This window comes from Yoonia maritima (assembly GCF_002933395.1).
Classification (GTDB): domain Bacteria; phylum Pseudomonadota; class Alphaproteobacteria; order Rhodobacterales; family Rhodobacteraceae; genus Yoonia; species Yoonia maritima_A.
Genome location: NZ_PKFN01000009.1, coordinates 1 through 422,129 on the forward strand (window position 1 = coordinate 1; position 422,129 = coordinate 422,129).

Annotated in this window: 412 protein-coding genes, 5 tRNA genes, 2 pseudogenes and 1 riboswitch; of the genes and pseudogenes, 214 read left to right on the forward strand and 205 right to left on the reverse strand. The window is 53.7% G+C overall.

The features are described from left to right. The 4 genes from CYQ09_RS11140 to CYQ09_RS11155 all read left to right on the forward strand — a co-directional run bounded on the left by CYQ09_RS11140 (position 1) and on the right by CYQ09_RS11155 (position 1,628). A tRNA-Met gene (locus CYQ09_RS11140) sits at positions 1 to 77 on the forward strand. Between the two features lie 153 nt (positions 78 to 230). Further along, positions 231 to 665, forward strand: coding sequence for a hypothetical protein (locus CYQ09_RS11145; RefSeq protein ID WP_162617654.1), 435 nt, complete (start codon positions 231 to 233; stop codon positions 663 to 665). Then, entirely contained in the window at positions 662 to 1,012 is a 351-nt protein-coding gene (gene tnpB, locus CYQ09_RS11150) for an IS66 family insertion sequence element accessory protein TnpB (protein WP_106743471.1), read from the forward strand. Before CYQ09_RS11145 ends, tnpB begins: the two co-directional genes overlap by 4 nt. A 49-nt stretch (positions 1,013 to 1,061) precedes the next feature. Next, the gene (locus CYQ09_RS11155) at positions 1,062 to 1,628 is read left to right on the forward strand and encodes a metallophosphoesterase (RefSeq protein ID WP_106745509.1); all 567 of its coding nucleotides are present in this window, start codon (positions 1,062 to 1,064) and stop codon (positions 1,626 to 1,628) included. A gap of 154 nt (positions 1,629 to 1,782) precedes the next feature. Here the strand turns inward: CYQ09_RS11155 and CYQ09_RS11160 are convergent, their stop codons facing one another. Together CYQ09_RS11160 and CYQ09_RS11165 are read right to left on the reverse strand one after the other, a co-directional pair. Continuing rightward, on the reverse strand, positions 1,783 to 2,571 hold the full coding sequence (locus CYQ09_RS11160; RefSeq protein ID WP_106745510.1) for a MauE/DoxX family redox-associated membrane protein: 789 nt from the start codon (positions 2,569 to 2,571) through the stop codon (positions 1,783 to 1,785). 17 nt (positions 2,572 to 2,588) lie between these two features. Next, positions 2,589 to 3,140 (reverse strand): DUF305 domain-containing protein, encoded by a 552-nt coding sequence (locus CYQ09_RS11165; RefSeq protein WP_239495917.1) that lies wholly within the window; start codon positions 3,138 to 3,140, stop codon positions 2,589 to 2,591. Between the two features lie 79 nt (positions 3,141 to 3,219). Here CYQ09_RS11165 and CYQ09_RS11170 point away from each other — a divergent pair, with 79 nt between their 5' ends. Beyond that, positions 3,220 to 3,492 carry a metal-sensitive transcriptional regulator gene (locus tag CYQ09_RS11170; protein ID WP_025054241.1) on the forward strand — a complete coding sequence of 91 codons (273 nt, stop codon included), beginning with the start codon at positions 3,220 to 3,222 and terminating at the stop codon, positions 3,490 to 3,492. Positions 3,493 to 3,498: 6 nt separating this feature from the next. On the opposite strand, the gene CYQ09_RS11175 is transcribed toward CYQ09_RS11170, so the two are convergent. The 8 genes from CYQ09_RS11175 to CYQ09_RS11210 all read right to left on the reverse strand — a co-directional run bounded on the left by CYQ09_RS11175 (position 3,499) and on the right by CYQ09_RS11210 (position 8,582). After that, complete coding sequence (locus CYQ09_RS11175; RefSeq protein WP_162617655.1) at positions 3,499 to 3,900, reverse strand: hypothetical protein; 402 nt, start codon at positions 3,898 to 3,900, stop codon at positions 3,499 to 3,501. Next, positions 3,900 to 5,327, reverse strand: coding sequence for a multicopper oxidase family protein (locus CYQ09_RS11180; protein ID WP_106745512.1), 1,428 nt, complete (start codon positions 5,325 to 5,327; stop codon positions 3,900 to 3,902). Before CYQ09_RS11180 ends, CYQ09_RS11175 begins: the two co-directional genes overlap by 1 nt. Before the next feature lie 14 nt (positions 5,328 to 5,341). Continuing rightward, positions 5,342 to 6,220, reverse strand: coding sequence for a copper resistance D family protein (locus CYQ09_RS11185; RefSeq protein WP_106745513.1), 879 nt, complete (start codon positions 6,218 to 6,220; stop codon positions 5,342 to 5,344). A gap of 3 nt (positions 6,221 to 6,223) precedes the next feature. Continuing rightward, positions 6,224 to 6,568 carry a copper resistance CopC family protein gene (locus CYQ09_RS11190; RefSeq protein WP_025054245.1) on the reverse strand — a complete coding sequence of 115 codons (345 nt, stop codon included), beginning with the start codon at positions 6,566 to 6,568 and terminating at the stop codon, positions 6,224 to 6,226. Then, complete coding sequence (locus tag CYQ09_RS11195) at positions 6,565 to 7,029, reverse strand: c-type cytochrome (protein ID WP_239495918.1); 465 nt, start codon at positions 7,027 to 7,029, stop codon at positions 6,565 to 6,567. Before CYQ09_RS11195 ends, CYQ09_RS11190 begins: the two co-directional genes overlap by 4 nt. Continuing rightward, positions 7,026 to 7,520: a DUF411 domain-containing protein gene (locus CYQ09_RS11200; RefSeq protein ID WP_106745514.1), complete on the reverse strand. Its 495-nt coding sequence runs from the start codon at positions 7,518 to 7,520 to the stop codon at positions 7,026 to 7,028. The genes CYQ09_RS11195 and CYQ09_RS11200 overlap by 4 nt, the downstream gene beginning before the upstream one ends. Before the next feature lie 91 nt (positions 7,521 to 7,611). Continuing rightward, positions 7,612 to 7,926, reverse strand: coding sequence for a hypothetical protein (locus CYQ09_RS11205; protein ID WP_106745515.1), 315 nt, complete (start codon positions 7,924 to 7,926; stop codon positions 7,612 to 7,614). A 68-nt stretch (positions 7,927 to 7,994) separates the two neighbouring features. After that, positions 7,995 to 8,582, reverse strand: coding sequence for a hypothetical protein (locus CYQ09_RS11210; RefSeq protein WP_162617656.1), 588 nt, complete (start codon positions 8,580 to 8,582; stop codon positions 7,995 to 7,997). 13 nt (positions 8,583 to 8,595) lie between these two features. Between CYQ09_RS11210 and CYQ09_RS11215 the strand changes: the two genes are divergently transcribed. Beyond that, positions 8,596 to 9,165: a Crp/Fnr family transcriptional regulator gene (locus CYQ09_RS11215; RefSeq protein WP_162617657.1), complete on the forward strand. Its 570-nt coding sequence runs from the start codon at positions 8,596 to 8,598 to the stop codon at positions 9,163 to 9,165. A gap of 1 nt (position 9,166) precedes the next feature. On the opposite strand, the gene CYQ09_RS11220 is transcribed toward CYQ09_RS11215, so the two are convergent. Next, entirely contained in the window at positions 9,167 to 9,616 is a 450-nt protein-coding gene (locus CYQ09_RS11220; RefSeq protein WP_106745518.1) for a MerR family transcriptional regulator, read from the reverse strand. A gap of 74 nt (positions 9,617 to 9,690) precedes the next feature. Here CYQ09_RS11220 and CYQ09_RS11225 point away from each other — a divergent pair, with 74 nt between their 5' ends. The 5 genes from CYQ09_RS11225 to CYQ09_RS11250 all read left to right on the forward strand — a co-directional run bounded on the left by CYQ09_RS11225 (position 9,691) and on the right by CYQ09_RS11250 (position 17,021). Next, positions 9,691 to 10,626, forward strand: a complete 936-nt coding sequence (locus tag CYQ09_RS11225) for a cation diffusion facilitator family transporter (RefSeq protein ID WP_106745519.1) — start codon at positions 9,691 to 9,693, stop codon at positions 10,624 to 10,626. A 442-nt stretch (positions 10,627 to 11,068) separates the two neighbouring features. Continuing rightward, a complete protein-coding gene (locus tag CYQ09_RS18650) occupies positions 11,069 to 11,317 on the forward strand; it encodes a helix-turn-helix domain-containing protein (protein ID WP_162617658.1) in 249 nt (82 codons plus the stop codon). A 190-nt stretch (positions 11,318 to 11,507) separates the two neighbouring features. Continuing rightward, positions 11,508 to 13,184, forward strand: a complete 1,677-nt coding sequence (gene tnpC / locus CYQ09_RS11235; protein WP_106745521.1) for an IS66 family transposase — start codon at positions 11,508 to 11,510, stop codon at positions 13,182 to 13,184. 702 nt (positions 13,185 to 13,886) lie between these two features. Continuing rightward, complete coding sequence (locus CYQ09_RS11245; RefSeq protein ID WP_106745523.1) at positions 13,887 to 14,444, forward strand: biliverdin-producing heme oxygenase; 558 nt, start codon at positions 13,887 to 13,889, stop codon at positions 14,442 to 14,444. Then, positions 14,445 to 17,021 carry an HWE histidine kinase domain-containing protein gene (locus CYQ09_RS11250; protein ID WP_106745524.1) on the forward strand — a complete coding sequence of 859 codons (2,577 nt, stop codon included), beginning with the start codon at positions 14,445 to 14,447 and terminating at the stop codon, positions 17,019 to 17,021. Here CYQ09_RS11250 and CYQ09_RS11255 read toward each other — a convergent pair. The 3 genes from CYQ09_RS11255 to CYQ09_RS11265 form a co-directional block, all read right to left on the reverse strand. Then, the gene (locus CYQ09_RS11255) at positions 17,010 to 18,695 is read right to left on the reverse strand and encodes an FAD/NAD(P)-binding protein (RefSeq protein WP_106745525.1); all 1,686 of its coding nucleotides are present in this window, start codon (positions 18,693 to 18,695) and stop codon (positions 17,010 to 17,012) included. The genes CYQ09_RS11250 and CYQ09_RS11255 overlap by 12 nt on opposite strands. 58 nt (positions 18,696 to 18,753) lie before the next feature. After that, positions 18,754 to 19,068 (reverse strand): antifreeze protein, encoded by a 315-nt coding sequence (locus CYQ09_RS11260; RefSeq protein WP_239495919.1) that lies wholly within the window; start codon positions 19,066 to 19,068, stop codon positions 18,754 to 18,756. A gap of 202 nt (positions 19,069 to 19,270) precedes the next feature. Continuing rightward, on the reverse strand, positions 19,271 to 20,788 hold the full coding sequence (locus tag CYQ09_RS11265; RefSeq protein WP_106745527.1) for a catalase: 1,518 nt from the start codon (positions 20,786 to 20,788) through the stop codon (positions 19,271 to 19,273). A gap of 535 nt (positions 20,789 to 21,323) precedes the next feature. Here CYQ09_RS11265 and CYQ09_RS11275 point away from each other — a divergent pair. The 4 genes and pseudogenes from CYQ09_RS11275 to CYQ09_RS11290 form a co-directional block, all read left to right on the forward strand. Continuing rightward, a pseudogene (locus tag CYQ09_RS11275) lies at positions 21,324 to 21,437 on the forward strand (IS3 family transposase); the annotation flags it as partial. A gap of 102 nt (positions 21,438 to 21,539) precedes the next feature. Next, positions 21,540 to 22,232, forward strand: a complete 693-nt coding sequence (locus tag CYQ09_RS11280) for a class I SAM-dependent methyltransferase (protein WP_106745528.1) — start codon at positions 21,540 to 21,542, stop codon at positions 22,230 to 22,232. Positions 22,233 to 22,552: 320 nt separating this feature from the next. After that, a complete protein-coding gene (locus tag CYQ09_RS18655) occupies positions 22,553 to 23,068 on the forward strand; it encodes a poly-gamma-glutamate hydrolase family protein (RefSeq protein WP_162617659.1) in 516 nt (171 codons plus the stop codon). Positions 23,069 to 23,666: 598 nt separating this feature from the next. Then, positions 23,667 to 23,963, forward strand: coding sequence for a hypothetical protein (locus CYQ09_RS11290; RefSeq protein WP_106745530.1), 297 nt, complete (start codon positions 23,667 to 23,669; stop codon positions 23,961 to 23,963). Between the two features lie 150 nt (positions 23,964 to 24,113). Here CYQ09_RS11290 and CYQ09_RS11295 read toward each other — a convergent pair. The 6 genes from CYQ09_RS11295 to CYQ09_RS11320 form a co-directional block, all read right to left on the reverse strand. Beyond that, positions 24,114 to 24,188, reverse strand: a tRNA-Gln gene (locus CYQ09_RS11295). Positions 24,189 to 24,250: 62 nt separating this feature from the next. Further along, positions 24,251 to 25,555, reverse strand: a complete 1,305-nt coding sequence (locus CYQ09_RS11300) for a mechanosensitive ion channel domain-containing protein (protein ID WP_343229860.1) — start codon at positions 25,553 to 25,555, stop codon at positions 24,251 to 24,253. A 41-nt stretch (positions 25,556 to 25,596) separates the two neighbouring features. Next, positions 25,597 to 26,430, reverse strand: a complete 834-nt coding sequence (gene kdsA, locus CYQ09_RS11305) for a 3-deoxy-8-phosphooctulonate synthase (protein ID WP_106745531.1) — start codon at positions 26,428 to 26,430, stop codon at positions 25,597 to 25,599. Then, positions 26,430 to 27,992, reverse strand: a complete 1,563-nt coding sequence (locus CYQ09_RS11310; RefSeq protein WP_106745532.1) for a capsule biosynthesis protein — start codon at positions 27,990 to 27,992, stop codon at positions 26,430 to 26,432. Before CYQ09_RS11310 ends, kdsA begins: the two co-directional genes overlap by 1 nt. Next, entirely contained in the window at positions 27,982 to 28,629 is a 648-nt protein-coding gene (locus CYQ09_RS11315) for an ABC transporter ATP-binding protein (protein ID WP_106358025.1), read from the reverse strand. Before CYQ09_RS11315 ends, CYQ09_RS11310 begins: the two co-directional genes overlap by 11 nt. A gap of 157 nt (positions 28,630 to 28,786) precedes the next feature. Then, positions 28,787 to 30,070, reverse strand: coding sequence for a Na+/H+ antiporter NhaA (locus tag CYQ09_RS11320; RefSeq protein WP_106745533.1), 1,284 nt, complete (start codon positions 30,068 to 30,070; stop codon positions 28,787 to 28,789). A 356-nt stretch (positions 30,071 to 30,426) separates the two neighbouring features. On the opposite strand from CYQ09_RS11320, the gene CYQ09_RS11325 reads away from it, so the two are divergent. Next, complete coding sequence (locus tag CYQ09_RS11325; RefSeq protein ID WP_106745534.1) at positions 30,427 to 30,819, forward strand: RidA family protein; 393 nt, start codon at positions 30,427 to 30,429, stop codon at positions 30,817 to 30,819. Positions 30,820 to 30,840: 21 nt separating this feature from the next. Next, entirely contained in the window at positions 30,841 to 31,620 is a 780-nt protein-coding gene (nagB, locus tag CYQ09_RS11330; RefSeq protein ID WP_106745535.1) for a glucosamine-6-phosphate deaminase, read from the forward strand. Here nagB and CYQ09_RS11335 read toward each other — a convergent pair. From CYQ09_RS11335 to CYQ09_RS11360, 6 genes are all read right to left on the reverse strand, one after another. Next, entirely contained in the window at positions 31,590 to 32,327 is a 738-nt protein-coding gene (locus CYQ09_RS11335; RefSeq protein WP_239495921.1) for a copper homeostasis protein CutC, read from the reverse strand. The genes nagB and CYQ09_RS11335 overlap by 31 nt on opposite strands. Further along, positions 32,324 to 33,520 (reverse strand): MFS transporter, encoded by a 1,197-nt coding sequence (locus tag CYQ09_RS11340; RefSeq protein ID WP_106745536.1) that lies wholly within the window; start codon positions 33,518 to 33,520, stop codon positions 32,324 to 32,326. The genes CYQ09_RS11335 and CYQ09_RS11340 overlap by 4 nt, the downstream gene beginning before the upstream one ends. Before the next feature lie 2 nt (positions 33,521 to 33,522). Then, entirely contained in the window at positions 33,523 to 34,956 is a 1,434-nt protein-coding gene (locus CYQ09_RS11345) for a M81 family metallopeptidase (RefSeq protein WP_106745537.1), read from the reverse strand. Between the two features lie 60 nt (positions 34,957 to 35,016). Further along, positions 35,017 to 36,921, reverse strand: coding sequence for a beta-N-acetylhexosaminidase (locus tag CYQ09_RS11350; RefSeq protein ID WP_106745538.1), 1,905 nt, complete (start codon positions 36,919 to 36,921; stop codon positions 35,017 to 35,019). A 22-nt stretch (positions 36,922 to 36,943) separates the two neighbouring features. Further along, a complete protein-coding gene (locus CYQ09_RS11355; protein WP_106745539.1) occupies positions 36,944 to 37,714 on the reverse strand; it encodes an SDR family oxidoreductase in 771 nt (256 codons plus the stop codon). Between the two features lie 66 nt (positions 37,715 to 37,780). Beyond that, on the reverse strand, positions 37,781 to 38,695 hold the full coding sequence (locus tag CYQ09_RS11360) for a MurR/RpiR family transcriptional regulator (RefSeq protein WP_106745540.1): 915 nt from the start codon (positions 38,693 to 38,695) through the stop codon (positions 37,781 to 37,783). Positions 38,696 to 38,893: 198 nt separating this feature from the next. On the opposite strand from CYQ09_RS11360, the gene CYQ09_RS11365 reads away from it, so the two are divergent. From CYQ09_RS11365 to CYQ09_RS11415, 11 genes are all read left to right on the forward strand, one after another. After that, the gene (locus tag CYQ09_RS11365; protein WP_106745862.1) at positions 38,894 to 39,400 is read left to right on the forward strand and encodes a hypothetical protein; all 507 of its coding nucleotides are present in this window, start codon (positions 38,894 to 38,896) and stop codon (positions 39,398 to 39,400) included. A 2-nt stretch (positions 39,401 to 39,402) separates the two neighbouring features. After that, complete coding sequence (locus CYQ09_RS11370; protein ID WP_106745541.1) at positions 39,403 to 40,908, forward strand: M81 family metallopeptidase; 1,506 nt, start codon at positions 39,403 to 39,405, stop codon at positions 40,906 to 40,908. A 2-nt stretch (positions 40,909 to 40,910) separates the two neighbouring features. Continuing rightward, positions 40,911 to 41,999, forward strand: a complete 1,089-nt coding sequence (locus CYQ09_RS11375; RefSeq protein WP_239495922.1) for a D-TA family PLP-dependent enzyme — start codon at positions 40,911 to 40,913, stop codon at positions 41,997 to 41,999. A gap of 9 nt (positions 42,000 to 42,008) precedes the next feature. After that, complete coding sequence (gene nagA / locus CYQ09_RS11380; protein ID WP_106745543.1) at positions 42,009 to 43,151, forward strand: N-acetylglucosamine-6-phosphate deacetylase; 1,143 nt, start codon at positions 42,009 to 42,011, stop codon at positions 43,149 to 43,151. Then, complete coding sequence (locus CYQ09_RS11385) at positions 43,148 to 44,071, forward strand: ROK family protein (RefSeq protein ID WP_106745544.1); 924 nt, start codon at positions 43,148 to 43,150, stop codon at positions 44,069 to 44,071. Before nagA ends, CYQ09_RS11385 begins: the two co-directional genes overlap by 4 nt. A 158-nt stretch (positions 44,072 to 44,229) precedes the next feature. After that, on the forward strand, positions 44,230 to 45,393 hold the full coding sequence (locus CYQ09_RS11390) for a Gfo/Idh/MocA family protein (RefSeq protein ID WP_106745545.1): 1,164 nt from the start codon (positions 44,230 to 44,232) through the stop codon (positions 45,391 to 45,393). Further along, on the forward strand, positions 45,390 to 46,274 hold the full coding sequence (locus tag CYQ09_RS11395) for a carbohydrate ABC transporter permease (RefSeq protein WP_106745546.1): 885 nt from the start codon (positions 45,390 to 45,392) through the stop codon (positions 46,272 to 46,274). Before CYQ09_RS11390 ends, CYQ09_RS11395 begins: the two co-directional genes overlap by 4 nt. 9 nt (positions 46,275 to 46,283) lie before the next feature. Further along, positions 46,284 to 47,165, forward strand: a complete 882-nt coding sequence (locus tag CYQ09_RS11400; protein ID WP_106745547.1) for a carbohydrate ABC transporter permease — start codon at positions 46,284 to 46,286, stop codon at positions 47,163 to 47,165. A gap of 38 nt (positions 47,166 to 47,203) precedes the next feature. Beyond that, positions 47,204 to 48,421: an ABC transporter substrate-binding protein gene (locus tag CYQ09_RS11405; protein WP_106745548.1), complete on the forward strand. Its 1,218-nt coding sequence runs from the start codon at positions 47,204 to 47,206 to the stop codon at positions 48,419 to 48,421. 98 nt (positions 48,422 to 48,519) lie between these two features. Continuing rightward, positions 48,520 to 49,653, forward strand: a complete 1,134-nt coding sequence (locus CYQ09_RS11410; RefSeq protein WP_106745549.1) for an ABC transporter ATP-binding protein — start codon at positions 48,520 to 48,522, stop codon at positions 49,651 to 49,653. A 172-nt stretch (positions 49,654 to 49,825) separates the two neighbouring features. Next, complete coding sequence (locus CYQ09_RS11415; protein ID WP_106745550.1) at positions 49,826 to 50,602, forward strand: SseB family protein; 777 nt, start codon at positions 49,826 to 49,828, stop codon at positions 50,600 to 50,602. Positions 50,603 to 50,609: 7 nt separating this feature from the next. Here CYQ09_RS11415 and CYQ09_RS11420 read toward each other — a convergent pair whose 3' ends face one another. The 8 genes from CYQ09_RS11420 to CYQ09_RS11455 form a co-directional block, all read right to left on the reverse strand. Then, the gene (locus CYQ09_RS11420) at positions 50,610 to 51,545 is read right to left on the reverse strand and encodes a 2-hydroxyacid dehydrogenase (RefSeq protein ID WP_106745551.1); all 936 of its coding nucleotides are present in this window, start codon (positions 51,543 to 51,545) and stop codon (positions 50,610 to 50,612) included. Beyond that, positions 51,545 to 52,684, reverse strand: a complete 1,140-nt coding sequence (gene rodA / locus CYQ09_RS11425; RefSeq protein WP_106745552.1) for a rod shape-determining protein RodA — start codon at positions 52,682 to 52,684, stop codon at positions 51,545 to 51,547. The genes CYQ09_RS11420 and rodA overlap by 1 nt, the downstream gene beginning before the upstream one ends. After that, complete coding sequence (gene mrdA, locus CYQ09_RS11430; RefSeq protein ID WP_106745553.1) at positions 52,681 to 54,621, reverse strand: penicillin-binding protein 2; 1,941 nt, start codon at positions 54,619 to 54,621, stop codon at positions 52,681 to 52,683. The genes rodA and mrdA overlap by 4 nt, the downstream gene beginning before the upstream one ends. Next, positions 54,618 to 55,184, reverse strand: coding sequence for a rod shape-determining protein MreD (locus CYQ09_RS11435; protein WP_106745554.1), 567 nt, complete (start codon positions 55,182 to 55,184; stop codon positions 54,618 to 54,620). Before CYQ09_RS11435 ends, mrdA begins: the two co-directional genes overlap by 4 nt. Next, a complete protein-coding gene (gene mreC, locus CYQ09_RS11440) occupies positions 55,177 to 56,100 on the reverse strand; it encodes a rod shape-determining protein MreC (protein WP_106745555.1) in 924 nt (307 codons plus the stop codon). The genes CYQ09_RS11435 and mreC overlap by 8 nt, the downstream gene beginning before the upstream one ends. 22 nt (positions 56,101 to 56,122) lie before the next feature. Continuing rightward, complete coding sequence (locus tag CYQ09_RS11445) at positions 56,123 to 57,160, reverse strand: rod shape-determining protein (RefSeq protein WP_045998371.1); 1,038 nt, start codon at positions 57,158 to 57,160, stop codon at positions 56,123 to 56,125. A 302-nt stretch (positions 57,161 to 57,462) separates the two neighbouring features. Continuing rightward, a complete protein-coding gene (locus CYQ09_RS11450; protein WP_106745556.1) occupies positions 57,463 to 59,022 on the reverse strand; it encodes a 2-isopropylmalate synthase in 1,560 nt (519 codons plus the stop codon). 12 nt (positions 59,023 to 59,034) lie between these two features. Next, on the reverse strand, positions 59,035 to 59,391 hold the full coding sequence (locus CYQ09_RS11455; RefSeq protein WP_106745557.1) for a cupin domain-containing protein: 357 nt from the start codon (positions 59,389 to 59,391) through the stop codon (positions 59,035 to 59,037). A gap of 274 nt (positions 59,392 to 59,665) precedes the next feature. On the opposite strand from CYQ09_RS11455, the gene CYQ09_RS11460 reads away from it, so the two are divergent. Further along, on the forward strand, positions 59,666 to 60,331 hold the full coding sequence (locus tag CYQ09_RS11460) for an SDR family NAD(P)-dependent oxidoreductase (RefSeq protein ID WP_106745558.1): 666 nt from the start codon (positions 59,666 to 59,668) through the stop codon (positions 60,329 to 60,331). Next, complete coding sequence (locus CYQ09_RS11465) at positions 60,328 to 61,851, forward strand: cryptochrome/photolyase family protein (RefSeq protein ID WP_106745559.1); 1,524 nt, start codon at positions 60,328 to 60,330, stop codon at positions 61,849 to 61,851. Before CYQ09_RS11460 ends, CYQ09_RS11465 begins: the two co-directional genes overlap by 4 nt. A 62-nt stretch (positions 61,852 to 61,913) precedes the next feature. Here the strand turns inward: CYQ09_RS11465 and CYQ09_RS11470 are convergent, their stop codons facing one another. Next, positions 61,914 to 63,293: an MORN repeat-containing protein gene (locus CYQ09_RS11470; RefSeq protein WP_106745560.1), complete on the reverse strand. Its 1,380-nt coding sequence runs from the start codon at positions 63,291 to 63,293 to the stop codon at positions 61,914 to 61,916. A gap of 180 nt (positions 63,294 to 63,473) precedes the next feature. Here CYQ09_RS11470 and CYQ09_RS11475 point away from each other — a divergent pair, with 180 nt between their 5' ends. The 4 genes from CYQ09_RS11475 to gltX all read left to right on the forward strand — a co-directional run bounded on the left by CYQ09_RS11475 (position 63,474) and on the right by gltX (position 68,519). Beyond that, entirely contained in the window at positions 63,474 to 65,135 is a 1,662-nt protein-coding gene (locus tag CYQ09_RS11475) for an NAD+ synthase (protein ID WP_106745561.1), read from the forward strand. Positions 65,136 to 65,165: 30 nt separating this feature from the next. Next, the gene (locus CYQ09_RS11480) at positions 65,166 to 65,594 is read left to right on the forward strand and encodes a DUF1801 domain-containing protein (RefSeq protein ID WP_106745562.1); all 429 of its coding nucleotides are present in this window, start codon (positions 65,166 to 65,168) and stop codon (positions 65,592 to 65,594) included. A gap of 101 nt (positions 65,595 to 65,695) precedes the next feature. Beyond that, complete coding sequence (locus tag CYQ09_RS11485) at positions 65,696 to 67,168, forward strand: MFS transporter (protein WP_106745563.1); 1,473 nt, start codon at positions 65,696 to 65,698, stop codon at positions 67,166 to 67,168. A gap of 28 nt (positions 67,169 to 67,196) precedes the next feature. Then, the gene (gene gltX / locus CYQ09_RS11490; RefSeq protein WP_106745564.1) at positions 67,197 to 68,519 is read left to right on the forward strand and encodes a glutamate--tRNA ligase; all 1,323 of its coding nucleotides are present in this window, start codon (positions 67,197 to 67,199) and stop codon (positions 68,517 to 68,519) included. Here the strand turns inward: gltX and CYQ09_RS11495 are convergent. From CYQ09_RS11495 to CYQ09_RS11505, 3 genes are read right to left on the reverse strand one after another with little or no spacing between them, the layout of a single operon-like run. Next, positions 68,516 to 69,064 (reverse strand): gamma-glutamylcyclotransferase family protein, encoded by a 549-nt coding sequence (locus CYQ09_RS11495; protein WP_106745565.1) that lies wholly within the window; start codon positions 69,062 to 69,064, stop codon positions 68,516 to 68,518. The genes gltX and CYQ09_RS11495 overlap by 4 nt on opposite strands. After that, entirely contained in the window at positions 69,061 to 71,565 is a 2,505-nt protein-coding gene (locus CYQ09_RS11500; RefSeq protein WP_106745566.1) for an ABC transporter permease, read from the reverse strand. The genes CYQ09_RS11495 and CYQ09_RS11500 overlap by 4 nt, the downstream gene beginning before the upstream one ends. Next, positions 71,562 to 72,251, reverse strand: a complete 690-nt coding sequence (locus CYQ09_RS11505) for an ABC transporter ATP-binding protein (RefSeq protein ID WP_106745567.1) — start codon at positions 72,249 to 72,251, stop codon at positions 71,562 to 71,564. The genes CYQ09_RS11500 and CYQ09_RS11505 overlap by 4 nt, the downstream gene beginning before the upstream one ends. Between CYQ09_RS11505 and CYQ09_RS11510 the strand changes: the two genes are divergently transcribed. From CYQ09_RS11510 to CYQ09_RS11520, 3 genes are all read left to right on the forward strand, one after another. Continuing rightward, a complete protein-coding gene (locus CYQ09_RS11510; protein ID WP_239495924.1) occupies positions 72,229 to 72,933 on the forward strand; it encodes an arylesterase in 705 nt (234 codons plus the stop codon). The genes CYQ09_RS11505 and CYQ09_RS11510 overlap by 23 nt on opposite strands. 46 nt (positions 72,934 to 72,979) lie before the next feature. Continuing rightward, a complete protein-coding gene (locus CYQ09_RS11515) occupies positions 72,980 to 73,183 on the forward strand; it encodes a dodecin family protein (protein ID WP_106745569.1) in 204 nt (67 codons plus the stop codon). Between the two features lie 191 nt (positions 73,184 to 73,374). Beyond that, positions 73,375 to 73,770, forward strand: a complete 396-nt coding sequence (locus CYQ09_RS11520) for a hypothetical protein (protein ID WP_162617660.1) — start codon at positions 73,375 to 73,377, stop codon at positions 73,768 to 73,770. Between the two features lie 139 nt (positions 73,771 to 73,909). Here the strand turns inward: CYQ09_RS11520 and CYQ09_RS11525 are convergent, their stop codons facing one another. Continuing rightward, complete coding sequence (locus CYQ09_RS11525; protein WP_239495925.1) at positions 73,910 to 75,511, reverse strand: CRTAC1 family protein; 1,602 nt, start codon at positions 75,509 to 75,511, stop codon at positions 73,910 to 73,912. A gap of 217 nt (positions 75,512 to 75,728) precedes the next feature. Here CYQ09_RS11525 and xylF point away from each other — a divergent pair, with 217 nt between their 5' ends. The 3 genes from xylF (at position 75,729) to CYQ09_RS11540 (ending at position 78,886) form a co-directional block, all read left to right on the forward strand. After that, a complete protein-coding gene (gene xylF, locus CYQ09_RS11530) occupies positions 75,729 to 76,733 on the forward strand; it encodes a D-xylose ABC transporter substrate-binding protein (protein ID WP_239495949.1) in 1,005 nt (334 codons plus the stop codon). Positions 76,734 to 76,829: 96 nt separating this feature from the next. Further along, entirely contained in the window at positions 76,830 to 78,134 is a 1,305-nt protein-coding gene (locus CYQ09_RS11535) for a sugar ABC transporter permease (protein ID WP_106358063.1), read from the forward strand. Further along, complete coding sequence (locus CYQ09_RS11540; RefSeq protein ID WP_106358064.1) at positions 78,134 to 78,886, forward strand: ATP-binding cassette domain-containing protein; 753 nt, start codon at positions 78,134 to 78,136, stop codon at positions 78,884 to 78,886. Before CYQ09_RS11535 ends, CYQ09_RS11540 begins: the two co-directional genes overlap by 1 nt. A 58-nt stretch (positions 78,887 to 78,944) precedes the next feature. Here CYQ09_RS11540 and glpK read toward each other — a convergent pair whose 3' ends face one another. From glpK to glpD, 8 genes are all read right to left on the reverse strand, one after another. Continuing rightward, a complete protein-coding gene (glpK, locus tag CYQ09_RS11545; RefSeq protein WP_106745572.1) occupies positions 78,945 to 80,438 on the reverse strand; it encodes a glycerol kinase GlpK in 1,494 nt (497 codons plus the stop codon). A gap of 111 nt (positions 80,439 to 80,549) precedes the next feature. After that, entirely contained in the window at positions 80,550 to 82,271 is a 1,722-nt protein-coding gene (locus CYQ09_RS11550) for an ABC transporter substrate-binding protein (RefSeq protein ID WP_106745573.1), read from the reverse strand. A gap of 81 nt (positions 82,272 to 82,352) precedes the next feature. Then, complete coding sequence (locus tag CYQ09_RS11555; RefSeq protein ID WP_106745574.1) at positions 82,353 to 82,625, reverse strand: DUF2160 domain-containing protein; 273 nt, start codon at positions 82,623 to 82,625, stop codon at positions 82,353 to 82,355. Positions 82,626 to 82,640: 15 nt separating this feature from the next. After that, a complete protein-coding gene (locus CYQ09_RS11560; protein ID WP_106745575.1) occupies positions 82,641 to 83,468 on the reverse strand; it encodes a carbohydrate ABC transporter permease in 828 nt (275 codons plus the stop codon). Continuing rightward, the gene (locus tag CYQ09_RS11565) at positions 83,468 to 84,340 is read right to left on the reverse strand and encodes a carbohydrate ABC transporter permease (protein WP_106745576.1); all 873 of its coding nucleotides are present in this window, start codon (positions 84,338 to 84,340) and stop codon (positions 83,468 to 83,470) included. Before CYQ09_RS11565 ends, CYQ09_RS11560 begins: the two co-directional genes overlap by 1 nt. Continuing rightward, positions 84,340 to 85,425 (reverse strand): ABC transporter ATP-binding protein, encoded by a 1,086-nt coding sequence (locus tag CYQ09_RS11570; protein ID WP_106745577.1) that lies wholly within the window; start codon positions 85,423 to 85,425, stop codon positions 84,340 to 84,342. Before CYQ09_RS11570 ends, CYQ09_RS11565 begins: the two co-directional genes overlap by 1 nt. A 1-nt stretch (position 85,426) precedes the next feature. Further along, the gene (locus CYQ09_RS11575; protein ID WP_106745578.1) at positions 85,427 to 86,515 is read right to left on the reverse strand and encodes an ABC transporter ATP-binding protein; all 1,089 of its coding nucleotides are present in this window, start codon (positions 86,513 to 86,515) and stop codon (positions 85,427 to 85,429) included. 27 nt (positions 86,516 to 86,542) lie between these two features. Beyond that, positions 86,543 to 88,147 (reverse strand): glycerol-3-phosphate dehydrogenase, encoded by a 1,605-nt coding sequence (gene glpD / locus CYQ09_RS11580; RefSeq protein ID WP_106745579.1) that lies wholly within the window; start codon positions 88,145 to 88,147, stop codon positions 86,543 to 86,545. Positions 88,148 to 88,431: 284 nt separating this feature from the next. Here glpD and CYQ09_RS11585 point away from each other — a divergent pair, with 284 nt between their 5' ends. Then, on the forward strand, positions 88,432 to 89,196 hold the full coding sequence (locus CYQ09_RS11585; RefSeq protein WP_106745580.1) for a DeoR/GlpR family DNA-binding transcription regulator: 765 nt from the start codon (positions 88,432 to 88,434) through the stop codon (positions 89,194 to 89,196). 124 nt (positions 89,197 to 89,320) lie between these two features. Here the strand turns inward: CYQ09_RS11585 and purU are convergent, their stop codons facing one another. From purU to CYQ09_RS11605, 4 genes are all read right to left on the reverse strand, one after another. Further along, positions 89,321 to 90,205, reverse strand: coding sequence for a formyltetrahydrofolate deformylase (gene purU / locus CYQ09_RS11590; RefSeq protein WP_106745581.1), 885 nt, complete (start codon positions 90,203 to 90,205; stop codon positions 89,321 to 89,323). A gap of 156 nt (positions 90,206 to 90,361) precedes the next feature. Continuing rightward, positions 90,362 to 93,793 (reverse strand): YhaN family protein, encoded by a 3,432-nt coding sequence (locus tag CYQ09_RS11595; protein ID WP_106745582.1) that lies wholly within the window; start codon positions 93,791 to 93,793, stop codon positions 90,362 to 90,364. Next, positions 93,793 to 95,025 (reverse strand): metallophosphoesterase family protein, encoded by a 1,233-nt coding sequence (locus CYQ09_RS11600; RefSeq protein WP_106745583.1) that lies wholly within the window; start codon positions 95,023 to 95,025, stop codon positions 93,793 to 93,795. Before CYQ09_RS11600 ends, CYQ09_RS11595 begins: the two co-directional genes overlap by 1 nt. A gap of 96 nt (positions 95,026 to 95,121) precedes the next feature. Next, positions 95,122 to 95,829 carry a GntR family transcriptional regulator gene (locus CYQ09_RS11605; RefSeq protein WP_239495926.1) on the reverse strand — a complete coding sequence of 236 codons (708 nt, stop codon included), beginning with the start codon at positions 95,827 to 95,829 and terminating at the stop codon, positions 95,122 to 95,124. Between the two features lie 107 nt (positions 95,830 to 95,936). On the opposite strand from CYQ09_RS11605, the gene CYQ09_RS11610 reads away from it, so the two are divergent. The 5 genes from CYQ09_RS11610 to CYQ09_RS11630 all read left to right on the forward strand — a co-directional run bounded on the left by CYQ09_RS11610 (position 95,937) and on the right by CYQ09_RS11630 (position 101,599). Beyond that, the gene (locus CYQ09_RS11610) at positions 95,937 to 97,451 is read left to right on the forward strand and encodes a UxaA family hydrolase (protein WP_106745584.1); all 1,515 of its coding nucleotides are present in this window, start codon (positions 95,937 to 95,939) and stop codon (positions 97,449 to 97,451) included. Between the two features lie 24 nt (positions 97,452 to 97,475). Then, entirely contained in the window at positions 97,476 to 98,222 is a 747-nt protein-coding gene (locus CYQ09_RS11615) for an SDR family oxidoreductase (protein ID WP_106745585.1), read from the forward strand. A gap of 73 nt (positions 98,223 to 98,295) precedes the next feature. After that, the gene (locus CYQ09_RS11620; RefSeq protein ID WP_106745586.1) at positions 98,296 to 99,150 is read left to right on the forward strand and encodes a fumarylacetoacetate hydrolase family protein; all 855 of its coding nucleotides are present in this window, start codon (positions 98,296 to 98,298) and stop codon (positions 99,148 to 99,150) included. A gap of 223 nt (positions 99,151 to 99,373) precedes the next feature. Further along, on the forward strand, positions 99,374 to 100,093 hold the full coding sequence (gene fnrL, locus CYQ09_RS11625) for a transcriptional regulator FnrL (protein WP_106745865.1): 720 nt from the start codon (positions 99,374 to 99,376) through the stop codon (positions 100,091 to 100,093). 270 nt (positions 100,094 to 100,363) lie between these two features. Continuing rightward, positions 100,364 to 101,599: a reverse transcriptase family protein gene (locus CYQ09_RS11630; RefSeq protein WP_106745587.1), complete on the forward strand. Its 1,236-nt coding sequence runs from the start codon at positions 100,364 to 100,366 to the stop codon at positions 101,597 to 101,599. A gap of 64 nt (positions 101,600 to 101,663) precedes the next feature. Here the strand turns inward: CYQ09_RS11630 and CYQ09_RS11635 are convergent, their stop codons facing one another. After that, a complete protein-coding gene (locus CYQ09_RS11635) occupies positions 101,664 to 102,521 on the reverse strand; it encodes a universal stress protein (protein WP_239495927.1) in 858 nt (285 codons plus the stop codon). Positions 102,522 to 102,691: 170 nt separating this feature from the next. Between CYQ09_RS11635 and ccoN the strand changes: the two genes are divergently transcribed. The 5 genes from ccoN to CYQ09_RS11660 all read left to right on the forward strand — a co-directional run bounded on the left by ccoN (position 102,692) and on the right by CYQ09_RS11660 (position 106,757). After that, complete coding sequence (ccoN, locus tag CYQ09_RS11640) at positions 102,692 to 104,290, forward strand: cytochrome-c oxidase, cbb3-type subunit I (RefSeq protein WP_106745588.1); 1,599 nt, start codon at positions 102,692 to 102,694, stop codon at positions 104,288 to 104,290. Positions 104,291 to 104,302: 12 nt separating this feature from the next. Further along, positions 104,303 to 105,052 (forward strand): cytochrome-c oxidase, cbb3-type subunit II, encoded by a 750-nt coding sequence (gene ccoO / locus CYQ09_RS11645; protein ID WP_106745589.1) that lies wholly within the window; start codon positions 104,303 to 104,305, stop codon positions 105,050 to 105,052. A 12-nt stretch (positions 105,053 to 105,064) separates the two neighbouring features. Further along, complete coding sequence (locus CYQ09_RS11650; RefSeq protein ID WP_106745590.1) at positions 105,065 to 105,280, forward strand: cbb3-type cytochrome c oxidase subunit 3; 216 nt, start codon at positions 105,065 to 105,067, stop codon at positions 105,278 to 105,280. Then, complete coding sequence (ccoP, locus tag CYQ09_RS11655) at positions 105,277 to 106,146, forward strand: cytochrome-c oxidase, cbb3-type subunit III (protein WP_106745591.1); 870 nt, start codon at positions 105,277 to 105,279, stop codon at positions 106,144 to 106,146. Before CYQ09_RS11650 ends, ccoP begins: the two co-directional genes overlap by 4 nt. A gap of 230 nt (positions 106,147 to 106,376) precedes the next feature. Beyond that, positions 106,377 to 106,757: a translation initiation factor 2 gene (locus CYQ09_RS11660; protein ID WP_106745592.1), complete on the forward strand. Its 381-nt coding sequence runs from the start codon at positions 106,377 to 106,379 to the stop codon at positions 106,755 to 106,757. 43 nt (positions 106,758 to 106,800) lie between these two features. Here the strand turns inward: CYQ09_RS11660 and CYQ09_RS11665 are convergent, their stop codons facing one another. Then, positions 106,801 to 107,301 (reverse strand): Lrp/AsnC family transcriptional regulator, encoded by a 501-nt coding sequence (locus tag CYQ09_RS11665; protein WP_106745593.1) that lies wholly within the window; start codon positions 107,299 to 107,301, stop codon positions 106,801 to 106,803. Between the two features lie 165 nt (positions 107,302 to 107,466). Between CYQ09_RS11665 and trxB the strand changes: the two genes are divergently transcribed. Continuing rightward, entirely contained in the window at positions 107,467 to 108,408 is a 942-nt protein-coding gene (gene trxB, locus CYQ09_RS11670) for a thioredoxin-disulfide reductase (RefSeq protein WP_106745594.1), read from the forward strand. 265 nt (positions 108,409 to 108,673) lie between these two features. Next, positions 108,674 to 110,383, forward strand: coding sequence for a bifunctional sulfate adenylyltransferase/adenylylsulfate kinase (locus tag CYQ09_RS11675; protein WP_239495928.1), 1,710 nt, complete (start codon positions 108,674 to 108,676; stop codon positions 110,381 to 110,383). Positions 110,384 to 110,444: 61 nt separating this feature from the next. On the opposite strand, the gene CYQ09_RS11680 is transcribed toward CYQ09_RS11675, so the two are convergent. Together CYQ09_RS11680 and CYQ09_RS11685 are read right to left on the reverse strand one after the other, a co-directional pair. Continuing rightward, complete coding sequence (locus CYQ09_RS11680) at positions 110,445 to 110,669, reverse strand: DUF1150 family protein (RefSeq protein WP_106745595.1); 225 nt, start codon at positions 110,667 to 110,669, stop codon at positions 110,445 to 110,447. Between the two features lie 5 nt (positions 110,670 to 110,674). Next, on the reverse strand, positions 110,675 to 111,088 hold the full coding sequence (locus tag CYQ09_RS11685; RefSeq protein WP_106745596.1) for an Hsp20 family protein: 414 nt from the start codon (positions 111,086 to 111,088) through the stop codon (positions 110,675 to 110,677). 167 nt (positions 111,089 to 111,255) lie between these two features. Here CYQ09_RS11685 and CYQ09_RS11690 point away from each other — a divergent pair, with 167 nt between their 5' ends. The 3 genes from CYQ09_RS11690 (at position 111,256) to CYQ09_RS11700 (ending at position 113,098) form a co-directional block, all read left to right on the forward strand. After that, complete coding sequence (locus CYQ09_RS11690) at positions 111,256 to 111,474, forward strand: YdcH family protein (RefSeq protein ID WP_106358090.1); 219 nt, start codon at positions 111,256 to 111,258, stop codon at positions 111,472 to 111,474. A 69-nt stretch (positions 111,475 to 111,543) separates the two neighbouring features. Continuing rightward, on the forward strand, positions 111,544 to 112,032 hold the full coding sequence (gene purE / locus CYQ09_RS11695; protein ID WP_106745868.1) for a 5-(carboxyamino)imidazole ribonucleotide mutase: 489 nt from the start codon (positions 111,544 to 111,546) through the stop codon (positions 112,030 to 112,032). Beyond that, on the forward strand, positions 112,025 to 113,098 hold the full coding sequence (locus tag CYQ09_RS11700; protein WP_106745597.1) for a 5-(carboxyamino)imidazole ribonucleotide synthase: 1,074 nt from the start codon (positions 112,025 to 112,027) through the stop codon (positions 113,096 to 113,098). The genes purE and CYQ09_RS11700 overlap by 8 nt, the downstream gene beginning before the upstream one ends. Here CYQ09_RS11700 and CYQ09_RS11705 read toward each other — a convergent pair. The 9 genes from CYQ09_RS11705 to ccoG all read right to left on the reverse strand — a co-directional run bounded on the left by CYQ09_RS11705 (position 113,095) and on the right by ccoG (position 121,763). After that, the gene (locus CYQ09_RS11705; protein ID WP_106745598.1) at positions 113,095 to 113,823 is read right to left on the reverse strand and encodes an esterase/lipase family protein; all 729 of its coding nucleotides are present in this window, start codon (positions 113,821 to 113,823) and stop codon (positions 113,095 to 113,097) included. The genes CYQ09_RS11700 and CYQ09_RS11705 overlap by 4 nt on opposite strands. A gap of 48 nt (positions 113,824 to 113,871) precedes the next feature. Then, positions 113,872 to 114,702: a DMT family transporter gene (locus CYQ09_RS11710; protein ID WP_106745599.1), complete on the reverse strand. Its 831-nt coding sequence runs from the start codon at positions 114,700 to 114,702 to the stop codon at positions 113,872 to 113,874. 3 nt (positions 114,703 to 114,705) lie between these two features. Beyond that, the gene (locus CYQ09_RS11715; RefSeq protein ID WP_239495929.1) at positions 114,706 to 115,239 is read right to left on the reverse strand and encodes a GNAT family N-acetyltransferase; all 534 of its coding nucleotides are present in this window, start codon (positions 115,237 to 115,239) and stop codon (positions 114,706 to 114,708) included. Positions 115,240 to 115,426: 187 nt separating this feature from the next. Further along, on the reverse strand, positions 115,427 to 117,070 hold the full coding sequence (gene groL, locus CYQ09_RS11720; RefSeq protein ID WP_106745870.1) for a chaperonin GroEL: 1,644 nt from the start codon (positions 117,068 to 117,070) through the stop codon (positions 115,427 to 115,429). 71 nt (positions 117,071 to 117,141) lie between these two features. Beyond that, positions 117,142 to 117,426 carry a co-chaperone GroES gene (locus CYQ09_RS11725; RefSeq protein WP_106358097.1) on the reverse strand — a complete coding sequence of 95 codons (285 nt, stop codon included), beginning with the start codon at positions 117,424 to 117,426 and terminating at the stop codon, positions 117,142 to 117,144. 176 nt (positions 117,427 to 117,602) lie between these two features. Continuing rightward, the gene (ccoS, locus tag CYQ09_RS11730; protein ID WP_106745600.1) at positions 117,603 to 117,758 is read right to left on the reverse strand and encodes a cbb3-type cytochrome oxidase assembly protein CcoS; all 156 of its coding nucleotides are present in this window, start codon (positions 117,756 to 117,758) and stop codon (positions 117,603 to 117,605) included. Next, positions 117,755 to 119,902, reverse strand: coding sequence for a heavy metal translocating P-type ATPase (locus tag CYQ09_RS11735; RefSeq protein ID WP_106745601.1), 2,148 nt, complete (start codon positions 119,900 to 119,902; stop codon positions 117,755 to 117,757). Before CYQ09_RS11735 ends, ccoS begins: the two co-directional genes overlap by 4 nt. Then, positions 119,899 to 120,351, reverse strand: coding sequence for a FixH family protein (locus tag CYQ09_RS11740; protein ID WP_106745602.1), 453 nt, complete (start codon positions 120,349 to 120,351; stop codon positions 119,899 to 119,901). The genes CYQ09_RS11735 and CYQ09_RS11740 overlap by 4 nt, the downstream gene beginning before the upstream one ends. Then, entirely contained in the window at positions 120,348 to 121,763 is a 1,416-nt protein-coding gene (ccoG, locus tag CYQ09_RS11745) for a cytochrome c oxidase accessory protein CcoG (RefSeq protein ID WP_106745871.1), read from the reverse strand. Before ccoG ends, CYQ09_RS11740 begins: the two co-directional genes overlap by 4 nt. A gap of 174 nt (positions 121,764 to 121,937) precedes the next feature. Here ccoG and CYQ09_RS11750 point away from each other — a divergent pair, with 174 nt between their 5' ends. The 4 genes from CYQ09_RS11750 (at position 121,938) to CYQ09_RS11765 (ending at position 125,258) form a co-directional block, all read left to right on the forward strand. Beyond that, complete coding sequence (locus CYQ09_RS11750) at positions 121,938 to 123,167, forward strand: MFS transporter (RefSeq protein ID WP_106745872.1); 1,230 nt, start codon at positions 121,938 to 121,940, stop codon at positions 123,165 to 123,167. A 51-nt stretch (positions 123,168 to 123,218) separates the two neighbouring features. Continuing rightward, on the forward strand, positions 123,219 to 123,869 hold the full coding sequence (gene msrA, locus CYQ09_RS11755) for a peptide-methionine (S)-S-oxide reductase MsrA (RefSeq protein ID WP_106745603.1): 651 nt from the start codon (positions 123,219 to 123,221) through the stop codon (positions 123,867 to 123,869). Between the two features lie 64 nt (positions 123,870 to 123,933). Beyond that, positions 123,934 to 124,812 (forward strand): 50S ribosomal protein L11 methyltransferase, encoded by an 879-nt coding sequence (locus CYQ09_RS11760; RefSeq protein WP_106745873.1) that lies wholly within the window; start codon positions 123,934 to 123,936, stop codon positions 124,810 to 124,812. 101 nt (positions 124,813 to 124,913) lie between these two features. Beyond that, entirely contained in the window at positions 124,914 to 125,258 is a 345-nt protein-coding gene (locus CYQ09_RS11765) for a hypothetical protein (RefSeq protein ID WP_106745604.1), read from the forward strand. A gap of 87 nt (positions 125,259 to 125,345) precedes the next feature. Here CYQ09_RS11765 and CYQ09_RS11770 read toward each other — a convergent pair whose 3' ends face one another. Then, a complete protein-coding gene (locus CYQ09_RS11770; RefSeq protein WP_106745605.1) occupies positions 125,346 to 125,549 on the reverse strand; it encodes a DUF1127 domain-containing protein in 204 nt (67 codons plus the stop codon). A 308-nt stretch (positions 125,550 to 125,857) separates the two neighbouring features. On the opposite strand from CYQ09_RS11770, the gene ruvC reads away from it, so the two are divergent. The 15 genes from ruvC to folD all read left to right on the forward strand — a co-directional run bounded on the left by ruvC (position 125,858) and on the right by folD (position 139,375). Next, complete coding sequence (gene ruvC, locus CYQ09_RS11775) at positions 125,858 to 126,364, forward strand: crossover junction endodeoxyribonuclease RuvC (protein ID WP_106745874.1); 507 nt, start codon at positions 125,858 to 125,860, stop codon at positions 126,362 to 126,364. After that, positions 126,361 to 127,020, forward strand: a complete 660-nt coding sequence (ruvA, locus tag CYQ09_RS11780) for a Holliday junction branch migration protein RuvA (RefSeq protein WP_106745606.1) — start codon at positions 126,361 to 126,363, stop codon at positions 127,018 to 127,020. The genes ruvC and ruvA overlap by 4 nt, the downstream gene beginning before the upstream one ends. A gap of 9 nt (positions 127,021 to 127,029) precedes the next feature. Continuing rightward, positions 127,030 to 128,049 carry a Holliday junction branch migration DNA helicase RuvB gene (gene ruvB, locus CYQ09_RS11785; RefSeq protein ID WP_106745607.1) on the forward strand — a complete coding sequence of 340 codons (1,020 nt, stop codon included), beginning with the start codon at positions 127,030 to 127,032 and terminating at the stop codon, positions 128,047 to 128,049. A gap of 41 nt (positions 128,050 to 128,090) precedes the next feature. Then, positions 128,091 to 128,699, forward strand: a complete 609-nt coding sequence (locus CYQ09_RS11790) for a hypothetical protein (RefSeq protein WP_106745608.1) — start codon at positions 128,091 to 128,093, stop codon at positions 128,697 to 128,699. Further along, positions 128,696 to 129,082 carry a tol-pal system-associated acyl-CoA thioesterase gene (gene ybgC / locus CYQ09_RS11795; RefSeq protein ID WP_106745609.1) on the forward strand — a complete coding sequence of 129 codons (387 nt, stop codon included), beginning with the start codon at positions 128,696 to 128,698 and terminating at the stop codon, positions 129,080 to 129,082. Before CYQ09_RS11790 ends, ybgC begins: the two co-directional genes overlap by 4 nt. Positions 129,083 to 129,194: 112 nt before the next feature. Continuing rightward, positions 129,195 to 129,869, forward strand: coding sequence for a protein TolQ (gene tolQ, locus CYQ09_RS11800; protein WP_204353943.1), 675 nt, complete (start codon positions 129,195 to 129,197; stop codon positions 129,867 to 129,869). Positions 129,870 to 129,871: 2 nt separating this feature from the next. Next, on the forward strand, positions 129,872 to 130,348 hold the full coding sequence (locus CYQ09_RS11805) for an ExbD/TolR family protein (protein ID WP_106745610.1): 477 nt from the start codon (positions 129,872 to 129,874) through the stop codon (positions 130,346 to 130,348). 3 nt (positions 130,349 to 130,351) lie between these two features. Beyond that, the gene (locus CYQ09_RS11810; protein ID WP_106745611.1) at positions 130,352 to 131,488 is read left to right on the forward strand and encodes an energy transducer TonB; all 1,137 of its coding nucleotides are present in this window, start codon (positions 130,352 to 130,354) and stop codon (positions 131,486 to 131,488) included. Positions 131,489 to 131,590: 102 nt separating this feature from the next. Continuing rightward, complete coding sequence (gene tolB / locus CYQ09_RS11815; RefSeq protein ID WP_430383345.1) at positions 131,591 to 132,907, forward strand: Tol-Pal system beta propeller repeat protein TolB; 1,317 nt, start codon at positions 131,591 to 131,593, stop codon at positions 132,905 to 132,907. A gap of 76 nt (positions 132,908 to 132,983) precedes the next feature. Next, entirely contained in the window at positions 132,984 to 133,508 is a 525-nt protein-coding gene (gene pal / locus CYQ09_RS11820) for a peptidoglycan-associated lipoprotein Pal (RefSeq protein WP_106745612.1), read from the forward strand. A gap of 20 nt (positions 133,509 to 133,528) precedes the next feature. After that, positions 133,529 to 134,347, forward strand: coding sequence for a tol-pal system protein YbgF (gene ybgF / locus CYQ09_RS11825; protein ID WP_106745613.1), 819 nt, complete (start codon positions 133,529 to 133,531; stop codon positions 134,345 to 134,347). After that, positions 134,338 to 135,597 (forward strand): tRNA lysidine(34) synthetase TilS, encoded by a 1,260-nt coding sequence (gene tilS, locus CYQ09_RS11830; protein WP_106745614.1) that lies wholly within the window; start codon positions 134,338 to 134,340, stop codon positions 135,595 to 135,597. The genes ybgF and tilS overlap by 10 nt, the downstream gene beginning before the upstream one ends. A 77-nt stretch (positions 135,598 to 135,674) precedes the next feature. Beyond that, positions 135,675 to 137,591, forward strand: coding sequence for an ATP-dependent zinc metalloprotease FtsH (ftsH, locus tag CYQ09_RS11835; protein ID WP_106745615.1), 1,917 nt, complete (start codon positions 135,675 to 135,677; stop codon positions 137,589 to 137,591). A 126-nt stretch (positions 137,592 to 137,717) separates the two neighbouring features. Continuing rightward, positions 137,718 to 138,296 carry an MOSC domain-containing protein gene (locus tag CYQ09_RS11840; protein ID WP_106745616.1) on the forward strand — a complete coding sequence of 193 codons (579 nt, stop codon included), beginning with the start codon at positions 137,718 to 137,720 and terminating at the stop codon, positions 138,294 to 138,296. Between the two features lie 185 nt (positions 138,297 to 138,481). Beyond that, a complete protein-coding gene (folD, locus tag CYQ09_RS11845) occupies positions 138,482 to 139,375 on the forward strand; it encodes a bifunctional methylenetetrahydrofolate dehydrogenase/methenyltetrahydrofolate cyclohydrolase FolD (protein ID WP_106745617.1) in 894 nt (297 codons plus the stop codon). Positions 139,376 to 139,402: 27 nt separating this feature from the next. Here folD and CYQ09_RS11850 read toward each other — a convergent pair whose 3' ends face one another. From CYQ09_RS11850 to CYQ09_RS11915, 14 genes are all read right to left on the reverse strand, one after another. Further along, positions 139,403 to 140,188 (reverse strand): NAD(P)-dependent oxidoreductase, encoded by a 786-nt coding sequence (locus CYQ09_RS11850; RefSeq protein WP_106745618.1) that lies wholly within the window; start codon positions 140,186 to 140,188, stop codon positions 139,403 to 139,405. Positions 140,189 to 140,259: 71 nt separating this feature from the next. Further along, on the reverse strand, positions 140,260 to 141,570 hold the full coding sequence (locus CYQ09_RS11855) for an ATPase (protein WP_106745876.1): 1,311 nt from the start codon (positions 141,568 to 141,570) through the stop codon (positions 140,260 to 140,262). 135 nt (positions 141,571 to 141,705) lie between these two features. Then, on the reverse strand, positions 141,706 to 142,194 hold the full coding sequence (locus CYQ09_RS11860) for an A24 family peptidase (RefSeq protein WP_106745619.1): 489 nt from the start codon (positions 142,192 to 142,194) through the stop codon (positions 141,706 to 141,708). Between the two features lie 3 nt (positions 142,195 to 142,197). Beyond that, positions 142,198 to 143,052 carry a tetratricopeptide repeat protein gene (locus CYQ09_RS11865; protein WP_106745620.1) on the reverse strand — a complete coding sequence of 285 codons (855 nt, stop codon included), beginning with the start codon at positions 143,050 to 143,052 and terminating at the stop codon, positions 142,198 to 142,200. 29 nt (positions 143,053 to 143,081) lie between these two features. After that, positions 143,082 to 143,615, reverse strand: coding sequence for a tetratricopeptide repeat protein (locus CYQ09_RS11870; RefSeq protein WP_239495950.1), 534 nt, complete (start codon positions 143,613 to 143,615; stop codon positions 143,082 to 143,084). A gap of 29 nt (positions 143,616 to 143,644) precedes the next feature. After that, positions 143,645 to 144,613 (reverse strand): type II secretion system F family protein, encoded by a 969-nt coding sequence (locus tag CYQ09_RS11875; RefSeq protein WP_106745622.1) that lies wholly within the window; start codon positions 144,611 to 144,613, stop codon positions 143,645 to 143,647. 10 nt (positions 144,614 to 144,623) lie between these two features. Further along, positions 144,624 to 145,589 carry a type II secretion system F family protein gene (locus CYQ09_RS11880; RefSeq protein ID WP_106745623.1) on the reverse strand — a complete coding sequence of 322 codons (966 nt, stop codon included), beginning with the start codon at positions 145,587 to 145,589 and terminating at the stop codon, positions 144,624 to 144,626. 6 nt (positions 145,590 to 145,595) lie between these two features. After that, positions 145,596 to 147,053: a CpaF family protein gene (locus CYQ09_RS11885; protein WP_106745624.1), complete on the reverse strand. Its 1,458-nt coding sequence runs from the start codon at positions 147,051 to 147,053 to the stop codon at positions 145,596 to 145,598. An 11-nt stretch (positions 147,054 to 147,064) separates the two neighbouring features. Continuing rightward, complete coding sequence (locus CYQ09_RS11890) at positions 147,065 to 148,306, reverse strand: AAA family ATPase (RefSeq protein WP_106745625.1); 1,242 nt, start codon at positions 148,304 to 148,306, stop codon at positions 147,065 to 147,067. Positions 148,307 to 148,550: 244 nt separating this feature from the next. Continuing rightward, on the reverse strand, positions 148,551 to 149,195 hold the full coding sequence (locus CYQ09_RS11895) for an OmpA family protein (protein WP_106745626.1): 645 nt from the start codon (positions 149,193 to 149,195) through the stop codon (positions 148,551 to 148,553). 16 nt (positions 149,196 to 149,211) lie between these two features. Further along, positions 149,212 to 150,588 (reverse strand): type II and III secretion system protein family protein, encoded by a 1,377-nt coding sequence (locus CYQ09_RS11900; RefSeq protein ID WP_106745627.1) that lies wholly within the window; start codon positions 150,586 to 150,588, stop codon positions 149,212 to 149,214. Between the two features lie 213 nt (positions 150,589 to 150,801). Beyond that, the gene (gene cpaB, locus CYQ09_RS11905) at positions 150,802 to 151,641 is read right to left on the reverse strand and encodes a Flp pilus assembly protein CpaB (protein WP_106745628.1); all 840 of its coding nucleotides are present in this window, start codon (positions 151,639 to 151,641) and stop codon (positions 150,802 to 150,804) included. A 245-nt stretch (positions 151,642 to 151,886) separates the two neighbouring features. Further along, positions 151,887 to 152,069, reverse strand: coding sequence for a hypothetical protein (locus tag CYQ09_RS11910; protein WP_106745629.1), 183 nt, complete (start codon positions 152,067 to 152,069; stop codon positions 151,887 to 151,889). Positions 152,070 to 152,289: 220 nt separating this feature from the next. Continuing rightward, positions 152,290 to 152,469 carry a Flp family type IVb pilin gene (locus CYQ09_RS11915; protein WP_106745630.1) on the reverse strand — a complete coding sequence of 60 codons (180 nt, stop codon included), beginning with the start codon at positions 152,467 to 152,469 and terminating at the stop codon, positions 152,290 to 152,292. A 351-nt stretch (positions 152,470 to 152,820) separates the two neighbouring features. On the opposite strand from CYQ09_RS11915, the gene CYQ09_RS11920 reads away from it, so the two are divergent. Next, positions 152,821 to 153,654 carry a lytic transglycosylase domain-containing protein gene (locus tag CYQ09_RS11920; protein ID WP_106745631.1) on the forward strand — a complete coding sequence of 278 codons (834 nt, stop codon included), beginning with the start codon at positions 152,821 to 152,823 and terminating at the stop codon, positions 153,652 to 153,654. Between the two features lie 41 nt (positions 153,655 to 153,695). On the opposite strand, the gene CYQ09_RS11925 is transcribed toward CYQ09_RS11920, so the two are convergent. The 5 genes from CYQ09_RS11925 to tldD form a co-directional block, all read right to left on the reverse strand. After that, positions 153,696 to 154,319 carry a CoA transferase subunit B gene (locus tag CYQ09_RS11925; protein WP_106745632.1) on the reverse strand — a complete coding sequence of 208 codons (624 nt, stop codon included), beginning with the start codon at positions 154,317 to 154,319 and terminating at the stop codon, positions 153,696 to 153,698. Further along, on the reverse strand, positions 154,319 to 155,023 hold the full coding sequence (locus CYQ09_RS11930; protein ID WP_106745633.1) for a CoA transferase subunit A: 705 nt from the start codon (positions 155,021 to 155,023) through the stop codon (positions 154,319 to 154,321). The genes CYQ09_RS11925 and CYQ09_RS11930 overlap by 1 nt, the downstream gene beginning before the upstream one ends. A gap of 86 nt (positions 155,024 to 155,109) precedes the next feature. Continuing rightward, complete coding sequence (topA, locus tag CYQ09_RS11935; protein ID WP_106745634.1) at positions 155,110 to 157,734, reverse strand: type I DNA topoisomerase; 2,625 nt, start codon at positions 157,732 to 157,734, stop codon at positions 155,110 to 155,112. 122 nt (positions 157,735 to 157,856) lie between these two features. Then, positions 157,857 to 158,993, reverse strand: coding sequence for a DNA-processing protein DprA (gene dprA, locus CYQ09_RS11940; protein ID WP_204353944.1), 1,137 nt, complete (start codon positions 158,991 to 158,993; stop codon positions 157,857 to 157,859). A 265-nt stretch (positions 158,994 to 159,258) separates the two neighbouring features. Continuing rightward, the gene (tldD, locus tag CYQ09_RS11945) at positions 159,259 to 160,680 is read right to left on the reverse strand and encodes a metalloprotease TldD (RefSeq protein ID WP_106745635.1); all 1,422 of its coding nucleotides are present in this window, start codon (positions 160,678 to 160,680) and stop codon (positions 159,259 to 159,261) included. A 169-nt stretch (positions 160,681 to 160,849) separates the two neighbouring features. Between tldD and coxB the strand changes: the two genes are divergently transcribed. The 11 genes from coxB to CYQ09_RS12000 all read left to right on the forward strand — a co-directional run bounded on the left by coxB (position 160,850) and on the right by CYQ09_RS12000 (position 170,442). Continuing rightward, positions 160,850 to 161,668 (forward strand): cytochrome c oxidase subunit II, encoded by an 819-nt coding sequence (coxB, locus tag CYQ09_RS11950; protein WP_106745636.1) that lies wholly within the window; start codon positions 160,850 to 160,852, stop codon positions 161,666 to 161,668. Positions 161,669 to 161,751: 83 nt separating this feature from the next. Next, positions 161,752 to 162,684: a heme o synthase gene (gene cyoE / locus CYQ09_RS11955; protein WP_106745637.1), complete on the forward strand. Its 933-nt coding sequence runs from the start codon at positions 161,752 to 161,754 to the stop codon at positions 162,682 to 162,684. Next, a complete protein-coding gene (locus tag CYQ09_RS11960; protein ID WP_106745638.1) occupies positions 162,685 to 162,885 on the forward strand; it encodes a hypothetical protein in 201 nt (66 codons plus the stop codon). Beyond that, positions 162,882 to 163,496 carry a cytochrome c oxidase assembly protein gene (locus tag CYQ09_RS11965; protein WP_106745639.1) on the forward strand — a complete coding sequence of 205 codons (615 nt, stop codon included), beginning with the start codon at positions 162,882 to 162,884 and terminating at the stop codon, positions 163,494 to 163,496. Before CYQ09_RS11960 ends, CYQ09_RS11965 begins: the two co-directional genes overlap by 4 nt. A 25-nt stretch (positions 163,497 to 163,521) precedes the next feature. Beyond that, entirely contained in the window at positions 163,522 to 164,355 is an 834-nt protein-coding gene (locus CYQ09_RS11970) for a cytochrome c oxidase subunit 3 (RefSeq protein ID WP_106745640.1), read from the forward strand. Between the two features lie 96 nt (positions 164,356 to 164,451). Next, on the forward strand, positions 164,452 to 165,132 hold the full coding sequence (locus CYQ09_RS11975; protein ID WP_106745641.1) for an SURF1 family protein: 681 nt from the start codon (positions 164,452 to 164,454) through the stop codon (positions 165,130 to 165,132). A 3-nt stretch (positions 165,133 to 165,135) separates the two neighbouring features. Continuing rightward, a complete protein-coding gene (thrC, locus tag CYQ09_RS11980) occupies positions 165,136 to 166,515 on the forward strand; it encodes a threonine synthase (RefSeq protein ID WP_106745642.1) in 1,380 nt (459 codons plus the stop codon). Between the two features lie 2 nt (positions 166,516 to 166,517). Then, complete coding sequence (locus CYQ09_RS11985; RefSeq protein ID WP_106745643.1) at positions 166,518 to 167,786, forward strand: M16 family metallopeptidase; 1,269 nt, start codon at positions 166,518 to 166,520, stop codon at positions 167,784 to 167,786. Then, entirely contained in the window at positions 167,786 to 168,370 is a 585-nt protein-coding gene (locus tag CYQ09_RS11990) for a GNAT family N-acetyltransferase (protein ID WP_106745644.1), read from the forward strand. The genes CYQ09_RS11985 and CYQ09_RS11990 overlap by 1 nt, the downstream gene beginning before the upstream one ends. 18 nt (positions 168,371 to 168,388) lie before the next feature. Then, entirely contained in the window at positions 168,389 to 169,804 is a 1,416-nt protein-coding gene (locus CYQ09_RS11995; RefSeq protein ID WP_106745645.1) for an FAD-binding oxidoreductase, read from the forward strand. Between the two features lie 47 nt (positions 169,805 to 169,851). Next, the gene (locus CYQ09_RS12000) at positions 169,852 to 170,442 is read left to right on the forward strand and encodes a hypothetical protein (RefSeq protein ID WP_106745646.1); all 591 of its coding nucleotides are present in this window, start codon (positions 169,852 to 169,854) and stop codon (positions 170,440 to 170,442) included. 42 nt (positions 170,443 to 170,484) lie between these two features. Here CYQ09_RS12000 and CYQ09_RS12005 read toward each other — a convergent pair whose 3' ends face one another. From CYQ09_RS12005 to CYQ09_RS18340, 3 genes are read right to left on the reverse strand one after another with little or no spacing between them, the layout of a single operon-like run. After that, complete coding sequence (locus CYQ09_RS12005; RefSeq protein WP_106745647.1) at positions 170,485 to 171,015, reverse strand: adenine phosphoribosyltransferase; 531 nt, start codon at positions 171,013 to 171,015, stop codon at positions 170,485 to 170,487. 10 nt (positions 171,016 to 171,025) lie between these two features. Continuing rightward, entirely contained in the window at positions 171,026 to 171,892 is an 867-nt protein-coding gene (locus tag CYQ09_RS12010) for an S-methyl-5'-thioadenosine phosphorylase (RefSeq protein ID WP_106745878.1), read from the reverse strand. Position 171,893: 1 nt separating this feature from the next. Further along, entirely contained in the window at positions 171,894 to 172,040 is a 147-nt protein-coding gene (locus CYQ09_RS18340) for a hypothetical protein (protein ID WP_162617661.1), read from the reverse strand. 26 nt (positions 172,041 to 172,066) lie between these two features. On the opposite strand from CYQ09_RS18340, the gene CYQ09_RS12015 reads away from it, so the two are divergent. From CYQ09_RS12015 to CYQ09_RS12025, 3 genes are all read left to right on the forward strand, one after another. Further along, on the forward strand, positions 172,067 to 173,683 hold the full coding sequence (locus tag CYQ09_RS12015) for a SulP family inorganic anion transporter (protein ID WP_106745648.1): 1,617 nt from the start codon (positions 172,067 to 172,069) through the stop codon (positions 173,681 to 173,683). A 96-nt stretch (positions 173,684 to 173,779) separates the two neighbouring features. Beyond that, positions 173,780 to 174,700: a calcium/sodium antiporter gene (locus tag CYQ09_RS12020; protein WP_106745649.1), complete on the forward strand. Its 921-nt coding sequence runs from the start codon at positions 173,780 to 173,782 to the stop codon at positions 174,698 to 174,700. 73 nt (positions 174,701 to 174,773) lie between these two features. Next, positions 174,774 to 175,022 carry a peptidase gene (locus CYQ09_RS12025; protein ID WP_204353945.1) on the forward strand — a complete coding sequence of 83 codons (249 nt, stop codon included), beginning with the start codon at positions 174,774 to 174,776 and terminating at the stop codon, positions 175,020 to 175,022. On the opposite strand, the gene CYQ09_RS12030 is transcribed toward CYQ09_RS12025, so the two are convergent. Then, positions 175,019 to 175,627 carry a flavin reductase family protein gene (locus CYQ09_RS12030; RefSeq protein WP_106745651.1) on the reverse strand — a complete coding sequence of 203 codons (609 nt, stop codon included), beginning with the start codon at positions 175,625 to 175,627 and terminating at the stop codon, positions 175,019 to 175,021. The two genes, CYQ09_RS12025 and CYQ09_RS12030, sit on opposite strands and share 4 nt — an antisense overlap. Before the next feature lie 69 nt (positions 175,628 to 175,696). Between CYQ09_RS12030 and CYQ09_RS12035 the strand changes: the two genes are divergently transcribed. Together CYQ09_RS12035 and CYQ09_RS12040 are read left to right on the forward strand one after the other, a co-directional pair. After that, positions 175,697 to 176,203, forward strand: a complete 507-nt coding sequence (locus CYQ09_RS12035) for a GNAT family N-acetyltransferase (protein ID WP_106745652.1) — start codon at positions 175,697 to 175,699, stop codon at positions 176,201 to 176,203. Between the two features lie 25 nt (positions 176,204 to 176,228). Continuing rightward, positions 176,229 to 177,020, forward strand: coding sequence for an EcsC family protein (locus CYQ09_RS12040; protein ID WP_106745653.1), 792 nt, complete (start codon positions 176,229 to 176,231; stop codon positions 177,018 to 177,020). Here the strand turns inward: CYQ09_RS12040 and ptsP are convergent. From ptsP to CYQ09_RS12060, 4 genes are all read right to left on the reverse strand, one after another. Next, the gene (gene ptsP / locus CYQ09_RS12045; protein WP_106745654.1) at positions 177,011 to 179,254 is read right to left on the reverse strand and encodes a phosphoenolpyruvate--protein phosphotransferase; all 2,244 of its coding nucleotides are present in this window, start codon (positions 179,252 to 179,254) and stop codon (positions 177,011 to 177,013) included. The two genes, CYQ09_RS12040 and ptsP, sit on opposite strands and share 10 nt — an antisense overlap. A gap of 35 nt (positions 179,255 to 179,289) precedes the next feature. Then, entirely contained in the window at positions 179,290 to 180,528 is a 1,239-nt protein-coding gene (locus CYQ09_RS12050; protein ID WP_106745655.1) for an aspartate kinase, read from the reverse strand. 101 nt (positions 180,529 to 180,629) lie between these two features. Continuing rightward, positions 180,630 to 181,034 carry a DUF1178 family protein gene (locus CYQ09_RS12055; RefSeq protein WP_106745656.1) on the reverse strand — a complete coding sequence of 135 codons (405 nt, stop codon included), beginning with the start codon at positions 181,032 to 181,034 and terminating at the stop codon, positions 180,630 to 180,632. Between the two features lie 42 nt (positions 181,035 to 181,076). Beyond that, a complete protein-coding gene (locus CYQ09_RS12060) occupies positions 181,077 to 181,550 on the reverse strand; it encodes an NUDIX hydrolase (RefSeq protein ID WP_106745657.1) in 474 nt (157 codons plus the stop codon). 34 nt (positions 181,551 to 181,584) lie between these two features. Here CYQ09_RS12060 and CYQ09_RS12065 point away from each other — a divergent pair, with 34 nt between their 5' ends. From CYQ09_RS12065 to modC, 4 genes are read left to right on the forward strand one after another with little or no spacing between them, the layout of a single operon-like run. Next, positions 181,585 to 182,742, forward strand: coding sequence for an acetoin utilization protein AcuC (locus CYQ09_RS12065; protein ID WP_106745879.1), 1,158 nt, complete (start codon positions 181,585 to 181,587; stop codon positions 182,740 to 182,742). Continuing rightward, complete coding sequence (modA, locus tag CYQ09_RS12070) at positions 182,733 to 183,521, forward strand: molybdate ABC transporter substrate-binding protein (protein WP_106745658.1); 789 nt, start codon at positions 182,733 to 182,735, stop codon at positions 183,519 to 183,521. The genes CYQ09_RS12065 and modA overlap by 10 nt, the downstream gene beginning before the upstream one ends. Beyond that, positions 183,521 to 184,213 (forward strand): molybdate ABC transporter permease subunit, encoded by a 693-nt coding sequence (gene modB, locus CYQ09_RS12075; RefSeq protein ID WP_204353956.1) that lies wholly within the window; start codon positions 183,521 to 183,523, stop codon positions 184,211 to 184,213. The genes modA and modB overlap by 1 nt, the downstream gene beginning before the upstream one ends. Beyond that, the gene (gene modC, locus CYQ09_RS12080; RefSeq protein WP_106745880.1) at positions 184,213 to 185,274 is read left to right on the forward strand and encodes a molybdenum ABC transporter ATP-binding protein; all 1,062 of its coding nucleotides are present in this window, start codon (positions 184,213 to 184,215) and stop codon (positions 185,272 to 185,274) included. Before modB ends, modC begins: the two co-directional genes overlap by 1 nt. On the opposite strand, the gene CYQ09_RS12085 is transcribed toward modC, so the two are convergent. The 3 genes from CYQ09_RS12085 to neuC are packed head-to-tail and all read right to left on the reverse strand — an operon-like array spanning position 185,271 to position 188,917. Next, positions 185,271 to 186,554 (reverse strand): 3-deoxy-D-manno-octulosonic acid transferase, encoded by a 1,284-nt coding sequence (locus tag CYQ09_RS12085; protein ID WP_106745660.1) that lies wholly within the window; start codon positions 186,552 to 186,554, stop codon positions 185,271 to 185,273. The genes modC and CYQ09_RS12085 overlap by 4 nt on opposite strands. Then, a complete protein-coding gene (locus tag CYQ09_RS12090) occupies positions 186,547 to 187,809 on the reverse strand; it encodes a 3-deoxy-D-manno-octulosonic acid transferase (protein ID WP_106745661.1) in 1,263 nt (420 codons plus the stop codon). The genes CYQ09_RS12085 and CYQ09_RS12090 overlap by 8 nt, the downstream gene beginning before the upstream one ends. Further along, positions 187,793 to 188,917, reverse strand: a complete 1,125-nt coding sequence (gene neuC, locus CYQ09_RS12095; RefSeq protein ID WP_106745662.1) for a UDP-N-acetylglucosamine 2-epimerase — start codon at positions 188,915 to 188,917, stop codon at positions 187,793 to 187,795. Before neuC ends, CYQ09_RS12090 begins: the two co-directional genes overlap by 17 nt. 196 nt (positions 188,918 to 189,113) lie before the next feature. Here neuC and CYQ09_RS12100 point away from each other — a divergent pair. After that, positions 189,114 to 189,187 (forward strand) — tRNA-Cys (locus tag CYQ09_RS12100). A 62-nt stretch (positions 189,188 to 189,249) separates the two neighbouring features. Here CYQ09_RS12100 and CYQ09_RS12105 read toward each other — a convergent pair. The 3 genes from CYQ09_RS12105 to CYQ09_RS12115 all read right to left on the reverse strand — a co-directional run bounded on the left by CYQ09_RS12105 (position 189,250) and on the right by CYQ09_RS12115 (position 190,529). Next, the gene (locus CYQ09_RS12105) at positions 189,250 to 189,420 is read right to left on the reverse strand and encodes a hypothetical protein (protein ID WP_239495932.1); all 171 of its coding nucleotides are present in this window, start codon (positions 189,418 to 189,420) and stop codon (positions 189,250 to 189,252) included. After that, the gene (locus CYQ09_RS18345) at positions 189,414 to 189,713 is read right to left on the reverse strand and encodes a hypothetical protein (RefSeq protein WP_162617662.1); all 300 of its coding nucleotides are present in this window, start codon (positions 189,711 to 189,713) and stop codon (positions 189,414 to 189,416) included. Before CYQ09_RS18345 ends, CYQ09_RS12105 begins: the two co-directional genes overlap by 7 nt. A 624-nt stretch (positions 189,714 to 190,337) precedes the next feature. Further along, entirely contained in the window at positions 190,338 to 190,529 is a 192-nt protein-coding gene (locus CYQ09_RS12115; protein WP_275425369.1) for a zincin-like metallopeptidase domain-containing protein, read from the reverse strand. Positions 190,530 to 190,991: 462 nt separating this feature from the next. On the opposite strand from CYQ09_RS12115, the gene CYQ09_RS12120 reads away from it, so the two are divergent. Further along, entirely contained in the window at positions 190,992 to 192,437 is a 1,446-nt protein-coding gene (locus CYQ09_RS12120; RefSeq protein ID WP_106745664.1) for an ankyrin repeat domain-containing protein, read from the forward strand. Between the two features lie 279 nt (positions 192,438 to 192,716). Here CYQ09_RS12120 and CYQ09_RS12125 read toward each other — a convergent pair whose 3' ends face one another. After that, entirely contained in the window at positions 192,717 to 193,262 is a 546-nt protein-coding gene (locus CYQ09_RS12125) for a hypothetical protein (RefSeq protein ID WP_106745665.1), read from the reverse strand. Positions 193,263 to 193,608: 346 nt separating this feature from the next. Continuing rightward, positions 193,609 to 194,256 carry a DUF6928 family protein gene (locus tag CYQ09_RS12130; RefSeq protein ID WP_106745666.1) on the reverse strand — a complete coding sequence of 216 codons (648 nt, stop codon included), beginning with the start codon at positions 194,254 to 194,256 and terminating at the stop codon, positions 193,609 to 193,611. Between the two features lie 356 nt (positions 194,257 to 194,612). Between CYQ09_RS12130 and CYQ09_RS18660 the strand changes: the two genes are divergently transcribed. Then, positions 194,613 to 195,059: a thiol-disulfide oxidoreductase DCC family protein gene (locus CYQ09_RS18660; protein WP_430383348.1), complete on the forward strand. Its 447-nt coding sequence runs from the start codon at positions 194,613 to 194,615 to the stop codon at positions 195,057 to 195,059. Here the strand turns inward: CYQ09_RS18660 and CYQ09_RS12140 are convergent. The 5 genes from CYQ09_RS12140 to CYQ09_RS12160 form a co-directional block, all read right to left on the reverse strand. Beyond that, positions 195,033 to 196,325: a cytochrome P450 gene (locus CYQ09_RS12140; protein ID WP_106745668.1), complete on the reverse strand. Its 1,293-nt coding sequence runs from the start codon at positions 196,323 to 196,325 to the stop codon at positions 195,033 to 195,035. The genes CYQ09_RS18660 and CYQ09_RS12140 overlap by 27 nt on opposite strands. Then, complete coding sequence (locus CYQ09_RS12145; RefSeq protein ID WP_106745669.1) at positions 196,322 to 197,566, reverse strand: methyltransferase family protein; 1,245 nt, start codon at positions 197,564 to 197,566, stop codon at positions 196,322 to 196,324. The genes CYQ09_RS12140 and CYQ09_RS12145 overlap by 4 nt, the downstream gene beginning before the upstream one ends. Continuing rightward, a complete protein-coding gene (locus tag CYQ09_RS12150; RefSeq protein WP_162617664.1) occupies positions 197,563 to 197,895 on the reverse strand; it encodes a hypothetical protein in 333 nt (110 codons plus the stop codon). The genes CYQ09_RS12145 and CYQ09_RS12150 overlap by 4 nt, the downstream gene beginning before the upstream one ends. 511 nt (positions 197,896 to 198,406) lie before the next feature. Continuing rightward, entirely contained in the window at positions 198,407 to 199,627 is a 1,221-nt protein-coding gene (locus CYQ09_RS12155; protein ID WP_106745671.1) for a type II toxin-antitoxin system HipA family toxin, read from the reverse strand. Next, positions 199,620 to 199,922 carry a helix-turn-helix domain-containing protein gene (locus tag CYQ09_RS12160; protein ID WP_106745672.1) on the reverse strand — a complete coding sequence of 101 codons (303 nt, stop codon included), beginning with the start codon at positions 199,920 to 199,922 and terminating at the stop codon, positions 199,620 to 199,622. Before CYQ09_RS12160 ends, CYQ09_RS12155 begins: the two co-directional genes overlap by 8 nt. 498 nt (positions 199,923 to 200,420) lie before the next feature. Here CYQ09_RS12160 and CYQ09_RS12165 point away from each other — a divergent pair, with 498 nt between their 5' ends. Next, positions 200,421 to 201,830: a DUF6880 family protein gene (locus CYQ09_RS12165; RefSeq protein ID WP_162617665.1), complete on the forward strand. Its 1,410-nt coding sequence runs from the start codon at positions 200,421 to 200,423 to the stop codon at positions 201,828 to 201,830. A 73-nt stretch (positions 201,831 to 201,903) separates the two neighbouring features. Here CYQ09_RS12165 and CYQ09_RS12170 read toward each other — a convergent pair whose 3' ends face one another. From CYQ09_RS12170 to CYQ09_RS12210, 9 genes are all read right to left on the reverse strand, one after another. Beyond that, positions 201,904 to 203,205, reverse strand: coding sequence for a type II toxin-antitoxin system HipA family toxin (locus CYQ09_RS12170; RefSeq protein ID WP_106745674.1), 1,302 nt, complete (start codon positions 203,203 to 203,205; stop codon positions 201,904 to 201,906). 1 nt (position 203,206) lies between these two features. Beyond that, the gene (locus tag CYQ09_RS12175; RefSeq protein WP_106745881.1) at positions 203,207 to 203,458 is read right to left on the reverse strand and encodes a helix-turn-helix transcriptional regulator; all 252 of its coding nucleotides are present in this window, start codon (positions 203,456 to 203,458) and stop codon (positions 203,207 to 203,209) included. Between the two features lie 179 nt (positions 203,459 to 203,637). Further along, entirely contained in the window at positions 203,638 to 204,501 is an 864-nt protein-coding gene (locus tag CYQ09_RS12180) for a hypothetical protein (protein WP_106745675.1), read from the reverse strand. Positions 204,502 to 204,866: 365 nt separating this feature from the next. Continuing rightward, the gene (locus tag CYQ09_RS12185) at positions 204,867 to 205,874 is read right to left on the reverse strand and encodes a tyrosine-type recombinase/integrase (protein ID WP_106745676.1); all 1,008 of its coding nucleotides are present in this window, start codon (positions 205,872 to 205,874) and stop codon (positions 204,867 to 204,869) included. Next, positions 205,868 to 206,074: a hypothetical protein gene (locus CYQ09_RS12190; protein WP_106745677.1), complete on the reverse strand. Its 207-nt coding sequence runs from the start codon at positions 206,072 to 206,074 to the stop codon at positions 205,868 to 205,870. Before CYQ09_RS12190 ends, CYQ09_RS12185 begins: the two co-directional genes overlap by 7 nt. 1 nt (position 206,075) lies before the next feature. Beyond that, on the reverse strand, positions 206,076 to 206,276 hold the full coding sequence (locus CYQ09_RS12195) for a hypothetical protein (protein ID WP_106745678.1): 201 nt from the start codon (positions 206,274 to 206,276) through the stop codon (positions 206,076 to 206,078). Continuing rightward, on the reverse strand, positions 206,269 to 206,925 hold the full coding sequence (locus CYQ09_RS12200; protein ID WP_162617666.1) for a hypothetical protein: 657 nt from the start codon (positions 206,923 to 206,925) through the stop codon (positions 206,269 to 206,271). Before CYQ09_RS12200 ends, CYQ09_RS12195 begins: the two co-directional genes overlap by 8 nt. 80 nt (positions 206,926 to 207,005) lie before the next feature. Beyond that, entirely contained in the window at positions 207,006 to 207,197 is a 192-nt protein-coding gene (locus CYQ09_RS12205) for a hypothetical protein (RefSeq protein ID WP_106745680.1), read from the reverse strand. Between the two features lie 11 nt (positions 207,198 to 207,208). Beyond that, positions 207,209 to 207,427: a hypothetical protein gene (locus tag CYQ09_RS12210; RefSeq protein WP_162617667.1), complete on the reverse strand. Its 219-nt coding sequence runs from the start codon at positions 207,425 to 207,427 to the stop codon at positions 207,209 to 207,211. A 96-nt stretch (positions 207,428 to 207,523) separates the two neighbouring features. Between CYQ09_RS12210 and CYQ09_RS12215 the strand changes: the two genes are divergently transcribed. After that, entirely contained in the window at positions 207,524 to 207,961 is a 438-nt protein-coding gene (locus CYQ09_RS12215) for a helix-turn-helix domain-containing protein (RefSeq protein WP_106745682.1), read from the forward strand. A gap of 219 nt (positions 207,962 to 208,180) precedes the next feature. Here the strand turns inward: CYQ09_RS12215 and CYQ09_RS18485 are convergent, their stop codons facing one another. The 3 genes from CYQ09_RS18485 to CYQ09_RS12230 all read right to left on the reverse strand — a co-directional run bounded on the left by CYQ09_RS18485 (position 208,181) and on the right by CYQ09_RS12230 (position 209,473). After that, positions 208,181 to 208,483, reverse strand: coding sequence for a transposase (locus CYQ09_RS18485; RefSeq protein WP_239495934.1), 303 nt, complete (start codon positions 208,481 to 208,483; stop codon positions 208,181 to 208,183). Beyond that, on the reverse strand, positions 208,477 to 208,953 hold the full coding sequence (locus tag CYQ09_RS18490) for a MobC family plasmid mobilization relaxosome protein (protein ID WP_239495936.1): 477 nt from the start codon (positions 208,951 to 208,953) through the stop codon (positions 208,477 to 208,479). The genes CYQ09_RS18485 and CYQ09_RS18490 overlap by 7 nt, the downstream gene beginning before the upstream one ends. Before the next feature lie 443 nt (positions 208,954 to 209,396). Further along, positions 209,397 to 209,473, reverse strand: a tRNA-Arg gene (locus CYQ09_RS12230). A gap of 563 nt (positions 209,474 to 210,036) precedes the next feature. Between CYQ09_RS12230 and CYQ09_RS12235 the strand changes: the two genes are divergently transcribed. The 8 genes from CYQ09_RS12235 (at position 210,037) to CYQ09_RS12270 (ending at position 217,997) form a co-directional block, all read left to right on the forward strand. Next, positions 210,037 to 211,338 (forward strand): extracellular solute-binding protein, encoded by a 1,302-nt coding sequence (locus CYQ09_RS12235; protein WP_106745683.1) that lies wholly within the window; start codon positions 210,037 to 210,039, stop codon positions 211,336 to 211,338. A 72-nt stretch (positions 211,339 to 211,410) separates the two neighbouring features. Further along, the gene (locus tag CYQ09_RS12240; RefSeq protein ID WP_106745684.1) at positions 211,411 to 212,292 is read left to right on the forward strand and encodes an ABC transporter permease subunit; all 882 of its coding nucleotides are present in this window, start codon (positions 211,411 to 211,413) and stop codon (positions 212,290 to 212,292) included. Between the two features lie 10 nt (positions 212,293 to 212,302). Continuing rightward, entirely contained in the window at positions 212,303 to 213,178 is an 876-nt protein-coding gene (gene ugpE, locus CYQ09_RS12245; protein ID WP_106745685.1) for a sn-glycerol-3-phosphate ABC transporter permease UgpE, read from the forward strand. Between the two features lie 10 nt (positions 213,179 to 213,188). Further along, complete coding sequence (gene ugpC, locus CYQ09_RS12250) at positions 213,189 to 214,226, forward strand: sn-glycerol-3-phosphate ABC transporter ATP-binding protein UgpC (protein WP_106745686.1); 1,038 nt, start codon at positions 213,189 to 213,191, stop codon at positions 214,224 to 214,226. After that, the gene (locus CYQ09_RS12255; RefSeq protein WP_106745687.1) at positions 214,223 to 215,221 is read left to right on the forward strand and encodes an endonuclease/exonuclease/phosphatase family protein; all 999 of its coding nucleotides are present in this window, start codon (positions 214,223 to 214,225) and stop codon (positions 215,219 to 215,221) included. Before ugpC ends, CYQ09_RS12255 begins: the two co-directional genes overlap by 4 nt. A gap of 197 nt (positions 215,222 to 215,418) precedes the next feature. Next, positions 215,419 to 216,057 (forward strand): sugar transferase, encoded by a 639-nt coding sequence (locus CYQ09_RS12260; protein ID WP_106745883.1) that lies wholly within the window; start codon positions 215,419 to 215,421, stop codon positions 216,055 to 216,057. A 92-nt stretch (positions 216,058 to 216,149) separates the two neighbouring features. Beyond that, entirely contained in the window at positions 216,150 to 216,407 is a 258-nt protein-coding gene (locus CYQ09_RS12265; RefSeq protein WP_106745688.1) for a spike base protein, RCAP_Rcc01079 family, read from the forward strand. Between the two features lie 3 nt (positions 216,408 to 216,410). Then, positions 216,411 to 217,997, forward strand: a complete 1,587-nt coding sequence (locus tag CYQ09_RS12270) for a hypothetical protein (protein ID WP_106745689.1) — start codon at positions 216,411 to 216,413, stop codon at positions 217,995 to 217,997. Positions 217,998 to 218,033: 36 nt separating this feature from the next. Here the strand turns inward: CYQ09_RS12270 and CYQ09_RS12275 are convergent, their stop codons facing one another. Continuing rightward, positions 218,034 to 219,875, reverse strand: coding sequence for a GumC family protein (locus tag CYQ09_RS12275; protein ID WP_106745690.1), 1,842 nt, complete (start codon positions 219,873 to 219,875; stop codon positions 218,034 to 218,036). A gap of 119 nt (positions 219,876 to 219,994) precedes the next feature. On the opposite strand from CYQ09_RS12275, the gene CYQ09_RS12280 reads away from it, so the two are divergent. Genes CYQ09_RS12280 through CYQ09_RS12310 form a run of 7 tightly spaced genes read left to right on the forward strand, consistent with a single transcriptional unit; the run spans position 219,995 to position 226,397 of the window. Next, entirely contained in the window at positions 219,995 to 221,233 is a 1,239-nt protein-coding gene (locus tag CYQ09_RS12280) for a hypothetical protein (protein ID WP_106745691.1), read from the forward strand. Then, complete coding sequence (locus CYQ09_RS12285; protein WP_106745692.1) at positions 221,218 to 222,549, forward strand: oligosaccharide repeat unit polymerase; 1,332 nt, start codon at positions 221,218 to 221,220, stop codon at positions 222,547 to 222,549. The genes CYQ09_RS12280 and CYQ09_RS12285 overlap by 16 nt, the downstream gene beginning before the upstream one ends. Further along, positions 222,539 to 223,123: an acyltransferase gene (locus tag CYQ09_RS18555; protein ID WP_275425366.1), complete on the forward strand. Its 585-nt coding sequence runs from the start codon at positions 222,539 to 222,541 to the stop codon at positions 223,121 to 223,123. Before CYQ09_RS12285 ends, CYQ09_RS18555 begins: the two co-directional genes overlap by 11 nt. Continuing rightward, the gene (locus CYQ09_RS12295) at positions 223,120 to 224,229 is read left to right on the forward strand and encodes a glycosyltransferase (RefSeq protein ID WP_106745693.1); all 1,110 of its coding nucleotides are present in this window, start codon (positions 223,120 to 223,122) and stop codon (positions 224,227 to 224,229) included. Before CYQ09_RS18555 ends, CYQ09_RS12295 begins: the two co-directional genes overlap by 4 nt. Next, positions 224,226 to 224,777, forward strand: coding sequence for an acetyltransferase (locus CYQ09_RS12300; protein ID WP_239495938.1), 552 nt, complete (start codon positions 224,226 to 224,228; stop codon positions 224,775 to 224,777). Before CYQ09_RS12295 ends, CYQ09_RS12300 begins: the two co-directional genes overlap by 4 nt. Next, entirely contained in the window at positions 224,770 to 225,651 is an 882-nt protein-coding gene (locus tag CYQ09_RS12305; protein ID WP_106745694.1) for a glycosyltransferase family 2 protein, read from the forward strand. Before CYQ09_RS12300 ends, CYQ09_RS12305 begins: the two co-directional genes overlap by 8 nt. Then, on the forward strand, positions 225,648 to 226,397 hold the full coding sequence (locus tag CYQ09_RS12310; RefSeq protein WP_106745695.1) for a glycosyltransferase family 2 protein: 750 nt from the start codon (positions 225,648 to 225,650) through the stop codon (positions 226,395 to 226,397). The genes CYQ09_RS12305 and CYQ09_RS12310 overlap by 4 nt, the downstream gene beginning before the upstream one ends. Here CYQ09_RS12310 and CYQ09_RS12315 read toward each other — a convergent pair. The 12 genes from CYQ09_RS12315 to CYQ09_RS12370 form a co-directional block, all read right to left on the reverse strand. Then, the gene (locus CYQ09_RS12315) at positions 226,388 to 227,329 is read right to left on the reverse strand and encodes a phosphatidate cytidylyltransferase (RefSeq protein WP_106745696.1); all 942 of its coding nucleotides are present in this window, start codon (positions 227,327 to 227,329) and stop codon (positions 226,388 to 226,390) included. The genes CYQ09_RS12310 and CYQ09_RS12315 overlap by 10 nt on opposite strands. Then, a complete protein-coding gene (locus CYQ09_RS12320; RefSeq protein WP_106745697.1) occupies positions 227,326 to 227,967 on the reverse strand; it encodes a lysophospholipid acyltransferase family protein in 642 nt (213 codons plus the stop codon). Before CYQ09_RS12320 ends, CYQ09_RS12315 begins: the two co-directional genes overlap by 4 nt. A 74-nt stretch (positions 227,968 to 228,041) precedes the next feature. Beyond that, positions 228,042 to 228,320 (reverse strand): hypothetical protein, encoded by a 279-nt coding sequence (locus tag CYQ09_RS12325; protein ID WP_106745698.1) that lies wholly within the window; start codon positions 228,318 to 228,320, stop codon positions 228,042 to 228,044. Between the two features lie 40 nt (positions 228,321 to 228,360). Continuing rightward, on the reverse strand, positions 228,361 to 229,041 hold the full coding sequence (locus CYQ09_RS12330) for a PspA/IM30 family protein (protein ID WP_106745886.1): 681 nt from the start codon (positions 229,039 to 229,041) through the stop codon (positions 228,361 to 228,363). 101 nt (positions 229,042 to 229,142) lie between these two features. Further along, complete coding sequence (locus CYQ09_RS12335) at positions 229,143 to 229,739, reverse strand: TetR/AcrR family transcriptional regulator (protein WP_106745699.1); 597 nt, start codon at positions 229,737 to 229,739, stop codon at positions 229,143 to 229,145. 83 nt (positions 229,740 to 229,822) lie between these two features. Continuing rightward, positions 229,823 to 231,025: a TCR/Tet family MFS transporter gene (locus CYQ09_RS12340; RefSeq protein WP_106745700.1), complete on the reverse strand. Its 1,203-nt coding sequence runs from the start codon at positions 231,023 to 231,025 to the stop codon at positions 229,823 to 229,825. A 49-nt stretch (positions 231,026 to 231,074) separates the two neighbouring features. Next, the gene (locus CYQ09_RS12345) at positions 231,075 to 231,773 is read right to left on the reverse strand and encodes an alpha/beta fold hydrolase (RefSeq protein WP_106745701.1); all 699 of its coding nucleotides are present in this window, start codon (positions 231,771 to 231,773) and stop codon (positions 231,075 to 231,077) included. Continuing rightward, positions 231,766 to 232,563, reverse strand: coding sequence for a 3-oxoadipate enol-lactonase (gene pcaD / locus CYQ09_RS12350; RefSeq protein ID WP_106745702.1), 798 nt, complete (start codon positions 232,561 to 232,563; stop codon positions 231,766 to 231,768). The genes CYQ09_RS12345 and pcaD overlap by 8 nt, the downstream gene beginning before the upstream one ends. Next, a complete protein-coding gene (locus tag CYQ09_RS12355) occupies positions 232,556 to 233,755 on the reverse strand; it encodes an endonuclease/exonuclease/phosphatase family protein (RefSeq protein ID WP_106745703.1) in 1,200 nt (399 codons plus the stop codon). The genes pcaD and CYQ09_RS12355 overlap by 8 nt, the downstream gene beginning before the upstream one ends. Next, a complete protein-coding gene (locus tag CYQ09_RS12360) occupies positions 233,752 to 234,714 on the reverse strand; it encodes a threonine ammonia-lyase (RefSeq protein WP_106745704.1) in 963 nt (320 codons plus the stop codon). The genes CYQ09_RS12355 and CYQ09_RS12360 overlap by 4 nt, the downstream gene beginning before the upstream one ends. Further along, positions 234,711 to 235,529, reverse strand: a complete 819-nt coding sequence (locus CYQ09_RS12365) for an alpha/beta fold hydrolase (RefSeq protein ID WP_106745705.1) — start codon at positions 235,527 to 235,529, stop codon at positions 234,711 to 234,713. Before CYQ09_RS12365 ends, CYQ09_RS12360 begins: the two co-directional genes overlap by 4 nt. Beyond that, positions 235,529 to 236,206: a haloacid dehalogenase type II gene (locus CYQ09_RS12370; protein ID WP_106745887.1), complete on the reverse strand. Its 678-nt coding sequence runs from the start codon at positions 236,204 to 236,206 to the stop codon at positions 235,529 to 235,531. The genes CYQ09_RS12365 and CYQ09_RS12370 overlap by 1 nt, the downstream gene beginning before the upstream one ends. A gap of 124 nt (positions 236,207 to 236,330) precedes the next feature. Between CYQ09_RS12370 and CYQ09_RS12375 the strand changes: the two genes are divergently transcribed. Beyond that, positions 236,331 to 236,765 carry an FKBP-type peptidyl-prolyl cis-trans isomerase gene (locus CYQ09_RS12375; RefSeq protein WP_106745706.1) on the forward strand — a complete coding sequence of 145 codons (435 nt, stop codon included), beginning with the start codon at positions 236,331 to 236,333 and terminating at the stop codon, positions 236,763 to 236,765. A gap of 92 nt (positions 236,766 to 236,857) precedes the next feature. Here CYQ09_RS12375 and CYQ09_RS12380 read toward each other — a convergent pair whose 3' ends face one another. Both CYQ09_RS12380 and fabB read right to left on the reverse strand, forming a co-directional pair. Beyond that, positions 236,858 to 237,673: an enoyl-ACP reductase FabI gene (locus CYQ09_RS12380; RefSeq protein WP_106745707.1), complete on the reverse strand. Its 816-nt coding sequence runs from the start codon at positions 237,671 to 237,673 to the stop codon at positions 236,858 to 236,860. 4 nt (positions 237,674 to 237,677) lie between these two features. Beyond that, the gene (gene fabB, locus CYQ09_RS12385; RefSeq protein ID WP_106745708.1) at positions 237,678 to 238,907 is read right to left on the reverse strand and encodes a beta-ketoacyl-ACP synthase I; all 1,230 of its coding nucleotides are present in this window, start codon (positions 238,905 to 238,907) and stop codon (positions 237,678 to 237,680) included. A 356-nt stretch (positions 238,908 to 239,263) separates the two neighbouring features. Here fabB and CYQ09_RS12390 point away from each other — a divergent pair, with 356 nt between their 5' ends. After that, a complete protein-coding gene (locus tag CYQ09_RS12390) occupies positions 239,264 to 239,827 on the forward strand; it encodes a 2OG-Fe(II) oxygenase (RefSeq protein ID WP_239495939.1) in 564 nt (187 codons plus the stop codon). An 86-nt stretch (positions 239,828 to 239,913) separates the two neighbouring features. Here CYQ09_RS12390 and fabA read toward each other — a convergent pair whose 3' ends face one another. Further along, a complete protein-coding gene (gene fabA / locus CYQ09_RS12395; protein WP_093923168.1) occupies positions 239,914 to 240,423 on the reverse strand; it encodes a bifunctional 3-hydroxydecanoyl-ACP dehydratase/trans-2-decenoyl-ACP isomerase in 510 nt (169 codons plus the stop codon). Positions 240,424 to 240,569: 146 nt separating this feature from the next. On the opposite strand from fabA, the gene irrA reads away from it, so the two are divergent. The 3 genes from irrA (at position 240,570) to CYQ09_RS12410 (ending at position 242,394) form a co-directional block, all read left to right on the forward strand. Further along, the gene (irrA, locus tag CYQ09_RS12400; protein WP_106745710.1) at positions 240,570 to 240,986 is read left to right on the forward strand and encodes an iron response transcriptional regulator IrrA; all 417 of its coding nucleotides are present in this window, start codon (positions 240,570 to 240,572) and stop codon (positions 240,984 to 240,986) included. 96 nt (positions 240,987 to 241,082) lie between these two features. Next, complete coding sequence (locus tag CYQ09_RS12405; protein WP_106745711.1) at positions 241,083 to 241,802, forward strand: hypothetical protein; 720 nt, start codon at positions 241,083 to 241,085, stop codon at positions 241,800 to 241,802. Between the two features lie 67 nt (positions 241,803 to 241,869). Next, complete coding sequence (locus tag CYQ09_RS12410) at positions 241,870 to 242,394, forward strand: REP-associated tyrosine transposase (protein WP_106745712.1); 525 nt, start codon at positions 241,870 to 241,872, stop codon at positions 242,392 to 242,394. Here the strand turns inward: CYQ09_RS12410 and CYQ09_RS12415 are convergent. Beyond that, positions 242,354 to 243,268: a hypothetical protein gene (locus tag CYQ09_RS12415; RefSeq protein ID WP_343229862.1), complete on the reverse strand. Its 915-nt coding sequence runs from the start codon at positions 243,266 to 243,268 to the stop codon at positions 242,354 to 242,356. The genes CYQ09_RS12410 and CYQ09_RS12415 overlap by 41 nt on opposite strands. A 59-nt stretch (positions 243,269 to 243,327) precedes the next feature. Between CYQ09_RS12415 and miaB the strand changes: the two genes are divergently transcribed. The 14 genes from miaB (at position 243,328) to rnr (ending at position 260,582) form a co-directional block, all read left to right on the forward strand. Further along, positions 243,328 to 244,638, forward strand: a complete 1,311-nt coding sequence (gene miaB, locus CYQ09_RS12420; RefSeq protein WP_106745713.1) for a tRNA (N6-isopentenyl adenosine(37)-C2)-methylthiotransferase MiaB — start codon at positions 243,328 to 243,330, stop codon at positions 244,636 to 244,638. 127 nt (positions 244,639 to 244,765) lie between these two features. Beyond that, positions 244,766 to 245,779: a PhoH family protein gene (locus CYQ09_RS12425; RefSeq protein WP_106745714.1), complete on the forward strand. Its 1,014-nt coding sequence runs from the start codon at positions 244,766 to 244,768 to the stop codon at positions 245,777 to 245,779. Then, the gene (gene ybeY / locus CYQ09_RS12430) at positions 245,776 to 246,267 is read left to right on the forward strand and encodes an rRNA maturation RNase YbeY (protein WP_106745715.1); all 492 of its coding nucleotides are present in this window, start codon (positions 245,776 to 245,778) and stop codon (positions 246,265 to 246,267) included. Before CYQ09_RS12425 ends, ybeY begins: the two co-directional genes overlap by 4 nt. A gap of 30 nt (positions 246,268 to 246,297) precedes the next feature. Further along, positions 246,298 to 247,185 carry a transporter associated domain-containing protein gene (locus CYQ09_RS12435; RefSeq protein ID WP_106745716.1) on the forward strand — a complete coding sequence of 296 codons (888 nt, stop codon included), beginning with the start codon at positions 246,298 to 246,300 and terminating at the stop codon, positions 247,183 to 247,185. A 1-nt stretch (position 247,186) separates the two neighbouring features. Beyond that, a complete protein-coding gene (gene lnt / locus CYQ09_RS12440) occupies positions 247,187 to 248,674 on the forward strand; it encodes an apolipoprotein N-acyltransferase (protein ID WP_106745717.1) in 1,488 nt (495 codons plus the stop codon). Between the two features lie 33 nt (positions 248,675 to 248,707). Beyond that, positions 248,708 to 248,755: riboswitch (SAM-SAH riboswitch) on the forward strand. Between the two features lie 7 nt (positions 248,756 to 248,762). Continuing rightward, positions 248,763 to 249,944, forward strand: coding sequence for a methionine adenosyltransferase (gene metK / locus CYQ09_RS12445; RefSeq protein ID WP_106745718.1), 1,182 nt, complete (start codon positions 248,763 to 248,765; stop codon positions 249,942 to 249,944). Positions 249,945 to 250,056: 112 nt separating this feature from the next. Then, the gene (gene trmB / locus CYQ09_RS12450; RefSeq protein WP_106745719.1) at positions 250,057 to 250,770 is read left to right on the forward strand and encodes a tRNA (guanosine(46)-N7)-methyltransferase TrmB; all 714 of its coding nucleotides are present in this window, start codon (positions 250,057 to 250,059) and stop codon (positions 250,768 to 250,770) included. A 102-nt stretch (positions 250,771 to 250,872) separates the two neighbouring features. Continuing rightward, positions 250,873 to 252,225, forward strand: a complete 1,353-nt coding sequence (gene aroA / locus CYQ09_RS12455) for a 3-phosphoshikimate 1-carboxyvinyltransferase (protein ID WP_106745720.1) — start codon at positions 250,873 to 250,875, stop codon at positions 252,223 to 252,225. Continuing rightward, on the forward strand, positions 252,222 to 252,830 hold the full coding sequence (gene cmk / locus CYQ09_RS12460; protein ID WP_106745721.1) for a (d)CMP kinase: 609 nt from the start codon (positions 252,222 to 252,224) through the stop codon (positions 252,828 to 252,830). Before aroA ends, cmk begins: the two co-directional genes overlap by 4 nt. A gap of 241 nt (positions 252,831 to 253,071) precedes the next feature. Continuing rightward, the gene (locus CYQ09_RS12465; RefSeq protein WP_106745722.1) at positions 253,072 to 254,442 is read left to right on the forward strand and encodes a KAP family P-loop NTPase fold protein; all 1,371 of its coding nucleotides are present in this window, start codon (positions 253,072 to 253,074) and stop codon (positions 254,440 to 254,442) included. Positions 254,443 to 254,842: 400 nt separating this feature from the next. Then, positions 254,843 to 256,519, forward strand: a complete 1,677-nt coding sequence (rpsA, locus tag CYQ09_RS12470) for a 30S ribosomal protein S1 (protein ID WP_275425367.1) — start codon at positions 254,843 to 254,845, stop codon at positions 256,517 to 256,519. A gap of 144 nt (positions 256,520 to 256,663) precedes the next feature. Beyond that, on the forward strand, positions 256,664 to 257,806 hold the full coding sequence (gene dapE / locus CYQ09_RS12475) for a succinyl-diaminopimelate desuccinylase (protein ID WP_106745723.1): 1,143 nt from the start codon (positions 256,664 to 256,666) through the stop codon (positions 257,804 to 257,806). Then, the gene (locus tag CYQ09_RS12480) at positions 257,803 to 258,216 is read left to right on the forward strand and encodes a GNAT family N-acetyltransferase (protein WP_106745724.1); all 414 of its coding nucleotides are present in this window, start codon (positions 257,803 to 257,805) and stop codon (positions 258,214 to 258,216) included. Before dapE ends, CYQ09_RS12480 begins: the two co-directional genes overlap by 4 nt. A gap of 110 nt (positions 258,217 to 258,326) precedes the next feature. Beyond that, positions 258,327 to 260,582 (forward strand): ribonuclease R, encoded by a 2,256-nt coding sequence (rnr, locus tag CYQ09_RS12485; protein ID WP_106745725.1) that lies wholly within the window; start codon positions 258,327 to 258,329, stop codon positions 260,580 to 260,582. On the opposite strand, the gene CYQ09_RS12490 is transcribed toward rnr, so the two are convergent. Next, positions 260,579 to 260,974 (reverse strand): DUF1801 domain-containing protein, encoded by a 396-nt coding sequence (locus CYQ09_RS12490; RefSeq protein WP_162617668.1) that lies wholly within the window; start codon positions 260,972 to 260,974, stop codon positions 260,579 to 260,581. The two genes, rnr and CYQ09_RS12490, sit on opposite strands and share 4 nt — an antisense overlap. A gap of 187 nt (positions 260,975 to 261,161) precedes the next feature. On the opposite strand from CYQ09_RS12490, the gene CYQ09_RS12495 reads away from it, so the two are divergent. Continuing rightward, on the forward strand, positions 261,162 to 262,304 hold the full coding sequence (locus CYQ09_RS12495) for a lytic murein transglycosylase (RefSeq protein ID WP_239495940.1): 1,143 nt from the start codon (positions 261,162 to 261,164) through the stop codon (positions 262,302 to 262,304). Here CYQ09_RS12495 and CYQ09_RS12500 read toward each other — a convergent pair. The 3 genes from CYQ09_RS12500 to CYQ09_RS12510 form a co-directional block, all read right to left on the reverse strand. Further along, the gene (locus tag CYQ09_RS12500; RefSeq protein WP_106745728.1) at positions 262,284 to 262,769 is read right to left on the reverse strand and encodes a hypothetical protein; all 486 of its coding nucleotides are present in this window, start codon (positions 262,767 to 262,769) and stop codon (positions 262,284 to 262,286) included. The genes CYQ09_RS12495 and CYQ09_RS12500 overlap by 21 nt on opposite strands. A 97-nt stretch (positions 262,770 to 262,866) precedes the next feature. Continuing rightward, complete coding sequence (locus CYQ09_RS12505; RefSeq protein ID WP_106745889.1) at positions 262,867 to 263,349, reverse strand: RNA pyrophosphohydrolase; 483 nt, start codon at positions 263,347 to 263,349, stop codon at positions 262,867 to 262,869. Between the two features lie 65 nt (positions 263,350 to 263,414). Beyond that, a complete protein-coding gene (locus CYQ09_RS12510) occupies positions 263,415 to 263,909 on the reverse strand; it encodes a L,D-transpeptidase family protein (RefSeq protein WP_106745729.1) in 495 nt (164 codons plus the stop codon). Positions 263,910 to 264,052: 143 nt separating this feature from the next. Here CYQ09_RS12510 and CYQ09_RS12515 point away from each other — a divergent pair, with 143 nt between their 5' ends. Continuing rightward, positions 264,053 to 264,652 carry a short chain dehydrogenase gene (locus CYQ09_RS12515; protein WP_106745730.1) on the forward strand — a complete coding sequence of 200 codons (600 nt, stop codon included), beginning with the start codon at positions 264,053 to 264,055 and terminating at the stop codon, positions 264,650 to 264,652. Between the two features lie 10 nt (positions 264,653 to 264,662). On the opposite strand, the gene prpE is transcribed toward CYQ09_RS12515, so the two are convergent. Beyond that, entirely contained in the window at positions 264,663 to 266,552 is a 1,890-nt protein-coding gene (prpE, locus tag CYQ09_RS12520) for a propionate-CoA ligase PrpE (RefSeq protein ID WP_106745731.1), read from the reverse strand. A gap of 191 nt (positions 266,553 to 266,743) precedes the next feature. Then, complete coding sequence (locus CYQ09_RS12525) at positions 266,744 to 269,023, reverse strand: NADP-dependent malic enzyme (RefSeq protein WP_106745732.1); 2,280 nt, start codon at positions 269,021 to 269,023, stop codon at positions 266,744 to 266,746. 182 nt (positions 269,024 to 269,205) lie between these two features. Here CYQ09_RS12525 and CYQ09_RS12530 point away from each other — a divergent pair, with 182 nt between their 5' ends. The 5 genes from CYQ09_RS12530 to upp are packed head-to-tail and all read left to right on the forward strand — an operon-like array spanning position 269,206 to position 273,684. Next, on the forward strand, positions 269,206 to 269,598 hold the full coding sequence (locus CYQ09_RS12530; RefSeq protein ID WP_106745733.1) for a cytidine deaminase: 393 nt from the start codon (positions 269,206 to 269,208) through the stop codon (positions 269,596 to 269,598). 1 nt (position 269,599) lies between these two features. Next, complete coding sequence (locus CYQ09_RS12535; protein WP_106745734.1) at positions 269,600 to 270,895, forward strand: thymidine phosphorylase; 1,296 nt, start codon at positions 269,600 to 269,602, stop codon at positions 270,893 to 270,895. Then, entirely contained in the window at positions 270,895 to 272,070 is a 1,176-nt protein-coding gene (locus CYQ09_RS12540; RefSeq protein ID WP_106745890.1) for a phosphopentomutase, read from the forward strand. The genes CYQ09_RS12535 and CYQ09_RS12540 overlap by 1 nt, the downstream gene beginning before the upstream one ends. After that, positions 272,067 to 273,059, forward strand: coding sequence for an adenosine deaminase (locus tag CYQ09_RS12545; protein ID WP_106745735.1), 993 nt, complete (start codon positions 272,067 to 272,069; stop codon positions 273,057 to 273,059). Before CYQ09_RS12540 ends, CYQ09_RS12545 begins: the two co-directional genes overlap by 4 nt. Further along, positions 273,052 to 273,684 (forward strand): uracil phosphoribosyltransferase, encoded by a 633-nt coding sequence (gene upp, locus CYQ09_RS12550; protein ID WP_106745736.1) that lies wholly within the window; start codon positions 273,052 to 273,054, stop codon positions 273,682 to 273,684. The genes CYQ09_RS12545 and upp overlap by 8 nt, the downstream gene beginning before the upstream one ends. 4 nt (positions 273,685 to 273,688) lie before the next feature. Here upp and CYQ09_RS12555 read toward each other — a convergent pair whose 3' ends face one another. From CYQ09_RS12555 to CYQ09_RS12585, 7 genes are all read right to left on the reverse strand, one after another. Then, positions 273,689 to 274,705 carry a hypothetical protein gene (locus CYQ09_RS12555; protein WP_106745737.1) on the reverse strand — a complete coding sequence of 339 codons (1,017 nt, stop codon included), beginning with the start codon at positions 274,703 to 274,705 and terminating at the stop codon, positions 273,689 to 273,691. 127 nt (positions 274,706 to 274,832) lie between these two features. Beyond that, positions 274,833 to 277,127, reverse strand: a complete 2,295-nt coding sequence (locus CYQ09_RS12560; RefSeq protein WP_106745738.1) for a 3-hydroxyacyl-CoA dehydrogenase NAD-binding domain-containing protein — start codon at positions 277,125 to 277,127, stop codon at positions 274,833 to 274,835. Positions 277,128 to 277,139: 12 nt separating this feature from the next. After that, positions 277,140 to 278,351, reverse strand: a complete 1,212-nt coding sequence (locus CYQ09_RS12565; RefSeq protein WP_106745739.1) for an acetyl-CoA C-acetyltransferase — start codon at positions 278,349 to 278,351, stop codon at positions 277,140 to 277,142. A 12-nt stretch (positions 278,352 to 278,363) separates the two neighbouring features. After that, positions 278,364 to 278,999 (reverse strand): glutathione S-transferase family protein, encoded by a 636-nt coding sequence (locus CYQ09_RS12570; RefSeq protein ID WP_106745740.1) that lies wholly within the window; start codon positions 278,997 to 278,999, stop codon positions 278,364 to 278,366. A 274-nt stretch (positions 279,000 to 279,273) separates the two neighbouring features. Next, positions 279,274 to 281,052, reverse strand: a complete 1,779-nt coding sequence (locus tag CYQ09_RS12575) for an acyl-CoA dehydrogenase C-terminal domain-containing protein (RefSeq protein ID WP_106745741.1) — start codon at positions 281,050 to 281,052, stop codon at positions 279,274 to 279,276. A 41-nt stretch (positions 281,053 to 281,093) separates the two neighbouring features. Continuing rightward, entirely contained in the window at positions 281,094 to 281,495 is a 402-nt protein-coding gene (locus tag CYQ09_RS12580; RefSeq protein WP_106745742.1) for a MerR family transcriptional regulator, read from the reverse strand. 194 nt (positions 281,496 to 281,689) lie between these two features. Continuing rightward, positions 281,690 to 282,058, reverse strand: a complete 369-nt coding sequence (locus tag CYQ09_RS12585) for a MerR family transcriptional regulator (protein WP_106745743.1) — start codon at positions 282,056 to 282,058, stop codon at positions 281,690 to 281,692. Positions 282,059 to 282,200: 142 nt separating this feature from the next. Here CYQ09_RS12585 and CYQ09_RS12590 point away from each other — a divergent pair, with 142 nt between their 5' ends. From CYQ09_RS12590 to CYQ09_RS12600, 3 genes are read left to right on the forward strand one after another with little or no spacing between them, the layout of a single operon-like run. Continuing rightward, positions 282,201 to 282,641 carry a PaaI family thioesterase gene (locus tag CYQ09_RS12590; protein ID WP_106745744.1) on the forward strand — a complete coding sequence of 147 codons (441 nt, stop codon included), beginning with the start codon at positions 282,201 to 282,203 and terminating at the stop codon, positions 282,639 to 282,641. Next, entirely contained in the window at positions 282,638 to 283,129 is a 492-nt protein-coding gene (locus CYQ09_RS12595) for a PaaI family thioesterase (protein WP_106745745.1), read from the forward strand. The genes CYQ09_RS12590 and CYQ09_RS12595 overlap by 4 nt, the downstream gene beginning before the upstream one ends. Continuing rightward, entirely contained in the window at positions 283,122 to 284,450 is a 1,329-nt protein-coding gene (locus tag CYQ09_RS12600; protein WP_106745746.1) for an MATE family efflux transporter, read from the forward strand. The genes CYQ09_RS12595 and CYQ09_RS12600 overlap by 8 nt, the downstream gene beginning before the upstream one ends. Here CYQ09_RS12600 and CYQ09_RS12605 read toward each other — a convergent pair. Next, a complete protein-coding gene (locus CYQ09_RS12605; protein WP_106745747.1) occupies positions 284,427 to 285,479 on the reverse strand; it encodes a quinone-dependent dihydroorotate dehydrogenase in 1,053 nt (350 codons plus the stop codon). The genes CYQ09_RS12600 and CYQ09_RS12605 overlap by 24 nt on opposite strands. Continuing rightward, positions 285,476 to 285,808 (reverse strand): DUF952 domain-containing protein, encoded by a 333-nt coding sequence (locus CYQ09_RS12610; RefSeq protein WP_106745748.1) that lies wholly within the window; start codon positions 285,806 to 285,808, stop codon positions 285,476 to 285,478. Before CYQ09_RS12610 ends, CYQ09_RS12605 begins: the two co-directional genes overlap by 4 nt. Positions 285,809 to 285,969: 161 nt before the next feature. On the opposite strand from CYQ09_RS12610, the gene CYQ09_RS12615 reads away from it, so the two are divergent. The 9 genes from CYQ09_RS12615 to CYQ09_RS12655 all read left to right on the forward strand — a co-directional run bounded on the left by CYQ09_RS12615 (position 285,970) and on the right by CYQ09_RS12655 (position 297,438). Next, on the forward strand, positions 285,970 to 287,526 hold the full coding sequence (locus CYQ09_RS12615) for a bifunctional metallophosphatase/5'-nucleotidase (protein WP_106745749.1): 1,557 nt from the start codon (positions 285,970 to 285,972) through the stop codon (positions 287,524 to 287,526). Positions 287,527 to 287,693: 167 nt separating this feature from the next. Then, a tRNA-Gly gene (locus CYQ09_RS12620) sits at positions 287,694 to 287,767 on the forward strand. Between the two features lie 101 nt (positions 287,768 to 287,868). Continuing rightward, a complete protein-coding gene (locus CYQ09_RS12625; protein ID WP_106745891.1) occupies positions 287,869 to 289,659 on the forward strand; it encodes an ABC transporter transmembrane domain-containing protein in 1,791 nt (596 codons plus the stop codon). 114 nt (positions 289,660 to 289,773) lie between these two features. Further along, positions 289,774 to 291,660, forward strand: coding sequence for an acyl-CoA synthetase (locus CYQ09_RS12630; RefSeq protein ID WP_106745750.1), 1,887 nt, complete (start codon positions 289,774 to 289,776; stop codon positions 291,658 to 291,660). 37 nt (positions 291,661 to 291,697) lie between these two features. After that, positions 291,698 to 292,570, forward strand: a complete 873-nt coding sequence (locus CYQ09_RS12635) for an NAD(P)-dependent oxidoreductase (RefSeq protein WP_106745751.1) — start codon at positions 291,698 to 291,700, stop codon at positions 292,568 to 292,570. 282 nt (positions 292,571 to 292,852) lie between these two features. Beyond that, entirely contained in the window at positions 292,853 to 293,644 is a 792-nt protein-coding gene (locus CYQ09_RS12640; RefSeq protein WP_106745752.1) for a hypothetical protein, read from the forward strand. Between the two features lie 155 nt (positions 293,645 to 293,799). Beyond that, positions 293,800 to 295,884, forward strand: a complete 2,085-nt coding sequence (locus CYQ09_RS12645; RefSeq protein ID WP_106745753.1) for a dynamin family protein — start codon at positions 293,800 to 293,802, stop codon at positions 295,882 to 295,884. Between the two features lie 2 nt (positions 295,885 to 295,886). After that, positions 295,887 to 296,972 carry a dynamin family protein gene (locus CYQ09_RS12650; protein WP_106745754.1) on the forward strand — a complete coding sequence of 362 codons (1,086 nt, stop codon included), beginning with the start codon at positions 295,887 to 295,889 and terminating at the stop codon, positions 296,970 to 296,972. A gap of 112 nt (positions 296,973 to 297,084) precedes the next feature. Next, positions 297,085 to 297,438 carry a hypothetical protein gene (locus tag CYQ09_RS12655; protein ID WP_106745755.1) on the forward strand — a complete coding sequence of 118 codons (354 nt, stop codon included), beginning with the start codon at positions 297,085 to 297,087 and terminating at the stop codon, positions 297,436 to 297,438. Positions 297,439 to 297,664: 226 nt separating this feature from the next. Here the strand turns inward: CYQ09_RS12655 and CYQ09_RS12660 are convergent, their stop codons facing one another. After that, positions 297,665 to 300,376: an aminotransferase class I/II-fold pyridoxal phosphate-dependent enzyme gene (locus CYQ09_RS12660; RefSeq protein WP_106745756.1), complete on the reverse strand. Its 2,712-nt coding sequence runs from the start codon at positions 300,374 to 300,376 to the stop codon at positions 297,665 to 297,667. A gap of 494 nt (positions 300,377 to 300,870) precedes the next feature. Here CYQ09_RS12660 and CYQ09_RS12665 point away from each other — a divergent pair, with 494 nt between their 5' ends. Further along, positions 300,871 to 301,809, forward strand: coding sequence for an MYG1 family protein (locus CYQ09_RS12665; protein ID WP_106745757.1), 939 nt, complete (start codon positions 300,871 to 300,873; stop codon positions 301,807 to 301,809). On the opposite strand, the gene CYQ09_RS12670 is transcribed toward CYQ09_RS12665, so the two are convergent. The 3 genes from CYQ09_RS12670 to CYQ09_RS12680 all read right to left on the reverse strand — a co-directional run bounded on the left by CYQ09_RS12670 (position 301,801) and on the right by CYQ09_RS12680 (position 304,015). Further along, on the reverse strand, positions 301,801 to 302,064 hold the full coding sequence (locus CYQ09_RS12670) for a DUF6525 family protein (protein WP_106745758.1): 264 nt from the start codon (positions 302,062 to 302,064) through the stop codon (positions 301,801 to 301,803). The genes CYQ09_RS12665 and CYQ09_RS12670 overlap by 9 nt on opposite strands. Further along, a complete protein-coding gene (locus CYQ09_RS12675; RefSeq protein WP_106745759.1) occupies positions 302,064 to 303,284 on the reverse strand; it encodes a GTP-binding protein in 1,221 nt (406 codons plus the stop codon). Before CYQ09_RS12675 ends, CYQ09_RS12670 begins: the two co-directional genes overlap by 1 nt. Positions 303,285 to 303,367: 83 nt before the next feature. Further along, positions 303,368 to 304,015 (reverse strand): ZinT family metal-binding protein, encoded by a 648-nt coding sequence (locus CYQ09_RS12680; protein ID WP_106745760.1) that lies wholly within the window; start codon positions 304,013 to 304,015, stop codon positions 303,368 to 303,370. Positions 304,016 to 304,227: 212 nt separating this feature from the next. On the opposite strand from CYQ09_RS12680, the gene CYQ09_RS12685 reads away from it, so the two are divergent. The 4 genes from CYQ09_RS12685 (at position 304,228) to CYQ09_RS12700 (ending at position 308,493) form a co-directional block, all read left to right on the forward strand. Next, positions 304,228 to 305,448 carry a DUF2254 domain-containing protein gene (locus CYQ09_RS12685; protein ID WP_106745761.1) on the forward strand — a complete coding sequence of 407 codons (1,221 nt, stop codon included), beginning with the start codon at positions 304,228 to 304,230 and terminating at the stop codon, positions 305,446 to 305,448. Between the two features lie 159 nt (positions 305,449 to 305,607). Continuing rightward, positions 305,608 to 306,657 (forward strand): AI-2E family transporter, encoded by a 1,050-nt coding sequence (locus CYQ09_RS12690; RefSeq protein ID WP_106745762.1) that lies wholly within the window; start codon positions 305,608 to 305,610, stop codon positions 306,655 to 306,657. 488 nt (positions 306,658 to 307,145) lie between these two features. Beyond that, positions 307,146 to 307,322, forward strand: a complete 177-nt coding sequence (locus CYQ09_RS18350) for a hypothetical protein (protein WP_162617669.1) — start codon at positions 307,146 to 307,148, stop codon at positions 307,320 to 307,322. A gap of 214 nt (positions 307,323 to 307,536) precedes the next feature. Next, positions 307,537 to 308,493, forward strand: coding sequence for a LysR family transcriptional regulator (locus CYQ09_RS12700; RefSeq protein ID WP_106745764.1), 957 nt, complete (start codon positions 307,537 to 307,539; stop codon positions 308,491 to 308,493). On the opposite strand, the gene CYQ09_RS12705 is transcribed toward CYQ09_RS12700, so the two are convergent. From CYQ09_RS12705 to CYQ09_RS12715, 4 genes are all read right to left on the reverse strand, one after another. Beyond that, on the reverse strand, positions 308,490 to 309,806 hold the full coding sequence (locus tag CYQ09_RS12705; protein ID WP_106745765.1) for a lyase family protein: 1,317 nt from the start codon (positions 309,804 to 309,806) through the stop codon (positions 308,490 to 308,492). The genes CYQ09_RS12700 and CYQ09_RS12705 overlap by 4 nt on opposite strands. Continuing rightward, positions 309,803 to 309,943, reverse strand: a complete 141-nt coding sequence (locus tag CYQ09_RS18500) for a hypothetical protein (protein WP_239495941.1) — start codon at positions 309,941 to 309,943, stop codon at positions 309,803 to 309,805. Before CYQ09_RS18500 ends, CYQ09_RS12705 begins: the two co-directional genes overlap by 4 nt. A gap of 111 nt (positions 309,944 to 310,054) precedes the next feature. Next, on the reverse strand, positions 310,055 to 310,435 hold the full coding sequence (locus CYQ09_RS18505; protein ID WP_239495942.1) for an ATP-binding cassette domain-containing protein: 381 nt from the start codon (positions 310,433 to 310,435) through the stop codon (positions 310,055 to 310,057). A 41-nt stretch (positions 310,436 to 310,476) separates the two neighbouring features. Further along, a complete protein-coding gene (locus CYQ09_RS12715; RefSeq protein WP_106745766.1) occupies positions 310,477 to 311,325 on the reverse strand; it encodes an ABC transporter substrate-binding protein in 849 nt (282 codons plus the stop codon). Between the two features lie 578 nt (positions 311,326 to 311,903). Between CYQ09_RS12715 and CYQ09_RS12720 the strand changes: the two genes are divergently transcribed. Continuing rightward, complete coding sequence (locus tag CYQ09_RS12720; RefSeq protein ID WP_106745767.1) at positions 311,904 to 312,896, forward strand: isopenicillin N synthase family dioxygenase; 993 nt, start codon at positions 311,904 to 311,906, stop codon at positions 312,894 to 312,896. Between the two features lie 38 nt (positions 312,897 to 312,934). Here the strand turns inward: CYQ09_RS12720 and CYQ09_RS12725 are convergent, their stop codons facing one another. Continuing rightward, positions 312,935 to 313,324 carry a RidA family protein gene (locus tag CYQ09_RS12725; RefSeq protein WP_106745768.1) on the reverse strand — a complete coding sequence of 130 codons (390 nt, stop codon included), beginning with the start codon at positions 313,322 to 313,324 and terminating at the stop codon, positions 312,935 to 312,937. Between the two features lie 95 nt (positions 313,325 to 313,419). Between CYQ09_RS12725 and CYQ09_RS12730 the strand changes: the two genes are divergently transcribed. Genes CYQ09_RS12730 through CYQ09_RS12770 form a run of 9 tightly spaced genes read left to right on the forward strand, consistent with a single transcriptional unit; the run spans position 313,420 to position 321,695 of the window. After that, entirely contained in the window at positions 313,420 to 314,409 is a 990-nt protein-coding gene (locus CYQ09_RS12730) for an ABC transporter substrate-binding protein (protein ID WP_106745769.1), read from the forward strand. 53 nt (positions 314,410 to 314,462) lie between these two features. Then, positions 314,463 to 315,248: an ABC transporter ATP-binding protein gene (locus tag CYQ09_RS12735; protein WP_239495944.1), complete on the forward strand. Its 786-nt coding sequence runs from the start codon at positions 314,463 to 314,465 to the stop codon at positions 315,246 to 315,248. Next, on the forward strand, positions 315,245 to 316,102 hold the full coding sequence (locus CYQ09_RS12740; RefSeq protein WP_106745770.1) for an ABC transporter permease: 858 nt from the start codon (positions 315,245 to 315,247) through the stop codon (positions 316,100 to 316,102). The genes CYQ09_RS12735 and CYQ09_RS12740 overlap by 4 nt, the downstream gene beginning before the upstream one ends. A gap of 2 nt (positions 316,103 to 316,104) precedes the next feature. Beyond that, positions 316,105 to 317,394 (forward strand): cytosine deaminase, encoded by a 1,290-nt coding sequence (locus tag CYQ09_RS12745; protein WP_106745771.1) that lies wholly within the window; start codon positions 316,105 to 316,107, stop codon positions 317,392 to 317,394. Beyond that, positions 317,391 to 318,794 carry an FAD-binding oxidoreductase gene (locus CYQ09_RS12750; protein WP_106745772.1) on the forward strand — a complete coding sequence of 468 codons (1,404 nt, stop codon included), beginning with the start codon at positions 317,391 to 317,393 and terminating at the stop codon, positions 318,792 to 318,794. The genes CYQ09_RS12745 and CYQ09_RS12750 overlap by 4 nt, the downstream gene beginning before the upstream one ends. Then, entirely contained in the window at positions 318,795 to 319,373 is a 579-nt protein-coding gene (locus CYQ09_RS12755) for an NAD(P)H-dependent oxidoreductase (protein ID WP_106745773.1), read from the forward strand. Then, on the forward strand, positions 319,373 to 319,969 hold the full coding sequence (locus tag CYQ09_RS12760; RefSeq protein WP_106745774.1) for an NAD(P)H-dependent oxidoreductase: 597 nt from the start codon (positions 319,373 to 319,375) through the stop codon (positions 319,967 to 319,969). The genes CYQ09_RS12755 and CYQ09_RS12760 overlap by 1 nt, the downstream gene beginning before the upstream one ends. 23 nt (positions 319,970 to 319,992) lie before the next feature. Further along, positions 319,993 to 320,916: an isopenicillin N synthase family dioxygenase gene (locus CYQ09_RS12765; protein WP_106745775.1), complete on the forward strand. Its 924-nt coding sequence runs from the start codon at positions 319,993 to 319,995 to the stop codon at positions 320,914 to 320,916. Then, positions 320,913 to 321,695, forward strand: coding sequence for a creatininase family protein (locus CYQ09_RS12770; protein WP_106745776.1), 783 nt, complete (start codon positions 320,913 to 320,915; stop codon positions 321,693 to 321,695). The genes CYQ09_RS12765 and CYQ09_RS12770 overlap by 4 nt, the downstream gene beginning before the upstream one ends. Positions 321,696 to 321,767: 72 nt before the next feature. Here CYQ09_RS12770 and CYQ09_RS12775 read toward each other — a convergent pair whose 3' ends face one another. From CYQ09_RS12775 to CYQ09_RS12800, 6 genes are all read right to left on the reverse strand, one after another. Further along, positions 321,768 to 323,165, reverse strand: coding sequence for a phosphomannomutase (locus tag CYQ09_RS12775; RefSeq protein WP_106745777.1), 1,398 nt, complete (start codon positions 323,163 to 323,165; stop codon positions 321,768 to 321,770). Positions 323,166 to 323,312: 147 nt separating this feature from the next. Continuing rightward, on the reverse strand, positions 323,313 to 324,050 hold the full coding sequence (locus CYQ09_RS12780; RefSeq protein WP_106745778.1) for a WecB/TagA/CpsF family glycosyltransferase: 738 nt from the start codon (positions 324,048 to 324,050) through the stop codon (positions 323,313 to 323,315). 7 nt (positions 324,051 to 324,057) lie between these two features. Next, positions 324,058 to 324,831 carry a GDSL-type esterase/lipase family protein gene (locus CYQ09_RS12785; protein ID WP_162617671.1) on the reverse strand — a complete coding sequence of 258 codons (774 nt, stop codon included), beginning with the start codon at positions 324,829 to 324,831 and terminating at the stop codon, positions 324,058 to 324,060. Positions 324,832 to 324,835: 4 nt separating this feature from the next. Next, positions 324,836 to 325,930 carry an acyltransferase family protein gene (locus CYQ09_RS12790; protein ID WP_106745780.1) on the reverse strand — a complete coding sequence of 365 codons (1,095 nt, stop codon included), beginning with the start codon at positions 325,928 to 325,930 and terminating at the stop codon, positions 324,836 to 324,838. An 11-nt stretch (positions 325,931 to 325,941) separates the two neighbouring features. Further along, on the reverse strand, positions 325,942 to 327,591 hold the full coding sequence (locus CYQ09_RS12795) for a GMC oxidoreductase (protein ID WP_106745781.1): 1,650 nt from the start codon (positions 327,589 to 327,591) through the stop codon (positions 325,942 to 325,944). Then, positions 327,591 to 328,571 (reverse strand): aldo/keto reductase, encoded by a 981-nt coding sequence (locus CYQ09_RS12800; protein WP_162617672.1) that lies wholly within the window; start codon positions 328,569 to 328,571, stop codon positions 327,591 to 327,593. The genes CYQ09_RS12795 and CYQ09_RS12800 overlap by 1 nt, the downstream gene beginning before the upstream one ends. Positions 328,572 to 328,903: 332 nt before the next feature. Between CYQ09_RS12800 and CYQ09_RS12805 the strand changes: the two genes are divergently transcribed. From CYQ09_RS12805 to CYQ09_RS12815, 3 genes are read left to right on the forward strand one after another with little or no spacing between them, the layout of a single operon-like run. Next, positions 328,904 to 329,977, forward strand: coding sequence for an acyltransferase family protein (locus tag CYQ09_RS12805; RefSeq protein ID WP_106745783.1), 1,074 nt, complete (start codon positions 328,904 to 328,906; stop codon positions 329,975 to 329,977). A 5-nt stretch (positions 329,978 to 329,982) separates the two neighbouring features. After that, on the forward strand, positions 329,983 to 331,068 hold the full coding sequence (locus CYQ09_RS12810) for an acyltransferase family protein (RefSeq protein ID WP_239495952.1): 1,086 nt from the start codon (positions 329,983 to 329,985) through the stop codon (positions 331,066 to 331,068). 24 nt (positions 331,069 to 331,092) lie between these two features. After that, the gene (locus CYQ09_RS12815) at positions 331,093 to 332,286 is read left to right on the forward strand and encodes a glycosyltransferase (protein ID WP_106745785.1); all 1,194 of its coding nucleotides are present in this window, start codon (positions 331,093 to 331,095) and stop codon (positions 332,284 to 332,286) included. A 46-nt stretch (positions 332,287 to 332,332) separates the two neighbouring features. Here the strand turns inward: CYQ09_RS12815 and CYQ09_RS18560 are convergent, their stop codons facing one another. Continuing rightward, positions 332,333 to 332,467: a hypothetical protein gene (locus CYQ09_RS18560; protein WP_275425368.1), complete on the reverse strand. Its 135-nt coding sequence runs from the start codon at positions 332,465 to 332,467 to the stop codon at positions 332,333 to 332,335. Between the two features lie 331 nt (positions 332,468 to 332,798). Between CYQ09_RS18560 and CYQ09_RS12820 the strand changes: the two genes are divergently transcribed. The 6 genes from CYQ09_RS12820 to CYQ09_RS12845 are packed head-to-tail and all read left to right on the forward strand — an operon-like array spanning position 332,799 to position 340,237. Then, positions 332,799 to 334,229: a mannose-1-phosphate guanylyltransferase/mannose-6-phosphate isomerase gene (locus tag CYQ09_RS12820; protein WP_106745786.1), complete on the forward strand. Its 1,431-nt coding sequence runs from the start codon at positions 332,799 to 332,801 to the stop codon at positions 334,227 to 334,229. Between the two features lie 18 nt (positions 334,230 to 334,247). Then, positions 334,248 to 335,414 carry a nucleotide sugar dehydrogenase gene (locus CYQ09_RS12825; RefSeq protein WP_106745787.1) on the forward strand — a complete coding sequence of 389 codons (1,167 nt, stop codon included), beginning with the start codon at positions 334,248 to 334,250 and terminating at the stop codon, positions 335,412 to 335,414. Positions 335,415 to 335,426: 12 nt separating this feature from the next. After that, entirely contained in the window at positions 335,427 to 336,437 is a 1,011-nt protein-coding gene (locus tag CYQ09_RS12830) for an NAD-dependent epimerase/dehydratase family protein (protein ID WP_106745788.1), read from the forward strand. Beyond that, on the forward strand, positions 336,427 to 337,884 hold the full coding sequence (locus CYQ09_RS12835) for a hypothetical protein (RefSeq protein WP_106745789.1): 1,458 nt from the start codon (positions 336,427 to 336,429) through the stop codon (positions 337,882 to 337,884). Before CYQ09_RS12830 ends, CYQ09_RS12835 begins: the two co-directional genes overlap by 11 nt. Beyond that, positions 337,881 to 339,191, forward strand: coding sequence for an O-antigen ligase family protein (locus tag CYQ09_RS12840; protein WP_106745790.1), 1,311 nt, complete (start codon positions 337,881 to 337,883; stop codon positions 339,189 to 339,191). The genes CYQ09_RS12835 and CYQ09_RS12840 overlap by 4 nt, the downstream gene beginning before the upstream one ends. Further along, complete coding sequence (locus tag CYQ09_RS12845) at positions 339,188 to 340,237, forward strand: acyltransferase family protein (RefSeq protein ID WP_106745791.1); 1,050 nt, start codon at positions 339,188 to 339,190, stop codon at positions 340,235 to 340,237. Before CYQ09_RS12840 ends, CYQ09_RS12845 begins: the two co-directional genes overlap by 4 nt. A 167-nt stretch (positions 340,238 to 340,404) precedes the next feature. On the opposite strand, the gene ettA is transcribed toward CYQ09_RS12845, so the two are convergent. Further along, positions 340,405 to 342,060, reverse strand: coding sequence for an energy-dependent translational throttle protein EttA (gene ettA, locus CYQ09_RS12850; protein ID WP_106745792.1), 1,656 nt, complete (start codon positions 342,058 to 342,060; stop codon positions 340,405 to 340,407). A 780-nt stretch (positions 342,061 to 342,840) separates the two neighbouring features. Between ettA and CYQ09_RS12860 the strand changes: the two genes are divergently transcribed. Next, entirely contained in the window at positions 342,841 to 343,281 is a 441-nt protein-coding gene (locus CYQ09_RS12860; RefSeq protein WP_106745794.1) for a universal stress protein, read from the forward strand. Between the two features lie 11 nt (positions 343,282 to 343,292). Then, positions 343,293 to 344,846: an alanine/glycine:cation symporter family protein gene (locus CYQ09_RS12865; protein WP_106745795.1), complete on the forward strand. Its 1,554-nt coding sequence runs from the start codon at positions 343,293 to 343,295 to the stop codon at positions 344,844 to 344,846. A 118-nt stretch (positions 344,847 to 344,964) separates the two neighbouring features. On the opposite strand, the gene CYQ09_RS12870 is transcribed toward CYQ09_RS12865, so the two are convergent. The 10 genes from CYQ09_RS12870 to CYQ09_RS12920 form a co-directional block, all read right to left on the reverse strand. Further along, positions 344,965 to 346,392 (reverse strand): type IV pili methyl-accepting chemotaxis transducer N-terminal domain-containing protein, encoded by a 1,428-nt coding sequence (locus tag CYQ09_RS12870; protein WP_162617673.1) that lies wholly within the window; start codon positions 346,390 to 346,392, stop codon positions 344,965 to 344,967. A gap of 220 nt (positions 346,393 to 346,612) precedes the next feature. After that, the gene (locus CYQ09_RS12875) at positions 346,613 to 348,205 is read right to left on the reverse strand and encodes a phosphate ABC transporter substrate-binding/OmpA family protein (RefSeq protein ID WP_106745797.1); all 1,593 of its coding nucleotides are present in this window, start codon (positions 348,203 to 348,205) and stop codon (positions 346,613 to 346,615) included. A gap of 570 nt (positions 348,206 to 348,775) precedes the next feature. Further along, positions 348,776 to 349,849: a BMP family ABC transporter substrate-binding protein gene (locus CYQ09_RS12880; protein WP_106745893.1), complete on the reverse strand. Its 1,074-nt coding sequence runs from the start codon at positions 349,847 to 349,849 to the stop codon at positions 348,776 to 348,778. 24 nt (positions 349,850 to 349,873) lie between these two features. Then, entirely contained in the window at positions 349,874 to 350,788 is a 915-nt protein-coding gene (locus tag CYQ09_RS12885; protein WP_106745798.1) for an ABC transporter permease, read from the reverse strand. A gap of 304 nt (positions 350,789 to 351,092) precedes the next feature. Continuing rightward, positions 351,093 to 352,172, reverse strand: a complete 1,080-nt coding sequence (locus CYQ09_RS12895; protein WP_106745800.1) for an ABC transporter permease — start codon at positions 352,170 to 352,172, stop codon at positions 351,093 to 351,095. Positions 352,173 to 352,217: 45 nt separating this feature from the next. Further along, positions 352,218 to 353,741 (reverse strand): ABC transporter ATP-binding protein, encoded by a 1,524-nt coding sequence (locus tag CYQ09_RS12900; protein WP_106745801.1) that lies wholly within the window; start codon positions 353,739 to 353,741, stop codon positions 352,218 to 352,220. Continuing rightward, positions 353,738 to 354,478, reverse strand: a complete 741-nt coding sequence (xdhC, locus tag CYQ09_RS12905) for a xanthine dehydrogenase accessory protein XdhC (protein ID WP_106745802.1) — start codon at positions 354,476 to 354,478, stop codon at positions 353,738 to 353,740. The genes CYQ09_RS12900 and xdhC overlap by 4 nt, the downstream gene beginning before the upstream one ends. Next, complete coding sequence (xdhB, locus tag CYQ09_RS12910; RefSeq protein WP_106745803.1) at positions 354,475 to 356,775, reverse strand: xanthine dehydrogenase molybdopterin binding subunit; 2,301 nt, start codon at positions 356,773 to 356,775, stop codon at positions 354,475 to 354,477. The genes xdhC and xdhB overlap by 4 nt, the downstream gene beginning before the upstream one ends. Next, a complete protein-coding gene (locus CYQ09_RS12915) occupies positions 356,772 to 358,127 on the reverse strand; it encodes a xanthine dehydrogenase small subunit (protein WP_106745804.1) in 1,356 nt (451 codons plus the stop codon). The genes xdhB and CYQ09_RS12915 overlap by 4 nt, the downstream gene beginning before the upstream one ends. A 161-nt stretch (positions 358,128 to 358,288) precedes the next feature. Next, positions 358,289 to 358,615, reverse strand: coding sequence for an ArsR/SmtB family transcription factor (locus CYQ09_RS12920; RefSeq protein ID WP_106745805.1), 327 nt, complete (start codon positions 358,613 to 358,615; stop codon positions 358,289 to 358,291). Between the two features lie 359 nt (positions 358,616 to 358,974). On the opposite strand from CYQ09_RS12920, the gene CYQ09_RS12925 reads away from it, so the two are divergent. Then, positions 358,975 to 359,337: a VOC family protein gene (locus CYQ09_RS12925; protein ID WP_106745806.1), complete on the forward strand. Its 363-nt coding sequence runs from the start codon at positions 358,975 to 358,977 to the stop codon at positions 359,335 to 359,337. Continuing rightward, a complete protein-coding gene (locus CYQ09_RS12930; RefSeq protein ID WP_106745807.1) occupies positions 359,337 to 360,020 on the forward strand; it encodes a helix-turn-helix transcriptional regulator in 684 nt (227 codons plus the stop codon). Before CYQ09_RS12925 ends, CYQ09_RS12930 begins: the two co-directional genes overlap by 1 nt. A 43-nt stretch (positions 360,021 to 360,063) precedes the next feature. Here CYQ09_RS12930 and CYQ09_RS12935 read toward each other — a convergent pair whose 3' ends face one another. Beyond that, the gene (locus tag CYQ09_RS12935) at positions 360,064 to 362,208 is read right to left on the reverse strand and encodes a vWA domain-containing protein (RefSeq protein WP_106745808.1); all 2,145 of its coding nucleotides are present in this window, start codon (positions 362,206 to 362,208) and stop codon (positions 360,064 to 360,066) included. Next, positions 362,205 to 362,741, reverse strand: coding sequence for an RNA polymerase sigma factor (locus CYQ09_RS12940; RefSeq protein ID WP_106745894.1), 537 nt, complete (start codon positions 362,739 to 362,741; stop codon positions 362,205 to 362,207). The genes CYQ09_RS12935 and CYQ09_RS12940 overlap by 4 nt, the downstream gene beginning before the upstream one ends. A gap of 266 nt (positions 362,742 to 363,007) precedes the next feature. On the opposite strand from CYQ09_RS12940, the gene CYQ09_RS12945 reads away from it, so the two are divergent. The 8 genes from CYQ09_RS12945 (at position 363,008) to CYQ09_RS12980 (ending at position 371,852) form a co-directional block, all read left to right on the forward strand. Then, complete coding sequence (locus CYQ09_RS12945) at positions 363,008 to 363,568, forward strand: GbsR/MarR family transcriptional regulator (RefSeq protein ID WP_106745809.1); 561 nt, start codon at positions 363,008 to 363,010, stop codon at positions 363,566 to 363,568. Positions 363,569 to 363,608: 40 nt separating this feature from the next. Then, positions 363,609 to 364,277, forward strand: a complete 669-nt coding sequence (locus CYQ09_RS12950; RefSeq protein WP_106745810.1) for a DUF4166 domain-containing protein — start codon at positions 363,609 to 363,611, stop codon at positions 364,275 to 364,277. 21 nt (positions 364,278 to 364,298) lie between these two features. Next, a complete protein-coding gene (locus tag CYQ09_RS12955) occupies positions 364,299 to 365,213 on the forward strand; it encodes a LysR family transcriptional regulator (protein WP_106745811.1) in 915 nt (304 codons plus the stop codon). A gap of 64 nt (positions 365,214 to 365,277) precedes the next feature. Further along, positions 365,278 to 367,353, forward strand: coding sequence for a hydantoinase/oxoprolinase family protein (locus tag CYQ09_RS12960; RefSeq protein WP_106745895.1), 2,076 nt, complete (start codon positions 365,278 to 365,280; stop codon positions 367,351 to 367,353). Further along, positions 367,350 to 369,035, forward strand: a complete 1,686-nt coding sequence (locus tag CYQ09_RS12965; RefSeq protein WP_106745812.1) for a hydantoinase B/oxoprolinase family protein — start codon at positions 367,350 to 367,352, stop codon at positions 369,033 to 369,035. The genes CYQ09_RS12960 and CYQ09_RS12965 overlap by 4 nt, the downstream gene beginning before the upstream one ends. Then, positions 369,032 to 370,237 carry an NAD(P)/FAD-dependent oxidoreductase gene (locus tag CYQ09_RS12970; protein WP_106745813.1) on the forward strand — a complete coding sequence of 402 codons (1,206 nt, stop codon included), beginning with the start codon at positions 369,032 to 369,034 and terminating at the stop codon, positions 370,235 to 370,237. The genes CYQ09_RS12965 and CYQ09_RS12970 overlap by 4 nt, the downstream gene beginning before the upstream one ends. Continuing rightward, positions 370,234 to 371,019, forward strand: coding sequence for an HpcH/HpaI aldolase family protein (locus CYQ09_RS12975; RefSeq protein ID WP_106745814.1), 786 nt, complete (start codon positions 370,234 to 370,236; stop codon positions 371,017 to 371,019). Before CYQ09_RS12970 ends, CYQ09_RS12975 begins: the two co-directional genes overlap by 4 nt. Next, entirely contained in the window at positions 371,016 to 371,852 is an 837-nt protein-coding gene (locus CYQ09_RS12980) for an NAD-dependent epimerase/dehydratase family protein (RefSeq protein WP_106745815.1), read from the forward strand. Before CYQ09_RS12975 ends, CYQ09_RS12980 begins: the two co-directional genes overlap by 4 nt. A gap of 46 nt (positions 371,853 to 371,898) precedes the next feature. On the opposite strand, the gene CYQ09_RS12985 is transcribed toward CYQ09_RS12980, so the two are convergent. The 3 genes from CYQ09_RS12985 to CYQ09_RS12995 form a co-directional block, all read right to left on the reverse strand. After that, positions 371,899 to 372,162 carry a hypothetical protein gene (locus CYQ09_RS12985; protein ID WP_162617674.1) on the reverse strand — a complete coding sequence of 88 codons (264 nt, stop codon included), beginning with the start codon at positions 372,160 to 372,162 and terminating at the stop codon, positions 371,899 to 371,901. A 154-nt stretch (positions 372,163 to 372,316) separates the two neighbouring features. After that, on the reverse strand, positions 372,317 to 372,775 hold the full coding sequence (locus CYQ09_RS12990; RefSeq protein WP_106745817.1) for a DMT family transporter: 459 nt from the start codon (positions 372,773 to 372,775) through the stop codon (positions 372,317 to 372,319). After that, complete coding sequence (locus CYQ09_RS12995) at positions 372,772 to 373,239, reverse strand: DMT family transporter (RefSeq protein ID WP_106745818.1); 468 nt, start codon at positions 373,237 to 373,239, stop codon at positions 372,772 to 372,774. Before CYQ09_RS12995 ends, CYQ09_RS12990 begins: the two co-directional genes overlap by 4 nt. Before the next feature lie 392 nt (positions 373,240 to 373,631). Here CYQ09_RS12995 and rpsD point away from each other — a divergent pair, with 392 nt between their 5' ends. The 4 genes from rpsD (at position 373,632) to CYQ09_RS13015 (ending at position 377,279) form a co-directional block, all read left to right on the forward strand. Then, a complete protein-coding gene (gene rpsD, locus CYQ09_RS13000; protein ID WP_106745819.1) occupies positions 373,632 to 374,252 on the forward strand; it encodes a 30S ribosomal protein S4 in 621 nt (206 codons plus the stop codon). A gap of 200 nt (positions 374,253 to 374,452) precedes the next feature. Next, positions 374,453 to 375,541, forward strand: a complete 1,089-nt coding sequence (gene hisC / locus CYQ09_RS13005; RefSeq protein ID WP_106745820.1) for a histidinol-phosphate transaminase — start codon at positions 374,453 to 374,455, stop codon at positions 375,539 to 375,541. Then, a complete protein-coding gene (locus tag CYQ09_RS13010) occupies positions 375,538 to 376,461 on the forward strand; it encodes a prephenate/arogenate dehydrogenase family protein (RefSeq protein ID WP_106745821.1) in 924 nt (307 codons plus the stop codon). Before hisC ends, CYQ09_RS13010 begins: the two co-directional genes overlap by 4 nt. A gap of 17 nt (positions 376,462 to 376,478) precedes the next feature. Further along, positions 376,479 to 377,279 (forward strand): extensin family protein, encoded by an 801-nt coding sequence (locus tag CYQ09_RS13015; protein ID WP_239495945.1) that lies wholly within the window; start codon positions 376,479 to 376,481, stop codon positions 377,277 to 377,279. Here CYQ09_RS13015 and CYQ09_RS13020 read toward each other — a convergent pair. Together CYQ09_RS13020 and CYQ09_RS13025 are read right to left on the reverse strand one after the other, a co-directional pair. After that, entirely contained in the window at positions 377,276 to 378,328 is a 1,053-nt protein-coding gene (locus CYQ09_RS13020) for an aspartate-semialdehyde dehydrogenase (protein WP_106745823.1), read from the reverse strand. The two genes, CYQ09_RS13015 and CYQ09_RS13020, sit on opposite strands and share 4 nt — an antisense overlap. Positions 378,329 to 378,582: 254 nt before the next feature. Further along, positions 378,583 to 378,906, reverse strand: a complete 324-nt coding sequence (locus CYQ09_RS13025) for a hypothetical protein (RefSeq protein WP_106745824.1) — start codon at positions 378,904 to 378,906, stop codon at positions 378,583 to 378,585. Between the two features lie 276 nt (positions 378,907 to 379,182). On the opposite strand from CYQ09_RS13025, the gene ileS reads away from it, so the two are divergent. After that, positions 379,183 to 382,104, forward strand: a complete 2,922-nt coding sequence (ileS, locus tag CYQ09_RS13030; protein ID WP_106745825.1) for an isoleucine--tRNA ligase — start codon at positions 379,183 to 379,185, stop codon at positions 382,102 to 382,104. A gap of 42 nt (positions 382,105 to 382,146) precedes the next feature. Here the strand turns inward: ileS and CYQ09_RS13035 are convergent, their stop codons facing one another. Then, positions 382,147 to 383,136 (reverse strand): LLM class flavin-dependent oxidoreductase, encoded by a 990-nt coding sequence (locus CYQ09_RS13035; RefSeq protein ID WP_106745826.1) that lies wholly within the window; start codon positions 383,134 to 383,136, stop codon positions 382,147 to 382,149. Between the two features lie 80 nt (positions 383,137 to 383,216). Here CYQ09_RS13035 and CYQ09_RS13040 point away from each other — a divergent pair, with 80 nt between their 5' ends. Then, positions 383,217 to 383,675 carry a methylated-DNA--[protein]-cysteine S-methyltransferase gene (locus CYQ09_RS13040; RefSeq protein WP_106745896.1) on the forward strand — a complete coding sequence of 153 codons (459 nt, stop codon included), beginning with the start codon at positions 383,217 to 383,219 and terminating at the stop codon, positions 383,673 to 383,675. On the opposite strand, the gene CYQ09_RS13045 is transcribed toward CYQ09_RS13040, so the two are convergent. The 4 genes from CYQ09_RS13045 to fsa all read right to left on the reverse strand — a co-directional run bounded on the left by CYQ09_RS13045 (position 383,672) and on the right by fsa (position 387,507). Next, positions 383,672 to 384,370 (reverse strand): CDP-alcohol phosphatidyltransferase family protein, encoded by a 699-nt coding sequence (locus tag CYQ09_RS13045; protein WP_106745827.1) that lies wholly within the window; start codon positions 384,368 to 384,370, stop codon positions 383,672 to 383,674. The genes CYQ09_RS13040 and CYQ09_RS13045 overlap by 4 nt on opposite strands. Positions 384,371 to 384,413: 43 nt before the next feature. Next, positions 384,414 to 385,328, reverse strand: a complete 915-nt coding sequence (locus CYQ09_RS13050) for a tyrosine recombinase XerC (RefSeq protein ID WP_106745828.1) — start codon at positions 385,326 to 385,328, stop codon at positions 384,414 to 384,416. A gap of 4 nt (positions 385,329 to 385,332) precedes the next feature. Beyond that, positions 385,333 to 386,028: a DUF484 family protein gene (locus tag CYQ09_RS13055; RefSeq protein ID WP_106354801.1), complete on the reverse strand. Its 696-nt coding sequence runs from the start codon at positions 386,026 to 386,028 to the stop codon at positions 385,333 to 385,335. Between the two features lie 825 nt (positions 386,029 to 386,853). Further along, positions 386,854 to 387,507, reverse strand: a complete 654-nt coding sequence (fsa, locus tag CYQ09_RS13065) for a fructose-6-phosphate aldolase (protein WP_106745830.1) — start codon at positions 387,505 to 387,507, stop codon at positions 386,854 to 386,856. Between the two features lie 84 nt (positions 387,508 to 387,591). On the opposite strand from fsa, the gene CYQ09_RS13070 reads away from it, so the two are divergent. Then, complete coding sequence (locus CYQ09_RS13070; RefSeq protein WP_106745897.1) at positions 387,592 to 389,784, forward strand: primosomal protein N'; 2,193 nt, start codon at positions 387,592 to 387,594, stop codon at positions 389,782 to 389,784. On the opposite strand, the gene CYQ09_RS13075 is transcribed toward CYQ09_RS13070, so the two are convergent. Further along, positions 389,781 to 390,371, reverse strand: a complete 591-nt coding sequence (locus CYQ09_RS13075) for a thymidine kinase (RefSeq protein ID WP_106745831.1) — start codon at positions 390,369 to 390,371, stop codon at positions 389,781 to 389,783. The two genes, CYQ09_RS13070 and CYQ09_RS13075, sit on opposite strands and share 4 nt — an antisense overlap. A 245-nt stretch (positions 390,372 to 390,616) precedes the next feature. On the opposite strand from CYQ09_RS13075, the gene CYQ09_RS13080 reads away from it, so the two are divergent. After that, positions 390,617 to 391,057 (forward strand): phage regulatory CII family protein, encoded by a 441-nt coding sequence (locus CYQ09_RS13080; RefSeq protein WP_106745832.1) that lies wholly within the window; start codon positions 390,617 to 390,619, stop codon positions 391,055 to 391,057. Positions 391,058 to 391,062: 5 nt separating this feature from the next. Beyond that, positions 391,063 to 391,770, forward strand: coding sequence for an arsenical resistance protein ArsH (gene arsH, locus CYQ09_RS13085; protein ID WP_106745833.1), 708 nt, complete (start codon positions 391,063 to 391,065; stop codon positions 391,768 to 391,770). Positions 391,771 to 391,859: 89 nt separating this feature from the next. Here the strand turns inward: arsH and CYQ09_RS13090 are convergent, their stop codons facing one another. Next, positions 391,860 to 392,978, reverse strand: coding sequence for a beta-ketoacyl-ACP synthase III (locus CYQ09_RS13090; protein WP_106745898.1), 1,119 nt, complete (start codon positions 392,976 to 392,978; stop codon positions 391,860 to 391,862). Positions 392,979 to 393,162: 184 nt separating this feature from the next. On the opposite strand from CYQ09_RS13090, the gene CYQ09_RS13095 reads away from it, so the two are divergent. From CYQ09_RS13095 to CYQ09_RS13105, 3 genes and pseudogenes are all read left to right on the forward strand, one after another. Continuing rightward, positions 393,163 to 393,582, forward strand: coding sequence for a BrnA antitoxin family protein (locus CYQ09_RS13095; protein ID WP_204353947.1), 420 nt, complete (start codon positions 393,163 to 393,165; stop codon positions 393,580 to 393,582). A 296-nt stretch (positions 393,583 to 393,878) separates the two neighbouring features. Next, a complete protein-coding gene (locus tag CYQ09_RS13100) occupies positions 393,879 to 394,466 on the forward strand; it encodes an ankyrin repeat domain-containing protein (RefSeq protein WP_106745834.1) in 588 nt (195 codons plus the stop codon). 200 nt (positions 394,467 to 394,666) lie between these two features. After that, a pseudogene (locus CYQ09_RS13105) lies at positions 394,667 to 395,071 on the forward strand (tyrosine-type recombinase/integrase); the annotation flags it as partial. 208 nt (positions 395,072 to 395,279) lie between these two features. Here the strand turns inward: CYQ09_RS13105 and CYQ09_RS13110 are convergent. Next, positions 395,280 to 395,999: a helix-turn-helix transcriptional regulator gene (locus CYQ09_RS13110; RefSeq protein WP_106745901.1), complete on the reverse strand. Its 720-nt coding sequence runs from the start codon at positions 395,997 to 395,999 to the stop codon at positions 395,280 to 395,282. 162 nt (positions 396,000 to 396,161) lie between these two features. On the opposite strand from CYQ09_RS13110, the gene CYQ09_RS13115 reads away from it, so the two are divergent. Further along, complete coding sequence (locus tag CYQ09_RS13115; RefSeq protein ID WP_106745835.1) at positions 396,162 to 397,091, forward strand: alpha/beta fold hydrolase; 930 nt, start codon at positions 396,162 to 396,164, stop codon at positions 397,089 to 397,091. Positions 397,092 to 397,616: 525 nt separating this feature from the next. Here CYQ09_RS13115 and CYQ09_RS13120 read toward each other — a convergent pair. From CYQ09_RS13120 to CYQ09_RS13145, 6 genes are read right to left on the reverse strand one after another with little or no spacing between them, the layout of a single operon-like run. Further along, on the reverse strand, positions 397,617 to 398,540 hold the full coding sequence (locus CYQ09_RS13120; RefSeq protein WP_106745836.1) for a LacI family DNA-binding transcriptional regulator: 924 nt from the start codon (positions 398,538 to 398,540) through the stop codon (positions 397,617 to 397,619). Positions 398,541 to 398,595: 55 nt separating this feature from the next. Continuing rightward, positions 398,596 to 399,237 (reverse strand): dual specificity protein phosphatase family protein, encoded by a 642-nt coding sequence (locus CYQ09_RS13125; protein WP_106745837.1) that lies wholly within the window; start codon positions 399,235 to 399,237, stop codon positions 398,596 to 398,598. Further along, positions 399,234 to 400,028, reverse strand: a complete 795-nt coding sequence (locus CYQ09_RS13130) for an inositol monophosphatase family protein (protein ID WP_106745838.1) — start codon at positions 400,026 to 400,028, stop codon at positions 399,234 to 399,236. The genes CYQ09_RS13125 and CYQ09_RS13130 overlap by 4 nt, the downstream gene beginning before the upstream one ends. Before the next feature lie 56 nt (positions 400,029 to 400,084). After that, positions 400,085 to 401,170 carry an ABC transporter substrate-binding protein gene (locus tag CYQ09_RS13135; protein ID WP_106745839.1) on the reverse strand — a complete coding sequence of 362 codons (1,086 nt, stop codon included), beginning with the start codon at positions 401,168 to 401,170 and terminating at the stop codon, positions 400,085 to 400,087. Positions 401,171 to 401,194: 24 nt separating this feature from the next. Next, complete coding sequence (locus tag CYQ09_RS13140) at positions 401,195 to 402,262, reverse strand: ABC transporter ATP-binding protein (RefSeq protein WP_106745840.1); 1,068 nt, start codon at positions 402,260 to 402,262, stop codon at positions 401,195 to 401,197. Beyond that, positions 402,263 to 404,068: an ABC transporter permease gene (locus tag CYQ09_RS13145; protein ID WP_106745841.1), complete on the reverse strand. Its 1,806-nt coding sequence runs from the start codon at positions 404,066 to 404,068 to the stop codon at positions 402,263 to 402,265. Positions 404,069 to 404,371: 303 nt separating this feature from the next. Here CYQ09_RS13145 and CYQ09_RS13150 point away from each other — a divergent pair, with 303 nt between their 5' ends. Both CYQ09_RS13150 and CYQ09_RS13155 read left to right on the forward strand, forming a co-directional pair. Beyond that, a complete protein-coding gene (locus tag CYQ09_RS13150; protein ID WP_162617675.1) occupies positions 404,372 to 405,007 on the forward strand; it encodes a hypothetical protein in 636 nt (211 codons plus the stop codon). After that, a complete protein-coding gene (locus CYQ09_RS13155) occupies positions 404,997 to 406,037 on the forward strand; it encodes a phytase (protein WP_106745843.1) in 1,041 nt (346 codons plus the stop codon). Before CYQ09_RS13150 ends, CYQ09_RS13155 begins: the two co-directional genes overlap by 11 nt. Positions 406,038 to 406,638: 601 nt before the next feature. Here the strand turns inward: CYQ09_RS13155 and carB are convergent. Further along, a complete protein-coding gene (carB, locus tag CYQ09_RS13160; protein ID WP_106745844.1) occupies positions 406,639 to 409,971 on the reverse strand; it encodes a carbamoyl-phosphate synthase large subunit in 3,333 nt (1,110 codons plus the stop codon). A 157-nt stretch (positions 409,972 to 410,128) separates the two neighbouring features. On the opposite strand from carB, the gene CYQ09_RS13165 reads away from it, so the two are divergent. The 3 genes from CYQ09_RS13165 to aspS all read left to right on the forward strand — a co-directional run bounded on the left by CYQ09_RS13165 (position 410,129) and on the right by aspS (position 413,795). Further along, the gene (locus tag CYQ09_RS13165; protein WP_106745845.1) at positions 410,129 to 411,226 is read left to right on the forward strand and encodes an aminodeoxychorismate synthase component I; all 1,098 of its coding nucleotides are present in this window, start codon (positions 410,129 to 410,131) and stop codon (positions 411,224 to 411,226) included. Further along, positions 411,199 to 411,849, forward strand: a complete 651-nt coding sequence (locus CYQ09_RS13170; protein WP_239495947.1) for an aminotransferase class IV family protein — start codon at positions 411,199 to 411,201, stop codon at positions 411,847 to 411,849. Before CYQ09_RS13165 ends, CYQ09_RS13170 begins: the two co-directional genes overlap by 28 nt. Positions 411,850 to 411,941: 92 nt before the next feature. Then, a complete protein-coding gene (aspS, locus tag CYQ09_RS13175; protein WP_106745846.1) occupies positions 411,942 to 413,795 on the forward strand; it encodes an aspartate--tRNA ligase in 1,854 nt (617 codons plus the stop codon). Positions 413,796 to 413,831: 36 nt separating this feature from the next. On the opposite strand, the gene CYQ09_RS13180 is transcribed toward aspS, so the two are convergent. Further along, positions 413,832 to 414,539, reverse strand: coding sequence for a response regulator (locus tag CYQ09_RS13180; protein ID WP_106745847.1), 708 nt, complete (start codon positions 414,537 to 414,539; stop codon positions 413,832 to 413,834). Positions 414,540 to 414,669: 130 nt separating this feature from the next. Here CYQ09_RS13180 and mce point away from each other — a divergent pair, with 130 nt between their 5' ends. After that, positions 414,670 to 415,074 (forward strand): methylmalonyl-CoA epimerase, encoded by a 405-nt coding sequence (mce, locus tag CYQ09_RS13185; RefSeq protein ID WP_106745848.1) that lies wholly within the window; start codon positions 414,670 to 414,672, stop codon positions 415,072 to 415,074. 90 nt (positions 415,075 to 415,164) lie between these two features. Beyond that, on the forward strand, positions 415,165 to 415,452 hold the full coding sequence (locus tag CYQ09_RS13190; RefSeq protein ID WP_106745849.1) for a DUF1467 family protein: 288 nt from the start codon (positions 415,165 to 415,167) through the stop codon (positions 415,450 to 415,452). Here the strand turns inward: CYQ09_RS13190 and CYQ09_RS13195 are convergent. Both CYQ09_RS13195 and CYQ09_RS13200 read right to left on the reverse strand, forming a co-directional pair. Beyond that, positions 415,415 to 416,128, reverse strand: coding sequence for an EI24 domain-containing protein (locus CYQ09_RS13195; protein WP_106745850.1), 714 nt, complete (start codon positions 416,126 to 416,128; stop codon positions 415,415 to 415,417). The two genes, CYQ09_RS13190 and CYQ09_RS13195, sit on opposite strands and share 38 nt — an antisense overlap. Beyond that, positions 416,125 to 416,703 carry a nitroreductase family protein gene (locus CYQ09_RS13200; RefSeq protein ID WP_106745851.1) on the reverse strand — a complete coding sequence of 193 codons (579 nt, stop codon included), beginning with the start codon at positions 416,701 to 416,703 and terminating at the stop codon, positions 416,125 to 416,127. Before CYQ09_RS13200 ends, CYQ09_RS13195 begins: the two co-directional genes overlap by 4 nt. Positions 416,704 to 416,901: 198 nt before the next feature. Between CYQ09_RS13200 and CYQ09_RS13205 the strand changes: the two genes are divergently transcribed. Beyond that, a complete protein-coding gene (locus CYQ09_RS13205) occupies positions 416,902 to 417,195 on the forward strand; it encodes an SH3 domain-containing protein (RefSeq protein ID WP_106745852.1) in 294 nt (97 codons plus the stop codon). A gap of 71 nt (positions 417,196 to 417,266) precedes the next feature. On the opposite strand, the gene CYQ09_RS13210 is transcribed toward CYQ09_RS13205, so the two are convergent. Together CYQ09_RS13210 and CYQ09_RS13215 are read right to left on the reverse strand one after the other, a co-directional pair. Then, entirely contained in the window at positions 417,267 to 418,364 is a 1,098-nt protein-coding gene (locus tag CYQ09_RS13210; protein WP_106745853.1) for a class II histone deacetylase, read from the reverse strand. Positions 418,365 to 418,425: 61 nt separating this feature from the next. After that, the gene (locus CYQ09_RS13215) at positions 418,426 to 418,668 is read right to left on the reverse strand and encodes a hypothetical protein (RefSeq protein WP_106745854.1); all 243 of its coding nucleotides are present in this window, start codon (positions 418,666 to 418,668) and stop codon (positions 418,426 to 418,428) included. Positions 418,669 to 418,765: 97 nt separating this feature from the next. On the opposite strand from CYQ09_RS13215, the gene CYQ09_RS13220 reads away from it, so the two are divergent. Then, entirely contained in the window at positions 418,766 to 419,476 is a 711-nt protein-coding gene (locus CYQ09_RS13220; RefSeq protein WP_106745855.1) for a M48 family metallopeptidase, read from the forward strand. 134 nt (positions 419,477 to 419,610) lie between these two features. Here CYQ09_RS13220 and trhA read toward each other — a convergent pair whose 3' ends face one another. Beyond that, on the reverse strand, positions 419,611 to 420,270 hold the full coding sequence (gene trhA / locus CYQ09_RS13225) for a PAQR family membrane homeostasis protein TrhA (RefSeq protein WP_106745856.1): 660 nt from the start codon (positions 420,268 to 420,270) through the stop codon (positions 419,611 to 419,613). Between the two features lie 116 nt (positions 420,271 to 420,386). On the opposite strand from trhA, the gene CYQ09_RS13230 reads away from it, so the two are divergent. Beyond that, positions 420,387 to 420,743 (forward strand): diacylglycerol kinase, encoded by a 357-nt coding sequence (locus CYQ09_RS13230; protein ID WP_106745857.1) that lies wholly within the window; start codon positions 420,387 to 420,389, stop codon positions 420,741 to 420,743. Continuing rightward, positions 420,740 to 421,087 (forward strand): YigZ family protein, encoded by a 348-nt coding sequence (locus CYQ09_RS13235; protein ID WP_106745858.1) that lies wholly within the window; start codon positions 420,740 to 420,742, stop codon positions 421,085 to 421,087. Before CYQ09_RS13230 ends, CYQ09_RS13235 begins: the two co-directional genes overlap by 4 nt. 155 nt (positions 421,088 to 421,242) lie before the next feature. Here the strand turns inward: CYQ09_RS13235 and CYQ09_RS13240 are convergent. Next, on the reverse strand, positions 421,243 to 422,129 hold an 887-nt coding region (locus CYQ09_RS13240), incomplete at its 5' end, for a hypothetical protein (protein ID WP_204353948.1).

A 422,129-nucleotide genomic window follows, 5' to 3' on the forward strand; every position in this document is an offset into this window, starting at 1 on the left:
CGCGGGATGGAGCAGCCCGGTAGCTCGTCAGGCTCATAACCTGAAGGTCGTAGGTTCAAATCCTACTCCCGCAACCAAATCTAATTCTTCAATAGTATCAATGCCTTGAGTTTTGCAACTCAAACCTTCTTTGCGTTTTACACCGTAAGCGTTGCATATGACCCCCTAAATAGGGGCTTAGCACATTCGATTTGAGAAAATATGATGTCCTCAAAAAGGATACAGGCATCATGAATACTCAAACATTAGGTGCGCTCTCAAGTGATCAGAAAATCGACAAAGTCTTCCACGCCTTCGGATATTCAATTCCCGTCGGAAAAGACGGCCGCCGTTTGTGGCCCACAAAGTTCAAGCGCGAAATGGCGCATCGAATGAGATCCGGTACGCTATCAATCAGTGACGTCCAGAAGACGTGCCAGATTTCGGACAAGACTGCCTACGCTTGGCGGAAGGGGCCGAAGCAAAAGAATTCGGCAAAGCGACAAAAGCTCCGGGAACCCGCGCCAGTATTTGCCGAGATCAAGGTTCAACATGATGTGCCAGTTGAACAAACCGAGACGTCTCACATTGTTTTCAAACGCGCCGGATGTGAAGTGTTGCTGCCATCTACATACCCTGTCGCTGACTTGGTCGGCCTCATCCGTGCATTCGAAAGCGGATCATGATTTCTCCGGCGGGCAACTTCAAATTTTACGTGGCAAGCAAGCCGGTCGACTTCCGAAAGGGGATGGACGGCCTCGCAGCGATTGTTCAAAACGAATTTGATCTTGACCCGTTCAGCGGGGCCATCTTCATTTTCCGCTCGAAACGTGCGGACCGGCTCAAGCTGATTGTTTGGGACGGCACTGGCCTCGTGATGACCTACAAGCGGATCGAGGGCAAAGGCTTTGAATGGCCGCGCATTCAGGATGGCATGATCAACATGAACAAATCCCAGTTTGAGGCCCTATTTGAAGGTCTCGACTGGAAGCGGGTCACCGCCAGAGGAATGCGCCGTCCTGTGGCGGTTTAAGACAAACAGCATTGAGACCGGACAACACTTCAAAGGTTGGAATCGCGAGATGACGAATTGGTATACTGCGGACACGCATTTTGGACATGAAAACGTCATTCGTTTTTGCGATCGTCCATTCAAGTCGTCGTCTCATATGGACGGCATCATGCTCGAAAATATGTGGAAGGTCGTGAAACCTGATGACGATCTGTGGATACTCGGAGATTTTGCTTTCGGTGCGCCAGCCAAAGACGCCACTTATCTGCGACAAATCTTTGAACAGTTGCCAGGCGCGTGCAAGCACCTGATCGTTGGCAACCACGACAGCGATCTCACCCAGTCGTTGGATTGGACATCGGTTTCATTGATGTCCGAAGTGCCCGATGGGCCGAAGAAGCAGCGAAACACGCTTTGTCACTACCCAATGATCACATGGAACCATGCGAGACGTGAAGCGCTGCAGTTGTTTGGGCACGTACACAACAATTGGCGCGGTTCTCGAAACTCCGTCAATGTCGGTGTCGATGTTTGGGACTTCATGCCGGTTACATATGATGACGTCGCACGACGGGCACGTCAGTTGCCGGTCAACAAACATTGGTCAGACGTCGAGCATCGCAAGGAGCTCAACTAACTCCCGACATTCGCCGCGATTAGTGCAAATTCACACAATGCGGACAAACCCGACCTACGGCTTTGGCGATTGAACGTCCGCTCATGCTAAAACCTTTGTCTGGCAGGCCTCTGAACACGCTTTCGGCAGTTAGTCTATTTTCATCGAATGAGCCTCACACAACCGCCAACACTAACATGACAATGGCCATACCCATCATCATCAGGTTCTCGGTCAGGCTTACGAAGCCGAGCGGCACGTTCGAGTTGCCACCGACGCAGGCGCATTTCAATTCTCGCTTGTCGATATAGACGGCCTTGAACACGCTGGCTGCACCCACTGTGGCGATAAAGAGCGCAGCCGGGGCGGCAAGCGGGGTCAGCAGCATCCCCGTCATCAAAACGCCCGCGCCGGTTTCCACCCACGGATAGACATAGGCATAGGGCACCCACTTCCGCGCGAGCAGGTCGTAGTTGAGGAACATCGTCGTGAAGCCCTCGATGTCGCGGAGCTTTTGCATCCCCAGCAGGATCATCGAGACGGAGATGAACCAACCGAGGGTCTGCCACGAGATCGTCCCGAGGAAACCGATGGAGAGCGCAAGTGCTGTCGCTGCGGCGACCGCGAATAGGTAGATCACCGGCGTGTAGGTCGTCGCGTCGGGATCATAATCGGTGAGCTTGTGGCGCAGGGCATCATATCCGCCGACCCGCTCGCCTTCGATCCACACCTGCGGTGTCGTGGGAACGTCGTATTCTTCCTTAAACGCATCGACCTCTGGGCGTTCGCGGAACAGGCGATCATCGACATCATAGCCCTTGGACTTCAGAAGCCAGCGCGCCTTTTGGCCCGCCGGACACAGATGGTTCGGCAGGGACATGCGGTAGAGAACGGCGGTCTTTCCGGTAGCGGTGGTGGCGGGGTCGGTCGTTACGTCTGCAACGTCGCGAGTGTCCTTTGGCATGATTGGCTTCCTTTGTCTTAGGGTTCTGTTCGAGATGTGCCGGGGGCCGCATCCCCATTTTCTTCAATGTCTGCGATGTATCGCTGCATTTCGGCGATTTCGCTGCGCTGCGCCTCAATGATCGCATTGGCCAGTTCACGAACGCGCGGATCGGAAATGTTCGCCCTTTCGCTGGTTAGGATCGCGATGGAGTGGTGCGGGATCATCGCCTTCATCCATGCCACATCGCCCACCGTGTCCTGCGACCGAACGAGATAAAGTCCGGCGGCGAAGGCGATCGCCGCGCCCGTAAAGATCGCGATGTTGGCCTTCCGATTGGAATACATGCCTAGCATGAAAGCGAGCATGATAATCGCCATCATCCCGCCCATATAAAGCGCCATCCACATCCGCGTCTGCGAGAAGAAGATATGATCGAGCGCGTAGGTGTTGAGATACATCAGGCTATACATCACCACCGTCGAGGTGCCGATCATGGCGAAGAACCGGCCATATCCGTTGCCCTTGCCCGTTTCGCTATCGTGATGCTTGTTGCCTGAAACCATTGTAGAGTTGTCCTGATGTGCCATTGTCTGCCTCTCCAATATACCCATATGGGGTATATAACCAAAATGTCAGCCAAAGGTTCCAAAAAAGGAGCGACGCCGTATGAAGGCCAACAAGGAAAAGACGCTGGACCGCCTGTCGCGGCTAGAAGGACAGGTGCGCGGTGTCGCCAAGATGGTCGAGAGCGACCGCTACTGCATGGATATCCTGGCACAGACCGCCGCGATCCGGTCGGCCGTTCTGGGTGTAGAAAAACTGGTCTTGGAGAACCACGCCGAACACTGTGTCGAATCCGCGATTGCGAGCGGCGATGCTGAGGAACAGCGTGCGAAATTCGACGAACTGATCGGGCTTTTGCAGAAAGCATCGAGGTAGATTTTCTCAGTCTAGCGTCCGCCCGCGCCAGAGTATCGCGGCGAGCGCCAGTGCCAGAACCACGTCTATCCCGAGGCAGAACGGCCCCCACCATCCGGGCGCGGGGTTGGCGACGACCGATCCGGCGAACACATCGAAAAATCCATGCCCGAGTAGAGCCGCGGCTAGTATCCAGGACGAGGTGAGCGCGCCGATTATTGCCAGAGCCGCGAAGCCTGCCGCAAGGCCGGTATGAACGACGATTTCCAATGTGTTCCCGGTCTGGATGGCAAAAACCACGTAGAAGGACGCGATGGCGACCATTGTCGTGGCCCAGGTGCCCCGCTGGTTCATCACACCGCCGATTGCCATAAGCGCAACTGTCGCACCACCGACACCGACTCCGGCCAGAAGCGGCATCCAGAACACTACGCGACCTCGAACCAGCCCATCATGCCTGACGCCTGATGCGAGAGCATGTGACAGTGCAGCATCCAGACGCCGGGATTGTCCGCAACGAAAGCAATTTCCAACGTTTCGTCTGCGCCGATCAGAACCGTATCCCGAACATCGCCCGGCATGTTGAACGCGCCGCTGCGGCGCAAGACCTCAAAATGATGCCCGTGCAGATGGATGGCGTGCGGGAACATGGAGCGGTTGGTCATTTCCAGGTGCACCGTCCGGCCCACAGCGGCGCGGAACATCGGCGCATCCATGCCATGCGCGAAGCCGTTGAAGGCCCACACCATGCCGTTCGACGCCAGCTCGCGGAAGTCCATGGTTTCCCCACGATAAACAGCTTCGCGCATCCCCCGCATCGCGCCACCTTCCATCAGCAGCGTTTCGCGTTGGGGATTGGTAAGAACTGGTGCCGGAAGCGTGCGCCAAGCGGGCAGAGGTCTTACGTCAGCCTTGGCCGGAGTGAGCGATTCACCGGAAACGGCGAAAGTCGCGATGTTTACCCACTCATCGTTTCCGGGATCAAGCAGAAGCGTGGTTTGCCAGTCCGGGTCCAGAGGTGCGTCAATCACAACGTCCGCGCGTTGAGCCGGTCCAAGAAGGATCGTTTCCATCGCGCGTGGCGGAACGGGATGCCCGTCCAAGGCAATCAGGCGCGGTGACAGCCCTGGCAAATCCAGCTGCATGATCCGCGCCGTGGCGGTGTTGATCAGGCGCAGCCGAACCCGTTCGCCGGGTCGCAGGGTGAGCTCCGGATTAGCATTGCCATTGACCGTCACGGTATTTCCCATGCGCCCGCCATGGGCAGCGGCATGAAGATCATCCCACCTGTCTTCGACAATCGTGGCGTCCGCATCGAGCAACCAGTCATCGAGAACCAGCGTCAGCTCGCGGCTCGCAGCGCCCGGCTCACCAAGCCACGGTTCCCGGTCTTCCACAATCAACGGACCGGCCAGCCCGCGCGCGACCTGTTCCGTGCTGCGATTGTGGGCATGATACCAGTATGTACCGGGATCGGGGGCCACGAAATCATAGTCAAAGCTTTGGCCTGGTGGGACCGGTGCTTGCGTCAGAGGGGCCGCCCCGTCCATCGCATTTTCAATGCGGATACCGTGCCAATGAACGGCGGTCGGTTGCGGCAGGTCGTTGACCAGCCGGTGCTGGACCCGGCTTCCAGCGGCGACGCGGATTTCGGGGCCGGGCACCGTTCCTGCGCCTTCTGTCGCGTAGGTCCAGACCGGCGTGCGCGGGTATCCGGCTGGGGCGAGCTGCGCTGTGGACTCAGCAGCCCGTAGAACCGACAGGTCCGCCCCCGCGAACAGTGCCTTCGGCAGCAATGCTACCCCAGCCAGTGAAGCGGTACCTGTCAGAAAGGTACGTCGTGAAGGTTGTGTCATCGAACGGGTTCCAATCAAAGGTTCACCGGGGGCGTGGTGATCGAGGTGAGTGTGGCTGTCGCCAGCAAGATCAAGCCAACGGCAATGATTTCCATGCGGATCGAGCGGCGCAGCCTGCCAGAGGCAGAAGGCTCGCCGGAAGAGAGAGCAGGCACGAGCTGGAGCTTGTTCTTCGCGGCCAGCCCCAGAAGCGCGGTAGCGACGCCAATCTTGGCAATCAGCGTCCAACCATAGGCGGTCTCGAACAAACCGTTGAAGGATCCGATCATCAGCCAGGCAAAGGTCAGGCCAGCAAAAACGAGGACCGCGACGGTCCCGCTGGCAATCCTGCCGAAGCGGTGAAGCAGGGCAGCGCCCTCGGTCCGGCCCGCCGCGCGATGCAAGGGTGCCAGAGCGCCGATCCAGAAGGCCCCGGCCAGCAGATGCACACCAACAAGACCTGCAAGAAGCCAGCGCGGATCGCCAAGGGAATGGCCCACCAGCGTGTAGGACACTGCCACCAGCAATGCGCCCAGAAGGCTTGCCGTCAGGCCGATGGTCCCCTCGATCAGCACAGCGAGGATCAGCAGCTCACCCACCCCGCGCCGGAGCGCCGCCGTCCCGAGAGGGCTGTCCCAGACGAGGCCCAGCATCATGGGATCGACAGCACCTTCGAAACCCATGCCGGAAATACGGGCAGACCGAATGCCGAAGCGGAGCGCCAACACCGCCAGACCGAGTAGCGCCGCCCCTACGGCGAGTTGCCGGGCGAGGCGCAGCACGTCTTTCGGTGCGGATCGGAAGGTCGCGACGAAGAGCGGCCCTCCCATCGCGAACAACGCCGCCGCATATCCGGCGGCTTTCGCAAGGATCGCCAGCACCGCCCAAGCGTCTATGGGGGCCAGTCCGTCCACCGGTCAGTCCGCGACCGTAAAGTCGAAACTGCCCTGCATCGGGTGGCCGTCCGACGACAGGCCGCGCCAATCCACGGTGTAGGCTCCGGCAGGCATATCTTCAGGCGGCATGGCCCGAAACTCCGTCACTGGATCGAGGCCGGTTTCGCGGGTGATGTCCAGTTCCCCGTCAGGGCCGGTCAGGGCGATCGCGGTGACACGCATCGGATCATCGAAGCGCAGCTCGATGACCTCGACAGCCTCGACTGTTGCCCCGCCCGCCGGGGTCGTGTCTTCGGCTTTCGAGTGTGCGAGCGCGGCTGTCGCCATCGCCAATGCGGCTACAAGGGCTAGAATAATCTGCTTCATTGTCTGTTCTCCATGTCGTCATGGCGTGCGCGGATGTCCTGCGGCCAGGTCGATTTGATGTAGCTGAGCACGGCGATGATCTCGTCGTCGGTCAGAACGCCATCATAGATGGGCATGTTGGATTCGTAGCCAGGATCGCCGATTAGAGCGCCGGTGCCGTATTTAGTTAGCCGGAACAGCGTGTCGCCGTCATGGTGCCACGTATGTCCGGTCTCATCGTGGGGCGGCGCGGGAAGTCGCCCGTCCGCACCGGGTGAGCGCCAGTCAGGCTGACCTTCGAGGTTCGCACCGTGGCATGAGGCGCAGTTCTCGGCATAAACCGTCTGTCCAAGGGCCACCACGTCCGGGTCGGACGGCATCAGCATGGTCTGGGCCGGTGCCCAGGTGCCCCACCCGAAGGCGAGGACAGCGGCTCCTGCAAGAACCACTGCCCCCAAACCGAGCCCGATAGTCCGGTTCACAGACCGGCCTCGTAGAAGACCTCGCCTTCACCGGCGTCGCCACCGAAGGCCAGAACGTCATAGCGCGCGGTCGGATCATCGCCCATGCCGGGCGATCCGCCGGGCATTCCGGGAACCGCGATCCCGTCAATCTCGGGGCGTTCTTCCAGCAATTTCGTAAGGGCGGCGAACGGCACATGACCTTCGACCACATAGCCGTCGATCATCGCGGTATGGCAGGACCACATCGTGCCGGGCACATCGTTGTCCAGCTTCACACTGGTGACATCACGGGTGTCCGTGACCTCGATGTCGTAGCCTTTCTCGCGGGCCAGGGCGACCCAGGCACCACAACAGCCGCAGGTCGGGCTTTTGGTCACGTGCATCGTGCCATGATCGGCCATGCTGGAATGGTCATCCGCGTGGGCCATGCCCACTGCACCAAAGGAGGCGATGCCAAACGAAAGCGCTGCAGCTGGGGCGAAGGCGAGTAGTGTCTTGATAGTTTTCATGTCTTTTCCTCTCGACAGGAATACGCACGAGCAGAGCCCGTTCAGGTGTGATTGTAACGAAATGGCCGCGACACGGGGGACGCGGCAGGCATCACGCCGCGCGCGGAGGATCGAGAAGGCTGGACGGCTCGATGCCCGTCATCATCAGACGTGCGGCGGTGAAGACATCCTCACAGGTCGCGGGGGCGTCATTATGGTGGCCTGCACCGGGAAGCAGCGCGGGAAGCGCATGGCAGGTCTGGGAGCGCTCAGAGCTTTCCGAACAGCAGACCGGCTGATCGTCGGCCACTTCATCCATCGCAACGTGACTATGCTCCACGACAGCCGCATGGCCCGCATCCATCGCCCCGGAGATCGAAGCGGACAGCGCAACCAAGACAACAAGAAGTAGCCGGATCAAACCCATACCGCATACCTACATGGGGTATGTGGATGTTTGCAAGCCGTAAGCCGCGATACATCCTGTCGCGGGCGTCAATGCGCGTGCGCATCGTCCCCGAGCGCCATCATCAGATGATGTTCGCGATGATGATCCTGGCTCGCCATCAGGCCGAAGAAGCCCAATCCCTTGATCCGGGGAACGACGCCGGGATCAACGCTGGTAACGCGCAGCTCGACGCCGTTTTCGACTTCGGCTGCGTCCACTGTCCAGCGATCATCCCGTACGAGCTGCGCGGCATGGGCCGGAACCATGCGGCGAAGCGTGGCAATCGTTTCCAAATCGCCGGTCGCCATTATCAACAACCCGTCCGGCAGGTCCGTTTCCGTCACGACAGCATCCGACACGAGCCGATCCATATCGACCAGATGTGCCCGTAGCCCCGCGAGATCGACCCGAGACCAGTCCGTGTCGGCATCGGCTTCCAGCACACGCACCACTTCAGAGAGCGCCGCGAACGCGCCTTGACCCGGCTCGGTCAGAACTCCACGGTCGGCAGTGTTAGCCTTACCATGTGCGGCATGATCCATCCCTGCATCATGATTGGCGTGCATCGTTTGCGCCAATGCAATGGCCGCGCCGCCCAAAACGGCCGTTGCCGCCAGGATCACGTTCAATTTCATTCCCGTTCCTCACTTGAGTTTCATCGTACCCTACCGGATGTGCCCGAATGCGCGTATGATTTCTATCATGTCTGAATGGCGGTACATATTCGACAGCGCGCCGGTGCGGGCCCTTGAGCAAGGAGAGACCCTGTTCCGGCGGGAGGATCGGGTCAGCCGCGTGTATCTGGTACGCAAGGGCGCGGTAGCGCTGGAACGTGCGATGACAGACGGAACCTCACTGACCTTACATATCGCGACGGCGGGCGGGGCGCTGGCCGAGGCGTCGCTGTTCGCTGAAACCTACCATTGCGATGCGGTTGCGCGAACGACTGCCGAGGTGGCCGCCGTAAGACGCAAAGATTTTCTGAATGCGTTACGAGACAAGCCGGATGCGACCCTGAGCCTCATCGAAACCCATGCCCGAGAGGTTCAGACACAGCGTGCGCGCATCGAGATCCTGCGCCTGCGGCGCGTCTCAGACAGGCTGGATGCTTGGCTTGAGCTTCACGGAGAGCCGGAGAAGGGCGAGTGGATCAGGGTCGCGGATCAGATCGGTGTGTCACCGCCTGCGCTTTATCGCGAGCTGGCGCGGCGGCGGTAACTCACAGCATTTGAGAAGCGTCGTCAGGCAGGTCGTGCGCACCGATACAGAGCCTGTGATCGCCGAGAACCTCAATAACGCGACACTTTCCGGCATGGCCGGGATCATCCGCGTCAGCCATCCGCACCAGCTCTTCCCGAAGCTGCGCGAGAATGGTCAACCTTCTGTCCACAGCCGCGAGCTGCTTCCGTGCGATCTCGTGGGCCGGTTCGCAATCCTCTGACGGAGCTTCAGCCAGCGCCATGAGATCGGCGATGTCATCGAGACCGAAGCCCAGTTCCCGCGCGTGACGTAGGAAGGCAAGCCGTTCGAGCGCCGCTTCGTCGTAGCGCCTCTGCCCGCCCCTCGTGCGCGCAGGCGACGGTATCAGACCCCGGTTTTCGTAGTAGCGGATCGTTGTCGCCTTCACACCGGTATGGCGCGACATCTGCCCGATGGAGTATTCTTTCATGTCGCCCCTTGAACCTACAGTCGCTGTAGATCGTATCTATCCTGAAATGATACGAATCGAAAGGAGTTGCCGCTATGGGGCACGGCCATCACCATCACGTCGATCCCGAGGCAGGGGACCGCAGGGTTTTCGCCGCCATCGCGGTCAATATGGGCCTGACGGTCGCGCAGATCGTGGGCGGCATGGTTTCCGGCTCGCTGGCGCTTATCGCGGACGCGCTGCACAACTTTTCCGATGCGATCTCGCTCATCATCGCCTTCGCGGCCCGGAAGATCGCGCAGCGACCGAGGGATGCGGAGATGACCTTTGGCTATGGCCGGGTCGAGGTCGTGGCGGCGCTCATCAACTACTCCACGCTGATCGTGATCGGCCTCTATCTGCTCTACGAGGCCGCGATGCGCTTTGCCGATCCGCAGCCGGTCGAAGGCTGGCTGATCGTCATCATCGCAGGCATCGCGCTGATCGTGGACGCGGTGACGGCGGCGCTGACCTACGCCATGTCCAAATCCAGCGTGAACATCCGTGCGGCCTTCCTGCACAACGTGGCCGACGCGCTCGGCTCTGTCGCCGTGATCGTCGCGGGCACGCTGATCCTGCTTTATGACTGGCGGCTGATCGACCCGCTCGTGACGGTGCTGATCGCGGGCTATATCCTGTGGCAATCGTTCCGGGAAATCGGACCCGTGATCCATATCCTGATGCTCGGCTCGCCGCCAGAGATCGAAACGGATGCGGTTCTTGAAGCCGTGCGCGGGATCGACGGAGTGACAGGTATCCACCACGCGCATTTCTGGCAGATGGATGAACACCGTGCAGCACTGGACGCGCATGTCGTCATCGCCGAGGGGCGTTGGTCCGACGCAGACGCCGTGAAGGAGCGGATCAAAGCTGCACTGACCGACCACTTCGACATCGAGCACACCACGCTTGAGCTGGAATGCGCGCGCCACGCTTGCGACGACCTGTCCGACTTCGGCGGGCGGGGGCATGGCGAAGAGCGGCACGAATGAGCGATGCCAGTCGCTTCCTTCTGACTATCGTCCTGCCTCGCGAACCAGCTTTGACCACGATGCTCGTCTGAACAACATGCCGTGATATGCGGTGCAGTTCAAAAAGCCGACATTGGTTCAACTCGCAGCATCGGTGCGTCTGGGCTCTCTCCCGCCATTCGCCGCTCGGCGCATGAATGGCAGCTCTCGCAAAAGGGATAGGTTACCTTAGGTCAAGCCCGTCTGACGAAAGCTGCAGCTGTCTATAAACTAAGTTTTTCGTAAGCCACCTTATGTCAATTGTTGTTTCTACAATTGACATAGATTGCGTGGCTGTCTAATACGTTAGCTAGATTGGACACCCGCGACAGCGGACCTTTTTTCGTATCGATTCGGAAATTTGTTGCCCCGTCGACAATAATATGCGACTCATTTGTTGTAAGCAACTTTTGGAGTCATATTATTGCCTTTCCCCGATGTTCAGATTGATCGTGAGAAACACGCTAAAATCAAGTATTTACTAGATTTAGCGGGCTCTTCGTTTTCTGATTTGGCATCGAGCCTCTCGCTTTCTCCATCTACAATAAGCTCTGTATCGCTGGGACGCAGCCGTTCCAGACGTGTCGAAAAGGCAATTTCGGAGCGCATCGGTGTGCCCGAATCTGAGCTGTGGCCGGAACGAATGGCAGATAAATCGGAGGACGCCGCATGACCTGATCTCAAAAACTCAGGGCACGGAATGAATGAGGCCCCTCGGATGTGAAGATCCTCAGGGCCTCGGAAAAATCGCTTGAACCACGATCTCTTTCCCTTTCATCCCATTCCCATCATCAAAAATCAAGTCAAAACACGTCCGGCACGCTGGGCGTGACCAAGATCGCTGCATTTCAGCGAACACAGGGATGAACAAGGATATGCAAGAAATACAGTCTGCCTGCGCAAAGCTCGCCGGGCATCCAGAAAGTGATGTGTCGACGCTGGCACTCGTTATTGCTGACGCCGATCTGAGGCGTGATCTCGAACATGACAACGAAATTGTCGTTAAAGATGCCAAGTTGTCGACGTTGAAGGTGAAGTTGAAGGTCATGAAAGCCGATAACAGGCTTTTAAGAGCTCAGCTCAACAAGAGCCACGACATGCAGTTTGGGCCATCTAGCGAGAAACCCCCAAAGAAAAGAAACACGAAGAAAGGGGATGATGATGCTAGCACAGTTGGCGTCTCATCGGATGGCAATAACCCGAACACCGGAGGTGCTGAAGCGGAACCCGAAGCTGACAAGCCGAAACCGCGTGGCATGTTAGGCAAACAACCCATTATTGTTCCTGAGCACCTTCCGCGCGATCCGGCCACGATCGCACCACCCAACGGTGCAGTCTGTGATTGTGGATGTGGCATGGTCCGTATCGGCGAACAGACTATCGAACGCCTAACATACGTACCAGCGCAGGTGCGTGTAATTGCTGAAACCTATCCCAAATACGTTTGCCGGAGTTGCGACAAGCTTGTTCAGGCCCCAGTTCTCAAGCGCGCATTTGAACAGACCCGCTTTGACGATCATCTGATTGCCGGACTCGCTGTCAGCAAGTTTGCAGACTACATGCCCAATTATCGACAAGAACAGATATTCATGCGTTCTGGGGTCAAGCTGCATCGATCTACTATGGGCCGCCTGATGGATCAGGCCGTTGATGCGTTACTCCCACTCTATGGCGTATTGAACAATGATTTGAAATCCAGCTCCAAGCTGTTGATGGACGAGACAACGTTGGCGCAACTCATGCCCGGCACTGGTAAAACTAAGACCTGTTTCGTTTGGGCCCTATGTCGTGATGATCGACGCTGGAAGGGAAATGCACACCCTGCGGTCGCCTTTCATTTCGAGCAGTCCCGCAAAGGCGAACATGCCGAGGTGATACTCGATGGTTTCAAGGGAACACTGCAGGTCGATGGGTATGCGGGTTACAACCGCCTCACCAGCGATAGCCGAGACGGTGGGCCGATAACGCTGGCCTATTGCTGGGCACATGTCCGACGCAAGTTCCTTGATGTGCACAAAGCCACTAAGTCGGACAAAGCACATCAGGTGTTCACGCTGATCAACGACATCTATGCCATTGAGCATGATTTGAAAGGGCAGCCCGCAGATGTTCGACGAGCAATCAGGCAGGCAGAAAGTGCGCTTTTGGTCGCTCAGTTGCACCTACTTTTGCTGCGGTTGTCTGGGGAGATTTCGATGAAGTCCACTTTGGGACAAGCCATCGGCTATACTCTGAAGTTGTGGGATGGCTTGAATGTGTTTCTCTCCGATGGGCGTGTCGAGATGGACAATAACGCCGTTGAAAATACCATTCGGCCAATCGCGTTACTGCGTAAGAACGCGCTGTTTGCGGGATCTGAAATCGGGGGGCGAAACTGGGCAGTCATGGCCAGCCTCATCGGCACGTGCCGATTGAATGGTGTTGAGCCCTATGCGTACCTGACTTGGGTATTCGAGCAGATGGCCAAGGGGCACCCGCGTGCGCAGTACGAACAGCTGCTACCGTGGTACTGCCCGGACGGCAAGTTCGGCATCGAATAATCGGGACCATCAAATGGAACTTACTAGCTGTCCGGCGGTCGCCGGGCAGCAAAAAGGCGTGTCCGCAGGAGGCGGAAACCGGTCGTTCGCTGCGCCCGCAATGTGTTAGGGTGATCATATGAAAGCGGACCCCTAATCAATTGACAAAGCAGAGGCCCAAGAGCATTCACCACGGGAAGTTGCATACAATGGATAGAGGCAGGGCTTGTCGTCGTTGCGACACATGGCAACGGTTTGAAAACTATAGAGAAGACATGACGAGCGCGGCACAGATATCGTTTGAACGCCTGTTAGGCCACGGTGAGGGAGCGTGTTTTCAGTACGAATGTTGGGATGGTTTGGAATGGGCGAAACTGGAGCGATTACTTCAACAACTATACGAGAACACCATGGATGAGAATAAGCTGCGGGTGCAGCAGTTTATGACCAAAGTTAAATTATTCTAGATTCTGATAGAACGCATCTAGGCCGGTAATGGCTTGGTGAAGCGCCATCGTATTCAGCGTTAACAGCATTCGCTGATCGCATATCTTTACACCCGAATTTTCAATTGCCAAAGCCGTACCGAGTTGCCAATCTCAGATGGTATACACGCTGCCTTATGGCATAAAGTATTGATTGTGCTACTCGTTAAAAGTGAACTATGTGCACGTTAATTATTAGCTTCGAGCACCAAAATTTGGGTTCATACAGGATTTTAGGATGCATCAAAATTTTCGGATCCACCTTCGAGAACAGACGAGACTTGATCACGCCGATATGGACCAGATTTTTTCGAATTTGGATATTGCTACACGTTCCGACTTTATAGCGTTTGAACGCATTCACCTCGCTTGTTTTGAGGCTATGACCGGCGTTGAGACGCTCAATAAAATGACAAACAGATTGTTGGCTGAAATTGTTTCGGGCTTGCGAGCGGACCTAGCAGTGATGCAGCAAAAGCAGCCTAAGATTGAAGTAAACCCTTTCGGTCAGATCGATCCGTTGGCTGTTGATTATGTATTGGGCGGCTCGCGGATGGGAACCAAGGTCTTGCGCCAGCGCTGGTCGCAATCAACTGACCAGAACGTAAAAGATGCTAACGTCTACTTTAATCTTCCCGCAGACCCGACGTTCTGGCGCGATGTTTGTGATGCATTGTCGAAGATTGAAATGGGTTCGGTTCGCGCTGATAAAATTATCAGCGACACCAGGCAGATATTCGAACTTTTCAAATCCACTTACCACCATTCGGTCATGATTCCTGCGAAAGCTTCCTAAATGAACGACATTCAACATTCCGTAAATTCTGGCGACAAAGTTGATCTGACCAATTGTGATCGTGAACCAATCCATCTGTTGGGCGCCGTGCAGGGGTATGGGTGCTTAATCTCGACATCGAGCGATTTCATGATCAATCATGTATCAGCCAACGTACTGGATTTACTTGGGCTAGATCCATCTGTTGTAGTTGGCGGACGGCTGATTGACTTGCTGCCAGCAAGTACGATCCATGACCTAAGGACGAAGCTTCAGCTGATCAGAATTGATACAGGTGCAGCACGCATTTTTGCGATGGATGTGATGGGAAATGGGGCGCTGTTCGATGTTTCAATCCATCTGTCAGGTCATTCATATGTTTTTGAATTTGAACCGAAGGTAAGCACCGAAGATCGTGACGAAATGGCATTGGTTCAACCTCTGTTATCGCGGGTCAAACGTGCCACCGACGTGATCGGCGCCGCACGCGAGGCGGCAACAGCAATTCAGGTGTTGTCAGGCTTTGATCGCGTGATGGTCTACAAATTTGCGGAAGACAGTTCGGGTGAAGTCATCGCAGAAAGATGTGGTTCGCAGATGGAGCCTTATCTAGGGCTGCGATACCCAGCAAGCGATATCCCAAAACAGGCCCGAGAGCTGTATAAGCGCAGCCTTTTGCGTTTGATTGCAGATGTCGATGGTAAAATTTCGCCAATCATTCCGCCTGCAAACCCATCAGGAGAACCGCTCGATCTGTCCTTGTCGGTAACCCGATCAGTATCACCAATACACCTAGAGTATTTGCACAACATGGGTGTTGGCGCGTCCATGTCTGTTTCTATTTTAAAAGACGGCGAGCTTTGGGGGCTGTTCGCCTGCCACCATAATTCCCCGCGCTATGTTGACTACGAACGACGTACAGCCATTGAATTGTTTGCGCAGTTCTTTTCCTATGAGCTCTTGCAAAAAAGCGAACAACAAATCCGGCAGGAAGAACGCGAAGCGCGGCGTATACATGATCATCTGATGGTCAGACTTTCTAGTGGTGAAGACCTTTATGAAGGTTTCGAAGTTGTGGCCGATGAGCTTGCTGAAATCATAGAAAGCGACGGGTTAGCTGTTTATTCTGATGGACGGTTTATTGCGCGTGGTTTGACACCCACGCATGAAGAATTCTTGGGGCTTTCAAGGTTTTTGAATACGGTGCCAACAGGGCAGATATTTACAGCGGAAAACCTTGTATCTGTTTATCCTGCAGCAGATTCTTTTGCAGATCGTGTTGCAGGTATTCTTGCTGTTCCGATCTCTCGTACACCGCGCGACTATATCGTTTTCTTCCGAAAAGAGGTTACCAAGTCCGTAAATTGGGCGGGCAACCCTGAAAAGCCTGTCGAACTTGGGCCAAATGGAGCACGGCTAACCCCCCGTAAGAGCTTTGCCGCATGGCAGGAAATCGTGCACGGCACATCGTCGCCTTGGACCGATAGCGATAAGCGCTCGGCAGAAGCGTTGCGCGTTTCATTGATCGAAGTGGTTTTGAAACTGACCGACGAGGCAAATTTGGAGCGTCGTAAAGGCGCTGAAAAACAAGAGCTTCTTATTGCTGAACTGAACCACCGTGTTCGAAATATTCTCAATCTTATCCGCGGCTTGGTGTCCCAGTCCAAGAATGGCGCGACGGATATAAGTGCGTATACAGAATTGCTTGATGGTCGCATTCAATCGCTTGCCCGCGCACATGATCAATTGACGCGCAAAGAATGGGAACCCAGCCCTCTTCGTGAATTGATCGATGTCGAGGTGAGTGCATTTATCAGTGACAAGAGCGGGGCAATGAATGTGACCGGAGATAGCCCCATGCTATCACCCGAGGCGTTCTCGACTATGGCGCTGGTTATTCACGAGCTGGTCACCAATTCTGCAAAATATGGCGCATTGAAAAGTAACACGGGAACAGTGTCCGTTGATTTGCAAATAGCAGGGGATGGATCACTCCATATCAAGTGGAAGGAACGTGGCGGGCCCGCTGTTCAGGCGCCCACACGTCGCGGATTTGGGACAACTATTATTGAAAAGACGATCCCGCATGAACTCAAAGGTACGGTTGCAACACAATTCCTTCTCACAGGCTTTGAAGCGGCGATTATGATCCCGTCAGGTCATATCACAGCCGGTACACCACACGAGCCAGCAACGGCATACGCGTCACCTAAGCCAGAAAACGTTGAAAGTCAGAATGCGTTGGGCGATGTTTTGGTTGTCGATGATAATATGATCATTGCGCTTGATGCATGTGACATCCTAAAAGACCATGGCGCATCAGAAACGCATATGGCGGGATCTGTTGAAGATGCCCTAGCCCTTATCGAAAAAAACAGCATTACCTTTGCTGTTCTTGACGTAAATCTAGGGTCTCAAACGTCGGTCCCAATCGCAGAGAAACTAGCCGAACAAAACATCCCATTTGTGGTGGCCACCGGTTATGGCGATACTGACGCAATCGTTACGTCGTACCCACCAGCGCTTATTGTCAAAAAGCCTTTCACTGCTGAAACGCTCTTGCGAGAGGTGAACGCGACTTTTGCTCTACAACGCTGATTCATCCAAAACATCGCAACTTTGCAGCTGCGTTCTATCGACCCGGATAATAACCCCGTCGGCCCAACGTTTGGTGGCTGCTCCAAAGCAGTCATGAATTGAATCCGCGGCGATGACGCTGCCGAGTGACAAACGCCCCAACATACAAATGCCTGAGGGTGTGTTGTCGTTCTGTCCGATCAGTTGACCGTCTGCTTTGGCGCGCGCGCCCAGTCCGTCACAAACTGCACTAATATTCCCCTTCGCCATCAATTTTTCGATTAGCGGGTCTGCAGTCGTGTCGAGCGCAGGCGAAGGCATTACCGCATCAATCATCACCGATACCGTGATTTCTCTATTTGCGTCGACAAGCTGCCAACCTTCCTCGATCAACCTGATACTCGGGTCATCTGCCGCGCATAGGTCAACCACTTCGGCGTCAATGAGCATGATCAGTTCTTTTGCGGATCGCACGGGCGGGCCGTATGAATAGCGCTTCAACCCTTCATCAAAGGTGACCAACGCCTTCGCTGTTTCAGGGCTGATCTGCGCAGAGTTGAAACCTGATCTCAGAGCATTTTGCCATTTTCGCCAAAGTTGGCCAACGACGAAACCAATTGATGGGGGGAGGTCTCCGTCCGCCATGGCAATGCCGGTGCGCAGCGCCTCTGTGGGCGATTGCGTTTCTTGCGAACCCGGCGCTTCGCGTTCCATTGTCAGCCAATTGCGCACGTCGCCTTCTTTTAGAGGGTTTCCCATCTCTTTCAAAATACGCGCTGCTGGGGCAACCAAAGCTTCAGACACAGTCATAATCGCGGTTTCCCGAGATTGGGTTGTCGCTTTCATCAATGCCGCGTCAAAAGATTTCGTCTCGTCCTTGGTTGGGTCAAACATGGTGTCAAGTTTTGCGTTCGCAGGTTTGGGAACTGGGGCATGGCCGTCCAGTGAGAAAGGTAGAATTTTCGCAGGCTCACTGCCTGAACGCAGGTAGCGCCCGTCTTCAAATCTCCCCCCTAATCCGCAGGTCAAAATACGTAGAACATCCAGCGTTGAAAGCCCTAATCCACGGATAGCGATATTCTTTCCTGCCCAGTTTTGCGCGGTCTTCAATAAAGTCGTTCCCGGATAGGCCGCAGACAGTTCACCAGCATTGTTTTGAACATGGTCTGTCCATCGGCCAAGCTGTTCGTCCGGTTTCGTGGCGGGTTGTCCTTGGGTCAAAAGTACTTCGTGGTAGGGGCCAAAGCGCTGGCGGCCCGTTTCGATCCACCACCCATCGTTTTCGTTTTGGATGTCAGTCACCCTTTCGGGGCGCTGCGACAAACACAGCGCCTTTGCATTACGGTCTAGGTCGCGATACCGCGCCTCGAAATATTCGCCAAGTATTGCGCGCGGTGGAAATGTATCGGGGTTACCTGACAGTGACGGCCAATCCAGAAACTGACAGACTTGCGCTCCGGGGAACGCTGGCGGTTCAACGGAAATCTCACGGGTTGGAATGTTCAGAAGACACAGTTTGCTTTCGTCCGGGCAAAAGTTAGGACCCGCCCCGAGGTGTTTAACCGGGTCGAAGATATCAACGTCAAAGACTAAATCTGTGTTGCCAAGCTGTGTTGCTAGCGCTTCAAGCGCACCCAAACCGCGTGGTCCCATGCCGACGATGGCAATGCTTGGGCGTTGATTATCTGTTGGCATCGGTGCCGTCCTTTTATTGCAGCCTCGAACATAAGGCCATTGCGCCGCTACGTTGTACTCAGCGTTTTGAGAAACCACGTTTACTCAGTCGCTTATAGTTCGCAGAAGTTTTGTTCCCGATTGGGGTGAGCGCACGGGAAAACACTTTTTCAGGGTGATTTCCCTGCAGTGTTGCTTTTGATGCAGCCGCGGCGCTTTGGCGCAGGGCCTTGGTCTTTTCCGTGATCATTCGCGCGTTTTCGTTTGGCGTTACGGACCAGATTCCGGCCATACCAAGGACCCTGAACCCGATGACAGCTTGGGCTTCTGCCATCATTTTGCAAGTGGCGAACCCAAGCGACCACATGGCGACGATGTTATTCGGATGTATCATAATCGGCGTCCTATCTTGCTGTTGTGCGATAAGTTGGGAGGTTCCCAACCCTTGCACGATCTGGGCTAACTTGCTTTCCGTCGCTCATTCTTTTGCGACGGAAAGCACTAGTTCATTGTTTTCATCAAGTAAGGTAGAAGTGCAAAGTTCGAGGGCTTTACCGTGTAGGTTGCGCCCCTTAGCAGCGCATCAGGGATGTAGATTAACCGCTAATGCTCTTAGCAGACGCAAGGCCTGGAGCATCCGATGCGCCGCCCAGTTTTTCGCGAACGCCGGCTTCTATTTTGTCACCAGTGTCGCGGTCAATGTTGCGCCAGTATTCGAACGCACGCTGAAGAACCTTTTCACTAACACCCGCGGTCAAATGTCCAACGACATTGTCGACCAGACGTTTGCGCGCGTCGTCGTCCATAACTTTTCGAACAAGGTTTCCCGCTTGGGTCCAATCATCATCATCTTCACGAAGGGTATAAGCCTGACGCACCATTTCGCCGTCAGCATGCCATAGACCCGCTTCGTCACCCGGTTCGGGTTGGGCAGATGGGCCGCCGTAAGAGTTCGGGGCATAGATAGGATCTGCCACATTCACGGTACGCCCCGCACCATCCTTTGAATAGCTGTGGACCGGCGACTTGGCGCTGTTCACCGGTATGTGCTTGTAGTTCACGCCCAGCCGTGCCCGGTGGGCGTCAGCATAAGAAAAGCCGCGCGCCAAAAGCATCTTGTCCGGCGACAAGCCAATACCCGGAACCATGTTGTTCGGCTCAAATGCTGCTTGTTCGATCTCGGTATGAAAGTCAGTTGGGTTTCGATTCAATGTCAGCGTGCCCACTTCCATCAACGGATAATCCGCATGCGGCCATACTTTTGTGAGGTCAAACGGATTGATACGATAGGTCTTGGCATCCTCAAATGGCATCACCTGCCATTTTAAGGTCCAGCTTGGGTGGTCACCTTTGGCGATCGAGTCAAATAGATCACGACGGTGAAAATCACCGTCAGTCCCTGCAAGTTTGTCCGCTTCATCTTGGCTGAGGTAAGCGTTCCCGTCACCTTGATTGGTATGGAAGTGGAACTTGACCCAGAATTTCTCTCCCTCAGCATTGATCAGGGAATATGTATGGCTCGAATATCCATTCATCTCGCGCCATGTCTTTGGGATACCACGGTCCCCCATAAGATAAGTAACCTGATGCGCACTTTCGGGGGACAAAGTCCAGAAATCCCATTGCATGTCATGATCACGCAAATTGTTGTCCGCACGCCGTTTTTGACTGCGGATAAAGTGTTGGAATTTCAATGGGTCACGAATGAAGAATATCGGCGTATTGTTCCCTACCATGTCAAAGTTACCGTCTTCGGTATACATTTTGACCGAGAAACCGCGCGGATCGCGCCAAGTATCAGGGCTGCCGCGTTCGCCAGCTACGGTAGAAAAACGCATCACAACATCACATTTCGCACCGGGTTGGAAAATCTTGGCTTTGGTAAACCGCGATACATCTTCCGTCGTTTCAAAGGTACCAAAGGCTCCAGACCCTTTCGCATGCGGCTGACGTTCGGGGATGCGTTCACGGTTGAAATTGGCCATTTGTTCAAGAAGATAATGGTCGTTCAATACAATTGGCCCGTCGGGGCCCACAGTAAGTGAGTGCTCATCGCTTTGAACACGTATACCGGCATCAGTTGTTGTCGGCGGTGTGGCTTTATTGCTGGTCATGACCTGCCTTTCCGTGATGGCTTTCAGGAGCTTCAATGTTTACAAACGTGACGAGGCGCTAAAAAGTTCCGCCTAAAGATGATCTAGGATCGACCAGAATCGTGACCTAGGCCAATCGATGTGACACAATTTCGGACGATCCGGGCATATTGGCGCGTGGAGATATGCTGACGTTCGTGAAGACGTTCAGGCTGTCATTTTTATCCGTTAAAACCGCCAATAAATTAGCAACTATACATACTGATAACAGAATTTGGTCATGAGCTGCTATCAAAGTCCGCGACGGACACAGCAGAGCTAGGCGCAATCGCAGCGAATTGGGGCTTGGCCCCGCAGACTGTGAGTTCGCCCGGTGTCGGGTGTTGCACTTGCAGCGAATGGCGGCAATGCGGGCTGCGACCGCAGCATCGCGATCAGTCGCTGGATGTCGGCTTTGGGCCGGATGTGCATAAATTTGCACTTCCGTATTGGCGTACCGCCAATATAGCCCTTGGTTGTTGGTCGCGGAAGACATCAATTAGGGGGTCAGATGCAACGCTTACCTGAGATGGTGATCTTTGAGTACATCAACGGCTTCTAGAATCCGCGACGACGTCACTCAGCATTGGGCTGGAAGAGCCCGGTCGCTTTCGAACGAAAAGTAGCTTAAACGAGCACTTGGAGCGGCACGAAACCGCGACAGGTCCAATACGTGTGTCTAGTAGGCTCTGGACTCCTCAGAGTTTGAAAATTAATAACAGCAAGAAGTACAATGTCTAAACAAGAATTTAACGAATATCATCATAAGTACTCTAAAACTGTTGAAGACTCGATACGGTTCTCGGGTCTTGAGCATAGCTTTTTTCATCTGTCTAAAGCTCACAAATTAAAAGAACTTGTATCGCTCAACTTTGGTGTGACAAACCGTCCTAATCTTCTTGACGTTGGATGTGGTGTCGGAGCGCTGCATCCTTATATTGAATCCACATTCGAAAAAATAATTGGCATTGATGTCTCATCAGCCAGCATTATCGAAGCGGCCAAAAACCATCCCCAGCACTCATATTTACACTACGATGGACAGCGACTTCCTTTTGACGACAATACATTTGATATGACCTTGGCCGTATGTGTCATGCACCATGTACCAAAAGAACTTTGGGAGAATTTTCTCGCTGAAAAGTCCCGTGTCACGCGCCCGGGTGGAGTTGTTTGTTTAATAGAGCACAATCCTGTTAATCCGGCCACACGACTTTCGGTTGCCCGGTGTCCCTTTGATGCGGATGCGGTTCTTCTAGGTGCGCGGCAAATGCGACAACGTTTAAAATTTGCTTCGCTAGATTCCGTATTTAGTGAGCATTTTGTGTTCTTTCCTACAAACAACGCTCCTTTCCGAGCGCTTGAACGAAAATTGAAATGGCTACCGCTAGGGGCTCAATATTTGGCAGTTGGGAAAAAGAAATAGGGTCTGACCTTCTCGCCGTTAGGCTTCAAAATTGGGGAAGACAGTGTCTACAATACTAGGGGTTATTCACTCTTCCGAAACCAAATCCTTCAATACATATCAGTAGTATAGCGCCCAATGGGCCGAAATCGGCGTTTCTACAGAAATGCAAACGCCAAAAGGCAGGACAAGGCTCCTTCTAGGACGATGTCCAGTTTGCCTGTTTCTTGGGACGGCTGCAGAATGATGCGGCCAACAAGTGAGCGAAGCGCCTCTTGGGCGGCTTGCTTCTCGCTTGTTTTTTGAAGGCCGGAGAACTTATAACGTGAACTGGGTGGATGATGGCGAACGATAAGTATTCGAGCTTTGAAGAGCTTTACCTTGGCGAGAAAGATGGGTCCGACTATCTGAGGCAAGCCGTGAAGAAGGCTTCGGATTGTTTGATCATGGCTCCTCATGGAGGCAAAATTGAGCCGGGGACGTCTGAGTTGGCAAAAGCCGTGGCGAGCGAAGACCATTCCCTGTATCTATTTGAGGGCATTCGAAAAAGACCTCACAGTGATTTGCATGTGACGTCTCATAAGTACGACGACGAGGAAGCAATTGAGATTGTCAGCGAGCATGCTGTCGTAGTCGCTTTCCATGGTCGCAGAGACAGCGATGATCCCGCGACTGTTCATGTTGGAGGGCTGGATGCGGCTACCAGAGACGCCATAATTAACGAACTTGCGTCGGAGGGTTTCGATGTTGCTGTTTTCCAATCGTACCAACTAGCCGGTTGTATGCGTTCTGGGGTGTCTCTTCGTATAGTCCGAAGTGTAAAGACTGATGGTAAACATCAACGATGTATCGGATGAAAATTGACGCCAACTGATCATCCGTGAGCGTCACGCGGGCCTCCGTATCGTAATCCCCACGTTCTTGGGGATTGCGATACGTGCGGGCGGGTATGTACGGCATAGCTCGATCGGTGAAGGTGGAAAATATCCGCTCGATGATACCGCGCAGATGTGGTTCGCCAACTTGCGGGAAGAAATATGTAGCATACGCCGTGCTGACGGCTCGGTGCGTGTATTCTGAGAAAAAAGCGGAGCCGGTATCTGATTGCAGGCTTTCAAACTGCATGCCGTCCCAGCCATTTCTTGCACCGGCGGCCTTAGCAAGGTGGTCCTTGTTCTTCGTGGCCAGCCGTTCAGTTGGTTTCGCGGCAACGGCGACACGGCGACCGTCGCGATATTGGATCAGTAGATCAATGAAGTGTTTGGCTGGTTTCCCATCCCCAAACATACCCGGAATGTATGTGGTGGGACGTACAGGTGAAATCGCCCTGATACAGGTCGATTTGCGGCAAACCGGCTGAGTTCCGGCAAATCCGCTTTCCGTTTCCGAAACTTCGAAGGTGTCTGGATATGAACCCCTTCTCTCTTCCTAAAACATCAAAAAGCAGACCCAAAAATGACACCAAGAAACTTCTACGATATCGAGCAGAACTTGAACACTCTCGGATACACGCCGGGCGTCGAAAAAAACCTCCGTGCGGCTCTCAGGAAATCGACGATTCACTATAAGATCGACTGCCTAAGCCGGATTCCCGCTGATCTCGAAGCATTCGATCGCAAGTGGGGAAACGGCCGCGTGACCCGTATCCCTGAAACCTTCAAGACGAAGTCTCAGTTTCTCGCTTGGCGCAAGAATTGCCGTCAGTCTCTCGCGCGGTTTCATATAGCACCCGTCAAACTGGACCTGAGGTAGGGGCCAGTGCGACGCCGTGCCTGAGCGGGTGAACGGGTTAGGGAGCGGGTGCGCTGTATCCCACCTTGTATCCCACTTTTGACAGACTGGGATACATGATGATCCGCAAGAGGTGAAAACCCCTTGTTTTGTGCGGTTTGGTGAGAGAGCTGGCTGGGGTGGTAGGATTCGAACCTACGGTACACGCTACCAAAAAGCGTTGCCTTACCACTTGGCTACACCCCATCAGCGAGGGGGTGGATACTGCGAAGATGCGCAGTGCACAAGCCCCATTTCGACAAAAAATGTCATTCTTTTAAACTATCGTCGCGGAGTAGGTCTTCGGTGCTGTCTTGGTCGCGTTCTGCGTCAACGATACGTGTTAATGCCGCATCGGTCTCGGCCGCTACCGGCTGGACTCGCGTGCTTTCGGCTGGTGGTGGTTCGGGTGTGTCACGAATGATTTGAATGGCTTGGGTCGCATCTGGAATATCAATACCTGCGTTTAGGACCGCAAGTTTTACCTGCCTTAGCGTTTCACCTTTGGCACGCACTATGGAGCTATTATTCTGATCTACCCAGCCCGTTATAACGAGTTCGATGCCGGCTGGGTGTAGGGCTTCGATCCACGCGTCGGCGGCCGGTTCTGCTAGGATAAATGGCAAGGCCTGCACCGTTTCTGACACGAGATTGCGTGTTTCTTGGAGGTCCGCATTTCTGTCGACCATGATGGAAAACTTAAAACGACGCTCTGCATTTTGGCTGTAGTTTATGATCCGGCTTTTGAAAACGGTGGCATTGGGAATACGAATATGATTCCCATCAAACGACAGTAGAATCGTTGCGCGGCTGGTCAGGCGTATGACTTTGCCCTGATCGCCGTTGATTTCGACTGTATCATTCGGGCGAAAGGGTTGGCGGATGGACAGCATGACCGACGCGATAAAGTTTTCGACCGTATCACGGACAGCAAAACCAAGCGCGAGCCCGATGATCCCCGCCGCACCTAAGATCGTGCTTAGTAAAGCGGTCGCGTTCAAGATATCGAGAGCGATAACAATTCCGAAGATGACAAAACCGATGCGAAGCAATTGCCGGTATAAGTCTGCGATAAATTGGTTCGGAGCAAGGCGTTCCCAGGGGTGACGCATGCGCGCGAGTGCGAAACCCACAAAAACCACCAAAGCAAAGGCGAGCGCCGCAATGGCCGCAAGCGGAAGGAATATTATAAATTGGTCAACCCGCGACATGAACCGATCAATCGCGGGGTCAAGACGCTGACTGATATCGGCGGTTTCAGTGACTTGATTTTTCACAGCAACGACGCCTTCGATGCGTGCAGCAAGCGTGTCGAGTGCGCTGATCTCCATCGTCGATGTTGTCGTGCCGCGCAGGGTGACTATGCCTTCGCTAACGAGAACGGTAACGTCATCATAGTTCCCAAGCTCGCGCAAAATCTCTCGCATGCGAACAGCTATGTCGGCATCTTGCTGGTGATAGCCTTGGGTGGTGATTGTGCCGCTTGCCTCTTGGGCGGTGGCGGGGGCCGTGAACGATAGAAACAGAAATAGGACGGTAATAACGCGCATAGGATCAATCCATGGAAATAGCATGGACTGATCCTATGAAGATGGTGGGTCGGGGAAAACCCCTATTACACGCGCAGTGGGTCAGCCTTAGCGAGCGCATCAAATCCCATCAGGCTTTTGACGAGGGTATCCATGTTGTCCAGTTGGATCATATTCGGGCCATCAGACGGAGCGTTGTCAGGATCTTCGTGGGTTTCAATAAACACCGCCGCAATCCCAAGCGAAACAGCCGCGCGGGCCATGACCGGCGCGAACTCTCGTTGTCCGCCTGATGAGCCGCCCATGCCGCCGGGTTGTTGCACAGAGTGGGTTGCATCCATCACAACTGGGTAGCCCGTGCGCGCCATCGTTGGCAACGAGCGCATGTCGGCAACCAATGTGTTATATCCAAATGAAGAACCACGTTCCGTCAGCAAAATGCGTTTGTTACCGGTGCTTTCAATTTTGGCGACAACATTGGGCATGTCCCAAGGCGCAAGGAATTGACCCTTTTTGATATTGATAACAGCCCCAGTTTCACCCGCTGCCAACAGCAGGTCGGTTTGCCTGCACAAGAACGCCGGAATTTGCATGATATCGCAAACCCCAGCGACGGTTGCGCAATGTTCGGGCGCGTGAATATCGGTTAGAACGGGGCAGCCGATGCTGTCTTTTACGGATTGCATCACTTTTAGGCCTTCGTCCATGCCAAGGCCGCGTTTGCCGCCCAACGAAGTCCGGTTGGCTTTGTCGTAGCTTCCCTTGAATACGAATTGCGCACCATGACGGGCGCAAACTTCAGCCATGTGGCCTGCAATCATTTGCGCGTGATCTGTGCTTTCAAGCTGGCATGGGCCAGCGATGAGCAAAAGTGGTAGGTCATTGCTAACCGTGAGCGGGCCTATTTCGACGTTATGCATTAAGAGCTTACCTGTTCGCGAAGGATTGAGACAGTGATGGATATGAGCAGATAGATGCCCGAAAAAATAAGGAGGGCAAGCAAGGTGTTTTCGAATGCACGTGGGTAGGTTGCTTGGTCGGGGATGACTGGGTTAACGCTTTGCGATAGGTATCGTACCTGCCTATTGGCTTCGATCCGGGCGGTTTCCATTTGGGTAAGTGCTTGCTGCACCATACTTGTTTGGAAGTTATAGTTTTCTTCGGCGACCCGCAGTTCCGTATTGCGTGCAGCAAGCGACACTGCACCGCTGGACGTGCCTGTTAATTCTTCCCTGAGTTCTGAGATAAGCTGATCAATGTTTGCGATTTGGTCGCGCAATGCCTGAACTTGGATTTCGCTGGGCCGTTCAACGTTCAAACGTGATTGCAGCACGAGCGTCAACTGCTGGCGCTCACTTTCTAACGCGTTGATTTGCCCCATGCGCGCACCGGATTCACTACCGGCGTCGATCTGTTGCATCGATTCTTGGAGTTCGAGCCAGCTTGCAAGCGCTTCGGCGCGGCGTGCTTCGGCGTCTTCATAACTTTGCAGAGCCCCTGTCATTTGATCGACGCGTAAACGACCGGTCAGTTGATCGACCTGTTCTTCCGCGTATCTGATCAAGGCCTCAGAGAAAGCAAAACTTGTATTGGGATCTGCGGCAATGACCTCCATTTTGATGATCCCTTCCGTGGGGTCATAGCTAATGCGGACATGATCAGTATACAGTTTGAATGTTTCTTCGTTGGTCGCATTTTCAGGAAGGCGTTGAATCGAATCGATGCTCTCATCGCTAAAGTGCTCTTTGAACCCATGATCTTGTTCTAATCGTAACATCGCTTCGCGGGACGCGAGGTAGGATTGCACCGCAATACTGTCTTGCTGCGTCGCCATTGACGTACCTTGAAACAGCGTCGAAAGACCCGCCGGGCTTGCCGATTGTGACTGCGCTTGCTGGATCACGACTTCTGATTTGGTGGCGTACATTGGGGTTGCGATCGTATAGAAATACCAACCAACCATGAATGTCGGCAGCAACACAAAGAAGGCAAGCCGCGTAAACATAAGCAGCAGTTTGCGGCGGCGGCGGCGGGCAATATCAACCTGAATTTGACGGATTTCCGCTGCATGTTCGGGGTTCATTTTTAGACCCGCTGAGCCTGCGACCTTGGCTTTGTGCCGCGGGTTTACCTTTTGCGGTAGCTGTATCTGTCCAGGTTGGCCTGCGTTGTTGGCATTTTCAGGCATGACCAATTCGAGCACTGATTTTTGCTGGAATGGGTCAATACCTGCTGCGCGCAACTGCCGTACGGCATCAAATTCAGAGGTAAATGTAAGGCCGCGTTTTTGGGCAACACGACGTGCCATCCGCAATTGACGCGCAGTTAGACGTTCTTTGCTGATCGCATCGTTTTCGGCTGCGATCGCATCTGGGTCTTCTAGATGGTTTTCCGGGTTGTGGTTTTGGTGCTGAACGTTCGTTTCAGATTTGACCCCATCACGACGGATACGAAATCTTTTAACCTTTGGTTTAATAGTCATATGCGGCCTTTGCCTCTTCCAGCGTGTCAAACATATAGAGCTGCCCGTTTCGAAGTACCGCTGCTGTGCGCACAAAACGTTCTAATGTTGCAGCTTGGTGCGACACGATAATCATCGTTGTGGTCTCAAGACGTTCACGTAAAATAGCGCCGGCTTTGCGATTAAATTCCGCATCGGTAGATCCCGGCATACCTTCGTCAATAAGGTATATATCAAAGTCTAATGCAAGCATCAGAGCAAACGAAAAGCGTGCTTTCATACCGGTTGAGTAGACCCCAATAGGCATATCGAAATATTCTTCTAAGCCGCAAAGCCAGCGACAGTACGCTTCGATGTAATCAGGATCCAAACCATAAAGGCGGGCAATGTACCGACAGTTTTCTTTGGCTGTCAGGCTGTTCACAACACCACCCATAAAGCCAAGCGGAAATGACACCCGACAATCTCTGGTGATGCGCCCTTCGTCTGGTTTCTCGAGGCCCGCCATCATGTTGATAAGCGTTGATTTACCTGTGCCGTTTGGTGCAAGGATGCCCAGAGATTTGCCAAGTTCTACCCGAAAGGACACACGATCAAGGATCACCTTGCGTTGGGTGCCTGTCCAAAAGGATTTACTAACTTCTGCAAATTCTAGCATCTTTATCCCACGATTAGCCCGCTGATCGGACCTCCGTATCGTGACCCAGAGTCGTTAATTCTAGGTCACGATTTTAGCGTTACGCCGTACTATCGCAAAAATGAACGATAAATACAGTAACTTCTGTGGGGGCTGCGCCGTTTGGCGCAACGTAGGCTTAGCCGTTTTGTTTTTGTACCTTGGTCAGTTTCCCAGCGACAATAGAAACAATTGCCGCAAAGAAGCTGAACAGTGCACCCATTTTGGCCGCATCTTGCACCGGAATATCACCAAGCATCACCGTGCTGTCAAAGGCAACTGCAGCGATAAACAACGACACCGTAAATCCGATTGCGGAAACACAGCCGATGACAAACAGGTCGATGACACGCATTCCGTCAGGTAATCCAAGTCCCAGCGGACGTGCGGCGAACCACCCAAATAGCATAACCCCCAAGGGTTTACCGATAAGAAGACCGGCTAAAACCAACCACGTTGGCGACCCGATTGATGAAAACTCCACACCGGCGTTGAGTAGTCCAAAGAAGAACAAGACGATCTCAACGGGGTGTTTCAGGAGGTGTTCGATGTGGTTCAGGAGGTCAGTAAGATATTGTTCGGCCTCTGAGAAAATACCAAACGCGCGATCTGCGTGTGGGATGGTCGGAACAATCGGCAGCAGACCCAAGGCAGGGTGAATACCGGCCTGTTGAAAGCCGTACCAGCTTGCACATGCTGCCACGAGGTATGGCCAGAACGATAGTTTGTTACGTACCCAAGTCGAGGTTGGGCGCATTTCATTACCGCGGTCCATACGACGTGGTAGGCGGTTGAACAGGTAAAAGACTGCCAGTGCAGAAAAGACTGAAAGCAGCAGCCACTCTGGAGCAAGTTCGCCGGAAGGATAGAAAATCGCGAGGATAATCAGGCCCGCGGCGTCATCGGCAATTGCCAACAGAAGCAAGAACCGAACAGCCGGGTGACCGGCGCCAAACACAAGGCGACCAACAAGATAGCTGAATGCAATGTCCGTCGCCGTCGGAATAGCCCAGCCATTTGCAACAGCGTTGTATGTTTCTGAACCTAAGAAATATGCGAGACCAAGATAAACTGAAATCGGACCGACCATACCACCAAGCGTCGCAAACAACGGCGTCGCTGCTTTTTTGCCGCGCAAGCTGCCGTTTTGCAGAATAACGGCTTCCCACACTTCTTTGGCTGCGATGGCAAAGAAAAATGCCATTAAGACATCGTTTACAAGGTAATGGAGCGTAAGTGTCCGATAGGTGACTTGACCGTTTTCATCGTAGTGCGGATGCCCAACCCATGAATCGTGGATCAACTCAAAGTCGACGAAATGGTGATAGCTTGTTGCATCAATGTTGGCCCAAATCAGAGCAATCGACGCGCCAATGATCAACAACAGCGAATAGTTGGTTAAAAAGTTCCATACGCGATACATGCTATCCCCCAGTTTATTTAATTCGCAAGTAAAGCAAAGGGGGCGGGTCATCAAGCGAGGCGGGCGTTAACTTGTCGTGAGGGGCGCGATACATGAGTGTAGGTGCCTAAGAACGTGTAGGCGCCCATATATTAGGCGCACGTAAGGCGAAGATCCTACTCAAAATGACGCTGGATTTCTGCACGAAATGGGTGAAATTCTAAAGGTTCGGCATATAATTTCGCCTGTCTTATATTCTTGGAGAATATCTGTGGAATTTCGCTGATTTAGCGAGGTTCGACGCGTGTCGCTGCTTGATTTATGGCCGTCATTTCGGCTAGCCTGATCTCATAAACCCCCTTTATTTGGAGTGACTTATGTCCAATCAGCGCATTATTCGATACGACACAGCCGACACGCAGGCCGGAGGCCAACAGCGTCCCTTTGCGAAGGCCGTTCGCGCGGGGGATTATGTGCATATTTCTGGGCAAGTACCGACCGTTAATGGTGAGGTCGTCACCGGAGGCATTGCTGCGCAAACTGAACAGGTCATTGCAAACATCAAAGACGTACTCGCGCTGGCAAGTTGCGGCATGGAGGACATCGTCAAAGTGAATTGTTGGCTGGATGATGCGCGCGACTTTTCTTCGTTCAACGCGGTGTTTGAAAAACATTTTGGACCGAACCCACCCGCACGTTCGACCGTTGAATCACGTCTGATGGTTGACGCCAAAGTCGAAATTGACGTGTTGGCATGGAAACCGCTTTAATCAAAGGGATGATGTGTTCCGATGAAAGTACTCATTCACCAAACACAAACGACCGCTGCGGATTGCGTGGCGGGGCTTTTTGCTGATCGGCTCACACAAACGCCGGATACGGTTCTTGGGTTGGCAACAGGTGGCACAATGGAAGCCGTTTACGAACGGCTGATCGCCCGCCATCAAGATGGGACTGTGAGTTTTAACCAAGCACAGTCGTTTAATTTGGATGAATATGTTGGGCTGACGCCGGATCATCCTTGTTCTTATTGGCACTACATGCGCGAAAAGCTGTTCAATCATGTGGACCTTGACCCGGATCGTACATTTTTACCGCATGGCGACGCGCCGGATTCCGAAGCCGAAGCCGCCCGATATGAGGCCGCGATTGTTGATGCCGGTGATATCGGTTTGCAGCTTTTGGGGTTGGGGGCGAATGGCCACATTGGTTTTAATGAACCAACTTCAAGCCTTGCCTCGCATACGCGGATCAAAACGCTGACTCGTTCAACCCGACAGGCTAACGCACGCTATTTCGATGCATTTGCTGATGTGCCGCGACTGGCGATAACGATGGGGATTGGCACGATTATGCGTGCTGACGAAATTGTTCTGCTCGCATTTGGTGCGGGCAAGGCTGATGTTGTCGCTCAGATGATTGAAGGGCCTGTTTCCGCGGCATGTCCCGCATCAATTCTGCAAATGCACCGCAAAGTGACCGTGGTTTTGGATGAAGCCGCCGCAAGTGGTTTGGCATTGCGGGCCTATTACGAAGAAGTTCACCCAGAGGTGCGTGATCCTGCGATTTGATCAAGCGCTTTGCGCAGGGCGGTAACGGAGGAAACGTCTGTCGCCCGCGCGTCGGTTGGCTGAAATCCAAAGTCTAAAATTTTTGGGTTCTGCGGTGCAGGGGCATTGATTGAGCAAGAAGCGTGTACTTCTGTCAGGCGGAGGCTTGCTGCGAAATCTGTTATATTTGCCGCGTTGACCCCACCGCCGGGCATGACGGTAATCCCTTTTCTTTTAGCCATTTTCGCCAACCTGTCCAAACCCATACGTGCAGCTTTTGCCCCGCCAGAAGATAGGATTCTTTTGATGCCAAGTTCGGCGCAGGTGTGCATGGCTTCATCAATGTCGGGCGCAAGATCGATTGCGCGATGTAGCGTGATGTCTAATCCGTCCGCCGCTTGAACCAACTGTTCCAGTGTTTCACCGTCCAACCGTCCATCTGGCAAAGATGCGCCAATCACGACCCCTGCAAGTCCCGCCATTCGAACGGCGTGAATTTCAGCAACCAATCCTGCACGTTCTGTAGCCGTCCAAACAAAATCACCGGCCCGCGGCCGGATCATCGCCATCGTGGGTAGCGGGGCATCGCTTGCGATTTTCATCAACCCGGCGGACGGCGTCAGGCCACCAAGGCCAAGTGCAGCACATAATTCGATCCGATTTGCGCCGCCATCGACTGCGGCACAAATGCCTGCGGTGTCGTCTACACAGACTTCTAACGTGATCACGATCGCACCCTTTCTAAGTAAAATAATATGGTCGCGCCCAACAGCCCGCCGATTCCTCCGATGATTGACGCGGTGCCATATCCGCCCAATGATGTCCCAAGTGCAAAAAAACCGGCACCAATAGCTGCGCCTAGAAACATGTTCACCGCAATGAGCGATGCCGATAGTCCGGGGCGGTCTTTAATTAGGTCCAGTAAATAACTAATCGGAAGTGATATGATACCAGCCGCGGAAAACCCGGCAATCAGGCTTGCAAGATATACCTGCCAAGGCGCAGTCGCCCCAGCAATCGCGGCGAGGTAAACGAAATACAGCCCAGCTGAAATTGCCAATGCTGTCGTCAGGTGTATTTTGCGAACGACCCACGTCCAAAAGAAGATAAAAGTTACTTCGAGAAGCGCAACCAATCCCACAAGAAACCCAATATCCGCAGCTACTCCGTTTGCTCGGCCGGTGACGATTAATGGTAAAACCGCTGCATTCACCGAAAGCACCTGCGTGATCAGTGCGACACCGATGATCCGAAGAACGGTACCGGGTGCTAGAACCTTAGCGAGTTCTAAAAGCGCAGGTGTGTGTGTTGGGGGGGATTGTGCGGGGTTTTGGTCTGGCTCAAGCCATAGTAGGATTGTCAAAAGGCATCCGCCCGCAACAACGGCCGCGATAAGATAGGACAGGATCATGCTGTCTTGTTGTGCTAATATCAGGCCAACGATCCCTGGCACGACAACCCACGCAAGCGATACCATCATGCGCATGAGCGCATTCGCGATACTGGCTTCGTCCGGGGCAAAGCTGTTGGTGTGGGCGCGTACATTGCCAAACAACATGGAGTTCGTCGCATGAAAAAGCGCGAGCGGCCCAATTGTTGCAATAACAAACGTCATTGGTGTGGGGTTAAGCCAGATCGCGCCGTAGCCGATGATTCCGAAGGACGCGACAAAGATAAGCGGTCGTCGGTAGCTTTGAAACCTGTCGGACAAATAGCCGCTGGCAATTGCGATCGTGACATGTGCGACAGATGCAATGAACGCCACCGCCGCATATGCGTTATCAGACAGTCCAAGTTCGCGAATACCAATGACTGCTTGATACGGCGATGTCGCACCGCCAGCAAAGCCATATAGGAATATCGCAGCTGCCGACGCGCGCACCACTTTGTGGTCGCGCAGTATCGATATCCATGCGCTCATGATTAGTTTTCAAATCGCGCGGATGCTTGCGGGGTAGGGGCGAAACTGTCTCTTTGCTCGAAAGGTAGCGTTCCTTCTGCCCTGTTGATGTTTACAAGACGGGCGATGTCTTGGTTAACGACACCATCGGTTAGCGCCATCAGGTTAGGGGCTGCAATTAGCGCAAGGTCGGGGGATAGATACCCCGATTTCACCACCAGCAGGCCAAATGACTTTGGGTCCAATCCAAGTCCGTCAAAGTCCGAAATATTGTGATAGGGGCGACGGCGCGCTGCAAGAACCACAGTGGTTCCATCAATTTGCACGACGGCTTGTCGTTCGGCTGTCGTGTTGCCCGGATGTAGGCTGCATATTTTGACTTGGCATGTGACACGACCGCCAGCAGGATCAAGCGAAGCGCCGATGGTAAGTGGTAATGTCGCGCCAATCCCAGCGTCGAAACATGCGTCAACGGCGGGGCGGTCGGTAATTCCCGCGATCAGCGCATTCTGCCAATTGCGGTCAATGAGTGATGAAAGCACATCCGCCCGGTCGCCGACACCACCACCCGTTGGGTTGTCACCACTATCAGCGAGGATCACAGGCTTGGTTGCTGTCTGTGCTGCGATGTCTAACATTTCGTTCAGCGGGCCGGTTGTCGGACCAAAGCGAAATTCGTCGCGGGCGTTCCAAAAGCGATTGGCAATCATGCTGGCAGCGTCTGCGGCGGCAGTACGGTTTGTGGCTGTTACCACCGCGCAGGCTGTTGCGCGGGGTTCATCTGCCCATACATAACCAATCATCAGGTCAGTGCGCCATACGTCAGCGCTTTCAAGGTCAGGTAACGCGGCATACAGCGACTTGGCTGGTTCGTCTTCGGTCGATGAGCGTTCGCCGGGTAATAGATGTGGTACTGCAACGCGCATGACACCCGGGCGCCAACCTGTTTTTAATGCTCTCGTGAGCATCGCAAATGACGCTGTCATGGTTTCTGCGACATCGATATGCGGCGCTGTACGGTAAGCGGCGAAAATGTCGATCTGATCGACGATCCGCTGTGATACGTTGCCATGCAAATCATAGCTGACCGCGATCAGCATATCAGGACCCACTGCGGCGCGGACCGCTGAAATCCAATCGCCTTCGGCATCGAACATGCCATCAACATTCATGGCCCCATGCATTGCAAGATAGACAGCATCAAAGGGTTTTGCGGTTTCAAGGCGTTCCAAAAATTCTGTCTTTAACGCGTCATAGGTGTCACGCGACACGGGCCCACCCGGCACCGCGCGCGCATGCATTAGCGGTACTATTTCGGCTTCGAAATCCTGAAGGAAAGAAAAGTATTCATGCTCGGTCAGGTCGTCGCCACGCATGACGTAAAAGTCTTCGATCTGCATAAGTACAGGAGAATAGGTCGAACATTCGGTGTGAATACCGCCAACAGCGATGCGCATGGGGTGTCCTTTGGGAAGTTGAGGGAGGTTGGCGAGGCCGTGAACCGACCTGACCAGATGTTACAGTTCAGGGTGAAGGCGGACCTGACGCGCAAAACGAAGCCAGTCCTTTTGGTCCTTTTGGGTCCATGCGGCCTCTGCGACTGCGCCAAGGCGCGGAAAGACGAGGTCGTTGAACCACTGTTTGGTGGTGAAGTGTTCGCACCAGATACAGGCCTGAACGCCGCGCATCTTGCTGCGTAAATCGGCGGGAAAGTCGCCTTCGGCTTCGTAGGTATAGCTTTGCTCTGGTGGAACCGGCCCGGCCCATCCCGCGCCATTTTCAAGCCAATCGGCACCCTGCACCATATCAAGATAATATGCTTGTCCGGGGGTCATCACCACATCGTATCCTTGCGCGGCAAGTTTGATCCCGACGGTTGGGTTTTCCCATGCCATCAGCAATGTGTCTTCTGGTGGAACGCCGCCACCATGGGCAATTTCGTTCCAGCCCACCATGACTTTGCCGCGCGCGGTCAGCATTGCTTTTATCTTGCGTAAGAACCAGCTTTGCAGCTCAAACGTGCCTGCTAGACCCTCTTTTGCCATAAGGTCTTGTGCTTTGGGCGATGTCAGCCACGCGTTATTTGCAACTTCGTCGCCACCGATGTGAATGTACTTTGACGGGAATATCGTAGAGATTTCGTCAAATACCTGTTCCAGCACGGTAAAAGTTTCGGGGATGGCCGGGTTGAGTGCGTTATTGAAATACCCCTGCACCGGATAGTAGCTGTTTGCAGGTTCGTCTGGATCCACAAGCGCAGGGAGTGCTGCCAATACTGCAGCGGCGTGGCCCGGGGTTTCGATTTCAGGCATGACGTCGACCCCAAGGCTTTGGGCGTGGGCAACGACGCTGCGCATCTGATCTTGTGTGTAATACCCGTGCCGTTTTTCATAACCGTCGCCAAGCTGGGGTAGCATCGTAGGCACGTCTGCGCCTCGGGTGGCGCCTGTTTGGGTCAGCTCGGGGTAGGCAAGGATTTCTGCGCGCCAGCCTTCGTCATCGGTGAGGTGCCAATGGAAGGTGTTCATCTTGTGCCAGGCTAAAATATCGACGACGCGCAGGACTTCGTCATAGGTCCAGAAATGCCGCGATACATCCAAGTGGCAACCGCGCCAATCATAGCGAGGGGCATCAACGATACTGCCTGTTTGAGGGAATGAAAATGCGTGATCTGTCGATGCACCATGAAGCATTTGCGCTAAGGCAATAAGGCCATATCGTTGACCTGTTTCACCGCCAGCGATGATGGATATCTCATCACCAAAATCGATGTGATAGGCTTCTTCTTCGACCTTTGGGTCGTGCTGAAACCGCAGGCCGCGGCTTCCCAGTGTTGGCGATAGTTGAAATATGCGCTGGGCGGTTGGGAATAAACGCCCGTGCAGCGCATCAATTGAAACGACAAGTCGCCGATCAGCAATCGACATGTTTTCGCTCACATGAAGAATGACAGGTGCATCCCCGGCCGTGGCATCAATTTCATTTGGCCAAGGCAATAGCGCGAAGGGCAGCGTTAATCGTCCTTCGGGAAGGCGCAGCGCAGGTCGCACAGGGGTTTTGCCATCATGCATCAGATCGCCAACGTGGACCGTGGCATGGGTGCCGTCAGCATGGGTCACCCAAGCGGTCTTGGCTGCGTCGTTACGGTGGAACGGCGATCTGTTGATTCCGGTCACCGAAAATGTCCAACTGGCGCCGGGCGCAATGACCGCGTCATCAAGTGGCGTAAATTCGTGATAGTTGGCATCCCGGCGCAAGAACTTTGCCCCCGTCAACAGGTGGGTCGGCATGATCCGGGTGATCGATGTGAGCGAAAGTTTGAAGTCAGTCAGTGGCGTGTCGGACAAATTGGTCAAGCTAACCGTCCAAGTGCCTTCTGGTCCGGGTTCCGGGTGCCAAGTGTTTTCAAGAAAGTAAGTCATCGGGTGTCCTGTTGGCAAAGCGTCAGTAATCGTTTGATTGGCTAAAGGTGCGTGCGAGCGCGGGGATGCCAGCTGTTAATCCGCAATCAACAGGTAGGCAGGTTCCGGTGATGGCCGCAGCAAGAGGGGATGACAAAAAGCCGACCGCTTCGGCGACATCGTTAGGATGCACAATACGCCCAAGCGCGTAATGTTCGGCGGCCTCATCAAATACGTTTGGGTTGGCTTTGGCGCGGTCTTCCCATGCTTGGGTTCTGACCGTGCCAGGGGCGACAGTATTGGCGCGGATGCCATAGCGACCATATTCTACGGCAATTAATTTAGTGAGGTGGATCATGCCTGCCTTGGCGGCGGAATAGGCAGGATGTCCGAAAACACCAATCCCGTTCACCGAAGCGATATTCACGACAGCGCCTCTTGTCGCAATCAGTTGATCGGCCAGCGCACGAAATACGATATACGCCCCATCAAGGTTCAGGCTGCGATCAAACTGCCAGTCATCAAGCGTGGCGGATTGCAGGCTAAGAGCGCGAGATGCCCCCGCGTTATTCACCAGCGTTACCACGTCGCCCAACAACTGGGCCGTTTTTGCCATAGCCGCACAGCTATGGGCATCGGTTATATCGACCTGAAGTGGTTTAAATCCTTCACCCAACTGCTCTGCAGCAGCTTCTGCCGCTGCAAGATCAAGGTCCGCGAGTAGAATGAGATCATGGTCATGTTTCAGTCGCGCAGCGATTGCGCGTCCGATGTCACCCGCGCTTCCGGTGACGATGGCAATGCGTGGTGCCATTTTATCCTCTTATTCGCGGCAAGATGAACCTGACCAGCGCAGCCGCGAAACGCCGATCTGATATGATTAGTCGCCTAAAATTTGACTGTCGTCGCCGCCGTCGCGGTGCTTGACCAATTGTTCTTTGATGCCGCGAAGAATGCGTGTGGATTGCGTGCGGTCTTCGTAGGCGACAAGATTTGCAATAATGTCGATCACAGCCAAAGACGCATAGCGTATTGATGTGGCGCGGAAAATATTCTGACCTTCGGGCAGGTCGACTGAAATCACCACATCGGCGACATCGGCCAGCGGCGAGCCCCCTTGCGTCAACGCAATCGTAGGGATGCCGCGTTCGCGCAGCAGCGAAAAACAACTGATCAGTTCTTGGTTGCGCCCCGAAACAGATGATCCGAACACAACAGTTCCGGCTTGGGCCGCCGCTGAAAGCATCAGGTTCATTCCGTGATCATTTGATGCGGAAATCCGTGCGCCAAGCCGGAAAAGTCGGTTCTGCAATTCATTCACGATCATCGAAGAGTTGCCGCCAGATCCAAAAGCATAAATCATTTCAGCCTTCGCAAGTAGGGCAACAGCGGCGTTGATTTTGTCCAGCTCAATCGTGCGGTGCATTTCATAAAGCGCGTTTTGCGCTTTGGTGACAATGTCCTCGGCAACTTGTTCTGGGGTCGTGGTTACAGATTCGGGCTTAAGATAGCGCAGACCCACATAAGCACTTTTGGCGAGCTGAACCTTGAAGTCAGAAAAAGACGCACAGCCCAGTCTACGGCAGAAACGGGTCACCGTTGGCGGTGACACGCCCGCACGTGTTGCGATGTCTGTGATGGATGCATTGGTCGCATAGTTCACATCTGCAAGGACAGATTCCGCAAGTTTTCGTTCAAGCGCCGATAGTTTGCCATCTTCGTCAGCAAGCGCGACGATAAGGTTGCTGGCCGAGGTCGTTCCGGATGCAAGTGAGAAATCTGATGGTTTCGTCATGTTAGTCCTTGCCGCTGCGCGGCCCCTTCACGATGCTGTCTTTCGCTACCCTGCAAGACAAACATGGTCGGCGTCGAGATCAAATTTTGAGCAAATAAGAAATTCATTTTCTTATTTTGCCCCTAACAGCGCATATCTGTCTGGATTTTTCCAGAAATTTTGTGTCTTTATAGAAATGAATTTCATTGGATGGTGCATATGACGACGCTAAGTGACCCTTTTCAGAATCCATTTCCAGCGACCGATATTGATCGGCGCGCAATTTGGGAAATGCTTGTTCCGCGCGATATTGATGCATTTGTTGCTGCAGATTGGTTGGCGGTGGCCGACGACTTCATCGTTGAAAACTTTACAGGCGTGAGCGGACATTTCCAAAGTGACCCGGATCAATATGATTTAGCGTATCCAACCTTAGAGGCGTACCGCGATGACTGGATCCGTCAGGCCCGAGATTTTGTCGCGCAGCGCGATGCTGGTGCGTATGAGGGTGATCCGCGTGATGGCATCTATGGCGCTACCCGGCTTGAGAAAATTGAGATCACAGGTGATGCTGCGTTGGTGCGCAAGAAATTTGACGGGCAACTTAAGCGTATCGATGGCACCACGGAACGCATGAACTGGCAGACATTATACTGGTGCCGCCGCAAAGATGGTCGCTGGAAAATTGCAGGCTTTGTTGGATATCTTCCGCACATCAAGGAATAATAATGACCCAAGGCAGCACAAGGCGTATCTTTGTGGCCGCAATGGCGACCGAGACAAACACGTTTTCACCGATCGTGATTGATCGCACGGCATTCGAAGAATCATTCTATGCCGCGCCGGGCATGCATCCGTCGACAGCGACGTTATGCACGGCGCCAATTCCCGTCGGCCGTAAGGTTTGCGCGGAGAAAGGATGGGATTTGATCGAAGGAACAGCCGCTTGGGCCGATCCCGCAGGGCTTGTTTCTCAGCAAGCTCACCACGGTTTGCGTGACGAAATACTGGCGCAGTTACAGGCGGCAATGCCGGTCGATGCCGTGGTTTTGGGGCTGCATGGCGCAATGGTTGCGCAGGGCTGCATTGATCCAGAGGGGGACTTGCTCGCGCGGGTCCGCGAAATGGTGGGGCCTGATGTGCTTGTCTGTGCTGAACTTGATCCACATAGCCATTTGACCGCAAAGCGCGTGTCTGCTGCCGATTTCTTTGTAGTGTTCAAAGAATTCCCCCACACGGATTTTGTGGATCGGGCGCAGGACCTTTGGGCACTGGTCGTGGGGCGGCTGGAGGGGAGGATTCACCCGGTCATGTCGACATATGATTGTCGGATGATCGACGTTTTTCCCACCTCGCGCGAACCCATGCGCAGTTTTGTGGATCGCATGATTGCGATTGAACGGGATGACCCCAAGGTCTTATCGGTATCTGCCATTCACGGCTTTATGGCGGGTGATGTTCCTGAAATGGGCGCTAAGATGATTGTGGTCACTGACGGTGATGCCTCATATGGCGATGTAATGGCCGAACGGTTGGGGCAGGAATTATTTGCCAATCGTGGCAAGCATATGATGCCAACGATGGATCAAACGCAAGCGGTCGCTGCTGCAATGGCCGCCAGCACAGGGCCTGTTGTTCTTGCTGATATGTGGGACAATCCCGGTGGTGGTACGGCGGGTGATGCTACGGTTGTTTTGCACGAACTGATGATCCAAGGCGCAACCGGTGTTGCGGTTGGCACGATCTGGGATCCGATCGCAGTTAAGCTATGTATGGTGGCTGGCGAAGGTGCGGTGATGTCGCTTCGCTTTGGCGCGAAGTCGGCCCCTATGACAGGGAACCCTGTTGATGCGTTGGTCAAGGTTATTGGCGTGTCTGCAGATGCCGCGATGGTTTTTGGTGAAAGTGTTGTGCCGTTCGGCCCCGCTGTTCGCATTTCACTTCTAGACGAAGCTGGTCAAGAAATCGGGATCGAGGTGATCTTGAATACTGTTCGGGCCCAAAGTTATGATCCCTCATTGTTTTTAGTGATGGGAATTGACCCGCTTGCGCAGAAAATACTGGTGATAAAGTCCACTAATCATTTCTATGCGTCCTTTGCGCCAATCGCGACGCAGGTGTTGTACTGTTCTGCTGGGAAGCCTTATCCGAACGATCCGGCGACGAATACTTACCGCAATGTGCGCACCGACATTTGGCCGCGTATTGATAACCCCTTTGCACAGGATGACTGATTTTGACTTCTCCTTGGCCGAAACCCGGCACGCCTTTTTCTGACATTCTAACCCCTATGCCTGTCATCGACGAGGACCGCGTTGCTGCGAATATCGCGCGGGCGCAGGCTTATATGAACAAGTACGGTAAGAATTTTCGCCCTCATATCAAAACACACAAAATCCCCGCCGTTGCGCAGCAGCAGCTTGATGAAGGCGCCGTTGGTATTAACTGCCAAAAAGTCACCGAAGCCGAAGTGTTTGCGGATGCTGGATTTGAAGACATCCTGATTACCTATAACGTTTTGGGTGCGCCGCGATTGGCGCGCCTAAAAGCATTGCATGCGAAGGTGCCAAAGCTAACAGTGGTCGCTGACAGTGCCGTCACCGTTGATGGGTTGGCAGCGGCGTTTGCTGATGGTCCGCCAATTGCAGTTTTGGTGGAGTGTGACACAGGTGGTGCGCGCTGTGGTGTGCAAACACCCGCTGATGCGGCGGCGCTCGCAAAGCATATCGCGCAGACGGGCGGCGTGCGTTTTGACGGACTGCTGACCTACCCATCCGTTGATGGTGCATCAAAGGTCGAAACGTTCATGAAAGACACTCTGGATTTGTTGTCTGAAGCTGGAATTGATTGCCCAGTGCGTTCCAATGGCGGTAGTCCGGATTTGTTTTCCGCGCATTTGGTCCCCAGCGCGACCGAGCACCGTGCAGGCACATATGTTTACAACGACCGATCCATGGTGCGTGCTGGTGAATGCGCGGTGGATGATGTTGCGATGCATGTTCTGGCAACAGTGGTTTCGCGACCAACGCCGACACGCGCTGTTTTGGATGCCGGGTCCAAGGCGCTTACGTCTGATCTGTTAGGGTTTACTGATCACGGAGAGATTGCCGAATTGCCCGGGGCGCGGATCGTGTCGCTTTCGGAAGAACACGCCGTTGTTGATCTGACGCATTGCACCGTGGCAGCACCCGCGGTCGGGGCGCAGGTCCGTGTTATCCCTAATCACACCTGCGTCGTGTCGAACTTGTTTGACCGGGTGGTGTTTCACCGATCTGGTGTCGTGACCCGTGTTGAAGCGGTGGCTGCGCGTGGTACTGTTTGGTAAGGTCGCGGTATGACAGCTCTCACAGCATTTCACGCTGAACAAATCTTTGACGGATACGATTGGCATCGCGCTGCTGCTTTGCTTGTTGCTGATGGTCGGGTTGATGGGATCGTGGCGTCGGCGGATGCGCCGTCTGGCATTCAGGTCAAGGGCGCAATCGTGCCGGGACTGGTTGACCTGCAAGTAAATGGCGGCGGTGGCGTTCTGTTTAATAACGACCTTTCCCGGTCCGGGGTTGAGGCAATTTGCGCCGCGCATGCGCAGTTTGGCACGACTTCTGTTATGGTGACATTGATCACAGATACGGTTGCACATACTGCAGCGGCGATAGGCGCAGCTGTGAACGCAAGCGATGTTCCCGGTTGGCTTGGTTTGCACCTTGAGGGGCCGCATCTGGATCCATCACGCAAGGGGACGCACGACCCTCATCTGATCAGGCCAATGAACGATGATGATCTGGCGCGTTTGATCTCGGCGAAGGGTCGTTTCGATCATATGATTTGTACTGTCGCTCCTGAATCTGTGACGGTTGGTCAAGTGTCAGCTCTTTCAGAGGCGGGAATCGTCGTGAGCTTGGGGCACACTGGATGCACTCATTCGGTTGCGCGTGCCTACGCTGATGCGGGTGCGCGCATGGTGACGCATCTGTTTAACGCGATGGGGCAGTTGGAACACCGTGCGCCAAATTTGGTTGGCGCTGCTTTGGATGATGAGCGGTTTTCGGCGGGCTTAATCGCAGATGGGTATCATGTCGACGATAGCGCAATGCGCATTGCGCTGCGCGGAAAGAATGGCCCAGGGAAAGTCTTCTTGGTGTCGGACGCGATGTCGACGATTGGGACCGACCTAACTGAATTTACGTTGAATGATCGGGAGATATTCCGCTCGGACGGGCGACTGATGCTTGCAGATGGCACGCTTGCTGGGGCGGATATCGCGTTGATTGACGCGGTGCGATATGTTCACCAATCCCTTGGGGTGCCGTTGGGTGATGCGCTGAACCTCGCGGGGGTGCATCCCGCACAGGCGATGGGGATCAATGATCGCGGTCATCTTAAAGCGGGCGCACGGGCTGATTTCTTTGCTTTGACACCGCAAATTACTGCTGGTGGGACATGGATTTCTGGCCAAAATATTAAGGACATCGCATGATCCTGTGCTTTGATATCGGTGGGACCGCGATCAAAATCGCTGAGGCCTATAGCGCGGACAAAGTTATACCGAAGGGACGGATCGCGACGCCAACGGATGACTTTGATGCATTTGTCGAAATCCTGAACGATGCTGTCGCTGCCGCAAATATACGTCCTGACGTTTTGGCTTTTGCGCTTGCGGGTGTTTTGGACCCTGAAACCGGGGTGGCCACGATGGCGAACATTCCCTGCCTGACTGGTCGTCGTTTACAGCAGGAGCTGGAGAATCTTTTGGGCCTACCTGTCGTCCTTGCAAATGATGCTGATTGTTTCGCCTTGGCCGAGGCAACGGTGGGTGCGGGGCGTGGGCATGATGTTGTGTTCGGGTTGATCCTTGGGACCGGCGTTGGCGGTGGTGTGGTTGTCAATGGAAGCCTGATTAATGGCGGCGGCGGTTTTGCCGGTGAAGTCGGGCATGGGCCCATTGCGCAACGTGTTTTGGACGATCAGAATGTAACGCTGCCCGCTTTTTCATGCGGCTGTGGTCTATCGGGCTGTTTGGATTCGATTTGTTCGGCGCGTGGTTTGGAACGGCTACACAGGCATCTACATGGCCGCGAAAGCGCCGATAGCCGTGATGTAGTCAGAGATTGGGAAAGCGGTGATCCGCGTGCGACCAAGACTATTGCGGTCTGGCTTGCGGTGTTGTCTGGGCCATTGGCCGTCATGGAAAACATGCTGGGTGCTGGCGTGGTTGCTGTTGGCGGTGGGTTATCAAATTCAACGCTGCTCATCACGGCGTTGGATGGCGAGGTGCGGAAAAAATGCCTGCGCCGATTCGAACGCCCACTGATTGTACCGGCCCAATGCCCAGTCGAGCCGGGTTTGGTCGGGGCGGCAATTCTTGGGTTGCGGCGTCATGAAAATGTTGCCGCATAGACCGAAGCAAATTTTGCTGAAATGCTGTTTTTTTGGCATATTGTGAAAACTAATTACACATCATGCCGAAGTTTGTCACATTTATATGAAAAATTCTTGACCGAACGGCCGATTTAGGCCCAAGTTTAGAAAAAGAATTTCTTCACAGGGGGTGCGACATGAAAGTCGCCATCATCGGTCTTGGCTTTCGGCTTGGGTATCTTGGGTACGTCTTTAGCGAGATGGACCCGGATTTTGAGATCGTCGGTTACTTTGATCCCGCCCCTGCAGGTATGGTCACGTTGGACGAACATGGCATCAGCGCTGGCACTGCGTACCCATCGCCAGAGGCATTGGTGAAAGCAGGGGGGTATGATCTTTTGATGATTGGTTCGCCCAATCACATGCACCTTGATCACATCCGGCTTGGCCTTGAGGCTGGTAATAAAGTCTTCTCAGAGAAACCAATCGTGTCGACGATTGAGCAAACATATGAGCTTGCCGCTTTGATGGGGAAATTCGGGCCAGAAAATTTGATGGTAGGTTTAGTGTTGCGTTATGCGCCGCTGTACCGCGACCTGATTGCAGCGCGTGATGCGGGTATGTTGGGAAACATCGTTTCTATAGAAGCCGCCGAACATATCTATCCCTACCATGGTGCGTTTTTCATGCGCGACTGGCGGCGTTACGAAAAATGGTCCGGCAGTTTTATGTTGGAAAAATGCTGTCACGATCTGGACCTTTATAATGGCCTAATCGGCGCACGCCCTGAACGCGTGGCAAGCTTTGGTGGGCGCAAAACCTTTGTTCCGGCGAACGACCCGAAAAACGAAGGCGTCAACGATCTGGATATTTATCACCGGAAACCATCAGGCTGGAACGGATCGGACAAAGTGTTCGACAGTGACGGGGATATTATCGATTATCAGGTGGCGATTATTGAGTACGCCAATGGCGTTGGGATGAATTTTCACACGAACCTAAATGCCCCTGATCAATTTCGCCGTTTCGCGGTTTTTGGTACAAAAGGACAGGCCGAAGGTGATTTCATCCGCGCCAACTTTAAGGTCACGGACGTGTTGTCCGAAGAAACGAAGGTTGAAAAAGAATATCAAGCGAGCGCTCTTTCGCAACATTACGGCGCAGACGAGGAAATGGCAGCAAAGGTTATCGCTCATGTAATGAAAGGCGGCCCGCTGCCGGTCTCACCACTTGATGCGCTCGAGGCGGGTATTCTTGCGCTTGCAATGGATGATGCGCGGCGCAGCCGCCAAGTGGTCGATATGCGCCCGATTTGGGATCGGTATGATAACGCCTTTGCCACAAAGGAGTTCGTTGCATGACCCAAAATCGGGCCGCGTTGATCTTTGCTTGGGCTCTTCTTGCGCCAGCGATTATTTATGTCCTTGTGATTGTCGCTTGGCCGCTGATTGAAACCTTTCGGCTGTCATTTACGGATGCCTCACTGCGTAAAACGACGAATTACGTTGGATGGCGGAACTACCTGAAAATATTCGACCGTGATTTCCTTGAAATTATTATCCGGACGTTCACTTGGACGTTCTTTTCGGTGCTGCTGAAAATGCTGATTGGTACGTTTGGCGCAGTGCTATTGAACTGTGCTGTGCCGGGGCGTCACGTGTTCCGTATTCTTACGATGCCACCTTGGATCGTGCCGATGGCCATTGGTATTTTCATGTGGGGCTGGATGTATAACGGTCAATTCGGGATGATTTCAGGCCTGTTGCAACGGTTTGGCATTGTGGACGGTCCTGTTGCGTTTTTAGCCTATGGGAACACGGCCTATTGGTCGACCATTGTGACAGACGTTTGGATCGGTGTGCCGATGGTCACGATCTATTTTCTTGCAGCAATCCAGTCGATCCCGCGTGACCTGTACGAGGCGGCGTGGACAGACGGTGCTAGCCGCTGGATGCGGTTCCGCAGGATAACGTTGCCGCTGATGGGGCCAGCTGTGATCACCATGTCCATGCTGTCGCTCATATCTACGTTTAACAGCTTTGATATCATCTGGATCCTAACTCAAGGTGGACCATCAGGCAGCACCACCACCATGATTATCGACACTTACGCGACGGCAATTGGATCGAAGAAATATGGTGAAGGCGCTGCACGTGCTGTGGTGATCTGTATCTTCTTGTCGCTGTTTTGCATCGCTTACTTTCGCATGACCCGCAAACTCGCGACTGCCGAGAAAACATAGGGGGCACAGATGGCACTTAAGTTATTCAAAAAAGACCAGACACGGGCGATGATAGATCGCTATAGCTGGGCTGAACTGATCGGCATATATGTGGGCATTGCATTATTTCTGTTCTTTATGTTGGCCCCTTTTATCGAAGGTTTCCTTGTCAGTTTGAAACCGCTGGCACAGCTATTTTCATCACCTTATTCATTTCTTCCCGAAAACGGATCGTTCGAAGCCTACCGCACAATGTGGGTCAGCGTCCCTAGCTTTGGACGCTACATCTTTAACTCGCTGTTGATCTCAACCATTGCGACAATTATCGTGCTGATCCTTGTGGTGCCTGCGGCATACGCCTTTGCGCGGTTCAAGTTCAAAGGCATGGCGATGGTTCTGGCGGCGTTCCTTGCTGTATCGATGTTTTCTGGCGCAGTGTTATTGATCCCGCTGTTTCGGTTGATGCGGACGTTGGGTCTTTTGAATACGTATTTCGCGATGATTGTCCCCGGTGCTGCCTTTCTGATCCCATCGGCGATTTGGCTGCTACGGACATACATGATGCGTATCCCTATCGAACTGAACGAAGCGGCCTACATGGATGGTGCGTCGCAGTTCTATACCTTCCGCCGGGTGATATTACCGATCGCGCGGCCGGGGATCATCGTTGTCGCGATTATGACTTTTATCGGAGCCTATGCCCAGCAATTCATCTTTGCTTTGACGTTCAATTCAAAGACCGAATTCATGCCGCTACCGGTGGGGCTGTTTGCCTATTTTGGCAAACAAGAAGTTATCTGGAACGAACTGATGGCCGCAAGCTTTGTCGGGATTGCACCGGCAATGGTCATCATCTTCTTTCTACAACGCTATCTTGTCGGTGGTCTGACTGCTGGCGCGATCAAACAATAATAACAACATTTTATAACCAACAAAACGGGAGACTAAAATTGACAACCCTCACACATAAGGCGCTTTTGGGCGCGCTGCTTGCTGGGACAACTGCGTTGCCTGCGCTGGCCGAAGACATTAGCTGGATCTATTGCGGCGATTCAATCGACCCAGTCCACGAACAATACATTGCCGAATGGGAAGCCGCGAACGAAGGTTGGACCGTAACACCCGAAGTTGTCGGTTGGGCGCAGTGCCAAGACAAAGCCACCACATTGGCCGCAGCTGGCAGCCCAGTTGCGATGGCTTATGTCGGGTCACGCACGCTCAAGGAATTTGCATTGAACGAACTGATCGTTCCGGTGCCAATGACTGAAGAAGAACAAGCATCATACTACCCCAACATCGTAGATACGGTGACCTTTGAGGGCACTCAGTGGGGCGTGCCAATCGCGTTTTCCACTAAGGCATTCTACTGGAACAAAGATATCTTCGAAGCGGCTGGTCTAGACCCAGAAACGCCGCCGGCGACATGGGCAGAAACCATTGCCTTTGCAAAGCAGATTACAGAGAACACTGATGTTGCTGGCTATGGTCTGCCAGCCAAGACATTTGACAATACGATGCACCAGTTCTTGCACTGGGTGTACACCAACAACGGTCAAATCATCGACGCAGACGGCAACATCACCATGGATAGCCCAGAAGTGCTGGCGGCTTTGCAGGCCTATAAAGACATCGTTCCCTACTCCGTTGAAGGTGCCACTGCTTACGAGCAGAATGAAATTCGCGCGATCTTTCTTGATGGTTCGGTTGGCATGATCCAAACGTCGGTTGGTGCGGCATTCATGCTGCCCGAGACTGATATCAGCTGGGGCGTAGCCGACCTACCAGTTGGGCCAAGCGCCGAAGGTCCCGGTACATTGTTGATCACAGATTCTTTGGCGATCTTTGACGGCTCTGGTGTTGAAGACAAGGCGATCGAGTTTGCTAAATTCATCACTTCGCCGGTCGTGCAAGAAGCCTATGAAGGTGGCGGTGCTGCCAGCCTGACACCGCTTCGCCCTGGTCCTGCTGTGGATGAAATGTTGGCGAACGGGCCATATTGGCAGCCATTCATCGACGGCATTGCGTTTGGTGGACCAGAGCCATTGTTCACTGACTACAAAGGGTTCCAAAACGTGATGATTGGAATGGTCCAGTCGGTCGTGACTGGCGACGAAGAACCTGCAGAGGCCTTGGCCGAAGCTGCGGCAGATCTTGAAGAATATAAGTAGGTCCCCCGTGGTCCAGCCGCTGTTGTTTGGTGGCTGGACTACATTTTTCCGGTGAAATCCGGTTATGAACTGAATTGACTAAACACTAGGAGAACCCCTTGGGCCAACTATCACTCAAGAATGTTGTGAAAACTTTTGGCGACTTTGAGGTCGTAAAAGGGGTGTCTTTGGACGTGCACGAAGGCGAATTTATGGTCTTTGTTGGCCCGTCGGGCTGCGGAAAGTCGACACTGTTACGCATGATTGCAGGGCTTGAACACACAACCGATGGTGACATCGTGATTGACGGCAAGCGGGTCAATGATCTTGCTCCGGTCAAGCGCGGTATCGCGATGGTGTTTCAATCCTACGCACTTTACCCGCACATGTCCGTCTATGAAAATATTGCGTTCCCCTTGAGGGTCGAACGCGCACCCGAAGATGAAATTCGTAAAAAGGTCGAAGCAGCAGCAGCGATCTTGCACCTTGAAACGCGTTTGAAACAAAAACCCGGAAACCTGTCCGGGGGACAGCGGCAACGTGTTGCGATTGGGCGTGCGATTGTGCGCGAGCCAGAGATATTTTTGTTTGATGAACCACTGTCGAATCTCGATGCGGCACTACGCGCGGATATGCGCCTTGAATTGACCCGACTTCACAAGCAGCTTGGGGCGACAATGGTTTACGTGACCCATGATCAAGTCGAAGCCATGACTATGGCCGACCGGATTGTTGTGTTGAACGGGGGCTATATCGCGCAGGTCGGTGCTCCGCTTGAACTGTATCACAAACCTCAGAACACTTTTGTTGCTGGGTTTATCGGCAATCCGCGCATGAACTTTATGCCTGCTAAATGTGTCGCAGTATCCGATGCGGGCGTGGAGATTGATTTTAATGGGCAAAAACTGACAATTGCCGTTGATGTCCCGGCGGATCAACGTACCGCGTTGATCGGAACTGACGTTACGCTTGGCATTCGGCCAGAGCATATCGCGATCGGAACAGGCGACGCGGTTATGACGATTAGGCCCACCGTAATCGAGCATCTCGGTCAGCAAACATTGGGCTACGCAGCACTGCCTGATCGCGAGGAAAATTTTTGCTTTGTCCTCACTGGGACGCAGATCATCAACGATGACCAAGACGTTCAAGTGTCATTTTCAGCGGCGGACTGTCACTTGTTCGATGCCGATGGAAACGCATTTGAACGCTCTGTCGAACTGTCTGCAATGACCGTTCCAGCGCAGAGCTAGATCAGTCCACACTATCGCAGGCTCTGACTCGGCGGGGCGGCTTGCGACGTTGAACCGCGCGTGTTTCCCTTGCCTCATCTGTCCGGGCACAATACCGGGTGTTGTGAGAAAATTCGATGGTTCGAGACTGTTTTGCTGCCCGCGTTCCGGTCTCAAGTGAAAGAAGTGCTGAATGACTGACCTTGATACCGCCCACGCCGCAATGGACGCGGCCCCCGAAGATGATGCCGCGCGGCTGCGGTTTTACGAACGGCTTGCCGATACGGAACTGTTCATGTTGTTGGGCGAAGAGGCCGAAGGCGATCAGGTTATGCCCGAATTGTTCGAAATCGAAGACCAGCGATTTGCCCTTGTTTTCGACCGCGAAGAACGACTGTCCAAGTTTGTAGGTCGACCCGCACCTTATGCTGGCGTTCCCGGGCGAGGGCTGGTGCAGATGTTGGCTGGACAGGGGATCGGATTGGCGTTGAACCTAGAGGTTGCACCTTCTGCGATGCTAATCCCGGCCGAGGCTGTCGATTGGTTGATGCAGACGCTGGCACATGCGCCGGATGAGACAGAGGCGCGGCTAACTGAGATCAACGCGCCTGCTGGTTTGCCAGAGGCCGTCGTGACCGGGTTGGATCGCAAGCTGGCGATTGCCGCTGGAATGGCAAAATTTGCCTATCTTGCCGCAGCGACTTACGAAGGCGGGGCGACTGGCCATGTGCTCGCATTTGTTGATGCAACGCCGGGTGCAGAACAGGCGCTTGCAAATGCCGCGAGCGAAGTGTTGACCTTTTCTGGGATCGAAGCAGGCATGATGGACGTCATGTTCATACGTGCCTCTGATCCGATTGCTGGTCATTTGGCCAAGGTTGGGCTGCGGTTTGATCTGCCAGAGATCGAAAAACCACATGTGCCCGGTGCGCCCGGTATGGACCCAAATAAGCCACCAAAGCTGCACTAATTTTAGATCAATACCCAGCGCTTCGATCGACGAGGTGCTGGAATGGTTTGCCAGCCTCACCACGGGCGATGTTCTCTGCGACGACCTCTGCCGCTAGATCAGCGCGAGTGGCTGATGCAATATGCGGAGTTACGGTAACTTTGGGATGTGCCCAGAATAGATCTTCGGGCGGCAGCGGTTCTACACGAAACGTGTCTAGGGTCGCGTGTGAAAGATGGCCTTGATCAAGTGCTGCAAGCAACGCTTGATCATCAATCAATCCCCCACGGCCGGGGTTGATCACCACAGCACCTTTTGGCAGCTTTGCGATCGCCTTTTCATCAAGCGTGTTTTCCGTAGCAGGTGTTTTGGGTAGCAGTAAGATCAGCATCTGTGCGCTGGATAACGCCGTTTCAAATCCGCCCGGTCCAGATACACAGGTTAGCCCGTCGATAGATTTCTGACTGCGGCTCCAGCCAGTGACAGGAAAGCCCAACCGAGCGAGCGCTTGGCCACAGGCCTGACCCAAGGCGCCCAATCCAAGAATTGTCACTGGTCGCTGATGGGCTAATGGTGGTGTAACGTCATTGCGCCAAACCCCGTCCTGTCCCTTGATATGGTCATCCATCCCCAGATGATGTCTGAGCACATGGCCGGTGACCCATTCGATCATCCCCTGATCCAGTCCGCCACCAACCATACGAGCCAATGGGATTGTCAGGGTGTCATTCCCGACGATGTCTTCGACCCCGGCCCAAAGCCGTTGTACAAGTTTCGCACGGGTGAACGGTGCAAAATCGGTGATTGGGGCTTCGCCGCCACCAAAGACGATATAGTCAACCTGATCGGCGGGGATATCGCGTGCCAAGTGAACCTTGAACGGCAGGGGGGCAAAAGCGGTATCAAGATGCGGGGCATATTCATCCCAAGATGCATCATTGCCCGTAAATAGAATATTGATCATTAGCGTGGCCTATGGACGTGGGCGCTTTGGACAAGGCCAAAGGCAACAAGAAGAACAAGCATGGCAGAACCGCCATAGCTGACAAGCGGAAGCGGCACACCAACCACGGGGGCAAGTCCCATGACCATCGCCATATTTACCGCAAAAAATAGAAAGAACGTCATCGCGATGCCCAGCGTCAGCAACGCAGCAAACCTGTCTTTGTTGCCGATTGCCGAGGCAATGCAAAACATCACAATCAACAGGTACAGCAACAGCAACGTCGACGCCCCCACAAATCCGAATTCTTCTGCCAAGGTGGTGAAGATAAAGTCAGTGTGTTTTTCGGGTAGAAAGTTCAGGCGCGATTGCGTGCCTTGCATGAACCCGCGGCCCGTCCAGCCACCTGAACCAAGCGCGATCTTGGCTTGTGTGATGTGATACCCTGCACCAAGTGGGTCGTTGGATGGATCGATGAATGTATCAATGCGGCGGAATTGGTAGTCCTTGATCAGTTGCCAAGTCGTGCCGCGGCTTTCGAATACGGCAACGATGGCTGCCACTCCTGCACCAACGACCGTCGCGAAATAGGCCCAATGAACGCCAGCTAAAAACATGACGGTCGCGCCGCCCATCAAAAGCAATAGTGCGGTGCCAAGATCAGGTTGCTTTAGCACAAGCATCGTCGGGACAAGGATAAAGATAACAGGCAATGCCACCCAGAGCGGGCGTGATGTTTTGTCGTTTGGTAGCCAGTCGTAATAGGCTGCGATAAACATAACCACGGTTATTTTGGTGACCTCGGAAGGTTGCAAAACCATAAACCCAAGATCGATCCAACGTTGTGCGCCCATGCGGACTTCGCCGAAAAATTCCACCCCAAGCAGCAGCAAGAGTGACCCGCCATAAGCGACAAAAGCCATATTTCGCCAAAACCAAATTGGGACCATGGCAATCACGAACATTAAAAACATACCAAGGCCAAAGCGCTTCATCTGCGGTTCCATCCACGGTGTGGGAGATCCACCTGCAACTGAATACAGCATTAGAAATCCGGCGCAGGCGACAGCGGACAGCAACATGACCAATGGCCAGTTAATGTACCATATTTTGCGTAGCCCGGTCGGGACGTGTTTGGTGTTATGTTCAAGATAACTCATGCGCGGCTTTGCGCCTTTGCACCCATTGGGATACGCGATTCAATCCGGCGCTGCTGTTCGGCAATTCTGTCCCGGACATTGGCCGGATACGCGTCCAGCGGTGGCGCACCGCCGTACTGGGCCTGCAAAATGACATCCCGTGCAATCGGCGCTGCCGCACTAGAGCCGCCGCCGCCATGTTCAACGATGACAGCGACAGCATAGCGCGGATTATCAAGAGGCGCGTAGCTAACGAATAGGGCGTGGTCACGGCGTTCCCACGGCAGGTCTTCGTTGCGGGTTACCCCGGCGGCACGTTCTTCAGGGGTGATACGTCTGACCTGACTGGTCCCGCTTTTTCCTGCCATTTTATAGCCTTCGGTCAAAATACGCGAACCGTAGCCAGTACCACGCCTGTTATTGCAGACATCGTTCATAGACGCGCGAATGCGGCGCAACGTGTTTTCGTTCAACCCAAGGCTCTCTCCGCGCCCACTGGGTTGTTCGACGCCATCAATCAACCGCACTAGCCGAGGGGTAATTTCGTGACCCGTCGCGATCCGTGCTGTCATAACGGCCAGTTGTAACGGCGATGCAAGCACATAACCCTGACCGATGGATGCGTTGACCGTGTCACCAATCCGCCAGTCTTCGCCGCGCACCGATGATTTCCATTCTTTGTCAGGCGCAAGCCCTGAAGCGACCGCAGAAAGCGGCAGGTCATGTTTAATCCCTAGACCAAGCTTGCGCGCCATCGCTGCCATTTTGTCGATACCGACGCGCTGGGCGATTTCGTAATAATAGCAGTCGCAACTTTGCTTGAGGCTGTCATGCAGATTGATGTTGCCGTGCCCGCCGGATTTCCAGCAGTGAAAGCGAATGCCGTAAACATCGGTGTAGCCGGGGCAGTAAACGGTTTCGTCAGCGCTAACAACGCCGTCTTCCATCGCGGCCAGGGCAGTGACCATCTTAAAGGTCGATCCGGGAGGGTAGGTGCCTTGCACAGCTTTGGCAGCCAGTGGACGATATTTATCCTCGTTCAGACCGGTCCAATCTTTGACTGAAATGCCACGCACGAACAGGTTCGGGTCGAATGATGGGGCCGAGGCAATCGCGCGTAAATCGCCGTGTTCAAGGTCAATGACGACGACACCGGCAGATTCTCCATCCAGTCGGGCTTGCGCGTACGTCTGCAACCGGTTGTCGATTGTTAGCTGTACGTCTTTGCCTGCGTCACCTTCTTGGCGATCTAGCTCGCGCATCACGCGACCAACTGCGTTGACTTCGATCCGGCGGTGTCCGGCGCTGCCACGCAGGGTGTGTTCCAGCTTGTTCTCTGACCCTGTCTTGCCGATTTGGAACTTTGGAATTTGCAGCAGTGGATCCTGATCGTCGATCCGGCTTAGATCATAGTCACTGACCGGACCAACATAACCAACCACATGGGCTAGGTCTGCGCCCCAAGGGTAGACGCGGCTTTGACCAACTTCGGCCTGAATGCCGGGAAGCGCTGGCGTATTTAGGTTAATCTTAGCAACATCATCCCAAGTCAGGCGTTCGGCGATGGTCACTGGGACAAATGGCGACCTGCGCTGCATTTCTTCCATAGCGCGGGTTAGCTGTTCTGGTGAAATGTCAACGATCTGGGTCAGGTTTGCAAGAACTTCGCCAACATCACCAGCGTCTTCGCGGACCATGACAACGCGGTAGTTTTGTTCATTATCGGCGATGGCCTCGCCGTTGCGGTCAAAGATCAAACCGCGGGATGGCGGAAGAAGGCGAATGTTGATGCGGTTCTCTTCTGCAAGCAGCCGGAATTCATCGGCATGTTCGACCTGCATTGAACGCATGCGCCAACCAAGCACGGCCATAATTGCGATTTGCGACGTACCTACGACCAACGCACGGCGGCTGATAGTGCGTGTGCTTTCGATGACGTCTTTGGGTGGTCGTTTCATACGCGTTGCCCTCTGCTGCCGGTTTCACCGGGTGTGACGCGGGTGATAACGAAAACATAGTGCATGATCAGGACGACGAAAGGGTAGATTGCAATTGTCAAAATCAGTTGAAGTAAAATCATGCCGAAAGGTGCCACATCAACGGCGAGAAGTAGAAGGATAAACCGATTTGCAATGGTAATGGTGGTGATGCCGATTGCAATGCTGCCCCACTCTGCCAAAAACGGCATTGAGCGAAATTCACGACTGCGTTTGCGTAGCTGTTCGGTCAATATAATGACGAGCCCCGCCCATAGCCCGGGCGGGCGTTGAAAGATCAGGTCGCCCATCAAAAAGATGGCAGCAATGATCCAGACGGGCGTATATTTTGGGCGGCGGGCGACCCAGACCAATGTCAAAGCAAGGCAGATGTCAGGCGACACCAAGCGAAGATGCCATGTTCCCAAACTTATCACGCGGGGTTCCATGCTTTGTGGAACCAATTGAAAGACCATGATGACAAAAGCGATCAACACAAATGCACCACGCTTGACCCATACTTGGCTGTCTGCTGGGCTAGCCATCGCTTGATACCACAGGAGGAAGCGGCGATGCCGGCAACGCGGTAGGGCCGTAGAACTCGGCTTCGGGTGCAAGTAATCCACCCGGATCGTTGATGGTTTCATGCGGTTGCGCGCGCAAGACACGCAAGAACTCTAAGCGTTGGTAATCCGCCGATAGCCTTACGCGCAGGCGCTGATCTGTGCCAAGTGCGACCTGACCAATCAGTAAATCAGCAGGGAAAACACCGCCATCCCCTGACGACACCACCCGATCACCGGGCCGGACGAGCGATGTATCTTCTAAAAACTCTAGCGGCGGGTTCAATGTGTTGTCTCCGCCCAAAATGGCCTTTTGCCCGGATGGCTGGATGGTAACTGGGATGCGGCTGGATGTGTCGGTCAACAACATCACGCGGCTTGTCTCTTGGCCGACGCCCGCAATGCGCCCAACCAAACCGATACCGTCCATCGTGGGCCAGCCGTCGATGATGCCATCGCGTGCACCGACGTTGACCAAAACAGACTGTCGAAAGGGCGACCCGCTATCTGCGATGACCACGCCCGTAACGAAGGTAAGCTGGGGATCAAGGCTGACGTTGTTCAGATCAAGCAGCTTTGCGTTTTCTTGTTCAAGCTGAAGCGCGGCTTCTTTCCATGCTTTCATTTGCTGAAGTTCGCGCCGCAAATCTTGGTTCTGTGCAGAAAGCTGTTGGTAGCTTTGGAAGTCGCTAACCAGCCCAACGATGCCGTTAATCGGAGCCATAGCCCAGTCAAACGATGGAACAACCTTGTCTATCGCGGCGGCCCGAAACCGTTCTACCCGAGGGCTGTCGATCCGCCAGACAAGAAACAAACCAAACAGCGCAAGCAGAAGTACCCCAACCAGCAATCTGCGGATCGGGGTAACAAAGTCTTCGGTGTTCTTGTCTCTTGCCAAGGGCAATTATCCCCGGTCTGACTTAGCTGTCGTAGTCGATCACGTGGCGCAGCTGTTTTTCATACTCAAGCGCGCGGCCCGTACCAAGTGCAACACAGTTGAGCGATTCATCTGCAACCGAAATCGCAAGGCCAGTTTGTTCGCGCAGCGCCAGATCAAGCTGACCCAATAGCGCGCCGCCACCTGTTAGCATGACACCGCGATCAACGATGTCCGCAGCAAGATCCGGCGGCGTTGCTTCCAGCGCGGTCATCACAGCTTCGCAAATTTGCTGCACAGGTTCTGCGAGCGCCTCGGCGACTTGGGCTTGGCTGATTTCAGTTTCCTTTGGGACACCGTTCAACAGGTCGCGTCCACGGATATGCATCGACTGGCCACGGCCATCGTCTGGCATACGTGCGGTGCCGATAGATGTCTTGATGCGTTCTGCAGTTGCTTCACCGATCAAAAGGTTATGCTGACGGCGTAGATAGTTGATGATCGCCTCATCCATGCGGTCACCACCGACGCGTACGGAACGGGCGTAAACGATGTCACCCAATGACAGAACCGCAACCTCGGTCGTACCACCACCGATGTCGACGACCATGTTACCTGTTGGGTCTGTAATCGGCATGCCAGCACCAATTGCAGCAGCAATCGGTTCGGCGATTAGGCCAGCGCGACGCGCACCTGCAGAAAGCACCGACTGGCGGATCGCACGTTTTTCGACCGGTGTTGCGCCATGCGGGACGCAGACGATGATCTTGGGTTTTGAAAACGTCGAACGGCGGTGAACCTTGCGGATAAAGTGTTTGATCATTTCTTCCGCAGTATCAAAGTCAGCGATCACACCATCGCGCATTGGGCGGATGGCTTCGATGCTGCCCGGGGTCCGGCCAAGCATCAGTTTTGCATCTTCACCGACAGCTAGGACCTTCTTCACGCCGTCTTTGACGTGGTAGGCGACAACCGAAGGCTCTGACAGAACGATGCCCTTGCCTTTGACGTAGACCAGCGTGTTCGCGGTCCCCAAATCGATCGCGATGTCTGAAGAAAATAATCCGCCGAAGCCTGCCATTTCGTGGTCTTCCGTTCTGATTGTGTTTTTTGCCGCGCCGTCCCGTGACGCCCATTGCCGATAGTTATACGGCGGCATGAACAGGGATAGAAGCCCTTCATTCAATGAACCAAGCGGCATTTCGCAGATTTAACTTTTGCGACATTTTTTGTTATATAACGCTGTAATTAAATGAAAACATATCACTTTTACAACTTATGTGGTGATCCGCGTGCAACAAGGCGCAAATCTGCGTCTTCACACAAACGAGAGCGGGCGGCCCACTTCATTAGGCCGCCCGCAATATTCGAGTCGAGATGACCTTAGCGATCCTTGTAGCTGACACCCTTTACATCGTACCCGGGCTCGGACTGTTCACGGCGAACAAGCAGGCGGTTCAGCGCGTTGATGTAGGCCTTGGCGCTGGCGACGACTGTGTCGGTGTCTGCGGACTGACCCGTCGCGATGCGACCTTCTTCTTCCATGCGCACTGATACTGTTGCCTGTGCGTCAGTGCCTTCGGTGACCGCTTGTACTTGGTACAGCTGCAAACGGGCACCGTGCGGGAACAGCGCCTTGACCGCGTTAAAGGTTGCATCGACAGGGCCGTCACCCGTGGCTGATGTTTTAACATCAGCGCCGTCGATCTCCATCACCATGTCGGCGGTTTGCGGACCTTCGGTGCCGCAAACAACGCGCAGCGATTTCAGTTTCAGGCGATCTTCGTCGCCGCTGTTTTGGTGCATCAGCGCCAGCAGGTCGTCGTCAAAGACTTCCTTCTTGCGGTCAGCCAAATCTTTGAAACGGACAAAGACATCTTTCAGCTGATTGTCGGCCAGATCATCAAAACCCAGCTCGTTCAGTTTCGCACGCAGCGCAGCACGGCCAGAGTGCTTGCCCAGTGGCAGTGATGTCCCAGATAGACCAACATCTTCGGGTTTCATGACTTCAAATGTTTCACGGTTTTTCAACATCCCGTCTTGGTGGATGCCGCTTTCGTGGGCGAATGCGTTCTTGCCAACGATGGCTTTGTTGAACTGCACCGCGAAACCAGACACCGCCGCAACACGGCGCGAGATGTTCATAATCTTGGTCGTGTCGATCCCGGTCTCATAGGGCATGATATCGTTGCGAACCTTCAGGGCCATGACGACCTCTTCCAGTGCGGTGTTGCCTGCACGCTCGCCCAGACCGTTGATCGTACATTCGATCTGACGCGCGCCACCTTCGACGGCAGCCAAAGAGTTCGCAGTCGCCATGCCCAGATCGTTGTGGCAGTGGGTCGCGAAAACTACTTCGTCCGCGCCGGGGACGGTCGCGATCAGGTTGCGGATCAGATCAGCGCTTTCGACGGGGGCGGTGTAGCCCACAGTGTCAGGCACGTTAATTGTGGTCGCGCCTGCCTTTATCGCGATCTCGACGGTGCGGCACAGGAAATCCCATTCAGTGCGGGTCGCATCCATAGGTGACCATTGCACGTTTTCACACAGGTTGCGGGCATGGGTGACTGTGTCGTGGATACGTTCGGCCATTTCATCCATGTTTAGGTTTGGAATGGCGCGGTGCAGTGGCGACGTGCCGATGAATGTATGGATGCGAGGAGATTTTGCGTGCTTCACGGCCTCCCAGCAGCGGTCGATATCTTTATAGTTTGCGCGGGCCAGACCACAGATCGTCGACGTTTTTGCCAAACGAGCGATTTCGCTGACGGCCTTAAAGTCACCTTCAGACGCGATCGGAAAACCAGCTTCGATAATATCGACGCCCATTTCGTCCAGCAGTTCAGCAATTTCTAGCTTTTCAGCATGTGTCATTGTCGCGCCCGGTGACTGTTCGCCGTCGCGCAGGGTGGTATCAAAAATCAGAACTTTATCTTTGGTCATCTGATCATTCCTTCAAATATGGTCTTTGGGGGCGGCGGGTCGATCCGCGTCGCCGGAATTTGGTTCACCTTGCGGTTCGATCAACAGCACTTTGGCTTCTTGATCTGCACGAGGGCGATGTACGACACCTTTGGGTACGATGAAAAGCTCACCGGCGTTAAAAGTCACACTTTCCGCGCCTTCAAGGTCCATTGTGACCTGACCGTCGATCACAAGAAAGAAATCGTCGGTGTTGTCGTGCTTGTGATACGGGAATTCGCCCTGAAACCTAACGACCATCACATCGTTGTTGTTATAGCTGGCGATCACTTTGGGATCCCAATGGCTGTCAAAAAGCGATAGCTTCTGCGCGAGATTAATGGCTTGCATGGTTTTTCCTAACTCTGATCGGGTGTTTTCAGCGCTGTATCTCAACTCCTCTGAGCACGCGCGCCAAACAAGGCCGCGCTCAGAGGCGAGTTAGGAGTAGGTCAAGGCCACGCGCAAACGGCGCCGGAAGGCGCTGCGGGTTTGCGATATGTTGGGCATTGAACATGGCGGTATTTATACGCGGGATTTCAACGTTGAAAAGCAAAAAAGCCAGATTGCAACGAAGTCATCAGCGAATACTGGTCGAAACGTTTGGTCGCGCTAAATCATCGCCATGGAAAATGCTTTAATAATTGGTGCCTCGGGCGGTATTGGTGGGGCGCTTGCAGCTGCGTTAGAAGCGCGCGGAGTGTCGGTCACAGCCCTGTCGCGATCTGTAGACGGATTTGACGTGGAACAGCCTGATCGCGCAGATGCAATGTTAGAACAGGTCACTGACCGTTACGATCTTATCATTGTTGCGTTGGGAATACTGGCACCGCCTGGCCAAACGCCCGAGAAAAGCCTTTCGGCGATAGATTATTCTGCCATGGCGCGTGTGTTTGCTGTAAATGCGGTTGGTCCTGCGATTGTTGCGCGTCATTTGCCACGGTTGTTACAGCGCGATACGCGTGCGGTCGTTGCCGTGTTGTCCGCGCGCGTTGGGTCAATTGGTGATAATCAGATTGGTGGATGGCATTCTTATCGTGCATCCAAGGCCGCGCTGAACCAAATCGTTCGGGGTGCCGCCATTGAGCTAAAGCGGACGCACCCAGAAACAATTTGTGTCGCGCTTCATCCGGGAACTGTGCGTACGGCATTTACCGAAAACTATGCGGCGCGACATAAAACAGTTGCAGCGACCAGTGCCGCTTCAGATTTGATGCATGTGATTGATGGGCTCTCGCCACAGCAGACTGGTGGGTTCTATGATTATTCTGGTGATGAGGTGCCGTGGTGAGGCTTGTTCTTGTGCTTGGTGATCAACTATCGCAGCAGTTATCCGCGTTACGCAAAGCAGACAAAAAAACCGATATTGTCGTCATGTCAGAGGTCATGGGCGAAGCGACCTATGTTCCGCACCACCCCAAAAAGATCGTGCTTGTTTTGGCCGCTATGCGTAAATTTGCGGAACAGCTGCGGCAAGACGGATGGCAGGTCGCATATAGTCAGCTGGATGATCCAGAGAACACAGGGTCAATCACAGGCGAGCTTATCCGACGCGCGGCAGAGTATGATGCCGCGGGCGTTGTTTACACAGAGCCCGGGGAATGGCGGTTAATCAACGCACTGGTCGCGTTGCCGTTGCGGACCCATTGCCTGTCTGATGATCGGTTTGTGGCAAGCCACGCTGAATTTGAAACATGGGCCGATGGACGCAAGGCCTTGCGGATGGAGTATTTCTATCGCGAGATGCGGCGCAAAACGGGGCTGTTGATGGATGGAGCAAAGCCAGAGGGCGGGAGGTGGAACTATGATCACGAAAACCGCAAACCTGCGACCGGTGCTGTTCACTATTCCGGCCCGGTGCAGTTTGAACATGACACAGTGGTTGCCGAAGTTATCGCATTAGTTGCCGATCAGTTTGGTGAAAATTTTGGATCGCTCCACCCATTCTGGTTTGCGACAGACATTGCACAGGCAAATGAACATCTGGATCATTGGCTTAAGTTTGGGCTGCCGCATTTCGGCGATTACCAAGATGCGATGCTCTTGGATGAACCATTTTTGTATCATGCGGTGGTCGGGCTTTATATGAATATCGGCTTGTTAGACCCGATTACAGTTTGTCAGAAAGTTGAGGCCGCATATCGTGCGGGCGATGCCCCTTTGAACGCGGCAGAGGGATTCATACGGCAAATCATTGGCTGGCGTGAATATATGCGCGGCATCTATTTCTTAGAGGGGCCAGATTACACGTCGCGGAATGCATTGGGTCATGATCGGTCTTTGCCCGCGATGTTTTGGGGCGCGCAGACCAAGATGAACTGCGTCGCGCAATCCGTGGCCCAGACCCGCGAAGAAGCTTATGCGCATCATATTCAACGCCTTATGGTTATCGGGAATTTCGCGTTGTTGGCCGGATTGGACCCCGAACAGGTTCACCAATGGTATTTGGCGGTCTATGCTGATGCCTTTGAGTGGGTTGAAGCACCGAACGTCATCGGGATGAGCCAATTTGCTGATGGCGGGATTATCGCGTCAAAGCCATATGTTTCGTCTGGGAATTACATTCACAAGATGTCGAACTATTGCGGAACGTGCAGTTACCGCGTTCAAGACAAGGCTGGGCCAACAGCCTGCCCGTTCAATATTTTGTACTGGGACTTTCTGCACCGCCATCGCGACCGGTTTTCTGGTAATGGGCGAATGGGGAATATCTATCGTGTGTGGGATCGCTTTGACGACGAAAAACAGACGACAATATTGTCAGATGCTGCAGACTGGCTATCGCGCTTAGATGCACAAGAACCAGTATAGCGAAACGACAAAGCCGCGCCTTTGATTATCAAGGGCGCGGCTTTGTCATGGTTTTCGCCGTTTTATTCGGTTGTTTCAGAAACCAACGCGCCGTCCGACCAAATGCCAGTGCTTTCTTGGCCTGTTGCATAGGTCATCGTGCCTTCTCCTTCGCGGCGACCGCGCACAAATGCACCTTCATAGACGTCGCCGTTGGCATAGGTTGCAAGACCTTGACCATTGATCATGCCTTCGCTCCAGTCGCCAACAAAGTTAAAGCCATCCGGAAGAGTGATCTCGCCTTTGCCATTGCGCTGGTTGTTTGAAAATTCACCGATGTAAATGGTGCCGTCAGCATAGACCGCGCGCCCCATGCCATTGCGCTGACCTTCGGACCATTGCCCTTCGTAGGTGTAGCCATCGGTATACGTCATTTTGCCTTGGCCATGGTTTTTAGCATTCAGGAATTCGCCTTCGTAAACCAGACCATTGATGAATGTCGCAACGCCCGAGCCGCTGATTACACCGTTGTCCCAGTCACCTTCGTAGGTCGATCCGTCTGGGTATGTCATTATACCCGTGCCATGCGCGAGATCATCGACAAAGCTGCCGACATAGACTGAACCGTCGGGGTAGGTAGCTTCGCCGCTACCTTCGATTTGGCCTTCGACCCAGTCACCTACATAAACATAACCATCCGCGCCGCGCAGGGTTCCCGTTCCGTGACGTTGATCGTTTGCAAACATACCTGTGTAAACGTCGCCATTTGCGTAAGTAACGGTGCCTTCACCTTCGCGTTTGCTTTCGACGAAGTTGGCGTCGTAGACATCACCATTTGTTTGGGTCAACTTGCCTTGGCCCTGAATTTGGCCATCCACCCATTCACCGCTGTAGATAACGCCATCCGCCATAGTCATTGTACCGATGCCATCACGTTCGCCCGCGACAAGCGAGCCTTCGTACACGGCGCCATCAGGATAAGTGATTCGCCCTTGGCCTTCTTTGATGCCATTGACCCACTCGCCTGTGTACACATAGCCGCTTTCGCTCGTCATTGTGCCAGTGCCGTGGTACATCGCGTTGCGGAATTCGCCTTCGTAGGTCAGGCCGTTTGCGTAATTTGAAACCCCTTGGCCGGTGATGTTTCCATCGACCCAGTCACCTTCGAATGTCCCGCCATCTGCAAATGTGATTCGACCTTTGCCTTCTGGCTTGCCTGCAACGAATTCGCCCTCATAGACGGATCCATTTGCAAAGCGTGCAATCCCTTGGCCGCGGATTTCGCCATTGACCCATTCGCCCGTGTATTCATAGCCCGTAGGAAGACGGTAAGTCCCGGTACCGTGCTGCTTTCCATCAAGGAATTCACCTTCGTAGACGCCGCCGTCGTCATATTGCTTTGTTTGGACTGTTTGCGCATGTGCGCTAGTCGCCAACCCAACCGTAAGCAGGGCCACCGCCATTGTCTTTGGTAATCCAAACGTCTTCATTCGTGTACTCCGATCACTTGCTCGCACTGCAGCTTATGAAAGGTGCTGCATCCTGACAACGGTTAAGGTTGCACAATGCATGCATTGTTTTGCAGCCGTCTTTCTAATACGCGTCATTCTGCTACATAAATTGCGGTGAATTAGGACAAAACTATGACGAAAATGTTCCGCCTTACGATGGCTCAGCTGAATCCCGCCGTTGGTGATCTGTCCGGCAATGCGCAGCTTGCGCGTGATGCATGGGCGGCCGGCCGTGAAGCAGGTGCAGACATGGTCGCATTGCCTGAAATGTTCATCACTGGATATCAGACGCAAGACTTGGTTCAAAAGCCTGCGTTTGTTGCCGATGCCATGGCGCATATCATGTTGCTTGCTGCTGATTGCGCCGATGGCCCGGCGCTTGCGATTGGTGGCCCGCAGTTTGACGAAGATCGTCTATACAATTGCTACTTTATTTTACGTGGCGGCGAAGTCGTGGCGCGGATGAAGAAACATTTCCTGCCGAACTTTAATGTCTTCGACGAAGTGCGCCTGTTTAAGAGTGATGATATTTCTGGCCCCTATGTGGTTTCGGATGGTCCGCGTCTTGGTAGCCCGATTTGCGAAGATGCATGGTATCCTGATGTCGCCGAGGCCATGGTTGAAACCGGGGCGGAAATTTTGGTGGTCCCCAATGGGTCACCTTACTTTCGCAATAAGTTCCCAATCCGCTTAAATAATATGGTCGCGCGTGTCGTCGAAAATGACGTTCCACTGGTCTACATCAACATGGTTGGTGGACAGGATGATCAGGTGTTTGACGGCGGATCGTTCGTTTTGAACCGAGGTGGTAAGCTGGCCATGCAAATGCCTGTTTTACAAAGCGCGATTTCTCATGTCGATTTCAAACAGACTGATGACGGGTGGGAAGCGTTACCGGGTGAAATGGCGACGTTGCCCGACGACATCGCCCAAGATTATCAGGTGATGGTTATCGGTTTGCGTGATTATATGCGCAAGACTGGTTTCAAGAAGGTTCTGTTAGGCCTATCAGGCGGAATTGACAGTGCGATTGTTGCCGCGATTGCGACCGATGCGCTGGGAGCTGAAAACGTGCGCTGTGTGATGCTTCCGTCTGAATATACATCGCAAGGGTCGTTGGACGATGCGGCGAAGGCGGCGGATGCGCTGGGCGTGAAATATGATATCGTCAATATCGCGGGCCCGCGCGCCGCAGTGACCGAGGCCTTGGCCCCATTGTTTGGCGACATGCCTTCCGATCTGACCGAAGAAAATATTCAGTCCCGTATTCGTGGGCTGCTGCTGATGGCGCAGTCAAACAAGTTTGGCGAGATGCTTTTGACGACGGGCAATAAATCCGAAGTCGCAGTTGGTTACGCCACGATCTATGGCGATATGGCGGGCGGATATAACCCGATCAAAGACATGTATAAAACGCGCGTCTTTGAAACATGCCGCTGGCGGAACGCAAACCACCGCGATTGGATGAAAGGCCCAGAGGGAGAAGTGATTCCCGTTGCGATCATCGACAAGCCGCCATCGGCTGAACTGCGTCCTGATCAAAAGGACGAAGACAGCTTGCCGCCTTACGACATTCTGGATGGTATCCTAACGATGCTGGTCGATGATGAAGCGTCCGTCGCGGATTGCGTCGCCGCTGGCTATGATCGCGACACCGTCAAACGAGTAGAGCATCTGATCTACATAAGCGAATACAAGCGTTTCCAGTCGGCACCTGGTCCGAGACTGTCAAGCCGGGCGTTCTGGCTTGATCGTCGTTATCCGATTGTGAACCGGTGGCGTGACAATAAATGACAAATTGCAGGGTTTGGGTTAAGTTGCGGCATGGCCGACAACAAAACCCAACCCACTGCTCAGGTGGTTTCAGAGTTCATTACAACGGTTGAGCCACATCGCAAACGCGACGATGCGGTTGCGTTGGATGCATTATTCCAAAAAATCACTGGCTGGCCGCCTCGGATGTGGGGCCCCTCAATTATTGGGTATGGGCAATATCACTATACTTACGACAGCGGCCGCGAAGGCAATTTTTTGGCCACGGGATTTAGCCCGCGCAAAGCAAATTTGGTTATCTATATCATGCCGGGATACACAGATTTTAGCGTAATCTTAGGGCGTTTGGGTAAACACAAATTGGGCAAGTCATGCCTGTATATCAATAAACTGTCGGATATTGATATCGACGTGCTTGCCGAACTTATCCAAGCGGGGATTGATGATTTAGGCAGACGTTGGCCCATCACGGCCGAGTGAACACGCCTATTTTGCCGTAGACATAACGTGTTGAAGGATTAAGTCTTAGCCGTGGCGCTGCACTGCAGCGCCGATTTTCATTTAGCCTTAGGTATTCCCAAATGACTGCACCAGACGAACCCGCATTGCTTCCTGGCCGTTGGGTCGCGATGGCTGCTTTGTTGATGGCCAACTTTATCAACCTTCTAGACGTGAGCATCGTCAACGTCGCCCTTCCCAGTATGCAACACGCATTTGATGCGACCGATAGTCAGATCGAATGGGTCGTTGCTGTCTATATTCTAACCTTTGCCTTGCTTTTGTTGCCGATGGGGCGGCTTGGCGATGTTGTTGGACGGCGGCGCATGTTTTTGTCAGGGGTATGCGTGTTCACGGTTGGATCGACGCTATGTGGGATGGCACCTAGCATCGGGACCTTAGTTGGGGCGCGTGTCATTCAAGGCATCGGTGGGGCGATGATGATCCCGCAAACGATGGCCATTGTCCCGGCACTATTTCCGCCACGTGAACGCGGGCTGGCTTTTGCGTTGTTTGGCTTGTCTGCTGGGTTGGCGTCGGTTGCGGGGCCACTGATTGGCGGGATGTTGATTGCTGTCGATCTGTGGGGCCTTGATTGGCGTCCCATTTTCCTAGTGAATATCCCTGTCGGGATCATTGCGATTGTCGCGACCCTAAGGTTTGTGCCGTCCTTAGAAGGAAATAAGGCGCTGCGGCTTGATTTTATCGGTATCGGGATTGCAGCTGTGGCGCTGCTACTTGTCCTTTTTCCTTTGATCGAAGGGCGTCAGGTCGGTTGGCCATGGTGGTGTTGGGCTATGATGGTCGCATCACTACCGCTCATCTATGCTTTTGTGACGTGGCAAAAGACCCAAGCTGCGAATGGTCGCCCACAATTGGTCCCCGCGAGCTTGCTTGAGAATTCCGGCTTTGTCCGAAGTGTTGGCCTTGCGACGATGTTGTTTTCAGGGATGCCGGGGTTCTTTTTGACATTGGCAATGTTGCTGCAGGTGGGGAACGGGCTGACCCCTCTCGAATCTGGGATCACCACGCTTCCGTTCTCTGTTGGGGTGCTGATTGCGTCGTTTATCTCGGGTAAACTTGGCGTGCGCTTTCCCCGCGAACGCGTTTGCGCCGGAGCCTTGATGATGGGCGGCGGGATGACCGCACTTCAGTTTTTGATCCCAGGCGCGGGCGAGGAGCTGTCGCGCATCGCACTGACGCCTGCGCTGATTATTGCGGGTATTGGTCTGGGGACAGCAGTTTCGCCGCTATTTCAGACAGTTTTATCGCATGTCGACGGCCAGGATACTGGGTCTGCCTCAGGTGCGATGCAGGCATTTGTCCAAGTTGGCGGCGCGCTTGGGCTGGCCGTCATGGGCGAGTTGTTCTTTGCCACGGTGCAGCGGGAATTGCCCGGTGCGTTGGATCCGGCAGCGGTTTACACGCACGGGTTCTCGCTTGCGATCATGTTTTCGACGACGGTTTTCTTCTTGCTGGCACTTTTGGTGTGGCGTTTACCTGTGCCAAACCTTGGCGAAACTGCCCCAACGGTAGACAAACCGCACCTAGTATGAGAAGGGCGTGCCAACAGGAGAATGCGTTATGACAGTCACGAGATTCGCCCCATCGCCAACTGGATGGATACACATCGGTAACTTGCGCGCTGCGCTATTCAACTATGCGATCGCACGTCAGAATGGTGGTCAGTTTGTACTACGTATTGACGACACCGACGGCGAGCGTTCCAAAGAGGAATACGTCGAAGGTATCAAAGCCGATCTTACATGGCTGGGTATCAAGTGGGATCGGGTTGAGCGCCAGTCACTGCGAATGGACCGTTACGAGATCGCCAAACAGCGCCTAATCGAGATGGGCCGTTTGTACGAATGCTTTGAAACACCAGTTGAACTGGACCTTAAGCGCAAGAAGCAGCTGAACATGGGCAAGCCGCCGGTTTATGACCGCGCAGCACTGTCGCTGACAGAAGCTGAAAAAGACGCGCTGCGCGCTGAACGCGGTTCGCATTGGCGCTTTAAGCTGGATCTGGAACGGATCGAATGGAACGACGGGATTATCGGTGACATCTCTATTGATGCGTCATCCGTGAGCGATCCTGTGCTGTTCAAAAACGGTGGCCAAATTCTGTATACTCTGGCGTCGGTCGTTGATGATGTCGAAATGGAAATCACCGATGTTGTGCGTGGGTCAGATCACGTGACCAACACGGCAACGCAAATTCAGATCATGCAAGCGCTGGGCGGCACCCCGCCACGCTTTGCACACCATTCGCTGCTGACCGGCCCCCAAGGCGAGGCGCTTTCGAAACGTCTTGGCACATTGGCGCTGCGTGATTTGCGTGAATCTGGTATCGCAGCCGAGGCCGTTTTGTCGCTGATGGCACGTCTTGGATCATCTGATCCTGTGGAATTGCGCGCGAATATCGACGAAGTGATCGCCGGGTTTGATATTTCCAAGTTTGGATCTGCACCGACAAAATTTGATGCTGCTGACCTTGGCCCGCTGACTGCACGCCACCTTGCAACACTTTCTCATGAAGCTGTTGCCGACACGATCAGCGCAGCTGGCGTACCGGACGAATTGGCCGAGCCATTCTGGAAAGTCGTTCGTGACAACATCAATACACTTGGTGAAGTCGCTGGTTGGTGGGACCTATTCCGCGATGGTGCGACGCCGCTTGTCGATGATGAGGATCGTGAATTCATCTCTCAGGCGTTCTATCTGTTGGACAACCCACCTTACACGAGCGAGACTTGGGGAAATTGGACGAACCTTGTGAAAACCGAAACTGGTCGCAAAGGTCGCGGTCTTTTCATGCCGTTGCGCAAGGCGGTCACCGGGCTAGAACGCGGACCAGAGATGGCAGACGTTATGCCGCTTTTGCAGGTTAAACCGACGCTGGGCTAAGCCCGGGTCACGTTTCGTAGATGACGATCAACAAGGGCGGTTTCGCCCTTGTTTAGTTTTTGGTGACGCGCATAGCGCGGTGCGCTTCGGTCATCCAAAACTGGCCCCCAGCCATCAGTAGTTTCGAAAAATGCGGCAACACCAGCGGTGCCGAACATTTGTAGATATCCCTGCACCACAACATCCAAATAGGTTAGCAAGATCGGATGCGAGACCGACGGCGCGGCATGAAGCGTTTTATTAACTTGGTACACTGCGGTCGCAGTTTGCAGGCCGTTGTGTTTGGTTTGCTCCGTTACATCATGTCGCCGATACGCCGCTTCGCGTTCATCAAGCGCGGCCCAATCCGCATTGGGTACACGAGCAACAACACCTGCGATTTCACTTTGATCGTCAGGGATGACGGATAAATAGGCCACTTCACGTGTCGTCGTGCTTTGCCAGACCCTCCGCCACCCGGATAAAACTGCCGGGCGTGGTTCTTGGTAATCATGCGTGGATAGATTCACGAGGCTACCGTAACCAAAGAATGCTGGATCGTTCATTCGCGTGCTCGTAAGATTTGGGCAGGTTTCGCGGCCAGTGATCGCCAAGCAAAGCCAAGGCCCGCCAGCGTAGACGCAAGAATTCCACCGATGATAATGAGAAATGCATTCGGCCAGATGACGCTAAAGCTTGCTTCCATGATGTAGGTCATGACCGCCCATCCGCCTAGAATGCCAGCGCCCAATGCGACGATCCCTGCGGCAAACCCCAGCAGGGCGGATCGCAGCGCGAAACTGATCAGAATGCGCCGACGCGATGCGCCAAGCGTCTTTAGCACTGCGGCCTCAAATGTGCGGGCACGTTCTCCGGCTGCGGCTGCGCCGATAAGTACCAAGAACCCGGTAATCAGCGTGATCAAAGCGCCATATCGCGTTGCGGCCGCGATCCCGCCGATCAGTTCTATGACTTGGTCAATTGCGTCACGTATGCGGATTGCTGTGATGTTAGGATAGGCCGTGGCGAGGTCGCGAAGGATTGCAGCCTCGGCCTGTTCTTCTGCATAGACCGTCGCGATCCAGCTATGCGGCGCACCTGCCAGTGCGGCCTGATTTAGCGCAAGGACAAACCCAATTCCGGCGTCTTCCCATGTGACATTGCGAAAGCTGGTGATCGTTCCGGTGATGTCGCGGCCCAACACGTTCACGGTCATCGTGTCGCCCAGTTCCAACCCCATCTCGGCTGCTTCTTCTTGGGAAAAGCTGATTTGGGGCGGGCCGTCATAGCCTTCGGCCCACCATTCACCTGCGGTGACCTCAGTCCCGGTTGGTTGGCCATCGGCGTAGGTGATGCCGCGATCCCCTTGAACGACCCAATGCCCGCCAGCTGCTCTTTGGGCCGATTGGCCGTTGATCTGCGTGATCACGCCGCGCAGCATTGGGGCGGTTTCAACTTTATTGACGGCTGGGTCACCATCCAGCCGCGCGTTAAATCCGTCGATTTGATCCGGTTGAATATCGACAAAGAAATAGCTTGGGGCCACGGCAGGCAATTCGTCTGTGAACGATTGCTGCAAATTCCCGTCGATCTGCCCAACCGAGGCAAGGACGGTTAGCCCAAGCCCAAGCGAAAGAACCACCGAAGTGGCCTCGCCACCTTGTGCGCCAATGGAGCCAAGCGCCAACCGTAGGGCAGGGCGGCCTCTTGCCGTTGTGCGCAGCCGTCGTGCAACCCAGCGGATTATGATCGCCGCGATTACAAGGATAAACAGCGACCCTGCGATGCCTCCTGCCGTCCACAGTGTAAGGAACGCTGTTCCAGAAAACTTGACCGCAGCCGCGACGAGTACGATGACCAATGCAGTTAATGTGCTTAGGTACTTTCGTGGCGGCAGCGTTCTGGCACTGCCTAAGGCATCGCGGAACAGGGTCGCTGCGCGGATGTCTTCGGTCTTGGCAAGTGGCCATAGTGTAAAGATCAGCGCGGCAAGAACACCGTAAACGGCTGCCTCGATTAACGGCTGTGAATAGACTTTGAAAACTGCAGGGATGGGCAGGCGTGCCTCGATCACTGGCGCGAACAATACTGGCAGACCCGCGCCCAAGACTAAGCCAATACAGATACCAAACAGCGCGAGTACGCCGATCTGGATAAAGTAGGTCTGAAAGATGGTCGCCCTAGTTGCACCCAGTGTTTTTAGCGTCGCGATAACGTTTGTCTTACCTGCGAGGTAAGCCCTTACTGCGGCGGAAACGCCCACGCCGCCAACCGCCAACCCGGACAAGCCAACAAGGATCAGAAACGCGCCAATCCTATTTACAAATTGTGCCGTGCCACCGGCGCCCCGCCGACTATCGCGCCAGCGTAATCCAACGTCGCGAAATTGGCGCATAGCATCACGGCGCAATGCGGGCAGATTGGCCCCATCAGGCAGATCCAGCCGGTAATTGGTGGAAAACAACGTACCTTCGTTCAGCAGCCCAGAATTCGACAAAGCGTCTGTTAGAACGATTGTGCGCGGCCCTAGGCCAAAGCCACCAGCCGCATTGTCGGGGTAACGGTCCAGAAAGGCGCGAAGCGTGAAATCTTGTGTGCCCAACCGAAATCCATCACCGGGTTTCAGGCCAAGACGGTCCGCAAGAACACGCTCCATCACGCCGCCATAATCGGCCAGTGCGTCTGCTAAGGGCATTGGCGGGTCTAGGGTGACCGACCCAATCAGTGGATATAGGTCATCAACCGCGCGAATTTGGGTAAGCCCGCGTTCATCCCCCACAACGGCCATCGACCTGAAATCAACGGTTTCCGAGATGTGATCAGCGATGCTGTTCAGCCACTCCAGCTCTGTATCTCGGGCAAAGCGATAGGTGAACTCGACCTCGGCATCGCCCCCCAAAAGGGCCGCGCCGTCGCGTTTTAGTCCGGCCTCGATCCCGGCACGCACGGTGCCAACGGCAGCAATTGCAGCCACACCCAGCGCAAGGCAGCCCAGAAAAACACGAAAACCACGCAGGCCACCGCGCAGTTCGCGCATGGCAAAGCGCGATGCGATCCGGATGCTCATTCTGCGGCCTGTGCTTGAGTTTCGATCCGACCGTCACGCAACCGTACAACGCGGTCACAACGCGCGGCCAATTCTGGTGCATGGGTTACCATGATCAGCGTGGCGCCGTGTTTGTCGCGCAGATCAAACAGCAGACTCATAATCGCCTGACCATTCGTTTCGTCAAGATTGCCAGTAGGTTCGTCAGCCAGCAAAATCCGAGGGCGTGGGGCTGATGCGCGGGCAAGCGCGACGCGCTGTTGTTCACCGCCCGACATTTGGCTGGGATAATGATTGATCCGGTCGCCAAGCCCCACCGCCTGCAATTCGGCCTCTGCCCGTCCAAAGGCATCCGCCGCACCGGCCAGTTCCAGTGGTGTAGCGACGTTTTCTAGCGCCGTCATCGTCGGGATCAGGTGGAAAGATTGGAACACCACCCCCATATTGTCCCTGCGAAAGCGCGCAAGCTGGTCTTCGTTCATCGTCGTTAGCTCTTGGCCAAGCGCCACGATGCTGCCAGACGTAGCCTGTTCCAGCCCGCCCATAAGCATAAGGAGTGACGACTTGCCCGACCCACTTGGCCCAACAAGGCCCAATGTTTCCCCAACCCCGACATCAAGTGATATGTCGTGCAGAATATCGACGCGCCCCGCATTCCCATCAAGTGAAAGATTAGTGTCGGAAATGGATAGAACAGGATCGGTCATGCAGGCGGCCTTTGGTCAAATCTGGTCTAATGGATATGGTGCGTCACGGTGGCTGCGCAACCTTACTATCGCGGTTTTACTAACAACTGGTTCTGTTCAGGCCGAAACTGTCACGATTGCTGCATTGGGTGACAGTCTGACGGCGGGTTATGGGCTGCAACAAAGCGATGGGTTTGTGGCTCAAATGCAAGCTTGGCTGAATGAACAAGGGGCCGACGTGCGTTTGATTAACGCGGGTGTGTCCGGCGACACAACGGCAGGCGGGCGTAGCAGGGTCGATTGGACACTGACCCCGGATGTTGATGCGATGATCATTGCACTTGGTGGCAACGACTATCTACGGGGGATCGACCCACAGGTAAGCCGCGATAACCTAGATGCGATCTTGGCCGCAGGGCAGGCCGCAGGTGTTCGCATGCTTTTGGTCGGGCTGGATGTTGGGGCGAATTACGGACCCGACTATGAAACGGCGTTTGAGCGGAACTATGTCGAACTCGCGGAAAAATACGACGTTCCGTTGTACCCTGACATGCTGAGCGGAATGCGCGCGCAGGCAAGTGATCCATCGCAACTGGGTGCTTTGCTTCAGGCAGATGGGCTGCACCCAAACCCGCGCGGAGTGGCATTAATCGTCCGAGATTTGGGACCGACCTTGTTAGAACTTGTCGCCACGGTTGAGTAGTTTAGAGTGTTTTCACTCAGAGGCCAAACATCTAAGAGGTAAAGTTATGTCTATTGCTAAGGTCACAGAAGTCATCTCAAGCTCATCAAAGTCATTTGATGATGCAGTCGAAAACGGCGTTAAGCGCGCGTCAAAAACGCTGAAGGGCATTACTGGTGCATGGGTTGCAGATCAGAAGGTCACGGTCTTAGACGGTGAAATCCAAGAATACCGTGTCGTTCTGAAAATCACGTTTGTTCTAGACGATTGATTGATAGATGGGGCGTTCCGTTTGGAGCGCCCTTTTTTGTTCAAATCGGCGCTCCCCTTAGGCGGTCGCTAAGAGGGGGGATACCCCGATTAGCAAGCGCCAAACCTGTCTGTAAACCGTCGGAAAAAAACTTGTGTTTTTTAATGCTAGCGAGGAGCATTTATCAATGTTGGTAATTGGCAAGACCCTCGGTGAGTAAAAACAATTTGAAACACTATCAAGTTTTTGTTCTTCAATTAATGGCTCAGCCCGCTGAAACATTAATTAATGATGGTCGGTGGAATATCGACGACATACCACTTGCGATTATTCAATCGTGGATGACTGCTTTCACAGAAATGGAAACAGGTGGAAGTTACACGTTGCTTCTTGGGTTTCCTGAGGAGGTGATTGAAATCGATAAATTGCTACGATCTAGAATAGATGATGGGACCCCAAAGAACTGGAAGAATTCTGAGCTTAAAACTGAACCAATGTGGGCAAAAATAAGGAATTTCGCAGGTAAACTACTTCTCAGTGAAGAAATCCCAGTTGATAATCCGGACCCAAGTGATTGGTATACTATCTTACCGGAAGAACTGCACTAATTCCTTTTTGCTCACATTTTGTGAGCGTGAGAATTAGAGAAACGACATATGAGATGGTGTCAAAACCCCTTCCCCATGTTGTGCTTTAGGGCTGATAGTCAGATTCGACTAAGCCCACACAGCAACAGTTGAACATTGTTTAGCGTCGGATTTTTTGGATCATCCGATCCGCGCTAATCGTCTCCCACGCGCTGATTGTCCCATCTGGCCAGATCACCCTGACCTCTGCAGTTTCATGCGCGCCAATCCCGAAGTGCAGGGGGAGGAGGCTGCCGCTGACATGTCCGCCGCCGACTGTGCGTTCGATGGTTTGTGTTCCGTCTGCTGTGCGGAGCTCGACGAAGGCTCCGATTGCGAAGGTGTTTGTATCAGTTTGACGTGGGTCTATGGCGATCCAGTGGCCGGTATCAACGCTCGTGTTTTGCCAAATTTCCAATGGTGCGCGGCGGTTGACGACGACGATATCCAGTAGTCCGTCTGCGTTCAAATCGGCCAGTCCGGCTCCGCGGGACCGTTCGGTCGTGCCAATACCTGCGATACCGGCGGTCTCGGTGAACGTGCCATCAGGGTTTTGCATCAGCAAGTTGTTAGGATCTAGCATTGCTAGGCCCGGCATCTGATCGACATTGCCTTTGGCGATGAATAAATCTGCCAAACCGTCATTGTTGATGTCAGCGAATTCGGCATGCCAACCAGTTGATGGGCGCCCGTCGTCGCCAGTAAATGGGCGTTGCGCGTAGGTTCCTGTCGCATAAGGGACAGGAGCGAATTGCTGGCCGTCGTTGAACATCAGCACCTGATCACCCATTGAGGTGAGCATGACATCGGGCTTACCATTGCCGGATACATCACGGCTTGCGATGCCCATGCCCCAGATACGCTGCACCGGCCAGCCGTCATCTTTACCAAACTCGCGCAGCGGGTCGAGTGCCCACATCTGTTCGTATCCGTCACGAACATAATACTGGCGGTCGTTCGATATCCGCAGCATTGGATTACCAGAACGTTGCCAGTCTGAAAACAACATCGAAAGCGGGCAAAAGCCGGGGGTAAGCGCGGTAGTTGCGCCATAGTGATCGCCTTCGGGGCGCAAGAGCCAATTCGTGTCGCAGGTTCCAAACGGCCCGTCGGGGTCTTTTGCATCAACATAGTTGCCAATGGCCAGTGTCGGTAGCGTCTGATTGTCTTCCCATGTGGCTGAAAAGGCTGTGGACCAACGGTTATCTTTGGGGAGGTTGAATGTGTCAGTTGCATCGCTGAATTGACAGTCACCTTGCCCCCGCAAAAGTACGTTGGGTCCGTTACGCAGTACCATAAGGTCAACAATGCCGTCGCTGTCTATATCGATTGGATATGCACCCGTCACGGCGAGAATCGGTTCAATATTGCCGGAGGTAAAGGCGATGTCAGCCTTTGAGGTGTTAATAAAAAGTTGCGCGGGGTTCGCGCCACCCGCCGCGAAGACCTCGGGAAGAGAATCGTTATTGCAGTCAAAAATGGCGACGCCGCCACCTACGAAATGCTCCCAGCCACCAGCATAGATATGTTCGGGCTTAAGGCTATAGTCACGGTTGACAAAGCGAGGTTGCGCATGAGCTGCCTGTGTTGCCACTGCAAAGGTTAACGCTATGATCAGCTTGCAAAAATCGCAGGATGTTAGGCGTGTGATCGCATCTTGTCTTTCCATAAGTAGCTGCTTGATGCGGGGGGGGATTGCGCGAAATGTATTATTTACAGACATTGTTTTTCCCTCTTGCAGTCACCGCTGATACGATGCAAATGCCCCCTGGCTTCGATAGGGCAGCGTAAGTTGATATAAATATTTTTCAATGATTACAACGCTCTTTATCAGTTTGACAAAACTGTTAGCGCTAGCCATATTTCCGCATGTTACGGCCCTCGAAGGCCGAGTTCTGGGAGGATATCAAATGAACAAATATGTTATTATCGCTGCAGCGATGGCTGCGGCAATGCCGGCAACTATGACGTTTGCAGAAGGTCACTCAATGACCGTTGGCGTGAGCTGGTCCAACTTCCAAGAAGAGCGTTGGAAGACAGACGAAGGTGCTATCAAAGCGGCTTTGGAAGCTGCCGGCGCTGAATATGTTTCAGCTGATGCACAGTCATCTGCTGCGAAACAACTGACAGACATCGAAAACCTGATTGCACAGGGCGTTGATGCGCTGATCGTTCTTGGCCAAGATACTCAGGCTGTTATTCCTGCGGTTCAGGCTGCTGTTGACGAAGACATCCCTGTCGTTGCCTACGACCGTCTGATCGAAGATGACCGTGCGTTTTACCTGACTTTCGACAACATCGAAGTTGGTCGCCTGCAAGCTGCTGCTGTCTTGGCTGTTCAGCCGACAGGTAACTACGTGATGATCAAAGGGTCGCCGACTGATCCAAACGCAGACTTTCTGCGCGGCGGTCAGCAAGAAGTACTGCAAGCCGCAATCGATTCTGGCGCGATCACTATCGTTGGTGAAGCGTACACTGATGGTTGGCAGCCTGCGAACGCACAGCGCAACATGGAGCAAATCCTGACAGCGCAAGACAACAACGTTGATGCTGTTGTCGCGTCTAACGACGGTACTGCTGGTGGTGCGGTTGCTGCGCTGACAGCGCAGGGGATGCAGGGTATTCCTGTCTCTGGTCAAGATGGTGACCACGCTGCGCTGAACCGCGTTGCTGCGGGTACACAAACTGTGTCCGTCTGGAAAGATGCACGTGAACTGGGTAAAGCAGCTGGTGAAATCGCTGTCGCGCTTGCGGGCGGTACTGCACCTGCTGATGTTGATGGCGCTGTGACATTCACAACACCGGGCGGCAACGACATGAACGCAGTATTCTTGTCGCCAGTTCCGGTAACAGCTGACAACCTGTCAGTCGTCGTTGACGCGGGTTGGATCACACAAGAAGCACTGTGCCAAGGCGTCGAAAACGGCCCGGCACCTTGTAACTAATCGCAGTTAATCTGTGAGTTGAGCGCGCCGCTCCGATGTATATCGGGGCGGCGCATCCGCTCTAACACCTTAAAAATCGAAAACGCGGGACAGCATATGACTGATAGCACCCAACCTTCTGGATCTACCCCGGCCCAGACGAAACGAAACATTTTCCAAAGCCTCGAGCTTGATGCACGTTTGCTTGGTATGATTGGGGCCTTAATCGCGATCGCGATCGGCTTTAGCATCGCAACCGGGGGGAACTTTCTGACGCCTCGGAATATTTTTAACCTAACCGTGCAGACCGTATCAGTTGCGATCATGGCGACGGGCATGGTTTTCGTCATTGTGACCCGTAACATTGACCTATCTGTTGGTGCATTGCTCGCGATTTGTTCTGCTGTCATCGCGATGATGCAAGCGCGTTGGTTGCCAGGTTACTTTGGTTTTGAACTTGGGTCGCCGTGGATTGCCCCGCTTGCTGTTATCTCAGGCTTGCTGATTGGTACTTTGATCGGTGCGTTTAATGGCGTGTTGGTTGGATACCAAAAGATCCCCGCATTTATCGTCACGCTGGGTGGCTTTATGGTTTGGCGGTATTCAGGCTGGTTCTTGACTGAAGGCCAAACAATTGCGCCGCTGGACCCCACCTTTAATCTGCTTGGTGGCGCCGAAGGTACGCTGGGTGAATTCTGGAGCTGGATTGTCGGTATTGTGGCGTCACTTGCCGCTGTATGGAGCGTTTACAAAGCGCGCCGTAACCGGACCGAACATGGTTTCCCAACCAAGCCACTTTGGGCGGATGGCACAATTGCCGGTGTATTCGTTGTTGCGATCTTGGGATTTGTGGCGACGTTGAACGCGTACAACATTCCCAAAGGCAAAATGCGTCGCATTTTCGAGGCACGCGGCGAAGTGATGCCCGAAGGTTTTACGCAAGGACACGGTCTGCCGATTTCGGTTATGATCTTGATTGTCGTTGCCGTTGTTATGACCGTTGTCGCCAAGAAAACGCGCCTTGGCCGTTACATCTTTGCTACGGGTGGTAACCCAGATGCCGCAGAATTGTCCGGGATCAATACTCGGCTCCTGACGGTTAAGATTTTCGCAATCATGGGCTTCCTGTGTGGCCTATCGGCAATCGTTGCGCAGGCGCGTTTGCAGTCGCACACGACCGATATCGGTACGCTGGACGAACTGCGTGTCATCGCGGCTGCCGTTATCGGTGGTACGGCCTTGGCCGGTGGCGCTGGTACGATTTACGGTGCTATCTTGGGTGCGATGATCATGCAGTCGTTGACATCTGGCATGGGTATGGTCGGTGTCGATAGCCCGCTGCAAAACATCGTTGTTGGTGCAGTTCTGGTCTTCGCCGTCTGGATTGACATCGTATATCGTCGCAAAACGGGAGACGTATAATGACTACGCCACTTCTTGAAATGAAGAACATCTCTATCCGTTTCGGCGGTATCAAGGCGGTTGATAACGTATCAATTAGCCTGATGCCTGGCGAAGTTGTTGGTCTGTTGGGCCACAATGGTGCGGGTAAGTCGACGCTGATCAAAATCCTAGCTGGTGCCTATAAGGCCGACGAGGGCGAGATTTTTGTCGATGGCAAAAAGGTCGAGATCAACAATCCGCGTGATGCACGTGCGCAAAACATCGAAACGATCTTTCAGACGCTTGCGCTGGCGGATAACCTTGATGCCGCGTCAAACCTATTCTTAGGTCGTGAAATCACAACGCCTTTGGGGTTAGTTGACGATGCAAAGATGGAAGCTGAATCGCGCAAGATCATGGCGCGTTTGAACCCCAACTTTCAGCGTTTCTCTGAGCCTGTTCGGTCACTTTCAGGCGGTCAACGCCAGTCAGTTGCGATTGCCCGTGCGGTGTATTTCAATGCGCGCATTTTGATCATGGATGAACCAACCGCTGCGTTGGGTGTCCATGAAACTGCGATGGTTGCTGATCTGATCAAAGAACTAAAAGCCCAAGGCTTGGGCATCTTTCTAATCAGTCACGATACACGTGAAATGATGGAACTGTGTGACCGTGTGTCTGTCATGAAAAACGGTCAGATGATCGGTAACGAACGCGTCGAAGACGTGACCGAAGACGATATCCTGTCGATGATCATCATGGGCAAAAACCCAAAGCGTGACGCAGCTTAAGGCGCGAATGCATCAGAATAGAAAAGGGCGGCAGGTGTAGACCTTGCCGCCCTTTTTGTTAGCTGGTGACCGACATTGTGGCGGTCACCGCTTTTTTCCACGCGTCATAGCGTCTGGTGCGTTGGGCATCAGGCATTGCCGCTTCAAACGTGCGTTCGCAACGCCAGCGCTCTGCGAACTCGGTCTTTGCCGGATACAAACCAACATGCTGTCCGGCAAGCCATGCAGCCCCCAGCGCGGTGGTTTCCAACACCTCTGGTCGGTCCACGGACGCACCGATAATATCAGCAAGGAACTGCATCGCCCAATCAGATGCGCTCATCCCGCCGTCAACGCGCAGGGTCGGTTGGACGCCTTCGCCTTGCCAATCGGCATGCATCGCTTCGATAAGATCGCGGGTCTGATAGCCCACGCTTTCAAGCGCGGCGCGGGCCAGTTCGGCAGGGCCAGTGTTGCGCGTCAGCCCATAAATCGCACCGCGACATTCGGGGTCCCAATAGGGCGCACCAAGGCCTGTAAAGGCTGGTACAAGTATCACGTCTTGACTATCATCCGCAGTTTGGGCAAGCGGCTGGGTCTCAGCCGCATCCCGGATAATCTTTAGCCCATCGCGCAGCCATTGCACGACCGCACCCGCAACAAAGATTGATCCTTCGAGCGCGTAGGTCGGTTTGCCATCTAGCTGATAGGCGATCGTGGTCAGCAGCCGGTTTTGCGATGCGACCGGAGTATCGCCCGTGTTCAACAGTGCAAAACACCCCGTACCATAGGTGGATTTCAACATGCCGGGTTCAAAGCAGGCTTGCCCAACGGTCGCTGCCTGTTGATCGCCAGCAACGCCGGTGATTGGTACTGCCCTTCCAAACAGGTCAGGGCGTGTGGTGCCAAAATCAGCGGCGCAGTCTTTGACCTCGGGCAGCATATTGCGTGGGATATCTAAAAGGTCGCAGATCGTCGTGCTCCAACGTCCTTTGTGGATGTCGTACAGCATCGTTCGGGCCGCGTTGGTTGCGTCAGTGACGTGCGATGCACCCCCGGTCATCTTCCAGATAAGATAGCTATCGACCGTGCCGAACAGCAGATCGCCGTTGCGCGCGCTTTCGCGGGCACCGGGGGTGTTGTCTAAAATCCATTTCAGCTTGGTCGCTGAAAAATACGGATCCAATAGTAGCCCCGTGCGGGCAGTGATCATATCGGCATGGCCCGCTGCAGTCAGTTCGCGACAGAATGCGGCTGTGCGACGGTCCTGCCAAACGATGGCATTGTGAACCGCCTGGCCTGTGTGTTTATTCCAAACGACTGTGGTTTCGCGCTGGTTCGTAATGCCTATTGCGGCAATGTCTTCGGGGCGTAACCCAGCGCGTTCAATCGCCGAACGGGCGGTTCCCGCAACCGTCGACCAAAGATCATCTGGCGCGTGTTCGACCCAACCGGAATCAGGAAAATGTTGTTCGAATTCTTCTTGTGCAGAGGCTACGATTTTCATGTCGCGATCAAATACGATCGTGCGTGAAGATGTGGTGCCCTGATCAATGGCAAGGATATGTGTCATGTGACTATCCTATCCCTATTTATGCGTGATGGAAAAGCGCGACGGCGGTTAAAACCGTCGTCGCGCCAATGGTGTCACGGGCAGAGAGGCCGCCCGCGACGGGAGTTCAGTTTACTGCCAAGACTGGATCAGCTCGTCATAAGAAACCGTGATCGGTTCTTCGTCGGTGCTTTCCAAGGCTGCCTTTGGCGAACCCGGCTGGCTTAGCCAGTATTCCGCTTCCATTTCGTCGTTCATGAGTGGGCCTAGATCACCCTGAACGCCTGCGCGCTCAAGCCGTTCCAGAACGCGTTCTTGTTCCGCGCATAGGCTGTCCAGCGCTTCTTGGGCGGATTTCGCACCAGAGGATGCATCCCCGATGTTCTGCCACCACAGTTGCGCCAGCTTTGGGTAGTCAGGGATGTTGGTGCCTGTTGGCGACCACTGAACCCGCGCTGGTGAACGGTAGAATTCAACCAAACCACCCAGACGCGGTGCGCGCTCGGTAAAGCTTTCGTGGTTGATTGTGGATTCACGGATAAACGTCAGACCAGCGTGCGACTTTTCAACGTCAACCGTCATCGAAGTCACGAACTGCGCGTATAGCCAAGCAGCTTGTGCGCGATCCAACGGTGTAGATTCCATCAACGTCCAAGACCCTGCATCCTGATAGCCGACTTTCATGCCGTCTTCCCAATATGCGCCGTGTGGGCTTGGGGCCATGCGCCACAATGGCATGCCGTCTTCGTCCAGAACGGCCGCAGCACCTTCGCCAACCATGTCGGCGGTGAATGCGGTGTACCAGAACATTTGCTGGGCGATGCTACCCTGTGCCGGAATTGGCCCCGATTCAGAGAACGTCATGCCAGCTGCAGCAGGTGGGGCATAGTTGGTCAGCCAATCCACATAGCTTTCGATGGCGTAAACAGCAGCAGGAGAGTTCGTCGCGCCGCCACGTGCCACGCATGATCCGACAGGTTGGCTGTTGTCATTAACGCGCACACCCCATTCATCGACAGGCAGACCGTTTGGTTCGCCTTTGTCGCCCATACCAGCCATGGACATCCACGCATCAGTAAAGCGCCAGCCGAGTGACGGGTCTTTTTTGCCGTAATCCATGTGACCATAGATTTCAGTGTCGATGCCCATGTGGCTTAGGTCGCGGTTGGTAAAGAAGGCAGCGATGTCTTCATATGCGGACCAGTTCACAGGCACGCCAAGGTCATAGCCGTATTCAGCTGCGAAATCTGCCATGTTCTTTTCATCGGTGAACATGTCGTAGCGGAACCAGTACAGGTTCGCGAACTGCTGTGTTGGCAGTTGGTAAAGCTTACCATCGGGCCCAGTCGTAAAGTCCAAACCGATAAAGTCAGCAAGGTCTAGTGTTGGGCTTGTGACGGCGGCGCCTTCACCAGACATCCAGTCGCTTAGGTTACGCGCCTGTTGGTAACGCCAGTGCGTACCGATCAGGTCACTGTCGTTCACGTAGGCATCATAGATGTTCTGACCAGACTGCATTTGCGTTTGCAGTTTTTCCACAACATCGCCTTCGCCTATCAGATCGTGAGTGATCTGAATGCCCGTGATTGCGGTGAATGCAGGGGCCAATACGTTGGCTTCAAATTCATGCGTCGCGATGGTTTCAGAAACCACACGGATGTCCATGCCTGCATAGGGCTGGGCCGCATCGATAAACCACTGCATTTCTGCTTCTTGGTCCGCACGGCTAAGGGCTGAGCGTTCGATTGTGCCGTCTAGAAAGTCGATCGCAGCAGCCATGTCAGCATGGGCAACATTGCCCAGTACCGCAAAGGTCAGCGCCATCGCTGTGGTTGATTTCAAAGGTAAGTTCATTATCTTATCTCCTCCCGATAGTAGAACTTTTCATTTTTGTGGCCGTGCGGCAGTTTTTTTGCCGCACAGCGTATCGACTGATCAGACCCAGCGAAAAACCGCGCCAGCGTAGATCAGGCAGACCAGCAGCGCATAGGGCTGCGGTCCAATCTCAAGGCCGAGCCAAATCAAATTCAGAAAGGCTGATCCCAAGAGCGTGATGAATAAACGGTCACCACGGGTCGTTTCGATCCGAAGAACGCCAACACGCGGCGTTTCCGGAAATTTGATTGCAAGGATCGTAAAAATCACAAGCAAAGTTGCGATCACAACAAAGAAGATCGCGGTCGGTGTTGTCCATGCCATCCATGCCATGTGCAGTCTCCTTTGTTATACGCGGCCTAGGGCAAAGCCCTTGGCGATGTAGTTACGTACGAAATAGATCACGAGAGCGCCGGGAACGATGGTCAGAACACCCGCTGCCGCCAGAACGCCCCAGTCCATACCTGATGCGGAAACCGTCCGGGTCATGGTGGCTGCAATCGGTTTGGCGTCGATTGATGTTAGCGTGCGGCTAAGCAGCAATTCGACCCATGAGAACATAAAGCAAAAGAACGCCGCGACCCCGATTCCGCTGGCGATCAGCGGCGTAAAGATACGGATGAAAAAGCGCCCAAAGCTGTAACCATCGATATAGGCTGTTTCGTCGATTTCCTTTGGTACGCCGCGCATGAACCCTTCGAGGATCCAAACCGCGAGCGGGACGTTGAACAGGCAATGCGCTAGGGCCACCGCGATATGCGTATCGAACAACCCAACAGAGCTATATAGCTGAAAGAAGGGCAGGGCGAAAACCGCAGGTGGTGCCATCCGGTTTGTGAGCAGCCAAAAAAACAGATGCTTGTCACCGAGGAATGTATACCTCGAAAACGCGTAGGCGGCAGGCAGGGCTACGGCCAAGCTGATCACCATGTTCAAGACCACATAGATCATAGAGTTGACGTAGCCCATGTACCAACTGGGGTCGGTCAGGATCTTTGCATAGTTCGCGAACGTCAGATCACGCGGCCAAAGAGAAAACCCTCCCAAGATTTCCGCGTTGGTTTTCAAGCTCATGTTTAGCAGCCAATAGATCGGCAGCAGTAAGAACAAGAGGTAAAGTCCCATCACGATCGCCGATGTGTTGATCCGGCGGGATTTGATTGTTGAATGAGCCATCACACGCCGTCCCGTTTGTCGAGGTTCGTCATCACGGTGTAGAACACCCATGAAATCAATAGGATCACGAGAAAGTACATGATCGAGAATGCAGCCGCTGGTCCAAGATCGAACTGACCCATCGCCATTTTCACAAGGTCAATCGACAAGAATGTCGTTGCATTGCCGGGGCCACCGCCCGTGACGACAAAGGGTTCGGTATAGATCATAAAGCTATCCATGAAGCGCAGCAGGATAGCGATCATCAGAACGCCTGCCATCTTTGGCAATTCGATATAACGGAACACTTTCCAACGCGACGCTTGGTCGATCTTGGCGGCCTGATAATAGGCATCAGGGATCGACTGTAGCCCAGCATAGGCTAGCAGCGCCACAAGTGAGGTCCAGTGCCAAACATCCATGACGATCAACGTGGTCCATGCCGCAATGAAATCTTGGGTATAGTTGTACGAAATCCCAAGTTTATCAAGCGTATAACCAAGAAGGCCGATATCGACGCGACCAAAGATTTGCCAAATGGTCCCGACGACGTTCCAAGGGATCAGCAGGGGTAAAGACATCAGAACCAGACAGAAGCTCGCCCAGAAACCTTTCTTAGGCATGTGCAGCGCGACAAAGATACCAAGCGGGATTTCAATGGCTAGAATAATAACTGAAAAAGCTATTTGGCGTGTGAGCGCATTCCACATACGTTCTGAAGCCAACATTTCACGGAACCATTCAAGACCGGCCCAAAAGAACTGGTTGTTCCCAAACGTGTCTTGGACGGAATAGTTTACAACGGTCATCAGCGGAATTACCGCTGAAAACGCAACAAGGATCAGAACTGGAAGAACCAGAAACCATGCTTTTTGATTGACGGTCTTGTTCATTACGCTGCCTCCTGCTGCGATTGGACGCGCCAGTCGTCGGCGTAGACGTTGATCCCCTTGGGATCGAATACGATGCGGCTGGTGTCGGCTGCGATATTTGCGCCTTCGTCAGCGATGGCCGCGATCGGCTGGCCGTTCACGTCTAGGCGAACAATCTTGTGCCGCCCGACGTCTTCGATACGTTTGATGCGGGCAGGAATGCCGGTGCCATCAGCTGATAGTTTAATGAATTCGGGACGGACGCCAACTTGCGTGCGGCCAGTTTGCGGCGTGTACCCCGCGCCCAAATCAATTTGGGTGCCCGCGATTGATGCGGTCGATCCATCGATCGTGGCATCAAATAGGTTCATGCCGGGCGATCCGATAAAGTACCCGACAAATGTATGCGCGGGACGTTCGAATAGTTCTTGTGGCGTGCCAATCTGGACAACGCGCCCATCGTACATCACCACAACTTTGTCAGCAAAGGTCAGCGCCTCTGTCTGGTCGTGGGTCACATAGATCATCGTGTGACCAAATTCATGATGCAGCGCCTTTAGCTGTGTGCGCAGTTCCCATTTCATATGCGGGTCGATCACGGTCAGAGGTTCGTCAAACAGCAGTGCGTTCACATCTTCGCGGACCATGCCACGACCGAGCGAAATCTTTTGTTTTGCATCAGCGGTCAGCCCGCGCGCCTTTTGGTTTAACCTGTCTTCCATCCCAATCATCGCGGCGATTTGGTTCACACGTTGCGCGATATATTTAGGATCGTCGCCACGGTTGCGCAGTGGAAAGGCAAGGTTATCGCGGACAGTCATCGTGTCGTAGACAACGGGAAACTGGAAAACCTGCGCGATGTTGCGCTCGGCGGTTTGCGCATGTGTGACGTCTTTGTCGTCAAACAAAATACGCCCCTGACTAGGATGCAGCAGACCCGATATAATATTGAGCAGCGTCGATTTCCCACAGCCCGAGGACCCAAGTAGGGCATAGGCTTCTCCGTCGGTCCAGTCGTGGTTCAATTCCTTAAGCGCAAAGTCGTTTTCGCTGCTGGGATTGGGCAGGTAGGAATGTGCGAGGTTATCAAGTGTAATCTTTGCCATGTTACGCAGCCTCTGCATATGGGGCAGCGGACACCAATGCGCCGTCAGGCGAAAAGATATACGCATGCGCAGGATCAAGATAAACCTTGAGCGGTTGTCCGATAGATAGATCACGGACACCATGCACAAGACCGACCCAGCGTTCGCCATGGTGGTCTAAATGGACAAATGTTTCGGACCCGGTGATTTCGGTCACAGTCAACCGTGTTGCGAATTCCAATGTGTCTGCGCCTTGTGGCTCTAACTCTAGGTGGTTCGGACGGAACCCAGCCATGTAAATCCCATCTGGTAGGTCCGCCAATTGGCTAGGTGCGGCGGCGCCTTGTCCATCACCGAAGGAAATGTTGCTGCCGGACTTAGTCACGTTGATAAAGTTCATGGGCGGATCAGAAAACACGCGTGCGGTGGTCGCATCGCTGGGGCGGCGGTACACCGTTGGTGTGAGACCAAATTGGGTTATGCGACCTTCCCATAGGGTGGCCGTGTTTCCGCCAAGTAGCAGGGCTTCTTCTGGTTCGGTCGTTGCGTAGACAAAAATCGCACCAGATTCTTCAAAAATACGTGGAATTTCAGCGCGCAACTCTTCGCGCAGCTTATAATCAAGGTTGGCAAGCGGCTCATCCAGTAAAACTAAACCAGCCTTTTTGACTAAGGCACGCGCGAGCGCACAGCGTTGCTGCTGACCACCCGAAAGCTCTAGAGGTTTGCGGTCAAGCATTGGCGACAACTGCATCAGCTCTGCTGCTTCTTTCACCGCTGCGTCAATCTCTTGCGCAGATTTGCCCATCAGTCGCATCGGTGAGGCGATGTTTTCGTAAACAGTCATCGATGGGTAGTTAATGAACTGTTGGTAAACCATGGCAACCTTGCGATCCTGAACGCGCATGCCAGTGACATCATCGCCGTTCCAAAGGATTTTTCCGGTATTGGGTACGTCCAATCCTGCCATCAGCCGCATCAGCGATGTTTTACCAGCCGAGGTCGGCCCAAGCAGGACGTTCATCGTCCCTTTTTGAAGCGTAAGATCTGTCGGGAAGATGTGTGTCTTCCCGTCAACGACCTTAGACACTCCCTCCATTTTAAGCGTCATTTTTGTTTTTCTCCCCCCGGGCGGTTCTTAGGCCGCGTCTTTCCTTAGGACGTCGGCACGATTGGCCTGCATCCATTCATCTAATACCGATATTTGATCGGCAGATAGTCTGAGCCCCAGCTTACTACGACGCCAGACGACATCCTCTGCTGTGCGGGCGAATTCATTCCGCATTAGCCACACGATCTCGGCTTCATAAAGGTTCGCACCAAAGTCTTTGCCTAGGTCGGTATAGCTCTGTGCTGTGCCCAAGATTGCGGGTGCTTCTGTGCCATAAGCGCGAACCAAACGAAGCGCATGTGTGGGTGTCAAAAACGCATAGTCGTGCGAAAGTTCGGCAACCTTGATGTCGAACGCTGATACCTCGAAATCACCTCCGGGCAGCGCAACACCTGCCGTCCATTTGTCGGGGAGATCGGGGAAATATGCCTTAACCTTATCCATAGCACTTTCAGCCAGTCGTCGATAGGTTGTGATTTTTCCGCCAAAGACGTTCAGAACGGGCGCGCCGCCTGTGTTATCCACTTTGAGAGTATAATCGCGTGTGGCTGCCGTAGCAGAGCTTGCCCCATCATCGTAAAGCGGGCGCACACCTGAGTAGGACCAAACCACATCTTCGGCTTTAATCGTTGATTTGAAGTAGCCATTCGCAAAATCGATAAGATAATCGCGTTCGTCGTCGGTACAGATCGGCGGAACAGAAGGGTCTTCATGGTCAGCATCGGTTGTCCCGATCAGGGTAAAATCCGTTTCATAAGGGATAGCGAAAATAATCCGGCCATCGGTTCCTTGGAAGAAATAGCATTTATCGTGATCATATAGTTTACGGGTAACAATGTGGCTGCCACGTACAAGGCGCACATCTTCGGTACTGTTTACCCGTAGCTTTTGGTGAATAATATCGCCGACCCACGGCCCCGCAGCATTGATTAGCATGCGTGCACGAACGACTTTGGTTTCATTCGTATCCAGATCTTCGATGATCACTTCCCATAAGTCATCAACGCGCTCTGCTTTGATGACTTTGGTTCGGGTCATGATTTGTGCACCGCGTGCAACAGCATCACGCGCATTCAAAACCACAAGTCGGGAGTCTTCGATCCAACAATCAGAGTATTCGTATGCTTTGGCAAACTTATCGTCCAGCGGTGCGCCTTCGGGGCCGCTGCGTAAATCGACAGTCGACGTGGCGGGTAGAATTTTGCGGCCACCTAGGTTGTCATACATGAACAGCCCAAAGCGGATCAGCCACGCTGGGCGGCGGCCCTTTAGCCACGGCATGATGACATTCAACAGCTTGGATGTTGGGGTATTACCTTCGAACCGCATGTCGTTGTGGTAGGGTAGAACGAACCGCATTGGCCACGAAATATGGGGCATCGCACGCAATAGCGTTTCACGCTCGATCAGTGCTTCGCGTACCAAACGGACTTCGAAATATTCGAGGTACCGCAATCCGCCGTGGAACAGTTTCGTTGATGCTGATGACGTAGCAGATGCCAGATCGGACATTTCGGCCAAGGTGACCGTTAAGCCACGACCGACCGCATCACGTGCGATTCCGCAACCGTTGATGCCGCCACCGATCACAAAGAGATCGCGTACATCTTCTGATGTCTGAGAATGTGGCAACTGGTTCTCCCCCTACCAAGAGCCGATGGATTTCGAAAATTTATGCAGCGAGTCGCGTGCAAATGGAAGTAGATTTTGTTCGTTTGCGTTCGAATTTTTGTAATTCATTGATTGTAAACGTAAAATATCACGACTTGATTTAGCCTTCTGCTATTTGGATCGTGCGAAATGTCTAAAATCGAACATAAACGAATATTTTCATTGTCTAATTTCGCGAAAACGAACTAGTGTTATGTGCGTTGCCGGGGGAAACGATACCAAACGCGCAGTAAACAGGGGGGGCAATGGCACAAACATTCAGAGCGCCAGAGATCATCGATATCGCGCGCCGCGAGGGCAAAGTGACCGTTGAGGGTCTGGCAGAGCATTTTGGCGTGACGCTGCAAACGATACGTCGCGATTTAACAGAGCTTGCAGATGCGGGGCGGCTTGAACGGGTTCACGGCGGCGCGATCCTACCTTCGAGCACAACAAATATTGGCTACGAAGATCGTCGCATTTTGAACAATCAACAAAAGGTCGACATCGCCCGCGCCTGCGCAAGCGAATTGCCAGAGGATTGTTCGGTGTTCCTAAACATTGGTACCACAACAGAGGCCGTCGCAGCCGAATTGTTGAACCACCGTAACCTTATGTCAGTGACTAATAATATGAACGTGGCAAATATTCTGGCCGCAAACCCTGACTGTCAGGTCATTGTTACTGGCGGTAGCTTGCGCCGGTCAGATGGTGGGTTGGTGGGCAGCATCACCACGGACACGATCCGAAAATTCAAATTCGACTATGCTATTATCGGATGCTCGGCTTTGGATGATGACGGCGACTTACTTGATTTCGATATTCACGAGGTGGGCGTCAGTCAGGCGATCATTGAACAATCACGGCACGTTTTTGTTGTCACAGACCACACGAAATTTCACCGATCTGCCCCTGCAAGAATCGGGTCACTTGCGGCTGTCGATGCAATTTTTACCGATAGACCTGTGTCTGAGAATTTGCAGGCCCGCTGCGATGCTTGGGGCACGCGCGTCATTTGTACGCAAAGCTAGGGAGTTGGATGAGCGTTTTTCTATATGTAGGCGCCACTCTCACTTCTGCGCTGCAATTGGCGTGATGAGAGTAACGACAACATGACATGCTGCGGCGGTAAACTTTTGAAGAAACGTTACCGCGCTAACCCATTCGTTCTGAAGCGTATGATCCGGGCGACGCTGGGAACACGACCGTCTTGTTTCCGTTAAGGAATACACGCCCATGAATATGTGCGTGGATCGCGCGGGCAAAGACTTGGGCTTCTACATCACGCCCCAACGATACGTAGTCATTCGGGGACTGCGCGTGTGTGACGCGGGTGGTATCTTGTTCGATGATGGGGCCTTCGTCGAGGTCGGCAGTCACATAGTGGGACGTTGCGCCGATCAGTTTTACACCGCGTTCAAACGCCTGTTTGTAGGGGTTCGCACCCTTGAATGAAGGTAGGAATGAATGGTGGATGTTGATAATCCGTCCAGACATTTGCTTGCACATCTGGTCCGACAGAATTTGCATATAGCGGGCAAGCACGATCAGTTCGGCGCCGGTGTCTTCGACGACTTGCATGATACGTGCTTCGGCGTCTGGTTTATTTTCTTTGGTGACTTTGATGCAATGGAAGGGGATGTCATGGTTCACGACGACCTTTTGGTAATCCATATGGTTCGAAATTACGGCCACGATTTCAATGGGCAGCGCGCCAATTTGCCAACGATAAAGCAGATCATTCAGGCAGTGACCGAAACGTGACACCATGATGATGACCTTGGGCTTGACGGATTCATCAAAGAATTCGGCTTTCATATCGTATTTGCCTGCGATGCCTGCAAACCGTTCTTCAAGCTCGGCCAAGGTCACGCCTTCTTCGGATCGAAAGCTATTGCGCATAAAGAAATAGCCGGTGTCTTTGTCGTCAAACTGTGAACTGTCGGTGATGTTGCAACCCTGTTCAGCAAGAAAGGTTGATGTCTCGGCGACGATCCCGCGGGTCGATTTACATTGTACGCGAAGGGCAAAGTTAGTCATGGCGAATGGTGCTCCGGCTAGTTCGGACGGCGTCTGGTCGTGTCTGACGTTTGTGATAATGGCGTTCTTGCGCCCTTGACTACATCAAAGCGACGCCTGAAGCGCCGGAATAGACACTTCTAGATTTCCGATCCGACACGCGTGTCGCGGATGAGGTCAGATTTCATGCACACGCACGCTGTCACCACAAACGTCCCGCGCAATATCAACGACATGCTGGTGGTGCGTCAGATAGATCGCCTGACCGCGTCGCCCGATCCGTTCCATCATTTTGCATGCGGCCTTAGTGCGTTCTTCGTCAAAGGTCTCGAAAATATCGTCGCAGAAAAACGGAAGGCAGGTGCCTTGGCTGGCCAGTTGTTCATAGGCGGCGGCACGCAGTGCAAGGTACAGCTGAAACCGCGTGCCTTTGGACATGTCTTGCGCTTGTTTTGCGCGACCAGCTGCATCAATCGCGATCAAGGTTTCGTTTGCTCCGTCTGGTTGCGTTTGCAGCGCCGTATATGCGCCGTTTGTCAGTTCAGAAAAGGCGAGCTGTGTCGCATTCATCATGCTACTGCGGTGTGTATCGCGATAACGTCTGATCGCTTCTTGGGCTAACATATGGCCAGCGCGCAGTTCGACATATTGCAATGCAATATCCTGCATGGCGAGTTCCAGCGTGGTTTTGCGTTCGGCGAGTTCGGCGATCACGTTGTCATCAGTAACTGACTGCAAATCTTTTGCCGCTTCGGCGCGGGCGGCGATTGCCTGTCTATATCGGGTTTCTAATTCATCGAGGTCACCCTGTAACTGCATCGATTGCGCATCGAGTATCGCAGGGCTGACGTTTTCCAATGCGGTCCGTGCCTCGGTAATGTCGGGCAGGTCCAGCTGCCCGATGATTTGGGTTGTTAATTCATCCATTTCACGACGGGCGGAAATAACGTCCTTGGCCTTGGCGACGGCGTGGCGCAGGTCATCAACAGATTGAACCGCGACATGCTTTGGAAATAGCTTTCCCAGTTCGGCCACTTTGCGATTGATATCCGTCAAATGTTGCTGGGCGTCGGTAATCGCGGATTTTTGGTTGCTGACCTTGGTCGTTAACGCGGCATGGTTCGTTTCCGCGACCTGTGCCGCGATTGATAGCTCGCCCAAAGAAGCAAAGACAGTTAGCGGGTCTTCATCTGCGTTTAACCCGTGTTTCGCGGCAAGCTTTGTCATTGCTGCGCTAAATTGCTCCTGATCTGCCTGCATTGCGTCGACCTGCCGGGCGGCGGTCATGCGGCGCACGTCAAGTTCGCGAAGCGTGCGCAAAGGTTCGAATGACAGTTCAAGCCGATCTGGTTCAACCCGATTGTGTAGGCATTCCGCGACCAGTTTATCCCAGTTTTTGTCAGCGTTATTTGCAACATCAAGCAGTTCATCGCACCGCTGCACCCGTTTCATTTGTTCGGACGTCAGATCATCCAAGGTGCGTTGTTCGGCGTTGCGTTGTTCACGCAGTTCGCGCGCGGACTTGTCTTTTTGTCGTGCCGCAGCGAGCAGAGTGTCAAAGTCAGGTGCATCTAACGAGATATGTTCACTCAGTGCTGCGACCAAACGGCTAGATTTCTCCAAAACCGCAGCGTTTTCATCGCTTATGATGTTAAGCTGATGTTGGGCTGCATGGGCAGCTTCGACCTGGTTAACCCATTTGGCAAATGCGGCAGGAGTAGGGGCTGTTGTGAGGCCCGTTTTCTGTGCCGCATCGTTGATCTGGGCTGAAATGCTGGACTGGTGGGTTTGCTGTTTCTCCAGCCGCTGTTTGACTTGTTCGACCCGTGCTTCGATTTCGGCCAAGTTTTGGGTCGCTTGGCGCAATTGTCCGATGTCTTTCGCTTGCGTGAAGCGTTGCTGTGCGGTTTCATCTGTGCGTCGTAGCGCAGCTTCGAATTTATTGGCCGTTTCAACATTCAACGCGTCGTAGTGGGCATGCCAAAGCGCGTTGCGTTGCTGCATTTCAGCGTCTGAAGTCGCGTCATCAACCATTGATCCACTGCTGCGCATCTGTTCGATCTGCGCATGTAGCACAGCAATTTCTGCGTTAAGCTGATCAATCTCGTCGTTTGTTTGTGCGATTTTTCGGCTTACCTCGCTATGCGTATCAGCAAGCAAACCGACGTCATGGGCAGTTATAGCGCACGGCGGTAGTGTGTTAAACGACTGCCCGTTGATGCTAAGGCTTGCCAGCGCGATTGCCAGTTGGCGTTGCGCGGTTGCGATCGCTTCGGTCGCTTTCGCATATGTGGGGGCAAGGCTATCTGCTGAAAACCGGTCGAGTAGTTCCCCAATTGCAGCGCTATCTGGGTGCGCTGCCGCAGTCCGGGCGAGATTTTCTGAAACGATAGTTAGCCGCTCAGTCAGGCGCGTTACCTCGTCACGTTCGGTTTGTAGGTCTTGCGCTGCTACGCGCTTTGCTTCGCGCGTTTGTTCTAGCTGCGAAAGCATGGAAGGGGCGATGATCAACTGGGTTGGGTCATCGTGTGCGCCAAGTTCGGACGCGGCCTTTTTCATATCTGCGATGATTGCATCGCGTGTTTCTATGCGGCGGGGTAGGTCCAGTTGTGCGGTCGCAAACCGGCTGCGTGCGGGGTCAAGATCCGCTAGCGCGCTTTGTAGATATAGCTGATCGGGGTGGCGCGCGATTTGTGAAAGCTCGGTCTCAAGATCGTTCACTTCGCCCAGCAATCGGGTGATGTCGGCTTCGGATTGACGTTGATGGGTCAGCATATGTACCAAGTCTTCTGGCGCAACATCAAGCGTATCTGGATAGTCCACGAATGGGGCAATACTTTCTTCAACCTGATCCAGCTTTTGCAAAAGAGGTAGCGCGGCTTGTTGCGTTCTTATCTTGGCCAATTGGGACATCAGTTTTGCGCGTTCGTCCCCGATTTCGGTTTCTTGCGACGTTGCTGTTGTCAGTGTCTGTCGTAACTTTCGGTAGGTGCTGGCCGGCACGTCTTGGGCTTTGATTTGCGTCGCGACGTCGGTCAATTCTTTCTTGATCTGCGCCATTTCAGATTTACTGGACCGTTTGAGGTAAAGCGCGCTTGCGTCTGTATCAACACGGTCCAATACCGTCGTGAGGTCGGCGACGCCTGCGGCAGCGGAAAACAGCAACCGTCCAATGTCGCCCTTACTATTCGCGATTTCTTCGCCGCCGGCTTCGATTGTTTCATCGTCGAGGCAAAGCAAACTGCGATAGTCGGCAGCCGTTAAACCGCCAAGGTGTGTTGCGATAGCTGCTTCGGGCAAGGTTGTTCCATTGGCATCTACCAAAGATGTGGCGCGGGTTGGTAGCCGCGTCAGTGTTAAGTCGCCTTGTGTGGTTTCCAACGTACCAGACACCCGCAGGTTTTTGCGTTGATGCTGAAAATCATAGTCTTCGCGTGTGTCGAACCCATATAGCAGGCGTAGATATGCCTCCATGGTGGTGGTTTTACCTGCCTCATTCGGCCCGTATACAATATGAAAGTCAGGTTTGCCCGCGCCGCCCGTGCCAAAGTCATAGGATTTACCTGCAAAGTGCCCAAACAGGTCGAGGCTTAGCTTCTTTAATCGCATCAGTCTGTTGCGCCTTTCATCAGCGCAATCATCTGTGCCGCACCGCGATCAGCCAAGTCTGCGGCAAGTGCATTTAGCGCGTCTTGGTCAGGTAAGATGTCAGCACGTAGGTGGGCGGGTAATTCAGATAGCATCGTATCTAGCATCCGGGTCATTTCCTTTGAAAACCCCGCTTCATCGCGAATGCTGTCCATGATTTTTCCGAGCTCGTCTGTTGCGTTATTCGTTTCTGACGATATCGGCCGCTGAAGGTCAAAGCTGACTTTGTCGATCCACAACTTCCCCGTTTCTCGGGCCAACTCGCGTGCGGTTTCTTCCCAGACACTGCGGTCGCGCAGGATATGCCAATGGCGTTTGGATTGACCCGTAAAGGACAAACGCAAGATCGCCGTTTCGTCGGTGGCTTGGCCTAACTCACGAAAGGTTTGTCGCAAAAAGTCGCGCAAAATGTCGTCGGTGTCAGATGTACTGATATCAATTGAATGGCCTATAAACGTGACCGCCGATGTCGGCACTTCGCTGAGGGTGATTTCTCGGCCATCAATATGGAGCATCGTGGCAGATTGCGGCCCCGACTCACCGATGTCGCGGCCTTGGGGAATGCCAGGCATGACAATCCACGGGGTACTGCCATAAACGCGCCGTTTATGAATATGCCCCAATGCCCAATAGTCAAAACCCATTCCTTGCAGGTCTGCTTCGGAACAGGGTGCATATGTGTCATGGCCCGCAGCGCCTGCAAGCGATGTGTGTAGCATGCCAATATTGATTGCGTCGGGTATCGGGGCGCTGAATTTGTCCAGCAAGCTATCAGGGGCATGCCGTCCGCTAAAACTGACGCCGTGAACCCAAATGTTCGTTCCCGGCAGCTGTACCTTGCCGCCGCGCCCGTCAAAAACGTGGACGTTTGCGGGCAGGGCTACTTCGCCGGTAATGGGGTTTTCGGCGTCATGATTCCCTTTGATGTAGAATACAGGAATATCGGCATCCGCGAGCCGATCTAGCTGGGTGACAAGAAACGCTGCGGTTTTGGCGCTGCGTGCGGAACCGTCGAATAAATCGCCAGCAATCAATAGCGCGGCAACCCGTTCAGATAACGCCGTGTCCACAATTCGAATAAAGGCAGATCGCGTGGCCGTTTGTACGATGTCACGCATCGTTTCATCGCGCAGGGCCAATGATTTCAGTGGTGAATCAAGATGTAAATCAGCGGTATGCAAAATGCGGATCAAATGCGTTCTCCTTGGGTGTGAACTTGATCGCTTTTCCGAAAAAGCGCAACGGGCAGGGAAACGCGCGTCACAAGACAGGTGGATGGGGCGTCTAGCCTAGCAGAAAAAGTCAGGATGCTGCCGTTCAAGAGGCTCTATTCGGTTGATCAACTGAGCAAGGTGATACCGCATCGCCTTTGCCGCCGCCTGCGGGTCTTGGTCGGTGATCGAATCTAATATCGCAGCATGTTCAGCAAGCGTTTCTGCGGGCCGCCCAGCCTTGGGTAGGACCAGCATCCTGACGCGCCGCAACTGAAGTGCGAGCTGTCCGGCAATCGCAGCAACAGACCGAAAGCCTGTAAACTCTAACAGCATTTTGTGAAATGCCTCGTCGGCTTCAAAGAAACCGTGGAAATCTTCGTCTTCGACCAGCAGTTTTTGCAGGTGAACGTTTCGTTTGAGTTGCAGAATTTGATCGTGTGTCCGGGTCGCGGCGACGCGTTTTACTGCGGCAACTTCGACCGCATCACGCAAAAAACATTCTTCTCGGATCTCGTCTAATGAAAACCGTGTTACGCGGGTTGCCGATTGTGGGATCACATCAACAAGCCCATCGCCGGACAATCGCGTTAACGCGTCGGCGACTGGCGATCGCGACACACCAAACTGTTCGCAGATCGCCGCCTTGCGCAGGACAGTGCCGGGGACCAATTTCATATCAAGGATCGCGTCGCGTAGCGCGGTATAGACCCGCTGTGATAGGGGGCCATCAAGCTGGTCAATATCCGCCAAAGCTTCAGCGCTGATGTTAGTCGTGTTCGCCAAGTCTATTCTCCGATCTCAACTGACATGTTAGTTGACAGGTATGGCGTGTAAAGCTAATTGTGATTTTGCTTTTAACGGACTCTTTTATGCCAGCATAGGACGCCAGTATGCCCCAAGTTATCTGTCTTCACGACGACGACAATATCGTTATCGCACTTGCAGATTTGAACGCTGGCGCTGTTGTCGATGGGGTAGAGGTGCCGCTGGCGCAATCGATTGCACGGGGCCACAAGATCGCGCGCTGGGCCATTGCGTCAGGCGAAAAGATCATTCGTTATGGTCAGACCATTGGTCAGGCGAAAAACGACATCGCCGCGGGTGAACATATACACGTTCAAAACCTTGGTATGGGCGCGCATGCCCAAGATCATGCTTTTTCCTCTGAGGCGAAGACGCTTACGCCTGCGACTGACGCGCGTACGTTCAACGGTTATCACCGTGCCGATGGCGGTGTGGGCACGCGCAACTATATCGGCATTCTAACATCAGTGAACTGCTCGGGTTCTGTTGCTAAATTCATCGCCGAGGCTGCCGAGAAATCAGGTTTGCTGGATGCCTATCCCAATGTTGACGGTATCGTGCCGATCACCCATGGCACCGGCTGCGGCATGTCTGGCGAAAACGAAGGCTATGATGCGCTGTTCCGCACGTTGTCTGGCTATGCATGTCATCCTAATTTTGGGGGCATTCTGCTGATTGGGCTTGGGTGTGAGGTTATGCAGCTGTCGGCGCTTGTCGATGGTCGCCCAATCCGGGCAGACGGCGCGTTGCGCTATATGACCATCCAACAAGAGGGCGGGACGCGCAAAACCATCGAAAAAGGTTTGGAGCAACTGGCCGGCGTTGCTGCGCTTGCCAATCAGGTTACCCGTCAGCCAGCACCAATTTCTAAGATCATGGTTGGGATGCAGTGCGGCGGGTCTGACGGGTATTCTGGGATTACAGCGAACCCTGCGCTGGGCGCCGCGTCTGATCTGTTGGTGCGTCACGGCGGCACCACGATCCTGTCAGAGACGTCGGAAATCTACGGTGCTGAACATTTGCTGACCCGCCGTGCGGTATCGCAAGAAGTCGGTCAAAAGCTAATCGACCGCGTGATTTGGTGGGAAGACTACTGTGCCCGCAACGGTGGCGAGATGGACAACAATCCAAGCCCCGGCAACAAGCGCGGTGGGCTCACGACGATCCTTGAAAAGTCGCTTGGCGCGGTCGCAAAAAGTGGCAGTGCACCACTCGCTGACGTGTACAAATTCGCCGAGAAAATCACGACGCCGGGCTTTGTCTTTATGGATAGCCCCGGGTTTGATCCCTGTTCGGTCACAGGACAGGTCGCGTCTGGTGCCAACCTGATTGCGTTTACCACCGGGCGCGGTTCGGTTTCGGGCTATATGCCAACGCCCGGAATTAAGATCGCGACCAACAGCGAAATGTACGCCCGTATGTCGGACGACATGGATATGAACTGCGGTGATATCGTCACTGATGGCGTATCGATCGAAGACAAGGGGCGCGATTTGTTTGAATTGTTCATTCGCGTGGCCTCGGGCGAGAAAACCAAAAGCGAACAGTTGGGCTATGGCGGGGTGGAGTTCGTGCCATGGCAAATTGGCGCGGTGATGTAAGCATAAACGCTTTGGGAGGAGCATATGCGATTAAAAGATAAGACAGTTCTGATCACTGCTGCAGGACAGGGGATGGGACACGCTGCGGCGATTGCCTGCGCGGCAGAAGGTGCGCAGGTCTATGCCACGGATGTGAACCGCGATGCACTGAAGACACTGGACGCCGTTGAGCGCATTGAAACGCGATACTTTGACGTGACGGATGCGGTGGCGACGCTGGAACTTGCCGCAGAATTGCCTGACCTTGATTGCCTATTTAACTGCGCGGGCATCGTGCACCACGGTACAATCCTAGATGTGTCAGACGCCGATTGGGATCTATCGGTCAGCGTAAACATAACTTCAATGCTGCGGATCAGTCGGGTGTTTATTCCTGGCATGTTGCGGCGGGCAGAAATTACGGGCACCGCGTCTATCTTGAACATGTCGTCGATGGCGTCTTCGATCAAAGGGTTCCCATTTCGCACCGCTTACGGTGCGACCAAGGCCGCCGTCTTAGGCCTGACCAAAGCGGTCGCTGCTGACTTCGTAAGCACTGGTTTACGGTGCAATGCGCTATGTCCCGGTACTGTTGATACACCGTCACTACAAGGGCGGATCGCATCTGCGCCCGACCCGGTTCAGGCCGAAAAAGATTTTGTCGCGCGGCAGCCGATGGGACGACTGGCAACCGTCGATGACATGACGCCAACAATTATTCACCTACTGTCGGACGACAGCCGCTTTGTTACTGGGCAAGCCGTGTCAGTCGATGGCGGCGTCACGATCTAAGCGTGATTGATTGCTTTCAATTCTTGGCTAGCTATGGTCAGCGGGCCAATACTTTTTTGCGGAAAGGGCAAAGATGAAACTGTTGCGTTACGGGCCTGCGGGCCAAGAAAAGCCGGGACTTTTGGATGATCAGGGGCAGGTGCGTGACCTGTCGGACATCGTATCTGATATCGCGGGCGATACATTGACCGCCGAAGGTATAGATAAGCTGCGTGGGCTGGACGTGAACGCGCTGCCAGTCGTGCAAGGCACGCCACAAGAAAGTCTGCGTTTGGGTGCATGTGTTGGCAACATCGGAAAGTTCATCTGTATCGGCTTGAACTATGCCGACCACGCGGCCGAAAGCGGTCTAGATGTACCGCCAGAGCCCGTAATTTTCAATAAATGGACCTCTGCGGTGGTGGGCCCGAATGATGATGTCATGATCCCGCGTGGATCAATTAAGACCGATTGGGAAGTCGAGCTGGGTGTCGTTATCGGTACTGGTGGTTCCTACATCGACGAAGCGGACGCGATGAACCATGTCGCAGGTTTTTGCGTGGTTAACGATGTGTCCGAACGTGAATATCAGATTGAGCGCGCTGGAACGTGGGACAAGGGCAAGGGATGTGACACCTTTGGCCCTACTGGTCCGTGGCTCGTGACGCCGGATGAAGTCGGTGACTTTGATAACTTGGCTATGTGGCTGGATGTCGATGGCAAACGTTATCAAAACGGATCTACCGCGACGATGGTCTATAAGGTGCCGTTCCTTGTCGCGTATTGTAGCCGCTTTATGTCACTGCAACCCGGTGACGTGATCTCAACTGGGACGCCGCCCGGCGTGGGTATGGGGCAAAAACCGCCAACATACCTCAAAGGTGGCGAAGTCATGCGGCTTGGGATTGATGGGCTGGGTGTGCAGCAACAAAAAGTCACTAATGCCTAGAATTTAGGGGCATTGCGGGAACCGCCAGACGACCCAATCGCGAATGGTCGTTTTAAATCAGGCTTGGGCGTGGTGCACGATATGGATACTTTATCCTAAAATATTATGCACGTGCCTGCCTTTAGCAATGCCCGTCAAATAGCCGGGCATTGTTGGGTTTGGAGTGGCATTATACGGCTATCTGGGGCATGGTTTGTCTGCCAAAAGGCTTGGAGCCGCCAAAATGCAACTATCTGTCCCAAAGCTGAAGTCGTGTGACGATTGTCCAATTCGGTATAATGCCGTTTGTTCCAAATGCGAGCCCGCTGAAATGCGCGAGCTGGAAGAGATAAAATATTACCGCTCGTTCTCGGCTGGACAGCCGGTGTTTTTCGCAGGTGATCCATTAGAATTTGTGGGTTCGATTGTTTCTGGTGTGTCTAGCTTGACGCGCACCATGCCTGACGGCCGTGTGCAAATGGTGGGTTTGCTCTTACCGGGCGACTTTATGGGGCGCCCGCATCGCGAAACGATCGATTGCGATGTTGTCGCTGAAACGGACATTATGCTGTGTTGTTTTCGTAGAAAGCCCTTCGAACGACTGATCAATGACACGCCACATGTTGGTCAGCGATTGTTGGAGATGACGCTTGATGAGCTGGATGCAGCACGCGAATGGATGCTTGTCTTAGGCCGTAAAACTGCCCGCGAAAAAATTGCTTCCCTGCTATATATGATAGCGACCCGCATGGCGAAACTGTCGGAGAAAACAGGTGACGAAGCAACGTTCACTTTGCCGATTACCCGCGAAACAATGGCGAATTACTTGGGGCTGACGATTGAAACGGTGAGCCGCCAGATGTCTGCACTAAAGCGCGAAGGCCTAATCGCATTTTCCGACCGCCGAGACATCACCGTACCTCAGATTGAAGCATTGAAGGCGGAAACGGGCGAAGACGCCTAGGGGCAGGTTCCTGTTGTTCACATGTTTTTCCGTGGCTAAGGTTGGTTTGTAACGGCGGTCTCTGGTTGGCGCTTCACGGCACCGGGGCGGGGCATCCCCGCCTAACTTACCACCTTTGCATACACGGCATCACCGTTACTGGGCGCAGCCCAGCGCGGGTGATGCGCGACCAAGAAAGGCAGAGATCGTTCGTTGCAGTCATCCTCTTTTCGTTCATGCCGCAGCCTTGCCCGCCTTTTAGCGCCTAGTTTGCAGAAATGCCGGTGGACGATGCCAGAGTTGACCGGCGCGCTACAACGCCGTTTACCACCGCAGTTTCATCGCGAAGCGCAGTTGATCGCAGCGGATTTAATTCCGTTGCTACCGGTGATGGTGGCGCCAACTGACGGTGCGATTACCAAGGGGCTGTTAAACTGTGGTGCTTTTGCCCGTCTTCATCGCGAATGTTTGCGGTTGGGAATTTGGCCTGCCGCAGATCTGCAGTCGGACCAAATGCGTCCCTATGCGCCATTTGCGCAGTTAGATTTACCAGACCTGCGGACCGAGGCCAACCTGGCCGATTGGCTCATGCTCGATTATTCTCGGGTCGCCTATTTTACAGATATAAGTAATCGGCAAAACGATCACCCTGATGCGCCAGTGCATCATTATCTATATGGTTTGCGTCGCAAATCTTCTGGAGGTCTACGTGTCATCGAGGCACCGAAATCTAATTTAAAGTCAATTCAACGGCGAATACTACATGGGATATTGGATCAGGTTCCAGTCCACACAGATGCCTTTGGCTTCGTGCGTGGCCGATCATGCGTGCAGGGCGCTGCCCGTCATTGCGGTGAGGAATGTGTGGTTCGCTTTGATTTACGGGACTTCTTTCCCAGTATCCAATCAAAGCGGGTTTTGGGGTTATTCCGGCGGTTAGGGTACCCACGCTGGGTTGCCCAATCATTGACTGGGCTTTGCACGACTGCGACGCCGGGTCGGGTGCTTGTCGGTTTGCCGCCGCAACAACGTCAGCAGATGCGTGTGCCGCATTTGCCGCAAGGGGCGGCGACATCGCCTGCGTTGGCAAATTTGATCGCGTTTACATTGGATCGCCGATTGTCAGGGCTCGCTCGTAGTGTTGGCGCAGGGTACAGCCGCTATGCTGATGATCTGACGTTTTCAGGTGATATCGGCATTACTGGTGTTCTCGAAGACGCCATTCCGCAAATAATCGCGGATGAGGGGTTTGTGATAAACCCAAACAAAACCCGCGTTACACACCGTTCAGAACGTCAAACGGTAACGGGCATTGTGGTGAACCAGCATTTGAATATTTCACGCAAGCAATACGACCAAATCAAGGCGATCATTCATGCATTGCGCCGACCAGATGATCCACGTCGTCTAGATCAGGCGTTTTGTTTGTCCTTGGAAGGCAAAATCGACTGGGTTTGCGCCGTGAACCCGCATCGGGGCAATAAATTAAGGCGGCTATATCAAGTCACAATCGAAGATTTCGGGTGAGGGTGGGCGCAACCTGTGATCCTCCCAGTACACAAACACGACCACCCTACGTGTGTCGCGGTTCTTAGCGCGACATCAAGATCGGTCGGTCGGCCATCTCCAGCAAGCTTCGCGTTGTGCCTCCAAAGACAGCTTCGCGTAGGCGGGAATGGCCATAGGCCCCGGACACGATCATCTGTGCGCCAACCTCCCGAGTATGGCGCAACAGTATCTCGGCGATATCTGGCTCTGTTTTTGCCAAAACGTCAACCTGAGTCTTTGCTCCATGTCGCATTAAATACTGTGCGACCGCCCCTCCGGGGTCTGATCTATCGGCGGCGCGTACGGGGGGATCGATGATGCAGATGTCAGTTTGGGCCGCTTCGGCCAGAAATGGGAGCGCGGCACGTATGGCTGTCATCGCCTCGGTTCCATCATTCCATCCGACGATCACGCGCCCGTTTGGTTCTGGGGCTGTGCAACCTTTTGGGATCATAAGAACGGGGCGTTCGGCTGCGAAAAGGCTTGCTTCGACAATTGCGGCAACTTCTTCGCTATCTTGGTATGGACGCGCTGTTACCACAAGGTCGGAAAACCGCAAGTTGCGGGCGACGAAGCTTGACAAGGCTGGTCCCTGTACGGCGGCCCCTTGTAAAGACCAACGCACCGTTTCGCCCTGCATTTCGGCATTTACCCATTTTTCTAATGCATCACGCTGTTTGATGGCCTCGCGGGTTTGGTCGGCAATTAGCATTGCCTCGGCCCCCATATAATAGCCACCTGTTTCCGAATGACTGATTGTGATCGCGTATATGTCAAGATGCGCATCCATCCGAGTGGCAAGCGCGATTGCTGCATTTAGTCCGTCAACGTCTTCTTTTTGCGTAAGAATAACAGAGATGATCTTATAGGCCATTGTTGGCATCCCTTTGATCGATTTCATCGTTGGTCCGGTCGTTCGCGCAAAACCGTGCCGTAAACCCAGCATGATACAAATCAGTTAGTTCGGTGTTGATCCATGTCAAAGACCCGAACGGAACATCCGCGCAAAAGAGAATCCATAAATAGCTGTCGCATCAGATTTTGGGTGTGGCAAACGAAGGGGATTCTCTGATGGAGAACTATATTAAGCTGGTCGTCTTAGGGCTAATCACCCTGATTGCGGCCATTGGCGCAAACTGGGGTCGCGATGTTGCCTACGTCGTGCATGCGATCATCATTATGCTGGTGTCGGGTTTTTTGTTTGTGCGTACGCTGCGCCTGACTGATGAACCGGTTAGGCCGATTCCGATCGATGGATACATGGATGATGTCGTGCGGGCCGGGGTCATTGCGACCACGTTTTGGGGTGTCGTTGGCTTTCTTGTCGGTGTCGTCATTGCGTTTCAACTGGCGTTTCCATCGTTGAATTTTGAATTCCTTCAACCTTTCGGAAATTTTGGTCGGTTACGTCCCCTGCATACAAGTGCGGTGATTTTTGCCTTTGGAGGTAACGCGCTGATCATGTCCTCATTCTACATCGTGCAACGGACCTGCGGCGCACGATTGTGGGGCGGGAACCTGTCGTGGTTTGTGTTTTGGGGGTACAACTTGTTTATTGTACTTGCGGCGACAGGTTATTTGCTTGGGGCGACCCAATCAAAAGAATACGCCGAACCCGAATGGTACGTTGATATCTGGCTGACCATCGTTTGGGTCGCATTCCTAGCTGTTTATCTTGGCACGATCTTTAACCGCAAAGAAAAGCACATCTATGTTGCGAACTGGTTCTTGCTGTCGTTCATCATTACCGTGGCGATGCTGCACATCGTGAACAACCTTTCTGTTCCTGTCAGTATCTGGGGCAGTAAATCGGTGCAGCTATTCGCGGGCGTCCAGGACGCGATGACCCAGTGGTGGTATGGCCATAACGCTGTGGGCTTTTTCCTGACTGCGGGCTTCCTCGGGATGATGTACTACTTTGTGCCCAAGCAAGCGGGGCGTCCGGTTTACAGTTATAAACTGTCGATCATTCACTTTTGGGCCCTCATATTCCTATATATCTGGGCTGGTCCACACCACCTGCATTATACCGCACTGCCTGATTGGGCATCGACGCTGGGTATGGTGTTTTCGATCATCCTTTGGATGCCAAGCTGGGGCGGCATGATCAACGGTCTGATGACCCTGCAAGGGGCATGGGACAAGCTGCGTACCGATCCGATCATTCGGATGATGGTCATCAGCCTCGCGTTCTATGGCATGTCCACTTTTGAGGGACCGATGATGTCGATCCGCGCTGTGAACAGCCTGTCACATTATACCGACTGGACCATTGGGCACGTGCACTCGGGCGCGCTTGGTTGGAACGGGATGATCACATTCTCTGCACTGTATTTCTTGACACCACGTCTGTGGGGCCGTGCGCAGATGCATTCAATGTCGGCGATCAACTGGCACTTCTGGTTGGCCACAATCGGTATCATTCTTTACGCAGCGTCCATGTGGGTCACCGGTATCATGGAAGGCCTGATGTGGCGCGAAGTCGATGCGAACGGTTTTCTTGTGAACAGCTTTGCCGACACTGTGTCCGCCAAACTGCCCATGTATATCGTCCGCGGTTTGGGTGGAGTCATGTACCTAGTGGGTGCGCTGATCATGGCCTGGAACATCTTTATGACCGTCAAAGGTGGCGCGCGCCAAAAAGCCTTTGTTGGCGTCCCAGCAGAATAAGGATCAGGAACAATGTCTGATACAACACCTACCAAAGGCTTCCTGGCCAAACATGCCGCATTAGAGCGCAGCCCAACCTTGCTGTTCGTTTGCTCGCTGCTTGTGGTGACTGTGGGCGGGATCGTAGAAATTGCACCGCTATTCTACCTTGAGAACACCATCGAAAAGGTCGAAGGCGTGCGCCCTTATTCCCCGCTAGAACTGGCGGGGCGGGATATTTATGTACGCGAGGGCTGCTATGTCTGCCATAGCCAGATGATCCGCCCGATGCGTGACGAGGTCGAACGCTATGGCCATTATTCGCTAGCTGCTGAATCGATGTATGACCACCCGTTTCAATGGGGTTCAAAACGCACAGGGCCTGATCTGGCCCGTGTTGGCGGCAAGTATTCAGATGCTTGGCATGTGGATCATCTAATTGATCCGCAATCAGTGGTGCCTGAATCGGTGATGCCGGGATACGGCTATCTGATGGATGCCGAAGTGAACGCAGGATATGCGGCAGACGTCGTTGCAACCCATCGGATTGTCGGTGTTCCCTATACCGAGGAAATGATCGAGGTCGCCGCATCTGATGTTTTGGCACAGATTGATCCCGACAGTGAATCTTATGATGATCTGCTTGAACGCTATCCCGGTGCGCAAATCCGTAACTTTGACGGCGCGCCCGGCGTGTCTGAAATGGATGCGCTTGTGGCCTATCTGCAAATGCTGGGTACGACGGTTGATTTCTCGACCTTCACCCCAGACGCCAGCCGCTAAGGAGTACTGACAATGGATACCTATTCATTCTTACGCCAACTCGCCGATAGCTGGGTTCTGCTGGCGATGACGCTGTTCTTTCTTGGGGTCATTGTTTGGGCGTTTCGGCCCGGCAGCGCCAAGGTTCATGCCGAAACCGCGAGCATCCCATTTCGTAACGAAGTTAAGCCGGGCAGCGCTGAAGCGCCTGTCAGCGACGCCCCAAAAGCCAAGGAGCTGCAATCATGAGCAGCGATAAAAAAGACATTGATGAAGTCACCGGCACCGACACAACGGGTCATAGCTGGGACGGGATCAAAGAGCTGAACAATCCGCTCCCTCGGTGGTGGCTGTGGACGCTTTACATGACCATCGTTTGGGCGATTGGGTATTCGATTGCCTATCCAGCGTGGCCAATGATTTCCGGCGCGACAGCCGGCGTGCTAGGCTATTCAACCCGTGCCGAGGTCGCAGCCGACATCGCACGGTTTGAAGAAGCCAACGCCGGAATTTCAGCGGAGCTGGCCGCTGCGGATTTAACGACCTTGTCCGACAACGAAGATCTGATGCGATATGCAACGTCAGCCGGGGCGGCGGTGTTCCGCAACAACTGTTCACAGTGCCATGGTTCTGGCGCCGCAGGTTCCAAGGGCTATCCTAACCTGCTTGATGATGATTGGCTGTGGGGCGGTGATTTTGAAAACATCAGCTACACGATCCGTCACGGCATCCGGAACGAGGAAGACTGGGATGCGCGCTATTCTGAGATGACAGCGTTTGATGACATTCTGTCAGGCGATGAAATTGATGCAGTCGTGCAGCATGTGCTCGCGATTTCCAATCAAGACCACGATGCGGCTTTAGCCGAAACAGGTGGCGTAATTTTCTATGACAATTGTGCCGCGTGTCACGGCGATGATGGTGCCGGAAACAGGGATATGGGTGCTCCAAACCTGACCGACGCCATTTGGCTTTATGGTGGAGACACTGCGTCTCTAGAGGGAACCGTGCGCTATGCCCGTTTTGGAGTGATGCCTAACTGGGGCACGCGCCTAACAGAAGCCGAAATTCAAGCGGTTACTGCCTATGTCCATCAATTGGGCGGCGGCGAATAAGGATCACAGGCACCGTACCATCTGTTCGCGCAACGGTACGTACCCAGTGAAGGAAGGGCACCCAAGCAAATGGGTGCCCTTTTTTTGGTTGCGCGAGTTGTTGCTTAACCACTACAGGGTGTATTGATTTTTGAAATTCCAGCCTGGCGGAATTGCTTCGGTGTCATTCACTAGGTTAGCCGGCCTGTGGGGGCGCTAAAAAACGTCTATTAAAGGTTAGGAAAAGTTGAGTGAAATTTATACCATCTATTATTCTATGCGCTGCTGTATCTGTGTCCGGTTGTGCGACGGTCACGCGTGGGACAAATGACGTATTGAATGTCAATACAACGCCATCTGGCGCACAGGTTCAAACAAGCAATGGATTTAGCTGCGCCAGCACTCCTTGTGCGATTAAAATGCCGCGACGTTCAGAGTTTGTAGTTTCGATCGCTAAAGCTGGATGTCGCCCAGTGAATGTCAACGTGACACATAAAACTGCGAATGGCGGCGGCGCTGCGTTGGCTGGAAACGTCTTGGTTGGTGGCGTGATTGGTCTAGGTGTTGATGCGGCTACAGGTGCGTCTCAAGAGTTGATGCCGAACCCGGTCCAAGTCACCCTCGAGTGCTGATCTAATGTAGTGTGGCAACAAGGTTACGTTGCCACACTGTTTTCTAGGCTTCTTGTGCAAGCCGCGCTTCGAGCACGTCAAATGGAACACCGGGTTCATCTTTTGCACCGCGAATGACCAAAGACGTTTTTACAGATGCGACGTTCTCAGCGCTGGTCAGTTCCTCGGTCAGGAACCGTTGGAATGTCCGCAGATCAGGGGCCACACATTTCAGGATAAAGTCTACTTCGCCATTCAGCATGTGGCATTCCCGGACCAATGGCCAACCTCCACAGCGCTTTTCAAACGCGCTTAGGTCGATTTCGGCTTGGCTTACCAAACCGACCATTGCAAAAACCTGTACCTCAAAGCCGAGTTCGCGCGCGTTTACGTCTGCGTGGTATCCTTGGATAAACCCTTGTTCTTCAAGCGTTCGTACACGACGTAGACACGGCGGGGCAGAAATGCCGACGCGTTTTGCCAATTCAACATTTGTCATGCGCCCGTCTGCCTGCAGTTCCGCCAGAATCATTCGGTCAATTTCGTCAAGTTTAGTGCCCGGCATCGGGGATCCTCTGTATTTTTCCGAATACTACGCAGTTGTGGGTGTCAGCGCAATATTATTTCAATGTTCGGTAATAAATGTACAGCGCATTCCTGCTATGCGCGGTCTTTTAACCCGGGACGCGCACCGCTATATCAAAGCAAATTCATTTGAAAGAGGCCAATCATGTCCGAGACGCGTCACACCAAAGTTCTGATCATCGGCTCTGGTCCGTCTGGCTATACTGCGGGGGTCTATGCGGCCCGCGCCATGCTGGAACCGATCCTAGTGCAAGGCATTGAACCCGGTGGCCAATTGACCACAACAACCGAAGTTGAAAACTGGCCCGGTGACACAGAAGTCCAGGGGCCTGATCTGATGGTTCGCATGGAAGCACACGCCCGCGCGATGGGCTGCGAGATTGTCGGCGACATCATTACTGAGTTGGACCTGCAAAACCGTCCGTTCACGGCAAAGTCGGACAGCGGCACGGTTTATACCGCCGATGCCGTGATCCTATGCACTGGTGCGCGCGCGAAATGGCTGGGCCTTCCGACGGAAGAAAAGTTCAAGGGATTCGGTGTTAGCGCCTGTGCAACCTGCGACGGCTTCTTTTATCGCGGTCAAGAAATCGTTGTGGTCGGTGGCGGCAACACTGCCGTGGAAGAGGCGCTGTTCCTGACCAACTTTGCATCCAAAGTGACCCTGATTCACCGCCGCGACGAACTGCGTGCCGAGAAGATCTTGCAAGACCGTTTGGAGAAGAACCCGAAGATCGAAACGCTTTGGTTCCATGAAGTTGACGAAGTCTACGGCACCGACAGCCCACTTGGCGTCGAAGGGATCAAGGTTAAGCACACGACCACTGGTGAGATCACGGATATCCCGGCCAAAGGCGTATTTATCGCAATCGGTCACGCGCCTGCCTCTGAACTGGTCAAAGACCAGCTTGAACTGCATAGCGGCGGATATGTTGCGGTTGAACCGGGTAGCACGCGGACAGCTATCCCCGGCGTATTCGCGGCCGGCGACTTGACTGACCACGTTTACCGTCAGGCAGTGACATCTGCCGGGATGGGCTGCATGGCGGCACTTGATGCTGAACGGTTCTTGGCCGAGCAGGACTAAGCGCCAATTACCATAGAATTTCAAGAAAATGCCGGGCGTGATGTCCGGCATTTTTCGTTAGATAGATCATTGGGGTGGTAACGCGTTCATCAGCGATACAAACTGAAAGACCCAAAGTCCATTTGTGACGATTAGTAGCCGCTTTGGTTCTATCGGCTTGATGAAGATGCGAACGCCTGTCTTTTTTGTTGTGCTGTGCTAGACAATGCCCGTGGCGCGGGTCTATGCCCGCCTCAAATTGCATATTAATTGTCAGAGAGTAATCATGCCGCAGAACCTGGCTCCGATCCCCGAACTATACGTATCCTACGACAGCGCACAGAAACTCAAAGCCGACGCAGGTGAATTGATCAGCCACGATCTGACACCGCGCCAGATTTGTGATCTTGAACTGCTGATGAACGGTGGCTTTAACCCGCTTAAGGGTTTTCTTACCGAGGAAGATTATAACGGCGTTGTTGAGAACATGCGCACCGCTGATGGTACGCTTTGGCCAATGCCAATCACTCTCGACGTTACCGAAAAATTTGCTGAAACGGTTGAACTTGGTCAAGATATCGCTTTGCGTGACCAAGAGGGCGTTATCCTTGCGACAATGACCGTCACCGACAAATGGATGCCAAACAAGTCGCGCGAAGCGGAAAAAGTATTCGGCGCTGATGATCTGGCACACCCGGCGGTGAACTATCTGCATAACCATGCGGGCGCTGTTTACCTTGGCGGTCCAGTCACTGGTATCCAGCAGCCCGTACACTATGATTTCCGTGCGCGTCGTGACACGCCGAACGAACTGCGTGCTTATTTCCGCAAAATGGGCTGGCGCAAGGTTGTGGCGTTCCAAACACGTAACCCTCTGCACCGCGCCCACCAAGAACTGACATTCCGTGCTGCCAAAGAAGCGCAAGCAAACCTGTTGATCCACCCTGTTGTTGGCCTGACAAAGCCGGGTGACATCGATCACTTTACACGCGTACGCTGCTACGAGGCGGTTCTGGATCAATACCCAGCATCGACAACATCCATGTCTTTGCTGAACCTTGCCATGCGTATGGCTGGCCCACGCGAGGCAGTTTGGCACGGCCTGATCCGTAAGAACCACGGCTGCACACACTTTATCGTTGGTCGCGACCATGCTGGCCCCGGTAAAAACTCGGCTGGTGAAGATTTCTATGGACCATACGATGCGCAGGACCTGTTCCGCGAGCATCAAGAAGAGATGGGCATCGAAATGGTCGACTTTAAGCACATGGTTTATGTGCAAGACCGCGCCCAATACGAACCAGCCGATGAAATCGCAGACAAGGATGACGTGACTATCCTGAATATTTCAGGCACTGAATTGCGTCGCCGTCTGGCCGAAGGTCTGGAAATTCCTGAATGGTTCAGCTTCCCGACTGTGGTCGAAGAGCTGCGTAGGACGCGTCCACCACGGGCGCAGCAGGGTTTCACCGTGTTCTTCACCGGTTTCTCTGGCTCTGGCAAATCGACTATCGCGAACGCGCTGATGGTTAAGCTGATGGAAATGGGCGGTCGCCCGGTGACATTGCTTGACGGTGATATCGTTCGTAAGAACCTGTCATCCGAGCTGGGCTTTAGCAAAGAGCACCGCGATCTGAATATTCGTCGTATTGGCTACGTGGCATCCGAGATCACCAAAAACGGTGGTATCGCGATCTGTGCGCCGATCGCGCCTTACGCGTCAACACGCCGTGCCGTTCGTGAGGATATCGAACAGTTCGGTGCCTTTATCGAAGTGCACGTTGCAACGTCGATCGAGGAATGCGAACGCCGTGACCGTAAAGGTCTGTACAAGCTAGCGCGCGAAGGCAAGATCAAGGAATTCACAGGTATTTCAGACCCGTACGACGTGCCGGAAAACCCTGAGATCAGCCTTGAGACAGAAAGTGTCGAAGTCGATAACTGCGCGCATCAGGTGATCCTGAAGCTGGAAAGCATGGGCCTGATTAAAGGCTAATTGGTCGCATATCGTAATTTTAGGCCAGCCCATTCACTGGGCTGGCCTATTTTGTTTTTGCTTAGTGAACCGTCACCGGGTTCATGTCATTTTCACGGGCGAGGTGGAACGCCAGCTTGCGGTTCGCAACCAGTGCCAGTTGTTCGCCTTCGGAATTATGCACTGCAAACAACGTTTCTAAATCGCCAATCTGATCGCGCATGTCGTCGGGTAGGTCCGCTGCAAGGACCGGCTTTACGTATACGATGTCTGTTGCCAGCTCGTTGATATCGAATTTCGTGTCCATGGCGTTTATCCTTTCCGAATATTTATTGTTTGTACGACGCGGTCAGGAACCGCGCGCGTGAGATCCACATGCAAAAGCCCGTTTTCCATAACGGCTTCGCCAACGTCGACCCCATCGGCCAGCACAAATGCGCGCTGGAACTGCCGGGCCGCGATGCCGCGATGCATATAGATACGCCCTTCGGCATCGTCATCTTGCCGACCCCGAATAACCAACGAATTGTCTTCGACCGTAATAGCAAGATCGTTTTCGGCGAATCCTGCTACAGCCAATGTGATGCGGTAAGAATTATCCGAAGTCTGTTCGATGTTGTACGGCGGGTATCCGTCGTTTCCGCTTTTTGCGGTGCGTTCGACCAACCTTTCCAGCTGTTCAAACCCCAACAGGAACGGATGGGTCCCCAAAGCCAATTTCGTCATAAGACATGCCCTTCATTAAGCGACTGTCGCGTTTTGGTCCCGATTTCGGCAACCTTTCTAAAAATATGGGGGGCAAAGACGAATTGATCAAGGGTAAGTATTTGGATGATTTCTTTTGCGCCGTTATCTATAGACCAGTTAACGAATGAAAATTGGGTGCACCTTCGATGAATAACTCAGCAAAAATGGACCAGATTGAGGTTTTACGCGTCAAACTGGAAGTTTTGCGACAAGAGCATCGTGACTTAGATACTGCAATCGGGGCGCTGCACGAAAATCCGACGGCGGATATGTTGACGTTAAAGCGGTTGAAACGACAAAAATTGATGCTCAAAGATCGTATTGTCGCGCTAGAAGACCGCATTTTGCCTGATATTATCGCCTGATAGGCCGTTGCAGGTTTGACCGCCTTGGCTATAGTGCCGCTTCCTTTTGAAACCGAGGATATGAAAAGCATGACGCAACCTTTGGTCGGCATTATTATGGGTAGTCAGTCGGACTGGCCCACCATGCGAGAGGCGGCGGATGTCCTCGATGAATTGGGGGTGCCTTATGAGACGAAAATCGTTTCGGCGCATCGCACGCCTGATCGGTTGTGGGATTACGGTAAGACAGCGGTTGATCGCGGTTTGCAGGTTATCATTGCCGGGGCAGGGGGCGCGGCCCATCTGCCGGGTATGATGGCATCCAAGACGCGTGTTCCTGTCGTTGGTGTACCTGTTCAGACGAATGCGTTGTCGGGTGTTGATAGCCTTTATTCCATTTTGCAGATGCCACGCGGTTTTCCTGTTGCGACAATGGCGATTGGGGCGGCCGGCGCAAAGAATGGTGGCCTGATGGCTGCAGGTATCTTGGCGCTGCAAGACCCCGCATTGGCTGCGCGGCTAGATGCTTGGCGCGTTGCACTTTCAGACTCTATTCCGGATGAACCAACAGATGAATAAACCGCTGCCCGTCGGGGCCACGATTGGTATTTTGGGCGGCGGCCAGCTGGGCCGCATGTTGTCTGTCGCGGCATCGCGCCTTGGCATCAAAACACACATCTTTGAACCGGGTGCAAACCCACCAGCGGGCGAAGTTGCGGACACTGTCACGACCGCAAGCTATGATGATGTTGATGCGCTGACCGCCTTTGGTCAGTCCGTCGATGTCATTACCTACGAATTCGAAAATATCCCGACCAGCGCGCTCGATTTGCTTGAGTCCTTAGCACCAATTCATCCGGGCCGTCAGGCATTGGCAACAAGCCAAGACCGCTTGACTGAAAAGGCATTCTTGCAAGGGCTAGGTTTGCAAACTGCACCATTTGCCGATGTCACAAACGCGGATGATTTGGCCAAAGCGATTGCTGACATCGGTACGCCCGCGATCTTAAAAACGCGGCGCATGGGCTACGACGGCAAGGGCCAAGCCCGCATCATGTCGCCAGACGACGCCGATCAGGCGTTGGCCGATATGGCAGGTGCGCCCGCCATCTTGGAAGGCTTTATTAATTTTAGCCACGAGGTGTCGATCATTGGCGCACGTAGCCCAGATGGTGCTGTTGCCTGTTACGACCCCGGCGAGAACGTCCATGAAGACGGTATTTTGCGCACAACGACCGTGCCTGCCAAGCTAACACCAAGCCAACGTACTGATGCTGTCCTGCTGGCTGCGAATATTCTAAACGCGCTGGATTATGTTGGTGTAATGGGGGTGGAACTATTCGTCACGCCCAACGGTCTGATCGTGAACGAGATTGCGCCACGCGTGCACAACTCTGGTCACTGGACGCAAAACGGCTGTACGATTTGTCAGTTCGAACAGCATATCCGTGCGGTGGCTGGCTGGCCGCTGGGCAGCGGCTCGCGGCATTCGGACGTTGTGATGGAAAACCTGATTGGCGACGATATGGACCGCGTTCCAGAAATGGCGCTGACTGACGCTGCGATCCATTTATATGGTAAAGCTGAAGTAAAGCCGGGACGTAAAATGGGCCACGTGAACCGGATTGTTAAGGCAGCGACTTAGTCTGCCTTCTCTGTCCCAAATATTACGCCCGTCAGGCTGAGGTCATGGTCAAACTTTCCCTCTTTTAAGAAGGAAAGGACTTCTTCCATCACCAATGGGTTATTCATCATAAATGTATGGGTGACGGGCAGCACGATCTGGTCTGTCATTCCATCCAGTCGGGTGGATGCGACAGATACCTTGCCATCGTCAGGACCTTCGATCAGGGCGGAATAAACGGGGTTTAATGTGCGGTCACCCGCGATAATCCCGATTTCATAAGGCACATAAGAAAGACTGTTGGGCAGGCTGCTAGGCTCTGTGCCAAGTTGGAGTCCGGCAGGTCCATGGACCCATTCAAACGGTTCAAACTCACCAAATATGTCCACCAATTCAGATCCGGAATTTGGCGGTGCCAGCATAACCACCCGCCCTAGGTTTTCGGGGCGATTTTCAGTTAACCAAAGCCGGACCAATATACCGCCCATGGAATGGGTCACAAAATTGATCCGTTTATCGTCGCAGGCCGCGACATCTTCGGTCACGTATTCATCCACCAAAGTCTGAATTGGGGCCTCGGTCGAAGGGTACCCGCGGTTCACAACCTGATATCCTTCTTCCTCTAGGACGATCTGTAGGGGCGTCAGTGACATCTCAGATCGTGCAAGCCCGTGCAGCAACACAACACATTCTTGTGCAGGGGCAGCGGTGGCGAAAAGGCTAAGGGCGGCGGCAATTGTTTTCATACGTTTATAGGTAGCATTGCATTGCCATTGTAAAAGGGGAACTGCGCGTCATTTTTGCCCGTATAGCGAAACGGCGATCCCACCCAGCACAAGCACACCTGAGATGGTCATTCTCAGGCTGACGGTTTCATTTAGGAACACGACGCCAAAGGCGACGGCGATTACTGGAACGCTTAATTGAGCGATCCCTGCTATGGTGGTGGGAAGGCTAGGCAGAACGCGGTACCATAATGCGTAACCCAGCCCAGAGGTGACACCGCCTGCCACGATGGCCGTGACGATCCCCATGAACGGTAGTGGGCCGCTGCTGATGAAGCCAATGCAGACCAATGGCACACATAAAAGAAAGTTGCTTGCGGTTGCGCCGAGAGGGTCCGCCTCGCGTCGTCCCAACAACGTATATGCCCCCCACGCGACAGCGGCAGCGACCATTGCTAGGATGCTGGTGGCTGGCATGGCGCGCGCTTCTGATGGCCAAAGCAGTACGCATAATCCGCCCAGTGCGGTGAGCATGCCTAGCCAGCGTTGGGCCGATACCTTTTGTTTCTCAATGATGGCCCAGCCAAAGATGACGACCTGCAACGCACCAAACAGGATCAAGGCACCAATGCCTGCGTCAAGGCTTTGGTAGGCCCAGGAAAACCCGATCATATATGTCGCAAGCGCCACTGCGCCTGCCAATCGTTTTGGGGATACAATGGCTGGAGCGGGTGCGCTGCGTAGACCGATCAAGGCCCAAAGCATCGTAGCGCCAGCAGCGACACGTATAGCGGCAAAGCTCATCGGGCTCATGTCATAGTTCGCGACACCGATCCGGTTCAAAACAGAGTTTGCCGCAAAGGCGGTCATGGTTAGCGCTACGGCCAAGAATAGCTTCATGGCTTATATGTTCGCAAACGGGGCAGGGTAGACAAGCGTTTCGTGTGGCTGCGTGTCACCAACGCCAGCAAGCAGCGTGTGCCCGATATGATAGGGTGATTGCAGGTTCTTGGCTGCCTCGGTCGAAAATCCGGCGCTTTCGTAAAACGTGGCTTCACCAATAACGACCACAGGTGTTTTCGTCAGGCGCGCCCATTCAGTCAGTACGCCAATCATGCGTTTGCCATAGCCACGACGCTGCACATCTGGGTGAATCGCCACCGGCGCAAGGCAGAGCCAGCCCTTGGGTTTCACCATATAGGATAGCGCGTAGTAGCCGATGATCTGACCATCCATCGGCAGCACGGTTTCGCCCGCAATCACGCGCGATTTGCGCAATGCAGCGATCAGGCGCGATTCATCAGGACCACCAAAGGCAAGGTCGAGTAGCGCATCAACAGCGGGTTCTTCGCCGCGTCTCATATCGCGGGCAAAGTCGGGTGTTTGGAAAAAGTTCATTCGCAGACGGTAACGGTGGGCGGCAATGGCGTCTAGCAAAGACAAAACCAGATGGAGATTTTGTGATCCGCGTTTCAATGGGACAAATGGAAAGGGCGGCCCGAAACCGGACCGCCCTTATTGTATCGTCGCATTGTTTGGCAGATAGACTTCAAAGCTCTCATCGTTTCTTAGGAAACGATTGCCGCTTTGCAGTCTGAGCCGAATTTCCTTGCGGAAATTCTGCTTACATCATGCCGCCCATGCCACCCATGTCGGGCATGCCGCCGCCAGCAGCGCCACCGTCTTTGGACGGCTTGTCAGCAACCATAGCTTCGGTTGTGATCAGCAGGCCAGCAACAGATGCTGCGTCTTGCAGGGCAGTGCGCACAACTTTTGCAGGGTCGATAACGCCGAACTTGAACATGTCGCCATATTCTTCTGTCTGTGCGTTAAAGCCGAATGCTTTGTCGTCGCTTTCGCGGATTTTGCCAGCAACGACAGAACCGTCGACGCCGGAGTTTTCAGCGATCTGACGCAGTGGGGCTTCGATAGCTTTACGAACAATCGAGATACCAACGTCTTGGTCAGAGTTAGCACCTGTAAGACCGTCAAGCGCTTTGCCGCCTTGGATCAGAGCAACACCACCACCAACAACAACGCCTTCTTGAACAGCAGCGCGTGTCGCGTTCAGAGCGTCGTCAACGCGGTCTTTGCGTTCTTTAACTTCCACTTCGGACATGCCGCCGACGCGGATAACAGCAACACCGCCAGCCAGTTTGGCAACGCGTTCTTGCAGTTTTTCACGGTCGTAATCAGAAGTTGTTTCTTCGATCTGGCCGCGGATCTGGGATACGCGTGCTTCGATCTCAGCTTTGTCGCCAGCACCATCGACGATTGTTGTTTCGTCTTTAGTGATTGCAACGCGCTTAGCAGAACCAAGCATGTCGATTGTAACGTTCTCAAGCTTCATGCCGAGGTCTTCGGAAATCACTTGGCCGCCAGTCAGGATCGCGATGTCTTGCAGCATTGCTTTGCGGCGATCGCCGAAACCAGGTGCTTTAACAGCAGCAATTTTCAGGCCGCCGCGCAGTTTGTTAACTACGAGAGTTGCCAGCGCTTCGCCTTCAACATCTTCAGCGATGATCAGCAAAGGCTTGCCAGACTGAATCACAGACTCGAGCAGAGGAACCATTGGCTGCAGCGACGAAAGTTTCTTTTCGTGCAGCAGGATGATTGCGTCTTCCAGCTCTGTTGTCATTTTCTCTGTGTTGGTCACAAAGTAAGGTGACAGGTAACCGCGGTCGAACTGCATACCTTCAACAACATCGGTTTCTGTTTCCAGACCTTTGTTTTCTTCAACAGTGATAACGCCTTCGTTGCCGACGCGCTGCATAGCGTCTGCGATCTGGCGACCGATTTCAGCTTCACCGTTTGCAGAGATTGTACCAACTTGTGCAACTTCGTCGCTGTCGTTGACAGGGCGTGCAGCTGCTTTGATCGCTTCAACAACTTTGGCTGTTGCCATGTCGATGCCGCGCTTCAGGTCCATTGGGTTCATGCCGGCAGCAACCGACTTCATGCCTTCTTTAACGATGGCTTGGGCCAGAACTGTTGCGGTTGTTGTGCCGTCACCAGCTTCGTCGTTGGTCCGGGAAGCAACTTCCTTGACCATCTGTGCGCCCATGTTTTCGAACTTGTCTTCCAGTTCGATTTCTTTGGCAACCGATACACCGTCTTTGGTGATGCGCGGTGCGCCGAAGGATTTATCCAGAACAACGTTACGGCCTTTTGGGCCCAGTGTTACTTTTACCGCGTTAGCCAGGATGTTGACGCCTTTCAGCATCTTGTCGCGGGCATCGGTATCGAATTTGACGTCCTTAGCAGCCATTTTCATGTGCTCCTTAAATTTCTAATTGCGTGACATGCGTTGGGTGGGTTTCAACCCACCGACCTACGGAATTAAAGAATTCCGAGGATGTCGCTTTCTTTCATGATCAACAGGTCTTCGCCGTCGATCTTGACTTCAGTGCCAGACCATTTGCCGAACAGCACTTTGTCGCCAGCCTTAACAGCCATTGCAATCAGCTCACCGCTGTCTTTGCGTGCGCCTTCGCCAGTGCTAACGACTTCGCCTTCAGCAGGCTTTTCTTTAGCGCTGTCAGGAATGATCAAGCCGCCAACAGTCTTTTCGTCGCCTTCAATGCGACGAACGAGCACGCGGTCGTGAAGTGGTGTAAATGCCATTTCAGAACTTCTCCAGTTCGTGTTTCTCCCATGTTAGCACTCACTATGTTCGAGTGATAACGCAGCTTAGTTAGGCACGGTTCCGAGCCGAGTCAACAGTACTGTCCAGTAATCGCGATGTTTTCTAAAAGAGAGGTGCTTTTTCTTATTTCAAAAGGCTTTTAGGTGCCTGAAACCTACTCGCGTGGCGTGTCTTCATCCTCTGACAAAATCCGCCAAGCATCGCCTTCTAGGTCTTCGTATTGATCGCTACGCAGGCTCCACAAAAAGGCGATCAGTCCAAGCCCGCCAAGGACCAAAGATACCGGGATCAAGATGACCAGAATATTCATGCCCGCCCTCGCAGTCGTAGCGCATTCAGCAATACTGTGATTGACGAAGCGGACATTGCAATAGCCGCAAGCAATGGGGTCGCAAACCCCATCAGCGCGACCGGAATCGCAACAAGGTTATAGCCTGCTGAAATCGCGAAATTCTCGACGATCCGCCGCTTTGCCGCCCGTGCGACCAAGGGCAATTCGATAAGCGCCGTCAGGCTATCGTTTAGCAAGACCACGTCAGACGCGGCGCGTGACGCGTCTGCAGCGGTTGCGGGGGAAACAGATGCGTACGCGGCGGCCAGTGCGCCAGTGTCGTTTAACCCGTCGCCGACCATCAACACCTTTGCGCCTGTGCCAGCAAAGCTTTCGACATAGGCAATCTTGTCGGCTGGTGTGGTGTTTGCTTGCCAGCGCGTGATCCCAAGCGTCTCTGCGATCTTGCCCGTTTCTTCAGCATCGTCGCCTGATACCAGATGCAGCGAAAGCCCCGCGCTCTGCCACGCTTGGATTAATTCGCGTACGCCCTCGCGCAGTTCTGAACGAAGCGCGATCTTATGCGGCGGCTGGTTGCCAATCTGGATATAAGTGCCGGCCTTCGTCCCAAGCCAAGCACCAGACCCAAGCCGAACATCTTGTCCGTTCCAGCGTGCGCTGATGCCCTTTCCGGGGTGTTCTTTCTGGTCGCTGATCACGACGGCGGTCACGCCAGCAAGCGAGGCAGCGATCGCTTGGGATATTGGGTGCGTGGCGTTTTGCGTCATGGCAAGCGCGATGGATTGTGTCTGTTCATCCATCATATCGCTAGCAGCAGCGGGCATGGTCAGTGTCCCGGTTTTGTCGAAGATCACGGTGTCGACCTCGGCTAACCGTTCTAGGGCTGTACCTTCTTTAACCAACAATCCCGCCCGGAAAAGCCGACCGGCGGCGGTTGTTGATACGGCTGGAACGGCAAGGCCTAGCGCGCAAGGGCAGGTGATAATCAGAACCGCGACCGCAATATTCAACGAAAGGCGCACATCGCCTGAATAGGCAACCCAACCCAAGAACGCGATAAAAGCCAGCAGATGAACAACGGGCGCATAGATTGCGGCCGCTCTGTCTGCGATGGCGGTATAGCGGTTTCGGACTGCCTCGGCCTGATCGACCATGGTGACCATCTTGCGGAGGGTGGTATCTTCGCCAACGGTGGTCGCACGAATGACCAACGGTCCGGTCATGTTGACCTCGCCTGCGGTGACCGCTGCGTCGGGGCCTGCTTCTGCTGCGCGGCTTTCACCGGTCAGCAGGGATCGGTCGATTTGGCTGGAACCTTCGATAATCACGCCATCTACCGGAATACGACCGCCGGGCAGGACTTGGATATGGTCGCCAATGGACAGGTCCGCAAAGTCGATCATTTCGCGTGTATCGCCACGCAGCCGCATGACGCGCGGCACCTCAAGCGCTGAAAGCTGTGCAGCAGCGGATGCTGCGGCTTTGCGACTGCGGTGATCCAGATAACGCCCAATCAATAGAAAGAACGTGAGCGACAATGCTGCGTCAAAATAGGCCTGCGCGCCGCCGTAAAAGGTTTCAAACAGGGACATGCCAGCGGCCAAAATGATCGCCAGTGAAATCGGAACGTCCATGTTCAGTTTGCGGACGGACAGCGCGCTCCATGCGTTGTGAAAGAACGGTTGTGCCGCATAGATCAGCGCGGGCAGGGCGATCATGGCGCTGATCATGTGGAACAGATGTTGGGTCGCGCCGACGGCCCCCGACCAGACCGCCACGGATAGCAACATAACGTTCATCATCGCAAAGCCGGATACCGCAATGCGGGTCATCAGCCCCCGACCATATGTGTCAGTGTCGGCCCCAAGCAGTGAGGTGTCCAAAAGACGCGCCTCAAATCCCGCTAATTCCAAAGTGTCGATTAACTGTTCTGGCGCGATCGGCCGATCCAACCCTACCGTCACCCGTTTCATCGACAGGTTTACGCGGGCATTCGCGACGCCGTTCACGCCGCGCAGCGCACGTTCGACGCCATTAATGCAGGCCACGCAATGGATGGCAGGCAACGACAAAATGATCTGGCTATTGCCGTTAGAGGCCGCCTTTTCAAGCGTGCCTTCAGGCATGCCAATACATGCCGGACATGCAGCAGCTTGTGTCATTGCGCAGTCAACTGAATGCGACGACGAAAGACTGTGCCGTCGTCGGCCTCAAGCACCAAACGCAAATTCCAATAGCCGGCGCCCGCATCCACATTTGCGTGCATTATGCCGTTCTTAATTGTGAAGTCAGGTGTCATGTCTTGGGCAACGTTGGTTGCGCGACCCAATGTGACACTGACGACCTTTGGCGTGATCGACGTGCCATTCGCATCGGTGACGGATAGCGTCAGTTCCGTATGGGTCAGATGTGTCTCTAAGGTCCAGCCGAGTGCGTCTTGGGCCGCGCGATCAGCATCAAAAGACTGGCTGGCGACATAGGAATTGCGCGTTTCCAAGCCGGGGAAAGTTTGCACCGCCTTATAGGCCAGTGTGAGGTTCACGCTGATGATCGTCCCAAAGGCGACAACCATAATCCCAAGCATATGCCATCCGGTAAATTCGCGGGTCATTGTGCAGCCCTTCCGTTAAAAATTGTGTCCTTATGGGCGCGTTCGCCCGACGTAAGATCTTCGACCCAGAAACGCAGATCCGTCCGGTCTGCAGTCGCAGGGGCATCGCCCGACCGGGCCGATACGTAGACGCGTTGCAACATTGTCTCGTTCGCAGGGACGGTGATGCTGCGTTCTACGGTACCTTCAAGCTCAATCCGCAGGATTTCGTCTGATGTGAGCGAGAGATGGAATTCACGATCTTCACCGTTCTTATTCAACAGGCGAATATCGTAGATGTTCCGAATTGTGCCATCTGACAGGGTTACGAATGTTGGGTTTCGTACAGGCGATACAGTCATTTCGATATCGGCACGAATGAATAATGCAAAGACCAAGCCAAACCCAATCAGCGCCCAAAGCCCGGTGTAGAGCATGGTGCGGAACCGCAGCACATGTTGCCAGATGGGTTTTGGAGGTTGGCCAGCCGCTTCGGCTTCTTGGTCAGATAGCGCTAAGTAATCAATCAGCCCGCGCGGCTTGCCGATCTTGGCCATGATGTCGTCACAGGCGTCGATGCAAAGGGCGCAGGTGATGCACTCCATCTGCTGACCATCGCGGATGTCGATACCTGCGGGGCAAACGTTGACGCAGGCCATGCAGTCGATGCAATCGCCAGTCGTGTTGTCGTGCTTTTTACCGCGTGGTTCGCCGCGCCAATCGCGGTAGGCGACGGTTAGCGTTTCGGGGTCCATCATTGCGGCCTGAATGCGGGGCCACGGGCACATGTAGTTACAGACCTGTTCGCGCATGAACCCGCCAAAAACAAATGTCGTTGCGGTCAAAACGGCGATTGTTGCCCACGCGATTGATGGAGCTTGAAAGGTCACGAGGTCACGGGCCAGTGTCGGCGCGTCCGCGAAATAGAACACCCAAGCACCACCTGTGGCCAACGCAATAACAAGCCAGACTGCCCACTTTGTCACGCGCAGCCGCCATTTGCGAAAATCCCACTTGGCCTTCCATAGGCGCACACGCGCGTTGCGGTCACCTTCGATCCAGCGTTCGACAAGAATGAATAGGTCAGTCCAAACCGTTTGGGGGCAGGTATAGCCACACCAAACCCTGCCAAGCGCGGACGTGAATAGAAACAGGCCCAAGCCTGCCATGATCAAAAGGCCTGCGACAAAGTAGAATTCATGCGGCCAGATTTCGATCCAGAAAAAATAGAACCGGCGGTGCGCCATGTCGATCAATACTGCCTGATCCGGCAGATTGGGGCCGCGGTCCCATTTGATCCACGGCGTCAGATAGTAAATACCAAGCGTCAAGGCCATCACCCACCACTTAAGGTTCCGGTAATACCCTTTGACGCGGCGCGGAAATATTGGTTCACGCGCGGCATAAAGCGATTGTGGCTCGGTAGATGACATAAGATGACCTAGCGGTTTTAGTTCTGCTCGCATCGTCCCTTTTAAGTGGGTAACCGCATAGGTCTTTGATGTGGATCAATAGTCGTGTTGCCATGCCTGTGGCGCGCTGTCGCACAAGCGATCTGCGATCTTAGGGTATCGCCAATGTCAAAAAACGGGCGTAATGCTTTAGCCATGCAAATAATTCGCCTTGAAGATACTCATAATTTACCGTTCTGGCGTCGGCCTGCGGCCCTTTTATTCCTCATGGCTATGGCCATGCCCGTCGCGTTTTCGACGTGGTCGGCGTTGTTAAATAACTTTGTTATCGATGTCGCTAACTTTGACGGCAGCGACATCGGCTGGCTGCACACAGTGCGCGAAATTCCGGGTTTCTTTGCTATTGGTGTGATTGCGATCATCATGTTCATGCGTGAACAGGTGTTGGGTATGGTCGCGCTTGTGATGCTTGGCGTGGCTACGGGGCTTACGGCGCAGTTTCCAACAATGGGCGGAATTCTGACGCTGACGATGCTGTCGTCGATCGGTTTTCACTATTACGAGACAGTGAACCAATCGCTACAGCTACAGTGGATCGACAAAAAGAAGGCCCCGCAAACGATTGGCTGGCTCATGGCTGCTGGGTCAGGTGCAACGCTTATTGCTTATATCCTGATCGTGATGACGTGGCGGACCTATGACCTTAGCTATAATTTCGTCTATATGGCGTCTGGCGGGTTCACGGCCGTTGTAGCCCTGTTTTGTCTATTCGCCTATCCGCAGTTCGAGGCACCACACCCGCAGTTAAAAACCTTTGTTCTGCGCAAGCGGTACTGGCTGTATTATGCGATGCAATTCATGGCAGGTGCGCGACGCCAAATCTTTGTGGTGTTCGCAGGCTTTATGATGGTCGAGAAATTCGGCTTCAAGGTTCATGAAATTACGGCGCTTTACACTATTAACCTTGTCGTTAACATTATCGTCGCCCCGTTGATGGGGCGGATCGTGTTTAAGTTCGGTGAACGGCGCGCGTTGTTGTTCGAATACTTTGGCCTGATCCTTGTGTTCCTTGCTTACGGCGGATTGTACTTCTTTAGTTGGGGCGTGATTATCGCCTCGGCACTGTACGTCATTGACCACATGCTGTTTGCATTGGCACTAGCGCTTAAGACGTATTTTCAGAAAATCGCCGACCCACAAGATATCGCGCCAACCGCTGCTGTTGCGTTTACGATCAACCATATCGCAGCTGTCTTTTTGCCGGCTGGGCTTGGGTATCTGTGGCTGTTGTCGCCGGCCGCTGTGTTTGTGACCGCGGCCTGTATGGCTGCGACTTCGTTTGGGCTTGCGCTTTTGGTGCCGCGTCATCCAGGCCCTGGACACGAGACTGTGTTTCAAGGCGCATTACTTGCCCCGGCAGAGTAGAATAACCTTCCGGACACTCTATATCTGACAGAATAGAAGAGGAGACTGATCATGTTCTTCATGAACCGCGATAAATCCGACATGGTGGCGCAAGACGCAGCATTGCCCGGGCGTGATACGCCGATGCCCGTGGTCGAACCGCATTTTGTCTTTGGAACCCAGCTAATGGCGACCGCGCCTGCTGGTATGGGCGTGGCGATGTTTGGCATGGGGTGCTTTTGGGGTGTTGAACGTATTTTCTGGCAGCTGGACGGTATCGTTTCCACGATGGTTGGATACGCTGGCGGTTACACCCCAAACCCGACTTATGAAGAAGTCTGCACAGGCAAGACGGGCCACAACGAAGTCGTGCGTATCGTCTTTGACCCGAGCGTGATTTCTTATGATCAATTGCTGCAGGTGTTTTGGGAAAACCACGATCCAACCCAAGGCATGCGCCAAGGCAATGATGCAGGGACCCAGTATCGGTCGGGCATCTATACAGTGACGCCCGAAGAAAAAGCAGCTGCAGAAGCATCAAGGGTCGCGTTCACGCCGCGCCTTGCACAAGCGGGCTATGGCGCCATCACGACCGAGATTATGGATGCGCCCGTGTTCTACTTTGCTGAAGGCTATCATCAGCAGTACCTTGCCAAGAACCCAGACGGGTATTGCGGCATTGGCGGAACCGGTGTGACTTGTCCGATTGGTGTCGTCGCATAAAGCGTTCGCTTGACGTGGATGAAGGTAGCGCCTAACTCGAAGCAAATTTTAAAGGGCGATGGCGATGACCTCATTCACGGCTTTGACGACAATCATGGGCGAAGACGCCGCCTACGCGCTTTCCGAAGCTTTGGAAGACTTGTTTCCAGAGCCGACAGGCGTCGGCGTTTTTGAGATCGAAGACGGTTCCGGGCTGTGGGAGGTCGCAGCCTATTTTGTCGAAGAGCCTGACGCGGGCGCACTGGCAGTTTATTCCGCACTTCATAAATCTAAGCCATTTAACATCTCTGAAATCCCGGATCAGGATTGGGTGTCCAAAGTTCAGCGCGAACTTGCCCCGGTCGAGGCTGGGCGGTTCTTTGTTTACGGCAGCCATGACGCCGACAAAGTGCCTCAGGGAAAGATTCCGTTGCTGATTGATGCGGCGATGGCCTTTGGCACTGGGCACCACGGAACGACGCTTGGCTGCTTGCGCGCGTTTGATGCTTTGTTCACATCGGGCTTCACAACTGGCCGCGTCGCTGACATCGGATGCGGCACAGCCGTTTTGGCAATGGCTGCCGCCAAAGTGCTGCCCGATCTCATACTGGCCAGCGATATTGACCCGGTAGCGGTTGAGGTTGCGGCTGCGAACGTGACAGCAAACGGTCTTGAGGGTCGCGTAAATTGTGTTGTCGCTGCTGGGTTCGATGCACCTGATCTGGCGGCGTCAGCGCCTTACGATCTGATTTTCGCCAACATTTTAAAGGGGCCTCTTATCGGGCTCGCCCCTGCGATGGGCAAGAGTGTTGCAACTGGAGGGCAAGTGATTCTGTCGGGGATTTTAAATGAGCAGGCCGATGAGGTGATTGCTGTTTATCTCGATAATGGGTTCAATCTATCCAAAAGAGATGTTATTGTTGACTGGACGACGCTAACAATGAGCAAGAAAGCACCACTTTAACCCTTTGGTAACTCATTTATTGCGAAACGCCTTGTTTCCGCTTTGATTGACGAAGAAGTTGTTCGGAATTTATCTGAGCATTTTATTTCGGGAGTGTTGATATGGCACAAGCTAATGTCCCATTCGATAAGCGTCTTAAGCGTATCGTGCGCCGGCATGATCGTATGTCGCATGGTGTTGTTAAGACTGTCACCGCAGATGGTTTGATTGTCGCGCGGCCACGTGCGTATCGCCCGCGGTTCCCATTAAAAGGGATTCTTGCGCTCGTCGTGACGGGATTTGTTTTCAAAGGCTTTCTATTCGCGTCTTTGGGTGACCAAGCCTACCAAGAACGCGTTTCGGTACTCAGCGCGGGTAGCGTGATGGAACAAGCTGGTGCATGGGTCATGCAGCCTGATGTTGCGACAATATATATTGCTGATAAAGTTAAAACTATCATGCCATAAAGGCATTTCCAATTCATGAAAACGAAAAGGCCGCGCCGAAATATGGCGCGGCCTTTCGCATTTGTGAGTGGCGGTGGTCGTTCCGAGTTACTTGCGTGCGGCAACAGCATTGATATCGCCAAACGTCAGGCCGATATCTTCGAGTTCGCGTGCTGAAAGACGTGACAGCGCTTTGCGAGTGATGCGCGCATCGTTCCACTGCGCGATGCTTTGCAAAGATTGATGACAGAAAGAAGCGACGCGACCGGCAAGGATGCTGGATGCCGCAAGGTTTGTGTTTACGTTGGCCATTGGCTCATTCCTTAGACGGGTTCTGCGAGGCAGAGTTAACTTGATGAGCGGCATCTAGGGTGCTTTTAGTATACGAGCTAGTGTCTTTTTTGCATAGCTCATATGAGTTTTTAGAATGCCTATTATTTAATCATGTGCTTCTGAACGCCCTGTTTTTTATGGCCCTTTGTAGTAGCCTGATTCCAGTGGATTTTCACGCGTCTATGTCTGGCGCGTTGGGCAGTTTGCATGGCTATCGCAAATCGGGTTGGTTTATGTTCGCGCTTTGTGCTACCGCATTTTTGACAATAAAATTATTGAGGCGAGCAATGCGCGTATTGGGAATCGACCCAGGTCTGCGAAATATGGGGTGGGGCGTGATCGAAGTGTCTGGTTCGCGCCTGTCACATATCGCCAATGGAATCTGTCATTCAGTCGGGGCTGACCTTGGCGCGCGGCTCTTGTCGCTTCATGAGCAACTTACTGATGTGGTCCACCAGTGGCAGCCTGATGCCGCAGCGGTAGAGCAGACATTCGTGAACAAAGATGGTGTTGGAACGCTAAAGCTGGGCCAAGCGCGCGGAATTGCGATGCTGGTTCCGGCGCAGGCGGGATTGGCCATCGGCGAGTACGCCCCAAACGCTGTTAAAAAGGCGGTGGTTGGTGTTGGCCATGCCGAAAAGCATCAAATCGAACATATGGTCAAGCTACAGTTGCCGGGCGTGAAAATCGCCGGGGCCGATTCAGCCGATGCATTGGCGATCGCGATCTGCCATTCGCATCATCTGCAATCGGCAGGCACATTGGCCAAAGCATTAGCAAAGGCAGGCGCATGATAGGTAAAATCGCAGGTCGTTTGGAATACCGCAGCACAGATCATGTTCTGATCGATGTTCGTGGTATTGGTTACATTGTCTATGTTTCTGATCGCGTCATGGCTGGTCTGCCCGGCAATGGCGAGGCGGTCGCGCTTTATACCGATCTGTTGGTGCGTGAGGATAATCTGCAGCTCTTTGGTTTTACGACGCTTGTTGAAAAAGAGTGGCACCGCATGTTGATGTCCGTCCAAGGGATTGGCGCGAAGGCGTCGCTATCTATCCTTGGTACCTTGGGTGAAGATGGTGTCAGTCGGGCAATCGCATTGGGTGACTGGAATGCAGTCGCAAAGGCCAAAGGTGTCGGCCCGAAAACGGCGCAAAAGGTTATTCTGGATCTGAAGGATAAGGCGCCGGGCATTATGGCGATGGGCGGAACCGTTGCCGAAGCTCTGGGCGACGAGGTAATCGAGGCCCCGACACCTGCGGCAGCAAAACGTGCACCTGCCAAGAAGGCGAACCCTGCGCAGGCAGAAACGCTATCGGCGCTTGGGAATCTTGGCTATGCGCCGGGCGACGCGGCGAGCGCTGTCGCCGAAGCCGCAGGCGCCGATCCTGACGCGGATACGTCGACTTTGATCCGCGCAGCCTTGAAGCTGCTTGCCCCAAAGGGGTAGGGGTAATCCATGAACGAGCCTGACCCGACATTACGCCCAGCACCCCAGCCCGAAGATGCGGATCGCGCGTTGCGTCCGCAGACCTTGGATGAATTTATTGGGCAAGCCGACGCACGGGCGAACCTTAAGGTCTTCATCGAAAGCGCCCGCCGTCGCGGTGAGGCGATGGACCACGCGTTGTTCCATGGTCCGCCGGGCTTAGGTAAGACTACACTGGCGCAGATCATGGCGCGCGAGTTGGGCGTGAATTTTCGAATGACCTCTGGCCCCGTGTTGGCGAAAGCTGGCGATTTGGCTGCGATCTTAACCAACCTCGAAGCGCGTGATGTGCTGTTCATTGATGAAATCCATCGCCTGAACCCGGCTGTCGAAGAGGTGCTGTATCCAGCCCTCGAAGATTTTGAGTTGGATTTGGTGATTGGTGAAGGGCCCGCCGCACGGACCGTGCGTATTGAATTGCAGCCGTTTACCTTGGTGGGTGCCACGACCCGCATGGGGCTGTTAACCACTCCGTTGCGTGACCGTTTCGGCATTCCGACCCGGTTAGAGTTTTATACCGAAGATGAGCTGCATCTGATCGTGACACGCGGTGCACGTTTGATGGGGGCGCCCGCATCAGATGGTGGAGCCCGAGAAATCGCCCGCCGCGCACGCGGTACCCCACGTATTGCTGGGCGTTTGCTGCGTCGCGTTGTGGATTTTGCGATCGTCGAAGGTGACGGAACGGTAACGCAGGAAATTGCGGATCGCGCGCTGACCCGGTTGGGGGTTGATCATTTGGGGTTGGATAATGCCGACCGCCGCTATTTACGCTTGATCGCGGAAAGCTATGGTGGTGGCCCTGTTGGGGTTGAAACCATGTCTGCTGCGCTGTCCGAAAGCCGCGATAGTTTGGAAGATGTGATCGAGCCGTATTTGCTGCAAAAGGGCCTTATCCAACGTACGCCGCGCGGGCGGATGCTGGCCCAAGCGGCTTGGGCGCATTTGGGGCTGAATCCACCCAAATCGCAGACGGACTTATTTGGTTGATAGATGGGACGCCTCCGGCGGGGGAGTAGTTAGAGCAAGTGATGGATGATGTAGCGCCTTTGTTTACCCGGTCAGACGGGGATTATGTGTTTGCCCGTTGGGGACGCCCAATTGTGCCTGTGGTCTTTGGTGTCGATGACGCGAGCTTGGCCGTGTTTAAGGGCGCGATTGAGGCGGTCGTAACATTGGCGGGTCACAAGATGGACGAGACCGACATGGAGTTGGGCGCGAACCTGATGATGTTCTTTTGTCAGGATTGGCGTGAGCTGCTTGACGTTCCGCATTTAGATAAGCTGTTGCCGGAGTTGGGGACACTGGTCCCCCGCCTTGAGGCAGCCGAGGCCAACCAGTACCGTATCTTCCGGTTTGATGACGCGGGCGCGATTCAAGCGGCGTTTGTGTTCATGCGTATGGATGATCAAATGGCGCGGGCACCGGCAGATACGTTGGCGTTGTCACAAGCCGCGCAGGTTATTTTACTTTGGTCCGATACGGCGTTTACCGAAGTGCCGCCATTGGCCATGATTGAAGGCAAAGTTGCCTTGCGCCCCGAAATCGGTGACGTCATTCGCGCGGCCTATGACCCGGTGATGCCCGTCGCGGCGCGTGATGCGAGCCATGCGTTGCGGTTGGGTGCGCGGTTGCTATGACCCATACGTTTCCTATCCGTGTCTATTACGAAGACACTGATCTTGCAGGCATCGTCTATTATGCCAATTACCTGAAGTTCATCGAGCGCGCCCGCAGTGAATGGGTTCGTGAAATGGGCATTGATCAGGTTGCGATGAAGGCCGATGGCTTTGTCTTTGCGGTGCGCCGTGTTGAAGCGAATTACCTTTCCCCGGCGCATTTTGACGATGAGTTGATCGTTGAAACGAGCCTAGCTGAACGCACAGGTGTTCGCCTGACCGTCAGGCAGGATGTGAAACGGGGGGACGTTCTGCTGTTTTCTGCCCTTGTGACGATTATTTGCATGAATGAAGCTGGTGCCGTGGCCCGCCTTCCGGCGGCGATCCGCCAGTCGGTACATTAATTTTGTCGATTTCAGCCCTGTAATACGGGTTTGATTGGATTTTCATTTCGGCTTGCGTTAACGATGGTTGTAATCAGAGCCCAAAATCGGGCCTACAGGCAGAGCAGGCACAATGGAAGCAGCAACCGACTTCACGATGTGGGCGCTATTTGCGCGCGCGACAATCACCGTAAAACTCGTCATGATCATGTTGATCGCCGCATCTATCTGGTGCTGGGCCGTGATCGTGGACAAGATTATTCAGTACCGCAAAGCGCGTGCAGAGGCCGAGGTTTTTGACCGCCAGTTCTGGTCGGGCGAGCCTTTGGATGGTTTGTTCGATCAGATCGGGACCGATCCGGATGGCGCGAGCCAAAAGATTTTCGTGGCTGGCATGTTGGAATGGCGTCGGTCGCATCGCCAAGACGGCGGATTGATCGCCGGGGCGACCGCCCGGATCGATCGATCCATGGATGTCGCGATCGCCAAGGAAGCCGCGAAACTGCAAAAGGGTCTGCCAGTGTTGGCGACCGTTGGTTCTACGGCACCATTCGTTGGCCTGTTCGGGACCGTTTGGGGTATCATGAATGCGTTTATCGAAATCGCCGAAGCACAAAACACAAACCTAGCTGTCGTTGCTCCGGGTATCGCCGAGGCGCTGCTGGCTACGGGTTTGGGCCTGTTAGCCGCTATTCCTGCTGTGATATTCTATAACAAACTGTCTGCTGATAGTGATCGTATCGTTGCTGGCTACGAAGCCTTTGCCGACGAATTTGCGACGATCCTTAGTCGCCAGTTGGATAGCTGATCATGGGTGCGGGTGTTATGAAATCAGGTGACGGAGGCGGAAGACGCCGCCGACGCCGGGGGAGCCGGGTTCAGCCTATGGCAGAAATCAACATCACGCCATTTGTTGACGTGATGCTGGTGCTTTTGATCATCTTTATGGTTGCTGCCCCGTTGATGACCGTTGGTGTTCCTGTGGAGCTACCCAAAACCGCGGCCGATGCTTTGCCCGGTGACGACGAAGAACCGCTGACAGTGACCATCACTGCCGATGGTGTTATTATGATTCAAGAAACCGAAACGTCGCCGGAAGAGTTGGTTGCTAAATTGCAGGCCATTGCCGCTGAACGCACAAGCGACCGTATTTTCCTGCGGGCAGATGGCGCGAACCAGTGGAACAGCGTGGCTGAAATTATGGGTGCTTTGAACGCTGGCGGGTTTTCCAACATTGGTCTGGTGACAGATGTTGGGGGACCGTCCTTTGCGGGGTCAGACGGTTAAGCCATGCAAACGCCGGGCACGTATATCTCTGCCACAGGACATATTGTTCTTATTGGCTGGTTGGTACTAGGCTGGGGGTTCGATACGGAACCGCTCAAGTTTGATGCTATGGATGTGTCTGTCATCAGTGGTGAAGAGTTTGAACAGATGGTGGCCGCGAGCACGCCGGAACCAGGCAGTGCTGAACCAACTGCGCCAGCACTGCCGGTCATCGATGATACGCCACCGCCACCGCCAGTTGAAGAACAGCCTGCAGAGACCGCACCGCCGCCGGACCCTGTCGATCAGCCGGTAGAAGAATTGCCTCCTCCACCGCCACCCGCACCATTGCTAACCGAGGCAACGGACGAGCCGCCTGTCGCTCCAACAGAGCCAGCGGCCCCACCGCCATCGCCCAACATTGATGTGAATGAACCTCCAGCGCCGACACAGGCAGATCGTATTGCGTCGTCCCCGTCGACACCGCCGCCGCCGGACACGCAGATTGATGATGTCGTGCGTGAAGAGGTTGTTCCTGACGAAACGGCCCCGGCTGAAGTCGTGACCGAAGAGGTGACGCCAACGGCGCCAGAGGAGACTGCACCAGAAATCGCCATTGAAGATGAAACACCTTCAGGACTGGTCGAAACGTCGTTGCGTCCTGTTGTACGTCCTAACCGCCCAGCACCTCCTGCGGAAGAGCCAGCGACACCAACCCAAACTGCTGAAACACCAGATGTCGAGCCGACAACACCCGCGAATGAACCGAGTGATGACGCCGTTGCCGCCGCTTTGGCAGCCGCTTTGGCGGCAGACGCGCCCTCTGCCCCTGCGGTTGAGGCTGGTCCGCCGATGACAGGATCTGAGCGCGACAGCTTCCGTGTGTCAGTCAACCGCTGTTGGAACGTTGACCCGGGTTCAGTTGCGTCACGCGTCACTGTTGAGGTGGGTTTTGAACTGGATCGCAGTGGTAAGGTTGTCGGTCAGCCAAGGCTTATCAGTGCGCAGGGCGACCAAAGCGCGGCAGATACAGCGTTTGAAGCGGCCCGTCGCGCGATTTTGCGGTGCCAATCTGGCGGCTATCAATTGCCCGCTGATAAATACGACCAATGGAAAGATGTTGTCATTACATTTGACCCCAGCGGAATGCGGCTACGTTAACGATGAACACGTGTAGGTGAGGTGAAAAGCTTTCACACCCCTGCTATGAAGGAACGATAAATGCGGATTAGGGTAAACCTGACCATGCGAAATGAGGCAAAGATGATGAAAAGACTTCTTACACTCTTGGTAGCTTTGATGTTGGCGGGCCCTGTGACCGCCCAGAATGGTCCGTTGCGGCTGACGATCACAGATGGTGTGATCGAACCGATCACTTTTGCGGCGCCGATGTTTCAGGCTGAAAATGCCGAAGCAACGCAGGTGGCGAATGACCTGAACCGGTTGGTCGCGCAGGATTTGTCCGGCACGGGGCTTTTCCGCGAAATTCCGGCGAACGCGTTTATTTCGCAGGTTTCTTCATTCTCGCAACCGGTCCAGTTTGCTGACTGGCGGGCAATTAATGCGCAGGCGTTGGTGATTGGAGCTGTCGCGGTGAATGGTGGCCAACTGACAGTGAAATTCCGTTTGTATGACGTTTTCTCTGGGCAGGAGCTCGGTGGCGGTCTGCAGTTCGCCGGCACAACTGATGGTTGGCGTCGGATGGGTCACAAAGTTGCGGATGCTGTTTATAGCCGGATCACGGGTGAGGGCGGTTATTTCGACAGCCGCGTCGTTTATGTCGCCGAAAGCGGTCCAAAAGATAACCGTCAGATGCGCCTTGGAATCATGGATTTCGACGGCGCAAACGTGCAGTATCTGACTGACAGTAGTAGCATTGTGCTTGCGCCGCGTTTTTCACCAAACGGTGACCGCGTACTTTACACAAGCTATGAAAGTGGTTTTCCCCGCATCAATGTGTTGAATGTCGCGACTGTTGGGCGCCAACAGTTGCAGACTGCACCGGGCGAAATGGCATTTAGCCCGCGTTTTTCACGCGATGGTGGATCGGTGATTTACAGCCTTTCGAACGGTGGTAACACGGATATTTTCCGTTCAGACCTATCATCAGGCCAATACGTTCGCTTAACCTCCGCCCCTTCGATTGAAACAGCACCCAGCCTGTCACCCGATGGCAGCCAGATCGTGTTTGAAAGCGACCGGTCGGGCACTCAGCAGTTATACATCATGTCCGCGAATGGCGGCGAAGCGCGCCGTATTTCATTTGGGGAGGGCCGCTATGGCACACCTGTCTGGTCCCCAAGGGGTGATTTGGTAGCGTTTACCAAACAAAATGCGGGTCGTTTCCATATTGGTGTGATGCGTACGGACGGATCGGAAGAACGCCTATTGACCGCGTCTTTCCTTGATGAAGGTCCGACATGGTCACCAAACGGACGCGTGATCATGTTTAGCCGCGAAACCCAAGGGGAAAGCGGAACAACATCACTCTATTCGGTGGACATCTCTGGTCGGAACCTCAAGGCGGTTCCTGTGCAAGGCGGTGCCTCTGACCCATCATGGGGTCCGCTTCAGCCTTAGCAGATGCCACATTCCCAGAACGATAAAGCCATGCTATGCTGGCAAAAACGAGCAGATATAAACAGGATTTGAACCGATGAATATGATGACAAAAGCGACGATGCTGCTTTTGGTATTGGGCACAGCGGCCTGTACCAATCCAGACCGTCTTGGTGGTGCTGCTGGCGCAGGCGGTGCCGGTGCGGGGGCCGGCGTTGATGGCGGACTTGCTGGATCGGCAAGTGATCCGACCAGCCCTGCGTATTTTAGCCAAGCCATCGGCGATCGCGTGTTGTTTGCTGTGGATACATCGACCCTCACACCCGAAGGGCAGCGCATTTTGGACGGTCAAGTTCAATGGCTGTTGACCAACGCAGATTATCGCGCCGTTGTCGAAGGCCATGCCGACGAGCAAGGCACGCGCGAATATAACCTTGCGCTTGGTGCGCGGCGTGCAAACGCAGTGCGCGAATACCTTGTGTCGCGTGGCGTGCCGTCATCCCGGCTTGAGGTGATCAGCTATGGTAAACTCCGTCCAATCGAAGTTTGCTCGAACGAGGCATGTTATGCCAAAAACCGTCGTGCGGTTACCGTTCTCTCTTTCTCGTCTATGACTAGCTAATCCAGACCTAAGGACCTTTCATGTTGCACCGTATCGTTGTTGTCTGCGCGCTTTTGTTCTCACCTATCCCTGCCTTCGCGCAGGAAGAGACGCTTGCGGATATACGACAACAATTGACTGCTCTTTACGTCGATGTGCAGCGATTGCATCGTGAATTGTCCACAACAGGGGGGCTGAATTCTGGGATCGTGGGGAACACACCGCTGGACCGACTTAATGCGATCGAGGCTGAGTTGCAGCGTTTGACCTCTAAGACGGAACAGCTAGAGTTTCGCGTGAACCGGATCACCGTTGATGGCACCAATCGGGTTGGTGATCTCGAATTCCGCCTGTGCGAGTTGGAAACCAATTGTGACATTGGCCAACTGGGCGATACGCCAAGTTTGGGCGGTGTTGATAACGGGGCTGACGTCCCCGCACCAAACCTGCCCCCCGCCACGGGCGGGCCTGCTTTGGCTATAGGCGAACAAACTGACTTTCAGCGAGCGCAGGAGGCGCTCGCGAACCGTGACTTTCGCAGCGCCGTGGACCAGTTTGAGACCTTTGGCACGACCTACCCGGGAAGCCCACTAGCACCAGAAGCCAACTATCTGCGCGGCGAGGCGTTAGAGGGGCTTGAAAAGCCAACCGAAGCTGCGCGCGCATATCTTGAAGCATTTTCAGGCGACCCTGACGGACCGCAGGCTGCACATGCGCTTTATAAATTGGGCGCATCACTTGGCGCGATAGGCCAAACGCAGGACGCATGTCTGACACTGGCAGAAGTGAACGTTCGCTTTCCTGGTGATCCTGCTGTCAGTGACGCACAATTTGCGATGCAGAATTTGGGATGCCAGTAGCGGATAAGCAATCTGGCCTGCTAGATCAATTTGGACAAGCCTTTGAACGCCATATCACGGCGGTACCTAATGGTTTGATTGGACTTGCGGTGTCCGGTGGCGGCGATTCGGTTGCGATGATGCACATGGCCGCGCGGATGATTGACCCGACACGGTTACGTGTGGTGTCCGTTAACCATGGCCTTCGTGCGGAAGCTGTTGCTGAACTTGCACAGGTCAGCGCGCAGGCCAGCCGATTGTGCATTCCACATGTAGTTTTGGATTGGACCTGGGACAGAACCGGTAATCTACAGGCGGCTGCGCGTGACGGGCGCTGGCAATTGATGCGAAACTGGGCGGTTGAGACCGGAGTAGGCGCGCTTTGTCTGGGGCATACCGAAGACGATCAGATCGAGACGCTATTGCTTCGGCTTGCACGTGGTTCGGGGGTTGATGGGTTGATCGCGATGTCGGGTTTGGACCAGCGCGATGGCATGACTGTTTTGCGCCCCTTGCTCGGGATATCACGCGATGCCTTGCGCGAATGGCTTGTTTCACAAGCAATCCAATGGAGCGATGACCCAAGCAACGACGATGCGCGGTTTGACCGTGTTCGGGCCCGTCAAATGTATGCGCAGCTTGAAACTCTTGGGCTCACGCGCAAGCGGTTACTGCAAACGGCAGATCATATGCGGGCAGCGCAGCGGTCGCTTCAACAAGCAGCACATGAGTTTGCGCAAACTTACGTTACGCAGGATTTGGGTGATTTGGTGTTTGCACCAGAAGCCCTAGATCTCCAAACCGAAGACCTGCCGCGTCGCGTCATGGCCGAAGCATTCTCGTGGATGGCAACCAAAACGTATCGGCCGCGATTCGAAAATATGCTGGCACGGGTCGCACAGGTACGGAACGGTAAACAGGCGACTTTGGGCGGATGCATCATGCTGCCGTTGTCTGATGGTGGAATGCGCCTTGTGCGCGAAGCGTCAGCGACCGCCAGTTCTTTGGCTGGTCGCGGTGAGTTTTGGGATAAACGATGGCGTATAGAAGGGCCTATGCGCGACAACTTGCGCTTTCAGGCGCTTGGTGACGGGCTGAATGCTTGCAAAGATTGGCGGCAAACGGGTGTTTTGCGGCTGTCGCTATTGGCATCTCCGTCGGTTTGGCACGAAGACACGTTAATTGCCGCGCCTTTAGCCGGGCTTTGCAATGGTTGGACCGCACAGATTGCCGCGGATTTCCATTCTAGAGCGTTTGGCATTGAAGATTAAGGTTTAGCCTCTATTTTAGATGAAACGCTTGAACGCGACTCTGTCGCATTCATTCCCCGATTTCAAAGGAGCTCCCCTTGGGCAACGCGCGAAATATGGTCTTTTGGATCGTCTTGTTTTTGATGGTTCTTGGACTTTTCCAAATCTTCAGCGGTACACCGTCCGCTACACGTGGCAATAATCAAAACTATACGCAGTTCGTAGAATCTGTTGAGGCTGGTCAAGTAACGGAAGTCACGATTGACGGCGAAAGCGTACGTTACGTTGTTGGCGGAACTACTTTTACGACAATCAAGCCTGAAGACGCTGAAATCACGAACCTTCTGGTCGATGCTGACGTTCCTGTTACGGCGATTAGCCAAGAAACGTCGCTGTTCCAGTCGTTCTTGATTAGCTTGCTTCCATTTGTGCTGCTGATTGGTGTTTGGATTTATTTCATGAACCGCATGCAGGGCGGTGGCAAAGGTGGCGCGATGGGCTTTGGCAAATCAAAAGCCAAGCTGCTGACCGAAAAGAATGGCCGCGTCACATTTGATGACGTTGCGGGCATTGATGAAGCCAAAGAAGAACTGGAAGAAATCGTAGAATTCTTGCGTAACCCGCAAAAATTTAGCCGTCTTGGCGGTAAAATTCCAAAAGGTGCGTTGCTTGTTGGTCCTCCGGGTACTGGTAAAACGCTTTTGGCGCGTGCGATTGCCGGCGAAGCGGGTGTGCCATTCTTTACAATCTCAGGTTCTGATTTTGTTGAAATGTTTGTTGGTGTTGGTGCGTCGCGCGTGCGCGACATGTTCGAACAGGCGAAAAAGAACGCACCTTGTATCGTGTTCATCGATGAGATCGACGCCGTAGGCCGTGCACGTGGCGCTGGCCATGGTGGTGGTAACGACGAGCGCGAACAGACATTGAACCAGCTGCTGGTTGAAATGGACGGTTTCGAAGCGAACGAAGGTGTGATCATCGTTGCGGCGACGAACCGTCGCGATGTTCTTGACCCCGCGCTTCTGCGTCCGGGTCGTTTTGACCGTCAGGTCACCGTTCCAAACCCAGATATCAAAGGCCGCGAGAAGATTCTGGGTGTGCACGCACGCAAAATCCCATTGGGCCCAGATGTCGATCTGCGGATTATCGCACGTGGTTCACCGGGCTTTTCCGGTGCTGACCTCGCGAACCTCGTGAACGAAGCTGCGTTGATGGCTGCACGTGTTGGTCGCCGGTTTGTGACGATGGTCGATTTCGAATCTGCCAAAGATAAGGTCATGATGGGTGCAGAGCGCCGTTCGATGGTCATGACCGCCGAGCAGAAAGAAATGACCGCGTATCACGAGGCTGGCCACGCGATTGTGGGGATTAGCCTGCCTAAATGTGACCCGGTCTATAAGGCAACGATTATCCCGCGCGGTGGTGCGTTGGGCATGGTGATGAGCCTGCCTGAAATGGACCGACTGAACATGTTCAAGGACGAATGCCACCAGCGTTTGGCCATGACCATGGCGGGCAAAGCGGCTGAAATCATCAAATATGGTGAAGATCAGGTCAGCAACGGTCCTGCAGGCGATATCCAACAGGCCAGCCAATTAGCCCGTGCGATGGTTCTGCGTTGGGGGATGTCGGACAAAATCGGCAACATTGATTACGCTGAAGCACACGAAGGCTATCAGGGTAACACTGCTGGTCTGTCTGTGTCTGCACATACGAAAGAACTGATCGAAGAAGAGGTTCGTAAGTTCATTCAAGACGGCTATGACCGCGCCCGCGAAATCATCATTGAGAAAAATGACGAGTTCGAACGCCTAGCCCAAGGTCTGTTGGAATACGAAACGCTGACAGGCGCAGAGATTAAGCGCGTGATGGCGGGTGATCCACCCCATACCGATGATGAGGATGGTGGTGATGCGGCGAAAACGGATACGTCATCAGTGACGGCTATTCCAAAAACAAAGCCGAAAAAGCCGCCGACCCCAGAAGGCGGGCTAGAGCCCGAACCAACAACATAAACTGATCAAACGCCGCCCAATCACTGGGCGGCGTTTTTGCTTGATACCTCATTTCACAAATGATGAATTGCGAACGACTGTTCTGGCGGTTTACGCCTGCTGTTAAGCAAACATGAAAGGTTCACGATGCCCGCGCTGAAACCCACCGAAATCACTGGCGAAGTTGTTTGGATCGGGCATGTGCCTGATCGTGATGCATCGCTAAAGTCCTCTGGCCAAACTGAAGCAGAGCTAACATTTGCAGGTATTCCCGGAGAAGAACACGGCGGGCTGACACGCCCGTCCTGTTCGCGTGTCGTGAGCCAGCATCCGCGTGGGACAGAGATTCGGAACGTTCGCCAGTTGTCTGTTATTTCGACCGAAGAACTGGCCGAGATCGCGGCAGAGATTGGCTTGGATAATCTAGAACCTGCCTATGTTGGGGCATCTTTGGTAGTGAAGGGCATCCCTGATTTCACGCATTTACCACCGTCTTCGCGCCTGCAGTTCCCAGACGGGTCTGTAATCGTCGTGGATATGGAAAACCGTCCGTGCAATTTGCCTGCCAAGGTGATCGAAAACGACTTTCCAGGGGCAGGGCGCAAATTTAAAGCTGCCGCTGAGAATAAACGCGGCGTGACAGCGTGGGTCGAACGTGAAGGTCGGATAAAAGTTGGCGATACCGTACGCCTGCATGTGCCAGACCAACGCGCATGGCAGCCATAGGTTTCTGATCCGAAACTAACGGCTATCGGCTGGCGTTTCTGGCTACTTATGCGTCGAATACCGGCATTGCGCCACTTGATCGCGGCTTAATTTCAAGATGAATACGCAAGGTATTTGCGCCTCACCGCATTTGGCGGTAGGGCTGCGCTGCCTGCACACGCAACCATTGCCGGGAAGACGATAGAATGACAGCAACTGTAATCGATGGAAAAGCCTTTGCCGCCACTGTACGCGGGAAAGTGGCCGAACATGTAACCCGGTTGAAAGAGGTCCATGGGATCACCCCCGGATTGGCAGTGGTACTGGTCGGTGAAGATCCCGCGAGCCAAGTCTACGTGCGGTCAAAGGGTAAGATGACAGCCGAAGTCGGCATGAACAGCTATGAACACAAGCTGGACGTCGACACATCAGAAGAGGCGCTTTTGGCGCTGATTGATCAGCTGAACAATGATCCTGCGGTTCATGGTATTCTGGTCCAACTACCGTTGCCTGATCATCTGGACAGCGATCTGGTGATCAACAGTATCGACCCAGCTAAAGATGTTGATGGTTTCCATATCTCGAACGTGGGACTGCTGGGCACTGGACAGAAAAGCATGGTGCCATGCACCCCGCTGGGATGTCTAATGATGCTGCGCGATCACCTTGGATCTTTGTCTGGCCTGAATGCCGTTGTGGTTGGCCGGTCCAACATCGTGGGCAAACCGATGGCGCAACTGCTGTTGGGCGATAGCTGTACGGTTACGATTGCGCATAGTCGCACCAAAGATCTGCCCGCTGTTGTGCGTCAGGCTGATATCGTAGTTGCTGCGGTTGGACGCCCACAAATGATTCCCGGTGACTGGATCAAACCCGGCGCCACAGTGATTGATGTAGGTATCAACCGGATCGAAAAGCCGGAAGGCGGGACGCGTCTGGTCGGTGACGTTGATTATGACAGCTGTGCAGCTGTGGCAGGCGCGATTACCCCTGTGCCTGGTGGCGTTGGCCCGATGACGATTGCCTGTTTGCTGGCCAATACGGTGACCGCATGTAGCCGTGCCAATGGGCTTAAGGAGCCTGAAGGGCTAACCGCCTAATCATCGGCGGGTGGATTAAAATCCACCCTACGGTTTGGGCCGCGGTTTTAGCTGGCGGATTGTCGTTTGAACCGCTTCGGGTAGGGCTGTGTTCATATCAGGTGCGATATCAAGGGCGGCACCCACGTCTTTGGCCAATATGCCGATGCTGTTGTCATCGCTGAACCCGTCACGCGCGAATTCAATCTCGTCAAATCCAGAGGCAAGCCAGTTTTGGCCTGATGCCGTTCCGATGAGCGCCAGCAGCTTTTGCTCGTCCACTCCCTGTGTATCGCCCCAGTCCAAGACAAGCCGCGTCATGGCTGTATGAGAGGCCGCCAGAAGGTTGTTCAGCACCTTGCCTGTCATCCCTGCGCCATAGTCGCCCATGTGATGGATTTCTTGGCCCATGGCCTGTAGCAGTGACATGATCCGGGTAGGGTCACCGCCGACCATGAATGTGAGTGTACCAGCCTGAGCGCGGACCTGCGCGCCGGACATGGGCGCATCGATCAACGTGATCCGATCCGGAATGCGGTGCCGAAGTGATTTGACGTAATTTGGTGATAGCGTGGAACTGATGACAATGGTCTTAAGGGCCTTTGCTTGGCGGACCACAGACTGATCGTCAAACAGCAATGCATCCGTCTCGGCCGCATCACGCACGACGGTAATCAAGGTCGTAAGGCCATCGCAAAAGGCATCTATATCTGTGCCAACCCCAGCATCAGGGCAGGGGTCAAAACCGCGCGCATTGAACCCAGTTTTTTGTAGGCTTTTCAGCATGGGGCCACCCATGCGGCCACACCCGGCAACCCCAATTACATCTGTCATTTTATCCCCCCAAAGAAAAAGACTTCCCTTTTGTTAAAGGGAAGCCAGTTGCTTGGGAATTAAAAATGCTACTAGTGAACGATGTCTTCTTCCTTAACGAACATGTTCGCCCATGCGCGATCAATCAATTCGGGTGTCATCTGGTTAGGGATGCCTTCGAATTCACAGATGGAAATCATCTGGTCGATCAGGAAAATAGGTTGATAGTTAGCGTATAGATTATCGATTTCAGGGTAGCGTACGTTCAGCAGGTGAACGAGCGTATCTTCATCCAGCGGCATTTTGCGTTTACGCGCGACCATCGCAAAGATCTTAAGAAAGTCTTCTTGGTTCGGGCCGTCAATTTTGATCTTGTAGAAGATACGACGCAAAGCCGCTTTATCGAAGATCGCGTTCGGGTGGAAGTTGGTGGAGAAGATGACAAGCGTGTCGAATGGTACTTCGAACTTTTCACCTGATTGCAGGGCCAGAATATCTTTGTTTTCTTCGAGCGGAACAATCCAACGGTTCACAAGTGTCTGTGGTGGTTCGGCCTGACGCCCAAGGTCATCCACGATGAAAATCCCGCCGGTGGACTTAAGCTGCAAAGGCGCTTGGTAAGTTCGGGCTGTTGGGTTGTAGACAAGGTCGAGCATCGACAGCGACAGTTCACCGCCGGTAATAACTGTTGGACGTTCACAGCGCACATATCGGGTATCAAAGCGGCCAGAGGTCCGGCGCAGACTGTTTGGGTCGTCTATGTCATCTTCAGCAGCAGAGTGAACGATTGGGTCGTAAACCGTGATCACCTGACCTGAATATTCGATCGCACGCGGGACATAGATTTTGTCACCCAACGCATCGCGAATACCGTTCGAGATCGAAGATTTACCGTTGCCTGGAGGCCCGTACATCAGAATAGAACGGCCTGCGCTGACCGCTGGACCAAGGTTGGACAAAAGATCGGGTGGAAGCACAAGATGCCCCATCGCCGTCGAAAGCTGGTCGCGTGTGATTTGAATGTTGCGGATGGATTGGCGCTGAATTTGCTCGCGATAAATATCCAGCGGCACAGGCATGGCACCATAATATTCGGACTGGCTTAGCGCATCAAGCGCACGCGCACGTCCCGCATCAGTGAGCTGATAGCCCATTTCGTTGCCGCTGTTGGCATTCAATGTACCTGTCGCTTCAAGAAGCAATTGGCCGCGGGCCATATCGACCAGCTCTTGTGTGACTGGCACAGGCAAACAAATTGCCCGGCTTAGCAGGGAAACTTGGTCAAGGTTCATACGGAACATTGTTTTCAGCAAGATATCCCGCATCATCGACATGGGGAGCAGCATACCGTCAAGGCTGCGCGGTGCCGGGGGGGCCATTACGCTAGAGGATTGCACGTTCATTTCTTTCTGGCCTATCGCAAAAAATTTAGGGTCCGCACATAAATGCGATTTTGTATCAACAAGATTGCAGCCTATTGTGGCGAAATAGTGAACAAACATGTGCCTGTAAAAGGCATTGCGCGGTGCACAATTAAGTTAGCGAAAAATTGCTACAACTAATAAATAACACAAAAGGGTGCCGCTAAGGGCAAGACCTTTTGGGAATTTGGACTTTTCCCAGCTTATCCAATTCGGGGCAATTTTTCGTAGGGGGCTGTGTTTTACCACCCTATGGGTAATCAGGGCTGCAATGAGACACGATGCATAGATAAGCATAATGTCCCGAAGATCAGCGACCGATAGCATAGGTGACGCTGCCGCCATAAATTTAACGTCGCCGCCGCCTATGACGCCAGACATCCAAAATAGAATACCAACGGCAAGCACGACAACAAAGTGCGTCCAATGCCACAGATAAAGATCGAAAGGTAACGCAAAAATCCCCAAAATAGCGTAGCTGAGCAAAAGCACGCCGGACGCAAGATTTGGGATTTTCATGACGCGCATATCATTCCATGCGACGAATATCGCGATTGGAATGACTGCTGGCAAAAACCAAAGCGCGGCGTAAGCGGTTAGTCCCATGCTCTAGTTTACCGCGTTGTTTTCGATGGCTTGCAGTGCGCGAACTGCTTCCTCGAAGTGTCTTGGATGCGTTTCAATTGCGTCAGCCAAGAGAGTTTTTCCGGTCGAAATATCGTTTTGCTTAATCGCTGCAAGAGCGAGGGTATAAAGCAATTGAGCACGTTCAACTTGCGTCATCTGCACAACAGGGAGGGTGTACTTTCGCTGTGCGCCCCGTGCGAGCACAAGGTTATTCTTTGCCGTAAAGAGCCTTGGGTCGTGGCGCAACGCGTCAGTAAACAGGCGTTCTGCACCGCGATAATCTCCGCGGGTTAGCTTGGAATAGCCCCAGTTATTATAAACCGATGCAGGGCGCGTTGTTAGCCCGGCTGCTGTTTCATAAAAACTGTCGGCCTTTTCCCATTGCTGGCGGCTATCGGCGACCATCGCTTCAAAGCGGTAGCGCTTAAAGGTTTCATAGGTCGGGGGAACTGTGTTTAATTGCGCTGCTGCGTCATCCCAACGGCTTGCACGGATAAGTGCACCGGCGAGCTCAACAGAGTCTTCACTGGTGGATTCAGGATGGGAAATGACAGTTTCCCACGCCGCGATGCCATCAGGTACACGTCCGGCACGAATAAGTGACGTAGCAAGCCCGCGTTGCAGATCTACTCTTTCAGGGTGGTTTTCGACGGCGTTGGCGAAATAGCGCACAGCCTCTTCAGGGTCGCCGACTGTCAGCATGACCTCGTTGAGGTTAGATTCATCAATGACGTTAATGTCACTCATGGCTTCTTGAACCTGCTCTTCGCCGGATTTTTCGCACGCAGAAAGCAAAATCGTTGCCGTGCATAGCGTCATAATAATAGAGTGGCGCATATTTTTTGCGTCCTTTTGCTGCTCTTATCTTAGAGGTCCGACATGAGCACAAAATCTCCTGCACCACGTCGGATTAGATTAAAGTTCTGATAGTCTTCTAGCACAGTATTGTCAGAGTTTTCCAACATTGTGAGTGCAAGGCGCAGGTTGTCGCGGATTTCGTCCGAGTTTCCGCTATCAGCGGCGTAAGCGCGACGAAAAACTTCGCTAGCTTCAGCTGTTTTCCCTCTCTCCATTAAGACCACACCAAGGTTGTTCCAAGCTGGTGGAAAGCTAGGATCTTCTTCAACAGCGGACCTTAACCAGCGCTCCGCTTGTCCCAGCCTACCTAAGTTTAGATTTGCTGACCCGATTGCCGACATCGTGTCCACGTTCAATCCCTGTTCGAACGCAGCGCGATTGTAAGCTTTGAGAGCGAGTTCGTATTCACCCGCAGCCATGAGGCGATGCCCTACAATGAGTCCATCCGTATCACCCTGCCCAGAAACGCCGGGCGCGTAGACGCCATCGGCCGTTAGATCCAGATTTCCGGAGCAAGCTACGGTGGTTGCGGCAACAAACATCAAGATAGCCACACGAGCTATCATTTGGATTAGGCTCCACCGAAGTTTTTTGCGATCGCGTAGATTGATGGACCGATCAAAATAGCCATAAGTGGTGGTACCGTCAGCATCATAGTAGCGAGAGTCATCTTTGTCGGCAGTTTGTTTGCCTTTTCTTCAGCTCGCATCACGCGTTTATCTCGCATTTCTAGTGAGTAGACCCGGAGGGCGTCTGAAATTGATGTACCAAATTGTTGAGATTGCACGAGCACGGTGACGAAGCTCGTGATATCTTGTACGCCGCAGCGTTCAGCCATGTCTTTTAGAACAGTCGTCTTGTCTTTACCGGCTTTGGTTTCCTGACCAACCATTTCGAACTCGTCGGAAATATCGGGAAACCCCGAACGTAGTTCCGTCGAAACACGTAAAATAGCTTGGTCCATGGATTGACCAGCTTCTACACATACCAGCATGAGATCTAGTGCATCAGGAAAACCATTCTCGATAGCCTCCTGACGGATTGCTTGACGTCGCGTAACCCAGTATTTTGGAAGCATGTAGCCCGCGCCGCCTGGTATCATGATCATTAGCACTAGATCTTGTGTGGTGACGTCGCCTTGAGACATCTTAAATACGGAATATATACCACCGAGAGCCAACCCTAATATACCGAGTGCAAACTGCAAAAAGTGGTAACTTCGTACTGCATTTTTACCACGATACCCGGCTTGCAGTAGCTTGAGCTTAACAGCGGAATATTCATCTTCGTTTTGGGGTTCCAAGAAGCTCGAGTACTTTTCGAGTTTGTCCTTGTTGGTTCCTGAGCGTAGCTTTTCACCCTTCGCGGTTTTTTTCTCAGGTCCTCTACTATTAGATTTTAATCGATCAAGCGGATCTTCTTCTTTCTTTAACAGAACAGGTAGTGCCACTAGCACTAAGAAAAAGCCAATAAGCCCGACGAGGATTAGAAGTGCGTTAGGTCCTAAGAATTCTGTGAGGATTTCTTGAATCGCGTCCATAGCGTGTTCCTTAGACTTTAATATTTACAAGTGATCGCATCACCACAACGTTCAGAACTAGAAAACCTGCAATTACGAAACACGCTGGAATGAACATAGGGCTTTCCATTACTTCGTCAAAATAATCGGGCTTCACCAAAGTGATCAGGATTAACGCAAGCACTGGAAATACTGAGAGAAGATTACCGGACCATTTTGCCTCGGCGGTAATCGCGCTCACACGACGGAACAGACGGAAACGTGCACGAATAACCTTTGCGAGACCATCGAGAATTTCTGCCAAGTTACCACCAGAAGTTTGCTGGATAGTTACGGCCACTGCGAGAAAGCGCATGTCTTGATTGTCAAGCCGCTCGGCCATCGCTTTGAGTGTTTCCCCCATATCGCGACCATAAGCTGCTTCATCGGAAATCATACCAAACTCTGTGCCCAACGGGTCAGCAATTTCATTAGAGACAATTTGTAGTGAGTTCGAAAACGGATGCCCAACACGGAGCGATCGAACCATCAGCTCAACCGCTTCTGGCAGCTGCTCACCAATCATCGTCATCCGTTTCTTAGCTCTACGGCTAATCCAGACATACACGCCACCGACACCCATCAGGATTGCGACTGCTATGCGCACAGGACCGCCAAGCTGCGTCAGCACTGTCAACATGAGAAACGCGACGACGCTAATAACGCCCATCAAAATTAAAATCTGTGGCGGGGTAAAGACGATATTTGCCTTCTGCGCCTTATTCGCGAGCATTGAGTAGATAGGGATGCTTTGCGATCGCATATGTTGCGTCATTTCTTTGCGCAACTGCTCTAGAACTTGCTCGCGGCTTCCACCCTTATCAAGCATTTCTAGGCGACGGTTTACTTTGCCGTCCATGCTAATAGACTTGCCAAAGATAACAAGGTAGACACCCTGAACCATTGCCACAACCGCGACGAAAATAAGAAGATAGATAATAGGAGCGGCAGAAATCATCAGATGTTACTCCGCAACCATTGGTTCAAAGATCGCAGGCGGCAAGTCGTATCCCCATAGCTTAAAGCGTTCGGAAAAGTGGCTGCGCACGCCAGTGGCGGTGAAGTGGCCGATAATTTTGTTATCAGAGGTCAATCCGACACGCTGATAGCGGAAGATTTCTTGCATCGAAATTACATCACCTTCCATCCCTGTGATTTCGGTGATTGAGGTCATGCGACGCGAACCATCTTGAAGTCGAGATGCCTGCACAATCAGGTTGACCGCAGATGAAATTTGGCTTCGCATCGCTTTGATCGGCATTTCAATACCAGCCATCGCGATCATGTTTTCGAGACGAGATACACCATCGCGGGCGCTGTTGGCGTGGATCGTCGTCATTGAACCATCGTGACCAGTGTTCATGGCCTGCAGCATGTCGATAACTTCTTCACCACGGGTTTCCCCAACGATGATACGGTCAGGACGCATACGCAGGGCGTTTTTCAAGCAGTCACGCTGTGAAACCCCACCTTTACCTTCGACGTTTGGTGGCCGGCTTTCCATACGCCCCACATGTGTCTGTTGAAGCTGAAGTTCCGCTGTATCTTCGATTGTGAGGATGCGCTCTGCGTCATCGATAAACCCTGACAACGCGTTCAAAGTTGTCGTTTTACCTGAACCCGTACCACCTGAAACGATGACGTTTAGTCGAGTTGAAACTGCGGCTTGAAGATACGCGGCCATTTCTTCGGTAAAGGCACCGAATTTAACCAATTCTTCGATCCCAAGTTTATCTTTCTTAAACTTACGAATTGAAACTAGGCTGCCATCAACAGCGATTGGTGGAACCATTGCGTTGAAACGGGAACCGTCTGCGAGACGTGCATCAACGTAAGGGTTACTTTCGTCAACACGGCGTCCAACAGCGGACACGATTTTATCAATAATGCGTAGCAGATGTTTTTCGTCTTTAAACGTTACATCGCTTAGCTGCAATTTACCGTCGCGTTCGACAAATACCTGCTGAGGTCCGTTAACCAGAATGTCGTTGACAGAATCGTCTTTCAGAAGAGTTTCTAGCGGCCCAAGACCCGTGACTTCAAAGAACAAATCCTGACTAAGAGTTTGACGTTCATCGCGATTTAGAACGATGCCCATATCTTCGAGCGTTTCGTTCGCAATGGCGTTAATTTCGTTGCGAAGCTCTTGCTCTGATGCAGTTTCGAGCGCCGACAGGTTGAGGTTGTCAAGCAAGGCTTTGTGAAGCTCTAGCTTGATTTCGCCTAAACGTTCTTTGCGGCGTTTTTCTTTGTCAACTGGGCCAGCCTCGGCCGCACGTTTTTCAGGCATAGCCTTCATTAGAGATTTACGTGCTTCGTCGACCTTGGGGGCGGCTGCAGGCGCAACCGCTACTTTAGGGCGCCCAGCGGCTGGCTTAGGTGCGTCTTTGGGGGCATTTGGCTTTTTATATTTCGAAAACATAGTATTGCCTCTTAAGCTCGGGCTTCCGCTTCGGCTTGGTTGACGTCATGCATTGATTTGGCAAGTTTAGCGATTTCTTTGCGTAACGGGTTTTTCGGGATCCCAACTGCCATTGGGGCACCATGGTCGCAGCTTTGCATGACTGGTTTTCCACCATCAGGCATGAGTACGTCGATCGAAATACCCAAGCTATCAGCAAGACGTTTAACACGGCTTTTGCCGTTTAAATCTGTGAAACCAGGTGCGCGGTTCAAAATGAAACGAATTTTCTCAAAGGGAAGGTCTTCAGACTGGAGTGCGCGCTTCAGCCTTAAGGTGTTTTGTGCCGACCGCATGTCTAGCTCAATCATGGCGAAATAGATATGCGCCATTTCTAAAACGGTCTGTGACCATTCGACCATGGTCGAAGGCATATCAATTAGAACATAGTCAAAGTTAACCCGCGCCATTTCAATTACACGTCCGATGTCTTCGGGGGTAATCATATCAAGCGGAATCATATCTGTGGGTGCGGTTAAAACATGAACCTTGTCTTCAAACGTCAACATTGACGCCATGAAAGCCTCTGAATCCATAGATTCGGTATCGGTCAACATTTCCAACACAGTTTCACGGCGCGGCAGATCAAGATACGTCGAGACAGAGCCAAACTGAAAGTCTAAGTCGAGCAGACAAACCTTTGGCGGTTCATCCTTGTCGATGTTCGCAAGTTCCCAAGCCATGTTGACGGCCATCATTGTCGCTCCAGTACCACCGGCGATGCCATGTACGGGAATAACGACACCAGAATGATCTCCACTTGCGTTGAATTGTTTGTCGCCAGGGGCATGTTGTGGCGTGGGTTCAGCGGTAAGCACCCGTTCAATGGCACGGGCCAGTTCATTCTCAGGAAGAGGATAGGGGACAAATTCGTCGCCGCCTTCACGCAATAATTGGTGTAAGGCTGTTGGGCTAACATCTTCAGCTATCAGAATAACTTTTATTCCAACTGATTTGGCGACTGCGATTACCTCAGAAACCAACGGCAAATTGTCTTCGTCGTTGGCGTCCATTGCAATTGTTACAAATTGCAGGCTTCGGGCTTCTTTTTGCCCTAAGAACGCAACTGCATCTTCGAAGCTTAGATCGCCCCAGGCGTCGCCCAATGCTGCTTCCATATCTTCAATTAGCAGATCGAAAATTTGGACGTCTCGGCTGATCGTGCACGCTACAATAGGTGGGGCATCGTGTTGTACGGCCGTGCTATCGGTCATTCTTGGTCGTCCTTATCGCTTCTGTTATTCTATCATAATCTGCACTGGGCTACATGCGCTAGAGCTGTAGAGTACCGTATTCACCACACGTGAGTATAGCGTGAATGGAGTTCACTTTATCCAAGGTAATCGTGTCGAGATTAGGACTAAAACAGCGATAAAATGGGGAATGTCGCAGCTTATGGGTCTAAAAGACTACGTCTGCGCCATAATTATGGTTGGCGCAGACGTGATTTGTAAGCCGTTATTCGCTTATGCCGCCGCCTTCAATGGCGCCAACGCGTGTGGCACTAGTAATATATTCACGATAGATTACTTGGGCGTATTTGCCCTCTATAACCATCGGATCGCTTGCCACAAACCCAGACACCTCCGTGACGGTGCGACGATTGCGGCGCTCACGGTCATTTGTTGCAACCAATGGCTGTGTTTCACCGAATGAGGCTACCGCTTCGAGCCGGCTACGGTCGATGCCCTGAGCCGTCAAGAAGGCAACAACTTTCTGGGCGCGGCGAAGACCTAGGCGACGGTTGTAGGCTTGGCTACCGACAAGATCGGTGTGACCGTAAACCTTAAAGCGTACTTCGGGGAACTGCCGAATCCAATCTGCTTGCAGCGATAGAATCTGGCGGGCGTTTGCGTCCAGTTCAGTTGAATTGAATTCAAACGTTACTGTCGACTCAATCTCAGAGGCGAAGCGGCGCGCAAGATTGACGCGATAGTCCTCTTGCGCAGACTGAACCATCACGTTGTTCATCGTCGCGTTGCCGAACTGGCCATTGTCGATCACGGCTCCGGCTTCGTATTGAAGGCGCGCGTATTCATCGCTGGTTGTTGAGCAACCAGCGAGAAGAGCAGCAGCCATTGCTGTTGTCATAAGTTTTTTCATTGACCTGTGCTCCAATTCATTCGTCCATGACGTAACCGTAAGAACCGCTAAAGTCCTGACGTGCTACCTCACCTGCGCCACCAGGAATCTGGGTGCCAGCTGTTGTTTTACCTAGCAAAAACAGATCGGATTCGCTTGGTAGCCTCACGCGATCGGTTGGAAGTGAAAGCGCTGCGCCACGTGTCGGTGACACCAAGTGCGGCGTTACAATGATCACGAGCTCTGTTTGCTCGCGTTCGTAAGCTGCGCTGCGGAACAGCGCGCCCAGTACTGGAATATCTCCCACCCAAGGAACTTGCTCGCTTAGATCGTTGAAGTCGTCTTGTAGTAGGCCTGCGATAGCAAAGCTTTCACCATCACGCATTTCAACAGTTGTTTTCGTTTCTCTGCGTGTGAAAGCATTGATTGATAGACCATTACCACTCGTAAACGCGTTTGTTGTATCTACTGAAGATACCGCTGCGGCTAACTCGAGGTTGATAATGTCATCATCGATGACTGTCGGTACGAAAAGCAGTTCCACGCCGAACGGTTTGAATTCAACTGTAATCGTGTCTTCATCTTGTGCGACGGGGATCGGATATTCTCCCCCAGCAAGGAAGCTCGCCTCCTGGCCGCTAAGCGCAGTTAGGTTTGGCTCCGCCAATGTTCGAACGACACCACGTGACTCGAGTGCTTCAATCATTAGATTTACGTTCATGTTGCCGGCACCAAATCCGAAGGTCACTGCGCCATTGGCGCCACCTGTAGAAGTTGATGTTGAACCAGAAATGGTTGTTCCGCCAGAGGTGCCACTAACGCCTAGTTGCGCACCAAGAGATTTGCGAACTGAACGCTGCATCTCGGCAAAGCGAACCTGCAGCATAACTTGCTGCGTGCCGCCAACAACCATCAGATTCGAAACGCGATCTGGTGCGTAACGTTGCGCTAATTCAAGTGCGCGATCAAGGCGCGCAATAGAGCTCACTTGACCTGATAGTACGATTCCATCGTTCGCAGTTCGCACTTCGATATTCTCACCCGGTAGAATTTGGGTCAGACGTTCCTTGAACTCTGCCATATCGGGTGCGACATGGATTTCGACATTTGTAATTAGACGCCCATCAGCGCCCAAAAGTGTCAATGTCGTACGGCCTGGTTCCTTACCTAATACGTAGATAGTGCGTTCAGATAAGGATGAGATGTCAGCAATGCCGGGATTGGCAATAGACAATTCCGTAAAGGGTACATCGCTTTCCACCACAACGGCCCGGTTCATCGGGACGCTAAGTGCGCTAGACGCTGCGCCACGTAATACGCGCAACGTTTCTGCTGGTGCCATGGTTGGTGCTGCCGCTGCTAGCGACAACGTCAAGCCGGTAAGTGCGGCTTTAATAAATCTGTCATATTTCATAAGTGACCTGCCTCTCCGATCACGCCTCGTTGTAGGGTCTTAATGCCCATGATTTTTTGACCATGCGGTAGATGCGCATTTATTGCAATAATCAATAGGTTGGAGGCTGAAGCGAATGTGGACAAAGCGCAACACTATCAATCCACGAAAAAAGCGCTCGGGGTGTCCCGAGCGCCTTTTTCAGCTTTATCTATTGTTGTTTAAGGGGTGTTGTCAGTCGTTGCATGGGATTTGAAACTCAACACGTTCCGTTCCCCGTCTCTCGTAGCGATAGCATACTTCTGGTGCCTCCTCCTGCTCCTCGATAACAACATCTTCGATGATTTCTCCAGTCACAGATTGAGTGTCTACTGTAATATTCGAAGCAACTGGGGTGGCGTCTCCAGCGCCAACCAAAGATATTGTAAGTGATCCACTGGCTTGAGCTTGTGTTAGAATTGCTACCTCTTGAGGGGTGACCTGAACGATAATGTTGGTAATGCCGCTACGTGCGCCTTCTTCATCTGGCACAGCGATGATTTCGAGGCTCGACTTGAGCAAGTTTGTTACTTCGCGGCCATTACTTAATCGACCAGTCCAGTATAGATCAATTCGATCATTTGGGCGTAGAGTACCAAATCCGCCAGTGACACGTCCCTGAATGGGGAATGCGCGCATGCCGGGGTCAACAAGTGCTGTGAGGCCACGGCTAGAACCGGGAGCCGCTAATTTGCTTTCAGTTAGGGGCTCATTGGGGGTAATAGGGAGGACAATCACTCGCATTTTCGCGGGCTGCTCTGGCGGGAACAAGCTGTCTTCGTTGCGGACAACTCCTTCGGGTAGGTAATCCTGAGCATATTTTATAACGACAACGTCTTCTGAAGTAATGACTTCGCCATAAGTGAATTCTCGATTTACAGAGTAAACATCCACAGTTTTTACTGCACCGTCACGCTGTTGTTGAGCGCGTGCAAGTTCGTTGTTTTTTTGTTCGATTTGTTGATTCACCATATAGACGGCAAAGCCAGCAAGCGCCATGCCTACAAGTAGAACCAATCCAAAAACTCCGCGCATTATTATATCCTCTGATTTCATTCTGCTGGCAGAACTGCCGACAGTGTTCAGTCAGCTATTTCCCTAGTTTCTCGAGAAACTATTAACACCAGTTTTCTTTAGACTATTCGTGAGGGGGTATACAAGTTTTCAAGCTATGAGAGCGATGGACTAACCTAAGCTGTGGCCAAGATGCACGGCCTTAGGTGCCTAGAGTGTGATGATTGGAAATAGTTAACTTGATATGGCGATTATGCCATTGCAAATTAAAGTCCAAAGTCATGTGTCTCTAGAGTTGTTTCTACTTCGTTTGCCAGACCTGTAGCGCCACCTGAGAAGAGAGTTACAACAACAAGTCCAAGAGTCGTAATTGCTGCGGTTAGGACTACGAAATCGACTGTAACCGCACCATTTTCGTCATGCGCAAAGTTCGATATGTATCGCTTCATTTCGTATTTCTCCCGGCGGACTATGGTGCCCGCATGCCTACGGGGAGCCGTTGAACTTCTATTTCTGAGTTTAGAATCAATGAAAAATGCGGCAAAAATGGGGAGGCGAAGTAGCCATTTCGTGCACTAGTATTGATCATATAAAGTCAAAAGCGCGACACAGTAAGTGACGCGCTTTGGAGGTAATGCGCGCCCATTTGGGCGCGCACAGCACAGTAGCTTATTCAGCTTCCATGTTGTCCAGTGAGTCTTCGATCTCGTTGGCCAGGCCTTTAGCACCAGTTGAGATCGCGCCACCAACAGCAAGACCCAGAACAACGATCGCAGCAGTCAGAACTACGAAGTCAACTGTTACAGCGCCGTCTTCGTCGTTGCGGAAGTTTTTGATAAAGTTAAGCATTTAATTCCCTCCTCAGGGTATCACTAGAGTTTATTTCGTTCCTCGCCAGGTCAGCAGAGCTAAGTCGTTTAGCTGAGCCCCTGTCTTGGATGAGCTTATATAGCCTGTTGATTGGGGCGGGAGTTTGACGCGTTTCGCTCTTTTTGTGCGCGAGCAGTATTTTTGCCTATGATACTATTAACGCTTTGATATTGAATGATATTTACTTGTTTTTGCTAAATACTCATGTGCTCGCGCGTTGCGAATAGGTCTGCAATTTCCCCTAAATGACATAATTGTTCCCGAAATTCTGGCCTTTTGGCGGTTTTCTGCCATGGTCGACGACATAAAAAATGACGAGCAGGACGACAGATGAATCGACAGATTCCTTTTTTTTTGGCTCTGGCCCTCTCTATGTGCGCCGTTCCCGCATTGGGAGAGGTGGAGCGCTTGCAGCCTGATTTTACGTTTCGGCGTGTTGCGGTACCATCTGGCAACGCTGGCAGTCGCATTAATGTTCAGATTGATCCTAACGCTCCGCGTCTTGGGCCCGTTTATTCGGACGAGCCTGAACCAGAACCGGTCTCTGCGCCTATCATCGCGCCGCCAGTGTCTGGGGCAGAGTGGTTCTGGGAAGGTGTATCGTATGGCCTTTCAGATTCGTCCCCTGCGCGTTTAGAACGTGCGATGCAGCAGATTAACAACCCGCCAGCTGGAAAAGGCGTGTCAGCGCCTCGTTTGCAAAGCCTCCAAAACATTGCAGATGCGCATGGGCTTGCGATTCTAAAGGAAACGGTTGGTACTGATGTGTCCCCGGCGCTTGTCCTTGCGGTGATTTCGGTTGAGAGCGCAGGACGGACCGACGCGGTGAGTAGTGCAGGTGCCACTGGGTTAATGCAGCTCATGCCCGCGACGGCAACTCGGTTTGGCGTCACAGATAGGACCGATGCTGCCGACAATATCAAAGGTGGAGTCGCCTATCTAGATTGGCTGCTGAATGAATTCGGAAATGATCCTGTGCTCGTGCTGGCTGGTTATAATGCGGGCGAGGGCAACGTGCGCCGACATGCGGGTGTGCCGCCATTCTCGGAAACACGTGCTTATGTGCCCAAGGTGCTGGCCGCGTGGCAAGTCGCCAAGGGCCTATGCCGCACGCCACCTGAACTGATCACAGATGGCTGTGTTTTTAACGTCAACGGAATTTAGCGTTTAGAGGCGTCTATATAATGTAGACGCCTCTAACTATATTATACGATGGTTGCCTCGGTTGCGGCCCGCAGTTCTTCCTCGGTTACGCCGTCCGCGCATTCAACGATCTTTAGCCCACCTTCGACGACATCAAGCACGCCAAGGTTCGTGATGATCCGATCAACCACTGCTTTGCCTGTCAGCGGAAGGGTGCATTCCTTAAGAAGCTTGCTGTCACCATGTTTGTTGGTGTGGTCCATAACTACGATTACACGACCAACGCCTGCGACCAGATCCATCGCACCGCCCATACCTTTGACGAGCTTGCCGGGAATCATCCAGTTTGCGAGGTCCCCGTTTTCAGCAACTTCCATTGCACCAAGAATCGCAGCAGCGATCTTACCACCACGGATCATACCGAATGATGTGGCACTATCGAAATAGGCTGTGCGGTTCAGTTCTGTAATCGTTTGCTTGCCCGCGTTAATCAGGTCGGGGTCTTCGTCGCCTTCAAACGGGAAGGGGCCCATGCCCAGCATGCCGTTTTCAGACTGAAGCGTAATGTCTTTGTCGCCGACGTAGTTGGCGACCAAGGTCGGGATTCCGATCCCAAGGTTCACGTACCAGCCGTCTTGCAGTTCCTCTGCTGCCCGTGCGGCCATCTGATTTCGATCCCAAGGCATTATGCTTCCTCCCGCTTGCGTGTCGTACGCTGTTCAATCCGTTTCTCGTGATCGCCTTGAATAATGCGATGCACATAGATGCCGGGCAGGTGGATATGATCAGGGTCGAGGGACCCCGTAGGTACGATCTCTTCGACCTCGACAACACATGTCTTGCCGCACATGGCGGCAGGTGGGTTAAAGTTACGGGCGGTCTTGCGGAAGATCAGGTTACCTGTTTCGTCCGCTTTCCAAGCCTTCACAATGGCCAGATCAGCAAAGATGCCTTCTTCCATGATGTAGGTCTCGCCGTTGAAGTCTTTGTGTTCCTTGCCTTCTGCGATCACTGTGCCGACGCCGGTCTTTGTATAGAAACCGGGGATGCCGCAGCCGCCAGCGCGCATGCGCTCGGCCAATGTGCCTTGGGGATTGAATTCAAGCTCAAGTTCGCCTGACAGATACTGACGCATAAATTCTGCGTTTTCACCGACATAAGAGCTGATCATCTTTTTGACTTGGCGGGTCTGCAAAAGGATGCCGATGCCAAAATCATCTACACCAGCGTTATTGCTTGCAAAGGTAAGGTCCTTGGTTCCGGCGCCTTTGATGGCACCAAGCAGTAGCTCTGGAATACCGCAGAGCCCAAACCCCCCGGCGGCAATAAACATGCCGTCAAACAAAAGCCCATCTAGGGCCTCGGCGGCATTTGGATAGATTTTCTTCATTTACGATCTCCCCCCATTTCATGATGAGCCAAAGCGTGGCCCGCAAATGGGGGGAAGTCAATGAATATGCTGCGCTGCGGCAAGTGCTATTTTTTAGCTGCCGGTTTCTTTTTCGCAGCGGGCTTCTTTGCCGCAGGTTTTTTGGCAGCCGGTTTTTTCGCAGGGGCCTTTTTCTTGGCTGCCGGCTTTTTCTTACCTGACTTTGCGGCACGTTCGTCGATCAGGTGCACTGCTTGGGCAAGGGTCAGATCAGCGGGTGGAATTTCTTCTGGAATGGTCGCGTTGATCTTTTCCCACTTCACATAGGGGCCGTATTTACCGTCATAGATATTCACCGGTCCGCCAGCCTCTGGGTGTTCACCCAGTTCGTGGATTGGCACGGCGGCTTTGCCACGGCTGCCACGGCTGGCGACTTTTTCTGCCAGCAACTGCACCGCATGGTTCATGCCGACGGTCCAAACATCCTCGATGCTTTCGAGGTTGGCGTTTGTGCCACCTTTAAATGAAGTGTTTTCCGCATGCTTAAGGTAGGGACCATAGCGGCCCAAGTTTGCCCAGACATTCACCCCATCTTCTGGATGTGTGCCAATCAGACGTGGCAGTTCTAGCAGGCGCAATGCCTCCTCGATCCCGATCTCTTCAGGGTTCCAGCCTTCGGGCACACCTTGGCGTGGTGGCTTTTTGTTGTCTTCGGTTGCTTCACCGCGCTGCACGTAGGGGCCAAAGCGGCCTTTGAATACGCGAATTGGATCGCCCGCGTCTTCGCCTAGTAGTTTCCCATCTGGTGGAATGGCAGACGCTTCGGCCTCTGGGTTTGGAGGGCCGAATGGGCGGGTATAGCGGCATTCGGGGTAGCTGGAACAACCGATGAACGCCCCGCCGGAACGCGCGGTGCGCATCGACAAGCGGCCAACCCCACAGTTCGGACAAAGGCGCGGATCGCTGCCGTCTTCGGTCGGTGGGAACAGATGCGGTTCAAGCACCTCGTTGATTTTCTCAAGAACCTCGGTGATCCGCAGGTCTGCAGTTTCGGCAATCGCAGCCGAGAAATCACGCCAGAACCGTTCCAGCACTTTCTTATAGTCGGCATCGCCCGCACTGACTTCGTCCAACTGGTTTTCCAGATCGGCGGTAAAATCATAGCCGATGTATTTGCGGAAATAGTTCGACAGGAACGCAGTAACCAAACGGCCCTTATCTTGGGGGATCAGCCGGTTCTTCTCTTTCTCAACATAGCCGCGATCCTGAATTGTGGTCACGATCGACGCGTATGTTGATGGGCGGCCGATGCCCAGTTCTTCCATCCGCTTAACAAGCGTGGCTTCGGTGTAGCGGGGTGGCGGCTGCGTAAAGTGCTGTTCGGGCGTGACCGATTTCTTTTCGGCTTTTTCGCCTTCGGTCAGTTGTGGCAGACGTTTATCATCGTCATCAACAACAGCGTCGTCTTTGCCTTCTTCATAAATCGCGATGAAGCCGTCAAACACCATCACCTGACCATTGGCACGCATGATGACCTGTTCGTCAGCACTGGCGATATCGACGGTGGTCCGTTCAAAACGTGCGGCGGACATCTGGCTGGCAAGCGTACGCTTGTAGATCAAATCATATAGCTTGCGCTGATCAGCGTCTTTGATGTTCGCATCGTCACTGGCCAGCATCATATCCGTTGGGCGGATACATTCGTGGGCCTCTTGTGCGTTCTTTGCTTTGTTTTTGTAAACGCGTGCCGATTCAGGCATGTATTTTTCGCCGAACTTGGCTTTGATCGCGTCGCGCGCACCGGTCACGGCCTCTGGGGCCATGTCGATGCCATCGGTACGCATATAGGTGATCAATCCGGCCTCGTACAAACGCTGTGCGACGCTCATCGTTTGGCGCGCGCCCATGCCGAACTTGCGGCTGGCCTCTTGCTGTAAGGTCGAGGTCATAAACGGAGGAGAGGGGTTGCGTGTACCCGGCTTGGCCTCGACTGATTTGACCGTCAGATCGCGCGAGTTGATCGCCTGCACAGCCATTTCGGCCTGTGTTTCGTTGCCAAGGTCAAACTTATCCAGCTTTTTGCCTGCAAGCGTCGTGAGGCGAGCCTCAAACGTTTGGCCGCGCGGTGACGTCAGCAGTGCTTTAACAGTCCAGTACTCTTGGTTCCGGAACGCTTCGATCTCCATTTCGCGTTCACAAATTAGGCGCAAAGTGACTGATTGCACGCGGCCAGCGGATTTCGCACCAGGCAATTTGCGCCACAAAACAGGCGAAAGGTTAAAACCGACCAAGTAGTCCAGTGCGCGGCGGGCAAGATATGCCTCGACCAGTGGCGCGTCGACTTGGCGGGGATTTTTCATCGCCTCAAGAATCGCATTTTTAGTAATCGCGTTGAACACGACCCGGCTGACGGGCGTATCTTTCTTGATCGCCTTACGTGACGTTAAAGCCTCGGTCAGGTGCCAGCTAATCGCTTCTCCTTCGCGGTCGGGGTCGGTCGCGAGGATCAGTTCGTTGTCGTTTTTCAACGCGTCTACGATGGCTTTGATGTGCTTTTTGCTATCGCTGGCGATTTCCCATTTCATGTCGAAATCATCATCGGGCAGGACCGATCCATCCTTTGGGGGAAGGTCGCGCACGTGGCCATAAGACGCTAAAACTGTATAATCCTTACCAAGATAACCTTCGATTTTCTTGGCTTTGGCCGGTGACTCGACAACGACAACTGGCATGAGAATCCTTTAAACGGATGATGTGCGATATAGTGGCGCAAGATGTGGGCTGTCGTATGGGATTGTCAATGCGCCCTTTGTGCATGTCTGGATTCCACCCGGATTTAGCCGATTTAGCAGGGTCAGTTCGTGACCGCTGCCCAGAGCCCACCGGGCTGTCGTGCAATCCGCCCGTCAAGTTCAAGATCGACCAAGACGGGCGCGACCTTTGCAGGCGAAGCGGCGACATCACGTAATAATTGATCTTCGGCAATTGGCGCGGGGCCAAGGCGAGATAGGATTTCGTCATGCAAAGCTGCGGTTTGCCGCAGAGGCCGTTTGGGGGGCGGTGGTGGAGCAAGTGGGAGTTCGGGCATGTCGTTCACGACAGGCGATAATGCTTCGATCACGTCGGCCGCATTGCGCACCAGCGTTGCGCCGTCACGCAGCAGCATATTGCAGCCAGCCGCACGCGCATCAAACGGGTGTCCGGGCACGGCGAATACATCGCGTGCTTGATCAAGCGCGTTGCGGGCGGTGATCAGGCTACCCGACTTCGCCGCGGCTTCGACCACGACGACTGCCTGCGCCATGCCGGATATGATCCGATTGCGTGCTGGAAAATGCCGCGCCTGCGGTTGCATGCCCATCGGCATTTCCGAAATGCGCAGGCCTTTTCGGGCAATGTCATGTGCAAGTTGAGTGTTTTCAACAGGGTATATCGTATCGACGCCGCCGGCTTGCACTGCAATAGTTCCGCCTGAAAGGGCCGCAATATGCGCTGCTGTGTCGATTCCACGCGCAAGGCCGGACACCACAGCGAAACCGGCCTCGGCCAATTCGGCAGACAATTTTTTCGCCATACGTGTCCCGAGGGAAGAAGCATTGCGCGCGCCGACCAGCGCGATCATCGGGCGCGATAGCAGTTCAAGATTACCAAGCACCCATATCATTGGCGGGGCGTCGGCGATATTGTGTAGGTGCGCAGGATACTGTGGGTCCGTGTCTGTAATCAGGTGGGCGCCAGCGGCGCGCCCTGCTTTTAATTCGGCTTGGGCGACACCAATGGGGCAAGTTTCATAACCCTTTTCGCCTGCTTCACTCGCGATCTGTGGCAGGGCATCTAGCGCCTTTTGCGCGCTGCCATGTTCTGACAGCAGCCGACGATATGTCGCGATTCCGACCCGGCGTGAACGCAATAGGCGAAGCCGGTTGACCCGATCCTCTTCCGTGGTGGGTAGGAGTGGGGGGTGATTGGAAGAATTGCGTGTTCCGGTCATCCTGATTCTCCGCCTATTGCGAGATCAGGTTTAAGGTTACTCGGTTAATGAGGTATGAATCGTTTCGTCGAATTTCCGGTAGCGTATGACGTGGCCTTAAGTAGCTGATATTGCTGTTGAACATGGTGTCACACTGCGTACAGAACCTGTGCACACCGCGTATGCACATCTGTACTGCTGCCGTCGTTTTCAACTTTTTGTCGAATCGGAGCCCTTAGTCGCGGCCCTGCCAGCAATGCACACTGGCAGGAGGTGAGCGGTAAGCTTAAGAAGCGGCGCCACCAATCGTCAGCCCACCAATCATTAGGCTTGGCTGACCGACGCCAACGGGCACCCATTGTCCGGCCTTGCCGCAATTGCCGATGCCAGGGTCAAGCTGCATGTCGTTGCCGATCCCGCGAATCTGTTTGAGCGCTGTTGCGCCGTCACCGATGAGGGTTGCTCCTTTGACGGGCGCGCCGACCACGCCATTTTTAACGCGGTAAGCTTCGGTGCAGGAAAACACAAATTTGCCGTTAGTGATATCGACCTGCCCCCCGCCGAATCCGACTGCATAGATGCCGTCCTTTAGATCTGCGACAAGGCTTTCGGGGCTGGCATTGCCCGACAACATATAAGTGTTGGTCATGCGGGGCATTGGTGCGTGGGCATAGCTTTCGCGGCGTCCGTTACCTGTGGGTGCGACGCCCATCAGGCGGGCGTTTTGGCGGTCTTGCATATAGCCGACTAGAACGCCGTCTTCGATTAGCGTGTTCTTGGCGCTGGGCGTGCCTTCGTCGTCGACGGTGAGCGAACCGCGGCGGTCGGGAATCGTGCCGTCATCCAGAACGGTTACGCCTTTGGCCGCAATTTGTTGGCCCATAAGCCCCGCAAATGCAGACGACCCTTTGCGGTTAAAGTCACCTTCAAGCCCGTGGCCGATCGCCTCGTGCAGGAGGATACCGGGCCAGCCTGGCCCGAGGACAACATCCATAACGCCTGCTGGGGCTGGCTCTGCATCAAGGTTCACGAGTGCGATGCGCAATGCTTCGCGGGCGACAGGTTCCCAGTGATCGCGGCCTATCAGGCCGATCAGGCCAGCGCGCCCGCCGCCGCCCATTGATCCACTTTCACGTTGGCCGTTTTCTTCGACGATTACGCTGATGTTGAGTCGGGACATGGGCCGCGTATCTGTGACCAAGGTTCCCTCGGGTCTTAGGATCAGGACCTCTTGGTGGGATGCGGCCAAGGTGGCGGAAACTTGCACGACCCGGGGGTCGAGCGCGCGGGCAAACGCGTCAATTTCGCGTAATACGTCGATTTTCGCGGGGAATGTCGCTTGCAGCATCGGGTCGGCATCTGAATAAAGTTTGCGATTAGTGCCGACGGGGGCGGGGGCCATCGTGCCGCCGCCATCGCCGACAGCAAGGCGGGCTGTCGAAACCGCGCGGCGCAATGCATGTTCATCTATGGTCGTCGAATGTGCGTATCCTGCAGTTTCACCGCGTACCGCGCGCAGGCCGAAACCTTCGGATGCATCAAAGCTTGCCGTCTTAACGCGCCCATCATCAAAGGACAAAACTTCGGATTTACGACGCTCTAGAAACAGTTCTCCGTCGTCTGCACCATGAGTGGCTTCGCGCAGCAGCGATAGCGCGCTTTCGCGATCAAGGTTTGTTTCAAAAGGACGGAAGGGGTCAGCGGACATTCAAATTTCCTTAGTCATGCGCAATTTATCGACAAAAGCGGCTCTTTGCCGCAACAGCAGTTCTTGAGTTGTTCATCAAGATATGGGACATGAGCGGTCAGATACAACGGGATTCCTTGCGAAGCTCCGTTCCAGACGCGCCTGAGGCGCAACGATGTTAGGGTAGAATATGCGACTGAAAACCTTTGCGACCTCACTCTGGGCCACGACTGGCCTGATTATGGCTGGTGCGTCCGCGACAGCGCAGGAAGTGAATCAGGAACTGGAAATTGTTGGTCACCCGATCAACGGTGCGACTGGTTTTCAGCCCGCCGCAACAGAATTAGCCCGTGATGCACAGTGGCTGGACGGTATGCTGCTGGTGATCATTACGATTATTACGCTGTTTGTAACCGGTTTGCTGGCATGGGTCCTTATCCGGTATAACCAAAAACGTCAGCCAACGCCTGCGGGCTTTACGCACCACACCCCGCTTGAAATTGCTTGGACGGTCGTGCCGATTGTGATTTTGATTATCATTGGTTCGTTTTCGATGCCTGTTTTGTTCAAACAGCAAACGATCCCTGAAGGCGACATCAACATCAAAGTAACGGGTTACCAGTGGTACTGGGGCTACGAATATGTTGACGAAGGTGTTGAGTTCGAAAGCTTCCTTTTGGCACGTGATGAACTTGAAGACTTTGGTTACAGCCAAGATGAGTATCTTTTGGCGACAGATACCGCCGTTGTTGTTCCCGTGAATTCAACAGTGGTTATGCAGTTGACGGGTGCAGATGTTATTCACTCTTGGACGATCCCAGCATTTGGCGTGAAGCAAGATGCGGTTCCTGGCCGTTTGTCACAGCTTTGGTTTTCGGCCGAACGCGAAGGTGTCTTTTTCGGTCAGTGTTCTGAACTGTGTGGTAAAGATCACGCCTACATGCCGATCACTGTCAAAGTTGTAAGCCAAGACACTTATGACGCGTGGCTTGCCGAAGCAAAATCCTAAGAGCTGGGGTGGATCGAGATCCACCCTACGCCAGATCAACCATGTAAGGTGGATTTCAATCCACCCATGCGGAAAGGTCCAGCATGAGCGACATCAGCGTACAAGACAGCAGCTATGAGGCTAATATGGGCGATTACTTCGCGCTATTAAAGCCGCGCGTCATGTCGTTAGTTGTGTTTACTGCGCTTGTCGGATTGTTGGTTGCTCCTCTTCCTGTTCATCCGTTTATTGGGTTCGTAAGCATTCTTTGCATTGCAGTCGGTGCTGGTGCGTCAGGTGCGTTGAATATGTGGTGGGATGCTGACATCGACCGCTTGATGAAACGTACTGCGACACGCCCGATCCCGTCGGGACGTGTTGAACCGGGCGAAGCGCTGGGCATTGGTTTGGCGCTGTCTGGTTTTGCTGTTGTTCTTTTGGCGCTTGCGACGAATTTTGTGGCGGCTTTCCTTCTTGCCTTTACCATCTTCTTTTACGCTGTTGTCTATTCGATGTTCCTTAAGCGGTCCACGCCGCAGAACATCGTGATTGGCGGCGCGGCTGGTGCGTTCCCTCCGATGATTGGGTGGGCGGTTGCGACTGGTGGGGTTAGCATTGAAAGCATCCTGATGTTTGCGTTGACCTTTATGTGGACACCACCACATTTTTGGGCGCTCGCGCTGTTTGTAAAGTCTGACTATGGCAACGCTGGTGTGCCAATGCTGACCGAAACGCATGGGCGTGATGCAACGCGCCGACACGTGCTGATTTATACACTGCTGCTTGTTCCTGTTGCTCTTGGGCTGGGGTTAACCTCAATTGGTGGTCCAATCTATATGGCCGTGGCTGTAGTGATGAATGCTTGGTTTCTTAAAGGTGCTATCGATATCTATCGTCGCGATGATGCGGCATGCGAAGCAGATAAGCACAAAGTCGAAATCGGCGTTTTCAAAGTGTCGTTATACTATCTCTTTGCTCACTTTTGCGCGCTGCTTCTTGAGGCTGCGCTGCGCCAATACGGGCTTGGGGGCTGGTAGATGACGTTTAAAGTAGAACACGAAGTCCACGGACGCCGCAAAAACCGCAACTACGGGGTTTTGATGCTTTTGATCGGCTTTGTTGCGATTGTTTTCGGATTGACGGTTGTAAAGGTGCTTCAGCTTGGCGACGCGCGCCAGTTCGAGACGTTCGATCACGTTGCGCGTCCTCAGATCGAACCACAAGAGGGATCCGAATGAAGTTTTTCCCGAATCTTCCAGCGACACAACGCACCGCGCTTATGGCAAGCGCTGTCGTGGTGATGATGGGTGGCTTGGCTTATGCTTCGGTGCCGTTCTACGACTGGTTTTGCCGTGTCACCGGTTTTGGTGGTATCACGAACGTCGCCGATGCTGGCAGTGATGTGATTCTAGATCAGACCATTAAGGTCCGTTTTGATGCATCGACGGATCGTGACATGCCCTGGAGCTTTTCACCTGAAGTGCGCGAAATGGAGTTGCGGATCGGTGAAACCGGGTTGGCCTATTACGAAGCACATAATCCGCTGGATGTGCCTATCGCGGGGCAAGCCGCGTATAATGTGACACCATATGAAGCTGGTGTATTCTTTGATAAGATTGAATGCTTTTGCTTTACCGAACAGGTGTTGCAGCCAGGCGAAACGGTGATGATGCCGGTCAGCTTTTTTGTGGACCCAGCGATCGTTGATGACCGCGAAGGTAAATATGTTCATACGATCACGCTAAGCTATACTTTCTACCAAATCGACCTACCCGAGGAAGATCTGCAAGCTGCGGTGACGTCCTCGACTTTGACAACGGCGCCGCAAGACGCCATAGAAACGAACTAACGACCAGCCGATAGGGACGCACCACATGGCGCATGCAAAAAATCACGATTATCACATTCTGCCACCTTCGATTTGGCCAATGTTTGGCGGTATTGGCGCATTTGTCATGCTGTTGGGTGCCGTCGGTTGGATGGCTGGCCCGATGCCAATGTTCTTTGGTGCGGTGACTGTTTCAGGCCCTTACATGTTCTTGATCGGCCTCGCTGCCGTTCTTTACGTCATGTATGCTTGGTGGGCTGAAGTTGTCGCCGAAAGCCGCGTTGGCGATCATACGCCAGTTGTGCGTATCGGCCTGCGCTACGGTTTCATCATGTTCATCATGTCCGAAGTCATGTTCTTCGCTGCTTGGTTCTGGTCTTTCTTTAAACACGCAATGTACCCAATGGGCCCAATGAGCCCACTTCAGGATGGCGTTTGGCCACCTGCTGGGATTGAAACATTTGATCCTTGGCACCTGCCACTGATCAACACGTTGATCCTATTGTGTTCAGGTGCTGCTGCGACTTGGGCGCACCACGCGCTGGTTCACGAAAACAACCGCCAAGACATGAAGTGGGGCCTGATCCTTGCTGTGGTATTGGGCGGCGTGTTTACCGTGTTCCAAATCTATGAATATAGCCACGCGACCTTTGGTTTCGGCGGGAATATCTATGGCGCGAACTTCTTTATGGCGACAGGGTTCCACGGTGCACACGTTTTCATCGGGACAATCTTCTTGCTGATCTGCCTGATCCGTCTGCAAAAGGGTGACTTTACGCCTGAAAAGCACATCGGCTTCGAAGCCGCCGCTTGGTACTGGCATTTTGTTGACGTCGTGTGGTTGTTCCTGTTCGCAGCTGTCTACGTCTGGGGCGGCTAATAAGACTAAATCGGTCCGTAGGGTGGGTCTTGACCCACCACCCCTGATACCAAACGCGCGGGGCTTCTCGCGCGTTTTTCTCATTAAGGGCGCAAAATGCTGCGTAAGTTGATCTTTCCTCTTCTTCTTGGAATCGCGGGCTGTGGGGTTCTTATCAGCCTTGGCGTCTGGCAGGTGCAGCGCCTTGCTTGGAAAGAGGCAATCTTGGCGGAGCTTGATAGCCGCCTGACTGGTGCACCGCAGCCTTTTGATTTTAGCGCCACAGAAGAAATCAACGAATACACGCGGGTCACATTGTCTGGCACACCCAGCGGTGAAGAGCTGCATGTGCTGACGTCTGGAACTGCTGCGGGAACTGGCTACCGCGTTATTTCGAAATTTACGCTTGATGACGGAAACGACATTCTTCTTGATCTTGGTCTTTTGCCGCTCGACATCAAAGATACCGCGCCGCTGATCGCGCCGATGCAGATCACGGGTACTTTGCTTTGGCCGGATGATCAAAACAGCAGCACGCCCGATCCTGACACCACCAAAAACATCTGGTTTGCGCGTAATGTCGAAATGATGTCCGCGGCTCTGACGACCCAGCCATTTATGGTTGTCGTTAGCACGGCAACACCCGCTGATCCGCGACTAACACCTTTGCCTGTGGAAACTTCGGGCATAAAGAACGATCACCTTGAATACGCGATTACTTGGTTCTTGCTGGCTATTGTTTGGGCTGCCATGACTATGTTTCTTATCTTCCGTACGACCCGCCAAAAGGACGTCTGACCTATGCGCTATATCTCAACCCGTGGCTCTGCACCTGCGCTGACATTTGAAGAGGCCATGCTAACTGGCCTTGCGCGCGATGGTGGCCTGTACGTCCCCGAAGAGGTGCCGACGTTAACCAACGCGCAAATCGCTGCGATGGCTGGCAAGTCGTACGAGGAAGTCGCGTTCGAGGTCATGCGCCCGTTTATCGGGGAAACATTCAGTGATGGTCAATTTCGTGAACTGATCGCCAAAGCCTATGCTGGTTTTGGCCACGCGGCCCGCGCGCCGTTGGTACAGCTGGCGCCGAACCACTTTTTGCTGGAACTGTTCCACGGCCCGACGCTCGCGTTCAAAGATTTCGCGATGCAACTGATTGGCCAAATGTTCCAAGCGGCACTGTCGCGTTCCGGTGACCGCGTCACAATCGTGGGTGCAACATCGGGCGATACTGGCTCTGCCGCGATCGAGGCCTTCCGTGGCCTGTCGAATGTCGATGTATTTATCCTGTTTCCGCATGGCCGCGTGTCCGAGGTTCAGCGCCGACAGATGACAACGCCGAGCGAAGCCAACGTGCATGCATTGGCTGTTGATGGTGACTTTGATGATTGTCAGGCGGCAGTCAAAGACATGTTCAATGACTTTGCATTCCGCGAAGATGTGAAACTTGCTGGTGTGAATTCGATCAACTGGGGCCGCGTTTTGGCGCAGGTTGTTTACTACTTCACTGCGGCAGTCAGCCTTGGTGCACCACACCGCGAGGTCAGCTTTACCGTTCCGACAGGCAACTTCGGTGATATCTTTGCGGGCTACATTGCTAAAAAGATGGGCCTGCCGATTGCTGATCTGGTTGTTGCGACTAACCGTAACGATATCCTGCACCGCACGTTTGAAACTGGCGCCTATACCAAAGAAGGCGTGACCCCAACGATCAGCCCATCAATGGATATTCAGGTCAGTTCCAATTTTGAGCGCGCGTTGTTCGATGCCTACGGCCGCGATGGTGCCGCTGTGGCTGGTCAGATGGAAGACCTGAAAAATGGTGGTTTCCAGATCAGCCAAGGCGCCTATCAGATGTTGAAGGACACGTTCAAATCTGGCCGTGCGTCCGAAGAAGACACACAAGCTGCGATCAAATCTTATCGCGCTAATACTGGCGAACTGCTTTGCCCGCACAGTGCCGTTGGTGTTCACGTGGCCGAGGCGCATCTGGGTAGCACCCCGATGGTTACATTAGCCACCGCACACCCTGCCAAATTCCCAGATGCCGTGAAAGAAGCATCAGGCGTTGCGGCACCTCTTCCCCCTCGGATGGCGGACCTATATGACCGTCCAGAGCGGGTCACACGCGTGGCCAATGATCTTGCAGCACTGCAAGCAGTCATCAGAGAACGGATCTGAATTTGACAATTGAACTGCACACACTGTCCAACGGTTTTCGGATCGTGACAGAGCACATGCCGACCCTGAAATCTGCCAGTATTGGCATCTGGGTCGACGCAGGTGGACGCCACGAACGGCTAGAGCAAAACGGCATCGCGCATTTCCTTGAACATATGGCGTTCAAGGGAACCAAAACGCGTAGCGCCCTGCAAATCGCCGAAAGCATCGAAGACGTTGGCGGCTATATCAATGCCTATACCAGCCGCGAAACCACGGCGTATTACGTCCGACTGCTAGAAGACGACGTCCCGCTGGGGCTTGATGTGATTGCGGATATTTTGCTCAATCCCATCTTCACCCCAGAAGACATCGAGATCGAACGCGGCGTGATCTTGCAAGAAATCGGCATGACCATCGATACGCCAGATGAAATGGTGTTCGATTGGCTGCAAGAGGTGTCCTATCCTGAGCAGGCCCTAGGCCGCACGATCTTAGGCCCGACCGAACGTGTCAGCGCGTTCAATCAAGATGACTTAAGGCAGTTCGTCGGAGAGCATTACGGCCCGAACCAGATGATTTTGGCCGCCGCGGGTGCTGTTGATCACGAAAAAATCGTTGCCCAAGCCGAGGCTTTGTTTGGTCATCTTCCGGCGCTTGATCGTGGTCCAAATCTGATTCAGCCCGCCAAATTTGGTGGCGGCGAAATTCGGAATATCAAAGATCTTGAGCAGGTACATTTTGCGCTGGGCCTTGAAGGACCGGATTACCGTGATCCGATGATTTACACCGCGCAAATCTATAGCTCTGTCATGGGGGGCGGGGTGTCGTCGCGCCTGTTCCAAGAGATCCGTGAAAACCGTGGTTTGTGCTATTCGATATTTGCCCAAACGGGTGCTTACGAAGACACTGGGATGACAACGATTTACGCAGGCACCAGTGCTGAACAAATCGCTGAGCTTTCCAATATTACGATCGACGAAATGAAGCGTGCGGCTGACGATATGACCGCCGCCGAAGTCGCCCGTGCCCGTGCGCAGATGAAGGCTGGTTTGTTGATGGGGCTTGAAAGCCCATCAAACCGGGCTGAACGACTGGCGCGGTTACTGTCGATTTGGGGCCGCATTCCGGGGTTGGATGAAACAATCGCGCATATCGATGCTGTAACAACAGGTGATGTCAAAGTCTTTGCCGAGCAAATGGCCGGAGACACAGGGGCTGGTCTTGCGCTTTATGGTCCTGCCGAGACCGCACCGACCTTGGATGCATTGAAAGAGCGGTTAGTAGCCTGATGCTTGGGACCAAGCGAAAGGTCCGGATTGAAACCGAACGGCTGACATTGCGTCCACCCATTCACGGCGACTATCGCGCGTGGTCTTCGCTGCGCCACGATAGCGCTGCGTTCCTGACGCCATGGGAACCCACGTGGGCCAATGATCATCTGACGCGCAAGGCGTTTACCAATCGGGTCTATTGGGCGCAGCGTTCCATTGCGAATGGGTCCGCTTTGCCATTGTTTTTGGTGCGCCGTGAAGATCAGGCACTGGTTGGTGGTATTACCCTTGATAACATCAGGCGTGGTCCGGCACAGGCTGGCACAACCGGGTATTGGGTTGGAGAGCCGTTTGCGCGCCAAGGGTACATGCGCGAAGCATTACAGGCCGTTGCGCATCACGCGTTTACGACGCTAAATCTGAGCCGTCTTGAAGCAGGGTGCCTACCTGAAAACACGCCGTCACGTCGTTTGCTCGAACAATGTGGCTATAAATACGAAGGCGTCGCCCAGAGCTATTTGCAGATCAACGGGCGATGGCGGAACCATGTGCTTTATGCCAATCTACGCAATGATCGCCGCGGCAAAACCGACGTGGGCTAATCAATAAAGGATCGCTTTATGCTAAACCCCGTCACGCCGGAATTCGAAGCACAACTGCGTTCGGCGCTGCCTGCGGCCGCGTTCAAGGACGATATCGCGGGTTATGTGTCTGAGCCGCGTGGGCGATGGACCGGGCAGGGCCTTGTGATTGCACCAAACACCACTGAAGAGGTCGCGATGCTGGTGAAAGCCTGTGCTGACGCGATGGTTGGCATTATCCCCTATGGCGGCGGCACTGGTTTGGTTGGTGGTCAGTTGACGGATCAAGGGCCGAAGCCTGTCGTTATCTCGCTTGAGCGTATGAACAAAATCCGCGCCGTCTATCCGACCGAAAACGTGCTGGTTTGCGATGCCGGTGTCATCTTGGCTGATGTCCAAAATGCAGCGGAAGACGTGGATCGGCTGTTTCCACTTTCGCTTGCCTCTGAAGGGTCCGCGCGGATTGGCGGTTTGCTATCTACCAATGCGGGCGGTGTGAATGTTCTGCGCTATGGCAATGCGCGTGCGTTGTGTCTGGGATTAGAGGTCGTGCGCCCGGATGGGACTATCTGGCATGGTCTGACACGGTTGCGCAAAGACAACACTGGCTATGACCTGCGTGATCTGATGATCGGGGCCGAAGGCACGCTGGGGATCATTACTGCAGCTGCGCTAAAGCTCGCGCCGCGTCCTGTCGGGATTGGTGCTGCGATGATGGCGGTGCCATCGCCACAAGCCGCACTTGATCTACTGGCGCTTGCTGGTGCGCGTATCGGTGACGGGATTTCAGCGTTTGAGATCATGCACCGCCAAGGCATGGATTTTCTGGCCGAGGTCGGCCCCGATCTGCGCCAGCCGTTTGCTGAAGTTCCGGAGTGGTGCATCCTTGTCGACGTGGGGCTGCCTGCCGGGCTTAGCCCCGAAGACGCGCTTGAAGGATTGTTCGAAGCGGGTTTTGAACAAGGGCTGGTTACCGATGGTGTGATCGCCCAAAGCCGCGCGCAGCGTCAGGAACTTTGGGATATCCGCGAAAATATCCCCGAGGCCAACCGCAGGATCGGTTCCGTCAGCTCGCACGATATCGCGCTGCCGCTAAGCGTCATCCCTGATTTCATTGAGCAGGGTGGCAAGGCGCTGGCAGAGGTTGGCGATTTTCGGATCAACTGTTTTGGGCATCTAGGGGATGGAAACCTGCACTATAACGTGTTCCCAGCCAAAGGGCGCAGCCGTGATGAATACGACGCCTTGCGCAGCGCGGTAAAGCAAACGGTGCACGATCTGGTGTCTGAAATGGAAGGATCGGTCAGCGCCGAACACGGGATCGGGCGGCTTAAGGTGGCTGATTTGGAGAAATACGGTGATCCAGCTAAGCTTGCTATGCTACGCGCGATCAAAGACGCGCTGGACCCGCAAGGGATCATGAACCCGGGCGCGGTGCTAAGGGCGCGTGGGTAACGATCCCATCAACAGTTTCCCAAGGTTTTTTATTAGGAGCACATCGAATGATTTGTATTAGGTTGTTTATATCGGCGTGTGTTGCGACCCTGCCTTTGGCAGCGTTGGCTTGTGACGATGCGATCGCGGCGGTTGATGTGCCGCATTTCATTGAGTTGCATGAAAACCTGTTAAACGAACCATCTCAGGGTACGGCAACGGCGTTTCTGGCCGACTTTCCCAGGACGTTTTGCGTGTTCAACGGTCTTTTCGGGTACTCTGACGAGGGTGCCGCTGCGTTGTATGAGCAAGATTTGTTTTCGTCGCTGCCTTTGTTGAATAGCTTCGCAGATAGCACTTCACTTAGCGCAAAATATGTCGCGATCGCTGCTGATGCGAAGTGGGACGTCGATAACGTGAATGCCTTGCAGGCGGCGTATCGAGATTTATTCGGGTCGGAAAAGCGTATTGTTATTGCCGATATTATGGCTTTGCCCGCAGATGAACAAATGACGGCCACTCGGTTTTTCTTCGACGGGTTTTATCCGAAGCAAAAGTTCCTTGCGCCAAATGATCGTTTAGCAGCTTGCGAGATGGATCAGAGTTTTTGCAGCTTGCTTGACTTGGTTGAACAGCAGCTTGTCACTGAAAGTCTGTGAAGAACGACAGCCACGCCAATCGTGGCTGTCTTGTTTTATCTTTTACTCCCCTTCAAACGAACACAGCGCGTGCACGTCCATTCCTAGGCCTTCCAGTCGTTTACGGCCGCCTAGGTCGGGTAGGTCGATGACGAAGGCGCAGCCGACGACTTCGGCGCCCATGCGTTCGATCAGTTTGATTCCGGCTTCGGCGGTGCCGCCTGTAGCAAGCAGGTCATCGACCATCAGGACCTTTTCACCGGGCTGCAGAGCGTCATCGTGGACTTCCATCACGGCCTCGCCATATTCAAGTGTATAGGCCTGTTCGATGGTTTTGCCGGGCAGTTTTCCTTTTTTACGGATGGGTACGAAACCTTTACCCAGTTGGTGCGCGATTGCGCCGCCAAGGATAAACCCACGTGCCTCTAGCCCGATGACCTTGTCGATTGGCTGTCCCGCGTAGGGGTGCAGCAGTTGGTCAATGGCGATCCGAAAACCGCGAGGGTCGCTGAACAAAGTGGTGACATCGCGGAACATGATCCCTTCGTGTGGAAAGTCTGGGATAGTGCGGATGTAGTCTTGGACGGTTTTCATGGTGGTCTTTCTAAAGGATACGGCCAGCGACGGCGTCTAGTTTGGCGACCAACGCAGGGTCGCGTTTATCAGGGGCGGTCATAACCGCGTATTCAAGCGCCCGGTCACAGCCGTGTGGGCAAGTCTCGCGTTTTGCCCCGAGTAGCGCCGGGAGTCGAGAGACAAGATCGCGGGCTTTGGTCCCATTTCCATTGAGCGTTGCGATAATTTCGGTGATGTCCACGGCCCCGTGGTCTGGGTGCCAGCTATCGTAATCGGTGATCATCGCGACAGAGGCATAGCAAATCTCTGCCTCGCGGGCGAGCTTGGCCTCGGGCATGTTGGTCATCCCGATCACATCGCAGCCCCATTCGCGGTACATTTTGCTTTCGGCCATGGACGAAAACTGCGGCCCTTCCATCGCCAGATAGGTGCCGCCCCGGTGAATTTTGATGCCCGCATCGCGACCTGCGGTTTCGCAAGCGTCAGACAGGCGTTCGCACGTTGGGTGCGCGACGCTGACATGTGCGACGCAGCCCGCGCCAAAGAACGACTTTTCCCGGGCAAAGGTCCGGTCGATGAACTGATCAACGATGACGAAATCACCGGGGGCGAGTTCTTCGCGGAATGACCCACAGGCGCTGACGCTGATGATGTCCGTCACACCAAGCCGTTTCAGTGCATCGATATTGGCCCGATAAGGCACTGTTGTGGGGGAATGCAGGTGCCCGCGGCCGTGGCGTGGCAGAAACGCCATGGCGACACCGTTTAGCGTTCCAGTCAGAATTGCGTCCGATGGTGTGCCCCATGAGCTTTCGACAGTGACCCATTTTGCATTCTCTAGCCCGTCCATATCATAGATGCCTGAACCACCAATGATGCCGATTTTCGTTTGCATTTTAATCACCTGCGTTGAATCTGTTACGGGTAACTTTGGCGGGTAAGATACCAAATGTGAACCCCGCAGGCGTGCCGTTGTCGCAACAATATAAGGCACCTGCGCCCCAAGGGGTGACAATTGCACGCAGGTCCGGTAGGGCAGGCATAACATCCCCATTTGACAGGAATCCTCATGGCCCGCGCTCTTTTAGCGAGTTTCGCAGATAGTCTTTCGATTAGCGATCCGAACGCACCTTTGACACCCAAACAGCTTCGCATTGATGTGCTTTCAGGGCTGACAGTTGCCTTAGCGCTGGTCCCTGAGGCGGTTGCCTTTGCTTTCGTTGCTGGGGTTCAGCCATTGGTCGGTTTGTATGCCGCGTTTATCGTTGGTTTGATCACCGCCATCTTTGGTGGCCGCCCCGGTATGATTTCGGGTGCGACTGGTGCATTGGCTGTTGTGATGGTTAGCCTTGTTGCGCAGCATGGTGTTGAATATCTGTTCGCGACGGTCGTGTTGATGGGGCTGATCCAGATTTTTGTCGGGGTCATGCGCTGGGGGAAGTTCATTCGCCTAGTGCCGCATCCAGTGATGCTGGGCTTTGTGAACGGCTTGGCCATCGTGATTTTCCTTGCGCAACTGGGGCAATTCAAGGTTCCCGGCACAGCCGAGGCTGTCGGCCATGGTGTTGGCGGTGGTGAATGGCTTGCAGGCGGTCCAATGGCGCTTATGCTCGGGCTGGTCGCGCTGACAATGGCGATTATCTACTTCATTCCAAAGCTGACGAATGCGATCCCGGCACCGCTTGCTGGTATCGGTATTGTTGCTGCTATCGTGATTGGTTTCGGTCTTGATGTGCCACTGGTTGGCGATCTGGCGAGCATCGAGGGTGGTCTGCCACCGTTCCATATTCCGATGGTTCCGATGACATGGGAAACGGTTGAGATCATCTTGCCTTATGCTTTGATCCTAGCCGCGATTGGTTTGATCGAGAGCCTTCTGACGCTGAACCTTGTTGGTGAAATGACGGGCAACCGTGGTGGCGCAAGCCAAGAATGTATCGCCCAAGGTGCCGCGAACACAGTCACTGGTTTCTTTGGCGGTATGGGCGGTTGTGCGATGATCGGTCAGTCGATGATCAACGTGAAATCCGGCGGCCGTACCCGCGTTGCTGGCATTGCGGCGGCGCTGTTCTTGCTGGCGTTTATCCTGTTCGCAAGTGGCCTGATTGAACGTATCCCGCTCGCTGCACTTGTGGGTGTGATGTTCATGGTTGTGATCGGGACATTCGCTTGGAACTCGCTGACGATCTTGCGCAAAGTACCGCGTACGGACGCATTCGTGACGATCCTTGTTACTGTGGTGACTGTTGCAACTGATCTGGCGACCGCCGTGGTGGTTGGTGTGATCGTGTCGGCGCTTGCTTATGCTTGGAACAACGCCACACGCATTAACGCCAAGACACATGAAACACCCGAAGGTGCGAAGGTTTACCAAATCCGTGGTCCGCTTTTCTTTGGTTCATCCGACGGTTTTACCGAACTGTTTGATGTCGAAAGCGATCCGTCATTGGTCATCATCGACTTTGACGAAAGCCGCGTCGTTGACCAATCAGCGCTGCAAGCGATCGAAGCGATTGCCGGTAAATACGAGGCCGCAGGCAAGCGTATCCAGTTGCGCCACATCAGCCACGATTGCCATCAGCTGCTGTCCAAAGCGGGGCACCTGATCGTGGATAGTGACGATGACCCAGATTACGCGCTGGCCGTTGATTACGGTGTTAAAACAGGCATACTTGGCGGACATTAATCCCCTTGAATATGGGCGCGCGACGACACAGATGTGTTGCGCGCCCATTCGGCTACTGGCGCCGCAACTGCGTGTTCATGGCCTCGGACTTTCTAAATGTTGATTGATATTGCTTACGTGACCGGAGGCCTTGTCGCCTTGGTTATTTGCGGTGATGTGCTTGTGCGCGGGGCTGTGGCGGTTGCACAGCGTGCAGGGCTGTCGCCATTTGTTATTGGTTTGACGCTTGTTGGTTTCGGGACCTCAATGCCTGAACTGATGACGAGCCTTATCGCTGCCTTCCAGGGGCTTCCCGGCATCGCATTAGGCAATGTGGTTGGCAGCAATATCGCGAACATCCTTCTGATCTTAGGTGTCACAGCCGCGATGGGCGCGGTGCCAGGTCGCGCATTGCTTGAACGTGACGGCATGGTGATGCTGGGGGCCACTGCGCTTTGCGCGGGGCTTGTTATGTTTGGGTATATTGGGCGGGCTGCAGGCCTGCTGTGTCTTGCTGCGCTTGCGGGCTATCTGATTGTCACATTGCGGAGCAAGCGCCCCGAAGATGAAGCCGAAGAACAGGTCGAAGGTATGTCCGTCTGGGCGGGCGGTGGTGTCTTTCTGCTGGGCCTTTTGGGGGTTATGGCCGGGGCAAAGTTCCTCGTCCAAGGTGCCAGCGAAATTGCACGTGCATTTGCCGTATCAGAGGCCGTGATTGGCCTAACGATCGTGGCTGTCGGTACGTCGCTACCCGAACTCGTGACCTCTGTGGTGGCTGCGTGCAAGGGGCAGGGCGCCATCGCGATTGGTAACATCATTGGGTCCAACATTTTTAACGTGCTGGGCATCTTAGGCATTACCGCTGCGGTCTATCCACTGACGGTCCCGGCCGACATGACGGGTGTGACGTTGGCTGTATTTATCCTTGCTGCAGTTGCGCCTGCCGCATTTGCACGCACTCGTGGACAGATCCCACGTTGGGCAGGGTTTTCGTTTGTTGCGGCCTATGTTGGGTATGTCGTTGCAATTGTTGCGTGAACCCGAAAACTAAGCTATTCGGTTATTGTCACTCGCCGGGTTCACGGCGGACATCACCGAGACAAAATAAACTATGACACTGATGGCATTTGCAGCTTTTGAGCAGCAATTGAAATGGGTCGCATTTGTGCTGGGCGTTGCCAGCACAATTTGCGTTGTGCAGGGGTGGCAATTGGCAGCGATGCTGTTCAGCCTGCCGTTTTGCTTAATCTGGATGTACTGCGCATGGCTGCGCCGAGAACCGCAGTTGAAGTACATCAACATGCTGTTCACGGTGCTTTATGTTTATGGGATCGGGCGGTATTTCCTGATTTCCGCCTAGGACTGGCCGGGCCGTTTGAGTGTGAACACATCGCGCACGACAGCGTAGTCCTGATATCCCATCCGGGCGAGCATCCCGAATTTGGTCACGTCGAATTTGCCGTCGATCAGGCAATCGTCGCGTAGGTGCACGCCGATGACTTCGCCGAATACGGCGAAATTGGCTGCACCGGGCAGTTGCACGATTTGCGTGAGCTTGCATTCCAACGTAGCGGGCGCATTGGCCACGCGTGCGCAGGCGATCGCGCTGCATTCGGCCTTGGCAATGTCGGCAAGGGTAAATTCGTCGGTGTCCTTGTCCCACGCGCCTGATGTTTGGTTCATCGCGTCCTTGGCTGCGTATTCCACGATGTTCACAGCAAACACACCAGTTTCGCGGATATGTGCGACCGAATCTTTGGTACCGTCACGGTCAGGTTTTGTGCTGGTCGACGAAAACATGACTTGCGGTGGTTCATATGCAACCGCGTTGAAAAACGAATATGGGGCAAGATTGTCGTGCCCGTCTGCACTGCGCGTTGAAATCCAGCCGATCGGGCGGGGCGAAACGACGGCGTTAAACGGATTATGCGGCAGCCCGTGCCCATTTTTTGGCTCGTAAAACATCGTGTTGTCTTTTCCTTAGGTTTTCTAAGAGGTAGCTTGCCAAGACGAACTTGGCCAGATGAAAGAATAATGCAGCAAGCCGCAATGACAATGGCCGAGGAAACGGCGGATGATTGGTGGGAAGTAGAGGCGCTGTACGACCTTTGCTTTGCGCCCGGTCGATCGGCGCTGTCGTCTTATCGCTTACGTGATGGCGTTCCGCCGATTGCCCCCCTATGTATCACCGCACGTGACGAGCATGGTATTTTAGCAGGTGCAGTGCGTAACTGGCCTGTCTGTGTTGATGGAAAACTTGCGGTGTTGCTTGGCCCGATTGCGGTGCATCCTACCCGGCAAGGTGAAGGTGTTGCAGCGATGCTTATGCGTCAGTGTTTGGCGGTCGCTGCGGAGCATGGCTGGGAACGCGTGATGCTTGTCGGCGATGGACCATATTATGGACGCTTTGGGTTTGAAAAACTGAACGGGGTGGAGATGCCGCCACCCACAAACCCGGATCGCGTGCTGGGCCTTGCGTTATGCGAAGGCGCTTGGGACGGGGTGGCGGGGCTGGTGACACAAGCCACTGATTGCAAATAGGCCGCAAGATCCCCATCTTGGGGATATGGATGCATCAGATAACGATCTAACTGAACCAAACCCTATTGATTTGCCGGGGCACCTGAGTGACGAGGCGCGCGCGCAGGTTATAGCGCTGGCTGAAAGACAAAAACGTGCACGCGGCGTGTTAATGAAGGGTATCAACTTTGTTGGCAGTCAAGTCGAAGACGGGATGAAGTTGCTGCCGAAATCTGTGCGGTCTCAGGTTGATGACATTGCGCGCAAAGCGCTTGAGCAGAGTTTTGAAATCGCGGCCAAATCACGTGACGGGTTAGGTAAGAACATCGGGTCAGACCGTGTTCACAAGGCGATGGGAACCATCTCTGGCGCATTTGGTGGGTTGGGTGGTTTGCCGACCGCGCTGGCCGAACTGCCCGTTGCGACGACAGTGATCTTCCGCGCGGTGCTTCACGTGGCAGAAGAATATGGCGAAGATCCGCAGTCTGTGGAAACACGTATGGAATGTCTGGCTGTGTTTGGGGCTGGCGGCCCGGGAACGGCGGATGACGGTGTTGATACGGCGTTTATCGGTGCCCGTCTTGGGCTGTCAGGGGCTGCGGTGCATGGGCTGATTAGTAGGGTCGCCCCAAAATTCGCGACGGTCATGTCGCAAAAGCTGGCGACGCAGACCGTGCCGATTTTGGGTGCTGCTGCTGGGGCGGGGACCAACTATGCCTTTGTGGATTACTACGTTGCACTTGCCCATGTGCATTTTGGCCTACGCAAACTTGCCCGCGATCACGGGCAAGACGTCGTAACAGAAGCGTTTCACAGCGCGTTGCTGAATCAGACTTGATAAACAAGCCAATCGGCAACGGCGCGGCGCACCGATTGATCGCCACGCGCGATTGCCTCGTCCATGACGGCCTTAACTTCGTCCAGATCAACGCGGCGCAACAAGTGCTTTACCGGTCCAACCGAAGCTGGGCGCATCGATAGCGTGCGCAGTCCGAGCGCGGCAAAGCACAGAGCTTCGACAGGGCGTCCGGCATCTTCGCCGCAGAACGACAGGGCTGTATTGGAAGCATTGCAGCGGTCAATCACTTGGCTGATAAAGGACAAAAAGCTGACGTTGAGCGTGTCATAGCGTTTACGCACCCGTTCGTTTTCCCGATCAGCAGCAAAGAAGAACTGTTTCAGGTCGTTGCCGCCGATTGAGATAAAGTCGACCTCTTCAAAGAATATATCTGGGGCAAAACCCAAGGAGGGTGTTTCCAGCATTGCGCCGACCTCTAGCGAGGATGGTAAGCTGTGACCCAAGATTTTTTCGCGCGCGATGGCTTTGTCCATCTCGGCCTTGGCCGCGCGAAATTCTTCGAGTTGGGTAATGAAGGGGAACATAACGGCCAGCGGCCCGCCATCTGCGGCGCGTAAGAGGGCCTGCAGCTGCATCCGTAGCACACCGGGTTTATCCAGCCCCACGCGAATCGCACGCCAGCCCATGGCAGGGTTGGGTTCATCGTTGGGCTTCATGTAGGGCAGGACTTTGTCTGATCCGATATCAAGGGTGCGGAACGCAACGCGCTTGCCGTTCGCAGATTTCACAACCCGTGAATAAAGGGCCGATAATTCGGCACGACGCGGCATTTTATTGCGCACTAAGAACTGTAGTTCGGTACGGAACAGCCCGACGCCTTCGGCACCCGAACCTTCCAACGACGGCAGGTCTGCAATCAGCCCCGCATTCATTTGAAGCGAGATCGTCGTGCCGCATTTCGTTGTCGCGGGGAGATCGCGAATTGATGCATAGCGTTCTTGGGCGCGGGTTTGCATCGCGAGTTTATCGCGGAACGCGCCATGCACGGTTTCGTCAGGCCGTAGGTGCGCGATTCCTTGGTCGCCATCGACAAGGATCGGGTCGCCGTTTAGCGCTTCTCGGGTGATGCCTTTGGCGTTGATGATCAAGGGGATCGCCCAAGCCCGCGCCACAATGGCTGCATGGCTACCGACGGAGCCTTCTTCAAGAACGATTCCCTTTAGGGCTTTCCCGTATTCAAGCAGTTCACCGGGGCCGATATTGCGGGCCACCAGAATTGGATTTTCTGGCATATCATTGCGCGCGTCTGCACCTTGCCCGGTCAGGATGCGAAGCAGGCGGTTGGATAGGTCATCTAGATCATGCAACCGTTCGCGCAAGTATGCATCGCCAGCTTGGTTAAGGCGTGTACGCGCAAGCGATTGTTCCTTTTCGACGGCTGCCTCGGCCGATAGCCCGTTAGAGACATCGGCTTCCATCCGGCGCATCCAGCTGCCAGAATTGGCGAACATGCGGTATGCTTCAAGAACTTCGGCTTGATCTGCATCCGCGGAACGCGCCCCGAGCAGCATATGATCGACTGATTTACGTAGCTTTTCGACACCATCGCGCAGATGTGCCAGTTCTACATCAGGATCGTCCGAGATTGGATTCGTGACGACCACGCGTGGTTCATGCAAGAATACGCAGCCTTCGCTAGCACCTTCTTGGGCGACTGACCCACGGAGCATGACATGCTGTTGATGGCGGGCCGATAGGGCGGCACCTTCGCCGACGAATGCACCCAATTCGGTCATTTCGGCAAGAACCATTGCAACAATTTCAAGCGCGTATACTTCGTCAGCGGAGAATTCGCGGGCCGCTTTGGACTGGACAACAAGCACACCCATGGCGTCGCCGAGACGTTGAATAGGAACACCACAGAACGATGAATACCGTTCTTCGCCCGTTTCAGGCATGTAGCGGAAACCTTTTTCGGCGGGCGCGTCAGCGGTGTTAATGACTGTCCTGCTTTTGGCGGTGCGGCCAACCAGACCTTCGCCAAGGCGCATCCGGGTTTGGTGGACCGCCTCGGCTTGCAGGCCTTTGGTCGCACATAGTTCAAGCGTTTCAGAATCACGGAAGAGATAGATCGAGCAAACCTCGGTCATCATCGAGGTCGCGATAAGATCTACGACTTCATCTAGACGGGCTTGGCCTTCGTTATCAGCGGCCAACGCCTCGCGTAGGCGGCCAAGCAGCTTGCGGCTCTCGGTTTCAATCCGTTCTGGCATTGGTCCCCCGTTGACGGCGAACCGATCGTTTACGATCAGCTAGCCTTTTCCAATTCGAATGCATCATGCAGGGCCTGAACGGCAAGTTCCATGTATTTTCGATCAATCAGTACGGAAATTTTAATCTCTGAGGTTGTAATGACTTTAATGTTCACACCTTCAGCGGATAAAACTTCGAACATTTTCGCCGCCACCCCTGTGTGGCTGCGCATGCCGATGCCCACGACTGATACTTTTGCAACGCCTTCATCCGCGACAAGATCGTGGTAATTGATGTCGCCTTTGTCTTTGGCCTCTTGCATCGCTTTTTCGGCGCGCACGACCTGATCAACCGGGCAAGAGAACGTCATGTCTGTGCGTCCTTCTTCCGAGATGTTCTGCACGATCATGTCGACGTTAACACCGGCGTCAGACAGTGGGCCAAAGATCGCGGCGGCGATGCCGGGGCGGTCAGCGACCGAAATCAGGGTCATTTTTGCTTCGTCACGGGAATAGGCCACACCGGCCACGACGTTGGATTCCATGATTTCCTCCTCATCGCAGACGAGCGTACCTGCTGCGTCCGATGGTTCCTCAAAAGATGATAGCACGCGCAGGCGTACCTTATAGCGCATCGCCAATTCGACCGAGCGCGTTTGCAATACTTTTGCGCCAAGCGATGCCAGTTCGAGCATTTCTTCAAATGCGATTTTGTCGAGCTTGCGGGCCTTTTTGGTGATCCGCGGGTCAGTCGTATAAACGCCATCTACGTCGGTGTAGATATCGCAACGTTCCGCGCCGAAAGCGGCTGCAAATGCGACGGCTGTGGTGTCTGACCCACCGCGACCCAATGTCGTGATGCGGCCTTCGGGGCTGATCCCTTGGAAGCCTGCAACGACCGCAACTTTCATGCCTTCACCGAACTTGGCGTTGATATTGTCGGTTGGGATTTCTTCGATCCGTGCGTTTGAATGCGCAGATGTCGTTTGTACCGGAACCTGCCAACCCTGCCAGCTGCGTGCGGGAATTTCCATTTCCTGCAAACGAAGCGCCATGAGGCCAGCGGTGACGTTTTCACCCGAAGATACAATCGCATCATATTCGCGTGCGTCATAAAGCGGGGATGTTTCGTTGACCCAACCGACCAGTTCGTTGGTCTTTCCGGACATGGCAGAAACGATGACGATGACGTCATATCCGTTGGCGACCTCGACGGCGACGCGTTTTGCCGCACGGGCGATCCGGTCAAGATTGGCAACCGATGTGCCGCCAAATTTCATTACAAGCGTTGGCATGGTCGTGTCCCCCGAGGCGTTTCACCCCTGTAGCAATTCCGCAGGTGTCTTAAAGGGGCGCGCGACCAAGGGCAATGCGCAACTGACACTATTCCGTGCCGCTAGTTGGTCTTTTTGCGGGGGATAAACGGAAGAGGTAGAACCGGGATGCCATCATCGACCAGTTTCTTTGCATCTTCTAGTTTTGCTTCGCCGTAAATCGGGCGCTCTGGCTTGATCCCGTCGTGCATGTCGCGGGCTTCTTTGACGAATGAATTCCCAACGTAGTCAGAGCTGCTTTCGACTTTGTCGCGCAGTTCTTCGATCGGGCTTTTTGTCGTTTTAGGCACGGCAATTTCTGATGATTTGCTCACCGCAGGTGCCATGATCGATTTTGTCACGGCAGTTGAACCGCATGTGTCGCAATTAATCATACCGGCGTTGCTTAGTTTTTCAAAAGCATCGCCAGATTGGAACCAGCTTTCAAAAGCATGGTCTTGGTCACATTTGAGATTAAAGCGGATCATGGCGTTTAAATAGGTGTTTTACAGGCGCTTGCAAGCCTGCCGTTAGTGCAGGACGTTCTGCGGCTTGAACGACGCAACAATGCGTTTGAGTTCGGGTTCTTGTAATTTTTTCGCTGCTTTCTTGGGGCTGAGCCATTTACGTTTGCGTTGCCCTTTTTCGGGCCAATCGCTTAGCACGTTACGCACGTGAACCGGGTAGACCATCACCACGATAGGCGCAGTCCCGGATTTTAGCGGCTTAACGTAACTATAGACCCCAAGACAGCGATCAATTGCGTCGCCAGTGATCCCTGCTTCTTCATAGGCTTCTGTCGCCGCAGCCTGTGCCGGGGTTTGTTTGTGCATGGGCCAGCCTTTGGGCAAAATCCAGCGGCCCGTATTGCGCGTTGTTACGATGCAGATCTCAATGTTATCGTTGTGCATCCGCCAACATAGCGCCGCGAATTGCGCACGTACGTCCGTTTTTCGTCCAGCCCGAAGCTTAATAGGGAGTTGACGGAAAGCGATTTTTGCCATGGTTCCATTCTTGATTTGGGGTACACCCCGAAAGATGCAGGACGTTACGCATGCCCCGCTTGCACAGGCAAGCCCTTTCCCACGCTTTATTGGGTCCGAGATCTATCGGAACTCGAGCTATGGCGCATGGCATCCGTTGCGTGTTCCACGGGTTTCGACGGTCATGGATTTGTCCCGCGCGATGGGGGGGCTTCCTGCGGCACAGTTTATCACGAGTCCCCGTGCAAAGCCTGCCGCGCTGACTGGATTTCACACGGATCAGTATATCGCGGCCTTACAAGCAGCCGAAATCGCGCAGGCTGTGAGTGATGAGACACGGGCGCGTCATGCGCTTGGCACGCCGTCTAATCCAATCTTCACTGAAATGTATCGTCGTCCTGCGACCTCGGCTGGGGCGTCGTTATTGGCGGGTGAATTATTGTCCAAGGGAGGTGTCATTTATTCACCGGCAGGCGGCACCCATCATGGCATGCCAGATCGTGCGAATGGTTTTTGTTATTTGAACGACCCTGTGCTGGCGATCCAATCGCTGCGTCGTGGTGGTGCGCAGCGTATTGCTTATGTTGATATCGACGCGCATCACGCTGACGGGGTTGAACATGCGTTTGCGGCTGACCCCGACACCCTGTTGATTTCTGTACACGAGGCTAATCGTTGGCCCCGAACAGGTGCGTTGGCTGATTGCGGGGTAGGGCAGGTGTTCAATTTGCCGGTTCCAGCAGGGATGAATGACGATGGCATGGCATTGATCCGCGATGATTTGATCTTGCCACTGGTCGCGGGTTTTCGGCCCGATGCTGTTGTCCTGCAATGCGGTGCGGATGCTGTGACCGAAGACCCGCAATCGCGGCTTTGTCTGTCAAACAACGCGCATTGGGCAATTGTTCAGGCATTGGCCACCATGGCCCCGCGCTATCTGGTATTGGGGGGCGGGGGGTATAATCCTTGGTCGGTTGGCAGATTATGGGCTGGCGTATGGGCGACATTGCAAGGGGCTGATATCCCAGACCGTCTGCCCGACGTAGCACAGGATGTTTTGCGGACGTTAACGTGGCAGACCCCGCAACGTACCCGCCAGCCAGAACCACATTGGATCACAACGCTACGGGATGATCCTCGCCTGGGTTCAATTGACGCTGATATTCGCAGTGGTTTGCAGGTTTTGGCCGCACGTGCGCGGCAATGGGTCTAGGCCTTGCGAATGGCTGCGAACGCCCCGATAGTCGCGGCATGTTGATCCGACCCTTCATCACTATGATTTGCCTTGCGCTTTTCAGCGCTCAGACCGCGCGGGCAGAGGTTTTGGTCTTTGCGGCCGCAAGCCTCAAGGAACCCGTGGATGCGATGGCGTCGCAGTTCCCTGATGTCGTCGTTTCATACGCTGGTAGCGGCACGCTTGCTCGGCAGGTCAGTCAAGGCGCACCAGCCGATGTGGTGCTGTTGGCGAATGCGGATTGGATGAATTACTTGCGCGACGGTGATCATGTGCAGCCGCATACGGTCAGTGATTTTGCAAGCAACGGTTTGGTTCTTATTGGTCCTGCGACCTCAAATGATGTGTCACTGGCCGCCGATGGGATATCGAATGCGCTGGGCGGTGGGCGTATTGCCGTTGGCCTGACCAATGCAGTGCCTGCCGGCATTTATGCAAAAGAGGCGCTGATCCATTTAGGTCTGTGGGATCAGTTTGCCGGGCAATTGGCCGAAGTTGATAATGTGCGTGCGGCACTGGCGCTCGTTGCACGTGGACAAGCCCCGCTAGGTATCGTCTATGCAACCGATGCGCGGATATCTGACGCGGTGCGCGTGGTCGCGAATTTTCCGCAAGAGAGCCACACGCCGATCCGCTATACGGGTGCGTTGACGCCTGACGCAGGCAACGATGCCGCAACATTCTGGGCCTTTGTCACTGGAATTGAAGGGCAAGCGATTATGGCAGAGGCTGGTTTTCTGCCCCCAGTTTCACAATGATGGACCTTTTGGGACCGTCCGGATGGGCAGCGATCATGCTGTCGTTGCGCGTGGCTGTTGTGGCCATGATCTGTGCACTGCCCCTAGCGATTGGTGCCGCGTATTTGCTGGCGCGAAAACGGTTTTTCGGGCGGCAACTTTTAAATGGCATCGTCCATTTGCCGTTGGTTTTGCCGCCAGTCGTGACGGGCTATTTGCTGTTGGTGACCTTTGGAAAACAGGGACCGATTGGCAGCTTTCTTGAACAGGTGTTTGGTATCTCTTTGGGGTTTCGTTGGACTGGTGCGGCGCTGGCGGCGGCAGTCATGGCATTCCCACTGATGGTACGGGCAATCCGCCTTGGGATCGAGGCTGTCGATCCGGGGTTAGAGGACGCTGCCGCGACGCTTGGTGCGTCGCGGACACGGGTTTTTATGACGGTGACCTTGCCTTTGATCTTGCCTAGCATTCTGGCAGGCGCAGTTCTTGGATTTGCCAAGGCGCTGGGCGAATTTGGTGCGACGATTACCTTTGTTGCGGCCATTCCGGGACAAACCCAAACGATCCCATCGGCGATCTACGGACTGCTGCAAGTTCCGGGCAGTGAACCCGCTGTCCTTGGATTGGTGACTGTCGCCATCATCCTTGCCATGGGGGCTTTGCTGATTTCAGAATGGCTGTCGCACCGCATGGCGCGCAGGGTGGGGCGCTGATGCTGCGTATCTGTGTTCAGAAAACTCAAGGACAATTCGGACTGGACGTCGATATCAATGCGCCTGCTGGCGTGACGGCGATTTTCGGTCGGTCTGGTTCGGGCAAGACGACACTGGTGAATGCGATCGCGGGATTGTCGCGGCCTGATTCAGGTAAGATTGTCGTGGGCGAAACGGTGCTGTTTGACAGTGCTGCACGGGTTAACCTACCGCCACCGCTTCGTCGTGTGGGGTATGTGTTTCAAGATGCACGGCTGTTTCCACATATGTCGGTGCGCCGCAATCTGACCTATGGCGGTGACCATGACGCAGCACATGTGATTGATATCTTGGGGCTAGAGCCGCTGTTAGATCGGCGCCCGGCGGGCCTATCTGGCGGTGAACGGCAGCGCGTCGCGCTGGGGCGTGCATTGATGTGTGACCCGCAAATCTTGCTGATGGATGAGCCACTGGCAGCGCTTGATGCCCCGCGCAAGGCCGAGATTTTACCCTATTTTGAACGCCTGCGCGACGAAACCCGTGTTCCAATCATCTATGTCAGTCACGACGTGTCAGAGGTCGCGCGCCTCGCGACGACCTTGGTGGTTCTGGACGAGGGCAAAGTTGCGATTTCCGGGCCAGTCGGGCAGGTGTTGTCGAGCCCCGAAGTCGTGCCGTTGCTGGGGACGCGGACAGCGGGTGCTGTTATTGTTACGCGGGTTGCTGGGCGGTTTTTGGACGATGATCTAACGGAGCTACAGTTTTCAGGTGGGCGTCTTTTGATGCCCGGGCAGTTTGGTGAAATAGGGCAGTCGCTGCGGATACGGATACCTGCACAGGACGTGATCCTTGCACGCGAAGCACCCACAGGAATGAGCGCGTTGAACGTGCTACCAGTGACGATCACTGAGGTGCGTCCCGGACGCGGGCCGGGCGTTGCTGTTGGGTTGCGTGCTGGTGACGATCAACTGCTTGCGCGGGTCACAAGACGCAGTGCCGGACGGATGGAGCTGGCCGTTGGGCAGCAAATCTATGCGATCATCAAGGCCACGGCCGTTGGTCCCGAGGACATCGGCGGCTAAAGCGCCTTATCAATCGCGGCGAGCGTCCGGATTACCCCGCCAGCGTGGTCGTTGTAGAATTGCGTGATCTGGTTTTCAGTGACTGGCGATGGCTGCTGGACAGCATGCAAAAGCGCCGCGGGCGTTTGCACGTTGTCGCAAACGCCTGCCGCGATTGCCTCTTGCGCGGGGTAGGCGATGGTCCAGATGTGAGGCCCAACGATCACTGGTTTTTTCAGGGCGAGGGGCTCAATCACGTTATGCGCACCTTTGGGAACAAAACCGCCACCTACTATCGCGCGATCCGCAAGAGACAGGTAGAAATACATCTCGCCCATGCTGTCGCCCAGCAGAACGTCGATCTTTGGGGTGTCGGGTCGCAGGTTTAGATCAGCGTCCAGAACATCCGATCGCCGGGCGAAATTCAGCCCTGCATCACGCAGCATATTTGCGACTTCATCAAACCGTTCTGGCGCGCGCGGAACATAGACAAAAAACGCATCCGGCGTGTTGCGGATCATGTCGATGTAAATCGGATCTTCGCCCTCAACCACGGATGTTAGGGTAAACGAAGGACGGCCTTTGGTCAGCGCCTCGCGGGCCTTGGCGGCGGCGTCCAAATGGTGCTGCGGGATAGGTTGGTCAAAGCGGAGCTCGCCCGTGATATGGATGTTGGTCATGCCCGCAGCGGCGAACCGGATGCGCTGGTCATCTGATTTGACGAAGCCACCGGCAAAGCCCCCAAGTAGGGCCGCCCGCAGACCAAGTCCTTTGGTGTCTTTATCAAAGCTTTTCTGTGGATACTGCGCGTTGCACATGAACAGCGGTGTGCCGTGTTTGCGACAGGCCATGATCATGCGCGGCCAGATTTCGATCTCCATCACTAGCCCGTATTTTGGGGTGAAGTGGCGAAGAAAACGGCGATAAGTAAACCCAAGCTCTAGCGGCACCCAAACGGTCTGTACGCGGCCTTGGGCGATCTCATTCGCGAACTCGCGTTCGGCCTCGCGCCGACCCGCCGGGGTGAAATGCGTGGTCAGAACAGTTTCGCCGCGTTCAAGTAAGGCACGAATAAGCGGCGTTGCCGACCGCATTTCGCCAAGCGATACGGCATGAACCCAAACCGGGTTCTTGAGCCGTTTGGTATACCGCCCAAACCGTTCAGAGATATGCTGCGCATAGACATGATCCTTGCGGCCACGTTTGCGTAGGTAAAGCAAGGCCGCCGGAAGCAGAAGCCACCAGAGTGCTTCGTAGACAACCATTGCAATTCGGAGTTTGAGCGGTGGAAATTTATTCATGCGTCGCGTCTAGCAGTCGTAGTAGGTCATTTGCCAGCAGATCGGTTTGGTGGCTGGCTGTTTGTACACAATCCGCTGCACGCATCGCTTGGTTGATCAGATCATCGTTGCATAAATGATCGGCAAGATTTTGGGGTGCAGAAACCATGAATGCGGCCTTTGCGGTGTCCAGTTGATCATAGTCGTTCACAAAGTTGTCGACTTGTGGTCCGTGAAAAATGGCGGTGTTTAGCGCGGCAGCTTCCCATGGGTTATGCCCGCCGACGTCACTAAAGGTCCCACCAATGAGAGCCGCCCGTGCAAGCCTGTACACTAACCCAAGTTCGCCGAATGTGTCGCAAATCCACAAAGAGTCGGTCTGTGTCGGTAGTTTCGACAGCGATTTACGTGGGGCGTTTTCCGCAAATTCATTGCGACGGTTTGGGAACCTTGGCACGATAACCAGCAGGGCATCGGGATGCGAGTGTCGCACTAATTCGTTGGCGCGAATAGCGATCTGTTCATCTTCGGGATGGGAGGGGGCCACTGCCCAAATGAACCGTCCGGCGAGGTGGGCACGCAAAGCTGCCAGTTCATCACCATCATAGGATAGGGCAGGGGCCGCAGGTTTTAATGACCCCGAAATAGTGGGCCGTGCACCCAATTTGGTAAGGTGATCTGCCGTTGTCTGATCTTGCGCTGTAACGAGTGCCATCGCCTGATATAAATTGCGGTACAGACCTTTGACCTTCTTGTGTGCAGCATATGATTTACCACCCATCCGCGCGGCAATGACAGTCTGCGGAATGCCGCGACGATTGATGTCACTTACAAATCCAGGCCAAATATCTTGCTCTGCCCAGATGCATAAGTCGGGCCGAAAGTGATCTAAAAAACGCTGCCGATAGCGGGGTGCATCTAGCGGCAGGAACTGATGAAACGTATGTGGTGGCAAATTTTTTGCGAATACGTCGGCCGAGGCGTGTGTGGTCGAGGTGACCAAGAAAGACGCCTCTGGCTGTTCATCTGCCATACGCGCAATGAGGCCGCGCAGTGATAAAACCTCGCCCAACCCGACGGCATGCAACCAAATCAGCGTCCCGTCAGGGCGAGGAGCAAGCGACTGCGCCTGCTTTTCAGGCCAACGTGTCGGGTGTTCTTTGCCGCGTGCAAGCCGTTTACGAAGCACACGCCCAGCAACGGCAGGGATGAGGTGACTGACGCCGAGGTACAAGCGCAGCACCAATCCGCGCTGCATGCTAGCCTTCGGCGTCATGGAATGTCTTTTGCAGCGTACTGTTCCAGAACGCATCCGTACGCAGAATTGCAGCAAATCTATCTGCTGCGCTGCCTCCTCCAAAAGCATCATGGCGTGGATGCGATTGGCCCCATTGTTCGGCCAAAAATGCGTGTATCTTATCCGTCTCGGATGCGGCTGCAAAAAACACCGAAGGCGATTTTGCGCGGTTGGTTTGCCGGGTGCCGATATCAAGCGAGGGCACACCAATAAACGGCGCCTCACGGACACCGGCAGATGAATTTCCAACCATGGCGCTTGCGTTTTTCATGAGTTCGGAAAAATGCGCAAACCGCATTGATGGGAGTACGCGAAACCGGTCAGCGGGCAAACGGCTGATCGCTGCAAAAATATCGACAGAACCTGGGTCGTTATTGGGCGCGATGACGACAAAATTTTTACCCGACGCATCCAACGCGCTAAAGAGCGCATCAGCTTGCGCACCCATTGTTGCGGCCTCAGAGGTGACCGGATGAAACACGCAAATTCCAAAGTCGTCAAACGCAAGATCATAGCGCGATTTGACCTCTTCCATCGTTACGCCAGATGGCCCTGCATGAAAGTCGAGTTCGGGCGATCCAATCGCATGAATGTCATCGGCGGCCTCGCCCAATGACATCACACGCCGTGCTGCGTCGTCGGAGGAAACGAAGTGGCTGCTAGCCAGCTTACTATTACAGTGGCGGTAAATTTCATCAATTGTACCAGATACTTCGCCGCCTTCGATATGCGCGCAACGGACGTAATTCGTTGCGCAGACCAAAGCACAGGCTAACGCTTCCACCCGGTCACCATGAATGACCACAAGGTCCGGTGCATGTTCTTTCACAAAATCTGAAAAGCCAATCACGGTCTTGGCAAGGATCATATCTTGGGGATCACCCGCCCTTTGATTTAGAAATTCATGTACTTGGACGCCGGGGGTGCGGTGAACCTCAACTTTTGTTAGGCCGTAGCGATCCAGCATGTGCATACCTGTGACAAAGAAGGACACAGCAAACCCTTGATCACGTGCAGCAATGGCCAACGGTTCAAGTTTGCCAAAGTCTGCCCGGGTACCGGTCACGAATAGAATAGATCGAGACATTACGCTTCCAAATCAGAGATATATTGCCGCGCAGACTATCGGCAGGCAGGTGAAAAGGAAACTGAGAACCGCAGACCGATTTAGGTTCTGGACGATTGCTCAGCTCCGCCATGCCACAAATATGCAAGATGAGCGCCACAAAAGAGGATATGCGCTTGACGCCACGAGCCGTGATCCTTAGTGAACCTGCTCAGAAGGCGAGTTGGTAGAGTGGTTATGCAGCGGATTGCAAATCCGTGTACACCGGTTCGATTCCGGTACTCGCCTCCATTTAAAAACAATCACTTACATCACTCCTTGCCGTGTTTGAGGCCCCGCGTTTACAGGGGCGTTTACATTTTTGTGTCTTGAGACAGTGATTTTGCTCGATTGAGCTTGCGCAAAACTGCATCGCTTTCGTCCGGACTAACCTGCGCATAATGCTCGATTACCTGCGCCGAGTAGCGAACCGACCAACCCATCAGCACCGCGATCTGGCGCAAAGACAGATCGGCATTTAGCAATCTTGTCGCCGCCGTCCCGCGCGTATGTCCTTGAACGGCACCGTGAAGGGCGGCAGCGCGTCAAAGCCATTCGAGCTCTTGACCACCTTCACCTTGGCGCAATCCTCCTCGACGCTGAGGATCTCAACACAGAACACGCCGCCCAAACCGGACGGGACAACGATTTCTCTGAGCTCGTGCCGATGCTTCCCGCAATAGACACAGGTGCTATAGAGCCCGTCGATGATGTGACCGCCGGTCGTGCGATCACAGTCGCAGGTCCAGAATTTTTGGGGCTGATATTTGTGAGCCATTTGTGGCCTCCTCTTGGGTGCTGCGGTTGGGGCTTGGCTCCCCTTCCGCCGATGGGCTGCACACCGGCCAATCTGATCTGACCGAATACGCATGTATTCGGCGGAACAGAGTGGGTGGGGGCACAGCCCGACCCACGGCCCCGGAACGGCCAGTCAAAGGGTCGAAGCCGGCAACTGGTGCGGCCCGCAGCGCGCCTTCGCGCGAGGACACGGGTTGCAGGCTTTGACGACGCGCCCGCGCGGCGCTTGCCCATTGACGGGACGCGACAGGGATGTTGGGCGGACCAATCAAATTGAAAGAAGCCTGAAGGAGGTGAGCGGGCTGAAAGCCAGTCGATCCTCCGCACAGTCCACTTCTCAGAGCGGCCCGTGCGCAGCATCACGGGCCACAATTTCTCATCCCGTCAAAATGCCTGCACCCCGCCACATGAGGCGGGGCGCAGACGTTTAAAGCTCAACACCGGCTTTCAAGTTGCCGTCCGGATCCAGCCAGGAACGGGCCTCGGCGCAATCCAAGCAAATACAGGAGCAACTGCCTTTCACGATGACCGGCGCGAGAAAGATCACTGGGTTTGACGCGCCGCATTTGCGGCACGTCATCGGGGGGCAGGATTGCTGGGCCGCTCATGCTGCGGCCGCTTTCGACTGACCTGCGGCTGCTAGGACGAAATCGGCTGCCTTTTGCGCCTCGGACGCCGCGCGAAAAATCGCCCGCTTGTCCTCGTTTAGCGCTTTCAGCCAGCCTTCAACGTAGGCGGCGCTTTGGTCGAATTCCGGCGCGACGCCGATCTGAGCACCCAGAAAACAAGCACCGATTTCCGCAACTTATCCTGACAGTCAAGTGCGAGATATACCTTGTCGGTCGCTATCGGCATTCGTGCAGACTACGGCGAAGACCTGTGGAAAGCCCGAACGGCGCGTGTCGAACATTCAAATCTGCCGGGCTAACGAGCGCGATGCTGCACAATGCTCAGATGTCAGCGAAGCCCAGAAAACAGACACGGCTGGAGGTGCGCCTAGCCCGCGCTATACGCCGCTGTCGGCCCATTGCGGCCATTGATCACGGTCGCTCGATGCTGCGTCCGCAGCCCGCATTGCCGACATTCGTGCATCCCGCAGCATTCTCGGTGCGTGGATGACTGGATCGCGGACTTTGCAGACCTTAGCTGTGGCGACTCGGATGGCCGCTTTCGGGTCATAGGCCATCACTTGACCGGTCTATATTTGGATTGTACCAACGAGGCATATCAATAAATTTCGCCGATACCGGCAGTTTTCATGAACAACTCAGAAATGCACGCCTTGTTCCAGGCGGAAGAACGCGCAGTACAAACGGCGCTCCTTGAACATGGCTTACTTAACGCTAATCCATACCACACCCGCCGCGAAACCGAACGTTTGAAAGAGTTCCCACCACTATTAAATGATGTAATTTCTCTTTCGGGTGATGCGCTTAGAAACGCCATTCACAGACATCTAGCCGCCGGTGAAGATCTCGAAGCGACGACCGCTAAATTTAGAATGACTGCGTTTCAAGTGTGTTTTCGAGAGGGAAAACTTGAAGCCATGCGTATCTTGCTACGTGCTGGTGCAAAGACGAAATGGACAGCGGATCAAGTTTCTATCGCGGTGGGTGAAGTGCCAGCTCTGCCGGAGACAGGAGAAACTGATCCGTTTCTGTTTGCCTGTCGCATTGGCAACTTAGAGGCGGCGCGCACGTATTTCTCTAATTCTGATGCTGGCACTCAAAAAAATCATGAAGCCATCACTAATGCAGTAACAGCTAGGGCCACAGATATTGTGATATGGCTTCTGGACGAGGGCTTTGATCCGAACGCAGTGGATGACATCAAGTGGGGTGCGCTTGAACGCGCTGTTGACAACGACGATTTAGCAACTGCAGAAGTCTTACTTGCTGCTGGTGCCGACCCGTTCGGCGCGCCTGAAAAGGAGTATACGTCACCAGTAAAAAAAGCGACTTCAGAGCAGATGAGAGCCCTGTTCGTTCGTTTTGGCGTCAACCCTGCGAAGTTTGAATATGACATAAGCCCAGAGACTGTGCGGCTGTCTTTCCTATCAAAAAGAACACTGACACAGGAAGAATTTGACTTGCACCGCAGCCAACGGGTCGGCCAGGCCAACCCGGAGCGGTTCCTCCCAACATTCTGGTACGAACAAATGAGAACGGGGCGTTATTCAGCTCCGAAGCATCTCGAACACGTAAGAGATCGCGCCAAACCAGTTTGGTCGTTCAGTCGGTACGGACGCAGCGTGACACCTTTGCCCGATGGACGACTTGTGTTGATCGGCGGAGAGCACGAAGATGGTTACGATCCTGATTTTTGTATCTACGCGGATGTCACTGTCCTCGATGGGAAGGGCGGCGTCGACCATTTCATTTATCCCCACGATGTCTTCCCGCCAACGGATTTTCACACGGCAACCTTGTATGATGGCCAAATTTGGCTAATCGGATCCTTGGGGTATCTGGAGCAACGCCAAGAAGGTATGACCCAAGTTCTAAGATTGGACCCAACCGATTTCTCAATTCACCCCGTCGAGACGTCTGGTGATGGTCCCGGTTGGATAAGCCGGCATCGGTGTATTTTGGACACTGACGAGATCATACTATCAGGCGGCAAAGTAATTCCAGATTATCACGATAATGAGCAGACATATCGTTTGGATCTAAAGACACTCGGTTGGACGAAAGCGTTAAGGTAATAGCCGCCGTTCGGGCAGTGTGCAGCATTCGGTAATCTGGGCTCGTTCCTGCCGCTAGCCGCATCGCCGCAATCCTGTTAGATGGTCTCGATTTGTTCGACATGAACGGCCCATTGCGGCCATTGATCACGGTCGCTCGATGCTGCGTCCGCAGCCCGCATTGCCGACATTCGTGCATCCCGCAGCATTCTCGGTGCGTGGATGACTGGATCGCGGGACAAAGTTAGCTTTCACTGCGGCCGCGCCAATGGCCGCTTTGCCTCTGCTACTAAGGCTGTTCTATTCTTTTGGCAATCTTGGATCGTTGGGGTTTTTCAGCGCAATTGGAATGGCTCGCAAGGCTTGAAAAACCCGATACACAGTTATGATTGGCTCTTGAAGCAACCCAAGCTTACGAGTTCTCCGCCTAAAGGTTACAATTTTTGCCGCAATGCTTCCCAATGACACTGATGAGTCTAGCAATACAGACCATTCAGGCAGATCCGCAATTTCAGGCCGGTATTTTTGCAAATGCCACGCAGCACTTAATCCGGTGTCCGCAGGCATTTCGCCTTTCAAGACTCTCACCGTCGCATCCCAACCAGACCTATCGTTTGTCAGAGCAGACAATATGCCGAAGCGTTGCCACGAAGCGATATCTCCGCCGCAGTTCATTCGTATGATGCGCTTTCGGCTCTCCAGTTCATCAATATCGTCGATGTGATGTGCCACTGCGTCTTTGAAGTACATTTCGACAGGATCAGTTGATCCAGACTGAATTTTTGTTTCCAGTTCATGAACCTCTTGTTTAGTTAACGCGCACTCAGCATCAGTCGTCTGGTTCATTAAGTCTCTGTCCGTTTTTCACTAAATCGCCGTAGCGGACTTTCGCCGCGATGCAACATTATTGCAAGTTGGGCTCGTTCCTGCCGTTAGCCGCATCGCCGCAATCCTGTTAGATGGTCTCGATTTGTTCGACATGAACGGCCCATTGCGGCCATTGATCACGGTCGCTCGATGCTGCGTCCGCAGCCCGCATTGCCGACATTCGTGCATCCCGCAGCATTCTCGGTGCGTGGATGACTGGATCGCGGGACTTAGCTGCCGTCTAGCGATAGAAATCGAAAGTCTGCTTTTCTGAATTGGCAGGCCCATTCTGTCTGCAATCTCGTCGGCCCAGCACGGCCACAAATCACCAGAATTTCCACCAAGTATTCTTGGAAATTTCGAATCTCATGATCGGGATCTCCATAGGATCGCATACCCAATCGTCGGGGTGACCTTCAAATTGGAAGCCTAGCATCGCAAGAAGCGCTGCCTCAGAAAGTTCAAGTGGATGGAAGGGCAATGGGTACGGTTCGTCATCTTCAAACTCATCCTCAAGCGCAAACGAGCCATCCCAGTATGGAGCTTCAAATGGTAACTTATTGCCAATGTCCTCTTGAACGCCTTGATCAGGAGAAACGCTGAGCGCGCGAACCAGCTCTCCGCCTTGCCAAAGCGCGAAAGCACACCAGTCAACGACGGAATGGGTGGCGTGAACGTAAGTCGTCGACCCAAGTTCGGCGCTGTGCCAATTTCCGTCGACGCGCGACGGGAAATCTCCTCCGAGGTCCTCATGGGCGATTATCTTAAGATCGCCGTACACACCCACAAATACTTCTCGTTTTCCAGGATTCAGAAAGTCCAAGCTGCCGTCGTCTTTTTCCCGTAAGGTCACGCCTGGAAGCAATTTCTTAGCCAAAGAAATGCAAGCCTCGCGGTCAAGCTCTGGTTTATTGGCCAGAACATCTTTTGGATCGTGATTGTAGTAGGCGGCAAACCATGCTTTCGCTCCCATCCGGAACTCTCCACGTTATGTTTCTTGTAATTCTCGTAAAGCCGACCTTGGTCCAATGTGCAGCATCATGCAATATGGGCTCGTTCCTGCCGTTAGCCGCATCGCCGCAATCCTGTTAGATGGTCTCGATTTGTTCGACATGAACGGCCCATTGCGGCCATTGATCACGGTCGCTCGATGCTGCGTCCGCAGCCCGCATTGCCGACATTCGTGCATCCCGCAGCATTCTCGGTGCGTGGATGACTGGATCGCGGACGAAGCACCATTTCGCTGCGTTTGCGCCAAGGTCGGCTTTGCAGAGAATGCACGGAGCCGAACGACTTGGCATTTTGGACGCTGTCTGCATAATTAGGCAAATGGGAAACCCTACTGATCTAACCATCGTCTTTGATACAGATTGCTTGATGTGTTCGGCATGGGTGCGTTTTGTCTTGCGCCATGAAAGCGAACCGACAGCAAGATTTGTATCCGCTTGGTCTAAAGAAGGGCTGGCTTTAGCCGACCAGCACAATTTGACGGCCCAAGACTTGGATAGAACCTATCTCGTTGTGTTCGGCGGGCAACCGTTGACCAAATCGGATGCGACATTTGCCATATTCAAGACACTACATGCCCCTTGGCGGTGGGTGAAACTGTTGTCCATTTTACCTCGATCGTTCCGTGACCGTTTCTATGATCTCATGGCAAAAAACCGGTATCGTTGGTTTGGACAAAAAGATCAGTGTTTCTTGCCGCCTGAAAGTCAACAAGCTCGCTTCGTTCTCGGACCGCCGCGTTCAGCGGTTCTTCCAGATCATCGGTAGCCCGTCTTGTGGCCGCAGCGAAAACTTCGGGTCAGGAGCTGGAAACGAACCACTTAAACGCGGATGAAAGGCGCGAAGCAGTTCGGCGGCGATGATCGAAACTTCTTTCAACGCGAACTGATGCCCCGTGCATGCTCTCGGCCCTGCGCTGAATGGAATATTAGCAAAGAATGGCCAAGCCGGCTTCGTGAGAAATCGCTCTGGGCGAAACTGGTTAGGGTCATCGAAAAACCTTGCATCGCGACCAGTCATGTAAGGAATGACCTGCAAGAGTTCGCCCTTCTTAACGGCGATGCCTGCAACATCTACGTCTTCTACCGCTTGCCGCAGAAACAAAGTATAGCCTGGTGGATAAAGCCGGAGCGCTTCATCGACGACCGCCGAGAGGTAGCTCATTTCCCCGACATCATTTGTGCCCGCGACTTCGTTTTGGCATTTCTCTAATGCCGCTGGATGATCTGCCAACAGTGCAAATATCCAAGACAATGCGGCCCCGGATGTTTCATGCCCGGCGATAAGTAGGCTCATCGCGTCATCGCAAATTTCCTGTTTGTCGCCCGCATGGGTTTCGATGAGAACTTGGAGAAGATCATCACCCGCTGGACCATCAATCCTGTCTTCAACGAGGTCTCGGACAAGATCGCGCATGAAAGCCATCGCATTCTTTTTCTCACGCTTGCCAGGAAGAGGCAGGTAGTCGGGCAATGTCAGAGGACTTGCACACTCGCGAAACGCCACTTTAGAGAGAACTTTGATGTGCTCTGAAACTTGATCCATACTTTCCGAAAATCCGCCACCAAAGAGTGTTCGCAGGGCGATATCCAAAGCTATTTGTGCAAAGATGTCATCGGCGTCGAGATCCACATCACCATTGTTATCGCTCTGTTCTGACAGGCGTTTGACCCAATCCTCCGCGACGTGCTGAAAGACGGCCTCGTATGCGGGCATCTTCTTGCGCGCAAAGGCCGGAAGTACCTTGCGACGTCTGTTGTGCCAGCTTTGACCTTCGGCAATGAACAGGCTTTCCCCGTTCCATTGGCGCAAGACCGTCATCATCCGTTCAAAGCGGATGAACTTGTCAGCCTTGCTAGCCAAGACAACTTCAATCTGATCGGGATGAAACAGCAACCAAGACCGGTATGGCCCCAAACGGAGAGGAACTGTGTCGCCGAACCGCGCATGCATATCGGCATAAAATCCCAGTTGATCGCGCCTGATCTTGATCAGCGTGTCCAGCCCTAGCAGTGCAGGCGATGGTCCGGTCATATCGCTCTCCTCAAGACCTGTTTAAATAGAAAGCTACAAGGAACGGCAATCAGCAGCCATGCTTGACCCAGCAAAGCATATGCAAAGTTCACATGCACAAATGCTGCCGCGATGGCGCAGGTTCCACGAAAGCCATAAACGTTGTCGGGGTTGTCGTAACATGCGGTCCGATGATCTGACCATTGCACGTCTAAACTATCGATAGCCCCCAACCTTGATGCGACCCAGTGATGGCTTCGCGATGCGTCAGAAAGCGTCAACGTCGCCGCCGTCGTGGTCCAAGGTTGCCAGCGCGGAATCCATTCCGGGACATTTTTCTTGTATTCCGGCCAGCCAGTCGGAAAACGCTTCAACAGATCATGCCGATGATGCCAACGTACCATACCTTGGACAAACACCCATGCCATCAATGATGCCGCCATGATCCATATGTTTTGTAAGAACAGCCCCAAAATGACCCACCCTAATGCAGCCGACAACTGCATCGGGTTTGAAACGTAGGCATAAAGCCCCGTTGTCACGAGACGTATTGTGGGATCAAGCGGGATGGGTGTCCCGCCACCTTGTAGGCAAAGCGTTTGGTTTGCTGACAACCCAATCAACGATGAAACCGACAGTGCGAACATCACGAGGCAGGTCATCCAAACAGGCTTCACAAAAATATCCCAAGTTCCGCCCATGGCGAGCATTATCAGGGATGGCAGAAGGGCAAAAATCATGCCTCCTGTCATTATTGCCAAAAGGGTACAGCGATATGAGAGATGTGTGTCAGCTTCTGTCCATTTGGCCAAGTAGATCGCAGGTAAATGTGCAGTTGCGAAGACAAACAAGACGCCGAGAAACCAATGGTGTCCTGCGAAAACGAGCGGTTCCAGAGAGCTGAAAATTGTTCCGTGCAGTCCCAAGATAATTGGCAGGCAGATCATGAGTGGGCGCGTCTTTGGAAACGAGAAATACAGACCCGGTCCAAACAGAATAGCGCCACCTAAGATGATATCAGCAGGCAAGGCATTCACCATCAATGCGTCCCAGCCATAATGCCACCAGCCCATCCAAACAGCGAAGGAATGGGTCACAAAAACCATCGCAACGCCGTAGAGAAACGCAAATAGCCCCGCGATTTGCGCTCTGTGCGTGAGGTGACGTAGCCGAACCATCACCAAGGCCAGACAAACCGGGCCAAGCAGCAAAAGCCATCGCAATGCAAGCATCCACGATTCAGGTAATGAGAGATTGATCATGCTATGAATCTGCTTTTGATGGCGGTCTTTAGTGAATTTGGCAGCCTTGTTTCAAAGAGCTCGACCATAAGAAAGACAACGGGAAAACCAAGGGTGAGATAGAGCGCAAAGCTCGGCAAAGCTATGATAAGAAGAATTTGCATCATCGCGCCGAGTTGCATGAGAGCGCCTTCTTGCGAGGTCATGCTACGGCGCGTCGCAAGAAACGCAAATATCGTAACGGGTAGAACCACGGACAACGGGAAGGTCAAAAAAGCCGTTTGATCGCCATCAACGAGATCGGTGATTGCAAAATATGCGCGCCAGGCGAACACGATTGCGGCAATCACCCCCATTCCAAATACGACAGACAACTTCACTCTATGCATATGTTTTGAATTACACTTAATGGCGAGCGGAGCAACATGCATAGCAAGTCGAAATTAGTGAAGGTTACCAAGAACGGCCATTCGCCGCGACGCAGAAAGTCGGAAAAGAGGGCTCGTTCCTGCCGTTAGCCGCATCGCCGCAATCCTGTTAGATGGTCTCGATTTGTTCGACATGAACGGCCCATTGCTGCCGTTGGCGAGTTGGTCCAACGCTGCACAGCAGCTTCCCCGAAGCGGACGTTGGCCAGGGACCGCGTAGCGCAGGGGAATTTTCTCGTTGAAGCGGGGCTTGTACCGCGTCTGACACGGATGCCCGCTTATGTTCAGCAATCAGAAACACGGCGTTGAGGGGCCGAACTTGGCACCCCAAAGTCAACCTGCCTCGTCATCCCGCATCGCAATGGCGAAGGACCTCAAAAACCCGCTGCAGCTAAACGGCTTTCGCTCAAGCCAATTCGACACCCGCCCCAGTTCACGCTCGCGCCAAATCCGCTTCCTCGTGCTCGAAGGCTGTCGTCATCTCCCTGATCTCCCGCTCCGGAGCCCCCAAGGCACGGGCAACGTCACGCCAAGCCATCGTCGCTTCGGCCACCTCTGCAATGATGCGATCGGCCTCGCCGCGCTCCAGAAGATAGGATTCATGTTGCGCGCGGTGCAGAGCAATACTGGCATCCGGATTGTCGTCATCAACGTAGCTCTTGAGCACGCGCGGTTGGTTCGGCACAGGGTTGATGTCGTAGGCCGGTGAGAGGTGCCATCCGCCCCGCCCACGCAGAAATCCGTGATTGCGCATATGGTCATCGAGGTTCGTCACGAGAATGGAAAAGGCAACTCGCCGGTAGAGCTCTTCGCGGTCTTTGTCAGGCGTCACGCTTTCTGAGGTGATAATATCGGCCAGGTCCAAGTAGCTGTAGCTTTCGCCGTCTTTGCCTCCCAGCATGGCCATGGCCGACATGAACGGGATCCTGCCGCCATCGTTCCGGTCAAACCGATGGGACAAGAAAACCGGCTTGTCGCCTGCCATCTCAAGCGTGTGGTCCGAAACCGTGATTCCGGCGCGCCTTGCCAGCTCCAGTGCGACGGCCTCCCAGCGTTCCACGCAATAAGTGTCCGTCTCTTTCGGGAACTTGGCGACAGAAAGGCGGCCGTGTTGGTCAAGGATGCTGGCCTTTGGCCGAGCGCCGCCCAAAGAGCTTCCCGGTGCAAACAGCATTTGAAGATCCTCAGCGGTCTCTTCCCCGCGCAGAACGCGTTGCGAGGCATGAAGCAAATCCCCGAGGCTCACGAGAGCAGGCACGCCAATGCCCTCGGGCGCTTGAAACTCGCCATCAACCTTGAAGCGCAGCGCACCCAATCGGGTCTCGTCATTCACCCCAAGCAGGTAGTCGGCTTCTTGCAGCGTTCTCGGTCGTCGCCCCTCGGCCTCTGCCATGCGCCCCTCATAGCACCGCATCACCGTTCTGCCCCAGGTATCAGGGGCAGAGTCCCCAAGCGATGCGAGCATGTCTTGCCCAGCCTCAGGCACGAATTGTCCTTTAACGAGAGGCATGTTCGGCGAAAGCCCAAAGGCATTGTCGTCGGCAAGCCAATCGTCATGATAGGTAAAGGACACCCGCTCTCGGCCGCGCCCCGCTGTGCGGTGAAGCGTGCCGACGCGTTTCAGCCCCTTCCAGTCGATCCAGACCTCAACCATTTTTCAATCTCGCACGCTGCGGGAGGTCATCCAGCGCCATCTGCTCACCGACCGGATCATCGAGGTCTCCCCATCCCTTCAGGAGGCCGAGTGCCTGCAACACGGCCACATAAGTGCCGATCTTAACTGCGGGGTTCCCGCTTTCGATCTTGGCGATGGTCTGCCGCGTCGTGCCAGCGCGCTGCGCAACAATCTCAGCGGTCAACTTGCGGCGCAGTCTCGCTACACGAATGTTTTCCCCAAGTGCCACGAGCTCCTTACGGGCCGCCCTGGGTATTTTGATCGAAACTGCCATAATGATACCTCCAAAAGACACTAAGCGCCTAAATGTTACGTTGAGATATCATTAATGTCAATTTCCTCCGTTTAACTCGACGATCCAGCACCCCCGCTCAAGTCACGTCTTATGTTATCTCAAAATAACATTGGGCGCATTAAGGTTACCAAAACGAAACACAGCCCGATCACCCAATTGCACCTGCAGGCTTACATAGCCACACAAATGCAATGCGTGCACTCGAACTGAACGGAAACGGCGTGAGATCACTTAAGTTCGCCAAGCATGAGATTTATCCGCTGCCGAGCCACAAACGTGACACCGATCTGGAAGCAAGGCTTGTTGAAAGAGAGCGCTTTAACAGCCTTCAGACCCCATACGGCGTTCATCATGGAAAACCTGCTTACGAAATTCTCAATTAAAAGCTATCAATTGACGCGAATTATTCTGAGGATAACCGCACCCTACACGCGTCTGGAAAGGCCGGTTAGCTCGCAAAATGAAGTGACCTGATCCATGGCTCGAAAACCCTCTCTTTCCATCGAAATACTGTCCGAGTTGCCCGCTCAAAAACTTGCCCAACTGGTGCTGGATGAGGCCGATCGCAATGCTGGCTTTCGCCGTCAGGTCAAAGCAGCACTCGCCGCGAAATCCGGGCCGGAAGGCATTGCGAAGCTGATCGACCGACGGCTTTCGGGTCTGGAACGCGCCAAGAGCTTCATTGAATGGGACAAAGCCCGCGCCTTTCGCGATGATCTGCAAAGCCTGACCGACACAATCGAGGCCGAGCTTGCACCGGCCGCTCCGGATATGGCGATGGACCGTTTCATACGGTTCATTGCCACACATGAGCGCGTGTTCGAACGGGTCGATGACTCATCAGGCCATGTTCAGGATGTCTACTATCTGGCGATCATAAGCGCTGGAAAATTGACGGCACAGCTGAGCGCCCATGAGGCTGCATTGCTGCCTGATCGAATTATGGCACGCCTTGGCGAAACCACGCACGGCTATCTGGCTGATCTGACCAAGGCCATCGTACCACATCTGCCGCAATCTACGCTGGCGCAATGGGATGCTGACCTCGACGCAGCGATTGCAAAGCGCAAACTTGAAGAGGCCAAGCTTTCGACGGATCGCTGGCTTTATTCCATGACCTCTCAGTGGTCAGAAATGCGCCAAACAATTGCTGAGGCACGCGGTGATATTGACCTGATGATTACCCTAGAAAGCGCCAAAAAGCCCCATATGCAGGATGTTCAGGGTATGGCTGTGCGTTTGCTGGCTGCTGGTCGCGCCGATGAAGCTCTGGAATGGGTGCGCAAACCTGGATCACGCGTCAAAGGACAGGATGACGCGCTGTCCCCGCAAAGGGTCCAAATCGAAGCGTCTATTTTGGAAGCATTGGGTGACAAATCAGCAGCTCAAGCACTGCGCTGGCAGTGCTTTGAGAGCCGACTATCAGCCGACATCCTGCGCGATTATCTGAAAAACTTACCTGACTTTGATGACATTGAAGCCGAGACAAACGCTTTGCAGTATGGCCTGTCTCATCAGGATCCGGAATTAGCTTTGCGGTTTTATCTCGATTGGCCACGCCTTGACCTCGCCGCGCAGGTCATCCTTCAGCATCACGCTCACTGGGATGGAGGCCTCTGGCACAGCTTGCCCAAAACTGCAGAAACGCTGGAACATGAGCATCAGGCGGCGGCAACGATCCTCTATCGCGCGCTTCTGGACGATATCCTCAAGGCGGCGCGATCCAAGGCATATGGGCATGGGGCGAAGTATTTGGCAAAACTTGCCCTGCTGGCCGAGGCTGCTGATCCTTTCCTTCCGGAAGGCGTGATGGAACATGGATCTTATATGGCCCAGCTTCGAAAAAACCATGGCAGAAAATCTGGTTTTTGGGGGCGAATTGGGTAGATGGGGAGCCGCATCCAAGGCGGTTTGATCATGGTTTGCGCCGAATTTTTGGGCGCAGCCATGCCTTGTAGCATCAGCTCAATAGGTGCAACCTAGCCTTCAGCGCGCCGTCGATCGAAGCAAGCAACGCCTCCGGGAAACCATCCGGAAGCCGATTGAACGTGGCCTCAACGATCGCGTGCGAGGTCTCCTGTAGTTCTTCGAACAGGCCCTGCACGACTGCGCGGGACAAGCCGGATTGCACGCCGGTCTCCACGATGTGGCGGCCCACGATATTCGAAACCTTGTAGTGGTTCGAGTTGCCGAAGTTCATGGCCAGTTTGAAGTATTTCCGCTCGATCTGCCGGGCGTCGACGGTCGGTTGCACCGTCAAAACGTCGTACAGTGGCGTCATGTGAAAACGGCCGCCGGGCAAAAGACTGACGCTGAAGTTCTTACCATGGCCGTCTGTCGCACCCAGCAGCCAGAACAGGACATTCGCTTTGAAAAAATCGTACCGATCTTTGTTGGGATCATCACTCCCCAACAAGAGTTCCATGATATCTGAGATTCCTGGGCCGCCCTCGTTCTGGTACTTCTGGGTAGGCACAACGGACAATGCCTGACAGCAATCTTCCTGAGGCAAACGGATCAAGCGGCCATCTGACGTCCAGCGCCGGTCAAAACGCTCAACCACCAAGGCTTTCTTGTCGCCAAACTGAGCCATTTCGACATTCGCAGCTCTAAGCCCAAACGCTTCCATCAGCTTGAGGCATAAGTATTCATTCTCAACGCTGTCAGACAAATCCATGCCATTGGGCAGTCTGCCGATTTGGGGCTTGATGATGTGTGTGGTTGGCGTTGTGCCGGTTGGCTCAATCCACTGGCCATCTTTACGAAGCAAAGCTGTCTTTTCTTGCGCGCCAGCGACAGAAATTCGGAAGTCATTCTCGCTGCGGATACCCAGTGGTGCTAGATCGAGGTCGCTCAAAATGGCCCCGATCTGCGCCTCGTCGACAAATTCTCCAGTCAACTCAGACATCGGTTGTGGCTCTTGCCCATCGGGTAGAAACTGAAGCGCTCCAACACAGTCGCGTCCAATTTGTGACAGCAAGCTGAAGGCATCTACGCCCTCGGCTCCCACGCGTTCCGCGACCCTTCGACGGATGAGGTCACTGTCGGGTAACAGGTTGTCAAAGACGGCCATCACAGGTGCGCCGCTGTAGCGGCTCTCCTGCAACGGCAGCGACAAAGACACGGGCATCCGGTGCTCCCATTCGAGCCAGTCACGTGCATAGGCGAAACTGACGCCGCCCGAGGGCTCACGCACCAATTGACCCACGAGCCGCGCGTTCAGGAAAACGTTCAGCGGTATGTAGCTGCGCTTGCGGCCCATGTCAGAAAATGTCCTCTAGCCCGTCTGATGTGCCTTTGCTGCGCTCGGCCACCGTAATTTCGAGCTCCAAGGCCGCGATCAAATCGAATACTGTTTCCAGCTTGGTGCCCCCGCTGCCGTTCTCGATCTTGGAGATCGTCTCCTGCCAGACACCGCTCATCGAGGCGAGTTCCTTCTGGGTCAGTTTCTTTGCCTTCCGAGCTTCGCGAATTGCGTGGCCCAAGTTTTTTGATGTACGAACGAGGTGCTTCATGGCGGCTCTCCTGTCGCCACATATGACCCCTAAGTCATAAATTGTCAATATGATCTCCACGCCATAAAGGGTAGGTATGATCTGAGCATCATATACGAAACCTCATCATCAGCCTTTTCTCAAAAAACAATGCCGTTTCTGAGATAAGGAAAGGCATATCTCAAATTGCACAACGACACTCACGCCTGCAGTCCCGCAGCGCGCACCTGCTCGGGCGTCACCAGCTTTGTCGCGATCAAATCCTCGATTTGCCGGTTGGTGATGTGGCGGCACAAGGGATGGCGCTCGTGGATCCACTCGGCGAGGCTGGCGCGCCCCTTGGCTTCGGCCTCTCGCGCTTTCTCTCGGTCCGCCTGTACCTGGGCCAGTCCCTTCTCCCACCGGCGCATCTTGAACCAGTTGTCCGAGAAACAGACCTTGCTGCGTGTGTAGCCTTCGCTTTCCTTCGCATAAGCTTTGACCGCCTGCTTAAGGTCATCTGGCTCCACACTGGCTTTCAATGCTGCAGAGATCAGGCGCAGAGTAGTCCGCCGGTCTCGGATCCTGTCTTCGGGGTAAGCAGCCAGAATCTTCTCAGCTTCAGGATCTTCAACCTCCTCCGCCGCCTCGCGCCTGCGCGTAGGTGGTTTATGGATGGTTTTAGGATGGTTTGGGGTCCACCGTGAACCCCGTACCCCGTTCACCCTGGACCCCGTACCGGGTTCAGGCTGGACGGGGTTCACAGTGACCCCCGTCTCAATGTCGGGCTCGGCCGTGGGTTCGAGCGCGGCCACGCGCTCCAGAACGATGCGGTAAATGACGGTGTATCCGTTCTTGCACTGCCGCCGCCCTGTCTCGATCAGAATGCCTTCGCGCAAGAAGTCGATGATGGTGCGCTTCACCGTGCTCTCGCTGAGCTCTGTGTGGCGCTGGATCGTCCCCTTGGAGCACCAGATGCCCGAGCCGTCATCGCTCGCCTTGTCGGCCAGGAACATGATGATCTGCTTGCGCGCGGCGCTGCCAAAGCGGCGCTCGGCGCATTCATTTGCAATGCGCCAGCTCATGGTCTCACCGCCAATTGGGTTGAGGTTAGACCAGAAATACCATAGGTATGGGGACGGAAATATTCTTCTATGCCGTTGAGGTGGGTGGCCGCCCCCTCAGCGGTTTTTCTTTGCCCTTTCGCCAGAGCGGGAGACTGTGAAAAACCGTTTACTTGGGCCTCGTAACCTATTGAAAAGTGACCCTGAACGAAACAAGTCCGTTTACAATTTTTCCCTTTGAAATCAGCAAAATTTTCCGGATTGCAAATCCGTGTACACCGGTTCGATTCCGGTACTCGCCTCCAATACTTTCAAGCACTTAGCCGATTGCGTCCTCATAGGGGTATCACTCCTAGTATCAGTTTCATGTTCTGGTCTCGTTCTGTTCATGCCTTCCTCCTCTTTTCGCTTGCGCTGCGTGCACGCATTTCCTGACGGGCTTCGCCCGCATATTTTTTGATCATAGCCTTGGTCATATGGCCGGAGTAGCTGGCGATCTCCTCATCGTCGCACCCTGCATAGGCCAATTCCTTAACGCCACGGTATCGCAACGCATGCAGGTCATGTTCCAACAGGCCTAATCGCTTACGCTCCTCCCGCATGATACGGGCTATCTTAAAGTAGCTCATATGGGACCCGTCCTCGTTCGCGAGGATGGGACGCGATGGATGGGGAGGTGTCGATAGAGCAGCCTTCGTGCGATCAAGCTGTTTTTTTAACTGCGAGGTACACGGCAGCAACAGGTTCAACCCTGTCTTGTTCTGGGTGAGCCTTAGATTTTCCCCGTCATAGTCGCGCCATGTGAACCCGCTCCAGTCACCCGGTCGTTGAACGCTTCCGACACCAATCTCGAAAATGAGCAACGGGAGTGGTTCCGCTTCATCTCGCCATTTGCGTACCCCTTCGTTCGTCCAAGGCACATGTGGTTTCTTGCGATCCTTGGGAACTTCCAGCAACTCGATGTCGGCGGCAGGATTGTCGCTGCGCCAATTCCTGCGTTTCGCGATCTTGGCAAGAAGGGAGATCGTAGTCGGAATATAGTTTGCGAACCGAACACGATGCTGGTTAGCATCCATGGCCGCGTAAATATCGGACGGAGTGAGCCGGGAAACGTCTCGCTTGCCGATCTTATCTTCAAGGTATTGCAAAACCGGCTCAAGATCTTTGCGGTATCGCGGCGAAAAGCCTGACCATTTTTTCGATTGGCGCAGTATTTTGATCAAGGCATTCCAAGATCGCCTTGCTTCGCTACGCCGTCCGCGAAGGATTTCCCAGTACTCGAAATCGAAATCCGGCGTCCCGGGCTCTGAATGCACCCTTTGGTATTGCCCATTTTTTCGAACATACCAACGACCGCTGGGATGCTGCCAAAGGTACTTCTTTCGCTTCACCACTGGATGTCATCCCACCCGTCAGCAAATTCTCCACGAACGATCTTTCGCAGAAGTTCCGTATCCCAACGCATTTTTCCGGCGATATCGCGAGCGGCGGGCAAAGCTCCTGCCTCAACGGCTGCACGAAATTCTTCGACGCTCATATCCATCAGTTTTGCCGCCGTGTTTTCTTTCGCGGCCAAAGGCGTGACATTCGCCACATCACACCTCCCCCGCTTTTGCGGCACGCTTGTTCAACATCGACACGAAATCGCTCTTTGTCAGATCCCAACGTCCCTCCAATGCGCTGACGATCAATTCTGACATCGTGAACCCATCGTTCAGCGAATGGAGGCGAAGCGCTTTGTGAATGTGTTTCGGTAGATACACAGACGTGTGCTGCACAGAATCTCGATCAAGCATAGCTGGCCCATCCCAATAGTTTCTGGAAGGCACCGGTTTTCGCTAGGCGATCAGTCAACGGCACATATAACGGCTTGTCCGTCTTCCCCTGATTGAAATCCCACGTCCCAGCTTTGATGTGTTTCCATTGAATTTCCAAAGTATCACCGATACGTTGGCCAAGCCCTATACAAAGCTCATAAGCTAGCCGCGCACGTGGCGACGCCTTCGTCTCAAACTCTTCTCGCAGCTCATCTGGCCAAGGCTCCCAGCCGTCGCCTTCTTGCGGAAGCAATGGGATACCATGAGCAGGGTTCCGATGTTCGTTTTTAATGAATCCCATGAGTCTTGCGTGGTTCATCAAGATGACCAAGACCTGAACGAGATAGTTGGCCTTTCGATAATTTGCGGCGTTCGCTTGCTGAAGCTTATAAACGTGATGTGGTTCGATCTTCGCCGGATCTTTGTCACCCCAAATCTCTCGGATGTGGTCCATGTAGAGTTTGTAGTCTTTTCGTGTCCTAGGCTTGCGTTTCGCGTAGGATTTACTGTCGTAGTAGTTCAACACGAGGGTATCAAAGTTCCTTGTCGTAAGCAGCTTGGGTCGCCCTCTAAGCAGTTCGTTGTAGTGGTCCCAAAACTCTGGGGTGCCAAAAGTCTCTTTCATCATCACAGATTGCCCCCGAGAGCGCCTTATGAATCGCAAATACCCACGATCCTCATAGACATATTTCGGGAGCCCTTTGCGGGTCATTTTCCCATCCTCAAATCGACGTTGAGAAAATCATCAATGGCTTCGATGCTAGCCATTCCTGCTTCAATGGTGACGCTGCCATCCGGCTTGATTTCAAAGCGAGCCTGAGACCAACCAGCCTCACGGGCGTCTCGAAGCAACGCTGAGATAGTTTGCTTGGCCGCTGTATATGGACGACGGTTTGCCATTAGTCTTTTCCTCACTCTCGCAGCAGTGCATCAACATGCTCGGGGAGGAGCAGCATTTGTTTTCCACACATCATGAAATGCCCACGCTCTCGAGCACGCTTTTTCATTGTGCGGACCGCTACTCTAACGCCGTGGGTTTGCCGAAGAGCCTCGCACCACGCCTCAACGGTACGACCGCGTGAGAGCGCGGCAGGCAAGTCGATTGATGAGGTTTCGTTTTTTTGCCTCATTCCATTTGCCATAGGCCAACATCCCTCCTGTTGCGAAAAGCGGCGATATAACGCAAGATAGCGCTGATAAGCCACGTTATAGGATCATATTGCGCTATGATACGCACAAACGACGTAGAATCAAGCCTCCGTTTGGAAATCGGAAAGCGCTTGGCAAATGTTAGGGACTACTTCAATCTCCATCAGTCTGAAATTGCTGAGAAAATTGGCGTTTCGGCAAGAAGCTACCAAAACTATGAACAGGGCAAACGAGAGCTGCCAAGCTCACTACTATTTAATTTGCACGAGGCTTTTGGCGTCAGCACCCATTGGGTTCTCACAGGCAGTAACGGCCCATTTTACGTAGATCCAGCAAAAATTGCTCGGAAGGCGATGGAAGACATTGCAGAAGTATCAGAAGCGGCAGCTCTGTCCCCCGATCTCAAGAAAATCCCGGACATCTTGGAAATTTTGATCGAACAAGAAATGGCTCTGCGTGGCTTGAGCCCTGATGAACTTGAGCGCCTGCTGAAACTCGCAAGCGATAAAAAATGACAGATCAAAACGAACAAATAAAAGACAGAGAGCGAGTAGCCTCACATGGTGAAGTCTTCACTCACCAACGAGGCCCAAGGGACCCGAAGCTGCAAAAGTGGCCAAACTGTAGAACATTTGTGAACGCTTGAATCAGCCGCCATTCGCTGCGCCGTGCCTGAACAGGTAAGGAGCAGACAAAACCCACCTTGATTGATTTGCGATGAATGACTGCTTTTGTCATGCTGCAAGCGCGGGAACCGCTTCTTCAGCACCTGGCCGGTCAACAATCTCCACAGGCAGAAAACATGGCGCTTCACCAACCTCGTCTTCGATGATCTCCCGATCAGGTGCAAACTTGGGATCACGTAGCCATTTGTGGATCAGGTTGGTGTTCATCGCATACCGCCGCGCGACCTGCGCAACCGATACCCCCGGCGCGCAGGTTTGCGCACAGATCGACACCTTCTCCTCATCCGACCAGAACCGCTTCTTCTGACCCTTCTTACCCGCCATACCGTTGGAGAAAAACTTGATCAACATTCGGGTGGCTTTCGATGCTGAGCGATTATGTTTGCCAATCCACGCTCAATGCCGACGAGCATTGCCGCTATTCGCAGGGCATCGATCTCGCCCGCGCGACCGGTGCGGGTTGCAGTGTTGAGCCATCGAGCAACTTGATTGAGGTTACCGCCATAGCTCGCCACCGCACGAACAAGATTAGGATCAACTGTCGGAAATGGGCGCGGACGCCGCCGCTCGGTTCCAACGACAAGTTCGCGAACGAAGGCAGATACTGATTGCAGTTGGGCATCAGCCCGCTCGCGAACGAGAACCTTAAGTTCGTCCGAGCATTCAACGTAGATTGCCTTGGGTCGTTCCTTCGGCGCACAGGAATTGTGCGGCTTGGTGGGGTTCGAAGGGGAGGCTTGCCCCCCCTCGCAAGGGTTCTTCAAATCTCTAGGGATTTGTGACCTTGCTCTTAGCGCTTCTTTGGGATCGATCTCGCTCATGATATGAGGCCCGCAGCTTGAATTTGCGCCATCGTGACCAATTTTGAGGCAAGCAGCGCCGCGACTTGCGGAGCTGTGATGTGTTTGCACATCGGGCTGCGATCATTGATCCAGCAGGCCATCCTTAGTGAAGGCGACACAGGTATCGACCAAACGTCCAGAGAATTTCACCGGGCAGTTTTGCCATCGTGAATACCCTCACAAAGAGGGGCATTCACGATGGCAAAATTCTGCTCATGTACGTTGATAATCTTCACATCACCAATCGAAAAAAGTTCAGATACAGATATGCACTGCCACTCTACCAGCTTCTGTAGTTCACCCGACGGGTGCTGAAATCAGATAAGGTAGTTTTTCCATACAACGCTTCTCATTGAGAGGTCGTGAACATGGGGTTTTGACATTGCGCGATGAAGCGCTAATATCCCAACAAGCTTAGATTTTGGCGGCCCCGGAAGGACTTGAACCCTCAACCTCGGACTTAGAAGGTCCTTGCTCTATCCAGTTGAGCTACGGAGCCGCTGAAAGCAGTCTGTAAAACAGTCCGCAATATTCTACTACTTGCCAATCGCCTTAAATTCAAAGCAAAATTTGGGCTTGACCAACCGATTAGAAGTTCTCTGTTCTAATCCAGCTGAGCTAACGGCCCGCACCTAGGTAGCCGTATTGGTCAAGTCATCAAGCCATGTCAACGTGTAGTTACCTTTGAAATCTTCCAAATAGAATATTGTGGCCTCGAGATCATACACAGTCATGACGATGGGTATAACGGGCTTGATTGGGAGCAGGGCGTTGTAGAGGTGATACTATTGGGGTCTACGGATAACTGGAATTCAGGTTCTGCGTTGATGTTACAGCAGAAAGGCGCTCAGTTACTTAGAGCGGTTGCGGATCGGTGGGTGCCTTGCAAGCAGTTTGAGTATTTTACATTGGCTAGCAGAAGGGCGCGCGGTTTAGATCGCTTTAAGTGCTTGGATTTACAAATAGTTCATATTCGCGTTGCAAAACTGACAATTATTCCGCTTAGCCCGGCCCCTGCTGACAAGGGGCCATATGCGCCCTTTGAAATTAGGGAAGCATATTATGAAAACGACATCCGTTATTTTTGCAGGCGCGACGATCGCCGCTTTGGCAGGTCCTGTTGCTGCGCAGACTGAAATCGAATGGTGGCACGCTATGGGCGGGAGCCTTGGTGAAACTGTTAACAAGATCGCGACTGACTTTAACGCCAACCAAAGCGATTACGTGATCACGCCCGTATTTAAGGGTAGCTACGAAGAAACGCTGACGGCTGGTATTGCGGCGTTCCGTGCGGGCGAACAGCCGAATATCTTGCAGGTGTTTGATGCTGGCGCAGCCACTGTGATTGGCGCCAAAGGTGCGACTGTTCCGGTGCAAGATTTGCTGACAGACAACGGTGTTTCTTTTGATATCGAAGATTACATCTCTGGTGTGCGTTATTTCTATGCGGATAGCGATGGTAAGATGATCGGCATGCCGTTCAACTCATCTTCTCCGATCATGTATTACAATGTTGAAGCATTGGAAGCTGCTGGTGTCACGCCCCCTGTGACTTGGGAAGAATTCCAAGACGTGACTGCGCCTGCATTGGTTGAGGCCGGATATATTCCGTTGTCACAGTCACACATGCCTTGGGTTTTCACCGAGAACTTCTTTTCGCGTCACAACCTGCAGTTTGCCACTGGCAACAATGGGTACGACTCGGCTGATGTTGTGATCAACATGGATGCCCCGGAAATTCGCGACCACTTTGAAGCGTTCAAAAGCTGGATCGACAATGGCTATGCTGGTTTTTACGGCGCGGGTTGGGATGACAACGCGACACCGTTTGAGCAGGGCAAGGTTGGTCTGTGGCTAGGTTCTTCGGGGTCATTTGGCGGTTTGCAGCAAACTGCAGAGTTCGACTTCTCCGCGACTTACCTGCCGTATTGGGAGGCCATCACAACAGAACCAAAGCAGACCTTTATTGGTGGTGCGGCCCTGTTTGCGATGTCTGGTCAGCCTGAAGACGAAAACAAAGCAACGGCCGAGTTCTTTCGTTATCTGACCTCGCCTGAGGTGCAGTACATGTGGCACCAGGAAACGGGTTATGTGCCGATCACTGAAGCTGCGTATGAAGTTGCTAAGGCAGATGGTCACTATGATCGTTTCCCAGCAGCCGAAGTTGGCATTCAGCAGCTTTCATTGCCAGCGGGCGAGTGGACACGCGGGTATCGCATGGGGTTCTACGTGCAGATCCGTGACGTGATGAACCGTGAATACACGCGTTACCTGACAGGCGAGACATCGCTGGATGATGCGTTCACTGCGATCAAAACCGAAGCTGACGAACTGCTGTCACGCTTTGCGCAGACCCAAGGGTAACCTTCCCTTATCAATACCGGCGGTCGCAGAAATGCGGCCGCTCTTTGCATTTATGAATATCAGGAACACGACATGAAGCGCGCGGCGTTCTCGCAGCCATTGATGCCTGTGGCACTATTGATGCCCCAGTTGATTATCATCGCTGTGTTTTTCTATTGGCCAGCATGGGAGGCGATCTATTCGTCGTTTTTCTTGCAGGATCCTTTTGGATTTGGGTCCAACTATGTCGGGGCTGACAACTATACCCGGCTTGCCAAATCATCCGAGTACGCCAAAGTCGCGGGGTTCACGCTGTTCTTTACTGTTGTCGTGACATTCCTATCGCTGGGCATAGCGTTATTGCTGGCCGTTAAGGCCGACAAGGTTATCCGTGGCGCCAAGACATACCGTACATTGCTGATGTGGGTTTATGCTGTTGCCCCGCCGGTGGCCGGGTTTTTGGGTAGTTTGCTGTTTGATCAAAACATCGGCCCGATCACTGACCTGTTCGCGTTCTTTGGCTACAATCTTCAAATCGGGTTGAACTACAACGATACAGCGTTTGCGATGATCGTTGTGTCGGTTTGGAAGCAGATACCGGTCAACTTTATTTTCCTGTTGTCTGGCTTGCAGTCCATCCCTGTCGCTGTTCGCGAGGCCGCGTTGATTGACAACAAATCGGGTACTCGCAGGTTTTGGGATATAACCTTTCCTTTGTTGGCACCGACCGCGTTCTTTTTGCTGATCATTAACATTACCTATGCGCTGTTCGATACCTTTGGGGTCATTGACATCATGGTCAAAGGTAACCCTGCATCGAACCCGATTACGCTTGTTTACAAGGTCTATACCGATGGGTTCCGCGGCAATGATTTGGGTGGATCGTCTGCACAGTCGGTTGTCTTGATGGTCCTTGTTTTGCTGCTGACCGTGATGCAGTTCCGCATGCTTGAACGCCGCATCCATTATACCTGAGGGCAGAGATATGACCAAGATAACGCGTAACAAAAAGCCCATTCGCCTGAGCGATATCGTAGACCATGCGATCTTGATCTTGGGTGGTTTGCTGATGCTTTTCCCGGTTTATCTGGCTTTTACCACGACCAGCCATGACAATATCACGCTGTCCCGCGAAGGGCTGCAGTTCGGATTTGGCGATCAGATGGGCCATAATTTCTATGCCGCCATGTTTGAAAAGGGCGGCTTTAGCGAACAGATTGATGGCACCACAATGCTCATGAATTCGCTGATCCTTGGGATCGGGTTCGCGGTGGGTAAGATCGTTCTGTCGATGGCGGCTGCCTATGCGATCGTTTACTTCCGCCTGCGTTTTGCGACCTTTGCGTTTTGGGTGATCTTTACGACAATCCTTCTCCCGCTTGAGGTGCGCATTTTACCGTCTTACGAGGTGGTCACCGGGCTAGGCATGGCCAATACCTATGGTGGGTTAATCGTACCCTTGTTGGCATCTGCGACTGGTACGTTCTTTTTCAGGCAGTTCTTTTTGTCCGTCCCCGAAGAATTGGTCGAGGCCGCACGCATTGATGGGGCAGGGCCTGGAAAGTTCTTTATCGATATTCTGGTTCCGCTGTCGCGCACGATGATCGCAGCGATCTTTATCATCATGTTTGTGTACGGTTGGAACCAATATCTGTGGCCGACCCTGATCACCACGGATGAGGGCCTGTTCACACTGGTGCGCGGTATCAAGCAGATCACCCAGTCGATCTACGAAGGTAACCAAATCCCCGAATACGGTCAGGCTTGGGCGCTTGCTATCATCGCAATGTTGCCGCCCGTCGTGATCGTGATCTTTTTCCAAAGCTGGTTCGTTAAGGGCCTCGTTGAATCCGAGAAATAGGAAGACCAAGATGGCAACCGTAAGCGTTACCGATATTTCGAAAACTTACCCTAATGGGGCGCAGGCTGTGCGTCCTGCCAGCTTTGACATTGCAGATGGTGAATTGATTGTGCTGGTTGGCCCATCGGGCTGCGGCAAATCAACATTGCTGCGTATGGTCGCCGGACTAGAGGACATCACGACCGGTGACCTGCGCATTGGTGAGCGTGTGGTGAACGATCTTGATCCGGCGGAACGCGACATCGCGATGGTGTTCCAGAACTACGCGCTTTACCCGCATATGACCGTGGCTAAGAATATGGCCTATGGTTTGAAGAACCGTGGTGCATCTAAGGATGCGATCGCTACTAAGGTAGCAGAGGCCGCCGAGATGCTGAGCCTGACGCCATTGCTTGACCGTCGCCCGAGCCAGCTGTCTGGTGGTCAGCGTCAGCGCGTTGCGATGGGCCGTGCGATTGTGCGTGATCCTGCGCTGTTTTTGTTTGATGAGCCATTGTCGAACCTTGATGCAAAGCTGCGCCACCAGATGCGCGTGGAAATCCGTAACCTGCAGCGTCGTTTGAACGTCACAGCGATGTATGTGACACACGATCAGGTCGAAGCGATGACAATGGCGGATCGGATTTTCGTGTTGAATGCTGGCGGGATTGAGCAGATCGGCACGCCGTCTGAAATATACCGCACGCCAGCTTCTACGTTTGTTGCATCGTTTATGGGGGCGCCTCCGATGAACCTGCTGAATGGCAATGCGGATGGTGGCAAGGTTCGTGTCGGCGAAAGCGCTGTGCAGATGCCTTGTGCGGATGGTTCTGTTTTGCTGGGTATCCGCCCCGAGGAGGTTGCCGTTTCACCAATGGGAACTATCCCGTTTAAACTGACCCTGATCGAAGAATTGGGGGCGAGCCGTCTTTTGCATGGTACAGTTGCCGGGCAAGATTTCGTGGTGAACGCGCCAAACGATGACATAGCCTTGGCCGAAGAACTGATGCTTGAGTTTCCGACGAACGCTTTGCATTTGTTCGATGCGGAGACGGGAAAACGCCTATGACTAAAGTCGTCGCAGAAATGCCGTTGGTGACTAAGACGCAGCGCGATCAAATTTTGAACGCGCTACCGACGCCAGAGGCACATCGCGCGTTGATGCATCAAATCCCTGCGATGTCGTTGATCGAAACAGGAGGTCATGCGGCTGGTACTTTGGAGGGGCCTGTGACGGTCGCGGCGTGGAACCTTGAGCGTTGCTTGTTCCCCGAAGCGAGCGCTGATCATCTGCGTCCATTCGCGCCCCAAGTGGTGTTAGTGTCCGAGGCCGACAAAGGCATGGCACGCACTGGTCAACGCCACACTATGGCTGACATGGCTGGCCATTTGGGGATGGCCTATGCTTACGGTGTTGAGTTTCACGAGCTAGACCTTGGTGGTGCAACAGAGCGAGATTTTTGCACTGATGACTATAACGCCGAGGGCTGGCACGGGAATGCGATCTTGTCGTGTGCGCCGTTTGAACGTTTGGAACTGATCCGGCTGGATGATCATGGGCATTGGTTTGCACCAGATAAAAACGCAGTAGACCCCGGGCAACCGCGGGTTGGTGGCCGCATGGCGATTGCTGGGGTGATTAAAGTGGATGGGCGGGAGGTGTGTTTTGTCTCGACCCATTTAGAAAGCAATGCTGATGCGCCGCATCGCAATATGCAGATGATACGGTTGCTTGATGCGATAGACGATTTTGCCCCGGGCATGCCGGTGATCATCGGTGGCGATCTGAACACGGGCAACCACATCCCGCCGGACTTTCGCTGGGAAGATGAAACGCTGTTCGATACCGCGCGCGAGCGAGGATACAGTTGGGATGCGAATGCGCCGGGGTTTACGACCCGCCCAAGCCTGATCACCCCACATCCTGATCGCACAATGAAACTGGACTGGTTTTGCAGCCGTGGCGTTACAGGTGCCAACGCCCAAATACTGCCAAGTCTGGATCAGACTGGGCGGCCATTGTCGGACCATGATGCCGTACTGGCGCAGTTCAAGTTGCTGTAGTGGTATTGCCTTAAGATGTGTCCAGCCTGGTCAATCGCGCATGGGGTGTGTTCGTTAATGAATACAGTCCCGAAAATTCATATCGCGTTAAAATTAAACGGTTTTTACTCGTATTATTAAGCTATCGTTAACCTTACTCTCTCAGTTTCATTAACCATAACGGTCCGCGGGGCCAATATTGGTTGATGGTACTGGAAATGTTCGATTTGCATAATGACACGGTTTTGCAAGGTCACGTCATACCAAAGCAACCGGTATCGCAGCCGTGGCCAAAATTGATTTTCGATAAATGTGTTGCCTTGCTTTTGTTGGTTCCTCTTATGGTCTTTGCGGCGGTGCTGGTCATGTTGAACCCGTTCGTGAACGCAGGGCCTTTGATCTTTGTACAGCGGCGTATGGGGCAGGATTGTCTGCCGTTTGATGTTATCAAATTCCGTACGATGCGTCCGGCACCTGTGGCGCGTGGTGCATTTGACCCGCTTGATGTGGACCGTGTTACAAGGCTTGGTCGTTGGTTGCGAAAAACGCGAATTGATGAACTACCGCAGGTGATTAATGTCCTTCGCGGCGAGATGAGTCTGATTGGTCCGCGTCCTGATTGCTATGACCATGCTCGCGTCTATTTACGTGATATTCCGGGCTATGCCGCCCGCCACCGTGTTTTGCCGGGGATTAGCGGCTATGCACAGACTGAACTGGGTTACATCGACAGTATTGGTGCTGTGCGTCGCAAAGTGGCGGCGGATTTGTACTACATTGCGAATGCAAGCTTTCGTTTGGATATGCAGATTGCATGGCGGACGCTGATCGTTGTGTTGGCCCGGCGCGGTGCCTGAACACCTGTTGCGCGTCCCTACGTACGCGTCCCAAAGAGTTTCCTAAGCAAGCCTAACTAAGGATGGAGTGTCTTTTTAACTGGAGCATTCCCATGACTGACCCGTTCGATTCTGACTACGTCAACCTGACTTCACCCGCTGTATCCCATTTCGAAATCGTCCCTGATGATGCGACCGACCTGCCGGTGCGCCCGCGGGCGATTTTCGTAAATACTGGCGGAACTGCTGTGTTGCAGGACAAAGACGGCGTGGCGGTTAGCTACGATCTGACTGCTGGTTCTGTGCTAAGTATCCGCCCGTTACGTGTGTTGGCCACTGGCACGACTGCCCAACTGGTTGCGTGGTACTAACGGATGATCGGTCTAGAGATTTCGCCCGGCTACATGCGTGCCGGGCGCCCGCAGCCATTGGCTGCGTTTTTTGCGCCTGGTGGTGGGCAGCGTGTTGCCCTTGCCGATGGGCCGTCGGGGTCATTGTCTGTCTGGACCGAAGTTGCGCCGCATTTTGCGGCCTGTTTGCGTCTGGATGCGAATGACCCGGGAACGCGGTATTCTTGGCGTGAAACGTTAATGATGGAACTGCGCAATATCTATACAGTGGCTGATTTGCAGTTGTCGGGCGCTTGGTCACAGTTGCAGTCCTCGGGGTCTGGTTTGCAAGCGAGCTACACCGGTAACCGCGCGATTAGCACATCTTCGGCTGCTGCAAGGGCCGAAGTTACGGTTGTTCGCGAAGAGGCTTATGACTTATGGATCTATTATACAGGTCGTACCAATGGCGGATATTGTCGCGTTGATATCGATGGTGGTCAGTCATTGGTCAATGAAATCGATGACCCGGAAGCCCTAGGTTTTAAAGCTTTTTCGACCTATGCATCGTCTGACCTGACCCGGCGCCAAGCGGTAAAGGTGGCAAGTGGGCTAACGGGGCATCACGATATTTCTGTGAGCAATGGCGGCACTGCCACGCCCGGTGGCAATGCAATCATGATCGAGGCTGTCGCTATTAGTGGGTCATTGGATGACGACCGCATTTTACCCCCGCCGTGGGCCCCGCAGACTGATTATGCGATGGGTGACGAAGTACAGCATGGTGGTGTTTTCTATACCGCCCGAGCGACAGCAAGTAGCGGCACCACCGGGCCAACACATCTGGGCGGTATTGCGTCAGACGGCGCAATGGATTGGCGTGCTGATAATCGGCCAACATACCCGGCATTCGTCGCGATTGATTACGCGTCCGAGCGTGAATACGCGGCCGAGTTTACCGTGGGCGGCAACACAACCGATCTTGGTGGGCAAACCCACGGGAATGAGAGCTTAATCTCGCGGTCTATACACCTAGACGGGGTTGAATGGGTGCCTGGGCAACACATGAGCGGCCTGTCTGTTGGTTATCAAATTACAGTCACGGAAAACACCACCTGGCACCGATCAGAAGGCGGCGACATCGGAGAGTGCCAACTGAAGCGCACGATTGATCCGGGTGAAATTCGTCACGATGTTACGTTGATTGGCACCGGGGCAACTGCGGACTTTGCTTGGATTTATGCTGGCATGGTGCCGTTGGTACGTTGGGACGGGGAAACAAAGTCGGACGTCTTTACTATAGTCAAAGCTGCTGGACACCCGCCTGTGGTTTTGGACGACCATAACGGCGTTAACCCTGCCAATATCATTTGCGACGGGGCTTCGCGTGTTGGTTTGACGGGGCAGTTTAGTGGTAACGTCATGACCTACGGGCATGAAGCAGGGAGGTTGCCCGTTTCAACCGTCATGTTTGATCAATTCGACACGATCTTGCGGCCCAATATAAATGGGTCATCCGCAAGTGGCGCGAATGACTGGATGGCCAAAGCCTATGCGTCGACGGGTGCGTTTCAGTTTTCGACAGGTGACACGTTAGGGTTTTTTAACCGGCATGTTCTAGGCGTCAAATAAACATGGTTGCAGTGTGTTGGGCACTGCAGCCAAATCTTAGGACAGTACAATTTTCACACCCTTGCTCTGGCTCGCGATCAGCGTGTCGTACGCCGCAACTGCATCGCGCGTCAGGGTCCTGTTTTGGCGCAGGTTGAGTAAAACCATGTCTGCGAACTGCGCCAAGATGCGTGTGTTTGCTTTGGGAATGACAGGTGGAGCATTCACGATAACATAGTCATAGTTTGCCCGTGCGTCGCAAATGAACGGTTTAAATGCGTCACTGCTGAAAAGATCTGCCAAGGCTCCCTGCGGACCAAGTGCGTCTACAGTATCAATAGCCAGCGTTGGGTGCGATATGACCGCGCCAGATAGGCTAGTAATACCCGTAACCACGTCAGTAAGTGCGAACGATGCAGGGGGCGTGCGAGGTTGCGAAACCGCGTTAATAATCAAAACAGATTTCTGTAACCGCGCAAGAGATGTGGCAAGCGTTGTTGTAACAGTTGTTTGGTCCGCGTCGTGACGGCAGGAGGTTGTTAAAATAACTTTGTTGTCGCTGTGTTGGTTGCTGATTAATACGGCTGCCCGAAGCTGATTGGCCGCATCAAGTAACAAGCTACTTTTGTCCTCTTCAAATTCCTCAGGCAATTGCTGGGGTTTTGTACGGGGGAATTGTGCTATGACAGGCGCTGCGATGACGTCTTCTATGGTATCCACGTTGACGAACCGCTGTTGTCTGAGCAGCACAATTGCGATCCCAATAGCAGCGCCAAGTATGGCGGCGATAGCAAGGATGAGCATTCTGCGCGGTGCGACGTGCCGCCCGTTTCCGGCTGGTGATAAAATGCGCCCGCTTGGACTATTTAGTCCGCGGCGCATTTGGGTGTCTTGCAGTTGCGCCAGTAGCGTTGTGTAGAGAACACGTGTAATTTCCGTTTCGCGGCTTAGCTGTTGCAGCGTCACAAACCCTTCTGATTGGGTTGAGACTTGCGCGCCAATTTGGTCGCGGTAGGTTTCAAGAGCTTGGATTTGCACTGACATTTGGTCTGCGTTTTCGGGATGCAGTGTAAGGTTACGCCTTGCTTCGGTTATCTGTTTATCCGTTTCCGCCGCTTGCCTGCTAAGTGTATCAAGCACCGTATGGTCCCGCATCTGTCCATCCGTCACCAGAGCATTGATCGCGGACTCTTGTGTCTGTAATTTTTCTCGGAGTTCAGCGACACGGTCGGCCAACCTCACGATGACGGCGTCGGTTTCCGACGTGTTGGCGGCGATCTGGCTAAATAAATAAGCGTCCGTGACGGAATCGGCGATTAAGCGGGATTTTGACACGCTGCTGGTGGTCGCCGTAATTTCCAGAATGTAGGTTCCGCGTTTGGGATTGGACGTTAGTAATTTGGCTAAGTTTTCGATTGTTTTCGCCAAAATGGCCTGATTGTCAGGTGGAACATCTGATACGCCGCTTAGAAACGCACGCGTGCGATTTCGAATGCTTGCTATCGACCAAGGCGCGATAGGTGTCAGGTACCGGTTAAATTCGGGATCGTCTAATAAATCCAAGTCTATTACGACCTGCTTTAGGATATGTTCTGACCGCAAGATTGCGGCTTGAGTGTTAAGTCGTGCAGTATCGTTGCCAAATGATGCTTGCTCTGAGGCATTATTTTGTGGCGGTTCGATCTGTATTGTTGTGGTCGCCGCGTATTGCGGTTGCGCGATCGCAAATGCGTAGTAGACCGCCAAAATCACCGCGCTGAGCGTGCTTAGCGCAATAATCCATTTTCCGCGCCATAGCCTACGAAACAGTGCAGCAACATCGAATGGTCGGATGGGCTGTAGGCTGTGAATGTTCATATCCAAAAATTCGCGCGGCACATCTGCATGTCGTTTAGTCATTATTACTGTGCCTTCGGCGTGATTGATCCGCAGATATATGGGCACATCAGGGTTAACCGAAAATTAATCTCAATGAACGAATGCTTTGGGTAACGCCCACGCTGGGAACATGAAAAAGGATGGTCCGCAGCTTCATGGTCGCTACACACATCAGCAAACTAATTGCCATGCAGGCTTTGGGCCCGATGTTGTTACGCGGTGCCATTGTCGGAATAAATTTTGCGGTGATGATTGGGCTAGCAGCGAATCTTGGGCTCGCTGCATTTGGTGATCTGGCTGTGATCTGGGGTGCGGCCTTGGTTGCCGCACCGATCATATCAGTTGGCGGTCCCCTGTTGATGTTGCGCGCGTTAACCGATGGCGGTGGTATGTCCGTAAGTGCGGTACTCTTTCAGATGACCATTATACCCGCCGCACTGGCGGTTCTGTCAGGCATGATTGCAACCGCAATTTGGCCGACGATGACGTGGTTGCCGATACTGCTGTGCGCGTTCTGGATCAACTTTGTAACCTGCTTGGCAAGCGTCATGCGTGCGCTGGGCAGTGTGAACCTATCGATGGCCCTAAGAGATTGCAGTCCGCAAATTGCTTTAGGGGTAGCTGCTGTGTTCATGCGCGATGGGCCGATACTTGTTGTAGCAGCCTTAGGCATGGGGTGCATCGCGCTGCCACTATCGATCTGGATGTTTCGGTCCGCCGAACGCCGTAACATTATTGGTAGGTGTCATGCCGCCCCGGCGCCGTCGCTCTCGCTCTGGGGGACATCTGTATTAGGCGTTGGGCTTGCCCAAATTGATATCTTCGTCGGAGGTGCATTGTTATCGCCAACGCAGATAGGTCTATATGCCGTGTTGCGGCGTGTCGCCAATCTGGTTGCCTTACCGGTTAGCGTTGCCACGTGGGTCAGCGCAAAAGACATATCAAAGTCTTATGGGGCGGGGGATACGATCGCGCTACAAGCGGCTAGCCGTGCCGCGAGCGCGATCGCATTTTTCGCTGCGTTCAGTTTGTTTTTATGCGGATTGATTTCTTTGGCTTGGGTCGCGCGCGACGGACAATTGGTGTTTTTCGTTTTGTTGTGTTGCGCATTTATTCAGGCTGTTTTTGCATCGGGTCTTATGGTGGCGACGCTATGCGGGCTTGCCCAATTTGCTGCGCTCACACGTGGCTTCAGCATTCTTTTCTATAGTGGTTGCACCGTGTTTGTTGTTGGCCCCGTCTCAAATGCGATGGCATATTTGCTGGCGACGAGCCTGGGCAGCTTGGCCTTGTGGGCCATAGTGCGTCAGCAAAGACACATTGATACTTCTGCATGGTTCTTGCGCACTCGACCGGAGGCGCAATGGAAACCGTCTTAGTCCTTTTACTCGCATTGATATGTACCGCTTTGCCGTTTGCGATTGGGCAACGATGTGGTGTGGTGCGTCTTGTTTCTCCGATGCATATGCTAAGCTATTTTTGCGGCTTTGGTTTTTTGCTGAAAATTGCTGTTTACAGCTTTGCCCCGGATTTCGCGTTTTATCAGCAATTCGATCCGAAACCTTGGGCCGTATTGAACGGGGCGATATATCTTAGCCTGTTCATTCTGCTGATGTGCATCGGCTATCTGATCGCGTTCCGCCCGGTTGGGCATGCACAGTTTGAAGCGGGCGTTGTGGCTACGCAAATCGCGCGACGCGGCTGGCTGTTTGTTGCAGCTTTTGGGTTTGCTCTTATGACTTTTGCATTAATTTTGCAGGCGCGGGGTTTCGGAACAATTGATACATTGCTTTTGGCAGGGCTGAATAACGCCAAACAAATCAATGTTAATGCTGATGGTGTCGGTGCGACATTGGCAGGGATCAAGACGTTCTTCGTTGTTCCTAAATTTGCCTTTGTACTGTTGCTGGCCAATGGGATTGCTTTGCGGTCATGGCACGTGCTGGCGGCGGCTGGCGTACTTGGTGGATTGCTTGTCCTGATCGCGTTGGTATCAGGTGACAGGTTTGAGCTGATCGAGTTGCTGGTCTTTGCCTTTGCAACCTATCTGATCCTTGGTGGACGGATCGCTGGAAAAATGCTGTTTGTCGGCGGCTTGGCTGTTACTGGGCTGATTTTGATGGCGGTCTATATGACGCATCTCAGGCTTGGAGGTGCGTCACTGCTGGAGCAGATCGTTGGTTCAACATACTTCCTAGATATTAATGCGGCGATTATGGTCACCGACCGGGTTGAAGTAGATCAACTGCTACTTGGACAAAGCTATACTTGGTGGATCTTTGGTTGGGTGCCGCGTGCGGTGTGGCCGGAAAAACCTGCGATTGATTTGGGTGTATTTTTTAAGCGTGACATTATGCAAATCTATACGGGCGGCGCGTTTAATGTGACCGGTCCAGGCGAGGCATTTATCAATTTTCGTTGGGCCGGGCTTGGCGTTGGTTTTGCTCTGGGCTGGATGTACCGCAAGATTGAAGTGGTTTTATTGAACCCCATGCACGTGCTGCGATATGGGTCGTTTCTATTCTATCCGATCCTGTTTTATCCGTTTGTACAGGCGACGCTGCAGTCCTCGTTCAGTGCCTTTATCGTCGGCGCAGTCGCGCAATGCATGCTTTTGACACTGATGATGGCGCTGTTTGTGACCCGCTTTACACCTCACATGCCGGCAAGGATGAGGAGGCGTTATGCGACGTAATCCGATTGCTGTGACCTACTGGTGTTGCCGGGCTGTCGCTGCGGTCTATCGCCGTGTTGGCATTGTTGTCGCAACTCTGATGCACCGCGCGACTTTGAAGCGCGCGGGCCGTGGTAGCCGTTTTCAATCAGGGGTGCGGTTTGCTGACCCAAGTTCCGTATCGGTTGGCCGCGACTGCTATTTCTGGCGGGGCTGCGATGTTTCGTCGGAACGCCGCAATTCTCAACTTGTGATTGGCAACAAAGCGCAAATCAATCGTGATGTTCATCTCGATATTACTGGCGGGCTAAACATTGGTGATGGGGTGACGATCTCGGAGAACGTCGTGGTTTACACGCATGATCATGGGTTGGATCCGCATTCCACTGCAATGGCGCGACCTAAAACGATCGAAGCTGATGTTTGGATTGGAATGCGTGCCGTGATCTTACCACAGTGCCAAAATATCGGGCGCGGTGCTGTCATTGGCGCGGGCGCGATTGTGACCCGCGATGTGCCTGCCTATGCCGTGGTTGTCGGAAATCCGGCGCGGCCGATTAGGCAGCGCCTTCCGGTGGCGCAGGAGGTGGTATGAATATCCTACACGTCACGCCGTCATTCTTTCCGGCGACATATTGGGGTGGTCCGATTTGGTCGACCAAAGCTATTTGCGACGGCATCAATGCCTTGCCCCAAATGTCCGTTCGGGTCTCAACCACTGACGCGGCAAGCCCCAAACGCGGTGATCGCGTTGCGCCTGCCGCGCTGCCATATCCGGTCCATTATGCACGACGGATCGCGGGACATTGCATTGCGCCCGGGCTGCTGGCACAGCTTCCAAAGGCAATCGATTGGGCTGATGTTGTGCATCTGACTGGCACCTATAGTTTTCCGACGTTGCCGACGATCGCCCTTGCGCGGCTAAAGGGTAAACCAGTTGTCTGGTCGCCGCGAGGGGCGTTGCAGGCGACAGCTGAATGGGCTGAAGCGCCACGTCGGAGGACAAAGGGTCCGTTTGAAAGTGCTGCGCAATTGCTGCGATCTGATCGCGTGGTGCTGCACGTGACCAGTCAAGTCGAGGCCGCGCTGAGTGTGACCCGGCTTAAGGACATCGAAACAGCGCTGATCCCGAATTCCGTTGAAGTTCCGCCGTTGCTGCCAAAAGTGGAAAGCGACAATATTCGCCTGATCTATCTGGGGCGCATTCATCCCAAAAAGGGAATTGAGCGGTTGCTCGATGCGATGGCGCAGCTTGCAGATCATGTCACGCTTGATATTTTTGGAACTGGCGCGCCGGAAGATGTGGCGCAAGTAAAGGCGCGTTGTTCGTCGCGCATTCGGATGCATGGCCATGCTGATACGGCGGCAAAGGCCAAGGCTTTTGCGAATGCAGACCTGTTTGTGCTGCCAAGCCATTCAGAAAACTTTGGGATCGCAGTGGCCGAGGCATTGGCCCATGGCGTACCTGTCTTGACGACAACTGGCACACCTTGGCAGGCGCTTGATGCAAAAGGATGTGGGCGGTGCATAGACCTGCACCGGTCTGATCTCGCCGATGAAATACATGCGCTGATGAAATGCGATCTGCCTGCGATGGGTTCAAAGGGGCGCGCGTGGATGGCCCAGGATTTCTCGTCCGAAGTTATGACGCAACGCTTTGCGCAACTCTATGCCAGCCTCGCGATGAAGCAGGAGGCATGATCTTGACCTCGCGTGTTGACGTAAGCGCCAATCGGCGGAATCGTAAATACGACCGCCGTACCCAAGTAAGGCGTGTCGCTTGGGCGTTATGCTGGCCTATTTTTCGATGCATTCCGCGACCTTGTTGGGCGCTACGCGTTTGGCTGTTGCGTATGTTCGGGGCGCGGATCGGGCAGGGCGTGCATGTCTACCCAAGTGTGCGGATCACGATGCCTTGGAATTTGCGCATTGGGGATCAGGCCGCAATCGGTGACCACGCGATCCTTTATGCTTTGGGTGAAATTCAGATTGGAGCACGTGCGACCGTGTCACAATATGCGCATCTATGTGCGGGTAGCCACGATATACGTGATCTGGCACGCCCGCTGATGACGCCGCCAATAAGCGTTGGCCCAGATGCTTGGATTTGCGCAGATGCCTTTGTCGGACCAGGAGTGCGCATCGGAAAGGGCGCGATTTTAGGCGCGCGCGCTGTTGCTATGAAGGACCTGCCGGAAGGCAAGGTCGGTGTCGGCAATCCGATGGTGGTGCAGGCAAAACATGACTGATCTGACTGTTATAATTCTTTGCAAGGATGAGGCGCTGCACATCGAACGCGCCGTCGCGTCGGTGCGTGGCATCGCGACCCGCGTGCTGGTGGTCGATAGTGGATCAACGGACGATACTGTCGCGCGCGCGCGTGATGCGGGGGCAGAGGTCTTGTTTCACCCATGGACGACCCATGCGCAGCAATTCAACTGGGCGCTTGATCAGATCAAGGGGCAGGGCGGCTGGGTGCTGCGGCTTGACGCGGATGAATTTGTGACGCCAGCATTGGCCGATGAAATCGCTGCCGGTTTGCCAAAGGTCGAAGGGTTATACCTGCGGCGCAGCATGCGGTTCTTGGGTCAGGATGTCCGCTATGGCGGCGTGTTCCCGATCCGTATTCTTCGCCTGTTCCGAAACGGTGCTGGGCGAGCCGAAGATCGATGGATGGATGAACATATTGTCGTCAACGGGGTGACTGCCGACCTGAAGGGTGCGATCATAGATGACAATCGTAAGCCGCTCGATTGGTGGATCAATAAACATAATGCTTATGCTAGCCGAGAAGTGATCGACATCCTAAGCCGTGAACACGGAGGGCAGGCTGCGTTGGAACTTGGTGGCGCAAAGCGCTGGATCAAAGACAATATCTATGTCCGTCTTCCCGGTGGCTTTCGCGCGGGTGCGTATTTCTTTTACCGCTATGTCTTGCGCCTCGGTTTTTTGGATGGACAACAGGCGCGGTCATTCCACGTGCTACAAGGGTTTTGGTATCGCTATCTTGTCGATGCGAAATTGGCCGAGGTCCGGCGCTATATGGCGAAAACAGGCACGACACCTGTTGAGGCGACAAAGGTCGTGTTGGGGATCGATGTGAACGAAATATCCACCAAATGAAGATATCCGTTGTCACCGCTGTGATGAATGGGGCGGATACCCTTCCGCGTGCGATCCAGAGCCTGCGACAGCAGTGTTATAGTGATATAGAACACATTGTCCAAGATGGCGGGTCGACCGACGGTAGCCTCGAATTTTTGCGCTGTCATGGCCACCCGAATATGGCGGTGGTCTCTGCAAAAGATGCGGGGATTTATGATGCGATAAACACTGGAATTTCACGTGCGACGGGCGATGTGATTGGCTTGCTTCACGCGGATGATCAGTTGGCCAGTTCTGATACCATCGCACAGGTGGCCCGCGCGATGCGTGATCCAGAAATCGACGGTGTTTATGGTGATCTACAATATATCGGGCAGGGTGACCCCGCGCCGATTGTCCGTCATTGGAAGGCTGGTCCGTATAGCCGCGGCCGCCTGAAATGGGGATGGATGCCGCCACACCCGACACTCTATTTGCGGCGCGAGGTGTTTGAGCGGCTTGGGGCCTATGACGCCAGCTTTCGAATATCTGGCGATTACGATGCTATGCTGCGGTATCTGGTCCGGGGCAATGTTCGTTTCGCCTACATTCCGCAGGTCATGGTGCGCATGCAGGTGGGTGGCGCAAGTAACCGTTCGGTTTCTCAGATGATGCGGAAGAGCCGAGAGGATTATCGCGCGATCCGCCGCCATCGGGTCGGTGGTGTTGGCACGCTAATCGCAAAAAATCTGTCAAAACTCCCGCAGTTTTTCAATCACCCGTAAAAGAACCGGACAAGGTGGTAAAAGATTGGCGCGGCAAAAATCACGCTGTCCAACTGATCAACAAACCCGCCTTGGCCGGGGATAAGATGTGACCAGTCTTTTACGCCGCGATCACGTTTGATTGCCGCAAAGACCAAGCTGCCCAGCATCCCCACGAGCGACGCAGCACCGGCAAGAGCCACCGCGCCGAACAAGCCAAATGGTGTGATCCAGCTGAGCAACGCGCCGGTCAGCATTGCTGCCAAGACACCACAGGTGACGCCTTCCCACGTTTTGGGTGATAGGCCCGCCGCAATCTTGTGTCGGCCAATTCGCCGCCCAAAGAAGTATTCCAGCAAATCGCCGAACTGCACGACCATAACCAGAAACCCGATCATCAGTACCGCGCGATCACTATTGGCTGTGATCCCAAGGTTAATCAATGCAGGCACATGGCTGACACAGAATACCGCGATCATCAGGCCCCATTGCGTTTCTGCCACGCGGATCAGGAATTTTTCGGAATTCCCGCGCAGGGCCGACACAATCGGTAAAAGTAGGAACGCGTAAACAGGGATGAACACGGTGTACATGCCGGTCCAGCCCATCCCGACAAAGACGTATTGCAGTGGCAGCACCACAAAGAACGCGAGCGCGAGCGAGATGTGATCAGCCTGCGCTTTGGTCGTTAAGGTAAGGAATTCGCGAAGGGCTGCGAAAGAGCAAAAGGCGAATAACACCATAACACCGAGCTTGCCGACCAACAGCGCTGTGCCGACAAAGGCGACCATGCCCCACCAGCTTTGGATGCGGGTCATGTAGGTTTCGAGTACTGGGTTTTGCGTGCCGGGTTCTTGGCGGGCGCGTAGAACCTCACCCAGAAACGTCAGTGCGATTAGAATGCCAAAGCTCCCAAAGGCGAGCAGCAAAATATCAACGGTTGTGTTGCTCATGACTGCACCTCTGGGGCGAGCGATGACAACGCATTTGCGGCACGCTCTAGGAATGCGTCTTTGGTTTCGCCGTCTTCGACATGAATTGGTGCACCAAAGGTAACGGTGCAGATCAAGGGCAGGGGGATGACCTCGCCTTTCGGCATGATCGTGTTTAGGTTAGCGACCCAAGTCGGCACAAGATCAACATGGGGCCGGGCGACGCCCATGTTATATAGCCCCGCTTTGAATGGCAGCAGGGGGTCTTCGGTCATGTTGCGGTTGCCTTCGGGAAAGATGATCAGCGATGATCCTTCGTCCAGTGCCGCGATAATCTTGTCCATCGGTTTGTCTTTTACTTCGGGGCGGCGGTCGACCAGCACGCAGTTGAAAACTTCGGGGCCGACAAAGGCACGTAGCTTGTTTTTCAACCAATAATCAGCGGCGGCAACGGGGCGAACCTCGCGGCGTAATGCGGGGGGCAGTGAGGCCCAGATCATCGGCATGTCGCCGTTACTTGTGTGGTTGGCAAAATAGACGCGTTGGCGCGGGACCGGTTCAATCCCTTGCCAATCGGCGCGCACTGCAGTGATTGCGCGGGCAAAGATCCGGATGGCGTGACCCACGATGCGGGCGGCGAAGTGACGAAGAAATTTCATGGAACCAACCTTGGCGGATGTCGGCGATTTGTACAAATACCCCGCCCGCGGTGTAACACGGGGGGGCAAAGGTCTTAGTTACTTTCGCTGACGTAATCAGACAGCAGTTTCTCATTCTTGGCGTCTTCGATCCGTTGAATGCGGTCTTCGGACATCTTTTCGTCAAAGCGGTATTTAACAAAGTTGACTAGTGCGAGCGTCAGCATCATCACGGACATGGCCCAAAAGCCTTTGGTAGATAGTGGAACGTCCGGTGACAACCAAAGTGAAATTCCGAGCATCCCATACGCGATAGCAACGCCAGCGCCATTAATAAACATGATCAGTTTATTGTCTGATTTCTCATGAGCCATTATTCAATTCCTTGTAGATATTCAGGTGTTTTAGTCTGAGTTATTTTTTGTTTGATTTCAACCTTGCGATGACATCGTCAGCCGTTGATCGCGTCGCAGACCCAAAGCCGGCGTCGGCCATGCGGTCGGTGACACTGTCGCCATCAAGGTCGCGGTTGATGTCGGCCAGAATTTCACTGCGTTCAAACGGATCGTCACCACCTAACACGCGTTGGATCAGCTCTTCGGCCTCTTCGACGCTGCCGTGGCTGGCGCCTGTCTTGACCATCTGCATCTGGATCGTCTGTTCACGGCGCACGGCACGGGCTTGGATAGCACCTTGTTTCAGGTCGATAATCCGGCGGTGGCCGCTTTCAATGGATGACCGCAGGCGGATTACCTTTTGCTCAAGACGGTTCAGCGTTTCCGTACGCACTGTCAGCTCGTTTTCCATCGTCGCGATAGCGCGGGCTGCTTCTGCTGCCATATCTTCCCGGTCGTTTTCCAACGCTTCTTTGGCACGTTTTGTCAGATCAACGATGCGCGATTTCAAATTGCTGTGTTGTTTTTCCTCGGCGCGTTGGCGCTGGATCAAGCTGGCAAGCGTTGATTTCGCTGCGCGCAGGCTGCTTTCGGATTCACGAATTTTCTGGTCGATCAATTCTATTGCAAAGGCGTCACGTACCCGGTCTTCGGCACGTGCGTTCTGTCCGTTGATTAACGTCGCTAGTGTCTTGAACATCGCTTTCTTCCTTTCATTCAGCGCGTGAACGCTGTTCATGAATTATTGATAGCGAGTGTGTATTTTTGAATCAAGAATAAAAATGAACAATGTTCATATTTTTAGGAATTGCTTGTGAATTGCCTTAAAATAAGGGCAATCATCTTATCAATATCGTCGGATGGTACACCCGCGCTTGCGCCATCTAGTCCCAAAAGAACAATACCATGAACGGATGAAAACAATGCACGCGTCAAAAGAGCCAGTTCTTGCGGATCTCGATTCGGGAAAATGACGGCCAGCGGGTCAGAGATATAGGCGAATAGCTGGCCCATTTCCTGAAGGTACCAATCGGGGGCTGCTTCGCCGGGGGCGCGTTCGACATCGAATAGGGCACGCCAGCTATGCAAATTCGCTGCTGCAAAGCAGTGATAGGCCTGTGCCATGACTACAAGTTGTTCGACAGGGTCTTGCGGGGCATCGGCAAGGGCCGCAGCAACGTCGGCGCCTAACCGATGGAAGGTCCGCGCATTCACGGCCAGCACAATATCGGTCAGATCACCAAAGACGTTATAGATGGCGCCCAAGGCACAGCCTGCGTCGGATGCTAGGTCACGTGCTCGCAACGCGCTTAGGCCATCTGACGCGATCCGCTTTTCTGCGATGATGATTAGATTGTCGCGCAATGCCGCGCGGCGCTCTGCTACTTTACCAGCCATACCTACCCCTCTATTGAACGGGGTTCATAATAGCAGCGGTAAAGCGCCAAGAAAACCCCGACTGGTGGTTACGATGCCCGGCTTTATTTTGGGCGGGGTGTTTGAATGAACACCATAATGCATCCGATGGTGAGTATCGCCGAGACTAAGAATGGCGCGCCGGGCATATAGAACGGTGAACGGTCGCCCGTGAAATAATAGAATGTCTGGGTCACAAGCAGTGGTGCAATGATCGTCGCGACCGCGGCAATAGACGCAATGAGGCCTTGTAGCTCGCCTTGTTGGTCATCGGATGCTGTGCGCGCCATGATCCCGTGTAGGGCTGGGCCTGCGATTGACCCCAGTGCGGTCAGCGGGATGAGTGCCAGTGCGACCCATCCATTCGTGATGAACCCCAAGATACCAAACGCAAGCGTATCAATCCCAAGTCCAAGGATGACGGCGCGACGTTCCCCGATCCGATCCAGCAGCGGTTTCATCAAAAAGCCCTGAACAATCGCAATGCCGATCCCAAAAATACCCAGCGACAGCCCGATCATGCCCGGACCCCAACCAAATCGTGCGACGCCGAAATAGGCCCAGACGCCGGGATAGACGAAAAACGCAATGGTGTAGACAAAGTGGATCAGCATTAGCCGCTTGAGCCCGGGCAGCCGACCAATGTTCTTGAAAGCGCCCAGTGGATTGGCGCGACGCCATTCGAACTTGCGCCGAATGCGGTCGGTCACGGTCTCGGGCAGCACGAAATAGCCAAAGATAGCATTTGCACCAGCAAGAACGGCAGCGGCCCAAAATGGCGCGCGCGTTCCGAATTCGGCCAGCACCCCGCCAAGCATAGGCCCAAACACAAAGCCGATTCCAAAGGCTGCGCCAATGCGGCCAAAGTTGACGGCCTTTTCGGCAGGCGTCGAAATATCTGCGACATAGGCCGCCGCGGTTGATTGCGTGGCGGCCGTGATCCCACCGATGATGCGCCCAATGACAAGCAGCCAGATCGTGCCAGCAACCGCCATAAGCACGTAATCAAGCGACATGAAGACCAGTGACCACAGCAAGACAGGGCGCCGCCCAAAACGGTCAGAAATGCTGCCTACGGTCGGGCCACACAGGAACTGCATCGCGGCAAAGATCGTGGTGAGGACACCACCCCAAACAGCGGCCATTCCCAGATCGTGGCCTTCGACCTCTTGGATCAGGTCGGGCATGACGGGCAGGATCAGCCCGATACCCATGCTGTCGATCACGACGGTAATCAGAATGAACGTAAGCGGCAGACGGTTTTGCATGCCGGATAGGATTAGGCGGAACAGGTTCGTTTGCAAGCTTTGTTTACGGTTAACCTGCTGCGGCGATTAGCTGCTCGGCCAGTGCTTTGGGGCTGGATAGAAATGGTGAATGCGATGTTGCCATTTCGGTGACTGTGCCTTGCGGCCAATCTGCCGTCATAGTGACCTGAAACGCAGGTGGAATTGTCCGGTCATCTGTACAGCGAATATAATGGCGCGGAAGGTTATGTGCCGAAGATAGCGGTGTTTCTTGCGGCAAAATCGGTTGCGGGCCAAGTTTGCTAACCGCCCATTCAGCACGTTCTGGTTCTACGTCGTGATAGAACTTTGCGACAGCTTGCGTTGGATCGACGAAAAACGTCACGCGGTCTTGGTCAACGACAATCGCATCAAGCAGTGGTTGGCTGGGTGCCATGCGCCGCATGTCAGCAAGCGACTTACAATCCATCGGAACATAAGCGCAAAGATAGATCAGCTTGCTAATCTTGTCAGGCGCGAGGTTCGCTGCAGCTGTAATCGGGTAACCCGCCATTGAATGGCCAACCAATACGACGGGGGTATCAATCGCATCGACAATTGCTTTGGCATAAAGATCAAGCGTCACATCGCCCGCAGGCGTCGTGTCAGCACCATGAGACGGCAAATCAATCGCCCGCGCTTTGTGACCCGCAGCGGTCAGATGAGGGATCACATCATCCCAACACCATGCCCCGTGACATGATCCGTGGATCAACAAAAATTCAGGCATGGCCGGTGTCCTTAATGAACTGATTCAAAAGGTTAGCATAGCCTTCTGGGTCTTCGACGCAAGGAAGGTGCCCCACGCGGCGCATTAGTGCAAATTGGGATCCGGGGATCAGGTCGATTGTTTCGCGCACCAAATCGGGCGGCGTGGCGCCATCCTCTGATCCTGCGATGCCAAGCGTGGGGATGCGTAGCTCACTTGTTGGGGTATAGAAATCAGTGCCGGCGATAGCGGCGCAAATGCCAGTGTAACCTTCAACCGGTGTGGCGGTCAGCATATCGCGCCACGGTTTTATGGCAGGCGATGCGTTGAAGGCCCGCGAAAACCAGCGCTTCATGACCTCATCCGCCATTGCATCCAATCCGTGTTTGCGGATGGCGTCGATACGATCTTGCCACAGCTTTTTGTTGCCAATCTTGGCTGCTGTGTTGGATAAGACAAGCGCGCGGATCATCTCTGGTCGCTTAACAGCAAGCCCTTGGGCGACCATGCCGCCAACCGATAACCCGACAAATAATGCGTCACGAACGTTTAGTGTGTCACAAACGGCCTCGGCATCGCTGACCAGCTGGCCCATCGTGTAAGGGGCATCCGGCACGTCAGATTGCCCATGCCCGCGCATGTCATAGCGGATGACCCTGTATTCTGCGGGCAACAGCGGCACAATGGCATCCCAAAGGCGCAGGTCCGTTCCCAATGAATTGGCAAAGACAATGGCCGGACCTGTGGCCGGGCCATCCGTGACCACATGAAGCTTAACGTCGTCCCGAACGACTTGCGTCGTTTCAGGCATTAGGATCGCCAAGCACCATATGAGCCATGATCTGACCGTGGTCGGACGCAAGTTTGTTATAAGGTGCCTCTGGATGGGACCCATCCGTCAGGTGGTCATTCAGCGCGCTGAAGTATTCCATTTCGCCGATCTTGCCCGAAAATTCCGGATGGAAATGACGGGACATCAAGATTTGGTCGATGCTTTCAAACACCCCACCAAAGGCCGAAGTGTAAACCATGTCGCGTAGCGATTTGCGCACGAACAGCTTTTCCGCCGAGAACAGGCGCACCTTGCTGATCTTCTCTTGGATGATCTCGTTATCTTCGTCGGAATAGCGGTCACGCTTTGTCTTGGCATCGTGGCGGCGCATCCATGCGTAGTTCTTGAATGGGGCTTCACCAGTGATGATCTCAGAGGATACGGCGGTTTCACTATCGTTAAAGTCACCCAGAACCATGACTGGATGCCCAGCCTCGAGTTCCTCAAGGATTGCTTTACGTAGGACCCAAGCCTCGGCCATGCGGCGCAGCGCTGCACGCAATGAACCCATAGCGCGGGTTGCAGGATCATAGTTCACCAGATCGGCGGCAGGCGGGAACGGCGCACCAGCAGGGCGGGGCAATTCGCCGAGCTTAGATTTGAGGTGGCAGTTGAACACCGTAACCACGGAATCGCCAATTGGAATACGGACCTTAAGGATCGGTCGACTAAGCCGTTTGATTCGATAGCTGCCGCCATCTGTTCCGTCGATATCGCTAAACGGAATATCAAGCGGTTCGGGCAGGTCTTGGATCACCTCTGGTAAACCGACAAAGCCAAAACGCGACAGGATCGCGACACCGGGGCGACGTTCACCCGGCCCCCCGTCAAAGCTGTTGGGGGCATAAGCAAGCGCGGATTCCGTATAGGGCTCATAGGCCAGTTTGCGGAAAATCGCTTTGCGGGCGTAGCGTTTCGAACGGTCGGGGATGTTCGCGGCATTCGCCGCCAGTCCCAGCTCATCGGTTTCGATCACAACATCACGTAGTGAATTTTCACTAAAGATTTCCTGAAAACCAACGATATCAGCGTTCATCGTCAGGAGTTGGTCGGCTAACCAAGCGCGTTTCCAAGCGTATTCTTCTGGAGTGTACTCTTCGAAACGATAGTATTCCTGTTCGGGTTCGATCAGGTTTTTGACGTTGAAACTGGCGATCGTAAAGCGGGTCATGCAAGCGTATCCAATGCGCGTTTAAAGATGGCGGGGTCTACGTTACCACCTGTGGCAACAGCGACAACCGCGTCACTGGTAAATTCGTCTGGATGATAAAGTGCTGCAGCGAGGGCCACGGCCCCACCCGGTTCGATCACGATCTTAAGCCGTTCAAAGGCAACGCCCATCGCACGCAGACATTCGTCTTCGGTGACGACCACGCCGGGACCGCAATGGGCCTGCATGATTGGAAAAGTGATATTGCCGGGCTGTGGGGTGATGATGGCATCGCAGATCGACCCGTCTAGCTGGGCATTGCGTTCAATCGTGCCACTGGCAAGCGACCGGGTGGCATCGTCGAAACCCTCGGGCTCTGCCGGACGGACGCGCAGACCGGGCGCATCAGCGGCAAGCGCAAGCGCGATACCAGAAGTCAAACCGCCGCCGCCACAACAGACCATCACGTCGGCGTTTAAATCGCCAAGCTCTTGCGCGATCTCAAGACCACAGGTGCCTTGGCCCGCGATCACAAGCGGTTCGTCAAATGGCTTAATCAGTGTCAGGCCGCGTTCGGCAGCAAGCTGTGCACCAAGCGCGTCGCGGTCTTCGGTCGCGCGATCATACAGCACGACCTCGGCACCTAATGCGCGGGTGTTCGCGATTTTAATCGCTGGGGCGTTCGACGGCATAATGATCACGGCGGGCGCACCATGTTCGCGGGCAGCAAGCGCGATGCCTTGCGCGTGGTTGCCGCTTGAAAACGCGATCACGCCTGATTTCAATTCAGTGTCGGAAAGTGCAGACACTGCCGACCACCCACCGCGAAACTTGAACGACCCAGTGTGTTGCAGACACTCGGCCTTCACGAAAACCCGCCTGCCGGCGATCTCGTCCAGAAATGGCGAAGTCATAATTGGCGTCCGCCGCGCGTGCTCATCCAGCCGTTTCGCTGCAGCACGGATCATGTCGATATTCATTTCATTTTCTCCAGCCAAGCAAGTAGCGCAGTAAGTGATTGGGGTTCATCCAAGAACGGAACATGCCCGCGACCGGGCACATCTGTGCGGATCATATCTGGGCGGCGGCGTACCATTTCGTCTGCTGTTGCGGGGGCAAGTAGGTCGGAATTCGCGCCACGGATCAATGCCAACGGCAGATCTGCGGTGGCGTCGAATAGGGGCCATAGGTCGGGCAGGGGTTCTGCACCGGCAGCAAGGATCGCGTCGCGTAATTTTGGGTCATACCGAATAATCAAACCTTGAGGCGTTTCCTGATAATGTGCTTGGACCTCGGCCAACCAGCGCGACATGGGCACACCTTCGAACTGGGTCCACATGCGCGACCGGGCATCCGCTGCCTGCGCATATGTCTTTTGAACCGGATTCCGTCCGACATAATCCATGATTGATGTCAGGCCCTCTGATTGGAGTTCAGGGCCAATATCATTCAACGCGACACCAAGCAGTCGGTCCTTGGACGTCGCAGCAAGGGTCATACCAATGAACCCACCGCGCGAAGTCCCAAGCACCGCAGCTTTCTTTAGCCCAAGATGATCCATTAGCGTTAGGACATCCGTTGCCTCATGTTCGATGGTATAAGTGGCGGGATCAGCCCAAGAAGATTGACCGCGCCCACGATAATCAGGGCGGATCAGACGTGTTGGCCAGCGGGGTGCGATATGGTCAAAATCTGCGCCGTTACGCGTTAATCCCGCAAGAGCGATCACCGGCAACCCCGCACCTTCATCTGTGTAATGTAGGGTCAATCCGTCTTTCGAGGTGTAGTATGGCATCAGGTAAGCTCCGGTATTGCAGTCAGGTCTGAAACAACATGATGCGGCGCCGCATATAGCCGATCTTCGGGTGCACCAGCGCGGTTGAGCCACGCCGTTTGAAACCCATAGCCAGCTGCACCAGCCGCATCCCAACCATTTGAGGACACAAATAAAACTGAATCTTTTGCGCACCCAAATCGTGCGCCTACCATATCGTAGACCCGATCAGACGGTTTGAAAATACCAACGTCCTCGACGGATAGCGTGTCGTCCAAAAAACAACCAATATTTGCAGATGTCACAGCAGCGGTTAACATTTCAGGGCTACCGTTCGAGAGGATCGCGGTGTGCATGCCGCGTGACTTAAGCGTTTCTAACATCGCAGGGGCTTCGGGGTAGGCTGGCAATTCCCAATACAACTCTAACAGACGCGCGCGGGTGCCAGGATTCTTGACGTGGTTCGCTTCTAATGCCCAGTCTAATCCGTCCTGAGTGAGCTGCCAAAAATCGCAATGTCGTCCTGCGACTGCGCGTAGCCAGCTGTATTCTAGTTGTTTCGCGCGCCAATCACGGGCAATCTCTGGCCAAACATTGGCCAGGTCAGCATGGTTAGGTTCGGCTGCTACCGCTTGGGCCGCCGCGTTCACATCAAACAACGTGCCGTAGGCATCAAAAATACAGGTGGTTATGGTCATGCTTTCCTCCGCTTTTTGCATCGTGGCACGGGTGTTACACAACGGAAAGGGGAAAGCGGTTTGCAACTCATGGGGGGGGCAGGTAGCTTGTGGGCATCTTAAATAACTAACGAAAGAATGTTCAATGAGCCAAGCAAAATCAGGCGACACAGTTCGCATCCACTACACAGGTACACTGAAATCAGGTGAGACCTTTGATAGTTCGGACGGACGTGACCCGTTGGAATTTGTTGTAGGCTCTGGTCAGATTATTCCGGGTCTTGATGTCGCAATCCCCGGCATGGTTGTTGGCGATAAGAAAACAGTCGAGATCGCATGTGCCGACGCATATGGCGAAACGAATTCAGAAGCACGTCAGTCTGTACCGCGCGGTGAAATCCCTGATAACATCCCGCTTGAGATCGGCACACAGCTGCAGATGCAAACGCCACAGGGTCAAGTCGTACACGTCACCGTTGCTGAAGTAACCGACGCCGAAGTGACGCTAGACGCGAACCACCCGCTTGCTGGCAAAGACCTGATCTTTGCGATCGAAATGGTTGGCATCGACGCGGCTTAAGCCTCGTTGAATTAGTCAAAAAAAGCCCGCTCACCTGATATTGGTGAGCGGGCTTTTTATTGCTTGTGAGGGCTGGTAATAAAATACGCGCCTTACTTTGCTTTATCAGCGATCGGCATCACCAGATTATCTGGTTGTGGCATGCCCAAAACGTGGAACCCACCATCCACCCGGATGATTTCCCCCGATGTGAATGCGCCTGCATCAGAGGCTAAATAAACTGCGGTGCCGCCGACAGCCTCTAGTGTCGCATTTTCACGCATTGGTGCATTTTGCTCAGTGTGTTTGAATGTCCGGCGTGCGCCTGCAATGGCAGCACCGGCCAGTGTTTTCATCGGGCCGGGGCTGATCGCATTGACGCGGATGCCTTGTGGGCCAAGGTCATTTGCCAAGTAACGCGTTGCGCTTTCTAGCGCGGCTTTGGCGACGCCCATGACATTGTAGAACGGGGTGACGCGGTTCGCGCCTTGGTAAGTCAGCGTCAAAAGCGTTCCACCATCGGGCATCAGCTCAGCGGCACGTTTCGCAACGTCAATGAATGAATAGCACGAAATCGTCAGCGAGTTTTGGAAGTTCGCACGGCTTGTGTCCGTGAACCGCCCGGCCAATTCGTTCTTGTCTGAATAGGCGATCGCGTGAACGACAAAATCCAGCTTACCCCATTTTTCCTGCAGCAGCGCAAACGCAGCATCCATACTTGCGTCGTCAGTCACGTCAACATCAACAAGGATGTCGGAACCGACAGACGCAGCGAGCGGTTCTAGCCGTTTGCCAAATGCTTCGCCTTGGTAGCTAAATGCGAGTTCAGCACCAGCCTCTGACATCGCTTTGGCGATCCCCCAAGCAATTGACCGTTCGTTCGCGACACCCATAATCAGGCCGCGTTTTCCGTTCAGGTTAATAGTCATCCGATTAGCCTTTAAACTTTGATAACAGCATCGACCCGTTCGTTCCGCCAAACCCAAATGAGTTTGTCATTACGGTGTCCAGCCCAGCATTTTCAACAAGCGATGTTGCGATTTCAGCAGGGGCCAGCGCAGGGTCGAGGTTTTCGACATTGATTGATGGCGCGATAAAGTCGTCTTGCAGCATCAACAGGCAATAGACGGCCTCTGACGCGCCTGTGGCGCCTTGGCTGTGGCCTGTCATTGATTTGGTGGATGACACAGGCGGTGTTGTCCCTTCGCCGAATACGCGGCGGACAGCTTCGATTTCGCCAACATCACCCACGGGTGTCGATGTGCCATGCGCGTTGATGTAGCTCACCTTGCGGCCCTCTGGCAGGGTTTCCAGCGCCAGGCGCATTGCGCGTTCGCCGCCTTCGCCCGACGGGGCAACCATGTCATGACCATCGGATGTCGCGGCATAGCCTGTGACTTCGGCGTAGATTTTTGCGCCGCGTGCTTGGGCGTGCTCAAGGCTTTCCAGCACCAGCATCGCGCCACCGCCTGCGATCACAAAACCATCACGGTTTGCGTCAAACGCGCGGGAGGCTTTTTCCGGGGTATCGTTATATTTCGAAGACATCGCGCCCATCGCGTCGAATAGGCAGGACAACGTCCAGTCCAGCTCTTCACCGCCGCCAGCAAACATCACGTCCTGCTTACCCATCATGATCTGTTCGGCTGCGTTCCCGATGCAGTGCAGGCTGGTCGAACAAGCGGATGTTATGGAATAGTTGATGCCCTTGATCTTGTACTGGGTCGACAGGTTCGCCGAGATTGTCGAGGACATGCATTTCGGGACGGCAAACGGCCCAATGCGTTTGGTCGCACCGGTATCCTTCACCACGTTATGGGCGGCGAACATTGCTGATGTCGACGGCCCACCAGAACCTGCAACCAAACCAGTACGCACGTTCGAAACCGTGTCATCATCAAGACCCGCATCGGCAATAGCTTGCCCCATCGCGATATAGGCATAGGCAGCGCCCGGCCCCATGAAACGCAATGCGCGCTTATCGACATGTTCTTTGATGTCGATTTTGACGGTGCCAGCGATCTGGCTACGGAAGCCATGTTCGGCCATCTCGGGCGAAGCCTCGATCCCGGATTTCCCAGCCATAAGAGAGGCTTTGACCTCTTCGGCGTTATTCCCAATCGGGGAAACAATCCCCAAACCTGTGATGACGACGCGACGCATTAGCGCTCTCCCTGTATACTGCTACCGCTTTGTACGGCAGCAGTGGGGGCGGGGGCAAGCAGGTATGGTTGGGGTGTGGTGTCGGTGACAGGTTGGGTCTGGGTTGATAGCTTTTAGGGGAATGTCTGGGGTGAGCCCGAAGCGGACGACTTCAACGCAAGTGTCTTCGAGTGCTGAAGTCTTGATTTCGCCCGTATTATGAGCCATCAAGTATCCATGACGATACGATGCATATCATCTCGGTTGCCAAACCATTCAACACTCCTTCGGGCGTGGTATCGCTGAGCGCTTTGCACTCGGCCCATATACTCACGTGTTGAAATGTTTACTGGAGATGAAGCATGACTATTCCCTCGGTGCTTGAGCACCTTGTTTTCGAAATTTCTGAATTTGCCGATACAGGTTTTTGTAATCGGGTTATTGATCGAGCAACCGCAATCGGTTTTGAACCTGCGACCATCACGTCTGAAAATGGAACTTTGGTTACGCCAGAAATCCGAAACAACGACCGCGTAATATTTGATGACTTTGATTTTGCTGAAGAAATATGGCTCCGGGTCTCGTCTCACTTCCGGAAGCCGTTTAAGGGCCTAGCAGCAACCGGCATAAATGAACGCTTTCGTGTTTACAGATATGTGGCAGGACAGTTCTTCGATTGGCATCAGGACGGTGAATTCCAACAACCCGACGGGTCTGTAAGCAAATTTACTATGATGATTTACCTGAACGATGGGGTGGACGGAGGCGGAACCTCTTTTGCAGATGTGTTTTCGCCGCATATATTTGCGGACTTCACAATCGAGCCAGCCGTGGGAAAAGCGCTAATTTTTCACCATCCACTTTCGCACCGAGGCGATTCAATCAACGAAGGTGTAAAGTATGTCTTGCGCACCGATGTTATGTTTAGGGCCAAAATCTAAGGTCCGGCTTGTCCCGCAAAACAGACCCTTATATCCTGTAAAACAGCCTAACGCCGATCATTAAGACCCGCGTTAGGCCCGTGACATTAACTCTCGCTTAGTGCGACTTTCATGTCTTTGACTTGATAGATCACTTCACCGTCGGCTTCGACGATGCCGTCGGCGACGCCCATTGTCAGGCGGCGGGTCTGGATCGCTTTGGTAAAGTCGATTTTGTAGGTCAGCATTTTGCGGTCAGGGCGGACCATGCCTGTCAGTTTGACTTCGCCGACACCCAATGCGTAGCCGCGTCCCTGCCAGCCGCGCCAGCCCAGGTTAAAGCCAGTCAGCTGCCACAGGCCATCGAGGCCCAGACAGCCGGGCATGATCGGGTTGCCGGGGAAGTGGCAGTCAAAGAACCACAGATCAGGGGTGATATCGAATTCTGCGACAATATGTCCTTTGCCGTGCGCGCCGCCGTCACCGGATACTTCGGTAATGCGATCCATCATCAGCATCGGTGGGGCGGGAAGCTGCGCATTACCAGGGCCAAATAGCTCTCCTCGGGCGCATTTCAGCAGGTCGTCTTTGTCAAAACTTGTTGGGTAGTCGGCCATTTGCGTGGTCTCATTCTTGTCTGCTACGTTGCACGACCTTTACCATCCAGAGGTTTATAAGAGCAAGTCTGGCCAGTTGTTCGTAATTTCATTTGATAATTGACTGTTTCTTGCCATATAAAGACAGAGGCAGCAGACGGGCAACCATGACAGATATCGTAACACAGCGCAGTACAGATTGGCTCTCAGGGGCGGGACTACGTCCAACACGTCAGCGCATGACGTTGGCGAGCCTCTTGGTAGGGGACGGTCAGGACCGGCATGTTACGGCTGAAAGCCTGTTTGATGCTGCATCGACTGCTGGTGAAAAAGTATCCCTCGCAACCGTATACAACACGCTGCGTGCGTTTTGTGATGTGGGGTTGATGCGAGAGATTACGGTTGATGGCGCGAAGAGCTATTTTGACACCAATATGACCGACCATCCGCATTTCTATTGGGAAGATACGGCGCATCTCACTGATGCTCCTGCGGACCAGTTGGAAATCGCGCGTGTGCCGCATGCGCCCGACGGCGCAGAGATTGCGTCAGTCGATGTCGTTATCCGGCTGCGCCGCAAGTAGGCAACACTCTGATCGGTTGTGAAACCCTGATATTGCGGCATTTGCTGTATTAATACATGATATGCGGATTGTATTTAAGTCATAAGGCACCGCAGCATGCCAGACGCCCAACGAACAGAAATGGTTTTATCGTATCACCGGGTCCGAACCGCGCTGGGGGTGTTGGGGATGGCCTTGCCTATGGTTCTTTTGTTTGGTGGGCTATTTGATTTCCATCGGCTTGAACCGTCGATCAGCGATTTCTACCATACAACCTATCGCGATATTTTTGTTGGTACGCTTTGTTCTATCGGTGTTTTCCTGATTTGCTATCGTGGTTATGGCCGTAAACCCGGTGACCTGATTGATGATGACTGGCTCGGTACCATAGCTGGGATATCCGCTTTTGGCGTGGCGCTGTTTCCCAATGAAAGTCCAACGGCCCAAATTGCGACAATGACCCAAAAGATGGTTGGTATCGGGATTAGTCCGATGTTTCACTATGCGTCGGCGCTGGTGTTTTTTACCTGCCTCGCGATTTTTTGTTTGGCGAAGTTTGCAAGGTCGGCCAAGCCCCAACGTCGCCGCATTTATTTAGGATGTGGCTGGGTTATCGTTTGTTCGTTGATTGGGATATCCATCGCGTCGGCTGTCAAGGTTGCAGGTGGTGGTGGACCTCAGCAGGCCGTTCTCAACTACAATTTGGTGTTTTGGTTCGAGGCTGTCGGGATATGGGCCTTTGGGTTGTCTTGGCTGGTCAAGGGGAAGGCGGATATTGCATTGGTAAGGCTCGCGGGGCGCTCGGGTGGCAAGCATGAGGAAAGAGTGACCTTTTAGGTGCGGTGGATCAAGATCCACCCTACGGTTTACGGGCCGTTAACTGTTGCTGTGCAACCTGCCAACTATGTCAAATTATCGCCGACGCTTTGTGCCCGGAGGCACCTATTTCTTTACGGTTGAGCTGTTGGATAAACAGTCATCGCTGTTAGTTGATCAAATCGATCTGCTGCGAACGGCGACCGGTTTGTGCGTAAAGCGCTGGCCGTTCACCATTGACGCCGCGGTGATCCTACCGGCTAAGATGCATATGATATGGACCCTGCCACCGGGTGATGATGAGTATTCCAAACGATGGCGACTCATAAAATCAACATTTTCGCGCCATGTTAGGGCGCCTGTGATTCAGTCGCCAACAAGATTGCGACCGGGCGAAAAAGGCGTTTGGCAGCGGCGTTTTTGGGAACACGTCATTCGCGATCAGGCCGATTATGATTTGCACATGCACCTGATCATCACCGCGCCTGTCACAGCCCGTTTGGTTCGCAAACCGCTGGACTGGCCTTATTCATCACTGAAAAGGCGTAGGGTGGATCTTGATCCACCGCCCCCTAAAACCATTGCCCCGGTTCAATTACTCCAAGATCCATGAGCTGCTGTGACGTCCAGTTGAACGGCTCAGAATTTTCCCAATAGAAGGTATCAATCTGGTGGCGGCTACCGGGGTTCCGGCGCAGTGCTTTTGCTGTCCGAAAGGATGCCGTCGCAGCAGTAATGTTATTGTGCCAAGGGCAAGAGATTGTGTTATGCTCGACCTCGGAAAAGCTGCCGTTATCTAGCATCTTTAAACCGGGTGTGGCCCGAAAAAGTGAGGATCTGTCTAGCCGTTGACGCGTCTGTACGATGTGCTCCTCAAAGCGCCAGCGCAAGCCGCCGAAAATGTTAAGTTGCCGTTCTAGGGTTTCGCCCGTTCCATCTTGTCGGGCAAGCGCAAAATAGCCAGTGCGGTCGAAATAGGCGGCATTGCGATCGACGGCACTTGGTGTGTCACCCAGATCGCGTGCGTAAAGATCAACAGTATACGAAAGCACGCAGTCACGACGTTCTTCGGCCATAAAGCTTAGCATCTCACCGATGCTTCGTGTCTCGCAAAAGGGGAACATCAGATATTCTGCGTTGTAGCAGTAATAGATCCATTGCCCGGGTGCGGTTTTAACAACTGCATTTACGATTGTCGCCAATGCACCATCAGCGGTGACATCAAAATCAACCCTGTGCAAATTCGCGGGCATGTCGTCTGGGAGATGGAAGTCCGCCGGGCAAAACAGCACGAGTTGACCAAAGCCGAGAGCAACGTGATGTGAAATTGTGCTTTCAATTTCAATGCCGTCTTCGACCAGTATTAGCGCGATCGGCCCTTTCAGGGGCGCGGCCTTACTATCTGTCACGAGCGCGGGGAGGTCGGGGTAGTGCATGTCGGTGGCATCCAAGTTTGTCGCTGTAAACTGTGCTAAAATGCCTTGCATTGCAAGCAAACCGACAAGCCGTTAGAAGGCCATCAACCCACCATAGCCAAGAGCACACCATGTCAGAGCCTAAAAAGCTATATATCAAGACTTACGGCTGTCAGATGAACGTCTATGACAGCGAACGCATGGCCGAAGCGCTGGGCGGCAAGGGCTATGTCGAAACAAAGACGCCCGAAGATGCGGACATGATTCTACTGAATACATGTCACATTCGCGAAAAGGCCGCCGAGAAAGTATATTCAGAGCTTGGTCGAATGAAGGCGTTTAAGGTTGAAAAGCCTGATCTTAAAATTGGCGTTGCCGGTTGTGTTGCGCAGGCCGAGGGCGAGGAAATCATGCGTCGCGCGCCAATGGTCGATTTGGTGGTTGGGCCGCAAAGTTATCACCGCCTGCCAGCGATGGACGATGCGCTGCAAACTGGTGCAAAAGCACTGGATACTGATTTTCCAGAAGACGATAAATTCGCGTCCCTCAAGGGCCGGAGCAAAGGCAAGCGCGCGCCCACCGCATTTTTGACCGTGCAAGAGGGCTGCGACAAGTTCTGCGCTTTTTGCGTTGTGCCATATACGCGAGGCTCCGAAGTATCGCGCCCGGCTGACCGCATCATTCGTGAGGCGCAAGAATTGGTCGAAGCAGGCGTGCGCGAGATCACCTTGCTTGGTCAGAACGTCAACGCCTATCATGGCCATGACGGCGGCTTGGCAGGTTTGATTTGGGAATTGGACAAGGTCGACGGGCTGGAACGCATTCGCTTTACCACAAGCCACCCCAACGACATGGATGACGCGCTCATCGACGCGCATGGCACCTGCGAAAAGCTCATGCCGTATCTGCATCTTCCAGTGCAGTCAGGTTCTGATCGTATTCTTAAAGCGATGAACCGTAAGCACACAGCCGAAGGATATCTGCGCCTGATCGAGCGCATCCGGACAGCGCGCCCTGATTTGCTTTTGTCGGGCGATTTCATCGTTGGCTTCCCCGGTGAAACCGAAGAAGACTTCGAAGACACGATGCAGTTAGTCCGCGATGTGCATTATGGGCAAGCCTATTCATTCAAATATTCAACCCGCCCCGGCACGCCAGCCGCTGAAAAACCGCAGTTGCCTGAAGATGTGATGAATGACCGCTTGCAGCGTTTGCAAGGCTTGTTGCGTGAACAACAGCAGGCCACACAGGCATCGATGGTTGGCCGCGAAGTGAAGGTTCTGTTTGAAAAGGCAGGCCGCGAAGCAGGGCAGATGATCGGAAAGTCACAGTATTTGCACGCCGTATATGCAGAGGCACCTGCCGATGTTCTAGGAACTGTGCGCCGTGTGAAAATCGTTGATGACAGCGCGAATTCGCTCAAAGGCCAGTTGGTCGCGTAAAATAGCTTCGAAACCATCGCGATCAGCAGTCATTTTCTTATCATTTCCGTGACATTCTGCGGACTCTTCTTGCACATGCAGCATTCCCTTGCCACGATAGAGCGATAAAGACTCAAAGGAGAGCCGTTTGGCCACAGGTGCGCTGACCCCACCCGCTGACACTGTCACTGAAATCGATTTGGAATTTCCTGACAATTTCTTGCTGATTGACCTTTGCGGCGAATACGACCGCAACTTGACGACAATTGAGAACAGTTTGGGTGTGCAGATTGTGCGCCGTGGTAATCAGCTTTCGGTCTTGGGCGATGACGCGTCGCGCAAGACTGCTGAAGAGGTTTTGAAATCACTTTATGGTCGGCTTGAGGCAGGGCGAAGTCTTGACGCTGGCGACATCGATAGAGAACTGCGTATGGGGCCGGAATCTGTCCGCGGTCCTGCAGGACCGTCCGAGCAGGCAGAGCTTTTTAAAGGTGAAACTGCGCGGGTAGAAATTAAAACCCGTAAAAAATTGATTGAGCCGCGCACTGACGCTCAAAAGGCCTATGTGAAATCGCTGTTCGACAAGGAATTGGCCTTTGGTATCGGCCCTGCGGGGACTGGTAAGACATATCTAGCAGTCGCCGTTGGTGTGAATATGCTCATATCGGGGCATGTGGACAAAATCATTCTGTCCCGCCCCGCTGTCGAAGCAGGTGAAAAACTGGGATATTTGCCCGGTGACATGAAGGACAAGGTCGATCCCTACATGCAGCCGCTGTATGATGCGTTGAACGACTTCTTGCCGGGGAAACAGGCCGCGAAGATGATGGAGGAAAAGGTGATCGAAATCGCACCTTTGGCCTTTATGCGTGGGCGAACCTTGTCCAACGCCTTTGTGGTGCTGGATGAGGCCCAGAACGCCACGACCATGCAGATGAAGATGTTCCTTACACGGCTTGGCGAAGGGTCGCGGATGGTCATCACCGGTGATCGTACACAGATCGATTTGCCGCGCGGCGTGAATTCTGGCCTATGGGATGCAGAGCGTTTGTTGAAAAGCATTCCGAAAGTAAGTTTTAACTATTTCACCTCAAAAGATGTTGTGCGCCACCCATTGGTTGCTGCCATTATCGAAGCCTATGAAAAAGATGATATAAAGTGACAGTTGACTGCATTGTTGAAGATATTCGTTGGTTAAATATTGAAATTGTGGCGCAGCGGGGTGCGGATATGACGCTTTCGCATCTAGGGCTTGACCCATCAGAGTTCGAAATCAGTGTCTTGGCCTGCGATGATGCACGGATTGCCGTGTTGAATGCCGATTTTCGTGGCAAGCCTTCGCCGACGAATGTGTTAAGCTGGCCTTCTGAAGAGCGGGCGGCTGAGGTAGATGGCGCCATGCCTGATACGCCTGAACTCCCGATGGAAGCAGAGCTGGGTGATATCGCGATCGCCTTTGAAACATGCGCTCGCGAGGCTGCCGAAGCAGAAAAGTTGATCGAAGATCATACGATGCATTTAGTGGTGCACGGGACATTACACCTACTGGGCTTTGATCACGAACGTGATAAAGATGCCGCCCTGATGGAAGGGTTAGAAACACAAATACTTGGCAAACTGGGTATTTCTGACCCATATAGGGAACGATAGGGCGATATTGCCCGCATAGGTAAGGAAGAAATGGGCGACAAGAACGACGGTCCATCTATCGCAGCGCAAAGCGCGCATATGGATCAAGATGTTATAACACCGGGCTTTTGGGCTCGAGTGAACAATGTATTCCGTCCCCAAGGGATCCCAGAGGTGCACGAAGATGCACCATCTGAGGATAGCCAGCCAACACGCTATGTGTTGGGTATGCTAAACTTGCGCCGTAAGCGGGTTGAAGATGTTGCTGTACCCACGACCGATATTGTCGCCGTGCCAGTTTCGATCTCGAAGGATGACCTGCTACAGGTGTTTCGGGATTGTGGCCTGACCAGATTGCCTGTCTATGACGGCACGCTGGATACCCCGCTTGGATTGGTGAACCTCAAGGATTTTGCGCTGCGTCACGGGTTTAACGGTGACACGCCTGATATGAATCTACGCGATATGTTGCGCCCTTTGATGTATGTGCCGCCTTCGATGCCATTGGGCGTCTTGTTGCAAAAAATGCAAGCAGAGCGAATACATATGGCGTTGGTCATTGACGAATATGGCGGGACAGATGGGTTGTTGACCATTGAGGATTTGATCGAGCAAGTCGTCGGTGAAATCGAAGACGAACACGATATCGAAGAAGCCCAAAGCTGGTTCATGGAAAAGCCCGGCGTCTATATGGCGCAAGCGCGGACCGAGCTGGAAGAATTTGAGGCTGAAATCGGCATGAAGCTCACTGACCACGATGAAATCGACGAGGAAGAAATCGATACGCTTGGCGGTTTGGTGACTATGCTTTCGGGAGATTTACCTGCGAGGGGCGAAGTGATCGTGCACCCGGATGGGCCGGAATTCGAAGTTGTCGATGCAGACCCGCGCCGGATTAAGCGCTTGCGCGTGCGATTACCAAGCGCACAGGACGCCTAAGATGACCGCGGCCTTCGCTGGCCTTTCGCGATGGACACGCTTTTGCATTCTGATGTTGGCTGGCGCGATTGCTGGGCTTGGTCAGGCACCACAGGATATGTGGTTCGCTACGGTTTTCGCCCTAGCCCTATTGATGGCGGTTCATTCCGCCAGTGCATCTGCCCGACAAGCCGCCTTTCAGAGCTGGGCGTTTGGGGTAGGGTATTTTGCATTTTCATTGCGTTGGATCATAGAGCCGTTTTTGGTTGATGTTTCACGTCACGGATGGATGGCGCCCTTTGCAATTGCAATGATGGCAGCGGGCGCAGCTGCGTTTTGGGCGTGTTTCGCCTATGTGTCTTACCGTTTCATACCGCGCTCACCGCTCGCCTTGGGGGGGGCACTTATATGGGCTGAATTGACACGTTCATTGATATTAACCGGTTTTCCTTGGGCATTGCTTGGACATATTTGGGTGCCGACTTCGCTTGCGCAATTGGCCGCATATGGTGGCCCGCATTTATTGACATTGGTAACAGTCATCGCGGCATGGGCTGTTTTTGCGTTATTCGGTCGCGCTCGTTTTTTTGGTATTGGGCTTTTGGCTGCGCTCGTTGGGCTGGGGTGGCTTTGTGTGCCGCCTACGGCTCTTCTTGGTGACGCTGCACCGACCGTGCGCTTGGTGCAGCCGAATGCGCCTCAGCATCAAAAGTGGGATCCTGAATTTCGCGAGACATTTGTGAACCGCATGGTCGAAATGACCGGGCAGGGCGATGTGCCTGACCTGATCGTATGGCCAGAAACAGCGGTGCCATACCTACTGAATTACGTGCAATCAGACCTCAGCCTACTTGATGAGGCAGCAAGGGGTGCCCCGTTGGTGTTCGGGATTCAGCGTCGTGATGAGGCGCAGCAGTATTTCAATAGCTTGGTCGTTATGGGGCAGGGCGGCGTTTTGCAGCAGATATACGATAAACGCCACCTTGTACCGTTTGGAGAATACATTCCGGGTGGTGATCTTTTGGGGCGGTTCGGTATTCATGGGCTTGCGACAACGGATGGGGCAGGATTTGCGCCCGGCGTGGCTGAGGCCCGGGTCACCATTCCGGGCATCGGAGAGGCGATCCCGCTGATTTGCTATGAGGGCATATTCGCTGAAGAACTTGATGGGGCGACGGGCCGTCCACGGTTTTTGTTGTTAATCACCAACGATGCATGGTTCGGGCAGGCTGCGGGTCCTTTTCAGCACCTCGCGCAGGCACGGTTGCGCGCGATTGAGCAGGGGCTACCGATGGTTCGCGTCGCGAACACAGGCGTAAGCGCGATGATAGATCCGCATGGGCGTATAGTCGGGGCGTTGCCATTGAATACGCATGGGGTGATTGATCTGGCTCTACCTTTGGCACTGCCGATTACGCTGTATGCGCGTTGGGGCGATTGGTTGCTGATCATAGTAAACGCTTTATTAACGTTGGGGCTCTATGCGTGGCCTCGGCGCGATAGTGATTGACGCGCACAAAACCGAAGCATAGACCCAACCGTAGTTCTGTCACAACGGCTTCCTGACGTGGCGGGTTAATTTACTGGAGCACTTCCCAATGGCACGACAAAACTACACATTTACTTCGGAATCTGTTTCCGAGGGGCACCCGGATAAGGTGTGCGACCGGATTTCAGATGCGATCCTTGATGCATTCTTGTCCGAAGAACCCGAAGCGCGCGTTGCGTGCGAAACTTTTGCGACAACCAATCACGTGGTGATCGGCGGGGAAGTTGGGCTATCTGATCAATCCAAACTAAAAGATTATATGGGCCGCGTCGAAGACATCGCCCGCGCTTGTATTAAAGATATCGGGTACGAGCAGGACAAGTTCCACCACGCGACTTGTAAGATCACGAACTTGTTGCATGAACAGTCCGCGCATATCGCGCAAGGGGTCGATGCGGCAGCGGACAAAGACGAAGGTGCCGGCGACCAAGGTATCATGTTCGGCTATGCCACAACCGAAACCGAAGCATTGATGCCTGCGCCGATCCAATACGCGCATGCAATTTTGCGCCGACTGGCAGAGGTCCGCAAATCTGGCGAACAGCCGACACTGCGCCCCGACGCAAAAAGCCAAGTTTCTGTTCGCTACGAAAACGGTAAGCCTGTCGAAGTCACATCTATTGTGCTGTCAACGCAGCACCGTGACGAAGACCAGACCAGCGACGATATTCGTGCGATTGTTGAGCCTTACATCCGCGAGGTTCTGCCGTCTGGGTTTATCACACCAAAAACTGAATGGTGGGTTAACCCAACGGGCAAATTCGTCATCGGCGGTCCCGACGGTGATGCAGGCCTGACTGGGCGTAAAATTATCGTTGATACATATGGTGGCGCAGCCCCGCATGGTGGCGGTGCGTTTTCTGGTAAAGACCCGACCAAGGTTGATCGTTCGGCTGCATACGCCGCGCGTTACCTTGCCAAAAACGTTGTGGCTGCCGGTATGGCGAACCGTTGTACCATTCAGCTGAGCTATGCGATTGGTGTGGCTAAGCCGCTATCGATTTACGCAGACACACATGGCACTGGCGAAGTGCGCCCAGAAGAAATCGAACGCGCAATCGCACAGGTCATGGATCTGACGCCGCGTGGCATTCGTAGCCACCTTGGCCTGAACAAGCCGATTTTTGAACGGACAGCGGCCTATGGCCACTTTGGTCGCGAACCAGATGCGGACGGCGGCTTTAGCTGGGAACGCACTGACTTGGTCGAGGCGCTAAAAGCCGCAGTATAAAACGAACAGTCAGTCTGTTTGATAAGGGCGCCACAGTGGCGCCCTTTTTTCGTGGGGACTCTGCGCGATTGAGGTAATTGCGCTGTAGCCACAGGCTTGGTAAGGCAGCGCCATGAAAAATGATAGACATCCCTCGGGCGCTCCTTGGCGCAACTTTTATGGGCGCTTTCGTGGCAAGACGATCCGGACTAGTCAGCAGGACTATCTGGAAAACGATCTTTTGCCACTGTCGCCCGGCGTAATTAGCTGGGAAGAAAACCCTGATCGTAATCCACTTGACCTGAACGACGTGTTTCCGGGCAAAGATGTCTGGCTGGAAATCGGCTTTGGCGGGGGTGAGCATCTTGTTCACATGGCGGAAACCTATCCTGACATTGGGCTGATCGGTTGCGAGCCGTTTATCAACGGTGTCGCGATGCTGCTTGGTAAAATTCGCAAGGCTAATGTTGATAACTTGCGCGTTCATCCGGGCGATGTGCGTGACCTGTTTGATGTTTTGCCGGACCACAGTCTGAGCAAAGTGTTCTTGAACTACCCTGACCCTTGGCCGAAAAAGCGCCATCATCGCCGTCGTTTCGTGACACCTGAACATCTTTTGCCGTTACATCGTGTGATGAAACCCGAAGCAGAGCTGCGCGTTGCGACGGATATAACCGATTACGTGCGCCAGACTTTGGAGCAGGTGCCGCGTGCGGGCTTTGAATGGCTGGCTGAAGGCCCGGCAGATTGGCGCGACCCGTGGTCTGATTGGATTTCCACCCGCTACGAACAAAAAGCACTGCGTGAAGGCCGTACACCGCATTATCTGACCTTTCGGCGGGTGTGACGTTGGCGCCTCCGGCGGGAGTATTTCGTACAAAGCGAGAGATAGAGTAGACCCTCTGCTAGCCCTGCGTTAAGACGCTTTTGATTAGTAAAGGAAAGTCTTATGTCAGGTCACGGTACCCCTATTCCCATGACGTCCCGCCCTTGTGGCCCACTGAAGGGTGAGGCCAATGTGCCCGGCGACAAATCTATTTCGCACCGCTCGCTTATTCTGGGGGCGTTATCGGTTGGTGAAACGCGTGTGACTGGCCTGTTGGAAGGCGAAGACGTGTTGGACACCGCAAAAGCGATGCGTGCATTCGGTGCGACTGTGACTGATCACGGTGGCGGTGAATGGTCTGTGCAGGGCGTCGGCGTCGGCGGGTTCGCTGAGCCTGAAAATGTGATCGACTGCGGGAACTCTGGCACTGGGGTGCGGTTGATTATGGGGGCGATGGCGACATCACCGATTACCGCAACCTTCACTGGTGACGCGTCGTTGAACAGCCGCCCGATGGGCCGTGTGACTGATCCGCTGGCATTGTTCGGAACGCAGACTGTCGGTCGACAGGGTGGGCGCTTGCCCATGACGCTGGTGGGCGCTGCTGATCCGGTGCCTGTGCGCTATGTTGTTCCAGTGCCGTCGGCGCAGGTGAAATCGGCCGTGCTGTTGGCTGGCTTGAATACATCTGGCCAGACCGTGGTCATCGAAAAAGAAGCCACCCGCGATCATACTGAACGTATGCTGCAGGGCTTTGGCGCTACCTTGACCGTTGAGGAAACAGATGAGGGTCGCGTGATTACCTTGGATGGCCAGCCAGAATTGCAGGCGCAGACGATCGTTGTGCCGCGTGATCCATCCTCGGCGGCATTCCCAGTTTGTGCTGCGATTATTACACCGGGTTCTGATGTTCTGGTTCCCAACATCGGGCTGAACCCAACCCGTGCTGGCCTGTTCACCACACTAAAGGAAATGGGCGCGGATCTGACGTACGAGAACATGCGCGAAGAAGGTGGTGAGCCGGTCGCGGATTTGCGTGCGAAGTTTTCGCCTAACCTCAAGGGCATCGCTGTGCCGCCTGCGCGTGCGGCAAGCATGATCGACGAATATCCGGTGTTGTCGGTCGTTGCGTCCTTTGCGGAGGGGGTGACCGATATGCAGGGTGTCAAAGAGCTGCGTGTCAAAGAAAGCGACCGGATTGATGCGATGGCCAAGGGGTTGCGCGCTGCAGGCGTGCAAGTGGACGAAGGCGATGATTGGTGGAAAGTCACCGGGCTGGGCCATGGCAATGTGCCGGGTGGTGTGACCGTGGCCAGCGTGTTGGACCACCGGATCGCCATGTCATTCATGGTGATGGGGATGGCGACGCAAAAGTCTATGACCGTTGATGATGGATCGCCTATCGCGACGTCTTTCCCGATTTTTGAAACACTGATGGGGAACCTTGGTGCGCAGCTTGTACGTGACAACGCATGAGCTTTACCGTCGCCATAGACGGCCCCGCTGCGGCAGGTAAGGGTACGATCAGCAAGGCGGTTGCTGCGCATTTTGGTTTTGCGCATCTGGATACTGGCCTGCTGTACCGTGCTGTTGGTGCGAAGGTGCTGGCTGGCGCCGATCCGATTGCGGCGGCTCGTGCGCTTGATCCTGTTGATTTAGAGGACGATAGCCTGCGTACTCCGGCTGTTGCGCAAGCGGCGAGCGAGATTGCTGTGATTGCCGATGTTCGTAGCGCGCTTGTTGATTTTCAACAGAAATTTGCGGGTCGTGATGGCGGTGCTGTGTTGGATGGCCGCGATATTGGGACGGTGATTTGTCCCGATGCGGGCGCGAAACTGTTTGTCACGGCGAGCGCGGAATGCCGCGCCGAACGGCGGTTCAAAGAGCTGACGGGCAAGGGGATGGACATCACGCTTGATCAAGTTTTGGCGGATGTGAAGGAACGCGACGCACGCGACCGCAGCCGTGAAACGGCCCCCTTGATCCCTGCTGATGATGCCGTGCTGATTGATACATCTGACATGACGATTGATCAGGCCGTGGCACGCGCGATTGAGATCGTGCAGGCGCGATTAGGTTAACACCGTACGGTGCTGTGCCACGCTCGCGCAACGTGCGGGCGGGTTAACGCGCGTTTTTACCTTAAAAACATAAGAAATACACGGTCTGCATCGCGTATGTTTCGCGTATGCACAGCGTATGGCAGGTTGTGTGGTTTTGAGGTGTGGTAGGCTGGTCAATGGGGCGCGCGTTAAGATTTGTGATTGCAATTAATGATTGCGTTGGAAATGCTGACCCAAAGAATTTTAGATTGGTATTTTCATGGTGAACGATTCTTCCGCCGACCCTTGGGAAAACCCAAAAGATATGCTTGGCTACAAAGCAATCGGCGAAACATACACACGGCTCATCCAGTCCATCAATGAGGATGAAGGTCGGCCAGAGTCGAAGGTCATTTCAATCGAGGCGCGATTTGGTCACGGCAAAACTTTCTTCCGAAAGGCTTGGGCGCAGCATTTGCGTAGCGTAGAAGAAGTCGTGGTCGAGATAGATGCGCAACAGTCAGACCATTCCGGTGATCCTGTTGTGACGTTCTTAGGCGCGTTATTGGGGCTGGTGCCCGATGCAGATCCAGAGCGGCGCAAGCAAGTCCTAAGCGCAGTCAAAAAGATTGGCTCTGTTGGGGCGAAGATCGCGGTGAATGCACTTGTCCGCAACGCTGCAGATCAAATTGCGGAAGCATACGTTGACGGAGATAATGCAACGACAGATGCTGAGAAGGCACTCGATCAAGTGATGTCGGATGTAGGCACCGAGGTATCAGAGTACTTGGGGGGATTGATCGCCCATCAGTTACGTGCCGATGAAGCGCGCACGAAGGAACTGCCCGAGCAATTAACTGCATTGTTTAATACCCTCACCGTTGGAAGGCCAAACAAGAGAATTGTCGTCTTGATCGACGAATTGGATCGTTGTCATCCCGAATATGCCATCGCTTTGCTCGAAGCGATGAAGTTGGTGTTTGATCAAAAGGGCTTTGTTTTCGTTCTTATGGTGAACGCGGACTATTTGGAACGGATTGCAAATCGCCAGCACGGAAGCTCAGAAGAAGGTGAACGCTATCTGGATAAATTCGTTGATATTCGTTTGGAGCTGCCCCGCAATGATGCGATATTGGGGCGGGCTGCAGCCCAAATTCTTTTGGAAACGTTTCCTGATTTTAAAGCCTTCGGAGATAGTCGAGTATTTTCGCGAGATTTTGCCGCAGAACTAACTGAGAAGCTCGCCCCGGCGAGTGGGCTCTCAATGCGTCAAATCAAACGTGTGCTGATGAAAGTTGAGATTGCGCTTCGGTGTCATCCTCATCTTCATTTGGACCTGCCATTGTTGGTATTCTTGGCATTTAGGGACATGGCGGGAGGTTCGAAAATCTCAGAAGATATGCTCAGGAGGGTACGCCTTACTCCATTGATGGGACGAAAAATTCTTGATTCCAATGATGGATTTGGAAAAAATATGGATTATTCAATATTTGTTCGGGACAATGGGAGCGACTTTTCAGGCTTGCCTGATGAACGCTACAATCTGCCCGACGACAACCCAAACTATTATGATTGGAGCAAAGTGGCGTTTCTTGCAGAAGTATACTTGCCCCAGCATGAAAGCATTCTGAATGCTGTCTATTCAGGTTAAGATGACGATGATACACGTCAGCAGGATTGATGTTGCCAAATCTTCGATTTGGCAACACACGAATCTCCCCACGGGGAGGGCGCTTTGCTTTCTGCCCCTCGGTTCGGTCGCGGTGTGTGGATTTGATGGATTTGCTTGCTGAGTGGCGTCTGTAAAAGAGTCAAAATCCCTTGCAAACTTAACAAAACGGGCCTATACGCCGCCCTGTCGAAGCATCGGAACAGGTGCGGGCGTGAGACTTGAGCGGGGTCGGTGTTGAACCGGCCCTGTTGTTTTATGTTCGTAATGGTGCCCAGACCAATTGTAATCCGTCTCACCGCAGGTGGGCATTCACTTAAAAGACCGGCGGAGACAACCGCTCGGCCCGTATAAAACCAAAACGTTAGGAAAACGACGCCACATGGCTAATACAATGGAAGAGTTTGAAGCACTCTTGAACGAAAGCTTCGAAATGGACACACCGGCTGAAGGTTCGGTTGTCAAAGGCAAAGTCATCTCAATCGAGGCTGGCCAAGCTATCATCGACGTCGGCTACAAAATGGAAGGCCGCGTTGATCTTAAAGAATTCGCAAACCCAGGTGAAGACGCTGAACTGGCTGTTGGTGACACTGTAGAAGTGTTCCTGCGCCAAGTTGAGAACGCCAAAGGCGAAGCTGTTATCTCTCGTGAGATGGCGCGCCGTGAGGAAGCTTGGGATCGTCTGGAAAAAGCATATGCTGACGAAGAGCGCGTCGATGGCGCAATCTTTGGCCGCGTTAAAGGTGGTTTCACTGTAGATCTGGGCGGCGCGGTTGCGTTCTTGCCGGGTTCTCAGGTTGATGTACGCCCTGTACGCGATGCGGGCCCATTGATGGGTCTTAAGCAGCCGTTCCAGATCCTGAAAATGGACCGTCGTCGTGGCAACATCGTTGTTTCGCGTCGTGCTATCCTTGAAGAGTCTCGTGCTGAGCAGCGCGCCGAAGTTATCGGCAACCTGACTGAAGGCCAAGAAGTTGACGGCGTCGTCAAGAACATCACCGAATACGGTGCGTTCGTTGACCTTGGCGGTGTTGACGGTCTGCTGCACGTGACTGACATGGCATGGCGCCGTGTGAACCACCCATCCGAGATCCTCACAATTGGTGAGACGATCAAGGTGCAGGTCATCAAGATCAACAAAGAAACCCACCGTATCAGCCTTGGCATGAAGCAGCTGCAGGACGATCCATGGGATGCTGTTGAAGCGAAATTCAGCCTTGGTTCTGTTCACCAGGGTCGCGTGACGAACATCACTGATTACGGCGCATTCGTTGAGCTGGAAGCCGGTGTTGAAGGTCTTGTGCACGTTTCTGAAATGTCTTGGACAAAGAAAAACGTACACCCAGGCAAAATCGTGTCTACTTCGCAAGAAGTTGAAGTCATGGTTCTGGAAATCGACTCTGCTAAGCGTCGCGTTTCACTGGGCCTGAAGCAGACACAGCGCAACCCATGGGAAGTCTTTGCTGAGACACACCCTGAGGGCACTGAAGTCGAAGGCGAAGTCAAGAACATCACCGAATTCGGTCTGTTCATTGGCCTTGAAGGCGACATCGACGGCATGGTTCACCTGTCTGACCTGACATGGGAAGGCCGCGGCGAAGACGTCATCGGCGATTTCCGCAAGGGTGACGTTGTGAAAGCCAAGGTTGCTGAAGTTGACGTTGAGAAAGAGCGTATTTCTCTGTCCATCAAGGCACTGGACGGTGATCCGTTCGCAGAAGCTGTTGGCGGCGTGAAGCGCGGTTCGATCATCACTGTTGAAGTGACTAAGATCGAAGATGGCGGCATCGAAGTTGACTATGAAGGCGCGAAATCCTTCATCCGTCGTTCTGACCTGTCCCGTGACCGTGCAGAGCAGCGTCCAGAGCGTTTCGGCGTAGGCGACAAGGTCGACGTTCGCGTCACCAACATCGACTCCAAGACACGCAAGCTGGGTCTGTCGATCAAAGCACGCGAAATTGCTGAAGAAAAAGAAGCAGTTGAGCAGTTCGGTTCTTCTGACTCTGGCGCATCCTTGGGTGATATCCTTGGTGCGGCTCTTAAAGGCGGCGACGAATAAGTCACCGCTTAGGCGTTATGAAATTACCCCGTCGCAGGAAACTGCGGCGGGTTTTTTGTTTATTTCTATTCGCGCGTTTGTGCCCAATTCAAAATTGCATCCTTTGGCGGCAACGGCTAGCCATAGCGCAAAGGAGACCTGTTCATGCCTATCGATCCCGTTGCTTTGACCGCCGATCTAATTCGTTGCCCTTCGGTGACCCCGGTTGAAGGGGGGGCGCTTGTGTTGTTGGAAAAGCTACTGACCGAGGGTGGGTTTACCTGCACACGTGTAGATCGCGGGGGTATCGCAAATCTTTATGCCCGTTGGGGGCGTCAGGGTGCGAACCGGACGTTTGGATTTAATGGCCACACGGATGTTGTGCCGATTGGTAACCGGGAAGATTGGACGGTTGATCCGTTCGGCGCTGAAATCAAAGACGGATATATGTACGGTCGTGGCGCGACTGATATGAAATCGGGTGTTGCGGCATTTGCTGCCGCCGCCATTGATTTTGTGCAAGATACCCCGCCTGATGGCGCTGTTGTGCTCGCGATCACTGGCGATGAAGAGGCGGATGCGCTGGATGGTACAACTGCTTTGCTTGATTGGATGGCCGCGAACAATGAAGCAATGTCTGTTTGCCTTGTAGGTGAGCCGACCTGCCCAAGCGAGATGGGTGAAACCATGAAGATCGGGCGACGCGGGTCGTTGACGGCTTGGTTTACTGTGCATGGTGAACAAGGCCATTCGGCCTATCCGCACCGCGCCAACAACCCATTGCCGGCGATGGCGCGTTTGGTGGACCGGTTATCGTCACATGTGTTGGACGAAGGGACGGATCATTTCGACCCGTCGACATTGGCTGTGGTTACAATTGACACGGGCAACCCGGCAACCAACGTGATCCCCGCGTCATGTACTGCCGCAGTGAATGTCCGTTTCAATGACGCGCACAGCAGTCAGTCGATCATTGATTGGTTGGCTGAGGAAGTCGCGCAGATCAAAGGCACCTTTGGCGTTGATGTTGATACTAAGGTCAAAGTATCCGGCGAAAGCTTTGTCACGCCGCCGGGCGATTTATCTGATCTGATTGGAAATGCCGTCAAGGCCGAGACTGGACGCACACCAGAGCTATCTACATCAGGGGGCACTTCGGATGCGCGTTTCGTGAAAAGCCATTGTCCGGTGGTCGAATTTGGACTTGTTGGTAAGACCATGCATCAGGTCGATGAACGCGTGTTGGTCGAACAGATTGGTCAGCTTAAGGCGATCTATAAGCGCATCCTGACGGATTATTTCGCATGATTAGTGTCGTTAGGGATTACGCACCCTGCATCGCGCTGCGCCGTGCTGTGTTTATGGATGAACAGGGCATCTCTGAATCCGAGGAACTGGATGATCTGGATGACAGTGCTATCCACATGCTTGCGACCGTCGATGGGCGGCCTGTTGGTACGGCCCGCTTGTTGATTGTTGGTGATACTGGGAAAATCGGCCGGATATGTGTGTTGAAGGATCAACGCGGAACAGGGCTTGGCGCTAAGTTGGTGCTGGCATCAATGGATCACCTGCGCACAATTTCAGGCATTAGTCGCGCGAAGCTAAGCGCGCAAGATCATGCGATTGGTTTCTACGAAAAGTTGGGCTTTGTCGCCGAAGGGCCGTTTTATGACGACGCGGGGATTCCGCATAAGGATATGTTGCGCGCGTTGTAACGGCGACCGCTTGGCGCACGTTGCCTACGCGCGGCTTATTCTTGCTGTTGTGTCGGCGCGCTTGCTTCAATCCCCGTGACGCGCTTATTCTTCCGTGGTAGGCCTGCCGCATGATACGTATTCCCTCAAAGTCCGAGATCCTTGAATGGATCGCCCAAAACCCAACCAAAGCTGCAAAACGCGATATCGCGAAGGCCTTTGGTATTAAGGGTGCTGCCCGTATTGATTTAAAACGTTTGCTCAAGGAACTTGAGGAAGAAGGTAAGCTGACGAAGCGGCGTAGCAGTTACCGCGATGCAGAAGATTTGCCGCCTGTGTCTGTGTTGGAAATCACCGGACCTGATGCTGATGGTGACCTGTTTGCCCGCCCGCTTGAATGGAAGGGCGAAGGCGCAGAGCCTGTTATCTTGATGATGTTGAGGTCTAGTGATCCAGCCCTTGGTAAGGGTGATCGGATATTGGGTCGTTTGACTGTCGATAAAACAGAACATCACAGTCATACCGCCCGCATGATCCGGCGTATCGGCACAAACCCGATGCGGATATTGGGGGTGTTTCGTGCGGAATCTGAAGGTGGCCGTGTGCTTCCGATTGATAAGGGCGCAGACAAGCAGTGGACCGTTGCTGCAGGCGCGACGGGCGGTGCCAAAGATGGTGAACTGGTCGAAGCAGAGCAAGCAGGCCCCAAGGGCCGCATGGGTCTGCCCAAGGCGCGTATCGTTGCCGTTCTTGGCGACCCAACAGAACCGCGCGCCGTGTCACTGATTGCGATCCATCAGCATGGTATTCCCGATCATTTCCCCGACGCAGTGGTCGCCGAGGCTGACGCAGCTAGCCCTGCGGGCCTAAAGGGTCGCAAAGACCTGCGCGATATGCCTTTGGTCACGATTGACCCATGGGATGCCCGCGATCACGATGATGCCTGTTTTGTCGAGGCTGACCCTGACCCAAAGAACGCAGATGGCTTTGTCATCTGGGTCGCGATTGCGGATGTTGCACATTACGTCACACCGGGGTCTGAATTAGATATCGAGGCGCGCAAGCGCGGGAATTCGACATATTTCCCTGACCGGGTTGTGCCCATGCTGCCGGACCGGTTGTCGGGTGATCTGTGTTCGCTGCACGAAGGTGTTGAGCGCGCCTGTTTGGCCGTCGCGATGCGGATTGATGCCGCTGGCAACATGATCGGCCATGAATTCCATCGGGGCTTGATGAAATCTGTAGCATCGTTGAATTACGAAGAAGTCCAAGACGCAATGGATGGTCGTGTGAACGACAAGGTTGCGCCATTGCTGGATGACATTATTCGCCCGCTTTATGCTGCTTATGATGCCCTGACAAAGGCCCGCGAACAGCGCCAGCCGCTAGAGCTTGATCTACCTGAGCGTCAGATCGTTCTGGATGATAATGGCAAGGTCAGTTCGGTGAACTTCAAAGAACGGCTGGACGCACACCGCTTAATCGAAGAATTCATGGTCTTGGCCAATGTCGCCGCTGCCGAAGCGTTGGTTGCTAAAAAGTCACCGCTGTTGTTTCGCGTTCACGAAGAACCGAACGCAGATAAACTGGATGCGCTGCGCGAGGTTGCGCATGCGTCTGGCTTGGTTTTGGCCAAGGGGCAGGTATTGAAAACAGCCCACTTGAACCGATTGCTGAGCCAAGCAAAGGATACTGAAAACGCAGAGCTAGTGAATATCGCGACGCTGCGGTCGATGACCCAAGCCTACTATAACCCAGAAAATTTTGGGCATTTTGGGTTGGCATTGCGGGCCTATGCCCATTTCACATCGCCGATCCGTCGCTATTCAGATTTGATTGTGCACCGTGCGCTGATTGCGTCACACGGCTGGGGGGACGACGGGCTAAGCCCTTGGGATGTCGAACATCTGCCCGACACCGCCAAGTTGATCTCGGACACGGAGCGTCGGTCAATGACAGCCGAGCGCGACACGACAGATCGTTACCTTGCGGCGTTCTTGTCTGATCGCATCGGTGCTGAAATGACAGGCCGTATTAGCGGGATCGCTAAGTTCGGTGTTTTCGTGAAATTGGATGAAACTGGTGCGGACGGTATGGTGCCTATTCGGACCTTGGGGCGCGAGTATTTCCATTTTGATGCAGAAAGCCAAACGCTGATGGGGTCCGATACTGGGCTTATGATCTCGCTTGGGCAACGTGTTACTGTCAAACTGACGGAAGCTGCGCCAGTTACCGGCGGGTTGATCGTTGAATTGCTATCAATCGACGACCGGACATTGCCGCGCGGTCCTGTTCGTGGTCGCGGGAAACCTGCACGCCGCAAAGTTGGGTCTGCACGTAAAAAGGCCGCCAAAACGGCCCGCAAGGTCAAGCGCACGCGGCATTAAAGATGATAGGTTAGCGCGTGCCGGATCAGGAGCTTGATCCGATCAGGCACGATGTCTTGGCTATGTTTGAAATGCACAGCACGGGTGCCTTCGATTTGGTCGAGCCCCGGAAATGTATCGGCGTAGGTGCTGATCACGTTCGTGGCGCAGTGGGCATAAATCGCGCAGCCGCCGGTCTTGGGTGCCCCGATGCGCAGGGTTGTGCCTGATTTACTGGTGGCGGTTAGATATGATGGTTGACCCCATTTCAACGTTTCTGTCAGCCCCCCGACCTTTGGTATATTTTTGGCGACCTGAAAAATCAGATCACGTAGGATCATTGCCGATGTGCGGGCATCAGTCGGGAATGCGTCATAGGCCGCTTGAACTTTGGGATCGGTGATTGGTTTCATTGCGTTAGCGTAGCCTTCAGCGGTAGCGATGCACAGTCGCAACAAGCGTGTAACTGACTATAGCTGACAGATAGCATTAAGTTGATTGTCGAACGTGGTGTGACTGCATTAGATTGTGCCTAAAATAGTGAGGTTGAGTAAGATGAAACGCAGGCACTTCATCGCGGCGAGTATGGCCGCGCTAGGAATGACAAATCCAGTATTTGCTGATGCACTTGGGTTTGGAAATTGGATTGCGAATTTCCGGTCTAGGGCTCATGCGGCTGGAATTTCTGACCGGACGTTCAATGCGGCATTTCAGGGAGCGCAATATCTGCAAGACAGTATTGATCGCGACCGAAACCAGTCAGAATTTGTAAAGCCCCTAGCGGATTACATGTCCACCGCGGCGTCGGATGACCGCGTCCGCAACGGTCGGGCAATGTTGCAGCAGCACGGCCGGTTATTATCGCGGATCGAAGCGACCTATAATGTTGAACCGCATGTGGTGCTGGCTGTTTGGGGAATGGAAAGCAACTATGGTCAAAGGCGCGGCAGTACGCCGTTAATATCGACCCTTGCCACGCTTGCCTACGAGGGGCGCAGAGGCAGGTTCTTTGAAAGCCAATTGATCGCTGCGTTGAAGATTTTGCAAAATGGCGATGTTGCTCCGCAGAATATGACCGGATCATGGGCTGGTGCGATGGGGCATACCCAATTCATTCCGACATCCTATGAGGCCTATGCCGTTGATTTCACTGGCGACGGACGCCGCGATATTTGGGCGGATGACCCAAGCGATGCATTGGCGTCGACGGCGGCGTATTTCCGACGGTTCGGCTGGCAAAAGGGTCAGCCTTGGGGTGTTGAAGTGTTGCTGCCACGCGGGTTTGACTTTAGCCAAACAGGCCGCAGTGTGACCCGCAGCCCAGCAGCATGGGCGCAGGCTGGTGTTGGCGATGTGAATGGGCGTGCGGTTCCCAATTATGGCGATGCGTCATTGATCACGCCGACCGGGGCTGGCGGGCCTGCGTTCCTTGTTTTCCGAAATTTCGACGTGATCTCGCGCTATAACAACGCCGAGGCGTATATTATCGGGGTTGGGCATTTAGGTGACCGGATTCGCGGTATGGCCCCCCTACGCGCGCAGTGGCCCGCAGGTGAGCGTCGTTTGCGCCGTGTAGAGCGGACTGAATTGCAGCAGCGTCTGACCAACGCCGGGTTTTCGACGGGCGGCGTAGATGGGCAGATTGGCCCGAATACACGCGCCGCGATCAAGGCTTATCAAGCGTCTCGTGGCCTGCCCCAAGACGGGCACCCGTCATTTGCGTTATTGGAGCGACTGCGCTGAGCATGTACCGCCTTGCATACAGGTCGTGAGCTGATCAAGCACGGCCTGTGTCGGTTCCGGGAAAATCATCCCGCCACATGCGCTTGCAGTCATGATGACGGGGCTGTTGTCAGCACGGACGAAATACAATGCTTCGATGCCGCTTTGTGCTGAGCCGCAGTAATTTGCGACGCAGTCCACCTGCAAAATTGCGGGGCTGATATAGTCGGACGTAAAGCCGTCGTAGGTCAGTCCTTTGCCATTGAAACGGGCTGATATCGGGGCAGGGACATCGTTTGTTTTATTGCTAAGCGCAGGCGGCAAGGCGGATTCATCAAAGGTCAGCGTACCGTACAGCACATAGTAATTATCCGGTGCGGCGGCCACTTGGTTGAATGTCGAAATCGGATCAGGGCGCATACAGCTTAGGGCTTGTGCTTGCCCTGCGATCATCGCGCAAGCGGCGGCTAGAAAGATCGGTTTCATTCGTTTCTCCATCTATCAAAGGCAAAGCAGTGCCTTCTAGAATAATGACGTTTGCGGTGCTGGGTTCCTTGGCGCGTGCAGATTAAAATTTATGTTTTCACAGTTTATCTTGGAATTCTTCGAGTATCTGCGCGTAGACGGCGCGTTTAAACGGTACAATCGCGTCGACTAATTCATCTGCAGAAATCCATTTCCAAGATGAAAATTCTGGGTGTTTGGTTGCAATATTGATCTGGTCATCGGTGCCGTGGAAGCGGAACAGATACCATTTCTGTTCTTGCCCACGATAGCGCCCTTTCCAGATATTGGGCACCAAATCATGCGGCAAATCATACGGAATGAGGCCCTCGCTTTCGGCATCTAGGCTCACAAGGTTGGCGGTTACGCCTGTTTCTTCCTCTAGTTCGCGCAATGCCGCATCATAGGTTTTTTCACCCTTATCGACGCCCCCCTGTGGCATCTGCCAAGCATCCGTATCGCGGTCGATCCGTTGTCCTGCAAAAATATGCCCACGTGTGTTGGCAAGCATGATCCCTACACAGGGGCGGTAGGGAAGTTTTTCGATATCTTCGGGTGTCATTGCGCTTTGGTCTTTCGTGTTATTTAGAATCCGTTTGGCACTTATCATGACACAAGGTCCAGACGTTATGCGATAACAAGCTGTGATTGTGGCGTGATGCGCTGCGCGATCCAACGCAAGTGATCGCGCCTGAATGCGACGCAGCCTGCGGTTGGTCGCCCCGGCCCGCGCCATTGATGTATAAAGATGGCCGATCCCTTACGCGGTGTGGCGGTGGGATAGTTCCAATCGGTAATCAAGATAAGATCATACATCGGATCCGACCTGCGCAGTTGTTCATGGTTAAACGCATGTGGCGCGCGCACCTGACTGTTGTAGGCGTGGTCATTCACGTCGTCTGACCAGAGATCCGCGGGCCCGATAGGGCGCGCCCAGCGTACTGGTCGTGCTATGCGATCTGCCCGATATAGCATTTCGACAATCCTATGGGACCCACGCGGAGTTGCGCCATCGCCCTCGGTTTTATCTGCCGTCAGACCGCCGCGCCCGATGGTGCAGGGAAAACGGCGGTTCATAAAACGAACGTGGGTCGGGGTCAGGATCAGGTCGGTGTGGCTCATGCAGCAGTAATACCGTTGCGCGCCTTTGATGTCAGTACCGGATATGTTGTGGCTGGTGGCGTGATGTCGGTACATCTCGATGTGCTTGACCTTTTTACCTCTGCCGTGCCTGACTAATCAGGCCACGATTTCGGAGTTGAAAGATGAAGATCATTATTGTCGGTGCGTATGGTGACATTGGTAAGGCAGCTTGTAATGAGTTGGGCAGGCGCCATGATCTAATACGTGTGGGGCGATCAAGTGGTGACATCCGTGTCGATATGTCTGATCGCGCATCCGTTAAAGCAATGTACGCGCAGGTTGGTTCTGTCGATGCTGTCGTGTCGGCCGCTGGCGATGTAGAGTTCTGTACGTTTGAAGAACATACTGAAGAAACGCTGATGACTGGGCTTCAGCAAAAGGTTTTGGGCCAGATCAATTTGGTTATGGCCGGGCTGAAAACGGTCGTGGATGGTGGTTCTTTCACGTTGACCAGTGGTGTGCTGGATCGTGATCCTATTCGTATGGGGGTAGGGGCTGCGACCGCGAATGGTGCACTTGCAGGTTTTGTCACCGGCGCCGCGATAGAGATGCCGCGCCGACAACGGGTCAATGTTGTGAGCCCGGGTTTGCTAGATGTTTCTGTTCCGCGATACGGGGAATGGTTTCCCGGCCATAACCCGGTATCGTCCGAACGTGTTGGTCGCGCCTATGCCAAAAGTGTCGAAGGCGCGATTACAGGTCAAGTAATCATTGTTGATTAACCGTTGTTAGCTAGACGGCATAGCCTAGTGGCTTTAACGCTTCCCTGATTTCGTCCAAGATTGCAGGGTCGTCGATGGTGGCTGGCATCTTAAACTCTGCGTTGTCGGCGATTTTGACCATGGTGCCGCGCAGGATTTTACCTGACCGCGTTTTAGGGAGCCGGTCTACGACGGTGGCCAGTTTAAACGCGGCGACGGGACCGATGGTGTCGCGGACGGATTTTACGACCTCTTTGATGATTTCATCGTGCGGGCGGTCACAGCCTTTGTTCAGGCAGATGAAACCAAGCGGCAGTTGGCCTTTGAGGTCATCCGTCACCCCGACCACGGCACATTCGCCAACGTCTGGGTGCGCGGCAAGGACTTCTTCCATGGCCCCAGTGGATAGCCGGTGACCGGCGACGTTAATCACGTCGTCTGTGCGTGCCATGATGTAAAGGTATCCATCGTCGTCGATCATCCCGGCGTCGCCTGTTTCATAGTAGCCGGGGAAGGCGTTGAGGTAGGATTTTTTGAACCGGTCTTCGGCATTCCAAAGCGTGGGTAGAGTGCCGGGTGGTAGTGGCAGTTTGACCGCAATCGCGCCAAGCTCACCCGATGCGACCGGGTGACCAGCCTCGTCTAGGATTTGTACGTCGTAGCCGGGCATCGCAACGGTGGGTGATCCGATTTTGACGGGCATAGCTTCGATTCCGACGGGGTTGCCTGCAATCGTGTAGCCGGTTTCGGTTTGCCACCAGTGGTCATAGACTGGTTTGCCGGTTTTTTCCTGCGTCCAGTTGATCGTGTCTGGGTCGGCACGTTCGCCTGCCAGATAGATCGCATTGAGGCATGACAGGTCGTAATCCTTTAAGAATTCGCCGGTCGGGTCTTCGCGTTTCACGGCACGCAGCGCTGTGGGTGCAGTAAAGAATGTTTTGACGTTATGTTCTTCGATGACCCGCCAGAATGTACCGGCGTCTGGTGTGCCGATGGGCTTGCCTTCGAAGACAATCGTTGTGTTGCCGTGGATCAGCGGCGCATAGCAGATATAGCTGTGGCCGACGACCCAGCCCACGTCTGACGCCGCCCAGAAGACATCGCCGGGGTCGACGTTGTAGATGTTCTTCATTGTCCAGTTGAGCGCGACAAGATGGCCTGCTGTCGGCCGTACGACGCCTTTGGGTGCGCCCGTGGTGCCCGAGGTGTAGAGGATATAGGCAGGGTGGTTGCCTTCGACGGGGACGCATTCTGCAGGGGCGACACCGTATTGGAAGCCGTGCCAATTATAGTCGCGACCGGGGATCAGTTCGGCGACCTCTTGTTCGCGCTGAAAGATCACGGTGAAGTCGGGTTTGTGGTCGGCCATTTCAATGGCACCATCGAGTAGCGGTTTATAGTGAACCACACGCCCTGGCTCCATCCCGCAAGAGGCGGCGATGATGGCTTTGGGTTTTGCGTCGTCGATCCGTACGGCCAATTCATTTGCAGCGAACCCACCGAAGACGACCGAATGGATTGCCCCTAGTCGTGCGCAGGCGAGCATTGCTTCGAGTGCTTCTGGGATCATCGGCATGTAGATGATGACCCGATCACCTTTTTCGACGCCTTTGGCGCGTAAAGCACCGGCAAGGCTGGCCACACGGTTACGGAGTTCGACGTAGGAAATCTCGCGCTTTGTATGTGTGATCGGGCTGTCGTAGATGATCGCGGTTTGCTCGCCTCGGCCATTTTCAACATGACGGTCGACGGCGTTGTAGCAGGTATTTACCTTTGCGTCGGTGAACCATTCATACAGCGGCGCGTTATCGGCGTTTAGCGCGCGTGTCGGGGGGGTTACCCAGTCAATCGCTTTGGCTTGTTCCAACCAGAATGCCTCTGGGTCAGCTTTCCAAGCTGCATAAACGTCCGCGTATCCCATGTGTTCCTCCCAAAACAACCTGAGAGAAAGTGTTACGCATCAGTTGCCAACCCGGCAAGCGGTCTGGTTTGAAGAAGTTCGATGGGCGTAAACTTTTTTACATCGTAGCGATTAACGCGACACGATGACAAGTTGGGGAATAGGAGTACGCTTTGTGACCTTATTTAAAAGGCCACAAAGCGCATTATCTATTAGCCATAATGCGCAACCGGTGTCCCCGCCAGCGCCGACATGTTCAGCAGTCCGCGCGGCGTGATGGATGGTGTGACAATATGACAGCGGTTGCCCATGCCCATGAGGATCGGTCCGACCTCTAGGCCGCCGCCTTTCATTTTTAGGATGTTGCGCACGCCGGATGCGGCGTCAGTGTTGGCAAAGATCAATACGTTTGCAGCGCCCGGAAGGTGGGCGTCTGGGAAGACACGGTTGCGTAGTTCGACGTCTAGCGCGGCATCGATGTGCATTTCGCCCTCGTAAGCAAAGTCGCGCGGTTGGCTGTCCAGGATCGCCATTGCAGCGCGCATACGTACGCCTGTGTCGCAGTCAAGGTTGCCGAACTGGCTGTGCGAACATAGCGCGATCTTGGGATCGACCCCAAAGCGGCGCACGTGGCGGGCCGCTCCGATCACGGTTTCGGCGATTTGTTCGGGTGTCGGTTCCGAGTTCACTTGTGTGTCGGCCACGAACAATGGACCGTCTTCAAGGATCATCAGAGACAGGGCACCAACAGGGTGGAGCGTCTCGTTTCCGAGGATCTCGGTCACGTATTTCAGGTGCCAGCGGAATTGACCAAATGTGCCGCAGATCAGGCTGTCTGCCTCTCCGCGGTGGACCATGACGGCACCAATCGCTGTGGTGTTGGTGCGCATGATGGCCTTGGCCAGATCAGGTGTCACGCCTTTGCGGGCCATCAGGTTGTGGTAGGTTTCCCAATAGTCGCGGTAACGCGGATCGTTTTCTGGGTTCACGATGCTGAAATCAACGCCGGGGCGGATTTTCAGGCCGGCACGTTCGCAGCGCTGGGCGATTACGTCTGGACGACCGATCAGGATTGGCGTGTCTGTCGTTTCTTCCATGATAGCTTGGGATGCGCGCAGAACCCGTTCATCTTCGCCCTCGGCAAAGACGATGCTGCGGGTCACAGTGCGTGCCGCGTCAAAGACGGGGCGCATGATCATCGCGGATTTAAAGACGGACCCGTCCAAGTTTGCCTTATATGCGGTCATATCCGCGATGGGGCGGGTGGCGATGCCTGTTTCCATCGCTGCCTTCGCGACAGAGCTGGCGACAACGCCCATCAGGCGTGGATCAAAGGGTTTCGGGATCAGGTAGTCGGCGCCGAACGTTAGCTTTTCACCGGTGTAGGCTGCTGCTGCCTCGGCGCTTGTTGTGGCGCGGGCGAGGGCGGCGATACCTTCGATGCAGGCGATCTTCATCTCGTCGTTGATGTCGGTCGCACCAACGTCCAGCGCACCGCGGAAGATGAACGGGAAGCACAGCACGTTGTTGACTTGGTTCGGAAAATCACTGCGGCCGGTTGCGATGATCGCGTCTGCCTTGACTGCGCGTGCCTCGGCCGGGCTGATTTCCGGTGTAGGGTTGGCCAGTGCAAAGATGATTGGCGCATCAGTCATCTGCGCGACCATTTCAGGTTTCAGAACGCCCGGTCCAGACAGGCCAAGGAACATGTCAGCACCAGCGATCACATCGTTCAATGTGGCTGGTGTCGTGCCTTGGGCGTATTCGGCTTTTTGCGGGGTCATGTCCTTTTCGCGGCCATTGTAAACAAGGCCTTCGATATCACATAGCCACACGTTTTCACGTTTCACGCCAAGTTTCAGGAGCATGTTCAGACATGCGATGCCAGCCGCGCCGCCGCCTGTGCTGACGATTTTGATGTCTTCGAATTTCTTGCCAGCGACGCGCAACGCGTTGGTCGCGGCAGCGCCAACAACAATTGCCGTACCGTGTTGATCGTCGTGAAACACGGGGATGTTCATCCGTTCACGGCAGATTTTTTCGACAATGAAACAGTCGGGTGCTTTGATGTCTTCTAAATTAATCGCGCCGAAGGTGGGTTCAAGCGCGCAAACAATGTCGGCCAATTTTTCGGGGTCGGGTTCATTTAGTTCAATATCAAAGCAATCGATATTGGCGAACTTTTTGAATAAGACGGCTTTGCCTTCCATGACAGGCTTTGAGGCCAATCCGCCAATGTTTCCAAGACCAAGAACCGCCGTGCCGTTGGTCACAACGCCCACAAGGTTGCCGCGTGTTGTGTAATCGCGGGCGGTGTTTGGGTTCGCTTTGATCTCGAGACAGGCTTCGGCGACGCCGGGGGAATAAGCACGTGACAGATCGCGGCCGTTCGCCAAAGGTTTGGTTGCGCGAATTTCAAGTTTCCCGGGCTTGGGGAACTGGTGATAGTCCAGCGCGGCCTGTCGTGTGCTGTCTTTTGCGTTATCTGTCATGGGTCCCTCCAACTATGGTTTAATGTTAAACCATTTTCTTGCCGCAACGGAAATTATTGTCTGTCGTTAATCACAGTTTGGGGGCGTTTGGCAAATCATTCGATGCAGTATGGCCTTGGTTGTCGGGTCTTGCATCCGCGCGCATCAAAGATCAGTCTGCTTAAATCAACACGGAGAGAATGATGAGCTTGATCGAAACAGCCCGCGCGGTACGTGAAAATGCCTATGCGCCTTATTCAAAGTTCAAAGTAGGTGCTGCTATTAAAGCGACGTCAGGTGCGGTCTATGCTGGCTGTAACGTTGAAAATGTCGCCTATCCCGAAGGCACATGCGCCGAGGCCGGTGCGATTGCTGCGATGATCGCCGCAGGCGATACGCGAATTGCCGAAATTGCCGTGATCGCGGACAGTCCCAAACCCATCAGTTGCTGCGGCGGTTGTCGTCAAAAGATCGCGGAATTCGCGGATGGTGATGTCGTTGTGACACTGACGACCGTTGATGGTGTAACAGCGAAAACAACCGTTGCTGATCTGCTGCCGGGCAGCTTTGACGCCGATTACATGAGCCGCGTCTAAGATGGATGCCCGTGCGATCATTGCTGCGGTGCGCCGCCACCACACGCCCAGTGCCGAAGAATTGGCATGGTTTGCCAAAGGTCTGGCGACGGGCGAAGTAAGCGACGCGCAGGCGGGCGCCTTTGCGATGGCTGTTTGCTTGAATGGCCTGTCTGACGAAGGCCGCGTTTCGCTGACCAAAGGCATGCGCGACAGTGGTGATGTGCTGCATTGGGATTTGCCGGGACCTGTGTTGGATAAACATTCGACGGGTGGCGTGGGGGATTGCGTATCATTGATCCTTGCGCCGACTTTGGCCGCCTGTGGTGTTTACGTGCCGATGATCTCTGGTCGTGGGTTGGGGCATACGGGTGGCACGCTGGATAAGCTTGAGGCGATCCCGGGTCTGTCTGTTGATGTGACTGAACGCCGTTTGCACAAGATCACGCGCGATATCGGCTGTGCCATTGTCAGTGCTACTGGCCAAATTGCCCCTGCCGATAAACGCCTTTATGCGATCCGTGATGTGACGGCGACGGTTGAAAGCGTGGATCTGATCACGGCCTCTATTCTGGCGAAAAAGCTGGCGGCGGGGCTCGAGGGGCTGATCCTGGATGTGAAATGTGGTTCGGGCGCGTTTATGAAAACGTCCGGAGATGCGCAGGCCTTGGCGCGCGCATTGGTTGATGCCAGCAACGGCGCAGGCTGCAAAACCGAGGCAATGATCACCGATATGAATGCGCCTCTGGCACCCGCCTTGGGCAATGCGGTTGAGGTGGCTGTCTGTATGGAGATTTTATCAGGCAACGCCGCTGCTGCGCCCCGGCTTTATGAATTGACCGTTGCGCTTTGTGTGCGGCTATTGGCGATGCGCGGTGTTGAAGATGCCGAGGAGCAGGTAACCCGCGCGATCAGTTCGGGTGCCGCGATGGAGAAATTTGGCCAGATGGTTGCCGCCTTGGGTGGCCCGCCTGATATGGCTGATGACTGGCATACCCATCTGCCCAAAGCGCCGGTGGTGAAACCGGTTCCGGCCCCCACAGCGGGGCACATTGCTGCCATTGATGGTGAGGCGCTAGGATTTGCCGTGGTTGCATTGGGTGGTGGACGCCGGGTTGAGACCGACAAAATCAATCCGTCTGTTGGCTTTACTGATATGATTGGGCTAGGGGATGCCGTTGCTGCGGGTGATCCGCTTTGCATGGTGCATGCCGCGACTGATGGTGACGCAGCAGAGGCTGTGGCTACCGTTCAGGCTGCCGTGCGGATCGGAGACGCAGCAAAACCCGACCCACTGATTATTGAAAGGATCACATGATGGCGCGTGCATTTTTGGTTGTCATCGACAGCGTCGGTATCGGCGGTGCGCCAGATGCGGATCGGTTCTTTAACGGTGACTTGCCCGATACGGGGGCGAATACGGTGGCGCATATTGCCCAAACCGCAGGTTTGCGGGTTCCGGTGATGGATGCGCTGGGGCTGGGTGCCGCTGTTAAGCTGGCGTCAGGAGAGGACGCACCGGGTATGGGCGCAACGCCGACGGGTGGCTGGGGGGCTGCAACCGAAGTTTCACAGGGCAAGGATACCCCATCAGGTCATTGGGAGCTGTCAGGTGTGCCTGTCCCGTGGGACTGGCACGTGTTCCCTGATGTGCAGCCAGCGTTTCCAGATGACGTTGTCGCGCATATTTGCGCGGCGGCAGGTACAGACGGGATTCTGGGGAACCGCCATTCATCTGGTACCACGATCATCGAGGAAGAGGGCGAAGCGCATCTGAAAACCGGATGGCCGATTTGTTATACTTCGGCGGATTCGGTTTTGCAGATTGCTGCGCATGAAGAACATTTTGGATTGGATCGCCTGCTAAAACTGTGCGCTGATATCGCGCCACTGCTGCACGAAATGAAGGTTGGTCGCGTGATTGCACGCCCGTTTATCGGTGAACCCGGTGATTTCAAACGCACCAGCAACCGCAAAGATTTCGCGATTGCGCCGCCATCCCCGACGATATGTGACTACGTCCACGATGCGGGCCGCAAGGTTTATGCCGTGGGCAAGATTGGCGACATCTTTTCGATGCGCGGCATAGATGACCTACGCAAAGGGCGCGACGACGCGTTGATGGGGCATATCAGCGATTTGGTGGACGAGGCCGACGATGGTGCTTTGGTCTTTGCTAATCTTGTCGAATTTGACAGTGAATTTGGCCATCGTCGTGACCCCAAAGGATATGCCGGGCATCTTGAATGGTTTGACGCGGAACTTGGGCGTATCTTACCCCGATTGCACCCTGATGATCTGTTGATCGTCACGGCAGATCATGGCAATGACCCGACTTGGTCCGGGACTGACCACACCCGCGAGCGGGTTCCAGTGCTTGTCCATGGGATCGGTGCGCGGGAACTTGGCCAATTGGCGTTCACTGACGTGGCAGCGAGCATCGCAGCGCACTTGGGCGTAAAGTATAACGGAGAGGGGCGCAGTTTCCTATGAATTTCAAAGATATCCCAAAGGTCGAACTTCATACGCACCTTGAAGGATCGGCGCCGCCTGCGTTCATCGCTGGGCTGGCCCGCGAAAAGAATATCGACATCAGTGGCATCTTTAACGCTGACGGCAGCTACGCATTTCGCGACTTCGATCATTTCCTAAAGGTATACGAGGCCGCATGTGAGCCGCTGCAATCGCCCGAGGATTTCCGCCGCCTAACTATGGCTGTGCTGGAAGAAACCGCCGCGCATGGCGTCGTCTATATGGAGACATTCGTGTCACCTGATTTCTGCGGTGGCGGTGATGTTTCCGCGTGGCGTGATTATCTGGCGGCGATGCAGGATGCCGCGGATGAGGCCGAACGCACGATGGGTATTACCTTGCGTGGTATCGTGACGGGTATCCGTCATTTTGGTCCCGATCAGTGTAAGGTCGCAGCCCGTTGTGCCGCCGAAACCAAGGGTGATTTCATCACCGGGTTTGGCATGGCCGGCGGCGAAATGGCCGGGCGTCCGGGTGATTATGCCTATAGCTTTGACATGGCGCGCGAGGCTGGTTTGCAGTTGACAGCTCACGCTGGTGAATGGGGCGGCCCTTCGATGGTTGCCGAGACTATTCGCGACCTGAAGGTCGAACGCATCGGCCACGGTATTGGCGCGATTGATGATACGAACTTGATGGAAGAGATCGCAGATAAGGGTGTCGTGCTAGAGGTTTGCCCGGGTTCGAACGTTGTGCTGAAAGCGGTCACTGGCTGGGGCGCGCACCCGATTGCGAAACTGCGCGATGCTGGTGTGCAAGTGACGGTATCTACGGATGATCCGCCGTTCTTTCACACGACAATGACCGCTGAATACGAAATGCTAGCTAAGACATTTGGCTGGGGCGAAGATGATTTTAGGGCGCTGAATGAAACTGCCTTGAACGCCGCCTTTTGCGATGAAGAAACCCGCGCCCGTGTGGCAAAACGATTGGAGCCTAAAAATGACTGATCATGTCACCCACGTGACCCACCCATTGGTGCAACACAAACTGACGCTGATGCGCCAGAAGGATACATCGACTGCTGTGTTCCGACAGCTACTGCGTGAGATTAGCCAGCTATTGGCGTACGAGGTCACGCGCGGCCTGCCGATGACGACCAAGCAGATTGAAACGCCGCTGCAGACAATGGATGCGCCCGTTATTGACGGCAAAAAGCTGGCGCTTGTGTCGATTTTGCGGGCTGGCAATGGTCTGTTAGATGGTGTGCTGGAATTGATCCCGTCTGCACGCGTTGGTTTTGTCGGGCTTTATCGCGATGAAGAAACGCTTGAGCCGGTTCAGTATTATTTCAAGGTCCCAACCGAGCTAGAAGACCGTTTGGTTATTGCTGTTGATCCAATGCTGGCCACAGGTAATTCGTCAGTCGCGGCGATTGACCTGCTGAAAAAGGCGGGTGCCAAGAACATCCGTTTCTTGTGTCTGCTTGCGTCACCCGAAGGCATCGCCCGCATGAAAAAAGCACACCCGGATGTGCCGATTGTTACTGCGGCCATCGACGAAAAGCTGAACGACAAAGGTTATATCGTGCCCGGACTGGGTGACGCTGGCGACCGGATGTTCGGCACCAAATAAACGCTTAGATGTTGCAGATGTTCTGCAAACTTACCCATTCACTGTCCGTCAAAATGGCGGGCAGTGTTTCACCCTCGAGCGGGTCCAGGCCCAAATCGGGCATATTCCCAGTCAATTCATCTAGCAGCGCCAGATAAGGCGCATGCGGGATTTGTGCCGCGCTGAAAGCAGCGCGTAGTTTGGCTCGGTTCGGTGTTGAGCCTGTCCCTGCGGTGATTTCTTGCGCGTTTTCTTGCAGTACTTCGGACGGGATTTCGCCCGTTGTTAGTAGCTTGAACGTCACGCTAAGCCCTGCGCTGTGCAGTACAGTTTCCAGTGGATCATTCTCGCCGGTTCCTGCGCGACTGGCCACGATAAAGCCAGCCGGTGCTGCCGGATCGTCCGCCTTTTGCAACAACCCGTAATCGAGCAAAATCAACCGTCCGGGAATGGATACTGCACCTTGGTCTAGATGCGGGACAACCACGATTTTGGTGCGCGTTTCTGCCCCAAATAGGCGCTGGGCGAGCTTTACTGCCGCTTCGTTTGCGCGCGGTTCGCGACATGGTGCGCCAGTCGTCGCTTGCATGTGGCCCAGCATCGTTGCGCCGATTTCGGTGCGTTTTGAAATTGGCACGACTGATAGGGTCTGGCGCGTCAATGCACCGGGTAGCCAGAAAACGGCCAACGCCAGTGCTGTGGCGGTGATGCCAGCTGTCGTCAGGTGACGCAGTTTTCCGGGTTTTGGTCGTGCCTTATCGAGCGCCTTTTGGATTTCACCAATGGCGTCGATCATCAGGTCGTCTGAGATTTCGATGGTTTCGTCGGCGTCATCGCCGGGGGCATAGATTGCGGGCGTTTCGCCGGGGTTTGTGCGTAGGATTGCAGGTAGCGACCAGTGGGTTAGCGGACGCCCTGCGCCATCCGCGATCACCAGTGTCGCGTTGCCAAAGGAAATGACGACGTCGCGCCGCTGCGCATCGCTGTCAGCGCGCCACAAGCCGTCGCATTCCAGCCGCTCATATTTATCAAGTGCTGTCATTGCCCGAACTGCCTTTTTTAGAAACAATATCGCGGGGCGGACGTATTGTCATGTCGGTAATCACAAGTAGGCGGGCAAAACCCAACTGGGATGACGCACCCTGAAAAAACAGGATGCGCCGTTTGTCTTAAGCAGCTTTTTCAGCAGCTGCGAAGCGCTTGTAGAACTCTTGGTTCTTGTCAGCCATTTCGCGCAGCAGGGCAGGGGTTGTGAACCGTGGGCCGAATTCTTCGGTCAGTTGGTCACAGCGTTCTGCTGCATACGGTGTGCCGATGATGTCCAGCCAGCTGAACGGGCCACCAGACCAAGGCGCAAAGCCCCAGCCAAGGATCGCACCAACGTCACCTTCGCGGATGTCTTCGAGCACGTTTTCTTCGAGCGCACGGACAGCTTCGAGTACCTGTGCGAACATCAAGCGGTGCTGCACTGTGGTTAGCTCAGGCTGATCGTCTGCAACAGGGTACTGCGCGGCTAGACCTTCCCAAAGACCGGTACGTTTGCCTTTGTCGTCGTAGCTGTAGAACCCGCTGTTGGATTTACGGCCAAGACGTTTTTGGTCAAACATCCAGAACAGAACCTCATCGACTTCGCCATCTGGGTAATCGTCGCCCATAGCCGCCTTTGTCGCCTTGGCGATTTTCACGCCCAGATCAACCGAAGTTTCGTCAACCAACTGAAGCGGACCAAGCGGCATGCCCAGCAGTTTCGCCGCGTTTTCGATCAGCGCAGGTTCTACGCCTTCCTTCACCATCCGAATGCCTTCGTTGATGTAAGGAATGATGCAGCGGTTCGCATAGAAGAACCGTTCGTCGTTAACGACGATTGGTGTCTTGCGGATCTGACGCACGAAATCGAGCGCCTTGGCCACAGCCACGGTTCCGGTTTCTTTGCCTTTGATGATCTCGACCAGAAGCATTTTGTCGACAGGGCTAAAGAAGTGGATGCCGATGAACTTTTCAGCGTCGTTAGATGCCTTGGCAAGTTCAGTGATCGGCAGGGTCGACGTGTTGGTCGCAAAGATGCAGTCAGGTCCGACGACAGCTTGTACCTTTTTCGTGACCTCGGCTTTGACACCGACGTCTTCGAACACGGCTTCAACGATTAGATCACAGCCGCTCAGTGCGGCATAGTCCGTTGTCGCGTTGATCAGGCCAAGCACGGCTTCTTTCTTTTCTTCGGTCGCTTTTTTGCGGGAAATCCCTTTGTCCATGTAGGACGTGGTGTAGGATTTACCTTTGTCGGCAGCGTCTTGTGTGCTGTCGATCAGGACAACCTGAATGCCAGCTAGTGCAGAAACCAATGCGATGCCTGCGCCCATCATGCCAGCGCCGATGATGCCGACCTTTTTGACCTTTTGGTCAGCGACGTCTGGGCGGTTTGCACCTTTTTCAAGCGCTTCTTTGTTGATGAACAAACTGCGGATCATTGCAGATGAAGATGGGTTCATCAGGATGTTGGTGAACCAACGTGCTTCGATCTTGAGCGCTGTGTCGAATGGGACTAATGCGCCTTCGTAGACGGCTGACAGCAGAGCCTTGGCCGCAGGGAATGCGCCTTGGGTCTTGCCGTTGACCATAGCGGATGCACCAACAAAGGTCATGAAGCCAGCAGGGTGGTACGGCGCACCGCCGGGCATTTTATAGCCCTTTTCATCCCATGGTTTCACGATCTTATCGCTACCCATTGGCATCGTAACAGGATCTGAATCCGGGTCTTTGGGATCAGAGAGTTGAAGTGGATAGACCGGAATTTCTTCGTTCGGGATTGCGCCTGCTGTGGCCAAAACCCATTGCGTTGCACGTGCGACAAGATTCTCTGGAGCAACAACTTCGTCGATCACGCCAGCTGCTTTGGCTTTCTTAGGGTCGTTTAGCTTGCCTTCGAGAAGAAGGGGCGATGCACCCATTGCGCCCAGCTTGCGTGACAGACGTGTTGTGCCGCCGGCGCCGGGGAAGATGCCGACCATGATTTCTGGCAGGCCGATTTTGGCTTTGGCGTTATCTGCCGCAAAGATGCGGTGACAGGCCAGAGGGATTTCGAGACCAATGCCAAGCGCAGTGCCGGGCAGGGCGGCTGCGATAGGTTTGCCACCTTTGTTGGTTTTTGGGTCCATACCGGCGCGTTCGATTTTGCGCAGGACGGCGTGCATGCCCATTAGACCGTCAAACAGACCCTTGGCAGGGTTGTCGCCAGCGCTTTCTTTCATCTTTGCGATGATGTTCAGGTCCATGCCGCCAGCAAATGTGTCTTTGCCGGATGTAATCACGATGCCTTTGACCGCGTCGTCGGCCAGCGCGTCGTCAACAAGGCCGTCTAGAACGGGCCAAGCCTCCATGGACATGACGTTCATGGATTTGCCCTGAACGTCCCAAGTGATGATTGCGACGCCGTCAGCGCCTTTGTTCATTGTAAAGTCAGTCATAACAGTGGCCCCTTACACGCGTTCAATAATTGTGGCTGCACCCATGCCGGATGCGATGCAAAGCGTGGCAAGACCAGTGCCTTTGCCAGTGCGTTCAAGTTCGTCAAGCAGGGTGCCGATGATGATCGCGCCTGTGGCACCCAGTGGGTGACCCATGGCGATAGAACCACCGTTCACGTTGACCTTGCTGTCGTCCACGTTGAACGCCTGCATGAAGCGCAGTACCACGGATGCGAATGCTTCGTTTACTTCGAACAGGTCGATGTCGCTGATGGACATGCCGCTGTCTTTCATGATTTTTTCTGTCACGGGCACAGGGCCTGTCAGCATGATGGTTGGATCGGTACCGATTTTCGCAGTGGCACGGATCACAGCGCGAGGTTTGATCCCCATTGCTTCGCCGTATTCTTTGGAACCGATCAAGACACCAGCCGCACCGTCCACGATACCAGAAGAGTTACCGGCGTGGTGGATGTGGTTGATCCGCTCAAGGTGCGGGTACTTCATCAGCGCGACTTTATCAAAGCCGGGCATGGTTTCACCCATGGCTTGGAAGGCTGGGTTCAGGCCGCCAAGGGACTGCATGTCTGTGCCGGGGCGCATATATTCGTCGCGGTCCAGAATGGTCAGGCCGTTCACGTCAGTCACAGGCACGATGGATTTGGCAAAACGGTTGTCTTCCCAAGCGGCCGCCGCGCGCTTTTGGCTTTCCATGGCAAGCTGGTCGGCCATTTCACGGGTGAACCCATATTCAGTCGCGATGATATCGGCAGAGATACCTTGGGGGACGAAATAAGTGTCCATCGCGATGGATGGATCGACAGCGATTGCAGCGCCATCAGAACCCATTGGCACGCGGCCCATCATTTCCACGCCACCAGCGATATATGCAGAACCTGCGCCGCCTTTGACTTGGTTTGCAGCAAGGTTCACGGCTTCCATGCCAGATGCACAGAAACGGTTGATCGCAAGACCGGGGATCGACTGGTCAAGGTCTGAAGCCAAAACCGCAGTACGCGCAAGGCAACCGCCCTGTTCGCCAACTTGGGTGACATTCCCCCAGATCACGTCCTCCACGGCGTGACCTTCGAGGTTGTTACGCTCTTTGAGCGCATTCAGAACGCCAGCGGACAAGCGTGCAGAGTTCACCTCGTGCAGGCTGCCGTCTTTGCGGCCCTTGCCGCGCGGAGTGCGCACGGTGTCATAGATATAGGCTTCGGTCATAGTTTCCTCCGTTCAGGCACGGTCAGCGGGGCTGCCGGGCATTAGTTCATAAGGTGGTTTCCAACCGGACTGGGATGCGATTGCGTCAAGCCAGCGGTCGATATTCGGGTAATCTTTGCGGTCGAATGAGAATGGTTCGGGGTAGAAAAGGTACCCGGCGGAGCACAGGTCGGCGACTGTGATGTCATCGCCTGCCAACCACGCGTGGTTGGTCAATTGATCGTCGAGCGTTTTGAGTGCTGACGCGAGACGGGCCGATAGAAATGCAATTACGTCTGCGTTGCGTTTGTCTTCTGGTAGGAAATTCATTTGGAACCGCAGCATACCAGCGATGCTGGACAGCTTATGGTTATCAAAGAACATCCAACGCAGCACTTCGCGGCGTGCATCGGCTGAACGCCCACCCATCTTGCCAGTTTTGGAGCTGAGGTAATCAAGGATCACACCAGATTGCGTCAACGTAAGATCGCCGTCCTGCAACACTGGGGCTTCGCCCATGATGTTCAATTCGCGGTATTCGGGACTGCGGGATTCACCTTTGAAAAAATCGATGAATAAAGGTTCCCATTCGATATCCATCATCGAAAGCGCCATGGCGACTTTGTACGAATGACCGCTTTCCCCAAAGCAATGCAATTTCATGGTCATGTGGTTCTCTCCCGGTTTTGCCCCTGCGGGGCATTTTTGAGTATTTGGAACAAAGCGAGGATAGCCGCGCTTTGTTGACCGTTTCGTAACCATCATGGGCCACCATAGTCCCGCGGTACAGGCTGGAGAGCCGATGACCGTACAAAGCGAGGACCCTGGCCTGTGTTGCTGCGCCCCAGACGTGGGGAACTCTCTCAGGTTCGGGGGACTCTTTGCCCTCGCTTTGGGTGAAATACTCCCGCCGGAGGCTCCGGCGGGGGCGATACTCATTGACCTAGAAGTTTGCTGCGTCCAGCGCCATCACTGTGTCCGCACCGGTGTTGATACGGGCAAGGTGCATACCAGTCGCGGGAAGCTGACGCGCCATGTAGTAACGGCCTGTTGCGATTTTGGTTTCGTAGAACGCTTTGTCAGATGCACCGCCTTCAAGTGCTTCCATCGCGGCCTTAGCCATTTTCGCCCACATCAGACCAAAGCAAACGTGACCCATCATATGCATAAAGTCATAGGACCCAGCCAGCGCGTGGTTTGGGTTCTTCATGCCGTTTTGCATAAAGTACATACCAGCAGCTTGCAGGTCTTTTGACGCCGCCTTAAGCGGCTCAAGGAAGTCAGCTTTGAGCGCTTCGTTACCTTCGTTTTCTTTGATAAAGGTCTTGATCATCTCAAAGAATGCCATGACGTGTTTGCCGCCGTCTTGGGCCAGTTTGCGGCCAACAAGGTCCAGCGCCTGAACGCCGTTTGCGCCTTCGTAGATCATCGCGATACGCGCGTCGCGGGCGTATTGGGACATGCCCCATTCTTCGATGTAGCCGTGACCGCCGTAAACCTGCTGTGCAGCAACCGCGTATTCGAAACCTTTGTCAGTTTGGAAACCCTTGATGACGGGTGTCATCAGTGAAATCAGACCGTCAGCTTCTTTGTCGTTATTGCGGTGTGCGCGGTCGATCAGGTTTGCACCCCAAAGTGTGAATGCACGTGCACCTTCGACGAATGATTTCTGATCCATCAGGTTGCGGCGAATATCTGGGTGTACGATCAGTGGATCGGCTGGGCCATCTGGGTTTTCGGCACCAGTTACGGCACGCCCTTGCAGGCGGTCGTTCGCATAGGCAACGGCGTTCTGGTATGCGCTTTCAGCTTGGGCATAGCCTTGCAGGCCAACGCCGATGCGGGCTTCGTTCATCATTGTGAACATCGCGCGCATGCCTTTGTGCTCTGTGCCCAGCAGGTAACCTGTTGCTTCGTCATAGTTCATGACGCAGGTCGAGTTCCCGTGGATGCCCATCTTTTCTTCGATAGAGCCGACAGACACGCCATTGCGATCACCAAGCGAACCATCCTCGTTCACGATGAATTTTGGCACGATGAACAGGGAAACACCTTTAATACCCTCTGGGCCACCTTCGATTTTCGCCAGCACAAGGTGGATGATGTTATCCGCCATGTCGTGTTCACCAGCCGAGATAAAGATCTTTTGGCCAGAGAGTTTGTAGCTGCCATCAGCTTGTGGGGCTGCTTTGGTGCGCATCAGGCCCAGATCGGTGCCACAATGTGGTTCAGTCAGGTTCATGGTGCCGGTCCATTCGCATGTGACCATTTTAGGCAGGAACGTCTGCTTTTGCGCGTCAGAACCGTGCGCGTGGATCGCGGAATAGGCGCCGTGTGTCAGGCCCTGATACATGTTGAACGCCATGTTTGCAGACACAAATGGTTCTTGCGCGGCGCTGTTCATGACGTAGGGCAGGCCCTGACCGCCATACTCTGGATCGCAATCCATCGCAGTCCAGCCGCCTTCTTTCATTTGTTCAAACGCGGCTTTAAAGCCTTTTGGCGTGCGAACAACGCCGTTTTCAAGAACGCAGCCCTCTTTGTCGCCGACAACGTTCAGCGGGTGCAGGACTTCGGTTGCGACTTTGCCGGCTTCTTCGAGGACGGCACCAGTGAATTCCCGGTCAAGATCATCGTAGCCTTCGATGTCCTGTTCGCTGACTTTTAGCAGATCGTGCAGAACGAACTGCAGGTCTTTGGTCGGTGCGTTATAAATTGGCATTGTCGTGTCTCTCCCTAAAGTCCTGTATTTGACGCGGCGAATTAAGCCGCGTCGTTTTTCCGTTGGCCGAGTTCGGCAAGCTTTGCCGCGCCCCAAGCCATTTGTTGTTTCAGTTCGCCAATAGCTTCTTCGAGCTCAGCTTTCTGGGCTTCCATGTCGGCCAAGTGGCGTTCTGCGGTTTCATACGTCTTGGACAATTGCGCCTCTTGGCCATCGTCCATGTGATAAAGGTCCAGCAGCTGCCGGATTTCTTCGAGGCTGAACCCAAAGCGTTTGCCGCGCAAGATCAGCTTGAGCCGCGCGCGATCACGTTTTGAGAAAAGTCGTTTCTGCCCTTCGCGGGTTGGGAACAACAGTTCCTTCGCTTCGTAAAAACGAAGCGTTCGTGGGGTTACGTCAAAGGCGTCGCACATCTCGCGGATATTCATCGTTTCAATCGTCATTACTCGTTCCTTAGTGCAAATCAATCTGACCGGCACTTGCGGATATGAGGCTTAGCTTACAAGCAAAGCTGACGTTTACGTAAACGGAACGTCGCGTCATTTCAAAGCTGACGAAAGGTAAAGAAAGATGACGCTAGGGAATGGGACATTTTATAAGAGGGAGGAAATGTGCAAAACTCCCACTTGTGGTTGAATCAGCCCAAAGTCTTTGCCGTTTCTTCGCGCAGTGCGCTGAGCTCTGACATTGTGTCTTCGAGCTGCTTTTTCTGTTCTGCAAGTTCGATCATTTGTCGATCCGCTAATGAAATCCATTCGCGCATTTGCGCTTCGGTGCCTTCATGTTCGTAGATCATCAGCCATTGTCTGATGTCCTCCAAAGAGAATCCAAACCGTCGGCCACGCAAGATCAATGTCATGCGCGCAAGTTCTTTCGCGCCATAAAACCGCGAGCGCCCTTCTTTTTCTGGCGTTAGCAGTTCGATGTATTCGTAGTAACGTAACGTCCGCGGCGTTACATCGAATTCTGCGCACATCTCTTTGAATGAAAGGCGTTTATCAGTCATCGCGTTCTCCCTTGCTTCAACGTAACCGCTGTTTGGCGCTCGGGCAACTAGGTCTGTGACGTAAGTTAGTGATCGGGACTTGCAGATATGGCGTGGAACGTCACAATCCCCTAACCCAGCCAACTTGCTGCAAGGATAAATAATGGCAGATCAAACGTCAGTGAACCGCAATAAGATTGCTCGTCAGTTTATCGAGGCGATTCCACATGCGCAGACATTGGGGATGTTATTGACCGAAATCGGTGATGGCACAGCCGAGATTACAATGCCCTATGATGATCGCCTTGTGGGTGATCCCGAGACAGGCGTTATTCATGGCGGTGCTGTTTCCGCGCTGATGGATACCTGTAGTGGTGCTGCTGTTATGGCGCACCCTGCGGCCCCTATTGCGACCGCGACACTAGATCTGCGTATCGATTATATGCGGTCTGCAAAGCCGGGTGATACACTTACAACCCGTGCAGAGTGTTATCATGTGACCCGATCTGTCGCCTTTATTCGGGCGACTGCATTTGATGGTGACTTTGGCCGCCCCGTGGCGACAGCCACGGGTGCCTTTACGATCGAGAGGGCACCTGAATGAAACGTCCTGAACCTGTTCAAGTGGTTAAGAAACGCCGCGATTCTGCGTTGCAACGTTTGGTCGAAGGTGTGCCGTATATTCAATTTTTGGGTATTCAAATTGATCGTCGCGGTGACGAACTTACCGGTGTGCTGCCTTATGATGATAAGCTGATCGGGAACCCGATGCTACCTGCACTGCACGGCGGGGTAACCGCAGCATTTCTAGAAGTCACTGCAATCATGGAGCTGACATGGTCAACGACGTGGGCCGACATGGAAGCCGGTAAACTGACCGATGTGACCCCGCGTATCGTACTGCCAAAGACAATTGACTTCACGGTCGATTATTTGCGGCCCGGGCTTCCACGTGATGCCTATGCGCGTGCGCGTGTAAACCGATCGGGGCGTCGCTATGCGTCTGTTCACGTCGAGGCATGGCAAGACAACCGGACCCGCTTATTTGCGCAGGCCACTGGGCATTTCCTGATGCCACAACATCATGGCTGATATCGCGCGTCTGACGCATCGTCGCGTGCTTACCATCGCGGTTCCTATTGTTCTGTCGAATGCGACAGTGCCGATACTGGGTGTCGTGGACACAGGCGTTGTCGGTCAGATGGGCGAGGCCGCACCAATTGGTGCCGTCGGCATCGGTGCGATCATCCTGACTGCGATTTATTGGATTTTTGGTTTCCTGCGGATGGGGACTTCGGGCCTAACGGCGCAAGCGACTGGCGCAAAGAACGAGGCCGAGGTCGCGGCGCTTTTGACCCGCTCTCTGATCATTGGCCTGAGTGCGGGCGTTGCGATTATCTTATTGCAAGGGGTCCTGTTTGCAGGTGCGTTTCGCGTATCGCCAGCCACGCCAGAGGTCGAAAACCTTGCGCGCCAATATATGTCGATCCGCGTTTGGTCCGCGCCTGCGATGATTGCGCTTTACGGCATCACTGGGTGGTTGATCGGGCAGGAACGTACGGGTGCCGTCTTCGCGATCCAATTGTTGATGAATGGGACCAACATTGGTTTGGATTTACTGTTCGTTCTAGAATTCGATTGGGGCGTTTCAGGTGTTGCTTGGGCCACGTTTATTGCTGAATGGGCCGGTGTTGTACTGGGGCTATGGCTGTGCTGTGCCGCGTTTGCGGTGCCTGACTGGCGCGACTGGGCGCGGGTGTTGGACCGGGCGCGGCTGGTCAACATGGCTGCGGTGAATTCGGACATTATGATCCGTTCTGTTTTGCTTCAGGCGATTTTTGTGAGCTTTTTGTTCTTTGGCGCGAAGTTTGGAGAAGTCCAATTGGCGGCAAATCATATCTTGCTGCAGTTCCTGAGCGTCACGGGCTATGCGATGGATGGTTTTGCCGTCGCGGCCGAGGCATTGGTCGGGAATGCGATGGGGGCCCGTTCACGCGCAGCGCTGCGCCGAAGTGCGGTGATGACCATCTTTTGGGGCGCTGTTAATTGTATCGTGCTGGCCGTTTGTTTTGCAGTTTTCGGAACCACGATCGTCGCGATCATGGCTAAGAACGTTCCGGTCCAAGAGGCGGCAGCCATCTATCTGCCTTATATGGTTGCAGCGCCAATTGTTGGGGTGCTGCCATGGATGATGGATGGGATATTCATCGGCGCCACCCGAACGAAGGACATGCGCAACATGATGATCATCTCGACGATCATCTATTTTGCGACCGTGATTCCCCTAATGAATGCTTATGGGAACCACGGGTTATGGTTGGGATTACTGCTTAGCTTTGTTGTGCGTGGCATCACATTGGGGTGGAAATATCCGGGGTTAGAGGCGGCTTCAGAGCCAGTCGCCTCTGCCTGATCCAACCGCATCGCTGATATTCGCGAAACCATCGCGTTCTAGTAAAGCATCGAGCCCGCGCGTGATTTCATCAACCAATGATACGCCGCCGTAAACCAACGCTGTATAGAGCTGCACAACTGACGCGCCTGCACGGATTTTTTGGTAGGCCTGTTCTGCGCTGCCGACACCGCCGACCCCGATGATGGGCAGGTCGGTCATGCCCGATAGCTGCGCCAATGTCCGTGTGGATTTTTCAAACAGGGGTTGCCCTGACAATCCACCTTTTTCGGCGGCATGTGGTCCGTGCAGACCAATGCGGTCCAAGGTGGTGTTCGTCGCGACGATTGCTGAAATGCCCGACGCATTTGCGACCTCGGCCACTTCGGACAATTCGTCTGCGGTCAGATCTGGTGCGATTTTTAGGAAAACCGGGATTTTTGTTTCTAGCGCATTGCGCGCGTCCATGACCCCAGCAAGAAGCGCAGCAAGCGCTGCTTTGCCTTGCAGATCACGTAGTTTTTCGGTGTTGGGTGACGATACGTTGACCGTTGCGAAATCGACGTGCGGGCCGCAATGCGTCAGCACTGTCGCAAAATCGGCTGCGCGATCAGTGCTGTCTTTGTTCGCGCCAAGGTTCAGGCCAAGAACGCGGTCTTTGGGACGCTGGGCAAGGCGGGTGCCGATGGCCTCCATCCCGTCGTTGTTAAACCCAAAGCGGTTGATGGCAGCTTGGTCTTCGGTCAGGCGGAACAGCCGTGGTTTGGGATTGCCGGGCTGCGGGCGGGGGGTTGCGGCCCCGACCTCTAGAAAACCAAACCCGGTGCGGGCTAGCGCATTCAACGCAGTCGCGTTTTTGTCAAAGCCGGCAGCAAGACCAACCGGGTTGGGCAGATCAAGCCCCGCAAACTGCGTGCGCAGCCGGTCGGATGTGAACGGGCCGCCGCGGGGGCCAAGCCCCGTGTTCAAAGCCTTAAGCGCAAGACCATGGGCCGTTTCTGAATCGATGCGGCGTAGGGCGGCAAGGCCGATTTGTTCTAACAGCTTCATGATAGTTCCGGGAATTGGTGAATGCCGTCGATCAGCGGTAGTGGCGCGTCCCACAACACATCTGACATACGCATGTTGCGGTAAAGGTGGGGGAACAGCACGCCTTCGCGGGCAGGTTCCCATTTGAGCGGATCAAGCGCGTCAGCCTCAAGCGCCAGCAGAACAAGCCCCTCGACATCAGCAAAGTATTTCGCGGCTGTCGCTGCGACCGTTTCTGCGGTCGAAAAATGCACATATCCATCAGCCACATCAATCGGCGCACCTTGGGTTTCGCCGTTGGCCTGCAGGTCTGCCCATTCGTGGGCGCGGAAAATTTTGTATATCAGCATGGCGTTGTCATGCAGGTTGCACACAAATTGGTCAAGCACCGGATCACAGCCAGTATCTGCCGTGCCTTAACGTAGGGGCAGGTGCTAATATTGGCGAAGCTGTTTGACTCTGTACTAGGCCGTTGCCAAGCTACGGCCATTCCAAATTGGGGACTGAAACAATGATTTCACGTATTTTGACATCCACCTGTGCACTGGCACTCTCTGCGGGGGCCGCCGCGGCCGATTATTCGCTGACGATCTTGCACACAAACGACTTTCACGCGCGGTTTGAACCGATCAGCAAGTACGACAGCGGTTGCTCGTCCGAAGACAACGCTGCTGGCGAATGCTTTGGCGGTACTGCGCGTTTGGTAACTGCAATTGCTGATGCGCGTGCGCGTTCAAATAATAGCATCCTTGTGGATGGCGGTGACCAGTTCCAAGGCACATTGTTTTATACCTACTACAAAGGTGCGATGGCCGCGGAATTCATGAACAAGCTTGGCTATGACGCGATGACCGTGGGTAACCACGAATTCGACGATGGCCCAGAAGTTCTGCGTGGGTTCATGGATTCGGTTGAATTCCCAGTGCTGATGTCAAACGCCGATGTATCGGGCGAGCCACTGCTGGCTGACGTTTTGATGAAATCCACAGTGATGGAACAGGGCGGCGAAAAGATCGGTCTGATCGGTCTTACGCCACATGACACACACGAACTCGCAAGCCCCGGCGACAACATCATCTTTACGGATCCTTCTGACGCGGTTCAGGGTGAAGTTGATAAGCTGACCGAAGCAGGCGTGAACAAGATCATCGTTCTGTCGCACTCTGGTTATGTTGTTGACCAGCAGGTTGCTGCCAACACCACTGGTGTTGATGTGATCGTTGGTGGTCACTCGAACACGTTGCTGGGTGATATGGACGGCGCTGCCGGTTCTTACCCAACAATGGTTGGCGATACGGCAATCGTTCAAGCCTACGCTTACGGCAAATTTTTGGGCGAACTGAACGTCACCTTTGATGATGCAGGCGTTCTGACCGAAGCATCTGGTGCGCCTTTGCTGATGGACGGCGAAGTTGCAGAAGACAGCGACACGGTCGCGCGGATCACTGAGCTGGCTGTGCCGCTTGAAGAAATTCGCAACAAGGTCGTTGCCGTGGCAGGAGCTGCGATCGAAGGGAACCGCGATGTTTGCCGTGCAATGGAATGTTCCGGCGGTAACCTGATTGCAGACGCGATGCTTGATCGTGTTGCGGATCAAGGTATTCAGATCGCGATTGCGAACTCTGGCGGTATTCGTGCCAGCATCGACGAAGGCGACGTCACCATGGGTGAAGTCCTGACTGTGCTGCCATTCCAGAACACGCTGTCCACATTCTATGTGAGCGGCGAAACTGTTGTTGCCGCGCTTGAAAACGGTGTGAGCCAAATCGAAGAGGGCGCAGGTCGTTTTCCACAGGTTGCTGGTATCACATTTACCGTGGATGCAGCCGCAGAGGCTGGAAGCCGCGTGTCAGATGTCATGGTGGCTGGTGAACCCATTGATTTGACTGCGACATATGGTCTGGTGTCGAACAACTATGTTCGTAACGGTGGTGATGGTTATGCGATGTTTAAAGACGCGGCTGACGCTTATGACTTTGGTCCAGACCTTGCGGATGTAACTGCAGAGTACCTAGCCGATAACGCACCTTATGCACCTTACACAGATGGTCGTATCGCGCTGAAGTAATTCGATCCATGCTTTCATAACGCGCTGTGGGGGACTGCAGCGCGTTTTTTTATGGGGTAAAACAAATTTCTAGAAATTTGATGACCCACAAGCGGATATTTGTGCAGGTAAAGGGAAGTGGTCGCTTGACGCTTTGGTCGTAGTGCAATAATTCGTCCTTATAGCGCGCGGGCGTTGTGTAATGGTAAGACCTCAGCCTTCCAAGCTGATGACACGGGTTCGATTCCCGTCGCCCGCTCCAAATTTTCCATTCAGAATAGTAGTATAGTTATACGAATGGCCGCCTTGTTAAACAGGGCAGGCGGTTTTATGTCTTTTGCAAGCAATATAGATGAGACTGTAATGGCCCGATCCCCCAAAGTCGTTGAAGAACGCGCTCCCGGTAAACGTATTAGCGCGCTCAAAGCGCTCTGGCCGTTTCTAAAGCCTTATAAGTTTAACATTATTGGCGCTGGGCTTGCGTTGATCTTTACGGCGACTATTTCGCTTATCCTACCAATTGCTGCACGGTTGATTGTCGATAACTTTAGTGCGGATAACGGAGAGATGTTGTCGCAGCATTTTACGACGATGCTTATTTTCGCGGGGTTGCTCGCGTTGGGAACGGCGGTGCGTTATTTTCTTGTAACCCGGTTGGGTGAACGCATTGTTGCGGACATTCGCAAAGCGGTCTTTGCGCGCATGATCGGCATGAGCCCTGCGTTTTATGAACGCGTGATGACCGGCGAGGTGTTAAGCCGCATCACCACGGACACCACTTTGATCCTTTCTGTCGTTGGCAGCTCGGCATCTATCGCGTTGCGCAATGTTTTGATTTTCCTTGGTGGCGTCGTGTTGATGCTTCTGACTTCGGTCAAGATGAGCGTAATGGTTCTTTGGCCGATCCCTGTCGTGCTGTTTCCGATGATGATCTTAGGCCGCCGTGTCCGGAGCCTTTCGAAGGAAAACCAAGACCTCATTGCCGAATCAAGCGGTGGCGCATCTGAGCAATTGCTATCCGCCCAGACGGTGCAGGCCTTTACCCACGAAGATCGCAGCCGCGCGAAGTTCGATGAGGTCACTGAACAAAGCTATCGGTCGGCGCGTCGTCGTATCCTGACCCGCGCATTTTTAACCGCGCTGGTTATTTTTATGGTGTTTTCTGCTATCGTGATGTTCCTGAATATGGGTTCGCAAGATGTTCGTACAGGTGAAACGACCGAAGGCGGTTTGGTTCAGTTTATGATTTACACAATCATGGTAGGCGGCGCGGTTGCTGCCCTGTCCGAAGTCTGGGGTGAATTGCAACGTGCGGCAGGTGCGACTGAACGTTTAGTCGAATTGCTAACAATTCAAGATACTGTTCAGGACCCAGATGAACCCGAAGCTGTTGTTGCCCCGGTGAAGGGTGGTCTGACGTTTGACAATCTTCACTTTAGCTACCCTTCGCGATCGGATATTCCAGCGCTTCACGGCATTAACTTAGACATCAGGCCGGGTGAAACCGTTGCGCTTGTTGGGCCTTCTGGGGCTGGTAAAAGCACGATGATCCACATGGTGCAGCGATTTTATGATCCGCAGGTGGGGTCCGTTCGAATGGACGGACAGGACTTACGCGAACTGGAGCGTTCCGAATTTCGCAAGCACATCGCTTTAGTGCCACAAGACCCAGTGATTTTTGCCGACACTGCGCGTGAAAACATCCGCTTTGGTCGGCCAACTGCGACAGATGCTGAAGTCGAAGACGCCGCCAAAGCCGCTGCCGCGCATGATTTCTTGATGGCGTTGCCTGATGGTTATGAAAGCTATGTTGGTGAACGGGGCGTGATGCTGTCAGGTGGGCAAAAACAGCGGATCGCCATTGCACGGGCGATTTTGCGTGATGCGCCTATTTTGTTGCTCGACGAGGCCACAAGCGCGCTGGATGCGGAAAGCGAACATGCCGTTCAAAGTGCCGTTGATGAGCTGGCAAAAACGCGGACGACGCTGATCGTTGCCCACCGTTTGGCAACGGTCAAAAAGGCGGACCGAATTGTTGTGTTCGAGGAGGGTAAAATTGTGGCCCAAGGTACGCATGATAGCCTTGTCACGCAGGGTGGTCTGTACGCGCGTTTGGCGAAATTGCAATTTACCGACGGTGTTGCCGCAGAATAGTGCGAAAATTTCGCAGCGTCAGACTTGCGAAAATTTGCGTATATGCCCACGCTGTCCGGCAAGACAACGACCGCCCGTTAACAGGCGGCGAAATACCAGGGGAGGAGAAACGGCATGGTGTATGCGACTGTCGCGGATCGGAATGCGATCGAGAACGAAAAGCCGTGGGATCAGCGTAAGCTGCCCACAACAACCTATGAAATGCTAAGTCAGACCGCTGCAAAGCACGGTGCGCGCAATGCAGTCAGCTTTAGCCTGATGTCGGACCCAGACGCGAAGTGTGAGACCCTGTCATGGGATACATTGCGCGAGAAAACCGCGCAAACGGCGAACTTATTCCGTTCATTGGGTGTTGGCGAAAATGACGTTGTTGCGTTTTTGCTGCCGAACGCGACTGAAACTATTCTGACATATCTTGGAGGGCAGGTGGCCGGGATTGTGAACCCGATTAACCCGCTGCTTGAAGCTGAACAAATCTCGGCCATCTTGCGTGAAACAAACGCAAAGGTTTTGGTGACGCTTAAGGCGTTCCCAAAGACCGATGTCGCGCAAAAGGCGGCCGAGGCCGTACGATTTGCACCGAACGTGAAAACCGTACTTGAGGTTGATCTGCTTCGGTATTTGACAGGCCTGAAAAAATTCATCGTTCCGCTGATCCGTCCTAGGAACCCGACCAACCACGATGCGCGTGTTTTGGATTTCAATTCTGAGGTCGCAAAGCAGCCCAAGCAATTAGCCTTCGCAGATAGCACAACAGACCGTGTTGCTGCGTATTTCCATACCGGTGGTACCACTGGGATGCCAAAAGTCGTGCAGCACAGCTATTCCGGTATTGTCTATAATGCGTGGTTGGGTGATCGTTTACTATTCACCGAACAGGACGTGCAGATTTGCCCGCTTCCGCTGTTCCATGTTTTCGCAACAATTGTTTCGCTAGGTGCGTCGCTGGGTTCCGGAGCCGAGGTCGTGTTTCCCACGCCACAAGGCTATCGCGGCGAAGGCGTTTTCGACAATTTTTGGAAGCTGATCGAAAAGCACAAAGTCACCTTTATGATTACGGTACCAACGGCCATGTCTGCGCTGATGCAACGTAAGGTGGATGCCGATATTTCGTCACTGCGTTTGGCGTTTTGTGGCTCTGCGCCGTTACCTCTTGAGCTGTACAAACGGTTTGAGTCCGCCGCTGGTGTTACGATCTGCGAAGGCTACGGCTTGACCGAGGCGACCTGCCTTGTTGCCATCAACCCACCTGAAGGCGAGAAACGTGTTGGCTCTATCGGGATACCATTTCCGTACACTGACATCAAAATTATGTCTGTCGCAACCGGTGCCGAAATGGGCACTGATGAGATCGGCGAAATTTGCGTTTCCAACCCCGGGGTGTCGGACGGTAAGACTTATACCGAAGCAGATAAGAATGCTGACCTTTATTATGGAGGCGATAAGTCAGAAACGCAGTATCTGCGGACTGGCGACTTGGGGCGGATCGATCCTGATGGTTACCTTTGGATTACAGGTCGCGCAAAAGATTTGATTATCCGTGGCGGTCACAACATCGACCCCGCAGAAATCGAAGAAGCGCTTGCCGGTCACGAGGCCGTCGCCTTTGCTGGTGCAATTGGCCAACCTGATGCCCACGCTGGCGAAATTCCTTGCGCCTATGTCGAGTTGGTTGATGGTGCGGCGATTTCTTCAGAAGAACTGATCGCATTCGCAAATGAACACATCCACGAACGCGCTGCTTTCCCGAAGTATCTGGAAATTCTGGACGAGCTGCCGAAAACTGCGGTTGGCAAGATCTTTAAGCCTGATCTGCGCAAACGCGCGATCACCCGGATTTATAATGAAGCCTTAGAAAAGATTGGCGCTGAAGTGCGCGAAGTGACCGAAGATAAAAAACGCGGGCTTGTCGCACGTATTGCAAAAACGGGCGATGTGAAGGATCAAGATATCGAAAAAGCGTTGGGTGCCTTTACGGTCAAATGGGAGATCGTCGAGTAACGCCAAACGCGCCCACATGTAAAAGGACGTGATCATCATGGCGAAACTCGCATTTCTAGGTCTTGGCGTTATGGGGTTTCCCATGGCAGGGCATCTACAATCGGCAGGCCATGATGTGACGGTGTATAACCGTACGACTGCGAAAGCTGAAAAATGGGTGTCCGCGCACAGCGGGCATCTGGCAACCACCCCGTGCAAGGCCGCGCAGGGTGCAGATATGGTTATGTCTTGCGTTGGCAATGACGATGATTTGCGATCTGTCTGCTTGGGTGACGATGGTGCGTTTGCGGGCATGGCGCCCGGCGCCATATTTGTGGATCACACGACTGTCTCTGCTGCTGTGACGCGCGAACTTTATGAGGCTGCGGCTGAACAAGGTATTGCGTTTATTGATGCGCCTGTATCGGGCGGTCAGGCGGGTGCCGAGAACGGTGTGCTGTCCGTGATGTGTGGTGGTACCCAAGACAGCTATGACAAGGTCGAGGCGGTCATTAGCGCCTACGCTCGTATCTGTCGCCGTATTGGTGATAGCGGGGCAGGGCAGATGACCAAGATGTGTAATCAGATTGCTATCGCAGGTTTGGTGCAAGGTCTGTCAGAGGCGCTGCATTTCGCCCAAAAGGCAGGCTTGGACGGTCGCGCCGTTGTCGAGGTGATCAGCCAAGGCGCAGCAGGTAGCTGGCAGATGTCGAACCGCTATGAAACGATGTTGGATGATCACTTTGAACACGGTTTCGCTGTGGACTGGATGCGCAAGGATTTGGGCATCTGCCTAGATACGGCTGACGAAAACGGTGCGAGCCTACCGGTGACTGCACTGGTCGATCAGTTTTATAAAGATGTGCAAAAGCTGGGCGGTGGACGCTGGGATACGTCGTCACTGCTCAAGCGGTTGCAGGCGCTGGATTAAGCGATCGGTGCGTAGCGCGCGACTGTGATGACACACACCGAAGTTCGCCCGATATTTCCCCCAAACAAGAGTGACATGGCCGTCGAATGTTGCTTAGATAACGGGCTAACGACAATGTCATCGGCGGTCGCTGTCGCAACGACTACCGATTTGGCATCATTGCTTGCAAGATACGAAGCAAGCGGCGTAATTAGGCGCGAAGCTGGGTCAGGATTGTTTGTCTTTTGATTCTGTGGCTCGCGTCATAGTAGTTTAGTATCGAATGGTAAGGTAACCGCGCTGATGAATATCGAAGACTGGCCAATTTTAAAAAGTCGCGGCTTCTTGGCGCTGTATAGCTTTACCCAAAAAGGTGTTTTTCCAGAAAGCGTTGCGGGCGCGGCTGACGTGGCATTGATTGGGCAGCGTGCCGAGCAAAGTGTAGAGCTACTGCGTGCGGCATCTTATTTGCCCGACGCCTGTACTGTGATCGTACGAAGCGCAAATCGTACGTCGGTTGCGACCTTGCAGGGTGGTCTGGTTTGCGAGGGTGATCAGTCTTTAAACATCGGGCTCTTTCTGCCAAAGGCACGTGGCCTTGATGTTGTTGAGCTAGAGCAACCATCCGAACGGCCACAGTTTGACGATCTGGGGCTGCAAACGCTTTTGAACATATGTGAGCGGATAGACCGATGTGAAGTTGCCCGTGTCATTCTCCTACGTATCGGTGACAAGGAAATTTCAATTCGCGCCCATCGCGGAAAATTCGATGTGTTAACCGGCGCTGAGGCGCCGCTTGGAATTGCTGCATTGGTCCGAGGGGCAATCGATGCGGGCGAAGAGGTCGCGTATTCAATTGCTGAGTCGGACGGCCAATCAGCTGACACGCCATATACGATAGGCGATCTGTTGGGGCTTAGTGAGCTGGGATTCGGGGCTTCTGATCTTGGCGGTAATCCGCTTAATGATGCATATAGGTCACTAAGTTTACGTAGGGTCGCCGAAAAGTTGAGCGACGGTGGCGTGGTTGCCTCAATCGAGGTGAGAGATCTAGCCGGAAAAATCATTTTAAAGTTGAGTGTTGGCGAAAAATAGAGCTGTCAAGATCACTTAAAGGTGAAGCAGACCTTATATTTCCCCCTATCTATAACATCTATAAGTCATAAAACAGACGCAATCAGATGGTCTAGTGACGTTAAGGTCAAGTGACCTGTTGTTTGTTAAAGATTTCTATCTGTGTGGATATATTCATGGTTACTCCTGCTACGGTGCATAGCCACCGCCGAGCTCGGAATGGGTTCGAACTATCAAAATCGAAAGACGCTAAGCTTGCCATCGAACAGTTGGTACGGGTTAGTGATAAAATGGAAAAGATGGTCGTGCCCGGTGCGCTTGACCGTACTTTGGCCATTCAAAAACGGCTTTCAAAATTTGAAACGCGGATTTCTTTGGTCGGGCAGGTTAAGGCGGGTAAGACTGCACTTGCAAATGCGATGATCGGACAGCCTGGCCTTTTGCCGTCGGATATCAATCCTTGGACGTCAGTGATTACCTCATTGCACATGAACACCGCACAGCCAGCGGGCAAAAGCGCGGTGTTCCAGTTCTTCAACAAAGACGAGTGGAGCGAGATGACCACGATGGGTGGTCGTTTGGGCGAGCTTGCAGCGCGTACCAATTTCGAAGACGAAGCCGAAGAAATGCGTGAACAGGTGCGTGAATTGCAGGGGCGTGCGAAGCAGCGATTGGGTGTGAATTTCAAGCTGCTATTGGGAAACACCCATAGCTTTGGTGAATTCGATCACGGGCTTGTTAAGCGTTATGTTTGTCTGGGCGACGACGATGAAACCGGCAGCGGCAGCAATGGTCGTTTTGCCGATCTGACGAAATCTGCTGATCTGTATTTTGACAACCCGCAGTTCCCGCTTCCGGTTGTTATCCGCGATACGCCCGGCGTAAACGACCCATTCCTTGTCCGCGAGGCAGTTACGCTTAATAACCTTGCAGAGACTGACATCTGTGTCATTTGTCTAAGTGCACATCAGGCGCTTAGCACCGTAGACATTGGGCTGATCAACATCATCATGGGCCTGCAGCACGAGCAAATTATTCTGTTTGTGAATCGTATTGATGAGCTTGAAGATCCGCATCGTCAGATCAATGAGATTGATAGCTACATTCGGAGAACGCTGGAAACCCAGAAGCTGCCGCAAGATATACCGATTGTCTTTGGGAGTGCAAAATGGGGCCAAGCAGAGATTTCCGGTGACTTTGACACATTGTCGGACCAAAGTCGCACCGCCTATCAAAGCCTGCAAGATGCACGTGCTATTGAACACAATGTTCCACGGATTTCCGGTGCTGCAAGCGCAGCAGAGGCTGATCTTTCAGGCATCACACATTTGATGCAGGTCATTGATGCAAAATCTGCCAATGACGTGAGCTGGCCCTTCATCGAAAAATTGCGTGATGAATGTCTTGATCTGGTGAACCAGTCAACGCTGTTGTTGCGCGATGCCGTGAAAAACCAAGACGCCGCCGATGCTGCAATGTCAGCGTCTGATCTATCTGCACGTATCGCGCGGATCATTAGCAAGCTGAATGATGACTATGATGCGCTAACGAAAAGTTCGTTGCGGATGACAACCTATGCGATGTCTGACGTTTACAGATCGTTCATTTTGAACGGTAAACGGGACCTCGAAAAGCTGGTTGATAAAGGTGAAGGTCTGAAACAGTGGTCGCCAGAGACAGAAACGCTCCGTCGCGATTTGATCAGCGCCTACAACAATTTTTCAAATAAATGCACTGCGCAGTTAAGTGAGATCATGCAGGAGACTGCTGATAGCATTGCCGGACTGTATGCAGATGTGCTGGGGAATGAATCTGGGCTGTTCCCGGTTGTTGGCCCGACATTCAGTCGTCCGAAAACACCTGTTTTCTTGATGAAAACCATGACGATTGATCTAAGCACAGGTTGGCTGGGACGTATGTTTTCAAAGCAGCGTAAAAAGGCCACTTACGTTGCAAACTTTGAAAAACTTGCGACAGAAGAAATGGCAGCAACGATCCAGGATCTTCAGCAGGACTATATAAAAGAATTCGCAACGCAAACGCGCGTTCAACTGCAAGAATTTATGGATGAACATATCAAAACGCTGCGGAACCTCGCGCTGCCATCAGATGCGCCCGAAGTCACACAAATGCGTCAATCTTTCGGGCTTGAGAAAGAAGTCACTCAACGGATTGCGGTTTTGGATGAAATTAGAGACACGTTGAACAATGTGAAGCGCCATGATTGCGATATTAGCCATCTCAAAGTGACCGCTAAGTAGTTATGACGAATAAGGTATCAGATAAGGCAACAGCAGTCCTGTCGGGATGGTCGGCCCAAAAGCCGGGTTTTTCGCTAATGGGCGAATACAGCGCCGGTAAGTCTTCGTTGTTGAACATGCTTTTGGGGCAACCTTTGTTGCCGACGAAAGTAACAGCAACGCATCTGCCGACGGTGTGGATCACTCACGGTGAAACGCGCAAGTTAGAAGTTCTTGAGCATGACGGTACGCTGACCGAACTGTCCGAAGACGGTCTCGATTTTTCGACGTTGCATGCGCATCTGGCTGTGCGATTTACTTTGCCTGCGGATATTCTGCGCGAGGCAGATATTGTCGACACCCCGGGTATTTCTGATCCTAATCTCGCAGTAGATATCGTTGAACTTATCAGCCCGCATGTCGATTTCGTTGTGTGGTGTACCGCAGCAAACCAAGCTTGGCGTCAGACGGAAAAGGCGGCTTGGAAGAACGTTCAATCATATGTGCAACGGCAAAGCATTTTGGCTGTTACTCGCGTTGATCAGGTGGGTAACGATAAGGATGTGCAACGTGTTATGTCGCGTTGCGTTCGTGAAGCGGGTAAATCGTTCCACAGCATTTTGCCGATCTCGGCAAAGTTGGCGCGTCGTGATGCTGAAGATAGCTGGACGGCAAGCGGAGCAGCTGATCTTGTTGCTGCCATATCAAGCCGTGTCGCAGATGCCGCCGAATTCCGTGCAGAGCGTGCCGAACGCGAAGGTGAGTTGGCGCGAAACGTTGCGGTTGAGGATGACAAAACTGAAGCTGAAGCGCTTGCGGAAAAGCCAAAGCAGGAGAATGTTCAATCCCGAATCCAAGAATTGGTGGGGGTTATGTCTAGCGCTGCAAATGTAACCACAAATGACCAATTTTTAGCCCTAATCGATCATCTAAAAGACACCTTTGGGCGCGATGAACAGACAACCGAGTCGCACGCCGATACGATTAACAATTTGTTATCGGTGAGCATTTCAAACGACACAAACCTATCTGCCGCAATTAGTCAGGTCCACCATGAAATTAAAGACTTTTCTGAAGGATCTTGGTGCCGGTTGGACAGGGTCAGCTAAAACTGAGACGCCAGTCGTCCCAGACAACGAATTGGGGGCCGAGGAGCGCTCGGAACCTCCCAAAACAGGCGGGAATATTCCCCAACAAACTGTAACTAGTAAGGAAAAAATTATGTCTACAGATATCTCAGGTCTTTCAGCAATCGGTGGTTTTATCGGCGCATGTCTGGTTGATAGTGAAACTGGTCTGATGATGGCATCAGAAGGTGGCGGCAAGCTGGACCTTGAAGCTGCTGGCGCTGCGAACACAGAAGTTGTTAAGGCAAAATTGTCTGCAATCGAGATGCTTGGTCTAGACGACAGCATCGATGATATTCTGATCACACTGGGCAAGCAGTTCCACCTGATCCGCCCACTTGAAAAGTCGCCAACTGTCTTCTTGTACGTGGCTCTGGACAAGAAAGCTGCAAACCTCGGCATGGCACGTGTTCAGGTTAAAAAGGTAGAGCAAACGCTCTCAATCTAATTGACTATTGCAGCGGCACACACGTGTGCCGCTGCATTCTACGGCCATCTAAATACGTCCTAGAAGGGCCGAGGTCGTTCGGCAATCTTAAGGGTTGTAAGCAATGCCATGGCCCAATTTCCGCACAAGCGTTTACGTCGAGAAAACCAAGTGCGCCGTTACGACGACACCCTTGGCTGGCTTGCCTTCCATGCGGTCATAGGCACTAAAATGGTGTTACAACCTTTTATGCTAATTTTCCTAATGCATCTTCGGTGAATACGCGTAAGCCCAAATCTGCCCGGTAGCCGTGGATCTCGCTCACGTCTAGGGCGCGCATAAAGGCAAGGATTTCGGCACTTATGACTTGGCCCGGAACAAGGATCGGAAAGCCGGGCGGGTAGGGGATGATAAAGCTCGCTGATACGACTTCTCGTCCGGCATCAAGCATATCCTGCAAGGTGCCATCCAGTTCGAAGTAATCACAGTTCGTGTCGTCATAGCTTAGGTAATAGGCCGTGCGAATGTCGCCCTCTGGGGTTATGTCGTCGGGACGGAACGCATCGTGAAAACGGCTGAAGTCAGGCAGCGGCGGATATTTTTCCATCAGGTTTTCAACCCGACGTTCAAACGACAACCGCTCCATCTTTGATGCATCGTCTAGAAGGTTATCCAGTTCTTTTGCGATCTCGACTAAGACTTCGATCATATAGGCGACCGAAGATCGCGTGGTGCCGATGTTGGTCATAAATAGGACAGTATTTCGCGATGTTTTATTGATTTGAATGCCGTAGCGATCCATTAAAATATCGGTTTTAAACGTGTCACCGTCCCAGCCAGTTCCGCCAACAGATAGTGTCACGCGGGTTGCATCAAGGACGAATTCATCATTTTCCCAGCTTTCCCACATATCGGTCCAGCCGACGTCACTGTCGAAATAGCTGGTAACGCCGCTTTGGCGGTGGGCTTTGGGGATCATGTCTGCTGTGGATAGGACTTTGAAGTATTTTTTCAGCAATGGGTTTGAGCTAATCGCCCGTCGCATCGTCATGGCCGCTTCGAGCTGACGCTGAACAAATTCGAACCCTTCGAGTTCAACCTGCCTGCGCCCGACATCCAATGACGCAATAATTTGATAGTTCGGCGATGTCGAGGTGTGGGTCATATAGGCTTCGTGGAACGACTGTTCGACCTCGCCCTTAAAATCCTGATCGTGGACATGGATCATCGACCCTTGGCGCAGAGATGTTAGCGTTTTATGCGTTGATTGGGTTGCGTAGACACGCACCCGCGCGTCGGGCGATGCAAGCAATCTGGTATCAAGCAAGAGGTCCACGCTTGCGTCTTTTAGCTCTTCTTGTTGCGCGTCATAGGCTCGCTGGTGCGCGTCACTGTCGAATCTTTCGCGTAGGTTATTTGCTGTGCGCATGGCGGTGCGCTGACGATATGTCGGGCTAAAGCGTGCAAACGCAAACCATGCTTCATCCCAAAGGAAAATCAGATCGGGTTTGATGGCTAGGCATTCTTCCATCACGCGTTCCACGTTATAAACGATGCCGTCAAAGGTGCAGTTCGTCAGAAGCAACATACGGACGCGGTCCAGTTTGCCCGCCGCTTTCAACGCTAATAACTGTTGTTTAATGCTGCGTAGCGGGACCGCGCCATACATAGAATATTCGTTCAACGGATAGCTATCGAGGTAAACCACCTCGGCGCCGGCAAGCACCATACCGTAGTGATGGGATTTATGGCAGTCGCGATCAACCAGCACGACGTCACCCGGCCGAACAAGCGCCTGCACGACAATCTTGTTACAGGTCGATGTGCCGTTTGTCGCAAAGAACGTTTTCTTAGACCCAAACGCACGGCTCGCTAGCTCTTGTGCTTCTTTGATTGGGCCGTGCGGGGCAAGTAGGCTGTCCAACCCACCGGATGTGGCCGAGGTTTCAGCCAGAAAGATGTTTGGCCCGTAGAAGGCCCCCATGTCTTGTATCCAATGGCTGCGGGTAATTGATTTCCCGCGACTGATTGGCATTGCATGGAACACACCGGTTGGCTGTTTTGAGTAATCTACAAGTGCAGTAAAAAAGGGGGTATTGTTACGCGCCTCAACGCCGCGAATGACGTTCAGATGCAGTTCTAGAAAGTCTTCTTGATTGTAAAAGACACGACGACAAATCCCAAGGTCAAGATTAGCGATGTCTTCTACCGACCGATGGGTAACCAAATATACGTCTAACTCTGGGCGCACGCGGGCGAGCATGCGGCACAGTTCTGGGCCTAAATTCTCAGGAGGAATTGCATCGATTTCTTCTTGAGTGCCGGCGCGATTCAGATAGCTACGCAGAACTTCGTTGTTTAGTTCGGATTTGAGCAACAAACCGGGACGGATAATGATAGCTTGAATGTTGTGATTGAACATCACGGCGATAAGCGCGTCTTCTAGGCTGGGTACAACAACGGCTTCGTAGACGAACGGATCTTCGGGACGCAGCATGTGCGCAACGTTGTCTTTGAGCCAGCGTTCTTGTTGTTCGCTCACGCTATCGACGACCAATACTTCAAAGTAAGGTTTGGCCAGTGCGCGTGCTTCGGTCGTTAACAACGCCTCGTCATCGTGTTCTTCTTGGTCGATGCTATCACGTTCAAGCGGGATGCTCCGACGGCGATAAGCCCCGGTGGCAAGCGCACGGGTCACGCGGTGCACCGTAAATGCCAGATCCTCAAAGCTGCTATGCTCTAACTGGCGGCGCATGTGATCAAACGCGACCATTCCCGGAAAGGCCCAATACGGTTCGATCAGTGCTAATTCTTCGAAAAGCTGCTCTGCCTTTGCGAGGTCATCCGCCATTATTTCGTTTGGGGCGCTACGCCCAAGCGATCCTGTCACCTCGCGCAGTGCGCTCCATTGATCAGTGCGAAGTTGGGTCGGTGAGTAGTAGTCTCTGGCGGATGCCATTTGTCGTTCTCCCGTTTATTACCGGGCGTAACGACAACCCGTGAACCGTAAAGGTTCAGGTTAGCTTACCGTCTGATGTTTTACCCAACTTGGGTTTGTATGCGGTACAAGAATGTGGCCCAACGAATGAGGATTTGTTGCTAAGTGCGAATTGCTGTGACTAAACACGCGAACCAGGGCCGTTGGTACGCACATCTGTGCTTGCGACTTCCATTTTCGAAACAAAAGCGGAAGCGCGGCGGTCGTATAAGTAAAAAAACTCAACATTCAGCCCTTCATATGACTTAATGCTAAGAACTTAAACCTGTTATTGAAAAACTGGGCAACCATCCGCGCTGGGGCGGTGTGTTTTCATAATAAACATTCGTTCTTGTGTGAGGCTGGAATTTAAATCTTGATATAACGGCATCGCTTTGAGAAACCTCCTTTAACATCCTGTTAAAGGAGGCCAGATTGGTCACCTTATCATTGATCGATCCCTTTGGAGCTTACTTATGACTATCACCCAACTTGTCACTCATTCGGGCGGCTTCCATGCGGACGAACTATTATCTTCGGTTGTTCTGACGCGGCTGTTTCCTGACGCAAATCTGCTGCGCACGCGTGACCGTGGAATGATTACACCGGCGGCGGATAAGATCATTTATGATGTGGGCGGCAGCTATGATGCAGAGGCACAGATATTCGATCATCATCAGCGGCCCGGCCCATTGCGTGAAGACGACCAGCCATTCAGTTCTTTTGGACTGATTTGGTCGCATTATGGGCGGGCCTATCTGGCTGCGATGGACGTACCTGCCGATGATATCGAAGCGATCCATCTCAAGTTTGATACTAAATTTGTGTTGCCGATTGATCTGCTGGATAACGGCGCAATGGAGCCATCGGTGGCGGGTCCGCTGTCGATCTTGACACTGCCTGCACTATTGGGAAGCCTGAAACCGGTATTCGATAACACATCGCCAACGGCCGATGATGACGCGTTTTTCGAAGCCTTGCCAATTGCCCGCAGTTTTGTTGAGGCCCAGATCAAAAACCTTGCTGCAAAGGCCCGTGCGCAAAGCATAGTTCTGGATGCAATCGCCAAGGCCGGTTCGTCATCCATACTCGAACTGCCGATGGGTATGCCGTATCGTTCGGCGCTTGATTTAGCCGAAGCCGATCACATTTTGTTTGCGGTCAATCCTCGTGGCGATGACTGGATGCTGGGCGGCATTAAGTTATCAAATGACACCTTTGAACAGCGCGCAGATTTGCCCGCCGCGTGGGCAGGCCTGACTGACGCCGCGTTGGAAGAAGCAAGCGGCGTCAAAGGTGCAAAGTTCTGCCATAACGCACGCTTTATCGCGGTTGCTGACTCTCGGGATGCGATCCTAAAGATGGCTGAAATTGCGGTGAGCCTCGTTGAAACGGAGCCGACCGGGTTAAGTTGAAAACCGGTCGCGCTTTAACATTGCTTGTTCGATTTGCGTAAGCCTGCGCCGTGCTGCGTCAAGATCACCACCTGACGCGCGAAGTGAGTTACGCCAAATGCGATGCGCAGAACAGGCCGACCAAGGCAGCGCTGCGTGCATCAACCAAGAACGCAGCGCTGATGGAAGCTGATCGTAGGCCGCCATCGGGTCACCTTTTCGAGCACGGCGTTTGAGAGCGCTACGCATGTTATCTTGGCGGTTCTGATGGCCCATCACACGGCCTCTGATGCATGCCGCCAGGCTGGAAAGGGATCATCCAAATTTGACCATTCTTGATTAATTTGGGTTTCTGATTTGTCCATCAGCGCCCCATCGAGCGCCGATGAAATCGCCACCTTATCCATGCCTGCTCCGATAAAGACCAACTCTTGCCTGCGATCACCAAATGGTTCTTCCCAGTGTTGTTTTAAGTATGCTGCGGCATCCGGGTGATTGGGGCGTTGATCATGTGGAACGCTAGCCCACCATTTGCCCATCGGACGCATGGTGCCTATCGCACCCGCGAGCGAAAATTCGGCAAGCCAATCGGGCCGAGAGGCCACCCAAAAATGCCCCTTTGCGCGAAGCACGCCGGGAAGCGACCCGCTTAGTACATCATGCACTTTTTGTGGATGAAAGGGGCGCCGCGCACGATAAACAAAAGAAGATACGCCGTATTCTTCAGTTTCTGGAATGTGATCCGCAAAGCCGTACAGCTCTTTTGCCCAAAGAGGGTGTTCATGCGCCGTTTCGAAGTTGAACAATCCGGTGTCAAATATGCGATCCTGCGCGACCTGCCCAAAATCGGTTTCGATGATCTGAGCGTCAGGATTTAACGCGGTGACGATTTTGCGGGCTGCGTCGCGCTTTTGCGCTCCGGCGTCGCTGACCTTGTTCAGGATAACGACATCTGCAAATTCGATTTGATCGACAAGCAGATCAACCAGCGTCCGGTCGTCTGCATCGCCAAGCTCTTGCCCGCGGTCCCTAAGGAAATCGCGGCTCCCGTAGTCTTTGAGAAGGTTCGCTGTGTCGACGACGGTAACCATGGTGTCTAAGCGGGCCACATCAGATAGGCTCGCACCGAATTCATCCCTGAATTCAAATGTCGCAGCTACCGGTAGCGGTTCTGACACACCAGTGGATTCAATAAGAAGATAGTCAAATCGCCCCTCATCCGAGAGCCGACGTACTTCTTGCAATAGATCGTCGCGCAGGGTGCAGCAGATACAGCCATTGGTCATTTCGACTAGCTTTTCTTCTGTGTGGCTTAGGTCAGCGCCGCCACCACGAATGAGATCAGCGTCAATGTTTACTTCGGACATGTCATTGACGATGACCGCAACGCGGCGGCCCGCGCGATTGTTAAGCACTGCGTTAAGAAGCGTCGTTTTGCCTGCGCCCAAAAAGCCAGACAGGACGGTGACGGGAAGCCGGGTGTCTGTGATATTCATGCCAGATGTTCACCTTGTTTTAGTGAGGAATGCCTAAGGATGACCACGCTGGGCGATTTCCCAGCGTGTCATACGGTCGGGTGTTAATGCGCCTGCATTTCTGCCGCGATTTCTGCGCCGGTTAAGTCGACCGGGAAATATGTTGGCCAGTTGGTCAGCTCTTCAAGGAGCGCTGCGCGGTCATTGCCCCAGTAAAGGTGATAGTGATCTGCAACGCTGGGAGCGATCTTGTGGTCGCTGAACTGGATGAAATCCGGCGCATCTGCGTCGCCGCTGACTTTTTCAAAGATAAAGCGCACACCGCGATTACCCGCATCATAGGTCAGCACTTCGTGGCCGTCTTCCGCATAGCTGGCTTGGATAGGGTTGCCGCCACGAAAGAAGGTGACAGTGTCATCTTCGATTAGAATGCGGTTCACGTCGGTGGCATATCCGATGTCGTAGTAGGCTTTATATTCGGCGGCAGTCTTTTCACCAGATTCTGCTTTGTGCTGCATCACGCTGTCTAACGTGCCGTCCAGCAGCAAAGGATGAACAGATTGCCAGTCTCCGGCCCAATCAGACAGAGGGCGTGAAGCAATCTGATCGTCCGCGAAATACCCTTTGTAGATGTCATCGGAATCATGCGCATGGGCGTGATCATGTGTCGTTTCTGCGGTGGCAGCTGCCCCGAACGTGATCAATGCGCCAAGGCTTATTGCACTGAAATAGTTTGCGAACGTGAATGACATCGGTGGTCTCCATTTGTTTGGTTTTTAAGTTATGTTATAACATAACCACCCATTCGCCCAAGTGTAAATAGGTGCATTGTGAAATCGTTTGGTGACCTCTAATCGCCCGAATGAGATCGACCTGATTGGCTGTCGGTCACATGTCTTGCCGATCTTAGCTGGTGGTCATGAAAGGTGATGCAGTGGTTCGTTTTTTAACGTAAGCCTGCCTCATGAGCGTAAGTGCACGAGTCACAAAAATTATCGATGATGTAAGGGCAAGCTACTGGTTCATCCCAGCGGTTTTGGTCGTATGTGCGATGATAGTTGCTCAAGCTTCGATTGTGGTGGACCGCAATCCAGATATCGCGCTACTCAAGCTAAACTTCTTGGCGACAAGCGTAAGTGTCGACGGCGCCCGAGCCGTTCTTTCCGTGATTGCGCAGTCTGTTATCGGCGTTGCAGGGGTCATGTTCTCTATAACAATGGTAGCTGTTACTTTTGCTTCTGGGCAGTATGGCCCAAGGTTAATTGGTAACTTCATGCGTGATCGTGGTAACCAGTGGAGCCTTGGAATCCTCATTTCGACCTTCACGTATTCGCTGTTGATTTTACGCGCTGTGCAAAGCCCGCAAGGGATCGATGTCGACATGTTTGTCCCGCAAGTGTCGATATTTATCGCACTGTCACTTGCGCTCGTGTCGGTCTTTACGGTGATCTATCATGTCCATCACGTACCAGAAACGATTAGCGTTTCAAACATCATCGCTGCGCTTGGAAAGCGTTTGATCGCAGATTTACAAGGAATGGTCAGCGCGCCGCCTAAATCCGATGCTCTGACCGAAGACGACCAGCAATATGTCGATATATCAATGCATACAGCAGGATATGTACATGCAATTGCTGCTGTTCGGCTTGCGGAATTGTCTGCTGATCGAGGCTGGACTGTTCAAGTTCTTGCTGAACCTGGCGCGTTCGTACATTCCGAAATTGCGATGCTACGGATATGGGGAAACGGGGACGTATCGGACGAGGACCGTTCGGATTTACGTCAATGCGTCGCGCTCGGACATAGTAAGACAGAAGATCAGAACGTGCTATTCGTCGTGGAACAATTGGTAGAAATTGTAGGCCGGGCAATGTCGCCGGGCATTAACGACCCCTTCACCGCGATTAGCTGCATGCAATGGTTAGAGGCGGGCGTATCAGTTGTCGCGAAACACAACGACGACCTGAGCATAATAGATCAAGATGCGGTAATTGCGGCGCGTATTTCGTTTAAGCGTTTGTTAGATCATAGCTTGGGAAACTGTGTACCTTACGTATGCGGCGATGTACTGGCGCGGGCTGAACTGGAACGTCTGCTCGAACAGCTTTGTCGTAATTCTACCGATGAAAATAAGCCGATGGTCCGTGAACTTATTTCTAGAGTTAAATCTTATGAGTTGCGGTAAATTTTCCTGCATCGCTGAATAGGACGTTCGCCGATGCCCGTGAGCTTTGTGAAGGTCACGATATTGCGAAGGAACTTTTCATCGCAAAGCGCGTTAAACTGACAGCCCTGAAGCATGTGGGTCATTGCCTAAAGAATTTTTGATAAAGTGAGATATGCGATGGACGACACACATACGATCAAGAATTTATTGATCGGCATATTTCTTATTCTGGTATTCGGCGCGGTCTATTTTGCACGTGACATGCTTTTTCCAATTGTCGTCGGTGTCTTGGTTGCCTTGACGCTAAGCCCAATTGTCAGAGGTTTCGCGCGGGTAGGGGTACCGCAACCTGTATCCGCTTGTTTGCTCATCTTTGGTGCGACGGTCTTGTGCGGTGTTGGCGTTTACGCGCTGTCTGGGCCGGCTTCTGAAATTCTTGATAGTGCCCCAGAGGTTGGCGCCGAACTAAAGCGCAAATTAGGTTTCCTATCGGATTCATTGGCCGCGATGCAGGATGCAACCGACGAAGTAGAAAACCTTGCTAACGGTGATGCCGCTGCTCCAACGGTCGCGATACAGCAGCCCAGTTTTCTTGCCTTTGCAGCTGGCAGCGTTGCCAGTTTTCTATCGCTGGGTTTCGTCGGGATGATATTGGCGCTGTTCATTCTCGCGTCTGGGGACCTATTTTATGTTAAACTAGTTAACGCGCTTCCTAGCTTCGCGGACAAAAAGCGAGCGGTGAAAACCGTACGCGATGTTGAACGCAAGCTTTCGCATTACTTGCTGACAATAACGGTGATCAACGCAGGTTTGGGAATATGTATTGCCGGGGTGCTGTACTGGCTCGGATTGCCGGATGCGATCTTGTGGGGCGTACTGGCATTTGCATTGAATTTTATACCGTTTGTTGGCGCGATGATCGGGGTTTTGGCGATCGGAGCCTATAGTGTCATCGCATTTGATACTTTGGCGTCTGGTATAGTCGTACCGCTGGTTTATCTGTTTTTAACATCCCTAGAGGGTCAGATTATCACGCCAGCTGTTCTTGGCAAACGGCTTGAGCTGAACACAGTATCGGTGTTTCTTGCGGTCATTGTTTGGAGCTGGTTGTGGAACGTGCCGGGCGCGTTGATGGCTGTTCCCTTTTTGGTCGTCACCAAAGTCATTTGTGACAATATTGAACCGTTAAAGGTATTCGGTGATTTCCTAGGGGCGCGCAAAAAATGAATGTCTTTTGATTGCTACAAAGCGACTATGGGCGAGGCTGGCGAAAGCGGACCTAACATAGGGGGTGGGGTTTATGCTTCTAGCAGAGTTTGCGGTTGCATGATGATCGTTTGGCCTGTGCGTTTGGAAGCTTTGCGCGACCCAACGATGATGTCTGCTACTGCACTGCAGATATCACGCCGCAATGTCGTTGAGGTCACGATTAGGCCTGTAAAACCCTGAATAATACCAAGGCCGCTAAAACTGACCGCGCGCCACGGTCAGGGGCATCCAAGCCAGAATGTAGGCAGTAACAAAGCCTCCTGAATGCCACGTCGTCGTTGAAATAACAAATGCAATCGAGATCGGGGTTTTCGCTTAACATCTGTTGGGTTTGCACCCGTCCAGACACATATGACATCAATACCTTGATAGAGCCGCTAAATCGTTATGATGCGCGGGGCTAATTCCTAAAGACCACAGATCAGGCGCTTGGGATCATCAATGACATGGAAATGCAAAACCTAAAGCTCATGTTTTACTGCTATCATGTGCAACTGATGGCAGGTGACCTGACCCACCGTATCAAAGCGTTGCTTCCGCATATTGATCACATCCAATTTGCCTCTGTCCCTGATCGCGGGCCGCTTGACCAAGGAGAGATTAACTATCTCCACATTTTTTAAACCATTCATGACCTGCACTATACGGTCTCAGTTGGAGTAGAATGCAAACCCATTGGTGCCACAGATGGTAGCCTTGATTGGTCACGTCGTTGCGTGGGCCGATTTAGGGCGGTTTAAAAGCGTCTATCCGTCACCCAACCTTTGCCACTTGGGTTGGAATCTGCCATGTTCCATACATGGGACAGCACCGAATACGCGCCTACGCTATCGTTGAATGAAACTTGAATATACTGCGATTTTGATGAACCTTCGTGCCCTTCAGCTTTTTCGACACGTCGTATTAACCGGCGCATTATCCGAGGCATCGAACCGGCTCAATATATCTGTCTCGGCTGCTAGCCGATTGCTTTCGCAATTGGAAAGCGACGTTGGTTTGACGTTGTTTTCACGCAAACGTCGCCGGCTGGAACTGACAGAAGAAGGGCAGTTATTTTTTCGGCAGGTCGCCAACACGCTTAGTGGTATTGACGAAATCCCGCGGGTCGCATCCGACATTCGCGGGCGCGCCCAAGACTGGTTATCTATTGTCACCGCTGCTCCGATGGCGAATGGCCTTGTGGTGCCTGCTTTGGCGCGGTTGTCGGATGCTCTTCCTCAGCTACAATGCACCGTTAACGTCGAAAGCCGTTTTGATATTGAAAGCAAAGTGTCGGTGCGTGGCTATAACCTCGGCCTGATTTCGCTTCCTGTCGAAAACGCGATCATTGACCTGCAAATTGTTCAGTTTTTGCGGTCGCGTCTGTGTGTGTTGTTGCCCGACACCCACCCGCTTGCGCCGCAAAATGTGGTCTCGGCCAAGGATCTTGCGGATCAGGCATTTGTAACGTTAGCGCCCGGTCAGCGCTGGCGCGATCGGTTAGAAGAATTGATGGGCCGCGCCGGGCATCCGTTTAGCGTGGCATTTGAAACTGGATCGACCGTTGTCACAGTCGAGATGGTTCGTGCAGGTTTGGGCATTACCTTGATCGACCGCGTTTGCGCACCACCTTCACTGGAAAGCGGGTTGGTGTTACGCCCGATTGAAGGCGAGCATTGGATAACCTACGCGAGCCTGCACCCGCCCGGTCCACGCGCGCCATTCGCCGAACGCTTTCTTGATGCTGTTTCCGACCACATCGAAGAATTGCGTTCAGAAGAACCCCAAGTGCGCGATCTACTTGAACTCATCTAAGCGTCCGTGGTGGGATTCAACCGCATGGCAAGCGCACGCGCGACATCGGCGGCTTCCAGTGCAATAACTTCGCTGTCACCTGTGTATAATGCCGGACTAAGGGCTGCTGAAATTTCATCGGCTGACAAATGCAAGGTGATGTCATTTGCCGTTGCCAAATCACTTACACAGCCAGCCTCTAGGACATGATGCACGATATCATGCGCCGCAGCCCGACCCGTCATTGGTGCAAGTGCCATCATCAGGTTTTCTGCGTTAATCGCACCTTTGCTACGCGATAGGTTTTTGGCCATCCGCGCGGGGTTCGGAGTGAGCCGAGTTAGCGTTTCCGCAAAGCTTTGGCTCATCCGCCATGCAAGCGGAACCGCGCGGTCTAGCACAGAAGACAGCAGATGGTTCGCCACTGAATCGCCTTCGTGACTGCTGCGCCCAGTTTCTAATGCGGGGCTGGCAAGGCCACGTAATTCGGCCGCGAGCGAAATGGTGCGCACCACGTATTTCGGGTTCACCTTTTGCGGCATCGTTGATGAGCCCACGGTGCCTTTGTCCAGCTGTTCGGTGACTTCGCCAATCTCATCCGTCATCAACGTATAGACCTCGGTCATGATCCGTTCGACGGTCATCGCAAGCATGGCAAGCTGCACGACATATTCGGCAAACAGGTCATTGACCGTCCGACCGGGTACAAGAAGTTCGCGCAGGCCAAGATCGGCGGCCAGCTTGCGGTTTAACGCACGTCCTTGCGCCCCGAAGGCGTGCATCGCTCCAACTGCGCCGCCAAACGGCAGCGCAAGCATCCGCGTCGTGGCATCGGTCAAACGCGCTTCTGCGCGCTCCATCTCTTCTATCCAGCCTGCGATTTTAAAGCCAAATGTGATTGGGAGCGCATGCTGGCGATTGGTTCGCCCTGCCATCGGGGTTTTCGCATGCTCTTGCGCGAGCGTTCCCATACGTGCTGTCGCCCGCCCCAAATGGACCCGAATTTCGGTGTCCGCCTTGCGCAGCAACAACAATCGCCCGGTCTGCATGACGTTTTGGGTGGTTGCTCCCCAATGCACATAGTCCCCAGCCTTGCCAGCGGCCTTGCCTAAAAGCCGTGTCAATGAAAGGACTGGCGCCATTGTCAGTTTTACATCGGCAGCCATCGTATCGCGTCCCAACCGATCAAGATCAGCCGCTGCAGTTATATCAGCCGCCGCCCAAGCCGGGATCATCCCAAGGTCGGCCTGCGCACGGGCCAATGCGGCCTCTACATCCAACCACGACTGCCACTGCGTATCACGGTCAAAAATTGTATCCGGTGTCATAGTCATGCCGTAGCCTCTTGGGCCGCCAGCAGCTCTGGTCGGAACTGTGGTGCCGCCGCCAAAAGGCGCGCGGTGTAATCATTTGTGGGGCTGCCTAAAATTCTGTCGCAATTGCCTTCTTCGACGAGCTTGCCGTTCAGCATAACCGCGACCCTATTCGCGAACTGATGCACCACCGCCATGTCGTGGGTGATAACAAGACAGCTAAGCCCCAGTTCCGCCTGTAAGTCCTGAAGAAGGTTCAGGATTTGTGCCTACACAGATACATCAAGCGCCGAGGTGGGTTCATCGCAAACCAATGCCTCTGGCCGTGTAATGAGCGCCCGTGCAATCGCGACCCGTTGGCGTTGTCCACCCGAAATTTGCGAAGGGTAGGGATACATCATGCGGGCAGGCAGCCGCACCATATCCATTGCTTCGCGGGTTTTCATTGCGCGTGATTGGGCATCATCGTCACCACGCAACACAAGCGGGCGTTCGATGATTTCGGCCAATGTCCGGCGCGGGTTCAGCGACGAATACGGGTCTTGGAAAATCGGCTGCACGAGTGCAGCGCGTTCAAGCGGTGCTAAATCAGCCACAGGACGCCCCAGCATTTCAACCTTACCTGACGTGGGCTGGGCAAGCCCGAGCATGATCCGCGCGAGGGTTGATTTACCTGAACCGCTCTCGTCGACTAACCCGCTGCATCCAATACGATGAACGCAACGCGCAGATCGGGGCCGCTAAGATGCGTCGCCATCGGCGTCCCGCCCAAACTTTGGGCAAGGTCCAAAGGCACCTTAAACATCCAATCAATCCCACCGGACATTATTTCGGCCTGTTGCGTACCAATGTCGGGGATGGTTCGGACGACCACGTTTTCGATGCTTGGTTGGTCACCAAAAAAGTCGTCGAAACGTTCGAGGATCAACTCTTGACCCGGTTCAATACTGACTACCCGATAGGGGCCAGTCCCGATCAAATCTTGCGCCATAGCGTCGCGATCAATCACCCCATCCGCATCATAAGTGTCCGCCTTACGTAACATAATCCGCTGCGCCATATCGCGTAGCACTAGCGGGTAGACCGTTTTCAAATGGAACCGAACAGTGTTGGGGCCCGTCACTTCGGCATTATCAAGCCAACGACCAACAGTACCACTCGCATTGGATTCACTGTCTTCGCGGACGATCCAGTTGTAGGTATAAGCCACATCATCGGCGGTCAGGATGCTGCCGTCATGAAACTTCACATCATCGCGCAAAAAGACGTCCAACGTCGTTTCATCAATATAGTCGTAGCCAGTCGCGACTGCTGGGTTGAACTCCTGCGTGACCGGGTCAAGAGAGAACAGCGTCGTGTCGGTCAATTGCGCAAGGATAATATACTCGCGCTTAGTTGTGTAATTGTAATAAAGATTCAGTATTTCTTCGGCCATTGCGACGCGTAGTGTGTCGTCCGATTTTTCCGCGTTTGCGATTGTGCTAGCAAACGCCGCACACAAAATAGCGGGGGCGAAAGCCCACTTTCGTTGATGTTTCATATCCACTCCTCCCTAGTGTTGTTGACAGGTTAGGTACATTCGACTGATGCGTAAATTGTTACAATTGCAGCAATGGTTGCACTTTGGGAAACTATATGGCGTGATGGTTCGGCTCTGACATGTGGCACAACAGGCGAATAGGACAGTAGTGATGCCGTTTTTCGGCTTTGAGATCGGTGCGCTTCTTTATCGTGAGTTTTGGGACATTAGGCCTGCGCTCTTTTCAGATTGGGGAAATTTTTCGTTTAGTTTTTGTGCGCGATGGCTGGGTGGGCCTAAATATTGATCAAGGTAAACGGCTGACTGTAACGAATGGTCCCAAATTTCATGACAGAGATCATTGGGGTGCCGTAGCGTTTAAGAGTGGCTTCTAATCAAGAAGCTATCAAACGGTTTTCAAAATGCGCAAGCTTACTTGGCTGGGTCAGGTTTGTTTGCGATCGCCATCTACAAATATTGACCTTGGTCTAATGGACCGGTGTCACATCTAACAGGAGTAGAAGCTGGCAGCGCCCCATGTGCGTAGGTCATTGCTCCCTTTGATAACTGCGCAACGTTTTGCGCGGCAAGGAGGGATTATGACGAATGAAATACGACTAAAAGAGCTGGAAAAAGAACGGCACATTGGCAGTGCAGGGGTAAGTATCGAGAGAGATGTTCCTCAAATTGATATGTCTGATTTTCATGCGCGCCGGGCTGAAATATCAGAAAGTTTGTGGGAGGCAGCAACGGACATTGGCTTTTTCCAGTTGGTCAATCACGGCATTCCGCAAAGCCTAATCGACGAAGCGTTTGATCGTTCGGCAGCATTTTTTGATCTGGACGCGCAGGACAAAACAAAATTTCCGCTTAAGCCTGGCACTAATGCGGGGTGGGAATACAAAGCGCAAGTACGGCCGTCCACAGGAACGGCTGATCAAAAAGAAAGCTATCAAATCACGTTGCCACGCATGGCCAACCTTTGGCCCCGCGAGTCTGATGTGCCTGATTTTAAACCCACAATGCTAGCGTTCGAACGTATGAATTGGGCTTTGGCGATGCGTGTTTTGTCATGCTTTACGTCGAAGTTAGGTGTCGCGGATGACCTGTTTGTCGAAGGCCATGATCCGCTATCGCCACAATACCAATCGACGCTGCGCCTGATCCATTACCTCGGGATGGAAGATGCTTCACCAGAAGATTTCAAATACTGGCGCGCAGGGGCACATACGGATTTTGATTGTCTGACCTTGCTGCATCAAAAACAGGGGCAGGGTGGATTACAGGTTTGTCCCGGCAAAGATGCGGATGGCAGGGTTCTGGGATGGACAGACGTGCCCCCGGTCGGTGGGGTTATCACCTGTAATATTGGCGATATGTTGATGCGTTGGAGTGATGACAAATTGTTATCAAACCTTCACCGCGTGCGCATGCCAAAGCCGGATGAAAGTCTGGGGCCACGCTATTCAATCGCTTATTTTGCGCAGGCCAATATGGATACTGTGCTTCAAGGACCCGAAGGCATTTACGAGCCGATAACGGGCCATGACTATATCCAAATGCGCCTTGGCGCGAATTTCGGGAAAAAGTGATGGCGCGTATCAACTCTTTTGATGGTGCAAGCCTTGGGTCACTGCAGTCTGGCTGTAACCTCAATCTCGACCACGAATTCGGGGCGGGTAAAGCCACTGACGATCATCAAGGTCGAAGCAGGCAAATGCGGAATATCCGCAAGCCAAACATCGCGCGCGGCCATGTAGCCCGCCATGTGACTGCGGTCGGTGACGTAGGCGTGCACCTTCAACACGTGGGATTTATCTGTTCCCGCCTGCGCCAGGATTTCGTCGATGTTCGCAAAGATCAATTGCGCCTGTGCTTGGGCCCCATCGGGGATCGTGCCGTCAACGTCCAGCGCCAACTGTCCCGACGTCAAAACGAGGCCAGACTGCGTATCTGCGATGCCGTGTGCGTAGCGGGCAAAGGGTGGCGCCATGGTTTTAGGGGTTACGCTTTTGATCATCGGTCACATCCTTTTGCGGGGTTTCCAGTGAAACATCGCGCAACTTCAAACCAAAAAACAATACCTAAATCACTGTTCAATATGGAGAAAATGTTATGAAAAATCTTATCGCAATGTCATCTTTCACTGCATTATGCGCAACTACCGCATTAGCAGATACGACCGATGTATCGTTTGGTACGAACTGGTTGGCGCAGGCAGAACATGGTGGATTTTATCAGGCAGTGGCCGATGGCACCTACGCGGAATGCGGTCTGAACGTCAGCATCGTTCAGGGCGGCCCACAGGTGAACAACCGTGCTTTGCTTTTGGCTGGGCGTATTGATTACCACATGGGTGGTGACTTGACGGGCGTCTTTAACGCCGCCGAAGAGAATATCCCGGTTGTCGCTGTCGCCGCAATGTTTCAGAAAATTCCCCAAGTTCTGATCACGCATCCCGGTGCGGCAACCTCCTTTGAAGATCTCAAAGACTTGACGCTTTTGATTGGGGACAATGGTTATCAGGGTTTTTACCAGTGGATGATCGCATCTTACGGCTTCACCGCCGAGCAACGCCAACCTTACACGTTTAATCCCGCGCCATTTCTAGCAGACGAAACTATGGCGATGCAGGGTTACCTATCATCTGAACCATATTTGATTGAAAAAGAAGCTGGCTTCACCCCAGAGGTATTTTTGATCGCTGATGCTGGCTATTCTACCTATGCCACGACCATCGAAACCATGGCTGATACAATCGCCAACAAACCCGACGAAGTGACCTGTTTTGTCGAAGGGTCTATCCTTGGCTGGTATAATTATCTGTACGGCGACAATGCTGCTGCGAACGCGATGATCATGGCTGACAATCCTGAAATGACACAGGATAAAATCGACTACGGTATTTCGAAAATGATCGAAGCCGGTATCGTGATTTCTGGCGATGCCGAGACCATGGGTATCGGTGTCATGACCGATGAAAAGATCGCGGATTTCTATGACAAGATGGTCGATGCTGGCGTGATTTCCGCAGGCCTTGATTATAGTGCGACCTATTCGACCGCATTTGTCGGCAATGGTCTTGGTGTCGAATTAGCAGACTAAACCGCACCAAAATGAGGGTGCGGCTGTCGCACCCTCACATCGGAGAATTTTGAATGACTGTTAATCGTGCCCCTCTGCGCGAACGCCCAGAGCTTCTAAAGATGTCGCACATTGAAAAGACCTTTCGCGGTGACGTGGTCGCCCTGAAAGATATGAACCTTACGGTGAACCAAGGCGATTTTATTTCGCTGCTCGGTCCGTCAGGTTGCGGAAAATCCACTGCGTTGCGATTGGTCGCAGGTCTTATGCGACCAACCAACGGCGTAATCGAATGGAGCGGTGGCCAAGGCGAGGGCGATCTTGGTGTTGTGTTCCAAGAACCAACTCTGATGCCGTGGGCCAAGGTGAAAGATAACGTATGGCTGCCATATCGGCTGCGCGGGAAAAGCTATTTTGAAGTCAAAGACGAGGTGCTGCAGGCACTTAAGCTTGTCGGATTAGAGCAGTTTCAAAACGCGTACCCACGTGAACTATCGGGCGGCATGAAAATGCGTGTCGCAATTGCGCGGGCCATGGTCACTAAGCCGCGATTGATCTTGATGGACGAACCTTTTGCCGCGCTTGATGAAATTAGCCGCCACAAGCTGAACAATGACCTTTTGGCGTTACGCGATGCCGTCGGTTGTACAGTTATTTTTGTTACCCATTCCGTGTTTGAATCGGTGTTTTTATCTGATCGCATCGTTGTGATGGCTGCACGTCCAGGCCGCGTTATTCGGGAACTGAACGTCGAAGCACCTTACCCGCGCACAGAAGAATTTCGTACATCCGCAGACTATGCCGCGTTTGCGCGCGAAGCATCCGATGCGCTTCATCAGGCTATGGAGGTCGCAGTATGAGCCGTGAAAATTCTCAGATGATTGAAGACAAAAGTGTCGATATCGAAGAAGAAAATATTGCCAGAAAAGAACGGCTTTTTGCCATTGCACGCTGGACGTTGCCATCATTGATGATGGTGCTGTTTATCGGTGGCTGGCAAGCCTATGTGACGATTGCACAGGTTCCGCATTACATTTTGCCCTCACCCTTGTTGATCGCGAAAACACTGGTCGAAGACTGGTCACTTCTTTGGCCAGCGATGCTGATGACCGGGCGTTTGACGGTGCTTGCGTTGCTTTTTGCTGTCATTGGTGGCTTGGTCATCGCAGTTTCATTTACACAGTCAAAACTGGTCGAAATGGCTATGTTTCCCTATGCGGTGATCCTGCAGGTGACGCCAGTTGTTGCCATTGCGCCTTTGCTACAAGTTTATGTCGATAATGCCTTTGTTGCAGCGTTGCTTTGTGCATGGATCGTGGCGTTTTTTCCGATTTTGTCCAACACAACAATTGGACTGAAATCGACAGATCACAATCTCGAAGACTTGTTCACAATCTATGGCGCAACTCGGTGGCAAAGGTTGCGGTATCTATCTGCCCCGTCGGCGCTGCCCTACTTTTTAGGCGGGCTCAAAATTGCGGGGGGCTTGGCGTTGATCGGCGCGGTTGTTGCGGAATTTGTCATCGGCCGCGCGGGTACCGGGCTTGGCTTGGCGTCAACGCTTCTCGAGGCGTCTTATCGCTTTAACTTTGGGCGGCTCTATGCGGCGCTCATTCTGATCTCAGTCATGGGGGTGGCGATCTTTGGTTTGATGAGCCTGATCAGTCACCTTTGTCTTTATCGCTGGCACGAAAGTGCCCTGAAACGAGAATGAATATGGATTTTAAGACACTTCCCAAAGGGCAATTTACGTTGCGCAATGTGACAGTACCCGCATGTTTATTAGGACGAAACGGCTACCTAATCCACGTGGATATCGGTATTGATGACGGCAAAATAACGGCGGTTACTGATACTGTGGATCGCGCATTGCACCAAGAAACTGTCGACATGCAAGGGGCGATGATTTTGCCTGCCTTTGTCGATGCGCACACCCATTTGGACAAAGGTCACATCTGGCCACGTGCAAGCAACCCTGACGGGTCGTTCTGGAGCGCGAAAGACACGGTCATGGCGGATCACGCCAATTGGACCGCCGATGATGTTTTCGCGCGTGCCGATTTTTCACTGCGCTGTGCCTATGCGCATGGGACCCGTGCGGTGCGTACCCATCTGGATTGCCCTCCGGATCAAGACGAAATTTCGTGGCCAGTATTATCTGCTTTGCGGGAAAAATGGGCCGGAAAAATCGCGCTACAAGGTGCAAGCCTATCTACCAGCATCGTTGCTGACATTGATGGTCGTTTTTTGCGCACGGCCGATCTGGTCCAAGAACACAAAGGCGTTTTGGGCATGGTTACCTTGCCGATGGACGGGCTTGATCTGTTCTTGCGCAAGTTCTTTACCATTGCTGGTGAACGCGGGCTTGATGTGGATTTTCACGTTGATGAAACGATGGATCATTCGGTCGAGACATTGCGCGATATTTGTGCCGCAAAGCAGGCGACAGGATATACTGGGCGCGTTCTGGTTGGGCATCTGTGTTCACTATCGACCCAAAACGAAGCCCGCGCATTAGACACGCTAGACAAGGTGGCTGACGCCGGTCTGGACGTTGTCAGTCTACCCATGTGCAACATGTATTTGCAGGACCGTCATGCCGGGCGTACGCCGCGCAATCGCGGCGTCACGCTTGTTCATGAAATGAAGGCGCGCGGTATTTCTGTCAGCTTTGCGTCGGATAACACTCGTGATCCGTTTTATGCCTATGGCGATTTGGACATGATTGAGGTTCTGCGCGAAGCCACACGTATTGCCCACCTTGACCATAGCGGACCCGATTGGATCAAATCCTTTAGCGCCACGCCCGCACTGGCCTGTGGGTTTGACGTGGCTGGCCTGACTGTTGGTGCGCCTGCGGACCTTGTGGTGTGCCGCGCGCGCAGTTGGACCGAATTTATGGCGCGCCCTCAATCCGACCGCATCGTGTTGCGTGACGGCGTGCAAATCGACCGGACGTTACCGGATTATTCTGAACTTGATCACTTGTTTAAGGCTACGACATGACCCCCAATATGACGGCCGCAAAAGCGGCGCTTTCACACCTTGATGTCGAAGAAAACCCACACGCTATTCGCACCGCATCGCGTGATTTCTTTTGGTATTCTCCGGTGCTGAAGGCGCGGATGGATCATCTATTGGCAGATTTCGTGGTGCGCCCGCGCAACGAGGCCGAGGTAATCGAAATTCTTAAGGTGTGTTACGAACATGACGTCCCAGTTACGACACGTGGTGCAGGTACTGGGAACTACGGTCAGGCGATGCCAATGCGCGGCGGCTGTGTCATGCATCTGGTACACATGAACCAAGTCACATCCTGCGAACCGGGCCGTGTTGTTGTGCAGCCGGGGTGCTTGCTAAAAGACCTAGATGCCCATTGTATTGCACATTGCGGCCATGAGTTGCGGATGTTTTCATCAACCTGGGCCACGGCGACCGTGGGCGGGTTTGTTGCCGGTGGGTCTGGTGGGGTTGGTTCGGTCACTTGGGGGCAGCTGCGTGATTTGGGCAATATTATCCGCCTACGGGTTGTCACGATGGAGGCAGAACCACGGGTTCTTGAATTCCGCGGAGAAGAGCTCGCGCGGGTGTCACATGCGTATGGTACAAACGGTATTATTACCGAGCTCGAACTACCATTAGCGCCTGCGTATGATTGGGTGCATTGCTTTGTCGCGACCAAAGACTTTGCCGCAGCCATGGAGTGTGCCGAAGGATTAGCGAACGAAGATGGGGTGCTGCTTAAGATCGCTTCAGTCTACGAAGCACCTGTGGCCAAGTCGTATTTCCAACGTGTTTCTCCACATGTGGCCGAAGATGACGCGCTGGTAGGGTTGATGGTTGCCCCACAAAGCATGGATGCCTTGGTGACGTTTTTGACCCGCCGCCCAGAGCTGTCGTTGATCTATCGTTCTGACGATACGGATTGGCCGCGCAATCCCGGTTTGGTCTTTGAATATGGCTGGAACCACACCACGCTGCGTGCGCTGAAATTTGATCCTAGCATTACATATTTGCAGGTGCGCTATGCCTATCCCGATCATCACGCCTTGATCGAAGAAATGCGCGCGGCTTTCCCAGGGGAAGTCTTGCAACATCTCGAAGCGATCCGCGTGAATGGAAAAGTGTCGTTTGCGGGTTTGTCGCTGGTCAAATTTACGACCGAAGAACGCCTAGATGAAATTATCCGTATTCACGAAAACGCAGGCGCGCAAATCTTCAACCCACACCGCTATACATTGGAAGAAGGGGGGCGCCAGCATTCTGACCAACGCCAGTTGTCTTTCAAAAAAGAGGCCGATCCAAAGGGGCTTTTGAACCCGGGAAAAATGATTTCATTCGACACACCAGATTGGGATTACGCTAAAATATACGACTACCCATCCATGACACCAAAGGAGGCATAGATGCGTGTTTTAGTTTTATTTGCCCATCCTTGCCCAGAGAGTTTTAACGCGGCGGTGCACAATGTTGTAGTTGAAACGTTGGAAACCAAAGGTTGGGACGTTGATGATTGTGATTTGAATGCAGAGGATTTTTATCCTGTCCTTTCGGAACTAGAGCGCCGTGAATATCACGATACGCCAAGCAACATTGATAAAGTGCGCCCCTATGTCGAACGACTGCAGGCCGCTGATGCGATGGTCATGGTGTTTCCTGTATGGAACTTTGGATATCCTGCGATCCTCAAGGGATTCATTGATCGGGTCTTTCTGCCCGGTGTCAGCTTTCATTTGGCTGATGGTGGTATCCGACCGGGGCTGACAAACATTAAAAAATTTGCTGCCTGCACGACATATGGCGGTACGCGGTTTCGGGCGTTTTTGAACGGTGATCCACCGCGTAAATGCGTCACGCGCCATATTTGGTATGCCTGCGGTATGCCAAAGAAACGGTATATCCCGCTGTACGATATGAACAACAATCAAACGCCAGCGCTTGAAGCGCACCTTGACCGCGTACGCCGCGAGATGGAGGCGTTTTGATGAAGGCGCTTGTTGTTTATTGCCACCCACGCGTGGAAAGTTTTAATCATGCCATCAAAGATACGGTCATTGCGCGGCTGACGCATGCGGGGGCCGAAATTCGGTTACTGGACCTTTATGCAGACGGCTTTGACCCACGCATGACGGCACAGGGACTAGAGTTTATCGAAGATAAAACGCTAAACCGCGTCGGGATCGAAGATCATTGTGCAGCGATTGAATGGTGCGACACGATCATCTTTGTCTACCCAACATGGTGGTACGGTTTGCCGGCTGTTTTGAAAGGTTGGTTGGACCGGGTATTGGTCTCGGGCGTTGCGTTTCAAATGCCGCCCCCCGAAGGCGGGGATATCATTCCGAACCTGACGCATATTAAACGGTTCGGGGTTTATACGACCTGCGGTGCCAGTTGGTGGCTCACACGGTTTATCGGTGCTCCTGGGCGCCGCACATTGATGCGCGGTGTCCGTCTGCTTTTTGCAAAACGGTGCCGCACCAGTTTTGCCGCACATTACCTGATGGACAGTTCAACCGACGCCAGCCGCAAGGCGCATCTGGCGCGTGTTGCGCGCAAAGTTGATCGGCTTGTTGCATGATCGCATATTGGAAAGGCTAGAAAATGGTTCCGATTTTAGACTGGAATGAATTCACCAGCGCGCCCGATGCTTTTACCGCAAAATTGGGCCCGATTTGTCGTGACCATGGTTTTTTCGTGATCAAGAACCACCCGTTATCGTCATCGTTAATCAATGATATGTTCGCACAGGGCGACATATTTTTCGCACTGCCTGACGCGGAAAAGAAACCGCTGTCTATTGGCCTTAATCCACACAATCGTGGATGGGCGGCGCAAGGTACGGAAAGCCTTGATGAAACGTCAGGGCAGATGGATCAAAAGCAGGCTTTTAACATTGGTTATGACCTTGCTGCGGATGATCCACGCATAATTGCCGCTGAGCCATTTCGCGGCGTGAATGTCTGGCCCGATTTGCCTGGCTTTCGTGATACGGCCTTGGCGTATTTCGACGCGGCTTTAGCAATGGGGATTCAATTACATCAGGCTTTTGCAGCAGATTTAAACTTGCCGCCCGACTATTTTGATCGCCATTTTGATGCTCCCATGGCGACGTTGCGTTTGTTGTCGTATCCCAAAGGGAATGCCGAACAGGATGCCACCATCGCGGCAGGTGCACATACCGATTACGGGTCGATTACCTTGCTGATGACGGATGGTGCACCGGGGTTACAGGTGCGGCCACGCGGGCAAGATTGGATGGATGTTCCCCAAGTGGACGGGGCCATGATCGTTAATATCGGTGACTGTTTGATGCGTTGGAGCAACCGCGTCTACGTCTCGACCCCGCACCGGGTACTTGCGCCGCCGCGCCCGCGACGGTCAATCGCGTTCTTTTTAGACCCAAATCCTGACAGCGTGATCAAGGCCCTGCCCGGAACAGGTGACCCACACTATCCCCCAATCACGGCCGCCGATTATCTGCGCGCGCGTTTGGATGCGACATATATTGCGAAGGAACCATCATGAGAAACCTCGATTGGGCTGATCGGTGCGCCCCTGATTTCAAAGCCATTGATCCGCAAACGGCCATCGCTATTTTGCCAACGGCTGCGATTGAACAGCATGGGCCACATCTGCCCGTTGGCACGGATACGATGATCATGCAGGGCATGCTTGATGAATTTCGTGCGCAATGCCCTGATGATCTTGATCCGTGGATTTTGCCAATTCAGGCGGTTGGAAAGTCAAACGAACATCTGTGGGCGCGTGGCACATTGACTTTGACAGCCGCGACGGCCTTGGCTGCTTGGACGGAAATTGGCCTATCTGTCGCGCGTGCAGGGTTCAAAAAAATTGTTATCGTCAATAGTCACGGGGGAAATCTGGATCTTATTTCTATTTTGTCACGCGAATTGCGTGTTCAGGCGGGAATGCTTGCGGTGAAATGCCAATGGGGCAGTTTTGGTCATCCAGAAGGCATGTATAGCGCGCATGAACTGGCTTATGGCATCCATGGCGGGGATGTTGAGACATCTTTGATGCTGGCTATGCGTCCCGAATGTGTTGATATGTCGGGTGCTAAGAATTTTGTTTCAAATGCTGAAACCGATGTGATCCCGCCGACAGGGTCGATTAGCCGAGGCTGGATCGCGTCTGATCTCAACCCAGATGGTACGGTTGGAGACGCATCTATCGCAACCGATCAGAAAGGTATTGAGACGCGGAAGCATCAAGTGGAAGGATTTATCAATCTTTTGCGCAGCGTGCAATCTGCCGCACTGCCACGGGAGAGTGCTTTGCCTTGATTGTATTTAGCCTGCTGGCCAAGGGCAATTTTTAGATCGGCACAGGCTGTTGAAGGATATGAAACACCGTTCTTAGGGGGAGTTTGTAATATGGGGTGTTACGGCGTTTTTGACTTGGGCCATAACCTCCTGAGCGCGTGTTTCAGAGTCCGATTGAGTATAAATACGAAACTCTGGTGCATTCCCCGATGGTCGCAAATGAATGACATCCCCGGTTGCAAGATTTGCGCGAAAGCCGTCGGTTAAATCTATTGATTCAATCTGACCGAATGGCCTGAAAAAGGCGGTGCGCTCTGGATTTTTTTCAACCAGCCGAGACAGGAATGTAACGGCCTTCGTACGGTTAATGTTTTGAATCCGGTCGGCAGCAGTAAAGCAAGGCGGTAAATCTGCGACGAGCTGCGATAGGCTTTGTTTTGAACTCTTTGCGGCATATAATGGCGCGATTATCGGGAGCATACTATCACGTGTGATCAGAGGGGGGAGGGGGCCTTTGATTAAGGCCTCAAATCCAAGAAGGAAGCCGCCGTTGGGTTCAAATCCGACAACATTGGGGTGATCATGATGTATGGCATCCATTCCTGCGATCACAAAGGGAGACCCAATGCGCGACAAATGCACCGCGTCGAAGTCTGATAAACGGCGCACCATGTCGTTTGACGATACTGGGGTGACCACGGCTTTCGCCTTGAGAACACGTGCAGTTAGTACTCCGAGGACGTCACCCAGAACCACTTTTCCAGTTGCATCCGTCAACATCGGCCGGTCAGCGTCACCATCTGTCGAAACCACCGCGTCTAGCGCATGATCGCGACACCATTTGGTGAGTTGGGTACGCGTTTGGATATCAACGGCTTCGGTATCGACAGGTATAAAGATGTCGGAATGCGCGAGGGGGATGATCTTTGCGCCAAGCGCCTTGAGTATTGTCTCCATCGTGTCGCGCGCAACGGATGAATGGCGATAGACGCCCAAGCGAAGCCCCGACAGAGCTGAATTACCAAAAGCGCGAATATACCGTCTGGTGTAAAATAATTCCGCGTCTGTGTTTACTGTATAGCTTCCAGCGGCCCCTTCATATCGCGTGCGCGCGGCATATGCTTTGCTAATTTCGGCTTCGTCAGTTTTAGAAATTTCGCCCTCTGGACGATAAAATTTAAGTCCGTTGCGATCTGCGGGAATATGGCTCCCTGTGACCATAATTGCCGCGGCACCGGCTGTCATCGCAGATAGCGCAAGGGCCGGGGTGCCAATGGCACCACAATCGACCACATCAACGCCAGCGCTGTCGGCAACTAAGCAAATTGTTCTCGCGATGTGGGGCGATGACGGGCGCAAATCTCGGGCTACGTAAATCGTGTTACAATCGCACAGGGTGCTGAGAAACGCATGAACGTAGTCAGAAACAAGTTCATCCGTTAGTTCAGTGACAAGTCCGCGTAGGCCGCTGGTGCCAAAAGAGGGGGGCATAGAAGAGCCTTTCATCAGGTGCAAATATTGCTAAGGCAGAAAGGGTTTGCCATCGCTGTCACAACTTTATGGTATTGATGCGTTGAGAGATTGGATAGGCTAAACCTGATCGGCGCAGATGTTTCTACATGCGTCAGGAGGATCAAATTAGCGTTCCAATTTCCAAAATAGTCGAAAAATAAGCGGTCCTTCGATGAGGTAACGCCGTGCAAGCCGACGCGGGTTGCTTATCAAGCGATAAAGCCATTCCGATTTGAACTTTCGAAAGATTGCGGGTGCGCGTTTTTGCCGTCCGGTTAGGAAATCAATACTGGCTCCGGCACAAATTGATACACCATGTGCGCAGCCTGCTTTCCCCAAATCATAGGATAGATATTCTTGTTTTGGGAATGAAATACAGCACAATAATACATCAAACGGGCGCGCCTTTAGGTCCGATAGAACGCTTTTCCAGTCATCGTCGCCGCGGATGAGGCGGGGGGCAGATGGGACAAATTCTAGTTTGAGATGAGGAAAGCGTTCTTTGAGTAGGGCGAAGTCTTGGGGGGATGGTCCTACGACTGCAATACGCAATTCTGGGGCTCGGGGATGGTGGAGTAATGCGGCGACAATATCGGAACCCGGCGTAGCTGGCAGTGTTTTTCGTGCCAGCTTGGCTAATGTCTCTAAAATACGACTGTCATTGATCATGAACGCGGCCGATTTATAGACGTCTTGATCTATACCACCAGTATGAAATTTATTTATGTGATCAACATTAGGTGTCACGATGAAGCCATACTTGGGTAGCTTGCTGCACTTAATAATTTGATCGATAATTTCGTTTAGGGACATAGAGAGGAATGGTAATCCCATAAATTGAATAGTGTTCCTGTCAGGGGGCATTGGGATCTCACTCTGTCAAAAGGGGCGCAAGTGCGGTGTTTAAAACGTCGTAACCTGGGGCTTCTATATGAAGTAAATCGTCCCTGTAATTTTCGCACGGGCTGGGCGCGCGTCCTTCACTACGGCGCGTTTCGAACCATGCATCTGGAAATACATCGATGCCGCAGGTGATTGCGTCATCAACATTTAAGAGAGTTAGAGGCGCATCGGTGATAGCGCGCAATCGCTCAAATGTAGGTAAACGTGTCTCTGCGTAGGAGGAAAAATTGACACCGCGCGGCAGAGTTTCAATGACGATTATATCCGCATTGGGCCAATAGGTATCAATCCGTTCTACGATTACTTTGATACCTTCAGCGATGCCGCAAGCTGGCTCGCGATCGCCAAGATTGTTGGTGCCAATCATAAGTACAACTTTTTGAGGTGCGTATTGTGACATATCCATCATGTTGAGGCGCCAAATTACTTGTTGTGTGCGATCTCCTCCAACGCCCAGATTCAAGATGCGCTGAGGGGCGACCATCTGTTCCAGTGGTTCCATGACCCAGCCGTCAACAATCGAATCCCCAAACAGAATGATCTCTGCATCTTTAGGTTCACGCATGACCTTGCTGCGGCCGCGCGTTATAAGAACTGACTTATATGGCCGCATGGGTAGGGTTGCTTGTAGAACTGCATCAACAGGACATACCTCTGTTGTGGTGTCTTGTGCCTGCACCGGTTCTGAAAAATATGCGACTGCTGTTAACAAGCAGATGATAGCAGCTAAGATTCGTTGCATGGTGTTATTCCTTGTTTTCGTCATGGGAGGTATTCGTGTGGCCGCTCATGTCCTTGCGAAGGCGGGCGCACGGGGCTTCGACAAAGTAGTAGACGCTTTGAGCGAAAATGAGACTCAGGGCTAATGCCAGTAGGGCGATCTGTAATGGCCCTAGAAGATGGCTAAACCAATACTCGAGCCCATTTATGATGACGTTGTGCGCGAGATACAAAACGTAAGACAAACGCCCGATCCAACGTAGAACCGCAGTGTTAAGCCAACCGAACAGTTTTAAATCTGCGCGTTCGACAGAGAAAAAGAAGAGTGGCAGCAGAGCTATCCCTTGAAGCGAGTAGCGGAGCGTGTCGCGAAAGAAGGTGCTTTGGATGCAAAATGACATAACAAGCAGGCCTAGGGCGCTACCTGTAATTAAGAGGATAAAGGGGGTTGGTAGCGCTCTAAGCGAGTAAAATGTGCGGCCTGGCGATGCAAAAAAAGCTAGGATGCAACCAAATAACATACTGTCAAATCGTGTATCTGTAGAAAGATAAATCGCTTCACTGCTTGAATTGAACACAAGAACGCGGACGACACGCCAGATTAAGATAGCAGCTATCGCGCACAATACCCAAGATATCGAAAACTTGCGTGTTTGCAGGGCAATGAAGACAAAGGGCCATACGAAATAAAAATGTTCTTCGATGGCCAGTGACCACAAAATCCCCAGCCCTTCCACCGAACTTCCTGTTGGGAAGTAAATTGCGTAGTAATTTGAAAAAAAGAAGGCCTGAGCGAAGATCGCTCCAACATTCAAATTTCCTTCGAGAATGCCTACGTATGCCAACAATAATGCGACTAAGAACGTCACTAGGAATGGTGGAAAAATACGCATTGCGCGTCGTTCGTAGAATGCTCGAATTGAAATGCACCCGAATTTGGCATGTTCGCGAAGTAAAAGCCGGGTGATGAGGTAGCCCGATAGAAAGAAAAATGTTGTAACCCCAAAGCCGCCTGGCACCACATGCCCAAGACCCGCATGAGCGACAAACACGACTGAGATAGCGAGTGCTCTAATTCCATCTAAACCCGAAATGTATCCTCTATCAATCTGAGCAACCATCGGGCGTTATCCTACTGCGTATTTTGGTCAGCCAAGTGGTCTGCAAGGCGGCAGGCAAGGCTTACAAGTGTGAAGGTTGGATTGCATTGGCCTGAACTTGGAAAGGTCGCGGAACTGCAGAGATAAAGGTTTGTAGTGCCAAACACCTTTAGGTTTTCGTCGACGCAACCAGTGTCTGGTGAGCTTGCCATGCGGGCAGTTCCGATCTGGTGGGTGCCATGGGCAGCCAATTTAAGGATCGCGTCGGGGGTTTCGTCTTTGGGGTGATGAAAGCGAAGATACCCAAGTTCGTTTGCGCGCAGCCATGTATCTAGATCAAGATGCGCACGCATTACGGCTTCGGCATCCTTGCGAGAAAACTGCAAGTCAATGTTAAGCTTGGGACGGCCTAGAGCGTCTTGTTTTTTTGCGAGAGTGAAGCCATTACTTTGGCTTGGGCTTTGTTCACTGTGATATGATAATCCATAAACGCGGCCTTTATTGCGAAGAAAAAAACCAGGTAGCCGAATTTTGTCAAAATAGCGTCGTTTGAAAAAGAACGGTAAAAATAGCACGGCTCGGGGGATACCCAAAATGACATTGCGAATATGAGGGAAAATCGCAGTACCTTCAGGGATGTGTCGTTTTCGAATTGCTTCGGCGACTAAAAGCCGCCCAATTGGCCCGATACGAAAGGCTAAAAAGACCATTGATAATATCGCGTCACGGTGACTGGAATCTGCGATTGGTGGCACTACAGGCCAAAACGAAATATTGGGTAGCGCATTGGCGATCTGCTGTGCGTCATTTGGGACTAATCTGTGCCTAACGTAGCTGCCATATGTGTCGATATGAAAATCAAATGCTTCGTCTAATTCAGGTGAGGCGAGATGCAAATCGGCTACCTCACCGATGATGTGGCCCATGTAGTAGCGTCCGAGCGCACCCGCGATCCCGCCAGCAATCATCGGCGATTTCTTTTGGAAAATAAGAAGAGTACGGGTGCTTTCAACACCCCCGCAGGCAAGGGTGACCCGTTCGACTGGCAGCACATGTTCAGCCCCAGCAAGGGATTTAAGTTCGAGATGCGTCAGCCGATCGCCATCAAATTGGGCCCCCGTGACGGTGCAATCAAATACAATGCTTAGAAAGGGGGTTGTGGCAATCTCATCTGCGTGTGCCTTTTGCAGTTTGGGAACGTTGGAAAACCTCTCTAACCTATCTGTTTTAAAGCGTGTGTCAGACAAATTGAGCCCATCGATAGGCTTTGAAAATTCAGGTGCCCCGCATTGAAGGAGTGCAGCCGCGCGGGACGCATATTGGCAGAGTTCCGTCCGGGGGATCGGCCAGTTTATATCCGCAAAGCTTCTTTCGGGGGTAAAGTCTATTGGGTCCATTGGTTGGCAGCGCGCTCCCCAGTAATTTGAGGTACCTCCAAATTCGCGACATGTGGCGATGCGCATGTCATCGTGGCGATCTAGATCAATCGTTTCTGCCGCCGCGAGATCTTGGTGTCGGGCAGATTTTCGTTCCATCCCAGATTCGAGCACTAAAACTGATCGGCCTTTACGGCAGAGTTCTAGTGCAAGAGACAGGCCTGCATGACCTGAGCCGACGATGATATCCCTAGGTATCTCTTGAACCGGCAATCGCGCGAGTTGCTTGAAGCTAATGTTCTGCATTAGCGCCCTGAACCTATATTACAGGTGCTCTCGATGAGCTGTAAAATATCCCGTGAAAGAGGAGGGGCTTGTACGGCTTCAAGGTTCGATGCGAGATGTTTTTGCGAGAACATCGACATCAAAACGATGCTGTGGGGGTTTAGCGAAAAGGCGCGCCGAAGGAGAGTTTTGGCAGCCATGTCGGATGCTGATCCTTCAATGCCGATGGCGTTGATAGCGTGACGTAGTTGTGGATTTGCGTTAATTCCATTCGTGAGTAATTCACATGCGCCCCCCACACCCAGCACAGAGTGCACCACGGTATCAAACGGCCGATTTACTTCATGCGCCAGTTTGTGAACCACACCACCCGATCCCGGTGGGTCGGCGAGCTGAGCAAAGGAAAACGGGGGCATCGGGGCAGTTAGGCCATGCCTGCACGCGTTGTAAGATCCTGCGATTGATAATGCCCTTACTTTACCTTGTTCTTTTAGGCGCATTAATACGTCGCAAATGTCGTCACGACGTGTGTCTTCTGGGGCTGGATCGTGCAACGCGAAGACATCTACATAGTCGGTCCCCAATGCGGCCAAAGACTGGTCTAATGACGTGACAAGAAGTTCAGGGGATAGTGCAACGTGTACGTTTCGGGTCGCCCTCGATTTCCTGAACTGTTTACGCAGTCCTTTGGCCATAGCCGCGGCAGGACGCGCAAGCGAATAAGCCAATTTGACCACGCCATTGCGTGCAGGTGGCGCAAGCCCGACCTTAGTGCAAATAAAGGCTTGGTGGCGTTTTCCCTTGAGAAAATGGCCTAGAATTTTTTCGGCCTCGCCAGCGCCATAAGCCGGGGCGACATCAAACCAGCGGACGCCGTTATCATACGCGAGCGCGAGCGCCGTTTGTCCACGGTTTGGAGAAATTCGAGAACCCAAAGAGGCACATCCCATTCCGAGGGGAAGCGTATCCTTCATGATCTCTTCTAATAAGGCTTTATGCAAAATATGCGCTCCTGAAAGCGTTTTTATGGGGGTATTTAATAGCAGATTGCCTAATTTTATAAAGGTCTTGTTTGCTGTTCCTGTATTATAAAACTATTTTAGGGTGTGTATTTACTGTCGGGGTTGAAAATTGATGGAATAGCTTGCAATGTGTCATATATTGGCCGTTGGGCCGGTGATTTGCAATGTGAAATAAGTAATTGAATAATATTATGTGAATTGACTTAACAGGGTGGGTTTGCATCTTTTGTAAAGGGCGATTTTGCGGTGACGTATATCTGCTCTCTTTCGTGTCTCGATAGTGTTGCGTAATTTAACATGAGGATGAATTAGTGGCAGACGTGACGGTGCCTCGGGGTGGGCTGCATTCAATTCAACATCTTCGCGCTGTCGCTGCCGTTGCCGTGGTTTTTTTGCATGTTGGTCTGATCCAAAAGTTTCCGATTGCGGCGTCATGGCCAGACCAGTTCGCTTCTGGCGTTGATGTGTTTTTCGTCATCAGTGGTTTTATAATGTGGATGACCACAGTTAATGGCGCGGTGACGCCGTTACACTTCTTATTGAACCGGATACGTCGGATTCTTCCTCTTTACTGGGGTGTAACTTTTTTTGCGGTGGCTGTTTCATTCGTTTCACCACGTTTAATGCAAAGTACGATCATAGAAGAGCGACATTTGATTGCGTCGCTACTCTTCATTCCAAGCACTCACCCGATCTACCCAGAGTCCATACGGCCAGTGATAGGTGCAGGATGGACCTTGAACTATGAAATGATGTTCTACGTCATTTTTTCATTGTGTTTGATGTTTGCGAATACATATCGGAGATTTTTGGCAACGATTGTGGCACTTTTTGTTCTTGTTTTGAGCAGGATTTTTGCAGCCGAAACCGACATAGTTTGGTGGTTTTTTTCGTCTCCGATTGTCTTGGAGTTCGCATCAGGGGTCATGGTTGGAGTGTTTTTTCAAAAGTCACGATTGTTAGGAGCTAGGACCGCATTGATTGGCCTCTTGGCAGGGGCAGTGATTATTGTGATATCTTCCGGAATGGAGAAGTCGGACTATGGCCGTTTTCTGTTTTGGGGGCTGCCGTCTACACTCATCGTGTGGTGCGCGGTATCGTTGGAGATGGCCGGCGTGTGGCCGAAAATCCATCTTGCTCGGCGACTTGGTGATGCCTCTTATTCTATTTACCTTGTGCACGGCATTGTTCTTTCTGCTTGTGCGACATTATGGATTAAATTGAATTTTCCGTCTTCAGCGCTGGCTTTGCTTTTATTTGCCAGCATTGCAATTTTGGCTTCGATTGCAGGAGGTTTGCTTGTCTATCGGATGTACGAAAAACCTATGGATCGGTTGTTGAGGTATTTAACACGCCGCAGCAAACCAGTGGTAACCAGAGCGTGATTGGTATGCGACATGAGGAAAAACAAACATTTGTCTATATTCAGTATTTAAGGGGGATCGCCGCTCTTGCAGTCGTGGTCTTCCATCTGGAAACTTCGATGCGGCGGCTAGGATACGAAGGCGACTGGCCCACTAGTTTGGCTGCTGGAGTGGACGTATTTTTTGTAATTTCAGGATTCATAATGTGGCTGACAGCGGGCGACCGTGATGTTCGCCCGTTACGTTTTATTATAAATCGCATCCGTCGTATCGTGCCACTGTATTGGGCTGTCACATTGTTTATGGCACTGGTCTTGCTTGTCGCTCCTTCTCTATTGAATAGCGCGGCGCTAGATCCCAAACATTTGTTAGCATCCTTGTTTTTTTGGCCCTCAGCTCACCCGGTTCTTGAGGGGCAGTATCTGCCACTTTTGGTGCCAGGCTGGACGTTGAATTTTGAAATGTTCTTTTATGCGATTTTTGGGCTGGTGCTGTTCTTGCCCGCGCAGCTGCGATTGCAAGCCGTCGCTTTTTCATTGGGTATCGTAATCCTATTACCAGTTTTATTTCCGAAGTTACCGCCTGAACTCCAATTTTTTGGAGCTCCGTTGATTATGGAGTTCGTGGTGGGGATGGTGCTGGGGAAGTATTACCATCACTTGAAAGCGGCAGGCGTCAGGATTGGCATTCTGGTTTTAGCTGTTGGCTTACTTTTCATTATTGTTTTAGGCGGCTCAGACGGGGCTGATCAGGGCTGGGCGCGCCTTGTGTTCCGAGGTGGGGGCGCTGGCCTCGTGGTCGTCGGCGCCGTGGTTTTAGATACGCAAAACTTATCAGCTAAAAGTCGGTTTTTACATCTGATTGGGGATGCTTCTTATTCCATTTATCTGGTGCACGGCATTATTCTCTCCGCTTGCACAACATTTTGGATAAAGGCTCATCTGCCGACGTTCGGCGTCGTTGTTCAAACGGTTTTTGCTTTGAGTGCAATGTTAATGTGTTTGTTTACGGGCGTGTTTGTGTACAGATTTTTCGAGAAACCGACAGATAAATTACTGCGGCGCTGGTTGCAGGGTGGGGCGGCGCAGAATGCTGGTTTGTTTGTTAAGTAATTATAACGAAATGGATATTTTGAAATGAATAAATGTAAGGTGGCACTTTTTAATAGCGCGGATCCACGTGGATTGAAGGTCGGAGGCATCGAGACGTATACACGCGATTACATACAGTTTCACCCCGATGACATGGAGGTTCTATTTATTGGTCCTGATGAAGTCGGGGACCTGGAAATCGATACAATTAACGAGATTGAATTTAGGGGGCGTCGCCTCAAATTTCTACCGGTGAGCCAATTGGATGACAGTACCAACAAGGTGCCACAGTCTATTTCTGAATCGGAGACATTTCAATTTTTTAGAATATTTTGGAAGAAGCGAAAGCTGTTGAAGAAAATATTGAAAGGCGGCGGGTACTCGGCCGAAATTCGTCGTGTCGAATATGCGCCGATTTTGTGGTGGATTGGTGTGCCGGTGTTTTCGATGGTTCATATTTGGGGGGATAAATCCAAACCAATGAGCGGTATTATTGGAAAACACCACCGCATCCGCGCGTTGACGGAATATATCGGTGCCGCATTGAGTGAGAAATTCTATAGCGTAAACCCGGATTTTACCGAGATGTATGCTGAGAAATACTGGCCGTTTGGACGAAAATTCGACACGCTGACGACTTGGGCGAATACAGAAATGTTCTCTCCTAAGCCCTTTCGCAATGAAGGGCCGATCCGGTTGCTTTTTGCAGGAAGGACAGATGATTTTAAACGTCATGATATCATGATGCGTGTGATGGCAAAGGTGCGCGCGTCAGGGCAAGATATCGAATATCATTATATTGGTGACGGCGATTTGACTGAATATGAAGAGTTTGCTTCAATACAGGATGTGACCACTTTACATGGACGAAAGCCTGCGGCGGAAGTGTGTGAAATCATGTCTGATTGCGATATTGGTTTGTTAACCTCTGAGTTTGAGGGCATGCCACGTTTCGTGATCGAATGTGTGGCGTCGGGACGGCCAGTTGTAGCGCTTCTCCTCCCTCAACTTGAAAATATGTTTTCCACGGGTGTTGCCGGGAAGTTGATTGAGCGCGGCGACGATCAAGAGGATCGTATGGCGGTCGCCATTGTGCAGTTGGCAAAAGATATCCGTGCTGGAAATATCAACCCTGACCTGGTTGGGCTTGCCGCCGATAGTTACAAGCCACGAAAGCTACTTAATAAAATATGGAATGATCATCGTCGGTTGGCTAATATTCCCGAACAGGTTGTATAGCTTGGGGGCGTAGGTGTGGCGCTAGTGGATTGCGCAACGCCTGTCTCTATGTGTCAGCAATGGATAGAAAATAAGGGCCATCAAGCGCCATGCGTGATTGTTCGCAGTTGTGCTTTGATCCGGAACCGACTGACACTGGCAAAAGTCGGATCGCACCAACAAGCCGCGCGACTTGAAACATCGTTGTTCGTTTTAGATGCGCCTAGCTTCCTAGGCGCCCGTCTAGCTCATTTTACTTTGTTGCTTTCATGGTCGGCTCGCGACAGCATTCAATTCTTTGTCGCCATGTTGACTGGCACCGTGTTAGCGCAAATATTCACATCCCATATTGTAGTAATGCCATATTGATTAAATAATTTATTACCTTAGGATGATCTTTGTGTTGAAGGGGTATTGCTCAGCAGATATGAAGTGTTGTGTATTGGGGCGTTACGCGTCAGACGTTCGTTATTTATTTTATTTAATCGCAATAAAAATTAAATTTTAATACGCAAGGAAAAGGTGTATTTTGTATGATTTCTCCAGTCATTCTTTGCGGTGGGTCTGGAACGCGGCTTTGGCCCCTTTCTCGTCGCTCCTATCCGAAACAGTTCGTTCCGCTTATTGGTGAGGAAACTCTTTTTCAGGCTTCGGCGAAACGAATGAGTGGCACAACGGATCAGGTGTCATTCTCAGCCCCAACCATCTTAACGGGCTCAGACTTTCGGTTTATCGTTGTTGAACAATTGGATGGGGTCAATATAGATCCTGGCGCAATCATCATTGAACCAGAAGGCCGGAATACAGCCCCTGCGATACTCGCAGCTGCACTTCATTTGGTTGCGTCAGATCCTGAAACAATCATGCTGGTCGCTCCTTCTGATCATGTAGTACCCGATACTAAAGCATTTCATAAAGCTATCGAAAAAGGACTTGAGGCGGTCGCGGAAGGTAAGCTTGTTACCTTTGGAATCAAGCCGGCACACGCCGAGACCGCGTACGGGTATCTTGAGTTGACGAAGCAACCCAACGTCTCTGGGGCGGCAGTGGACTTAAAGCAATTTGTTGAAAAGCCTGATGCGGTGCGCGCGACTGAGATGGTCAGCGCTGGGACATTTATGTGGAACGCCGGTATTTTCCTTTTCAAAGCAAAAGATATCATTGCGGCATTTCAAAACTATGCGCCGAATTTAGCAGCCCCAGTTTCTGCGGCAATCGAAGGGGCTAAAACCGATCTCGGATTTTTGCGTTTAGATCCTGAACCTTGGCTTCAGGCGGAAGACATATCGATTGATTACGCTATTATGGAGCGGGCAACAAATTTGGCTGTGGTACCGTTCGAAGGTGGATGGTCCGATCTTGGGGCGTGGGATGCCGTCTGGCGCGAGGCAGGACCTAATTCAAGTGGTGTTGTAACTTCGGGCGATGCGACAGCAATTGAGTGTAAAAATAGCCTTTTGCGGTCGGATAGCGAACATCTTGAAGTCGTGGGGATCGGTTTGGATAACATTATGGCCATTGCGATGAATGATGCGGTGTTGATTGCGGATATGTCGCGTGGCCAGGATATTAACAAAGCAGTTGCTGCGCTGAAGGCCAAAGGCGCAACCCAAGCGACAACATTCCCTAAAGATCACCGTCCGTGGGGGTGGTTCGAAAGCCTTGTTATTGGTGGCCGTTTCCAAGTGAAGCGCATCCATGTTCATCCAGGCGCTGCACTCAGCCTGCAAAGCCACTTTCATCGTTCTGAGCATTGGATTGTCGTGGAGGGCACAGCCCGCGTGACTGTCGACGATGAAGTTAAACTCCTCACTGAAAACCAATCGGTTTACGTGCCGCTTGGCTCGGTCCACCGTATGGAAAATCCTGGCAAAGTGCCCATGGTGCTAATCGAAGTGCAAACAGGCTCTTATGTTGGAGAAGACGACATCATCCGTTATGAGGACGTCTATTCTCGTGGCTAAGGTATAAAAGGATCATTCATGAAAATTGCAGTTGCTGGTATTGGTTATGTTGGCTTGTCTAATGCCGTTTTGCTAGCGCAGAGCCACGACGTAGTCGCCGTCGATATTTCAGAGCGGCGGGTCGAGCAACTGAACGCACGTCAAAGCCCAATCGTGGATGCCGAACTTGAAGAGTTTTTGGCGAATAAACCACTTCGCTTGTCGGCAACGACAGACGGGGCTTCGGCTTATGCAGGGGCGGATTTTGTCATTGTCGCGACCCCGACGAATTATGACGCAGATACGAATTATTTCGATACGTCGAGTGTGGAAAACGTGATCAAGTCGATTATAGCTGTCAACAAAACGGCTACCATCGTGGTGAAGTCCACTATCCCGGTGGGATTCACACGACGGATCAGAGGCGAACTCGACACTGATCAGCTGATTTTCAGTCCCGAATTTTTACGCGAAGGCCGTGCGCTATACGACAATTTATATCCCTCTCGGATCATCGTCGGCGAACAATCAGAGCGCGCGCGCGCTTTTGCTGATCTATTACTGGAAGGGGCAATTAAAAAAGACGTCGAAATCCTGTTTACTGATGCGGATGAGGCGGAGGCGATTAAGCTATTTGCCAACACTTATCTTGCTATGCGGGTGGCGTTTTTTAATGAACTAGACAGCTACGCAATAGCGGGGGGGATGAATTCACGCCAAATCATTCAAGGGATTGGTTTGGACCCGCGTATTGGATCGCATTACAATAACCCAAGCTTTGGATATGGCGGCTATTGCTTGCCAAAAGATACCAAACAGCTACTGGCCAACTACTCTGAGGTACCACAGAACCTTATTCGTGCCATTGTAGACGCTAACCGCACACGCAAAGATTTCCTTGCCGACCAAATTATAGCCAAGTCGCCGAAAGTTGTCGGTATCTATCGTTTGGTCATGAAGGCGGGTTCTGACAATTTTCGCCAATCCTCGATTCAAGGCATCATGAAGCGTATCAAAGCGAAAGGTATAGCCGTCGTTGTCTATGAACCTGTCATGACTGACCCAGACTTTTTTGGCTCGCCCGTGATCCGCGACTTGGAAGCCTTCAAGGCGCAGTCTGACGTGATTGTGGCAAACCGCGTCACTGATGATATCTCTGATGTGATAGAAAAAACATACACGCGCGATTTATTCGGCGCTGACTAAGGAACCCCATCTATGCCAACAGCTCTTGTTACCGGTGCTGCCGGGTTTATCGGCTCTTTCGTTTGCCGCAGGCTTTTAGAAGACGGTTACCGCGTAGTCGGCTTAGATTGCATGTCAGACTACTACGATGTTGCTCTTAAAGAACGGCGTGAAGATACGCTTCTGACCTATGAGAATTACCGCTCTGTTCATGATAAGGTCGAAACACCAGGGCTTTTGATGTCACTGTTCGAGGCGGAAAAACCCAATGTTGTGGTTCATCTCGCGGCACAAGCAGGTGTGCGATATTCGATTGAAAACCCGCGCTCTTATCTTGAAAGTAACATCGTGGGGACGTTTGAATTATTGGAGTCTGCACGGGCATTCCCTCCTCAACATATGCTTTTGGCGTCGACATCATCGGCCTATGGCGCGAACGAAGACATGCCGTATTGCGAGACGGATAAAGCCGATCATCAAATGTCGTTTTACGCAGCCACAAAAAAATCAATGGAAAGCATAGCGCACTCTTATGCCCATTTGTTTGACTTGCCCATCACGATGTTCCGCTTTTTTACCGTTTATGGCCCGTGGGGGCGCCCTGACATGGCCCTGTTTAAATTTACCAAAGCTATCCTCGAAAATGCGCCGATAGATGTCTACAATCACGGCGACATGAAACGAGATTTTACCTATGTGGAAGATCTCGTGCATGCTATTCGGTTGCTAATAGATGCTGCGCCAGTACGACCGGCGGATGGCAAGGTGGAGGAAGGCGATAGCCTGTCCCCAGTTGCACCTTTTCGCGTCGTAAATATCGGTAATAATGACGCCGTCCAACTGGTCGATTTCATCGCGGAAATTGAAAAGGCGACGGGAAAATCCGCCGAACGCAACCTTATGGCAATGCAAGCTGGCGATGTTCCAGCCACATGGGCGAATGCCGACCTTTTGAAAAAGCTTACTGGGTATACTCCGAAAACAGCCGTTCCAGAAGGTGTTGCTAATTTCGTTAGATGGTTTCGACAGTATTATGACACATAAGACCGTTCGGGGGGGGCAATCCGTAGCGCGTACAAATGTGATCGTCGTATTGGCGATGCTTCTATCAAGCATGGCAGGTTTTGCGATTGCGTTAAGCATGCCGTGGATACTGTCGACAACCGAATACACGCGGTTCGTTACAATATGGGCGACGGGCCAGTTCGTCGCAAGTCTTGCCTTCGAGTGGATGCGGTTTGGGGTTATACGCTTTGCCAATACCGCACAAGTCGAGGAAATGCATGAACGACGCGCCTTGTTGCTTCGTCTTTACCTCATTGTTAGCGCATTCCTGCTGATGGGGGGGGCTCTCAGTTGGGGGCTCTTGAGTGGGCGTTTCGATTTGGTGGATGAATTGTTTCTGGTGGCACTGTTTGCCGTCTCAAATGGTGTGTTTGACGGGTTTCAAGGTCTTCAACGTGCGGAGCTGCGGAATGCGGCTTTTTCTTCTGCTCGGGTCATTCGCACCTTTAGTGGGTTTTTCTTAGCGATTTTGTTCGGGGCGCTCTGGGGCTCGGCTGGGGCTGTTTTGATAGGGCTCGCTTTGTCATTCCCTGTCACGATTGCTGTCGTGCATTTTGGGGCTCGGAATCCCATGCCGTCTTGGCCCAACGTCAAAATACAAGGGGCTACGTTTCGCTTTCTCGCGTTGTTCGGCCTAGCGGCTGCTGCTGGTACGAACCTTACGATGCTTGCACCGGCTATGCAGCGCCTTATTGCTGTTCGTGCCTTTGGCTTGGAAAATAGTGCAGGAATCGCACTTGGGTTTGATCTGTCCCAAAAGGCGATTGCGCTTACGGGCTTGGCCATCAACGTGGTGGTGATGCAAAAATCAATACACAGTGCAGAATTCGGTGACACAAAGCAGCAAAAACAGCAACTAAGCTTACAAATATCGGGAACCTTTGCTGTCGTCGTTCCCGCCGCGGTTGGATTTTATATTGTGTCACCGGATATAGCAAAGTTGTTGGTTCCGGGTCCGTTGGTGGCCTCATTTCAGGCTATTATATTGGCTGCAACGCTTACGGCTGGTCTGTTGGCGATCAGAATGTTTTCTATCGATCCGATTTTTTTAGTAAAAAAACGACCTCAATTTGGGCTTATTGGTCCATTCTTTACTGTATTGTCTTTGGTTTTGATTTGGCTTTATCCCCCCGACGAGCTGGTCACATTTGGTTGGGTCATGGTTGGGGCGGCAAGCATTGGTGTAGTCGCAGCCTGTATTGCGGTGTCTATGATCGAAAGCGTTCAGTGGCCGATCAACGATTTGGTGAAAATCACACTAGGAAGTGCTATTATGTATCTGCTCACGACACTCCTTATATCTGAACAAGGCGTTCTTCCCCTGATCGGCAAATTTGCCATTGCTGTTTTCAGCTATGTCGCGGTCGCGATCGTTCTCAATACGATAGGGGTGCGTGATACGCTTGCAACGTGGCGAACAACATGACCGACACATCCCCAGCGTCTTATCCTATGGTTTTACCGCTGGCGCGTGTCGAGAAATCGGGGATCATTGGTAAAGCCATTTTATCCCTTATTTTACTTACGATGTTCGGAGTTTTTCAACGTCCCTTGGGGGGCGGGCAAATTGAAGGCTCGATGACGGGGGTGGTCATTCAAAACAGCAATGTGCTGTTTCAATTATTTAGTCTTTCATTGATCGGTTTAATTGGATTGTTAGCATTGGCGCGGTTGCGATTTTTCACACTGCCATCCGGCGCGATCCCTTCGGTACTCATAACTGGCTTGGCCATTTTGTCAGCAGGTTGGAGCCCTTTACACGGCTCAACCATGTCAGCCGCAATCGCCTTGGCGGGAACGACGCTCATGGCTTTGTATGTCTATGCGTACTACTCTTGGATGGACTTCATTCAGGTCCTTAAAGGCGTCGCTGCCTTGCTGGTCTGGGGAACCGCGTTGCTGGCCATTTTCGCGCCAAGCTATGCATACCATTCCACAAATGAGTTTTTCAGTATGCATGCCGGGCTTTTAAGAGGCTTTTATTCCCATAAGAACTCTCTCGGGGCAATGCTTAGCCTAAGCATTATTGCGCTTTATACACTGACACCAAAGGTGCAGCGCGGGTGGCGGTTCTGGGCTACTATTTTCGTCGGTGTCTGGCTAATTTCAATAACGGGCTCCGCGAAATCGCTTGTGGCGGTCCCGATGGCGCTTTTTATACCGATTGTCGTGCTCTCTGCGGCGTCGGGTTCGGCACGGCTTTCTATTATACTATTTTCTCTTTGCCTGATTATGGCACTGTTCATCAGCGGTCTTGTTGGTGACATGACCGCGGCGACACTCGCTGCCTTGGATCGTGATCCAACGATGTCAGGACGAACCCTCATTTGGCAAACGGCTATTGATTACACGTTTAAGGCAGGACATTGGGTATTTGGTGGGGGCTATTCCACAGCTTGGTCTGCCGGGTTAGGTGAATACAGCCAACAGCAAATTGGCTTTAATGCGGGGCATCCGCATAACGGATTTATAAAGCTGTTTATTGAACTCGGGGCTGTTGGGCTTGGGCTTGGTATACTTCAACTCGGTGTAGCACTTTTTGGCGCTCTCGCGGTTGATGGCCGATTAAATAAATGTGCAGGATCACCGCAGTATTTTGCGCTTGGATTCATAGTGTTACTTGTCACTAACAATTTTGCGGCTTCTAGCTTTGTGAAATATTTAGACATATATTGGTTTTTATTTGTACTTTTGCCAGCGGTCACGACCTGGTCCAATCGGGACAAAAAATGACACAATCTGGGCAAAGGCTGTTAGTTTTAGATGGCTTTCGCGCCATCGCAATTATTTCAGTTCTATTTTACCACTATTTTCAGCGATTTCCCAATTACTATCCTTACGGAGCAAGCTTGTTCCAATGGAGCCATGAAGGATATGTGGGCGTTCATTTTTTCTTTATAATTTCAGGGTTTGTCATTGCCTTGACGCTAGAGAAAACAACAAGTTGGATGTCGTTTTTTCTTAGGAGAGTTTTTCGCCTTTTGCCGCCACTCACCATAGCTGCACTGGTTTCTTACTTTGTTATTTGGGGTCTGGGCCGTAACCTAACGCCAGAAATTTCGCGTCAGCCATTGGATTTTATTCCATCGTTAACCATGACCAGTCCCTCGTTATGGCGTTGGCTGGATCCGTCTATAACTTACATCGATGGGGCGTATTGGTCGCTCTATGCAGAGGTCCGTTTCTATCTCATTGCCGCAGCAATATATTATTGTGCGCCTCGTCGGATTACTCTTGATTATATATTGGTCGCGCTTTCATTATTTGCGGCGATTGGACAGCTTTCCCAGTTTTCAGCGGGTATAAGGACGATTACTGAACATCTTCTCATCGCGCCATACCTTCACTATTTTGCCGCAGGGACGCTGTTCTTTCGCGTCTGGCGAGGAACGGGTCAGATTACGGTCTGGATTTGTATCTTAGTGATGCTCCTCACTGCAATTTTTAGTTCGTCCTCACCCGAAGCGCGTATGATTGACGTTATCATGTTCACTGGATTTGCTTTGCTGGTGAAGCAGCCAAAGGTATTGATGCCTTTGACCTTTGCTCCGCTCGTCTGGATCGGTCAGATTAGCTATTCGATCTATTTGCTTCACCAAATGATCGGGGTGATTTTGATTGCGCATATTCCTATTAATTGGCCAATCTGGGGGCAACTTTTGTCTGTAGGTGTGGTCACCGCACTGATCGTCACGCTCAGTGCGGCTTTACACAGCAACGTCGAAAAACAAAGCACAGCTATGGCCCGAAAAGTTGAGGGCTGGATAGCCTCTAAATAGCTTTAAAAGCTGCGTTTTCGGGGCATGCTGGTCATCGTTATGCCATGGCCGATCAGACCCAGCGGACGCTTATTAAGGATGTAGGGGCGTTCGATGCCTATGAAAAAGGGGGGCGGTGTAAAAGCTGCCCCCCTTTGTACCGTAGCTATTACGACGTAAATTAGCGCTTAACGCACGAATTTTTTATGCTTCATCCGCTTGGGTTCCAGCGCATCTGCGCCAAGGCGGGCTTTTTTGTCTTCTTCGTAATCAGAAAACGCACCTTGGAACCATTCGACGTGGGCGTCGCCTTCGAACGCTAGGATGTGTGTACAAATCCGGTCGAGGAAGAAACGGTCGTGCGAGATGACCACGGCGCAGCCTGCGAAATCGACCAGTGCGTCTTCCAATGCGCGCAGTGTTTCGACGTCGAGGTCGTTGGTCGGTTCATCGAGAAGCAGGACGTTGCCGCCGGATTTCAGCAGTTTCGCCATGTGAACGCGGTTACGTTCACCACCTGATAGTAGGCTGACTTTTTTCTGCTGATCGCCGCCTTTGAAATTGAACGCCGAGCAATACGCGCGGGAGTTCATAGATGCATCACCCAGTTCGATGATTTCAGCGCCGCCGCTGATTTCTTCCCAGACAGTCGTTTCGTCAGACAGCGCATCGCGTGACTGGTCCACGTAGGACAGTTTTACGGTTTCACCGAATGTGACTGATCCTTCGTCAGGTTCGATCTGGCCAGTGAGCATCCCAAAGAGCGTGGATTTACCTGCGCCGTTCGGGCCGATCACGCCGACAATGCCGCCGGGTGGTAGGTCAAATGACAGGTCTTCGACCAGTAGCTTGTCGCCCATCGCTTTCTTGAGGTTCTCGACCTCGATTACCTTATTACCCAAACGGGGACCGTTGGGGATAATGATCTGGGCACGGCCGACTTTTTCTTTTTCAGACTGGTTGGCCATCTCATTATAGGATGCGATCCGCGCCTTGGATTTTGCTTGGCGTGCCTTGGCGCCCTGACGCATCCACTCCAATTCGCGCGCAAGGGTACGCTGTTTGGATTTATCGTCTTTGGCCTCACGCTCCATCCGTTTCGCTTTGGCTTCCAGCCAGCTAGAATAGTTACCTTCGTGTGGGATGCCCGAGCCGCGGTCCAGTTCCAAAATCCAACCGGTGATCGCGTCTAGGAAGTAGCGGTCGTGGGTGACGATCAGGATTGTGCCTTTGTAGTCGATCAGGTGCTGTTGCAGCCAAGCGATGGTTTCGGCGTCAAGGTGGTTGGTCGGCTCGTCCAGAAGCAGCATGTCAGGTGCATCAAGCAAAAGCTGACACAGTGCAACACGGCGCTTTTCACCACCGGAAAGGGTTGTAACATCGGCGTCATCAGGGGGGCAGCGCAGGGCCTCCATGCTGATGTCGATTTGAGCGTCGAGGTCCCAGAGGTTTTGCGCGTCGATCTGATCCTGAAGTTGGGCCATTTCATCAGCGGTTTCTTCGGAATAGTTCATCGCGACTTCGTTATAGCGATCAAGGATCGCCTTTTTGTCGGCCACACCCAGCATGACGTTTTCACGCACGGTTAGGTTTGGGTCTAGTTCAGGTTCCTGTGGCAGGTAGCCCACTCGAGCACCTTCGGCGGCCCATGCTTCGCCGGCGAAATCCTTGTCCTGACCGGCCATGATCCGCATCAGGGTCGATTTACCTGTGCCGTTCACACCGACCACACCGATTTTCACACCGGGAAGAAAGTTCAGGCGGATGTTTTCAAAGACCTTTTTCCCACCGGGATAGGTTTTGGACACGCCGTCCATGAAATAGACAAATTGATTGCTGGCCATGTTGGGCGGTTCCTTATCATAAAGCTTGCTCCCCACTTAAAAGGAGAGCGCGGTGTAGGCAAGGGGAGGGGTTAGGTTGGGAGTTCGAAAGAGTCGAGGGATTGGGTAATGGTGTCTGGGATCGCTTGTCTGCTATATTTGGCAGTGAAGTGGTCACTAAGGCTCCGCGATACGTTCTTAGAAATGCCATTTATAGGGCTCGCAATCTCGGACACACCAGATGCTAGTGCCGCCGCGCCCAGTCGCGCTGCCATTGGTAGTAGCTTATATGCTGCCCCATCCGCGATCAAGCGCGATGACAAGCGGGTCGTCGATGCTTTCGACCAAATTAGAGAGTTGGGCCGCCATCAGTTTGCGGTCAAGTTTATCGTGCTTTGCCAGCCCATCTTTATACAGCGTGATGTCAGGTTCGGGGGGGGTAAGTTTTAACGCAATTTCCTATACCAGTCCGGGCGTGCGCAGGGGGAGCGCTTACAAGTGTCGATTGAATAGGGCTCATTTTGGGAGGTAATGTCGGATTTTGTGGCGGATTGATGGCTGAGTCTCCTCTATCGAGATTAGTCTAATGTGCTTAATTGGTGTATTTTTGAGGTCAATTATCCTTGGTAGTTTTTGTATTTTCAAAATATGTACTGGAATTTGATCATTTTGCAATTTTTTCACGCTGCTGAGTGTTGTTGGCGTATTATTGATGGCATCAGCCGACAGAAGCTGAACCTTCCCGCTGGTTGATTTACCGGTTGGGGCATTTTAACAGCCAACTGAAAACAGGGATTTGCAATGACTGAAACAGTATTCGTCGTCGGGATTGACGGCTCGGATGCGGGAGAGCGAGCGCTTGCGTTTGCCAAAGACCGCGCCAAAGCGGTGGGCGATTGCACGATTGTGCTTTGCTACGTAATCGAATGGTCGCCGTTTAGCTTTCAAACACCAGAAGAGAACGAAATGCGGCACAAACGCCGCGAAGAAGAGATCAGCATGGCGCATTCGCGCGTTCTAGATCCCGCTGTCGCAGCGACCATGAACGACGGAGTGAATGTGATCGGCGTCGTTAAGCATGGTGATGTTGCCGAAATATTGGATGGCTTAGCCAAAAAGCACGAGGCAGCCCAGATAATCGTTGGGCGCGTGGGTGTGCGCGGTTTGAGAGAACGCGTGTTTGGCGGTGTAACAGGGCGACTTGTGGCTTCGGCTGCGGTGCCCGTGACGATCATTCCATAAGGGGCAAAAACATGAAAAAACTATTAACTGCGGCCTCGCTTGCCGCGATGTCTCCTGTGGCGGTTGCCGCGCAAGAGGCGTCTTTGGACGATAAAATCAATGATGCCTTTGCCGCGTCCACTGGTTGGTTCGTGACCTTTATTTTCGCGCCTTTGCCGTTTGATGTGGCTGGCGCCAGCTTTCCTTGGATCGTGATGTGGCTGGTGATTGGCGCGATGGTTTTCACCATTTATTTTGGTGCAATTCAATTTCGTGCCTTTGGTCACGCGATCTCATTGGTAAAGGGTGATTATTCGGACCCCGATGATGCTGGTGAGGTAAGCCACTTTCAGGCGCTTACCACTGCGCTGTCGGGAACTGTTGGTTTGGGTAACATTGCGGGTGTCGCTGTTGCCGTAGGTATCGGCGGGCCGGGTGCGACGTTTTGGATGATCTTTGCAGGTCTTTTAGGCATGGCGTCGAAATTTACCGAATGTACGCTGGGTGTGAAGTTTCGCAATGAATACGACGACGGATCGGTTTCGGGTGGTCCAATGTATTACATGACCAAAGGGTTTGCCGAACGCGGGCTTCCCGGTGGTAAAATTCTCGCAGTCTTCTTTTCAATCTTTTGTATTCTTGGCGCCTTAGGCGGTGGGAATATGTTCCAAGCTAACCAAGCGCATGCGCAAATTTCGGGTATTACGGGGGATTATCCCGGTTGGATAACTGGCGTCATCTTTGCGGTTGTCGTCTTTGCCGTGATCGTTGGTGGGATCAAATCCATCGCTAACGTCACTGAAAAAGTCGTGCCCTTCATGGGCATTATGTACGTCGTTTGTGCGCTGATCATTTTGCTAGTGAACTATGATCAAATCGGTTGGGCCTTTGGCCAAATCTGGGCGGGTGCGTTTACCGGGCTTGGTGTTGCTGGTGGTTTTGTTGGGGCGTTGATCCAAGGTTTCAAGCGAGCTGCGTTCTCGAATGAGGCGGGTGTTGGTTCTGCGGCGATTGCGCACTCGGCTGTGCGGACTAAGGAACCAGTGACCGAAGGCGTCGTATCATTGCTAGAACCATTCATTGATACTGTTGTGATCTGTACGATGACCGCGTTGGTAATCACGATTTCTGGTGTGCTGGTGATGGACCCTGCATCAGGTAACTTTGTCCTGAACGAGGCAGGTACCGCGATCCAGACAGTGGACGGGTCATCAGGTGTTCAGCTGACTTCGGCGGCGTTTGCGACTGGGTTTAGCTGGTTCCCTTATGTGCTGGCTGTTGCAGTTGTACTATTTGCATTCTCAACCATGATTAGCTGGTCATACTACGGCCTTAAGGCATGGACCTATTTGGTTGGTGAAGGGCAGGCGCAGGAACTGGCGTTCAAGATCATTTTCTGCATCTTCATCGTGATCGGTGCGGCGGCCAAACTGGGCGCTGTGATCAACTTCTCGGATGCGATGATCTTTGCGATGGCAGTGGTGAACATCACCGCGCTGTATTTCTTGATGCCCATCGTGAAGGCCGAGATGAACAGCTATTTTGGTCGACTGAAGTCCGGCGAGATTGTAAAGCATAAGCACTAGGCCGAGCGCAAAGAAAAGATGGCGCGCCGTGCAATCGGCGCGCCTTTTGTTACATACCCAAAACAAAAGGCGCGGGCATTGCTGCGCCGCGCCTATCCGTAGACCTGATTGAAAGATTTTACATCAGGTGCTGCACATTGATCCCAAAGGTCATTGCACCGATTACTTCGCCGGTTGCTGGATCAACCACGGGCAAGGATGCCTGTGCCTGATAAAAGCCAGTACTGTCATCAAACTCTATATCGCTAATGTGAAGCGCATCTGCCCCGACATGATAGGTTTCTTGGTGCTTGGCTTCGTCGCCCTGCCAGTAGTCTGACGTTGCCACGCTTTGCGCGACGTTCAGGCCAAGGTGATCCATGATGAAGACTTCGGTTACAAAGCCGGCTGTTTCGTCTTGGTGCGCACGTAGCCATTCAGACACCGGATTATCCAGCGCGGCAGTCATCAGCGGGCCACCGTCGCCAGATGCTTCTGCGCGCCATTGTTGGTCAAGCGCGATGACAGCATCTTCGGACATGTTGGCATGCGCGATATTCTGTGCGTTGACCGCGTCGATCACGCGTTGGTCCGATGCCCATGTCCGCAGTTCTGCATCTGCGTAGGCTTCAAGCGGAACGCGGTAGATGCCGTCTTTGCCGGGGGTCGCGATAAGATACAGCGTGATCGCGTTGTTCATTCCAACGCTAAGTTCCTGTGTCAGCGCATTTGAAGCGATAACATCGTCAGCCGTTGGAACCGCGCCGCCCTTGATCGCATCATAGATGCCACGTCCAGCTTGCCAGATTGCATAGGTGCTTTCTAAGCTACCTTTGACCGTGTCATTGGGCGGAGGATTGACACCTGCGGCCGGGTAACCGTCACGAAGTGCAACTAGAGATAATTCGAACATATCGACTGTTGCAATCAGTTCGCCAAGTGCGGCTTCGGGGTTTGTGTCTGTCGCAAGTTCACAAACCGCGCGGGTCATACGCTCTGCGAGTGCACGTTGCCGTCCCGCAAAGTTCAAGACTGTCGCGTCGCTTTGCAGTAATTCCTGAGGGTTCGTGTATTCGCCAGATACATCGGCAGCTAAGTTGGTCGTCTGATCAAATAGCGCGTGATAGCCATCGGTGATGATTGCGGCGTCATCAGGGGACGCTGTTCCGCCAAGCATCGCAAGCGCAGCATGTTCCATTGGGTCCCAAATTTCATGGGTCTTTTTGATAGCGTTCAGGATGCGTGGTGTTGTTTCTGCCCCGGGCATACCCAATGCGCGGTCACCAAATTCAAGTCCAGCCAGAATAGCATCAAAGTTGTCGTGAACATGTTGTAGGTCGTATTCCGCAGTCGCGAGATCAATGCCCGCATCGTATCGGCAACTTGCTGATGCGACGGACTCTGACAGGCCGCGAAGTGCGAGCGACCTGTTTACGCGAGCTTTCCCACCGTCATAAAGTGCGGGATCTAGTGATTGAGCTTGTGCCGTTGTTGCGCCAAACCCCAGCAGGGCAATACAAGCGGTCGTTGTCAGCGCCAACCGGCGTGATCGGGGTTTTGTCGACATGCAATTCTGCATTGTGAACTCCTATGCGTCCGACCGGGGCAGCACGTAAATCGCGTCTGTCGGTCGTGTTTATGGATTTCTTGACGCTGCAAAGGCGGTAACTTTGGTCAAAGTCGGAGCTCCGACAGGGTCAAGCAAAGAAAACGTTGCTGCGTGTTATCGCGAAGAAAGCGCAGCTTGGTGTGCGGGCGCTGGGTTACTCGCGCCCGCATGCGTACGCTTAGCCGTTAGCGGCTTCGATCCATACCTCAACGCGGCGGTTGATCTGGCGTTCGTTTTCCGACGTGTTACAGGCAGACGGTGCGATTTCACCGTAACCTGCTGTCGCCATTTCGATGTTTGTCAGGCGGTCACCGGCGACGTTTTGCAGTTCTGCGCGAACCTGTTCTGCGCGTGACTGAGACAGCGAACGGTTGCTGTCAAATGCACCCACATCATCGGTAAAGCCAACAAATAGGATCTTTGTGCCTTCTGGCTGCGCTTCAAGGAAGTCTGCCAGACGTTCAAGGTTGAGCACGCCGCGTTGGTCGAGCTTTTGAGACCCAGTGCGGAAGCGGAATGTTGTGGACAGGCGGTCATAGTCCACCATCTGTGACAGCATTTCACGCATGAAGCCGCCTTCGTATGCGTCGACATTTGGGTTAAGCAGGGCACGTGCACGATCCCCGTCGAGCGCCTGTTCGCGACGATCAATACCTAGGTCTATGAATCCAGCTTTGGCGATGACTTCGTCTGCGGCGGATGATTCAGCGTAGTGGATAAAATCCATTGTTGCTTCGTCGGCAGTGTCGTCACGTGTGTAAAGGTACATCAGGCGCTGAAGTGCGTATTCTTCTGTACGTGCCGAAAATGCGTCTGGGATCATTGTTAGGCCACAGTCGTTGACCAATGACAGCGCGCTTGCACCACGTTGGAATGCGTAGCCCACGAAGCCGATCGCGGTTTCATCTGCGTTAACTTGTGCGGCCATTTGGTTGTTGTCTGATACGACGATCGTATCTGCCTGCGGTGCAGGAGCTTGGTCGCCGTAAACACCGTTCATAAAGACTTCGCGTGTGCCAGAGTCGACAGCACGGTCAACGAGAGTGATTGCAGCATTTTCTCCGCCAACTTCGGACCAGTTGGTGATACTGCCGTTATAAATGCCCCGCAGCTGCTCCAAAGAAATGGATTTCACTGGGTTGTTGGGGTGTGTAATCACAACAAGACTATCGACTGCGATGATATGTTCGCTATTCGTGCTGACCATGTTGCCAGCGCCATCGGCGCGCAGGGCGCGTGCTTCGTCAGGTGTGATGCGTCGTGCCGACATGCCAATCTGCGAAGTCCGGTCAAGCAAGGTGCGGAATGCATCGCCAGAGCTTGTTGACGAAACAAGGTATGATCCCATCGGATCACCAAAACCTTCGTCGCCAACCATCTCGGTGATGAACTGACCGTCAACGCCGGTTGCCGTTTGCGTTGCTTCAGCGCCAAGGCTTGCGCCGTACCCGGACATAAGTAGCGGCATGACACCTGTACCAATCGCGTCAGAACCCGCGATATTGATGTCTGCTTCGGCTGTACCAAAGCTAGGGCAGTCTGCGCCAGCACAGCTAACACGCGAAGCTGAGATGCGCAGGTCGCCAAGGCCGGTACGGATCACATAGTTATTGTCTGTGAATTCAATAAACTCGCCCACAAGGTTCACTGTGCCATCTGCGGATTTCAGTGTAACTTCGCCAGCCATGGTAGCCGCAGGGGCAATAAGTGCCGCGGATAATGCAAAGGATGATACTAAATTTTTATATGTCTTGCAGACTGTCAGGTCCATAAATTTTCTCCATAACTCATTGAGACTTTTACACTTTACTGTAAGCGGTTTCCCGCCTTGGTGACCTAAAAACAACCTGTACTTTTGTATAAGTCGATTGCCTTATTTTTAATTCACCCATGGGTTGTTGTATTGAGGTGGTTGGTTCAATGCGAAAGCTGGGTGCATTAAGCGCTTGGCCGGTTCTTGTGGCTCAACCCTTGCGCTAGGTGTAAGGTCTGTGGGTAAAAAGCGTTTGTTTCTTAATTTTTTGCAGTAAAACTGCGTTCAACTTGGCCAGGTTGATATCTGTTTTTATTTCGCGAATACCCAAATTGGATAGTTTGTTTAAATGGCTTGCTGTTTGCCTGCACGATTCGCACCTTGAGGTTGTTATTGTGTCGTGAATATGAACGTTTGATGCGTATCTGTGGCATTATTTTGCATGATTCATCAACTGTATCTGGTAAGTGCGAGGTATTGTTTCGTTCAAATTTTCGAGATCGTGGCGAAATCAGAGCGTAAATTAACCTTGAATGCAAAAATGGCCCCGTCAAAGACGGAGCCATTCTAGATGGTGTCTCTATGAGGTTACTGCGGGATTTCGCCGGTTAGGCCTTCAACGAAGAAGTTCATGCCTGCCAGTGTACCATCATCAGCAGTTTCACCGTCAGCCAGCCAAGCAGATCCGTCTTGTTTGTTCAGTGGACCAGTGAATGCGTGGTATTCGCCAGAGGCAAGGCTATCGCGCAAGGCTTCTGCCGATGCTTTTACCTCGGCTGGTACTGCGTCAGTGATTTCACCAATGCCAACCATGCCAGAGCCGATGCCGTCCCATGTGCTTGTGCTTTCCCATGTACCGTCGATGACGGCTTGGGTGCGCGCGATGTAGTATGGGCTCCAGTTGTCGATGATTGATGACACGCGTGGGAACGGACCGAATTCAGCCATGTCTGATGCTTGGCCAAATGTCACAACATTGCCAGCGGCCTGCGCTGCGGCCTGTGGCGCGGTTGAGTCTGTGTGCTGCAGGATCACGTCAGCGCCTTGTTCGATCAGAACGGTCGCTGCTTCGGCTTCTTTTGCAGGGTCGAACCATGTGTATGCCCAGACGATTTTGAATTCGACGTCAGGGTTTACGGCCTTAGCTTGGACATAAGCTGCGTTGATGCCACGGATAACCTCGGGGATTGGGAAAGACCCGATATAACCGATGACGTTGCTTTCGGTCATGTGACCAGCGATGTGGCCCTGAACAGCACGGCCTTCGTAGAAACGTGCAGAATAGACAGACACGTTGTCGGCCTGCTTATAGCCAGTCGCGTGCTCGAACTTCACGTCAGGGAATTTTTCCGCAACGTTGATCGTTGGATCCATATAGCCGAACGACGTGGTAAAGATCAGGTCAGCACCGCCAAGTGCCATTTGCTGTAGAACGCGTTCTGCGTCCGCACCTTCTGGTACGTTTTCAACGAAGACAGTTTCGACGGCATCGCCGAATGCTTCTTCTACAGCCAGACGGCCTTGGTTGTGCTCGTATGTCCAACCGCCGTCGCCCACTGGGCCGACGTAGATAAAGCCAACCTTGGTTGGGTCTTCAGCAAAGGCTGCTGTTGAAAGGCTCGCGGCAAATGTTGCCCCGGCCATAATTGATTTGATAGTCATACTCATCCCCTTGGTGGTGACGCCTCAACGCGAGGCATGGAAAGATTGGCCCAGTGATCCCGGCGCCCGTCCAGCACGCATAATAACCAGAACGGCTATTGTTGCCAGATACGGCGACATGGAAAGATATTCGACCGGGATCGCCATCCCGGCTGCTTGTAAGTTTAGCTGCAACACGGTCACGCCGCCAAACAAATAGGCGCCAAGCAAAAGCCGCAGTGGTTTCCAGCTTGCAAAGACCACAATCGCAAGCGCGATCCAGCCGGCACCTGCGGTCATGCCTTCGGTCCATTGCGGTACGCGAACAAGGCTAAGGTAAGCACCGCCAAGTCCAGCACAGGCCCCGCCAAACATAATGGCCAGCATCCGAACGCGGATAACGTGATAGCCTAACGCATGTGCCGCTTCGTGGTTTTCACCGACTGCACGCAAGATCAATCCCGCGCGGCTGTATTTCAGAAACGACCAGACAGCGATGACAATCGCCAGCCCAACGTAGACCATTGGATCATGCTGAAACACAATTGGGCCAATAACTGGAATATCGCCAAGCAACGGAATGTGCCAATCAGGGAAATCCGGGGCTTTGATCCCGATATAGCTTTGCCCCATCAACGCCGACAGGCCTAGCCCAAATAGCGTGAGCGCAAGGCCCGTGGCGACTTGGTTCGATAATAGAAATTGGGTGAGGAAACCAAACAGCAGTGACAGTATCGCACCACCGATCGCGGCACCAATAAAGCCAAGCACGGGAGACCCGGTATTGACCGCGACGATAAACCCGCAAACGGCACCGGTGATCATCATACCTTCGACACCAAGGTTCAGAACGCCAGCGCGTTCAACGATCAATTCGCCGACTGACGCTAGGATGATCGGGGTTGCTGCCACCATTAGTGACGCAAGCAAAAGGATGGGGTTGATTGCAGTCCAGTCCATCACATCGCTTCCTGATTTAATGACAATCCAAGTGCCGCGCCACACAGGAGACCGGACCACGTACCTAAGATGTACATTAGTTCTTGCCGAAATTTGCCCTGCTGTAATTTCGTTAAGGCGTAAGCAAACCCAAAGAAAGGTGCGCCCAAGAGGATTGCAGTTATCCAAATTAACCTAAGCGCATCCCCACCACCTATATGAAATGGTGTCATTAGTATAAGGGCGAATAGTGTACCGAGTTGTGTGAACGTCGCTGTAACCATCAAGCTGAAACTGATCATCGCCGGCAAGCAGAAGTGCTTTATCATATGACCCGCGCCCTTCTAAACGTTACGCGGTAGTTGCTTAGAACATCTACCATCAACAAGAAGAACAGCAGCATCCCTTGCATCAGTTGGATCGCTGCGCCGGGTAGGCCAAGGTTGGATTGCGCAATCTCGCCCCCGATATAAGTCAGGGCCATCAGGCCTGCTGCCAGCAAGATGCCGATGGGGTGAAGGCGACCAAGGAAGGCGACAATAATCGCGGTGAAGCCGTAGCCGACATTGAAATCAATGCTAATCTGCCCAGCCGGGCCTGCGACCTCGAATAGACCAGCGGCACCTGCAAGGCCGCCAGAAATACCCATGCAGATTAGGATCAAGGTGCTTGGGTTTACGCCAGCAAAGCGGGCGGCGCGGGGGCTTTGGCCCGCAAGGCGCACGTTAAAGCCAAACAGATGGCGCGACAGAGTTACATAGGCAAAGATGACGGCGATCAGGGCAACGACAACACCCCAATGCATGCCCGCATTTTCTGATATCCAGCTGGTGGCGCTGTCGTATTTGGCTAAATTCCGCGATCCTGGAAAGCCCATGCCGTCAGGGTTACGCAGTGCGCCCAGCGCCATAGATGCCAGCAATTGTTCCGCTACATAGACCAGCATAAGCGACACTAAGATTTCGTTCGTGTCGAATTTGACTTTCAAAATCCCTGGGATCAGCGCCCAAAGCGTACCTCCAAGCACCCCTGCAGCGATCATCATCGGAAAGATGAATATCGATTCAGTTGGATAAAATGCCAGCCCAACAGCCGCACCGCAAATTGCGCCGACGATATATTGCCCTTCGGCGCCGATGTTCCAAATACCTGCGCGAAAGCCAAAGGATAGCCCAATCGCGATCAGCACAAGCGGTGCGCCTTTTATCAAAAGCTGCGGGCGGTAGAACCACGCGAATTCGGAAAACAGCGGATCAAAGAAAATCGTGCGGATGGTTTCGAACGGGTCCTTGCCCAGCGCCGCAAACAATAGCCCACCACATATCATCGTCAGCAATACTGCAAAGATTGGGGCGGCCAGTGTCCAGACGCGCGAAGGCTGCGCACGTTTCTCGAGCATAATCATGCGGCCATCCTCGCTTTGGTCAAAATACTCCCGCCGGAGGCAGCGCTACACATCAACATGGGCGACCTCCATATCATGGGCACCGCCAAGCATCAGGCCGATTTCTTCGACCGTGAGGCCCTGCGCTGGGCGTGGGTCTGATAACCTACCTTCGTTCAGTGCAGCAAAGCGGTCAGAGATTTCCATCAATTCGTCCAAGTCTTGCGAAATACAGATCACGGCGGTGCCTTTGGCGGCCAGATCAAGAAGTGCCTGACGAATAGAGGCTGCGGCGGATGCGTCAACACCCCATGTCGGCTGGTTTACCACCAGAACATCAGGGGTTTGCATGATCTCGCGGCCGATCACGAATTTCTGCAGGTTCCCGCCAGACAGTGACCGGGCTGTGTTCTGTGGGCCAGGGGTCCGCACGTCAAAGGTGCTGATGACGTCCTCGGCAAAGCTGCGTGCCTTGCGCCAGTTTACGAAACCTTTGTTGACCAGTTTCTGGCGCGTTGTCGCGGTTAGAACGGCGTTTTCGGTTAGGCTCATGTCGGGGGCGGCAGCGTGTCCCATCCGTTCTTCTGGCGCGGTCAAAAGGCCAATTTTGCGTCGGGCGTTGGGGCCAAGTTGGCTAATGCTTTGCCCCTGATAATTTACCATGCCTTTGGCGGTACGCATTTCGCCTGAAAGCGCTGCGACCAATTCGTCTTGGCCGTTGCCAGCAACACCACCGATGCCCAGCACTTCGCCCTTTTGCACCTCAATAGAAATATCGCGTAGGGCGGTGCCAAAGCGGTGTGGTGCCTTTGCCGACAGCCCCTGAAGTGACAGGACCGTTTCGCCCGTTGGCCGCGCGGCACGTTCCGGCACAAGAAGCGCGGACCCCACCATCAGCTCTGCCATATCGCGTGCGCTTGTCTCGCGTGGATCACAGGTGCCAACTACTTGGCCCAACCGCAGCACAGTCGCGTTTTCGCACAGGGCCCTAATTTCTTCTAGCTTATGTGAGATGTACAAGATCGCGGTGCCTTCGGCGCTGAGCTTGCGCAGGGTTTTGAATAGGATGTCGACCTCTTGCGGGGTCAGAACCGAGGTGGGTTCATCCATGATCAGCAGTTTGGGGTCTTGCAGTAGACAACGAATGATTTCGACCCGCTGGCGTTCACCGGCTGACAGTTCGCCAACAATCCGCGAAGGATCAAGCGGTAGCCCATATTGGTCGGAAACGGCACGCACGCGTTCTGCGATTTCGCGTTGGGGCGGTGGGTTTTCCATGCCAAGTGCAATGTTTTCAGCGACGTTCATCGCGTCGAATAGCGAAAAATGCTGGAATACCATTGCTACGCCTGATGCGCGGGCGGCGCGTGGTTCGGCAGGCGCATAGGGTGCGCCATTCAGTGTCATAGTGCCGCTATCTGGTTTCACCAGCCCATAGATCGTTTTAACCAATGTCGACTTGCCCGCACCGTTTTCGCCAAGCAGCGCGTGGACTTCGCCGGGTGCGATTTCGAACGACACATCCTTATTGGCGACCACACCGGGGTAGGCTTTGGTCAGCCCGGTCAGGGCAAGCAAAGGTTGGTTCATGCGGTACGGTCCTTGGTCCGGTGCGTTTGCGGCGCGATCATCGCGGTTGCGACGCCAAGCGCAAGAGCCGCCGGGTGTTTCCCGAGGGATGGATCACCGATTGGACACGCGATGCGCGAGATGTGTTCAGGTAGGTGCCCCAATGCGGCGAGCCGCGTCCGAAAACGCGCCCATTTTGTCGCTGATCCGATCAGTCCAGCATGGTGAAAGTTGCGCGATAGAATCGCATGGCACAGCGCGAGGTCCATATCGTGGCTATACGTTAGGATCAGGTGAACAGCATCATCTGGCGCGTGTTTGACGACTTGGGATGGATCGCTCGCGACCAATGTCGTGGTCTTTGTTTCAGGAAACCGATCTGCGCTGGTGTCTACCCAAGTGATCGTAAAATCGGGCAGGGGGGCCATGACATTGACGATGGCCCGCCCGACATGGCCCGCGCCGTAGATCCAAAGCGGTCGTGTTTGGCTTGTGGCCATGCCGTCAGCATGTTCCCACGACAGCGTCACCGACCCGCCGCAACATTGGCCAAGTCCGGGCCCCAGTGGGATCGTACGGGTTTGCGTTGTTTGTTCGCTCATCAACATGCTGCGGGATTCGGCAATTGCATCCCATTCGAGCCGCCCGCCGCCGATGGTGCCTTCGGTCCTATCCGGCCAGACCATCATTTGCGTGCCAGCATCGCGGGGCGTTGACCCGGCGGTTTTGGTAATGGTGATCCGAATGCCGTTGGTCATCCGCGTGCCCTGTGGATCGCATTCAGGATTTCTTCGGCAGTCGCAGGGGCCTGAAGGTCGGCGTAGTTCGGACCGCAGGCACCGACCGCATCAGACAGTGCTAAGAATGCGGATATGCCCAGCATGAACGGTGGCTCGCCCACGGCTTTGGAGCGATAAATTGTTTGCGCGGGGTTTGGTTCATCCCACAGCGCGACATTGAACACATCAGGCCGATCTGAACAGGCCGGGATTTTATAGGTTGATGGCGCGTGGGTCCGCAGCCGCCCCTTATCATCCCAGACGAGCTCTTCTGTCGTTAGCCAACCTGCGCCTTGGACATAGCCGCCTTCGACCTGACCGATATCCAAGGCGGGGTTTAGTGATGCGCCCGCGTCATGCAGGATATCTGTGCGTAGAATGCGGTTTTCGCCAGTCAGCGTGTCGATGACGACTTCGGTGACGGCGGCGCCTTGGGCGAAGTAAAAGAATGGTGTGCCAGTGCCTTTGGTCCTATCCCAAGCAAGACCCGGTGTTTTGTAAAAACCTGTGGCCGATAGGCTGACTCGGTTTTGATAGGCGGTCATTGCGGCCTGCGCGAAGGACATGGTTTCGTCTGCAACGGTGACTTGACCGTCTTCAAACAGCACGTCCTCTGTCCGGCTTTGATGGAGTTCGGCGAGGCATGCGGCGATCCGGTCGCGGATTGTGTCGCAGGCGTTGGCGACCGCCATACCGTTTAGGTCTGATCCTGATGATGCAGCGGTGGCTGACGTGTTCGGTACTTTGCCCGTGTCGGTCGCGGTGATTTTCACGGCACTGACGTCAATGCCAAAACGGCTGGCGGCGACCTGTGCAATCTTTTGAAACAGCCCTTGGCCCATTTCGGTGCCGCCGTGGTTCATATGAACAGAGCCGTCTTGGTAGACATGCACGAGTGCCCCGGCTTGGTTCAGGTGGGACAGTGTAAAGGAAATGCCGAATTTGACCGGGCTGATCGCGATGCCTTTTTTCAGGATCGGTTGGTCGGCGTTCCATTCTGCAATGGTTTCGCGGCGGTTTTTGTAATCGGACGTCTCAATCAGCCGTTCCGTCATCTCGTTCAGGATAAAATCGGTGACTGGCATGTGATAGGGCGTAGTCTGGGGGGTAGGTGGATCAAGATCCACCCTACGGTCCGCCTCCGCGTAGTAGTTGCGTTGCCGCACAAGCGCAGGGTCGATTCCAAGGTCACTTGCGATATGGTCCATCACCCGTTCAATGCCGAGCACCCCTTGGGGGCCACCGAACCCGCGATAGGCGGTCGCAGATTGCGTATTGGTTTTTAGGCGGTGGGACGTGATGCGCACGGCTGGCAAGTTGTAGGCATTGTCGGCGTGCAGCATGGCGCGGTCCGCAACAGGCAGCGATAGGTCTTGCGCCCAGCCACAACGCGTGGCTTGTGTGAAATCAACGCCGCTAAGTTTGCCTGTGTCATCATAGCCAGCGACATAGTCGATCCGAAAATCATGCCGCTTGCCCGTGATCATCATGTCATCGTCGCGGTCGTAACGCATTTTGCAGGGCCGCCCGAGTGTCTGCGCAGCGACGGCGCAAGCGACCGCTAACGCGTTACCTTGGCTTTCTTTGCCGCCAAAGCCACCACCCATGCGCCGGACTTCGACGCGTACGGCGTGCATTGGCACGCCAAGCGCCTCTGCCACTTTGTGTTGGATTTCGGTGGGGTGCTGGGTGGAACTGTGGACGATCATATCGCCGCCCTCTTGCGGAAAGGCGAGCGCGGCCTGACCTTCGAGGTAGAAATGTTCTTGGCCGCCCATCGTGATGCTGCCATGCAACTGGTGCGGGGCATTTGACAGCGCGCTATCGACGTCGCCTTTTTTCCAGATGACTGGGCCATCCTCGAACCGGCTATTGGCGGCTAGCGCCTGATCAATCGTCAGGATCGGCGTTTCTTCGGTATAGTTGACGGTGCCAAGCCGTGCGGCCTTGCGCGCGTTCAGGTGGCTGTCAGCGACAACCAAGAATAGCGGCTGACCCAGATAATGTACCGCACCCGTCGCGAGGAGTGGCTCATCGTGGACGGAAGGCGACACATCATTGGCAAAAGGCAGGTCATCGGCGGTAAGCACTGCGACCACGCCGGGGGCTGCGCGAACGGCGTCTAGGTTCATGGTGTAACTGCCACGCGCGATTTCGGACATGCCGAACGCCAAGTGTAGCGCATTTGCAGGTGTCGGAATGTCGTCGATATAGCGGGCGTTGCCCGTCACATGCAGTTTGGCCGCATCATGCGGAAGGGGCTTTGCGACGCTCATGCGGTGACCTTTAGCACGTTAGTGGCCTGTCCGGTGCGGTCGGCAAAGTAGCGGTGCAGTAGGTTTTGCGCGATCTGGAGCCGATACGCGGCCGAAGCGCGCATGTCTGACATTGGTGTGTAGTCGTCACCGAATTTTGCGGCGGCTTGGGCGACTGTCGTGCTGTTCCATGGTTGGCCGATCAGGGCGGTCTCTACGGCGGTGGCGCGGTGTGGGATGCCAGCCATCCCGCCAAATGCGATGCGGGCATCGACGACGGCGCCATCAGATACGGTGACGTTAAAGCACCCGCAGACGGCAGAGATATCTTGGTCAAACCGTTTCGATATTTTGTAGCATCGCAGGTCGGGTGTTGATTTCGGGATCGTCACACCGGTGACCAGTTCGCCGGGCGTGCGGTGTTGTTTGCCGTAGGCAATAAAGAAGTCTTCGATTGGCATTTGCCGTTCTGTGTTGCCATGGCGCAGATGCAATGTTGCGCCAATTACAATCAGCGCAGGCGGGTTGTCCCCGATTGGCGAGCCGTTGGCGATGTTGCCACCGATGGTGGCTGCGTTGCGTACCTGTTCCGATCCATAGCGCCGGATCATCTCTGCCCAATGCGGGTGATGGACGCGGGCCAGTGCAAGTGTTTCCGTCATCGTGACCGCAGCACCAATATGAATATCATCGCTGCCGATGGTCGTTTCGCGTAGTTCTGCGCAGCGGTTTAGGAACGCGACTTTTGGCAGTTCGCGCAGTTGTTTCGTGACCCAAAGCCCAACGTCAGTGGCCCCGGCGATAAGCGTTGCGTCGGGATTGGCAGCGTACCATGTGGCAAGCTCTTCAAGGTTTTGCGGTGCATAGACTGTAGGTGATACAGCAGGCAAATCATCGTTTAGCCACGCGGGTACTTTGGCCGTTTCCGCAGCTTTGGCAGCACGGATGATTGGGGCGTAGCCTGTGCAGCGGCACAGGTTTCCGGCAAGGACATCATCGTGGTCGGTGCGTCCATGGCTGTGCCCTGCGGCCATCGAGGCAATAAAGCCCGGCGTGCAGAAACCACATTGCGATCCGTGGTGGGTGATCATCGCTTCTTGGACAGGGTGCAGTTCCCCGTTCGGCCCGCTGATCCCTTCGACGGTACGAACAGATTTTCCGTGAAGTTGTGGCATGAAAAGAATGCAGGCGTTCAGGGCTTTGTCGCCGGTGTCATCGCGTACCAGAACTGAACACGCGCCACAGTCCCCTTCATTGCACCCTTCCTTGGTGCCGCAAAGCCCGCGTTCCACGCGTAGCCAGTCCAGCAAGGTCTGCGTCGGTTCCGCATCCACCTGCACGGTTTCCCCATTCAGAAGAAACGTGACATCCATATTGTAAACCTGCCGCCTTACCAAAACAAATATCCCAGCCGTAAACGTCGATGCGGCGTAGACGCTTTGGCTAAACTGGCGTCCATGAAAGCGCTGTAGGGGCGATTTAGCAAGAGGAAATACACCATGTTGCGCTGAATTTTTGACTTAATGGTCAAAAATTAGGCAATTTGACCGGGCTGCTCTTGGCGTTTGTCAGAATCATCTGGACGATGTTCCCATAAATGCCTTTGCCATGCGAGCCATCCTTGGGCTTCGATCAGGGGCGCATATTCGATATGGCAGGTCCGCACTCGACCTTTTTTAACCGATTGCACAATGCCTGTTTTTTCGAGAACACCAAGATGCCGCATAAACGTTGGCAGCGCCATATCATGAGGCGCATGTAATTCACTTACGCTAGCCGGACCGCAGACTAGCCGCTCGATCACGGCCCGACGCGTCGGATCGGACATGGCTGCGAAGAATGCGTTCAGTTGCTCTGTCATAGGAACGTCATATTTCCGATTCCATGTACCCCCGTCAATGCATGTGGTGATACGTAGGCGATCTTTCGTCGCGCAATCACTGGAGTTTTCTAGAGTTGGTGTAATTCTCGCGCATCTGAAATTCGGATGTTTTAGCAGGTGTACTGCGCCAAAGTTGTGGCGGCCATTTGCGCGTAATGCGTTTGGATAACTGCGCATGGTCCAAGAGCGTTGATAGAGGTGATAATTGCCCGAGTGTTGGGGCAGTCAATTGTGAAATGGCGCAGAATAACGCGACATCCTGAAATCATGCTGACACAACGCTGTCAGTAGGGGTATGGTTAAATATCTTCATCAACCCCAAACATAGGAGATGAGAGATGACCAAACACGCAGTAGCATGGACAGAAATTCCCGTGACGGACATGGAAAAGTCGGTCACGTTTTATAATGACGTCTTTGACTTTGGCATGACGATCGACAATTCCGGCCCTAATCCGATGGCGATGTTCGGCGCGACCGGAAACGTAATCGGTGGACATCTGTACCCCGGAAAACCGGCGGCTGACGGCGGAAATACCATTCACCTTTACGTACCTGACGGATTGGAGGCCACGATGAAACGCTGCGAAGCTGCAGGTGGCGAAATCGTAAGCCCTATCATTACGATTCCACCGGGGCGCTTTGCTTACGCCATAGATTTGGACGGCAATTCACTAGGCATATTCGAGGCCGCGTCCTAATGCGCCGGGCCGACCGTCTTTTCCAGATACTTCAGTATCTCAGGGGCGGTCGGCTTATCACTGCTGCGCAGTTGGCCGAAAAGCTAGAGGTCACACCGCGCACGATTTACCGCGATATTGCGCATTTGATCGGGTCGGGCGTGCCAATCGATGGTGAGGCAGGCGTTGGTTACCTAATGCGTGATGGTTATGATCTGCCGCCGCTGATGTTCACCCAAGAAGAGATCGTCGCGCTCGTCGCTGGCGCTCGGATTTTGCAGAGCTGGGGCGGGACTAAAATGGCCGCCGCCGCCCAAGAAGCGCTGGTGAAAATCGACACCGTTCTACCCGATGACGCCCGGCAAAAGGTCGGACAAGTCAATGTGCATGCCGTGACAATGCCGTGGCACGGCGGCACGTGGCGGGATTATATCGACCAGTTCGAAGCTGCAGCCGAAGACCTGATCCGGTTTGATATCACCTATGAAGATGAGAAAGGTAACGAAAGCCAGCGGATCGTGCGCCCGCTTGGCGTTTGGTTCTGGGGGAGGGTTTGGACAGCCGTTTGCTGGTGCGAACTACGGAATGATTTTCGGATGTTCCGGCTGGACCGGATTATTCGCTTGGAAGAGGCCGGAGCCTTCCGCCCTCAAAAAGAGCAAACCCTAAAGCACTTCATGGATACAAAGGCCTACATGCACTAGATGCATATCAGGGTAGGTAAGCACACCACCCTGATATTATGTCCTACTTTGAAAGGCTTTGCGCCAATCGCATCAACTGCACCGCTTCGGTCCGATAGCCGAAATCGTCGGTCCCGCGGTTTTCATTGGCCAGTGCAATTGCATCGTCATAGCCCCAGTCACCTAGGTAGCTGTCATCGCGCAGTAGCTGTCCGAAACCTGCAATCGCCGCCGCGAAATTGGCTTCGGTTTCGGGGGTGCTTTGCCCAATAATCGGCGTTTCGATTAGTTCGCTGATATCCTCACCCGGTGCTTTATAGCGCAGTTTGACAAAGCCGATCTCGTCCGATGTGGCAGCCACCGTGTTCGGCGCATAGCGGAGCGGGTCGCTTAGCTGCGCAGGGCTGCCCACTGGGGTGATTTCATAGATCGCCGTCACCGCATGCCCGGCCCCCAGTTCACCCGCATCGACCTTGTCATTGTTGAAGTCTTCGCGGTTCAATGCGCGGGTTTCATAGCCGATCAATCGGTATTCCGCGACTTGGGCTGGGTTGAATTCGACCTGTACTTTGACGTCGCCCGCGATAGGAAATAGTGCGCCAGAAAGCTGATCGACAAGCACCTTTTGGGCCTCGGACAAAGTGTCGATATAGGCAGCGGTTCCGTTGCCGTTTTGCGCAAGCGCCTGCATCGTCGCGTCGTCCAGATTGCCACGACCAAAGCCCAAAACAGACAAGTAGGTGCCAGTATCACGCTTGTCGGCGATAAAGTCTTTCAGCGCATTGGGGTTGTTAATCCCGACGTTGAAATCCCCATCAGTGGCAAGGATCACACGGCTGACTTCACCATCAGAAGCCATCGCGTCAGCAACAGCGTAAGCCTGCTCTAGCCCGCCTTGGCCGTTAGTCGGTCCACCTGCGCCTAAGGATTGGATCGCATGCAAGATCGTTGCGCGATCAGAGGCCACAGTCGGGGCCAACACCTGACCCGCGCTGCCCGCATATTCTACAATCGCGACCTCATCTTCCGGGCGCAGTTGATCCAGCATTAACCGGAACGACTGTTTTAACAGCGGTAGCTTGTCAGGGCTGCCCATTGATCCCGATGTGTCGATCAAAAACACAAGGTTCAGGGGGGGGCGGTTTTCAAAGGCAGGCATTTGCCCTTGCAAGGCGATGTGTACCAATTGGGTATCCGCGTTCCACGGTGTTTCAAAACTGGACACGGTGCTGCGAAAAGGGGCATCGCCCGCGTCAGGGGCTGGGTAGTCATATGGGAAATAGTTAATTAATTCCTCAATACGGACAGCGTTTGCAGGCGGCAACTGGCCGCGCGACAAGGACGACCGAACAACTGAATAGGCCGCTGTATCGACGTCGATTGAGAACGTTGAAACGGGTTCTTCTGAGGTGACTTTCAGTGGGTTCGCTGCTGCGTTGGCATAGGTCTCGGTGTTTGATTGGGTTGCAACGGTGCTTTGGTCAGGGGCAACGCGGTCGCCGACTGAGAGCGTTGACAGCGCTTGGGGTCGCGGCTGTGCGATCTCGGCCTCCTCGACGGTTTCCATTGGCGCCGTCGTGTATAGCTGAGCACTATCACGGCTAGTATCGGCCGGGCTAGGCACCGTTTGTGATGCTTCGGGACGATCTAATGAACGTAGCGCTGTTGCTGGCGCAGTGGGCATTGGCAGTGCAGTTTCTGCCGCCATCGTCGCAGTCTCTTCTGTGGCGGTTCCATCGAAAGCAAATGCCTTGGGCGCCGGTGAATGGTCGCTTTCGACGGTTGGTGCAGGGGGGCTAATAGCGTCGAGAATGTTGATATCTTCAGCGATCCGCAGTTCTGGGTTTTCAGATGCGCGTGTATCATCCGCTACCGGTGCCTCTGTCAATTTCGTTAGCACCGGGTCCGTCGCAGTTGGCGGCGCTAGCAGGCTTTGGCCTTGCGGGGTCAGAAACAAAAATCCGCAAGCGACAAGCGCGGTGGTTGTTCCAAGCGCGGCCTTGGATGTTAGTGCATTCAGCATGGTCATTACTCCTGTCCAAAGGGCGTTACGCCCGGTTGCAGGAGTGGGACGCGGCTGTTCGCGTGATCCTTGGAGGTCGTCGAAGTTTTTGCGGGCAAGCGCGATGTTATCCGCGCGGCGTGTTTCATCTGCGCGCGGCGTGGCCTGATCCATCAGGGACTTGAGGTCGTCGAGATCGTCGTTCATTCTGCGGCCTCCTTTTCTTTGATCGCGCGCAGGGCTTTTTTGGCTTCGGATATCCGCCAGCTGATGGTGCCTTCGGATACCCCAAGGATGTCAGCGGCTTGTGCATGGGTCATATCATCAAGAACAAGCGCGAGCGTATCGCGTAGGTCGTCGGTCAGCTGGTTCATCGCGGCCGTCAGCCAGTCCAGTGCTTCGGTCGTTTCTGTTTGTTCGGCCTTGCGCGCGATTTCCCAATCGCCCCAGCCAGATGTTGCCTTGGTGTACGTCGCGCGTTTTCGGCGACGATCATGCGCTGCGTTTACGGCAACTCGGTATAGCCATGTCGTCACTTTGGCGCGGCGTTGGTAGCTGCCCAATTTGGCGGGCAGGGCGGCGCAAATATCTTGTGTTAGGTCTTCGGCCTCGGCCCGTTGACCGGTTAATCGAAAGCAGAACGCGAACAGCCTATCGTAATGACGATCAAGCAAGTTGGCAAAGGCCGCCCCGTCGCCATTTGCGGCTGCTGCCGCGAGGTCTTCGTCACTGGTTTTCATACGCATCACGGTGGTTGGACGTTGCAGAATGGTCAATCCTTGGCAGCACTTGGAAATAATTTGTTTGTGAGGTGTGATAAAGGTGTGGCGAATAGTAATCTTACCGCGAATTCTGGGTATCATCATTGAACCCATTGATCATCATGTCGCAGAATTGGGCTTCTATCATCCAGTAACGCGAAGGCCCATGATCAGCAATGTCCTCGGACTTTGGGGGTGTTGCAGAAATACTTGCAATAGCCGAGCTTATTTCGTATATTTCTGCTATGACAGAAATTACACAAATAAAGCGACCGGAGGCAGTTGATCAATTCATCCTTTATTGGGGTGATATGGGCAGCCAGTGGGGCGTTAATCGGTCAGTCGCGCAGATACATGCATTATTGTATCTTGCGACCAAGCCAATGAATGCAGAGCAGATTTCTGAGGCGTTGGGAATTGCGCGATCTAACGTCTCGAACTCGCTTAAGGAACTGGTCGCGTGGCGTTTGATCCGACGCGTTCCGATAGCAGGTGACCGTCGCGAACATTTTGAAGCCGAGGTGGATGTATGGGAGATGGCGATGCGGATCGCGCAGGGCCGTCGTGAGCGCGAGATTGATCCTGCGGTTTCCGCGATTGATCAATGTGTCGCACGAGCAGATGTCGACGGTGATGTTGATCCGGTCGCACTGCAGCGCTTGCTGGACATGCAGAATTTCCTGTCCACGACGACGCGTTGGTATGACCAGATGCTGGGTGTTCCCAAAGCACAGCTAGTCAGGCTGATGGGGCTTGGGGACAAGGTAATTAAGCTGCTCAAATTTGCGGGCGGCAAAGGAAAATAACCCACCAAAGATAGGTGGGATGATGCGTTAGGAACGCGCGATGCAGCTAGTTCAATATGTCGAAAATGCTCCTCCACCGCCGCTGCCGGTTGATCCCCCACTCGCCGATGACAGATTTCGAAACTTGCTGGGACCGCAGGCTTGGGCGTTATTACCCGCTGCCATTCGTAAACGATTTGGAAAGCGGCTCAAGGGCGGGGATAGTGTTGCATACCAAGGTGTTGTGACTGCTATGCGGATGAACTGGGTTGGCTGGATTTTGGCGCATGCCGCCCGGCTGGTTGGCGCGCCGTTTCCGTTTGACCGCAGTTCTTTGCACCAGCCTGCTGTTGTCATCGTGACCGAGGACCGCGTGACTGACGGGCAATTCTGGATAAGGCAGTATGGCCGTGGACGTGGCTTTCCGCAGGTTGTTCATAGTTCTAAACGGTTTGCGGGCCCAACTGGCTTAGAAGAATACATCGGCTATGGTGTCGGTATGGCCTTGCAAGTTGAGGCAACTAACCAAGCGCTGCTATTCAAGAGTGACCATTTCTTTGTCCAGATCGCGGGCCGCAGGTTGCGTTTGCCGCAGGTTCTAAGCCCGGGAAGGGTCGTCGTTGGCCACCACGATATGGGGGCGGCAAGTTTTCGGTTTTCCTTAGAGGTGACACACCGGTTGTTCGGGTGCATGTTGCAGCAAGACGCGATTTTTCGCGACGCTGATTAGCCCTGAAACCGGAGCCCGAAATTGCGCCTGAACCTTAAGCAGCTGGAAGCCTTTGTTTGGGTTGCTGATATGCAAAGCTTTCGCCGCGCGGCAGAGCGGCTGAATACAACGCAGCCGAATATTTCTGCGCGCATTGCGGGCCTTGAGGGTGCGTTAAATACGCAATTGATGACCCGCGATGCCGGGTCGGTACGTTTGACCCGTAAAGGGCAGGAATTGCTTTCGCACGCTCGCAGGGTTCTGGATGCGACGGAGGCGTTGGTTGTTGCGGCTGATCAAAAGGGGCTGTTGTCGGGGACCTTGCGCCTTGGGGTGACTGAAATGATCGTTCACACGTGGTTGCGTGACTATTTGCGTGCACTCAAAGACGACTATCCAAACTTAGTGGTTGAGCTAACTGTCGATCTGTCGGTGAACCTTGAAAAGGGCTTGGCGGAACGGACGCTTGATCTTGCCCTGCAAAATGGGCCGTTCAGCCGAATGTCGAGCGGTGAGATCACGCTAGGGTCATACGACATGGTCTGGGTGGCCGCACCTGAGATTGCACCGGGTGGGATCGCCACCGCCGAAGATTTGGCACAGCATCCAATCCTGACGCACGCGCGAAATACTCGGTTATTCGATGAGGTTTCTGCCCATTTTGCTATGCGACGTGATTTGGATGTGCGGTTGGTGCCGTCCAGTAACCTTGCCGCCTGTTTGCACATGACGCTGGATGGTATGGGGATTGCGACGCTGCCTAGGGCAATGGTTTCGGGTGAACTAGCGCGGGGTGCCTTATGCGAAATCCAGTACGATTGGTCGCCGGCACCGCTTGATTTTTATGCACGATACGATGCGGAACGGGCGGCACATTCTGTTGTGACTTGTGCTGAAGCTGCGGTTCGTGTCGCGCAGCAATATGATCATAAAAATTTATTATATGTATCCAATTAAACAATTTGTGATGATGGGTTGCGCGGCCTAACCTTTCCTTGTGAACAGCTTGGGGACCGCGTTTATGCAAAATCACATCCGACTTGGCGTTGATATTGGCGGGACCTTTACGGATGTCGTTCTGGAAGTCGGCAAAGATCAATTCTCGACCAAGGTTTTGACGACATATGCCGCCCCTGAAAATGCGATCATCGAAGGGATGCATCAGGTCTGTTCCAAGGCAGGGGTAGCGCTCGATGCAGTTTCACAAATCATTCATGGCACGACGTTGGCCACGAATGCGCTGATCGAACGGCGTGGCGCGAAAACTGCGCTGATCACGACCCAAGGCTTTCGCGATGTGATAGAAATGCGTACCGAAAGCCGTTTTGAGCAATATGATTTAAACCTGACATTGCCCGAACCGCTATTGCCCCGGCAGCATCGCTTTACGCTGTCCGAACGCATGGATGCGCAGGGCAACGTTTTGATCCCGCTGGACCGCGCAGAGGTAGAGGCGCTGGCTGATCAGCTTGCCCCGATGGGGTTCGAAAGCATCGCGGTTGGGCTGATCCATGCCTACCTGAACGACGCACATGAACAGATGATCCGGGATGTGTTGGTAGAAAAACTGCCCGGCGTGATGGTGTCGATTTCGTCCGAGGTGTCGCCGCAGATGCGTGAATATGAACGGTTTAATACGACCGTAGCGAATGCCTATATCAAACCATTGATGAAGTCCTACCTTGGTCGGCTAAAGGGGCGCCTTGCCGAAGAAGGCGCAGTATGTCCAATCTTTTTGATGCATTCGGGTGGTGGGATTATCAGCCTCGAAAGCGCCGCGGAATTTCCCGTGCGCTTGGTCGAATCTGGCCCTGCTGGTGGTGCTGTCTTCGCGGCCAATATTGCTGCGCGGTATGGTCTGAATAAGGTGCTGTCTTTCGATATGGGGGGGACGACTGCCAAGATTTGCCTGATCAAAGATCAAACCCCGAAAACGGCCCGTGTGTTCGAGGTCGCGCGTACCTATCGTTTCAAAAAGGGATCAGGCATGCCGATCTCTATCCCTGTGATTGATATGGTCGAGATCGGGGCAGGCGGTGGCAGCTTGGCCCATGTGGATGCGATGCGCCAAATTCGCGTTGGTCCAGAAAGCGCCGGATCAGAACCGGGGCCAGCGTGTTATGGCCGCGGCGGTTCGCGCCCGGCGGTGACTGATGCTGATCTTACCCTCGGCAAGCTGGACCCTGATAACTTTGCGGGTGGATCAATCAAATTGCATTCGGACGCGTCGAATGCTGCATTGAATGAACTTGGTGCGCCACTCGATATGGATGCGCTGACTGCGGCCTATGGGTTGGCCGAGGTCGTTGATGAAAACATGGCGAACGCTGCCCGCGTGCACGCCGTCGAAAATGGCGAAGACCTTGTCGATTATACGATGATTGCCTTTGGCGGTGCGGCCCCGCTGCATGCTGGGCGCTTGTGTGAAAAGCTGGGTGTGAAACGGCTGCTGGTTCCAACTGGGGCAGGTGTGGGATCGGCGATCGGATTTTTGCGCGCCCCGTTCAGCTTTGAAGCGACGCGCAGCGTTTATATGAAACTGTCAGATTTCGCGCCTGTGACAGTCAAAACCCTGCTTTCTGACATGGAAACTGAGGCGACAGGCTTTGTGCGCACATGCGACGCCACTGCACCGATCCATTCTGAATTTAAGGTCTATATGCGTTACACGGGTCAAGGATGGGAAATCCCGATTAGCTTGACGGCTGACCAAGCAATGAACCCTGATCCCGCGACATTCCAAGCCCTGTTTGAGGCCGAATACGAAGCGCTGTTTGGACGGACCGTTGCAGGGATGGATATCGAAATTACGGTTTGGGCAGTGAACGCCACGACTGACGCAGCCGTTGCCGATGCGTTGACCGCGACGCCGGACGAAAGCAACGCTGCGGTGTCGGGAGAACGCGACCTATTTGACCCTGCATTGGGTAAGGTTGCCAAAGCTGCCGTCGTTTTACGCGATAGCCTCGTGCCCGGTGCCGTCGTTCAGGGACCTGCTTTGATTACCGAAGACGAAACGACCATCGTGGTCCCCACCAGCCGGAGCGCAATCGCGCGTCCTGATGGAACCATCGACATCACAGAGGTGCAGTCATGAGCAATGTCGCCTACCAAGTTATGTGGAACCGCCTGATCTCAATCGTTGAAGAACAGGCGCAGGCGCTGGTGCGCACCGCGTTTTCAACGTCCGTACGAGAAGCCGGTGATCTTTCGGCGGGCGTGTATAACGCCGAAGGCCAGATGCTGGCCCAAGCAGTGACGGGAACGCCGGGCCACGTGAACGCAATGGCCGACGCCGTGGCGCACTTCATTCGGCGTATTGGTCGCGAAAACATCTTTGAAGGTGACGTCTATATCACCAATGATCCGTGGGAAGGGACCGGGCATTTGCACGACGTCACGGTCGTGACGCCATCGTTTCATAACGGCAACCACGTCGGGTTCTTTGCGTGCACAGCGCATGTGGTGGACATTGGCGGACGCGGCTTTGGTGCCGACGCGGCTAGCGTTTATGAAGAAGGGATCTACATCCCGATCATGAAGTTCGTGGAACGTGGTACGGTCGATGAAACCTTGATCCGCATCGTGCGCGGCAATGTGCGAGAACCCGATCAGCTGGTTGGCGATATGTATGCGCTTGCGACCTGCAACGAGATCGGCCAGCGCCGCCTTGCTGAGATGATGGATGAATTTGACCTGTCTGACTTGGGCGGTATCGGTGACTTTATTCTCGACAACTCTCGGCGGGCTACGCTTGAACGGATCGCAGGGCTACCTCAGGCGTCGGCTGACGGTGGGATGACCATTGATGGATTTGATGCGCCGATTGATCTGCGCGTCAAACTGACAATCGAAAAAGATCGTATGATTTGCGATTTTGCGGGTACGTCTGGGCTGGATAAAAAGGGTATCAACGTTCCGCTTGTCTATACCAAGGCTTACGCCTGCTATGCCTTGAAATGTGCGATTGCGCCTGAAATCCCAAACAACGCGGCATCTCTTGCTCCGTTTGAGGTTACAGCCCCAGTGAACAGTATCGTGAACGCGGTGCATCCCGCGCCGGTCGCGTTGCGCCATATCATCGGTCATATGATCCCTGACACAGTCTATGATGCACTTGATAAAATCTTGCCCGCCACTGTTCCCGCCGAAGGGGCAGGGTGCCTGTGTAATTTCCAAGTCAGCTTGCGCCCCGCGCCGGGTCACAACGGAACGCGGTCCGAGGTGCTGACCTTTAACTCTGGTGGGGCAGGCGCGCGGCCAACCGTTGATGGGCTAAACGCCACGGCGTTTCCTTCTGGGGTGATGACCATGCCGATTGAAGCGACTGAACACACAGGCCCGGTGATTATCTGGCGCAAAGAACTCCGCCCCGATAGCGGTGGCGCTGGGCAATATCGCGGTGGGCTTGGCCAATATATGGAGGTCGGCGCAACCGACGGTCACGAGTTTGATTTCTCGGCAATGTTCGACAGGGTGGATCACCCCGCACGTGGTCGGCAAGGCGGCGCTAGCGGTGCGCCGACGACAATTGCGCGCGATGATGGCACCCCGATGCAGGGCAAGGGAAAACAGTTCGTTGCAGATGGCACGCGTGTTGTTCTGGGGCTGCCGGGCGGTGCGGGCTATGGCCCCGCAACTGCGCGTGATCCGGAACTGGTTAAGCGCGATTTGATCCGTGGCTATATTTCAGCCGCGTCCGCAATCAAAGATTATGGGTTTGATCCGCAAACCGTCACAGACATCTTGGAAACCGTTGCACGTGGGGAAACTGCATGACGCAAACACCTGTGAAGGAAACATATGATGTCGTGATTGTCGGCGGCGCGATGCTGGGTTCGTCGGTGGCTTGGTTCCTATCGGATAATCCCGATTTCAACGGTTCGGTCCTCGTGGTGGAACGTGATCCGACTTATGAATTCACTTCGACGTCCCACACCAATTCATGTATGCGCCAGCAATTCAGCCGTGAGATCAACGTGCGCATTTCGCAGTTCGCTGCAGATTTCGTGAAAAACTTCCGCAGCTACATGGGCGGCGATGAACGCGTGCCGAACATCCCGATCCAAAGCTATGGCTATATGTATCTTGCCGATAACGCCGAATTCGCGGCGACTCTGCGCGAAAGCCAGCAATTGCAGGCCGCATGTGGGGCTGGCACAAAACACATGACCCGGGACGAGATCGCGGCGGCCTATCCGTTCTACAATCTTGACGACATCATCGCGGGTAACCACAATCTGATCGACGAAGGGTATTTCGATGGAAATACGCTGTTTGATTGGTGGAAACGATCCGCGCGCGAACGAGGTGTCGAATATGTGACGAACGAAGTTGTGGCGATGACCAAGAACGCCACAGGTACCCGCGTTGAATCAGTGACGCTAAAATCAGGCGAGGTTATCGCCTGCGGGACCATTGTGAATGCCAGCGGCCCACGTGCCGTGCTGACATCGCGTATGGCTGGTATCGAAATTCCGGTCGAGCCGCGCAAGCGATACACTTATATATTCGAGGCGGAAAAGCCGTTCGACCGTGACCTGCCGCTGACGATTGATCCGTCCGGTGTGCATATGCGGACAGACGGCACCTATTACCTTGCCGGTAGCCCCCCTGACGACGACCCCGCCGTCGATTACAACGATTTCACCCAAGACCACAGTCTATGGGAAAACAAGGTCTGGCCAATCCTCGCTAATCGTATTCCACAGTTCGAGGCGATCAAGCTGCGCAATTCGTGGGCTGGGCATTACGCTTATAATACCTTTGATCAGAACGCGATTGTCGGGCCCCATGCTGAAGTTTCAAACTTCCTTTTCGTGAACGGGTTTTCTGGCCACGGCTTTCAGCAATCTCCGGCAATGGGGCGCGGCACAGCAGAGTGGATCGCGCATGGTGAATACCGTACGCTTGACCTGACGCCGTTCCATTTCGATCGCATCGTGAACGGCACCAAGTTTGTCGAAAAGGCTGTGATATGAAGATGCAAACCAACCGCTTTCTTGCGGGTCTTAAAGCGGGCGAAAAGCAGGTTGGATTTTGGGTGAGCCTTGCCAGCCCTTATTCTGCCGAAGTCGTCGCTGCCGCTGAATTTGATTGGCTGGTGGTTGATCTGGAACACACGCCCGGCGACATGCAGACGGTGCTAGGTCAGTTGCAGGCGATCGCGCCATACCATTCAACCGCGATCGTACGGACCCCAGTGAATGATCCGGTCATTGTCAAACGGCTGCTTGATTTGGGACCAGAAGGCATACTCTTCCCCATGATCCAAAGCGCGGACGAGGCGCGTGCCGCGATTGAAGCGACCCGCTATCCGCCGCACGGCATTCGTGGTGTTGCAGGGGCCGCGCGTGGAAACCGCTTTGGTCGCGTTAAGGATTACTATGAACAAGTTGAATCCCAGACGTGTGTGTTGATTCAGATCGAAACATGTGCCGCGCTTGATCAAGCAGAAGAAATCGGCGGCGTTGAGGGTGTGGATGGCGTGTTCTTTGGTCCGGCGGATATATCCGCAGACATGGGAATGATTGGCCAACCACTCCACCCTGATGTCTGGGCGCGGATTATGCCTGCTGCACGCAAGCTGATGGATATGGGCGTGCCCGTGGGGACATTGGTAACTGATCCTGCGATGGCCGCAGATCTATTAAATGACGGTTTCTCGTTCGTTGCCTGTGGCACCGATGTGGGGACTTTGGCAAAAGCGACCGACAGCTTGCTGGCGCAGATGCGTCAATCGATTGATAAGGAAAAGACATGAAAAAACTCGTACTAACCGGGGCCGCAGGCAGATTGGGATCATACCTGCGCGAGCCGCTGACAAAGATGTGCGATGAGCTGGTATCTACAGACCGGGCCGAAGCGATTGGCAAAACCTACCCCGGTGAAACATACGTTCAGGCCGACCTAACCGATTTGGCCGCGATGGAAACGATCCTCGAAGGCGCTGATATGGTCGTGCATTTTGGTGCAATCGGGGATGAGGCACCTTGGGATGACATCCTGCAATCCAACATCATTGGCGCGTACAATGTTTGGGAAGCAGCATTTCGCAAAGGCGTGCGCCGCGTTGTTTACGCCAGTTCTGTCCATGCCGTCGGAATGCACGTGAAAACAGACGTGATTGATCTGGATGCACCGCATAAGCCGGACACCTACTATGGTCTGGCAAAATGCTTTTGCGAAGATTTGGCAAGCCTGTATTGGGATAAGCGCGGTGTTGAAGCTGTTTGCATGCGGATATTCTCTGCGGCGCAGGTCAATAATGCGCGGGCGCTGGGGACTTGGCTTTCTTATGATGACTTGATCCACCTTGTTGAGCGTTCGATTGATACACCTGTCGTCGGTTTTACAAAGGTTTGGGGCCTGTCAAACAACGACCGCATCGTCGCCGACAACAGCAAAGCCGCGCATCTGGGCTATCGCCCCAAAGACAACGCAGAGGTTTTTGCAAAGGAAATTTTGGCAGATACCCCGCCATTGGATAACAAAGATCCGGCGAACATGTGTTTGGGCGGGCCGTTCGCGACAGTTGAATTGGGTAACTCTGGCGTTGCCGCACTTGGTGTCGTCGACGATCGCAAAGAGATCTAAGTTATGACACCCCGGGGCATTCCCGGGGTGTCACAGGCAAATAGGCTTAGCCGTTCATGTCAGCCAAAATAGCGTCCAGAGAAGTACAAACAGCTTCGATGTCTTCCGCAGCAGCGGCTTCTGTCATCGCGGCCTGCAGATCGTTAGAGACTTCCATCATCTTTTCAGGGTTCGTCGCTGCAAGAGCCTGCATCCCAGTGGAAATTTCCATTGTTTTTTCTTGAACCGAAGCTTCTGTGCATTCAGCCGCTGCTGTTGTTGCGAATGATGCGAATGCGATAATTGCAGACAGCTTTAGTGTGTTGTTCATTTTGAATTTTCCAGTTTTGTTTTCAAACACGGACTAAGTGTCATTTCGAAAAAATAACGTCCATCTAATGTGACTACCTATGGCGGCAATATGCGCAGCACTGCGCCAAATATTGCCAACACCGAATGACCTGTATTGGGTTGAGTTGTGTTTTTCAGTTGTCGCTATGGGTGTGTTTTGTTATCGGCTTTGGCCGTTTTGATCGTGATGCCCACATCCCCAAAAGAATCAGCGCAACGCCAAACGTCCGGGCCCATGGGCTGCCCGGGGCACCCATCGCGATATCCAGCACTACACCTGATATCATCTGCCCTGCGATAATCAGCATGGCGGTCTGTGCTGCCCCAATGCGTGGGATCAGCCAACTTCCAGCCGCAATAAAGATCACGCCGATTGGTCCGCCGAGATAAGCCCACCATGGCGATGCTTGTGGCTCTCCTGCGAATAAGCCACCGATAATTAGCGCGACGCAGGTGATAAACGCGAATCCGACAAAGTGGTTCCAGAAAGACGATTCCATAGCAGAGGTCGAAAGCGCCAGCCTTCCGTTAATCTGGCGGCTTAGCCCTACAAGTAACCCTGCAATGACTGCGAGCGCGGCGTAGATAATCATGCCTCGCCTCCGAAAAAGATCAAAACAAGGCTACCGGCGATGATGAACGCCAGCGATACATAGTCACGTTGTGTTGGCATCCGCTGCGGTAGGCCGAACAATCCGCGCATATCAGCAAACAGGCTGAACAAGACTTGGCCAGCAAGCCCAAGTGCGATTGTCCCTGATAAGGCGAGCGCCGTGTTCATGGTCGCTGAGGTCAGCATGACCGTTACACCGCCAGAGACACCGCCCAGATAGGCCCAAATCGGTGGCCGTGCTTTAGCAGCCCTACGCGGTCGTAGAATCAGTAATAGGATCAGTGCAACAACGCTGCCAGCCAGATGCGGCACCCAAGATGCAAAAAATAGCGATCCATAGGCGGCAAGAGTGCCATTGCACAATATCATCAGGGTCAGCAAACTGCCCGCGCCAAAAGCTGCTGCAAAATGAAAAGGCTTTGGTGAAAGAGATGTATTTTCCATGAGACATGCATCACCAATTTTGTGTTGTGGTGCAATGGGGAAGAGCGAGCATGTGGGACAACATTGTCGCCACATGCTTGCCATACTCTTTAACTGGATTTAACTCTTGAGGTGAACAAACTACTCGTGACACACGGCATGCGATCCTCATCACTGCCTTAGGAACACATTACCATTCTGATATGTTTAGAATGGGACGCAAAATGTGCTTTCATAGGGCCGTTGTGTGCCACATTTAGACGTTGATACTTTGGCGTTGACAGTACCGGAACAGCCTCTATAAGCCGCCCATTCATTGGTGTTGGTGGACCTCGCAAGAGGAACCCTGTCGTTCCGGCAAAATCCGGAAAAAAGGACAACGCCCTTCGTAATCTAAAGAAGGAGATCAGCGTATGACTAAACGTACCGCTGCCAAGTACAAAATTGACCGCCGGATGGGCGAAAACATCTGGGGTCGTCCAAAGTCACCAGTAAACCGTCGTGAATACGGCCCCGGCCAGCACGGTCAGCGTCGTAAGGGCAAACTGTCCGACTTCGGTACACAGCTGCGCGCAAAGCAAAAGCTGAAGGGTTACTACGGCGACCTGACTGAGAAACAGTTTCGTCGCATCTACGGCGAAGCCGAGCGTGTAAAAGGCGACACAGGTGAAAACCTAATTGGTCTGCTTGAGCGCCGCTTGGACGCAGTTGTTTACCGTGCGAAATTCGTACCAACTGTCTTTGCTGCACGTCAGTTCGTGAACCACGGCCACGTGACTGTGAACGGCAAGAAAGTGAACATTCCTTCTTACCGCGTAAAAGAAGGCGACGTGATCGAAGTTCGTCAGAAGTCCAAGCAAATGGAACTAGTTCTGGTTGCTTCACAACTGCCTGAGCGTGACGTTCCTGACTACATGGACGTTGACCACTCCAAAATGACAGCGACATTTGTGCGCACGCCAACACTGGGCGATGTGCCATACCCTGTCACAATGGAACCAAACCTGGTCGTCGAATTCTACGCTAAGAACTAATCAGTTCTGGCAATCAAAACGAAAGGCCGTGCCATTTGGTGCGGCCTTTTGCATTTGTGGCTTGTCCGGCGTTTTGAAAATTACAAATGTGTTGCGGCGTATGTGGAAATTTTGCCGGGAATGCCCCTGTATGCGCCTTGTCTCTGGTCAGCCCCCGATCAGGGCGTTAGAAACATGCGACATGATAAAGGTAGGGTAAAATGGCTGACGGTATTAAACCGCAACCGGGTATTTTGGACATCGCGCTTTATAAAGGCGGCGACGCGAGTTTGGATGGCGTGAGCAATGTTCTCAAGCTTTCGTCAAACGAAAACCCATATGGCGCAAGTGATGCAGCCAAAGAGGCATTTTCGCGCGCGGTTCATACCCTTCACCGTTACCCGTCAACAGATCATGCCAGTCTTCGCAAAGCGATCTCTGATGTATGGGGCGTCGATGCCCATCGGGTATTTTGTGGTGTCGGATCTGGTGATGTGCTCAAGCTATTGTCTGAAGCCTATGCTGGCCCCGGTGACGAGGTCGTGTTTACCGAGCACGGGTTTTCAATGTACCCGATCTATGCACGCGCCTGTGGCGCGACGCCTGTCGTAGTACCCGAGCGTGAGCGTGTGATCGACGTCGATGCCATTTTGGCCGCATGCGGCGATAAGACTAGGCTCGTGTATATTGCCAATCCTGCGAACCCAACAGGAACGATGCTCGGCGCAGCAGAGGTGACACGGTTGGCTGACGGTTTGCCGCCGCAAGCCTTGCTTGTTCTTGATGGCGCTTATGCGGAGTATGTCGAAGGTTTTGACGCTGGGAAATCCTTGGTTGATACCCACGCGAATGTTGTCATGACGCGCACTTTTTCTAAGATTTATGGCCTTGGTGGGATGCGTGTTGGTTGGGGCTACGCGTCGCAAGACATTATTGATGTGCTGAATCGTATTCGCGGGCCGTTCAATCTGTCATCAGCGGCGCTTGCAGCGGCCGAAGCCGCTGTGCGTGACACAGAATACACCGAAAAATGCCGGGTCGAGAACGCGCGCCTACGTGAATGGATGGCGACAGCGCTGGCTGAGCTAGGTGTCCCATCTGATACTTCAACAGCTAACTTTGTTCTGGCCCGTTTCGCGGATGAGACAGAGGCAGATGCATGTGACGAAGCATTGCGCAAGGCTGGCATCATCGTACGTAAGGTTGCCGGGTACAAGTTGCCGCATTGCTTGCGCATTACCGTAGGTGATGAAAGCGCATGCCGCCGGGTTGTCCACGCTGTCGCGCAATTTAAGGGGGCCGTGAAGTGACCCAAGTTTATGGTCGAGTAGCCCTTATCGGATTGGGCCTCATTGCGTCGTCTATGTGCCACGCAATGCGCCGCGCTGGACTCGCTGGTGAAATCGTTGGCTACGCACGGTCCGAGGAAACTCGCGATATCGCCGGCGAGATTGGCCTATGTGATCGTATCTGTGATAGTGCTGCAGAAGCCGTAGAAGGTGCCGATCTTGTTGTGCTGTGTGTGCCTGTTGGTGCGATGGGCGCCGTTGCTGCTGAAATTGGCCCGGTGTTGAAACCGGGCGCGACTGTCAGTGATGTGGGGTCTGTGAAGCGTACCGTGATTGATGCTGTGGCACCGCATATCCCCGCAGGCGTTCACTTTATTCCCGCACACCCGCTGGCAGGGACCGAGCATTCTGGTCCTCGGTCGGGGTTTGCTGAACTATTCGATAATCGCTTTTGCATTATCGTACCTGTCGAAGGTTCCGACCGGGAAGCGGTTGATCGCGTGGCTGATCTGTGGCGCGGTATAGGCAGTAATGTTGATGAGATGGACCCGGATCACCACGATCTGGTCTTGGCTGTCACCAGCCATACCCCGCACCTGATTGCTTATACGATGGTCGGTGTCGCCGATGACCTTAGTCGCGTGACAGACAGCGAAGTGATCAAATACTCGGCCGCTGGTTTCCGGGACTTTACCCGTATTGCAGCGTCTGACCCGACCATGTGGCGCGATGTGTTCTTGAACAACAAAGAAGCGACACTCGAAATTTTGGGTCGCTTTACTGAGGAACTGTTCGCGCTTCAGCGGGCCATTCGCCAAGGCGACGGTGATCATCTGTTCGATTATTTCACGCATACCCGTGCGATCCGACGTTCAATTGTCGAGGCGGGCCAAGATACTGATGCGCCGGACTTTGGCCGTAATACGGCGCCATCAAAGTGATGCGCTTGGCGGTAGCGATGCTGGTCCTTTGGGCTGGTGTGGCCAGCGCCCAAGATGACAGACCACTGCTGCGCCCCGTTGCGCGCGGCACATATGTCCAGCCACCAATGCTGCGTCCGGTTGTACGTCCCTATGATCGGCCTGATATGGTGCATGGCGCACATACACGACCAGAGGCACGTGCCGAACGTGGGGTGTTTGCGATCAGTCCCTTTGCTGTGCTCGGCTCTTTGCGTCCGGCCAAGCGCCCGCAAGCGATAGAAATCGCCGCGGACGAGCGCCGTCTGGCGCGGCTGCGTGGGCAGGTTTGTAATGATATCGCGATTCAAGGACAATCACTCGGGCGGGTCGACGGGCCGGGGGCTTGCGGCGTTTCGAATGCGGTAAGGGTCCGTTCCGTTTCTGGTGTGCTGCTTCGACCTGCGGCGACAATGGATTGCCAGACCGCTGCTGCGCTCAAGCGATGGGTTGATCGCGGGGCAATTCCTGCTGTCGGCAACGATGGCGGTGGCATTGCGAGTTTGCGTGTCGTGTCCCATTATGCGTGCCGTAATCGCAACAATGCAGCAAGTGGGCGACTGTCTGAGCATGCCCATGGGCGTGCAATCGACATCGCGGGTATAGGTCTAAAAGACGGTAGCGAGATTACGGTTCTGTCAGGCTGGGGGACGGCTTCGGATGGTCGCCAGTTGCGCCAGATGTGGCGGGCCGCATGTGGTCCCTTCGGGACCGTGCTGGGCCCCGAAGCAAACAGGTTTCATCTCGATCATTTCCACTTCGACACCGCACGGTATCGAAGCGGTTCTTATTGTCGCTAGGCTGCAGCTTTGACGCGCAGCGCCTCGGCGATTTGCACAGCGTTTTGTGCGGCCCCCTTAAGTAACTGGTCACCCACAATAAACATGGTTGAAGTGCGGCCCGATGGGTCACCCAGATCGTCGCGGATACGACCGACCAACACATCCTGTTCACCTGATGCTTCGGACGGCATTGGGAAATGGTTCGCTTCGCGATCATCGACGACACGAATACCCGGTGCGCCGTTCAGGGCGTTGCGAATGCTGTCGGTGTTTACATGTTCGTCAAAGCGGATCGACAATGAAATCCCATGCGCACGCAAGATCGGAACACGAATACAGGTCACGCTGATCGGAAGAATAGGCTGGCCAAGGATACGACGTGTCTCGGCGATCACCTTGAGTTCTTCGCCGTTATATCCGGTTTCGGGATCCACATCAGAGTTATGACTAAAGATATTGAATGCATATGAATGGGGCAGAATCTTAGGTTCAAATTCTTCGCCGTTAAGATGCGCGCGGGTGCCTTCGCGCAGTTCTTCCATCATTTCGGCACCACCACCAGAGGCGGCCTGATATGTGGACATGGACAGGCGTGTAATAGACCAACGTTCATGCAGCGGGGCAAGCGCGGTTGTCAGGATCGCCGCGATACAGTTGGGGTTCGCGATAATACGCGGAGCGGCGTCCAGTTCTTTGCCGTTCGCCTCTGGCACGATCAGCGGCACGTCATCTTGCATCCGAAATGCCGAAGAGTTGTCGATCACTTGTGCGCCCGCATCCACGGCAAGTGGCGCGAATTTGCGTGAAATCGAAGCACCGGCAGAAAAGAACGCGATATCGACGCCTGCAAAGCTGTTTTCTGTCAGTTCCTGCACCGGAACCTTGTTCCCGCGAAACGACATACTGCGACCAGCGGACCGGGCGGACGCAAGCAGGCGCAGCTCACCAACCGGAAAGTTACGTTGTTCAAGGCTATGGATCAGCGCAAGGCCAACAGCACCTGTCGCGCCAACAATTGCAACAACAGGGGCATCGCTTTCGGGGGCGGGGGGATTATGGGCATTCATGGTTTAGTCTTCCTTTGGTGTTTTGGAAGACGGGGCTAACTAAAACAAAACCCCGTCCAGTCCGGCGGGGTTTTTTGTTTGGCTTAGGTTAGCTGTGATGCGCCCATACCAAACATTCCCCCGCGAGAGCGGTGGTCATCTTGGTCATGGTTGTCGTCATCATGTTAGTCATGGCGGAGTGGGTAGCAGCTCAAATCACGGCTGGCAAGGGATGTGTGCAAGATGCTTGTCCGCATGAATTCAAGGTGATCCAATTATTCATCAGGTGTCGTATCAACAGCATCGTTCTCCCATCTACGGAACAGAACCACATCAAGATTATCAAGCCGCCCCAAAGGGTCAGTCGAATACACCAATTCTATATCAAGATGATTGAGGGCATAACTTAGACCTGAGTCAAAGTTTACCGCTATGATTTCGGCTCTTTCACGCGTGAAATCATTGGGTTCGCTGTCAAGATAGTATCTGAACTTGGCGGATAGGCCATCTAGTTGCAACACGACCATTCTCATGTCTCGCGAGATTTCGCCGCTCAGGCACTTCACGGCCCAAATAAACGTCTTGTCATCTAATGGCATTGAGAATTTCCCTAAGAGCCAACGGTGTAACCGTTGCAGGTTTTCGAAGGTGTTACAATGAATTGAAACTTTATAGGCGACACAGACGTCTGCAAACACGACCCTTTACCACCATCGCGACCCTGCCTATAAGCAGCTTCATGAAGTTGAGCATGATGATCATACGCATTATCTGCCCGGCGGTTTGATTGCCTCAAACCAGCCGGGAAAATGGTGTCGGCGTATGCGCACCGCTCCTTACCTATATGAATTCCCGATTTTCAGAGGACGCTCCACATGTGCGCCGAGACCACAGACTATAAAGACACATTGAACCTGCCACGCACCGATTTCCCGATGCGGGCGGGATTGCCAAAACGCGAACCCGATTGGCTGGCCCGTTGGGCGCAGATCGGCGTGTATGAAAAGCTGCGTGCAAAGGCAGATGGGCGTAAACCGTTCACCCTGCACGATGGCCCGCCGTATGCGAACGGCCACCTGCACATCGGTCACGCGCTGAACAAAATCCTGAAAGATATGGTTGTACGTTCGCACCAGATGATGGGCCGCGACGCGCGTTATATCCCGGGGTGGGATTGTCACGGGTTGCCTATCGAATGGAAAATCGAAGAGCAGTACCGCAACAAAGGCCAGAACAAGGACGACGTGCCTGTCGTTGATTTCCGTCAGCAATGTCGCAAATTCGCCCAAGGCTGGGTGGATATCCAACGCGAGGAATTCAAACGTCTCGGGATCACCGGCAATTGGGACGAACCCTATCTGACGATGAACTTCCACGCAGAGAAAGTCATCGCTGAGGAATTCCAGAAATTCTTGATGAACGGCACATTGTATCAGGGCTCTAAGCCCGTGATGTGGTCGCCAGTTGAACAAACCGCATTGGCCGAGGCCGAGGTGGAATATGCCGATAAAGAGAGCTTTGCGATCTGGGTCAAATTCCCTGTGCGTGAAACCAACAACGCAGCGCTGAAAGGCGCAAGCGTTGTGATCTGGACAACGACGCCTTGGACTATCCCATCGAACAAGGCGGTCGTCTATTCAGAAACCATTTCTTACGGCGTTTACGAAGTAACCGATGCCCCAGAGGATAACTGGGTTCGCAAAGGCGAGCGTTACATCCTTGCTGACAAGCAAGTCGAAGCAGTGTTCGCAAAGGCTCGTATCGATCAGTTTACGCGCGTCAGCGACGCTGGCGATATGTCAGAAACGTCTTTGTCTCACCCGCTCGCGGGTGCGGAAGGCAGCAATGGCGAATGGGATGATGCCCGCGATTTCCGCGCGGCCCCATTTGTGACCGAAGACGAAGGTACAGGTTTTGTACACTGCGCCCCATCCCACGGTATGGACGAATTCGAACTGTACCGCGATCTTGGTATGTTGGAACAAGTGATCACTTACAACGTGATGGAAGACGGTTCCTTGCGGGCTGATCTTCCATTCTTTGGCGGTGCGAAAATCCTGCGCGACAAGCCCAACAAAAAGAACAAGAACAACCCTTGGGAAGGCGACGCGAACACTGCCGTGATGTCGAAGCTGACCGAGGTTGATGGGCTATTTGCGCGCGGTGTGATCAAACACAGCTATCCGCATTCTTGGCGTTCCAAAGCACCGGTAATCTATCGCAACACGCCACAGTGGTTCGCCGCCGTGGATCGTGCGGTTGGTGACGGCCAAGACCAATATGGCACCACGATCCGTGAACGCGCCCTGCGTTCCATTGATGAACTGGTCACTTGGACGCCGCAGACGGGCCGTAACCGTCTGTACTCTATGATCGAGGCCCGCCCCGATTGGGTGCTGTCGCGCCAACGTGCTTGGGGTGTGCCACTGACTTGCTTCACCAAGAAAGGTGCGCTGCCAACTGATCCGGATTTCTTGCTGCGCAATGAGGCGGTCAACGCTCGCGTGCTTGAGGCATTCGAAGCTGACGGTGCCGATGCTTGGTATGCGGATGGTGCTAAGGCGCGGTTCTTGGGTGATGATGTTGATCACGATGCTTATGATCAAGTGTTCGACATTTTGGACGTTTGGTTCGACTCTGGTTCGACCCACGCGTTTGTTCTGCGTGACCGTGCGGATGGGTCCGAAGACGGCATGGCTGATGTTTACCTTGAGGGTACGGATCAGCACCGTGGTTGGTTCCATTCGTCGATGTTGCAGGCCTGTGGCACGATTGGGCACGCGCCTTACCGTGCTGTTGTCACCCACGCGTTTACGCTGGATGCCAAGGGCGAAAAGATGTCCAAATCCTTGGGCAACACAATCGTGCCCGAACAAGTGGTGAAGCAATACGGCGCAGATATCCTGCGCCTGTGGGTGGCGACGACCGACTATAAACACGATCACCGCATCGGGGACGAAATCCTGAAAGGTGTGGCTGACAGCTATCGCCGTTTGCGCAACACGCTACGTTTCATGCTGGGTTCACTTGCGGACTTTACCGAAGCTGACCGTGTCGAGCCTGCCGATATGCCAGAGCTAGAGCGTTGGTTGCTACACCGTTTGTCCGAGCTGGATGAACAGGTGCGGGAAGGCTACGCGAAATACGACTTCCAAGGTGTGTTCCAAGCGGTGTTTACCTTTGCCACGCTTGAACTATCCGCGTTCTACTTCGATATCCGCAAGGATGCGCTGTACTGCGACGGCGATACAGCACGACGCCGTGCATCGCGTACGGTTCTGGATATCCTGTTCCACCGCTTGACGAAATGGTTGGCCCCAATGCTAACCTTCACGATGGAAGAGGTCTGGTTAGAGCGCTTCCCGGGTGACGACAGCTCGATCCACCTGGAAGACTTTGCCGAAACGCCTGCCGCATGGCGCGACGACGCATTGGCCACAAAATGGGCTGTTGTGCGTCAGGTCCGCCGCGTGGTGACGGGTGCGCTTGAGGTTGAGCGTACAAATAAGGTGATCGGTGCATCGCTTGAGGCCGCGCCAACTGTGTTTGTAACTGCCGATGTCGCCAAAGTTCTTGAGACAGTCAGCTTTGATGATCTGTGCATTACCTCTGGCATCAACGTGTCAACAGACGCAGCACCAGCGGATGCGTTCGCATTGGACGAAGTCGCAGATGTTGCCGTGGTCTTTGCCCGTGCAGAGGGCGACAAATGTCAGCGCTGTTGGAAAATCCTGCCCGACGTTGGCAAGCACACACACGAAGGTGTGTGCGGACGTTGTGACGCAGCATTAAGCTAAGACTTTTATCCCCGCCCCCAGAAAAGGGGCGGGGATTTTTCGTTAAGCGGCCTGAAGATCGCGTAAAACCTCTGCTGCGATTTCAAATGAACGCAGTCGTTCACTGTGATCGTGGATCATACCCGTCACCATCAGCTCGTCTGGTTGAAAACTATCCAGCAGGCTTTGCAGCTGGGTTTTAATCGTCTGCGCCGAGCCTGTCGCAGAACACCCAAGCGCGGCATTGACCTGCGTGAGGACTTGGGCAGGGACTTCGGCTGCGATGTCATTCACCGGAAGTGGCAGTTTGCCGGGCTTGCCCATTCGCAATCGGGCAAAGGCCAGCTGTTGCGATGTGCGCAGATATGCCGCCCGTTCATCGGTGTCTGCCGCACAAACACCTGCCGCCATCATGACGTATGGCTTTGCCAGCCACGCTGATGGGCGGAATGTACCGCGATAGACCTCGATCGCTTGTTCAAGCATCGTGGGTGCAAAGTGGGATGCAAATGCATAGGGTAGCCCCAAATGCGCAGCTAGTTGAGCACCGTAAAGGCTTGAACCCAAAATCCAAACGGGCACGTTAGTTCCTGCGCCTGGGATCGCCTGAACTGGCGTCGGATCATCCCCAAGATAGGCGATCAGTTCCTGCACATCTTGCGGGAAACTATCCTCGGGCGCCATGTGTCGACGTAGGGCACGAGCGGTTTGCATGTCCGTTCCAGGCGCGCGACCCAAGCCCAGATCAATACGATCTGGGTAAAGCGTTGCAAGCGTACCGAATTGTTCCGCAATCATCAGCGGTGCGTGGTTTGGCAACATAATGCCGCCGGCACCAACGCGGATCGTCTTTGTCGCGCTGGCAACATGGCCGATGACAACTGCGGTCGCCGCCGACGCGATACCGGGCATATTATGGTGTTCGGCCAACCAATAGCGGTAATAGCCTTCATTTTCAGCAAGTTGTGCTAATTCAACTGTATGCGAAAGCGCATTAGCTGCTGTTTGGCCTTCAGGGACGGGTGATAGATCGAGAAGAGAAAAGCGTTGCATCGTGGACTCCTTAGATGTGTACCTAAGAACGAGGACCGCGTAATCCAAGACGGACGGCGGGTTTAAGAAGGGCAATCATGATGACCGGTCTGATTTGTGAAAGCTCGCCTGTAGGCGCGATTGGTGCAGATGCAACTGATGGCGCTATAACGCGGCTGATATGGGGGCGGGCGGGCACGCTAACAGATGGTGCGTTATTCGATCGCCTGTCAACCGAAGTCGCCGCGTATTTCGCAGGAATGCTTACGACCTTCTCCGTGCCGCTCGCACCACGCGCCACCGCATTCCAATCAGATTTCTACGGCGCGCTTTGCGCGATTCCATACGGTGAAACCCGCACCTACGGAGACTTAGCCAGATTACTAGGTGTCTCGGCCCAAGCGATTGGGCAAGCCTGCGGCGCAAACCCAATCGCTATCTTGATTCCATGTCACAGAGTATTGGGCGCAAACGGGTTAGGCGGGTATTCCGGTGAAGGCGGGGTCGAGGCAAAGGTCGCCTTGCTACGTTTAGAAGGCGCTGCAGGGTTGCTGATTTAAGCGGCCGTTTTCTCGGGAACGATTTGCTGCACGACTCCGACCAAAAGCAGGTAAACAGAAGTGATGACCAGCCCCCAATGCGCAAGGCTTTCGGGGTGGAAATCAACCCAAGCAGCCCAGCCAGCAAAGAATGTCCAAGCAAGCGCCATCGGCAAAGTAACCCCCCGCCAACGTTCTGTCCGGACAGGGTGAACAAATTTAAGCGGTAAGAACATCGCGACGGCGAGGCTTGCAACCAAGAACAGTGAGACCCAAAAATTGGGCGCGAGCGCGAAGATCACAAGCACAAGCATGTTCCAACAGCCGGGAAAACCGGAGAATGAATTATCCTTGGTTTTCATCCGCGTATCTGCAAAATACATCGCGGATGTGAAGGTAATGATGATGATTGCGAACCACCCGGTCCAACCGGGCAATAGCCCCGATTTGAATAGGGCGTATGCAGGCACAAAGACATAGGTCAGATAGTCGATGATTAGGTCCAGTAGCACGCCATCGAAAATCGGCGCATTTGTTTTGACGTCATAGCGCCGCGCGAGCGGCCCATCGATTCCGTCGACAAAGAACGCGACAACCAACCACAGGAACATCATGTTCCACTGCTCATCAACCGCGGCTAGCATTGCAAGCATGGCAAAAACGGCACCGGTGGCAGTAAGGAGATGAACGGCAAGGGCTTTGGATTTTAATGTCATAGGGACTTCATGGTGGAAAACGCAGCAGGGGGCAATCGGTTAGTCACGCCTTTGGGTGTGCCTTGTCGTAGACTTCCATCAATCGTGCGGCGTCAACGGCGGTATAGGCTTGGGTTGTCGATAGCGAGGCATGTCCAAGCAGTTCTTGGATCGCACGCAGGTCACCCCCTGCCGCAAGCAGATGGGTCGCAAAAGAATGTCGCATTGCATGTGGGGTCGCCGTCGCTGGCAGCCCAAGCTGCATGCGCGTTTGCGCCATAACTTTCTGGATTGCACGCGGGGAAAGCGGGCCGCCGCGGACTGCCCTGAACAGCGGCTCGCCCGGTTCCTTAGGGTAGGGGCACATGCGTAGATAGGCATCTACCGCATCACGTGCTGCGTCAATCACTGGCACGATCCGTTCTTTATCGCCCTTACCGGTGATCCGCAGCACAGCGGGCAGGGGGGCATCGGCACCCTTTAGGCCCAATGCCTCTGAAATCCGCAGGCCGCATCCGTATAACAGCGTAACGACCGCACTGTCGCGGGCGGCAACCCATGGCTCGCGGGCTTGCAGTTCGACTGTTTCGATCATCGCCGTGGCCGCGTCTTCGGCCAATGGCCGAGGGAGCTTTTTCTGAAACTTCGGTGACCGCGTGGATAAGACGGCTGTGGGCTCAAACCCCTCGCGTTCAGCCAGCCAGCGATAGAAAGACTTTACCGCAGACAATGATCGCGCAAGCGACCGTGCACCAACACCGCGACCACGTTCATGTGCCATCCAAGACCGCATGTCGCGCACGCCAATCTTTGCGATTGGGGCTAACCCTTGCGAACCGCCATTGTGGTGGGTCATGAATGACAAAAAACCTAACACGTCGGTTTGATAGGCCTTTAGCGTATTTTCGGCAGCACCTGACAAGGCGCGCTGGTGATCCAGCCATTTGCCCAAAACATCTGTGAGTGCTGGCGAAATCATCGGCTTATCCCAGCCAGCGGCGCATGACCCGTTCAAAGACGCCTGTAAAGAAGGTCAGCAAATCGGTGCCTTGTTGCGCTGTGAACTGCTGCGGGTCTTCGGACCCCATGATCAGCATTCCGGGGCGGTTGCCTTCGCCAAGGTCAAGCTTGAGACATGCCTCGGACTGGATATAACCAGCGCGTTCGCCGTAAAGGCTGGCACCCGCGTTATCGAATTTGCGCAGGGTGATCTGGCGGACGGGCATATTACGACCAAGGGTGATGTAATCGTCAATGAACCCTTCGGGGACCACGGCGACGGCTGGACCCATATCGTTGTCTGCCTCGGGTTCAGCGCTTTCTAGAACCAACCGGATTGCATCAACGCGCAAGGTGTTTGCGACATCGCCCGTTAGATCATCAAGAAACGCAGTGAACGTGTCAGCGTCCATCATGCGCAGAATCGCGCGGTGTACCTGATTGGTGCCAGCCAGATTATCATAGGCGGCGGCGATGACGTTGCGATGGGTGTCCTCAAGGCGATCAAAACGCGCCTCTAGCCGTTCCATAGCGATGCCGCGCAGGTCAACAATATTCCCACCCTTGTTGTCGTCATCACCACCCACAAGGGCACGCATGACGTCGTGATCCTCAAGCAAAAGGTTCGGGTTAGCGATGATCTGCTCGCGGGTTTTTTCGTCCATCTCGGGTTTACTCATAAGCCTGCTCTTTTGTTTTGACAAAAGTGTAACAGACTGAGGCGCAGGGTTCTGCAACTATTTTTGCGTGGTGATGCAGGGTGACTTTTGGGACTCACTTTACCGCGCCTAAGGGGGGTGCTCGCCCCCACGGTACGGTGGTTCTCGCAGTTTGTCGCGAATCGTGGGTTAACGGTTTATTTCATTGAGGAATCCACGGTCGGCAATGCGGCGGCATCGCGTCAGCAAAGCGTCGGACTTTTGGCGGGGATTTGCGGGGTTAATGGAGCGTGCGGACGGTTTTAGCCGTCAAAAATGTCGGCGGTGAGGCTGCGCATATACAAGTGTGAAATCATGCCGGGCCAATGTCTGCTTCGCGCCCATACCAACCTATAATTTTCTAACGAGCCGCATTACATTGCTAGTATGTTCAATCGTTTTTTCATCAATCCATTTAGGCCACGGCCACAAAAAACTTTCCGATTTAGACCCCGCTGGAAGGAAGAACTCGTCGTGTCCGGTCCTAGCGGCAGTTTCATTCTTGAGCTACCTATGGGCGTGTATGCTGCATATCTTCCAACCCAAAGGGCCTGGGAAAGGAAGGCACCAGAATGGGCAAGAGACCTTTGGCCGTTGCTAAAGACCGAATTGGAAGATTGGTGCACGAATAATAATGCTGAATTTTATTTGGACGACACTGCGTCTGTATCCGCCGAGGAATGATTAAGGTCTGGTTTGTCCGCACGCCGGACATCAAAGTCAACCCGAAATTGTCTCTTTGACGCTCGCATTTAGTGGTGGCGGCCCCGCCAAGTCACGCTTGCGTAACTTGGCGGGCGTTGTCCTTTACAGGATTTTAATGCCTGCTTTTTCGATGTCAGCCATGAAGCCGGCCAGACCTTTGTCGGTCAGCAGATGGTTGGCCATCGCTTTGATCACTGCGGGTGGTGCGGTTGCAACATCGGCGCCGATTTTTGCGCATTCTGACATGTGGTTGGCAGAACGGATCGACGCGGCAAGGATCTGTGTGTCGAAGCCGTAGTTGTCATAGATGGTGCGGATGTCTTCGATCAGTTCCAGACCGTCGATGTTGATGTCATCCAAACGACCGATGAAGGGGCTGATGAATGTTGCGCCTGCTTTGGCGGCCAACAGTGCTTGGTTCGCTGAGAAGCAGAGGGTCACGTTGACCATGGTACCTTCGTCGGACAGCGCTTTACATGTTTGCAGGCCAGCCCATGTGAGTGGAACTTTTACAGCGATGTTTTTTGCGATTTTGGCCAGTTTGCGGCCTTCGGCCAGCATGCCTTCGGCGTCAAGAGCGACGACTTCGGCGGAAACTGGGCCATCGACGATGTCACAGATTTCTTTTGTGACTTCCAAGATGTCACGGCCAGATTTAGCGATCAGCGATGGGTTGGTTGTGACACCATCGACCATGCCTAGGTCGTTGAGCTCTTTGATCTGGTCGATCTCAGCGGTATCTACGAAAAACTTCATGTCTTCACTCCGAGTATGGGTTGGTGTTTGTTGTGTCAGCGTTTACCTGATGTCAGGCACAGCGTGAACCCGCAAAAGGCTGATATGACAGATAGCTATTTCCACGAGGGCGATTTGGTTGGGGTTTTGACCGCACAACCGCTTGATCGCTTATTGGATTATAAAGCCCCTGAAGGTGGATGTCACTTGGGGGCCTTTGTTGAGGTGCCTTTGGGGCCGCGCAAAGTGCTGGGTGTTGTTTGGGGACCGGGGCAGGGTGATTACGACCGCAGTAAAATCCGGTCGGTCATCCGCGTTCTGGATGTCGCCCCGATGCGTGATGAGATGCGAGTATTTCTAACGCGTGCTGCTGATTACACGCTGACCCCGTTACATGCGATGTTGCGTCTGGCCACCCGAGCGCCCGGTCTTGGTGATGCGCAGTCGATGCGCAAGGTCTATCGCCTTGCTGATGGTGTGCCTGACCGCATGACCGATGCCCGCGAAAAGGTGCTGGCGGTGCTACGTGATTATGGCGGGCTATCGTTTACACTGGGCGAACTGGCTGAAATGGCGGGTGTTGGGACATCGGTCGTTAAGGGATTGGTCAAACACGGTGCCGTGCGCGAGGAGGAAGCCCCGCGTGATACGCCCTATCCGAGGCTGGACCCCGATTACGGTGGCAAAGAGCTAAGCGCCGATCAGACAGTTGGTGCCGAGGCATTACGTGACGCGCTGCGCAGCGACAAATACGGAACGACTTTGCTGAAGGGGGTGACCGGGTCTGGAAAGACCGAGGTTTACCTGGAGGCCGTTGCTGAATGTCTGCGGATGGGCAGGCAGGCGCTGGTTTTGCTGCCAGAGATTGCCTTGTCTGGTGAGTTTATTAACCGGGTCGAGGCGCGATTTGGGATGAAGCCCGCAGAATGGCATTCGGGTGTAACGATGACCGAACGCCGCCGTTGTTGGCGCATGGTTGGGCAGGGTGATGCGCAGATGGTCGTTGGTGCACGGTCAGCACTGTTCTTGCCGTTTCAGAACCTTGGGCTGGTGGTCGTCGATGAAGAACATGACACGTCCTACAAACAAGAAGACGGCGTGCTGTATAACGCCCGCGATATGACTGTTCTGCGCGCAGCGATAAATGGTGCGCAGGTGGTTTTGGCGTCGGCCACGCCTAGCCTTGAAAGCTGGGCTAATGTTGAGGCGGGGAAATATCAGCGGCTTGAGCTAAAATCCCGTTTCGGGGCGTCTGTTCTGCCGAAAATGTCTGCGATCGATATGCGTGCCGAGGATCTGCCCGGTGGCAAATGGGTTTCGCCGTCACTGCGAGGCGCCATTGCGCAGCGGTTGGAAAAGGGCGAGCAGTCGCTCGTGTTTTTGAACCGTCGTGGTTATGCGCCGGTCACGATTTGCCGTGCTTGTGGTCATCAGATAGCTTGTGATCAATGCGACGCGCGTATGGTTGAACACCGGTTCCTCAAGCGGCTTATGTGCCACCAGTGCGGTGAAACTAAACCGATGCCCACCGTTTGCCCCCATTGCGAGGCCGAAGATCGTCTAAGCGCGGTTGGTCCTGGGGTTGAGCGTATGGGCGAAGAAGTTGCTGAGCTGTTCCCAGATGCGCGGATCGCGGTGCTTTCGTCCGATCTGTATGGCTCTGCCCGCGCGATGAAGGCACATATCGAAGAAATCGCCCAAGGCGGGACCGATATTATCATCGGGACGCAGCTGGTTGCAAAAGGGCATAACTTTCCCAAGCTGACGCTTGTTGGTGTCATTGACGCTGATCTTGGCCTTCAAGGTTCGGACTTGCGCGCGGCCGAGCGGACGTTTCAATTGATGCGTCAGGTTGCAGGCCGTGCTGGACGGGCAGAGGCCCCGGGTGAGGCGATGCTACAGACCTACCAACCCGAACATGCCGTGATCCGTTCGATTCTAGCTGGCGACGAAGAGGCGTTCTGGGCTGCTGAAGCCGCAGAGCGTAAAGCAGCGGGCGTTCCGCCCTACGGCCGAATGGCGGGCATTGTTTTGAGTAGTCCAAATGTCCAAGAGGTGTTCGATCTTGGTGCCGAAATGGCGCGTCGGGATGAACCGCTGCGGCGGATTGGGGCGCAAGTCTTTGGTCCTGCGCCTGCGCCGATTGCCCGAGTTCGGGGGAAACATCGCGTTAGGTTGTTGGTGAAGGCTGAAAAAACTGCGCCGCTACAACAGGCGTTGGCGCAGTGGGCGGGGCAGTTTCGATTGCCAAATAACCTACGGCTCACAATCGATATCGACCCGCAAAGTTTTTATTAAGGCTGCGCGGTGTCGCCCATTTCTTCACGCCAGTGGCGACGGCACAGCGACACATAACGATCATTACCGCCAATGACGATCTGGTCGCCCGATCGTGAAACTTGCCCATTTTCGTCTTTACGGACAACCATCGTGGCTTTTTTTCCACAGTGACAAATTGTGCGGACTTCGCGCATTTCATCGGCTAATGCCAAAAGTGCGGCGGAACCGGGAAAGAGCTCTCCTAGGAAATCGACGCGTAAGCCATAGGTCATGATTGGTACGCGCAGGTCGTCAACAGCACGGGCAAGCTGCCAGACCTGCTCCGGTTCAAGAAACTGGGCCTCGTCCACAAAGACGCAAGCACATGGGCCAGAATCAAGCCGCGCTTTGATTTTGTCGAATAGGTTTTCTGAAGGGGCGAATGTATCTGCCTCGGCGCCAATGCCAATGCGGCTACCCACACGGCCTTCGCCTGCGCGGTTATCAAGCTGCGCAATCATCAGATAGGTTTCCATCCCACGTTCGATATAGTTGTGAGACGCTTGAAGAAGCACTGTCGATTTCCCAGCGTTCATCGTAGAGTAATTGAAGTATAGTTTGGCCATAGCGCTCATTAACGTTGGCGCTATTAGCTTGGCAATACCTAAGAGGCGAGGTATCTGCCGGGCCCAGCAAGATAGCCTCTGTGGATCACGATCCGTAACATCGGATGTCCGTCGGCATCAAAACTGGTTAAATAATCCCCGAACACGGGACAATTTATCAATGACATAGAGGCGGTTACCAATTAATGGGAATGGAATGGTAATTTTCCCCCTACGCGCAGGGGCGCACGAGATGGAGTACGGGTATGAGCAATTATCTCAAACGGCATACAGAGGCGTTGGTAAAAGACGTTGGTATCGAAAGTGCCTGTGAGTTGACCGGGAAATCGAAGGCGACATTAGGACGCTATTATTCAGATAACCCAGAACATGCAGATCGTTACATGCCGGTTGATGCGGTTGCGCAACTCGAGGCAGCTGCCTCTTACCCTCATGTTACTTCCGCGCTGGCCGAGATGCGCGGGATCACCCTGTCATATGATGCCGAACGTTCGAACAGCGAAGGCGGCGTGAACAACGATGTTATCAAGCTTAGCCAACGCTTTGCTCAGTTGATGGCAGAGTATAATATTTCCATCGAGGATGGCATTATCACGGTGAACGAAGCAAAGCGTCTGTTGCGCGAAACGACTGCGCTGCAAAAAGTCTTGATCGATATGAAATTGCATCTCGAGGAAAACAACTAGTTGCTATGAATACGACGGATTTGCCTAATATCGTTTCGGGCGCGCTGAAGCCATTGGACTTTCCTTCGCTTGCTTCGGATGCTGACGATGCTCATCCACCACGTATCCTATTGCTTTATGGATCATTGCGCGACGTTAGCTATTCGCGACGCTGCGCAGAAGAAGGCGCACGTGTACTTAACGCGTTAGGTTGTGAAACACGCTTTTTCGATCCTTCGGGTTTACCGTTGCACGGGGATGCAGGGGAAAACCATCCCAAGGTCGTTGAGTTGCGTGATTTGGTCATGTGGTGCGAAGGAATGGTTTGGTCCAGTCCAGAACTTCATGGTGCAATGTCCGGGGTCATGAAGACAATGATTGACTGGATACCGCTGTCAGCAATCGGTGGTGTACGCCCCACACAAGGCAAAACATTGGCGTTGATGCAGGTATCTGGTGGATCTCAGTCGTTTAACGCGGTGAATCAAATGCGCATCCTTGGTCGTTGGATGCGGCTGATCACCATTCCAAATCAGTCTTCTGTCCCTATGGCGTGGAAAAAGTTCGAAGATGGGCGGATGAAGCCATCATCGCTTTATAATCGCATCGTTGATGTGATGGAGGAGCTTGCGCGGTTCACCGTCATGACGCGCGGCCGGTCTGCAATGCTAACCGACCGATACTCTGAGCGGGTTGAGACGCTGGAAGACGTGCACAAACGAGTCAGCTCTTAGACGAGCGGAACAAACGGTACGCCGCATGCTGCAAGGCTGCAAACTGCGGCGATAATCATTAGTTTTTTCATGTTGTGTTCTTCCTTAGGTTAGCCGCGTTCAACCACGACGGAACCCACGGAATACCCTGCGCCGAACGAACAGATCAAGCCTTTGTCGCCTGGCACAAAATCGTCAGAGTGTTTGGTGAAGGCAATGATTGACCCCGCAGATGACGTATTTGCATAGTCTTGCAAGACATTTGGCTGTTCATGTGGTTCGGGTGGGCGGCCGAGCACCTTTTTGCCGATGTAGTCGTTCATCGACTTGTTTGCTTGGTGCAGCCATAGCCGGCGCAGGTCTGATGCTTCGATGCCAGTGTCGGACAGGTGGTCGGCGATGTGCTGGCTGACAAGCGGTAGCACTTCTTTGAAAACCTTGCGGCCGTTTTGCATGAATTGCATATCGCGACGGTCATCCATGGCGTCATGGGTGCGGCGCAGAAAGCCGTTATTGTTGCGGATGTTATTGCTGAACTGCGTCGCGCAACGGGTCGAAAGCACCTTAAAATGCGGGCGATCAAGGCCTTCGTCGCGTTCAAGGTATGTGGCGGTTGCCACGTCGCCAAAGATGAAATGACAATCGCGATCCCGCCATTCGATATGGGCGCTACATATTTCGGGATTTACGACAATTGCGGAACGGATAGAGCCTGCACGGATCATGTCGGCGGCGGTTTGGATGCCGAAGGTCGCGCTGGAGCAGGCGACGTTCATGTCAAAAGCAAAACCACCAGCGCCCAGCAGCTGTTGGATTTCGACCCCAACGGCTGGATAGGCCCGTTCCATGTTGGAGGCGGCGCAGATCACAAGATCAACATCAGCGGCGGTACGGCCTGCGGCCGAGATCGCTTTTTGCGCGGCATCTACGCCGATTTCGGCCATGTAGCCGGGTTCTTCGTCTGACCGCTGGGCGAGGCGTGGGAACATGCGTGCGGGGTCAAGAGGCCCTTCTTTATCAAGCACATAGCGGTTTTCGATGCCGGATGCCGCCACGATAAAGTCGGATGAGGAGTGGGGCTTTGCCTTAACGGTGTCTGCTTCAATCGCGGCGGCGTTTTCGGCGTTCCACAGATCGGCGTAGGCGTTAAATGCTTCGACCAATTCGTCGTTTGTGATGACCTGAGAGGGCGTGAAAAGCCCGGTCCCGGTGATGGCGACTTTATGCATGACAACCCCCATTTTGCGTTGTGCCACCTTATTGTGCAGCGCTAACATTTGTCCACAGCGGTGGGTTTGTGACCTAGGGGAACATCGGCTGCATTGCGTGCAGACCGCGTACACACAGCGTGCGCACGGTCATGCAGCGGCGTTTTTACCTTTGGCGGTCAGTGTGACGGCAAAGGAGACCACGATGATCGACCCCAAGAAGATGACCAAGACACAGCGGATCAATTGGAACTATGCGGTTGATGCGCAGGCGATGATCGAATGGGATTTGCATACGTTTGTCGCCAAAGAAAAGATGCTGCCGCCACGCTGGGGTGAAATCTGGAAAGACGACGACAGGCGCGACCCAAAACGTCAACGGGTGACGATGCGGCTGGATGCAGATGTGGTGAAATTTTTTAAGGCGATGGGGGAAGGGTATCAGCCCCGGATCAACCGGGTGCTGCGGATGTTCATGCACTACCGATTGGCCGGGATCATAGATGGGCCTGACACGACCGACTATGTACTGCGCCCCGAGACGTTATTGTCTGGGAATCCACCACGGCCCAAGTGGGGTGATTTTGAACGGCTTCAGGATGAGATTGCTTTGGATCGTGATTGATTAACTGACCTAACGACCTGTGGAGCGTTGAACATCTTTGGCCCGATATGCAGAACTTTACATATCCTATTAACAGGCCGCGTCACGCAATAATGGCTAAAACGCAAAGTAAATCTGGTCCAGACCGGAAATTGGCATTGTAGTAGGATAAGGTCCGCTATGCGGGACAAAGGGTGAATTCGCTGCAGTTGCGCCAATGTCGGTTTTCTGGGAGCCTCAACAAACGGTTCTTTTGAGAGCGCCTTACGTTAATGCGGGAACAACTGGGAATTGGCTGACAAAGAAAGGTCAGAACTTTGTTTAAAGATGAGGACCTACCCAAATTCGAAGTTGTTTGGGAAGCTTTCGGAGCTGCCGATATTTCGGCGCTCGAAAAAATAGCCGCCACAAGCGAATTGCCGCATGGGGTTGATCCGTGGTCAGAAAGGTATTGGCTAAGCCATGCAATAGCTTCCGGAAAACCAAAGTCTGTAGAGTGGGTTCTTAGCAAAGGCGTTGATGTTCACTATGTTGATGGAGGGTTTTCTGCATTGATGGACGCCCTACAACTCGAGAAGGATTATCAAACTATCCATAAGGTCGATCCAGCGGAAGCTGCGGCGATCACGCTTAATACAATCGACCAACTCGTTGCTGCTGGCGTGGACATTAATCAGCGACTTAACCTAAACTACACAGCATTTCACTCTGCCATCGCGTGGTCGTCGATCACCGTCATACGTCACCTCCTAGACCTCAACGCCGACTCAAGTGTTTGCAATACCGATCATTGCACCAGTTATGGTAGCCCAGTGGATAAGGCAAAGCTCTTAAAACGCTGGGACGTTCATGAATTGCTGTGCGAAGCATTGGGTCTAGCACCATCTGGTAGACCTCTACGGTAATCTGCGTTCAGTAGCCAAGCGGTTGTCGAACGGTTTTGCTCCATCATTGCAGCCGTTAGCTGCATCGCAGAAATCCGGCAAAGAGGGCTCATAGCAGCCTTACGCATGGACAGAAATACCGCATTTAAGGCGCGTCTGAGAACGGCCATTCAACCCGATGCTATGTTCTGGTCGTCAGCGCTGTGCTGACGACTGGGCATGACCGCGTTCGTGAACGGGTTTCGGTGATCCAGAGCAAGACCAAGAAACCAGTTCAGTTCGAACTCACTGAAAACACACGTGATACTGTCATCGCTTTGGTAAAGTCACCTGAGATGATCGGGTGCCGCTTTATGTTCCCGAGCCGCTTCCATGACCGCCCGCACATCTCAACCCGGCAATATGGTCGGCTCGTTCGTGATTGGGTGACAGCGATCGGTCTGGAACCCAGTGGATATGGCACACACTCGCTACGCCGAACCAAAGCCGCGGAAATTTACCGCAAAACGGGCAACCTTCGCGCCGTGCAACTTCTGCTAGGCCATACGAAGATCGATAGCACCGTTAGCTATTTAGGCGTTGAACTGGAAGATGCGTTAAGCATCGCTGAACGAATCGACATCTGAACGAAGTTGGCGGACGGTCTTGCCGTTCGCCAATTTAGAACAGACGTAGGATCATGTTGCGGCGAAAACAAAGAGCGAGCCCAAATTTTTGCGATTCTGCATCGCGGCGAACGTTCGCTATCATATGTGGATTAGGATCTGATCGCATGAGCGACTTCAAAATTGAGTGTTGATATTCAGTTTCGGCGCTGTCCCAAAATCGGAAATATTAGCGTTGTGTGTTATCCAGTGGCCGAACGGTATCGTCGAAAACCACATGCCTTTTTCGAAACGCCTTACTTTCGATGCACTGCGGTTCACTAATCCGGTCCATGCGGAAGTGCCGGAAATCGTTACGGGCAGGGTCCCACGCAACGAGATACCAAAGCGGCGGAAGGATCAGCATCGCTTGTGGCTCAACCATTCGCATGCTGTTCACACCTTTCGCATCATGGTAATTGAACTGCAGATGCTGGCGCTGAAGAAAGGCTACCTCGAATTCGAGAAGCAAGGCGGGGTCCATTGTGCCAATGTTGGATCTGTCCACCTGCGGGGCTAATTCTCCGATATACAAACAGTCCAGAAAATCCCGTAAATCTCTAATTTTATCCGACGGAAGTGCTTTTTCGATCTTTGCTAGTCCGGCATCAGCGAAGCTCGAAAATGGAAGGTTTCCTGCCGCACGCATAGACGCGACACTGATCAAAAGCGCAAACACCTCGGTCACGGAAAGACGTGGAGCGGTCTGAACGGAACGCGGATCAAGTTGCAGCCCTCCGCCGCGACCGGGTTCGGAATGAATGACAAAACCCTGATCCCGCAGCGCATTAATATCGCGCAACAATGTGCTGCGCGATGCCCCGACCTGTTCGGTGAGCGTCGCAATGGTTGATGATCCATTGCGGCGTAGGCTGCGTATGATGGCTTCTTGGCGAAGGCGTACATTCATTTTGTTTGGATTAACGATCAAAGGTGTCAAATTTTGAGACCATTGCATCATAAGTCGCGAATGTCGACGCCATTTGGGCGTTCGTCACAAACCGAGTAACTTGCCGAGCATAAAGTTAGCACTGCTAGCTGATTGCCCGTGATAAACACAAAAGGCAGAAAAATGTTTAACTCCAACGACTTCCTCCAACCAACGATGATCTCGGCCAATGGTGTGGAACTAGAAGTCTTCGAAGCTGGAAAAGAAAATGCAGGAAACCCGATCGTGCTGTGTCACGGCTGGCCCGAGCATGCATTTTCATGGCGGCATCAAATGCCAGCGCTTGCAGCCGCTGGCTATCACGTCATTGTCCCCAATCAACGTGGGTATGGCCATTCCTCCCAGCCGACTGACGTATCCGCATATGATATCACATGTCTGACTGGTGATCTTGTCGCGTTGCTTGATCACTTTGGCTACGATGATGCCATATTCGTTGGTCATGACTGGGGCGCGAATGTTGTTTGGGGTATGACATTGCTGCACCCTAAGCGCGTGACCAAGGTCATCGCACTGGCGCTTCCTTATCAAGAGCGAGGCGAGACACCATGGGTCACATTGATCGAAAGTTTTATGGGGCCGGATAACTACATGGTGCATTTCAATCGCAAGCCCGGCGTGGCGGATGCGGTTCTGGATGCCAACCGTCGACAGTTTCTGCAAAACCTCTACCGCAAAAACGAACCTTTGCTGCCCCCAGAACCAGGGATGATGATGATCAATCTGGCCGAGGCCGAAACGGCAGCCGGTGAGCCACTTTTGAGCGATGAGGAGCTGTCTGTGCTCGACAAAGCATTCGAAGTCTCTGGCTTCACGGGCAGTATCAACTGGTATCGAAACCTAGATCGCAACTGGCATCTTTTGGCGGAGGTTGACCCTATTGTTTCACATCCTGCGCTGATGATTTATGGCGAACACGACTTGATACCACAATCGCCTAACCTGAGTGATTTTGTGCCAAACGTTGACGTTGTCAGCCTTGACGCAGGCCACTGGATTCAAGAAGAAAAACCAGAAGAGACGACCAAAGCAATCCTGGACTGGCTCGCGTAAACCGCTGCAAGGGCATCGCCCGGCCCCATTCGATCCTCAACCCCGAACGGCGGATCACACACGCAGCTATCACCGAGAACAAGCGCCTCGGCGCCGTTCTCGCCTATATCAAGGAGGAACAGGATAAACCTGCACCCCAGCCCAAGGTCAAACCAATCAGTGCAAAAAATGGATACAAGAAGACAGGCCGCCGTTCACCCGGAGCGCCGTCAAAAATGGAAGCCTACTATGAGCGCCGACGGGCTGAGCGGGCAGCCAAAGCAGCGACGGCAACCAAAAGCTGACGTTAACGGGACGCTGAGCAATGGCTGAGACGCGGACTTTTCTGCCGTTCGATTTCTCCTGCCTAAAGTTCGCTTTGTGTGGTTTGCGACCGCCGCGATAGACTCAGGGGACGTGGGTCAGTCGTCGTTGTCACTGCCATGGAATTTAAAAAGAGAGTAAGAGTACGGACATTCAGGACAACGCTCCAACACCTTAAGCGGGCCCGCTCGAATTTCGTACCGTCCGGACGGGCCGCCGCGTTCACCGGTGCGTCCCGCGCAGCTTCAACTCGGCGTGTAAAGTACAAATCCGTTCGGGTTCGTCAGTGGAAAGCAACTCAGCAAGGGTCGACGCGATGCCACTATAGGGCTGCGCAAAGGTTGATAGTCGATAAGCCTGCCAGGAGGCTTGGGGGATATCGTCAAATCCAAGCACCGCAACGTCCGCAGGCACTTGGCATCCAAGTTCTCGGGTCAAAGCATCCATCGCCCCACAGGCCAAAAGATCGTTGATGCAAAACAACCCGTCCGGCGCGTTGCGAGACAAGAACAAATCGCGTACCGCGGCTTGGCCGGTCTCATAGGTCGTGGATGCGCCGCGCCAGACATTGACCTTGATACGATGTTCAATCAGCGCGTTTTGCAAGAGCAATTCACGCTCGGCCAAGCTGTGTGAGCGTTCCGCGCGGGTCACGATGGCGATATTCTTGTGCCCGCCCTTGTGAAAAAGCTGGGCCGCTTGCTCCATGGCGCGGGCATAGTCGATCCGCAGGTGGTAGACGTCTGGCAAATCGTCGCCTCGGTTCACAAGGATCACCTTTTGCCCCGTGCCGATACAGCGCTCCACCAGTCGCGCAGGGGGTGAGCCCGACAGCACGATCGTAGCCGCTGCACGGTAGTTCATCGTCTGAATCAATGCCTGGTCGGCGTCATCCGCGGAGGCGCCGACATTGATCACGATTGCGATGCGCCCTGCTTTTTGCAGCGCGGTGGTGATGAGGTCCAGCAACACAGCGTGATAAGGTTTGCGCAAAGTGGAAACGAGAATACAAACAGGGCGGCTTTCTTCTTTGGACAAACCACGAGCCAGGTGGTTCACGTGGTAATTCAGCGCTTCCGCCGCCTTGATCACCCGCGCACGGGTTTCCGGCGCAACACTGGCCCCGTCGGTAAAAGTTCGGGACACAGCGGAGCGGGAAACGCCGGCAAGGGCCGCAACGTCAGAAGCTGTTGCCGGTCGATCAGCGGGCTTGGAGCGTGCGATGAGGCGGTCCTTTCAGGTGGCGAAGTATGGCTGCGCAGCGGGTGGCGGCGTCTATCAAAACTTGTTTTGGCGCGCTTGGCCACTCTTTTGGGTCCAGCTGGCGATGTGCGCGCACATGGGCGATGGCCGCGTCAAGCGTTGGATAACTCTCGGGGCGTTCCATATGCAGAAAGAGCGCGACCAAGATGACTGAGCGACTGCGCCCACCTCGACAATGCACCAACACATGTCCACGGGTCTTCCACGGGTAGCTGGGTTTTTCCGGCATCTCTTGTGTTAACAGGCCGCGCAGCAGGAAGTAACCCGCTATGAGAAAGTCGTCGGAGTTGCCTGCTCCGTCGATCATGCCGAGCTTGTAATAACGCACAGGGCCCCAACCAAATTCGAGGTTCTTCACGTCCGCAGCCGGGTCGGTCACCATGTTGATATCGAGATTGACCGCACAGTTCAAAACGACGCCAACGCCATGTTCGGCCAAAAGGTCGGGGCTGCTGGCGGCTTGACGGTTTCCGATGAACAAGTCCGCGCCATGAAAGCCCCCATCAATGCGATGAAGCGGCGCGCGGCCTGCTTCGGCCTCGGCAAAGACAAGTTTCATTGTGCCTGGATCGACGCTCATGTCGCGGCTCCTAGCGCGAGCGCTTCGTCTAAAAGCGCGGTGAGCGCAGGCGTGCAAGCGCGAACCGGGGCGGGATTGGCCAACCCGTCCAGACCACCAGCAAAGGGGCGCACATGGCCGCCTGCTTCTTCGATCATCAGCATCCCAGCAAGGCAATCCCAGCAGTTCATGTTTGCCTCTAGGTAGCCATCCGAGCGCCCCTCGGCCACCCAAGCCAGCGCCAGCGCGCCAGAGCCGCCACGACGGATATTCGCACCGCCCGTGATCACATGGCGCTGTGCGGCAAGGTACCCTTCGACAGGGTGGCGGCGCGACCAGCCCATTTCGATGCAGGCCGTGTCGGGGGATTCGGTACTGGTGACGCGGATCGGGGCGCCATCCTTTTCGGCCCCTTTGCCCTTTTGAGCGAACCAGAATTCACCGGTCATCGGCTGGATAATCGCACCCAGCACCGGCGCTCCGTCCAGCGCGAAGGCGATGCAAACGCAGAAATGCGGCACGCCGCGGGCAAAATTCGCGGTGCCGTCGATAGGATCGATGATCCACAGCTGGGGCGTGGGCGTGCCGCCGCCTTCTTCGCCAAGGATGTCGTCTTCGGGGAAGGCTTCGCTCAGTGCATCACGGATCAGCGTCTCGACCGCGATATCGGTTTCGGTCAGAAAATCCTGCGGGCCCTTCAGGTCAAAGGTGCCTGCGTTGCGTGATGCAAAGCCGTCTCGGGCCAGGTCAGCCGCTTTGATGGCCAAATGGCGCAGGAATTCAGCGCGGGCGGAAAGGTCTGGATCGGTCATTAACGTCTTTCAAAAAAGGAGGGCTCCGGGGCCAGCGCGCCCCAGAGCCGTTTGGTTTATTGGCCAGCGCGTGCGAGGGACCAAATGTCTTGCCAGTCCTGACGGGTTGCCCAGTCATCGGAGGAAGTGTCGGTGTTATACACCCAAAGCTGATCAAGGTAATTCATCACGCCGGAGGGCTCGCCCTCGGGCACACCGTGGCTGGTGTTGGTTGCCATTTTGCCGTCGAGAGCTTGCGGAGCCCAACCTTCTTCGGTCAGCAAGTAGTGCACGTAGAGCTTGGCGGCATTCGGGCTGTCGGTGTCTGCAGTGATCATCAGGAATTTCGGGGTCAGCAGGCCGATCATTGGCTCCATACCCGCGCATATCCCAAGCGTCATGCCCTCTTCGTTGTCGCGGAATTTGGCGGTGGACATAATGCCGACGAAGTTCTCTGTCGCATCGGGGCTGCCCACAGCCTTTGCCACATCGCTGTCAGAGGAGGTCAGCAAGGGTTGGTTCGCCGCGAGAGCGGTGACCCAAGCTTCGGTGGCGCTGTCGCCTTCGAAGGATTCGCCGAATTTGGCCTCATAGGCCGCAGCGATCTTGTCGTCGTGATGCATGGCCATCTGGTTGAACCAGTCGGTGTATGCCGGTTTGGCCAGCGGGTCAGGCATGGAAACGCGGCCGGTCCACGTCTCATCAGTCAGGTCCCAGATATTGCTGACAGGGCAGCTGTCATTCAGCGCAGTGTTGTAGCTCCAGACAACAGGTGAGTTGGAGACAACCAGCGGATCGCGGGAGCCTTCGGGGATGACGCCCATCATGTCGGAAGGCACATAGCTGACCGCATAGCCCGGCTCCAGCAACTGCGCGGTGGCAGCAGGTGTGTCAGAGACAGTGATCACGTCAGCCTGCACATTGCCGGCCTGCGCCTCGCCCACGACCATGCGGATGGTGGCAGGGGCTTTGGACTTGGTGCCGTTGATTTCAAGGCCGTATCTCTCGCCAAAGGCTCTGGCTTGCGCGCGGACCTTACCAGTGCTGTCGATTACGAGCAGCGGGGCTTCGGTTCTCGCCGCCTCTAGGAGCGTGGCTTCGTTGAACTCTTCAGCATGAAGAGCGGTGGTGCTGAGAAGAGCAGCAAGGATTATACGTTTCATGGAGGGTCTCCGGATTGGATCAGTTTAGGGTTGGGTCAAGGCTTCTAAGGGATGCGAAATGGGGTCGGACGCGTGGCGTTGACCGCCCGCGTCAAAGAGGTGGAGCTCGGTCGGCGGGGCGATGGTCACGGCCTGACCGGGGGCGATATCGGGGCGGCGATTGGTGGACATCAAAAGCGGTGCGCGATGTTCCGGCAGGTCCAACTCCACGATCCAAGAACCGCCTGTGGGCAGAACTGCGCGTACGCGGGCGGGCAGACCAACGTCAGCGAGCGTCACCGTTTCGGGACGCCATGCAACGGTCATATCGGTGCCCAGCTTGCGGGCCATAGCGCTGCCCGCTTCGAAGATGTTGATTTGCGGGTTCCCGATGAATTCCGCCACAAAGCGGTGGGCGGGGCGGTCATAAATGTCGTTCGCAGTGCCCATCTGTTGCAAACGGCCTTCGCTGACCACTGCGATATGGGTGGCCAGTGTCATTGCTTCCCATTGGTCATGGGTCACGAAAACGATGGTTGTGCCAAATTCGCGGTGCAACCGGGCCAACTCGGCGCGCATGTGCAGGCGCAAAGCAGCGTCAAGGTTTGACAGGGGTTCATCCAGCAACAGTACCTTGGGCGCCAAAGCCAACGTGCGGGCCAGCGCCACACGTTGTTGCTGCCCACCTGACAGTTGAGAAGGGTAGCGGCGCTCTAGCCCGCCGATCTGAAGCGTTTCGATCATTTCGGCCACACGGGCCTTGCGGGCCTGCGTGCTCATACGCTGCACCTTGAGGCCAAAAGCAATGTTGTCCTCGACAGTCATGTGCGGCCACAGCGCATAGGACTGAAACACCAGCCCAACGCCCCGTGTTTCGGGCGGGGTAAAGAGGCCTTGGCGCGGCCCGTCCACGACGGTTCCGTCGACTGCAATCTCCCCTTCGCTCGCGCGTTCAAGCCCTGCGATCATCCGCAACAGGGTGGATTTGCCGCACCCAGACGGCCCGAGAATACAGGTAAAGGACCCGTCCTCGACCGTGAAGCTCACGTCATCAACCGCGGGGGCATCGGCCCCAAAGCGCTTGGTGAGATGGGTGATGTCGATCTGGGGCATCTAGCTTTCCAATCCTTGGGCAAGACTTGCCCCTGTGATGCGGTTAATGAGCAGCGTGCCGCCAAGCGCGATGAGCGAGATCATCAGGACCACGACATTGGCCGCCTGCGTGTAGTCGTAATCCACCAACCGCAGCGAAAAGGTCGTCAGAACGTCGGTCGAAGGTACGGCAAGCATGATGAATAGGCTCACGCCCTTGATCCCGGAAATGAACGGCATCAGCACCCCCACGGCCAGCGCCCCTTTCTGAATCGGGAAGATGATGGAGCGCATCCGCTGGAACCAGCCCGCGCCGACCATCCGGGCGGCATCTTCGACATCGCTGCCCAGTTGGGTCATGGCCGAAATCCCGGCGCGGCTTGCAAACGGCATTTGGTCCGCGACCAGCGCCAAAAGCAAAATCCACGGTGTGCCATAGAGCGCCGGAATCGGCCCGCGTGGTTGTGCGAACAGCACGAGGAACGCAGCGGCAAAAGCGATGCCCGGTACAAGATAAGGGAAGAAGGTGATCTGCCGCAGTGCCATGGCCAGCCACCGCCATGGGCTGCGCACCACAATATAGCCAACCAACAGCCCCAACGTGCCCGCCGCAAGAGAGGCCAGCCCGACGATGCGCACGGAATTCCACGCCGCCTCCCAAAACACATCCGACAACAGGATCCCGTCGCGCAGGGCAATCGTCGGCAGGTCGCGTCCGACCCAATAGGCGAAGGTGAAATTCTCAGCGGTAAAACGGCCCGGCACATGCATGATCGTCGATAGCAGCAGCGTGCCAAGCGGCAGAACCACGCCCACCGCAAAGAGGGTCAGCGCCAGCGTGACTGCCGGGATCTGCGCCCGGCCCAGCCGGCTACGCCGGGCCATTGCGCCTTTGCCGCCGATGATTGCGTAGCGGCGGCTTTCGCGCATCATCCAAGTGTCGATCGACAAGGTGATGACCCCGATGGCCATGACCACAGCTGCGAACACCGCCGCCATGCCGTTCTGCTGCGTGCCAATAGCGCGGTAGAGCGATGTGGCCAGCGTTTCGAACTGCACGGGCAGGCCCAGCACATAAGGAACGGAAAACTCACCAATCGCGTCCGCGAACATCAAAAGCGAGGCCGATAGCACCGCCGGGCGCATGAGAGGCACGACGATCCTGCGCGAGATCAACCCGCTACGCGCGCCCAACATCCGGGCGGCTTCTTCGAGCTGACTGTCAAGCTTACGCAGGGCGTTGCCAACCAGAAGGATCACGAATGGAATGTTGTTTATCGTCATGATCACGATGGTCGGCACCGCGCCATAGGCTAGCCAATCGGGCGGCTGAAGGCCAAAACCCTGCACAAACCCAGGCTGTCCGCCCACAGTGCTGTTCTTGAACAGCGTTGTCCACGCCAGAGCAAAGGTCCATGCGGGCAACATGAACGGAATGATCAACCCAATGGAAAGCCAGGCCCGCCCCATCAAATCCGTGCGCACCAAAAGCCACGCGACACCCGTGCCGATCACCAGTGCCAGCACTGTGGAAACTGACGCAATGGTGAGCGTGTTCATCAACGGACGATAAAAGATGATCTGTGACATACGCGAGGAGAAGGCGCGGGTCAGGTAATAGTCGGTAAAAGCGCCGGTTCCGGTCTGAGTGCGCGCTTCATCGCCGGGCTGGGTGGTCAGCATATCGGCAAAGACCATGAACAGTGGCGCAACAATCAGCCATCCGAAAAAGGCCAGCAAGACCAGCCCGACCACACGCGTCGGATCGCTTCGCAAAGACGCACCCGACGACCGCAATCGCGCCATAGGCAAGCTCGGCGCGCTCATGTGGGGGCGTCCATGGCAAGACGGGCGGGCATTATCACACTCCTGTGCGTTTCACTGCTTCGCTTTCTAGGGTGATTCCATGAAAAATTGGTGACAATTGCACATATGTGCAGAATTTAAATATTTGTAATATATATAAAAAAACTTCCAAATAAAATTTGTGTGCACGTAAGCACATGAAACCTCAACGAAAAGCCAGACCGGAGGCTAGCGACCCCGAAAAGCTGACACAAAACTGTCATTCAGCCCGTTTAGAGCCAGCTTCGACCCGATTTGCGGTCGCCTTTAACACAGGAGACTCTAATGCTGAGAACTACCTCGATCTTTGCTCTAGCCCTCGCGCCGGCACTGGCTTTTGCCGATCCCCTACTGTCCACCATGACCGCAGACAATGCTCTGACCGAAGCTCCCACAGAATGGCTGGGCGAAGAGCCGCACCTTGTCATCATGGGCACCGTTTCGAGCTATGATTTCGACATGCAGGTCAGCGATTTCGATAAACTCGACATCCACGAACTGTCCATGAAACGTGAATACCTGCTGAACGAAACCGACTATAGCCCATATCAGGAACTCGACTTTGGCATCGAATTCATGCTGGACGGTATGGCCAAACAAATCGAGGGCAAGCTGGTCCACGCTGACTTCAACAAGCTGGGTGATTTGCCCAACACGTTCTCTCTGCAATCCGAAGAAGAGTTCCCAGAGGGCGATATGGCCTTCACCGAGTTTGAATTCGAATGGGAAGCCGACGGCAGATCCGTAAACGAAGAGATCGCTGACTGGACCGGCACCGCAACTGTTAACCTCGATCCGGCGCGTGGTCAGGCGCCCAATGGCGACGGCCTAATCGGCGGCTATATCAACGCGGTCAACGGCGACAACAATATCGTCATTTCCTACACACTGAACGTGACGGAGTTTGAAGTTGAAGATTAATCTGACCCTAGCGGCTGCGCTGATGGCGACCTCGGCTTTTGCCGAGGTCCCAGTGGTGCAGGTGACCGCTGTAACCGAATCCATGCCCATTATCGGCGATGCAGACGACCCGGCAATCTGGGTGCATCCTACCGACCCTGAGGCCAGCATCGTTCTGGGCACGGATAAGTATAACGGGCTGCATGCCTTTGACCTGAATGGCGAAGAACTGGCCTTTTTTGGCGACGGCGCTGTGAATAACGTCGATATTCGAGAGTTTTCTTTGAACGGCGAACAAGTGTGGCTGGCCTCTGCCACCGAGCGTGACGCAGACGGTATTGTGTTCTATGTGATCCGCCAGGATGGCTCCATCGAGCGCGCCGATCCGAATTACTTCGACGTTTTGCCCGACATGCCCGAAGGCACCAAAAAGATCTATGGCCACGCCATGGGTCGCGACCCTGCAACGGGTCGGGTCTGGGCACTGGCCAACTTCAAGACCGGCCATATCGCACAATACGAAGTGATCGACGCTGGCGACGGTAAGATCGACATCGTGCTGGCCCGTGTTCTGAAGGTCGAGACACAGCCCGAAGGCATGGTCTTTGATGACAAAGAGGGTCACCTCTACGTCGGCGAAGAGGATGTGGCGATATGGCGGTTCCCAGGTCTGCCAGAAGCAGGTGACGACGCGACAGAAATTACGCGCATCCCGTCAGATTGTTTCCCCCGCGACGATATCGAGGGCATCACGCTCTATGATGGGGCCGAAGGGCGCTACCTCGTGGCCTCTTCCCAGGGCATCCACCGCTACGGCATCTTCCCGCTGAAGGGCGATGACATTCCGGCCTGTGCAGGTCTGGTAGAGATTGCCGCAGGCGATGTTGACGGCGTGTCCGAGACCGACGGTCTTGATGTCGTAGCCTTGCCAGTTGGTGCGAACTACCCCCGCGGTATGTTGGCCGTCATGGATGACCAAAACGAAGAATTCACCACGAATTTCAAGTTCGTCTCCTTCGGCGATGTCCTAGACGCGCTGAACCTCAAGTAAAGTATGCGCCCGGTTTGGTAGGTCTGAATCGGGCGCTTCACACGTCCATTTCACAACGCTGGTCGTCCAAGTGCGACGAGTTCCCTAGGTAGGGCGCTTGAGCGATACGCTTCGGCACAAAACAACAGATCGATCAACACCGAAGACCCAATCAGGTCAACTAGGTGTGCTTTTGAGCATGCGGTTTGGAATGACCTTCATCGCGAACTTCATCTCCCTTTGGGACGATTGCGATTGCGTGGACCGAACGGCGCAAATGACGAATTTCTACTCGCCGCCACCGCCCAAAATCTCCGCAAATTAGCCAAGATCTCTCCTGCACCGCAGCAAACGCGCAAAGCCTGATAGAAAAGGCGCTCGCGCTGTGTTTGAAGCGATATTTTCTGCGCCAGCAACACGGTGTTTTTCAACAGAATCGGCTCAAACCTGCCGTTCGCTGCATTCAGCGCGAAGGTCTGCTTTTCTATTTGAGGTCAGTTCTGACGTGGCGCTCAAAGCCATGTGAAGTTCAATACGGGTCAAACCCTCCCCCATGGGGAGGGCGCTTTGCACCCACCCTGAGGTCCGGAGGATGCCCTGGGTGGGCGATCAGTTTTAGCTATTAGGCGCCTTGTAGTGAGCGCACCCCAACATCACCTTCTTCGCGGGCTTGCATGGCAAGTGCTGCTGCGTGGGACGCGGCGGCTGTCGTGAAGTAGGGGATTTTGTCGTAGAGGGCGACGGCGCGGATGTCGCGGCTGTCTTCTACGGCTTGGGCGCCTTCGGTTGTGTTCATGACCAATGCGATGTGCCCGTCTTTGAGGCGGTCAACGATTGTGAGGCCGCCCTCGTAGACTTTGTTCACGACTTCGCAGGCGACGTTGTTTTCGGTCAGCCAGGCAGCGGTGCCGCGTGTCGCGACGATGTTCAGCCCAAGGTCCACGATGATTTTGGCGGCCTCTGCCATGTCATCGGTTTTGTCCATGTCCTTGATCGAGAAGAACACAGTGCCTTCGGTCGGGAGCTGAGTGCCTGCACCCATTTGCGCCTTGAGGAACGCACGGGGGAAGGACCGATCCCAGCCCATGACTTCGCCGGTTGAGCGCATTTCTGGCCCAAGGATCGTATCAACGCCGGGGAAGCGGGCGAAGGGCAAGACGGCCTCTTTCACGCTAAACCACGGTGTGTTCGGGTCGGCCAATGTGAAGGCGTCGCCAAGCGGCAGCACGTCCATTGGGTTTTCTGTTGCAGGATAAGGTTCGCGCAGTGGGAAGTTCGTCAGCGGCTCGCCTGCCATCAGCCGTGCGGCGATGGATGCGATGGCGCTGTCGGTCGCTTTGGCCACGAATGGCACGGTGCGGGATGCGCGGGGGTTCACCTCGATCAGGTAGACTTCTTCGTCTTTGACCGCGAACTGGATGTTCATCAGGCCGACCACGTTCAGCGCGAGCGCCAAGGCTTCGGTCTGTTTGCGGATTTCAGCGATCATCGCTTCAGAGAGCGAGTAGGGCGGTAGCGAGCAGGCGCTATCGCCAGAGTGCACGCCGGCCTCCTCAATATGCTGCATGATGCCTGCGACGTGGGTATTTTTGCCGTCGGATAGGCAATCCACGTCGACCTCGACCGCGCCGGACAGGTAGCTGTCGAGCAGAACCGGGCTATCGCCGGAGACAATAACGGCCTCTGAGATGTAGCGGCGCAGTTGGTCCATGTCGCGCACGATTTCCATTGCCCGGCCGCCAAGCACGAAGGATGGGCGGATCACGAGCGGGAAGCCGATGCTTTCTGCGATATCGAGCGCTTCGGCGTCGGTGGATGCGATGCCGTTGTGTGGCTGTTTGAGGCCCAGCTTCTGGACAAGCTGTTGGAACCGTTCACGGTCTTCGGCCAGATCAATAGAGTCTGGTGTGGTGCCGAGGATCGGGATGCCTGCTTCTTCGAGCGCGTTGGCGAGTTTCAACGGTGTTTGACCGCCGAACTGAACGATGACGCCGTGCAGTGTGCCATTTTCTTGTTCAACCCGCAGGATTTCCATGACGTGTTCGAATGTCAGCGGTTCAAAATACAGCCGGTCAGAGGTGTCATAGTCGGTGGACACTGTCTCTGGGTTGCAGTTGATCATGATCGTTTCATAGCCCTGATCGGTGAGCGAGAAACAGGCGTGGCAGCAGCAGTAATCGAATTCGATCCCTTGGCCGATCCGATTTGGACCACCGCCAAGGATCACAACCTTTTTGCGGTCGGATGGGCGCGCTTCACATTCGACCTCGCCCATGACGGGGGACTCATACGTGGAGTACATGTAGGGTGTTTGCGCTTCGAATTCGGCGGCGCAGGTGTCGATGCGTTTGAACACGGCGTTGACACCAAGGTTCTGACGCGCGCGGCGTACGTTGTCTTCTTCGCGGCCAGTTAGTTTCGCAAGGCGGGCGTCGGTGAAGCCCATCATCTTGACTTTGCGCAGGCCGTTTTCGGTGACGGGCAGGCCGTTCACCGTGATTTCAGCCTCGGCCTGAATGATTTCGCGGATGCGAGCAAGGAACCATGGATCGAATTTGGTGACGGCATGGATGTCGTCGTCTGACAGGCCGTGGCGCATGGCTTGGGCGATCACGCGGATACGGTCAGGCGTTTGTTTGGCCAGCGCTTTGGTGATTGCAGCGGCGTCAGGTGCACCGGGGATTTCGATTTCGTCGAAACCGGTCAGTCCTGTTTCCATGGATGCCAGCGCTTTTTGCATGGATTCGTGGAAGGTCCGGCCAATCGCCATTGCCTCGCCCACGGATTTCATCGCGGTGGTCAGGTGCGGTTCAGAGCCTGCGAATTTTTCAAAGGCAAAGCGTGGAATTTTGGTGACGACATAGTCGATTGTTGGTTCAAACGACGCAGGTGTAACGCCTGTGATGTCGTTGTCCAATTCGTCAAGCGTATAACCAACGGCCAATTTCGCCGCGATTTTCGCGATTGGGAAACCTGTCGCCTTTGATGCCAACGCAGATGAACGTGATACGCGTGGGTTCATTTCAATGACGACCATGCGGCCGTCGGCAGGGTTTACGGCCCATTGTACGTTTGAGCCGCCTGTTTCAACGCCGATTTCGCGTAGCACGTTGATCGAATGGGTCCGCATGACCTGATATTCTTTGTCGGTCAGGGTCAGGGCAGGGGCGACGGTGATACTGTCGCCGGTGTGCACGCCCATTGGGTCAACGTTTTCGATGGCACAGACGATGATGGCGTTGTCGGCCTTGTCGCGGACGACTTCCATCTCGAATTCTTTCCAGCCAAGTAGGGATTCATCAACAAGGATTTGACCCACAGGGGATGCTTCCATCCCGGTGCGGCAGTAGTGTTCGTATTCTTCACGATTATAAGCAACACCGCCGCCAGTACCGCCGAGCGTAAAGGCAGGGCGGATGATTGCAGGGAGGCCAACATATTCAATTGCGTCGATGGCCAGTTGTAGGCCAGCTTTGATGTCGTATTTGCCGTCAACCTTCGGTGCGGTGATGATCGTCGCCTTTGGGTTTTCAATGCCAAGGCGGTCCATCGCTTCGCGGAACAGTTTCCGGTCTTCGGCCATCTCAATCGCTTCGCGGTTTGCACCGATCAATTGGACGTTGAATTTTTCCAGAACACCCATGTCGGCTAGTGCAAGCGATGTGTTCAGGCCAGTTTGGCCACCCATTGTTGGCAGCAACGCATCGGGGCGTTCTTTTTCGATAATCTTTGCAACAACTTCGGGGGTGATGGGTTCGATATAGGTCGCGTCAGCAAGACCGGGATCGGTCATGATTGTCGCTGGGTTCGAGTTTACCAGAATGACCCGGTAGCCTTCTTCGCGCAGTGCTTTACAGGCTTGTGCGCCGGAATAATCGAACTCGCAGGCTTGTCCGATAATAATAGGGCCTGCACCGATGATCATGATCGACTTGATGTCAGTACGCTTTGGCATGGCAGGCCCCTCTGGAAGGTAAATTTTCGTGGGTTATAGACAACAGCGCCCAAGGCGCAAGGGCCTTTGGGCAAAGGGTTCGGGTTGTCGCAAATGATCTGTAATTTTCGGGCTGGGCCGCGTATCTGAAGCGATGAATCGGTAAGGAGAAACGGTTTTGCGTTTGCAATTTGATCATGGCCCGGATGGCGCAGGTGTTTTTGAGAACGCCAAACGCATGATTCAGGCCGAATCTATTGCCGATGTAGATCGTGCATTAGCCGAACTAGATGCGGCGCTTGCAGTTGGCGATTGGATTGCTGGCTATGCGAGCTATGAATTGGGTTATGCTCTCGAACCACGATTGCAGGCGTTGATGCCAGAAGATCGTTGCCTGCCGTTGATTTGTTTCGGTGTCTTTGATGCGCCAGTCAGTGGCGGTGCTACGCCGGGCCCTGCGCAGATTGGCACATTGGATCCGGCTTGGGATGACGCCACATACGCCGAAGCATTTGCTCAGGTGCATGACTGGATCAGCACTGGCGATATATATCAAGCGAACCTGACGTTCCCAATAAATGCAGCGGTGCAGGGTGACGTTCCGGCGATTTATGCGGCGCTAAAGCAAGCGCAGCCCGTGGGATATGGCGTATTGGTTGAGCAAGATGGCTTGCCCGATCTTTTGTGCCGTTCGCCTGAATTGTTTTTCACTTTGGATGGTCGCCAGATTACCACCCGCCCGATGAAGGGCACCGTGCCGCGCGGTGCAACCCCGGCCGAGGACGCGGAAAACCGGGAGTTTTTGGTCAGTGATCCAAAGAACCAAGCCGAGAACCTGATGATCGTCGATTTATTGCGCAATGACATTAGTCGCGTTTCAAAGGTTGGTTCGGTTAAGGTGCCGCAGCTATTTGAGGTCGAAACCTATGCGACCGTGCATCAGATGACATCGACTGTAACGGCAGAGCTGTTGCCGGGTGTTGGTTTGGATGCGATTTTTCGGGCGCTGTACCCCTGTGGGTCGATCACGGGCGCACCGAAAATCCGCGCGATGGAGATCATTCGGGCGCTAGAACCATCCCCGCGCGAGGCCTATTGCGGAACAATTGGCTGGGCTGCCCCCGATGGGCGTGCATCATTCAATGTGGCGATCCGTACGTTGATGGTTGAGGGGGGGAATGCCACACTCAATGTCGGTGGTGGCGTCGTTTGGGACAGCACTGCTGCATCGGAATATGAGGAAGCACTTTGGAAAGCGCGCTACGCATCCCTTTAGGCACCAAGCTGATCGAGACCTTCGGTTGGGTTCCCGCGTACGGGTATGTGCGGCTTGATCTACATTTGCGGCGGTTAGAACGAAGTGCGCGGGTGCTCGGGGTTGCCTGCGATCGATCCGCGATTGGCGCTGAGTTGGCTGAATATGCGGGTGACGTCGCAATGCGCTGTCGGCTGACCTTGGCGCTTGATGGGAGGGTTGAGGTGACCCGTGCGCCGATGCCGCCCGCGAAGGGGCGGTGGGTCGTGCGGATCGCGGACGTGCGTTTGGATTCGGCTGATCCTTGGTTGCGGCACAAGACGACGAACCGTGCGCTATATGATGAGGCGCGGGCGGCTATGCCTGACGGCGTGGATGAGCTTATTTTTCTGAATGAACGTGATGAGGTCTGCGAGGGCACGATCACGAATGTCTTTGTGAGAACGCAGGATGGAAAATCGCTGACGCCACTTATGTCATCTGGTTTGTTGCCCGGCATCTATCGCGAGCAGCAGTTGGAGCAGGGACTTTGCCAAGAAGCTGTGCTGACGCTGGATGATTTACGGCAGGCAAAAGCGATTACATTGGGGAATTCCCTGCGCGGAGAGATCGCGGTAGACTATCAGGGGCCATTGGCCCGCTAAATCCTATCATATTCGGCGACCATCCTTGACATCGGGCCGTCAACCTTGTGTATCGGCTCAACAACTCCGTGAACCCATAGGAACATGATATTATGCACGCTTACCGCAGCCACACCTGTGCCGATCTGACAGCCGCCAATGTTGGCGAAACCGTCCGCCTTTCTGGCTGGGTCAATCGGGTGCGCGATCACGGTGGCATCCTGTTTATCGACCTGCGCGACCACTATGGTATTACGCAGGTTCTTTGCGATCCTGACTCGGCTGCTTTTGCTGATGTTGAAAAGGTGCGCTCTGAATGGTGTATCCGCATTGATGGCGAAGTCAAAGCACGTGACCCTGAACTGGTGAACGCGAAACTGCCAACTGGTGAAGTCGAAGTATTCGTACGCAGCATCGAAGTGCTGGGCGCATCTAAAGAACTGCCTTTGATGGTGTTCGGTGATCAGGAATACCCCGAAGAGACACGCCTAAAGTACCGCTATTTGGACCTGCGCCGCGAGGCGATGCAGGACAACATGAAGCTGCGTTCTGATGTGGTTGCATCTATGCGCCGTCGCATGTGGGATGGTGGTTTCCGCGAATACCAGACGCCGATCATCACAGCCTCCAGCCCCGAAGGCGCGCGCGATTTCCTTGTGCCGTCACGTTTGCACCCAGGTAAGTTCTATGCGCTGCCACAGGCCCCTCAGCAGTTCAAACAGCTGATCATGGTGTCGGGCTATGATAAATATTTCCAAATCGCGCCTTGTTTCCGTGACGAAGACCCGCGCGCAGACCGTTCGCCAACCGATTTCTACCAACTTGACCTTGAGATGTCGTTTGTTGAGCAGCAGGATGTGTTCGACACGATCCAGCCAGTGCTGACCGGTATCTTTGAGGAATTCGGCAAGGGTCGTAATGTTGACCAAACATGGGAACAGATTTCTTACCGTGATGCAGCGCTTTGGTATGGGTCGGACAAACCTGACTTGCGGAACCCAATTAAGATGCAGGTTGTGTCTGAACATTTTGCGGGTTCTGGTTTTGCGATCTTTGCGAAACTGCTTGAGCAAGAAGGCACCGAAGTACGCGCCATTCCTGCGCCGAAGGGTGGATCGCGCAAATTCTGTGACCGCATGAACGTGTTCGCGCAAAAAGAAGGTCTGCCTGGAATGGGCTATATCTTCTGGCGTGAGAAAACGGCTGATGCTGTGGCCCAAGAATTGGGCATCACTGTCAAAGAAGCGCAAGCCAAGCTGAAATCAGGCGAAGTCGAAGGCGGCATGGAAGCTGCTGGACCTCTTGCGAAAAACATCGGACCAGAGCGCACTGAAGCCATTCGTCAGCAACTGGGTCTTGGTCTTGGTGATGCTGCGTTCTTCCTTGGTGGTAAGCCAAAGGCGTTTGAAGGCGTGGCTGGTAAAGCCCGTAACGTGATCGGTGAAGAGCTGGGCCTGACGGATATGAACCGCTTTGCTTTTGCTTGGATCGTGGATTTCCCGATTTACGAGCAGGACGAAGAAACTGGTAAAATCGATTTTGAACACAACCCATTCTCAATGCCGCAAGGCGGGATGGAAGCACTTCAGGGTGATCCGCTGAAGGTGTTGGGTTACCAGTATGATCTGGCCTGTAACGGTTATGAGCTGGTATCTGGTGCGATCCGGAACCACCGCCCAGAAATCATGTTCAAAGCCTTTGAAATTGCTGGTTACGGCGAAGACGAAGTGAACAAGCGTTTCGGCGGCATGGTCAACGCGTTCCAATACGGTGCGCCGCCCCACGGTGGTTGTGCTGCTGGGATCGACCGTATCGTAATGTTGCTGGCCGATGCGTCCAACATTCGCGAAGTCATCATGTTCCCAATGAACCAGCGCGCTGAAGATCTGATGATGGATGCGCCATCTGAGCCAATGAACGAACAGCTGCGTGAACTGCACCTGCGCACGATCCCAGCTGAAAGCTAATACATTGGGCCGCCCCTGTTTGGGGCGGCCTTTTTGTTAGAGCGGTCCACCCGCTGCGATACGTTTTTCGACCATATCTGATAGCGCGTTCATGCTGGGCGTGAGGTCGTCACCTGTCGATTTGAGGGCTGCGAGGTCTTCCACAGCTTTTCCCAATGCATCATCCTGAGCGCTGCGCGCAACGCCATCCAAGAACTGGGTGACGTAACTGATGTTATTGCTGTTTGGCGCTGTATTCAGGAATTCCGCAATATGGTGCAGGTCATCGCGGTAGGCGACCAAATCGGGGTTTATCATTTCATCGGTAATAATACGCGGGCCGGGCGGTTGTTTGTCGGCGGGTAGGTGGCGCAGGATCGCGGCCTGAAACGCGGCTAGATTTGCGATTGGTTTAGGGATGAACCCATCTGCGCCAGCGGCCAACACCTGTTCTTCGATATCAGTATCGCCGCTAATGCCGATGATGACTTCGATCCGTGGTGACGCCTGCGATAGCATTTCGATCAAATCCAGACCTGATCCATCAGGAAGACCGACGTCAATCATCACCACCGATGGCCGGTATATCGCCAGATGGCGGCGTGCGTTTTCAAGGCTATCGGCGCGACGTATCCGTGCGCCAGACCGTTGACACAGCAGGCGCAACGCCTCGCAGGCGAAACGGCTATCTTCGACGACAAGTACGGTAAGCCCAAGCAATGGACGACGCGCGGTCGGCGCTGGTGTGAGCAATAATTCGTCCATCGCGATTCTCCTCTATGGATATGACTTGTCGCAATCAAAGCAGGACAAGGTGAACGGGACGTTAATTTGGAAACCGCATTGCACTCGGGGCGGGCTTTCGCGATATTGCGCAAAACTGGGAGAATATGAAATGATCGGTCGACTTAACCATGTCGCAATCGCAGTGCCGGACCTAGAAGCGGCAAGCGCACAATACCGCACGATGCTAGGTGCTGATGTAGGTGCCCCACAGGATGAGCCGGATCACGGTGTGACCGTCGTATTCATCAATCTGCCCAATACCAAGATCGAATTGCTGTACCCGCTGGGTGATAGTTCCCCGATTAATGGGTTTCTAGAAAAGAACCCGTCGGGTGGCATTCATCACGTCTGCTATGAGGTTGACGATATTCTGGCCGCGCGCGACCATCTAAAGGCCGAAGGTGCACGGGTGCTGGGGAACGGAGAGCCGAAGATCGGCGCACACGGTAAGCCAGTGCTGTTCCTGCATCCCAAGGACTTTAACGGCTGTTTGGTTGAGCTTGAGCAGGTTTAGCCCTGAGACAAATCGCGCAAGTCTAACAACAGTGCTTGCGCGACCCGCAAAGCGGCCTATGTAGCGCAGTATGTAAGGAAAGGATCACCTATGGGACCGACCTCTGCCATTGTGCTATTCGCTGTTGTCTGGGCGATGGTGTTTTTTATCGTGCTGCCTTTGCGCGTAAAGACCCAAGGCGAGGCAGGCGAGGTTGTGCCCGGTACGCATGCGTCCGCCCCAGCTGATCCGCAAATCAAACGCAAAGCAATCATCACGACCCTTTGGGCGGTGCCGATTTGGGCCGTGATTGCAGGAACAATCCTATCGGGTGCGATTTCTGTGCGCGACATGGATTGGTTTAACCGGATGGCGACGCCCGATCTGAACGCAGACTGATCGCGTGATACAGGTGCGTGAATGTCGCAGCACCTAAGATCGGAATGAACAGGTTCACGAGCGGAAGTGTCAGCGGTAGCGCCATTAGGCAGCCCGCCACCCAGATCGTGCCTTGGTTTTGCTTTGCCATGGCTTTGGCGCCTTCGCGGCCTTCACGGCGCATCGCGGCAAGCTGAAAATACTCCCGGCCCAACAGATAGCCGTTCATCGCATAAAAGATGAAGATCGCAGCGAAGGGTAGGATGAGGTATAGAATAAAAGCTGCGATATTAGCTGCGACCAATATTCCCATGAAGTTTACGGTGTCGCGCAGCCCTTCGAAAAAGCCGATTGCTGGCGTTGGAGGTAAGGTCGGAAAATGCTTTTCCTCGACGGCATCTGCGACTTCGTCCAAGAAAAGCGACGTGATCGCGGATGCGACAGGTACCATCAAAAACACCGACAGTACGATCATAAGAAAAAACGATCCCCAGCCCAGTAGATCGCCGAACCAAGTGATTTCGCCGATGCCAGGTAGGGTGATTGGCTCCGACGCGAGCCAATTAATCAGCCCAAGCAAACCCCAATAGCATGCGATCAACAGTCCGATGGTCACGCCAATGCCGCGCCAAAGGACCGATTGAAATCGGTTATCAGGAAGCTGTAAGATTGCCTTTATAAAGGACGTGAAGATCATGCGTTAATCCATGTTGTGATTGCCGACAGGTCAGGGCGTGGGCGTTCGGGTGGTTTGTTGGTCTCAGTCCCGAGGTGGATGAAGCCAGCGACGAGTTCGTGATCCGCGAGGCCCAGACCATCGCGGATAAAGTCGCGGTCGTGGCTTGCCCAACCTGACAACCAATTCGCACCCCAGCCAGCCGCCAGCCCCGCGTTCACAAGCGCCAAACAGACCGCGCCTGCAGAATAAACCTGTTCGATTTCGGGCACTTTTTCAGAAGCAACGGGGGATGAGATGACCGCAACAGCCAAATCTGCCGTCGCGAACTGAGCATGGCTTTTGGCGATCTTATCAGGATCAATCCCAAGCGCAGCACCACGTTCATCGACCAGCCTAGCAAGCCGTGTCAGAGCGGCTTTTTCCAGCACGATAAAGCGCCAAGGCTCTAGCTTTCCATGATCGGGCGTCCGCGCTGCTGCAGTCAGCAGCGTCTCAATCGTAGCACGGTCAGGCACCGGAGTCGTTAGCGTCTTGGCCGGGCGCGACCGACGGGTCAAAAGAAAATCAAGGGCGGCTTGGTTCGGTGTGGGCATAATAGGTCCTACAATATGATGGGTGACAGATATGTGCCGGAGGAGGAGCTGACAACCGAGAACGATTAATTACCCTTGCAAAGGGTGTCATGGCGGACGTCTTAGCCATTTGATGCCGCTGCAATGAACGAAAGAAATTGCAGGCTAGGATTTGGTTTTGTGTCAGTCTATTGATTGGAAAACGAATGAGGTCAGATCATGCAGCGTACTGCGATTTCAGCTATTTTGACGATTATGCTTGTTGCTGGCTGCAGCGAGATAGCCGGTGACCGCGTTGTGGTCGAACGCGCTGGGCCGGATGACTTGCTTAAGCTGCGGTCAGGTCCGGGGCTTGGCTATAATGTGGTTTTGGGCCTGCCTGACGGGACGTCGCTTGTTCGTCGTGATTGCGTGACCGAAGTTGGGCAGCTTTGGTGCCGGGTTTCTCTCTCGGAGGCGCCGGGGGTCACGGGTTACGTTTCTGCCGATTATCTTTCGGAGCGTTCGTTTTAAGCGCAAAGTTGGCTATCTAGGGTTACCGATGCTGACAGGTTTTTTTTGTCGTGCACCTGTCGTGTGGTTTCTCACAAGCTCTTTTCCATCGCGCCAAGCACCCCGTCTAGATAGGCGTCGAAACCAGCGTCGGGTTGTCGTAGTGGGAAGACTTCGGCGAAAGGGTCGGGGGCTGTGATGTTGCTGTTGGACAGTGTTTGCAAGACGGCGTGGCCGCAGAAGGGGACGTAGGTTTCCGAATAGCCGCCTTCGTGGACCATCAGTAGTTTGCTGTCGCATATATCATCCGCGAGCGCCATCACCTGTTTAGTCATTTGTGCGAATGTGTCTGCTGTGGCGAGCATGCGCCCCAGTGGGTCGTTGGCAGCGGCGTCGTAGCCGCAGGCGATGATGAGGATGTCGGGTGCGAAGTCTGTGATTGCGGGTAAGGCAAGCCTGTCCATCGCGGCAAGGTATCCTTTGTGTCCCGTGCCGGGCGGTAGAGGGATGTTGAGGTTGTAACCGGTGCCTTTAACTGTGCCGCGGTCGTCGAATGCGCCTGTGTCCATCGGATAGTTGCGGTCTTGGTGGATCGAAACGGTAAGCACATCGTCGCGGTCATAGAATACGGCCTCGGTCCCGTTGCCGTGATGTACGTCCCAGTCTAGCACGGCAAAGCGTTTGGCGAGCCCAGCAGTGCGGGCGGCCTCGATCGCGATGCCGATGTTGTTCAGCAGACAGAACCCGTTGGGAAAGTCCGTCAGGCAATGGTGCCCCGGTGGGCGCGATAGAGCGTAGGCGTTGGTGAGTTCGCCTTTTAGGACGGTCTCTAACCCGGCCTTGGCTAATCCTGCTGATAGAGCCGCGAGTTCGTACCCGCCGGGGCCAAAGGGTGTGCGGCGTCCCAGTTCCCCGCCACCAGCGTCTGACAATGCTTTGAATTCATCAAGATAGTGGGCTGGGTGAACCCGAAGTAGGTCTTTGCGCGTTGCCATTTCGGCACCGCGCATGTCGAGTTCGCGGGCTAGCCCGGTGACTTCGATTAGGTTTTTCAGGCGCCGTTTGGTTTCAGGGCTTTCGGGGAGGCCACCATCCAACGGTTGTACCAGCCCACCAACAGGCAACATCCCTGCGTAGTTTCCACCGCTGTGCCAAAAGCTGCGTTCATCCCAGAAAAAACCTGTTGTCATCGGTGAGCCCTCTTTGTTTGGGGTACCCTCGCCGAAGCAGTGTTAGGAATGCAAGAGGCGTCTATGCCTTCTTTGGCTTGCGTAACTGATAGACGCCCTCTGGCAGATCAAGCGCGGCTTGCAGGTCGCGTAGTTGGCTAAATGATATGGTGATTTGCATCACCTCATCGGTGCGCGGATCAAGCTGTGTGACCGTGACGCAATCATCGAACGCGTTAACTGTAACATCCTCTAACAAGGGGGCTTTGCCCTCGTCCACGAGGGTCACAACAGTCGCGTCATATTCGTGTTCTATCGTAAACATGGTTTCAGCGTAGCCCGGGGTTGCAGGTTGCGCAATCGGTACTGGTCATAGGTTGCGACCGTGTTAATGTGCATGCTGTTAACGAGAGGAAGACCCGATGCGTTTGACCCCAATTGCGCTTGTCTTGGCGATGGCCGCTTGTACGCCCGTTGTTGTGGATGAAGGCCCCGCAGTAGCACCGCTACAGCAAACGGCGAATGCGCCAAAAGTGTCGCGGGCACAAGCGATGAACAATTATCGCCGCGCCGTTGCACGAGTTGAGCCGGTTGCAGAGGCGTTGTGCCGTCAACGCGCCCCATCGTTGAACTGCGATTTTCGGATCGTGATTGATGACCGAAACGGGGATATGGTGAACGCCTATCAGACGCTTGATAATAACGGACGCCCTATATTGGGGTTCACGACCGGGTTGATCGCTGAAGCGCGCAACGAAGACGAGATCGCTTTTGTTATCGCACATGAGACCGCACACCATATTGCAGGTCACATTGCGCGACAGCGGCAAAATGCGATGGTTGGGGCGGCGTTGTTAGGTGGTTTAGCTGGTGCGCTAGGGACCACGAGTGCTGATGCGATCAATAGTGCGCAACAGATTGGCGCAACTGTTGGTGCGCGGACGTATTCCAAAAACTTTGAGCTCGAGGCCGATGCGCTTGGCACACGGATTGCGCATTCTTCCGGTTATGATCCGCTTCGTGGGGCGCAGTTCTTTTTTCGCATTCCTGATCCGGGTGATCGGTTTTTGGGGACACACCCAGCGAATGGGGATCGGTTGAAAACCGTTCAGCGCGTCGCTGCGGGCCTGTAGAAATGAAAAGGGTGTCGCCCAAAATTTGCGACACCCTTTAATTACAAAACTCAAGATCACCTCAGGACACGCGACTTAAGCTCGAAACGTTTAACTTGTTACATGCACTGCAATAACGGTGGGTTGACCCGTCGTCAGGTCATGAATTCCATACCCCCTGCGATGTGGCCCACACCGATTACGATTGCAGTGAAAAAACATGCGGAGGCCGCAATGACAAAACCGTGCCAAATGGCGTTTGAAAACTTCATATCTTTGGCGACGTAAAAACCGACGCCACATGTGTACATCAGGCCCCCAGCCGCGATCAAAGCCATTGCTGCGCCGGGGATGATTGGCCACAGCGACCAGATCAAAAGAACGCTGAGCCATCCCATAATCAAATAAAGCGCCGGGCCAAAGCGCCCCGGTGTCTGCCAAAAAAATAACTTGAGCACCATGCCGATCACGGCAAGCCCCCACACAATGGCGAGCACGACATAGGCAAACCCGCTTCCGATCATGACGACAAGTGGCGTGTAGGTCCCCGCGATTTTCAGATAGATCGCGGCATGGTCAAAGCGGCGCAGGGTTGGCCGGATGCTTTCCCATGGGGTCATGTGATACATCGCCGATGCAGTGAAGGTTGCCATCAAGGTTGCGCCGTAGATCGAAATCGCAGTGACATGTCCAGTCGAAGCGATACCCGATGCCCAGACAATCAGAACCACAGATCCTATCAACGCACCAATCACGCCAAGCGCATGCATGGTGCCGTCAGCGATCCGTTCTGCGCGGGAATAGGTTGGATACATCGTTGGCTCCTTGCTGTTGCCAAGAAAGTAGGGGGCGCATAGGTTTGGTCAATTGTTCCGTTAGGTCATAGTTTAATACCTGACCGTAAAGAAATGATGAGGCGAGGAAAGCTGATATGTGGCAACAGTTTATGCGCGTGCGGCAGCGTGCGATATGGTCTTGGGACGGGTTTGTACACGTCTGGAAAACCGAAGGGTCGCTTGCCCAGTGGATCGTTGCAAATATCATGTTTGGTGTGCTGGCACTGGTGTTGCCATTGACGACTGGCGAACGTGGGATGCTGTTGATGGGCGGGATCATCGTGCTGGCGGTGGAATGCATGAACACGGCGATCGAACGCGTTGTGGATGATATTGGTACAGACAAGCGTGACGCAGCGAAGCAGGCCAAGGATTGCGGGTCTGCTGCGGTCGCCGTGACGGCCATTGGTGTGGGCGTCGCTTGGGTCTGTGTGATCGCGCGGTTGCTGTGAAAATCATCACGAATGTTGTCAGTGATCGCGGGTCGAAATACGCGGTTTCGGGTGGGCCTGTAGCGTCCGCTGACGAGGCGCGTGATTTCATTAAGGCACTGTGTAAGAACAAGAAATTCGCGAAGGCGACGCATAATACTTGGGCCGTTCTACTGCCTGATGCGCCGCTAAAGAACGACGACGGCGAAAGTGGTGCGGGCATGGTGATTTTGCGGATGTTAGAGCGCGAAGAACTGCACGGCCATATCATCGTGGTGACGCGGTGGTACGGCGGCAAGCACCTTGGCGGAGATCGGTTCCGGCATGTGCAGGACTGTGTGCGGATCTATATTGAGGCGCTTTAGGCCGGTCGGCAAAGCGTCGGATTATTGTCAGACATGCGTATGGCAGCTTTGTGAGACACAATGCGCAACAAGAGGGCAGCGTCTGGACCTCGGGGTGGGTGCGAAGCGCCCTCCCCATGGGGGAGGTCCGGGCGCTGCCCGGCGCTGCCGGGCGATTACTCTCCGGATGCCGCGGCTCTTTTCGCTGCTCGGCGGTTTAGCTTAAACGTAGGGCCATTCGGGCCAATCTCTGCTTCTGTAGTAACATTTAACAGAGCGGCCAACGCATCAAGAGAATTGGTATCATGAGCTGCAGTATTTGGCCTTTCAAAAAGGCTCGAGCAAACGCTTTCAAGCCACGTATTGGGTAGTTCTTCTAACTCGGCATCTGTTAATTCAAGAATGGTCTCGATTACCCAGCTCGCTCTATTCATATCGAACGCATACTGTTCCAAATTGCGATGATGCGTGGCTTCCTCTACTGCGAGCTTCCTTACCCAAGAAATTGCGTACGCGAAGAACCCTACAGTTGCGGCGCTGCTCAGAAAAATCTTAACATATTGAAGATAAATTGGGAGGCCATCAGGAACCGAATTTATAGAAGCCTGTGCTGAGTAAGTGAGGTAGGCAAATATGCCTGCACCAGCTAAGCATAGAGCAGTAACTTGCATCGCATACGTACGAGAACGAGCGGAACTCGATGGAGTTTCTAGGCTGCTCTTGATCTCATTAGTAATAGTTTCTCGGAGTTCTCTTCGAACATGCTTATGTTCTCTATCGTCGAGTTCTTGCAGAAGCTTTTCAAGCGCAGTTCGCTTATCCGCAATTTCTACAAGTTTTTGAGCGTTCGTTTCATCTAACGCGACACGTTTTTGTTCAATTTCATCTTCAAGCGTGTCGCGTAGGCTATCTAGTTCAAGGCGCTTCTTATCTGCACGCTCCAAGAGGCCAGCAGTGACATCCGCGAATTGAGCGAGTTTGGCATCCTGGACCTGTCGCGGTTTGATGCCGCTCCTTTGATAGCATTTACTGCAGCAAAGGAGACTGACTATGGGACTGAAAC

Coding starts and splice junctions, on each gene's coding strand:
- CYQ09_RS11145 (WP_162617654.1), top strand. CDS start 231: ATGAATACTCAAACATTAGGTGCGCTCTCAAGTGATCAGAAAATCGAC.
- tnpB (WP_106743471.1), top strand. CDS start 662: ATGATTTCTCCGGCGGGCAACTTCAAATTTTACGTGGCAAGCAAGCCG.
- CYQ09_RS11155 (WP_106745509.1), top strand. CDS start 1,062: ATGACGAATTGGTATACTGCGGACACGCATTTTGGACATGAAAACGTC.
- CYQ09_RS11160 (WP_106745510.1), bottom strand. CDS start 2,571: ATGCCAAAGGACACTCGCGACGTTGCAGACGTAACGACCGACCCCGCC.
- CYQ09_RS11165 (WP_239495917.1), bottom strand. CDS start 3,140: ATGGCACATCAGGACAACTCTACAATGGTTTCAGGCAACAAGCATCAC.
- CYQ09_RS11170 (WP_025054241.1), top strand. CDS start 3,220: ATGAAGGCCAACAAGGAAAAGACGCTGGACCGCCTGTCGCGGCTAGAA.
- CYQ09_RS11180 (WP_106745512.1), bottom strand. CDS start 5,327: ATGACACAACCTTCACGACGTACCTTTCTGACAGGTACCGCTTCACTG.
- CYQ09_RS11190 (WP_025054245.1), bottom strand. CDS start 6,568: ATGAAGCAGATTATTCTAGCCCTTGTAGCCGCATTGGCGATGGCGACA.
- CYQ09_RS11200 (WP_106745514.1), bottom strand. CDS start 7,520: ATGAAAACTATCAAGACACTACTCGCCTTCGCCCCAGCTGCAGCGCTT.
- CYQ09_RS11205 (WP_106745515.1), bottom strand. CDS start 7,926: ATGGGTTTGATCCGGCTACTTCTTGTTGTCTTGGTTGCGCTGTCCGCT.
- CYQ09_RS11210 (WP_162617656.1), bottom strand. CDS start 8,582: ATGAAATTGAACGTGATCCTGGCGGCAACGGCCGTTTTGGGCGGCGCG.
- CYQ09_RS11220 (WP_106745518.1), bottom strand. CDS start 9,616: ATGAAAGAATACTCCATCGGGCAGATGTCGCGCCATACCGGTGTGAAG.
- CYQ09_RS11225 (WP_106745519.1), top strand. CDS start 9,691: ATGGGGCACGGCCATCACCATCACGTCGATCCCGAGGCAGGGGACCGC.
- tnpC (WP_106745521.1), top strand. CDS start 11,508: ATGAACAAGGATATGCAAGAAATACAGTCTGCCTGCGCAAAGCTCGCC.
- CYQ09_RS11245 (WP_106745523.1), top strand. CDS start 13,887: ATGCATCAAAATTTTCGGATCCACCTTCGAGAACAGACGAGACTTGAT.
- CYQ09_RS11250 (WP_106745524.1), top strand. CDS start 14,445: ATGAACGACATTCAACATTCCGTAAATTCTGGCGACAAAGTTGATCTG.
- CYQ09_RS11255 (WP_106745525.1), bottom strand. CDS start 18,695: ATGCCAACAGATAATCAACGCCCAAGCATTGCCATCGTCGGCATGGGA.
- CYQ09_RS11260 (WP_239495919.1), bottom strand. CDS start 19,068: ATGATACATCCGAATAACATCGTCGCCATGTGGTCGCTTGGGTTCGCC.
- CYQ09_RS11265 (WP_106745527.1), bottom strand. CDS start 20,788: ATGACCAGCAATAAAGCCACACCGCCGACAACAACTGATGCCGGTATA.
- CYQ09_RS11280 (WP_106745528.1), top strand. CDS start 21,540: ATGTCTAAACAAGAATTTAACGAATATCATCATAAGTACTCTAAAACT.
- CYQ09_RS18655 (WP_162617659.1), top strand. CDS start 22,553: ATGGCGAACGATAAGTATTCGAGCTTTGAAGAGCTTTACCTTGGCGAG.
- CYQ09_RS11290 (WP_106745530.1), top strand. CDS start 23,667: ATGACACCAAGAAACTTCTACGATATCGAGCAGAACTTGAACACTCTC.
- CYQ09_RS11300 (WP_343229860.1), bottom strand. CDS start 25,555: ATGCTATTTCCATGGATTGATCCTATGCGCGTTATTACCGTCCTATTT.
- kdsA (WP_106745531.1), bottom strand. CDS start 26,430: ATGCATAACGTCGAAATAGGCCCGCTCACGGTTAGCAATGACCTACCA.
- CYQ09_RS11310 (WP_106745532.1), bottom strand. CDS start 27,992: ATGACTATTAAACCAAAGGTTAAAAGATTTCGTATCCGTCGTGATGGG.
- CYQ09_RS11315 (WP_106358025.1), bottom strand. CDS start 28,629: ATGCTAGAATTTGCAGAAGTTAGTAAATCCTTTTGGACAGGCACCCAA.
- CYQ09_RS11320 (WP_106745533.1), bottom strand. CDS start 30,070: ATGTATCGCGTATGGAACTTTTTAACCAACTATTCGCTGTTGTTGATC.
- CYQ09_RS11325 (WP_106745534.1), top strand. CDS start 30,427: ATGTCCAATCAGCGCATTATTCGATACGACACAGCCGACACGCAGGCC.
- nagB (WP_106745535.1), top strand. CDS start 30,841: ATGAAAGTACTCATTCACCAAACACAAACGACCGCTGCGGATTGCGTG.
- CYQ09_RS11340 (WP_106745536.1), bottom strand. CDS start 33,520: ATGAGCGCATGGATATCGATACTGCGCGACCACAAAGTGGTGCGCGCG.
- CYQ09_RS11345 (WP_106745537.1), bottom strand. CDS start 34,956: ATGCGCATCGCTGTTGGCGGTATTCACACCGAATGTTCGACCTATTCT.
- CYQ09_RS11350 (WP_106745538.1), bottom strand. CDS start 36,921: ATGACTTACTTTCTTGAAAACACTTGGCACCCGGAACCCGGACCAGAA.
- CYQ09_RS11355 (WP_106745539.1), bottom strand. CDS start 37,714: ATGGCACCACGCATTGCCATCGTCACCGGAAGCGCGGGTGACATCGGA.
- CYQ09_RS11360 (WP_106745540.1), bottom strand. CDS start 38,695: ATGACGAAACCATCAGATTTCTCACTTGCATCCGGAACGACCTCGGCC.
- CYQ09_RS11365 (WP_106745862.1), top strand. CDS start 38,894: ATGACGACGCTAAGTGACCCTTTTCAGAATCCATTTCCAGCGACCGAT.
- CYQ09_RS11370 (WP_106745541.1), top strand. CDS start 39,403: ATGACCCAAGGCAGCACAAGGCGTATCTTTGTGGCCGCAATGGCGACC.
- nagA (WP_106745543.1), top strand. CDS start 42,009: ATGACAGCTCTCACAGCATTTCACGCTGAACAAATCTTTGACGGATAC.
- CYQ09_RS11385 (WP_106745544.1), top strand. CDS start 43,148: ATGATCCTGTGCTTTGATATCGGTGGGACCGCGATCAAAATCGCTGAG.
- CYQ09_RS11390 (WP_106745545.1), top strand. CDS start 44,230: ATGAAAGTCGCCATCATCGGTCTTGGCTTTCGGCTTGGGTATCTTGGG.
- CYQ09_RS11395 (WP_106745546.1), top strand. CDS start 45,390: ATGACCCAAAATCGGGCCGCGTTGATCTTTGCTTGGGCTCTTCTTGCG.
- CYQ09_RS11400 (WP_106745547.1), top strand. CDS start 46,284: ATGGCACTTAAGTTATTCAAAAAAGACCAGACACGGGCGATGATAGAT.
- CYQ09_RS11415 (WP_106745550.1), top strand. CDS start 49,826: ATGACTGACCTTGATACCGCCCACGCCGCAATGGACGCGGCCCCCGAA.
- CYQ09_RS11420 (WP_106745551.1), bottom strand. CDS start 51,545: ATGATCAATATTCTATTTACGGGCAATGATGCATCTTGGGATGAATAT.
- rodA (WP_106745552.1), bottom strand. CDS start 52,684: ATGAGTTATCTTGAACATAACACCAAACACGTCCCGACCGGGCTACGC.
- mrdA (WP_106745553.1), bottom strand. CDS start 54,621: ATGAAACGACCACCCAAAGACGTCATCGAAAGCACACGCACTATCAGC.
- CYQ09_RS11435 (WP_106745554.1), bottom strand. CDS start 55,184: ATGGCTAGCCCAGCAGACAGCCAAGTATGGGTCAAGCGTGGTGCATTT.
- CYQ09_RS11445 (WP_045998371.1), bottom strand. CDS start 57,160: ATGGCAGGCTTCGGCGGATTATTTTCTTCAGACATCGCGATCGATTTG.
- CYQ09_RS11450 (WP_106745556.1), bottom strand. CDS start 59,022: ATGACCAAAGATAAAGTTCTGATTTTTGATACCACCCTGCGCGACGGC.
- CYQ09_RS11455 (WP_106745557.1), bottom strand. CDS start 59,391: ATGCAAGCCATTAATCTCGCGCAGAAGCTATCGCTTTTTGACAGCCAT.
- CYQ09_RS11460 (WP_106745558.1), top strand. CDS start 59,666: ATGGAAAATGCTTTAATAATTGGTGCCTCGGGCGGTATTGGTGGGGCG.
- CYQ09_RS11470 (WP_106745560.1), bottom strand. CDS start 63,293: ATGGCGGTGGCCCTGCTTACGGTTGGGTTGGCGACTAGCGCACATGCG.
- CYQ09_RS11475 (WP_106745561.1), top strand. CDS start 63,474: ATGACGAAAATGTTCCGCCTTACGATGGCTCAGCTGAATCCCGCCGTT.
- CYQ09_RS11480 (WP_106745562.1), top strand. CDS start 65,166: ATGGCCGACAACAAAACCCAACCCACTGCTCAGGTGGTTTCAGAGTTC.
- CYQ09_RS11485 (WP_106745563.1), top strand. CDS start 65,696: ATGACTGCACCAGACGAACCCGCATTGCTTCCTGGCCGTTGGGTCGCG.
- gltX (WP_106745564.1), top strand. CDS start 67,197: ATGACAGTCACGAGATTCGCCCCATCGCCAACTGGATGGATACACATC.
- CYQ09_RS11495 (WP_106745565.1), bottom strand. CDS start 69,064: ATGAACGATCCAGCATTCTTTGGTTACGGTAGCCTCGTGAATCTATCC.
- CYQ09_RS11500 (WP_106745566.1), bottom strand. CDS start 71,565: ATGAGCATCCGGATCGCATCGCGCTTTGCCATGCGCGAACTGCGCGGT.
- CYQ09_RS11510 (WP_239495924.1), top strand. CDS start 72,229: ATGGATAGAACAGGATCGGTCATGCAGGCGGCCTTTGGTCAAATCTGG.
- CYQ09_RS11505 (WP_106745567.1), bottom strand. CDS start 72,251: ATGACCGATCCTGTTCTATCCATTTCCGACACTAATCTTTCACTTGAT.
- CYQ09_RS11515 (WP_106745569.1), top strand. CDS start 72,980: ATGTCTATTGCTAAGGTCACAGAAGTCATCTCAAGCTCATCAAAGTCA.
- CYQ09_RS11525 (WP_239495925.1), bottom strand. CDS start 75,511: ATGTCTGTAAATAATACATTTCGCGCAATCCCCCCCCGCATCAAGCAG.
- xylF (WP_239495949.1), top strand. CDS start 75,729: ATGGCTGCGGCAATGCCGGCAACTATGACGTTTGCAGAAGGTCACTCA.
- CYQ09_RS11535 (WP_106358063.1), top strand. CDS start 76,830: ATGACTGATAGCACCCAACCTTCTGGATCTACCCCGGCCCAGACGAAA.
- CYQ09_RS11540 (WP_106358064.1), top strand. CDS start 78,134: ATGACTACGCCACTTCTTGAAATGAAGAACATCTCTATCCGTTTCGGC.
- glpK (WP_106745572.1), bottom strand. CDS start 80,438: ATGACACATATCCTTGCCATTGATCAGGGCACCACATCTTCACGCACG.
- CYQ09_RS11550 (WP_106745573.1), bottom strand. CDS start 82,271: ATGAACTTACCTTTGAAATCAACCACAGCGATGGCGCTGACCTTTGCG.
- CYQ09_RS11555 (WP_106745574.1), bottom strand. CDS start 82,625: ATGGCATGGATGGCATGGACAACACCGACCGCGATCTTCTTTGTTGTG.
- CYQ09_RS11560 (WP_106745575.1), bottom strand. CDS start 83,468: ATGGCTCATTCAACAATCAAATCCCGCCGGATCAACACATCGGCGATC.
- CYQ09_RS11565 (WP_106745576.1), bottom strand. CDS start 84,340: ATGAACAAGACCGTCAATCAAAAAGCATGGTTTCTGGTTCTTCCAGTT.
- CYQ09_RS11570 (WP_106745577.1), bottom strand. CDS start 85,425: ATGGCAAAGATTACACTTGATAACCTCGCACATTCCTACCTGCCCAAT.
- CYQ09_RS11575 (WP_106745578.1), bottom strand. CDS start 86,515: ATGACGCTTAAAATGGAGGGAGTGTCTAAGGTCGTTGACGGGAAGACA.
- CYQ09_RS11585 (WP_106745580.1), top strand. CDS start 88,432: ATGGCACAAACATTCAGAGCGCCAGAGATCATCGATATCGCGCGCCGC.
- purU (WP_106745581.1), bottom strand. CDS start 90,205: ATGACTAACTTTGCCCTTCGCGTACAATGTAAATCGACCCGCGGGATC.
- CYQ09_RS11595 (WP_106745582.1), bottom strand. CDS start 93,793: ATGCGATTAAAGAAGCTAAGCCTCGACCTGTTTGGGCACTTTGCAGGT.
- CYQ09_RS11610 (WP_106745584.1), top strand. CDS start 95,937: ATGCCCCAAGTTATCTGTCTTCACGACGACGACAATATCGTTATCGCA.
- CYQ09_RS11615 (WP_106745585.1), top strand. CDS start 97,476: ATGCGATTAAAAGATAAGACAGTTCTGATCACTGCTGCAGGACAGGGG.
- CYQ09_RS11620 (WP_106745586.1), top strand. CDS start 98,296: ATGAAACTGTTGCGTTACGGGCCTGCGGGCCAAGAAAAGCCGGGACTT.
- fnrL (WP_106745865.1), top strand. CDS start 99,374: ATGCAACTATCTGTCCCAAAGCTGAAGTCGTGTGACGATTGTCCAATT.
- CYQ09_RS11630 (WP_106745587.1), top strand. CDS start 100,364: ATGCCAGAGTTGACCGGCGCGCTACAACGCCGTTTACCACCGCAGTTT.
- CYQ09_RS11635 (WP_239495927.1), bottom strand. CDS start 102,521: ATGAAATCGATCAAAGGGATGCCAACAATGGCCTATAAGATCATCTCT.
- ccoN (WP_106745588.1), top strand. CDS start 102,692: ATGGAGAACTATATTAAGCTGGTCGTCTTAGGGCTAATCACCCTGATT.
- ccoO (WP_106745589.1), top strand. CDS start 104,303: ATGTCTGATACAACACCTACCAAAGGCTTCCTGGCCAAACATGCCGCA.
- CYQ09_RS11650 (WP_106745590.1), top strand. CDS start 105,065: ATGGATACCTATTCATTCTTACGCCAACTCGCCGATAGCTGGGTTCTG.
- ccoP (WP_106745591.1), top strand. CDS start 105,277: ATGAGCAGCGATAAAAAAGACATTGATGAAGTCACCGGCACCGACACA.
- CYQ09_RS11665 (WP_106745593.1), bottom strand. CDS start 107,301: ATGCCGGGCACTAAACTTGACGAAATTGACCGAATGATTCTGGCGGAA.
- trxB (WP_106745594.1), top strand. CDS start 107,467: ATGTCCGAGACGCGTCACACCAAAGTTCTGATCATCGGCTCTGGTCCG.
- CYQ09_RS11675 (WP_239495928.1), top strand. CDS start 108,674: ATGCCGCAGAACCTGGCTCCGATCCCCGAACTATACGTATCCTACGAC.
- CYQ09_RS11680 (WP_106745595.1), bottom strand. CDS start 110,669: ATGGACACGAAATTCGATATCAACGAGCTGGCAACAGACATCGTATAC.
- CYQ09_RS11685 (WP_106745596.1), bottom strand. CDS start 111,088: ATGACGAAATTGGCTTTGGGGACCCATCCGTTCCTGTTGGGGTTTGAA.
- CYQ09_RS11690 (WP_106358090.1), top strand. CDS start 111,256: ATGAATAACTCAGCAAAAATGGACCAGATTGAGGTTTTACGCGTCAAA.
- purE (WP_106745868.1), top strand. CDS start 111,544: ATGACGCAACCTTTGGTCGGCATTATTATGGGTAGTCAGTCGGACTGG.
- CYQ09_RS11700 (WP_106745597.1), top strand. CDS start 112,025: ATGAATAAACCGCTGCCCGTCGGGGCCACGATTGGTATTTTGGGCGGC.
- CYQ09_RS11705 (WP_106745598.1), bottom strand. CDS start 113,823: ATGAAAACAATTGCCGCCGCCCTTAGCCTTTTCGCCACCGCTGCCCCT.
- CYQ09_RS11710 (WP_106745599.1), bottom strand. CDS start 114,702: ATGAAGCTATTCTTGGCCGTAGCGCTAACCATGACCGCCTTTGCGGCA.
- groL (WP_106745870.1), bottom strand. CDS start 117,070: ATGGCTGCTAAGGACGTCAAATTCGATACCGATGCCCGCGACAAGATG.
- CYQ09_RS11725 (WP_106358097.1), bottom strand. CDS start 117,426: ATGGCATTTACACCACTTCACGACCGCGTGCTCGTTCGTCGCATTGAA.
- ccoS (WP_106745600.1), bottom strand. CDS start 117,758: ATGAATATTCTGGTCATCTTGATCCCGGTATCTTTGGTCCTTGGCGGG.
- CYQ09_RS11735 (WP_106745601.1), bottom strand. CDS start 119,902: ATGACACAAGCTGCTGCATGTCCGGCATGTATTGGCATGCCTGAAGGC.
- CYQ09_RS11740 (WP_106745602.1), bottom strand. CDS start 120,351: ATGACCCGCGAATTTACCGGATGGCATATGCTTGGGATTATGGTTGTC.
- ccoG (WP_106745871.1), bottom strand. CDS start 121,763: ATGTCATCTACCGAGCCACAATCGCTTTATGCCGCGCGTGAACCAATA.
- CYQ09_RS11750 (WP_106745872.1), top strand. CDS start 121,938: ATGCAAATAATTCGCCTTGAAGATACTCATAATTTACCGTTCTGGCGT.
- msrA (WP_106745603.1), top strand. CDS start 123,219: ATGTTCTTCATGAACCGCGATAAATCCGACATGGTGGCGCAAGACGCA.
- CYQ09_RS11760 (WP_106745873.1), top strand. CDS start 123,934: ATGACCTCATTCACGGCTTTGACGACAATCATGGGCGAAGACGCCGCC.
- CYQ09_RS11765 (WP_106745604.1), top strand. CDS start 124,914: ATGGCACAAGCTAATGTCCCATTCGATAAGCGTCTTAAGCGTATCGTG.
- CYQ09_RS11770 (WP_106745605.1), bottom strand. CDS start 125,549: ATGGCCAACGTAAACACAAACCTTGCGGCATCCAGCATCCTTGCCGGT.
- ruvC (WP_106745874.1), top strand. CDS start 125,858: ATGCGCGTATTGGGAATCGACCCAGGTCTGCGAAATATGGGGTGGGGC.
- ruvA (WP_106745606.1), top strand. CDS start 126,361: ATGATAGGTAAAATCGCAGGTCGTTTGGAATACCGCAGCACAGATCAT.
- ruvB (WP_106745607.1), top strand. CDS start 127,030: ATGAACGAGCCTGACCCGACATTACGCCCAGCACCCCAGCCCGAAGAT.
- CYQ09_RS11790 (WP_106745608.1), top strand. CDS start 128,091: ATGGATGATGTAGCGCCTTTGTTTACCCGGTCAGACGGGGATTATGTG.
- ybgC (WP_106745609.1), top strand. CDS start 128,696: ATGACCCATACGTTTCCTATCCGTGTCTATTACGAAGACACTGATCTT.
- tolQ (WP_204353943.1), top strand. CDS start 129,195: ATGGAAGCAGCAACCGACTTCACGATGTGGGCGCTATTTGCGCGCGCG.
- CYQ09_RS11805 (WP_106745610.1), top strand. CDS start 129,872: ATGGGTGCGGGTGTTATGAAATCAGGTGACGGAGGCGGAAGACGCCGC.
- CYQ09_RS11810 (WP_106745611.1), top strand. CDS start 130,352: ATGCAAACGCCGGGCACGTATATCTCTGCCACAGGACATATTGTTCTT.
- tolB (WP_430383345.1), top strand. CDS start 131,591: ATGATGAAAAGACTTCTTACACTCTTGGTAGCTTTGATGTTGGCGGGC.
- pal (WP_106745612.1), top strand. CDS start 132,984: ATGAATATGATGACAAAAGCGACGATGCTGCTTTTGGTATTGGGCACA.
- ybgF (WP_106745613.1), top strand. CDS start 133,529: ATGTTGCACCGTATCGTTGTTGTCTGCGCGCTTTTGTTCTCACCTATC.
- tilS (WP_106745614.1), top strand. CDS start 134,338: ATGCCAGTAGCGGATAAGCAATCTGGCCTGCTAGATCAATTTGGACAA.
- CYQ09_RS11840 (WP_106745616.1), top strand. CDS start 137,718: ATGCCCGCGCTGAAACCCACCGAAATCACTGGCGAAGTTGTTTGGATC.
- folD (WP_106745617.1), top strand. CDS start 138,482: ATGACAGCAACTGTAATCGATGGAAAAGCCTTTGCCGCCACTGTACGC.
- CYQ09_RS11850 (WP_106745618.1), bottom strand. CDS start 140,188: ATGACAGATGTAATTGGGGTTGCCGGGTGTGGCCGCATGGGTGGCCCC.
- CYQ09_RS11855 (WP_106745876.1), bottom strand. CDS start 141,570: ATGAACGTGCAATCCTCTAGCGTAATGGCCCCCCCGGCACCGCGCAGC.
- CYQ09_RS11860 (WP_106745619.1), bottom strand. CDS start 142,194: ATGGGACTAACCGCTTACGCCGCGCTTTGGTTTTTGCCAGCAGTCATT.
- CYQ09_RS11865 (WP_106745620.1), bottom strand. CDS start 143,052: ATGCGCCACTCTATTATTATGACGCTATGCACGGCAACGATTTTGCTT.
- CYQ09_RS11870 (WP_239495950.1), bottom strand. CDS start 143,615: ATGTTTGTTGCCGCAACCACCGTAGCTTGCTCCGGAAATCTGGATCTA.
- CYQ09_RS11875 (WP_106745622.1), bottom strand. CDS start 144,613: ATGGACGCGATTCAAGAAATCCTCACAGAATTCTTAGGACCTAACGCA.
- CYQ09_RS11880 (WP_106745623.1), bottom strand. CDS start 145,589: ATGATTTCTGCCGCTCCTATTATCTATCTTCTTATTTTCGTCGCGGTT.
- CYQ09_RS11885 (WP_106745624.1), bottom strand. CDS start 147,053: ATGTTTTCGAAATATAAAAAGCCAAATGCCCCCAAAGACGCACCTAAG.
- CYQ09_RS11890 (WP_106745625.1), bottom strand. CDS start 148,306: ATGACCGATAGCACGGCCGTACAACACGATGCCCCACCTATTGTAGCG.
- CYQ09_RS11895 (WP_106745626.1), bottom strand. CDS start 149,195: ATGAAAAAACTTATGACAACAGCAATGGCTGCTGCTCTTCTCGCTGGT.
- CYQ09_RS11900 (WP_106745627.1), bottom strand. CDS start 150,588: ATGAAATATGACAGATTTATTAAAGCCGCACTTACCGGCTTGACGTTG.
- cpaB (WP_106745628.1), bottom strand. CDS start 151,641: ATGCGCGGAGTTTTTGGATTGGTTCTACTTGTAGGCATGGCGCTTGCT.
- CYQ09_RS11910 (WP_106745629.1), bottom strand. CDS start 152,069: ATGAAGCGATACATATCGAACTTTGCGCATGACGAAAATGGTGCGGTT.
- CYQ09_RS11915 (WP_106745630.1), bottom strand. CDS start 152,469: ATGCTTAACTTTATCAAAAACTTCCGCAACGACGAAGACGGCGCTGTA.
- CYQ09_RS11920 (WP_106745631.1), top strand. CDS start 152,821: ATGAATCGACAGATTCCTTTTTTTTTGGCTCTGGCCCTCTCTATGTGC.
- CYQ09_RS11925 (WP_106745632.1), bottom strand. CDS start 154,319: ATGCCTTGGGATCGAAATCAGATGGCCGCACGGGCAGCAGAGGAACTG.
- CYQ09_RS11930 (WP_106745633.1), bottom strand. CDS start 155,023: ATGAAGAAAATCTATCCAAATGCCGCCGAGGCCCTAGATGGGCTTTTG.
- topA (WP_106745634.1), bottom strand. CDS start 157,734: ATGCCAGTTGTCGTTGTCGAGTCACCGGCCAAAGCCAAGAAAATCGAA.
- dprA (WP_204353944.1), bottom strand. CDS start 158,993: ATGACCGGAACACGCAATTCTTCCAATCACCCCCCACTCCTACCCACC.
- tldD (WP_106745635.1), bottom strand. CDS start 160,680: ATGTCCGCTGACCCCTTCCGTCCTTTTGAAACAAACCTTGATCGCGAA.
- coxB (WP_106745636.1), top strand. CDS start 160,850: ATGCGACTGAAAACCTTTGCGACCTCACTCTGGGCCACGACTGGCCTG.
- cyoE (WP_106745637.1), top strand. CDS start 161,752: ATGAGCGACATCAGCGTACAAGACAGCAGCTATGAGGCTAATATGGGC.
- CYQ09_RS11960 (WP_106745638.1), top strand. CDS start 162,685: ATGACGTTTAAAGTAGAACACGAAGTCCACGGACGCCGCAAAAACCGC.
- CYQ09_RS11965 (WP_106745639.1), top strand. CDS start 162,882: ATGAAGTTTTTCCCGAATCTTCCAGCGACACAACGCACCGCGCTTATG.
- CYQ09_RS11970 (WP_106745640.1), top strand. CDS start 163,522: ATGGCGCATGCAAAAAATCACGATTATCACATTCTGCCACCTTCGATT.
- CYQ09_RS11975 (WP_106745641.1), top strand. CDS start 164,452: ATGCTGCGTAAGTTGATCTTTCCTCTTCTTCTTGGAATCGCGGGCTGT.
- thrC (WP_106745642.1), top strand. CDS start 165,136: ATGCGCTATATCTCAACCCGTGGCTCTGCACCTGCGCTGACATTTGAA.
- CYQ09_RS11990 (WP_106745644.1), top strand. CDS start 167,786: ATGCTTGGGACCAAGCGAAAGGTCCGGATTGAAACCGAACGGCTGACA.
- CYQ09_RS11995 (WP_106745645.1), top strand. CDS start 168,389: ATGCTAAACCCCGTCACGCCGGAATTCGAAGCACAACTGCGTTCGGCG.
- CYQ09_RS12000 (WP_106745646.1), top strand. CDS start 169,852: ATGATTTGTATTAGGTTGTTTATATCGGCGTGTGTTGCGACCCTGCCT.
- CYQ09_RS12005 (WP_106745647.1), bottom strand. CDS start 171,015: ATGAAAACCGTCCAAGACTACATCCGCACTATCCCAGACTTTCCACAC.
- CYQ09_RS12010 (WP_106745878.1), bottom strand. CDS start 171,892: ATGCAAACGAAAATCGGCATCATTGGTGGTTCAGGCATCTATGATATG.
- CYQ09_RS18340 (WP_162617661.1), bottom strand. CDS start 172,040: ATGCCTGCCCTACCGGACCTGCGTGCAATTGTCACCCCTTGGGGCGCA.
- CYQ09_RS12015 (WP_106745648.1), top strand. CDS start 172,067: ATGGCCCGCGCTCTTTTAGCGAGTTTCGCAGATAGTCTTTCGATTAGC.
- CYQ09_RS12020 (WP_106745649.1), top strand. CDS start 173,780: ATGTTGATTGATATTGCTTACGTGACCGGAGGCCTTGTCGCCTTGGTT.
- CYQ09_RS12025 (WP_204353945.1), top strand. CDS start 174,774: ATGACACTGATGGCATTTGCAGCTTTTGAGCAGCAATTGAAATGGGTC.
- CYQ09_RS12030 (WP_106745651.1), bottom strand. CDS start 175,627: ATGTTTTACGAGCCAAAAAATGGGCACGGGCTGCCGCATAATCCGTTT.
- CYQ09_RS12035 (WP_106745652.1), top strand. CDS start 175,697: ATGCAGCAAGCCGCAATGACAATGGCCGAGGAAACGGCGGATGATTGG.
- CYQ09_RS12040 (WP_106745653.1), top strand. CDS start 176,229: ATGGATGCATCAGATAACGATCTAACTGAACCAAACCCTATTGATTTG.
- ptsP (WP_106745654.1), bottom strand. CDS start 179,254: ATGCCAGAACGGATTGAAACCGAGAGCCGCAAGCTGCTTGGCCGCCTA.
- CYQ09_RS12050 (WP_106745655.1), bottom strand. CDS start 180,528: ATGCCAACGCTTGTAATGAAATTTGGCGGCACATCGGTTGCCAATCTT.
- CYQ09_RS12055 (WP_106745656.1), bottom strand. CDS start 181,034: ATGATCCGCTTTAATCTCAAATGTGACCAAGACCATGCTTTTGAAAGC.
- CYQ09_RS12060 (WP_106745657.1), bottom strand. CDS start 181,550: ATGGCAAAAATCGCTTTCCGTCAACTCCCTATTAAGCTTCGGGCTGGA.
- CYQ09_RS12065 (WP_106745879.1), top strand. CDS start 181,585: ATGCAGGACGTTACGCATGCCCCGCTTGCACAGGCAAGCCCTTTCCCA.
- modA (WP_106745658.1), top strand. CDS start 182,733: ATGGGTCTAGGCCTTGCGAATGGCTGCGAACGCCCCGATAGTCGCGGC.
- modB (WP_204353956.1), top strand. CDS start 183,521: ATGGACCTTTTGGGACCGTCCGGATGGGCAGCGATCATGCTGTCGTTG.
- modC (WP_106745880.1), top strand. CDS start 184,213: ATGCTGCGTATCTGTGTTCAGAAAACTCAAGGACAATTCGGACTGGAC.
- CYQ09_RS12085 (WP_106745660.1), bottom strand. CDS start 186,554: ATGAATAAATTTCCACCGCTCAAACTCCGAATTGCAATGGTTGTCTAC.
- CYQ09_RS12090 (WP_106745661.1), bottom strand. CDS start 187,809: ATGACGCCGAAGGCTAGCATGCAGCGCGGATTGGTGCTGCGCTTGTAC.
- neuC (WP_106745662.1), bottom strand. CDS start 188,917: ATGTCTCGATCTATTCTATTCGTGACCGGTACCCGGGCAGACTTTGGC.
- CYQ09_RS18345 (WP_162617662.1), bottom strand. CDS start 189,713: ATGGCTCACAAATATCAGCCCCAAAAATTCTGGACCTGCGACTGTGAT.
- CYQ09_RS12120 (WP_106745664.1), top strand. CDS start 190,992: ATGAACAACTCAGAAATGCACGCCTTGTTCCAGGCGGAAGAACGCGCA.
- CYQ09_RS12125 (WP_106745665.1), bottom strand. CDS start 193,262: ATGAACCAGACGACTGATGCTGAGTGCGCGTTAACTAAACAAGAGGTT.
- CYQ09_RS12130 (WP_106745666.1), bottom strand. CDS start 194,256: ATGGGAGCGAAAGCATGGTTTGCCGCCTACTACAATCACGATCCAAAA.
- CYQ09_RS18660 (WP_430383348.1), top strand. CDS start 194,613: ATGGGAAACCCTACTGATCTAACCATCGTCTTTGATACAGATTGCTTG.
- CYQ09_RS12140 (WP_106745668.1), bottom strand. CDS start 196,325: ATGACCGGACCATCGCCTGCACTGCTAGGGCTGGACACGCTGATCAAG.
- CYQ09_RS12145 (WP_106745669.1), bottom strand. CDS start 197,566: ATGATCAATCTCTCATTACCTGAATCGTGGATGCTTGCATTGCGATGG.
- CYQ09_RS12155 (WP_106745671.1), bottom strand. CDS start 199,627: ATGGTTGAGGTCTGGATCGACTGGAAGGGGCTGAAACGCGTCGGCACG.
- CYQ09_RS12160 (WP_106745672.1), bottom strand. CDS start 199,922: ATGGCAGTTTCGATCAAAATACCCAGGGCGGCCCGTAAGGAGCTCGTG.
- CYQ09_RS12165 (WP_162617665.1), top strand. CDS start 200,421: ATGGCTCGAAAACCCTCTCTTTCCATCGAAATACTGTCCGAGTTGCCC.
- CYQ09_RS12170 (WP_106745674.1), bottom strand. CDS start 203,205: ATGGGCCGCAAGCGCAGCTACATACCGCTGAACGTTTTCCTGAACGCG.
- CYQ09_RS12175 (WP_106745881.1), bottom strand. CDS start 203,458: ATGAAGCACCTCGTTCGTACATCAAAAAACTTGGGCCACGCAATTCGC.
- CYQ09_RS12180 (WP_106745675.1), bottom strand. CDS start 204,501: ATGAGCTGGCGCATTGCAAATGAATGCGCCGAGCGCCGCTTTGGCAGC.
- CYQ09_RS12195 (WP_106745678.1), bottom strand. CDS start 206,276: ATGCTTGATCGAGATTCTGTGCAGCACACGTCTGTGTATCTACCGAAA.
- CYQ09_RS12200 (WP_162617666.1), bottom strand. CDS start 206,925: ATGATGAAAGAGACTTTTGGCACCCCAGAGTTTTGGGACCACTACAAC.
- CYQ09_RS12205 (WP_106745680.1), bottom strand. CDS start 207,197: ATGGCAAACCGTCGTCCATATACAGCGGCCAAGCAAACTATCTCAGCG.
- CYQ09_RS12210 (WP_162617667.1), bottom strand. CDS start 207,427: ATGAGGCAAAAAAACGAAACCTCATCAATCGACTTGCCTGCCGCGCTC.
- CYQ09_RS12215 (WP_106745682.1), top strand. CDS start 207,524: ATGATACGCACAAACGACGTAGAATCAAGCCTCCGTTTGGAAATCGGA.
- CYQ09_RS18485 (WP_239495934.1), bottom strand. CDS start 208,483: ATGTTGATCAAGTTTTTCTCCAACGGTATGGCGGGTAAGAAGGGTCAG.
- CYQ09_RS18490 (WP_239495936.1), bottom strand. CDS start 208,953: ATGAGCGAGATCGATCCCAAAGAAGCGCTAAGAGCAAGGTCACAAATC.
- CYQ09_RS12235 (WP_106745683.1), top strand. CDS start 210,037: ATGAAAACGACATCCGTTATTTTTGCAGGCGCGACGATCGCCGCTTTG.
- CYQ09_RS12240 (WP_106745684.1), top strand. CDS start 211,411: ATGAAGCGCGCGGCGTTCTCGCAGCCATTGATGCCTGTGGCACTATTG.
- ugpE (WP_106745685.1), top strand. CDS start 212,303: ATGACCAAGATAACGCGTAACAAAAAGCCCATTCGCCTGAGCGATATC.
- ugpC (WP_106745686.1), top strand. CDS start 213,189: ATGGCAACCGTAAGCGTTACCGATATTTCGAAAACTTACCCTAATGGG.
- CYQ09_RS12255 (WP_106745687.1), top strand. CDS start 214,223: ATGACTAAAGTCGTCGCAGAAATGCCGTTGGTGACTAAGACGCAGCGC.
- CYQ09_RS12260 (WP_106745883.1), top strand. CDS start 215,419: ATGTTCGATTTGCATAATGACACGGTTTTGCAAGGTCACGTCATACCA.
- CYQ09_RS12265 (WP_106745688.1), top strand. CDS start 216,150: ATGACTGACCCGTTCGATTCTGACTACGTCAACCTGACTTCACCCGCT.
- CYQ09_RS12270 (WP_106745689.1), top strand. CDS start 216,411: ATGATCGGTCTAGAGATTTCGCCCGGCTACATGCGTGCCGGGCGCCCG.
- CYQ09_RS12275 (WP_106745690.1), bottom strand. CDS start 219,875: ATGACTAAACGACATGCAGATGTGCCGCGCGAATTTTTGGATATGAAC.
- CYQ09_RS12280 (WP_106745691.1), top strand. CDS start 219,995: ATGGTCCGCAGCTTCATGGTCGCTACACACATCAGCAAACTAATTGCC.
- CYQ09_RS12285 (WP_106745692.1), top strand. CDS start 221,218: ATGGAAACCGTCTTAGTCCTTTTACTCGCATTGATATGTACCGCTTTG.
- CYQ09_RS18555 (WP_275425366.1), top strand. CDS start 222,539: ATGCGACGTAATCCGATTGCTGTGACCTACTGGTGTTGCCGGGCTGTC.
- CYQ09_RS12295 (WP_106745693.1), top strand. CDS start 223,120: ATGAATATCCTACACGTCACGCCGTCATTCTTTCCGGCGACATATTGG.
- CYQ09_RS12300 (WP_239495938.1), top strand. CDS start 224,226: ATGATCTTGACCTCGCGTGTTGACGTAAGCGCCAATCGGCGGAATCGT.
- CYQ09_RS12305 (WP_106745694.1), top strand. CDS start 224,770: ATGACTGATCTGACTGTTATAATTCTTTGCAAGGATGAGGCGCTGCAC.
- CYQ09_RS12310 (WP_106745695.1), top strand. CDS start 225,648: ATGAAGATATCCGTTGTCACCGCTGTGATGAATGGGGCGGATACCCTT.
- CYQ09_RS12315 (WP_106745696.1), bottom strand. CDS start 227,329: ATGAGCAACACAACCGTTGATATTTTGCTGCTCGCCTTTGGGAGCTTT.
- CYQ09_RS12320 (WP_106745697.1), bottom strand. CDS start 227,967: ATGAAATTTCTTCGTCACTTCGCCGCCCGCATCGTGGGTCACGCCATC.
- CYQ09_RS12325 (WP_106745698.1), bottom strand. CDS start 228,320: ATGGCTCATGAGAAATCAGACAATAAACTGATCATGTTTATTAATGGC.
- CYQ09_RS12330 (WP_106745886.1), bottom strand. CDS start 229,041: ATGTTCAAGACACTAGCGACGTTAATCAACGGACAGAACGCACGTGCC.
- CYQ09_RS12335 (WP_106745699.1), bottom strand. CDS start 229,739: ATGGCTGGTAAAGTAGCAGAGCGCCGCGCGGCATTGCGCGACAATCTA.
- CYQ09_RS12340 (WP_106745700.1), bottom strand. CDS start 231,025: ATGCAAAACCGTCTGCCGCTTACGTTCATTCTGATTACCGTCGTGATC.
- CYQ09_RS12345 (WP_106745701.1), bottom strand. CDS start 231,773: ATGCCTGAATTTTTGTTGATCCACGGATCATGTCACGGGGCATGGTGT.
- pcaD (WP_106745702.1), bottom strand. CDS start 232,563: ATGCCTGAAACGACGCAAGTCGTTCGGGACGACGTTAAGCTTCATGTG.
- CYQ09_RS12355 (WP_106745703.1), bottom strand. CDS start 233,755: ATGACCCGCTTTACGATCGCCAGTTTCAACGTCAAAAACCTGATCGAA.
- CYQ09_RS12360 (WP_106745704.1), bottom strand. CDS start 234,714: ATGAATATCGACATGATCCGTGCTGCAGCGAAACGGCTGGATGAGCAC.
- CYQ09_RS12365 (WP_106745705.1), bottom strand. CDS start 235,529: ATGCCATACTACACCTCGAAAGACGGATTGACCCTACATTACACAGAT.
- CYQ09_RS12370 (WP_106745887.1), bottom strand. CDS start 236,206: ATGACCATAACCACCTGTATTTTTGATGCCTACGGCACGTTGTTTGAT.
- CYQ09_RS12375 (WP_106745706.1), top strand. CDS start 236,331: ATGAGCCAAGCAAAATCAGGCGACACAGTTCGCATCCACTACACAGGT.
- CYQ09_RS12380 (WP_106745707.1), bottom strand. CDS start 237,673: ATGACTATTAACCTGAACGGAAAACGCGGCCTGATTATGGGTGTCGCG.
- fabB (WP_106745708.1), bottom strand. CDS start 238,907: ATGCGTCGCGTCGTCATCACAGGTTTGGGGATTGTTTCCCCGATTGGG.
- fabA (WP_093923168.1), bottom strand. CDS start 240,423: ATGGCCGACTACCCAACAAGTTTTGACAAAGACGACCTGCTGAAATGC.
- irrA (WP_106745710.1), top strand. CDS start 240,570: ATGACAGATATCGTAACACAGCGCAGTACAGATTGGCTCTCAGGGGCG.
- CYQ09_RS12405 (WP_106745711.1), top strand. CDS start 241,083: ATGCCAGACGCCCAACGAACAGAAATGGTTTTATCGTATCACCGGGTC.
- CYQ09_RS12410 (WP_106745712.1), top strand. CDS start 241,870: ATGTCAAATTATCGCCGACGCTTTGTGCCCGGAGGCACCTATTTCTTT.
- CYQ09_RS12415 (WP_343229862.1), bottom strand. CDS start 243,268: ATGCAAGGCATTTTAGCACAGTTTACAGCGACAAACTTGGATGCCACC.
- miaB (WP_106745713.1), top strand. CDS start 243,328: ATGTCAGAGCCTAAAAAGCTATATATCAAGACTTACGGCTGTCAGATG.
- CYQ09_RS12435 (WP_106745716.1), top strand. CDS start 246,298: ATGGGCGACAAGAACGACGGTCCATCTATCGCAGCGCAAAGCGCGCAT.
- lnt (WP_106745717.1), top strand. CDS start 247,187: ATGACCGCGGCCTTCGCTGGCCTTTCGCGATGGACACGCTTTTGCATT.
- metK (WP_106745718.1), top strand. CDS start 248,763: ATGGCACGACAAAACTACACATTTACTTCGGAATCTGTTTCCGAGGGG.
- trmB (WP_106745719.1), top strand. CDS start 250,057: ATGAAAAATGATAGACATCCCTCGGGCGCTCCTTGGCGCAACTTTTAT.
- aroA (WP_106745720.1), top strand. CDS start 250,873: ATGTCAGGTCACGGTACCCCTATTCCCATGACGTCCCGCCCTTGTGGC.
- cmk (WP_106745721.1), top strand. CDS start 252,222: ATGAGCTTTACCGTCGCCATAGACGGCCCCGCTGCGGCAGGTAAGGGT.
- CYQ09_RS12465 (WP_106745722.1), top strand. CDS start 253,072: ATGGTGAACGATTCTTCCGCCGACCCTTGGGAAAACCCAAAAGATATG.
- rpsA (WP_275425367.1), top strand. CDS start 254,843: ATGGCTAATACAATGGAAGAGTTTGAAGCACTCTTGAACGAAAGCTTC.
- dapE (WP_106745723.1), top strand. CDS start 256,664: ATGCCTATCGATCCCGTTGCTTTGACCGCCGATCTAATTCGTTGCCCT.
- CYQ09_RS12480 (WP_106745724.1), top strand. CDS start 257,803: ATGATTAGTGTCGTTAGGGATTACGCACCCTGCATCGCGCTGCGCCGT.
- rnr (WP_106745725.1), top strand. CDS start 258,327: ATGATACGTATTCCCTCAAAGTCCGAGATCCTTGAATGGATCGCCCAA.
- CYQ09_RS12490 (WP_162617668.1), bottom strand. CDS start 260,974: ATGAAACCAATCACCGATCCCAAAGTTCAAGCGGCCTATGACGCATTC.
- CYQ09_RS12495 (WP_239495940.1), top strand. CDS start 261,162: ATGACAAATCCAGTATTTGCTGATGCACTTGGGTTTGGAAATTGGATT.
- CYQ09_RS12500 (WP_106745728.1), bottom strand. CDS start 262,769: ATGAAACCGATCTTTCTAGCCGCCGCTTGCGCGATGATCGCAGGGCAA.
- CYQ09_RS12505 (WP_106745889.1), bottom strand. CDS start 263,349: ATGACACCCGAAGATATCGAAAAACTTCCCTACCGCCCCTGTGTAGGG.
- CYQ09_RS12510 (WP_106745729.1), bottom strand. CDS start 263,909: ATGAGCCACACCGACCTGATCCTGACCCCGACCCACGTTCGTTTTATG.
- CYQ09_RS12515 (WP_106745730.1), top strand. CDS start 264,053: ATGAAGATCATTATTGTCGGTGCGTATGGTGACATTGGTAAGGCAGCT.
- prpE (WP_106745731.1), bottom strand. CDS start 266,552: ATGGGATACGCGGACGTTTATGCAGCTTGGAAAGCTGACCCAGAGGCA.
- CYQ09_RS12525 (WP_106745732.1), bottom strand. CDS start 269,023: ATGACAGATAACGCAAAAGACAGCACACGACAGGCCGCGCTGGACTAT.
- CYQ09_RS12530 (WP_106745733.1), top strand. CDS start 269,206: ATGAGCTTGATCGAAACAGCCCGCGCGGTACGTGAAAATGCCTATGCG.
- CYQ09_RS12535 (WP_106745734.1), top strand. CDS start 269,600: ATGGATGCCCGTGCGATCATTGCTGCGGTGCGCCGCCACCACACGCCC.
- CYQ09_RS12540 (WP_106745890.1), top strand. CDS start 270,895: ATGGCGCGTGCATTTTTGGTTGTCATCGACAGCGTCGGTATCGGCGGT.
- CYQ09_RS12545 (WP_106745735.1), top strand. CDS start 272,067: ATGAATTTCAAAGATATCCCAAAGGTCGAACTTCATACGCACCTTGAA.
- upp (WP_106745736.1), top strand. CDS start 273,052: ATGACTGATCATGTCACCCACGTGACCCACCCATTGGTGCAACACAAA.
- CYQ09_RS12555 (WP_106745737.1), bottom strand. CDS start 274,705: ATGACAGCACTTGATAAATATGAGCGGCTGGAATGCGACGGCTTGTGG.
- CYQ09_RS12560 (WP_106745738.1), bottom strand. CDS start 277,127: ATGACTGACTTTACAATGAACAAAGGCGCTGACGGCGTCGCAATCATC.
- CYQ09_RS12565 (WP_106745739.1), bottom strand. CDS start 278,351: ATGACCGAAGCCTATATCTATGACACCGTGCGCACTCCGCGCGGCAAG.
- CYQ09_RS12570 (WP_106745740.1), bottom strand. CDS start 278,999: ATGACCATGAAATTGCATTGCTTTGGGGAAAGCGGTCATTCGTACAAA.
- CYQ09_RS12575 (WP_106745741.1), bottom strand. CDS start 281,052: ATGCCAATTTATAACGCACCGACCAAAGACCTGCAGTTCGTTCTGCAC.
- CYQ09_RS12580 (WP_106745742.1), bottom strand. CDS start 281,495: ATGACGATTGAAACGATGAATATCCGCGAGATGTGCGACGCCTTTGAC.
- CYQ09_RS12585 (WP_106745743.1), bottom strand. CDS start 282,058: ATGACTGATAAACGCCTTTCATTCAAAGAGATGTGCGCAGAATTCGAT.
- CYQ09_RS12590 (WP_106745744.1), top strand. CDS start 282,201: ATGGCAGATCAAACGTCAGTGAACCGCAATAAGATTGCTCGTCAGTTT.
- CYQ09_RS12595 (WP_106745745.1), top strand. CDS start 282,638: ATGAAACGTCCTGAACCTGTTCAAGTGGTTAAGAAACGCCGCGATTCT.
- CYQ09_RS12600 (WP_106745746.1), top strand. CDS start 283,122: ATGGCTGATATCGCGCGTCTGACGCATCGTCGCGTGCTTACCATCGCG.
- CYQ09_RS12605 (WP_106745747.1), bottom strand. CDS start 285,479: ATGAAGCTGTTAGAACAAATCGGCCTTGCCGCCCTACGCCGCATCGAT.
- CYQ09_RS12610 (WP_106745748.1), bottom strand. CDS start 285,808: ATGCTGATATACAAAATTTTCCGCGCCCACGAATGGGCAGACCTGCAG.
- CYQ09_RS12615 (WP_106745749.1), top strand. CDS start 285,970: ATGATTTCACGTATTTTGACATCCACCTGTGCACTGGCACTCTCTGCG.
- CYQ09_RS12625 (WP_106745891.1), top strand. CDS start 287,869: ATGGCCCGATCCCCCAAAGTCGTTGAAGAACGCGCTCCCGGTAAACGT.
- CYQ09_RS12630 (WP_106745750.1), top strand. CDS start 289,774: ATGGTGTATGCGACTGTCGCGGATCGGAATGCGATCGAGAACGAAAAG.
- CYQ09_RS12635 (WP_106745751.1), top strand. CDS start 291,698: ATGGCGAAACTCGCATTTCTAGGTCTTGGCGTTATGGGGTTTCCCATG.
- CYQ09_RS12640 (WP_106745752.1), top strand. CDS start 292,853: ATGAATATCGAAGACTGGCCAATTTTAAAAAGTCGCGGCTTCTTGGCG.
- CYQ09_RS12645 (WP_106745753.1), top strand. CDS start 293,800: ATGGTTACTCCTGCTACGGTGCATAGCCACCGCCGAGCTCGGAATGGG.
- CYQ09_RS12650 (WP_106745754.1), top strand. CDS start 295,887: ATGACGAATAAGGTATCAGATAAGGCAACAGCAGTCCTGTCGGGATGG.
- CYQ09_RS12655 (WP_106745755.1), top strand. CDS start 297,085: ATGTCTACAGATATCTCAGGTCTTTCAGCAATCGGTGGTTTTATCGGC.
- CYQ09_RS12660 (WP_106745756.1), bottom strand. CDS start 300,376: ATGGCATCCGCCAGAGACTACTACTCACCGACCCAACTTCGCACTGAT.
- CYQ09_RS12665 (WP_106745757.1), top strand. CDS start 300,871: ATGACTATCACCCAACTTGTCACTCATTCGGGCGGCTTCCATGCGGAC.
- CYQ09_RS12670 (WP_106745758.1), bottom strand. CDS start 302,064: ATGGGCCATCAGAACCGCCAAGATAACATGCGTAGCGCTCTCAAACGC.
- CYQ09_RS12675 (WP_106745759.1), bottom strand. CDS start 303,284: ATGAATATCACAGACACCCGGCTTCCCGTCACCGTCCTGTCTGGCTTT.
- CYQ09_RS12680 (WP_106745760.1), bottom strand. CDS start 304,015: ATGTCATTCACGTTCGCAAACTATTTCAGTGCAATAAGCCTTGGCGCA.
- CYQ09_RS12685 (WP_106745761.1), top strand. CDS start 304,228: ATGAGCGTAAGTGCACGAGTCACAAAAATTATCGATGATGTAAGGGCA.
- CYQ09_RS12690 (WP_106745762.1), top strand. CDS start 305,608: ATGGACGACACACATACGATCAAGAATTTATTGATCGGCATATTTCTT.
- CYQ09_RS18350 (WP_162617669.1), top strand. CDS start 307,146: ATGGAAATGCAAAACCTAAAGCTCATGTTTTACTGCTATCATGTGCAA.
- CYQ09_RS12700 (WP_106745764.1), top strand. CDS start 307,537: ATGAAACTTGAATATACTGCGATTTTGATGAACCTTCGTGCCCTTCAG.
- CYQ09_RS12705 (WP_106745765.1), bottom strand. CDS start 309,806: ATGACTATGACACCGGATACAATTTTTGACCGTGATACGCAGTGGCAG.
- CYQ09_RS18500 (WP_239495941.1), bottom strand. CDS start 309,943: ATGCTGAACGGCAAGCTCGTCGAAGAAGGCAATTGCGACAGAATTTTA.
- CYQ09_RS18505 (WP_239495942.1), bottom strand. CDS start 310,435: ATGCTCGGGCTTGCCCAGCCCACGTCAGGTAAGGTTGAAATGCTGGGG.
- CYQ09_RS12715 (WP_106745766.1), bottom strand. CDS start 311,325: ATGAAACATCAACGAAAGTGGGCTTTCGCCCCCGCTATTTTGTGTGCG.
- CYQ09_RS12720 (WP_106745767.1), top strand. CDS start 311,904: ATGACGAATGAAATACGACTAAAAGAGCTGGAAAAAGAACGGCACATT.
- CYQ09_RS12725 (WP_106745768.1), bottom strand. CDS start 313,324: ATGATCAAAAGCGTAACCCCTAAAACCATGGCGCCACCCTTTGCCCGC.
- CYQ09_RS12730 (WP_106745769.1), top strand. CDS start 313,420: ATGAAAAATCTTATCGCAATGTCATCTTTCACTGCATTATGCGCAACT.
- CYQ09_RS12735 (WP_239495944.1), top strand. CDS start 314,463: ATGACTGTTAATCGTGCCCCTCTGCGCGAACGCCCAGAGCTTCTAAAG.
- CYQ09_RS12740 (WP_106745770.1), top strand. CDS start 315,245: ATGAGCCGTGAAAATTCTCAGATGATTGAAGACAAAAGTGTCGATATC.
- CYQ09_RS12745 (WP_106745771.1), top strand. CDS start 316,105: ATGGATTTTAAGACACTTCCCAAAGGGCAATTTACGTTGCGCAATGTG.
- CYQ09_RS12750 (WP_106745772.1), top strand. CDS start 317,391: ATGACCCCCAATATGACGGCCGCAAAAGCGGCGCTTTCACACCTTGAT.
- CYQ09_RS12755 (WP_106745773.1), top strand. CDS start 318,795: ATGCGTGTTTTAGTTTTATTTGCCCATCCTTGCCCAGAGAGTTTTAAC.
- CYQ09_RS12760 (WP_106745774.1), top strand. CDS start 319,373: ATGAAGGCGCTTGTTGTTTATTGCCACCCACGCGTGGAAAGTTTTAAT.
- CYQ09_RS12765 (WP_106745775.1), top strand. CDS start 319,993: ATGGTTCCGATTTTAGACTGGAATGAATTCACCAGCGCGCCCGATGCT.
- CYQ09_RS12770 (WP_106745776.1), top strand. CDS start 320,913: ATGAGAAACCTCGATTGGGCTGATCGGTGCGCCCCTGATTTCAAAGCC.
- CYQ09_RS12775 (WP_106745777.1), bottom strand. CDS start 323,165: ATGCCCCCCTCTTTTGGCACCAGCGGCCTACGCGGACTTGTCACTGAA.
- CYQ09_RS12780 (WP_106745778.1), bottom strand. CDS start 324,050: ATGCCCCCTGACAGGAACACTATTCAATTTATGGGATTACCATTCCTC.
- CYQ09_RS12785 (WP_162617671.1), bottom strand. CDS start 324,831: ATGCAACGAATCTTAGCTGCTATCATCTGCTTGTTAACAGCAGTCGCA.
- CYQ09_RS12790 (WP_106745780.1), bottom strand. CDS start 325,930: ATGGTTGCTCAGATTGATAGAGGATACATTTCGGGTTTAGATGGAATT.
- CYQ09_RS12795 (WP_106745781.1), bottom strand. CDS start 327,591: ATGCAGAACATTAGCTTCAAGCAACTCGCGCGATTGCCGGTTCAAGAG.
- CYQ09_RS12810 (WP_239495952.1), top strand. CDS start 329,983: ATGCGACATGAGGAAAAACAAACATTTGTCTATATTCAGTATTTAAGG.
- CYQ09_RS12815 (WP_106745785.1), top strand. CDS start 331,093: ATGAATAAATGTAAGGTGGCACTTTTTAATAGCGCGGATCCACGTGGA.
- CYQ09_RS18560 (WP_275425368.1), bottom strand. CDS start 332,467: ATGTTTCAAGTCGCGCGGCTTGTTGGTGCGATCCGACTTTTGCCAGTG.
- CYQ09_RS12820 (WP_106745786.1), top strand. CDS start 332,799: ATGATTTCTCCAGTCATTCTTTGCGGTGGGTCTGGAACGCGGCTTTGG.
- CYQ09_RS12825 (WP_106745787.1), top strand. CDS start 334,248: ATGAAAATTGCAGTTGCTGGTATTGGTTATGTTGGCTTGTCTAATGCC.
- CYQ09_RS12830 (WP_106745788.1), top strand. CDS start 335,427: ATGCCAACAGCTCTTGTTACCGGTGCTGCCGGGTTTATCGGCTCTTTC.
- CYQ09_RS12835 (WP_106745789.1), top strand. CDS start 336,427: ATGACACATAAGACCGTTCGGGGGGGGCAATCCGTAGCGCGTACAAAT.
- CYQ09_RS12840 (WP_106745790.1), top strand. CDS start 337,881: ATGACCGACACATCCCCAGCGTCTTATCCTATGGTTTTACCGCTGGCG.
- CYQ09_RS12845 (WP_106745791.1), top strand. CDS start 339,188: ATGACACAATCTGGGCAAAGGCTGTTAGTTTTAGATGGCTTTCGCGCC.
- ettA (WP_106745792.1), bottom strand. CDS start 342,060: ATGGCCAGCAATCAATTTGTCTATTTCATGGACGGCGTGTCCAAAACC.
- CYQ09_RS12860 (WP_106745794.1), top strand. CDS start 342,841: ATGACTGAAACAGTATTCGTCGTCGGGATTGACGGCTCGGATGCGGGA.
- CYQ09_RS12865 (WP_106745795.1), top strand. CDS start 343,293: ATGAAAAAACTATTAACTGCGGCCTCGCTTGCCGCGATGTCTCCTGTG.
- CYQ09_RS12870 (WP_162617673.1), bottom strand. CDS start 346,392: ATGTCGACAAAACCCCGATCACGCCGGTTGGCGCTGACAACGACCGCT.
- CYQ09_RS12875 (WP_106745797.1), bottom strand. CDS start 348,205: ATGGACCTGACAGTCTGCAAGACATATAAAAATTTAGTATCATCCTTT.
- CYQ09_RS12880 (WP_106745893.1), bottom strand. CDS start 349,849: ATGACTATCAAATCAATTATGGCCGGGGCAACATTTGCCGCGAGCCTT.
- CYQ09_RS12885 (WP_106745798.1), bottom strand. CDS start 350,788: ATGGACTGGACTGCAATCAACCCCATCCTTTTGCTTGCGTCACTAATG.
- CYQ09_RS12895 (WP_106745800.1), bottom strand. CDS start 352,172: ATGATTATGCTCGAGAAACGTGCGCAGCCTTCGCGCGTCTGGACACTG.
- CYQ09_RS12900 (WP_106745801.1), bottom strand. CDS start 353,741: ATGAACCAACCTTTGCTTGCCCTGACCGGGCTGACCAAAGCCTACCCC.
- xdhC (WP_106745802.1), bottom strand. CDS start 354,478: ATGACCAACGGCATTCGGATCACCATTACCAAAACCGCCGGGTCAACG.
- xdhB (WP_106745803.1), bottom strand. CDS start 356,775: ATGAGCGTCGCAAAGCCCCTTCCGCATGATGCGGCCAAACTGCATGTG.
- CYQ09_RS12915 (WP_106745804.1), bottom strand. CDS start 358,127: ATGGATGTCACGTTTCTTCTGAATGGGGAAACCGTGCAGGTGGATGCG.
- CYQ09_RS12920 (WP_106745805.1), bottom strand. CDS start 358,615: ATGACAGAGCAACTGAACGCATTCTTCGCAGCCATGTCCGATCCGACG.
- CYQ09_RS12925 (WP_106745806.1), top strand. CDS start 358,975: ATGACCAAACACGCAGTAGCATGGACAGAAATTCCCGTGACGGACATG.
- CYQ09_RS12930 (WP_106745807.1), top strand. CDS start 359,337: ATGCGCCGGGCCGACCGTCTTTTCCAGATACTTCAGTATCTCAGGGGC.
- CYQ09_RS12935 (WP_106745808.1), bottom strand. CDS start 362,208: ATGAACGACGATCTCGACGACCTCAAGTCCCTGATGGATCAGGCCACG.
- CYQ09_RS12940 (WP_106745894.1), bottom strand. CDS start 362,741: ATGAAAACCAGTGACGAAGACCTCGCGGCAGCAGCCGCAAATGGCGAC.
- CYQ09_RS12945 (WP_106745809.1), top strand. CDS start 363,008: ATGACAGAAATTACACAAATAAAGCGACCGGAGGCAGTTGATCAATTC.
- CYQ09_RS12950 (WP_106745810.1), top strand. CDS start 363,609: ATGCAGCTAGTTCAATATGTCGAAAATGCTCCTCCACCGCCGCTGCCG.
- CYQ09_RS12960 (WP_106745895.1), top strand. CDS start 365,278: ATGCAAAATCACATCCGACTTGGCGTTGATATTGGCGGGACCTTTACG.
- CYQ09_RS12965 (WP_106745812.1), top strand. CDS start 367,350: ATGAGCAATGTCGCCTACCAAGTTATGTGGAACCGCCTGATCTCAATC.
- CYQ09_RS12970 (WP_106745813.1), top strand. CDS start 369,032: ATGACGCAAACACCTGTGAAGGAAACATATGATGTCGTGATTGTCGGC.
- CYQ09_RS12975 (WP_106745814.1), top strand. CDS start 370,234: ATGAAGATGCAAACCAACCGCTTTCTTGCGGGTCTTAAAGCGGGCGAA.
- CYQ09_RS12980 (WP_106745815.1), top strand. CDS start 371,016: ATGAAAAAACTCGTACTAACCGGGGCCGCAGGCAGATTGGGATCATAC.
- CYQ09_RS12985 (WP_162617674.1), bottom strand. CDS start 372,162: ATGAACAACACACTAAAGCTGTCTGCAATTATCGCATTCGCATCATTC.
- CYQ09_RS12990 (WP_106745817.1), bottom strand. CDS start 372,775: ATGATTATCTACGCCGCGCTCGCAGTCATTGCAGGGTTACTTGTAGGG.
- CYQ09_RS12995 (WP_106745818.1), bottom strand. CDS start 373,239: ATGGAAAATACATCTCTTTCACCAAAGCCTTTTCATTTTGCAGCAGCT.
- rpsD (WP_106745819.1), top strand. CDS start 373,632: ATGACTAAACGTACCGCTGCCAAGTACAAAATTGACCGCCGGATGGGC.
- hisC (WP_106745820.1), top strand. CDS start 374,453: ATGGCTGACGGTATTAAACCGCAACCGGGTATTTTGGACATCGCGCTT.
- CYQ09_RS13015 (WP_239495945.1), top strand. CDS start 376,479: ATGCTGGTCCTTTGGGCTGGTGTGGCCAGCGCCCAAGATGACAGACCA.
- CYQ09_RS13020 (WP_106745823.1), bottom strand. CDS start 378,328: ATGAATGCCCATAATCCCCCCGCCCCCGAAAGCGATGCCCCTGTTGTT.
- CYQ09_RS13025 (WP_106745824.1), bottom strand. CDS start 378,906: ATGCCATTAGATGACAAGACGTTTATTTGGGCCGTGAAGTGCCTGAGC.
- ileS (WP_106745825.1), top strand. CDS start 379,183: ATGTGCGCCGAGACCACAGACTATAAAGACACATTGAACCTGCCACGC.
- CYQ09_RS13035 (WP_106745826.1), bottom strand. CDS start 383,136: ATGCAACGCTTTTCTCTTCTCGATCTATCACCCGTCCCTGAAGGCCAA.
- CYQ09_RS13040 (WP_106745896.1), top strand. CDS start 383,217: ATGACCGGTCTGATTTGTGAAAGCTCGCCTGTAGGCGCGATTGGTGCA.
- CYQ09_RS13045 (WP_106745827.1), bottom strand. CDS start 384,370: ATGACATTAAAATCCAAAGCCCTTGCCGTTCATCTCCTTACTGCCACC.
- CYQ09_RS13050 (WP_106745828.1), bottom strand. CDS start 385,328: ATGATTTCGCCAGCACTCACAGATGTTTTGGGCAAATGGCTGGATCAC.
- CYQ09_RS13055 (WP_106354801.1), bottom strand. CDS start 386,028: ATGAGTAAACCCGAGATGGACGAAAAAACCCGCGAGCAGATCATCGCT.
- fsa (WP_106745830.1), bottom strand. CDS start 387,507: ATGAAGTTTTTCGTAGATACCGCTGAGATCGACCAGATCAAAGAGCTC.
- CYQ09_RS13070 (WP_106745897.1), top strand. CDS start 387,592: ATGACAGATAGCTATTTCCACGAGGGCGATTTGGTTGGGGTTTTGACC.
- CYQ09_RS13075 (WP_106745831.1), bottom strand. CDS start 390,371: ATGGCCAAACTATACTTCAATTACTCTACGATGAACGCTGGGAAATCG.
- CYQ09_RS13080 (WP_106745832.1), top strand. CDS start 390,617: ATGAGCAATTATCTCAAACGGCATACAGAGGCGTTGGTAAAAGACGTT.
- arsH (WP_106745833.1), top strand. CDS start 391,063: ATGAATACGACGGATTTGCCTAATATCGTTTCGGGCGCGCTGAAGCCA.
- CYQ09_RS13090 (WP_106745898.1), bottom strand. CDS start 392,978: ATGCATAAAGTCGCCATCACCGGGACCGGGCTTTTCACGCCCTCTCAG.
- CYQ09_RS13095 (WP_204353947.1), top strand. CDS start 393,163: ATGATCGACCCCAAGAAGATGACCAAGACACAGCGGATCAATTGGAAC.
- CYQ09_RS13110 (WP_106745901.1), bottom strand. CDS start 395,999: ATGAATGTACGCCTTCGCCAAGAAGCCATCATACGCAGCCTACGCCGC.
- CYQ09_RS13115 (WP_106745835.1), top strand. CDS start 396,162: ATGTTTAACTCCAACGACTTCCTCCAACCAACGATGATCTCGGCCAAT.
- CYQ09_RS13125 (WP_106745837.1), bottom strand. CDS start 399,237: ATGAGCGTCGATCCAGGCACAATGAAACTTGTCTTTGCCGAGGCCGAA.
- CYQ09_RS13130 (WP_106745838.1), bottom strand. CDS start 400,028: ATGACCGATCCAGACCTTTCCGCCCGCGCTGAATTCCTGCGCCATTTG.
- CYQ09_RS13135 (WP_106745839.1), bottom strand. CDS start 401,170: ATGAAACGTATAATCCTTGCTGCTCTTCTCAGCACCACCGCTCTTCAT.
- CYQ09_RS13140 (WP_106745840.1), bottom strand. CDS start 402,262: ATGCCCCAGATCGACATCACCCATCTCACCAAGCGCTTTGGGGCCGAT.
- CYQ09_RS13145 (WP_106745841.1), bottom strand. CDS start 404,068: ATGAGCGCGCCGAGCTTGCCTATGGCGCGATTGCGGTCGTCGGGTGCG.
- CYQ09_RS13150 (WP_162617675.1), top strand. CDS start 404,372: ATGCTGAGAACTACCTCGATCTTTGCTCTAGCCCTCGCGCCGGCACTG.
- carB (WP_106745844.1), bottom strand. CDS start 409,971: ATGCCAAAGCGTACTGACATCAAGTCGATCATGATCATCGGTGCAGGC.
- aspS (WP_106745846.1), top strand. CDS start 411,942: ATGCACGCTTACCGCAGCCACACCTGTGCCGATCTGACAGCCGCCAAT.
- CYQ09_RS13180 (WP_106745847.1), bottom strand. CDS start 414,539: ATGGACGAATTATTGCTCACACCAGCGCCGACCGCGCGTCGTCCATTG.
- mce (WP_106745848.1), top strand. CDS start 414,670: ATGATCGGTCGACTTAACCATGTCGCAATCGCAGTGCCGGACCTAGAA.
- CYQ09_RS13190 (WP_106745849.1), top strand. CDS start 415,165: ATGGGACCGACCTCTGCCATTGTGCTATTCGCTGTTGTCTGGGCGATG.
- CYQ09_RS13195 (WP_106745850.1), bottom strand. CDS start 416,128: ATGATCTTCACGTCCTTTATAAAGGCAATCTTACAGCTTCCTGATAAC.
- CYQ09_RS13200 (WP_106745851.1), bottom strand. CDS start 416,703: ATGCCCACACCGAACCAAGCCGCCCTTGATTTTCTTTTGACCCGTCGG.
- CYQ09_RS13205 (WP_106745852.1), top strand. CDS start 416,902: ATGCAGCGTACTGCGATTTCAGCTATTTTGACGATTATGCTTGTTGCT.
- CYQ09_RS13210 (WP_106745853.1), bottom strand. CDS start 418,364: ATGACAACAGGTTTTTTCTGGGATGAACGCAGCTTTTGGCACAGCGGT.
- CYQ09_RS13215 (WP_106745854.1), bottom strand. CDS start 418,668: ATGTTTACGATAGAACACGAATATGACGCGACTGTTGTGACCCTCGTG.
- CYQ09_RS13220 (WP_106745855.1), top strand. CDS start 418,766: ATGCGTTTGACCCCAATTGCGCTTGTCTTGGCGATGGCCGCTTGTACG.
- trhA (WP_106745856.1), bottom strand. CDS start 420,270: ATGTATCCAACCTATTCCCGCGCAGAACGGATCGCTGACGGCACCATG.
- CYQ09_RS13230 (WP_106745857.1), top strand. CDS start 420,387: ATGTGGCAACAGTTTATGCGCGTGCGGCAGCGTGCGATATGGTCTTGG.